Source organism: Cellulosimicrobium sp. BMG9.23, from assembly GCF_059159985.1.
Window position 1 is genome coordinate 114560 of the sequence record NZ_JBZGBZ010000002.1, and the last position, 396093, is coordinate 510652.

Annotated in this window: 338 protein-coding genes, 7 tRNA genes, 1 pseudogene and 2 riboswitches (1 of these 348 running past the window's edge); of the genes and pseudogenes, 150 read left to right on the forward strand and 196 right to left on the reverse strand. The window is 73.9% G+C overall.

Annotated features, from left to right (window positions below):
• Positions 1-347, reverse strand: partial view of a DinB family protein gene (locus tag AC4H2G_RS02580; protein ID WP_494364197.1) — the 5' portion only. The gene continues 268 nt to the left of window position 1, outside the view; only the first 347 of its 615 coding nucleotides appear in the window; its start codon is at positions 345-347; the stop codon falls past the left edge of the window.
• A gap of 48 nt (positions 348-395) precedes the next feature.
• Between AC4H2G_RS02580 and AC4H2G_RS02585 the strand changes: the two genes are divergently transcribed.
• Entirely contained in the window at positions 396-998 is a 603-nt protein-coding gene (locus tag AC4H2G_RS02585) for a pyridoxamine 5'-phosphate oxidase family protein (protein ID WP_494364198.1), read from the forward strand.
• A 75-nt stretch (positions 999-1073) separates the two neighbouring features.
• Here the strand turns inward: AC4H2G_RS02585 and AC4H2G_RS02590 are convergent, their stop codons facing one another.
• Together AC4H2G_RS02590 and AC4H2G_RS02595 are read right to left on the reverse strand one after the other, a co-directional pair.
• Positions 1074-1670, reverse strand: coding sequence for an ASCH domain-containing protein (locus AC4H2G_RS02590; RefSeq protein ID WP_494364199.1), 597 nt, complete (start codon positions 1668-1670; stop codon positions 1074-1076).
• A gap of 266 nt (positions 1671-1936) precedes the next feature.
• Complete coding sequence (locus AC4H2G_RS02595; RefSeq protein WP_494364200.1) at positions 1937-3580, reverse strand: class I SAM-dependent methyltransferase; 1644 nt, start codon at positions 3578-3580, stop codon at positions 1937-1939.
• Between the two features lie 140 nt (positions 3581-3720).
• On the opposite strand from AC4H2G_RS02595, the gene AC4H2G_RS02600 reads away from it, so the two are divergent.
• Both AC4H2G_RS02600 and AC4H2G_RS02605 read left to right on the forward strand, forming a co-directional pair.
• Positions 3721-3903 carry a hypothetical protein gene (locus AC4H2G_RS02600; RefSeq protein ID WP_494364201.1) on the forward strand — a complete coding sequence of 61 codons (183 nt, stop codon included), beginning with the start codon at positions 3721-3723 and terminating at the stop codon, positions 3901-3903.
• Positions 3904-4003: 100 nt separating this feature from the next.
• Positions 4004-4567: a TIGR03086 family metal-binding protein gene (locus AC4H2G_RS02605; protein ID WP_494364202.1), complete on the forward strand. Its 564-nt coding sequence runs from the start codon at positions 4004-4006 to the stop codon at positions 4565-4567.
• A 60-nt stretch (positions 4568-4627) separates the two neighbouring features.
• Here AC4H2G_RS02605 and AC4H2G_RS02610 read toward each other — a convergent pair whose 3' ends face one another.
• Entirely contained in the window at positions 4628-5188 is a 561-nt protein-coding gene (locus tag AC4H2G_RS02610; RefSeq protein WP_494364203.1) for a hypothetical protein, read from the reverse strand.
• Positions 5189-5317: 129 nt separating this feature from the next.
• Here AC4H2G_RS02610 and AC4H2G_RS02615 point away from each other — a divergent pair, with 129 nt between their 5' ends.
• The 3 genes from AC4H2G_RS02615 to surE are packed head-to-tail and all read left to right on the forward strand — an operon-like array spanning position 5318 to position 7954.
• Entirely contained in the window at positions 5318-6139 is an 822-nt protein-coding gene (locus AC4H2G_RS02615) for a glycerophosphodiester phosphodiesterase (RefSeq protein ID WP_494364204.1), read from the forward strand.
• Positions 6140-6168: 29 nt separating this feature from the next.
• Entirely contained in the window at positions 6169-7161 is a 993-nt protein-coding gene (locus tag AC4H2G_RS02620) for a 1-phosphofructokinase family hexose kinase (protein WP_494364205.1), read from the forward strand.
• 37 nt (positions 7162-7198) lie between these two features.
• A complete protein-coding gene (gene surE, locus AC4H2G_RS02625) occupies positions 7199-7954 on the forward strand; it encodes a 5'/3'-nucleotidase SurE (RefSeq protein WP_494364206.1) in 756 nt (251 codons plus the stop codon).
• A gap of 66 nt (positions 7955-8020) precedes the next feature.
• Here surE and AC4H2G_RS02630 read toward each other — a convergent pair whose 3' ends face one another.
• Positions 8021-9616 carry a mechanosensitive ion channel family protein gene (locus AC4H2G_RS02630; protein ID WP_494364207.1) on the reverse strand — a complete coding sequence of 532 codons (1596 nt, stop codon included), beginning with the start codon at positions 9614-9616 and terminating at the stop codon, positions 8021-8023.
• 115 nt (positions 9617-9731) lie between these two features.
• Between AC4H2G_RS02630 and AC4H2G_RS02635 the strand changes: the two genes are divergently transcribed.
• The 3 genes from AC4H2G_RS02635 (at position 9732) to AC4H2G_RS02645 (ending at position 13298) form a co-directional block, all read left to right on the forward strand.
• Complete coding sequence (locus AC4H2G_RS02635) at positions 9732-10148, forward strand: pilus assembly protein CpaE (RefSeq protein WP_494364208.1); 417 nt, start codon at positions 9732-9734, stop codon at positions 10146-10148.
• Between the two features lie 62 nt (positions 10149-10210).
• Positions 10211-11482 carry a threonine/serine exporter family protein gene (locus tag AC4H2G_RS02640; RefSeq protein WP_494364209.1) on the forward strand — a complete coding sequence of 424 codons (1272 nt, stop codon included), beginning with the start codon at positions 10211-10213 and terminating at the stop codon, positions 11480-11482.
• A gap of 319 nt (positions 11483-11801) precedes the next feature.
• Positions 11802-13298: a M15 family metallopeptidase gene (locus AC4H2G_RS02645; protein WP_494364210.1), complete on the forward strand. Its 1497-nt coding sequence runs from the start codon at positions 11802-11804 to the stop codon at positions 13296-13298.
• 121 nt (positions 13299-13419) lie between these two features.
• Here AC4H2G_RS02645 and AC4H2G_RS02650 read toward each other — a convergent pair whose 3' ends face one another.
• From AC4H2G_RS02650 to AC4H2G_RS02690, 9 genes are all read right to left on the reverse strand, one after another.
• Positions 13420-14292: a prenyltransferase gene (locus AC4H2G_RS02650; protein WP_494364211.1), complete on the reverse strand. Its 873-nt coding sequence runs from the start codon at positions 14290-14292 to the stop codon at positions 13420-13422.
• Positions 14289-14663 carry a lycopene cyclase domain-containing protein gene (locus tag AC4H2G_RS02655; RefSeq protein WP_494364212.1) on the reverse strand — a complete coding sequence of 125 codons (375 nt, stop codon included), beginning with the start codon at positions 14661-14663 and terminating at the stop codon, positions 14289-14291. The genes AC4H2G_RS02650 and AC4H2G_RS02655 overlap by 4 nt, the downstream gene beginning before the upstream one ends.
• On the reverse strand, positions 14660-15028 hold the full coding sequence (locus tag AC4H2G_RS02660; protein WP_494364213.1) for a lycopene cyclase domain-containing protein: 369 nt from the start codon (positions 15026-15028) through the stop codon (positions 14660-14662). The genes AC4H2G_RS02655 and AC4H2G_RS02660 overlap by 4 nt, the downstream gene beginning before the upstream one ends.
• A 7-nt stretch (positions 15029-15035) precedes the next feature.
• Complete coding sequence (crtI, locus tag AC4H2G_RS02665; RefSeq protein WP_494364214.1) at positions 15036-16718, reverse strand: phytoene desaturase family protein; 1683 nt, start codon at positions 16716-16718, stop codon at positions 15036-15038.
• The gene (locus AC4H2G_RS02670) at positions 16715-17629 is read right to left on the reverse strand and encodes a phytoene/squalene synthase family protein (RefSeq protein ID WP_494364215.1); all 915 of its coding nucleotides are present in this window, start codon (positions 17627-17629) and stop codon (positions 16715-16717) included. Before AC4H2G_RS02670 ends, crtI begins: the two co-directional genes overlap by 4 nt.
• A gap of 99 nt (positions 17630-17728) precedes the next feature.
• Positions 17729-18724, reverse strand: coding sequence for a UDP-glucose 4-epimerase GalE (gene galE / locus AC4H2G_RS02675; protein WP_494364216.1), 996 nt, complete (start codon positions 18722-18724; stop codon positions 17729-17731).
• A gap of 63 nt (positions 18725-18787) precedes the next feature.
• Positions 18788-19738 carry a cation diffusion facilitator family transporter gene (locus AC4H2G_RS02680; protein WP_494364217.1) on the reverse strand — a complete coding sequence of 317 codons (951 nt, stop codon included), beginning with the start codon at positions 19736-19738 and terminating at the stop codon, positions 18788-18790.
• A complete protein-coding gene (locus AC4H2G_RS02685) occupies positions 19735-20055 on the reverse strand; it encodes an ArsR/SmtB family transcription factor (RefSeq protein WP_494364218.1) in 321 nt (106 codons plus the stop codon). Before AC4H2G_RS02685 ends, AC4H2G_RS02680 begins: the two co-directional genes overlap by 4 nt.
• A gap of 78 nt (positions 20056-20133) precedes the next feature.
• Positions 20134-20478, reverse strand: coding sequence for a metallopeptidase family protein (locus AC4H2G_RS02690; protein WP_251152662.1), 345 nt, complete (start codon positions 20476-20478; stop codon positions 20134-20136).
• Between the two features lie 50 nt (positions 20479-20528).
• Between AC4H2G_RS02690 and AC4H2G_RS02695 the strand changes: the two genes are divergently transcribed.
• From AC4H2G_RS02695 to AC4H2G_RS02715, 5 genes are all read left to right on the forward strand, one after another.
• Positions 20529-20601, forward strand: a tRNA-Glu gene (locus AC4H2G_RS02695).
• Between the two features lie 129 nt (positions 20602-20730).
• Positions 20731-20804 (forward strand) — tRNA-Asp (locus AC4H2G_RS02700).
• A gap of 54 nt (positions 20805-20858) precedes the next feature.
• Positions 20859-20931: transfer RNA gene (locus AC4H2G_RS02705), tRNA-Phe, on the forward strand.
• Between the two features lie 167 nt (positions 20932-21098).
• Positions 21099-21521 (forward strand): phage holin family protein, encoded by a 423-nt coding sequence (locus AC4H2G_RS02710; RefSeq protein WP_494364219.1) that lies wholly within the window; start codon positions 21099-21101, stop codon positions 21519-21521.
• Entirely contained in the window at positions 21518-21817 is a 300-nt protein-coding gene (locus AC4H2G_RS02715; protein WP_494364220.1) for a DUF3618 domain-containing protein, read from the forward strand. Before AC4H2G_RS02710 ends, AC4H2G_RS02715 begins: the two co-directional genes overlap by 4 nt.
• Before the next feature lie 67 nt (positions 21818-21884).
• Here the strand turns inward: AC4H2G_RS02715 and AC4H2G_RS02720 are convergent, their stop codons facing one another.
• Complete coding sequence (locus tag AC4H2G_RS02720) at positions 21885-22097, reverse strand: BldC family transcriptional regulator (RefSeq protein ID WP_251152510.1); 213 nt, start codon at positions 22095-22097, stop codon at positions 21885-21887.
• A gap of 397 nt (positions 22098-22494) precedes the next feature.
• Between AC4H2G_RS02720 and AC4H2G_RS02725 the strand changes: the two genes are divergently transcribed.
• Positions 22495-22704: a DUF3073 domain-containing protein gene (locus AC4H2G_RS02725; RefSeq protein ID WP_494364521.1), complete on the forward strand. Its 210-nt coding sequence runs from the start codon at positions 22495-22497 to the stop codon at positions 22702-22704.
• A gap of 163 nt (positions 22705-22867) precedes the next feature.
• On the opposite strand, the gene purM is transcribed toward AC4H2G_RS02725, so the two are convergent.
• Complete coding sequence (gene purM / locus AC4H2G_RS02730) at positions 22868-24007, reverse strand: phosphoribosylformylglycinamidine cyclo-ligase (RefSeq protein WP_494364221.1); 1140 nt, start codon at positions 24005-24007, stop codon at positions 22868-22870.
• A 44-nt stretch (positions 24008-24051) separates the two neighbouring features.
• Positions 24052-25599, reverse strand: a complete 1548-nt coding sequence (gene purF / locus AC4H2G_RS02735) for an amidophosphoribosyltransferase (protein WP_435738381.1) — start codon at positions 25597-25599, stop codon at positions 24052-24054.
• Between the two features lie 220 nt (positions 25600-25819).
• Between purF and AC4H2G_RS02740 the strand changes: the two genes are divergently transcribed.
• Genes AC4H2G_RS02740 through AC4H2G_RS02755 form a run of 4 tightly spaced genes read left to right on the forward strand, consistent with a single transcriptional unit; the run spans position 25820 to position 29605 of the window.
• Positions 25820-26866: a sulfate ABC transporter substrate-binding protein gene (locus AC4H2G_RS02740; RefSeq protein ID WP_494364222.1), complete on the forward strand. Its 1047-nt coding sequence runs from the start codon at positions 25820-25822 to the stop codon at positions 26864-26866.
• Positions 26867-26869: 3 nt separating this feature from the next.
• Positions 26870-27706 carry a sulfate ABC transporter permease subunit CysT gene (cysT, locus tag AC4H2G_RS02745; RefSeq protein WP_494364223.1) on the forward strand — a complete coding sequence of 279 codons (837 nt, stop codon included), beginning with the start codon at positions 26870-26872 and terminating at the stop codon, positions 27704-27706.
• Positions 27707-27716: 10 nt separating this feature from the next.
• The gene (locus tag AC4H2G_RS02750) at positions 27717-28577 is read left to right on the forward strand and encodes a sulfate ABC transporter permease (protein ID WP_494364224.1); all 861 of its coding nucleotides are present in this window, start codon (positions 27717-27719) and stop codon (positions 28575-28577) included.
• Positions 28574-29605 carry a sulfate/molybdate ABC transporter ATP-binding protein gene (locus AC4H2G_RS02755; RefSeq protein ID WP_494364225.1) on the forward strand — a complete coding sequence of 344 codons (1032 nt, stop codon included), beginning with the start codon at positions 28574-28576 and terminating at the stop codon, positions 29603-29605. Before AC4H2G_RS02750 ends, AC4H2G_RS02755 begins: the two co-directional genes overlap by 4 nt.
• A gap of 53 nt (positions 29606-29658) precedes the next feature.
• Here AC4H2G_RS02755 and AC4H2G_RS02760 read toward each other — a convergent pair whose 3' ends face one another.
• From AC4H2G_RS02760 to AC4H2G_RS02770, 3 genes are all read right to left on the reverse strand, one after another.
• On the reverse strand, positions 29659-30069 hold the full coding sequence (locus AC4H2G_RS02760) for a hypothetical protein (protein WP_494364226.1): 411 nt from the start codon (positions 30067-30069) through the stop codon (positions 29659-29661).
• A gap of 113 nt (positions 30070-30182) precedes the next feature.
• Positions 30183-35021 (reverse strand): ExeM/NucH family extracellular endonuclease, encoded by a 4839-nt coding sequence (locus AC4H2G_RS02765; protein ID WP_494364227.1) that lies wholly within the window; start codon positions 35019-35021, stop codon positions 30183-30185.
• A gap of 360 nt (positions 35022-35381) precedes the next feature.
• Positions 35382-35753 (reverse strand): sterol carrier family protein, encoded by a 372-nt coding sequence (locus tag AC4H2G_RS02770; RefSeq protein ID WP_494364228.1) that lies wholly within the window; start codon positions 35751-35753, stop codon positions 35382-35384.
• Between the two features lie 162 nt (positions 35754-35915).
• Here AC4H2G_RS02770 and AC4H2G_RS02775 point away from each other — a divergent pair, with 162 nt between their 5' ends.
• Positions 35916-36698, forward strand: a complete 783-nt coding sequence (locus tag AC4H2G_RS02775) for a YfbU family protein (protein ID WP_494364229.1) — start codon at positions 35916-35918, stop codon at positions 36696-36698.
• 61 nt (positions 36699-36759) lie between these two features.
• Positions 36760-37293 (forward strand): hypothetical protein, encoded by a 534-nt coding sequence (locus tag AC4H2G_RS02780; protein ID WP_494364230.1) that lies wholly within the window; start codon positions 36760-36762, stop codon positions 37291-37293.
• A 160-nt stretch (positions 37294-37453) separates the two neighbouring features.
• On the opposite strand, the gene AC4H2G_RS02785 is transcribed toward AC4H2G_RS02780, so the two are convergent.
• The 9 genes from AC4H2G_RS02785 to AC4H2G_RS02825 all read right to left on the reverse strand — a co-directional run bounded on the left by AC4H2G_RS02785 (position 37454) and on the right by AC4H2G_RS02825 (position 47788).
• Positions 37454-39094 carry an RNB domain-containing ribonuclease gene (locus tag AC4H2G_RS02785; protein WP_494364231.1) on the reverse strand — a complete coding sequence of 547 codons (1641 nt, stop codon included), beginning with the start codon at positions 39092-39094 and terminating at the stop codon, positions 37454-37456.
• A gap of 111 nt (positions 39095-39205) precedes the next feature.
• Complete coding sequence (locus AC4H2G_RS02790; RefSeq protein WP_494364232.1) at positions 39206-40087, reverse strand: ABC transporter ATP-binding protein; 882 nt, start codon at positions 40085-40087, stop codon at positions 39206-39208.
• Positions 40084-40998, reverse strand: coding sequence for an ABC transporter ATP-binding protein (locus AC4H2G_RS02795; RefSeq protein WP_494364233.1), 915 nt, complete (start codon positions 40996-40998; stop codon positions 40084-40086). The genes AC4H2G_RS02790 and AC4H2G_RS02795 overlap by 4 nt, the downstream gene beginning before the upstream one ends.
• The gene (locus tag AC4H2G_RS02800; protein ID WP_494364234.1) at positions 40995-42104 is read right to left on the reverse strand and encodes an ABC transporter permease; all 1110 of its coding nucleotides are present in this window, start codon (positions 42102-42104) and stop codon (positions 40995-40997) included. Before AC4H2G_RS02800 ends, AC4H2G_RS02795 begins: the two co-directional genes overlap by 4 nt.
• Positions 42097-43089 carry an ABC transporter permease gene (locus tag AC4H2G_RS02805; RefSeq protein WP_494364235.1) on the reverse strand — a complete coding sequence of 331 codons (993 nt, stop codon included), beginning with the start codon at positions 43087-43089 and terminating at the stop codon, positions 42097-42099. Before AC4H2G_RS02805 ends, AC4H2G_RS02800 begins: the two co-directional genes overlap by 8 nt.
• 53 nt (positions 43090-43142) lie before the next feature.
• Positions 43143-44834, reverse strand: coding sequence for an ABC transporter substrate-binding protein (locus AC4H2G_RS02810; RefSeq protein WP_494364236.1), 1692 nt, complete (start codon positions 44832-44834; stop codon positions 43143-43145).
• Positions 44835-45007: 173 nt separating this feature from the next.
• Positions 45008-45820 (reverse strand): copper homeostasis protein CutC, encoded by an 813-nt coding sequence (locus AC4H2G_RS02815; protein WP_494364237.1) that lies wholly within the window; start codon positions 45818-45820, stop codon positions 45008-45010.
• 87 nt (positions 45821-45907) lie between these two features.
• Positions 45908-47245 (reverse strand): NADP-specific glutamate dehydrogenase, encoded by a 1338-nt coding sequence (gdhA, locus tag AC4H2G_RS02820; RefSeq protein ID WP_494364238.1) that lies wholly within the window; start codon positions 47243-47245, stop codon positions 45908-45910.
• Positions 47246-47377: 132 nt separating this feature from the next.
• On the reverse strand, positions 47378-47788 hold the full coding sequence (locus tag AC4H2G_RS02825) for a hypothetical protein (RefSeq protein WP_494364239.1): 411 nt from the start codon (positions 47786-47788) through the stop codon (positions 47378-47380).
• A 380-nt stretch (positions 47789-48168) separates the two neighbouring features.
• Here AC4H2G_RS02825 and AC4H2G_RS02830 point away from each other — a divergent pair, with 380 nt between their 5' ends.
• On the forward strand, positions 48169-48831 hold the full coding sequence (locus AC4H2G_RS02830; protein WP_494364240.1) for a TetR/AcrR family transcriptional regulator: 663 nt from the start codon (positions 48169-48171) through the stop codon (positions 48829-48831).
• 77 nt (positions 48832-48908) lie between these two features.
• Positions 48909-51563: an MMPL family transporter gene (locus AC4H2G_RS02835; RefSeq protein ID WP_494364241.1), complete on the forward strand. Its 2655-nt coding sequence runs from the start codon at positions 48909-48911 to the stop codon at positions 51561-51563.
• Positions 51564-51684: 121 nt separating this feature from the next.
• On the opposite strand, the gene AC4H2G_RS02840 is transcribed toward AC4H2G_RS02835, so the two are convergent.
• From AC4H2G_RS02840 to AC4H2G_RS02855, 4 genes are all read right to left on the reverse strand, one after another.
• Positions 51685-52713 (reverse strand): endonuclease/exonuclease/phosphatase family protein, encoded by a 1029-nt coding sequence (locus tag AC4H2G_RS02840; RefSeq protein WP_494364242.1) that lies wholly within the window; start codon positions 52711-52713, stop codon positions 51685-51687.
• Between the two features lie 179 nt (positions 52714-52892).
• Positions 52893-55268 carry a phosphoribosylformylglycinamidine synthase subunit PurL gene (purL, locus tag AC4H2G_RS02845; RefSeq protein ID WP_494364243.1) on the reverse strand — a complete coding sequence of 792 codons (2376 nt, stop codon included), beginning with the start codon at positions 55266-55268 and terminating at the stop codon, positions 52893-52895.
• Positions 55269-55640: 372 nt separating this feature from the next.
• On the reverse strand, positions 55641-56213 hold the full coding sequence (locus tag AC4H2G_RS02850; protein ID WP_494364244.1) for a hypothetical protein: 573 nt from the start codon (positions 56211-56213) through the stop codon (positions 55641-55643).
• 147 nt (positions 56214-56360) lie between these two features.
• Positions 56361-57257 carry a LysR family transcriptional regulator gene (locus AC4H2G_RS02855; RefSeq protein ID WP_494364245.1) on the reverse strand — a complete coding sequence of 299 codons (897 nt, stop codon included), beginning with the start codon at positions 57255-57257 and terminating at the stop codon, positions 56361-56363.
• Between the two features lie 88 nt (positions 57258-57345).
• On the opposite strand from AC4H2G_RS02855, the gene AC4H2G_RS02860 reads away from it, so the two are divergent.
• From AC4H2G_RS02860 to AC4H2G_RS02870, 3 genes are all read left to right on the forward strand, one after another.
• Positions 57346-58530, forward strand: coding sequence for an EamA family transporter (locus tag AC4H2G_RS02860; RefSeq protein ID WP_494364246.1), 1185 nt, complete (start codon positions 57346-57348; stop codon positions 58528-58530).
• Between the two features lie 122 nt (positions 58531-58652).
• The gene (locus AC4H2G_RS02865; RefSeq protein ID WP_494364247.1) at positions 58653-60119 is read left to right on the forward strand and encodes an APC family permease; all 1467 of its coding nucleotides are present in this window, start codon (positions 58653-58655) and stop codon (positions 60117-60119) included.
• A gap of 34 nt (positions 60120-60153) precedes the next feature.
• Positions 60154-60549 (forward strand): YrdB family protein, encoded by a 396-nt coding sequence (locus AC4H2G_RS02870; protein ID WP_494364248.1) that lies wholly within the window; start codon positions 60154-60156, stop codon positions 60547-60549.
• 42 nt (positions 60550-60591) lie between these two features.
• Here AC4H2G_RS02870 and AC4H2G_RS02875 read toward each other — a convergent pair whose 3' ends face one another.
• Positions 60592-61188, reverse strand: a complete 597-nt coding sequence (locus AC4H2G_RS02875) for a dihydrofolate reductase family protein (protein WP_494364249.1) — start codon at positions 61186-61188, stop codon at positions 60592-60594.
• A 103-nt stretch (positions 61189-61291) separates the two neighbouring features.
• Here AC4H2G_RS02875 and AC4H2G_RS02880 point away from each other — a divergent pair, with 103 nt between their 5' ends.
• Positions 61292-61747 (forward strand): NUDIX hydrolase, encoded by a 456-nt coding sequence (locus AC4H2G_RS02880; RefSeq protein WP_494364250.1) that lies wholly within the window; start codon positions 61292-61294, stop codon positions 61745-61747.
• Positions 61748-61760: 13 nt separating this feature from the next.
• Entirely contained in the window at positions 61761-62735 is a 975-nt protein-coding gene (locus AC4H2G_RS02885; protein WP_494364251.1) for a DUF2599 domain-containing protein, read from the forward strand.
• Positions 62736-62986: 251 nt separating this feature from the next.
• Here the strand turns inward: AC4H2G_RS02885 and AC4H2G_RS02890 are convergent, their stop codons facing one another.
• The gene (locus AC4H2G_RS02890; RefSeq protein WP_494364252.1) at positions 62987-65119 is read right to left on the reverse strand and encodes an acyl-CoA dehydrogenase family protein; all 2133 of its coding nucleotides are present in this window, start codon (positions 65117-65119) and stop codon (positions 62987-62989) included.
• Positions 65116-65886 (reverse strand): TetR family transcriptional regulator, encoded by a 771-nt coding sequence (locus tag AC4H2G_RS02895; RefSeq protein WP_494364522.1) that lies wholly within the window; start codon positions 65884-65886, stop codon positions 65116-65118. Before AC4H2G_RS02895 ends, AC4H2G_RS02890 begins: the two co-directional genes overlap by 4 nt.
• Positions 65887-66108: 222 nt before the next feature.
• Between AC4H2G_RS02895 and AC4H2G_RS02900 the strand changes: the two genes are divergently transcribed.
• From AC4H2G_RS02900 to AC4H2G_RS02910, 3 genes are read left to right on the forward strand one after another with little or no spacing between them, the layout of a single operon-like run.
• Entirely contained in the window at positions 66109-67518 is a 1410-nt protein-coding gene (locus AC4H2G_RS02900; RefSeq protein ID WP_494364253.1) for an acetyl-CoA C-acetyltransferase, read from the forward strand.
• A gap of 28 nt (positions 67519-67546) precedes the next feature.
• Positions 67547-69088, forward strand: a complete 1542-nt coding sequence (locus AC4H2G_RS02905) for a 3-oxoacyl-ACP reductase (protein WP_494364254.1) — start codon at positions 67547-67549, stop codon at positions 69086-69088.
• The gene (locus AC4H2G_RS02910; protein WP_494364255.1) at positions 69085-70215 is read left to right on the forward strand and encodes a MaoC family dehydratase; all 1131 of its coding nucleotides are present in this window, start codon (positions 69085-69087) and stop codon (positions 70213-70215) included. Before AC4H2G_RS02905 ends, AC4H2G_RS02910 begins: the two co-directional genes overlap by 4 nt.
• Here the strand turns inward: AC4H2G_RS02910 and AC4H2G_RS02915 are convergent.
• Positions 70155-70829, reverse strand: a complete 675-nt coding sequence (locus AC4H2G_RS02915) for a hypothetical protein (RefSeq protein ID WP_494364256.1) — start codon at positions 70827-70829, stop codon at positions 70155-70157. The two genes, AC4H2G_RS02910 and AC4H2G_RS02915, sit on opposite strands and share 61 nt — an antisense overlap.
• A gap of 138 nt (positions 70830-70967) precedes the next feature.
• Entirely contained in the window at positions 70968-71582 is a 615-nt protein-coding gene (locus tag AC4H2G_RS02920) for a GNAT family N-acetyltransferase (protein ID WP_494364257.1), read from the reverse strand.
• A gap of 106 nt (positions 71583-71688) precedes the next feature.
• On the opposite strand from AC4H2G_RS02920, the gene AC4H2G_RS02925 reads away from it, so the two are divergent.
• Positions 71689-71859: a CsbD family protein gene (locus AC4H2G_RS02925; protein WP_494364258.1), complete on the forward strand. Its 171-nt coding sequence runs from the start codon at positions 71689-71691 to the stop codon at positions 71857-71859.
• A 118-nt stretch (positions 71860-71977) separates the two neighbouring features.
• Here AC4H2G_RS02925 and AC4H2G_RS02930 read toward each other — a convergent pair whose 3' ends face one another.
• Positions 71978-73411 carry an aminotransferase class V-fold PLP-dependent enzyme gene (locus AC4H2G_RS02930; protein WP_494364259.1) on the reverse strand — a complete coding sequence of 478 codons (1434 nt, stop codon included), beginning with the start codon at positions 73409-73411 and terminating at the stop codon, positions 71978-71980.
• 34 nt (positions 73412-73445) lie between these two features.
• Positions 73446-73561, reverse strand: a riboswitch (SAM riboswitch).
• A gap of 146 nt (positions 73562-73707) precedes the next feature.
• Positions 73708-73822, forward strand: a riboswitch (SAM riboswitch).
• 6 nt (positions 73823-73828) lie between these two features.
• Between AC4H2G_RS02930 and AC4H2G_RS02935 the strand changes: the two genes are divergently transcribed.
• From AC4H2G_RS02935 to AC4H2G_RS02945, 3 genes are all read left to right on the forward strand, one after another.
• Positions 73829-74290, forward strand: coding sequence for a rhodanese-like domain-containing protein (locus AC4H2G_RS02935; RefSeq protein ID WP_494364260.1), 462 nt, complete (start codon positions 73829-73831; stop codon positions 74288-74290).
• Positions 74287-75552: an O-succinylhomoserine sulfhydrylase gene (locus AC4H2G_RS02940; RefSeq protein ID WP_494364261.1), complete on the forward strand. Its 1266-nt coding sequence runs from the start codon at positions 74287-74289 to the stop codon at positions 75550-75552. Before AC4H2G_RS02935 ends, AC4H2G_RS02940 begins: the two co-directional genes overlap by 4 nt.
• 75 nt (positions 75553-75627) lie before the next feature.
• On the forward strand, positions 75628-76404 hold the full coding sequence (locus tag AC4H2G_RS02945; RefSeq protein ID WP_494364262.1) for a class I SAM-dependent methyltransferase: 777 nt from the start codon (positions 75628-75630) through the stop codon (positions 76402-76404).
• On the opposite strand, the gene AC4H2G_RS02950 is transcribed toward AC4H2G_RS02945, so the two are convergent.
• Genes AC4H2G_RS02950 through AC4H2G_RS02960 form a run of 3 tightly spaced genes read right to left on the reverse strand, consistent with a single transcriptional unit; the run spans position 76365 to position 79192 of the window.
• On the reverse strand, positions 76365-77075 hold the full coding sequence (locus AC4H2G_RS02950) for a response regulator (protein WP_494364263.1): 711 nt from the start codon (positions 77073-77075) through the stop codon (positions 76365-76367). The two genes, AC4H2G_RS02945 and AC4H2G_RS02950, sit on opposite strands and share 40 nt — an antisense overlap.
• A complete protein-coding gene (locus AC4H2G_RS02955) occupies positions 77072-78304 on the reverse strand; it encodes a sensor histidine kinase (RefSeq protein WP_494364264.1) in 1233 nt (410 codons plus the stop codon). Before AC4H2G_RS02955 ends, AC4H2G_RS02950 begins: the two co-directional genes overlap by 4 nt.
• A 9-nt stretch (positions 78305-78313) precedes the next feature.
• On the reverse strand, positions 78314-79192 hold the full coding sequence (locus AC4H2G_RS02960) for a CPBP family intramembrane glutamic endopeptidase (RefSeq protein WP_494364265.1): 879 nt from the start codon (positions 79190-79192) through the stop codon (positions 78314-78316).
• Positions 79193-79470: 278 nt separating this feature from the next.
• Here AC4H2G_RS02960 and recC point away from each other — a divergent pair, with 278 nt between their 5' ends.
• The 4 genes from recC to AC4H2G_RS02980 all read left to right on the forward strand — a co-directional run bounded on the left by recC (position 79471) and on the right by AC4H2G_RS02980 (position 88925).
• The gene (gene recC, locus AC4H2G_RS02965) at positions 79471-82959 is read left to right on the forward strand and encodes an exodeoxyribonuclease V subunit gamma (RefSeq protein ID WP_494364266.1); all 3489 of its coding nucleotides are present in this window, start codon (positions 79471-79473) and stop codon (positions 82957-82959) included.
• Positions 82956-86408: a UvrD-helicase domain-containing protein gene (locus AC4H2G_RS02970; protein WP_494364267.1), complete on the forward strand. Its 3453-nt coding sequence runs from the start codon at positions 82956-82958 to the stop codon at positions 86406-86408. The genes recC and AC4H2G_RS02970 overlap by 4 nt, the downstream gene beginning before the upstream one ends.
• The gene (recD, locus tag AC4H2G_RS02975) at positions 86405-88426 is read left to right on the forward strand and encodes an exodeoxyribonuclease V subunit alpha (protein ID WP_494364268.1); all 2022 of its coding nucleotides are present in this window, start codon (positions 86405-86407) and stop codon (positions 88424-88426) included. Before AC4H2G_RS02970 ends, recD begins: the two co-directional genes overlap by 4 nt.
• A gap of 91 nt (positions 88427-88517) precedes the next feature.
• Positions 88518-88925 carry a RidA family protein gene (locus tag AC4H2G_RS02980; RefSeq protein ID WP_494364269.1) on the forward strand — a complete coding sequence of 136 codons (408 nt, stop codon included), beginning with the start codon at positions 88518-88520 and terminating at the stop codon, positions 88923-88925.
• A 16-nt stretch (positions 88926-88941) separates the two neighbouring features.
• On the opposite strand, the gene AC4H2G_RS02985 is transcribed toward AC4H2G_RS02980, so the two are convergent.
• Positions 88942-89298, reverse strand: coding sequence for a hypothetical protein (locus AC4H2G_RS02985; RefSeq protein ID WP_435738296.1), 357 nt, complete (start codon positions 89296-89298; stop codon positions 88942-88944).
• A 177-nt stretch (positions 89299-89475) separates the two neighbouring features.
• Here AC4H2G_RS02985 and AC4H2G_RS02990 point away from each other — a divergent pair, with 177 nt between their 5' ends.
• From AC4H2G_RS02990 to AC4H2G_RS03015, 6 genes are all read left to right on the forward strand, one after another.
• Positions 89476-90546, forward strand: a complete 1071-nt coding sequence (locus tag AC4H2G_RS02990; protein WP_494364270.1) for an LLM class flavin-dependent oxidoreductase — start codon at positions 89476-89478, stop codon at positions 90544-90546.
• A 10-nt stretch (positions 90547-90556) separates the two neighbouring features.
• Positions 90557-91045 carry a DUF7832 domain-containing protein gene (locus AC4H2G_RS02995; protein ID WP_494364271.1) on the forward strand — a complete coding sequence of 163 codons (489 nt, stop codon included), beginning with the start codon at positions 90557-90559 and terminating at the stop codon, positions 91043-91045.
• Positions 91046-91144: 99 nt separating this feature from the next.
• Entirely contained in the window at positions 91145-91387 is a 243-nt protein-coding gene (locus tag AC4H2G_RS03000; RefSeq protein WP_494364272.1) for a type II toxin-antitoxin system Phd/YefM family antitoxin, read from the forward strand.
• Positions 91388-91410: 23 nt separating this feature from the next.
• Complete coding sequence (locus AC4H2G_RS03005) at positions 91411-91770, forward strand: type II toxin-antitoxin system VapC family toxin (RefSeq protein ID WP_494364273.1); 360 nt, start codon at positions 91411-91413, stop codon at positions 91768-91770.
• 1 nt (position 91771) lies between these two features.
• Positions 91772-92704 (forward strand): MBL fold metallo-hydrolase, encoded by a 933-nt coding sequence (locus AC4H2G_RS03010; RefSeq protein ID WP_494364274.1) that lies wholly within the window; start codon positions 91772-91774, stop codon positions 92702-92704.
• A 30-nt stretch (positions 92705-92734) separates the two neighbouring features.
• Positions 92735-93616, forward strand: a complete 882-nt coding sequence (locus AC4H2G_RS03015; RefSeq protein WP_494364275.1) for an LLM class flavin-dependent oxidoreductase — start codon at positions 92735-92737, stop codon at positions 93614-93616.
• 12 nt (positions 93617-93628) lie between these two features.
• On the opposite strand, the gene AC4H2G_RS03020 is transcribed toward AC4H2G_RS03015, so the two are convergent.
• From AC4H2G_RS03020 to purS, 4 genes are all read right to left on the reverse strand, one after another.
• A complete protein-coding gene (locus AC4H2G_RS03020) occupies positions 93629-93922 on the reverse strand; it encodes a hypothetical protein (RefSeq protein ID WP_494364276.1) in 294 nt (97 codons plus the stop codon).
• Positions 93923-93985: 63 nt separating this feature from the next.
• Positions 93986-95062 (reverse strand): GNAT family N-acetyltransferase, encoded by a 1077-nt coding sequence (locus AC4H2G_RS03025; protein WP_494364277.1) that lies wholly within the window; start codon positions 95060-95062, stop codon positions 93986-93988.
• Positions 95059-95781, reverse strand: coding sequence for a phosphoribosylformylglycinamidine synthase subunit PurQ (purQ, locus tag AC4H2G_RS03030; protein ID WP_494364278.1), 723 nt, complete (start codon positions 95779-95781; stop codon positions 95059-95061). Before purQ ends, AC4H2G_RS03025 begins: the two co-directional genes overlap by 4 nt.
• Entirely contained in the window at positions 95781-96080 is a 300-nt protein-coding gene (purS, locus tag AC4H2G_RS03035; protein ID WP_435738286.1) for a phosphoribosylformylglycinamidine synthase subunit PurS, read from the reverse strand. Before purS ends, purQ begins: the two co-directional genes overlap by 1 nt.
• Positions 96081-96436: 356 nt before the next feature.
• Here purS and AC4H2G_RS03040 point away from each other — a divergent pair, with 356 nt between their 5' ends.
• On the forward strand, positions 96437-96769 hold the full coding sequence (locus AC4H2G_RS03040; protein WP_494364279.1) for an HNH endonuclease signature motif containing protein: 333 nt from the start codon (positions 96437-96439) through the stop codon (positions 96767-96769).
• Positions 96770-96780: 11 nt separating this feature from the next.
• Here the strand turns inward: AC4H2G_RS03040 and AC4H2G_RS03045 are convergent, their stop codons facing one another.
• Complete coding sequence (locus AC4H2G_RS03045; protein ID WP_494364280.1) at positions 96781-97782, reverse strand: phosphoribosylaminoimidazolesuccinocarboxamide synthase; 1002 nt, start codon at positions 97780-97782, stop codon at positions 96781-96783.
• 345 nt (positions 97783-98127) lie between these two features.
• On the opposite strand from AC4H2G_RS03045, the gene AC4H2G_RS03050 reads away from it, so the two are divergent.
• Complete coding sequence (locus AC4H2G_RS03050; protein WP_494364281.1) at positions 98128-99720, forward strand: ricin-type beta-trefoil lectin domain protein; 1593 nt, start codon at positions 98128-98130, stop codon at positions 99718-99720.
• A gap of 143 nt (positions 99721-99863) precedes the next feature.
• Here AC4H2G_RS03050 and purD read toward each other — a convergent pair whose 3' ends face one another.
• Positions 99864-101186: a phosphoribosylamine--glycine ligase gene (purD, locus tag AC4H2G_RS03055; protein ID WP_494364282.1), complete on the reverse strand. Its 1323-nt coding sequence runs from the start codon at positions 101184-101186 to the stop codon at positions 99864-99866.
• A gap of 85 nt (positions 101187-101271) precedes the next feature.
• Positions 101272-102558 carry an adenylosuccinate synthase gene (locus tag AC4H2G_RS03060; protein ID WP_494364283.1) on the reverse strand — a complete coding sequence of 429 codons (1287 nt, stop codon included), beginning with the start codon at positions 102556-102558 and terminating at the stop codon, positions 101272-101274.
• A gap of 309 nt (positions 102559-102867) precedes the next feature.
• On the opposite strand from AC4H2G_RS03060, the gene AC4H2G_RS03065 reads away from it, so the two are divergent.
• Positions 102868-103302 carry a DUF3151 domain-containing protein gene (locus AC4H2G_RS03065; protein WP_494364284.1) on the forward strand — a complete coding sequence of 145 codons (435 nt, stop codon included), beginning with the start codon at positions 102868-102870 and terminating at the stop codon, positions 103300-103302.
• 84 nt (positions 103303-103386) lie between these two features.
• Entirely contained in the window at positions 103387-103749 is a 363-nt protein-coding gene (locus tag AC4H2G_RS03070) for an STAS domain-containing protein (RefSeq protein WP_251152610.1), read from the forward strand.
• Between the two features lie 10 nt (positions 103750-103759).
• Here the strand turns inward: AC4H2G_RS03070 and AC4H2G_RS03075 are convergent, their stop codons facing one another.
• Complete coding sequence (locus AC4H2G_RS03075; RefSeq protein WP_494364285.1) at positions 103760-105994, reverse strand: SpoIIE family protein phosphatase; 2235 nt, start codon at positions 105992-105994, stop codon at positions 103760-103762.
• 178 nt (positions 105995-106172) lie between these two features.
• Between AC4H2G_RS03075 and AC4H2G_RS03080 the strand changes: the two genes are divergently transcribed.
• Positions 106173-106601, forward strand: a complete 429-nt coding sequence (locus AC4H2G_RS03080; RefSeq protein ID WP_494364286.1) for an STAS domain-containing protein — start codon at positions 106173-106175, stop codon at positions 106599-106601.
• Positions 106602-106723: 122 nt separating this feature from the next.
• On the opposite strand, the gene fbaA is transcribed toward AC4H2G_RS03080, so the two are convergent.
• Together fbaA and AC4H2G_RS03090 are read right to left on the reverse strand one after the other, a co-directional pair.
• Entirely contained in the window at positions 106724-107746 is a 1023-nt protein-coding gene (gene fbaA / locus AC4H2G_RS03085) for a class II fructose-bisphosphate aldolase (RefSeq protein ID WP_494364287.1), read from the reverse strand.
• A gap of 70 nt (positions 107747-107816) precedes the next feature.
• Positions 107817-108485, reverse strand: a complete 669-nt coding sequence (locus AC4H2G_RS03090) for a TrmH family RNA methyltransferase (protein ID WP_494364288.1) — start codon at positions 108483-108485, stop codon at positions 107817-107819.
• Positions 108486-108586: 101 nt separating this feature from the next.
• Here AC4H2G_RS03090 and AC4H2G_RS03095 point away from each other — a divergent pair, with 101 nt between their 5' ends.
• Both AC4H2G_RS03095 and AC4H2G_RS03100 read left to right on the forward strand, forming a co-directional pair.
• Positions 108587-109420: a VTT domain-containing protein gene (locus AC4H2G_RS03095; RefSeq protein ID WP_494364289.1), complete on the forward strand. Its 834-nt coding sequence runs from the start codon at positions 108587-108589 to the stop codon at positions 109418-109420.
• Complete coding sequence (locus AC4H2G_RS03100; RefSeq protein WP_494364290.1) at positions 109417-110202, forward strand: HAD-IIA family hydrolase; 786 nt, start codon at positions 109417-109419, stop codon at positions 110200-110202. Before AC4H2G_RS03095 ends, AC4H2G_RS03100 begins: the two co-directional genes overlap by 4 nt.
• A gap of 26 nt (positions 110203-110228) precedes the next feature.
• Here AC4H2G_RS03100 and pyrE read toward each other — a convergent pair whose 3' ends face one another.
• From pyrE to AC4H2G_RS03115, 3 genes are all read right to left on the reverse strand, one after another.
• On the reverse strand, positions 110229-110804 hold the full coding sequence (gene pyrE / locus AC4H2G_RS03105; protein ID WP_494364291.1) for an orotate phosphoribosyltransferase: 576 nt from the start codon (positions 110802-110804) through the stop codon (positions 110229-110231).
• Between the two features lie 19 nt (positions 110805-110823).
• A complete protein-coding gene (locus AC4H2G_RS03110; protein ID WP_494364292.1) occupies positions 110824-111645 on the reverse strand; it encodes a hypothetical protein in 822 nt (273 codons plus the stop codon).
• 73 nt (positions 111646-111718) lie between these two features.
• Positions 111719-112483 carry an SDR family NAD(P)-dependent oxidoreductase gene (locus tag AC4H2G_RS03115; protein WP_494364293.1) on the reverse strand — a complete coding sequence of 255 codons (765 nt, stop codon included), beginning with the start codon at positions 112481-112483 and terminating at the stop codon, positions 111719-111721.
• Between the two features lie 79 nt (positions 112484-112562).
• On the opposite strand from AC4H2G_RS03115, the gene AC4H2G_RS03120 reads away from it, so the two are divergent.
• The 3 genes from AC4H2G_RS03120 to AC4H2G_RS03130 all read left to right on the forward strand — a co-directional run bounded on the left by AC4H2G_RS03120 (position 112563) and on the right by AC4H2G_RS03130 (position 114919).
• A complete protein-coding gene (locus AC4H2G_RS03120; RefSeq protein ID WP_494364294.1) occupies positions 112563-113354 on the forward strand; it encodes an exodeoxyribonuclease III in 792 nt (263 codons plus the stop codon).
• Between the two features lie 69 nt (positions 113355-113423).
• Complete coding sequence (locus AC4H2G_RS03125; RefSeq protein WP_494364295.1) at positions 113424-114071, forward strand: DUF4190 domain-containing protein; 648 nt, start codon at positions 113424-113426, stop codon at positions 114069-114071.
• 2 nt (positions 114072-114073) lie between these two features.
• Positions 114074-114919, forward strand: a complete 846-nt coding sequence (locus AC4H2G_RS03130) for a DUF4190 domain-containing protein (protein ID WP_494364296.1) — start codon at positions 114074-114076, stop codon at positions 114917-114919.
• Positions 114920-114945: 26 nt separating this feature from the next.
• Here the strand turns inward: AC4H2G_RS03130 and AC4H2G_RS03135 are convergent, their stop codons facing one another.
• On the reverse strand, positions 114946-115608 hold the full coding sequence (locus AC4H2G_RS03135; RefSeq protein ID WP_494364297.1) for a TetR/AcrR family transcriptional regulator: 663 nt from the start codon (positions 115606-115608) through the stop codon (positions 114946-114948).
• A gap of 321 nt (positions 115609-115929) precedes the next feature.
• Here AC4H2G_RS03135 and AC4H2G_RS03140 point away from each other — a divergent pair, with 321 nt between their 5' ends.
• Positions 115930-117720 (forward strand): cellulase family glycosylhydrolase, encoded by a 1791-nt coding sequence (locus AC4H2G_RS03140; protein WP_494364298.1) that lies wholly within the window; start codon positions 115930-115932, stop codon positions 117718-117720.
• A gap of 36 nt (positions 117721-117756) precedes the next feature.
• Here the strand turns inward: AC4H2G_RS03140 and AC4H2G_RS03145 are convergent, their stop codons facing one another.
• Complete coding sequence (locus AC4H2G_RS03145) at positions 117757-118635, reverse strand: peptidoglycan-binding domain-containing protein (RefSeq protein WP_494364299.1); 879 nt, start codon at positions 118633-118635, stop codon at positions 117757-117759.
• Between the two features lie 291 nt (positions 118636-118926).
• Between AC4H2G_RS03145 and AC4H2G_RS03150 the strand changes: the two genes are divergently transcribed.
• The 4 genes from AC4H2G_RS03150 to AC4H2G_RS03165 all read left to right on the forward strand — a co-directional run bounded on the left by AC4H2G_RS03150 (position 118927) and on the right by AC4H2G_RS03165 (position 122708).
• On the forward strand, positions 118927-119640 hold the full coding sequence (locus tag AC4H2G_RS03150; RefSeq protein WP_494364300.1) for an ABC transporter ATP-binding protein: 714 nt from the start codon (positions 118927-118929) through the stop codon (positions 119638-119640).
• Positions 119640-120512 (forward strand): hypothetical protein, encoded by an 873-nt coding sequence (locus AC4H2G_RS03155; protein WP_494364301.1) that lies wholly within the window; start codon positions 119640-119642, stop codon positions 120510-120512. Before AC4H2G_RS03150 ends, AC4H2G_RS03155 begins: the two co-directional genes overlap by 1 nt.
• A gap of 142 nt (positions 120513-120654) precedes the next feature.
• A complete protein-coding gene (locus AC4H2G_RS03160; protein ID WP_494364302.1) occupies positions 120655-122052 on the forward strand; it encodes a sensor histidine kinase in 1398 nt (465 codons plus the stop codon).
• The gene (locus AC4H2G_RS03165) at positions 122049-122708 is read left to right on the forward strand and encodes a response regulator (RefSeq protein ID WP_494364303.1); all 660 of its coding nucleotides are present in this window, start codon (positions 122049-122051) and stop codon (positions 122706-122708) included. The genes AC4H2G_RS03160 and AC4H2G_RS03165 overlap by 4 nt, the downstream gene beginning before the upstream one ends.
• 6 nt (positions 122709-122714) lie before the next feature.
• Here the strand turns inward: AC4H2G_RS03165 and AC4H2G_RS03170 are convergent, their stop codons facing one another.
• From AC4H2G_RS03170 to clpB, 5 genes are all read right to left on the reverse strand, one after another.
• Positions 122715-123431 (reverse strand): YqjF family protein, encoded by a 717-nt coding sequence (locus AC4H2G_RS03170; RefSeq protein ID WP_494364304.1) that lies wholly within the window; start codon positions 123429-123431, stop codon positions 122715-122717.
• Positions 123428-123550: a hypothetical protein gene (locus tag AC4H2G_RS03175; RefSeq protein WP_494364305.1), complete on the reverse strand. Its 123-nt coding sequence runs from the start codon at positions 123548-123550 to the stop codon at positions 123428-123430. Before AC4H2G_RS03175 ends, AC4H2G_RS03170 begins: the two co-directional genes overlap by 4 nt.
• A 74-nt stretch (positions 123551-123624) precedes the next feature.
• Positions 123625-124137 (reverse strand): hypothetical protein, encoded by a 513-nt coding sequence (locus tag AC4H2G_RS03180; RefSeq protein WP_494364306.1) that lies wholly within the window; start codon positions 124135-124137, stop codon positions 123625-123627.
• 25 nt (positions 124138-124162) lie between these two features.
• Positions 124163-125149, reverse strand: coding sequence for a diacylglycerol/lipid kinase family protein (locus AC4H2G_RS03185; RefSeq protein ID WP_494364307.1), 987 nt, complete (start codon positions 125147-125149; stop codon positions 124163-124165).
• A 149-nt stretch (positions 125150-125298) separates the two neighbouring features.
• Entirely contained in the window at positions 125299-127926 is a 2628-nt protein-coding gene (clpB, locus tag AC4H2G_RS03190; RefSeq protein ID WP_494364308.1) for an ATP-dependent chaperone ClpB, read from the reverse strand.
• Between the two features lie 194 nt (positions 127927-128120).
• Here clpB and AC4H2G_RS03195 point away from each other — a divergent pair, with 194 nt between their 5' ends.
• On the forward strand, positions 128121-129506 hold the full coding sequence (locus AC4H2G_RS03195) for an LppM family (lipo)protein (RefSeq protein WP_494364309.1): 1386 nt from the start codon (positions 128121-128123) through the stop codon (positions 129504-129506).
• A gap of 101 nt (positions 129507-129607) precedes the next feature.
• On the opposite strand, the gene AC4H2G_RS03200 is transcribed toward AC4H2G_RS03195, so the two are convergent.
• The gene (locus tag AC4H2G_RS03200; RefSeq protein WP_494364310.1) at positions 129608-130687 is read right to left on the reverse strand and encodes an enoyl-CoA hydratase/isomerase family protein; all 1080 of its coding nucleotides are present in this window, start codon (positions 130685-130687) and stop codon (positions 129608-129610) included.
• Between the two features lie 22 nt (positions 130688-130709).
• On the opposite strand from AC4H2G_RS03200, the gene AC4H2G_RS03205 reads away from it, so the two are divergent.
• From AC4H2G_RS03205 to AC4H2G_RS03215, 3 genes are all read left to right on the forward strand, one after another.
• Complete coding sequence (locus AC4H2G_RS03205) at positions 130710-131708, forward strand: alpha/beta hydrolase (RefSeq protein WP_494364311.1); 999 nt, start codon at positions 130710-130712, stop codon at positions 131706-131708.
• Positions 131709-131781: 73 nt separating this feature from the next.
• Positions 131782-133428: an AlkA N-terminal domain-containing protein gene (locus AC4H2G_RS03210; RefSeq protein ID WP_494364312.1), complete on the forward strand. Its 1647-nt coding sequence runs from the start codon at positions 131782-131784 to the stop codon at positions 133426-133428.
• Positions 133425-134003, forward strand: a complete 579-nt coding sequence (locus AC4H2G_RS03215; protein ID WP_494364313.1) for a methylated-DNA--[protein]-cysteine S-methyltransferase — start codon at positions 133425-133427, stop codon at positions 134001-134003. Before AC4H2G_RS03210 ends, AC4H2G_RS03215 begins: the two co-directional genes overlap by 4 nt.
• Positions 134004-134008: 5 nt before the next feature.
• Here AC4H2G_RS03215 and AC4H2G_RS03220 read toward each other — a convergent pair whose 3' ends face one another.
• The 10 genes from AC4H2G_RS03220 to dcd all read right to left on the reverse strand — a co-directional run bounded on the left by AC4H2G_RS03220 (position 134009) and on the right by dcd (position 144799).
• On the reverse strand, positions 134009-135010 hold the full coding sequence (locus AC4H2G_RS03220; RefSeq protein ID WP_494364314.1) for a CAP domain-containing protein: 1002 nt from the start codon (positions 135008-135010) through the stop codon (positions 134009-134011).
• A 48-nt stretch (positions 135011-135058) separates the two neighbouring features.
• Positions 135059-135994: a cation diffusion facilitator family transporter gene (locus tag AC4H2G_RS03225; RefSeq protein WP_494364523.1), complete on the reverse strand. Its 936-nt coding sequence runs from the start codon at positions 135992-135994 to the stop codon at positions 135059-135061.
• Positions 135995-136166: 172 nt separating this feature from the next.
• Positions 136167-136646, reverse strand: a complete 480-nt coding sequence (gene mnhG / locus AC4H2G_RS03230) for a monovalent cation/H(+) antiporter subunit G (RefSeq protein WP_494364315.1) — start codon at positions 136644-136646, stop codon at positions 136167-136169.
• The gene (locus AC4H2G_RS03235) at positions 136646-137053 is read right to left on the reverse strand and encodes an MrpF/PhaF family protein (RefSeq protein ID WP_494364316.1); all 408 of its coding nucleotides are present in this window, start codon (positions 137051-137053) and stop codon (positions 136646-136648) included. The genes mnhG and AC4H2G_RS03235 overlap by 1 nt, the downstream gene beginning before the upstream one ends.
• The gene (locus AC4H2G_RS03240; protein WP_494364317.1) at positions 137050-137727 is read right to left on the reverse strand and encodes a Na+/H+ antiporter subunit E; all 678 of its coding nucleotides are present in this window, start codon (positions 137725-137727) and stop codon (positions 137050-137052) included. The genes AC4H2G_RS03235 and AC4H2G_RS03240 overlap by 4 nt, the downstream gene beginning before the upstream one ends.
• Positions 137724-139292 carry a Na+/H+ antiporter subunit D gene (locus tag AC4H2G_RS03245; RefSeq protein ID WP_494364318.1) on the reverse strand — a complete coding sequence of 523 codons (1569 nt, stop codon included), beginning with the start codon at positions 139290-139292 and terminating at the stop codon, positions 137724-137726. Before AC4H2G_RS03245 ends, AC4H2G_RS03240 begins: the two co-directional genes overlap by 4 nt.
• A complete protein-coding gene (locus tag AC4H2G_RS03250) occupies positions 139292-139843 on the reverse strand; it encodes a Na(+)/H(+) antiporter subunit C (RefSeq protein ID WP_494364319.1) in 552 nt (183 codons plus the stop codon). The genes AC4H2G_RS03245 and AC4H2G_RS03250 overlap by 1 nt, the downstream gene beginning before the upstream one ends.
• Entirely contained in the window at positions 139840-142899 is a 3060-nt protein-coding gene (locus tag AC4H2G_RS03255) for a Na+/H+ antiporter subunit A (RefSeq protein WP_494364320.1), read from the reverse strand. Before AC4H2G_RS03255 ends, AC4H2G_RS03250 begins: the two co-directional genes overlap by 4 nt.
• Positions 142900-143139: 240 nt before the next feature.
• Entirely contained in the window at positions 143140-144213 is a 1074-nt protein-coding gene (locus tag AC4H2G_RS03260; RefSeq protein WP_494364321.1) for a hypothetical protein, read from the reverse strand.
• Between the two features lie 10 nt (positions 144214-144223).
• Complete coding sequence (gene dcd, locus AC4H2G_RS03265; protein WP_435738233.1) at positions 144224-144799, reverse strand: dCTP deaminase; 576 nt, start codon at positions 144797-144799, stop codon at positions 144224-144226.
• Positions 144800-144919: 120 nt separating this feature from the next.
• Here dcd and AC4H2G_RS03270 point away from each other — a divergent pair, with 120 nt between their 5' ends.
• Complete coding sequence (locus tag AC4H2G_RS03270) at positions 144920-145246, forward strand: YtxH domain-containing protein (RefSeq protein ID WP_494364322.1); 327 nt, start codon at positions 144920-144922, stop codon at positions 145244-145246.
• Between the two features lie 9 nt (positions 145247-145255).
• Here the strand turns inward: AC4H2G_RS03270 and AC4H2G_RS03275 are convergent, their stop codons facing one another.
• Positions 145256-145822 carry a TM2 domain-containing protein gene (locus tag AC4H2G_RS03275; protein WP_494364323.1) on the reverse strand — a complete coding sequence of 189 codons (567 nt, stop codon included), beginning with the start codon at positions 145820-145822 and terminating at the stop codon, positions 145256-145258.
• A 114-nt stretch (positions 145823-145936) separates the two neighbouring features.
• On the opposite strand from AC4H2G_RS03275, the gene AC4H2G_RS03280 reads away from it, so the two are divergent.
• Positions 145937-146010, forward strand: a tRNA-Gly gene (locus tag AC4H2G_RS03280).
• A 137-nt stretch (positions 146011-146147) separates the two neighbouring features.
• On the opposite strand, the gene AC4H2G_RS03285 is transcribed toward AC4H2G_RS03280, so the two are convergent.
• From AC4H2G_RS03285 to AC4H2G_RS03335, 11 genes are all read right to left on the reverse strand, one after another.
• The gene (locus AC4H2G_RS03285; protein WP_494364324.1) at positions 146148-146897 is read right to left on the reverse strand and encodes a DinB family protein; all 750 of its coding nucleotides are present in this window, start codon (positions 146895-146897) and stop codon (positions 146148-146150) included.
• 199 nt (positions 146898-147096) lie between these two features.
• Entirely contained in the window at positions 147097-147597 is a 501-nt protein-coding gene (locus AC4H2G_RS03290; protein ID WP_494364325.1) for a GNAT family N-acetyltransferase, read from the reverse strand.
• A 133-nt stretch (positions 147598-147730) separates the two neighbouring features.
• Positions 147731-149029: an AGE family epimerase/isomerase gene (locus AC4H2G_RS03295; protein WP_494364326.1), complete on the reverse strand. Its 1299-nt coding sequence runs from the start codon at positions 149027-149029 to the stop codon at positions 147731-147733.
• A gap of 173 nt (positions 149030-149202) precedes the next feature.
• Positions 149203-154623 (reverse strand): GH92 family glycosyl hydrolase, encoded by a 5421-nt coding sequence (locus AC4H2G_RS03300; RefSeq protein ID WP_494364327.1) that lies wholly within the window; start codon positions 154621-154623, stop codon positions 149203-149205.
• A 174-nt stretch (positions 154624-154797) separates the two neighbouring features.
• A complete protein-coding gene (locus AC4H2G_RS03305) occupies positions 154798-155997 on the reverse strand; it encodes an OmpA family protein (RefSeq protein ID WP_494364328.1) in 1200 nt (399 codons plus the stop codon).
• On the reverse strand, positions 155979-156572 hold the full coding sequence (locus AC4H2G_RS03310) for a hypothetical protein (RefSeq protein ID WP_494364329.1): 594 nt from the start codon (positions 156570-156572) through the stop codon (positions 155979-155981). The genes AC4H2G_RS03305 and AC4H2G_RS03310 overlap by 19 nt, the downstream gene beginning before the upstream one ends.
• Positions 156573-156607: 35 nt before the next feature.
• The gene (locus tag AC4H2G_RS03315) at positions 156608-157726 is read right to left on the reverse strand and encodes a LacI family DNA-binding transcriptional regulator (RefSeq protein WP_494364330.1); all 1119 of its coding nucleotides are present in this window, start codon (positions 157724-157726) and stop codon (positions 156608-156610) included.
• 3 nt (positions 157727-157729) lie between these two features.
• The gene (locus AC4H2G_RS03320; protein WP_494364331.1) at positions 157730-158950 is read right to left on the reverse strand and encodes a sugar ABC transporter permease; all 1221 of its coding nucleotides are present in this window, start codon (positions 158948-158950) and stop codon (positions 157730-157732) included.
• Positions 158947-159699, reverse strand: a complete 753-nt coding sequence (locus tag AC4H2G_RS03325; protein WP_494364332.1) for an ATP-binding cassette domain-containing protein — start codon at positions 159697-159699, stop codon at positions 158947-158949. Before AC4H2G_RS03325 ends, AC4H2G_RS03320 begins: the two co-directional genes overlap by 4 nt.
• Before the next feature lie 23 nt (positions 159700-159722).
• The gene (locus AC4H2G_RS03330) at positions 159723-160856 is read right to left on the reverse strand and encodes a substrate-binding domain-containing protein (RefSeq protein WP_494364333.1); all 1134 of its coding nucleotides are present in this window, start codon (positions 160854-160856) and stop codon (positions 159723-159725) included.
• On the reverse strand, positions 160853-161971 hold the full coding sequence (locus AC4H2G_RS03335; protein WP_494364334.1) for an ROK family transcriptional regulator: 1119 nt from the start codon (positions 161969-161971) through the stop codon (positions 160853-160855). The genes AC4H2G_RS03330 and AC4H2G_RS03335 overlap by 4 nt, the downstream gene beginning before the upstream one ends.
• A gap of 270 nt (positions 161972-162241) precedes the next feature.
• Between AC4H2G_RS03335 and AC4H2G_RS03340 the strand changes: the two genes are divergently transcribed.
• Entirely contained in the window at positions 162242-163528 is a 1287-nt protein-coding gene (locus AC4H2G_RS03340; protein WP_494364335.1) for an ABC transporter substrate-binding protein, read from the forward strand.
• Between the two features lie 17 nt (positions 163529-163545).
• Here AC4H2G_RS03340 and AC4H2G_RS03345 read toward each other — a convergent pair whose 3' ends face one another.
• Entirely contained in the window at positions 163546-164397 is an 852-nt protein-coding gene (locus AC4H2G_RS03345; protein WP_494364336.1) for a GntR family transcriptional regulator, read from the reverse strand.
• Between the two features lie 355 nt (positions 164398-164752).
• Here AC4H2G_RS03345 and AC4H2G_RS03350 point away from each other — a divergent pair, with 355 nt between their 5' ends.
• From AC4H2G_RS03350 to AC4H2G_RS03380, 7 genes are all read left to right on the forward strand, one after another.
• Complete coding sequence (locus tag AC4H2G_RS03350; RefSeq protein WP_494364337.1) at positions 164753-166177, forward strand: cellulose binding domain-containing protein; 1425 nt, start codon at positions 164753-164755, stop codon at positions 166175-166177.
• Between the two features lie 129 nt (positions 166178-166306).
• Positions 166307-167569, forward strand: coding sequence for an extracellular solute-binding protein (locus AC4H2G_RS03355; RefSeq protein WP_494364338.1), 1263 nt, complete (start codon positions 166307-166309; stop codon positions 167567-167569).
• 136 nt (positions 167570-167705) lie between these two features.
• Positions 167706-168707 (forward strand): carbohydrate ABC transporter permease, encoded by a 1002-nt coding sequence (locus AC4H2G_RS03360; protein ID WP_494364339.1) that lies wholly within the window; start codon positions 167706-167708, stop codon positions 168705-168707.
• Positions 168704-169537: a carbohydrate ABC transporter permease gene (locus AC4H2G_RS03365; RefSeq protein ID WP_494364340.1), complete on the forward strand. Its 834-nt coding sequence runs from the start codon at positions 168704-168706 to the stop codon at positions 169535-169537. The genes AC4H2G_RS03360 and AC4H2G_RS03365 overlap by 4 nt, the downstream gene beginning before the upstream one ends.
• Positions 169534-171213 carry a beta-N-acetylhexosaminidase gene (locus AC4H2G_RS03370; protein ID WP_494364341.1) on the forward strand — a complete coding sequence of 560 codons (1680 nt, stop codon included), beginning with the start codon at positions 169534-169536 and terminating at the stop codon, positions 171211-171213. Before AC4H2G_RS03365 ends, AC4H2G_RS03370 begins: the two co-directional genes overlap by 4 nt.
• A gap of 84 nt (positions 171214-171297) precedes the next feature.
• Positions 171298-171819 (forward strand): PH domain-containing protein, encoded by a 522-nt coding sequence (locus AC4H2G_RS03375; RefSeq protein WP_494364342.1) that lies wholly within the window; start codon positions 171298-171300, stop codon positions 171817-171819.
• Entirely contained in the window at positions 171816-173477 is a 1662-nt protein-coding gene (locus AC4H2G_RS03380; RefSeq protein ID WP_494364343.1) for a PH domain-containing protein, read from the forward strand. The genes AC4H2G_RS03375 and AC4H2G_RS03380 overlap by 4 nt, the downstream gene beginning before the upstream one ends.
• On the opposite strand, the gene AC4H2G_RS03385 is transcribed toward AC4H2G_RS03380, so the two are convergent.
• From AC4H2G_RS03385 to AC4H2G_RS03420, 8 genes are all read right to left on the reverse strand, one after another.
• Positions 173474-174115: a GyrI-like domain-containing protein gene (locus AC4H2G_RS03385; RefSeq protein ID WP_494364344.1), complete on the reverse strand. Its 642-nt coding sequence runs from the start codon at positions 174113-174115 to the stop codon at positions 173474-173476. The two genes, AC4H2G_RS03380 and AC4H2G_RS03385, sit on opposite strands and share 4 nt — an antisense overlap.
• Before the next feature lie 10 nt (positions 174116-174125).
• A complete protein-coding gene (locus tag AC4H2G_RS03390; RefSeq protein ID WP_494364345.1) occupies positions 174126-175112 on the reverse strand; it encodes an alpha/beta fold hydrolase in 987 nt (328 codons plus the stop codon).
• 209 nt (positions 175113-175321) lie between these two features.
• Complete coding sequence (locus AC4H2G_RS03395; RefSeq protein ID WP_494364346.1) at positions 175322-175921, reverse strand: TetR/AcrR family transcriptional regulator; 600 nt, start codon at positions 175919-175921, stop codon at positions 175322-175324.
• A 220-nt stretch (positions 175922-176141) separates the two neighbouring features.
• Entirely contained in the window at positions 176142-176543 is a 402-nt protein-coding gene (locus tag AC4H2G_RS03400) for an ectoine synthase (RefSeq protein WP_494364347.1), read from the reverse strand.
• An 85-nt stretch (positions 176544-176628) separates the two neighbouring features.
• Complete coding sequence (ectB, locus tag AC4H2G_RS03405; RefSeq protein ID WP_494364348.1) at positions 176629-177927, reverse strand: diaminobutyrate--2-oxoglutarate transaminase; 1299 nt, start codon at positions 177925-177927, stop codon at positions 176629-176631.
• Between the two features lie 98 nt (positions 177928-178025).
• Positions 178026-178637, reverse strand: a complete 612-nt coding sequence (gene ectA / locus AC4H2G_RS03410) for a diaminobutyrate acetyltransferase (protein WP_494364349.1) — start codon at positions 178635-178637, stop codon at positions 178026-178028.
• 174 nt (positions 178638-178811) lie between these two features.
• Positions 178812-178946 (reverse strand): hypothetical protein, encoded by a 135-nt coding sequence (locus tag AC4H2G_RS03415; protein WP_494364350.1) that lies wholly within the window; start codon positions 178944-178946, stop codon positions 178812-178814.
• A 167-nt stretch (positions 178947-179113) separates the two neighbouring features.
• Positions 179114-179186: transfer RNA gene (locus AC4H2G_RS03420), tRNA-Arg, on the reverse strand.
• Positions 179187-179454: 268 nt separating this feature from the next.
• On the opposite strand from AC4H2G_RS03420, the gene AC4H2G_RS03425 reads away from it, so the two are divergent.
• Complete coding sequence (locus AC4H2G_RS03425) at positions 179455-180258, forward strand: ABC transporter ATP-binding protein (protein WP_494364351.1); 804 nt, start codon at positions 179455-179457, stop codon at positions 180256-180258.
• Positions 180255-181625 (forward strand): FtsX-like permease family protein, encoded by a 1371-nt coding sequence (locus AC4H2G_RS03430; protein WP_494364352.1) that lies wholly within the window; start codon positions 180255-180257, stop codon positions 181623-181625. The genes AC4H2G_RS03425 and AC4H2G_RS03430 overlap by 4 nt, the downstream gene beginning before the upstream one ends.
• A 272-nt stretch (positions 181626-181897) precedes the next feature.
• Here AC4H2G_RS03430 and AC4H2G_RS03435 read toward each other — a convergent pair.
• From AC4H2G_RS03435 to AC4H2G_RS03465, 7 genes are all read right to left on the reverse strand, one after another.
• A tRNA-Ser gene (locus AC4H2G_RS03435) sits at positions 181898-181989 on the reverse strand.
• 265 nt (positions 181990-182254) lie between these two features.
• Entirely contained in the window at positions 182255-182944 is a 690-nt protein-coding gene (locus AC4H2G_RS03440) for a VldE C-terminal domain-containing protein (protein ID WP_494364353.1), read from the reverse strand.
• Positions 182945-182954: 10 nt separating this feature from the next.
• Positions 182955-183039, reverse strand: a tRNA-Ser gene (locus AC4H2G_RS03445).
• Positions 183040-183153: 114 nt separating this feature from the next.
• Positions 183154-183753, reverse strand: coding sequence for a GTP-binding protein (locus AC4H2G_RS03450; RefSeq protein WP_251152294.1), 600 nt, complete (start codon positions 183751-183753; stop codon positions 183154-183156).
• A gap of 388 nt (positions 183754-184141) precedes the next feature.
• The gene (locus tag AC4H2G_RS03455; RefSeq protein ID WP_454041827.1) at positions 184142-184555 is read right to left on the reverse strand and encodes a DUF742 domain-containing protein; all 414 of its coding nucleotides are present in this window, start codon (positions 184553-184555) and stop codon (positions 184142-184144) included.
• 10 nt (positions 184556-184565) lie between these two features.
• Positions 184566-185015 (reverse strand): roadblock/LC7 domain-containing protein, encoded by a 450-nt coding sequence (locus AC4H2G_RS03460; RefSeq protein ID WP_494364354.1) that lies wholly within the window; start codon positions 185013-185015, stop codon positions 184566-184568.
• Between the two features lie 36 nt (positions 185016-185051).
• Complete coding sequence (locus AC4H2G_RS03465; protein ID WP_494364355.1) at positions 185052-188978, reverse strand: sensor histidine kinase; 3927 nt, start codon at positions 188976-188978, stop codon at positions 185052-185054.
• A 217-nt stretch (positions 188979-189195) separates the two neighbouring features.
• Between AC4H2G_RS03465 and AC4H2G_RS03470 the strand changes: the two genes are divergently transcribed.
• The 3 genes from AC4H2G_RS03470 (at position 189196) to AC4H2G_RS03480 (ending at position 194084) form a co-directional block, all read left to right on the forward strand.
• Positions 189196-190173 (forward strand): NAD(P)H-quinone oxidoreductase, encoded by a 978-nt coding sequence (locus tag AC4H2G_RS03470; RefSeq protein WP_494364356.1) that lies wholly within the window; start codon positions 189196-189198, stop codon positions 190171-190173.
• Between the two features lie 111 nt (positions 190174-190284).
• The gene (locus AC4H2G_RS03475; RefSeq protein ID WP_494364357.1) at positions 190285-190896 is read left to right on the forward strand and encodes a bacterial proteasome activator family protein; all 612 of its coding nucleotides are present in this window, start codon (positions 190285-190287) and stop codon (positions 190894-190896) included.
• A 122-nt stretch (positions 190897-191018) separates the two neighbouring features.
• On the forward strand, positions 191019-194084 hold the full coding sequence (locus AC4H2G_RS03480) for a family 43 glycosylhydrolase (RefSeq protein ID WP_494364358.1): 3066 nt from the start codon (positions 191019-191021) through the stop codon (positions 194082-194084).
• A gap of 60 nt (positions 194085-194144) precedes the next feature.
• On the opposite strand, the gene AC4H2G_RS03485 is transcribed toward AC4H2G_RS03480, so the two are convergent.
• The 5 genes from AC4H2G_RS03485 to AC4H2G_RS03505 all read right to left on the reverse strand — a co-directional run bounded on the left by AC4H2G_RS03485 (position 194145) and on the right by AC4H2G_RS03505 (position 199886).
• Positions 194145-195023, reverse strand: coding sequence for an EamA family transporter (locus AC4H2G_RS03485; RefSeq protein ID WP_494364359.1), 879 nt, complete (start codon positions 195021-195023; stop codon positions 194145-194147).
• Between the two features lie 110 nt (positions 195024-195133).
• Positions 195134-196090 (reverse strand): carbohydrate ABC transporter permease, encoded by a 957-nt coding sequence (locus AC4H2G_RS03490; protein ID WP_494364360.1) that lies wholly within the window; start codon positions 196088-196090, stop codon positions 195134-195136.
• Complete coding sequence (locus AC4H2G_RS03495; protein WP_494364361.1) at positions 196087-197076, reverse strand: carbohydrate ABC transporter permease; 990 nt, start codon at positions 197074-197076, stop codon at positions 196087-196089. Before AC4H2G_RS03495 ends, AC4H2G_RS03490 begins: the two co-directional genes overlap by 4 nt.
• Before the next feature lie 126 nt (positions 197077-197202).
• Positions 197203-198606: an ABC transporter substrate-binding protein gene (locus tag AC4H2G_RS03500; protein WP_494364362.1), complete on the reverse strand. Its 1404-nt coding sequence runs from the start codon at positions 198604-198606 to the stop codon at positions 197203-197205.
• Positions 198607-198860: 254 nt separating this feature from the next.
• On the reverse strand, positions 198861-199886 hold the full coding sequence (locus AC4H2G_RS03505) for a LacI family DNA-binding transcriptional regulator (protein ID WP_494364363.1): 1026 nt from the start codon (positions 199884-199886) through the stop codon (positions 198861-198863).
• 116 nt (positions 199887-200002) lie between these two features.
• On the opposite strand from AC4H2G_RS03505, the gene map reads away from it, so the two are divergent.
• The 3 genes from map (at position 200003) to AC4H2G_RS03520 (ending at position 201593) form a co-directional block, all read left to right on the forward strand.
• On the forward strand, positions 200003-200794 hold the full coding sequence (gene map / locus AC4H2G_RS03510) for a type I methionyl aminopeptidase (RefSeq protein ID WP_494364364.1): 792 nt from the start codon (positions 200003-200005) through the stop codon (positions 200792-200794).
• Between the two features lie 142 nt (positions 200795-200936).
• Entirely contained in the window at positions 200937-201398 is a 462-nt protein-coding gene (locus AC4H2G_RS03515; protein ID WP_494364365.1) for a hypothetical protein, read from the forward strand.
• Positions 201399-201404: 6 nt separating this feature from the next.
• Positions 201405-201593, forward strand: a complete 189-nt coding sequence (locus AC4H2G_RS03520) for a helix-turn-helix transcriptional regulator (RefSeq protein ID WP_435738194.1) — start codon at positions 201405-201407, stop codon at positions 201591-201593.
• A gap of 279 nt (positions 201594-201872) precedes the next feature.
• On the opposite strand, the gene AC4H2G_RS03525 is transcribed toward AC4H2G_RS03520, so the two are convergent.
• Together AC4H2G_RS03525 and serS are read right to left on the reverse strand one after the other, a co-directional pair.
• Complete coding sequence (locus AC4H2G_RS03525; RefSeq protein ID WP_494364366.1) at positions 201873-202676, reverse strand: HAD family hydrolase; 804 nt, start codon at positions 202674-202676, stop codon at positions 201873-201875.
• 2 nt (positions 202677-202678) lie between these two features.
• Positions 202679-203959, reverse strand: coding sequence for a serine--tRNA ligase (gene serS / locus AC4H2G_RS03530; RefSeq protein WP_494364367.1), 1281 nt, complete (start codon positions 203957-203959; stop codon positions 202679-202681).
• A 54-nt stretch (positions 203960-204013) separates the two neighbouring features.
• On the opposite strand from serS, the gene AC4H2G_RS03535 reads away from it, so the two are divergent.
• Positions 204014-205168, forward strand: a complete 1155-nt coding sequence (locus AC4H2G_RS03535) for a diacylglycerol/lipid kinase family protein (RefSeq protein WP_494364368.1) — start codon at positions 204014-204016, stop codon at positions 205166-205168.
• 125 nt (positions 205169-205293) lie between these two features.
• Entirely contained in the window at positions 205294-209919 is a 4626-nt protein-coding gene (locus AC4H2G_RS03540) for a hypothetical protein (RefSeq protein ID WP_494364369.1), read from the forward strand.
• Positions 209920-209957: 38 nt separating this feature from the next.
• On the opposite strand, the gene AC4H2G_RS03545 is transcribed toward AC4H2G_RS03540, so the two are convergent.
• From AC4H2G_RS03545 to AC4H2G_RS03565, 5 genes are all read right to left on the reverse strand, one after another.
• Positions 209958-210794 (reverse strand): glycosyltransferase family 2 protein, encoded by an 837-nt coding sequence (locus tag AC4H2G_RS03545; protein WP_494364524.1) that lies wholly within the window; start codon positions 210792-210794, stop codon positions 209958-209960.
• A gap of 184 nt (positions 210795-210978) precedes the next feature.
• The gene (locus tag AC4H2G_RS03550; RefSeq protein WP_494364370.1) at positions 210979-211803 is read right to left on the reverse strand and encodes a DUF5926 family protein; all 825 of its coding nucleotides are present in this window, start codon (positions 211801-211803) and stop codon (positions 210979-210981) included.
• 141 nt (positions 211804-211944) lie between these two features.
• The gene (locus AC4H2G_RS03555) at positions 211945-213021 is read right to left on the reverse strand and encodes a pirin family protein (protein ID WP_494364371.1); all 1077 of its coding nucleotides are present in this window, start codon (positions 213019-213021) and stop codon (positions 211945-211947) included.
• Between the two features lie 677 nt (positions 213022-213698).
• The gene (locus AC4H2G_RS03560) at positions 213699-214706 is read right to left on the reverse strand and encodes a hypothetical protein (RefSeq protein WP_494364372.1); all 1008 of its coding nucleotides are present in this window, start codon (positions 214704-214706) and stop codon (positions 213699-213701) included.
• 96 nt (positions 214707-214802) lie between these two features.
• Entirely contained in the window at positions 214803-215381 is a 579-nt protein-coding gene (locus AC4H2G_RS03565; RefSeq protein WP_494364373.1) for a DinB family protein, read from the reverse strand.
• A 75-nt stretch (positions 215382-215456) separates the two neighbouring features.
• Here AC4H2G_RS03565 and AC4H2G_RS03570 point away from each other — a divergent pair, with 75 nt between their 5' ends.
• From AC4H2G_RS03570 to AC4H2G_RS03585, 4 genes are all read left to right on the forward strand, one after another.
• Complete coding sequence (locus AC4H2G_RS03570) at positions 215457-216074, forward strand: TetR/AcrR family transcriptional regulator (RefSeq protein ID WP_494364374.1); 618 nt, start codon at positions 215457-215459, stop codon at positions 216072-216074.
• A gap of 110 nt (positions 216075-216184) precedes the next feature.
• Complete coding sequence (locus AC4H2G_RS03575) at positions 216185-217438, forward strand: MFS transporter (protein WP_494364375.1); 1254 nt, start codon at positions 216185-216187, stop codon at positions 217436-217438.
• Positions 217439-217594: 156 nt separating this feature from the next.
• Positions 217595-218263 carry a biliverdin-producing heme oxygenase gene (locus tag AC4H2G_RS03580; protein WP_494364376.1) on the forward strand — a complete coding sequence of 223 codons (669 nt, stop codon included), beginning with the start codon at positions 217595-217597 and terminating at the stop codon, positions 218261-218263.
• Positions 218264-218869: 606 nt separating this feature from the next.
• Positions 218870-219121 (forward strand): hypothetical protein, encoded by a 252-nt coding sequence (locus tag AC4H2G_RS03585; protein WP_494364377.1) that lies wholly within the window; start codon positions 218870-218872, stop codon positions 219119-219121.
• A 199-nt stretch (positions 219122-219320) separates the two neighbouring features.
• Here the strand turns inward: AC4H2G_RS03585 and AC4H2G_RS03590 are convergent, their stop codons facing one another.
• The 3 genes from AC4H2G_RS03590 to AC4H2G_RS03600 form a co-directional block, all read right to left on the reverse strand.
• Positions 219321-221468: an elongation factor G gene (locus AC4H2G_RS03590; protein ID WP_494364378.1), complete on the reverse strand. Its 2148-nt coding sequence runs from the start codon at positions 221466-221468 to the stop codon at positions 219321-219323.
• A gap of 131 nt (positions 221469-221599) precedes the next feature.
• A complete protein-coding gene (locus tag AC4H2G_RS03595; protein ID WP_494364379.1) occupies positions 221600-222412 on the reverse strand; it encodes an endo alpha-1,4 polygalactosaminidase in 813 nt (270 codons plus the stop codon).
• A 107-nt stretch (positions 222413-222519) separates the two neighbouring features.
• Positions 222520-223335 (reverse strand): MerR family transcriptional regulator, encoded by an 816-nt coding sequence (locus AC4H2G_RS03600; protein WP_494364380.1) that lies wholly within the window; start codon positions 223333-223335, stop codon positions 222520-222522.
• A 191-nt stretch (positions 223336-223526) separates the two neighbouring features.
• Here AC4H2G_RS03600 and AC4H2G_RS03605 point away from each other — a divergent pair, with 191 nt between their 5' ends.
• Positions 223527-224318 (forward strand): SAM-dependent methyltransferase, encoded by a 792-nt coding sequence (locus AC4H2G_RS03605; protein ID WP_494364381.1) that lies wholly within the window; start codon positions 223527-223529, stop codon positions 224316-224318.
• A 97-nt stretch (positions 224319-224415) separates the two neighbouring features.
• Here the strand turns inward: AC4H2G_RS03605 and AC4H2G_RS03610 are convergent, their stop codons facing one another.
• The 6 genes from AC4H2G_RS03610 to AC4H2G_RS03635 all read right to left on the reverse strand — a co-directional run bounded on the left by AC4H2G_RS03610 (position 224416) and on the right by AC4H2G_RS03635 (position 228386).
• Entirely contained in the window at positions 224416-225123 is a 708-nt protein-coding gene (locus AC4H2G_RS03610) for an HAD hydrolase-like protein (RefSeq protein ID WP_494364382.1), read from the reverse strand.
• Complete coding sequence (locus AC4H2G_RS03615) at positions 225120-225482, reverse strand: hypothetical protein (RefSeq protein WP_494364383.1); 363 nt, start codon at positions 225480-225482, stop codon at positions 225120-225122. The genes AC4H2G_RS03610 and AC4H2G_RS03615 overlap by 4 nt, the downstream gene beginning before the upstream one ends.
• A gap of 80 nt (positions 225483-225562) precedes the next feature.
• Positions 225563-226093, reverse strand: coding sequence for a DinB family protein (locus AC4H2G_RS03620; protein WP_494364384.1), 531 nt, complete (start codon positions 226091-226093; stop codon positions 225563-225565).
• Between the two features lie 29 nt (positions 226094-226122).
• Entirely contained in the window at positions 226123-226479 is a 357-nt protein-coding gene (locus tag AC4H2G_RS03625) for a MazG nucleotide pyrophosphohydrolase domain-containing protein (RefSeq protein ID WP_494364385.1), read from the reverse strand.
• A gap of 21 nt (positions 226480-226500) precedes the next feature.
• Positions 226501-227454: an SDR family oxidoreductase gene (locus tag AC4H2G_RS03630; protein ID WP_494364386.1), complete on the reverse strand. Its 954-nt coding sequence runs from the start codon at positions 227452-227454 to the stop codon at positions 226501-226503.
• Between the two features lie 89 nt (positions 227455-227543).
• Positions 227544-228386: a DUF3159 domain-containing protein gene (locus AC4H2G_RS03635; RefSeq protein ID WP_494364387.1), complete on the reverse strand. Its 843-nt coding sequence runs from the start codon at positions 228384-228386 to the stop codon at positions 227544-227546.
• Positions 228387-228588: 202 nt separating this feature from the next.
• On the opposite strand from AC4H2G_RS03635, the gene AC4H2G_RS03640 reads away from it, so the two are divergent.
• Together AC4H2G_RS03640 and helR are read left to right on the forward strand one after the other, a co-directional pair.
• Positions 228589-229434 carry a helix-turn-helix transcriptional regulator gene (locus tag AC4H2G_RS03640; RefSeq protein WP_494364388.1) on the forward strand — a complete coding sequence of 282 codons (846 nt, stop codon included), beginning with the start codon at positions 228589-228591 and terminating at the stop codon, positions 229432-229434.
• A 155-nt stretch (positions 229435-229589) separates the two neighbouring features.
• Positions 229590-231797: an RNA polymerase recycling motor ATPase HelR gene (helR, locus tag AC4H2G_RS03645; protein ID WP_494364389.1), complete on the forward strand. Its 2208-nt coding sequence runs from the start codon at positions 229590-229592 to the stop codon at positions 231795-231797.
• A gap of 70 nt (positions 231798-231867) precedes the next feature.
• Here the strand turns inward: helR and AC4H2G_RS03650 are convergent, their stop codons facing one another.
• Both AC4H2G_RS03650 and AC4H2G_RS03655 read right to left on the reverse strand, forming a co-directional pair.
• Positions 231868-232725, reverse strand: a complete 858-nt coding sequence (locus AC4H2G_RS03650; RefSeq protein ID WP_494364390.1) for an ABC transporter permease — start codon at positions 232723-232725, stop codon at positions 231868-231870.
• Entirely contained in the window at positions 232725-233774 is a 1050-nt protein-coding gene (locus tag AC4H2G_RS03655; RefSeq protein ID WP_494364391.1) for an ABC transporter ATP-binding protein, read from the reverse strand. Before AC4H2G_RS03655 ends, AC4H2G_RS03650 begins: the two co-directional genes overlap by 1 nt.
• Positions 233775-233908: 134 nt before the next feature.
• Here AC4H2G_RS03655 and AC4H2G_RS03660 point away from each other — a divergent pair, with 134 nt between their 5' ends.
• From AC4H2G_RS03660 to AC4H2G_RS03670, 3 genes are all read left to right on the forward strand, one after another.
• Complete coding sequence (locus AC4H2G_RS03660) at positions 233909-234820, forward strand: TetR/AcrR family transcriptional regulator (protein WP_494364392.1); 912 nt, start codon at positions 233909-233911, stop codon at positions 234818-234820.
• 56 nt (positions 234821-234876) lie between these two features.
• The gene (gene pgm, locus AC4H2G_RS03665) at positions 234877-236571 is read left to right on the forward strand and encodes a phosphoglucomutase (alpha-D-glucose-1,6-bisphosphate-dependent) (RefSeq protein WP_494364393.1); all 1695 of its coding nucleotides are present in this window, start codon (positions 234877-234879) and stop codon (positions 236569-236571) included.
• A 172-nt stretch (positions 236572-236743) separates the two neighbouring features.
• Positions 236744-237475 carry a hypothetical protein gene (locus AC4H2G_RS03670; RefSeq protein ID WP_494364394.1) on the forward strand — a complete coding sequence of 244 codons (732 nt, stop codon included), beginning with the start codon at positions 236744-236746 and terminating at the stop codon, positions 237473-237475.
• A gap of 93 nt (positions 237476-237568) precedes the next feature.
• Here the strand turns inward: AC4H2G_RS03670 and AC4H2G_RS03675 are convergent, their stop codons facing one another.
• The gene (locus tag AC4H2G_RS03675; protein WP_494364395.1) at positions 237569-237868 is read right to left on the reverse strand and encodes a GNAT family N-acetyltransferase; all 300 of its coding nucleotides are present in this window, start codon (positions 237866-237868) and stop codon (positions 237569-237571) included.
• Between the two features lie 46 nt (positions 237869-237914).
• Here AC4H2G_RS03675 and AC4H2G_RS03680 point away from each other — a divergent pair, with 46 nt between their 5' ends.
• Complete coding sequence (locus AC4H2G_RS03680) at positions 237915-239219, forward strand: MFS transporter (RefSeq protein WP_494364396.1); 1305 nt, start codon at positions 237915-237917, stop codon at positions 239217-239219.
• 179 nt (positions 239220-239398) lie between these two features.
• On the opposite strand, the gene AC4H2G_RS03685 is transcribed toward AC4H2G_RS03680, so the two are convergent.
• Positions 239399-239998 (reverse strand): helix-turn-helix domain-containing protein, encoded by a 600-nt coding sequence (locus AC4H2G_RS03685; RefSeq protein WP_494364397.1) that lies wholly within the window; start codon positions 239996-239998, stop codon positions 239399-239401.
• A gap of 48 nt (positions 239999-240046) precedes the next feature.
• Here AC4H2G_RS03685 and AC4H2G_RS03690 point away from each other — a divergent pair, with 48 nt between their 5' ends.
• Together AC4H2G_RS03690 and AC4H2G_RS03695 are read left to right on the forward strand one after the other, a co-directional pair.
• Positions 240047-241000 (forward strand): class I SAM-dependent methyltransferase, encoded by a 954-nt coding sequence (locus AC4H2G_RS03690; RefSeq protein WP_494364398.1) that lies wholly within the window; start codon positions 240047-240049, stop codon positions 240998-241000.
• 84 nt (positions 241001-241084) lie between these two features.
• Positions 241085-242155 carry an NAD(P)/FAD-dependent oxidoreductase gene (locus AC4H2G_RS03695; protein ID WP_494364399.1) on the forward strand — a complete coding sequence of 357 codons (1071 nt, stop codon included), beginning with the start codon at positions 241085-241087 and terminating at the stop codon, positions 242153-242155.
• Between the two features lie 22 nt (positions 242156-242177).
• On the opposite strand, the gene AC4H2G_RS03700 is transcribed toward AC4H2G_RS03695, so the two are convergent.
• A complete protein-coding gene (locus AC4H2G_RS03700; RefSeq protein ID WP_494364400.1) occupies positions 242178-242816 on the reverse strand; it encodes an isochorismatase family protein in 639 nt (212 codons plus the stop codon).
• Between the two features lie 107 nt (positions 242817-242923).
• Between AC4H2G_RS03700 and AC4H2G_RS03705 the strand changes: the two genes are divergently transcribed.
• The 3 genes from AC4H2G_RS03705 (at position 242924) to AC4H2G_RS03715 (ending at position 247529) form a co-directional block, all read left to right on the forward strand.
• Positions 242924-243898: a GlxA family transcriptional regulator gene (locus AC4H2G_RS03705; RefSeq protein WP_494364401.1), complete on the forward strand. Its 975-nt coding sequence runs from the start codon at positions 242924-242926 to the stop codon at positions 243896-243898.
• A 95-nt stretch (positions 243899-243993) separates the two neighbouring features.
• Positions 243994-245802 carry a pyruvate dehydrogenase gene (locus AC4H2G_RS03710; RefSeq protein WP_494364402.1) on the forward strand — a complete coding sequence of 603 codons (1809 nt, stop codon included), beginning with the start codon at positions 243994-243996 and terminating at the stop codon, positions 245800-245802.
• Complete coding sequence (locus AC4H2G_RS03715) at positions 245799-247529, forward strand: RecQ family ATP-dependent DNA helicase (protein WP_494364403.1); 1731 nt, start codon at positions 245799-245801, stop codon at positions 247527-247529. Before AC4H2G_RS03710 ends, AC4H2G_RS03715 begins: the two co-directional genes overlap by 4 nt.
• Before the next feature lie 95 nt (positions 247530-247624).
• On the opposite strand, the gene AC4H2G_RS03720 is transcribed toward AC4H2G_RS03715, so the two are convergent.
• Together AC4H2G_RS03720 and AC4H2G_RS03725 are read right to left on the reverse strand one after the other, a co-directional pair.
• Complete coding sequence (locus tag AC4H2G_RS03720; protein ID WP_494364404.1) at positions 247625-248446, reverse strand: ABC transporter permease; 822 nt, start codon at positions 248444-248446, stop codon at positions 247625-247627.
• Positions 248443-249360 (reverse strand): ABC transporter ATP-binding protein, encoded by a 918-nt coding sequence (locus AC4H2G_RS03725; protein WP_494364405.1) that lies wholly within the window; start codon positions 249358-249360, stop codon positions 248443-248445. Before AC4H2G_RS03725 ends, AC4H2G_RS03720 begins: the two co-directional genes overlap by 4 nt.
• A gap of 194 nt (positions 249361-249554) precedes the next feature.
• Here AC4H2G_RS03725 and AC4H2G_RS03730 point away from each other — a divergent pair, with 194 nt between their 5' ends.
• Positions 249555-250025, forward strand: a complete 471-nt coding sequence (locus tag AC4H2G_RS03730) for an NfeD C-terminal domain-containing protein (RefSeq protein ID WP_435738144.1) — start codon at positions 249555-249557, stop codon at positions 250023-250025.
• 121 nt (positions 250026-250146) lie between these two features.
• Complete coding sequence (locus AC4H2G_RS03735; protein WP_494364406.1) at positions 250147-251622, forward strand: flotillin family protein; 1476 nt, start codon at positions 250147-250149, stop codon at positions 251620-251622.
• A gap of 142 nt (positions 251623-251764) precedes the next feature.
• On the opposite strand, the gene AC4H2G_RS03740 is transcribed toward AC4H2G_RS03735, so the two are convergent.
• Positions 251765-252610 (reverse strand): GAP family protein, encoded by an 846-nt coding sequence (locus tag AC4H2G_RS03740; protein ID WP_494364407.1) that lies wholly within the window; start codon positions 252608-252610, stop codon positions 251765-251767.
• A gap of 139 nt (positions 252611-252749) precedes the next feature.
• Between AC4H2G_RS03740 and AC4H2G_RS03745 the strand changes: the two genes are divergently transcribed.
• From AC4H2G_RS03745 to AC4H2G_RS03755, 3 genes are all read left to right on the forward strand, one after another.
• On the forward strand, positions 252750-254150 hold the full coding sequence (locus tag AC4H2G_RS03745) for a sensor histidine kinase (RefSeq protein WP_494364408.1): 1401 nt from the start codon (positions 252750-252752) through the stop codon (positions 254148-254150).
• Positions 254147-254935, forward strand: coding sequence for a response regulator (locus AC4H2G_RS03750; protein ID WP_494364409.1), 789 nt, complete (start codon positions 254147-254149; stop codon positions 254933-254935). The genes AC4H2G_RS03745 and AC4H2G_RS03750 overlap by 4 nt, the downstream gene beginning before the upstream one ends.
• Positions 254936-255007: 72 nt before the next feature.
• The gene (locus tag AC4H2G_RS03755) at positions 255008-257323 is read left to right on the forward strand and encodes a glycoside hydrolase family 65 protein (RefSeq protein ID WP_494364410.1); all 2316 of its coding nucleotides are present in this window, start codon (positions 255008-255010) and stop codon (positions 257321-257323) included.
• Positions 257324-257389: 66 nt separating this feature from the next.
• On the opposite strand, the gene AC4H2G_RS03760 is transcribed toward AC4H2G_RS03755, so the two are convergent.
• Positions 257390-257983 carry a TetR/AcrR family transcriptional regulator gene (locus AC4H2G_RS03760; protein ID WP_494364411.1) on the reverse strand — a complete coding sequence of 198 codons (594 nt, stop codon included), beginning with the start codon at positions 257981-257983 and terminating at the stop codon, positions 257390-257392.
• 90 nt (positions 257984-258073) lie between these two features.
• Between AC4H2G_RS03760 and AC4H2G_RS03765 the strand changes: the two genes are divergently transcribed.
• Positions 258074-259174: an ABC transporter permease gene (locus AC4H2G_RS03765; protein WP_494364412.1), complete on the forward strand. Its 1101-nt coding sequence runs from the start codon at positions 258074-258076 to the stop codon at positions 259172-259174.
• Positions 259175-259242: 68 nt separating this feature from the next.
• Here AC4H2G_RS03765 and AC4H2G_RS03770 read toward each other — a convergent pair whose 3' ends face one another.
• The 3 genes from AC4H2G_RS03770 to AC4H2G_RS03780 are packed head-to-tail and all read right to left on the reverse strand — an operon-like array spanning position 259243 to position 262068.
• Complete coding sequence (locus AC4H2G_RS03770) at positions 259243-260148, reverse strand: carbohydrate kinase family protein (RefSeq protein WP_494364413.1); 906 nt, start codon at positions 260146-260148, stop codon at positions 259243-259245.
• Between the two features lie 22 nt (positions 260149-260170).
• Positions 260171-261085: an NAD(P)-dependent oxidoreductase gene (locus tag AC4H2G_RS03775; protein ID WP_494364414.1), complete on the reverse strand. Its 915-nt coding sequence runs from the start codon at positions 261083-261085 to the stop codon at positions 260171-260173.
• Positions 261082-262068 carry an NAD(P)-dependent oxidoreductase gene (locus tag AC4H2G_RS03780; protein ID WP_494364415.1) on the reverse strand — a complete coding sequence of 329 codons (987 nt, stop codon included), beginning with the start codon at positions 262066-262068 and terminating at the stop codon, positions 261082-261084. The genes AC4H2G_RS03775 and AC4H2G_RS03780 overlap by 4 nt, the downstream gene beginning before the upstream one ends.
• Before the next feature lie 352 nt (positions 262069-262420).
• On the opposite strand from AC4H2G_RS03780, the gene AC4H2G_RS03785 reads away from it, so the two are divergent.
• Positions 262421-262759, forward strand: a complete 339-nt coding sequence (locus AC4H2G_RS03785) for a winged helix-turn-helix transcriptional regulator (RefSeq protein WP_494364416.1) — start codon at positions 262421-262423, stop codon at positions 262757-262759.
• A gap of 63 nt (positions 262760-262822) precedes the next feature.
• Here AC4H2G_RS03785 and AC4H2G_RS03790 read toward each other — a convergent pair whose 3' ends face one another.
• Positions 262823-264241, reverse strand: a complete 1419-nt coding sequence (locus tag AC4H2G_RS03790) for an MFS transporter (protein ID WP_494364417.1) — start codon at positions 264239-264241, stop codon at positions 262823-262825.
• A gap of 59 nt (positions 264242-264300) precedes the next feature.
• On the opposite strand from AC4H2G_RS03790, the gene AC4H2G_RS03795 reads away from it, so the two are divergent.
• Both AC4H2G_RS03795 and AC4H2G_RS03800 read left to right on the forward strand, forming a co-directional pair.
• Positions 264301-265023, forward strand: a complete 723-nt coding sequence (locus AC4H2G_RS03795; protein ID WP_494364418.1) for a class I SAM-dependent methyltransferase — start codon at positions 264301-264303, stop codon at positions 265021-265023.
• Positions 265024-265276: 253 nt separating this feature from the next.
• A complete protein-coding gene (locus tag AC4H2G_RS03800) occupies positions 265277-266755 on the forward strand; it encodes a ThuA domain-containing protein (protein WP_494364419.1) in 1479 nt (492 codons plus the stop codon).
• Positions 266756-266843: 88 nt separating this feature from the next.
• Here AC4H2G_RS03800 and AC4H2G_RS03805 read toward each other — a convergent pair whose 3' ends face one another.
• Complete coding sequence (locus AC4H2G_RS03805; protein ID WP_494364420.1) at positions 266844-267728, reverse strand: sugar phosphate isomerase/epimerase family protein; 885 nt, start codon at positions 267726-267728, stop codon at positions 266844-266846.
• Between the two features lie 116 nt (positions 267729-267844).
• Between AC4H2G_RS03805 and AC4H2G_RS03810 the strand changes: the two genes are divergently transcribed.
• Both AC4H2G_RS03810 and AC4H2G_RS03815 read left to right on the forward strand, forming a co-directional pair.
• On the forward strand, positions 267845-268114 hold the full coding sequence (locus AC4H2G_RS03810) for an HPr family phosphocarrier protein (protein ID WP_494364421.1): 270 nt from the start codon (positions 267845-267847) through the stop codon (positions 268112-268114).
• Positions 268111-268584 (forward strand): PTS sugar transporter subunit IIA, encoded by a 474-nt coding sequence (locus tag AC4H2G_RS03815; RefSeq protein ID WP_494364422.1) that lies wholly within the window; start codon positions 268111-268113, stop codon positions 268582-268584. Before AC4H2G_RS03810 ends, AC4H2G_RS03815 begins: the two co-directional genes overlap by 4 nt.
• A gap of 123 nt (positions 268585-268707) precedes the next feature.
• On the opposite strand, the gene AC4H2G_RS03820 is transcribed toward AC4H2G_RS03815, so the two are convergent.
• A complete protein-coding gene (locus AC4H2G_RS03820; RefSeq protein WP_494364423.1) occupies positions 268708-270873 on the reverse strand; it encodes an NHL domain-containing thioredoxin family protein in 2166 nt (721 codons plus the stop codon).
• Between the two features lie 89 nt (positions 270874-270962).
• Here AC4H2G_RS03820 and AC4H2G_RS03825 point away from each other — a divergent pair, with 89 nt between their 5' ends.
• Positions 270963-271337 (forward strand): PH domain-containing protein, encoded by a 375-nt coding sequence (locus AC4H2G_RS03825; RefSeq protein WP_494364424.1) that lies wholly within the window; start codon positions 270963-270965, stop codon positions 271335-271337.
• A gap of 20 nt (positions 271338-271357) precedes the next feature.
• Here AC4H2G_RS03825 and AC4H2G_RS03830 read toward each other — a convergent pair whose 3' ends face one another.
• The gene (locus AC4H2G_RS03830; RefSeq protein ID WP_494364425.1) at positions 271358-271624 is read right to left on the reverse strand and encodes a hypothetical protein; all 267 of its coding nucleotides are present in this window, start codon (positions 271622-271624) and stop codon (positions 271358-271360) included.
• Positions 271625-271700: 76 nt separating this feature from the next.
• The gene (locus tag AC4H2G_RS03835) at positions 271701-272771 is read right to left on the reverse strand and encodes a chymotrypsin family serine protease (RefSeq protein WP_494364426.1); all 1071 of its coding nucleotides are present in this window, start codon (positions 272769-272771) and stop codon (positions 271701-271703) included.
• A 195-nt stretch (positions 272772-272966) separates the two neighbouring features.
• On the opposite strand from AC4H2G_RS03835, the gene AC4H2G_RS03840 reads away from it, so the two are divergent.
• From AC4H2G_RS03840 to AC4H2G_RS03855, 4 genes are all read left to right on the forward strand, one after another.
• The gene (locus AC4H2G_RS03840; protein ID WP_494364427.1) at positions 272967-274055 is read left to right on the forward strand and encodes a hypothetical protein; all 1089 of its coding nucleotides are present in this window, start codon (positions 272967-272969) and stop codon (positions 274053-274055) included.
• Between the two features lie 67 nt (positions 274056-274122).
• The gene (locus AC4H2G_RS03845) at positions 274123-275352 is read left to right on the forward strand and encodes a glycosyltransferase (protein WP_494364428.1); all 1230 of its coding nucleotides are present in this window, start codon (positions 274123-274125) and stop codon (positions 275350-275352) included.
• Entirely contained in the window at positions 275349-276392 is a 1044-nt protein-coding gene (locus AC4H2G_RS03850) for a glycosyltransferase family 2 protein (protein ID WP_494364429.1), read from the forward strand. The genes AC4H2G_RS03845 and AC4H2G_RS03850 overlap by 4 nt, the downstream gene beginning before the upstream one ends.
• Entirely contained in the window at positions 276380-277669 is a 1290-nt protein-coding gene (locus tag AC4H2G_RS03855) for an MFS transporter (RefSeq protein WP_494364430.1), read from the forward strand. The genes AC4H2G_RS03850 and AC4H2G_RS03855 overlap by 13 nt, the downstream gene beginning before the upstream one ends.
• Here the strand turns inward: AC4H2G_RS03855 and AC4H2G_RS03860 are convergent.
• Genes AC4H2G_RS03860 through AC4H2G_RS03870 form a run of 3 tightly spaced genes read right to left on the reverse strand, consistent with a single transcriptional unit; the run spans position 277588 to position 280845 of the window.
• On the reverse strand, positions 277588-278445 hold the full coding sequence (locus AC4H2G_RS03860; RefSeq protein WP_494364431.1) for a helix-turn-helix transcriptional regulator: 858 nt from the start codon (positions 278443-278445) through the stop codon (positions 277588-277590). The two genes, AC4H2G_RS03855 and AC4H2G_RS03860, sit on opposite strands and share 82 nt — an antisense overlap.
• A 40-nt stretch (positions 278446-278485) precedes the next feature.
• Positions 278486-280186, reverse strand: coding sequence for a copper resistance CopC/CopD family protein (locus tag AC4H2G_RS03865; RefSeq protein ID WP_494364432.1), 1701 nt, complete (start codon positions 280184-280186; stop codon positions 278486-278488).
• Positions 280187-280191: 5 nt separating this feature from the next.
• Complete coding sequence (locus AC4H2G_RS03870; protein WP_494364433.1) at positions 280192-280845, reverse strand: YcnI family copper-binding membrane protein; 654 nt, start codon at positions 280843-280845, stop codon at positions 280192-280194.
• A 186-nt stretch (positions 280846-281031) separates the two neighbouring features.
• On the opposite strand from AC4H2G_RS03870, the gene AC4H2G_RS03875 reads away from it, so the two are divergent.
• Positions 281032-281256, forward strand: coding sequence for a tautomerase family protein (locus tag AC4H2G_RS03875; RefSeq protein ID WP_494364434.1), 225 nt, complete (start codon positions 281032-281034; stop codon positions 281254-281256).
• A gap of 71 nt (positions 281257-281327) precedes the next feature.
• On the opposite strand, the gene AC4H2G_RS03880 is transcribed toward AC4H2G_RS03875, so the two are convergent.
• The 8 genes from AC4H2G_RS03880 to kduI form a co-directional block, all read right to left on the reverse strand.
• Positions 281328-287102 carry a LamG-like jellyroll fold domain-containing protein gene (locus AC4H2G_RS03880; RefSeq protein WP_494364435.1) on the reverse strand — a complete coding sequence of 1925 codons (5775 nt, stop codon included), beginning with the start codon at positions 287100-287102 and terminating at the stop codon, positions 281328-281330.
• A 177-nt stretch (positions 287103-287279) separates the two neighbouring features.
• Positions 287280-288770: an aldehyde dehydrogenase family protein gene (locus AC4H2G_RS03885; protein WP_494364436.1), complete on the reverse strand. Its 1491-nt coding sequence runs from the start codon at positions 288768-288770 to the stop codon at positions 287280-287282.
• A gap of 70 nt (positions 288771-288840) precedes the next feature.
• Positions 288841-289833, reverse strand: a complete 993-nt coding sequence (locus AC4H2G_RS03890) for an ABC transporter permease (RefSeq protein WP_494364437.1) — start codon at positions 289831-289833, stop codon at positions 288841-288843.
• 2 nt (positions 289834-289835) lie between these two features.
• Entirely contained in the window at positions 289836-291392 is a 1557-nt protein-coding gene (locus AC4H2G_RS03895; protein ID WP_494364438.1) for a sugar ABC transporter ATP-binding protein, read from the reverse strand.
• Positions 291393-291394: 2 nt separating this feature from the next.
• The gene (locus tag AC4H2G_RS03900; protein WP_494364439.1) at positions 291395-292375 is read right to left on the reverse strand and encodes an ABC transporter permease; all 981 of its coding nucleotides are present in this window, start codon (positions 292373-292375) and stop codon (positions 291395-291397) included.
• A gap of 29 nt (positions 292376-292404) precedes the next feature.
• Positions 292405-293496, reverse strand: a complete 1092-nt coding sequence (locus tag AC4H2G_RS03905; RefSeq protein WP_494364440.1) for a sugar ABC transporter substrate-binding protein — start codon at positions 293494-293496, stop codon at positions 292405-292407.
• 61 nt (positions 293497-293557) lie between these two features.
• Positions 293558-294274, reverse strand: a complete 717-nt coding sequence (locus tag AC4H2G_RS03910) for an SDR family oxidoreductase (RefSeq protein ID WP_494364525.1) — start codon at positions 294272-294274, stop codon at positions 293558-293560.
• A 95-nt stretch (positions 294275-294369) separates the two neighbouring features.
• A complete protein-coding gene (kduI, locus tag AC4H2G_RS03915; protein WP_494364441.1) occupies positions 294370-295188 on the reverse strand; it encodes a 5-dehydro-4-deoxy-D-glucuronate isomerase in 819 nt (272 codons plus the stop codon).
• A 173-nt stretch (positions 295189-295361) separates the two neighbouring features.
• On the opposite strand from kduI, the gene AC4H2G_RS03920 reads away from it, so the two are divergent.
• From AC4H2G_RS03920 to AC4H2G_RS03930, 3 genes are all read left to right on the forward strand, one after another.
• A complete protein-coding gene (locus AC4H2G_RS03920; protein ID WP_494364442.1) occupies positions 295362-296165 on the forward strand; it encodes an IclR family transcriptional regulator in 804 nt (267 codons plus the stop codon).
• Positions 296166-296262: 97 nt separating this feature from the next.
• Entirely contained in the window at positions 296263-297039 is a 777-nt protein-coding gene (locus tag AC4H2G_RS03925) for an alpha/beta fold hydrolase (protein WP_494364443.1), read from the forward strand.
• A 102-nt stretch (positions 297040-297141) separates the two neighbouring features.
• On the forward strand, positions 297142-297348 hold the full coding sequence (locus AC4H2G_RS03930) for a hypothetical protein (RefSeq protein ID WP_494364444.1): 207 nt from the start codon (positions 297142-297144) through the stop codon (positions 297346-297348).
• 118 nt (positions 297349-297466) lie between these two features.
• Here AC4H2G_RS03930 and AC4H2G_RS03935 read toward each other — a convergent pair whose 3' ends face one another.
• From AC4H2G_RS03935 to AC4H2G_RS03945, 3 genes are all read right to left on the reverse strand, one after another.
• On the reverse strand, positions 297467-299881 hold the full coding sequence (locus tag AC4H2G_RS03935; protein WP_494364445.1) for a prolyl oligopeptidase family serine peptidase: 2415 nt from the start codon (positions 299879-299881) through the stop codon (positions 297467-297469).
• Positions 299882-300037: 156 nt separating this feature from the next.
• Positions 300038-300979: a type IV toxin-antitoxin system AbiEi family antitoxin domain-containing protein gene (locus tag AC4H2G_RS03940; RefSeq protein WP_494364446.1), complete on the reverse strand. Its 942-nt coding sequence runs from the start codon at positions 300977-300979 to the stop codon at positions 300038-300040.
• A 185-nt stretch (positions 300980-301164) separates the two neighbouring features.
• Entirely contained in the window at positions 301165-303261 is a 2097-nt protein-coding gene (locus tag AC4H2G_RS03945; protein ID WP_494364447.1) for a bifunctional copper resistance protein CopD/cytochrome c oxidase assembly protein, read from the reverse strand.
• A 243-nt stretch (positions 303262-303504) separates the two neighbouring features.
• Between AC4H2G_RS03945 and AC4H2G_RS03950 the strand changes: the two genes are divergently transcribed.
• From AC4H2G_RS03950 to AC4H2G_RS03975, 6 genes are read left to right on the forward strand one after another with little or no spacing between them, the layout of a single operon-like run.
• Positions 303505-304503, forward strand: a complete 999-nt coding sequence (locus AC4H2G_RS03950; protein ID WP_494364448.1) for an AAA family ATPase — start codon at positions 303505-303507, stop codon at positions 304501-304503.
• A 29-nt stretch (positions 304504-304532) separates the two neighbouring features.
• On the forward strand, positions 304533-305435 hold the full coding sequence (locus AC4H2G_RS03955) for a DUF58 domain-containing protein (protein WP_494364449.1): 903 nt from the start codon (positions 304533-304535) through the stop codon (positions 305433-305435).
• Positions 305422-305925: a hypothetical protein gene (locus AC4H2G_RS03960; RefSeq protein ID WP_494364450.1), complete on the forward strand. Its 504-nt coding sequence runs from the start codon at positions 305422-305424 to the stop codon at positions 305923-305925. The genes AC4H2G_RS03955 and AC4H2G_RS03960 overlap by 14 nt, the downstream gene beginning before the upstream one ends.
• The gene (locus tag AC4H2G_RS03965) at positions 305922-306983 is read left to right on the forward strand and encodes a vWA domain-containing protein (RefSeq protein WP_494364451.1); all 1062 of its coding nucleotides are present in this window, start codon (positions 305922-305924) and stop codon (positions 306981-306983) included. The genes AC4H2G_RS03960 and AC4H2G_RS03965 overlap by 4 nt, the downstream gene beginning before the upstream one ends.
• Positions 306984-307008: 25 nt before the next feature.
• Positions 307009-308100 carry a vWA domain-containing protein gene (locus AC4H2G_RS03970; protein ID WP_494364452.1) on the forward strand — a complete coding sequence of 364 codons (1092 nt, stop codon included), beginning with the start codon at positions 307009-307011 and terminating at the stop codon, positions 308098-308100.
• On the forward strand, positions 308097-309152 hold the full coding sequence (locus AC4H2G_RS03975; RefSeq protein ID WP_494364453.1) for a hypothetical protein: 1056 nt from the start codon (positions 308097-308099) through the stop codon (positions 309150-309152). Before AC4H2G_RS03970 ends, AC4H2G_RS03975 begins: the two co-directional genes overlap by 4 nt.
• 71 nt (positions 309153-309223) lie before the next feature.
• Here the strand turns inward: AC4H2G_RS03975 and soxR are convergent, their stop codons facing one another.
• A complete protein-coding gene (gene soxR, locus AC4H2G_RS03980; protein WP_494364454.1) occupies positions 309224-309778 on the reverse strand; it encodes a redox-sensitive transcriptional activator SoxR in 555 nt (184 codons plus the stop codon).
• Positions 309779-309947: 169 nt separating this feature from the next.
• On the opposite strand from soxR, the gene AC4H2G_RS03985 reads away from it, so the two are divergent.
• Together AC4H2G_RS03985 and AC4H2G_RS03990 are read left to right on the forward strand one after the other, a co-directional pair.
• Positions 309948-311036: an alcohol dehydrogenase catalytic domain-containing protein gene (locus AC4H2G_RS03985; RefSeq protein WP_494364455.1), complete on the forward strand. Its 1089-nt coding sequence runs from the start codon at positions 309948-309950 to the stop codon at positions 311034-311036.
• The gene (locus tag AC4H2G_RS03990; protein ID WP_494364456.1) at positions 311033-312493 is read left to right on the forward strand and encodes an MFS transporter; all 1461 of its coding nucleotides are present in this window, start codon (positions 311033-311035) and stop codon (positions 312491-312493) included. The genes AC4H2G_RS03985 and AC4H2G_RS03990 overlap by 4 nt, the downstream gene beginning before the upstream one ends.
• A gap of 73 nt (positions 312494-312566) precedes the next feature.
• Here the strand turns inward: AC4H2G_RS03990 and AC4H2G_RS03995 are convergent, their stop codons facing one another.
• Complete coding sequence (locus AC4H2G_RS03995) at positions 312567-313121, reverse strand: TetR/AcrR family transcriptional regulator (protein WP_494364457.1); 555 nt, start codon at positions 313119-313121, stop codon at positions 312567-312569.
• 62 nt (positions 313122-313183) lie between these two features.
• Between AC4H2G_RS03995 and AC4H2G_RS04000 the strand changes: the two genes are divergently transcribed.
• The gene (locus tag AC4H2G_RS04000) at positions 313184-314068 is read left to right on the forward strand and encodes an alpha/beta fold hydrolase (protein ID WP_494364458.1); all 885 of its coding nucleotides are present in this window, start codon (positions 313184-313186) and stop codon (positions 314066-314068) included.
• A gap of 65 nt (positions 314069-314133) precedes the next feature.
• Here the strand turns inward: AC4H2G_RS04000 and AC4H2G_RS04005 are convergent, their stop codons facing one another.
• The 14 genes from AC4H2G_RS04005 to hisC form a co-directional block, all read right to left on the reverse strand.
• The gene (locus AC4H2G_RS04005) at positions 314134-315072 is read right to left on the reverse strand and encodes a sirohydrochlorin chelatase (protein ID WP_494364459.1); all 939 of its coding nucleotides are present in this window, start codon (positions 315070-315072) and stop codon (positions 314134-314136) included.
• A complete protein-coding gene (locus AC4H2G_RS04010) occupies positions 315069-316160 on the reverse strand; it encodes a uroporphyrinogen-III synthase (RefSeq protein WP_494364526.1) in 1092 nt (363 codons plus the stop codon). Before AC4H2G_RS04010 ends, AC4H2G_RS04005 begins: the two co-directional genes overlap by 4 nt.
• 41 nt (positions 316161-316201) lie before the next feature.
• Positions 316202-317605 (reverse strand): uroporphyrinogen-III C-methyltransferase, encoded by a 1404-nt coding sequence (cobA, locus tag AC4H2G_RS04015; protein ID WP_494364460.1) that lies wholly within the window; start codon positions 317603-317605, stop codon positions 316202-316204.
• Positions 317602-318036 (reverse strand): nitrite reductase small subunit NirD, encoded by a 435-nt coding sequence (gene nirD, locus AC4H2G_RS04020; RefSeq protein ID WP_494364461.1) that lies wholly within the window; start codon positions 318034-318036, stop codon positions 317602-317604. Before nirD ends, cobA begins: the two co-directional genes overlap by 4 nt.
• On the reverse strand, positions 318033-320837 hold the full coding sequence (gene nirB, locus AC4H2G_RS04025; protein WP_494364462.1) for a nitrite reductase large subunit NirB: 2805 nt from the start codon (positions 320835-320837) through the stop codon (positions 318033-318035). Before nirB ends, nirD begins: the two co-directional genes overlap by 4 nt.
• A gap of 127 nt (positions 320838-320964) precedes the next feature.
• Positions 320965-322857: an FAD-dependent oxidoreductase gene (locus AC4H2G_RS04030; RefSeq protein WP_494364463.1), complete on the reverse strand. Its 1893-nt coding sequence runs from the start codon at positions 322855-322857 to the stop codon at positions 320965-320967.
• Positions 322854-325208 carry a molybdopterin oxidoreductase family protein gene (locus tag AC4H2G_RS04035; RefSeq protein ID WP_494364464.1) on the reverse strand — a complete coding sequence of 785 codons (2355 nt, stop codon included), beginning with the start codon at positions 325206-325208 and terminating at the stop codon, positions 322854-322856. The genes AC4H2G_RS04030 and AC4H2G_RS04035 overlap by 4 nt, the downstream gene beginning before the upstream one ends.
• 20 nt (positions 325209-325228) lie before the next feature.
• The gene (locus tag AC4H2G_RS04040; RefSeq protein WP_494364465.1) at positions 325229-326704 is read right to left on the reverse strand and encodes an MFS transporter; all 1476 of its coding nucleotides are present in this window, start codon (positions 326702-326704) and stop codon (positions 325229-325231) included.
• 142 nt (positions 326705-326846) lie between these two features.
• Positions 326847-327554, reverse strand: a complete 708-nt coding sequence (locus AC4H2G_RS04045) for a DUF6766 family protein (protein WP_494364466.1) — start codon at positions 327552-327554, stop codon at positions 326847-326849.
• 85 nt (positions 327555-327639) lie between these two features.
• Positions 327640-328089, reverse strand: a complete 450-nt coding sequence (locus AC4H2G_RS04050) for a hypothetical protein (protein WP_494364467.1) — start codon at positions 328087-328089, stop codon at positions 327640-327642.
• 161 nt (positions 328090-328250) lie between these two features.
• A complete protein-coding gene (locus AC4H2G_RS04055) occupies positions 328251-329747 on the reverse strand; it encodes a dihydrolipoamide acetyltransferase family protein (RefSeq protein ID WP_494364468.1) in 1497 nt (498 codons plus the stop codon).
• Between the two features lie 38 nt (positions 329748-329785).
• Entirely contained in the window at positions 329786-330784 is a 999-nt protein-coding gene (locus AC4H2G_RS04060) for an alpha-ketoacid dehydrogenase subunit beta (RefSeq protein ID WP_494364469.1), read from the reverse strand.
• The gene (gene pdhA / locus AC4H2G_RS04065) at positions 330781-331935 is read right to left on the reverse strand and encodes a pyruvate dehydrogenase (acetyl-transferring) E1 component subunit alpha (protein WP_494364527.1); all 1155 of its coding nucleotides are present in this window, start codon (positions 331933-331935) and stop codon (positions 330781-330783) included. The genes AC4H2G_RS04060 and pdhA overlap by 4 nt, the downstream gene beginning before the upstream one ends.
• A gap of 592 nt (positions 331936-332527) precedes the next feature.
• Complete coding sequence (gene hisC, locus AC4H2G_RS04070; RefSeq protein ID WP_494364470.1) at positions 332528-333607, reverse strand: histidinol-phosphate transaminase; 1080 nt, start codon at positions 333605-333607, stop codon at positions 332528-332530.
• Between the two features lie 189 nt (positions 333608-333796).
• Here hisC and AC4H2G_RS04075 point away from each other — a divergent pair, with 189 nt between their 5' ends.
• Complete coding sequence (locus AC4H2G_RS04075; RefSeq protein ID WP_494364471.1) at positions 333797-336832, forward strand: AfsR/SARP family transcriptional regulator; 3036 nt, start codon at positions 333797-333799, stop codon at positions 336830-336832.
• Here the strand turns inward: AC4H2G_RS04075 and AC4H2G_RS04080 are convergent.
• The 12 genes from AC4H2G_RS04080 to AC4H2G_RS04135 all read right to left on the reverse strand — a co-directional run bounded on the left by AC4H2G_RS04080 (position 336753) and on the right by AC4H2G_RS04135 (position 350189).
• Positions 336753-337922 carry an NADase-type glycan-binding domain-containing protein gene (locus AC4H2G_RS04080; RefSeq protein WP_494364472.1) on the reverse strand — a complete coding sequence of 390 codons (1170 nt, stop codon included), beginning with the start codon at positions 337920-337922 and terminating at the stop codon, positions 336753-336755. The genes AC4H2G_RS04075 and AC4H2G_RS04080 overlap by 80 nt on opposite strands.
• Positions 337922-338482 carry a phage tail protein gene (locus tag AC4H2G_RS04085; RefSeq protein WP_494364473.1) on the reverse strand — a complete coding sequence of 187 codons (561 nt, stop codon included), beginning with the start codon at positions 338480-338482 and terminating at the stop codon, positions 337922-337924. Before AC4H2G_RS04085 ends, AC4H2G_RS04080 begins: the two co-directional genes overlap by 1 nt.
• Positions 338479-340425 (reverse strand): putative baseplate assembly protein, encoded by a 1947-nt coding sequence (locus tag AC4H2G_RS04090; protein WP_494364474.1) that lies wholly within the window; start codon positions 340423-340425, stop codon positions 338479-338481. The genes AC4H2G_RS04085 and AC4H2G_RS04090 overlap by 4 nt, the downstream gene beginning before the upstream one ends.
• 1 nt (position 340426) lies before the next feature.
• Complete coding sequence (locus AC4H2G_RS04095; protein WP_494364475.1) at positions 340427-340849, reverse strand: GPW/gp25 family protein; 423 nt, start codon at positions 340847-340849, stop codon at positions 340427-340429.
• Between the two features lie 15 nt (positions 340850-340864).
• On the reverse strand, positions 340865-342715 hold the full coding sequence (locus tag AC4H2G_RS04100) for a VgrG-related protein (RefSeq protein ID WP_494364476.1): 1851 nt from the start codon (positions 342713-342715) through the stop codon (positions 340865-340867).
• Positions 342705-343490 (reverse strand): CIS tube protein, encoded by a 786-nt coding sequence (locus AC4H2G_RS04105; RefSeq protein WP_494364477.1) that lies wholly within the window; start codon positions 343488-343490, stop codon positions 342705-342707. The genes AC4H2G_RS04100 and AC4H2G_RS04105 overlap by 11 nt, the downstream gene beginning before the upstream one ends.
• 6 nt (positions 343491-343496) lie before the next feature.
• On the reverse strand, positions 343497-343946 hold the full coding sequence (locus AC4H2G_RS04110; RefSeq protein WP_494364478.1) for a phage tail protein: 450 nt from the start codon (positions 343944-343946) through the stop codon (positions 343497-343499).
• Entirely contained in the window at positions 343943-344071 is a 129-nt protein-coding gene (locus AC4H2G_RS04115; RefSeq protein WP_494364479.1) for a hypothetical protein, read from the reverse strand. Before AC4H2G_RS04115 ends, AC4H2G_RS04110 begins: the two co-directional genes overlap by 4 nt.
• Positions 344072-347490: 3419 nt before the next feature.
• Positions 347491-347649: a DUF6760 family protein gene (locus AC4H2G_RS04120; RefSeq protein ID WP_494364480.1), complete on the reverse strand. Its 159-nt coding sequence runs from the start codon at positions 347647-347649 to the stop codon at positions 347491-347493.
• Entirely contained in the window at positions 347646-348110 is a 465-nt protein-coding gene (locus AC4H2G_RS04125; protein ID WP_494364481.1) for a hypothetical protein, read from the reverse strand. Before AC4H2G_RS04125 ends, AC4H2G_RS04120 begins: the two co-directional genes overlap by 4 nt.
• A complete protein-coding gene (locus tag AC4H2G_RS04130; RefSeq protein ID WP_494364482.1) occupies positions 348110-348556 on the reverse strand; it encodes a phage tail protein in 447 nt (148 codons plus the stop codon). The genes AC4H2G_RS04125 and AC4H2G_RS04130 overlap by 1 nt, the downstream gene beginning before the upstream one ends.
• Before the next feature lie 67 nt (positions 348557-348623).
• Positions 348624-350189 (reverse strand): phage tail sheath family protein, encoded by a 1566-nt coding sequence (locus tag AC4H2G_RS04135; protein ID WP_494364483.1) that lies wholly within the window; start codon positions 350187-350189, stop codon positions 348624-348626.
• A gap of 319 nt (positions 350190-350508) precedes the next feature.
• Here AC4H2G_RS04135 and AC4H2G_RS04140 point away from each other — a divergent pair, with 319 nt between their 5' ends.
• Positions 350509-353649 (forward strand): alkaline phosphatase D family protein, encoded by a 3141-nt coding sequence (locus tag AC4H2G_RS04140; protein ID WP_494364484.1) that lies wholly within the window; start codon positions 350509-350511, stop codon positions 353647-353649.
• Positions 353650-353761: 112 nt separating this feature from the next.
• Here AC4H2G_RS04140 and AC4H2G_RS04145 read toward each other — a convergent pair whose 3' ends face one another.
• On the reverse strand, positions 353762-355687 hold the full coding sequence (locus AC4H2G_RS04145) for an alpha/beta hydrolase domain-containing protein (RefSeq protein WP_494364485.1): 1926 nt from the start codon (positions 355685-355687) through the stop codon (positions 353762-353764).
• Between the two features lie 315 nt (positions 355688-356002).
• Here AC4H2G_RS04145 and AC4H2G_RS04150 point away from each other — a divergent pair, with 315 nt between their 5' ends.
• Positions 356003-356353 (forward strand): helix-turn-helix transcriptional regulator, encoded by a 351-nt coding sequence (locus AC4H2G_RS04150; protein ID WP_494364486.1) that lies wholly within the window; start codon positions 356003-356005, stop codon positions 356351-356353.
• Positions 356328-357632: a type II toxin-antitoxin system HipA family toxin gene (locus tag AC4H2G_RS04155; protein WP_494364487.1), complete on the forward strand. Its 1305-nt coding sequence runs from the start codon at positions 356328-356330 to the stop codon at positions 357630-357632. The genes AC4H2G_RS04150 and AC4H2G_RS04155 overlap by 26 nt, the downstream gene beginning before the upstream one ends.
• Positions 357633-357661: 29 nt before the next feature.
• Here the strand turns inward: AC4H2G_RS04155 and AC4H2G_RS04160 are convergent, their stop codons facing one another.
• The 6 genes from AC4H2G_RS04160 to AC4H2G_RS04185 all read right to left on the reverse strand — a co-directional run bounded on the left by AC4H2G_RS04160 (position 357662) and on the right by AC4H2G_RS04185 (position 368089).
• Positions 357662-359785, reverse strand: a complete 2124-nt coding sequence (locus AC4H2G_RS04160) for an eCIS core domain-containing protein (RefSeq protein WP_494364488.1) — start codon at positions 359783-359785, stop codon at positions 357662-357664.
• Positions 359782-360744 (reverse strand): hypothetical protein, encoded by a 963-nt coding sequence (locus AC4H2G_RS04165; RefSeq protein WP_494364489.1) that lies wholly within the window; start codon positions 360742-360744, stop codon positions 359782-359784. Before AC4H2G_RS04165 ends, AC4H2G_RS04160 begins: the two co-directional genes overlap by 4 nt.
• 119 nt (positions 360745-360863) lie before the next feature.
• Positions 360864-362903 (reverse strand): ATP-binding protein, encoded by a 2040-nt coding sequence (locus AC4H2G_RS04170; protein WP_494364490.1) that lies wholly within the window; start codon positions 362901-362903, stop codon positions 360864-360866.
• On the reverse strand, positions 362900-363628 hold the full coding sequence (locus AC4H2G_RS04175) for a Pvc16 family protein (RefSeq protein ID WP_494364491.1): 729 nt from the start codon (positions 363626-363628) through the stop codon (positions 362900-362902). The genes AC4H2G_RS04170 and AC4H2G_RS04175 overlap by 4 nt, the downstream gene beginning before the upstream one ends.
• A gap of 4 nt (positions 363629-363632) precedes the next feature.
• Positions 363633-367289 carry a hypothetical protein gene (locus AC4H2G_RS04180; protein ID WP_494364492.1) on the reverse strand — a complete coding sequence of 1219 codons (3657 nt, stop codon included), beginning with the start codon at positions 367287-367289 and terminating at the stop codon, positions 363633-363635.
• Positions 367290-367462: 173 nt separating this feature from the next.
• Positions 367463-368089, reverse strand: coding sequence for a helix-turn-helix transcriptional regulator (locus AC4H2G_RS04185; protein ID WP_494364493.1), 627 nt, complete (start codon positions 368087-368089; stop codon positions 367463-367465).
• A gap of 178 nt (positions 368090-368267) precedes the next feature.
• On the opposite strand from AC4H2G_RS04185, the gene AC4H2G_RS04190 reads away from it, so the two are divergent.
• The 3 genes from AC4H2G_RS04190 to AC4H2G_RS04200 all read left to right on the forward strand — a co-directional run bounded on the left by AC4H2G_RS04190 (position 368268) and on the right by AC4H2G_RS04200 (position 370410).
• On the forward strand, positions 368268-369635 hold the full coding sequence (locus AC4H2G_RS04190) for a COG1470 family protein (protein ID WP_494364494.1): 1368 nt from the start codon (positions 368268-368270) through the stop codon (positions 369633-369635).
• 1 nt (position 369636) lies between these two features.
• Positions 369637-369945, forward strand: a complete 309-nt coding sequence (locus AC4H2G_RS04195; RefSeq protein WP_494364495.1) for a PAAR domain-containing protein — start codon at positions 369637-369639, stop codon at positions 369943-369945.
• A gap of 75 nt (positions 369946-370020) precedes the next feature.
• Positions 370021-370410 (forward strand): phage holin family protein, encoded by a 390-nt coding sequence (locus tag AC4H2G_RS04200; protein ID WP_494364496.1) that lies wholly within the window; start codon positions 370021-370023, stop codon positions 370408-370410.
• A gap of 10 nt (positions 370411-370420) precedes the next feature.
• On the opposite strand, the gene AC4H2G_RS04205 is transcribed toward AC4H2G_RS04200, so the two are convergent.
• Both AC4H2G_RS04205 and AC4H2G_RS04210 read right to left on the reverse strand, forming a co-directional pair.
• Entirely contained in the window at positions 370421-372115 is a 1695-nt protein-coding gene (locus AC4H2G_RS04205; RefSeq protein ID WP_494364497.1) for a lipase family protein, read from the reverse strand.
• Complete coding sequence (locus AC4H2G_RS04210) at positions 372112-372423, reverse strand: hypothetical protein (protein ID WP_494364498.1); 312 nt, start codon at positions 372421-372423, stop codon at positions 372112-372114. Before AC4H2G_RS04210 ends, AC4H2G_RS04205 begins: the two co-directional genes overlap by 4 nt.
• 210 nt (positions 372424-372633) lie before the next feature.
• On the opposite strand from AC4H2G_RS04210, the gene purB reads away from it, so the two are divergent.
• Positions 372634-374136 (forward strand): adenylosuccinate lyase, encoded by a 1503-nt coding sequence (purB, locus tag AC4H2G_RS04215; RefSeq protein WP_494364528.1) that lies wholly within the window; start codon positions 372634-372636, stop codon positions 374134-374136.
• Between the two features lie 102 nt (positions 374137-374238).
• Here purB and AC4H2G_RS04220 read toward each other — a convergent pair whose 3' ends face one another.
• Positions 374239-375333 (reverse strand): hypothetical protein, encoded by a 1095-nt coding sequence (locus AC4H2G_RS04220; protein ID WP_494364499.1) that lies wholly within the window; start codon positions 375331-375333, stop codon positions 374239-374241.
• Positions 375330-375743, reverse strand: a complete 414-nt coding sequence (locus tag AC4H2G_RS04225) for a PadR family transcriptional regulator (protein WP_494364500.1) — start codon at positions 375741-375743, stop codon at positions 375330-375332. The genes AC4H2G_RS04220 and AC4H2G_RS04225 overlap by 4 nt, the downstream gene beginning before the upstream one ends.
• Positions 375744-375985: 242 nt before the next feature.
• On the opposite strand from AC4H2G_RS04225, the gene AC4H2G_RS04230 reads away from it, so the two are divergent.
• The 6 genes from AC4H2G_RS04230 (at position 375986) to AC4H2G_RS04255 (ending at position 383883) form a co-directional block, all read left to right on the forward strand.
• Positions 375986-377362: a glycoside hydrolase family 6 protein gene (locus tag AC4H2G_RS04230; RefSeq protein ID WP_494364501.1), complete on the forward strand. Its 1377-nt coding sequence runs from the start codon at positions 375986-375988 to the stop codon at positions 377360-377362.
• A 58-nt stretch (positions 377363-377420) separates the two neighbouring features.
• On the forward strand, positions 377421-378980 hold the full coding sequence (locus AC4H2G_RS04235) for an arylsulfotransferase family protein (protein WP_494364502.1): 1560 nt from the start codon (positions 377421-377423) through the stop codon (positions 378978-378980).
• Between the two features lie 73 nt (positions 378981-379053).
• Entirely contained in the window at positions 379054-380694 is a 1641-nt protein-coding gene (locus tag AC4H2G_RS04240) for a glycoside hydrolase family 10-like protein (RefSeq protein WP_494364503.1), read from the forward strand.
• Positions 380695-380927: 233 nt separating this feature from the next.
• Positions 380928-381413 carry a helix-turn-helix transcriptional regulator gene (locus AC4H2G_RS04245; RefSeq protein WP_494364504.1) on the forward strand — a complete coding sequence of 162 codons (486 nt, stop codon included), beginning with the start codon at positions 380928-380930 and terminating at the stop codon, positions 381411-381413.
• A 66-nt stretch (positions 381414-381479) separates the two neighbouring features.
• On the forward strand, positions 381480-381914 hold the full coding sequence (locus tag AC4H2G_RS04250) for a VOC family protein (protein ID WP_494364505.1): 435 nt from the start codon (positions 381480-381482) through the stop codon (positions 381912-381914).
• A 127-nt stretch (positions 381915-382041) separates the two neighbouring features.
• Positions 382042-383883: a hypothetical protein gene (locus tag AC4H2G_RS04255; RefSeq protein ID WP_494364506.1), complete on the forward strand. Its 1842-nt coding sequence runs from the start codon at positions 382042-382044 to the stop codon at positions 383881-383883.
• A 12-nt stretch (positions 383884-383895) separates the two neighbouring features.
• Here the strand turns inward: AC4H2G_RS04255 and AC4H2G_RS04260 are convergent, their stop codons facing one another.
• Together AC4H2G_RS04260 and AC4H2G_RS04265 are read right to left on the reverse strand one after the other, a co-directional pair.
• A complete protein-coding gene (locus tag AC4H2G_RS04260) occupies positions 383896-384423 on the reverse strand; it encodes a Ppx/GppA phosphatase family protein (protein ID WP_494364507.1) in 528 nt (175 codons plus the stop codon).
• A 91-nt stretch (positions 384424-384514) separates the two neighbouring features.
• Positions 384515-384661: pseudogene (locus AC4H2G_RS04265) on the reverse strand (Ppx/GppA family phosphatase); the annotation flags it as partial.
• A 305-nt stretch (positions 384662-384966) separates the two neighbouring features.
• Between AC4H2G_RS04265 and ggt the strand changes: the two are divergent.
• Positions 384967-386907: a gamma-glutamyltransferase gene (gene ggt, locus AC4H2G_RS04270; RefSeq protein WP_494364508.1), complete on the forward strand. Its 1941-nt coding sequence runs from the start codon at positions 384967-384969 to the stop codon at positions 386905-386907.
• 21 nt (positions 386908-386928) lie between these two features.
• On the opposite strand, the gene AC4H2G_RS04275 is transcribed toward ggt, so the two are convergent.
• Positions 386929-388287 (reverse strand): glutamyl-tRNA reductase, encoded by a 1359-nt coding sequence (locus AC4H2G_RS04275; RefSeq protein WP_494364509.1) that lies wholly within the window; start codon positions 388285-388287, stop codon positions 386929-386931.
• A gap of 50 nt (positions 388288-388337) precedes the next feature.
• On the opposite strand from AC4H2G_RS04275, the gene hemE reads away from it, so the two are divergent.
• From hemE to hemL, 6 genes are all read left to right on the forward strand, one after another.
• Entirely contained in the window at positions 388338-389477 is a 1140-nt protein-coding gene (hemE, locus tag AC4H2G_RS04280) for a uroporphyrinogen decarboxylase (RefSeq protein ID WP_494364510.1), read from the forward strand.
• Complete coding sequence (locus tag AC4H2G_RS04285) at positions 389474-390982, forward strand: protoporphyrinogen/coproporphyrinogen oxidase (protein ID WP_494364511.1); 1509 nt, start codon at positions 389474-389476, stop codon at positions 390980-390982. The genes hemE and AC4H2G_RS04285 overlap by 4 nt, the downstream gene beginning before the upstream one ends.
• A gap of 169 nt (positions 390983-391151) precedes the next feature.
• Positions 391152-392288 carry a hydroxymethylbilane synthase gene (hemC, locus tag AC4H2G_RS04290; RefSeq protein WP_494364512.1) on the forward strand — a complete coding sequence of 379 codons (1137 nt, stop codon included), beginning with the start codon at positions 391152-391154 and terminating at the stop codon, positions 392286-392288.
• Positions 392285-393577: a uroporphyrinogen-III synthase gene (locus AC4H2G_RS04295; protein ID WP_494364513.1), complete on the forward strand. Its 1293-nt coding sequence runs from the start codon at positions 392285-392287 to the stop codon at positions 393575-393577. Before hemC ends, AC4H2G_RS04295 begins: the two co-directional genes overlap by 4 nt.
• Complete coding sequence (hemB, locus tag AC4H2G_RS04300) at positions 393574-394629, forward strand: porphobilinogen synthase (protein WP_494364514.1); 1056 nt, start codon at positions 393574-393576, stop codon at positions 394627-394629. The genes AC4H2G_RS04295 and hemB overlap by 4 nt, the downstream gene beginning before the upstream one ends.
• On the forward strand, positions 394629-396032 hold the full coding sequence (hemL, locus tag AC4H2G_RS04305) for a glutamate-1-semialdehyde 2,1-aminomutase (protein ID WP_494364515.1): 1404 nt from the start codon (positions 394629-394631) through the stop codon (positions 396030-396032). The genes hemB and hemL overlap by 1 nt, the downstream gene beginning before the upstream one ends.
• Positions 396033-396093 lie beyond the last annotated feature (61 nt).

A 396093-nucleotide genomic window follows, 5' to 3' on the forward strand; every position in this document is an offset into this window, starting at 1 on the left:
GCGACCCACTGGTCGGAGATCTCGGACGAGCGCCGGAAGAACTCGAGGATCTCCTCGCGCGACTCGTCGGCCGTGGCCCACATGTCGGCGTTGACCTCCGCGCCGTCGTCGAACCACGGCATCGCGAGGTCGTGCGTGCCGCCGAACGTCTCGCACAGGTAGCCGACCTGGACGCTCGCGACGTGCTTGATCAGCCCCAGGACGTTGGTGCCCGTGCGGGTCAGCGGACGGCGGAGGTCGTACTCGCTCAGCCCTTCCGCCTTGGCGAGCAGCGCCTCGCGCTCGCGGGTCAGGTAACGCAGGAGCGTCGCCTTGGGGTCGTGGTCCGGAGGTGTCGTGGCGCCCATCCCACGGACGCTACTCCCGACCGCCGACGTCGGTGCCAGACTCGACCCATGGCGACCGTGCACGCAGAGATCACCGACCGGCTGGCTTCGTTCGTCCTCGCCCAACCCGTGTTCTTCGTCGGCACGGCGCCGCTGGACGGCGACGGGCACGTCAACGTCTCGCCCAAGGGCATGGCGGGCACGTTCGCCCTGCTCGACCCGCTCCGCGTCGCCTACCTCGACTACACGGGTTCGGGCGCGGAGACCGCCGCGCACCTGCGGGAGAACGGCCGGATCGTGCTCATGTTCTGCGCGTTCGACGGGCCGCCGAACATCGTCCGGCTGCACGGCAGGGGCCGCTACGTGGAGCTCGGGAGCGCCGAGTTCGACGCCCTGCGCCCCGAGTTCGCCAAGGACCGCGAGATCGGGCAGCGCGGCATCGTCGTCGTCGACGTGGATCGCGTGTCCGACTCGTGCGGGTTCTCCGTGCCGCACATGGAGTTCGTCGAGGACCGCGACGTCCTGGACCGGTCGCACCTGCGCCGCACCCCGGACTTCTTCGACACCTACTGGCGCGAGCGCAACGCCGAGAGCATCGACGGACTGCCCGCGATCGGCGACCCAGCCCAACCTGTCAGCACAGCACGGCCCTCGGGGTCTGCCCACCGCTGACAGCTCTCGACGCCAGCACGTTGTCAGCCCGCCACGGGTCCGGGGGTCCGTGGAGCGCTGACAACTCTGTGCGCGTCAGGCGTCGGCCGCCGTCGCGTCGAGGTAGGCGCGACCGCGCGGGGAGATCCGGTAGCCGACGTCGAGGCTCTCGGTGAGACCGAGCTCCTTGAGACGGCGCACCCGCACCTTGAAGTCGTCGCGCGCCATCCCGAGGCCTGCGGCGAGCTCGCGTGCCACGACGCCCTCGTTCGCCGCGACCAGCTCGAGGTACTGCCGCGTCCAAGGCTCGTCCGCCGCACGGTCCTTGCGGGCCAGGCTCGCGCGGAGCTGCGCGACGGCGTCCGCGTCCAGGTCGGCGTCCTCCCGCAGCGCGACCCGCGGGTCCGGCCCGGCGAGCCGGATCCCCACGCGGTACAGGTCGCCCTCGAGCGCCGCGCCCCGGGCGAGCACCGCGACGGGCGACGCCAGCCCCGCCTGGCGCGCGTCGTCCTCGGAAAGGAGCGGTGAGCCGTCCGGACCGTCGGGCACCCGCTCCACGGACGTCACCTCGACAACGCCGACCTGCGTCCGCTGCCGCGTCCCGACCCGCACGCGCGGCGTCGTCCAGCGCCGGAACGCGAGCGTCACCGTCCCGTCCTGGAGCCCGCGCAGCGTGCGCGCATCGAGCAGCACGTCACGAGCCTACGAGCGACGAACCCTCCCGGCACGGCGGCCGCCACTGCCACCCGCGAGGAGAACCTTGCCGTCGACCCGCGAGCCGACCCGAGACCAGGGCGAGACGACGCAGGGCGGGGTGGGCGGGGGCGCCGCGTCGTGGTGGGTCTGGCGGGAACCGCGAGGGACGAGCGGCGGATGGTAGACGCGGCGCCCCCACCCAACCCGACCTCCCAAGGCGACCACGCGCCGTCGGGCACAAGAACCACGCCTCTACTTCGGCGTCAGGCGAGCTCCGGGCGGCGCGCCACGGTGAGCACGTGCGTCTCCGGCCAGTCGACGGGCTCGCCGGTCGCGGCGTCGTGCAGGCTCGCCACGGGCGCGAACGCGTGCTCGACGAGCCAGTCGTTGCGCCAGGCGCCGCTGCCGGGCTCGAGCTCGAAGCCCGCCTCCACGAGCAACGACTCCCATCGCGGGCCGCTGAGGTCGCAGAACCGCTCGTGCGCCTCCGAGAGCCAGTTGTCGACGTAGTCCTTGCGCGTGAGGAACTCCATCGCCTCGCGCAGCGTGAGCCGCCAGCGCCCGGCACCGAGCGGCTCGGGCGCGAACGTCGCTCCCGACGACCGCGGGAAGTCGTGCGCGAACTGGGCGAGGCGCGCGTCGGTCGACAGCCCGCCGACGTACGCCGCGACGTCCTCGCGCGCGAGCCCGTCGAGGTCGGTCCGCGCCCCGTCCGGTCCGTCCCCGGCGGCCGCCGCGCCGTCGTCCGTCCGGAGCGTGAGCACGACGACGCGGCCCGGGTCCGCCGGTCCGCACACGTCCGAGTTGACCCAGACCCCGCCCGGCCGCGTGTGCCGCAGCACGCGGCGGGCGAACAGCTCGACGTCGCGCACGCCGTCGCCGTACGACGACACCTCGTGCGTGAGCGCGATGGTCAGCGTCGTGTCCACGGACGCGTCCGGCATGACCGACCGCGCGAGGATGTTCGCCTGCACGAACCACACGTTCGGGTTGGCGAACACGCCCTGCGCCTTCTTGTGCTCGGCCTCCGCGACGAGGTGGCGCGCGACGTCGACGCCGAACAGGTCGGACTCGTGCAGGCGCGGCTCGCGCGCCGCGTGCTCGAGCAGGCCGCCCGTCGCGCACCCGATGTCGACGACGCGCCCGGGACGGACGTGCGGCGCGACCTGCGCCCACTTGCGCGCCGACGCCTCCTCGAACGCGGCCGCGTAGGTACGGTAGTCGCGCGTCGTCGTGAGGTCGCCGTCGCCCGAGACGACGGGGTCGGCGAAGATCGCCCGCACCTCGTGCACGATCCCGTACCGCGCGTAGAACTCCGGCACGGCGGGGTGCGCGGCCTCGCGCCACCGCTCGTCGCCAGCCGCGATCTGCTCGACGACGTCCCACGGCCGCGCGGGCGCGAGGACGGGCACGTCGTCGTCCGCGGCGCCGTCGGAGCTGCCGTCCGCCGGGTCGGCGTCCAGCTCCACGCCCGCGACACGGAACCCCAGTGCGCGGTATGCGTCGATCACCGCGGGGGTCGAGCACGCGACGACGGTGTCCGCCGGGGTGGGCTCGGCACCGGTCTGCGTCGCGACGCTCGTGACGACGAGCGAGGCGAAGCGCGGGTTCGGCGCGACGTCGGGCACGGGCACGACGACGCTCGGCAGGCCTTCGCGGACGGCGACGTTCTCGATCAGCGCCTCGCGCCGGTGTCCCGGCAGCGGGTTGCGGCGCGTGCCCGAGTGGTTGGCGGACGTCACGACCCAGACGACCTCGACGTCGGGCGCGCAGCGGACGCGCCGCCCGTCGAGGTCGCGGACGAGCCCGGCGCGCAGGGCCCGCAGGTAGTCGACCTGGAACCGCGTGACGAGGTGGTGGCGGCCGGGGAAGAGGATGCGGCGGACAGGGCCGTCGGTGGGGTGCACGGGCCAACGGTGCTGGTCGGGACCCCCGCAGCGCAAGCCGGCCCGCAGGGTCCACACCGGTCACGGCACCCGGTCCGCGGGCGGTCCTGGACGGCCGTCCACGATGCGGTGGGCACCTGACCTGTGGCACGGTGGTCGCGATGTTCTGGATGATCGCAGGGGCTGTGCTCGTCGTGTCCGGCCTCGCGATCTCCGCGGCGGCCGTCCGCGCCACGCCCCGGCACCGGTCGACGGGCGCGAACGGCCTCGCGATCGGCTGCGGTGCGGGACTCCTGCTCTGGGGTGTGATCGTTCTCGTCCTGGCGTTCGCGCTGCGGTCCTGACACGACGCTGTCCGTGCCGGCTCGTGCCGGCTCGTGCCGGGTCGTGCCGGGTCGTGCGATCCGTGCGACGGTGGACGCAGGCTCACCGAGGAGGACGACGATGGACGTGCTCTCCGCCCACGGGGACGCGATCGGCGCGTTCGATGCCCGCGTGCGTCCGCTGACCGACGACGACTGGCCCCGGCGCACCCCCGACGACGACTGGACGGTGCGCGACCTCGTCAACCACCTGACGGCCGAGCAGCTCTGGGCGCCCGAGCTGCTCGCGGGCCGGACCCTCGCGGACGTCGGCACGGTGCTGGACGGCGACGTGCTGGGCGACGACCCGGTCGACCGGTGGGTCGACGCGTCCGTGCAGGCTCGTGAGGCCTTCCTCGCGCCGGACGCGCTCGACGGAGTCGTGCACCTGTCGTACGGGGACACGTCCGCGGCGGAGTACTGCGCGCAGATGACGTTCGACCTCGTGGTCCACGCGTGGGACCTCGCCCGGGCGACGGGCAGCGACGAGGACGTGGACCCCGCACTCGTCGCGTGGGCCCTGCACTACGCCCAGGCGCGCTCGACGCTGTTCGACCCGGGCCCGCTGTTCCGTGGCCCGCTGGACGTCGGGGACGACGCGGACGACCTCACCCGCCTCCTCGCCCTCACGGGCCGCCGCCGCTGACCGGCGCCCGGACCGCGGACCGTGGGGGCGACCCGGCCCGGCCGGGTGCGTGCCGGGCCGTCAGGAGGTCGAGGTCTCCCCCGCGGCGTCGCACAGCTCGCGGTACTCCGTGAGGCCGTCGCGCGCCGACGCGATGTCGAGGTCGACGGACTCCTCGGTGCCGGTGTCGAGGTTCTCCTGGAGCTGCAGGAACGGCACGCGCACCTGGTCGACGGCGCCCTCGAACTCCGCGGGCACCGTGACCGAGAGGCTGCCGAGCTCGATCCCGACCGCGGTCATCGTGCCCACGGTGTCGGTGCCTGCGCCGTCCTCGCTGATCCCGACGAGCGCGGCGACGACACGGCGCTCGAGCGGCTCGTCCCCGTCGACGTACATCGCCGCGCACGCCTGCTGCGCCGTGAGGGTCTCGTCGGGGCTCGCGGTCCCGTCGGTCTGCTCGTCGCCCGCGTCCGTCGACGCGGTGTCCGACGACGTGGCCGACGGCGTGTCCGACGGCGAGGGGTCGGCCGGCGCGTCGGACCCGCCCGAGCAGGCGGTGAGCAGCGCGGCGCAGAGCACCCCGGCGACGACGACGGCAGGTCGGGACAGGGCGGGTCGGGGCGATGCAGGTCGGAGGGCCATGGACAGCATGGAACCACCCGCACCGCGGAGCGCCCAAGCCGGGGCGGCCGGGTGAACGGGGGGCGAAGGGTCGGCGACGGGCGGCCCCGGACCCTGGCGCGCCACCGATCGCGTGGCGAGACTGGCGCCATGACCCCCGACGACCTGCCCCGCCTCCTGCTCCCGGTGACGTCCCGCGGAGGGCGGCCGGCCGTCGTCGCGCACCGCGGGAGCTCGTCCGTCGCCCCGCAGAACACGCTGGCCGCGTTCGAGTCGGCGTGGCGCGCGGGTGCCGACGCGATCGAGCTCGACGTGCGCCTCACGGCGGACCGGCGCGTCGTCGTGCTCCACGACGACACCGTCGACGAGACGACCGACGGCGCGGGTCGCGTCGCCGACCTGACCCTCGACGCCCTGCGAGCCCTCGACGCGGGCTCGTCCTTCTCGCGGGCCTACGCCGGGCAGCGCGTCCCGACGTTCGAGGACGTCACGCGCCTCGTCGCGGAGCGGCCCGGCATCGACCTGCTCGTCGAGCTCAAGGGGATCTGGACGGCCGACGACGCCCGGCTCGTGGCGAAGGAGGTCGACGCCGCGGGGCTCGCCGGGCGCGTCGTCGTCCAGTCGTTCTGGCCGCCGACCGTCGCGGCCCTGCGCGAGGCGGCACCGCACCTCGCGCGCGGCCTGCTCCTCGCGCTGCGCCCCGACAGCACGGACGAGCTCGTGCGGGTGTGCGCCGAGCTGGAGATCGTCGCGTGCAACCCGGAGCTCGCCCTGCTGCAGCACGACCCGGGCCTCGTGGACGTTCTGCACGACGCCGGGCTGCGCGTCCTCGTGTGGACGGTGGACGAGCCCGGCGAGTGGCTCGACCTGCTCCGCCGCGGGGTCGACGGCGTCGTCACCGACCGGCCCGACCGTCTCGCCGGCTGGCTCGACGGCCGCCTCGGCACCCCGGACGCCCCGCTCGCCGGGTGAGGCGGCGCCGCGCCCCCTAGCCTCGACGGATGAGCGCGACGTCACCGGCCCCGGCACCCACGACCGTCCCGACGGCCACGATCGCGCCGACCGAGGCCCGCACGCCCACGGTGTGCGTCCTCGCCCTCACGCCGCTGCTCACGATCGAGATCGAGCCCGCGGGCCCGCACGAGTCGTCGCCCGAGGTGCACGTGCACCCGGGCGGGCAGGGGCTGTGGCTCGGGCGCATGGCGTACTCCCTCGGCGCGCGCGTGGTCGTGTGCGGGCCGTTCGGCGGGGAGACCGGCACGGTCGCGGCACACCTCGCGCGCGCCGAGAACCTCGAGCTGCGCACGGTCGGGACGGGCGGCAACGGCGCGTTCGTCCACGACCGCCGCGGCGGCGAGCGCACCGAGGTCGTGACCATGGATCCGTACCCCCTCAACCGGCACGAGGTCGACGACCTGTACAGCACCGTCCTCGTCAGCGCGCTCGACGCCGCCGTCACGATCCTCACCGGCTCGGAGACGGCGGTGGGCGTGCCCGCGTCGTTCTTCGGCCGGCTCGCGCGCGACCTGCACGCGTCCGACCGTCAGGTCGTCGCCGACCTGTCCCGCGACCAGGCGCGCGCGGTCTGCGACGCACCCGGCGTCGTGCTGAAGATGAGCCACGAGGAGCTCGTCGACGGCGGGTTCAGCGACGACGACTCCGAGGGCGCCCTGCTCGCCTCCGCCCGTGCCATGGTCGACGCCGGCCTGCGGGCCGTCGTCGTGTCGCGCGCGCAGGACCCCACGCTCCTCGTGACGGCCGAGCACACCTACCGCGTCGCCACGCCGCGCGTCACGACCGTGGACCACCGCGGTGCGGGCGACTCGATGACGGCCGGGATCGCCGTCGGGCTGGGGCGTGGACTCGAGCTGCCCGACGCCGTCCGCCTCGGCGCCGCGGCCGGGGCGCTCAACGTCACGCGGCGAGGCCTCGGCACCGGTCGCCGCGACCAGATCGAACGCTTCGCGCGGCGCGTCACCGTGCGCGAGGCCTGATGAAGACTCGACCCGACGACCCCACCGGGAGCACACCGTGCACGCACTCGTGACCAACGACGACGGGATCGACTCCCCCGGCCTGGCCGTGCTCGCCGGCGGGGCGCTCGACGCCGGCTACGACGTCACCGTCGCGGCTCCGGCGCGGGAGTCCTCCGGGGCGAGCGCGTCGCTGCTCGGCGCCGAGCACGACGGACGCCTCGTCGTCGAGCCCCGCGACGCGCCCGGGCTGCCCGAGGGCGTGACGACGTCCTTCGCGGTCCGCGCCGCGCCCGCGCTCATCGTGTTCGTCGCCGCGTACGGCGGCTTCGGCCCGAAGCCCGACCTCGTCCTCTCGGGCGTGAACAAGGGCGCGAACACCGGCAACGCGATCCTGCACTCCGGCACCGTCGGGGCGGCGCTGTCCGCGACGACGCACGGCATCACGTCGATCGCGGTCTCCGTCGACGCCGCGGAGCCGCGGCACTGGGAGACCGCGCGGCTGGTCACGGACCACGTGCTCGACTGGGTGCGCAGCACGCCGCTCGAGGGGCGCACGCTCAACGTCAACGTCCCCGACTGCCCGCCGGACCGGCTCCGGGGCCTACGCTCGGCGCCGCTCGCGACGTTCGGCCTCGTGCAGGCGCGCGTGCACGAGGACGGCGACCGCCACCTCATGCTCCAGTACTCCGGGACGGAGCGGCACTCGGAGCCCGAGTCGGACACCGGCCTGCTGACGCGCGGCTGGGCGACGGCGACCCTCCTGCGCGCGCCGTTCGCCGACGCGAGCGTCGAGATCCCCGGGCTCGGGTAGCCGCTCCGTGCGCGCCGTCGTCCGCCGAGCACGGGGTTCGCCACCGGATCGCGCCGGATCCGGTGGTCAGTCCCGTGCTCGGCGGTCGACGTCCCCGTGCTCGCCGTCCGCCGGGCCGTCGGAGGACTCGTCCTCCACGCGCGCGTGCTCGGCCGTGCGCTCGCGCTCCTCGATGACGTCCTGCCCCGGGCCGGCGAACGCCTTCGAGCGCTGCTCGCCCTCGGCGGTCCCGCTGAAGAACGCCGACTCGGCCGCCTCCGGCAGGGCGTCGTCCTCGTGCCCGACGGCGGGCAGCACCCGGGTCCCGCCCGTTGCCCCGCTCCCGGGGCCGGGCCCGGGCACGACCCCGACGAGCCGGGTCGGGTCGTCGCTCGGCAGGGCACCCGCCCGTCCGGCGCGACGGATCGTGCCGAGGACGACGGGCGCGTCGGCACGTCGGGAGCCGCGGTCCGGGGGGAGCCGCGGCGGGCGCGAGGGCGCGACGGGCGGCTCGTCGTCGGCCCGGTCACCCTCGTCGTCCGCGTACCCGCCCGTGGGGTGATCGGGTCCCGGACCGGCGGCCTGCGCACCGTCCGGGTGCGCGGCGAGCGCGGGCCTGCCCGCGTCGTCGGGCACGGACGCCGCCCCTTCGAGCCGCGTGCGCGGGAGGCCCTGCGGCGCGGCGCGCTGCAGCCAGTCCACGAGCCCCTCGCGGACGAAGCACCGCAGGTCGAACAGCGTCGGGGCGTCGTGCGCGCTGACCAGAGCGCGTACGCGTACGAGGCCCCCGACCGCGTCGGTCACCTGGAGGATCCCGACGCGCTCGTCCCACAGCTCCGTGAGGGCGAGCAGCCGCTTGAGCTCGGCGCGCATCGCGCCCACGGGAACCTCGAAGTCGAGGTCGAGCTCGACCGTGCCGAGCAGGTCCGCGGCGCGGCGCGTCCAGTTCTGGAACGGCGTCGTCGTGAAGTAGGTCGACGGGAGGATGAGCCGCCGGTCGTCCCACAGGTGCACCACGACGTACGTCATGGTGATCTCCTCGATCCGTCCCCACTCGCCCTCGAGCACGACGACGTCGTCCACGCGGATCGCGTCGGTGAACGCGATCTGCATGCCCGCGAAGACGTTCGCGAGCGACGTCTGCGCGGCGAGCCCGGCGACGATCGAGATGAGGCCGGCCGACGCGAGGAGGCTCGCCCCCGCCGCGCGCGCCTCGGGAAACGTGAGCAGCACGCCCGCGATCGCGCACACGACGATGACGGCCACGGTGAGCCGACGCAGCACGGTGATCTGCGTCCGCACACGGCGCGCGTGCCGGTTGTCCGCGGTGTCCATGCGGTAGCGCTGCAGCGCCGAGTCCTCGAGCACGAACGCGAACGCGCCGACCCACCACGCCCCCACGCCGATGAGCGTGATGAGGAGCAGGTGCTCGACGACGGGCAGCCAGGTCGTGGACTGATCGGTCGTCAGGCGCACCGCGATCCACACCGCGAGGACCATGAGCACGGCGCGGTCCGGCCGGCGCAGGCGCCGCGAGAGGTCGCGCATGAGCTCGCTGCGCCGGCCGAGGCGCCGGACCACGGCCGACAGGATCGTGCCGAGCAGGAACGCGACCACGATCCCGGCGACCACGGCACCCAGGGTCACGAGGATGTCGGTGGCGTTCTCGATCTCCGGTTCCATCCCCCCAACGTAGGCAGGACACGCTCTTGGCGCGCGAGGCGGTGACGAGACGCGTGTCACGCGAGCGCTGACCGCGCGACGGGCGCCGGCTCGGTGCCGGGCCTACCGTGGGCGCATGATCTCGTGGGACCTCGCCCTCTCCCTGCGCGACGCCGGCCTGCGGTGGTCCCCCGCCTCCGGCGACCGGTTCCGGCTGCTGGCGACCGGGCGGGGAGGCGACGTCTTCACGGTGAGCGACATGACGATCGAGCCGCACGAGTTCGACACGGGCGTCGTCCTCGGCTTCAACGGCACGACCGAGTGGGCCCTGGACTCCGTGGCGCTCGAGGACGCGCTGTGGCACCCCCTCGAGGATCAGCTGCGCGAGCTCCTCGGCGGCACGTTCCGACGCCTCGAACGCACCGGCGAGGGGTACCTCGTGCGCACCGTGCTGCTCGACGACGTCGCGACGTACGCGGCCGCCGAGCCCGCCGACGCCTACGGCCGGGCGCTGCTCGCCCTCGTCACCGCGAGCGCCGGGAACCGCTCCTGACCGGGCCGGGGACCCGTCGGTGGCGGGACGGCCTGCGCGGCGCATCGGCCACGTTCCGCCGGGTGCTGCACGCCCTCGGGAGGGACCCCGGTCCTGAGGACGCGCCGGAGCCGCCCGACGTCCCTCCCGACCTCGTCCCGCTGCTGCGGACGCTCGGCCGCGACCTGCTCGACTCCGGTCAGTCCGTGTCGGACGTGGAGGAGGCGCTGGAGGCGGTCGCGCAGCGGTACGGGGCGACGACGGTCGGGACCCTCGTCCTGCCCACGGGCGTCTTCGTGCGGGTGAGCACGGCGGGCGGCACGCTCACCGACTTCGCCGCAGCGGCCGGGAGCGGGCTGAACCTGGACCAGATCGGCGCGATCTACACGCTCGTCCGGCGCCTGCGGACGACCGACGTGCCGCTCGCCGAGGCTCGCTCCGAGCTCCGCGCGATCCGGGCGCGGCCGCCCCGGTTCGGCGCAGTGGTGACGATCGTCGGGCACGGGCTCCTCACCGTCGGGTTCGGCCTGGTGCTCAACCCGACGGCCCACCTGCTCCCGGTCTACCTCGTGCTCGGCGTGTTCGTCGGGGCGCTGCGCTGGCTCGGGTCACGGTGGCCGACGCTCGGTACCGCGCTCCCGGTCGTCGCGGCGTTCCTCGTCACGGTCGTCGCGATCGACGTCGTGCAGCCGTGGCTCGGCGACGAGCCGCTGAGCGTCCTGGTCCCCCCGCTCGTGTCGTTCCTGCCGGGCGCGGTGCTGACCGTCGCCGCGATCGAGCTGACCAGCAACCAGATCGTCGCGGGCGCGAGCCGGCTCGTGTACGGGGTGGCCCAGCTCCTGCTCCTCGTCTTCGGCGTCATCGCCGGCGCGGCGGTCGCGGGTCGGCTCGACGCCGCGACCGCGCAGCCGACCCTGGGCTGGTGGGCGCCGTGGCTCGGCGTGCTCGTCGTCGGGGTCGGGCAGATGTACTTCGCGTCGACGCCGCGCGGCTCGTTGCCCTGGGTGTGGGTCGTGCTGCTCGGCGCGTACGCCGCCCAGCTCCTGGGCGCGCTGGCCGCCGACCCCCTCGCGGGCTTCGTCGGGGCGCTCGCGGTCGTGCCGCTCGCAGCGCTCGTGGAGCGCACGCGGACCGGTCCGCCGGCCGTCGTCACGACGCTGCCCGCGTTCTGGCTCCTCGTCCCCGGCGCGCTGAGCCTTCTCGGTCTCTCGGACCTCGTGAGCGGCGGGGCCGAGGCCGCGCAGGAGCTCGCGAACGCAGCGGTCGCGGTGTTCGGGATCGCGCTCGGGACGCTCGTCGGCAGCGGAGTCACCCGGGACGCGGGCCGCGTGACACGTACCCTCTTCACATCCTGAGCACGGAGTTCCCACCCCTTTCGCGAGGCATCCCCGCGGAAATGGTCATGACTGGACGTCCGTCTAGTTGACGATTGAACGGTCGGTAGGGGTCGCCTCGCGAGTCCGAGAGCCGACCCCGTGGTGCGAGGGCCTCTGCGTCCCGCCACGACACGCACGCCGTCGTGGTCACCGCGCCCGCCCTTCGTCCGACCGCCCCTGCCCGGGGTGGTCCGCCGGGCCCCGTCGACCACGACCCGACGATCGGACCCTGGTTTTGACTCTGCTGCACCACGACGCCCGCGGTACCCGCCGGCCGACCTCCGGCGAGGACCGCTAGATGGGCCGCCACTCCGCTCCGCGCACCTCGCTGCGCTCGACCCTCGGCACCACGGCTCGCCTCGACGCCCTCGTGCCGCGCCCCGTGACGGGGCCGCGTGCCCGGCGCACCGCCGTCGGGACCGGCGCCGCCCTCGCGGCCGTCGCGCTCACGGCGACCACGGCCGCCGCCGCCTTCGTCGACCCCACCGGGACCTCGGCGCAGGGTGCGACGACGCCCGCCCCGAAGACGACCTCCCCCCTGACGACGCTCGGCGCGCCGGACGTGGTCACGGACCCCGCGGTGATCGACGCCGCGAGCGACGCCCTCGTCCACGCGGAGTACGTCACGACCGAGCAGGCGGCCTCCCTCCCCGCCGACCAGGCCGCGAAGATCGAGGAGACGCGGACGCGACTCTCCGAGGCGATCTCCGCGACCGACGGCTCGACCGACGTGCTCGCCGGCGCCACGGGCACGCCGGAGGCCGCGGACGCCGCCACCGCCGACGCTGCCGCTGACGCTGACGCTGCGGCTGATCCTGCGCCCACCGAGGGCGCCGGTTCCGAGGATGCAGGTTCCGCGGACGCCGCAGGTGCCGAGGACACCGGGCTCGCGGCGCGCGGCACCGAGCGGGCGAGCCGCAGCTCGGAGCGCACCCACCTCGACGCGCTCGCCGCACCCCTCGGCGGCGCGCTCGACCTCCCCACGCCGCTCGAGCCGGTGTCCGCAGCGGAGGACGCGACATCCGCCGGGTCGTCCGACGACGCGACGTCGGCGAAGGACGAGACCGCCGCGGCCGAGGCTGCGAGCGCCGACGGCGCCACCGCCGACGCGGCCGACCCTGCCGACACCGCCGACACCGCCGACACCGCCGACACCGCCACGGAGAAGGCTGCCGCGAAGGCTGCCGCTGACGAGGAGGCCGCCACGGCGGCCGACGCCGAGGCCAAGGCCGCGGCCGTGCCGGCGAGCGCCGACGAGATCACGGCGCTGACGGCCGAGCTCCGCACGCTGCTCGACGCGACGGAGGCCGGGGTCGCCGTCGAGGTGGTCCCCGGCCCGCCGTCCGCCGCAGAGGTGGCTGCCCAGCTCGACAGGTGGGCGTCGTCCACGGCCGGGTACGGCAACGGCCAGATCCCCGCCGCATCCCTCTGCGAACTGTCCTTCGCCCCCGGCGAGATGCTGCGCTGCGACGCGGACTTCCAGATCGAGGCGCTCAACCTCAAGTACCGCGAGGCGTTCGGCACGGACCTGTCGGTCACCGACTCGTACCGGTCGTACGGATCCCAGGTCGCGGTGAAGGCGTCGCGGGGCCACTTCGCCGCGACCCCGGGGACGTCGAACCACGGGTGGGGCCTCGCGCTCGACCTCGGGGGCGGGGTGCAGAGCTTCGGGTCCGCGCAGTACGCGTGGCTGCGGGCGAACGGCCCCGCGTTCGGCTGGGACAACCCCGAGTTCGCCCGCGCCGGCGGCTCGCTCCCCGAGGCATGGCACTGGGAGTACGGCGACCTGTCCTGACGGACCGCCTTTCGACGGCTCGACGCCGATCCACGTCACCCCGCGACCGCTCCGGTCGCGGGGTGTCGTCGTCCCCGGGGCCGGGCGTCGCGGCGCGACGAGGCGAGCGCGGCCGGGCGCCCTACCCGGTGAGCGCGGTCGCGATGAGGAGCATCGTCACGAGGAAGCCCGTCACGAGGTTGAGCCACAGGAACGTGCGCCACCCGGCGTTCGCGCGCTCGCAGTCGGCGTCGTGCACGTCCCGGAAGCGCAGCACGTTCACCACGTACGGGAGCGGCAGGAGCGCGGCGAGCACACCGGGCCACGGCACGACGGCGAGGACGACGGCCGCGGCGCCGTAGGCCCCCGCGGCCCCGAGCACCGTCGCGTGCGCCCCGACGACCGTCGCCACCGAGCCGATCCCTGCCTCCCGGTCGGCCCGCACGTCCTGCACGGCGCCGAACGCGTGCGACGCCGCCCCCCAGAGGAAGAACCCGACGAGCACGGGCCACACGGTCCGCGCCCCGAGGTCGGCGCCGACGAGCACGAGCGCGTACAGGAGCGGCCCCACGAAGTGCATCGACGACGTCGCCGAGTCGAGGAACGGCCGCTCCTTGAACCGCAGCACGGGCGCCGAGTAGGCGACGACGAGGAACACCACGAGCGCGAGCACGAGGCCCGCGGTCAGGTCGCCGAGGGCGAGCAGCCACGCGACGAGCGGGACGTTGGTCACCGCGCAGGCCCACAGGACGCGGCGGTGCGTCGCGCGCGCCGTCGCGGGGTCCGCGAGCGCCCCCTCGATCCCGCCCTTGCGCGGGTTGCGCAGGTCGCTCTCGTAGTCGAAGACGTCGTTCACGCCGTACATGAGCAGGTTGTACGGGCCGAGGAAGTACAGCGTCCCGACGACGAGCGCGACGTCGACGCGGCCCCCCGTCGCGACGAGGTACCCGGCGGCGAACGGGTAGGCGGTGTTGATCCACGAGAACGGTCGCGACGCCGCGAGCATGTCCTTCACGACGCCTCCCCTCCGGCCGCGTCGCGAGGCGGGGGCTTCCCTTGGGAGCCCTCACGGGGGTCCGCACCGTCCGGTCCGGCACGGCGACGACGGCGCCCGAGCACCGTCCACAGGACCGGTATGCCGAGCGCCGCGGCGACCGCGTACGCGAAGTCCTCGAGCGGCGCGCCCCACAGGTAGACGCCGAGGATCTTGTCGGGGTCGTAGACGTAGAGGTCGGCGGCGATCATCAGCGTGTCGAACACGAGCGTGAGCACGCACAGCACGAGGACCGTGAGCGCGAGCGGTGCCGGGCGGAGCCGGCGCAGGACCCGCCACGACACCGCGACCAGCACCACGAGCACGATCACGTTGAGCACGATGTTCGTCACGCGTCACCGTCCCGGGGCGCGGCCGCGGCGTCGCCGCCCGGCGTCCGACGCGGCGGTCGCAGCGCCTGCTCGAGCAGCCGCCACACGACGAGCGCGACGTAGCAGAGCAGCGTGAGGAAGAAGACCTCCTCGATCGGCAGGTCGGGCGCGAGCAGGATGCCCGTCATCCACGGGCTCTCTCCGCGCGCGAAGATGCCGAGCACGAGCCCGGCGACGTCCCACAGGAGGAACCCGACGACGCCCAGCCCGACGGTGAGCGCGGCGCGGCGCGCGTCGTGCCAGAAGGCGAGGCGGAACCGGTGATCGATCACGGCCATGCCGCCCAGCGAGACGGCGAGCGCGCCGAGGTAGGCCAGTCCCGTCACCCGCGCGTCACCGCCGCACCGCGAGCGGCGCACCCAGGCGCTCGGGCCGCCGGCTCGCGTCGAGGAATCCGGGGCGCAGCGGCGCCGGCAGCGGGCGTGCGGACGTCTCGCCGAGCAGCCGCTTGGCTACGAGCTCGGCGCTGATGAGGCACATCGGCAGTCCCACGCCCGGGATCGTGCCACCTCCCGCGTGGTAGAGCCCGTCGACGCGCGGTGACACCACCCCGGGACGCCACAGCGCGGACTGGCGCAGCGTGTGCTCCATGCCGAGCGCCCCGCCGCGCCACGTCGACAGCTCGGTCGCGAAGTGCGAGGGCCCGAGGACGCGCCGGGTCACGACGCGGCCGGGCAGGTCGTCGATCCCGGCCCACGACCCGACCTGGGCGAGGTAGCGGTCCGCGAGCCCTTCCAGGGCCCGCTGCGACGGGGCGTCGGCACCGAGCGCCGGGTCCGCGGGGAACGGGACGAGCACGAAGAGGTTCTCGTGGCCGGGCGGCGCGGCGGGGCTGCCCGACGACGGCCCGTCCGTCGCGGTCGTGCGCGACACGTACAGGGACGCCGGCTCGGGCACGTGCAGCCCGGTGACGACGCTCGCCGCGTCGCGGCCCAGGAGCGCGTCGAAGTTGCGCGGCCAGTCGCGCGTGAAGAACAGCGAGTGGTGCGCGAGCTCGGGCAGCTCGCCCCGCACGCCCGCGAGGACCAGCAGCGCGGAGACGCCCGGCCCGTGGGCGTCCCACCACGCCTCGGGCCGCGTCGACCAGTGCGGGTCCAGCAGCCGGGTCTCGGTGTGGTGCAGGTCCGCCGCGCTCACGACGACGTCGGCGGCGACCACCTCGCCCGAGGCGAGCCGGACGCCGGTGGCGCGCCCGCGGCGTCGGGCACCTGGCTCGACCTCGATCGCCTCGACCTCCGCGCCCGTGCGGATCTCGACGCCCTCGGCGCGCGCGAGGCTCTCGACCGCCTCGATCACCGTGTACATCCCGCCGCGCGGGTAGAGCACGCCGTCGACGAGGTCGAGGTGGCTCATGAGCGAGTAGAGCGCGGGCGCCCGGTAGGGCGAGGACCCGAGGAAGACGGCGTGGTACCCGAGCACCTGGCGCAGCCGGGCGTCGTCGACCGTGCCCGCGGCGTGGTCGGCGAGCGTGCGCCCGAGCAGGCGCGCGAGCCGCGGCAGCCGCCGCAGGACGTCGGGCGAGAGCGCGCGGTCCGGTCGCTCGAACGTCGTGTAGAGGAAGTGGTCGAGGGCGAGCCGGTACGCCTCCGAGGCGTCGTCGGCGTAGGCACCCATCCGCTCGCCCGCCCCGGGCTCGAGCGCGTCGAAGGCGGCGAGGGTCGCTTCGCGGTCCCGCGTGACCTCGAGCGTGGTCGCGCGCGTCCCGCCGCCGGTCGCCGGTGCGGCGGCGCCCGGCTCGAAGAAGACCCGGTAGGCCGGGTCGAGGGGCACGAGGTCGACGTGGTCCTCCACGCGTTCGCCGAGCAGCGCGAAGAAGTGGTCGAACACCTCGGGCATGAAGTACCACGACGGCCCGGTGTCGAACCGGAAGCCGTCGAGCTCGAGCGTGCCCGCGCGACCGCCGACCGTGTCGTGCCGTTCGAGGAGCGTCACGCGCGCTCCGCCGCGCGCGAGCAGGGCGGCCGTCGCGAGGCCGGCGATGCCGCCGCCGACGACCGCGACGCGCGGCGTCCTCACACGACCGCCCGGGTGCGCGACGCGAGAGCCCTGGTCCGCGGCGTCGCGACCTGGCCGAGGAGCTGCGTGCTCGCCGCACGCGCCGCGAGCGCGATCTTCACGGGGTCGGCGACGCGGACCCGAGCGCGGAGGATCTCTTCGGGCGGGGTCGCGCACAGGCGCGCGAGGAGCCGGTCGTAGACGGCGAGCGTCGCGGCGACGGCGACGCGGGCCCGCACGGGCAGGCCGGGCAGCGACGCGCGTGCGGCCGCGAGGTCGCCCTCGACCTCGGCGCAGAACGCCTCGACGTCGCGTCGGCGGAGACGGTCGGGGACGACGCCCGGGAGGTAGCGACGCCCGAGCTCCGCGTAGTCGGTGCGGAGGTCGCGCAGGAAGTTGATCTTCTGGAACGCGGCGCCGAGCGCGCGGGCGCCGTGGACGAGCGTCTCGTCGGGCACGACCAGCGGTTCCCCAGGACCGCGGTGCGCGTTGAGGAACACCGCGAGGCACATGAGCCCGACGACCTCCGCCGAGCCGTAGACGTAGCGCTCGTAGCTCTCGCGGTCGTGCACCCGGACGGTGAGGTCGGTGCGCATCGACGCGAAGAACGGGTCCACCTCGTGGTGCCCGATCCCGCAGCGGCGCGCCGTGCGAGCGAACGAGTGCACGACGAGGTTCGTGGACCAGCCGCGCTCCAGCGCGCGCGCCGTCTGGGCCTCGAGCTCGTCGAGGAGCTCCGCCGCGCCGTCACCGCGCCGCGTGTCCACGACCTCGTCGGCGATGCGCACGAGGCCGTAGACGGCGTCGATGCCGTCGCGCGTCGGGCGGTCGAGCAGCCGGGCGCCGAGCCCGAACGATGTCGAGTACGACGACAGCACGATCCTGCTCGTGCGTGCCGCCGTGCGGTCGTACAGGTCGTGCTCGGCGCCCACGCCATCACCCCGTCCGGATCGTCGAGGAAGCTCGTGGCGGCACGTCCACGGCATTCCTCAGCATGCTGAGGAATGCATCCTCCCACGGGGTGGGCCGGCTCACACGTCGGCAGGCACCTCGATCCGGCGCGGACCCGCCTGCCAGGCCTCCCACGCCGACGAGATGATCTCCGGCAGGCCCTGCGACGCGCGCCAGCCGAGCACCTCGTTGATCCGGCGGGGGTCGCCGACGAGCTGCGGCGGGTCGCCCGCACGGCGCGGCTCGATCTCCGGCGTGACGTCGAGCCCGCTCACGCGCCCGAGCTCGTCGATGACCTCGCGCACGGACGACCCCTCGCCCGTGCCGACGTTGAACACGTCGAACGGGCGCTCGTCGGCGTCGAGGTAGTCGAGCGACGCGAGGTGGGCGTGCGCGAGGTCGAGCACGTGGATGTAGTCGCGGATGCACGTACCGTCCGGCGTCGGGTAGTCGTCGCCGAAGATCTTGGGCCGCTCGCCGCGCTCGAGGCGGTCGAGGACCATCGGGACGAGGTTCAGCACCGCGGGGTCGCCGAGCTCGGGCCAGCCCGCACCGGCGACGTTGAAGTAGCGCAGCGCGACGAACCGCAGGCCCCACGCTCGCCCGGCCGCGCGACCGAGCCACTCACCGACCAGCTTGGTCTCGCCGTAGGGGTTGATGGGCTCGGCGTGCAGCTTCTCCTCGACCATCGACACCGACGGCATGCCGTAGGTCGCCGCGGACGACGAGAACACGAGCCGGTCGACGCCGGCCGCCTGCATCGCGGTGACGAGGTTCGTGAAGCCGCCGACGTTCTGCTGGTAGTACCACGCGGGCTTCTCGACCGACTCGCCGACCTGCTTGCGGGCCGCGAAGTGGATGACGGCGCGCACGCCGTGGTCCGTGAGCGCGCGGGTGAGCACGTCGACCGCCTCGGGCGACGCGACGTCGACCTGGACGAGCTCCGCGTCGCCGATCCGGTCGGCCCGCCCCGTGCTCAGGTCGTCGGCCACGACGACCGTCTCGCCCTTCTCCTGCAGCAGCCGCACCACGTGCGCGCCGATGTACCCCGCTCCGCCGGTCACCAGGATCGTCATGCGGGCCAGCCTAACGGCGGGCCGCCTCGCTCCTCCGGGCCGTCCGGACCGCGCGGTCGGGACTCAGTGGTGCGCCGACGACTCCGTGCTCCGCATGTCCGGCGGCTCGATCTGGAACGTGCAGTGGTCGACGTCGAAGTGGCCGCTCAGGCACGTCCTGAGCCGCCGGAGGACGTCCGTCCCCTCGCCGCGCGCGAGGCGCTCCGCCTCGACCTCGACGTGCGCCGACATGACCGGCACGCCGGACGTGATGGTCCAGGCGTGCAGGTCGTGCACACCGACGACCCCGGGGACGCCCTCCATGTGCTCGCGGACCGCGGCGAGGTCCACGCCCGGCGGCGTCGCCTCGAGCAGGACGTGTGCGACGTCGCGCAGCAGCAGGACGGCGCGGGGAAGGATCATGAGGCCGATCGCCACCGACGCGATCCCGTCGGCGCGCGGGAAGCCGGCCGCGACGGCGACACCCGCCGCGACCACGGCGACGGAGCCGAGCAGGTCGCCCAGCACCTCCAGGTACGCCCCCCGCACGTTGAGGCTCTCGGCCTGGCCCGCGGCGAGCAGCCGCAGCCCGACGGCGTTGGCGGCGAGACCCACGAGCGCGACGACGATCATGACGCCGGCCCGGATGTCCGGCTCGGGTGCACGCACCCGCCCCACGCCCTCCACGATCACCGTGACCGCCACGAACGCGAGGATGAGGGCGTTCGCGAGCGCGGCCAGGATCTCCGCGCGCTGCCAGCCGAAGGTGCGCTGCGACGTCGTCGGGCGCGCGGCGAGCCAGCTCGCGAACAGGGCGAGCGCGATACCCGAGGCGTCCGTGAGCATGTGCCCCGCGTCCGCGAGCAGGGCGAGAGAGCCGGACACGAGCGCGCCGACGACCTCGCCGACCATCACCGCCAGGGTGATGACCAGCACGACGGCGAGGCGCCGGCGGTGCGCGCCGGTCGCGGTGCCGTGCCCAGGGTGCCCGCCGTGGCCGTGACCGCCTGCGTGACCACCCCCGCGGGCGCTCACGACGCCCCCTCGGTGCGCGGGAGCGGCGCGAGTGCGACGTGCTCGGCGTCGGCGAGCAGGTGCGCCACCTCGGGACGCAGCAGGCGGTACCACGACGACCGCCCTTCGCGCCGGACGGCGACGACCCCGGCGTCGCGCAGCATGGTCAGGTGGGCCGAGACGGTGGACTGCGCGAGCCCGAGCTCGCGCGTGAGGTCGACGACGCGGCGCTCCGCACCCGTGAGCAGGTGGACGAGCGCGAGGCGGCTCGGCTCGGCGAGCGCGTGCAGGAGGCGCGAGACGGCCTCGTGGTCGTGCGTCGAACTCTCCATCGCCATATGACGATGTTATCGCCACCCGTCGATGAATGCGAGCCTGTCGGTGCGGCAGGCACGCACAGAGGCTCCCGCGTGCCGCTACCCCCAGCCGAGCTCGTGCAGGCGGTCGTCGTCGATCCCGAAGTGGTGGGCGATCTCGTGCACCACGGTGATCGCCACCTCCTCGACCACCTCGTCACGGGTCTCGCAGATCGCGAGCGTGGGGTTGCGGTAGACGGTGATGCGGTCGGGCAACGACCCCGCGGCCCACATCTCGCCCCGCTCGGTGAGCGGCACGCCCTCGTACAGGCCGAGCAGCTCGGGGTCGTCCGCCGGCGCGTCGTCCTCCACGAGCACGACCACGTTGTCCATCTGGGCCGCCAGGTCCGGGGGCACGAGGTCCAGCCCGTCGCGCACCGCGTCCTCGAACTCCTCGAGCGTCATCTCCACCACGGGACCATCCTCCCCCGCTGTACACTGGCCGACGTCCACGAGCCCCCATCGTCTAGCGGCCTAGGACCCCGCCCTTTCACGGCGGTAGCACGGGTTCGAATCCCGTTGGGGGTACGCAGGATGGTGCAGGACCGGTGGTCACCAGCGGATTTACGGATCGGCTCCTCGGTACGGTACGATCCTCTCGGTTCGAAAGCAGCCCGCCGAACAGCGGGAAGCGGAGAACTTTCAGCATCACAGCAAGGCCCTGTAGCGCAGTTGGTTAGCGCGCCGCCCTGTCACGGCGGAGGTCGCGGGTTCAAGTCCCGTCAGGGTCGCGCGAGGCGAGAGCCCGGGCCGGTCGACATCGGCCGCCCGGGCTCTCGTGTCAGGGCTCTGTAGCTCAGTTGGTAGAGCGTTCGACTGAAAATCGAAAGGTCACCGGATCGACGCCGGTCGGAGCCACCCGCGAAGCCCCCGCCGGGGAGAACTCGGCGGGGGCTTTCTCGTCCTCCGACGCGTCTCGGCACGTCACAGGCACGTCGACGCCCGCCGCCTCCGACGGCCGGGAGTTGCGGACCGACACCGCTGCCGGTTGAGTGGGACGAGGATCACCGGCGAAGGGTGGAGACATGAGCGACTGGGTCGACGGGCGCATCCCGCCCGAGGAGCAGAAGCCGACGGTCGGGCAGCTCGTCGAGCGTCTCTCCGAGCAGGCGACGAGGCTCGTGCGCTCAGAGATCGCGCTCGCCAAGACCGAGCTCAAGGACAAGGCGATGCACGCCGGCGTGGGCATCGGGATGCTCGTCGTCGGAGCGGTGCTCGTGCTCTACGGTCTCGGCTTCCTCTTCGCCTCGGCCATGGAGGGACTCGCCACGGTCATGCCGACCTGGCTGGCCGCGCTGATCGTCGGCCTGGTCCTCGTGCTCGTCGCCGGGACCCTGGCGTTCATCGGGGTCAAGCAGCTCCAGCGGGGCGTGCCCCCCACCCCGACCGCCGCGGTCGACAACATCAAGGAAGACGTCGAGACCATCAAGAAGGGGGTTCGCCCGTGAGCGCCGACAAGGCACCCGCGCCGTCCCAGTCCCAGATCGAGGACGAGATCGCGCGCACCCGCGCCGAGCTCGCGGGGACGATCGACGAGCTGACGACACGGCTCGACCCGCGCGTCCAGGCCTCGCACGTGGCGCAGCAGGCGAAGCAGGCCGCGTCGGACACCGGTGCCTTCCTCAGCGGGGGCGGCCTCCCCGAGGAGGACCCCGACCGGTCGCGCAACGTCAAGCTCCTCCTGGGCGCCGCCGTCGCGGGGGCCGCGCTCGTCGTCGCGGCGATCCTCCGCAAGCGCTCCTAGCCCCTCGCACGGCCGTGCCCCTCGCGCGGCCGTCCAGCCCGGCGCGGGCGATCGCCGCGCGCGCCCCTCAGCCCTTGTCGGCGCCGTCGGCCGGCTCGCTGGCGGCGCCGAGCAGCGCTCGCACCTCGGACTCGCGGTAGCGGCGGTGTCCGCCCAGCGTGCGGATCGACGAGAGCTTGCCCGCCTTCGCCCAGCGGGTCACGGTCTTGGGGTCGACCCGGAAGAGGCTGGCGACCTCGGCGGGCGTGAGCAGAACCTCGGACTCTCCATGCATGGACATCACGGCACCTCCTCCTGGAACGCGCTGGTCCGGCGGATGCCCCGGATCACGACGACAGCACGACGCCAGTTCCCCTCCATTGTCGCAGGATGCGGATTTCGGGCGACTTGACGGACGGGTGAATTAGGAGCCCTATGGTCGGAAGGGTCGGACAGTCGCTCGTGCGCCTTACGAGCACCCCGGTCACCGGGCAGCGGGAGACCTGGGGGGCGGCGTCCTCCCCGGGGTTCGTGGAGAGCGTGTGACGGTTCGCACGTCACCGTCTCGACGCCCCTCTTGAGTGGCTGGAATAGGCCCCGAGCGTGTACCGTTGGACTCTGAACAGACGAAACTACACCCCGGGGCCGCACGTCTGAGCACGGTGCCGCCCCGCTTCTACGTTGAGGGGGTCGGAGCCATGGGCCGCGGCCGTCAGAAGGCTAAGCAGACCAAGGTCGCTCGGGAGCTGAAGTACTACAGCCCCGAGACGAACTACAGGGCTCTCGAGCAGGAGCTCACCGGTCACAGCCATACGGATGTCGCGACGGACTCCCGCTTCGGCGCCGAGTCGTCCGACGATCTCGACAGCTACGACCAGCGATACAACGGCTGGCCCGACGACCGCTGACGGTCGTCGCCCTGTCTCCTCTCCGGCGACGGGGCCCCGCCCGCAGGAGCGATCTCCACGTACGACGGCGCCGCCATCCGACGAGATGGCGGCGCCGTCGTCGCGCCCGGAGCCTGAGACCGCTGGCAGGCGGGCCTGAGACAGCCGCGTGCGACGGCGTCCCTCAGGCCCGGTAGTCGTGCACGAGCCGGACCGCTCCGGCCTGCACGCCCTTCGTCCCGGCGACGAGGTCCCCGTCTGCGACACCGTCCTGGGCGGCGGGGTCGAACGCCTCGACCGAGCCGAGCACCCACGCGGGCAGGCCGAGCGCCGCGCAGCGCGAGAGGGCGGCGTCCGCGCCGTCCGCGCCGACGATCGCGACCATGCCGACACCGAGGTTGAGCGTGCTCTCGAGGTCGGTGCGCGGCACGCCGCCGAGCTCGCGCACGAGCCGGAAGACCGGCGGTACGACCCAGCTCGCGCGGTCCACGACCCCGACGAGGCCGGCGGGGAGCACGCGTGCGAGGTTCGCCGCGAGGCCGCCGCCGGTGACGTGCGTGAACGCGTGCACCTGCGCCGCGTCGTCCGCGGCGAGCGCGAGGCAGTCGCTCGCGTACACGCGGGTGGGCTCGAGCAGCTCCTCGCCGACCGTGCGGCCCAGCTCGTCCACGTGGCGCTCGAGGCCCCAGCCCGCGTGCTGCAGCACGGCCCGCACGAGCGAGTAGCCGTTCGAGTGCAGTCCCGACGACGCGAGCCCGATGAGCACGTCCCCCTCGCGCACGCGGTCCGGGCCGAGGAGCGCGTCGGCCTCCACGACCCCGGTCGCTGCACCGGCGACGTCGTACTCGTCGGGGCCGAGCAGGCCGGGGTGCTCCGCGGTCTCGCCGCCGACGAGCGCGGTGCCCGCGACCTCGCACGCCGCCGCGATGCCGCGGACGATGCCGGCGATGCGCTCGGGCACGACCTTGCCGCACGCGATGTAGTCCGTCATGAAGAGCGGCTTCGCGCCCACGACGACGATGTCGTCGACGACCATGCCCACGAGGTCGAACCCGATGGTGTCGTGGACGTCCATCGCCTGCGCGATGGCGACCTTCGTCCCGACGCCGTCGGTGGACGTCGCGAGGAGCGGGCGACGGTAGCGGGTCAGCTCGGCGGCGTCGTAGAGGCCGGCGAAGCCGCCCACTCCTCCGAGGACCTGCGGGCCCTGCGTGCGACGGACCGCGTCCTTCATGAGCTCGACGGCCTTGTCACCCGCCTCGGTGTCGACGCCGGCGGCGGCGTAGGTCAGGCCGGCGGGGGTCTGCGGCACGTCGGCAGTCACGGTCGTCGCTCCAGGTGTCACGGGATGGGGAAGGTGCGGTCGGGTCAGGGGTGCTGGAGCGCCCCGGCGCCGCCGGCGGTCACGGAGAGCGACCGCAGGCCGTCCTCGGGGGCGCCGAGCGGCAGCTCGGCCTGCTCGAGGAGGTGCTTGCCGAGCTGGTCGTCCGGTGGCAGCTCGATCGGGTACTTCCCGGTGAAGCACGCGGTGCAGAGCTGGGACGCCGGCTGCTCGGTCGCGGCGATCATGCCCTCGGCCGAGATGTAGCCGAGCGAGTCCGCGCCGAGCGACTGCCCGATCTCGTGGGGTGAGAGCCCGTTCGCGATGAGCTCGGCGCGCGAGGCGAAGTCGATGCCGTAGAAGCACGGCCACTTCACCGGCGGCGAGCTGATGCGCACGTGGACCTCGGCCGCGCCGGCCTCGCGCAGCATCCGGATGAGCGCGCGCTGAGTGTTGCCGCGCACGATCGAGTCGTCGACGACGACGAGCCGCTTGCCGCGGATGACGTCGCGCAGCGGGTTGAGCTTGAGCCGGATGCCGAGCTGGCGCAGCGTGTCCGACGGCTGGATGAACGTGCGGCCGACGTAGGCGTTCTTCGTGAGCCCCTGCCCGAACGGGATGCCCGACTCCGCCGCGTAGCCGACCGCGGCGGGGGTCCCGGACTCTGGCACCGGGATGACGAGGTCGGCGTCGACCGCGTGCTCGCGTGCTAGCTGACGACCCATCTCGACGCGCGCGGCGTGGACCGACCGGCCGTTGATCGCCGTGTCGGGTCGCGCCAGGTACACGTACTCGAACACGCAGCCCGCGCGCTCGATGGGCGCGAAGCGCTGCGAGCGCAGGCCGTCGGCGTCGATCGCGATGAGCTCGCCCGGCTCGACCTCGCGCACGAACGACGCGCCGACGATGTCGAGGGCGGGGGTCTCGCTCGCCACGACCCAGCCGCGCTCGAGGCGGCCGAGGACGAGGGGGCGCACGCCCTGCGGGTCGCGCGCGGCGTACAGCGTGCGCTCGTCCATGAAGACGAGCGAGAACGCCCCGCGCAGGCGCGGCAGGACCTCGAGGGCCGTGGCCTCGAGCGTGTGGTCGGCGTCGCCCGCGAACAGCGCGGTCACCAGCGCGGTGTCCGTGGTGTTGCCGCGCGCGAGCTCGCCGCGCCGCTGGCTGCCGTACCGCTCGGCGACGAGGTTGACCAGCTCGGCCGAGTTCGTGAGGTTGCCGTTGTGGCCGAGGGCGACGGTCCCGGACGCGGTGGCGCCGAGCGTCGGCTGGGCGTTCTCCCACGTCACGCCGCCCGTGGTGGAGTAGCGGCAGTGCCCGACGGCGATGTGCCCCGTCAGCGCGTTGAGCGCCGTCTCGTCGAACACCTGGGAGACGAGTCCCATGTCCTTGTAGACGAGGATCTGCTCGCCGTTGCTCGTCGCGATCCCGGCCGACTCCTGCCCACGGTGCTGCAGGGCGTAGAGGCCGAAGTAGGCGAGCTTGGCGACCTCCTCGCCGGGCGCCCAGACTCCGAAGACACCGCAGGCGTCCTGGGGGCCTTTCTCGCCGGGCATGAGGTCGTGGTTGAGAAGTCCATCTCCGCGGGGGGCCACGTACCTCAGTGTCTCACGGGGTCGGCCCCGTCCGGGGACCGCGCCGGAGAAACAGCCCGCACCCGTGCGAGGCCCTTCACCGGCGCGTTACGTCGTCTCACCAGTCAGTCAGGGGTTTCGCGCAGCGGTCGCACCCCGCTTCAATCTGGACTTATCCGATCGCGGCAGTCCAGTTTGCCGCGCGAGACGGCCCCCGGGCCCCCACCGAAGGACGAGACAGATGCGACGCCACCGGACCACGTTCCCCCTCGCCGCCGCCGCCGCGGCCACCGCGCTGGTCCTCACCGCCTGCGCGCCGACCGCCGTCGACGGCTCCGGGGGTGGCGACGGCGACGCGTCGGTCGAGCCCACCACGCTCTCGCTCGTGGGCTTCGCCGTGCCCAAGGCCGGCAACGACGCCGCCCAGGAGCTGTGGGCGGAGACCGAGGACGGCCAGGGCGTCACCTGGGAGACGTCGTACGGCGCCTCGGGCGACCAGAGCCGCGCCGTCGCCGACGGCCTCGACGCCGACTACGTCCACTTCTCGCTCGAGGGCGACGTCACGCGCCTCGTCGAGGCGGGGATCGTGGCCGAGGACTGGGACGCGGGCGAGAACGCGGGCATCGTCAGCCAGTCCGTGGTCGTGCTCATCGTGCGCGAGGGGAACCCGAAGAACATCCAGGGCTGGGAGGACGTCGTGAAGCCGGGCATCGAGATCGTCACGCCGAACCCGGGCTCCTCCGGCTCGGCCCGGTGGAACATCCTCGCCGGCTGCGGCAGCGTCATCGCGAACGGCGGGACCGAGGAGGACGCGACCGAGTACCTGCGCCAGTTCTTCACGAACGCCGTGGCGCTGCCGGGCAGCGGTCGCGACGCCACGACGACCTTCACCGCCGGGACGGGCGACGTCCTGCTCTCCTACGAGAACGAGGCGATCCTGGCACGCCAGAACGGCGAGACGTTCGACTACGTCGTGCCCGACCAGACGCTGCTCATCGAGAACCCGGCCGCCGTCACGGTCGACGCCGACCCGAAGGCGCAGAGCTACCTCGACTTCGTCCTCACGCCCGAGGGGCAGCAGGCGTTCGCGAGCAAGGGCTTCCGCCCGCTCGTCGGCGAGGTGGAGGGCGAGGTCGAGGGAGCCAACGACCCGAGCGACCCGTTCCCCGCCGTCCCGTCCCTGCTCACGATCGAGGACGACTTCGGCGGCTGGGAGGCGACGAACTCGACGTTCTTCGGCGACGAGGGCCTCGTGACGAAGATCCAGACCGAGACCGGGAAGCGGTGACCCGTGACCTCCACCGTCGCTGAACGACCGGGACGCCGGACGCGCAACGGCCCGTACCGGCTCACGGCCGCCTCGGGCCTCGGGCTCGGTGTCTCGCTCCTGTGGTTCTCCGCGCTCGCGCTCGTGCCGCTGGTGGCGGTCCTCGTCGAGACCTCCGCGGGAGGCTGGCCCGCGTTCGTCGCGGCGATCACCCAGCCCCAGACGGCGGCCGCACTCACGCTCACCGTCTCCCAGGCGCTCGCCGTCACGGCGGTGAACGTCGCCATGGGGACGCTCATCGCGTGGGTCCTCGTGCGCGACTCCTTCCCGGGCAAGCGGATCCTCGAGGTCCTCATCGACATCCCGTTCGCCCTCCCGACGATCGTCGCCGGGCTCGTGCTCCTCGCGCTGTACGGACCGTCCGGGCCGCTCGGGGTCGACGTCGCGAACACCCGCGCCGCCGTCTTCCTGGCGTTCCTGTTCGTCACCCTGCCGTTCGTCGTGCGCAGCGTGCAGCCCGTCCTCGCGGAGCTGGACCGGGACGTCGAGGAGGCCGCGTCGTCGCTCGGCGCGACCCGCGCCACGACGTTCCGGCGCGTGATCCTGCCGGCGCTGGCCCCGGCGATCACGGCCGGCGCGGCGCTGTCCTTCGCGCGGGCGATCAGCGAGTACGGCGCACTCGTCCTGCTCTCGGGCAACCTGCCGATGCGCACCGAGGTCGGTTCCGTCCGCATCCTCAGCTACCTCGAGAACGGGCAGCCCGAGGAGGCCGCGGCCGTCGCGTCCGTCCTGCTGCTCGTCTCGCTGCTCGTCATCGCGACGATCCAGCTCGTCCAGAGAAGGGTGGCCCGCCGTGGCTAGGCCCCGACCAGTGACCGACGGCTCCCCCGGCGTGCGGTACGCGGTGCGCACGCTCGTCGTCGTGTACCTCGTGCTCCTCGTGGGCTGGCCGCTGACCCTCGTGGTGCGCGGCGCGTTCGCCGACGGTCTCGAGACGCTGCGCACCGCGCTGTCCGACCCGAGCGTCGTCTTCGCCCTCCAGCTCACCGCGTCGGTCGCGGTCCAGGTCGTCGTGATCAACACGCTCTTCGGCGTCGGGATCTCGCTCCTGCTCGTGCGCTACGACTTCCCGGGCAAGGCGCTGCTCAACGCGCTGCTCGACCTGCCGCTGTCCGTCTCGCCGATCGTGGTGGGCCTCGCGCTCATCCTCGTGTACGGCCAGGACGGCTGGTTCGGGCCGACGCTCGAGGACGCGGGGTTCCAGGTGGTCTTCGCGCCACCCGGCATCGTCATGGCGACGGCATTCGTGTGCCTCCCGCTCGTGATCCGCGAGGTCGTGCCCGTGCTGACCGAGATCGGCACCGACGAAGAGCTCGCCGCGACGAGCCTCGGCGCCACGTGGTGGCAGACGTTCCGTCGCATCACGCTGCCCGCGATCCGGTGGGCGGTCGTGTACGGCGTCGTGCTCACGCTCGCCCGCGCTCTCGGCGAGTTCGGCGCGGTCAAGGTGGTCTCCGGCAACTTCGAGGGCCGCACCCAGACGTCCACGCTCCTCGTCGAGCAGCGCTACCAGGACTTCGAGCAGGGCACCGCGTACGCGGTCGCGTTCCTCCTCGCGTCCGTGTCGGTCGCGTGCATCGTCGCGGTCACCTTCCTGCGCTCGGACACGCCGTCCGCCGTCGCCTCCCCCGCCCGCCCCCGCACCACCCACCCCGCGAAGGCCGCCTCATGAGCATCGAGATCCGGAACGTCCGCAAGACCTTCGGCGACTTCGTCGCGCTCGACGACGTCTCCGTCTCCGTCCCGACCGGACGCCTCACCGCGCTCCTCGGCCCGAGCGGCGGCGGGAAGTCGACGCTCCTGCGCGTCGTCGCGGGCCTCGAGCAGCCGGACTCCGGCACGGTCGAGATCGAGGGCCGGGACGCGACGAACCTGCCCGCCCGACGGCGCAACGTCGGCTTCGTCTTCCAGCACTACGCGGCCTTCAAGCACCTGAGCGTCGCACGCAACGTCGCCTTCGGGCTGGAGATCCGCCGCACGCCGAAGGCCGAGACCGCCGAACGCGTCGACGAGCTCCTGCGCCTCGTCCACCTCGAGTCCTTCGCGCACCGGCTGCCGTCGCAGCTCTCGGGCGGGCAGCGTCAGCGCATGGCGCTCGCCCGGGCGCTCGCGATCCGCCCGAGCGTCCTGCTGCTCGACGAGCCGTTCGGCGCGCTCGACGCCACGGTCCGCAAGGAGCTGCGCGACTGGCTGCGCCGCCTGCACGACGAGATCCCCGTCACCACCGTGTTCGTCACGCACGACCAGGAGGAGGCGCTCGAGGTCGCGGACGAGATCGTCGTCGTCAACGAGGGCCGGATCGAGCAGGTCGGCACGCCCGACGACCTCTACGACCGGCCCGCGAACGACTTCGTCATGAGCTTCCTCGGCCCGGTCACACGGCTCGGCGGGGTCCTCGTGCGCCCCCACGACCTCCACGTCGAGGTCCTTCCCGACGGCGTGCCTCCCGCGGGCGACGCGCCTCACCTCGGCGGTCCGGCCGCCGCGCGCGGCACCGTGGACGGGGTCGTGACGCGCACGACGCGCGTCGGCTTCGAGGTGCGTGCGGAGGTGACGACCGCGGACGAGGTGGTGAGCGTCGTCGTGACGCGGGCCGAGGCCCGCACGCTCGGTCTGGCGCCCGGGGTCGCGGTGCGGCTCGCACCCGCCGAGGGCGCGCCGACGTCCCCCGCTCCCGCCGACGTCGTCCGCGTCGCCTGAGCGCAGCCGGCCAGGGCATCTCGGAGGGCTGACGGGAGTCGGCCCGAGCCGGCTCAGCGGCGGCCGCGCAGGCTCCTGCGGTCGGCGACGACGGCCCACACCCCGGCCACCGCGGCGCCGAGCGCCGTGCAGGTCAGCAGGATCACCGAGAAGTACACGCCGGGCTTGAAGACGCCGCGGACGGCGTCGGACTGCAGCCACGCGCCGCCCACGCCCAGACCGACCACGACGCCGAGGACGATCCCCACCGTGAAGAACGCGCGGTAGCGCGGCGCGCGGCGCACGGTCGTCGGGTCGACGACCTCCTCGATCTCGACGTCGTCGGCGGGCACACGCGCCGGGCCGCCCGCGGGCACGTCGACCGCGCCGTCGGCCGGGCTCTCGGCGGGCGGCAGGGGGTCGGACGCCGCGCCGTCGGGCCGGTCGTCGGGCCGGTCGTGGGGAGCGGAGGACTGGGAGCTCACGGGACCGACCCTACCCGCGCCGCCTGGGAGGCCTGTGCGGGCCGGACGCACCGCGACCCGGGTCCGTCGGACGGAACCCGGGTCGCGGTCTCGATCAGCGCGTCAGGGGCGCGTCACCCGCAGGTGATGCCCTCGAACGTGACCTTGTGCTGCTCGTAGCGCGGCGTGGCGCCCGGCACGTACCCGGCGACGGTCACCGAGCCGTCCTCGAGCGAGGACTGGCGGCTGTTGTACGCCTGGTACGCCGCCTTCCCCGGCTGGACCGCGGCGAAGCGCCTCTCGCCGAACGGCGTGTAGTGCCGCACGTCGATCGCCACGTCCTCGCCGTTGGTGGCCCGCACCGCGAGGTAGGCCGTGCCCGCGAGGCAGCGCGCCTGGGCGGTCACCTCGAGGTCGACGCCCGTCGGCTGCTCGGCCGCCTCGACCGTCACGGGGATCCGGGCGGTCGTGCCGCTCGGCTCCGCGACGACCCACAGGTCGTAGGCGCCCTCGCCGGCGTCGTCCGGCACGGTCGCCGTGAGCGTCGCCGCCCCGTCGGTCACCGTGGCCGTCCCGACCGCCTCGCCCGGGTTCTCCGGGTCGAACGTCCCGTCGGCGGGGACGAGGTATCCCGTGACCGCGGTGTTCTGCGGCGACCCGAGCGACGTGAGGTCGAGGCGCGACAGCGCGACGCTGACGTCCTCGCCCGCCGTGACCGGACCGGGCAGCTCGTCGACGACGACCCGCGACCGCGCGAACGACGGCGACAGCGGGGAGTTCTCGCTGAGGTAGGCGATCCACGCGTCGCGGTCGACGAGACCGGAGTCGCGCGGGTCGGTGCCCTCGGTGAACACCCGGAAGTTGTCACCACCGGTCGCGAGGAACGAGAACGTCGCGACGCGGTACTCGCCGTCGGGGTCGATCGGCTCGCCGTCGATGGTCACGGTGAGCACGTTGTCTCCCGGGGCCGCGTTCGGGTCGGCGGTGCTCGCCGTCCAGGACACGTTGTCCGACAGACCGAGAGCCAGGTACGGGCGCGAGGGGCGGTTGCCGTTCGTGTCCGTCTGCCACTGCTGCTCGAGCATCGTCAGGACCTGCTCGCCCGTGAGGGTCACGGTCCACAGGTTGTTGACGAACGGCAGCACCGCGTTCGCCTCGGCGTACGTGATCACGCCGTCCGCGCCCACGAGCAGGTCGCTGCGCAGGCCGCCCGGGTTGACGACGCCGAAGTCGGCGCCGCCACGCGCCGGGTCGGCGAGGGTGTCGCGGAGCGAGTTGGCGACGAGGTTGCCCAGCGTCGACTCGGAGGCGCGGTCGTCGCGCGCACCCGTCGGCGGGTTCGTGACCGGCGGCGCGACGTAGACGCCGTCGACGTACGAGCCTCCGGTCCACGCCGTCGTGATGTCGGCCGTGACCTCGCCGACCGGCTGGGACCCGATGACCTCGGCCTCGGCCAGTGCCGGGTCGAGCACGTCCTTGACCGCCTGCACGCGCGGGTAGGTCTGGACGAGCTCCTCCCACGGCGTCGACGTCCGCGGCACGTTGACCGCGGCGTGGTCGACGACCTCGCCGGTCTCCGTGTCCACGGTGAGCGTGATGCGCCCGACGAACTCGCCGTAGCTGCCGGTCTGGAGGATCGGGCGGGTCGCGCCCTCCACGCCGGGGACCGGCGCCTCCCACGCGTACTGCTTGTGGGTGTGGCCCGTGAAGAACGCGTCCACGCGCGGGTCCGTGCCCGTGACGATGTCGGCGAAGACGCCGCCCGCGGCGACCTCCTCCTCGAGCGTCGAGCCGTCGGGGGTGCCGGCTCCGGCGCCCTCGTGCACGAGGGCCACGACGACGTCGGCCTCGCCGTTCGCGTCATCGCCGTCCTGGAGCTGCGCGGTGACGCGGTTCAGCGCCTCGACGGGGTCGCCGAAGTCGAGGTCCGCGATGCCCGACGGGGTGACGAGCGACGGCGTCTCCTCGGTGACCACACCGACGAACCCGACCTGCACGCCGTCGATCTCGACGACGTCGTACTCGGGCAGGGCGGGGTTCTGCGTCCCCTTGTCGTAGACGTTCGCCCCGAGGTAGGACCACTCCGCCGCGTCGGCCACGCGACCGGTGAGGTCGTCGAAGCCGCGGTCGAACTCGTGGTTGCCCACCGCGGAGGTGGCGAGGTCGAGCGCGTTGAGCACGTCGATCGTGGGCTGGTCGTCCTGCGAGGACGACGCGAACAGCGAGGCGCCGATGTTGTCGCCCGCCGAGACGAAGGCCGTCCCGTCGGGGTTCTCGGCGCGCAGCTGCTCGACCGTGCCCGCGAAGGACAGCGTGTTGTTGGTGACGACGCCGGTGGTCCGGTTCGTCACGTACGGCTCGATGCGCCCGTGGAAGTCGTTGATCGCGAGCAGGTCGATCGTCGTGGTGCCCGGCTCGGCGTCGCCGCCGAGGTCGAGACCGACGAGGACCGGGTCGTGGTCGGACGACCGGAACGGCGACGTGTCGTAGAGGATCGACGCGTTGTAGTTGTACCGGCTGTACTCGTTCGCGATGGGCTCGACCGAGTTGATGTTCCAGATGTCGGTGCCCGTCACGACGTCCGCCGCGGCGGGCGAGGCGAACACGTGGTCGAGCGACCCGACGTACCCCTGGAAGAGGTAGCTCTGCTCGCCGGTGGACCCGCCGGCCGACGAGCTCAGTCCGACGTAGCCCGCGTCCTTGAGGACCTCGAGCGGGTCCTCCATCGAGTACGAGTTGAAGTCGCCCGCGAGCAGCACCTTGTCCGTGCCCGCGTCCGCCGAGACCTGGTCGGTGAAGCCCACGAGCGCCGTCGCCTGCTTGACGCGCGAGGCGTTCGACGCCCCCTGGCCGTCGCCCTGGTCGGCGTCCTCGCCCGATCCCGACCCCTTCGACTTGAAGTGGTTCGCGACGACGAGCACGTCGTCGTCCGTCGCCCCGGCGCCGTCCGAGACTCCCCCGGCCGGCTGGAAGACCTGGGCGAGCGGCTCGCGCGCGTTCGAGAACGCCGGGTCGTCGAGCAGGATCTGCGACGCGCCGACAGGCTCCGCCGAACCCACCTGGTAGATGTACGCGAGGCGGATGACGTCCTCGTCGTCGGGCAGCGCGGCCGGCGAGGGGACGAAGGCCCACTCGTCGGCGCCGGCGGCCTCGTTGAGCGCGTCCACGAGGTCGGACAGCGCCTGGTCGCGGTCCTTGCCGAACGGCGCGGAGTTCTCGATCTCCATGAGGGCGACCACGTCGGCGTCGAGCGCGTCGATCGCCGCGACGATCTTCGTCTGCTGCCGCTCGAGGTTCTCGTCGTTCGCGGCGCCGCGGGCGTCGCAGCCCTCGTCGACCGTGATCGGGTTGCCCGCACGGTCCGTGTAGTACTGGCAGCCGGTGAGCTCGTCGCCGGTCGTCGTGAAGTAGTTGAGGACGTTGAACGTCGCGACGCTCAGGTTCCCGCCGACCTCGGCGGGCGCGTCCTCGCGCGTGTTCTCGAACGTCGCCGGCTGGACCTCGGCGGCGTTGCCGCCGTCGCCCGCGCGCAGGTGCGTGAGCGGCTGGAACGTCCAGGCGTCGAAGCGGTAGTCGAGGACGACGGCCGTCGTGAACGTGACGTCCGCCCCGACGCGCGCCGGCGCACCGCCCGTGAGGTACGGCAGCGGGATCGCCTTGTTGGCGGAGCCGTTGAAGTTCGTCGTCGCGCCGTCGTCGAGCACGACGGCGCGCGCCGCCCGGTCCGCGACCGCGGCCTGGGCCTCGGCGGACCCGGGGCGACCGGCCGACGTCGGCTGGAGGAACGGCTCCGTGCCGGCGGCGAGAAGGAACGACCCGTAGTAGTTGGTGCTGTAGTTGTCGGCGATCGTGTACTCGCCGGCCGGCTGCACGAGCATGCCCTCGAGCGCCTCGCGCTCGGCGTCCGTCGCGGGGAACGCGACGTCCGCGGCCTTCACGGCCTCGGCGGCCTCGTCGAGCACCGACCAGCTGCTGGCGCCGGGGGTGATCTGCGTGAGCGTGTAGTACTCGGAGACGGTGCCCGTGACCTCCACGTGGTCGCCGACCTCGAGCTGCTCGGCCGCGGCCTTCGAGTACACGAAGATCGCGTCCGACGCGTCGTGGTCGTCGCCCGGGTCGCCGGTGCCCTCCGTCTGGAGGTAGAGGCCGTCGTAGCCGCCGGTCGGGTACGTCGCGGTGACGACGCCGCGCGTCGTGACGGTCTGCCCGACGAGCGGGCTCGCCGCGCCCGTCCCCTGGATCTCGGCGATCGGGACGACCTCGCCCGGCTCCGGGTCGGGGTCTGGGCCCGGGTCGTCGCCGCTGTTCTGCGGCGTGACCGTGCTCGAGACGGTGAAGTCGGCGCTGTTGTCGTCCGTGTCGACGAAGTTCGTGCGGTTGACGGACGCCGGCACGTTGTTCGCCGACGGCGCCGGACCGACCGCCGTCTCGAAGGTCAGCGAGGCGCCGTACCCGACGAGGTCGACGACGCCTGTGGCGCCCGCGACGTTGCCGGCGGGGAGGGTGAGCGCGCTCGTCGAGCTCGCGAGGGCGAGCGTGCCCGTCGTGCCGGACGGGTTGAGCCCGCCGGTCGCGTCCGGGGTCGGCAGCGCGGCGCCGTTGGAACCGTTCGACCCGCCCTGGACGAGGTAGTAGCCCCCGGGCGCGACCGTGCCCGTCAGCGGCGTGACGCCGGTGAAGGCGCCCGTGCCCGTCGCGGAGCGGTACTGCAGCGACATCCCCGAGAGGTCGATCACCGAGGCCGTGGGGTTGTACAGCTCGACGAACTTGTGGGTGTAGGGCGCGTTGGCGCTGCCGCCGCTCAGGTACGCCTCGTTGATGACGAGGCCGGACCCGTCGGCCGCGGTCGGCAGGGAGCCCGCCGCGGTGGCGGCGGTCGCCGACAGGGGGACGGCGAGCGCCGCGCTCAGCGTCGCTGCCACCACCTTTCCCCGTCGGTTCCCGCGCTGCGGCGGGAGGTGGTGGTGGGACACGCTGACTCCTTCATCTCGTGCGGACGGCCCCGGAGCGATCCGTCCGTGCAGGGCGCGGACGCGACGCCCTGACGCCAGGGTCATCGCAGCGCACGCGGATGAACGGACGGTTGCTGCCGGATCACCACCGCGAGAACGACACCGCACGTCGTCGTGCTGCGCCGGCCCGCGAGCGGCGGCCGATCATCCACCGGACGCTAGTCCTCCGGCTCTCCGGTCGCCAGACCAACGAGCGGAACGTTACTCAGTGGTAACACCGACCGCGGACTGTCGCTGCGAGATCGGCTCTTCGGCGCGAGATCGGCTCGTCAGAGGACCGATCTCACGCCGGGCCGCGTGTCTCGCGCCGAGCGACCGATCTCACCGTCGCCGTGCGGCCTGGAGCGGGAGGAGCCAGGACAGGTCGGCCCGTTCGCCCGACGCGCGGACCCGCCCGTCCGCGACGGCGTCGGCCCACGCGAGCTCGCCCGTCGCGAGGCCGAGCCACGTCTGCGGGTCCGTCTCGACGACGTTGGGCGGGGTACCGCGCGTGTGGCGAGGTCCCTCGACCGCCTGCACGGCACCCGCCGGCGGGACGCGCACCTCGACGGCGTGGCCCGGCGCGACGTCCGCGAGCTCCTCGAGCGTGAACCGCACCGCGGTCGTCACGTCCCGGCGCTCGGCGTGCCCGTCGCGCCACGCCGCGAGGGCGAGACGGCCGACGGCGGGGTCGGTGCGGCGTCGAGCAGGCATGGGACCAGCCTAGGCATCACCGCTTCTCACACGGGGATTCAGTTCCGCGGCGCCTTGGGCAGCACCGGCGCTCAGCGACCGAGCGCACGAGCGTCCATTCTGTCATCGGGTATCGTCGTACGTGTACGACGCCCGCGTACGACACTCCGCAGAGGAGTTGCTGTGAGTAGAACACTGACCGTTCGCTTCGCTGACGAGCAGTATTCCGAGATCGCGCGTCTCGCACGTTCCCAAGGGAAGACGGTCAGTGAGTTCGTTCGCGATTCCATTGCCTCGACGATCGCTCCCCGGCAGACGGATGAGGCCGGACTCTGGGAGGACCAGACGCCGCCAGGCCTCTCGGTGTTCGAGCGCAAGACCCTCGCGCTGCTGCACCGGATTCTGGCCCGCCAGGTCGAGCACGGCGAGAGGAAGCGCGTCGGCGAAGCAGCGGAGGATGGTGATCACGACTACCAGATCGAGAGAGCACTCGTTCTGGAGAACGGCTGGATCGAGGAGTACGGCACCGAGTTCGTCAGCATCGACCGTGAAATGTTTCGGACGGAGACCTCGCTCGTGCACGACATCCTTGAGATGTTCCAGAACCTTGAGCGCAGCTTCGACGCGCTGCGGCCAGGAGAATCCGAAACTCTGCCGTTCAGCCGTCCCGCCGTAGAGTTCCGCGGTTTCGACCTCAACGACCACCGCGAGTCGCGGATGCACTCCTTCGCGTGCCACCTGATCGAGAAGGGCCGATGGATGCCCATGGCCAAGTACTTCGACAAGGGTCGCGACGGCGGCAACTCTCACGCACCGCTCCTGCCCTCCTATTTGCGGAGGCTCGAGGCCTTTGCTCCGATCTGGCGCGAAAGGATGCGCCAAGCATCGACCTCGTTTTCTCCCGACGCATTCAACCTGAGCGCGGCCGAGATCCGCACCGTTGTCGAGGCTGGGCAGATCCAGTGAGGGCCGAGACCGGCCCTGTGGCGACGAGAAGCATCCTCCTGAAGACGCCGGGAGACGCCACATGAGCGGGCATGTGTTCGTCGACGAGTCAAAGGCTCGCGACTACCTTCTCGTGGCTGCCGCCTTCGTCCCCGGAGACGTCGCTCAGGCAACGAAAGACCTGCGAGCGCTCTACCACCGCGGCCAGCCTCGCCTGCACATGAAGAAGGAGGCCGACCCCCTCAAGCGCCGGTTGCTCTCCACGATCACTTCGATGCAAGGTCTCGAGGTACGCCTCTACCAGGCCGGGCGCGTCTACCGTACGGAGTGGGAGCGCCGGGAGCGTTGCCTCGTCCATCTCGTGCGCGACCTCGCATCAGCCGGACACGACCGGTTGTGCCTCGAGCGCGACGAGTCGATCGAGGAGAAGGACCGGCGCGTGATCTACCGCGAAGCCACTGTGGCCGGAATCCGCGACGGACTTTCGTACGAGCACGCAAGCGCTACCGCGATGCCGCTGCTCGCTGTACCGGACGCGATCGCTTGGGCATGGGCCAAGGGCGGAGACTGGAAGCGACGCTGCGAGCCCGTCGTTCGGGACGTTGTCGTGGTCTAGAAAGCGCGAGACCCGAGCGCCACGACCATTCCGGACGGGTCTCGGGTCCACTTCCCACCGCTAGTGCGGAAGGCTGGTCAACACTCTACGTCGCGGTGTTGACACCGTGCAAGACATCGACGAGTCGCCGCGCCACGCCATCCGCCAGCCGAGTCGAGGCTCAACCGGCGGTGAAGAGCACGCGGCGGTCGGCGACCGACGCCTCGCGCAGCGTGACGCGCACGGGGTCACCGAGCGGGAGGTCGGCGCCCTCCACGGGGGCGCGCACCGCCGGGTCGGCGAGCACGACCTGACCGCGACGCTCCGGCCCGCGACCGGTGTCGCCCGTGCGCTCCCGGCGTCGGTCGCGCTCGCGGTCGTCCTCGACGTCGACGACGACGCCGTCGAACACCTCGCCGACACGTCCGGCGAGCAGCGCCGCCTCGACGACGTCGACGATCGCCCGGTCGTACGCGCTCGCCCGCTGGCCGGTCCGCGCCATCGTGCGGGGCAGCCCCGGCAGCGCGTCGAGCACCCAGCGCGGGACCGGCTCGCCCGCGCACAGCGCGAGGCACACCTCCGTGCCGTACCGGTCGACGAGACGGCGCAGCGGCGCGGTGACGTGCGCGTACTCGGCGGCGATCGCGGCGTGGGCGGCGTCGCCGGGCACGCCCGGTTCCTGGCCGGTGCCGCCGAACGCCTCGTACGACGCACCCCGGAACAGGCTCGTCGCCTCGGTGAGGAACGCCGCGTGGCGGGGCTGCGCGGAGTCGAGCGTCGGCACGAGGTCGCCGTACGGGACGTCGCCCGGCCAGTCGATGCCGAGAGCGCGGGCGGTCCGGCGCAGGCGCGCGACGTCGCGCTCGTCGGCCTCGGGCAGCGCGCGGAAGACCCCGACGCCTCCGGCACGCATGATGCGCGCGGCGGCGATGCCCGTGAGGAGCGAGATCTGCGCGTTCCATCCCTCGGCCGGGAGGGTCGCGCGGAAGACGAGGCCGAAGGACCCGTCGTCGTGCGCGACGATCTCCTGCTCCGGGACCTCGAGGGAGACGCCGCCACGGTCGCGCTCGCGCTGCCGTCGCAGCTCGCCGACCACGCGCAGCAGCGCGAGCGTCCCGGCGGTCTCCACCGAGCCGTCGGGACCGTTCCCCCCGTCCTGACCGTCCGCGCCGTCCGGCCCGTCCGCGACCGGCGCGAGCGCGTCGATGCGCGCCTGCGCCTCCTCGTACGTGAGCCGCTCGCGCGAGCGCACGACGGCGCGGCGCACGGTCGCGTCGACGATCTCGCCGGCGGCGTCGAGCACGATGCGCCACGCCGCGGCGCGGCGGTCCTCGCCCGGCAGCAGGCTCGCCGCGCCCTCGGAGAGCGCGGCCGGGTGCAGCGGCGTGCGCTCGTCGGGGGCGTAGAACGTGCTCCCCCGCTCGTGCGCCTCGGTGTCGATCGCGCCACCGGCTTCCACGAAGGACCCGACGTCCGCGATCGCGTAGTGCACGACGTACGCCGCGCCGCCCTCCGCGGCCGTGCCCGCCGGCTCGAGGAACAGGGCCTGGTCGAGGTCCATGGAACCGGGTGGGTCGATCGTCAGGAACGGAAGATCGCGCAGGTCGACCCGGCCGTCGGTGCGGGCAGCGCCGTCGGGGCCGCCGGCGCCGTCGACCTCGACGTTGGTCGCAGCGTGCGCCGCCGCCGCCTCCGCCTCGGAGACGACCTCCGGTCCGAAGCCGTCGGGGATCTCCATCTCGCGCCGGAGCGCGGCGAGCGCCGACCGGACGTCCCGGGTGGCGTCGGGGGCGGGGGCGAGGCGGACCTGGGGACTGGGCACGGTCCGACCCTACCGAGCGTCGTCGGGCCGCGGGGGCGCGACGCGTAGGCCGGCCCGTCCCACGGCCCCGGCCCACGCGCGCACCGGACGCACCACCACCGGCGCGTCCGCTCAGAGGCCCCGCGTGCCGAACCGGTCGGGGACCCCTGCCACCGCTCCCCCTGCCGCGGCGGCCAGCTCGGCGCGCACCTCCGCGCGCAACTGCCCCTGGTTCGCAGGGTCGGGCGCCGCTCCGAGGAGGAGCTTCGTGTAGTCGTGCTGCGGGTCGAGGATGACCCGGTCCGACGGGCCCCGCTCGACGACCTTGCCGCGGAGCATCACGATGATCTCGTCGGAGAAGTGCCGCGCGGTCGCGAGGTCGTGCGTGATGTAGAGGACGCCGAGGTCCTCCTCGCGCTGCAGCCGCGCGAGGAGGTTGAGCACCCCGAGCCGGATGGACACGTCGAGCATCGACACCGGCTCGTCCGCGACGAGGAACCGCGCGCCGGGAGCGAGGGCGCGCGCGATCGCGACGCGCTGGCGCTGCCCGCCGGACATCTCGTGCGGCTGCTTGGCCGCGTAGACGTCGGCTGGGGTGAGGTTGACGCGTTCGAGCAGGTCGCGGACGTGACGCTCGACGTCGGCCCTCGACCGGGCGACCCCATGGATGCGCAGCGGCCGCTCGAGATGGTGCCCCACCGTGTGGAACGGGTTGAGCGACGCGAACGGGTCCTGGAAGACCATCTGGACCTGGTGCCGGTACCGGTCGAGGCCGCGGCCCCGGGTCGCGGACGGCTTCCCGTCGAGCAGGACCTCGCCCGAGCTCGGCGTCTCCAGCTGCGCGATCATGCGCGCGACGGTGGACTTGCCCGACCCGGACTCCCCGACGACCGCGATGGTCTTCCCCGGTTCGAGCGTGAACGACACGTCGTCCACCGCGCGCAGGGTCGACCGGCGGAACCCGCTGCGGACGCGGAAGTCCTTGACGAGGTGGCGGACCTCGAGCGTGCTCATGCGTGCCGCCCGTCCTGGTGCTCGCCCGTGCGCACGAACGCGCCGCGGTCGCCCGTGAGGCTCGGGAACGACCCGAGCAGCCTGCGCGTGTACGCGTGCTGCGGGCGTGCGTAGAGGTTCTCCGCGGTGTCCAGCTCGACGATCTCGCCCCGCAGCATGACGGCGATCCGGTCGCTGATCTCCAGGAGCAGGGGCAGGTCGTGGGTGATGAACACGACGGCGAACCCGAGCTGCTCGCGCAACCGCATGATCTCGCGCAGGATGCCGCGCTGGACCACGACGTCGAGCGCGGTCGTCGGCTCGTCCATGATCATGACCTGCGGGCTGAGCGCGAGCGCCATCGCGATCATGACGCGCTGGCGCATGCCGCCCGAGAGCTCGTGCGCGTAGGAGTCGAGCCGCCCGGGGTCCACGCCCACGAGGTCCAACAGCTCCGCGGCCCGCGCGGCCTTCTCGCGCTTGCGCATGCCCGGGCGGTGCGTCGTGAGCACGTCGTCGAGCTGCGCCCGCACGCTGATGACCGGGTTGAGCGAGTTCATCGCGCCCTGGAACACCATCGAGACCTTGTCCCAGCGGTAGGACCGCAGGGCGTCGCCCTGGAGCGCGACGACGTCGATGTCGCTGCCGCCCTGGTCGTGGAACGTCACCTCGCCCGAGGTGAGCAGCGCCGGCGCCTTGAGCAGCCGGTTGAGCCCGTACGCGAAGGTCGTCTTGCCGCAGCCCGACTCGCCCGCGAGCCCGAGGATCTCGCCGCGGTGCAGCGTGAGGGACACGTCCTTCACCGCATGGACGACGGGGCTCACCTCGTAGTCGATCGAGACGTGACGTGCGGTGAGGACCGGCTCCAGGCCGGCGACGTGGGTGTCGTGCCCGGGCGAGGTCAGCGGCCCGGTCGACGTCGTGGCGGTCATGCTCCGACCCTCTCCTTCTCGTCGGCGGTGCCTGCGGCGGGCGGAGGGCCGTCGTCGGTCCGACCGCGCCGGGTCACCGCGTCGTCGTCCCTGGCGTCGTCGTGGCCGGTCGCCCCGAGACCCGCCTTGCGGGCCTTCCGCACACTCTTCACGGCGGCGGGGGCGTTGCGCAGCTTGGGATTGATGATCTCGTCGATCGCGAAGTTCACGAGCGAGAGGCCGGCGCCGAAGACCGCGATCATGAGGCCCGGCGGGACGAACCACCACCACGCCCCGGCGCTCAGCGCGTTGCCGCCGTACGCGTCCATGATCATCGTCCCCCACGTGATCGAGCCGTTGGGCCCGAGCCCGATGAAGGACAGGCCCGCCTCTCCGAGGATCGCGAGGATGACCGCGCCGAGGAACTGCGCGGCGAGCAGCGGGAGCAGGTTCGGCATGATCTCGACGAGCACGATGCGGAGGGTCTTCTCGCCCGCGACGCGCGACGCCGCGACGTAGTCGCGCGTGCGCAGCGACCGCGCCTGCGAGCGCAGGATGACGGCGGACCCGGCCCAGCCCGTGATGCCGAGGATGAACGCGACGAGCCACAGGCTGCGGCTCTCGGCGTAGATGGCGATGACCATCATGAGCGGCAGGCCGGGGATCACGAGCATGACGTTCGTGCCGAGCGACAGGAACTCGTCCGTCCAGCCGCCGACGTACCCCGCGACGATCCCGAAGACGAGCGAGAGCGTGATCGCGATCCCGGCGGCGACGAGACCGACGAGCAGCGAGCCCTTCGCGCCGTGGGCGAGCTGGGCGAGGACGTCGTAGCCGAGCTTGGTGGTCCCGAGCAGGTGCTCGGCGCTCGGGGACTGCAGAGCCTCGTTGCCGGAGAATCGCGGGTCCTGCACGACGTACGGGGCGAGGAGCGCGAACAGCGTGATGCCGATCGTGATGACGAGACCGACGGCGAGCTTCACGGAGAACGACGGCAGGAGCTGGCGGAACCCGCGGCGTGCCGTCTGCTCCGTCGGTGTCGCGGTGCCGACGGCGCTCGTCTCGTCGAGAGGTACCGCCGGGCCGGCGTTCTTGGCGAGCTCCTGCTCGCGGATGTCGTCAGCCATTGTGCCGCGTCCTCGGGTCGATGAATCCGTAGACCAGGTCCATGAAGAAGGTCGCCACCAGCACGGTGAGCGTGATGACGAGGAACAGGCCCTGCATCAGGGCGAAGTCGTTGCCCTGGACGGCGGTGATCATGAGCTTGCCGAGGCCGGGGTAGGTGAACACCTGCTCCATGACGATCGCCCCGGTGACGACGAACGCGAGCGAGATGCCGAACCCCGCGATCGACGGGAGCGCCGCGTTGCGCGTGGCGTAGGTGAGCAGGATCCGGGACCGCCGCAGGCCCTTGGCCTCCGCCGTCGTGATGTAGTCCTCCGACAGCGTGGAGACCATCATGTTGCGCATCCCGAGCAGCCAGGCGCCGAACGACGAGAGCACCACCGTCAGCGCGGGCAGGAAGCCGTGATAGATCACCGAGCCGACGAACGCCCAGCTCAGCTCCGGGCCGTCGAACGTGAAGACGTCGTACCCGCCGATCCGGGGGAAGACCGGGTTCTCGACGGCGAACAGGTAGGCGAGGAGCAGCGCGACCCAGAAGTACGGCAGGGACTGCAGCAGCGTGGAGGCGGGGATGAGGTTGTCCACCCACGTGCCGCGCCGCCAGCCGATCCAGGCGCCGCCCACGATGCCGATGACGAACGAGATGATCGTCGCGATCCCGAGCAGACCGATCGACCACGGGAGCGCCGCCCCGATGAGCTCGGTGACCGGCGTGGGGAACTTCGTGACGGAGACGCCGAGGTCCCCGCGGAGGATGTTGCCCCAGTACGCGACGTACTGGTCCCACATCGACTGGTCGGTGTCTGCTCCGAGGAGGAGCCGGATGGTCTTCTCGACCCCGGGCGCGACCTCGCCGCTGCGTGCCATCTTGGCCAGCATGATGTCGGCGGGGTCGCCCGGCATGAGCCGGGGGATCAGGAAGTTCAGGGAGATGGCAGCCCACAGGGTGAACGCGTAGAACGCGATCCGCCGGACGTAGTACTTCATCGGGTGCTTCCCTCGCTCATCACGGCTCCTCCTCGGTGCGGTTCAGCGGAGCGTCACTCGGCGGGCTTCAGGTTGCCGAGGACGTAGCCCGCGGAGACGGAGCCCCACGACGGCGGGAAGGCGTAGAGGTCGTCCTCCGTGGGCCAGCCCGTGTAGTCCGTGTCGTTGAAGAACGTCTGCGTCGCGTTGATGACGAGCGGGATGTACGGCAGGTCGCGCGTGATCTCCGCCTGGATCGTGGCGTAGGCCTCCTTCTTCGCGGCCTCGTCGTTCGTCGCGGCGGCCGCCTGCACGGCCTCGTCGACGACGGGGTTGGCGTAGCGCGAGAAGTTCCACTCGCCCGGCTCGAGCTGCGTGCCGACGGCCTGCGTGTAGTCGCCCGAGAACCAGTCGCGGTAGATCTGGAAGGGGTCGGCGACGGAGGTGCCGATGACGCCGCCCATGATGAGCTGGTAGCTGCCGGACTGGCGCGAGTCGGAGAACTCCTGCCAGCTCACGGTGCTCGCCGTGACCGCGATGCCCGCGGCCCTGGCCTGCTCCTCGATGAGCTTGGCGGCGTCGTTGTAGTCGGTCCAGCCGTCGACCGAGGTCAGCGTCAGCTCGACCTTCTGGCCGTCCTTCGCGTAGATGCCGTCGTCGCCCTTGGTGTAGCCGGCGTCCTCGAGGATCTGCCCGGCCGCCTCGACGTCGGCCGTCTGCGGGCTCTCCTTCTCCACGTCCGGCGAGATCCACTGGTCGTCGCGGCCGAGGAGGGCGAACGTCGGGGAGATCGTCCCGGCGAGGCCGACGAACGCCTTGTCCGTGATCGTGCCGCGGTCGATGGCGAGGTCGAGCGCCTGGCGCACGGCGACGTCGGTCTGCGGGCCGGTGCAGCCGAGGTCCGCGTTGGCGCACGTGTAGAGCACGGTCGGGTCCTGCGGCGTGTTCACGTAGCCGCTGGGGCCGCCCGACGAGGCGACGCCCTCGGGGTCCGGGACGAACATGCCCGCCCAGTCGAGGTCGCCCGCCTTGAGCAGGTCCTCGGCGGACTGGTTCGCGTCGATGCCGAGGTAGCGGACCTCCTTGACGGCGGGCTTGCCGTCCTGCCAGTAGTCCTCGTTGGCGACGAGCGTGTAGGCCGCGTCCGAGGTCGTCTTGACGGTGTAGGGACCGGTGCCGACGGGCTCCTCGTTCGTGAAGGTCGTCATCTCCTCGGCCGACTTCTCCGACCAGACGTGCTCGGGGATCATCCACGAGGCGCCCAGGAGCGCGAACTCGTTGGTGTACTGCGGTCCGTCGAACGTGAGGACCACCGTCGTCTCGTCGGTCGCCTCGGCCGACGTGACGTAGGCGGGCTTCGACGCCTCGTTGGTGAACGAGAACACGACGTCGTCGACGGTGAAGTCCTCGCCGTCGTTCCAGGTCACGCCCTGCCGGATGGTCACCGTGAGCTGCGTGCCGTCCTCGTTCCACTCGAAAGACTCGCCGAGCATCGGCGTCGGCTCGCTCGCCTGGGCCTTGTTGTAGACGAAGAGCGTCTCGTATACCGGGCCGAGCGCGCCGTGCAGCACGGTCGGCGCGAAGGGGTTGAAGTTGGCGACGATCGGGGTCTGGGAGCCGGCCCACACGTTGAGCACCCGGCCCGCCGTCGCGCCGTCCTCGCCCTCGTCGTCCCCGCCGCTCGAGCAACCCGTCGCCAGGAGGGTCACGCCGGTCACGAGCGCAACCGCCGTGAGCAGACGCTTGCGCGCCGTGCTTGGAATCATCATCGGTCCTTTCGCGTGGACGACGCGTCGTCGCGTCGTTCGTCGTGCGCCCTGAGGCGTGTGCAGGAACACTAACTAATTCCCTCCAGCCGCTACCGTGATACGACAGGAAAGTTACCTAACTGATACACGGCCACACTGGACGTCCCGATCCGGCGGTCAGGGTGCGGTGCTCAGCCAGCCAGGGTCGCGGCGTCGAGCGCCGCGCGAGCGGCCGCCGCGACGGCCGGGTCCGTGACCTCGTACCCGGCGTCGCCGCCGCCTCCCGGGCCGGCGTCGTCGGCGACGAGCCCCTTCGCCGAGAGGTGCACGGCGTCGACGCCGACGCCGACGAGGGGCGTGACGTCCTCGACGCGCACTCCCCCGCCCGCCATCACCTGGACGGCTCCGCCGAGCGGCCCGCGCGCCCGGGCGGCGAGCTCGCCCAGCCGGTCCGCACCGTCGATGCTGCGCGGCGCTCCGCCCGAGGTCAGCACGCGGCGCACCCCGAGGCCCGCGAGGACGTCGAGCGCGAGCAGCTGGTCCGCGACGACGTCGAAGGCCCGGTGGAACGTCACCTCGGCGCCACCGGCCGCCGCGACGAGCGCGCGCACCGCGTTCCGGTCCACGTCGCCGTCCGGGGTGAGCGCCCCGACGACGACGCCGCTCGCCCCCGCCTCGACGGCCGCCCGGACGTCCCGCACCTGCAGGTCGATCTCGTCGGCCGAGTAGACGAACCCGCCGGGACGGGGCCGCACGAGCACGTGGACCTCCGGCCCGGACCCGCCGCCGGGACCGACGACGTCGCGCGACGCGTCCAGCGCCGCGGCGAGCAGACCCGCGCTCGGCGTCAGCCCGCCCGTCGCGCCGAGCCCGACGCAGAGCTCGACCCGGCGCGCGCCGACCGAGGCGGCGACGCGCACCCCCTGCGGGTCCTGGACCGCGAGCTCGAGCGCGACGTCGCGCCCGGCCCGGCCGGTGCTGCCCTCGTACCCGCTCGTCGTCACCCGTGCGCTCCCGTCGGCGTGCGGCCGGTCGGTGCGCGCCCCGCGCGCACACCCGACGTCCGGCCGCCCGCCAGGGTAGACGACGCGTCAGATGACCCCGAGCGCGATCATCGCGTCGGCGACCTTGGTGAACCCGGCGATGTTGGCGCCGAGCACGTAGTTGCCGGGCGCGCCGTACTCGTCGGCCGTCTCGACGCAGCGGTCGTGGATGCCCGCCATGATCTGCGCGAGCCGCTCCTCGGTGTGCTCGAAGGACCACGCGTCGCGCGACGCGTTCTGCTGCATCTCGAGCGCCGACGTCGCGACCCCGCCCGCGTTCGCGGCCTTGCCGGGCGCGAACAGCACGCCCGCGTCCTGCAGGAGCCCGACGGCCTGGGGCGTCGTCGGCATGTTCGCGCCCTCGGCGACCGCGACGACGCCGTGCGCGACGAGCTGCTTCGCGGCCCGCTCGTCGAGCTCGTTCTGCGTCGCGCACGGCAGCGCGACGTCCGTCGGGACGTCCCAGATCGAACCGTCCGTGACGAGGTGGGCACCCGGGCGCCGCGCGACGTAGTCCGCGACGCGCCCGCGCTCCACCTCCTTCACGTGGCGGAGCAGCGCGAGGTCGACGCCGAGCTCGTCGACGACGTAGCCGGAGGAGTCGGAGAACGCGACCACGCGCGCCCCGAGGTCCTGCGCCTTGGCGATCGCGTACGTCGCGACGTTCCCGGACCCCGACACCGTGACGCGCCGCCCGTCCAGGTCGCGCCCCGTCGTCGCGAGCATGCGCTCGGCGAACAGGACCGTGCCGTAGCCGGTCGCCTCGGTGCGCACGAGCGAGCCGCCCCAGCTGATCCCCTTGCCCGTGAGCACGCCGGACTCGTAGCGGTTCGTGATGCGCTTGTACTGCCCGAAGAGGTAGCCGATCTCCCGGCCGCCGACGCCCGTGTCGCCCGCGGGGACGTCCGTGTTCTCGCCGATGTGCCGGTACAGCTCCGTCATGAACGACTGGCAGAACCGCATCACCTCGCCCTCGGAGCGGCCGCGCGGGTCGAAGTCGGACCCGCCCTTGCCGCCGCCGATCGGCATCCCGGTGAGCGAGTTCTTGAAGACCTGCTCGAACCCGAGGAACTTCACGATGCCGAGGTACACGGACGGGTGGAAGCGCAGCCCGCCCTTGTACGGGCCGAGCGCGGAGTTGAACTCGACGCGGAAGCCGCGGTTGATGCGCACACGGCCCGCGTCGTCGACCCACGGCACGCGGAAGATGATCTGCCGCTCCGGCTCGCAGACCCGCTCGAGCACCGCGGCCTCGACGTAGCGCGGGTGCTTGAGGAGCACCGGGCCGAGCGAGTCGAAGACCTCGCGGACGGCCTGGTGGAACTCGGCCTCGCCGGGGTTGCGGCGCAGGACGTCGTCGTAGACGGACTGCAGGCGGCTGTCCATGGGTGCTCCTCGTCGGACGGGTGACGGAACCCTCGACGGTACGCCTGTACCAGTTGGGTCTCGGCACCCGTCCGCTCCGCGAAACGCCACCGACGGCAGGTCGGGGACCGCTCGACCCGACGAACCGGGCAGTCACCAGCTCCAGCCGCGGGCGCTCAGCTCGAGCTCCTCGCGGAACCGCTCCTCGTCCCCCGCCCGGAACCCGGCCTGCAGGGGCATGTCCTCGACGGGGAGTCCGGTGAGCCGGCATGCCTCGCGCAGGAGCGCGTCGTACGCGCCCTGGACCGCGAGGTAGTGGTGCGCGCGGGCGTAGACCTCGGGGTCCGCCTCGATGCGGCGCATCTCTGCCGCCAGCTCGCTGAGCCGGACCTGGAGACCCAGGGTCACGAGGGGGTCGGGCGCGACGACCCCCCGCCGACCGTGGCGCCGGGGCGGCCGGGGCCGGAGCGGGAGCGGACGGGGGTGCAGCGCGCGGAGCAGCACCCACCACACGGCGGCGATCGTGCACACCGTCGCGCACCAGAGCATGAGCTGCCACGTCATCGGAGCGGACCTCGTGAGCCCGTCCCGCGGGCCGTCCCGCGGGGCGTCGTAGGGACGTCCTCAGTCTACGGCGACGTCTCCCAGGGAGGCCATGTGACGGCGACCCGTCCCTCGGCACCCCGGCACCCCGCACCCGGACGCCCTGGCCCCTACGCTGTGCCGGACCGATCGTCCTGGAGGGGCCCCATTGAGCGCAGTGTTGCGACGTGTCGGCGCACCAAGGGCAGTTCTGCCCTCGTGACGATCGCCCTGTGGGTCGTGGTGCTCCCGGTCGGCTTCCTCCTGACCGCGTCCCAGCCCCTCCCCTCGGCGCGGTCGGCGTCCGCGCGCGCCGTCGCAGCAATTTGCACCCAGTGCAACGATGCACCTAGTGTCGTGAGGTGATCTCCGAGGCTCCCCCCGTCGACCGCCGCGCCGCGCTGCGGCAGCGTCACCGGCGAGCGATCGTCGACGCCGCCGCGGCGCTCCTCGAGGAGCGGGACGGCGCCCGGTTCACCGTCGACGAGCTGGCCGCACGGGCCGACGTCGCCCGCCGCACGGTCTTCAACCACTTCGCCTCCGTGGACGACGTCGTGGCCGAGGTCGGTGCGCGCGTGCTCGGCGAGGTCGCCGCGGACTTCGGTGCGAGCGCCACGGCACCCTGCGCGGACGAGCACGGCGCCTCGCTCTTCGACGAGCTCGCCGCGGTCCTGCGCGCGACCGACCTCGTCGGACCGATGGCCTACCTGACCCGGGTGCTCGGCAGCGAGGGCTGCGACGAGCCGTCGCCGCGCGTCACGACGATGGTCGCGCGCACGTTCACCGACCTCAGCGAGAGGTTCGTCGTCGACCTGACACGACGCCATCCCGACGCCGACCTGCTCGACGTGCAGCTCCTCGTCGCGTCGTTCATGAGCGGGCTCCTCGTGATCCACAGACACTGGTGGGAGGCCACGGGCGCCGCGGACGACGCCGCGTCCCGAGAGGTCTGGACCGGACTGCTCGACCACCTCGTGGAACGCGCGCGGCACGGGCACGCCGCGCCGTCGGACCGCTCCTCCTGACGCACCCCGCTCGACAGCCCACCGACCACCCGGACCACCTCCGCACCGTCCTGACCGCTCCCTCACGAAGGACCCTCATGGCTGAACTCCTCTACCGGCTCGGACGTGCGTGCGCGCGCCGGGCGCGGACCGTCCTCGCGGCCTGGCTCGCGATCCTCGTCCTCGCGGGCGCGGCGTTCGCCGCGTTCGGCGGCACCCTCGCGACCAGCTTCTCGATCCCCGGCACACCGACGGCGGAGGTCACCGAGCGCCTGCAGTCCGAGCTCCCGGAGGCCTCGGGCGGCAGCGGCACCATCGTCTTCCAGACGGAGGACGGCTCGGCGTTCACCGCCGAGCAGGAGGCGGAGATCGGCGACCTCATCGCCACGGCGGGCGACGTCGACGGCGTCGAGACCGTGATCGACCCGTTCGCGACGCAGACCGAGCTCGCCGACCAGGCCGCGCAGGTCGAGGACGGCCGCACGCAGATCGCCGACGGCCGCGAGCAGATCGAGGCCGGGCGGACGCAGCTCACGGACGGTCAGGCGCAGCTCGACGCCGCACGCGCCCAGCTCGACGCCGGACAGGCCCAGCTCGACGAGGCCCGCGCGCAGGCGGAGGCCGCCGGCATCGCCGACCAGGCCGCACCGCAGCTCGACGCGCAGCAGGCACAGCTCGACGCCGGGCGGGCCGAGCTCGACGCGCAGGCCGCGACGATCGCGGAGCAGCAGACCGCGCTGGAGGACCAGAGCGCCGAGCTCGAGGAGCAGGCCGCTCAGCTCGAGCTCTCGGCGCCGCTGCTCGAGATGGCGTCCGACATCCGCATGGTCTCCGAGGACGGCAGCGCCGCGGTCGCGAGCGTGTCGTTCACCGAGCCGAACATGAGCATCGAGCAGCAGACGAAGGACGACCTCGTCGCCGTCTTCACCGACGACCCGGTCGAGGGCGTGCAGACGGACTTCTCCGCCGACATCACCCAGGGCGTGCCACAGGTCTTCGGCGTCGGCGAGGCGATCGGCCTCGTCGTCGCGGCCGTCGTGCTCGTCGTCATGCTCGGCACGCTCGTGGGCGCGGGGCTGCCCATCCTCACCGCGCTCATCGGCGTCGGGATCGGTGCGCTCACCGCGATGTCGCTCTCCGGCGTCGTCGAGATGTCGTCCGTGACGCCGGTGCTCGGCCTCATGCTCGGTCTCGCCGTCGGGATCGACTACTCGCTGTTCATCGTCAACCGGCACCGCCGGCAGCTCAAGCAGGGCGACGACGTGAGCGAGTCCATCGGGCTGGCGAACGGCACGTCGGGCAACGCGGTCGTGTTCGCGGGCGCGACCGTGCTCATCGCGCTGCTCGCGCTCAACGTCACCGGCATCCCGTTCCTCGGGCTCATGGGCACCGTCGGCGCGCTGTGCGTCGCGATCGCCGTCCTCATCGCCGTCACCCTGACCCCGGCGCTGCTGGGCATGATCGGGATGCGCATCCTCAGCAAGCGCGAGCGTGCGCGTCTCGCCGAGGCGCCCACCTCCGGTGGTGCCACGGGCGCGTCGGTAGCCGCGGCGTCGGGCACGGACGGTGCGGGAACGGACGCGAGCGCGGTGGCCGCAGGCGGTTCGCCCGCCAGGCCGATCCGTCCGATGTCGACGGTGCGCGCCGTCGGGACCGCGCTGCTGAGCATCGCGGCGCTCGCCGTGGTCGCGCTGCCCGCGCTCGACCTGCGCACCAACCTGCCGGACGGCTCGTCCGAGGCGCACGACTCCACGCAGTACCGCGCCTACTCCACCATCGCCGAGCAGTTCGGCGAGGGCACGAACGGCCCGCTCCTCGTCGTCGCCGACCTCCCGGGCGAGCCCACGGAGGACGAGGCGCTCGAGTACCAGGTCCGCGTCGCGGAGGAGCTCTTCGCGCAGGACGACGTCGTGGCCGTGGCACCGATCGGCACGTCGGAGGACCGCACCGTCGCCGCGTTCCAGGTCGTCCCGGCCGAGGGACCGACGAGCGAGTCCACCGAGGAGCTCGTGCACAGCCTGCGCGACCTCGAGCTGCTCGACGGCGAGGTCACGATCGGCGTCGCCGGCTCCGCGAGCGGCAACATCGACATCTCCGACAAGCTCGCGCAGGCGCTGCCGATCTACCTCGCGGTCGTCGTGGGGCTGTCGCTGATCATCCTGGTCCTCGTCTTCCGGTCGATCTTCGTGCCGGTCGTCGCGACGCTCGGGTTCATCCTGTCCTACTTCGCCGCGCTCGGCGGGGTCGTCGCGATCTACCAGTGGGGCTGGCTGGCGGGGGTGTTCGACGTCGAGACGCCGGGGCCGATCCTCAACTTCCTGCCCACGATCCTCGTCGGCATCCTCTTCGGCCTGGCGATGGACTACCAGCTGTTCCTCGGGTCGGGGATGCGTGAGGCGTACGCGCACGGCGCCCCGGCGCGGATCGCGATCGTGCAGGGCGTCCGGGCCGGGCGGTCGGTCGTGACCGCCGCCGCGATCATCATGATCTCCGTGTTCGGCGGGTTCGTGTTCTCGCACAGCGCGATGATCCGGCCCATCGGCTTCGCGCTCGCGTTCGGTGTCCTCGTCGACGCGTTCGTCGTCCGCATGCTCCTCGTCCCGGCGCTCATGCACCTCGCCGGCGACAAGGCGTGGTGGCTGCCGCGCTGGCTCGACAAGATCCTGCCGGACGTCGACGTCGAGGGTGCGGCCCTCGAGCGCCGCCACCCGCACCACGTCGAGGCGCCGGAGCCGGAGCCTGCGAAGGGCTGACGCGGACCGCCCCGCCGAACCCCGGGTTACGCGCCGATCACCGCCCTGATCGCCGCGCAACCCGGGGTTCGGCACGTCATGGGACGGTCGGTGCCCCGAGACGGTCCGGGTTGCGGGACGGTCAGGGTTGCGGGACGTGGACCGTCGCGAGGATCGCGCGGTGGTCGCTGTCGGTGAGCCGCACGGAGCGGACGTCGGTCACGACGTTCTCCCGGTCCGTCACCACGTGGTCGAGATCGAGCAGCGCCGGCGTGCCGAGCCTGGCCGACCACGACAGATTGAGGCCTTGGCCGGCGCTGCGCGTCGCGTCGTGGAAGCGGTCACCGAGCAGGCTCCGGAACGACGCGTGGTCGTAGGTCGCGTTGAAGTCGCCGACGAGCACCTGGGGCAGCGGGTCGTCCTCGACCCGCGCCGTGAGCCGCAGCAGCTCCGCCTTCCACTGGTGCGTGATCTCGGGCAGCGGCGGCACGGGGTGCACGGCCGTGACGCGCACCGGGCGTCCGTCGACCTCGACGGTCGCCGCGGGCATGGCGAACGTCGAGAAGTCCGTGGTGTCGACGTCGTCGAGCGGCAGCGCGCTCCACAGCCCGCTCCCCGGCGAGCCGGTGCCGACCTTCGCGTCCACGTGGTGGGGCAGCAGGTCGTCGATGCCCGCGGCGACGAGCCGTTCGCGGAAGTCGGTCGTCAGCTCGACCACCGCGAGGACCTGCACGTCCTCGGCGCGCACGAGGTCGACCACCTGCCCGGCGTCGGCCTGGCCGAACCACGCGTTGACGCCGAGCACGCGCAACGGAGCAGCCCCGGCAGGGGGCGGGGGCTGCTCGGAGCTGAAGAACGGCGCGAGCCACACCGCGTGCCCGACGACGCACGCCGCGACGAGCACGGCGAGCAACCGGCGCCGCGCGACGAGCACGGTGACGAGCACCAGGACGGCGAGCGCCCCGACCCACGGCGTCATGCCGACGAGCTGCGCGAACGGCGTCGCGGCGTCGAACGGGACGAGGCGCAGGAGCGTCATGACGGCCACGACGACCGTCAGCGTCACCAGGACCGCCCCGAGCACCGGCCCACCGGGGCGGCGGCGCGTCGTGATCCGTGGCGTGCTCGTCGGTCCGGTGACGGCTACCCGCGGTGCGCGCTGCGCTGTCATGGCACCGGACTCTGGCACCCGGGACCTCGTGACGCGAGGCTCGGCGCGACGTCGGACCCCGACCTCCACGAAACCCGCGCACCGCAGTCGCCGAGATAGCGACGTACGGGCACAGAACCCAGGTTCTGGGCCCCGAACGTCGCTCTCTCGGCTGTACGTCGCTATCTCGCGGCGGGACGTCAGCCGAAGATGCGCGGGAGCGTCTCGCGGAACGCGGTGTTCGCCTCGGCCAGCGGGATCGTGAACAGGCCCTCGATCTCGAGCGTCTCGCCCGACTCGGCAGCCGCCGCGGGCTCGGTGCCCGTCTCGCCGATCTTCGCGATCGGCACGCCGCGCGCGACGCACGCGTCGACGAGCTTGCTCTCCTCACCCCGGGGAACCGCCACGAGCGCGCGCGCCGTCGACTCGGAGAACAGCGCCTCGAACGGCGTCACACCGTCGCGCTCGGTGATCGCCGCGAGCGACACGGTCGCGCCGACGCCGAACCGCAGCGACGCCTCGAGCAGGCACTGCACGAGCCCGCCCTCGGACAGGTCGTGCGCGGCGGAGACGAGGTCGTCGCGGCTCGCGTTGACGAGCACGCCGGCGAGCGCCTTCTCCGCGGCGAGGTCGACACGGGGCGGCACGCCGCCGAGGTGACCGTGCTCGACGTCGGCCCAGGCCGACCCGTCGAGCTCGCCGCGAGTGGCGCCGAGCAGGTAGATGCTCTCCCCCGCCTCGCGCCAGCCGGACGGCGTGGCGTGCGCGACGTCGTCGAGGACACCGAGCACTCCGACCACGGGCGTGGGGTGGATGGACGAGTCGATCTGGCCGGGCTCACCCGTCCCGTTGTAGAGCGAGACGTTGCCGCCGGTCACCGGGACACCGAGGTCGCGGCACGCGTCCGCGAGGCCCTCGATCGCCTCGACGAGCTGCCACATCGAGTCGGGGTCCTCGGGCGAGCCGAAGTTGAGGCAGTCGGTCACCGCGAGCGGGCGGGCGCCCGTCGTCGCGACGTTGCGGTACGCCTCGGCGAGGGCGAGCTGAGCGCCCGTGCGCGGGTCGAGCTTGGCGTAGCGGCCGTTCGCGTCCGTCGCGAGGGCGACGCCGAGCCCCGTGGTCTCGTCGACCCGGACCACGCCGGAGTCGTCGGGCTGCGCGAGCGCGGTGTTGCCCTGCACGAACCGGTCGTACTGGTCCGTCACCCACTCCTTGGACGCGAGGTTCGGGGAGGCGAGGAGGCGCAGCGCGGTGGCGCGCAGGTCGTCGCCGGACTCCGGGCGCGCGAGACGAGCTGCGCCGTCGGGCCCCGAGACCGAGTCGGCGTTGAGGCCGTCCTGCCACGACGGGCGCGCGTACGGGCGGTGGTACACCGGGCCCTCGTGCGCGACGGTCTTCGGGTCGACGTCGACGATGCGCTGCCCGTGGTGGTCGATGGTCAGGCGGCCGGAGCCGTTGACCTCGCCGATGACGGCGGTCTCGACGTCCCACTTGCCCGTGATCGCGAGGAACTCGTCCAGCTTGTCGGGGGCGACGACCGCCATCATGCGCTCCTGCGACTCCGACATGAGGATCTCGCCCGCGTTGAGCGTCGGGTCGCGCAGCAGGACGTCGTCGAGCCACACGTGCATCCCGCCGTCGCCGTTGGAGGCGAGCTCCGACGTCGCGCACGAGATGCCCGCGGCGCCGAGGTCCTGGATGCCCTCGACGACCTTCGCCGCGTAGAGCTCGAGGCAGCACTCGATGAGGACCTTCTCCATGAAGGGGTCGCCCACCTGGACGCTCGGGCGCTTCGCGGGGACGCCGTCCTCGAACGTCTCGGACGCGAGGATCGACGCGCCGCCGATGCCGTCGCCGCCCGTGCGCGCGCCGAACAGGATGACCTTGTTGCCCGTGCCGGAGGCGTTGGCCAGGTGGATGTCCTCGTGGCGCAGCACGCCGAGGCACAGCGCGTTGACGAGCGGGTTGCCCTGGTAGGAGCTGTCGAACACGAGCTCGCCGCCGATGTTCGGCAGGCCGAGCGAGTTGCCGTAGCCGCCGACGCCGGACACCACCCCGTGCACGACGCGCGCCGTGTCCGGGTGGTCGACCGCGCCGAAGCGGAGCTGGTCCATGACGGCGACAGGGCGCGCGCCCATCGAGATGATGTCGCGCACGATGCCGCCGACGCCCGTCGCGGCGCCCTGGTAGGGCTCGACGAACGACGGGTGGTTGTGCGACTCGACCTTGAACGTCACGGCCCAGCCGTCACCGATGTCGACGACGCCCGCGTTCTCGCCGATGCCGACGAGCAGGTGCTTCTTCATCTCGTCCGTCGTGGCCTTGCCGAACGTCGACAGGTGCACCTTGGACGACTTGTAGGAGCAGTGCTCGGACCACATGACGGAGTACATCGCGAGCTCCGCAGCCGTGGGGCGGCGCCCCAGGATGTCGCGGATGCGCTGGTACTCGTCGGGCTTGAGGCCGAGCTCGGCGTACGGCTGGACCTCGTCGGGAGAGTTCGAGGCGTGCTCGACTGTGTCCAACGTTGATCGAGCGGCGGGGCGTGCAGAAGCCTGGGATGCGGGGGCGGTCATCGGTTCCCTCGGGTGGGCGCTGGCGGGGAGCGCACGACGGCGCGCGCCCAGTCTACCGGCGGCCCACCTCGCCGTCGGCGCGGCCAGGTGGCGAGACCGGGCCGCGAGGCCGGACCGCGGGACCCGGCCCCGAGAGCCGTCGCTCGACGGGCGGCGCTCGTGTCGTCTCACGACATACCGCGCGGTCGGTACAGAACCTGGACGACGTCACGGGGGTGCGAGCGATGGAGATCCTCGGTGCCGTGCTCGAACGGTCGGGGGACCCGCTGCACGGTGCCGACCGACAGGTCAGACCGACCGTTCGGTATGCTGCGCGTGGGCCAAGCGCCCCAGGGCGTCCCGGTCGACCACCTTCGTACCGTCTCACCGGGATCACTCCGTCGAGGACGACGTCCGGAGGAACGGCTCCGCCGCCGCGAGCGCCACGGCGACGCCACCTATCGCGAGGCCTACGCGCGTGTGCGGCCACGGGACGCCGCGGGCCCGTAGCGCCTCTCCCCGGCCGTACACCCACCTCTCCCCCGCCACGACGAGCAGCACGCTCGCCGCCACCCCGCCGATCGCCCCCAGCGCGAGCACGGAGGGTGGCACGCCGAGCGACGAGCGGTCGTCGTCGGGCACGTACGCGTTGTCCAGGCGGTCAGCGGCACCCGGGAGCTCCGCACCCGGGAGCGCCGCCTCGCCGTCCGCGGCGGCCGGCGTCGCGCCGACGCCCGTCGCCACGTCGCGGAGCGAGCGCACGGCCTCCCGGGCCTCGCGCCCCTCGGCCGTCGACGTCACGGTGAGCACCGCGCCCGCGGTGCCGACCGCCGTCTTGAGCAGGGCCCGTGCCCAGCGCGGCCGCACGAGGTCGGGGACGGCATACCACGCGAGGGTCGTGACCCCCGCGATCGCCACCGTCGTCGGGTCGACGGCTCGTCGGGTGGTCGGCTCGTCGTGCGTCATCGGTCCCCTTCTGGTCGGCGTGCTCACGCCTGGGCAACGGCTCGCGGCGCCGACGGGTTCCTCGTGGCCGGGTTTGTCCGCCGAACCCTGGGTTGCTCCCCGATCCGGCCCCGGACGGGCGCACAACCCCGGGTTCGGCAGGGGGCGTCAGGGCACGACGGCGCGCAGCCGCTCCCGCAGGTACCGCACCGCGGGCGCGTCGGTCATCGTCGCGCGCCAGACGACGGTCACCGGGCGCGTCGGGACGGGCTCGCGCACGGGGACCGCGACGACGTCGGGCGGCAGCGCGCCCCGACCGAGCCGCGGGACGAGCGCTACCGCTAGCCCGTGCGCGACGAGCTCGACCTGCGACGCGAACTCCAGGCACCGGTAGTCGATCCGGGGGACGCGCGGCTCGCGCGCGAACATGTGGCAGAACCACTCGTAGCAGATGGTCCCGTCCGGGGTGCAGACCCAGGTCTCGTCGAGGAGGTCGGGTGGGGTCAGGGCCTCGCGGCCGGAGAGCGGGCTCGTGCGGTGCACGAGGACGTCCGCCTCGTCGCGGAACAGCTCCTCGCTGCGCAGGCTGGGCGGGAGCGAGATCCCGACGCCCTCCCAGTGGTGCACGAGGGCGAGGTCGAGCGTCCCGGCGGCGACCGCGGCGACCGCCTCCCACGGCTCGGCCTCCTGCACGACGAGCCGCAGGTCGGGCTCGTCCGCGCGCACCGCGGCGGCGAGCGGCGCGACGACGCCGCGCACCGCCGTCGAGAAGGTCCCGAGCCGCACGGTCCCGGTGGGCCGCGCGCCGGCGTCGTGCAGGCGGGAGCGCAGCGCCTCGACCTGCTCGCGCAGGACGCGCCCCTCGTCGACGACGCGCCGGCCCGCGGACGTGAGCACGACCCCGCGGCCCTCACGGTCGAGCAGCCGCACGCCGAGCTCGCGCTCGAGCCGCTTGACCTGCTGCGACACCGCCGACGGCGTGTAGCCGAGATCCCGGGCCGCGGCGTGCACGGTGCCCGTGCGCTCGACGGCGACGAGGGCGTCCACGGCGGCGAGATCGATCATGCGCCCACGCTATCGTGCAGCGCTGCTACCGGGAATGCGTCATGTCTATGCGCTGGACGTGCACGGTGGGACGGTTCAGGCTGGAGTCATGCCCCTGCGCCCGTCCCTCCTCGCGGTCCTCGTCGCCGTCATCTGGGGAGCCAACTTCGTCGTCATCGACCTCGGTCTCGGCGACCTGCCACCCACGCTGTTCGTCGCCCTGCGCTTCGTGGCGGTGCTCGTGCCGGCGATCTTCCTCGTGCCCCGCCCCTCCGCCCGCTGGCGCGACGTCCTGCTCGTCGGCCTCTTCATGAGCCTGGGCCAGTTCGGTCTGCTCTACACCGCCCTCGCGCTGGGCATGCCGCCGGGGCTCGCGTCGCTCGTCCTCCAGGCTCAGGTCGGGCTCACGGTGCTCTTCGCGGCGCTCGCGCTGCGCGAGGTGCCGACGCGCTGGCAGCTCGTCGGGGTCGTGGTCGGCGCAGCAGGGCTCGTGGTCGTCGGGCTGGGCCGCAGCTCGTCGACGCCGGCCCTCGCCTTCGTCCTCACGCTCGCCGCCGCGATGTCGTGGGCGGTCGGCAACGTCGTCCAGCGTCGGTCCGGGAGGGACAGTGGCTCGCGCTCGGGTGCGAGGACTGACGAGGTGGTGGGGGCGGCGTCGGATGCGAAGGGCGTAGAAGCCGCGCTCCTCGACGGACAGCCGGCCGACCGAGGTGACGGCGCGGCCAGCCCGAGCACCGACGTCGCCCCCACCGCCGGACCAGCCCCCACCGCGGGACCCGCCCCCACCGCCCGACCCGACCACCGGACCTCCCCGAGCCTCGACGGCCTGTCCATGACGGTGTGGTCGGCGCTCGTCGTCCCTGTCCCCCTGCTCGGGCTGGCGCTGTGGACCGACGGGCCGGACGCCGTCGGGCACGCGCTGACCCACCTCACGCTCGCCCCGCTGCTGTCGACCGCGTACACCGCGTGGCTCGCGAGCCTCGTCGGCTACGGGATCTGGAACGGCCTCCTCGCGCGCTACCCGGCGTCGGCAGTCGTGCCGTTCACGATGCTCGTCCCCGTCGTCGGGATGCTCGCGGCGTGGCTCGTCCTCGACGAGGTGCCGAACGTCGCGGAAGCGAGCGGCGGCGTCGTGCTGCTGCTCGGCGTCGCGATCACGACCGGGGTGCTGCGCCGCCGTCGGCCCGGCCGACTCCTCCCGCCCGCCGAACCCACCCCAGCTGCCGAACCCAGCCCAGCTGCCGAACCCACCCCAGCTGCCGAACCCCGGGTTGTGCGTCGATCCGGGGCCTGATCGACGCGCAACCCGGGGTTCGGCACCTCGCGGCGACCCGACACGCGCCCGCACGCGCTGACATTCCCTCGTCGGCGCGGTCGAATGGAGGTCAGGGACGCCGAGACGCGAGGGAGCCTCTCATGAGCCAGACCGCAGGGCAGACGGAGGCGCAGCGCGAGCAGCCGGAGCTGCGGCGGGTGATGGGGCCCAAGCTGCTGCTGCTGTTCATCGTCGGCGACATCCTCGGCACGGGCGTCTACGCCCTGACGGGCCAGGTCGCGGGCGAGGTCGGCGGCGCGGCGTGGCTGCCGTTCGCCCTCGCGTTCGTCGTCGCGACGATCACCGCGTTCTCCTACCTCGAGCTCGTCACGAAGTACCCGAGCGCCGCCGGCGCGGCGCTCTACACGCACAAGGCGTTCGGCATCCACCTGCTGACGTTCGTCGTCGCGTTCATGGTCATGAGCTCGGGCATCACGTCGGCGTCGACGGCGTCCAACGCGTTCGCCGGATTCGTGTCGGACGGCTTCGGGCTGGGCCTGGAGACGGGCGGGGCGGGGCGGCTGTGGATCGCGCTCGGCTTCATGGCGCTCGTCGCGCTCGTGAACTTCCGCGGCGTCGCGGAGAGCGTGCGGACGAACGTGGTGCTGTCCCTCGTCGAGCTGTCCGGTCTGCTGCTCGTGATCTTCGTCGGGCTGTGGGCGACGACGCAGGGCCGCGCCGACTTCTCCCGCGTGGTCGTGTTCGAGAGCTCCGACGACAAGAGCGTCTTCCTCGCCGTGACCGCGGCGACGACGCTCGCGTTCTTCGCGATGGTCGGGTTCGAGGACTCGGTGAACATGGCCGAGGAGTGCAAGAACCCCGTGCGCGACTTCCCGCGCATGATGCTCACGGGCCTGTCGATCACGGGCGTCATCTACGTGCTCGTCGCGATCACCGCGGTCGCGCTGGTCCCCGTCGGCAACCTCGTCGACGAGTCGAAGGGCTCGGCGCTCACCCAGGTCGTCGCGGCAGGTGCGCCGAACCTGCCGTTCGACACGATCTTCCCGTTCATCGGCATGTTCGCCGTCGCGAACTCCGCGCTCATCAACATGCTCATGGCGTCGCGCCTGCTCTACGGCATGGCGAACCAGGGGGTCCTGCCGCGCGCGTTCGGCCGCGTCGCGCCGACGCGTCGCACGCCCTGGGTGTCGATCCTCGTCACGACGGCCATCGCGTTCGCGCTCATCACGTACGTCGTGCGGCAGTCCGCCACGGAGGGCGGGGCGAACGCGATCGCGCTGCTCGGCGGGACCACGTCCCTGCTGCTGCTCGTCGTCTTCACGGTCGTCAACATCGCGCTGCTCGTCCTGCGTCGCGACCACGTCGACCACGCACACTTCCGCACGCGGACCTGGCTCGCGGTGCTCGGGGCGCTCACCTGCGCGTACCTCGCCGGTCCGTGGGCACGCAGCGCCGAGCAGCAGGAGCAGTACGTCATCGCGGGCGCGCTCGTGGCGCTGGGGGTCGTGCTGTCGTTCGTCACGTGGCTCTACAACCGCGCGGTGCGGCACCGGCAGATCCAGTTCTCCGACGTCTCGCGCCTGGAGGACGACATCGACGAGAAGTGAGCCGCGGGGACGAGGAACGCCTATCGTTCGCGACATGGCTCGACCGACGGACGATGCGACCCCAAGTGCCCGCCGCGCGCCGCACGTCGGCCCCACCGACGTCCTCGCGTTCCTCTGCGAGCTCGCTCTGATCGTGCTGCTCGCCGTCGCCGGGTGGCGTCTCGGGACCTCGACCGGTCTCGCGACACCGTTCCCCGTGCTGCTCGGCGTGCTCCTCGTGCTCGCGCTCCCCGCGGCGGCGATCGCGGTGTGGGGCCGCTGGCTCGCGCCGCGCGCCACCCGCCGCCTGTCGCAGCCCTGGCGCCTCGACGCCCAGGTCGCGATGTTCGTCGCGGCCGGTCTCGTCGTCGCCGCCGCAGGGCTCGTCTGGTGGGGCGTCGGCCTCGCCCTCGTCGGCACGACGGCGTTCGCCCTCACCCGGGACCGCTGACGCCCACCGCCGGGGTCGGTTCCCCGTTCGCGGGCCCCTGGCTCAGCGCACGACGTCGTAGGTGAGCCGCAGCGCGCCGGTCTCGGTCGGCACGGTGTTCGTGAGCCGCCAGCTCGACGGTGGCAGGGCGTCGTCGAACAGCAGGTCGCCGCCGCCCGACACCTCCGGGCACAGCAGCAGGCTCAGGCGGTCGAGCTGCCCGGCCGCGACGAGCCGGCGCACGACCGATGCGCTCGACATGACCCACACGTCCCCGCCGGGCTCCTCGCGGAGTCGCGCCACGACGTCGGCCGGGTCCTCGCTCGTGACACGCGTGCTCGACCAGTCGGCGCCCGTGAGCGTGCGGGACACCACGACCTTCTCGACGTCGTTCAACCAGCGCGAGAACTCGCGGCTGCGCGGGTCAGCGCCCTCGTCGTCCGCGACCGCCGGCCAGTAGCCGCCGAAACCCTCGTAGTTCCTGCGACCGAGCACGACGGTCGTGCTGGTCCTCATGAGGTCCAGCAGAAGGCCGAACGCGGCGTCGCTCACGGCGTGCCGGCCCACCCAGCCCATGTCGTGGTCACCGCCGGGACCGTTGATGCGCCCGTCCAAGGAGACGGAGATGTTGCCGACGACGGTACGGGACTTCTCGACCATGCTGCGTCCTCCAGATCTCGGGTGTCCGCACGGTAGACGTCCTGCGCGTCAGGACTCATCGGTCGACGCGCGCTCCGGTGCGCCGCGCAGGCAGGATGGGGCCATGCAGATCCGCGTCGCCGCCTACGCCGTGATCGTCCGCGACGACGGTCGGATGCTCCTCCCGCGCTGGAGCGCCGGTGACCGGACCGGCTGGACGCTGCCGGGCGGCGGGATCGACCCCGGCGAGCATCCCGAGGACGCTGCCGTGCGCGAGGTGCGCGAGGAGACGGGGTACGACGTCGAGCTCGACGGGCTGCTCGGCGTCGACAGCATCGTCGTCGCTGCCTCCGACCGGCTCCGGCCGGAGGACCGGGACCACGCCATGCAGGGAATCCGCATCGTGTACCGCGCGCACGTCGTCGGCGGCGAGCTGACCGTCGAGCAGGACGGGAGCACCGACGACGTCGCCTGGTTCACGCCCGACGAGGTCGACGCGCTCGACCGCGCCGAGCTCGTCGACGTCGCCCGGCGGTGGGTCGGGCTCGTCCCCACGACGTCCGTGACGCACCCGTCGTGACGCCCCGCGCCGCATGACATCGCCGCCCTCACGCGCCCGACGCGCGGTGCTCGCGCTCACCGCAGCGCTCACCGGAGCGCTCGCCGTGGGCGCGACGAGCGCGTGCACGGCCGAGGCTCCCGCCGAACCGGTCACCGCGACGACGCAGACCGGCACCGCAGCGCCCGACGCCGACGCCCCGACCCCGCAGGAGCGGCCTTCCGCGTCCGTCGCCACGGCTCGCGCCACCTCGGGCGACGTGATCGTGGACGTCGAGGTGCAGCGCCCCGCGGACGCCCCGGGACCCGGCACGGGCGGCGATCCGGGGGCCGTCCAGGTCGGCACGGACGACGACGGCGCGGCGACGCTGACCGTCACGCTCGGCCCAACGGTCGGCACCGAGCCCGCGGTCCTCGCGCTCGCGACGCCCGGGACGTTCACCGCGAACGCCGACGGGACGGTCACCGTGCTGGCCACGGACGGCACGCCCGTCGGCGGGCTGACCCGGCCGACCGCCGCCCCGGCGGAGTCTGCGCCAGGCCCCGGGGACGGCCTCGACGACGGCCTCGACGATCCGGGGGCGACGCCGCGCGCCCGGCTCGTCGTGACCGACCCGACCCGGGTCGAGGTGACGGTCGACGCGGCGGACGCTGCGCCGTCGGGCACGACCGGGCCCGGGGCCACAGGATCCGGGAGCGACCCGCGTGTCACCGTGACGACGACGCTCGGCACCGACGCCCTGCGGACCACGAGCTGGGGCGAGCGCGAGGGCGGACGGTCGCTCGCCGTCGACCCGACCGAGTGGGCGCGCGCCGGAGGCACGGCGGCGCAGGACGTCCTGTGGGCGGCGCTCGTCGCCGCCGAGCCCGAGGCGGACACGCCCGGCATGCACGACCAGCTCGTGTGCCACGCGCTCGGCGCCCCGGACAAGGCGACGTGGAACCTCGAGCCGTGGCGGCCCGACGTCGGACTGCTCGCCACGGCGGCGGCCCGCTGCAACCCGACCTGACCCCCGAGTACGACGTCGCCGAGAACGTCCTCGCGCGCCGTCGAGCACGACCTGGGGGCCGCGATGCGCCGCAGAACGACCGTCAGGTCGTGCTCGGCACAGAGAGCGGCCCGGGCGTCGCGACGGCTGGTGGTCGTCACGACGCCCGGGCCGAGGCCTCGACCGGCGGTACCGCTCCGCCGAGCTCGTCGAGGCCTGGGGGCGCTCCGGGCGTACGCGTCCGGGTCGACGCGGTGCCCGGTGGCGCGGCGTCAGTGGCGGGTGGCCACCGACGAACCCTTCACGGCCTTCTCGGCCTTGCGGAGCGACTTCTCGCTGAGCGGCTGGTCCCCGCTCGCGCGCACGCGCCGGTAGTGGTCGCGCGCCTCGTCCTGCCGCTCCTTCTCCGCGCCCGACGCGATCTTCGCGCGCAGGTGCTCGGGGCCGTAGCCCCAGGCGTCGACGAGGTCCTGCGCGTGCGGGCGCAGGCGGTCGATGAGGCGGTCGAGGTAGCTCGTCACGGTGCGTGCGCGCTGCGTCGAGAGGCGGCCGTTGAGCAGGTACCACGCGAGGTGACGCTCGACGAGGCTGAGCCCGTACAGGTCGCGCACCGTCGTGAGCACCTCGCGCGTGCCCTCGTCCTCGACCGTCGCGAGCGCCTGCGTGAACGCCTCCCAGCGCAGCAGCTCGGCGTGCGCGCGGGCGGCCTCGACGAGCTCGACCTGGTGCGCGTTGAAGAGGTTCGCCGCGGTCTCCGGGTCGGCCTTCTGCGCGGGGCGCAGCGCCTGCGCGACCTCGGCGACCATCGTCTCGACGCGATCGGTGAGGAGTTCGCGCTGCGTCTCGGCGTCACGCAGGTGCCCGGCCGCGCGGCGCGGGTCGCCGACGTCCGCGAGCGCCTGCGCGGCCCGCTTGAGCGGCGTGCGGTGCAGCGCCATGTCGCCGGCGCGCTCGACGACGACGCGCGCCATCTGCCCGGGCGTGATGCCCTTGAACTGCTTGCCGTAGTCGGCGAGCAGGCGCTTGGCGACGAGCTGGAGGAGCACCGTGTTGTCGCCCTCGAACGTCGCGTAGACGTCGAGGTCGGCGTGCAGGCTCGTGATGCGGTTCTCGGTGAGGAAGCCCGCGCCGCCGCACGCCTCGCGCGTCTCCTGCAGCGTGTCGAGCGCGAACCGGGTGCTGGTCGCCTTGAGCGCGGCGGCCGTCGTCTCGAGGTCCTCGCGCTGCTCCGGGGTGTCCTCCTCGCCGGAGAACACGGAGTGGAAGAGGTCGAGCAGGCGGTCGTGCGCGAAGTGCCCGGCGTACGCCTCGGCGATCGGGACGATGAGGCGGCGCTTGTGCGTGCCGTAGTCGAGGAGCACGACCTCGTCCGTCGCGGACCCGCCCGTGAACTGACGGCGCTCGTTCGCGTACCGCACGGCGATCGCGAGGCCGAGCTTGGCCGCGGTGACGGCCGCGCCGTCGAGCGACACGCGGCCCTGCACGAGCGAGCCGAGCATCGTGAAGAAGCGGCGCCCGGGGCTGTCGATGGGGCTCGAGTACGTGCCGTCGACGTCGACCGAGCCGTAGCGCGCGAGCAGGTCGGCACGCGGGACGCGGACGTGGTCGAAGTGCAGGCGGCCGTTGTCGATGCCGTTCAGGCCACCCTTCTGACCGTCGTCCTCGCCCCCGACACCCGGCAGGAACGGCAGGCGGCCGATCTCGTCGCGCTCGCCCTGCGGGTCGCGGATCGGCACGTAGAACGCGTGCACGCCGTGGTCGACGTTCTTCGTGATCAGCTGCGCGAAGACGACCGCGGCCGTCGCGTGGACCGCCGCGTTGCCGAGGTAGTCCTTCCACGCCCCGCGGAACGGGGTGTGGACGACGAACTCCTGCGTCTCGGGGTCGTAGGTGGCCGTGGTGCCGATGCTCGCGACGTCGGACCCGTGGCCCGTCTCCGTCATCGCGAACGCGCCGGGGATCGACAGGTCCATCGCGCCCGGCAGGAGCCGGTCCTGCTGCTCGGGCGTGCCGAGGTGGAGGATCGCCGAGCCGAACAGGCCCCACTGGACGCCCGCCTTGATCTGCAGCGACGGGTCCGCGGCCACGAGCTCCTCGAAGCCCGCGAGGTTGCCGCCCGGGTCGTCGGCGCCGCCGAGGCGCTCCGGGTACCCGCGCCACACCTGCTTCTTGTCGACCAGCAGGCGCATCTGCTCGAGCACGTGCTCGCGGTGCACCTCCTTGCTCTGGCCCTCGACGCGCCAGAACGCGGACTCGCCCGCGGTCGCGCGCGCGGCGGCCCGCAGGTCGGCCCACCGTCCGAGCAGGTGCTTCTGGAGCGCGGGGACGTCGACGCGCGCGTCGCTGCCGGTCGTGAGGGAGCCGTCCACGGGGCTGAGGGCGGGACGGTCGGACGTGGCGGTCATCGGGACTCCTTGGGTGCTGAGGACGACGTCGCGGGGCGGTGGTTGCCGCCGGGGTTCTGGGAGAGGACGCCGACCGGCCCGGCCCACAGCCAGGCGGCGACGCGCTCGGTGAGCTGCGCGCGGTCGGGGGTGCCGGGGCGGTCGCGGTGGCCGAGCCACCACTCGCCCGCCCCCCGGACGAAGCCGACGGCGCCGGCCGCCCACGCCGCGGCGTCGGCGGGCGGGACGTCGGTGACGCGGGCGAAGGGTTCCGCGACGAGCTCGATGACGGAGTCGAGGAACGCGGCGAGCGGGGCCTGCGGCGCGGTGCGGCCCTGCCCGGCGGCCAGCGCGGCGGCCGCCGACTCCTCGGTCCCCGCGACGGCGCTCGTGCGCGTCACGAAGTAGTAGACGTTGGGCGAGCTCTCGATCATCTCGAGGTAAACGCCGACCATCGCGCGCAGCGCGCGTCGCGGCGTCTCGGCGGCCTCGGCCGCCTGGGTCAGCGCGTCGTGCATCTGCCCGACGACGGCCGCTCCGAGCGCGACCTGCAGGCCCGTCTTGTCGTCGAAGTACCGGTAGATGATCGACTTCGACGTGCCGGACGCCGCGGCGATCTCGTCCATGGAGACCCCCGGCCCGCCACGGTGCACGGCCTTGCTGGCGGCCCGGATGAGCTCGGCGCGACGCGCGGCGCGGTGCTCGTCCCAGCGGGTGGAGCGCCCGTCGGTCGACGGGCCGGGCTGACTCCGCCCGCGGGTGCCGGCGGCGGTACCGATGCCGCCCACGCTTGTGTTCACGCTGTCCTCCGTCGCGACGTCTGTGTCGTCATGGGTCGTGATGGGTCGTGATGGGTCGTCGCGAGTCGTTCGCGGCCGTCGCCGCCCGGAGCCGTCGAGGGCAGGGCGGATCATGTGACCCGACTCACGATACTGACAGTATCAGGTACTGTAGGTCTTGGACACCCGAGCAACGCAGCGCAGCGAGTGCGGACGAGGAAGTGAGACGCAGTGGCCATCAGGAAGACACCAGCGACCAGGTCGACGCAGGCGGGCACCGAGCCGGGTGCGGGCGGTGGATCCGGGCGCGAGACCCCCGGGCTGCGCGACGCCTACGTCATCGGCGGCAACCGGATCCCGTTCGCCCGCGCGGGCGGCAAGTACTCCCGCGCGAGCAACCAGGAGATGTTCACCGCGGCCCTCGACGGGCTCGTCGCGCGCTTCGGCCTGCAGGGCGAGCGGATCGGCGAGGTCGTCGGCGGCGCGGTGCTCAAGCACTCGCGCGACTTCAACCTCGTCCGCGAGTCCGTGCTCGGCTCCTCGCTCTCGCCGCAGACCCCCGCCTACGACCTCCAGCAGGCGTGCGCGACCGGGCTCGAGGCGACGATCGCCGTCGCGAACAAGATCCGGCTCGGCCAGGTCGAGTCCGCGATCGCGGGCGGCAGCGACACCGTGTCCGACGCCCCCATCGCCGTGAGCGAGGGTCTGCGCCGGGCGCTCCTGGACGCCTCGCACGCCAAGTCCTTCCAGGCGCGCGTGAAGGCGTTCGCGAAGATCCGCCCGTCCGACCTCGCGCCGCTGACCCCCGCGACCGACGAGCCCCGTACGGGCCTGTCCATGGGTGAGCACCAGGCGATCACGACGGCGCGCTGGGGCATCACGCGCGAGGCGCAGGACGAGCTCGCGCTCGCCTCGCACGAGCACCTCGCGGCCGCGTGGGACGCCGGGTTCTTCGACGACCTCGTCACCCCGTTCCGCGGGCTGGTGCGCGACCAGAACCTCCGGGCAGACTCCTCGCTGGAGAAGCTCGCGGCGCTCAAGCCCGTGTACGGCAAGCGGCTCGCCGGCTCGGCGGAGGGCGTCGAGCCCACGATGACCGCGGGGAACTCCACGCCGCTCACCGACGGTGCGTCGACAGTGCTCCTCGGCTCGCGCGAGTGGGCCGCCGAGCGCGACCTGCCGCTGCTCGCGCGCGTCGTCGACGCCGAGACCGCGGCCGTCGACTTCGTGCACGGTCACGAGGGTCTGCTCATGGCGCCCGCGCACGCCGTCCCGCGCCTGCTCGCGCGCAACGGCCTCACGCTCGGCGACTTCGACCTCTACGAGATCCACGAGGCGTTCGCGTCGACCGTGCTCGCCACGCTCAAGGCCTGGGAGGACGACGAGTACTGCCGCACCGAGCTCGGTCTCGGCGGCGCGCTCGGCTCGATCGACCGCTCGCGCCTCAACGTCAACGGCTCGTCGCTCGCCGCAGGGCACCCGTTCGCCGCGACGGGCGGGCGCATCGTCGCGACGGCGGCCAAGCTCCTCGCGACGAAGGCCGCGGAGACGGGCCGTCCCGCCCGCGCACTGATCTCCGTGTGCGCGGCCGGCGGCCTCGGCGTCGCGGCGATCCTCGAGTCCGTCCCCGCCACCGCGTGACCGCCCCGACGACCGAGAGGACCACCCCGTGACCGACTCCTACGTCCAGGCCGTCAACTCCGGCTTCACCAAGACGCTCGCGAAGAAGCTAGGCCTGCCCCGCCCCGCGGTCCTGCGCCGCTACCGAGCCGGGGACCCGCTGACCGTCGGCCCCGTCCTCGTGCTCGGCGGCACGCCCGGCGTCCACGACGACGCCGACCGCGTCGCCACCGCGCTGCTCGACACCCACGGGCTCGACGTCCGCCAGAACGCCGACGACCAGACCCGCTGGGGCGCGATCGTCGTGGTGCTCACGCAGGCCGAGCAGCCGCAGGACGTCTCCGGCACCGTCATGGCGCTGTCCGCGAGCCTGCGCCGCCTCGCGCCGAACGGCCGCGTCGTGACGATCTCCCGCGCCCCCGCCGACGGCGACTCCCCCGCGCTCGCCGCGACCCGCGAGGGAGTCGAGGGGTTCCTGCGCTCCGTCGCCAAGGAGCTCCGCTACGGCGCCACCGGCAACGGCATCCAGCTCACCGACGACGTCCTCGTCGACAGCGCGAGCGCCCTCGCGACCCTGCAGTTCTTCCTCTCGGCGAAGTCCGCGTTCGTCGACGGCCAGGTCCTCCGCGTCGGCGTCGCAACCTCGGCGGACCAGGGCTCTACGTCGGCAGACCAGGGCTCTACGTCGGCGATGGGTGAGGCGACTGCCGAGGCGGGGGTGGCGGCGTCGGATGCGAAGGGCGTAGAAGCCGCGCGCGGCCACGGACAGCCGACGACGGCAGGTGACGGCGCGGCCAGCCCGAGCACCGACGCCGCCTCCCCCGCCGGACCCAGCGCCGCGGACAAGCCCCTCGCGGGCAAGGTCGCCGTCGTCACGGGCGCGGCCCGCGGCATCGGCGCGCAGGTCGCCCGCACGCTCGCGCGCGACGGCGCGAAGGTCGTGGTCGTGGACGTCCCGGCGGCGGGCGAGTCGCTCGCGAAGGTCGCCAACGAGATCGGGGGGACGGCGCTCCAGCTCGACGTCACCGCCGACGACGCCGGCGCGCGCATCCTCGAGCACGCCCGGGCGCGCCACGGCGGCCTCGACGTCCTCGTGCACAACGCCGGCATCCTGCGCGACAAGCTGCTCGCCAACATGTCGGCCGACAAGTGGGACGCGGTGGTCGCCGTGAACCTCGCCGCGCAGCTGCGCATCACGGAGTACCTGCTCGGCGCCAACGGCTTCTCGGGCGAGCCGCGCATCGTGTCGCTCGCGTCGACGAGCGGCATCGCGGGCAACCGTGGCCAGGCGAACTACGCGTTCTCGAAGGCGGGTGTCATCGGGCACACGCGTGCCGTCGCGCGCCTGCTCGACGGGGCCGACGGGCCGGGCGGCACCGCGAACGCCGTCGCCCCGGGGTTCATCGAGACGGAGATGACCGCGTCGATCCCGTTCGTCACGCGCGAGGTCGCGCGCCGCGTCTCGTCGCTGCAGCAGGGCGGGCAGCCGGTCGACGTCGCGGAGGCGATCGCGTTCCTCGCCTCCCCCGACGCGGCAGGCGTGAACGGTCAGGTGCTGCGCGTGTGCGGGCAGAGCCTGGTGGGCCGATGACGGCCGCCCCGGACGCCGTGCCGGACCCGGTGCAGGACGCCGTGCCCGGCTCGGCGCCGGACCCGGTGTCGCACTCCGCGCCCGAGCGGGTCGAGACGTTGCCCGCGATCCCCGGGCTCGGCGGCCTCTACGCGCGGGGAGTCGCGGCGTCGGCCCGGCTGGCCGCCGCGAGCCGCCTGGGCCGAGGGCCCGGTGACCTGACCCTGCCCGACGTCGCGTACCGCGTCGCCGGCGTCCCGACGGGCGACACCGCCGCACCCGGCGCGGTCGGCAGCGCCGTGCACCTGGCGCGGTATGGCCAGGTCGTGGGCGAGGCGCCGTCGGACGAGCTGCCCGCCGGCTATCTCCACGTGCTCGGCTTCCCGCTCGCGACGGCCCTCATGGTGCGCGGCGACTTCCCGCTGCCGCTGCTCGGCATGGTGCACCTCGCGAACTCGGTGTCCGTCGTGCGTCCGGTGCGTCTCGGCGACTCGCTCGAGGTGCGCGCGTGGGCCCGTGACCTGCGCCCGCACCGGCGGGGCGTCCAGGTGGACCTCGTCACGGAGATCTCGGTCGAGCGCACCGACGCGGAGCGTGCAGCGGGCTCCGGGCTTCCCGCGACGGCGCTCGCGTACCGCGGCGTCTCGACGTACCTGGCGAAGGGCGTGCGTCACCCCGACCTGTCAGAGCGACAGGACACTCCGGTGACCTCCGACCCTGACACGTTCGTGCCGCCGCTGCCCACGGCGCGCTGGTCGCTCGGGCCCGGGACCGGGCGCGACTACGCCGCGGTGTCCGGGGACCGCAACCCGATCCACACGTCCGCGCTCGGCGCGAAGGCGTTCGGGTTCCCGCGAGCGATCGCGCACGGCATGTTCACGGCGGCGCGCGCCCTCGCCGCGGCGGGCCCGACGCGGGGCGAGACCTACGACTGGACCGTCGCGTTCGCGAAGCCCGTGCTCCTGCCGAGCACGGTCGACGTCGCCGTCCGCCCGACGTCGGGTGTCCCGGCCGAGGTGCGGGGCGTCGTCGGGCAGGTCGCACCTGCCGTGCCCGACGGCGCGGGCGGCCCGAGCGCCGGCCTCACCTACGTGGCGTGGGACCGCAGGGGCCGCCTCCAGCTGTCAGGGACGGTCACCCCGCGCTGATGCCGGCCGGCGTGGCGCACGGCGGGCTCACCCGCCCGACCGTGCGGCTCTCCGGGGCGCGCGGTCCCGACGGTGGCTCGGGATCGCGCGACGGAGCGCTGCGCGACGAAGCCCCGCGCCGACGCCTCGCGCAGCAGAGCGAGGCCGACCGCCGCGGCGACGACGCCGCACCCGAGGACCGGCGCGCCAAGGGTCCCGCCCCCGCCCGGTGGCCTGGACAGGGACGTCAGGAGCAGGTCCGCGGCACCGAGCAGGACGACCGTCCCACCGAGGACCACGACGGCGGACCGGACCGGCCGCGTCCCCGTGACCAGGTCCGGAGCCGTCGCGGCGAGCAAGAGCCCGACGACGGCGGCCACCATGACGAGCATGGTGCGTTCAACGCCGGCGTGGAGGCCGCCGTCGAGCACCTGGCCGAGCGGGACGAGGAGCGCAGCGGTGACGAGACACCTCGAGGCGAGGCGCACCGACGGGGGTGCCTCGGACCACCGCCGCTCCTCGCGCGACCGGCTCACCGCCCGGTGCGCCGTCCGGCGACGCTCCACGTGGTGGACGCGGGCCCAGTCCTCCACCGACCCGCTCGTCCCTCGCAGCTCCAGCTCGTGATGGAACACCTCGGCTCTCCCCCCGATCGCCCCGGCACGCCGTCCGGCGAACCACGTTCACCGTAGCGACGTCGCACCACGTGGCGACGGTTGTCCACAAGGTTCTGTCGACAGGGGCAGACTGCGCCGGAGGCGGTGAGCCGGCTGTCAGGCCCGGTGCAGCCGCGCGAGCAGACCGTCCCGCACCGCCGGCCACTCGGCGACGAGGATCGAGAAGTACGCGGTGTCCTGGCGCGAGCCGTCCGGTGCGACGCGGTGGCTGCGGAGCACGCCCTCCGGCTGCGCCCCGAGCCGGGTGATCGCCCCGATCGACCGCGAGTTCCGCGCGTCGGCGCGGAGCGCGACGCGCGACACCCCGAGCTCGTCGAACGCGTGCCGCAGCAGCAGGTACTTGCACGCCGGATTGGTCACGCCGCCCCACCACTGCCGGGCGTAGAACGTCGAGCCGAGCTCGACCCGGCCCTGCGCCGGGACCCACTCGTAGAGCGAGGTGCTCCCCCGGACCGTCCACGCGTCGTCGGGCAGGCCGCCCCCGTGCGGCTCGGTGGCACGGTCCGGCCCGAGGACGGCGAACGCGAGCCGGCCGGGCGCGGCGACGGCGTCGCGTACGTACGCGGTCATGGCCTCGTCGCCCCGCGGCGTCGGGCTCGACATGCCCGCCCAGATGCCGTCGTCGACCAGCGCGCCGAGGGCGGGAGCGTGGTGCTCGGCCAGCGGGACGAGGCGGAGGCCGAAGCCGTCGAGCCGGGTGTCGTGCTGCACGGGGACATCCCACCACGGACGCCGCCGTCCGGCACCGAGCTCTCCAGCGCGTGCGAGCGCGCAGGGCCGTGCCTACGGTCGGAAGGACCGACGAGAGGAGACCCCCATGGGACTCGGTGACAAGATCGAGCACGCCGGCGAAGAGGCCAAGGGCAAGATCAAGGAGGCCACCGGCAAGGCGAAGGACGACGAGCGCCTCGAGGCGGAGGGCAAGGGCGAGCAGTCCAAGGCCAACGTCAAGCAGGCGGGCGACGACGTCCGCGACGCGTTCAAGTAGCCGTCACCGTGGTCGTCGCGACCACGGCCGTACATCACGAGGGCTCCGCCGTGCGGCGGGGCCCTCGTCGCGCCCTCAACTGGGGATCGCTCTCTCGGCCGGGGGTCGCTCTCTCGGGTCAGTCGGCCGGGCCGCACCCTGCGGCGTCGGCGAGGAGGCCCGCCGCGGCGGTCGCGAACAGCCCGTCCAGACCGGACCCGGACGGCACCGGGCGTGGGTCGTCGACGACGGTCCAGCACCCGTCGACCACGGCGTACCCGACCTGCGGCCCCTCCTCGACGTACGCGCGCACCGCGTCGACGAGACGCACCACCTCCGCGCCCGACGTCCCCACGCCGACCGACGCGCGGACGGCCCCGGCGTCGTACCCGAGGCGCGCGAGCAGCGGGTGCGCGCAGAACCGGCCGTCGCGGACGCCGATGCCGTGCTCCGCCGACAGGTACGCCGCGACGAGGCCCGGGTCGTGGCCCGTCACGGAGAACGTCACGACGCCCACCGGGTCGACGGCGTCCGGCCACACGCTCACGACCCGCACGCCGTCGATCGCGGACAGCCCGTCGACGAGCGCCGCGCGCAGCGCCGCCTCGTGCTCGTGCAGGGCTGCGGCGTCCAGACCGCCGAGGGCGTCGCACGCGGCGGCGAGCGCGACGGCGCCCACGACGTTGGGCGACCCGGCCTCGTGACGCGCCGGCGCCGGCTGCCAGTCGGTGGCGTCGACACGCACCTGACGCACCGCGCCGCCGCCCGCGAGGTACGGCGTGCCCGCGTCGAGCCAGTCGCGGCGCCCGACGAGCGCGCCCGCGCCGAACGGCGCGTACGCCTTGTGACCCGAGAAGGCGACGTAGTCGACGCCGGTCGCGGCCAGCGAGAACCCGCGGTGCGGGACGAGCTGCGCGCCGTCGAGCACGACCCGCGCCCCGGCGTCGTGCGCGATCCGCACGACGTCCGCGACGGGCAGCGACTCGCCCGTGACGTTCGACGCGCCCGTCACCGCGAGGAGCGCGTAGTCGAACCGCGCGAGCTCGGCGCGCAGGCCCGACAGCGTCTCCGCGACGCTCACGCCGCCGGCAAGGACCGTCGCACCACCCGCCCGCTGCCAGGGCAGGAGGTTCGCGTGGTGCTCGACGTCGAGGACGAGCACCCGGCCGGGCGACCCGTCGGGGTTCGCCTGGACGCAGCCCGCGAGGAGGTTGAGCGAGTCGGTCGTGTTGCGCGTGACGACGGTGACGTCCTCCTCGCGCGCGCCGACGAACGACCCGATCGTGCGACGCGCGGCCTCGTAGAGCGCCGTCGACACCTGGGAGAGGTAGCCCGCCCCGCGGTGCACGCTCGCGTACAGCGGCAGGACCTCGGTGACCCGGTCGGCCACGGAGCGCAGCGCCGGCGCCGACGCCGCCACGTCGAGGTTCGCGTACGGGACGCTGCGGCCGTCGACGAGCGGGACGAGCGTGTCGCTGCCCACGACGGGGAGCAGGGCGGGCAGCGCGGCGACGTCACCGAGCGAGAGGGCAGCGTCCGCCGTCGGACAGGAGCGTTCGGCGAGAGCAGTCATGGCACGGTCCTCCGAGGTCGTGTCGGGGAGGTGCTCCCCGCGCTTGCCGCGCGCCGGTCGGCGTGCGGCCCGGTCGTCACCCGGGGCACCCCGCCGCGAGAGGAGGGTTGCCGGCCAGCAAACCGGGGTTTCACGCTGGCACTCATGACCTGTCATCCAGGATGTGGGAGGGCCCGCGATCGTGTCAACCGGTGGGCAGGGGGTCTCGCATCGCGGGACAGCGGCCTGGCCGTCGGACCTTCCCACGACGCGAGACGCACGTTCCGGCGACCGGGCACCGTGACGTACGATCCGAGCAACCATCCGGAGCGGCCGAGTGACGTGGCACGTCGACGCCGCAGCAACCCCCCGGTCGCGCCAGCCATCACACGGCGCACCGGGCGAGGGTGCTACTGCCACGATCGATGGAGGAGAACCATGAGCGACCTGACCCCCCGACCCGCCGTCGGCTACGCCGGCGACATCACGCCGCAGGAGGCCTGGGACCTGCTCGCCGCCGACGAGCGTGCCGTCCTCGTGGACGTCCGCACCGAGGGTGAGTGGCGCACCGTCGGCGTGCCCGACGTCGCGGACCTCGGCCGCGAGGTCGTCTTCGACGAGTGGGTGACGCCGTTCGGGCCCAACCCCGCGTTCGTGGACCGGCTCACCCAGGCCGGCCTCACCCCGGGCGACGAGCGCGCCGTCGTGTTCCTGTGCCGCTCCGGCCAGCGCTCGATCGGCGCGGCGCGGGCGGCGACCGCGGCCGGCCTCGGTCCGTCGTACAACATCCTCGAAGGCTTCGAGGGCGCGCCCGGCTTCTCCGGCGTGCGCGACGCCGAGGGCTGGAAGGTCCGCGGTCTGCCCACCACCACCTACGCCGAGGGCGAGGCCGGTCGGTGAGCGGGGGAGACGGCGTCGGGCAGGTCCCGGGCGGCTCCGGCCGCAAGCCGCTGCCCGCGAGCGCCCGCCCCGCGACGCTCGCCGTGCGCGGCGGCAACGCGCGCACGGAGTTCCAGGAGACGTCCGAGGCGCTGTTCCTCACGCAGGGCTACACGTACGACCGCGCGTCCGACGCCGAGGCCGCCTTCAAGGGCGAGCTCGACCGGTTCGTGTACTCCCGGTACGGCAACCCGACCGTGCACACGTTCGAGGAGCGGCTGCGACTGATCGAGGGCGCGGAGGCGTGCTACGCGACGGCGTCCGGCATGTCGGCCGTCTTCACGTCGCTCGCGGCGCTCGTGCAGTCGGGGTCGCGGATCGTGGCGGCCCGCGCGCTGTTCGGGTCGAGCGTCGTGATCTTCGACGAGATCTTCGCCAAGTGGGGCGTGCGGACCGACTACGTCGACGGCCACGTGCTGTCGCAGTGGGAGGAGGCGCTCTCGACGCCCGCGGACGTCGTGTTCTTCGAGACGCCGTCGAACCCCATGCAGGACATCGTCGACGCGCGGCGCGTGAGCGAGCTCGCGCACGCCGCGGGCGCGGTCGTCGTGCTCGACAACGTGTTCGCCACGCCGCTCATGCAGAAGCCGCTCAAGCTCGGCGCGGACGTCGTCGTGTACTCCGCGACGAAGCACATCGACGGACAGGGCCGCGTGCTCGGCGGCGCGATCCTCGGCACCGAGGAGTACATCGGCGGGCCGGTGCAGACGTTCATCCGCAACACGGGCCCGACGCTCTCGGCGTTCAACGCGTGGGTGCTGCTCAAGGGTCTGGAGACGATGCCGGTGCGCGTCGCGGCGCAGAACGCCGGGGCCGAGCGGATCGCGCGCGTGCTCGAGGAGCTGCCGGGGATCGCACGCGTGCGCTACCCGTTCCTCGAGTCCCACCCGCAGGTCGAGCTCGCGCGCTCGCAGCAGACCGGTGGCGGGACGGTCGTGACGTTCGACCTCGACGTGGCGGGTGCCGACGACCCGAAGACTGACCCCGACCTCCTGAAGAAGCGCGCGTTCACGTTCCTCGACGCGCTGCAGGTCGTGGACATCTCCAACAACCTGGGCGACGCGAAGTCCATGGTCACGCACCCGGCCACGACGACGCACCGCAAGCTCGGGCCCGAGGGCCGCGCCGTCGTCGGGATCGCCGAGACGACGGTCCGGCTGTCCGTGGGCCTCGAGGACCCGCTCGACGTGATCGAGGACGTCGAGCAGGCGCTGCACGCCTGACCTCCCCACCCGAGCGCGTGGCCGGCGCGAAGAATGCCGTGGACGACGGAGGGCCGCACGCCTAGCGTCGCGGGCGTGCCCGACGCGATCTTCGACGACCCGACCCTCGCTGCGCTGTACGACCCGCTCGACCCTGACCGCTCCGACCTCGACGCGTACGTGGCGATCGTCGACGAGCTCGGCGCGAGGTCCGTGCTGGACGTGGGGTGCGGGACCGGCACGTTCGCGTGCCGGCTCGCGCTGCGCGGGGTCGACGTGGTTGGCGTGGACCCTGCCGGTGCGTCGCTCGAGGTCGCGCGGACGAAGCCCGGGGCCGCGGGTGTGCGCTGGCTCCACGGCGACGCGACCGCGCTCCCTCCCGTGCAGGTCGGCCTCGCCACGATGACCGCGAACGTCGCGCAGGTGTTCCTGACCGACGACGCGTGGACGGCGACGCTGCGTGGCGTGCGCGCGGCCCTCGCCCCGGGCGGACACGTGGTCCTCGAGACCCGCGTGCCCGCGCGTCGGGCCTGGGAGGGCTGGGTGCGCGACGAGACGTTCGTCCGGGTCGACGTCCCGGGCATCGGGATCGTCGAGAGCTGGACCGCGCTGACGGACGTCGCGCTCCCGCTCGTGTCGTTCCACGACACCACCGTCCTGCCCGACGGGCGCGTGCTCCACTCCGACTCGACGCTGCGGTTCCGCTCGGGCGAGGAGGTCGAGGCGTCGCTCGCCGCGTGCGGGTTCGTCGTCGAGGACGTGCGCGACGCGCCGGACCGGCCGGGCCGGGAGTGGGTCTTCGTCGCGCGCCGACCCGACGACCGCCCAGGACGTCACGCCTCGTCGGTCACCGAGACCAGACCGACCCGGTAGGCGAGCACGACCGCCTGCACCCTGTCGCGCAAGCCGAGCTTGGCCAGGATCCGGGACACGTACGTCTTGACCGTCTCGGGCGTGATGACGAGCTCTCTCGCGATCTCCGCGTTGGACAGCCCGGCGGCGAGCTGCTCGAGCACCTCCAGCTCGCGCGGGGTCAGGCTGCGCACGACCTCGTCCCTCGCGCGACGGGACGTGTCGGTCGGCCGCACCCGCTCGGCGTAGCGGCCGATGAGGGTGCGGGTGACGGACGGCGCCAGCAGGGACTCGCCCCGGGCGATCGTCCGGATGCCGTCGACCAGCTCGGAGGGCGGAGCGTCCTTGAGCAGGAACCCGCTCGCCCCCGCGCGCAGCGCCTCGTAGACGTACTCGTCGACGTTGAAGGTGGTGACCATCAGCACCTTGGCCGGCGTCTCGGCGTCCGGGCCCGCGATCTGCCGCGTCGCCTCGATGCCGTCCAGCACGGGCATCCGGATGTCCATGACCACGACGTCGGGGTGCAGCCGCCGCGCGGCGTCGACGGCCGCGCGCCCGTCCTCCGCCTCGCCGACGACCTCCATGTCGGGCTGCGCCGAGAAGATGGTGACGTAACCGACGCGCACCAGCTCCTGGTCCTCGCACACCAGGACGCGGATCGGGGGTCGTGAAGCGGTCGGCGGGACGGTCATGGGCTGCTCCTGGTCGGGGCGGTGGGGATCAGGGCCCGCACGCGGAACCCGCCGTCGGGCGTCGGGCCGGCTTCCAGCTCGCCGTCGAGGACGCGGACACGTTCACGCAGACCGGCGAGGCCGCGGCCGGCGGGCGGTCCCACCGCCATCCGAGAGCCAGCCGTGGCGGCCGTGACGGCCGACGAGGCGGGGCCGCCGGTGGTCACCTCGGTCTCGAGGTGCTCGGGGCCGTGGCAAAGGCTGACGGTGGTCGGCCGACCGGGGGCGTGCTTGAGCGCGTTGGTGAGCCCCTCCTGCACCACCCGGTAGGCGGCGAGCTCGACGGCGTCGGGCAGGGCGCGCGGTCCGCCCTCCTCGCTCCACTCCACCGGCTGGCCCGACCGGCGGGCCTGCTCGACGAGGTCGCCCACCCGGCCGAAGACGGGCACCCGCCCTGCGGGCGTCGACTCGCCCGTCGCCTCGAGCACACCCAGCAGGTACCGGAGCTCCGTCAGGGCGCGTCGTCCGGTGTCGCTGATCGCGACGAGTCCCTCGGTCGCGCGGTCCGGCGTCGCGGGCAGGAGGTACTGCGCGGCGTCGGCCTGCACGACCATCGCCGTCACGTGGTGCGTCACGACGTCGTGCAGCTCCCTCGCGATCCGCGCGCGCTCTTCCGACGTCGCGACGGCGGCGGCAAGACGCCGACGTTCGACCTCCTCGGCCCGCCAGCGGCGCACCCCCGTGCCTGCCATCCAGATCACCACCAGGACGAGGTAGAACGCCAGGAACGCCGGGAGCCGGTTGGGCGAACCGAGGCCGGACAGTGTGGCCGCGAAGACGACGTAGCCCACGGTCGTCAGGCCGGCGATGCTCCGACGGAACCGCGCCAGGTGGGCCCCGGCGCTGTACAGCGCGACGTAGAGGCCGACGCTCGCGAACGTCGGTGGGTACGACAGGACCTGGCCCACGGCGAACGCGGCGCCGACGACGGCGAGGCAGGTCCCGGGGCTGCGGCGGCGGAGCGCGAGCGGCAGGCACTGCGCGAGGACCAGCGTCACGGCCAGTGCGTCCGTCGGCCGCTCGGGCAGGTCCCCGAGCTCGACGCCGATCGCCGACAGCGTCGGGACGAACCCGAGCCCCGCGAGGGCCACCGCCAGCAGGGCGTCGCGGGCGTCCTGCCGGTTCGCGACCCACCGGCCGGACGACGGACCCGGGCGCGAGGGCCGGCCGGTGGCGGAGGTGACGGGCACCGCCCGAGCCTACGGGCGACGGCTGCGCACGGGGACGAGCGTCCCACGGCGCCGTGCGAGCACGAGCATCGGGACGGCGAGCAGCACGCCGACCGTCACGGTGACCAGCGATCCCTCGATGCCGAACGCGCCGCCCGTGAGCAGGGCAGGGCCGGAGACGTCCGTGACCAGCACTCCTGGTGCAGCGTGGCCCGAGACGGGGATGCCGAGCAGCGCGACGGTGGTGTTCCAGGCGAAGTGCAGCCCGATGACGAACCACAGGTTGCGGCGCCAGAGGAACGCGGCGCCGAGCAGGCCGCCGGCCTCGATCGCGATCGCCAGCGCGCTCCACGGGGTCGCGCCCGGGTTGAACAGATGCGTCAGGCCGAAGAACAGGGCCGTGATCGCCAGCGCGACCCAGCTGCCGAGCAGCTTCTCGAGGGCCTGCAGCCCGAGACCGCGGAACATGAGCTCCTCCGTGACCGCGACGCCGAGCATGACGGTGAGCACCGGAACCACCACCGCGAGGAGGTCGACGTCGGCGACACGGAACGTGTAGCCGCCCAGAGCCGCGACGACGGCCGCGGACACCGCCACGAAGCCCAGCCCGATCGCGGCGCCCAGCAGCGCCTCGGGCACGGCGCGGCGGGCGGAGATCTCGGGCGTCCGGCGGCCGGCGACGAACCGCATGACCACCCGGTAGACGACGACCGCGAGCACCGCGCCCAGCACGGGGACGACGGCGAGCGGTTCGCGCTGCGCGGTCAGGCCCGCGACGATCCCGACACCGACCACGCCGATCAGCATCCACGTCAGCGGGTACCGGAAGAAGCGGGCCACCGGGCCGCCGCCGTGGGCGGTCAGGGCCTCGGTGGCGTCCTGTCGGGGTGGCGTTGTCGTCGTGCTCATGAGGGCCTCCGTCGCTGTGTGGCCGCCCGGATCGGCGACCAGCAGCAACGCTAGGAGGGCACGGGCGCGAGCGAATCACCCGCAGGCGAGCAGCCCGGGTAGCTCTCACGGGGGACAGGACCGTGTCTGCGGCGGCCTGGAGCCACGACTCGCACCTCGGCGGCAGCACGTGCCGAGCCACCCGCTGTGGACGGCGGTTCGACGGTGTCGGACGCACCTCGTAGCCTCCTCGTAGCGCCCGGCAGTCCGGCCGGCGCGACGGCCCACCGTGGCCGGTCGTGGACAGAGTCGATGGGGGCACCTTCGTGCTGCACGTGCACCGCTCCGAGCGTGCCGACGCGCTCGTCGAGCCGCTCGCGCGCCTCCTCGCCGACCCGTTGGACGACCCGTTCGCGACCGACGTCGTCGCCGTCCCGACGCGCGGCGTGGAGCGGTGGCTCGCGCAGCGGCTGTCCCACCACCTGGGAGTGTCGTCGGGCGTGCCGGCCGGTGGGCCTGCCGGTGCTCCCGACGGCGGCTCGGGCGTGTGCGCGAACGTCGACTTCCGCGGTCCGCGGCGGCTCGTCGAGCAGGTCGTCGCGGACCTCACCGGCGTGGAGCCCGACGACGACCCGTGGCGGCCCGAGCGCCTCGCCTGGTCCGTGCTCGAGGTGCTCGACGCGCATCTCGGCGAGCCGTGGGCCGCGCCCCTCGCGCGCTACGTGGGCGAGCCGGGCGACGAGGTCCGCAGGGGCCGTCGTCTCACGCTCGCCCGTCGCGTGGCCGACCTCCTCGTCGACTACGCGCGGCAGCGACCCGACGTCGTGCTCGCGTGGTCGGCGCCGGACGGCTCGTCGGTACCCCGGATGCGGACGTGGCAGACCGCGGACGTACCTGACGACCTCGCGTGGCAGCCCGAGCTGTGGCGGCGCCTGCTCGCCCGCGTGCCCGGGTCCGACCCGGCGCGTCGGGTCGAGGACGCGGTCGCCGCACTCCGCGCCGACCCGGCTGCGGTCGACCTGCCGCCGCGGCTGTCCGTGTTCGGCCCCACGCGGCTGCCGGAGGACGAGCTGCGCGTGCTGCGCGCCCTCGCCACCCACCGCGAGGTCCACCTCTGGCTCGTCCATCCCTCCCCCGCGCTGTGGGAGAAGGTCGCTGGCCACGACGACGGCGGGACCCTGCGCGCCGAGGTGCCGACGTTCGCCCGGCACCCCCTGCTCGCGTCCACCGCGCGCGATGCCGTCGAGCTGCAGCTCCGGCTGACCGGTGCCGAGGCGACCCACCACGCGACCCCCGGTCCCCCGCCGACCCTGCTCGGCGCCCTGCAGACGGCTCTCCGCGCGGACGCGCCCGACGGCGCCCACGTCCTCGACCCCGCCGACCGCTCGGTCCAGGTGCTGTCGTGCCACGGCCGGGCGCGGCAGGTCGAGGTCCTGCGGGAGACGCTCGTCGGGCTCTTCGCCGCCGACCCCACGCTGCAGGCGCGCGACGTCATCGTGCTGTGCCCGGACGTGGAGACGTTCGCCCCGCTGGTCACCGCGACGTTCGGCGCGGTGCCGGAGCTCGGCGACGACGCGCACCCGGGCCAGCGCCTGCGCGTCAGCCTGGCCGACCGGGGGGCGGGCACGACGAACCCTGCCCTCGCGCTGCTCGAGACGCTGCTGCGCCTCGCGGACGGGCGGGTCACGGCGTCGGAGGTGCTCGACCTCGCGGCGAGCGTCCCGGTGCGGCGCCGGTTCCGCTTCTCGGACGACGACGTCGACCGGCTGCGGCAGTGGGCCGTCGAGGCGGGCGTGCACTGGGGCGAGGACGGCGAGCGGCGCGCACGCTTCGGGATCGACCCGCACGTGCGGCAGGGCACGTGGGACGCGGCCCTCGACCGGATCCTGCTGGGGGCCGCGATGGCCGACGAGGGCGCCCGGTTCGTCGGCCCGGCGCTGCCGCTCGACGACGTCGGCTCGACCGACGTGGACCTCGCCGGGCGCCTGGCCGAGCTCGTCGCCCGGTTGACGGAGGTCCTGCGCGGACTGGACGGCGTCCACCCGCTCGGGCACTGGCTCGACACGCTCGACCGGGCGCTGACCCTGCTCGCAGAGGCGCCGCCTACGGAGACGTGGCAGATCGGCGCGGCCCGTCGCGCTCTCGGCGACGTGCGCGCCGCCGGCTCGGACCACGGGGACGTCCCGCTGCGGCTCGCGGACGTGCGTGCGGTGCTCGCCGACCGGCTCGCGGGCCGGCCCACGCGAGCAGGCTTCCGCACCGGTGCCCTCACGGTCTGCTCGCTCGAGCCCATGCGCTCGGTGCCCCACCGGGTCGTCTGCCTGCTCGGACTGGACGACGGCGCGTTTCCTCGCACCGGCGCGGCGGCGGGCGACGACCTGCTCGCCCGGCACCCCGAGATCGGCGAACGCGACCCGCGCAGCGAGGACCGCCAGATCTTCCTCGACGCCGTCGCCGCCGCGGGTGACCATCTCGTCGTCGTGCACACGGGGGCCGACGAGCGCACGGGCGCCGTGCGACCGCCCGCCGTGCCTGTGGCGGAGCTCCTCGACGCGCTCGACCGCGCGGCGAACGCTCCCGACGGGCGGCCGGTGCGCGAGCACATCGTGATCCGGCACCCTCTCCAGACCGTCGACGCGCGCAACTTCGAGCCGGGGGCTCTCGGCGTGCCCGGCCCGTTCAGCCACGACCGCGCGGCCTTCGACGGTGCCCGCACCGCGCGGGGCGAGCGACGGGCGGTCGGGGCGCTGGTCAGCGTGCCGCTCGCGCTCCCGTCCTCAGACCACGGAGCACCGGGTGAGCGGGCGGCCGGTGAAGGCGACGTCGAGCTCGACGACCTCGTGCGCCTGCTCGAGAACGCGCCGCGGTGGTTCGCCCAGACGACGCTCGACGTCGGTCTCGTCGTGGACGAGGACGACGTCGACGACCGCCTCCCGCTCTCGCTCACCGGCCTGACGGGCTGGGGCGTCGGCGACCGCGTGCTGCGCGCCGCGCTGGCCGGGGTCGAGCCCGGCCGGGCGATGCAGGCCGAATGGCGGCGTGGCCAGGTCCCGCCGCGCGAGCTGGGCCGGTCCGCGCTGCAGCAGGTGGTCCAGGCCGTCGGTCCGCTACGGGTCGTCTCCGTCGAGGCGGCGCGCGAGGCCGACGCCGCCGCCGGGCGTCCCGAGAGCCCTGACGTGCTGCGCTCAGGCGAGACCGTGGACGTCCGCGCCGTGCTGCCGGACGGCCGCACGCTCGTCGGCACCGTCCCCGGGGTGCACGGCTGCCGCGTGGTGCGCACCGAGTACTCGCGGCTCGGCCCGAAGCACCGCCTGCGCGCGTGGGTGCAGGCGCTCGCCCTCGCGGTGAGCGACCCGAGCGGGCAGTGGGACGCGGTGACCGTCGGGCGCTCACCCCGTGGCCCGGGTGTCGCGTGGTCGACCGTCACGCCGCCGGACGCCGCGGCCGCGACGCAGCTCCTCGGCGACCTCGTCGCGCTCCGGGACGAGGCGTCCCGCGAGCCGCTGCCGCTGCTGCCCGAGGTGTCGGTGAAGTACGCCGAGGAACGACGCACGACCGACGCGCGCGACGCCCTGATGCGCGCCGGCTGGCTGTGGAACAAGGGCTTCGAGCGCAAGGACCCGTACGTCGTCCTCGCGTGGGGCCGCGACCCGCAGCTCGCCGACGTCGCCGGCCAGGCCACGACGGCGGACCTCGGCCGGTTCCCCGACGACCCGTCCCGTCTCGGCGCCCTGGCGCGCCGCGTGTGGGAACCCCTGCTGGAGAACGAGCTGCGAGGTGCCCGATGAGCGGCCCGACGTCCGGCACCACGCCCCGGCGCTTCGACCCCTTCGCCGATCTTCCGGCCGGGACGGTCGTCCTCGAGGCGAGCGCCGGGACAGGCAAGACGCACACCATCGCGACGTTGACGACGCGGTACGTCGCCGAGGGCGTCGCGACACTGCCCGAGATCATGCTCGTCACGTTCGGCCGTGCGGCGACGTCCGAGCTGCGCGACCGCGTCCGCGAGCGCCTCGTCGCCACGGAGCACGCCCTGCGCGGACCCGACCCGGCGAGCGACCCGGAACCGCTCGTCGCGTTCCTCGCGGCGGTCGACGACGCCGAGCTCGACCGGCGTCGTGATCGGCTGCGCGTCGCGCTGTCCCAGCTCGATGCCGCGACCATCACGACGACCCACGGGTTCTGCCAGCAGATGCTGTCCGCCCTCGGCACGGCCGCGGACGTCGACCTCGCCACCGGCTTCCTCCCCGACGTCTCCGACCTCGTGGAGGAGGTCACGGACGACCTGTACGTGCGGCTCTTCGCGGACCAGGCCGAGCCGCCGCTCGCCCCCCGGGACGTGTCCGAGGTCGCGCGTGCTGCGGTGAGCGACCACGGCGCCGTCCTCGCCCCGGGGGACGCCGCCGAGGGCTCGGTGGCCGCCGTGCGGTACGAGGTCGCGGTCGCGGCGCGCCGCGAGGTCGAGGCGCGCAAGCGCGCGATGCACCTGCTCGACTACGACGACCTGCTCGTGCTGCTGCGTCGCGCGCTGACGGACCCCGAGCACGGCGAGACCGCGGCGGAGCGGGTCCGCAGCCGGTACCGGGTCGTCATGGTCGACGAGTTCCAGGACACGGACCCCGACCAGTGGAAGATCCTGAGCACGGCGTTCCACGGGCACCGCACGCTCGTGCTCATCGGGGACCCCAAACAGGCGATCTACGCGTTCCGCGGAGCCGACGTCGTGACGTACCTGAGGGCCGTCGAGGTCGCGGAGGACGTCGCGACGCTGAGCACGAGCTGGCGCAGCGACGGCCCGCTCCTCGCCGGGCTGCACGCCCTGCTGGGCGAGACGGCGCTGGGTGACCCGCGCATCGTCGTGCGGCCGGTCGACGCCGCGAACCCCGAGGCCCGGCTCGCCGGTGGCGCGCCCGTCCGGCTGCGTCAGGTCACCCGCCGCGCCTACCGGCTCGGCGGCTCGTCCGCGCCGTCCGCTCCCGACGCGCGGTCCCTCCTCGCGAAGGACGTGGCGGCCGACGTCGCCGGGCGGCTCGGGACCGCGACCGGCGGCGACCGTGTGCTCGACCGCGCGGCCGACGGCGCAGCCACACCCGAGCGCTGGCGCGGGCTCGAGCCGCGCGACGTCGCGGTGCTCACCCGGACGAACGCGCAGGCGGAGGCCGTGCGAACCGCGCTCGTCGCGCTCGGGGTCCCGGCGGTCGTGTCCGGGCCGTCGAGCGTGTTCGGCTCCGCGGCCGCCCAAGACTGGCTCACGCTGCTCGCCGCGCTGGAGCAGCCCGGCCTGCACCGCCGGGCGACGGCCCTCGCGCTCACGCCCTTCGTCGGCTGGGACGCGCAGCGGCTCGCGACGGCCGACGACGCCGACCACGACGAGCTCGGCGACACGGTACGGGCGTGGGCGCGGCTGCTCGCCGACCGCGGCGTCGCCGCCGTCGCGGAGACCGCCGCCCGGCAGGGCTCGACGGCGCGGGTCATGGCGCGCGCGGACGGCGAGCGGTACCTCACGGACCTGCGGCACGTCACGCAGGCGCTGCACGAGGCCGCCACCACGGAAGGGTTCGGCACATCGGCGCTCACGGCGTGGCTACGGGGTCGCATCGCCGAGGTCGGCACCGTGTTCACCGACGAGCGGACCCGGCGCCTCGAGACGGACGCCGCAGCCGTCCAGGTGGTCACCGTGCACGCTGCCAAGGGTCTCGAGTTCGGGGTCGTCTACGTCCCGTTCGGCTGGGAGCGGTTCGAGCCCGACGACCAGGAGCTGTTCGCGTTCCACGACGACCACGGGCAGCGCGTGCTGCACGTGGGCGGTATCGGCTCTCCGGGCTTCGTGGACGCCCGGACACGATCGCGCGACGAGGAGCTGGGCGAGGACCTGCGCCTGCTCTACGTCGCGCTCACGCGGGCCCGGCACCAGGTCGTCGTGCACTGGACGCCGACCAAGCGCAGCACCGGGTCCGGCCCGCTGACGCGCCTCCTGCTCGCCGACCGACTGCTCGGCGGCGAGCCCGGCCGTCACGCGCGGCCCGACGCGATGCGCGACGACGCGGTGCGCGCCGCGTTCGAGGCCGTCGCTGCGCGCTCCGGGGGGACGGTCGTCGTCGAGCAGGTGGACTCGCGCCCGAAGGGAGAGCGCTGGGCGTCGCCGAGCCGGCACGAGACCGCGTTGGACGTCGCGACGGCCGGGCACCTGCCCGACCGCGAATGGCGGCGCGCGTCGTACTCCGCGCTGACCGCCGCCGCGCACCACGGTCCGGTCGGCGGGGTCGAGTCGGAGCCGGAGGACCCCGGCGTGCAGGACGAGCCGGAGGAGGTGCCGGCGGACGACGCGCAGGACACCGGCCCCACGGCCGTACCCGGGGCAGCAGCCGGTGCCGACGTGCCGTCCCCGTTCGAGGGTCAGCCCGGCGGTACCGCGTTCGGCACCCTCGTGCACGAGATCCTCGAGTACGTGGACACGGCGGCCGACGACCTGGACGCGGAGGTGCTGGCCCGGTGCGCCCAGGCGGCGACCGTCCGCGTGCCGGGCGTGGAGCCGGTCGCGCTCGCCGCGGCGCTCGGGCTCGCGCTGCGCACCCCGCTCGGGCCGCTCGCCGGGGGGCTCACGCTCGCCGAGGTGCACCCGCGCGACCGTCTGCCCGAGCTCGAGTTCGAGCTGCCGCTCGCGGGGGGCGACCTCACGGAGGGCATCCGCCCGTCGACGCTGCGCGACCTCGCCGACGTCCTGCGCGCCCACCTGTCCGCCGACGACCCGTTCGCCCGTTACCCCGACCTGCTGGCGGCGCTCGCCGACGAGTCCGGGGCAACGGTGTCCGACGGCGTGCCGCTGCGCGGCTACCTCACCGGCTCGATCGACGCGGTGCTGCGCGTGCCCGGACCGGACGGGCGGCTCCGCTACCTCGTCGTCGACTACAAGACGAACCGCGTCGGTCCGCCCGGTCTGCCGCTGACGGTCGCCGACTACCGCCCCGAGGCGACGCGCGACGCGATGCTCGCCTCGCACTACCCGCTCCAGCTGGTGCTCTACCTCGTGGCGCTCCACCGCTACCTGCGCTGGCGGCTGCCCGGCTACGACCCGGACCAGGACCTCGCGGGCGGTGCGTACCTGTTCGTGCGCGGCATGGCCGGGCCGGGTACGCCGGTCGGACCGGACGGCGCGCCGTACGGGGTCGTCGCGTGGACCCCGCCGCCCGGGCTCGTCGTCGCCCTGTCCACCCTGCTCGACGGAGGCCGCGCATGACCACTCCCGCCGACACCTCGCGGCCCCTCGGTACCAGGTCGGCGAACGCCGTGCCGACGCCGGTGGCGTCCATGGACGAGGGCGACCCACGCCTCGCCGTCGGCGTCCCGACGTGGCTCGCGCCGTTCAACGCGGCGCGCGTCGTCTCCTCGACGGACCTGCGCGTCGCGCTGCGGCTCGGACGCCTGACGGGCGAGCGCGACGACCAGGTGCTGCTCGCCGTCGCGCTCGCCGTGCGCGCGGTCCGCAACGGGTCGGTGTGCGCGCGCCTCGACGACCCGTCGCTACGCCTGCCCGAGGACGAGGAGGCGGCGGGAACCGAGGCCGCGCACCTGCCGTGGCCCGACGACGCGTCCTGGGTCGAAGCGGTCGCGCGCAGCCCGCTCGTCGCGGCCGGGCTGGACGCGCCCGACGACAGGCCCGCGCGCTGGGTCGGCGGTCTGCTCTACCTGGACCGGTACTGGCGCGACGAGCTCGCGGTGCGCCGCGACATCGACGGACGGCTGGCCGCCGAGGACCTCCCCGTGGACGACGGCCGCCTGGAGACCGCCCTCGCCCGGCTGTTCCCGTCGGAGCGCGACGCCCGCCAGCGCCTCGCGGCCGCCCACGCCGCCCACCGGCGCCTGACCGTCCTCACAGGTGGACCGGGCACCGGGAAGACGACGACCGTCGCCCGGCTTCTCGCCGTGCTGCACGACGCCGCCGTCCCGGCCGGGCAGCGGACCGGCGGGCCCGTCGGCGGGTCGGTCGAGAGCAGCTCGCTCAGGGTCGCGCTCGCCGCCCCCACCGGCAAGGCCGCCGCGCGCCTGCAGGAGGCGGTGCGCGATGTCGTCTCGCGCTTCGACGACCCGGCGGACCGCGAGCGCGTCGGGGCGCCCGTCGCCTCGACGCTGCACCGCCTGCTCGGCTATCGGCCGGGCAGCACCACGCGGTTCCGGCACGACGCGCACCACCACCTCCCGCACGACGTGGTCGTCGTCGACGAGACGTCGATGGTCGCCCTGCCGCTCATGGCGCGGCTGTTGGAGGCGCTGCGGCCCGACGCGCGGCTCGTCCTCGTCGGGGATCCGGACCAGCTCGCGTCCGTCGAGGCAGGAGCGGTGCTCGGCGACCTGGTGAACCGCCCGCCCGTCTCTGCCGCTCCGACGGCGACAGCGGTCCGCGCCGTCGCGGAGGGCGCCCTCGCCGACGCTCCGCCGCCCACGGACGGCGAGGTGGACGACCGCTCGGCGCTGGGCAACGGTGTCGTCCGCCTGCGCACGGTGCACCGGCAGGAGAGCGGCTCGGCGATCCTGCCGCTCGCCGAGGCGATCCGGCGCGGCGAGGCGGACAGGGTCCTCGAGCTGCTGCGCGCGGGCGACGACTCGGTGGAGTTCTTCGAGTCCCCCGACGGCGAGCCCGGCGACGTCGCGCTCGCGGCGATCCGGGACGACGCGCTCACCGCGGGGAGACGGCTGGTCGCCGCCGCCCGGGCGGGTGACCCCACCGGGGCGCTGTCAGCCCTCGCGCAGCACCGCGTCATGGTCGCGCACCGCCGGGGGCCCGCCGGGCGCACCCGCTGGGCGGCCCAGGTCGAGGCGTGGGTCGAGGAGGCCACCGAGCGCCCCGCGACGGACACGCCGTGGGTCGCCGGCCGGCCGCTGCTCGTGACGACCAACGCGCCGGACGTCGGCCTCTACAACGGCGACACGGGAGTCCTGGTCGCCGACGGCGACGGCGTCGTGGCCGTGTTCGGCGACCCGGGTGCTCCCGTGCGCGTCCGCACGCACCGCCTGCCTCCCGTCGAGAGCGTGCACGCGATGACGGTTCACCGCGCGCAGGGCAGCCAGTTCCGCCGCGTCACGCTCCTCCTGCCGCCCGAGACCTCGCCGCTGCTCACGCGCGAGCTGCTCTACACCGCGGTCACGCGCGCCCAGGACGCCGTGCGCGTGGTGGGGAGCGAGGCTGCGGTGCGGGCCGCCGTCGGGCACGCGGTGCGCCGGGCGAGCGGCCTGCGGGTACCGCTCGGGACCGGCTGAAAGCCCTGGAGCGCGGGTGGCGTGCGTGCGACGATGCGACGTCGCCCGAGGACGTGCCGTCCCTGACCCTCGACTCCCACCTGGAGGTCCTGTGCCGAAGAACGTCACCCTCGTCCGTTCGAGCGAGCTGTCCGACGTCGCCGAGTACGCCTACGCGGCCACCGTCGCGGCGGATGCGCGGCTGGTCTTCCTCGCAGGCGCGTGCCCGCTCGACGCGGACGGGCGCACCGTCGGCCCGGGCGACCACGCCGCACAGGCCGCGCGCTGCGTCGAGAACATGGTCGTCGCGCTCGCCGCGGCCGGCGCCACCCTCGAGGACGTCGTGAGCACGCGCGTCCTCGTCGCGTCGACGCGGCAGGCGGATCTCGTGTCCGCGTGGAACGTCGTCCGCGACGCGTTCGGCGACCACGACGTGCCGAGCACGCTGTTCGGCGTCACGGTGCTCGGCTACGACGACCAGCTCGTCGAGATCGAGGCGGTCGCCGCCGTCCGGGACTGACGCTCCCTGTCGCTGGTCACGCGAAGCCCGGGTACTCCCACGGCTCGACGTCGAACAGCGCGCGCGACGCCGGGTTGCCCTGGACGAGCGCGTCGACCACGTGCTGGTGCAGCACCTCGGCGCCGCTGCGCGTGAAGGACGAGCTGAACAGGCCGCCGGGCTCGACACGCGTCGAGTACATGAGCGGCATGCGGCCCTCGGACCGGTCGTAGCCGACCCAGCGCGTGAACACCGACCAGCCCGCGACCACGTCGAGACCCACGACCGACCGGTCGTCGCCGCGCAGCTCGTGCCAGGTCCGCTCGTCGATCGGCATGCCGTCGAAGTCGTAGTACAGCACCACATCGGCGTGGAAGTTGATGTCGTCGTCCACGGCCGCTCCCCTCGCCCCAGGGTCGTCGTCCCCCAATGCGGTCGCCACATCGTCGCGACCACCGCACCGCCTTGTGCTGCCGATGATGCCGCTCCCGGTCCGATACCGCCATCCGGCGCGCGCGCAGCCCGGGGACGGCGGGAATGCGCGTCCGGTGCGGCGGGGTTGTCCCTCGTGATGAGCACCTCGCCCGACGCCGCGGCGTCCCCCAGCCCTCGCCTGTCCGTCCTCGACCTCGTGCCCGTGCGCTCGGGCCAGACGAGCGCCCAGGCCGTCCGTTCCTCGCTCGATCTCGTCCGTCTCGCGGACCGGCTCGGGCTCGAGCGCTACTGGTTCGCCGAGCACCACAACATGGCCGCGGTGGCGGCGTCCACGCCCCCGGTGATGATCGCGGCGGCGGCGTCGGTGACCGAGCGGATCCGGGTCGGCTCGGGCGGCGTCATGCTGCCCAACCACGCGCCGCTCGTCGTCGCGGAGCAGTTCGCGGCGCTCGAGGCGATCGCGCCGGGACGCGTGGACCTGGGTCTCGGTCGCGCGCCGGGCTCGGACCCCGTCGTGACCCAGCTCCTGCGCATCACCGGCCCGACGGCCGACGTCGACCGCTTCCCGCAGCACGTGACGGACATCCTCGCGCTCATGAGCCCGCAGGGCGCGCAGCTTCGCCTGACGAGCGGCCAGGTCTACGACGTCCACGCGACCCCGGCCGCCGAGAGCACGCCCACCGTCTGGCTCCTCGGGTCGAGCGACTACTCGGCCCGGCTCGCCGCCGAGCTCGGCCTGCCGTACGTGTTCGCCAACCACTTCTCGGGCCAGGGGATGGACGAGATCCTCGCGCTCTACCGCGAGGGCTACCGCCCGAGCGAGGCGCACCCGGAGCCGCGCACGTTCCTCACGGCGAACGTCGTGGTCGCCGAGACCGCCGAGGAGGCGCACGCCCGCGCGCTGCCGCAGCTGCGCATGATGGCGCGCCTGCGGTCCGGTCAGGCGCTCGGGGCGCTGGAGACCGTCGAGGACGCGCAGGCGACGCCGCTCGACGCGCTGGCCGAGCAGACCATCGAGGCCATGCGGTCGCGCTGGATCATCGGGACGCCCGACGACGCCGCCGCCGAGCTCCGCCGACTCGCCGACCGCCACGGCGTCGACGAGATCATGGTCGTCCCCGTCGCGGCGTCCCGCGCCGACGAGCCGCTCGACGCGACCCCTGGCCGCGCCCGCACGCTCGAGCTCCTCGTCGGTGCCCTCGGGTAGCGTCGCCGCCATGACGACGAAGCTCGACGACGCGTCCTGGCACTCCGATGGTGAGGGGTTCCCGCCCGAGGCCGGCCCCGAGGCGGGCGCCACCCACATCGGGGTGTTCCTCGCGTGGGCCGTGCTCGGCGGGCGCGTCTCCGACGACCTGGAGGACGAGGCCGCCGAGGAGCTCGCCGCTCTGCGTAACCGTGAGCTCACCGGTGGCCGGTTCGTCCACGAGTCGTGCGACGGGAAGCTCGTCACCGACGACCTCGACCCGGAGGCGGCAGCGTTCGCCCTCGCGTACTACGTGGGCGACGAGGACGACGAGGAGGGCGGCGGCCTCTACCTCGAGGACTACGTCGACGCCGTCAGCCCGGGCGACGGCGAGCCCGAGGACGTCTACCGCGTGCCGGACACGTGGGAGACGTACGACCTCGTCGGCCCGCTGATCGATGGGCGGTTCTCGCAGTGGGACGACGAGGGCCGCCCCGCCGTCCTGCGTCACCGCGCCTGACCGGGCGCCCCTCAGGCTGCGGCCCTTCCGCGCCGGCCGGAGATGGACTAACCTGGCTTAGTCCGCTGGTCCCAGGCCTGCACGCGGCGCGGAGGCACCATGAAGACCGTCAACGTCCACGAGGCGAAGACCCACCTGTCGCGCCTGCTCGCCGAGGTCGAGGCGGGCGAGGACATCCTCATCGCGCGCGCAGGCAGGCCGGTCGCGCGCCTCACCGCCGCGGCCTCCGGCCCGCGCGCTCGGCGCCGCCTCGGCATCCTCGCCGGGCGAGCGACGATCCCGCCGGACTTCGACACCTGGGCACAGGACGAGATCATCGCGATGTTCGAGGGCTCCGAGTGACGATCCTTCTCGACACACACCTGTTGCTCTGGGCCCTGTACGAGCCTCGACACCTGCCCGACGCGGCCCTCGACGAGCTCGAGAACCCCGAGAACGACGTGTGGTTCAGCGCGGTGAACGTCTGGGAGATCGCGATCAAGGCCTCCCTCGGCAGACCGGACTTCACCGTGGATCCGGTGGAGGCGCGGAAGGCCGCCCTCGACATCGGACTCGTCGAGCTGGCCGTGGACGGGATCGCGGCTGCCGCAGTGAGGGCACTACCCCAGATCCACGGCGATCCCTTCGACCGGCTGCTCATCGCTCAGGCGTTGACGACGGGACACACGCTCGTCACCCACGACGCCGTCCTCGGCCGCTACCCCGGCCCCGTCCGGGTCATCTGAGATGTCCGCGCCTACTCCTGTCACCCGGCTCGCCTCCGTCGTGCGCGCCGACAACCCAGGACCCATGACGCTCGACGGCACGCGCTCGTACGTCCTGCGCGCACCCGGCGCACAGACGTGCGTCGTCGTGGACCCCGGGCCCGACGACGCGGCGCACCTCGATGCACTGGCTGCGGCCGGGCCGGTGGCCCTGATCCTCGTGACGCACCGGCACGCCGACCACACCGCGGGGTCGGCCCGCTTGCGCGCCCTCACGGGTGCGCCCGTCCGCGCGGTCCAACCGGCGCACTGCCACGACGGCCAGCCGCTCGTGGACGGCGAGGCCATCGACGTCGCCGGTGTGCGCGTCGCCGTGCTCGCCACGCCCGGCCACACCGCGGACTCCGTCTGCCTGGTCCTGCCCGACGACGGCCCGGTCGCCACCGGACCCCACGCACCCGGGCACGACGCACCTCGCGACGACGCACGCGGGGACGAGACGCCCGGTCCCGGGGCGCCGTCGGGCACGGTGCTCACGGGGGACACGATCCTCGGGCAGGGCACGACCGTGATCGCCGAGCCCGACGGATCCCTCGGCAGGTACCTCGAGAGCCTGGACCGGATCGAGTCCGTCGTGGGGAACCGGCGGACGACCGGGCTCCCCGGTCACGGCCCGGTGATCGACGACCTCGGTGAGCGGGTGCGCGCGTACCGGACCCATCGGCTCGAGCGGCTCGCCCAGGTGCGTGCCGCGCTCGCGGCGCTCGACCTCGCGCCGGGCGACGAGTCCGCAGCGGAGCGCGTGACGGCGCACGTCTACGCGGACGTCGACCCGTCGGTGCTCGGCGCCGCCCGGCAGAGCGTCGTGGCACAGCTCGCGTTCCTCGCCGAGGCGGACCGGCTCGCGCACCCTCCGCGCCGCGGTCGGTCGCGAGCGCGTCAGCGCGACGCCTGAGTGTCCGAGGCTCACGGCACGATGGGGGGCATGACGACACCACGGCTCGGCATCGCCTACGTCCCCACCCATCCCCCGGAGTCGCTGCGCGCGCTCGCGACGGGCGCCGAGGCCGCCGGCCTCGACGACCTGTGGGTGTGGGAGGACTGCTTCAAGCAGAGCGGCCTCGCGTCCGCGGCGGCGGCGCTCGCCTGGACGGACCGCGTGCGCGTCGGGCTGGGGCTCATGCCCGCACCGCTGCGCAGCACGGCGATCACGGCGATGGAGGTCGCGAACCTCGGGCGCATGTTCCCCGGGCGGTTCGTCGCGGGGGTCGGGCACGGCGTCCAGGAGTGGATGGGTCAGGCGGGCGTGCGGGTCTCGTCACCCCTGACGCTCCTGCGCGAGCACACCCTCGCGCTGCGCGCCCTGCTCGCGGGCGAAGAGGTCACGACGTCGGGCCGGTACGTCACCCTCGACCACGTCCGTCTCGACTGGCCGCCCACCGAGCCGGTCCCGCTGTGGCTCGGAGGCGTCGGCCCTCGGTCGATCGCGCTCGCGGGCGAGCTCGGCGACGGTCTGATCCTCGCCAACGCGTTCACGCCGGCGGAGGTCCGCGAGACGGTGGACGCCGTCCGGACCGCGGCGCACGACGCGGGGCGTCCGGAGCCCGACGTGCACGCGACCCTCATCGCGGCGACAGGCCCGGGCGCGCAGGAGCGGGTCGACCGCGAGGTGCCGCTCTGGGGGCGCGAGGCCGGGATCGGCATCGGGGCGGGTGGCGACGCGCGCGCGATCGCGGACGGGGTGCTCGCCCTCGCGGGCGCCGGCGCGAGCGCCGTGGCGGTCCAGCCGACCGCGGACGAACCGGACCTCGACGCGTTCGTCCGGTTCCTCGGCGAGGAGGTCCGGCCGCTGGTCGTCGCGGGCTGATGAGCGCCGGGCTCAGCGCCCGGTGTGCGCGCGTGCCCGACGCCGCTCGCGCACCCCGTGGACGACGGCGGTCGTCGCGCCCACGAGCGCCACCACGGCCACGGCGAGGAGGAGCCGCGCGGGGAACGCGGCGTAGAGGTCGGTCACCTCGGCCACCGGGATGCCCCAGTCCGTCGCGATCTCCCGAGCCTCCGTGGCCAGGCCACCGATGCCGCCCGGAACGAGCGCGACGGCTCCGAAGACCCAGCCCAGCAGCTCGCCGACGAGCGCGGGCACGGAGTAGGCACCGGAGAGGGCGGAGATCACGCGGACCACACTATCGGGTCGGCCCGGTACGAACCAGGACAACTCGGGACGGGGGCGCCTGGATCAGCGCAGCGGCTTGGCGAAGCAGAGCGCGATGCCGTTGTCGCCGCGGTCGAACGGCGGGTACGGCAGGACGGCGCGGAAGCCCAGGGACCGGTAGAGCGTGATCGCACCGGGCTGCCGGATGCCGGTCTCCAGGAGGAGCGTCGTCGCGCCCTGCCGACGCGCCTCGGCCTCGACCGTAGCCATGAGCGCCCGTGCGACACCCACCCCACGCACCGCCTCGCGGACGAAGAGCTTCTTCACCTCGAGCGCCTCGCCGTGGACGTCACGGACGCCGGGTGCCACGCGTCGCAGCGATGTACAGCCAACCGGTTCGTCGCGCCACCAGGCGACGAATGTCGCCACGGAGGCGGCGCCGAGACGGGCGTCCACGGCGTCGAACCCGCCCGCGGCCTCCAGCCCGGCGAACAGCTCCGGGTACAGGACCGTCGACGACGTGTCGTGCATCTCGCGACGCAGCGCGAAGGCGTCGGTGTCGTCCCACGGCACCGCACGCACCTCGATCCCGTCGGGCGCTCCCGGACCGGCCCCCTGCCGCTCGGACGGCCCCGAGCTGAGGTCGAGGGCGAAGCACCGGGACAGCGGGTCGCCGGCATAGTGGCCGTAGGACTCGGTCGGGAGGTAGCCGAGGTCGAGATAGAGGTCGATCGACTCCGGCTGCCGCGTGCCGGTCTCCAGGACGAGGTGTCGAAGTCCGGTCGCCACGGCGTGCTCGTGCGCGGCCCGCATGGCAGTCCGGGCGTGCCCGCGCCCCCGGTGCTCGGGCACGACGAAGAGGCGCTTCACCTCGCCGGTCGACGGCGCGTGGTGGCCGCCGCGACCGTCGGGCGTCCCCGAGACGTCGCGGAGCGCGACGCACGCCACCGACTCCGTCCCGTCGCGTACGACGAGCGCCGCGACGAGCTCCGTGGCGTCGAACGCCCCGCTGTCGGGCTCGCCGTACCGCTGCGCGAGCTCGGCCTGCTGGCGCGCGAACAGGGCGAGCGCGTCGGCGTCGTCCCCCGGGACCACCGACACGGTGACGCCCGGGGCCGCGGCCGTGCGTGCGCCGTCGGCCCCGTGAGCCGTGACCGTCACGCGTGGACGAGCGTGCTCAGCACCGAGGTGAAGAAGCCCAGGCCGTCCGTGCCCGCACGCGGGCCCGCCTCCGAGGCCGGGCCGAAACCGGCCTCGACGGCGTGCTCGGGGTGCGGCATGAGCCCGACGACGTTGCCCGCAGCGTTCGAGATGCCGGCGATGTCGCGGCGCGAGCCGTTCGGGTTCCAGCCGTCGTAGCGGAACACCACACGACCCTCTCCCTCGAGCTCGTCGAGGGTGCGGTCGTCGGCGACGAACTGCCCGTCCTGGTTCTTCAGCGGGATCGTGATGCGCTGGCCCGCGGAGTAGTCGCGCGTCCAGGCCGTCTCGGCGTTCTCGACGACGAGGACCTGCTCGCGGCACAGGAAGTGCAGGTGGTCGTTCTTGATCATCGAGCCCGGCAGCAGGTGGGCCTCCGTGAGGACCTGGAAGCCGTTGCAGATGCCGAGGACGGGCAGCCCGCCCTGCGCGGCGTCGACGAGCGACTCCATGACCGGGGCGAAGCGACTGATGGCACCGGCACGCAGGTAGTCGCCGTAGGAGAACCCGCCCGGGAGGACGACCGCGTCGACGCCGTGCAGGTCGGCGTCCGCGTGCCACAACGGGACGGCCTCGCCGCCGGCGAGGCGCACGGCACGGGCCGCGTCGCGGTCGTCGAGCGTGCCGGGAAACGTGACGACGCCGACGCGCGCCGTCGCGAGCGCGGAGGACGCGGTCATCAGGCGAGGCCCTGAGAAGCCGCGGCCGTGCCCGCAGTGTCGGACAGGTCGGTCACGGCGTCAGCCACGCGGACGACGTCCTCGATGACCGGGTTGGACAGCACCTTCACGGCGGCCTCCTGCGCGGCCGCGAGGACCTCGGGCGTCACGTCGCCCTCGACCTCGAGCTCGAACCGCTTGCCCTGACGGACCGACGTGAACTGGGTGAAGCCGAGGCGCGGCAGCGCCCCGACGACGGCCTTGCCCTGCGGGTCCAGGATCTCGGGCTTGGGCATGACCTCGACGACGACGCGTCCCACGGGTGCTCCTTGGCGAAGAGTTCGGGAGGGCCGGGGCTCCGGGATCCCGGTCACTGGCGCGTGCAGCACGTGGCGGCACGTCACGGCGTGAGCGAGCGGGAGCCGACGGCGGGATTCCGCGGTCAGTCTACCCGCGCCCCGCTCACGTCACGGCCGTCGTCCACGCCACGCGCCACGGCGCGTGTCGGCCTGCGCCTCTGGTCGGGTCACCGCGACGCCCTCGCAGGACGGTGTCGGAGAGTGCCGCTATTCTCGAACACGTGTTCGAGACGCACGCTCGACCACGCGTGCGAGGGCGGGGTCCTGCCCCTTCCCCGCCCTCGCACGCTCATCACCCCAGCGGACGGAGACCGGTCTTGGCTGCACCACCACTCCCCCCCACCACCGAGCCCGCAACGACGGGCCGCCCGTCAGTACGGACGGTCGCCGCGGTCCTCGCCCGGGACGTGACGTGCACCTTCCCGGGGTGCGCCGTGCCGGCGTTCCGGTGCGACCTCGATCACGTGGTCGCGCCGCGGCCCGGCGACGAGTCCGCCCACGCAGCCGACAACCTCGTCGCGCTGTGCCGGCACCACCACGTCGTGCGGGCGCGCGACGGGTGGCGTCCCGCGCTCCTGGGCGACGGCACGGTCCGGTGGACGGCGCCGAGCGGGCACACCTACCTCCGCGCCGGAGCGCGGACGGCGTGAGCGATGTCGTGTCAGGCCAGGGACGAACCCGTGAGCCGCTCGTAGGCCTCGAGGTAGCGGTCCCGCGTGCGCGCCACGACGTCAGCGGGCAGCGGCGGAGGCGGCGCGTCGCCGGACCGGTCCCAGCCCGACGCGGGCGACGCCAGCCAGTCGCGCACGTACTGCTTGTCGAAGCTGGGCTGAGCCTGGCCTGGCTCCCACTGGTCGGCGGGCCAGAACCGCGACGAGTCGGGCGTGAGCACCTCGTCGCCGAGCACCGTCGCGCCCGTGGTCGGGTCGACCCCGAACTCCAGCTTGGTGTCCGCGAGGATCACGCCGCGCTCGCGCGCGATCTCGTCGGCCCGCGCGTACACCGCGAGGGTGAGGTCGCGCAGGCGCGTCGCGTCCTCGACACCGATCTGCTCGGCCACGACCTCGAACGAGACGTTCTCGTCGTGCTCGCCGACGGCGGCCTTCGTCGCGGGCGTGAAGATCGGCTCGGGCAGGCGCGATCCGTCGACCAGGCCGTCCGGCAGCGGCACGCCGCACACCGCCCCGCCGGCGCGGTACTCGACGAGGCCCGAGCCCGTGAGGTAGCCGCGAGCGACGCACTCGACCGGGAACATGTCGAGCCGTCGGCAGATCATCGCGCGGCCCGCGACCACGTCGGGGACCAGGCCGTCGCCCGGCTCGGCCGACACCTCGGTCGACACGACGTGGTTCGGCACGAGATCCGCGAGCTGCTCGAACCACCACAGGCTGAGCTGCGTGAGCACGACGCCCTTGTCCGGGATGCCCGGGGAGAGCACGTGGTCGAACGCGCTGACCCGGTCGCTCGCCACGACGAGCACCACGTCGCCGAGCGGGTGGACCCCACCGACGGCGGGCAGGTCCGGCTCGTAGAGGTCGCGGACCTTGCCGGAGTACACGTGCCGCCAGCCGGGCAGGTCGAGCGCGGCGGTGTCGAACGCGTCGGCCTCGCCGAGCGAGAGCACCGGTGCGGGATCCAGGGGCGTGTCGGTCACGTCGCCCATTCTCCCACCGCCCGTCGCGACCCCCGCAGACCCGTCCGAGGTGCGGTCCCCTGCGCCCCCGCCGAGAACGACACGGGGGATCGCTTGCGGTCGGATGACGACCCCACGTCGTGCTCGACAGCGCGGATCGTCGTCGGTGAGAAGGCGTCGTGACGATCGTCCCGACATTTGCTAAGGTGCCTTACAACGTGTGTGGGAGCGCTCTCTCATCGACGACAGAGTCTCTCCCACAGAGCACGACGCCCCGCTCACGGGGCAGCAGCACGGATCAGCACGGATCAGCACCACCCGTCCGCGACGTCGCCGATGAGTGCGGCGTCGCTGTTCCGCACCACGGAGGCAACGATGCACCACGGAAAGCTGCACTTCCGCCTGACAGCGCTAGCAGGGAGCCTCGGCCTGGTCGTCGCGGGCGTCGGCTCGGCGTCGACCGCCACGGCCATGCCCGCCATGCCGGCCACCACCACGACGACCGGGGCGAGCGGCGCGCCGGCCGACGTCGCCCCCGGCTCTGCCGACCTGCCGGCGGGCCAGCTTCGGGCCCTCTCGCGAGACCTCGACCTGGACCCCGGCGAGATCGACGAACGGCTGACGCTCGACGTCGTCACCGGGACCATCGAGGAGACCCTGAGCGCCGAGCTCGGCTCGTCGTACGCCGGGACCTGGGTCGACGCGGAGGCCGGAGAACCGGTCGTGGCCGTCACCGACGCGTCCCTGCTCCCGGCCGTCGAGGCCACGGGGGCGGACGCCGTCGTCGTCGACCGCAGCCTCGACGCGCTCGACGCGACCGCACAGGCGCTCGGCGACGCCGCGGCCCCCGACGCCGTCCAGGCCTGGTACGTCGACGTCACGACGAACGAGGTCGTCGTCCAGGCGGTCGACGCGCAGGCCGCAGAGTCGTTCGTCGCAAGCGCCGACGTGGACGCAGCAGCCGTGCGCACCGAGGTCGTCGCCGCCACGTACGAGCCCGTCGCGGACGTCCGCGGCGGCGACCGGTACATCACCCGGAACCCGGGCGCCTCGTCGGGCGCGGCCTGCTCCATCGGGTTCGCCGTCCAGGGCGGGTTCGTGACCGCCGGCCACTGCGGCTCGGCCGGCCAGGAGTCGCTCACGGCGTCGTGGGCGCGGATGGGCACCGTCCAGGCGTCGTCGTTCCCCGGGAACGACTACGCGTGGGTGCGTGTCGACGGCGGGTTCTCTCCCGTCCCGCAGGTGAACAACTACGCGGGCGGCACCGTCGAGGTTGCCGGCGCGGCTGAGGCGCCCGTCGGCGCGGCCGTGTGCCGGTCCGGGGCCACGACGGGCTGGCGCTGCGGCACCATCACGGCGAAGAACGTCACGGTGAACTACTCGAACGGGCCGGTCTACGGGCTCGTCACGATGACGGCCTGCGCCGAGGGCGGCGACTCGGGCGGCTCGGTCATCTCGGGCAACCAGGCGCAGGGTGTCATGTCCGGCGGGAGCGGGAGCTGCAGCAACGGCGGGAACTCGATCTTCCAGCCGCTGCGTCCCATCCTCGACACCTACGGGCTCTCACTCGTCACGACCGGTGGGTCCGGTGCGCGCCCGATCGTCGGCTACGCCGACAAGTGCATCGACGTCCCGGGCAGCGACTTTTCCGACGGCAAGGCGCTGCAGCTCTGGACGTGCAACAACACGGCGGCGCAGCAGTGGACCTTCCCCGGCGACGGCACCGTCCGCGCCGGCGGCAAGTGCATGGACGTCGCGTGGGGGTCGACGGTCAACGGCGCGACGATCCAGCTCGTCAACTGCAGCGGTCACCCGGCGCAGCAGTTCGTGCTGAGCGGCGGGGGCGACCTCGTGTCGGTGAACGCGAACAAGTGCGTCGACGTCGACGGCTGGAACAGCAACGACGGCGCGCGCCTCATCCTGTGGGACTGCCACGGAGGCGCGAACCAGAAGTGGCGGCTCGGTTGACCTGACCGGCATCCCCCGGTAGCTCCGAACACGACCTGGCGGTCGTCATCAGCCGGACAACGACCGCCAGGTCGTGTTCGACGGCGCGGAGAGTCGCGTTCGACGGCGCAGCCAGGTCGGGCGTGGTCGTCCGACGGCTGGCATCAGCGTGCGAGCGTGACCTCGCCCGCGGCCGCCTTCGCCGCGATGTCCGTGCGATGGTGCGACCCAGGGAGCACGATCCGATCGACCGCCGCGTACGCGCGGCGTCTCGCCTCGGCGAGGTCCGCGCCCTGGGCGACCACCGACAGGACGCGCCCGCCCGACGCGACCAGCCCGCCGTCGTCGGCGCGCGAGGTCCCGGCATGCAGCACGTGCACGCCTTCGACGTCCTCCGCCGCCTCGATTCCTGCGATCGGGTCGCCGCCGCGGACCGCGCCGGGGTAGCCGTGCGCCGCGACGACCACGGTGACCGACGCGTCGTCGGACCACGAGAGCCGCGGCTGCTCGGCGAGCCGGCCCTGCGCCGCGGCGAGCATCAGCGCGGACAGCGGGGTGAGGAGCCGGGCGAGCACCGACTGCGTCTCCGGGTCGCCGAAGCGCGCGTTGAACTCGACGACGCGCGTCCCGCGGCTCGTCAGGGCGAGGCCGACGTAGAGGACCCCGACGAACGGGGTCCCGCGCCGCGCCATCTCGTCGATCGTGGGCTGCGCGACGCGCGTGACGACCTCGTCGACGAGCCCCTCCGGCGCCCACGGCAGCGGGCTGTACGCGCCCATGCCGCCGGTGTTCGGGCCGGCGTCGGCGTCGAACGCGCGCTTGAAGTCCTGGGCGGGCTGCAGCGGGACGACCGTCGCGCCGTCGGACAGGCAGAACAGCGACACCTCGGGGCCGTCGAGGTACTCCTCGACGACGACGCGCGGGTCCTCGGGCGTCCCGTCCGCGGCGACGCGCGGGGACGCGAAGCACGCGGCCGCGTGCTCGAGCGCCGCCTGCCGGTCCTCCGTGACCACGACGCCCTTGCCCGCGGCGAGGCCGTCGTCCTTGATGACGTACGGGGGGCCGAACGCGTCGACCGCGGCGGCGACCTCGTCCACGTCCGTGCACACGTGGGCGAGCGCCGTCGGGACGGACGCGGCAGCCATGACCTCCTTGGCGAACGCCTTGGAGCCCTCGAGTCGCGCAGCCTCCGCCGACGGGCCGAACACCGGGATGCCCGCCGCGCGCACGGCGTCGCCCACGCCTGCGACGAGCGGCGCCTCGGGGCCGACCACGACGAGATCGACCCCGAGCTGCGTCGCGAGCCCGGCGACCGCGGCGCCGTCGAGCTGGTCAACCGGGTGCAGCGTCGCGTGGTCGGCGATCCCCGGGTTGCCCGGCGCCGCGTGAATCTCGTGCGGTGCGGTGCCGAGGCGGCCGGCCTCGCGCGCGAGGGCGTGGACGATGGCGTGCTCGCGGGCACCGGTCCCGACGACGAGGATCTTCACGGGCGCCGAGTCTACCGACGTCGCCCGCGCGACCTGTCAGCGTCCCACCGGCCGGAAGACCTGAGGGACGCTGACAGGTCGGCTCTCAGTGGATGAGGTCGTGCCGCGGGATGATCGCGTCGCGGCTCGGGCCGACGCCGATCGCCGAGATCCGCGTCCCCGACATCTCTTCGAGCGCGAGCACGTAGCGCTGCGCGTTGACCGGCAGGTCCTCGAACGTGCGGGCGCCGGAGATGTCCTCCCACCAGCCGTCGAGCTCCTCGTAGATCGGCGTCGCGTGGTGGAACGCCGTCTGGTCGAGCGGCATCTCGTCGTGGCGCACGCCGTCGACGTCGTACGCGACGCAGACCGGGACCTTCTCGAACCCGGTGAGGATGTCGAGCTTGGTGAGCACCATGTCGGTGATGCCGTTGACGCGCGTCGCGTAGCGGGCGATGACGGAGTCGTACCAGCCGCAGCGGCGGGCGCGGCCCGTCGTCACGCCGTACTCGCCGCCCTGCTTGAGCAGGTACTCGCCGTTCGCGTCGAACAGCTCGGTGGGGAACGGGCCCTCGCCCACGCGCGTCGTGTAGGCCTTGATGACGCCGATGACGGAGCTGATGCGCGTCGGCCCGACGCCCGATCCCGTGAGCGCGCCGCCCGCCGTCGCGTTCGACGACGTGACGAACGGGTACGTGCCGTGGTCGACGTCGAGCATCGTCGCCTGGCCGCCCTCGAAGAGGACGTTCTTGCCCTCGTCGAGCGCCTTGTTGAGCACGAGCGACGTGTCGGCGACCATCGGCTTGATGCGCTCCGCGTACTGCAGCAGCTCCGCGAGCGTCTCGTCGACGGTGATCGCCCGGCGGTTGTAGACCTTGACCAGCAGGTGGTTCTTCTGGTCGAGCGAGCCCTCGATCTTCTCCGCGAGGATCTTCTCGTCGAACAGGTCCCACAGGCGGATCCCGACGCGGTTGATCTTGTCCGCGTACGCCGGACCGATGCCGCGTCCCGTCGTGCCGATGCGACGCTTGCCGAGGAAGCGCTCGCTCACCTTGTCGATCGTGCGGTGGTAGCCCGCGATGATCTGCGCCGACCCCGAGACGAGCAGCTTCGAGACGTCGACGCCGCGCGCGATGAGGTCGTCGAGCTCCTGGAACAGGACCTCGATGTCCACGACGACACCGTTCGCGATGACTGGCGTGACACCCGGCGAGAGGATTCCCGAAGGGAGCAGGTGCAGCGCGTACTTCTCGTCGCCGATGACGACGGTGTGGCCGGCGTTGTTGCCGCCGTTGAACTTCACCACGTAGTCGACGCGCGACCCGAGGAGGTCGGTCGCCTTGCCCTTGCCTTCGTCGCCCCACTGGGCACCGACGAGCACCACGCCTGGCATGGATTCCCCACTTTCGACTGCCTGTTCCTCGGGCCGGTCATGTCGTGCGCGCGTCGATCGCGCGACAGGTGCCGGTCGTGCCCGACGGCGCGGCTCCCGCGGGGCCCGAGGCGTCCCCCGGGCGGCAGTCACCCGGGGACCGCGATGAGTTTACCGGTCGTTGACCTTCGGGGCGCAGGCCGTCCACGGCGCGCCGCCCGCGGACTGGCGAACCCGGGGTTGTGCGCCGCCGAGGGCCGTTCGTGCCGCACAACCCGGGGTTCGGCAGGCTCGGGAGCCGCGCAACCCCGGGTTCGGCACAATGGGGCCATGAGCGACTCCCACCAGAACCTCCTCGACGGGCCCGCGCCGGTCCGTCTCCCCGACGACTTCGCCGCCGTGCGCGACGGCCTCGACGCCGGGGGCGACCCGTACGAGATCGCGGCGCGCGAGCCCTCGTCGTCGCTCGCCTGGGCGTTCCTCGCCGAGGACTACCTCCACGAGAACGGCTCGAAGGGCGCCGTGACCGCGTACGCGTTCGCCCGCACGGGGTACCACCGCGGCCTCGACGCGCTCCGGCGCGCGGGCTGGCGCGGCCAGGGACCCATCCCCGCCGACCACGTGCCCAACCAGGGCTTCCTGCGCGCGCTGCTCGCGCTCGCCGAGTGCGCCGCCTACATCGGCGAGGTCGACGAGGCCGAGCGCTGCGAGCAGTTCCTGCGCGCGTCCGGCACGTCCGCCGACGAGGTGCGCGCCCTGCGCTGAGCGGGCGCCGTCGGCCTCGGGCGTCGGCGCACGTCGCAGGGTCGCGGGGTGCAGGGCCCCTCGGCCGCGTCTACAGTCGACAGCATGATCGAGATCGCCACCTCCCCCGCGACGACGACGCTCGTCATCACCGGGGACCTCGATCTCGCCGAGCGCGACCAGTTCCCGGAGATCGCGGCGCGCGTCGTCGGGCTGCGGCGGCAGCTGCTCGTCATCGACATGTGCCGTGTGACGTTCATGGACTCGACGGGCGCGGCGTTCCTCATCTCGCTCGCCGACTCCGGCCGCAAGCGCGGCGGCGCGACGGTCCTGCGGGGCTGCGACGACCGCGACCTCTTCGTCCTGGAGGTCTGCGGCGCGCTCGAGCTGTTCCGCATCGACGCCGACCACCGCTGCGAGCCCGCGACGCCCCCGTCAGGGTTCGCCAAGGTCGAGCCCCAGGCCTGACGGCCGCAGGTCAGGTCTGGCGCGAGGCCGACTGGGGCCGCAGCGTCGCCCAGACGAGCTTGCCGGACGCCGTCGGCCGCCAGCCCCAGTCCGCGAGCCGCTCGACGATCTGCATGCCGAACCCGCCCATGCGGTTGGCGTGGCCGTCCGTCGGGACGGGCGGCGCGGGGTTGGAGTCCTCGACCTCGACCCGGATCCCGTCGCCCGTGTCGAACAGGCGCAGCGCGAGGTGGCCCCAGCCGTGGAGCACGCCGTTCGCGACGAGCTCCGACACCACGAGCTCGGCGTTGGCGCTGTCCTTGACCCCCCACGCCTGGCACGTGCGCACGACGGCGTGCCGCGCCCGCCCGATGGACGCCGGCTCGCTCGGCAGGAGCCACCGGCGGCTGCGCGGGCTGAGCACGACGGCCGTCGCGTCGCCCACCGGGTCGGGGATGCGCACGACGACGAGCGCGACGTCGTCCTCCGGGGCGTCGGCGAGCCGCGACAGGAGCTCCTCGCCGACCCCTGCGGCGTCCACGGCGGTCACGGCGGCGGACGCGGCGACGAGAGCGTCGAGCCCCACGCGCAGCGCGCGGTCCCGGCGTTCGATGAGCCCGTCGGTGTAGAAGACGAGCGTGTCCCCCGGGCGCAGCGACACCTCCCCGGTGGACCGGGTCCGCCCACCGAAACCGACGAGCGCGCCCCCGGCGTCGTCGAGCTGGGTGACGGTGCCCTCGCGCAGGAGCAGCGGGGGCAGGTGGCCGGCGCGCGAGTACTCGATGCGCCACGCGTCCTCGGGGTCCGTCGCGTCGGGACGCGTGAGCGCCGCGTACACGAGGCTCGCCGAGCGCGGGATGCGCATGCCCTGGACGAGCTGGTCGACCCGGTCGAGGACCGGTCCCGGGGTGGTGAGCTCGTAGGCGTAGGACCGCACGACGGACCGCAGCTGGCCCATCGCGGCGGCCGCCTCGACGTCGTGACCCACGACGTCGCCGATGACGAGGCCCACGACGTCCGGGGTGATCTGCAGGACGTCGTACCAGTCGCCGCCGACCTGCGCGTGCTCGGAGTTCGGCGCGTAGTAGGTCCAGACGTCGAGACCGGTGATGTCCGCCTGCTCCGGCAGCATGGCTCGCTGCAGCGTCTCCGCGAGGCGGTGCTCGCGCGCGTAGAGCCGGACGTTGTCGATCGCGGTGCCCGCGCGCCGGGCGATGACCTGCAGGAGCGTGCGGACGCTCTCACGCGCTTCCGTGTCGACGCCGCGCGGCCCCGAGCCGTCCTCGTCCCCGCACGACACGAGGAGCCCCAGGATGCGCCGACGGCCGGGGACGGCGGTGACCGTCACTGCGCGCGGGCGGCGCGCGAGGCGCGAGAGCCGGTGCTCGAGGTCGCGCCGAAGCCATCCCGAGGCGGACCACTGGGGGAACTCGGCGGTCAGGTCGAGCTCGACCGGACCTTCGATCCGACCGTCGAGCACGTCCTGGACGCGGTCCGGGACGTCGACGAGGCGCGGCCGCGGGGACGACTCGTCGGTCACGGCCGCGTCGCCGAGCGCGTCGGTCTCGGCGACGCCCGGGCGCCCCTGGGACCCGAGCCACGGCGTGTAGCGGCCGTGGCGCTGCCCGCGCCCGCTGGGCGGGGCCGACGTGTCGACGCCGTCCGCGAAGCGCAGCCCGTCGTCGTTGAGGTAGAAGCCGGCCCAGTCGACGACGTAGCCGGCGAGGAGGCTCGTGATGTCGCGCAGCGCGTAGGGCTGGTCGAGATCGGCCAGCAGGTCCGAGCTGCGCGCGACGACGTCGAGCACCGCCCGCTCGCGCCGCTCGAGCGCGAGCGACGCGACCTGGGCGGCGTACCGCTCGAGATGGTCCGACACGTCGACCTGGACGCCGACCCAGTGCGTGACCTCGCCCTCGGGACCAAGGATCGGGGACAGCGAGAGCTGGGCCCACACGGGCTGGCCGTCGCGCCGTCGGGCCCGGACGGTGTGGGTGATCTCACGTCCGGCGATGATCGCGGCCCGGAGCTCGTCCACCTCGACCGGCTCGGCGAGCAGCGACTCGAGAGCGCGCGGGCTGCGCCCGACGACGTCCTGCGCGGCGAAACCCGTGTCCCGCTCGAACGCCCGGTTGACCCAGACGAGGGGCATGCCCGCAGACCGCGGGCCCGTGACGAACATCGCGACGCCCGCGCTGTCCATGGCGCGGGTGCACAGCTCGAGGACGTGCGCGGGCAGGTCGGTGCCGAGTCCCAGCGGTCCGCCCATCCTCACCTCCGACGGTCTGCTCTGCGCGTGAGCGGTCGTCAGCCGTCGTCCTGCGGACGCCTGGCGGTCGCATCTGGCTGCACACGCTCCGGTCGCGTTACTGTCCCGACTGGACATTCAACCGTAGATTGGTGCTTCCCGAGACCGGAACGGTCCTGGAGCCGCTGAAAGGAGCGCCGTGCGCGAAGGTACCTCCTCGTCCGCCGACCGGCCGGTCGGCGTCGCCGGTGACCCTGCACGGTCGGGCGACCCGGCGAGCGTGCACGTCATCGTGGGCACCACCCGTGCCCGCATCGTCCTGTCGGGAGAGATCGACGCCGACCTGGGCGCGGACCTCCAGGAGGCGACCGCCGCCGCCGAGGACTCGGGGCTGCCCGTCGAGATCGACGCGCACCACGTGACGTTCATGGACTCGTCGGGCGTCGCCTTCCTCGCCCGCCTGGCGTCGCGCGGCCCGCACCGTGTCCGCGTGCTCCGCGCACCGCCGACCGTCCGGTTCCTCCTCGAGGTGACCCGCATCGGCGAGCTGCTCGACATCGTCGACACGGACCCGGGCTTCGACCTCGAGGAGCCCGCCGCCGACGGGCCGGGCACGCCCGGCTCCTGACCGGCGCGCGTTCCTGACCGGCACCGAGACGTGCGAGAAGGCCCCCGGTCCGCAGACCGGGGGCCTTCTCGTATCGCGCGCCCGACCTAGGGCGGCGAGGTGCGGCGGGACCGCCGGGGGTGTCAGCGGAGCTTGTTGCCCGCCGAGCGCAGCTGCTGCGCGGCCTCGACGATGCGGGCGGCCATGCCGGCCTCGGCCAGCTTGCCCCAGGCGCGCGGGTCGTAGGCCTTCTTGTTGCCCACCTCGCCGTCGATCTTCAGCACGCCGTCGTAGTTGCCGAACATGTGGCCGACGACGGGGCGCGTGAACGCGTACTGCGTGTCGGTGTCGATGTTCATCTTGATGACGCCGTGGTCGACCGCCTCGGAGATCTCCTCGGCCGTGGAGCCCGAGCCACCGTGGAACACGAGGTCGAACGGGTTCTCCTTGCCGATCTCCGCGCCGACCGTCTTCTGGATCTCGGCGAGGATCGACGGGCGCAGCTTCACGGCGCCCGGCTTGTACACGCCGTGCACGTTGCCGAACGTGAGGGCCGTCAGGTAGCGGCCCTTCTCGCCGGCGCCGAGCGCGCGGACCGTCGCGAGGCCGTCCTCGGCCGTGGTGTACAGCTTCTCGTTGATCTCGGCCTCGTGGCCGTCCTCCTCGCCGCCGACGACGCCGACCTCGATCTCGAGGATCGTGCGGGCCGCCTGCGAGAGCTCGAGGAGCTCCGCGGCGATGACGAGGTTCTCGTCCAGCGGGATGTCCGAGCCGTCGAACATGTGCGACTGGAACGTCGGCAGGCCGCCGTTCTTCACCTGCTCGGCCTCGATCTGCAGGAGCGGACGGACCCAGGAGTCGAGGTTCTTCTTGACGCAGTGGTCCGTGTGGATCGCGATCTGCACGGGGTAGCTCTTCGCGACCTCGGCCGCGTACGCGGCGAGCGCGAGCGAGCCGGAGATGCGGTCCTTGACCGTCGAGCCCGACGCGTACTCGGCGCCACCCACCGAGACCTGGATGATGCCGTCGGACTCCGCCTCGGCGAAGCCCTGGAGCGCGGCGGTGATGGTCTGCGACGACGTGATGTTGACGGCCGGGTAGGCGAACTTGCCTGCCTTCGCCCGGTCGATCATGTCGGCGTAGACCTCGGGGGTTGCGATGGGCATGCGGAGCTCCTGGGGAGTCGTGCGGGGTGGTGTTGTCGGTCAAAGTCTGGCACGGATGGCCGCAGGGCCGTCAGGGCCGTTCGACCTGTGGTCCCCCGGCGTCCGTGTGCTGCACGACCCACGAGTGCATCGCGATCGCGGCGGCCGCGCCCGCGTTGAGCGAGCGCGTCGAGCCGAGCTGCGTGATGTGCAGGACGGCCTCGCTCGCCGCGACGGCCTCGGGCGTGAGCCCCGAGGACTCCTGGCCGAGCAGCAGGACGCACGTGCGCGGCAGCGCGAAACCCTCGATCGGCACCGAGCCCGGGACGTTGTCGACGCCGAGCACGGGGAGTCCCTCGGCCTCCGCCCACGCCGCGAGGTGCCCGACGTCGGGATGGTGGTGCACGTGCAGGTAGCGGTCGGTGACCATCGCGCCGCGCCGGTTCCAGCGCCGTCGGCCGACGACGTGCACCCCCGCCGCGTTGAACGCGTTCGCCGTGCGCACCACGGACCCGATGTTGAGGTCGTGCGCCCAGTTCTCGATCGCGACGTGGAAGAAGCGGTCCGCGGGCCGACGGGCGTCCAGGTCCGCGACGACCGCCTCCACCGTCCAGTAGCGGTAGCCGTCGACGACGTTGCGCCGGTCGCCGTGCTCGAGCAGCTCGGGGTCGTACCGCGGGTCGGTCGGCCACGCTTCCCGGCCGCCCGGCCACGGGCCGACGCCGACCTCGCGCTCGTCGTCCGCCGCGCTCGCCGTCATGCGGGACATTGTGCCCCGGGGCGGGCGGACGCCGAGGACGCGGGCGCGGCGTCCGCCCCGCACACCGGTCCGTGGGCCCTCCCCCGCTAGGCTGAGGCCCCGTGAGCACCCTTCCTGAGCTCGTCGGCGCGCTGCCCGACGGCGTCGCACACCTCGCCGCCGCCGGCACGGGCGGGCACGTCGTCGCCCTCGGGCCGGACTGGATGGACCCGCAGTCGCTCATCGACCGGTTCGGGGACGCTGCGCTCGTCGGCATCGTGCTGGTCGTCTTCATCGAGACGGGTCTGCTCTTCCCGCTCCTGCCGGGCGACTCGCTGCTGTTCACGGCGGGTGCGCTCGTCGCGCAGGACTCGCTGCAGATCAGCCTGCCGCTGCTGCTCGCGCTGCTCTTCGCCGCGGCGTTCCTCGGCGACCAGACGGCGTACCTCATCGGGCGGACCGCCGGTCCGAAGATCTTCGACAAGCCGGACTCCCGGTTCTTCAAGCGCAAGTACATCGACCAGACCAACGTCTACTTCGAGCGCTACGGCGGGCGCACGATCGTCATCGCACGGTTCGTGCCCATCGTCCGCACGTACGCGCCGGTCGCCGCAGGCGTCGGTCGGATGGACTACAAGCACTTCGTCGGCTTCAACCTGCTCGGCGCGCTCCTGTGGGCCGTGGGCCTCACGGTGCTCGGCTACCTCCTGGGCAACCTCGCGTTCGTGCGCGAGAACATCGAGGCGCTCGTCCTGCTCATCGTCGCGCTGTCGGTCCTGCCGATGGTCGTCGAGGTGTGGCGCGCACGCCGCGCCGCGCGGCGCGAGCCGGAGCCCGTCCTCGAGCAGGTCGCCGACGTCGTCACCGGTCAGCACCTCGCCGGCGACGCGGACCCGACCACCGGCCCGCGGGCGGACGAGGCCGCGGACGGCACCACGACGGAGGGCGCACGATGACGAATCAGCCGACGCGGACGATCTCGAGCTGGCTCACCGACATGGACGGGGTCCTCGTGCACGAGGGCCACGCGATCCCCGGCGCGGCCGAGTTCGTCAAGGCGCTCCGCGACAAGGGGCGCCCGTTCCTCATACTCACGAACAACTCGATCTTCACGGCGCGCGACCTGCGGGCCCGGCTCGCGACGTCGGGCATCGAGGTGCCCGAGGAGGCGATCTGGACCTCGGCGCTCGCCACGGCGCAGTTCCTGCACGACCAGATCCCGGGCGGCAGCGCGTACGCCGTCGGGGAGGCAGGCCTCACGACGGCGCTCTACGAGGCCGGCTACACGCTCACGGAGTCCGACCCGGACTACGTGGTGCTCGGCGAGACGCGCACCTACTCGTTCGAGGCGATCACCAAGGCGATCCGGCTCGTCCTCGGCGGCGCGCGGTTCATCTGCACCAACCCGGACACGACCGGCCCGTCGCAGCAGGGGCCGCTCCCCGCGACCGGCGCCGTCGCGGCGATGATTACGTCCGCGACGGGCCGCAAGCCGTACTTCGTCGGCAAGCCGAACCCGATGATGTTCCGGTCCGCGCTCAACCGCATCGACGCGCACTCGGAGACCACCGCGATGATCGGCGACCGCATGGACACCGACGTCGTCGCGGGCATCGAGGCGGGCCTGTACACGTACCTCGTCATGACGGGCTCGACCCGCATGTCCGAGGTCGACCGCTTCCCGTTCCGGCCGAGCAAGGTCGTCGACTCGGTCGCGGACCTCGTCGACCTGGTCTGACCGGACCCGTCGACCGGCCCGTCCGGTCAGGCGAGCCCGAGGTCCTCCAGGCTGAAGAGGTAGTGGTACGGCACGCCGAGCGCCTCGATCTTCTCGCCCGCGCCCGTCGCGCGGTCGACGATCGTCGCGACGCCCACGACCTCGCCACCGGCGGCGCGCACGGCCTCGATCGCGGCGATGGGCGACCCGCCCGTGGTCGTGGTGTCCTCCACCACGACGACGCGGCGACCCACGACGTCGGGCCCCTCGATCTGGCGCTGCATCCCGTGCGCCTTCGCGGCCTTGCGCACGACGAACGCGTCGAGGTCCTGGCCGCGCGACGCCGCAGCGTGCAGGAGCGCCGTCGCGATGGGGTCCGCACCGAGCGTCAGCCCGCCCACGGCGTCGACCTCGGCCGTCCCGAGTCCCCGCTCCTCGAGGAGGTCCAGCAGCTGGTGCCCGATGAGCGGCGCGGCGCGGTGGTGCAGCGTCACGCGGCGCAGGTCGACGTAGTAGTCCGCCTCCTTGCCCGAGGAGAGCGTGACCTTGCCGTGCACGACGGCGAGATCGCGGATGAGGTCGAGCAGCTGCTCGCGCGGGGTCGAGGAGAGATCGGTAGTCACGACCGCCAGAGTAGTCGGGTCACCCGCGACCGGGCGTGCCCCAGTCCGGGGCGTCGGACACGGCCCGCCCCGGCGACCCGGCGGCAGGCGCGGACGGCGGCATCCCGTCGGCGGCCGAGAGGCCGCTCCGCACGAGGGCCACGAGGTCCCGGGAGACGGCCGCGACGTCGGTCGACGTGCACACGAACGCGTACGCCCCGTCGAGCACGATCCGCTCGCCGCGCAGCGACGACGACATGAGCAGGCCCCGCACGTCGGGACCGAGGAACCGTCGCGTCCGCTCGCCGTCCACGCCACGGATGGTCCACGCCTTGTCGACCTCGGGGTCGCCGACCTCGATCTCCCCGCCGGTCACCCGGTTCATGAGACCGCCCAGGACACCCTCCGGCTTGAGGTCGAGCCGCGGCACGACACCACCGGTCTCGACCGCGATGATCGGGGCGGCTCGCCGGACGACGACGCGCCGGCGCGACGAGTCCGTCCCGATGCCGGAGCCCTCGTACTCGTGCGTGTGCCACTCGTACGTGAACGCGGTGACCGGGTGCCCCTGCACGGTGCCCCGTAGGACGTCGACCGCGCCGCGCTCGAACCCGTCGGCGGCGAACGGCCCGCCGCGGTACCGGTCGACGAGCGAGTCGTCGCGCGCGGTGCGCTGCCAGCTCGCGTCCGGCGCCCGGAGCACGCTCGGCCCGCTCTCCGCGCCTCCCCGACCGCGCCCGGTGACACCACGGACCAGTCGCACGATCGCCGACCCGAAGATCAGGACGGCAGCCGCTCCGATGATGATCGGTACGACGGTGAACATGCTCGACATCTCGCCGAACCCCACGTCGGGTCCCACGACCTCCCCCTCCCGCCCAGGGGTCGGTCGCCCCCGCGCGCCGCTCACCCTAGCGGTGCGCGACGCTCCACCGTCAGCGGTACCGACCGATGGCCCGCACGGCCGAGCGAGGCATCGCGCGCAGCGCCGCGGAGGCGAGCCGGTAGCGGGTCGACGGCGTCGAGATGACGACGCCGCGACGCACGTCCGCGAGCGCCGTGGCGACGACGCGGTCGGCGTCGAGCCACGCGACGTCGGGCAGACCGGACATGTCGATGCCGGCGCGCTCGTGGAACTCGGTGTACGTGAACCCCGGGCACAGCACGGTGGCGCTCACGCCGGTGCCGGCGAGCTCGACCGCGAGGCCCTCGGTGAACGTGCGGACCCACGCCTTCGCGGCGGCGTACGTGCCGCCCGCGGTGAGCGCGGCGACGGACGCGACGTTGAGGATCGCGCCGCGTCCCCGCACGGTCATCTGCCCGGCGGCGGCGTGCGACAGGACGAGGACGGCCCGGACCATGACGTCGAGGGCGCCGAGCTCGACGTCGAGGTCCCCGCCCACGAAGCGCTGGTGCGTCGCGAAGCCCGCGTTGTTGACGAGGAGGCCGACCGGGCGCTCCTCGCCGTCGCCCGAGGCGGCGAGGCGCTCCGCGACCCGGGCCACGTCGTCGGGCACGGTGAGGTCCGCCGGCAGCACCTGGACGTGGACGCCCGCGGCGGCCCGGATCTGCCCGGCGACCTCGTCCAGGCGCGCCTCGTCGCGCGCGACGAGGACCAGGTCGTGCCGCGCCGTGGCGAGCTGCCACGCGAACTCCAGGCCCAGTCCGGCGCTCGCGCCGGTGATGAGTGCTGTCGCCATGGCCACAGCCTACGGTCGCGGCGACGGCCGGGCGTCCGGGGATGCCGGCGTGCGGCCCTGCGCGCCTAGGCTGGTCCTCGTGCGCCTCGCGACCTGGAACATCAACTCGATCCGTGCCCGCGTCGACCGGGCGGTCGCGTTCCTCGAGAGGTCGGGCACGGACGTCCTGGCGCTCCAGGAGACCAAGTGCACCGACGTGCAGTTCCCGGCCGGTCCGTTCGAGGACGCCGGGTACGAGGTGGCGCACGTCGGCGTGAACCAGTGGAACGGGGTCGCGGTCGTCTCGCGCGTCGGCCTGGACGACGTCGAGACGTCCTTCCCCGGTCAGCCCGCCTTCGGGGACCCGGCCCGGGTCGAGGCGCGCGCGCTCGGCGCGACGTGCGGGGGCGTGCGCGTGTGGAGCCTGTACGTGCCGCACGGGCGCGAGGTCGGCGACCCGCACTACGCGTACAAGCTGCGCTGGCTCGACGAGCTGCGCGACCGGGCCGCGGGCTGGCTGGCGGACGACCCCTCGGCGCAGGTCGCCCTAGTCGGCGACTGGAACGTCGCGCCGCTCGACACGGACGTCTGGGACGTCGCGAAGTTCGCGGGCAAGACGCACGTGACGCCCGCGGAGCGCGACGCGTTCGCGGCGTTCGGCGCCGCGGGGTATACCGAGGTCACGCGCGAGGCGATCCCCGCGGAGCGCACCTACACCTACTGGGACTACCAGCGCCTGCGCTTCCCCCGGAACGAGGGCATGAGGATCGACTTCGCCTACCTGTCGCCCGCGGCGCGCGCCCGCGCGACCGGCGTCGTGATCGACCGGGACGAGCGCAAGGGCAAGGGCGCGTCCGACCACGTCCCCGTCGTCGTCGACCTCGCCGACTGACCCGCGACCTCTCCACAGCCCTGTGGGCGCCCACCGCGGCCCACCGCCCGGACGACTTACGGTGTGACCATGACGACGCCGCCCGTCCCGCCGTACGGCTCCCCGGACGACACCCCGGACCCGTACGCGCCCCGTCGCCCGCAGCAGCAGCCCTGGTCGCCGTACGACCTCCCCTCCGAGGACGACGCTGTCACCCCGGCAGCGCCGCCGGCCGGCGGCGCCGCTCCTGGCGCCGGTGCCGACGGGTTCGCTCCGCCGTCGGGAGCGCTGGCCACGTCCTCGGGACCGGCCTCGCCGTACGGTCCGGGCTCCTCGGCGCCGTACGGGACGCCACCCGGCACGACGCCGTACCCCGGGTCGGGCGACCCGGCGGCGGGCTACCCCCCGCCGGGCTATCCGCCGCCCGGCTATCCCCCGCCGGGCTACGGCCCGGCGTACGGCCCGGCGTATCCGGGCGCGTACGGACAGCCGTACGGCCTCGTGACGCCGACGAACGGGCTCGCGGTCGCGTCGATGGTGGTCTCCGTCGCGAGCCTCTTCCTGTGCCTCGGCCTCACGGGCGTCGTCGGGCTCGTCCTGGGGATCGTCGCGCTGAACCAGGTGATGCGTGACGGCAAGCGCGGCAAGGGTTTCGCGATCGCGGGGATCGCCGTCGGCGCGGTCGGCACGGTCGTCCTGGGGCTCCTGCTCGTCGGCATCGCCTCGGACGGGGTCTGACCGTGGGCGACGACCTCTTCGCGCCGCCCGACGGCCGGCCGCACCACCCGCCGACGCCCGGGCCCTCGGGAGGGTCGCCGGACGCGCCGCCGGCCGGCGCGCCCGCGCCCTCTGCCGGACCGGTGCCCCTGCCCCCGCCCTCGCCCTCGCCCTCGCCCTCCGGCGACAGCGTCGCCGCGCGCGGCGACGCGGCGAACCGTCCGACGACGGCGAACGGCTTCGCGGCCGAGACGTACTACGCGCCCGGGTGGGCGCCGCCTCCCCCGCGCACAGAACCGCTGGCCGTGGCGAGCGTGCCGGCGGGGCTCCTCCTCGGTCCCGTCGGGATCGGCCTGGGCGGCGCCGCGCTGTCCCGGGTCCGCGCGCACCGGACGCGCGGGCGCGGGCTCGCGCTGACCGGGATGGCCGTCGGCGCGGCGGTCACGCTCGGGTGGGTCGTCGGCGGGCTCGCCTGGTGGCAGGGCGAGCAGGCGCGGACCCCGCTCGCGGGCGACGTGAGCGAGCCCGCGACCGTGAACGCCCGGCAGCTCGTGCTCGGCAGCTGCCTCGACGAGCTGCCGCCCGACGGACAGGTCGTGCGCGTGCGCGTGGTCCCGTGCGCGGACGAGCACCGCGCGCAGGTCGTCGCGCGCACCGACTTCGGCGCCGACGAGGTCTGGCCCGGGCAGGACGCCGTCGAGCGCCGCGTCGCCCGCGTGTGCGGTCCGGAGGCGCTCGGCGGCGCCGCGCCCGAGGACGTCGAGCGCGTCGTGTGGGCACCGACCGAGGCGTCGTGGCGCGACGGCGACCGCACCGGCCTGTGCCTCGCCGCGAGCGACGAGCCGCTGCCGGCGGATCTCCTCGGCTGAGAGCCAGCCGCCCCCGGCGGTGGCCCTCAGTCGGCGAGGATCAGCCGGAGGTACGCCCGGAGGTCTGCAGCCATGTCGACCCGCCCCTCCTCGTCGCTGTCGAGCGAGAGCAGCCACTGGACCTGCAACCCGTCCATGAGGGCGACGACGTGGCGGGCGGCGACGGCGGCGTCGACGCCGTCCCGCAACCGCCCGGCGTCGGCGTACCGCTGCAGCCCGTCCCGGATGGCGGCGACGGTCGTGGCGTACCGCCGGACGAAGTACTCGTGCGCGGGGTGGTCCGACGACGTCGCCTCCGCCGCGAGGGCCGTGAACAGCTCGACCACGGGGCGGCGCAGGCTGTTGCGCTCGACCAGTGCGACGAGCGCGTCGGCGTAGTCGGTGCCCCCCTCGATCTCCTCCCCGACCTCCGACCGGTCGACGACGTCACGGTGCTCGAGCACGGCCTCGAGCAGCGACACCTTCGTCGGGAAGTGGTGCAGGAGCCCGGGGTGCGACATCCCGACGCGGGAGGCGAGCTCGCGCAGCGACGCCGAGTGGTACCCGACCTCGCCGAAGAGCTGGATCGCCGCCTGGAGGATCTGCTCGCGCTTGGCCCGCCCTTTCGCGTACCCGCGTGCGGGGTCCGCGGGACCGAACCGGCGGCGCCCGCCACCTACCCGGACCGTCCCGGTCGTCGCGCTCGTCATCGCCTGCTCCATCCGTCGTCCGTCCTGCGAACCTTACCGACCGGAAAGCGGGTGTCGGGGGGCCGTCACGGTTCCGCGGGGGTCCACCGGCGCTCCGACGCGCGCCCGGCGGGGCGAAGCGGTTCGAGCCGTCCGCCCGCTCGGCCCGATCTGCCCCTTGCCCCACGGTACGTCGTCCCCTACGGTGACCATCGAAGCGCTTCGACCGCACAGCCGCGGCGAGGCGTGCCAGACCGGGGGCGACGGATCCGCCGCCCCCGACGGACCGCTCGCCGGAGAGCACCCCGACGGGCGACGGACTGCGCGACGAAGGGCATCCCCGTGACACCATCCCGACCCACCCGCCTCCTGGCGCTCGCCGCGACCGTCGCAGTCGCGGCGTCCCTCGCGGCTCCCGCGACCGCGAGCGCCGGCACCACGACGAGCACCGCCATGAGCACCGGCATCTCCGGGGCCGTCGCCGCGGACCTCGGCACGAAGCGACCGGCCCCGACGCCGTCCGCGGACCAGATCGTCGCCGCGATGCAGCCCGGCTGGAACCTCGGGAACTCGCTCGACGCCGTCGGCACGGACGAGACCGCCTGGGGCAACCCCGTCATCACGCGCGAGCTCCTCGACGAGGTCGAGGACCAGGGCTTCGAGAGCGTCCGCCTCCCGGTGACGTGGGGCCAGCACCAGGGCCCCGCCCCGGACTACACGATCGACCCCGCCGTGCTGGACCGGGTCGAGCAGGTCGTGGACTGGGCGGTCGACGAGGACCTCTCGGTGCTCCTCGACGTCCACCACGACTCGTGGATGTGGACGCACCAGATGGGCACCGACCACGACGCCGTCCTCGCGCAGTTCAGCGCGACGTGGGAGCAGCTCGCCGAGCGGTTCCGCGACCAGCCCCGCACGGTGCTCTTCGAGAGCATCAACGAGCCGCAGTTCGCGGGCGTCGACGACGCGACCGCCTACGCGCTGCTCGACGAGCTCAACACCGTGTTCCACGACGTCGTGCGCGCGTCCGGCGGCCGCAACGCGGACCGCGTGCTCGTGCTGCCCACGCTCCACACCAACGCCGACCAGGGCCGTCTGGACGCGCTCGTCGAGACGTTCGACGCGCTCGACGACCCGGACCTCGCGGCGACGTTCCACTACTACGGCTACTGGCCGTTCAGCGTGAACGTCGCAGGCGGCACGCGGTTCGACGACGTGGCCCGGGCCGACATGGACGGGACCTTCGCGCGCGTCCACGACACGTTCGTCGCACAGGGGATCCCGGTGATCCTCGGCGAGTACGGGCTCCTCGGCTTCGACCGGCACACCGGCACGATCGAGCAGGGCGAGAAGCTCAAGTTCTTCGAGCGGCTGGGCCACCAGGCCCGGACGACGAGCATCACGACGATGCTGTGGGACAACGGCCAGCACCTCGACCGGACGGCGCTCACGTGGAGCGACCCCGAGCTCTTCGGCCACATCTCGACGAGCTGGGACCGGCGCTCCGGGACGGCGTCCACGGACCAGGTGTTCGTCCGCGCGGGCGCGGTGACCGCGCAGACGGTCGTGCTCGAGCCGAACGGCACGCGCTTCCGGGACCTGTACGACGGGAAGAGGAAGCTCAAGGAGGGACGGGACTACACGCTCGTCGGGAACGACCTGACCCTCTCGGCCGCGCTCCTCGACCGCCTCGCGGGCGACGGCACCCTGGGCACGCGGACCGACCTGCGCGTGAAGTACGCGGGCGGGCTGCCCTGGTGGATCGAAGTGGTCGGCGCCGACGTCCCCGTCCTGGGCGACGCGACCGGCACGACGGACGACTTCGCCGTCCCGACGCAGTTCCGCGGCGACCGCCTCGCGACGATGGAGGCGCGCTACGCCGACGGGACGAACGCCGGCCCGCACGGGTGGACGGCGTTCAAGGAGTTCGACGTGGCGTTCGCGCCGGACGCGGCGGCCGAGGAGATCGTCCTGCGGCCCGCGTTCTTCGCCGAGGTGACCGACGGGGCCCCCGTGACCCTCACGTTCCACTTCTGGAGCGGCGAGGTCGTCGAGTACGTCGTCCAGCGCGACGGCACCGCGGTCACGGGCACCGCGGTCACGGGCACCGCAGCCACAGGCACCGCGGGCTGACCCGCGCGGCGGCGGGGCCGACCGACAGGACGTCCGTCAGTCGGCCCCGACGCTGGCTGCGGTCGGCACCGAGCGGTCTACCTGCTCCGACTGCACGGACGGCACCGACGACGCAGCGCCCTCGCTGTTCGTCGTGGAGCCGGGCGAGGTCGGTTCGGTGGGCGTCGTCGGCTCCGTCGGCTCCGTCGTGGGCGGCGGGGTCGGGTTCGTCGCCTCGCCGCCGGACTCCTCCGGCGCGGCGGCGAGCGCCGCACGCGTCTCGGCACCGACCCGGCCGTCGGCCGTGAGTCCGTGCGCCTCCTGGAAGTCGCGCAGCGCGACGACGGTCGCGTCGTCCAGGGTCCCGGTGACCTCGACGTCGATCCCGTGGATTCGCAGGCGCTCCTGGACCCACGTGGCCGTGGGGGCGTCGGGCTCCGTGGTGGGGCCGGGGGCGGGCGTGGCCGTGGGCGTCGGGGCCGGGGTCGGTGACGCGCTCCCGGTCGGGGCCGGGGCCGGTTCGACGACGGGCGGTGCGGCGGGCGTCTCGGCCGGCCGGTCGGGGGTCGACGACGGACGCGGCGCCGGGCGCGGCGCCGGTTGCTCGTCCTCCGGCTCGGGAGGAGGGATCCGGGTGACGACGGGACGCGGCTCGTCCGGGCGGGGCACGACCGCCGGGTCCGCCCCGGCGTCCCAGTCCTCGGCCGCGCTCGCCGGGACGACGACGGGCGGCGACCCACCGGTCGCGGCGCCGACCATACCGGCCGCCGCGACGAGGATCGTCACGGCACCGGCGCCGGCGACGACCGCACCCCAGGGCAGGGTCGAGCGCGACCCGCGACCGGCTCCGCGGTGGCTCGCGGCGGGCGCTCCGGTGACGGGGCGGTCCGGGGAGTCCGGTCGGGACTCGTCGGTCAGATCGGGACGGCGGTGCACCTCGCCTCCTTCCAGCGCGGTCGGGACCGACGGACGGTGCAGCACGCAGCGCACCGAGCGGTCGTGTCGGGTTCACCAGACTGCCCCATGCCCGCCCGCCCTGTCACGCCCGCCGCCGTGACCTGCGCCGACGCCGGCACGGCCACCCGGCGGCCGGGCGTCGAGCCCGTCGGGGTCCGCCGGAGGTCGCAAGCCGGGTTCCCCCACGCGGCCCAAGACGCCACGTGGCGGCCCCCGCGAGCCTGGTGTCACCGCACGGAGAGCCCGTGCGGCCCACCGGAAGGGGACGCTGTGACTGCTGTCCAGATCACGGGGTTGCGCAAGTCCTTCGGCGCGTTCGACGCCGTCCACGACGTGACCTTCGCGGTCGAGCCGGGACGCGTCGTCGGGCTCCTCGGGCCGAACGGCGCCGGCAAGACCACGACGCTGCACGTGCTGCTCGGACTCGCGGCGGCGACCGCCGGCAGTGCGACGGTCCACGGGCGCGCCTACCACGACCTGCCCGACCCGGCCCGCACCGTCGGCGCGCTCCTCGACGCCGGGGGTCTGCACCCCGGCCGCACGGGACGCGACCACCTGCGCGTGCTCGCCGCAGCCGGACATCTCCCGGCGCGGCGCGTCGACGAGGTGCTCGCGCTCGTCGGCATGACGCCCGCGGCCGACCGTCGGGTGCGCACCTACTCGCTCGGGATGCGCCAGCGCCTCGGCCTCGCGGCCGCGCTGCTCGGCGACCCGCAGGTGCTCGTGCTCGACGAGCCGGCCAACGGCCTCGATCCCGCGGGGATGCGCTGGCTGCGCGACCTCCTGCGGGGGTTCGCCGACGACGGCGGTGCCGTGCTGCTCGCGAGCCACGTGCTGTCCGAGGTGCGCCAGGTCGCCGACGACCTCGTCGTGATCGGGCAGGGGCGCGTCGTCGCCGACGGCCCGCTCGACGTCCTCGTGAGCGACCGCTCTCTCGAGGACTACTACCTCGACCTCACCGCGACGACCGAAGGAGTCCGCTGATGTACCGCGCCGAGATCCTCAAGCTCCGCACCACGCGCGCCGCGTGGGTGATCGGGGCGGTCGCCCTCGCCGGGATGCTGCTCGTCCAGGGCTTCCTCGTCGCCCTCCCCCGCGTCCTCGGGAGCCTCGGGTCGCTGGACGGGGCCGCCTCGGGCCTGCCCGCCGACCTCGCCCCCGACCTCTCGTCGCTCGCCGACCCGACGCAGGCCGCGTTCCAGCGGACGGTCCTCGACGTGCTCGCGACCGGTGGCGGCAGCGGCGGGTCGACCGGGATCACCGCGGTCTGCATGCTGCTGCTCGGCGTCCTCGCCGTGACCACGGACTTCCGCACCGGCGGCATCGTCCCCACGGCGCTCGTGCAGCCCTCGCGGGTCCGCGTGCTCGCGGGCAAGGCGGGAGCGACGGCGACCGTCGCGCTCGTCGTCGGCGTCACGCTCGCCGTCGTGAGCGCCGCCGGTCTCCTCGTCGCGATCGCGACGACGCCGGGCGCGCGCCTCGAGCTGTCGCCCGCGGAGGTCCTCGGCATCTGGGGCCGCGGCCTCGTCGTGCTCGTGCTCCTCGCGTGGTTCGGGCTCGCGGTCGGCACGCTCGTGCGTCACCAGGTCGCGGCGGTCGTCGCCGTCGGGGCGCTCGCGCTCGTCGAGCCGATCGTCCAGGCGGTCGTGACGCTGCTCTCGGGCGGGCAGTCCGCCGCCGCGTCGTGGCTCCCGCTCGGCCTCGCGTCGCTCGCGACGACAGGGCAGGGCGCGGGCGAGCTCCTCGGCGGGAGCGCGCCGTTCGGCGTGGCCGCCGCGCTCGCGGGGCTGTGCGTGTGGGTCGCCGTGCTGCTCGGCAGCGGTGCATTGACGTTCCGGCGGCGCGACCTCGTGTGACCCGCCGTTCGCTCACCGAGATCGGTCGGTCGGCGTGACATCGGTCCTTCCTCGGACCGATCTCACGCCGAGCGACCGATCTCGCAGCACGACGCCTAGGGTGAGCGCATCGCCCTCCCGCCCGCCGACCCCGGAGACGTCCGTGACCCTGACCCTGCGCCGCTGGCTCGCCGCTCTCGGCGTGCGCACCGAGGGCGGGCGCGACGCCGTCCTCGCCGGCGTCGTCGCGCTCGTGAGCGTCGCGCTCTTCCTCGGGACCGAGCGGGTCGTCGCGTCCGAGGCGGGGACCGTGTTCGGTGCGGGCCCGGACGTCGTGGTCGTCACGGCGGCCGAGCGCGTCGCCGTCCTGGCGGTGATCGTCGCGCAGGCCGCGTGTCTCGTCGTGCGACGCCGGTTCCCGGTCGTGTGCCTCGCGCTCACCGTCGCCGGACAGGTCGCGCTCGTCGCGATCCTGCCGTCGTACGTCTCGTTCCAGGGTCCGGCGACGCTCGTCGCCGCGTACTCCGCGGGCGCGTACGCGCCGCGCCGGCGGGGCCTCGTCGCCGCGGCGGTGGCCGCCGTCGGGCAGGCGCTGCTCCTGTTCGCGCTCGGCGGGGTGGGAAACCTGGGCACGAGCGGCGCCGCCTATGCCGCACAGGCGTCGGGGGCGCTCCTCAACGCGCTCGCGACCTACCTCGTCGCGGCGCTCGTCGGGGAGTACGTGGCGACGCGGCGCTCGCTGCTCGCCGAGCTGCGCGACCGGGTGCACCGCGCAGAGCGCGAGCGCGAGGCCCTGGCCGCGAGCGCCGTCCTCGAGGAGCGGGGGCGCATGGCGCGCGAGCTGCACGACGTCGCCGCCCACCACCTGTCCGGCATCGTCGTGCAGGCCGCTGCTGCGGAGCGCCTCGTCGACCCGGACCCCGAACGGGCGAAGGAGTCGATGCGCCGCATCCGCGCGCAGGGCCGCGAGACGCTCGACAACCTGCGCCTCGTCGTCGGCCTGCTGCGCGGGTCCGGTGCCGCCGAGCCCACGCCGCAGCCGACCCTCGCGGACCTGCCCGCGCTGCTCGACGACGCGCGCTCGACGGGCGCGGTCGTGCACGACGAGGTGCGGGGCGACCCGTGGGACCTGTCGCCGACCGCCCAGCTCACCGTGTTCCGGGTGCTCCAGGAGGCCCTGTCGAACGCGCGCCGGCACGGCCCCGGCCGGCCCGTCGAGGTGCTCCGCGAGTACGGCCCGACCGAGCTCGTCCTCACCGTCCGCAACGCGCTCCCCCCGAGCGCCCCCGCGCCGGCGGGCGGGCCACCGGGGCACGGCGTCATCGGCATGACGGAGCGCGCCACGATGGTCGGCGGCACGCTGTCCGCCGGGCTCCGGCCCGACGGCGCGTGGCGCGTCCGCCTGACCGTCCCCCGGCCCGGTCCGGTGGACCGGCGCGCCGCTCCCGCGCGTCGCACCACGACCACGGGCCCCGCCTCCGCATCGGCGTCAGCCGCCGTACCCGCTGCCGACCTCGCTCCCGAGCTCGCTCGCGACCCCACCACCTTGGAGACCCCGTGACCCGTGTCGTGCTCGTCGACGACCAGGCCGTCGTGCGCGCCGGCTTCACCGTGATCCTCGAGAGCGAGGGCCTGGAGGTGGTCGGGGAGGCGTCCAACGGCGCGGACGCCGTGCGCGTCGCCCGCCGCGAGCGGCCGGACGTCGTGTGCATGGACGTGCGCATGCCGGGTGGCGACGGGATCACGGCGACGCGCGCGCTCGCCGGGCCGGACGTCGTCGACCCCGTGCCCGTGCTCGTCGTCAGCACGTTCGACCTCGACGACTACGTGTTCGGCGCGCTCGAGGCCGGCGCGAGCGGGTTCCTGCTCAAGGACGCGGAGCCCGACGTGCTCGTCGAGGCCGTGCGGCGCGTCGCGTCCGGGGACGGGCTCGTCGACCAGTCGCTGACGCGCCGCGTCATCGACGAGTTCGCCCGCCGCCGCTCCCCCGCGACCCGGGACGAGCTCGCGGCCGGGCTGCTCACCGCGCGCGAGCATGACATCGTCGCGCTGCTGTGCCGCGGGTCGTCGAACGCCGAGATCGCGACGGCGCTCTTCCTCGAGCCGAGCACCGTGAAGTCCCACCTGAGCCGGATCATGACGAAGACCGGCGCGCGCGACCGCGTGCAGCTCGTCGTGTGGACGTACGAGCGCGGGATCGTCACGCCCGGGGTGTGACCGCCGTCAGAGGGGCCGCGGGAACCCGAGGCGCGCGTGGACCGGCCGGGCGGCGACATGGACGAGCGGCGGCTCCGCCGGCAGCGCGAGGCCGAGGCGCCGGAGGGCGTCGGTCGCCAGACGGTCGACGCTCCCGCGCCGCAGCGTCCACGGCTCGTGCTCGACGGGGATCCGCCACGTGCGCCCCGCGCGCACCGCGTACGCGGCCCAGCGCGCGGTGAGCCACCGCACCAGGCCCGACGACGCGTCCACCTCCTCGTGCGCGCGCACCTGGGCGTCGAACCGCACGGGCGCGGTGCGCGACGTCGCGGCGAACCGGTACCGCCGGACGTCGCCCGCGTCGTCGGGCACGGCCGCGCGGCACCGGTGGTACGGCACCCCCGCGACGCGTGCCGCCGCGACGAACGCGGCGCGCTCGCACCAGAGCGCGTCGAACCACACTCCCTCACCGCCCGCGGCGTCCCGCACGTAGACGCGCAGGTTGAGCTCGCCGAACGTCGACCAGCCCGGGACGGCGGGCAGCGGCCCGAGGCGCACGTCCTCCATGCGGAACGGCACGAGGCCGACGTAGGTCGCGCCGTCGTACGTCTGCACCCGCAGGTCGCGGGGCAGCACACGCTGCACGACGATCGGGTCGACCGGCCAGTGCAGGAAGCTCAGCGCCGCCCACCGCTGGGTCGTGACGGGGAGCCGGACGGGGGCGTCCGGGACGGCGGTCGTCACGCGTCGCGCGCCCCGAGCCCCGCCGCCTCGGCGGCGACGCGCAGGTCGGCGGCGCCGTCGGGGACGCACTCCTGCGCGCCGGGACGGCGTGGCGTGGTCGCTGCGCCGGACGGGCTCATCGCCCCACCGTGCGCCCGACCGTGGCGCTTCGCACCCTCACGTCGTCGTGTGCGCCGGCCGGCGTCGGAGCGGTTCAGAAGGTCCGCAGGATCACGCCCTGGAGGAGACCCAGCACGACGCTCACGATCGCCGCCGCCCCGAGCGCCGTGCCCGCGGCCGCGAAGCCCGTCCCCGGCGCGCGCCGGACGAGCACGACGAGCCCCGTGACCACCGCGACGAGCGCGAGGACCACGGACAGGATGCCGTGCCCGGCCTGGAGGGCGACGTACGACGTCGAGGTGAAGCTCATCGACCGGATCACGACGGGCAGCGCGAGCGTGTAGACGGCGCCGACGAGCACCGTCGCGACGCCTGCCCAGAACGACACGAGCGCGAGTCCCGAGCGGCGCGGCGGGGCGGACGGTCCGGTCGGCCCGGTCGGAGAGCGGACGCCGTCGTACGCGCCCGGCGGGTACGCCCCGCCGTCGTACGCGCCTGGAGGGTACGCCCCGCCGTCGTACGCGCCTGGAGGGTACGCCCCGCCGTCGTGCGGCCTGGACCCCGCGCCGTACGGCGACGCGGGAGGTGGGGGCTCGGGATGGCTCATGGGGACATCCTGCCGGAACGCGGCGTCAGCCCTTCTTCGGGCCGCCCGCGGCGAGATCCTCGGACTCCTCGGGCTGGTAGACGCACACCACGAGCGCGTCCGGGCGGACGCTCAGGTCGAGCCGCTCGGACGGCTCGATGACGTCGCCGTCGAGCTGTCGCGGCTGCGGCCGATCCGAGATGATGGAGATCTCCCGGCCGCGCACGACCTCGCGGCTCGGCACCCGGCTCTTGCCGCGCACGACGCCCCAGAGCAGCTGGACCCAGTGCTTGACGTTGCGCGGCGCGATGATCGCGACCTCGAGCTGACCGTTGTCGGGCTCCGCGTCGGGGAGGAGGTTCGTCCCGGCCTGGAGCCTGCCGACGTTCCCCACCACGACGGTCCGCGCACGACGGCGACGGGTCGTGCCGTCGACCGTCACCTCGAGGTGCATCTCGTCGTCGGCGAGGTGCTTGAGGGCGGAGAACACGTAGGCGAGCGACCCGGCACGCGCCTTGAGGGCGGTGGGCGCGTCGTCCATCATCGCGGCGTCGAGACCCATCCCGGCCATGACGGCGAACACCTGGCCGTCGACCGCGCCGACGTCGATCGTCCGGCGCCCTCCGTCGAGCGCGAGACGGATGCCGTCGACCGAGTCGGTCGGGATCCCGAGGTTCGTCGCGAGCAGGTTGCCGGTGCCGCCCGGGAGGATCGCGAGCGCGGCGCCCGTCCCCGCGAGCCCTTCGATACAGGCGCGCACCGTGCCGTCGCCGCCGGCGACGAACACGACCTCGGCGCCGTCCTCGACGGCCTGACGCGCCTGGCCCGTCCCCGGGTCCTCGGCGGTGGTGTCGAACCAGGCGGGCTCGGGCCAGCCCGCCGCGGCGAGCGCGTCGGCGATCTCCTGGCGGAGGTCGTCGACCCCCTCGACCCGGTTCGGGTTGACGATCACCGCCGAGCGCAACGGCCTGCTGTCCTTCCGCTGCTCGGCGGCGGACTGGACGGTCTCTGAGGTCTCCGGGTGGTTGGCCACACCTGAGTATGGCGAGATCGTCGTCGGCGCGCACCGACAGGGGTGCACCGCGACGGTTCGGCAGCCCGAGCGCAGTTCGGCAGCACGAGCACCGTTCGGCAGCACGAGCTGCCGACGACGCGACCGGGCCGCCGAACCGTCGCCGGGCGTCAGGCGGTGAGGACCTCCGTGGCGAGAGCGAGGCCCCCGCCGTCGGGGTCGCGGTCCACCCGCACGACGTCGCCGTCCACGACGTCGCCCGCGAGGAGCATCCGCGCGAGGCGGTCGCCGATCTCGCGCTGCACGAGGCGGCGCAGCGGACGTGCCCCGTAGGCGGGGTCGAAGCCCTCGAGCGCGAGCCACTCGCGCGCCGCGGGCGTCACGTCGAGCGTGATCCGCCGGTCGGCGAGGCGCGCCGCGAGGTGCTTCACGCTGAGGTCCACGATCCGGCCCAGCTCCTCGAGGTTCAGCGGGTCGAACACGATGACGTCGTCCAGCCGGTTGAGGAACTCCGGCTTGAAGCTCGCGCGGACGGCGCCCATGACGGCCTCGTGCTTCGCGGCGTCCTCGAGCATCGGATCCACGAGGAACTGCGAGCCCAGGTTCGACGTCAGCACGAGGAGGACGTTGCGGAGGTCGACGGTGCGGCCCTGGCCGTCGGTGAGGCGGCCGTCGTCGAGCACCTGGAGCAGGATGTCGAAGACCTCGGGGTGCGCCTTCTCGACCTCGTCGAGCAGCACGACCGAGTACGGCCGACGGCGTACGGCCTCGGTGAGCTGGCCGCCCTCCTCGTAGCCCACGTACCCGGGGGGCGCCCCGACGAGCCGGGCCACCGAGTGCTTCTCGGAGTACTCCGACATGTCGATGCGCACCATCGCGCGCTCGTCGTCGAACAGGAAGTCTGCGAGCGACTTCGCGAGCTCGGTCTTGCCGACGCCGGTCGGGCCGAGGAAGAGGAACGAGCCCGTGGGGCGGTCCGGGTCGGCGACGCCCGCGCGCGAGCGACGGACCGCGTCGGACACCGCGGACACCGCCGCGCGCTGCCCGATGAGGCGCTCGCCGATGACCTCCTCCATGTGCAGGAGCTTCTCGGACTCGCCCTGGAGCATGCGGCCCGCGGGGATGCCCGTCCACGCCGAGACGACCTCGGCGATCTCGTCCGCGCCGACCTTGTCCGCGATCATCGGCGCGCTGTCCACACCGCCGACCGCGTCGGCCGCGTCCTCCGCGGCCTCCGCACGCTCGGCCTCGTCCACCTCCCGCTGCACCTGCGGGATCTCGCCGTACTGCAGGCGGCCCGCGGTCTCCAGGTCACCCTCGCGGATCGCGCGCTCGACCTGGACGCGCAGCTCGTCGAGCTTCGCGCGCAGGTCGCCGACGCGGTTGTGCCCGGCCTTCTCGGCCTCCCACCGCGCGGTGAGCGACGCGAGCTCCTCCCGGCGGTCGGCGAGGTCGGCGCGCAGGCGCTCGAGCCGCTCGAGGCTCGCGGGGTCGGTCGACTCGGAGAGCACGACCTCCTCCATCTCCAGACGCGTCACCGCGCGCTGCAGCTCGTCGACCTCGACGGGCGACGAGTCGAGCTCCATGCGCAGGCGCGACGCGGCCTCGTCGACGAGGTCGATCGCCTTGTCGGGGAGCTGGCGGCCGGTGATGTACCGGTCCGACAGCGTCGCGGCGGCGACGAGCGCGGAGTCCGCGATCGTCACCTTGTGGTGCGCCTCGTACCGCTCCTTGAGCCCGCGCAGGATCGCGACCGTGTCCTCGACCGACGGCTCGCCGACGAAGACCTGCTGGAAGCGGCGCTCGAGCGCCGGGTCCTTCTCGACGTGCTCGCGGTACTCGTCGAGCGTCGTGGCGCCGACGAGGCGCAGCTCGCCGCGCGCGAGCATGGGCTTGAGCATGTTGCCCGCGTCCATCGAGGAGTCAGATCCCGAGGCGCCGGCACCGACGACGGTGTGCAGCTCGTCGATGAAGGTGACGACCTCGCCGTCGGACGACCGGATCTCCTCCAGCACGGCCTTGAGGCGTTCCTCGAACTCGCCACGGTACTTCGCGCCCGCGACCATGCTCGCGAGGTCCAGGGAGATGAGCCGCTTGCCCTGGAGCGACGTCGGGACGTCGCCCGCGACGATGCGCTGCGCGAGGCCCTCGACGACGGCCGTCTTGCCGACGCCCGGCTCACCGATGAGGACGGGGTTGTTCTTCGTGCGGCGCGACAGCACCTGGATCACGCGGCGGATCTCGGAGTCGCGACCGATCACGGGGTCGAGACGGCCGTCGGCGGCGGCGGCCGTGAGGTCGGTGCCGTACTGCTCGAGCGCCTTGTACGTGCCCTCGGGGTTCGGGCTCGTCACGCGCGCGCTCCCCCGGACCGCGGGCAGCGCGGAACGCAGCGCGTCGGCCGGCGCGCCGGCCTGCTGGAGGATCGTCGCGGCCTGGGACGACCCGGCGGCGAGGCCGATGAGCAGGTGCTCCGTCGACACGTACTCGTCGCCGAGGCCCTGCGCCTCCTTCGCCGCGTTCTCGAGCACCGCGGACGTGGCCCGCGACGGCTGGGGCTGCACGACGGCGGAGCCGCTCACCGTGGGCAGCGCGACGAGCGCGGCGCGCAGCCGCTGGCCGATCGCCTGCCGGTCCGCGCCGACGGCGTCGAGCAGCCCGACGGCGACGCCGCCGTCCTGGGCGAGCAGCGCCGCCAGGAGGTGGGTCGGCTCGAGCTGGGGGTTGCCGGCAGCGGTGGCGGTCTGGATCGCGTCGCCGATCGCCTGCTGCGACATGGTGGTGAACTTCGTCTCCATCGGGGCTCCGGTGGTTGATCAGGGGACAGGGTCTGACCAGTGGAACGGTCCTCAAGTTGAGTGTATTCCGCTCAACTTCGATCGCCGACCGTGCCGGCGAAGCACTGCGGACGCAGAGGATGAAGTCGCCGGACGTTCGTCTCAAATCGGCATCGACCCTCGCCCCCGCCGCGGATCCACGACATGCTGGACGGGTGAACCCCTCGCCACTGCGCAAGCGACTCGGACTCGGCGCGCTCCTCGCCACCCTTGCACTGTTCCTCGCAGGGTGCATGAGGATCGACATGGACCTCACGCTCAACGAGGACGACACCGCCGACGGCACGATCGTCATGGCGATCTCCGACGAGACGGCCGAGGCGCTGGGCCAGGAGCCGCAGGCACTCTGGGACCAGATGGGCTCGGAGATGGAGGGGGACCTCCCGCCGGGGGCGACGCAGGAGCCCTACGCCGAGGACGGCTACACCGGCACGCGGATGACCTACAGCGACCAGCCGATCTCCGACATGTCGACGGGCGCCACCGACGAGCTCTCCATCACGCGCGAGGGCGACGAGTTCGTGGTGAGCGGCGCGATGGACATGTCCGACCAGGAGCTGGGCCTCGACGGCACCGACCCGGAGTCGGACGAGATGACCCGCCAGATGATGGAGGGCTTCGAGTTCAGCATCTCCATCACGTTCCCCGGCGAGGTCGGCGAGACCAACGGCCAGGTGGACGGGAACACGGTGACGTGGACCCCCGTGATGGGCGAGGTGACCGAGCTCTCCGCGCGCGGGTCCGCGGTCGCCGGTGGCGCCGCGGCAGATCTGGGTGACGGGACCACGGACGGCTCGACCGACGGGTCCGACGACGGCACGGACGACAGCACCACGGGCTCGTCCGCGGACTCGGACAGCGACGAGGGCTCCGACTTCCCCTGGTGGATCCTCGGCCTGGTCGGGGGACTCCTGCTGCTCGCGATCATCGGTCTCGTGCTCTGGCTGGTGCTGCGGAAGAAGCCCGACGCGCAGGACGGCAACGCCGGCTTCGCCCAGGGCGGCTACCCCGGTCAGCCAGGTGCGCAGCAGGGCCAGTACCCCGGTCAGCCCGGCCAGTACCCGCCCGCCGCGTACCCCGGGCAGCCGGGCCAGCCCTTCCAGCAGGGCCAGCCGGGTCAGTACCCGCCGCAGGGTGGTCCCGGCGGTCCGTACCCCGGCCAGCAGGCTCGACCCGACCAGTTCCCGCCGCAGCAGCCGGGCCAGCAGGGTCCGCAGGGTCAGTACCCGCCCGCACAAGGCCAGCAGCCCGGCCGACCGGGCGTCCCGCAGGGTCCGTACGCGCCGCCGCAGGGCCAGCAGCCCGGATACCCCGGTGGCGCGCCGGGGCACCCGCAGCAGACACCGACGACGCCGTACCAGCAGGGTCCCGCGCCCACGCAGCCGCTGCCTCCGCAGCCCGGCCCGGTGCCGCCCGCCCCGACCCAGCCGCTCCCACCGCAGCCGGGCACCGCGGCGTCGGACACCGGACCCGCGGGCCCCGGCCACGACGACGGTGACGACGAGATCGACGACGCCACGAGGCTGCGCCCACCGAGCTGACGGCTCGCGCACCGCGAGGTAGAACGGCAGGCCGCGAGGTAGAGCCCGGCGGGTTCTACCTCGCGGCCTGCGGTTCTACCTCGCGCCTACGGTGCCGTCTCTCAGCCCCAGAGGAGTTCGGCCGGTTCGTAGGCGAGCGCGACGGCGCCGAGGCCAGGGTCGACGGCGGCCAGCGAGCCCGGCGACCACGACGGGTTGCGGTCCTTGTCGACGACCTGGGCGCGGATCCCCTCGACGAGGTCCGGCTGCGTGTCCACGAACCAGGCGACGAGGCGGTACTCCTGCTTGAGGGCCGACCGCAGGTCCGTGAGCCGACGAGCGCTGCGGACCGCTGCGAGCGCTACCGTCACGGCGGTCGGGGACAACGTCTCGAGCTCGTCCGCCTCGGCGCCGGCCGTCTCGTCGCCCGCGGCGGCCTCGGCGCGCAGCGCCGCGACGATCCCGGGCACCGTCTCCTCGCCGTAGCAGCGGTCGACGCGCTCCTGCCGGGCCGCGAGCGCGGACGGCGGCGGCACGATCGCGTGCCGCAGGGCCACGGCGTGCACGGCCTGCGCGTCGAGCGGGTCGACGCCCGCGGTCGCGAGGGCCACGAGGTCCTCGTGCAGCAGCCCGAGCCGCTCCGTCGGCACGTAGTGGTCGGCGAGCCCGGCGTGGATCGCGTCGGCGCCGTCCATCGTCACGGCACCGAGCGCGAGGTGCTCGCCGAGCCGCCCGGGCGCCCGCGCGAGCAGCCACGAGCCCCCGACGTCGGGCGTGAAGCCGATGCGGGTCTCCGGCATCGCGACGCGCGAGCGCTCGGTGACCACTCGCACGGTCGCGTGGCCGGCGAGCCCGATCCCCCCGCCCATCGTCACGCCGTCCATGACCGCGACGACCGGCACCGGGCTCTCGGCCAGCGCGGCGTCGACGGCGTACTCCCGGCGGAAGTACCGCCGTGCGTCGGCACTCCGCCCGGCGACGACCGACGCGTGCAGCTCCCGGATGTCGCCGCCCGCGCAGAAGCCGCGGTCGCCCGCACCGTCGAGCAGGAGCACGCGGACGGTCGGGTCGTCGCGCCACGCGTCGAGGACGGCGGCGATCTCGCCGAGCATGTCGTAGCCGAGCGCGTTGAGCGCACGGGGGCGATCGAGGGTCAGGTGGCCGACGGCGTCGTCGGCGCGGGCGATGATCTGGCTCGTCACCCGTGTCACGGTACCGTCGGGCATGGCTTCCGCGACGGACGAGTGGCGCCCTGACGTGCTGGGCGACGACTGGGTCGCCCGCGACGTGCCCCTGCCCGACGGCGCGGTGGCGACCCTCGTACGGCGGGTGCGTCCCGGCGTCGGGCACGAGGGCGCGTCCGCCGACGGTGACGCGGCCGGGCGGCCTGCCGTGCTGTACGTGCACGGGTATATCGACTACTTCTTCCAGACCCACGTCGCCGAGGCGTTCGAGGCGCGCGGCTACCGGTTCTACGCCCTCGACCTGCGCGGGTACGGCCGGTCCGTGGGTCGCGGCTCGGGTGCTCCGTCGCGGTCCGACGACGACCCGAACTTCGTCGCCGATCTCGCCGTCTACGCCCAGGACCTCGACGCCGCGGCGCACGCGATCCGGGCCGAGGGCCACGACCGCCTGGTCGTGCTCGGCCACTCGACGGGCGGACTCGTCGCGAGCCTGTGGGCGGACTCCCGGCCCGGGGTGCTCGACGCGCTCGTGCTCAACAGCCCGTGGTTCGACCTCAACAGGTCGTGGGTCTACCGCGGTCCGGTGACGTGGGCGATCGACGTCGTCGGGCGGTTCGCGCCGCGGCTCGTCGTCGGGCACCTGGACGAGAACTGGCCGCGGGCGCTGCACGCGAGCACGGGTGGCGAGTGGGACTTCGACCTCGCCTGGAAGCCGCTCGAGGGGTTCCCGGCGCGGGCCGGCTTCGTGCGCAGCGTGCGCCGGTCGCAGGCGCGGCTCGCGCGCGGCCTCGCGATCGACTGCCCGGTGCTCGTCCTCGCCTCGGCCCGGAGCGGCCCCGCCGCCGGGTGGCACGAGGAGCTGCTCACGACGGACTCCGTGCTGGACGTCGAGCACATCACGACGCGCGCGCGGCACCTCGGCGACGACGTGACGGTCGTGACCGTGGAGGGTGGCGCGCACGACCTCGCGCTGTCCCCCGAGCCCGCCCGGTCGACCTACCTGGCCGAGGTCCTCGACTGGCTCGACGCCCGCGTCTGACCCGTTCCCGCCCTCTCATCGCCGTGTCCGAATCCCGCTAGCCAGACGGTCCTCCGCGAGGCAGGATCGATCCGTGACCACGCAGCAGACAGCCCGGCCCGCGCACGGCCCCACGTCGCCGGGCGCTGCCGACCCGCAGTTCGCCGAGCGCTACCGCGCCATCGCGTCCCGCGACCGCCGGTTCGACGGGCAGTTCATCACGGCCGTGCGCACGACCGGCATCTACTGCCGTCCGTCGTGCCCCGCACGGACCCCTCGGCCGGAGAACGTCACGTTCTACCGTACGTCGGCCGCGGCGCACGAGGCGGGCTACCGCGCGTGCAAGCGCTGCCTCCCCGAGGCGGTGCCGGGGACGCCGAGCTGGGACCTGGGGCACGATCTCGCGGCCCGCGCGATGCGGCTCGTCGGCGACGGTGTCGTGGACCGCGAAGGCGTGGACGGCCTCGCCGCGCGCCTCGGGTACTCCCCGCGCCACCTGCACCGCGTCCTGCAGACCGAGCTCGGCGCGGGGCCCATCGCCCTCGCCCGCGCGCTGCGCGCCCAGACGGCGCGGTCCCTCATCACCGGGACCGACCTCCCGTTGGCCGACGTCGCGTTCGCCGCGGGCTTCGGCAGCATCCGCCAGTTCAACGACACCGTCACCGAGGTGTTCGCCACGACGCCGAGCGAGCTGCGCCGTCGGGCACGGCCCCGCACCACGGCGGCCGGCCGCCGTCCCCCGGCCAGTCCGTCCGGCACGGCGGCCACCACGACCACCACGGCGACGCTCGCGCTCACGCTGCCGCTGCGCGAGCCGTACGACGCCCGCGGGACCTTCGGCTTCCTCGCCGCTCGCGCCGTGGACGGCGTGGAGGTCGTCGGTCCGCTCGACGCACCCCACCTCACGTACGCGCGCACCCTCGCCCTGCCCCACGGGCCCGGCGCGTTCCGTGCGACCTACGGCCCGGTGCCGGGGGACGCCCGGTTCCACGTCGAGCTGGAGCTCACGTCCGTCGCCGACCTGCCCGCCGCCGTCGCGCGCGTGCGTCGCCTGTTCGACCTCGACGCGGACCCACAGGCCGTCGACGCCGCGCTCGCCGTCGACCCGGCGCTGGCAGACGCCGTCCGCGCGACGCCCGGCGTGCGCGTGCCGGGCGCGGTCGACCCCGTCGAGATCCTCGTGCGCGCGCTCGTCGGTCAGCAGATCTCCGTCGCGGCCGCGCGCACGCACCTGTCGCGTCTCGCCGACGCGGTCGGCGCGCCGTTCGTGTCCCGGTTCGGGCCGACGCGCCTGTTCCCGACGGCGGAGGCGATCGCCGCGGAGGGCGCCCACCACCTGCGCGGGCCGGCCCGGCGGACCGCTGCGATCCTCGGCGCCGCCCGCGCACTGGCCGACGGCGACCTCACCCTCTCCCCAGCCGACGAGCCGGGCGCTCTGCGGTCCGCGCTCGAGGCGCTGCCCGGCGTCGGACCCTGGACCTCGGGATACGTCGCGATGCGGGTCCTGCACGACCCGGACGTCCTCCTCGACGGCGACCTCGCGCTGCGTGCCGGCGCCCGTGCGCTCGGCCTGCCCGACGACCGTCGGGCCCTGACCGACCACGCCGAGCGCTGGTCCCCCTGGCGTTCCTACGCGGCGATGCACCTGTGGCGCGCCGCCGGGCCGACAGCCGTCCCGACCCCGACCCTCACGACGCCGACCACGACCCCCACCACGACACTCCTGGAGGAGACCCCGTGACTCCCACCGCCACGCCGAGCACCCTCGCCACGACGGCCACCGCCGCCACGACCACCGTCCCCACGCCCGACGGTCCCTTCACCGTCGTCGCCGCACCCGACGGCGCGGTGCTCGCCTCGGGGTGGACGGACGACGTCGACGCGCTCGTCGCGCTCGTCCACCCGGACCTGCGGCCGACCGACGTCACGCCCGTGCCGGACGACGCGCCCCCTGTCGCGGCCGCCGTCGTCGCGGTCCGCGCCTACTACGCGGGCGACGTCCGGGCCATCGACGAGGTCCCCGTCCGGCAGGTGTCCGGACCGTTCCGCGCCCACGCGTGGGACGTGCTGCGCACGGTCGAGCCCGGTGACCCCGTGACCTACACCGGATACGCCGAGCTCTCGGGCCGGCCCGCCGCCGTGCGCGCCGCGGCGGGGGCGTGCGCCATGAACGCCGCGGCGCTGTTCGTGCCGTGCCACCGCGTGCTGCGGACCGACGGCAGCCTGGGCGGCTACCGCTACGGCCTCGAGATCAAGCGCAGCCTGCTCGACCGGGAGCGTGGCGTCGCCGGGAAGGTCGCGGCCCTCGCCGTGTGAGCACCTCAACCCCGACCGAAGAGCTGCGTCCAGACGCGCTCGGCGTGCCCGACGCCGATCTCCCGCAGGTCGCAGTCCAGGATGTTCGCGCGGTGCCCCGGCGAGTCCATCCAGGCCCGCACGACCTCCTCGGCCGTCGCCTGGCCCTTCGCGATGTTCTCCGCGCCGGGGTTCTCGTAGCCCTGCGCCTCGGCCCGGTCCCACGGCGAGCGCCCGTCGAGGCTCGTGTGGTCGAAGTAGTCCTGCGCGAGCATGTCCTCGCTGTGGAGCTGGGCTGCGGCGGTGAGCCGCTCGTCGACGGCGAGGGGCCCGCACCCCGCGGCCGCACGCTCCGCGTTCGTCAGCTCGACCACCGCCGCTCCCTCCGCCGAGAGCACTCCCGGTCCGGGCGCCGCGATGGTCGGGGCCGTGCCGGTCGTGGCCGTGACGGCAGGGCCTGCGGCGGGCGGCGGAGATCCCTGCCCGGCGGGTTCCGTCGTCGGGTCCGGCGGTGCCGTGGACGGGGGTGACTGCTCGGCCTGCGGTGCAGTCTCCTCGACAGGGGGCGCGGCGTCGGCCGCGGGCGTCTCCGCGGCCGGCGTCTCCGCGGCTGGCGCGCCCGAGGCCGGGTCGCTCGCCCCCGGGATGCCCGACGCCGGTCCCGGGCCCTCGACGTCGTGCCGCTCGGTCAGCGTCCGGGAGGCTGCGTACCGCTCGCGCTCCGCGAACAGCTCGGCGGGCACAGCGCCGGGCGACCAGGGCAGGGCGGCGACGACGGGGCCGAGACGGCCGGCGTGCTCGGGGCGCAGCTCGCCGGTCATCGTCGCCGCGGTCAGCCCGGCCGACGGCCCGAGGACCAGCACGGCCGCGACCCCGGCGGTCACGGCGCCCACCGCGCCGGGCGCGGACCGCAGGTGCCGCGCGGGGGCGCCCGTGCGCCGTCGGGCACGGGACGACGGCGTAGCTGCGGACGCCGGTGCCGAGACCGGGTCGCCGCGGCGGTGCCGGGGCGTGCGGGGCGGGGCCATCGCCCGACCCTAGCGAGATTCGTCCGAGATGTGCACCTGCGCCCGGCCTCAGCGCAGCGTGGGCTCCTCGGGCGTCGAGACGGTGAACACGGCGCCCGCGACGAGCGTCGACGCCGTCGCCGCCCGCTCGAGCTCGTCGAGGCGCCGGGCGACGGAGGTCTCGGCCTCGTCGCCCGTGAGGTCGACGCTCGCGACGAGGTAGAGCGAGCGCGGCCCCACGTACTCGAGGCGCAGGTAGGTGACGCGCTCGACCTGCGGCATCGCCGCGATCGCGCGGAGCACCGCGTCGCGCGTCGCGGGCAGGGCCGCCTCCCCGACGAGGAACCGCCGGTTGCGGTCGATGAGCACGACCGACACGACGGCGAGCACGACGCCCACGACGATCGACCCGATCGCGTCGGGCACCGGCGAGCCCGTGAGCTGGTGGGCGAGCACGCCGCCGAACGCGACGACGAGACCGACGAGCGCCGCGGCGTCCTCGGCGAAGACCGCGCGCAGGGTGGGGTCCGACGTCACGAGGACGTGGTGCAGGGTGTCGTGCTGCGCGCGCCGCGCCTCCGCACGGACCTGCCGGCGCGCCTGGAGGAACGAGATGCCCTCGAGCACGAACGCGAGCCCGAGCACCGCGTAGGCGATGCCGAAGCTGCCCGCCGGCTCGGGATGCACGAGCTCCTGGATGCCGTGCGTGATCGAGACGCCCGCGCCGACGGCGAACAGCCCGATCGCCGCGAACATCGACCACACGTACGCCTCGCGGCCGAACCCGATCGGGTGCGCGGCGTCCGCCGGGCGTCGCGAGCGTCGGTCCGCGACGAGGAGGAACACCTCGTTCCCGGTGTCGGCCCACGAGTGGACCGCCTCCGCGAGCATCGAGGCCGACCCGGTCACGACGGCGGCGAAGGACTTCGCGACGGCGATGAGCGCGTTGGCGAAGAACGCGATCACCACCGTGAGCGTGCTCTCCCCGCCGCCGGCGCCCTGCACGACCCGTGGGCTCGTCCCGGGGAACGGGGCGGCCGGACGAGCGCCCGGCTCTGCGGGCCGGACGGGACGGTGGTCGGGTGGTACGTCGCTCGCGGGCACGCGTCCGGTCTACCACGCGCCCGCCCGCCCGGCACGAGGACCGTGAGGCAGGGCCGGGTCCGCGAGGGGCGCCCTATTCCTGCGCGGCGGGGTCCGCCCTCCCGTGGTCGGCCGCGTCGCCCGTGTCGGCGAACGAGCCGAGCGCCGGCCGCGTCCGGCGGTCGGCCGGAGCGTCGTGCTCGCCGACGTCCTCGCGGTCGGCGGCCTCCTGGTCGCGCGTCAGCTCGTCGACGACGAGGTGCGACGTGTCGATCTTGCCCGTGCGGTAGCCGGCGCGGCCGACCATGTGGGCCGCGACCGGCGAGGTGAGGAGCTGGAAGACGACGACGAGCGCGAGCGTCGCGACGGCTCCCCACGACCGCAGGCGCAGGCTCAGCCCGAGTAGCACGAGGACGAGCCCGAGCACCTGCGGCTTCGTCGCGGCGTGCATGCGCGCGAGCAGGTCGGGGAACCGCACGACGCCGACGCCGGCAGCGAACGCGAGGAACGCCCCGAGCAGCAGGAGCACGGCGGACACGATGTCGGCCACGTCGTCCCAGAACGCGGTGTCCATCAGCGCACCTCCCCCTCGGGCGTCGCGCCGTGGTGGTCGGCGTCGAACGCGGCGTCGCGCTCCTCCTCCTCGGCGGCGCGGCGCTCGGCGTCCTCGCGCGCCACCTCCTCGGGCGTGCGGATGCGGCCCTGTCCCTCCGGCTCGACGGACGCGAACCGCGCGATCGTCACCGACCCGATGAAGCCGACGAGCGACAGCACGACGAGCAGCGGGATCGTGTCGGTACGGCGCGAGAACGCGGCCTCGAGCGCGATCGCGCCCACGAGCGTCGTCGTGAAGACGTCGAGCGCGATGGTGCGGTCGAGCATCGACGGACCGCGCTCGGCCCGGACGACGGCGAGCGTCGCGGCGGCCCCGAGCAGCACCGCCGCAGCGATCACGACGACGAGGTAGACGGTGTCGGTCACGGCTCGCTCCTCTCCCCGATGGCCGGCCCGCGAGCCGCGCCCGTCTCGTGGCCGAGCCGCCCGCCACCCGCGCCCGGGTCGCCCGCCGTGGGCGTCCCCCCGGGACCGTGGTAGAGCCCCGCCGCGCGCAGGTCCTCGTTCGACGCGAACGCGTGGAGCACGCGAGCCTCGAGCGCGAGGGTGTCGGCCCGGACCTGCTCGACGCCGCCCGCCTGGTCGACGTCGAGCACGTGCAGGTAGAGCATGCCCGTGAGGCGGTGAGCCTCGACGACGAGCGATCCGGGCACCAGTGACGTCAGCTCGGCGGTCATCGTCATGTACAGGTCGGACGGGTTGCGCAGCCGGACGCCGACGACCGCGCCGCGGGGGGTGCGTCGCGGGTCGAGGGCGAGGGCGCTCACCTGGAACGACGCCACGAACAGGTCGGTGACGAACCGCGCGAGCAGCACGACGAGCGGCCACGGGCGCAGCCGCCCGCGCGTCGCGACGGACGGCAACGGGAACATGACGAGCACGACGGCGCCGAGCACCGCCCCCGCGACGACGTTGCCCCACGACAGATCGCCCCAGAGCATGACCCACACGACGGTCAGCCAGAGGACCGTGCGCCACTGCGTGGTGACGCGACGGAACCATCCGACGGCCAGGTTGCTGCGGCGGCGGTGCAGGCTCATGACCCGTCACCCTCCTCCGCGACGTCGCTCGAGACGCCCTGCCCGCGCTCGGAGCCGCCGACGAACACCGCGTCGACGTACGTGTGGCCGTCGAGCAGGGTCTGGGCGGCGCGCTCGGTGTACGAGTAGAGCGGGCCGGCGACCACGGTGAGCGCGAGGCCGAACGCCACGAGCGCCGCCGCGGGCCCCACCATGCCGCGCGGCATGGTGACGTCCTGGGGGATCTCGCCGGGCGGCGTCTGCCAGAACGCCTTGTTCCAGGCCTTGACGATCGCGTAGAGCGTGAGGAGCGACGTCACGACGGACCCGACGACGAGCGCCCACGTGAGCGGCGTGCCCTGCGCGACGCCCTCCTCGAGCAGCCCGAGCTTGCCGAGGAAGCCCGAGAGCGGCGGGATGCCTGCGAGGTTCATCGCCGGGACGAAGAACAGGATGGCGAGGCCCGGCGCGAGCTTCGCGAGGCCGCCGAGGCGGTCGAGCGACGTCGACCCGCCGCGGCGTTCCACGAGGCCGACGACGAGGAACAGCGTGGTCTGCACCGTGATGTGGTGCACGACGTAGAAGATGGCCGCCGCCATGCCCGGCTCGGACGCGAGCGCGATGCCGAAGATCATGAAGCCGATGTGGCTCACGAGCGTGAACGACAGCAGTCGCTTGATGTCGTTCTGCGCGACGGCACCGAGGATGCCGATGACCATCGTGAGGAGCGCGAGCCACAGGAGCACCTGGTCGACGCGGTCGTCCTGCGGGAAGAGCAGCGTCTGCGTGCGGATGATCGCGTACACGCCGACCTTGGTGAGCAGGCCCGCGAACACCGCGGTGACCGGTGCGGGCGCCGTCGGGTAGGAGTCCGGGAGCCACGACGACAGCGGGAACAGCGCGGCCTTGATCCCGAACGCGAGCAGCAGCAGGAGCTGGATCGTCAGGCGCACGCCGGGGTCGATCTCGGCGAACCGCTCGGAGAGCTGCGCGAGGTTCACGGTCCCGGTCGAGGCGTAGGTGAGCGCGATCGCGACGAGGAAGATGATCGACGACAGCAGCGCGACGACGACGTAGATCGAGCCCGCGCGGATGCGCTCGCCCGTCCCGCCGAGCGTCAGCAGGACGTAGCTCGCGGCGAGGAAGATCTCGAACCCGACGTAGAGGTTGAACAGGTCGCCGGAGAGGAACGCGTTGAACACGCCCGCCGCGAGGACCATGAACGTCGGGTGGTAGATCGCGACCGGCGCCTCATCGTCCCCGTCGGCCACGCCCTGGGCCAGCGAGTACAGCAGGACGCACAGCATGACGAAGCTCGACACCGTGAGCATCAGCGCCGAGAGCCGGTCCGCCACGAGGTCGATGCCGACCGGGGCCGCCCACTCGCCGACGTCGACCACGATGGGTCCGGAGTCGGCGGCGACGAGCAGCACCACGGACGTGACGAGCACGAGCGAGAGCGCCGCCGTCGCGATGATGCGCTGGGCGCGCGCGTGGCGCCACAGGGCCAGCGTGAGCCCGGCCGCGATGAGCGGCAGGACGACGGGCAGGGGGACGACGGTCCTCGCGACCTCGGTGAGATCCATCAGCGCGCCCTCCCCTCGTCGTCGTCCGTCGCGCGTGCGCGGCGGAGCCGGGCGTCGGTGATCCCGTCGCGGTCCGCGTCGGTCTCGTCGTGCACCTCGGCCGCCTCGTCGTCGAGCGTCTGCCCGCTCTCCTCCGTGTCCAGGTCCTCGAACGCCGGGGCGTTGCGCGCCGCGTGGCGCGCCACGCGGCGGTCCTCGAGGTCGTCCTGGACCTCGTCGTGGCCGTGGAGCTGCCACGAGCGGTAGGCCATCGCGAGCACGAACGCCGTGAGGCCGAGCGTGATGACGATCGCGGTGAGGGCCATGGCCTGGACGAGCGGGTCGCTCATCTCGTCGTCGGGTGTCGTCCCGACGATCGGTGCACCCCCCGGACGTCCTCCGGCGACGAGGAAGAACAGGTTCGCCCCGTTGCTCAGCAGGATGAACCCGAGGAGCACCCGGGTGAGGCTGCGCTCGAGGAGCAGGTAGACGCCGGTGGCGAAGCACACGCCGATCGCCAGCACGAGCACGATGCTCGGCGTCATGTCGATCACGCCCGCGGGCCCGTTCATCGTCGACCACCGCCGATCGCGTCCGGCTCCATCGCCTCGAGCGGCCCGGTGTCCTCGCCGGGCTCACGCCCGGCCGCGGCACGTTCCGTCTGCCGGTCGATCTCCGCACCGAGCGTGCGCAGGATGTCGAGGACCAGACCGACGACGACGAGGAACACGCCGACGTCGAAGAACAGCGTCGTGACGAACTTGACGTGCCCGAACACCGGGATCGTCACCTCGAGGATCGCGCTCTGGAGCACCGATCCGCCGAAGAACAGGGGGACGAGCCCGGCCCCCGCGGAGAGGAACAGGCCGAGGCCCAGGAGCAGGCCGGGGTGCACCGGCGCGGCCTCCCCGAGCTCGTACCGCCCGCCCGCGAGATAGCGCACGACCAGCGCGATCCCGACGACGAGCCCCGCCGCGAAACCGCCGCCCGGGTTGTTGTGGCCCGAGAACAGCAGGAACAGCGCGAACACGATCATCGAGTGGAACAGCACGCGGGTGACGACCTCGAAGATCACCGAACGCCGTTGCGGCGCGAGGGTCCGCCCGGCGTTGAGCCACACGGACATGCGCGGCTGCGCCGCGTCGTCCACACCGCGCCGGCGCAGCGCCGCGTTCGGGTCGGGCTCACCGCCCCAGACGCCCGAGCCCCTGCCGTCGGGCTTGCCGGTGACGACCTTGGCGTTCGCGATCCGCAGCACCTCGCCGCTGCGCGTGCGCAGGAAGACGAGCGACGCGACACCCGTCGCCGCGGCGAGGAGCACCGAGATCTCGCCCATCGTGTCCCACGCGCGGATGTCCACGAGCGTCACGTTGACGATGTTCTTGCCGCCGCCCCACGCGTACGCCTCCTCCGGGAAGTCCACGGAGACCGGGGTCGCGACGCGCGACAGCGGGACGACGACCGCGAACCCCATCATCACGACGCCCACCGCGACCGCGACGCCCAGACGCACCCACCGGCTGGACGCGAGGGGGCGGTCGGAGAAGTAGGGCGGCAGTCGGCGCAGCACGAGCACCATGACGACGAGCGTGATCGTCTCGACGAGGACCTGGGTGAGCGCGAGGTCGGGCGCGCCGTGCAGGAGGAAGAGCACGGCGTTGCCGTACCCCGCGATGCCGATGAGGATCACGGCCTTGAGGCGGCGGCGGGAACGCGCCGCGAGGACCGACGCGACGCAGATCGCGACCACGGCGGCGAGCTGGGCGGGTCGGTCCCACGCCTTGAGCTGCTCGGGCCAGCTCGTCTGCGCGACCATCACGAGGCCGGGCCCGAGGACCAGCACCGTGAGGATGATGCCGAGGTACAGCGGGAGCGAGCCGCGCTGGGTGACCGCGGTGACGTCGGCCGCGACGTCGTCGAGCTTGCGCATGACGCGCCGGTAGGTGACGTCGGCCTCCGGCCCGGTCCACAGCGACGCCTGGAACCGCTCGACACGCGAGCGCTGCCAGAAGAGCAGGACGCCCACCCCGAGGACGAGCACGGTGAGCGCGAGCGCGGGCGTGAACCCGGCCCACAGCACGAGGTGGCCCGGCTCCCCCACCGGGTAGGTCTCGGCGTACGGCTGGAGCAGGTCCTCGCCGAAGTGCGGCACGAGGGCGGCCGCGAGGCCCAGCACCGCGAGCACGACGGCGGGCGCCACGAGCAGGAACGGCAGGGGCTTGATCCGGGCCGGGTCGACGGGCGCCTCGTCCGCCTCGATGACGGGGCCACGCCCCGGGGCCCGGAGGTCCAGGTGGTCGTTCGCGCGAGCCGGGGAGCCGTGGCGCTTGTGCGACGAGAAGGCGCCCCACCAGAACCGCAGACCGTAGGCGACGGTGAACATGGAGCCGACGACGACGGACCACAGGACGACGGCGTCGAGCCACGCGGGTCCCTCGCCGTGCAGCAGCGCCTCGAGCGCCGCCTCCTTCGCGACGTAGCCGGCGAAGGGCGGCAGGCCGATCATCGACGCGGTCGCGAGCCCGCCCGCGAAGGCCGTCCACGGCAGCCGCCGGCCGACTCCCGTCAACCGGCGCAGGTCGCGCGTCCCGGTGGCCGCGTCGACGGCGCCGACGACGAGGAACAGCGACGCCTTGAACATCGCGTGCGCGCCGATCATCGCGAGCCCGGCGAGGGCGGCACCGCGCGTGCCGATCCCGACGAGGAGGATGATCAGGCCGAGCTGGCTCACCGTGCCGAACGCGAGCACGAGCTTGAGGTCGTACTGGCGCAGCGCGCGGTAGCCGCCGACGAGCAGCGTCCCGGCGCCGAGGGAGATGACGATCGCGCGCCAGACGGTCGTGTCCGAGTAGGCGGGTGCGAACCGCGCGACGAGGTAGACGCCGGCCTTGACCATCGCGGCGGCGTGCAGGTACGCGCTCACGGGCGTCGGGGCGGCCATCGCGGCGGGCAGCCAGAAGTGCAGCGGGATGAGCGCCGACTTGCTCACGGCACCGACGAGGACGAGGACGATCGCGGCCGTCACCGCGCCGCCCGTGGGCGGGTCGGCGACGATCTCCGACAGCCGGTACGTGCCCGCCTGGACCCCGAGCACGATGAGCCCGACGAGCATGGCCAGGCCACCCGCGGTGGTGACGACGATCGCCTGCATGGCCGCGCGCCGGCTCGCCTTGCGGTCGGCGTAGTGCCCGATGAGCAGGTAGGAGAAGACGGTCGTCAGCTCCCAGAAGACGAACAGCAGGAGCACGTCGTCGGCGACGACCAGGCCGACCATCGCCCCGGCGAACGCCGTGAGGACGCCGCCGAAGCGGCGCAGGCCCTGGGCCGTGGGCGAGAAGTAGGCCGAGCAGTAGACGAGGACCAGCGCACCGACGCCGCCGACGAGCAGCAGCATGAGCCACGACAGCGTGTCCATGCGGAACGCGAGCTCGAGCCCGAGCCCGGGTACCCACTCCACGACCGTCGTCGGGTGATCGCCGGACATGACGCGCCCCGTCCACGCCAGCGCGTACACGACGGCGGACGCCGGCGCGAGCGCGAGGACGAGGAAGGCCCGCCGGCCGAGGAGGGAGACGAGTGCAGGCGCGCCCAGTGCCATCGCGAGATGCGCGAGGAGCACGTAGAGCACGGGCCGCTCCGTCCGGGTCGGGGGCGGGTGGGCGGGTCTTGCCTGCACTTGTCAGACGCCGCGGCACCCAGCCTCCGGGCGCGCACGACGAAACAGGGCGACGACCCCCGCGGGGACGAGGTGTCGAGCCGCCTCTACTTTACCGACTGCCGACATGTGCCCGCGGGCCGGAGGACGGATCGTGACCGATTCCTCACCCTCCGCGCGGCCCTCTGTGCGGCCGGGACGGGCGCGCCGACCTCAGAGATCCTCGGGCTCCACCAGGAAGTCGGACTCGTCCGCGATCTCGCCGCCCACCGCGCGGTGCAGAGCGCCCGTGATCTGCCCGACGATCTCTCCGGCACGCCGGCGCGCGATCCGGTGCTCCATCGACGGCTGCTCCTGCTGCGACTCGAGGAGGTCGCGCGGCTCCCACCGGATCCGGTAGCTCACGGCGCCGCCGACGGTCCACGGGAGGCCGCGCAGGAGCAGCGGGAGCTGGTCCTCGCCGCCCACCTCGACCGCGACGAGCCCGTCCAGACCGAGGTCGACGATCAGGCCGTAGCCGTCGAGCACCGATCCCGTGGTCAGGGCCTTGATGTCCACGTCGTCCGCCGCAGCGTGGATCGCGCGACGCAGCTCGGGGTCCATCTTCTCGCCCGGGTACAGGGGCATCTCGGTGATGCCCCTCGGCGGGCCCTGGTAGGACGCGCCCTCGGTCGCGAGGGTCGTGCGCGGGTGCTGGCGCGCGACGAGCGCGAGCGCGGCGTTCGGGTCGAGCCACACGTCGGAGTACAGGCACATGTCGATCGTGACGCCCGGGTCGGGCGTGAGGACGACGCCCGGACCCGCCGGGTTCCCGACGTCGGTGCGCACGGACCCGCCGAGCCGTCGCGCGGCCGCGACGAGCCACGCGACGACGCGCTCCTCCTCGCGCACGGGCAGGCCGCCGGGGAAGGCCCGGCCGACGCCGTCGCGGTCGCTGGCGCCCGGCCAGGGCGCCTCGCCCCGCTCGCGGGGGCACACGACGTCGAACACGAGCTCCGTGCCGGGCGGCAGTCCCGACCCGGTGGCCGCGAAGGGGCCGGTGAGCGACGTGTGCCGGGACGTGCGCAGGACGCCGGCCTCGCCGGAGCCCGCCACGCGGGCGGGCGGGACGAGCGGCTCGGTGCCCGCGGGGGCGACGTCCCACCGGGCTCCCGCGAAGCGCGAGAGCGCGAGGGTCTCGACCTCGTCGACCAGCACGTCCTCCGGCAGCCCGAGCAGGTGTCGCGCCTGGTACCCCTGCGCGGCGCCGCGGCCGTCGGGGTTCGCCAGGAGGGGCAGGGCCGTCATCTGGGCCACCTCACACGTCCGTCCGGTGGAAGTTCTGGAACGAGCGCGACGCCGTCGGGCCGCGCTGACCCTGGTAGCGCGAGCCGTACTGCTGCGACCCGTACGGATGCTCGGCGGGCGACGACAGCCGGAAGAAGCACAGCTGCCCGATCTTCATGCCCGGCCACAGCGTGATGGGCAGCGTCGCGACGTTGCTCAGCTCGAGCGTCACGTGACCCGAGAAGCCCGGGTCGATGAACCCGGCGGTCGAGTGCGTGAGCAGCCCGAGACGACCGAGGCTGGACTTGCCCTCGAGACGCGCCGCGACGTCGTCGGGCAGCGTCACCGCCTCGAACGTGGACCCGAGCACGAACTCGCCCGGGTGCAGCACGAACGGCTCGGCCGGGTCGACCTCGACGAGGCGCGTGAGGTCCGGCTGGTCCTGCGCCGGGTCGATGAACGGGTACTTGTGGTTGTCGAACAACCGGAAGAACCGGTCCAGGCGCACGTCGATGCTCGACGGCTGGATCATCGCGGGCTCGTACGGCTCGAGCTGGACGCGGCCGGCGTCGAGCTCGGCCCTGATGTCACGGTCGGAGAGCAGCACGGGGCCACGTTAGCCGAGGTGGGGTTCGGTGCCGGTGCGCGCCCACGACGGGTCCCAGCCCGCGCGAGCACGCACGGCACTGGCTACGTTCACCTGACCAGCCGAACGAGGAGGAACCCCATGAAGTCGAAGATCGCACTCGTCGTCGGGATCGGGATCGGGTACGTGCTCGGGACCCGCGCCGGCCGCGAGCGGTTCGAGGAGATCAAGGGCAAGGCCAAGGACCTCTGGCAGTCCGAGGACGTCCAGTCGGCGGTCCACTCCGCGCAGGACAAGGTCACCACGGTCGCGAAGGAGCAGGGCGCGAAGCTGGCGGACGTCGCCAAGGAGCAGGGCGGCAAGGTCGCCGGGGCGGTCAAGGACCAGGCGTCCGGGCTCGGCCGGCACACGGGCTCGGACGACGTGGCGTCGCCCGACCCGAAGGGCCGGGACGACTACCGCATCTGAGCCGTCGGCTCAGGCCCGGAGCGGGCGACCCGTCGAGTCCACCGCGTAGGAGCCCTGCTTCGCCGTGAGATAGAGGATCCCCTCGACGAGGCCCCAGATCGACACCGCGACGGGAGCGAGCCCGAACGTGGGCAGCGCGCCGATGACGGAGACGAGCAGCATCGTCAGGCCGATGCCGGTGTACCCCAGGTAGAACCGGTGGATGCCGAGGCTGCCGAGGAAGATGCCCAGCAGGCCCGCCGCGAGCCGCGACTTCGCGGCCGGGTCGAGGTTGGGGTCGTAACCACCCGGGTAGCCGTAGGGCTGACCGGGCTGGCCCTGGGGCGGGTACCCGTACGGCTGGCCGGGCTGACCCTGCGGCAGGTAAGCCTGCTGGCCGGCGGGCTGGCCGTAGGCGGGGTCCTGCGGGACGGGCTGGCCGTAGCCCTGCGGGAGCGGCTGGGTGGGCGGCGTGCCCGACGTCGGCGCCGGGCTTCCGTACGCGGGCCCGCCCGGGTCCTGGCTCGCGGCGGGCGGGGCGCCGTAGGGCGCTGCCTGCTGCGGGTCGGGCTGCTGGTGGTACGGGTTCTCGGTCACGACGTCTCCTCGGAGCGGTGCTGGCATCCCCGGCGTCGTCCGCTATGATCGGGGCGCGCGCTGGTTCGCCGAGGATCCTCCCAGAGAGGCCGGGGCGAGCGCCACCAGCGCCGCGCGGGTGTAGTTCAATGGTAGAACTTCAGCTTCCCAAGCTGATAGCGCGGGTTCGATTCCCGTCACCCGCTCCACGCGAAAGGCCCCAGGGCAGCGGCATGATCTTTCGCTCGACACCCATCACCGCCACTCCCGGCTCGCACGACCAGCGCAGGTGTCGGACGAAACATCAAAGCCGTCGCTACGCGATGCCTCCGGCACCCTGGACCCGTCACGCATACTCCTGTTCCATGATGGCCAGGTCGCGGTTGGCGAACTGCACGTGCGCCCACTCGTCGCTGAAGATGACGTGCATGCACTTGACCGCCGTGCGCTCGGCTGGCGGCGGGCAGCCGATCGTCGTGTTCGGCCCCCGGACCCGGTCCAGCTCCTCCTGCGTTACCTCCGCCAGATACGCGCGCAGATCGGCGATCCGCTCGGCGCGCACGGCGAGGATCTCGCCGAGGGTGGGCGCGGCCGACTCGTCGATGCCGAACTCGGCGCCGTTGGTGGTGAACGATGCCGGCACGCCGATCGGATGAAAAGGGTTCGGGCGAAGGGCCGCCGCGTGGCCGTACCAGGCGTCCACGACGAAGATCGTGTGGCGCAGCGTCTGGGCGAGGGACCACTCGTCGTTCACTGATCTGTAGACGGCTTCCTCCGGCAGGGCGCTCGCGCGTCGAACCGTCGCCTGCCACAGCTCCTCCATGACGTCTACCGCCTCACGCATCGTCTCGGGTGTGGTCGGCCGCAGTCGCAGCCGTTCGGGATGCAGGCGATCCAGCTCGGCCTCGATCAACGGCATGACCTCCACACCGTTGACGCGCAGTCCATCGACAGCCCCGTCGATGTCAGCGTTGACCAGCACCACGCCGCGCATCCGGGCGCCGCTGAGATCCACCTCGCGGAAGGTCGCGCTGGCCATGGACAGGTCGATGAACTCGGCACCCTCGTAGTCGGGCTGCTGCACGAATCGCGTCATCGATACATCGTAGGAGCCCGGTACGACAAGCCCCGGCCATCGCGAGCCGACGCTGCGAGGTGTCCCAACGTGCGGGCAGGGTGCCTCGCTCACCCACTTACTGACTCGAGGTCACCGCGAGCGACCCAGTCGCTCCCAGATCGACCCTCGGTGGGTCGATCTCGAGCCGCACGGTCGATCTCGCGGGCACACACGCCCGTCAGCTCGGGTTGCGATCGTCCTCAGAGACGCGGAGCTCCCCGCGCAGGGTCTTCGCGAAGTGGTGTGCGACGATGCTCAGGCGCTCGCGCAGGTAGAAGCGGTGGGCATCGAACCGCTGTACGCCCGAGTCGAGGTCGAGCACCGAGCACCCGGCGTCGCGCGCGCGTCGTTCGAGCTCGCCGAGCAGCGTCGCCCCGACGCCGCGGGACCGGGCCTCGGGCGCCGTGACGAGGTCGTCGACGTGGAGCTTGCGGACCGCGCTCGTGTTCGCGAGCACGCGCCAGCCCGCGACGGCGAGGCACGCGTCGCCGTCGAACGCCGCGAGGAAGCGCGGACCGGGGACGTCGTCGGCCAGGATCTGCCGCAGCAGGTCGGCCGTGAGGTGCGGCCGCAGCGCCTGCAGCACGGGGAGCGCCGCGGCCCAGCGAGGGTCGTGAGCGCCGAGGTCGACGAGCGTGAGGCCGGCGGACGCCGCCGAGATGGTCGGATCAGAGGTCACGCCCGGCACCCTAGCCCTCGCGCGCCGCGCCGAACCCCGGGTTGTGCACCGATCAGGCCCGTGATCGCAGCACAACCCGGGGTTCGGCGAGCCGCCTGCCGCACAACCCCGGGTTCGGCGGCTCGGGCGCGGCTCAGCCGAGGATCCGGCCCGCCGCCTTGGCCGACGCCGCGAGCGAGCCCGTGAGCGGGAGGTCCGGCAGGATCAGGGCCTGCGCGGCGTGGTAGACGTCGGGCTTGCCGACCCACGTGACGCCGTCGGGCCGGTTGTCCGTGTCGAGCTCGTGGTGCCAGGACCCGCGCTCGTGGTCGACGAGGTTCCGGTCGATCCACGCCCACCATCCGGCTGCGGCCTCGGCGAACCGCGGGTCGCCCGTGACGCGGCCGAGCACGTCCGCCGCGGCGACGGCCTCGGCGGCGACCCAGTGGTACCGGCGCGGCTCGACGGGCACGCCGTCCCAGCCGACGGTGTAGGCGAACCCGCCGCCGTGCTCACCGTCCCAGCCGTCCGCGACGGCGCGGTCGAACAGCGCGACGGCGGCCTCGGTCCGCGCCCCGGGCGTGCCGGCGGCCACGTCGAGCTGCAGCAGGAGACGCGCCCACTCGAGGCCGTGGCCGGGCGTCGACCCGTACGGCTTGAACGGGTCGCGGGGACGGTCCGCGTTGTACTCGGGCAGCGGCGTCCACGACGCGTCGAAGTGCTCGGGGATGCGCCAGTCGTTCTCGGCCGCCCAGCCCACGACGCGGTCCGCGACCGATGCCGCGCGGGCGAGCCACTCGCCGTCGCCCGTCGCGTCGTGCGCGGCGAGCAGCGCCTCGACGGCGTGCATGTTGGCGTTCACGCCGCGGTAGTCGTCGAGCGCCGACCAGTCGCGCGACCACTCGTCGGCGTGCATGCGCGGGCCGGGCTCCCAGAACCGCTCGTCGAGCACGGCGAGCGCGGCGTCGAGGAGCTCGCGAGCGCCGTCGCGGCCCGCGATCGTCCCGGATGCCGCGGCGAGCACGACGAATGCGTGCGCGTAGGCGCTCTTCGTGCCGTCGACCGGCTCCTCGGCGGAGTCCACCACGTCGCCCGGCCGGGGCGCCGGACCCCGCGACGACACCCAGCCGCCGTGCTCGGCATCGACGAGCACCGCGCGCAGCCCGTGCAGCGCACGGTCCGCGCGCTCCCCCGCGCCCGGCACGCCGAGCAGCGACGCGAACGCCTCGACGTGCGCCATCCGGGACGTGATCCACGTGTGCACGGGACGCGTCAGGTCGGGGCGACCGTCGTCGTCGAGCCACTGCGCCGCGCCGTCGGCCCGCAGCGAGGGTTCGCCGAAGTGCAGCAGCGCGGTGAGCTGGTCGCGACGCCAGGCAGCGAGGTCCGGGATCTGGTCCGGGATCCGGTCCGCAGTGAGCTCCGCGGTGGGCGTGGGTCGGTCGGTCGTCATGAGGGCCCTTCGGTGTGCGGAGGTGGGCGACGCCTGCGCCCGGAATCCCTCCGGTACGGCGCGGTGCCCCGGGACGATCATCCCGGGGCACCGACGGTGGTGCGTGCCCGCCTCACGACCTGGACCGTCCGAGGACTACGTCCGCGGGGTGCGGCGGGCTTCCTGCTTCGAGGCTAGCCGCAGCTGATCGCGTCGTAGCCGGCCTCGATGGTCGTGGTCACCTCCTCGTCGCCCGAGCCGCGGACGGCCTCGACCGTCACGGTCCCGGCGTCCACGGACGGCGCGCGGACGGCGAACGACTGGTACGCCGCCTTGCCCGGCTGGACCGCCCCGAACTCCTTGGTGCCGAACGGCGTGACGAGCCGGACCGCGAGCGGGGCGTCCTCGCCGTTGACGGCGCGGACGGCGACGTAGGCCTTGCCCGCGACGCACCGCGTGCTCGCGGCGACCTCGACGTCGAGCGTCGGGGCGGCGTCGGTCACGGTCACGGGGACCTCGACCACGCTGCTCGTCCACCCGTCGTCGACCACGACGTACGCGGTGTAGGTCCCGGCCTCGGCATACGCGTGCGCGCCGCTGACCTGACCGTCGGCCACGGTGCCGGCCGTGACGTCGGACCCGTCGCCCCACGTGATCGCGGCGCGGAGCTCCGCGCCCTCGCGCCCGCCGGTGACGGCCGCCAGGACGGTGCCGGTCTCCTGCCCGACGGCGAGGCTCACGCCCTCCGCCGCCGTCACCTCGAGAGCGGGCTGCTCCGCGAAGGTCCCGTCGTGCGCGAACGCGACCACGTGGATGCGGCCGTCGCGCTCGAGCACGCCCGGCTGGTCCGGGAGCGTGATGCTCACGGGCCGCTTGCCCTCGGGCAGCGTGATCGGCGCCGTCGCGAAGAACGCGGCGGGCGTCCCGGTCTGCGGGCTGCCGCCGCGCAGACGGCTGTCCGTCACGGCCACGGGGATGTTCCCGAACACGGGGTTGCGGGCCGCGCCCGACCAGTCGCCGAAGCTCAGGTCGATCGCCTGGGTCGAGCCGTCGTCGAACGTCAGCGTGCCCGAGGCCTGCTGGTTCTTCTCCGTGCCCGTGCCGATCACCGAGAGATGCTCCGCGTCCGCGGGGACGTCGAGCTCGATCGTCTGGCCGTCACCCGTGGCGTTGTCCGGCTCGCCCGCGGGGACCGCGGGCACGTCGAACTGGAGGTCGGTGCCGGGGACGGCGCTGCGCTCGCCCTGGACGAAGCCCTTGGCCGCGAGCTGCGTGCGGTCGAAGAACACGCCCTGGCCGTCGCACGAGCCGAGGGTCGTGCCCGGGTCGCCGATGCACACGTTGTCGTACGCACCGAGGAGCGAGCCCTCGCGCAGCAGCGCGACGGTGACGTACGACGTCGCCGCGACGGGCTCCCCGCCCTCCGGCGTCACGGTGACCGTCACCGGGTAGACGCCCGGAGCGGTCCACGTGTGCGCGGCCTGCACCGACCACGACCCGAACGCGCCCTGGGCGAGCGTCGCCGCGACGGGCTCGGAGCCGTCGCCGAACGCGACCGAGACCTCGAGCCCCTCGGTGCCGTCGACGCCCGTGAGCGTGGCGAACGTCCCGGTGACCTCACGACCCGTGACCGCGTCGCGATCTGGCGCGGCGTTGAGCGTGAGCTCGGTCGCCCCGGAGTCGGACGGATCGGCGAGCAGCTCGACCTCGGCGAGCGAGAGCGAACCCTCCCCGGCAGACGCCGTGACGACGACCCGGTAGTGCGCGTACGCGCCCGGCTCGGCGACCGTGAACGGACGGGTCTGCAGCGCCCAGCGGAACTGCTCGCCCGAGCGCTCGTCGAGCGTCGTCCACGTCTCGCCGTCGTCGGAGCCTTCGAGGGTCCACGCGGACGGCGACGCCGTCCCGCTCGCTCCCGAGGTCAGCGTGTACGTGCCGACCGTCGGCCAGATGCCGTTGCCCGACCACGTGACGGTCGGGGTGGTGCCGGCGAACGTCGTGCGCGTCGCCGACGTGTCGTCCACGAGCGAGGCGGCGCTCGTCGAGGCGTCGCCGTCGGTGACCGTCGTCGTGCCGAGGCCCGACGCCGTGGCGTCCTTCACCGGCTCCGGCGCCTCGTCGCCCTCGGTGAGCGACGGCGGTGCGTCGTCCTCACCCGTCCCCCACGCGGACGGCTCCGGACCCATGACGAAGTTGAGCATCGCGCCGCCCGTCAGGTCGGCCTGCGAGAGCGACGTCGAGGTGCGCGCCTCGCCGTCGACCGCGAGCGACTGCACGTAGACGTTGTCGACCGAGTTGTTCTCGGCGTTCACCACGAGGTCGCCGCCGGGCAGGTGCACGGTGGCCTTGTCGAAGAGCGGCGAGCCGACCGCGTACTGGTCGGAGCCGACCTGGAGCGGGTAGAAGCCGAGCGAGGCGAAGATCCACCACGACGACATCTCGCCGTTGTCCTCGTCGCCCGGGTAGCCCTGGCCGATCTCGCTGCCCACGAACAGGCGGCGCGTGACCTCGCGGACCTTTTCCTGCGTCTTGTGCGGGGCGCCCGCGGCGTCGTACAGCCACGGGATGTGGTGGGACACCTGGTTGCTCATGCCCCACATGCCCATGCGGATGTCGCGCGCCTCGCGCTGCTCGTGGATGCCGCCGTTGCCCGCGCCCTGCTCCGGGGTGGAGAAGAACTCGTCCAGCTTGTCCTCCAGGCCCTGCTTGCCGCCGTAGAGGTTGGCCAGACCCTGCGGGTCCTGCGGGGCGTGGAACGCGAAGTTCCACCCGCTCGTCTCCGTGTAGCCGCCGCCCCAGGCCTCGGGGTCGTACGTCTCGGGGTCGACCGCGAACTCGCCGTCCGCGTGGCGCGGGACGAAGAAGTCGACCTCGGGGTCGAACAGCTCGACGTAGTGCGTCGCGCGCTCGAGGTAGTACGCGGACTCCTCGCGCAGCGTCTCGCGACGCTCGTCCGGCGTGGCCGGGTCCTCGGCGAGGGCCGCGGCCATGTTGCCGATGCCGAAGTCGTTGATCAGGCCCTCCAGGCCCCACGACACGGACTCGTGCGTGGACTCCGGCGTGAACCCGAGGAACGGCGACGTCTGCAGGCCCTTGCGGCCCACGGCGTTGCTCGGCGGGGAGACGGACGCGTTCTTCACCGCGGCGTCGTACGCCTCGAGCGCGACGTCGGTCGGCAGCGCCCCCTTGAGGTAGGCGTCCGCGAACGCGACGTCCGAGCTCGTGCCGGTCATGAGGTCCGCGTAGCCCGGCGAGGACCACCGGGCGATCCAGCCGCCGTCGCGGTACTGCTCGACGAAGCCGTCGACCAGCTCGCCCGCGAGCTCCGGGTACAGGAGCGAGTACGCCGGCCAGGCCGTGCGGTACGTGTCCCAGAACCCGTTGTTGACGTAGATCTTGCCGTCGACGACCTTGGCGTTGGTCGTCGTGTCGGTCGCGGCCCCCTGGGTCGGGGACACCGGGCTCGCGTACCGGTACTCGGGCGCCTCGACGGTGCCCGTGTTCTCGAACTGCGAGTTCGGGTACAGGTTGAGTCGGTAGAGGTTGGAGTACAGCGTGACGAGCTGGTCCTCGCTCGCACCCTCGACCTCGATCACCTCGAGGCGGTCGTTCCAGGCGTCGGTCGCCGCGGCCTTGACCTCGGTGAACGACCTCCCCTCGACCTCCTGCGCGAGGTTCTTGCGCGCCTGGTCGAGGCCGATGAACGACGTGGCGACGCGCAGCTCGACGGTGTCGTCGGACGACGTGTCGAACGTCGCGTAGCGCGCGTCGGCGCGGTTCCCCGCGGCACTGCCGACCGCCGTCGGACTACGGTCGAAGGTGCCGGCGACGAACATGCGGGAGCGGCCCACGGACAGGCCCGAACCGTTCTCGACCCAGCCGGACAGCGTGCCCGTGGCCTGGTCGAACGTGAGCTTCGAGGTGCCGTCGACCTTGTCGACCAGCACGTGCCCGACGTCGCCCGGGTACGTGAAGCGCAGCACCGCGGCGTGGTCCGCGGGAGCCACCTCGAGAGCGCTGTCGTTGGTGAACGTCACGCCGTAGTAGTCCGGCCGCGCCGTCTCGTCGTCGTGGTCGAACTCGAGGCCGCGCTGCGCGAGCGTGCCGGTCGGCGCGCCCGTCGCGGGCCCGACGGCGGGCAGGAACGCGAGCTGGTTGCGGTCACCCATCCACGGGCTCGGCTCGTGCGAGATGCCGAGACCCTGGAGGACCGGCTTGTTGTTCGCGTTGTTGGCCTTCTGGTACTCGTACAGCCAGCTCTGCGACGACGCGTTGGTCATCGGCACCCAGAAGTTGAACCCGTTCGGGACCGCGGCGGCGGGGATGTTGTTGCCGCGCGAGAAGCTGCCGCTCGACAGCGTGCCGCGGCGCGTGTCCACGTAGTTGGCGAGGCTCGAGCCGTCGACCGTCTCCGGCTGCGCCGTGAGCGCGACGTCGTCGAGCCAGCCCGCGAACCGCGTGCCGGAAGCGCCGCCCGGGTTGTCGTAGCCGAGGAGCACCTGGTCGACGGTCTTGCCCTCGGCCACCTCGCCGACGTCGACGCGCACGGAGTTCCACTGGTCGGCGTAGAGGATCTTGCCCTCGCCCTGGGCGCGCGCCGTCGCGACGGTCTCGTGGGCGTCGCGCGCCTCGAGGTCGGACAGGTACGTGCCGTCGGTGAAGAGCAGGTCGACCGCTGCGTACGTCGACGGGTACTGCAGGTCGTCGAGCAGCTCGGGGAAGATCGTGTAGCTGAGGCGCGTGTCCTCGCCGACAGCGACGTCGACGTCGTCGTAGAGGACGTTCGTCGCGTTCGCCGGGCCGTCCGCGAGGTGCGAGCCGTCGTAGCGCAGCGACGCGAGGCCGGTGAAGCCGACGCCCGCCTTGTTGGTGAAGTTCACCCGGGGGCCGGTCCCGACCTTCGTGGTCATGGGGGCGGCGCTCGGGCCCGCGCCGAGGTCCGCCGAGAGGTCCCAGCCGGCGAGCTGGACGATGCCGTCGCCGGAGTTCGCCGTGACGTTGAGCCGCAGGTGGGTGTACGCCGCGGTCGGCGCGTCGAGCTCGAACACCCGCTGCTGCTGGCGCTCCGGGAAGTCCTCCTCCGCGCGTTGGTCGAGCGGCGTCCACGTCGAGCCGTCGTTCGATCCCTCGATCGTCCACGACTTGGGGTCACGACCCGCGGCGTCGTCGGCCGACGTCAGGGCGTACGCGCCGAACGAGACGGGCTCGGTGAACTCGTAGGTGACCCAGCCGGTCGAGGCGAACGCGAGCCACTTCGTGCCCGAGCTGCCGTCGGCGAGGTTCGCCGCGGCCTCGTTGGGCAGGTTCTGCGCGCTGGCCGTGACGGTCTCGATCTTCCCGAGCACGCTGCCCGGCAGGCCGCTCGTGAAGGAGCCGATGTTGGCCTGCCAGGGAGCGCCGTCGCGCTCCGCCACGGTGGTGGCGAGCGGCGCGGCGTCGCCCTGCTCGAACGACGACGCGAAGTCGCCGGGCTCGGCGGCCGCGGCAGGCAGGGCCGTCGCGACGCCCAGCGGGACGGCGAGAGGGACGGCCAGGGCGGCGGCGATCGCGATCCCGAGGAGTCTCGACCTGCCGGCGGGTCGGTGCGCGGCGCCTGCGCGGCGGAGTGGGGTCATGACGAGCGATCTCCTTCGATCGACAGCGCTGTCAGTCTGAGCGGGTGCCCCTGACAGCGCGCAGGGGGTAGCGCTGTCAGGGGCAGGCCGAACCTATGCGCCCGGGAGCACCGGTGTCAACGGACGACCGGGAGCGCGGCCCAGGTCGTCCCGGTGGCCGTCGTCGTCCCGCGCTCAGTCCCAGTGGACCGGGACGTCCTCGAACGTGGGCCACGTCGGGAGGACCGACACGTACAGCGTGGAGAGCGACTCCTCGACCGGCCGCGGCAGGTACACCTCGTACCGCACCGTCCCGCCCACCGCCGTGCTCGCGCCGAACTGGTCGGTCTCGAGCTCGAGGCCGCGGCTGGACACCGGCTCGTAGGACACGAGCCGGTACGGGTCCACCGCCCGCGGGTGGAGCTCGCCCGCGGTCAGGTCGTAGACGGTGATCCGGTCCTCGTCGCCGCCGACCGGACCGAGGGGCGTGAGCTGCAGCCGCAGCCGCATCACCGAGCCCCGCACGACGATCGGCTCGACACCGACGCGGACCCGCTCCTCACCGCCGTCCTCCGACGGGACCGTCACGACCTCCTCCGCGACCGTCTCCGTGTCCTCGACGAGCTCGACGCGCGGGCCGTCCCCGGCGACGAACGGTGCCGTGACCGGCTCGAGGTCCTGCTCCTCGCGCTCCAGCGTCGAACCCCCCGCCGTCGTGCCCGAGTAGCGCAGCTCGACACGGCGGTTCTGCGCGCGTGCGTTCCCGAGGTCGTCGCCGCTCTCCGCCACCTTGAGCCGGGACTCGCCGAACCCCTCCGCGGCGAAGGTCACGTCGGGCCGCTCGGCGGCCGCGGCGTCGGCGACCGCCTGCGCGCGCCGCAGCGACAGGTCCTGGTTCGCGCCCTCCTCCCCCACCGAGTCGGTGTGGCCCACGACGTCCGCGACCACGTCCGGGGGCAGCTCGCTCGCCACCTCGCGCACGCGCTCGACCGCGGCCTCGGAGAGCTCGGCGGAGTCGACGTCGAACAGCACGTCCGTCTCGAGCGTGACGACGACCTCCTCCTCGACCACCTCGACGTACTCGAAGGACGTCACCGCGCCCTCGAGCTCGAACGTCCTCGCGACGCCCGGGTCGAAGCGCGTCACGGCCTGGTCGAGCAGCTCGCGCGACGGCGGTCCGCCGAGGTCCTCGACCGCGACCGGGTCGACGCCGGGCAGGGACGCGGTCTCGTCGGTCGCCCCGCCCTCGGTAGCCCCGCCCTCGGTCGACCCGGCCGCGGTCGTGGAGGCCGCTGCCGGGGCGAGCGACGCCGCAGCCACGAGCCCGGCGGCGACCGTCGCGGCGAGCGCGGAACCGGCGGCCCGGCGTCGGCGCGTCACTCGCTCGCCTCCCACGTCACCGGCACGTCCTCGAAGGCCGGCCACGCGTCGTGCAGCCGGACGTCGACGGTGTCGGAATCGCCCTCGGGCCGCGGGAACCACGCCTGGTAGAGCAGGGGGTGGCCGTTGGCCGACTGCGCGTACACGACGTCCGTGGCCATGTCCTTGCCCGGCGCGGAGACGACGTCGTACCGCGTCAGCGAGCCGACGTCGAGCAGCCACGGGTCGTGGTGGCCGCCGAGCATGTCGTACACCGAGTGCTCCTCGGGCCGGTCCGGGTCGTCCTCCGCGAAGTGCGGGGTGAGGACGACCCGCAGCTCGACCGTCGAGCCCTCGGCGACGAGCGACACGAGACCGACCGTCACCTCGTCCTCGGCCGATCCGGGCACGGGCAGCCGCGTCTCGAGGATCGGCTCGTGCTCGGTCGCGCCGACGACGACCGGGGTCGGCGTCTCGGCCGCGTCGTCGCCCGAGCACCCTCCGAGCGCGAGCCCCAGGACGACGGCCGCCGCCACGGCGACCGTCCGACGGCCGAGGTGGCCCCCCGGCAGGACGGCGGGCTGCGGACGGTGGCGTCGTGGGCTCGTCATGGCCCGGAGGGTAGCGGATCGGCCGGACGGGACGGTCAGCCGTCCGACCCCGGGGCCGCGACCTCCCCCGTCCCGCGCACGACGAGCCGCGTCGGCACGACGACGAGCCGCGGCGGGAGGTCCGGGTTCTCCGAGCGGGACACGGCGAGCGCGGCGGCCTTGCGACCCATCTCCACGACGTCGTACCCGACGACGGTCACGTCGAGCAGGTCCGCGAGCGCGAAGTCGTCGAAGCCCACGAGCGCGACGGGTGCCGCGCCGGCACCCCCGGCACGGTCGCCGGCACCCCCGGCATGGTCGCGCAGAGCCTGGAGCGCACCCACGGTGATCTTGTTGTTCGCCGTGAGCAGCGCGGTCGGCGGCTCGGGAAGCGCGAGGAGCTCGGTGACGAACGCGCGGGCCAGGTCGGCGTCGTGCGCGCCGTCGCGCACGTAGCGGTGCGGCGACTCGACCCCCGCGCCGCGCAGGGTCGCGACGAACTCGTCGCGACGCTCCTGGAACGTCCACAGCCTCGACTCGTCGCCGACGAGCGCGATGCGCCGGTGGCCGTGCGCGAGGAGGTGCGTCACGGCGTCGCGCATCCCGCCGCGGTTGTCGATGACCACGGTGTCGGCCTCGACCCCCTGGGCCGGGCGGTCGACGAAGACGACGGGGAGGCCGCCGTCGAGCTCGCGCTGCAGGGCGGAGTGGTCCGTGGCCGTGGGGGTCACGACGAGCGCCCCGACGCGCCGCTCGACGAGCGCCTCCGTGAGCGAGCGCTCGCGTTCCGGGTCCTCGTCGGAGCTCGTCGTGATGAGCTGGAGGCCGTGGTGGCGCAGCTCGCGCTCGATGCCGCTCGCGAGGGCGGAGTAGAAGGGGTTGGCGAGATCGCCCGTGACGAACCCGACGAGGCGCGACGAACCGCCGCGGGCCAGGTCCGCCGCCACCGCGTTGCGCCGGAACCCGAGCCGCTGGGCCGCCTCCTGCACCTTCTCGCGCGTGGGCGCAGCCACGTTGGGCTCCTCGTTGAGGACGCGCGAGGCCGTCTTGAGGCTCACGCCCGCGAGCTCGGCGACGGCGGCGAGCGTCGGGCGCCGACCGCCGCGCGCACCGGGCGCGCGCCTCTCGCCCCGCGACGTCGTCGCGGCCGCTCCGGATTCCCCCTGCAGCACCATCGTCTAGACCTCTCGTCGACCGCGGATGAGCATGTCGACGACGATAGCGAGCAGCAGGACCGCTCCCGTCACGATGTACCGCGTGGCCGTGTCGAGGTTGAGCAGCGTGAGGCCGTTCGCGATCGACTGGATGACGAGCACGCCGAGCAGCGCCGACCACGCGCTGCCGCGCCCGCCGAACAGGCTCGTGCCGCCGATGACGGCCGCCGCGATCGCCGTGAGGTACGTGTCCGCGCCGCCCGTGCCCTGGTTGGCGGCGGCGAGCCGGCCGGCCGCGAGGACACCGCCGAGCGCCGCGAACGTGGAGCACGCGACGAAGCACGACACGACCGTGCGGCGCACCGCGACGCCGGCGAGCAGCGCCGAGCGCCGGTCCCCGCCGACGGCGCGCACCGACCGCCCCCAGCGCGTGCGCCGCAGCAGGACGTCGACCACGACGACCAGCGCGACGAACAGCACGACCGTGTACCCGACCCCGCGCGCCGTGCCGAGGTACGCGACCGTCACCGCGAGCACGACGGCGAGGATCCCGGTCCGTACCGCGATGCGCGCCACCCCGGGCGCCGGGAGCTCCGCGCGCACGTGGCGCGCGTGGTCGACGACCTGGACCGCGAGGTACCCCGCGACGACCACCGCCACGAGCACCCAGGCGACGCCCTGCGGCAGGAACCCCTGCTGGACGGTCCGCACGAGCCACGACTCGAACGGGAGGTTGATGGACCCGTTCGGCCCGAGCACCCGCAGCTGGACGCCCGCGAGGATCAGCAGCCCGGCCAGCGTGAAGACGAACGACGGCAGCCCGAGGCGCGTCGACAGCGCCCCGTAGCCGAGCCCGACGACGACGCCCACCGCGAGCGCCGCGAGGATCGCCAGCGCGACGGGCCACCCGAGGCTCACGGTCCCGACGGCGAGCACCGCCGCGGCGAGGCCGCTCACCGATCCGACGGAGAGATCGATCTGGCCCACGAGCAGCACGAGCACGACCCCGAGCGCGATCACACCGGTCGGCACGCTCTGGAGCGTGAGGTTGACGAGGTTCTCGGCGGACAGGAACGCCGGGTTGATCACGCCGAGCACGGTCCAGATGAGCAGGAGGGCGCCGACGATCGGGAGCATGCCCAGGTGCGCGCCCCGGACGCGCTGCACGACGGACCCCGAGAGCGTGCCGTGCCGGTCGGTGGCGCGGTCGAGGGGGACGCCCGTCGCGGGGCCGGGGACGCTCATCGCCGCACCTCCCTCGGGCCGCCCGCGCGACCGGGACGCACGGCCCCGGTCATCGCGGCGAGCAGGTCCTCGTACGACGTGTCGCCCGCGAACTCGCCGTGCACGCGCCCGAGGCGCAGCACGAGGATGCGGTCGGCGACGGCCTGCAGCTCACCCGCCTGGTGGCTCACGAGCACGACGGCGTGACCGCGCTCGCGCAGCTTCTCGATGAGGTTGAGGACCTCGGCGGTCTGGCGCACGCCGAGCGAGGCCGTCGGCTCGTCGAGGACGAGCACGCGCGGGGCGCCGAGGAGGGCGCGCGCGACGGCGACGACCTGGCGCTGCCCGCCGGACAGCGCCCGCACGGGGAGCCGCACGGACGGCACGGTCGCCGCGAGCTGGTCGAGCAGCCCCCACGCCTCGCGCTCCATCGCGACCTCGTCGAGGAACGGCCCGCGGACCGTCTCCTGCCCGAGGAAGAGGTTCTCGACGACGTCGAGGTCGTCGACGAGCGCGAGCTCCTGGAAGACGGCGGCGATCCCGAGCTGGCGCGCGACCTTCGGCGACGAGAGGGCGACGGGCCCGCCGTCGAGCAGGACCTGCCCCGCGTCCGGGCGGAACGCGCCGGCGACGACGCCCGCCAGCGTGGACTTCCCGGCGCCGTTGTCCCCCACGACGGCGAGGACCTCGTGCTCGTGCACGTCGACGTCCACGTCGACGAGGGCGCGCACGCCGCCGAAGCTCTTCGACACCCCGCGCAGGGACAGCACGGGCCTCCGCTCACCCGGCCCGCTCACGGCGTCGCCTCCAGGAGTCCGGCGTCGACGCACGCGTCGACGTAGTAGGGCGTGCAGATCTCGTCCACGGTGTGCACGCCGCCGTCGACGATCACCCGCTGGACGTCGTCGACCGCGACCGCGCGCGGTGCGAGCAGGAGGCTCGGCACGCCGTCGATGACCGCCGTCGCGCTCGGGTCCTCGCCGCGCAGCACCCGCACGGCGAGCTCTGCCGCTGTGCGGGCCTGCTGCGCGGTCGCCTTGTAGACGGTCATGTACTGGTCCCCCGAGACGATGCGCTGGATCGCCGCGAGCTCGCCGTCCTGCCCGGTCGTGGGCGGGACGGGGTCGAGGCCCGCCGCCTTCATCGCGGCGATCGCGCCGCCCGCGACGCCGTCGCTCGCGGCGAGCACACCGTCGACACGGCCCGCGTGCTGGGTGAGCTGGCCCTCGACCCACTCGTTCGCCTTGTCGGGGCTCCAGTCAGGGGTCTCGTACTCGGCGAGCACGTCGATGTCCTCTCCGTCGAAGGCGCGGCGGGTCCCGGCCGCGTACTCCGCGGCGTTCGGGTCGGTGGGCGATCCCTGCACGAGCAGGACACCCGGCCGCCGGCCGTCCGACGGCGGGTGCTGCTCCGCGCTCGCGAGGACCCTGTCGGCGAGCGCCACACCCTGGAGGTACCCGATGAGCTCGTTGTCGAACGAGACGTAGTAGTCAGCGTCGGCGACGAAGCGATCGTAGGCGATCACCGGGACCCCGAGGCGCCGGGCCTGCGCGACGATGCTGACGGCAGCGACGGAGTCGACCGCGTCGAGCACGAGCACGTCGGCGCCGCGCGCGAGCATCGACTCGGCCTGCAGCTGCTGGTTCGCCGCGTCCTGCGCGGCGTTGGCGTACAGCAGCTCGCACGTGGGGCACCGCTGCTCGACCACGGACACGAACGTCGGCCGGTCGGTGGTCTCGTACCGGGCCGTCTTCGCCTCGGGCAGCAGCAGCCCGACCGTCCCCTCGCGGGCGCCCGCCTGCTCCACCCCCTGGTCGACGGCGCAGCCCGCGCCGAGCGCGACCGTCACCGCGGCGACCACGGCGAGCAGGCGGGCCCGGCCCAAGAAGGTCGTGCAGGCGGTGCGCGTTGTCGTGCGGCGACTCATCCGCCCACCCCCAGCGCACCGCTGACGCGAACCGTGTCGAGCGCGACCGCGAGCGCGCCGCGGACCTCGGCCGCCGAGCCCAGAGCGGACGCGACGACCTCGACGGGCCCGGCCACGCTGGGCACGGTGCGCTGCTCCAGGACGGTGCGCAGCGGGCCGAGCAGGATCTCGCCCGCCTCGGCGAGCTGTCCCCCGACGACGACGATCTCGGGGTCGACGAGGTTGCACAGGTTGGCGGCGGCCACGCCGAGGTGCTGACCGGCGTCGAACAGGACGCGGCGGCACCCCGGGTCGCCCTCGCGGGCACGCGCGATGACGTCGCGCAGGGTGAGGTGCCCGCGGCTCTCCGAGAGCATGCCGAGCAGCACGTTCGCCCCGACGAACATCTCGAGGCAGCCACGGTTGCCGCACCGGCAGACCGGCCCGTTCTCGTCGATCGTCACGTGCCCGATCTCGCCCGCGACGCCGCCGCGTCCGTGCACGAGGCGGCCGCCGAGCACCAGTCCCCCGCCCACGCCGTGCGACACGCGCAGGTAGGCGACGGCGTCGTGACCCACGGCCGCACCGAACCGGGTCTCGGCGAGCGCGCCGAGGTTCGCGTCGTTGTCGACGGTCACCGGTGCACCGAGCTCGGACTCGAGCAGCTCGGGCACGACGACGCCGTCCCAGCCGCGCAGCATCCCCACGGTCGCGATGCGCCCGGTGCGCACGTCCACGGGCGCCGGGACCCCGACGCCGACGGCGAGGAGCTCGCCGGGAGCCGCGTCGACGGACGCGATCATCTCTTCGACGAGCATCGCCGCGCGCTGGAGTCCCGTGTCGGCACGATGGTCGGGCGCGAGGGGCATGCGCTGGTCGGCGAGGACGCGCATCGAGGCGTCGGCGAGCGCGACGCGCAGCGAGCGCGTGCCGAAGTGGACGCCGGCGACGAGCCCGAGGTTCCGCGCGAGCGTGACCTGCAGCGCGCGCCGTCCGCTGCGCGTCGACGGCGACGTGTGCAGGACGCCCGCCCCGGTGAGCTCCTTGACGATGTTGGAGACGGTGGCCGGGGACAGGCCGGTGACACCGGCCAGCTCGATCTGCGTGAGGGAGCCACGCTGCTGGACGGCGCTCACGATCCTGGCTCGGTTGGCCTCACGCAGTGAAGTCTGCGAGCCCGGGGTCACCCGGTCAGCGCGCACGACGGTCAGGATACCGTCGGTGCTCCACGACCTCGGATGACGCGGGATCTGGGCGACCGACGGACGGCTCACCTCCCCCTTTGACAGCACGGCGGCGTACGCCGTTGTATGGGCAGCGGTTCGAGGGCAGGCCGGTGCGCCCGGCCGCGTGCGAGACGATCGCGGAGCCGGTCCCCCGACCGGAGAGGGCGGAGGGAGATCACGATGCGCACGAATCGCAGGAGCGCGACGGCGACGACGGCCGCGCTCGTGGCTCTCGCGCTCGCCGCGTGCAGCGGCGGCCCCGGCGAGGTGAGCCCCGCCGACGGCGGAGGCCCCGACGACGACGTCGAGGTCTTCACCTGGTGGGCCGCCGGCTCCGAGAAGGCGGGACTCGACGCACTGGTCGGCGTCTTCGACGAGCAGCACCCGGAGATCGAGTTCTTCAACGGGGCCGTCGCCGGTGGCGCCGGCTCGGCGGCGAAGGACCTCCTCCAGTCCCGCCTCCTGGCGCAGGACCCGCCGGACACGTTCCAGGCGCACGCCGGTGCCGAGCTGCAGGAGTACGTGGACGCTGCGCAGATCGAGGACGTCTCCGCCCTCTACGACGAGCTCGGCCTCGAGGCCGTCATCCCTGCCGAGCTGCTCGACCGCCTCAGGTCCGAGGACGGTGGCATCTACTCCGTCCCGGCGAACGTCCACCGCGCCAACGTGCTGTGGTCCAGCACCACGGTCCTCACGGCCCACGGCATCGACCCGACGACGCGGTACGCCGACCTCGACGCCTGGATGGCCGACCTCGAGAAGCTCGAGGCCGCCGGCGTCACGCCGCTGTCCGTCGCCACGACCTGGACCCAGGTGCACCTGCTCGAGACGGTGCTCCTCGCAGAGCTCGGCGCCGAGCCCTACGACGGGCTGTGGGACGGCTCGACCGACTGGGAGGGCTCCGAGGTCACGGGCGCGCTCGAGAAGTTCGAGACCCTCATGGGCTACACCAACACCGACCGCGACAGGCTCGACTGGCCCGAGGCGACCCAGATGGTGATCGACGGCGACGCCGCGTTCAACGTCATGGGCGACTGGGCCGTCGCGGCGTTCGAGGAGCAGGGCAAGTCGCTCGGCACCGACTTCACCGCGGCTCCCGTCCCGGGCACGGACGGCGTCTTCGACCTCCTCGGCGACTCCTTCACCCTCCCGGTGGACGCGCCGAACCCCGACGGCGCCAGGGCATGGCTCGAGACCGTGGGATCCCTCGACGGCCAGGTCGCGTTCAACAAGGCCAAGGGCTCCATCCCTGCCCGCACCGACGCCGACCCGTCGCAGTTCTCGGCGTACCAGCAGACGGCGATCGAGTCGTTCCGCCGGGACACGATCGTGTCGTCGCTCGCGCACGGTGCCGCTGCACCCGTCGCGACGCTCGACGCGATCTCCGACGCGACGAGCACGTTCACGTCGGGCGGGTCCGACCTCGCGACCTACCAGGCCGAGCTCGCCGCCGCCGCGCAGGGCTGAGGCGTCGATCCTCGGCCTCAGCCCAGGGACTGGACGTCTCCCGTCGTGCGGTAGGCGACGGGCGCCCCGGCGAGGCTCCCGGGCATCCCCGGGTAGTGGGCGCCCGCGGGGCGTGCCTCGCCCGGGCGAGGTCCGTCGGGTGCCGCGGTGTCGAGCGCGAGCCTCGACACGATCCGGTACCTGTCCCCGCGGTAGAGCGAGTGGACGTACTCGACGGGCCGCGCGTCGACGTCGACCGTGAGCCGCTCGAAGACGAGCGCCGCGGAGAACGGCGCGACGCCCATGATGGTCGCCTCCTCCTCGCTCGTCACGGTCGCCTCCATCGACTGGGTCGCCCGGCTGACCCGGACGCCGTAGCGCTCGCGCAGGAGGTCGTAGAGGTCGCCGGACTCGACGTCACGGGCGGCGAGGCCCGGGACGAGGTGCGCGGGGAAGTAGAGGTACTCGATCGCGATCGGCTCGCCGTCCACGAGGGCGAGCCTCGCGACGTGGGTCACCGGGGCGGACGGCGACAGCTTGAGCCGCCGCCCGACGCGCGGGCCGGCGGCGATCGTCGTCAGGTCGAGCACGCGGCTCGACCAGGCGCCCTGCGCGCGCGGGACGTCGGCGACGGCCTCGTGCGAGACGAGCTCCTGGGTGACCTTCTCGCGGGCGACGAACATCCCGCGCCCGTGCTCGCGGATGACCAGGCCGGCGGCGACGAGCTCGTCCACGGCGGAGCGCAGCGTCGGACGCGAGACGCCGAGCTGCTTGCTCAGGTCGCGTTCCGACGGCAGCGGGTGACCGACCGGGCTCGACTCCACGAGCTCGAGGATCCGGTCGCGCACCTGCTCACGCTTGCGCGTCGCGCCGGAACGGATCTCCTCCACCGTGCCTCCTTCTCGGGTTCGCGGCACCCCGTTGACCACTGGTGCACATCGCATCTTAGGCACGTCGCCGAGGACGAGCCACGGCCCGAGACGTGCCGCCCATCGCGAGAACGCTCTCACGACGGGCGGAATCCCGACGATCCGCCGGGCGACACGTGCTCGCCCCGAGGGGATGCCGGCCTGGCCGGCACCCCTTGACGGCCCGACTGGTCCTGTGCCATCTTGGCAAAGGTTGACCACTTGATGTGACCACTGGTACCAGCAAAGACGCTCCACCGTCCGTCACGCACACCGGCCCCGCGCTCGTCCCGGACGCTCCGGCCTGCCCTCTGCACCCCACGAACGGGAGAACACCGTGTCCATCCTGCCCAGACCACGGCGCGCCGGGCGGCGCACCGCCGTCGCCGTCGCCGTCGCGACAGCCGGCCTCCTCGCCACGCTCCTGGCGGCGCCGCCGGCGCTCGCCGTCGACGAGCCCGACGTCGTCGTCGAGTACCGCACGAGCAGCACCTCGTCCACCACGGACCAGGTGGAGCCCTGGCTGCGGATCCGCAACGTCGGCCCGTCCCCCGTCGCGCTCTCCGACCTCACGGTCCGGTACTACTTCACCGCCGACCCGGGCGTCACGCAGTACCGGTTCGCCTGCTCGTGGGCGGTCCGCGGGTGCGGCAACGTCACGGGGACGTTCGGCGAGATCGACGACCCGGAGGCCGAGGCCGACCGGTTCCTCGAGATCGGCTTCGCCGCCGGCGCGGGCTCGTTGGCCCCGGGAGAGCACTCGGGAGACCTGCAGCTGCGGTTCTACCGCGCCGACTGGCAGCGCATCGCGCAGGGCGACGACTGGTCCTTCGACGCGACCCGCACCTCCTACGGCGCGGCGGAGAAGATCACGGCCCGCGCGGGAGGCGACGTCGTGTGGGGGACGGCGCCCGGTGAGGAGGACACCGGCGGACCGGTCGACCCGCCGGACCCGGGGCCCGTCCTCTTCGACGACTTCGCCTACACGGGTCACTCCGACCCCCGCCTCGCCCAGCGTGGGTGGACGGTGAAGTCGGGTGCCGGCGGCCCGGGCGTGCCGGGAGCGACGTGGGCGCCGGAGAACCTGACGTTCCCGGTGGTCGACGGCAACGCGGTGCTCAACCTCGAGACGAGCACCGACGGGACCGCGTCGGGTACGCGCCAGTCCGAGCTGTACCACGAGCAGAAGTTCACGGCCGGGACGTACGCCGCCCGGGTGCACTTCAGCGACGCCCCGCGCTCCGGCCCCGACGGCGACCACATGGTGCAGACGTTCTTCACCATCACCCCGCTCGACGCCCCGATGGACCCGGACTACGGCGAGCTCGACTTCGAGTACCTGCCCAACGGCGGCTGGGGCGAGCCCGCGAACATCCTCTACGCGACGTCGTGGGAGACGTACCGGCCCGAGCCCTGGGAGGCCGTCAACACCCACACCGAGGAGCGAGCGAGCTTCGCCGGGTGGCACGACCTCGTGATCGTGGTGGACCGGTCGGCCATCCGGTACTACCTCGACGGCAGGCTCTTCGCGACGCACGGCCAGCCGTACGTGCCGGAGACGCCGATGTCGATCAACGTCAACCACTGGATCATCTCGGGCGGCCTCGTCGCGAGCAGCACGCCGCGGGCGTACGACCAGAAGGTCGACTACGTGTACTTCGCGCAGGGCCAGAGCCTGACCCCGGCGCAGGTGCAGGCCGAGGTGGCCCGGTACCGCGCCGACGCGGTCGCCCACGTCGACACGGTGCCCGGTCGCTCCTGACGGGTGCCCGACCTCGGCACACCGTGGCCGGATCGTGACCATCGGGCGATTGACCTGCCCGACCCACCATGAAACTGTCCAGTTGGCTTACCAGTGGTCCACTGGATACCCACAACCTGTGAGGTGAACGTGAGGAAGAACCGTTACACCGCCATCGCCCTGGCGGCAGGACTGGCCGCGGCTCTCTCGGCGTGCTCGTCGGGCACCGGCGGAGAGGATCCTTCCGCCGAGGCCGCGACGATCGACGTGTGGCTCATGCGCGACAGCGTGACCGACGCCTTCCTCGAGGAGTTCGTCACGGACTTCGAGGCCGACAACCCGGACATCGACGTCAACGTCCAGATCCAGGAGTGGGACGGGATCGGCCAGCGCGTCGTGTCCGCGATCGCGAGCGACGACGCTCCCGACGTGATCGAGGTCGGCAACACCCAGGTCGCGCAGTACGCCGCGAGCGGCGGCCTCACCGACCTCGGGGACAAGGTCGACGAGCTCGGCGGCGAGGACTGGATCCCCGGCCTCGCCGAGCCGGGACGCGTCGGCGACGCGCAGTACGGCATCCCGTACTACGCCGCCAACCGCGTCGTGGTCTACAACACCGACCTCTTCGAGGCGGCCGGGATCACCGAACCGCCGACCACCCGCGACGAGTGGATCGACACGACGACGACGCTCAACTCCGGCGACGTCCAGGGCATCTACCTGCCGGGACAGAACTGGTACGCCCTCGCCGGGTTCGTGTGGGACGAGGGCGGCGACCTCGCCGTCCAGGAGGGCGAGGTCTGGAAGGGCGCGCTCGACACGCCCGAGGCCCTCGCCGGCATGGACTTCTACGCCCAGCTCCAGGCGCTGGGCAAGGGGCCGAAGGACTCGGACGAGGCCAACCCGCCCCAGGTCGACGTGTTCTCCGCCGGGAACGTCGCGCAGATCATCGCGACGCCCGGCGCCGGACGCCAGATCGTCGAGGCGAACCCCGAGCTCGAGGGCAAGATCGGCTACTTCCCGATCCCGGGCAAGACGGCCGACGAGCCGGGAGCCGTCTTCACCGGCGGGTCCGACCTCGTCATCCCGCTCACCTCGTCGCACCCCGACGAGGCGTACACGTTCGTCGCGGCCCTCGCCGGGGACGAGTGGCAGGAGAAGCTCGCCGTCGCGATGAGCTATGTCCCGAACAAGACGACGCTCGCCGACGTCCTCGCGGACGACCCGGGGGCGGCCGCGATGGCCGAGGGGGCGCGCAACGGTCGAGCGACCCCGAACTCGCCCGAGTGGGCGGCGGTCGAGGCGAACAACCCGATCAAGAACTACATGACCCAGGCCCTCACGGGGGCGGACCAGAAGGACGCCGCGACCGCCGCCTCGGAGGCGATCACCGCAGCCCTCGACGCGGGCTGACCGGCTCCACGAACCGGCGGGAGCGCCGGCCGGGTCCTCTCGGCCTGCCGGCGCTCCCGCCCCTACCCCGTGCCCGACCGGTCGGCGTCCCGCCCGCGACCCGACCGCGAGACCCGCCAGTGCCGCAGGAGGCCCCGTGACCTTCCCGAGCGACGTCGCCGCGAGGACGACACCACCGCGCGTCCCCGACCGAGGCCGCCCTCCGCGCGGAGGGCGGCGGCCCCCCGCTCCCCGGACAGGTCCACGACGGCGACGGACGCCCGTCTGGCCCTACCTCCTCGTCGCGCCGACGGTCCTGCTCGTCGGGGTGGTCCTGGGGTACCCCGTCGTGCGCAACCTCGTCATGTCCTTCCAGGCGTTCGGCCTGCGCGAGCTCGTCCAGGGCGACCCGTCCTTCGTGGGTCTCGCGAACTACCGCGAGCTGCTCGCGGACCGGGTGTTCTGGGAGGTCGTGGCGCGCACGCTCGCGTTCACCGCGGTGAACGTCGTGCTCATCATGGTGCTGTCGACGCTCGTCGCGCTCCTGCTCGCCCGCCTGGGCCGGTTCCTGCGCGTCGCGGTCATGACCGGACTCGTGATCGTGTGGGCGGTGCCGGTCATCGCGGCCACGACCGTGTGGCAGTGGCTGTTCCAGTCACGCTTCGGGATCGTCAACTGGCTCCTCGTCCAGCTGGGGCTCGACCAGTTCGAGGGCTACTCGTGGCTCGCGAACGGCCTCGCGACGTTCGCGCTGATCGTCGTGCTCGTCGTCTGGCAGTCGGTCCCGTTCGCCGCGCTCACCCTGTACGCCGGCCTGACGACCGTCCCGACCGAGCTGTTCGAGGCCGCGCGGATCGACGGCGCGTCCGGGTGGGCGCTGTTCCGGCGCATCACGTTCCCGGTCCTGCGGCCGCTGTTCGGGCTCGTCGCGTCGCTCGAGGTGATCTGGGTCTTCAAGTGCTTCGTGCAGATCTGGGCGATCAGCGAGGGCGGCCCGAACGACGCCACGACCACCCTGCCGGTCTACGCCTACCAGGTCGCCCAGACCCTCAACCGGTACGACCTGGCGGGCGCCGTCTCCGTCGTCACGGTCCTCGTGCTCACCGTCCTGCTGCTCGTGTACTTCCGTCAGTCCCTGCGCCAGGAGGCCGATCGATGACCCCCCGCCCGTGGACGCGCGCCACCCTCGGCGCCGCGGCCGTGATCACGCTCCTCGCCTCGCTCTTCCCCGTCTACTGGATGGTGACGACGGCGTTCAAGCCGACCCCCGACATCCAGTCCGAGACCCCGCAGCTGTGGCCACGGACGTTCACGACCACCCACTTCAGCACGGCCTTCGCGGCCGACGGCTTCTGGTCGTTCTGGCGCAACAGCCTGCTCGTCACGGTCGGTGCGGTGCTCGTCGCGCTCGTCGTCGCGGCGCTCGCCGCCTTCGCGGTGGCGCGGCTGCGCTGGTCCGGCCGGCGTGCGTTCGTGCTCGTCGTGTTCGCGGCGCAGATGGCGCCGTGGGAGGCCCTGCTCATCCCCATGTACGTCGTGGTGCGCGACGCCGGTGCTCTCGACCAGCTCTCGACGCTCCTCGTCATCTACGTGGTCATCACCCTGCCGTTCACCGTCCTCACCCTGCGCGGCTTCCTCGAGGCGATCCCGGTCGAGCTCGAGGAGGCGGCTCGCGTCGACGGCTGCTCGCACCTCACGGCGTTCCGCCGGATCGTCTTCCCCCTGCTCGCCCCGGGCCTGCTCTCGACGTCGCTCTTCGGCTTCATCACGGCGTGGAACGAGTTCGCCTTCGCGAACACGCTCCTCATCAAGGACCAGGACCAGCGCACGCTGCCCGTGTGGCTGTCGTCGTTCAGCAACACCTTCGGCACCGACTGGGGAGCGACCATGGCGGCCGCCACGCTGTTCATGCTCCCGGTGCTCCTCGTGTTCGCCGTGCTGCAGAACAAGGTCACGGGCGGCCTCACCGCCGGGGCGGTGAAGGGATGAGCGTCCCGGCGAGCGACGCCGTGCCCGCGCTCGTCCCTCGGCCGCTGCGCTGGGACCGGGCGGACGGCACGCTCCGCCTCGACGCGACCTCCACCCTGGGGGCGCCGGACGCGCTGCAGCGCGTGGCGGGGTGGTTCCGGGCGGAGCTGGGCGCCTCCACCGGCCTCGCGCTGGCCCCCGCACCGACGACGGACGCGACGATCCGGCTCGGCCTGGACCCTGCTCTGCCCTCCGAGGGGTTCGCGCTCGAGATCACGACGACGCACCTCGTCGTGCGCGGCGGCGACCCCGCGGGCGTGTTCTACGGCCTCCAGGCCGTGCGGCAGCTGCTGCCGTCGTCGGTCTTCGCCCGCGCGCAGGTCGGCGAGGGGCCGTGGGAGCTGCCGTGCGGCGTCGTCGAGGACGCGCCCCGCCTCGCCTGGCGCGGTGTCCTGCTCGACGTCGCGCGGCACTTCCTGCCGCTCGACGACGTGCTGCGGTTCGTGGACCTGATCGCGATGCACCGGATGAACACGCTCCACCTCCACCTGACCGACGACCAGGGGTGGCGGCTCGAGATCGCCGGGTATCCCCGCCTGACCGAGGTCGGGGGCTGGCGCCGCGAGTCGCAGGTCGGCGCCGGCGAGGACGCGCCGGGCGACGGCCGCCCGCACGGCGGGTGGTACACGCGGGCGGACGTCGCGCAGATCGTCTCGTACGCCGCCGACCGCTTCGTGACGGTCGTCCCGGAGATCGAGGTGCCCGGGCACGTCCAGGCGCTCGTCGCGGCCTACCCGGCGCTCGGGGCCGGCCTCGACGTCGGACCGGACGGCGGCCTGCTCGCACCCGAGGTGTGGACTCGCTGGGGGATCTCCGACCACGTGCTCAGCCTCGACGACTCCACGCTCGCGGTCCTGTGCGACGTGCTCGACGAGGTCGTCACGCTGTTCCCCTCTCCCGTGGTGTGCCTCGGGGGCGACGAGTCGCCCAAGGTCCGCTGGAGGGACGACCCGCGCGTCGCCGCGCGTCGCACCGCGCTCGGCGGCGCGACGGACCCGGAGCTGCACAACTGGCTCGTCGCCCGCCTCGCGGAGCACCTGGGCCGCCACGGCCGTCGGGCCATGGTCTGGGACGAGGTGCTCGAGGGGCCCGACGTGCCGGGCGTGATCGTCGCGTCCTGGCGCGGCGAGCGCGGGGTGCGGGTCGGTGCGCGGCGCGGGTACGACGTCGTCTCGTCACCGGCGGACCGCGTCTACCTGGACTACCGGCAGTCCGACGACCCGGACGAGCCCGTCCCCACCGGCACCGTGACGAGCCTGCTCGACGTCTACCGCTTCGACCCGGCCGGTGCGACGGACCCGGACGCCGACGTCGCGACGGGCGCCCTGCTCGGCGCGCAGGCGAACCTGTGGACCGAGCACATCGACTCCCGGCAGGCGCTCGAGTACATGGCGTTCCCGCGGCTGGCAGCCCTCGCCGAGGCGCTGTGGTCGCCGGGCGAGAAGGACGGCGAGGAGTTCCTCGAGCGGCTGGCCGTGCACCTGGGCCGCCTGGATGCGCGGGGCGTCGCCTACCGGAGAACGGACGGCCCCGCGCCGTGGCAGAGGCGGCCGGGGGTCGTCGGCGACGCACGCGAGCCCCACGAGCTCGAGGCGCACATCGCCCGCATGGTGGCGTCCTTCCAGGAGGTGCCCTGACCGCCCGCAGTCCGGCGCGCTCCGGACGAGGACATGACGTCCGGCACTCCCCGCGCGACGCCCGGACCCGGCAGGGTGGTACGCATGGACCCGACCTCCGTTCGTGCACCGGGACCCGCCTCCCTGCGCCTGCGCCCGCCCGTGCACCTGGTCGACGCGCGCGCCGTCCGGTGGTGGGTGCTCCGCGGGCTGTGCTCGGCCGGGATCGTGCTCGTGGTCCTCGTCGTCGTCGCGTGGCTGTGGGTCCCGGCGCGGCCCTGGCTCGTCGCGCCGATCGTGCTCGCCGCGCTGTGGACGGTCGTCCGCGTGGTGGTCGAGCCGCGCTGGCGGTACGCCGTCCATCGGTGGGAGGCGACGGACCAGGCCGTCTACGGGCTCACGGGCTGGCTCGTGCGCGAGTGGCGCGTCGCGCCGCTCTCGCGCGTGCAGACCGTCGACGCCGTGCGCGGACCTCTCGAGCAGCTGCTCGGCCTGGCCACGCTGCGCGTGACGACCGCGTCGTCGAGCGGGGCGATCAGCGTCGTCGGGCTCGACAAGGACGTGGCCGCGGAGCTCGCCGAACGGCTCACGCTCGTCACCGAGCGCACCCCGGGTGACGCGACGTGAGCGTCGAGAAGGTGGCCCGCCCCGACGGGATCGGGCCTACCGACGAGCCGGCCGCCGACGAGGGGGCCGCCGACGAGGGGGCCGCCGACGAGGGGGCCGCCGACGAGGCGGTCCGCGAGTCCGAGGCGCCGGTCGACGACGACACCCCCTGGCTGCGGCTGAGCCAGCGGATGATCTGGGTCGACCTCGTGCAGTCGGTCCTCTCCCTGACCCCCACGGCCGTCGCGGTGTGGGTGTTCGACGTCGATGCGAGCTGGGACTCGTTGTGGCCGCTCGTCCTGGTCGGCGCCTTCGGCGTGCTCGGAGCGGGGCGGAACGTGCTGCGCTGGATCTTCACGCGGTACCGCATCACGGAGGACTACGTCGAGCGCCGGACGGGCATCGTCGTGCGGCGCTACCGCTCGGTGCGCCGCGATCGCATCCGCAGCGTCGACACGACCGCGCGGCTGCGCCACCGCCTCGCGGGCCTGCGGGTCGTGCTGGTCGGCGCGGGCCAGCAGCTCGCCGCCGGCGAGTCGGCGCTCTCGCTCGACGCCGTCGTGCGCGCGGACGCGGAGGCGCTGCGGCGCGAGCTCCTCACGACGGCGGACGTGCCGCCTGGCGCCGCGGGCGTCCCAGCCGGGCAGGTGCTCGCGCGGCTCCGGCCGTGGTGGGTCGTCTACAACGTCTTCAGCATCTGGGCGTTCGTCACGGCAGCCGGCCTGATGTGGGGCACGTACTGGCTGGGGGCCACGTTCGGCCTCGACCTGGTCGCCTGGGTCGAGGGCCTGACCGACTGGGAGGCGCTCGGCCGGCCGGCCACGATCGCCGTCGGGCTGCTCGTGACGGGCGCGATCGGCGCCGTCGGGATGGCCGTGAACTTCTTCACCACGCACTGGGGCTTCGAGCTCGCTCGCGTCCGCGGCGAGAAGAGCACCCAGCTCCGCACGCGCCAGGGCCTGTTCACGACGCGCGAGGTGAACCGCGACGACAGGCGACTGCGCGGCGTCCATGTCGGGGAGCCGGTCCTGTGGCGCTGGATGGGCATGGCGGACACCCAGGTCATCACGACGGGGCTCTCGGTGTGGTCGACGTCGCAGCCGGCCACGATCCTGCCGCGCGGTCCGGTGACGGTGGCCCGCCCGGTCGCGAGCGCCGTGCTCGGCGCAGACCCCGACCCCCTCGCGGCACCGCTCGCGCGTCATCCCGAGGGCGCGCTGCGGCGTCGGCTGTGGTGGGCCACGGCGTCCTCCGGCGTGCTGGCGGCCGGGCTGTGGTGGCTCGCGGCCAACGGCGCCCTGCCCGCCACTGCGATCTGGTGGGCCGCCGTGGTGTGGCTCCTCGCGCTGGGCGGCGCGGTCGTCGCCTACCGCGCGCTCGGCCACGCGATCGCCGAGGACCACCTCGTCGTCCGCTCAGGTCTCGTCAGTCGTGCGACCACGGTCCTGCGGCGCGACGCGGTCAGCACGATCGCGCTGCGCGAGTCGGTCCTGCAACGGCGCCTCGGCCTCCGGACCGTCTCCGCGATGACCGCCGCAGGCTGGGGCGTCTACCAGGCGCCCGACGTGGCGGCCGACGAGGCGCTCGCGTTCGCCGTCCGCGCCGCACCAGGCCTCCTCGACCCGTTCCTCGAACAGACCGACGGCGCCCGACCTGGCTGCCTCCAGGGCGATCGCTAGCCGGCGGGGCGCACCGGCTGGCGCAGGACCGTGCGCAGCCTGGCCGGGTCGGCGCGGCGGGGGTCGCTGAGGTAGACCTCGTGGTGCGGCCCGGCGAACGTCAGCCCGTGCTCGGGCAGGTACACGTCGTGCAGCTCCGCGAGCACGGGCGTCTCGTCGTCGTACGACCCGACGTGCAGTGTCTGCACCGACCGGCCCTCGGTGATCGTGCGCCGCTCGACGAGGTCGAGGGCAGGCAGGTCCTTCGTGGTGCGGACCGTCGACGTCACGTCGGCCACGAGGTCCGCGTCGACCCAGTCGGGCTGCAGCACGAGCATCGTCCACCGCCACGCGTCCTTGTCGCGGCGTACGAACGCCCGGGGGTCCTCGGCCGTCCACAGTCCCTCCAGAGGCCCGACGACGTAGTCCCTCCCGAGGCGTCGCTTGCTCGCGAACTTCACGGCGTACGACAGGCCGAACAGCGCCTCGACGGCCTCGCGGTACGACGACGCGCTGTTGGGGTCGCCCTCGCCGTCGACGGCGAGATACGTGAGGGCAGGCACGTCGACCTCCACGAACCGTCCTCGCGGCGGGGAGTACAGGTCGCGGTGCAGCCTCTTGAGGTCGACCTTGCGGGGGGCGTCGTCGCTGGCGGCCATGAGAAGGACGCTACGCGGCGTCGCCGACACGAGCCGCGCGCGCACCGACCGGCGCCAGGTAGTCGACGACCGCCCGCACGACCGTGGGGTCGCGGAGCAGCCGGTGGTGCCCGAGCCCGTCCGTCGCGAGGAGCTCGCCCTCGGGCCACGCTCCCGCGAGCGCGGCACCGACCTCGAACGGCACCTCCTTGTCGGCGCGGTCGTGCACGACGAGCGCGGGCGGCACCGAGCGGACGCGCACGGTGTCGAGCACGTCGAGGTCCGAGAGCGGTCGGCCCGCCACGTCGACGATCAGCGCGCGGAGCAGCGCACGCGTCGGTGCGGCGAGGCGCAGCGTGTCGGCGAACCGGCCCAGCTCGCCGAGCGGGTCCGCGATGGCGGCGACGAGCACGAGTCGACCGACGTCCAGCCCGTCCCGGACGGCGAGGGTCGTCGTCGCCGTGCCGAGCGAGTGCGCGACGACGGCCGTCGGCTCCCCGTGGACCCGCGCCACCGCGGCGAGCGACTCCGCCATCTCGGGCACCGTGCTCCGGCGCGGCCCGAGGATGCCGGGGCCGGAGTCGCCGTGACTCAGGGCGTCGAACGCCACGACGCGGTACCCCGCCGCCCGCAGCGGCTCGACGAACGCGCCCAGCTGGCCGCGCCACCCGCCCCAGCCGTGGACGAGGTAGACGGTGCCGAGGCCTGCGGGGGCCGCGCCCGGCCTGGTCCCGGAAGTCGGTGCCACAGAAGTCGGTGCCACGGAGGTCGACGCCCCGGTCGTCAGTTCCCCGCTCGTCGACGCCTCCGCCTGCTCCGGGCCGGCCTCCGGGGCCCAGGCCTCGACCACGAGGTGAGACCCGCCGTCGGTCGCCACCGTGCCGAGCGTCCCGGTCGCGGTCCGGTCGTCGCGGCGGCGGCCGGCGCCGTCGGGCGGCGTGGCCCACAGGTCGAGGGCGAGCTGCGCGGCCCGGCGCGGCGCGATCCGCTGGAGGAGCCCGAGGCGCGCACGGATCAAGGCGAGCTGCATCGCTGCGCGCCGACGGCGTGCGGCACGACGGCGCGCGACACGACGCTCCGGCTCAGTACGAACGATCGTGCTTTTCTGTGTGCCTGGCTCCATCATGGCGACCTTCCTGTCGGTGGCGGGTGCGATCAGCGTGGGACGGCGGGCGGGAGTGAGCGAGTCCGGGTGGAGTCCGGGTGGAACGGGTCCGGGCGGCGCGGTCAGCCGACCCGGGTCGGGACGCGCGCGGCGTCGAGCAGGGCCTCGAAAGCGCGCCGGGCGCGTCTCTCGGCGGCGGCGTCGCCCATGAACACGTGCGCGTGGTGGAGCGCGAGCATGATCCCGTAGAGATCCGAGGCGACCTGCTGCGGGTCGACGTCGTCGCGGAAGCCGTCGTCGACGCACGTGCGGTAGACCTGGGCGATCGCGTCGTAGAGGTCCTGGTGGTCCCGCACGAGCTGGTCGCGGACGGGCCCGGGCTGCGCGGCGAGCTCCGTCGCCGCCTTGACGAACAAGCAGCCGCCGGGCTGCTCCACCAGGTCGCACCAGACCCAGCGCTCGAAGAGCGCGCGCAGGCGCAGCTCGCCGCGCGGCGTGCGGAGCGCAGGCAGGACGACCGACTCGACGAACTCGGCGCGCGCCTGCTCCAGGACGGCCAGCTGCAACGACTCCTTCGAGCGGAAGTGCGCGTACAGCCCGCTCTTCGACATGCCCGTGCTCCGGGCGAGCTCGCCGATGGTCAGTCCGGACAGCCCGACGCGATAGGCGGCCTCCACCCCGTGGTGCAGGATCGCCTGCCGCGTCTCGTCGCCCTTGGTCACGCTCGCGACATTAGCACGACCGTGCGGAAGCGACGCGGCTCCCCGGCCTCTCGATCCCGGACGACCCCGACCCCGCGCTTGCCGAACCCCGGGTTGTGAGGCAATCAGACGCCTGATCGCCCCACAACCCGGGGTTCGGCACGCTGGGAGACGACGACGCGGGCCGCCTCGCCCTCACGCCTCGGCGTCGCCACTGCGTCGGGCCACGCCGTCGCGTCGGTCAGGCCGGTGCGGGCTCCTCGGTGACGAGCGGGTACACGCCGTTCTCGTCGTGCACCTCACGACCCGTCACCGGCGGGTTGAACACGCACACGGTGCGCATCTGGGTGCGGGGCCGCACGACGTGCTTGTCGTGGTCGTCCAGCAGGTACAGCGATCCCGGCGAGAGCTCGTGCGTCTCCCCCGTGCCGAGGTCCGCGATGGTGCCCTCGCCCTCGACGACGAACACCGCCTCGACATGGTTCGCGTACCAGAACTCGTTCTCCGTGCCCGCGTAGAGCGTCGTCTCGTGCACGGAGAAGCCGACGCCCTCCTTCGCGAGGACGATGCGCTTGCTGCGCCAGTTCTCGCTCCGGACGTCCGCGTCGGTGTCGGTGATCTCGTCGATGGTGCGCACGATCATGGGGTACCTCCAGGTCTGGTTTCGGCAGGTCGACAGACAGGCGCCCCGCGCCCGGGCACGACGACGGGCCCGGGCGCGGGACGGTTCAGGGCAGGACGACGGCGATCGCCTCGTCCAGGATGGCGAGCCCGCGCCGGAGCTCGTCCTCGGTGATCGTGAGCGGCGGCAGCAGCTTGACCACCTCGCCGGAGGGACCCGACGTCTCCACGAGGAGCCCCCGGGCGAACGCCTCCTCGGCCACCCGGCCGGCGACGGCGCCGTCGGCCATCTGGAGCCCGCGCGCCAGACCGCGGCCCTTGGAGACCAGGCCGTGCCCGGCGCGCCGCGCGACGATCGTGTTGAGGTGCGACTCCACGAGCGCGCCCTTCGCGAGCGTGGCTTGCTCGAGCACGTCGTCCGCCCAGTAGGTGCGGATCGCCTCGGCCGCCGTCGCGAACGCCGGCGCGAAGCCGCGGAACGTGCCGTTGTGCTCGCCCGGCTCCCAGATGTCGAGCTCGGGGCGCACGAGCGTGAGCGCCATGGGCAGGCCGTACCCGGAGATCGACTTCGAGAGGCAGATGATGTCCGGGACGATGCCGGCCTCCTCGAAGCTGAAGAAGCCTCCGGTCCGCCCGCAGCCCATCTGGATGTCGTCGACGATGAGCAGGATCCCGTGGCGCCGGCACAGGTCCGCGAGACCGCGCAGCCACTCGGCACGTGCGGCGTTGATCCCGCCCTCGCCCTGCACGGTCTCCACGATGACCGCGGCCGGCTCGTTGAGCCCGCTCCCGCCATCCTGGAGCAGCCGCTCCAGGTAGACGAAGTCGGGGATGTCGCCGTCGAAGTAGTCGTCGTACGGCATGGGCGTCGCGTGTACCAGCGGGACGCCCGCTCCCCCGCGCTTCATCGAGCTGCCCGTCACGGACAGCGCGCCGAGCGTCATCCCGTGGAACGCGTTCGTGAAGTTGATCACCGACTCGCGGCCGGTCACCTTGCGCGCGAGCTTGAGCGCTGCCTCGACCGCGTTCGCGCCGCCCGGTCCCGGGAACGCGACCTTGTGGTCGAGCCCGCGGGGGCGGAGGATCGTCGACTCGAAGGTCTCCAGGAAGTCACGACGGGCCGTCGTCAGCATGTCGAGGCTGTGCACCATGCGGTCGTCCGCGAGGTAGTCGAGCAGCACCTTCTTCAGTCGCGGCTCGTTGTGGCCGTAGTTGAGGGAACCGGCCCCGGCGAAGAAGTCGAGGTACTCGGTGCCGTCCTCGGCGAAGACCGAGGCGCCACGTGCCCGGTCGAAGACGACGGGCCAGGCGCGCGAGTAGCTGCGGACACCGGATTCCAACGAGGTGAAGCCCGTCGGGTCGTCGGCGGCGTACGCGGCGGCGGTCGGGACGGTCGGGGTTGTCACGAAGGAGCTCTCCTTGTGCTGGTGCGCACGGGTGCGTGGCGTGTCGGAGGCTGCGTCGTCACCCGCGCGCCGGACCGGCGCAGCCCGAGGTCGTGCGGTCAGCGAGCGTGGACGCCGTCGATGACGAGCATCGGCTCGTCGACGTGCGCGTCGGGGAAGTGGTCCGCGGTGAACAGCGGGGTCGTGCCGATCGTCGCGCCGCGACGGGCGGCCCAGCGGACGAAGAGCGCGCGCGACGCGACGTTGTCCTCGGCGACGGTGGTCTTCACCGTCGTCAGGTCGGGTGCGTCGTCGACGAGCGCGTCGAGCAGCCGGCCCGCGACGCCGTTGCCGCGCAGCTCGCCGTCCACGGCGACCTGCCAGACGAAGAGGTGCGCGACGTCGTCGGGGAGCCGGTACCCGGAGACGAACCCGACGACGCGCTCCCCCGTCGGGCTCGCCGCGTCCGGGACGACCGCGACACGGCAGGTCTCCGCGAAGTGCTCGGCCAGCAGGAGGTACGCGTAGGACGAGTTGAGGTCGAGCTCCCCGGAGTCGCGGGCGACGCGCCACATGGCGGCGCCGTCGGCCGTGAGGGGCCGGCGGACGGACAGCCGTGCCGCCGGACCGTCGTGGCCGGCGGGCGGTGCGGGGCTCGTGCTCCGGGTGGTGTCCGGGGTCCCGCTCGGGGTCGAAGGGGCGGCGAGCGCGGCGTTCGTCGTCGTGTCCATACCGTCGACGACCCTAGGCGTATCCACGGCGGATCAACACCCGGGCATGGCGATCTCATGACGAATCAGGCAGTCGGGAGGCGGCTCTATCCGCAGCAGACCGCGGCTCCCACCCCTCGAGTATCAATTCGATCACGGACGCATCGAGCGTCTCTCATGGTGAGAACTCCGGCCTCAGCCGATCCGGTCGAGGACCGGGTTGCCCACCAGGCCGGCGAGGATCTCGCAGCCGGCCGCGCTGGGGTGGTACCCGTCGCCCGCCAGGGCGGCGCGCCGCCGCGCCTCGTCGCGCGACGTCGCGTCGAACACACCGACGTACCGGATGGCGAGACGTAGGAGTCACCGACGAAGCACACCCGCACCTCACGTTCCGGTCGCAGCACGGCGGCAGTCCAGGTGCGTCGCCTGCCACACGGGAGAACCCGAAGCCGGGAACGACCAAGCCCCGGAACCGTGTGGTTCCGGGGCTTCTGCTGTGCGCCCGAAGGGATTCGAACCCCCAACCTTCTGATCCGTAGTCAGATGCTCTATCCGTTGAGCTACGGGCGCTGGTCCTGCTCTGCTCTCGCAGGGCCGGAGATCGCTCACCGGCCGTCCAGAACACTACCGTGTCCCGGCGGTGATCCCAAACCGATACGACCTCGGGAAGGCGGAGGTGACGGACGCCACGGCCGGCCCGCTCACCGCGTCCGACGGCGCGGCTCCCCTCGTCCGCCTGCCGCACCACACCTGGTCCTCCCAGGGTGGGACACGCCCGGCGACAGGTCCCTCCCGCAGCCCGACGCCGCGCCGTCGGCCCTCGCCGGAGTATCGGACCATGACGTCCACGCACCCCGCCCCCGCCCCCGGTGGCTCGCCGCTCGTCGCGAGCGCCCTCACGAAGGTCTACGGCACCGCCCAGGCGACGACTCACGCCCTCGCCGGGGTGAGCCTCACCGTCCACCCGGGCGAGTCCCTCGCGATCATGGGCCCGTCCGGCTCCGGCAAGACGACCCTGCTGCACTGCCTCGCCGGGATCACCACACCCAGCTCCGGTGCCGTCCTGTGGCGCGGGGAGGACGTCACGACCCTCTCCGACGCGCGCCGCACCGTGCTGCGCCGCAACGACTTCGGCTTCGTCTTCCAGTCGGGGCAGCTCCTGCCGGAGCTCCCCGCGGTCGAGAACGCGGCGCTGCCGCTCATGCTCGCGGGCACGTCGCGGGCCGAGGCGACGGCCGTCGCCGCGCGCTGGCTCGCGCACCTCGGGCTCGCGGGGATGGAGCAGCGACGGCCCGGCGAGCTCTCGGGTGGGCAGGCACAGCGCGTCGCGATCGCCCGGGCCCTCGTCGGCTCGCCCGGCGTCGTCTTCGCGGACGAGCCCACGGGCGCGCTCGACCAGTCCACCGGTACCGAGGTCCTCGACGTCCTCACGCACGCGACGCGCGCGTCGGGCGCCGCCCTCGTGATCGTCACGCACGACGCCGGCGTGGCGCGACACTGCTCCCGCACGGTGACGATGCGCGACGGCCGTATCTCGGGCGAGTTCCGCGCCCCCGGCGCGCAGGCGGAACCTGCCGGAGCGACCGGCGTCGGGCAGCCCGTCCCCACCACCCCGGCGACGGGCGCGGAGGGTCGGCGATGAGGACGACCGACCTCTGGTGGCTCCTGCGCCGCCGCAGCGCCGACGACCGCGACCCGCAGCGCCTGACCACCGTCCTCGCCGTCATCGCGTTCGCGACGACGACCGCCGTCCTGCTCGTGGTGGTCGGGGGGTTCGGGGCCTTCCTCGCCCGCGGTGGCGGCCTCGAGGGCCTGCGCACGGGCGTCGCCGACGGGAGCGACTACGACACCCAGTACCCGGTCCTCGCCGGGATCGCCATGCTCCTGCTGCTCGTCCCGCTCGTGACGCTCGGCGGCGCGGCGGCCCGGCTCGCCGTCGCCCGTCGCGACGCGCGGCTCTCCGCCCTGCGTCTCGCCGGCGCCACGACGGCCCAGGTCACCACCCTCACGGTGCTCGACGCCGCGGCGCAGGCCGTCGTCGGTGCGCTCGCCGGGATCGTCGGCTACGCGGCGCTCCTGCCGCTCGTCGCGCAGCTGCGGTTCCAGGGGCGCACCTTCGGGATCGGCGAGCTGTGGGTCGGGGTGCCTGCGCTGCTCGGGTCGGTGGCGCTCGTGGTCGTCGTCGCGCTCGTCTCGTCACTGGCGAGCCTGCGCCGGGTCGCCATCACCCCGCTCGGCGTCGCCGCGCGCGTCACTCCACCGGGGCTCAAGGCCGTACGCCTGCTGTCGACGGGAGCCGCGTTCGTCGCCCTGATCGTCGTGATGAACATGTCGTTCGGGTCGCTCGCCGTCGTCCTCACCGTGCTGACCGTGATCCTGCTCGTCGGGTTCGCGACGCTCAACCTCGTCGGTCCGTTCGTCATCTGGGTCGTCGGGAAGATCACGGCTGGCCGCGCGCGCCGCGTCCCGACGCTGCTGGCGGGTCGTCGCATCGTCGACAGCCCCAAGACGGCGTGGCGCTCGGTGGGCGGCGTCGCGCTCGCGACGTTCATCGCCGGCCTGACGAGCATCTTCGCGCTCTTCGACCCGGGCGCCGGGGCCGACCCCGCGGAGGTCCAGTACCTCACCGACCTCAAGACGGGCGGCTTCCTGACGCTCGCCATCTCGGGGGTGCTCGCCGCGGTCTCGACCGGCGTTATGCAAGCGAGCCGCGTCATCGACCAGCGCGGCGAGTACCGCACGCTCGTGCTCGCCGGCACGGACCTGCGCACGCTCGACCAGGCGCGGTTCCGCGAGACGCTCGTGCCGCTCGCGGTGAGCGTCGGCGTCGCGACGGTGGGAGCGCTGATGTTCATGGTCCCCGTGATCGGGATCAACGCCGTCGCGAACGTCGGCGTCGTGGTGCAGTTCCTGCTGTGCGTGGCCGCGGCGTCGGGCCTCGTGCTGGCGGGAGCGGGAGCGTCACGGTTCGTCGTGCGGTCCGCGCTCGCGACGTCGGGCACGGCGTAGCCGACAGCCTCCGCCTGGCCATCGCCGGGTGCGCAGGGCTGGGTCGGGTCGCCGTCCCTGCCGAACCCGGGGTTGTGTGCCGCTCAGGGCCTTGAACGGCGCGCAACCCCGGGTTCGGCCAGGGCGGGTGACGCGGAACCCCGGGTTCGGCGGGATGGGTGGCCACAACCCGGGGTTCGGCGGGGGCGGGCGGCGTCGTGCCGCGCGGACAGGCGGCCGACCGTTCGTGGGCAACAGAAAAGGCTCCGGGCGCTGGGCTGCCGGAGCCTTCCTGGCGGAGACGGAGGGATTTGAACCCTCGAACGGGTTGCCCCGTTACCACCTTAGCAGGGTGGCGCACTAGACCTGACTATGCGACGTCTCCTCGCGGGCCTCACCCGTGTCGACGGATCGACCACGGCGCTGCACCCGCGTCGCCCAGGGTACCGGGGCGTCGGCGCACGACCAAACCGCGCCGCACCGGCCGTGCCGACCGCGCCACGCGGGCCACCCGCTGCCACGTCGCGCCGGAGCCGCGCGGGCGACCTACCGCTCGAACGTCCGCCGACGGTCCGCGAGCATGCGGGCCAGGGACCGGCACAGAGAGGGACGAGCTCACGCGGGATCACACGAGAGGACGGCGCCCGAGCTCAGTCACGCACGGTGACGTGGAGGTGGTCGAAGTGGCCGCCCGTGACGTCCGTGGGGTCGTGCATGCCTCCGCCGTCGTAGGGTCGCCACTCGGCCCCGCGCCATCGCGACGACCAGATGCCGCCCTGCCAGATGACGTAGTCCACTCCCAGCTCCTCGGCGTACGTCTGCAACCAGGCCGTCATGGCCCACCCCTGCTCCAGGGCGTCGCCGATCGACGCCTCGCCGAGCGCGTTGCCGTAGGTCACGTCGCACGCCCGGCCGAGCGGGTGCTCGGACCGGGTCCCGGGCCGCGGCGACCAGCACGACCAGGAGGATCCGGGGAACTCGGCCAGCGCGAGTGCCATCACCTGGGCCGTGCGCGCGGTGATCTGCCCGTCCGACGTCGGGTCGTCGATCATCCGGTCCGGGTCGTCCAGCGCCACCACGTCGGGCCGCTCCGCGGCGAGACCGGCCTGGACGCCCGCCACGCACGCGTCGTGGTCGCTCACCTCGCCGGGCCCGGAGACGACGTCGGCGGGGTGCAGGTCGGAGCACAGCTCGACGCTCGGGACGGACGACGGCGCCGCGCACCCCCCGAGCACCACCACCGCGACGCACGCCGCGAGGACGGCACGACGGGCCGCCGGTGCGGCGTGCGCGCGGGACGGGTGCACCGACGGACGGGAACTGCACGTGGTGATGCTCATGGTCCTCGAGCGGAGGGCGAGGGATTCGAACCCCCGGTTCCTTGCGGAACAACGGTTTTCAAGACCGTCACATTAGGCCGCTCTGTCAGCCCTCCTCGGGCCTCGCGGCCCGGCGTGCCATTCTGGCACGTCGTCCCGGTGCACGACGACGGCGGGTCACCCCGTGGAGGGCGACCCGCCGTCGTCGGTGGTCGTGCCGGGCAGAGCGGTCAGGCCGCGCCGCGGAGCTGGCGCATCGCGAGCTGGACGAGGGCGATGAGCGTCTGCTTCGTCGCGGCGCGCGACCGGGCGTCCGTGTAGAGCATCGGTACGTGCGCCGGGATCTGCAGCGCTTCGCGCACATCCTCGAGCTTGTGCTTCGCCACGCCGTCGAAGCAGTTGACGCCTACGACGAACGGGATGTTGCGCGACTCGAAGTAGTCGATCGCCGGGAAGCACTGCTCGAGGCGGTCGGTGTCGACGAGCACGACCGCACCGATCGCGCCGCGCACGAGGTCGTCCCACATGAACAGGAAGCGGTCCTGGCCGGGCGTCCCGAACAGGTAGAGCCACAGGTTGCCGGGCAGCGACACGCGGCCGAAGTCCATGGCGACGGTGGTCGTCGTCTTGCGGTCCGTGACGCCGCCCGCGTCGTCGACGCCCACCGAGTGCTCCGTCATGGCCGCCTCGGTGTTGAGGGGCTCCACGTCGGAGATCGAGCCGATGAACGTCGTCTTGCCGACGGCGAACCCGCCCGCGACGACGATCTTCACGACCGTCGGTGCCGTGCGAGGCGCTGACGGCGCCGCACCCGCCTGGGCGGAGGCCATCGGCTGCGGTGCAGTGCGCGGCTGCTGCGGTGCGGCCGGGGCCTGGGCCACGGGCGCCTGGCTGGCCGGCACCTGAACGGCCGGCGCCTGGGCCGCCGGCTGGTGGGCCGCCTGCTGGTGGGACGACGTCGGTGCGACCGGCGCCACCGTCGGGCTGGGCGCGGGCTGCGCGGCCGGCGCGGACGCCTGCGCAGGAGCCTGACCCGGCACGCCCTGGTGCGCGGTCGGCGCGCCCTGGACGGGCGCCACCGACGCGGGAGCCACGGGAGCGGTCTGCGACCCTCCCCCGGCCACGGGCGTCCACGACGGTCCGCCCGTCCTCGCACCACCGGGGACGGCGGAGATCACACCGGACGGCTGGCCGCCCTGAGGCGCGACGCCCGAGCCCTCAGAGGGTGGAAATGCCATTGAGAACACTCTCCAAGACGCTCAGGGACAGGCCCGAGTGGTTGCTTCCGTGACCCGTGTGCACGTTGAGCGGGGTCGACGTGTGCACGGTGATGTAGTTGTCCTCCTGCAAGTCCGCGACGAGCACCTTCGTCACGCCGAGAGGGAGCCGCAGCAGGGCTGAGAGCTCGGCGATCGAGACGTACGTGTGCGCGGCGTGCTGGAGGATCGAGCGCTTCTCCGGCGGCAGCCCGTGGCTGTTCACAGCGCCCGGCATGACCTCGACGAGTGCCTCGAGAGGCAGGTCCGACGTCGCCGAGCGCACACGACCGCCCGTCACGGCGTACGGACGCACCGTCGCCGCCTCGTAGCCGTCGGAGTGGGCTCCGGCACGGCCGAAAGGTACGTTCGTCATCGATCAGACCTCATCCCACGGGGGCTCGGGTGGCACCGTCAACGGGGAGGCTCCCCCGCATCTCGGAGATCAGCTGCGGGGTCAGCGTAGCCTCCGTGCGCGAGACCAGGAGCGCCATCTCGTAGCCGATGAGGCCGATGTCGCACGTGGCCTCCGCGACGACCCCGAGCACGGAACCGTTCGACACGTTCATGAGGAACAGGAAGCCGTTGTCCATCTCGATGATGGCCTGCCGGACGTTCCCGCCGTTGAGCTGACGCGCGGCCCCGCGCGTGAGGCTCGACATGCCCGAGACGATGGCTGCGAGCTGGTCACCGCTCGTCCGGTCGAGCTGGTCCGACATCGCCATGAGCAGGCCGTCGGCCGACACCACGAGCGTGTGCCGGCTCCCCGGGACCGTTCGCACGAAGTTGTCGAGCAGCCACCCGAAATTCGTGGCCTCGGTGCTGAGCGCGTTCACACTTCCTCCTCGTCAGATGCCGCAGCGGGCACATGATCACCGCGCCTGCGGCGCTGAATCAGGGACATAATCCATGGTCTCCGGGGTCCACGTCGAACCCGGCTCGTCCTGGCCCTCGACGCGGCCTCGCGCCGTGGCCGACTGGAAGGCCGACAGCCGGGCGCGGAGCTGCTCCGGGTCCCGGTCGATGCGGGCCGTGAAGCGGTCCACGTACCCCTCGCGGCTCTCCCCGCGCGAACGGCGGGTGAGACCGGCCGGCGGGGCCGACTCGACCTTGAGGGGCTGGTACGTGCCGTCGTTCGGGTCCGCCAACGTCGCTTCCTGGAAGTCGGTGCTGCCCCGCAGCAGGGTGGACATCTCCTCGTAGAGGACGGCCGAGGCCATCCAGTCGGACCGCGCCTCGACCGAGTCGCTCACGTAGCCCGGTTCGAGCGGCTCGATCGCCTCGGGAACCTGGCGACGGACGAGGGGGGTCGGCGCACCGAACCCTGTGCCCGGCGCGGTCGCGACCGCGGGCCGGATCGGGTCGACGGTGACGTACGCGTCCGTGGCGGCGACCGGGGCCGGGGCGACGGTCTCCGCGGCCTGCGGCGTCGTGCGCTCCGGCTGGGCGAAGACCGACGCGCGGGTCACGGCGGCCGCAGGCACCGCCTCCGGTGTCGCAGCCGGTGCCGGTGCCGGTGCCGGTGCCGGTGCCGGTGCCGGTGCAGCGAACGGCGACGCTGCGACGTCCTGCTCCGGGGTGAAGGACGTCGCCTGTGCCGCGAACGCCGAGGCACGGGTCGGTGCCGGCGCGGCGACCGCACCCGCGGGCTCGGCGGGCAGGAGCGTCAACGGCACGGACGGCGTGGGCTCCGGCGGGACAGACCCTGCAGGACGCGAGGCGAGCGCCTCCGCGGAGGGACCGCCCGGGGCCACCGTCGCCCGCGGGGTGGCGGTCGTGCGCGGACGGCGGCCGAAGAGTCCGCGCTTGCGCGCCTGGCTCTCCCGCAGCGAGCGGCGCGTCGGCAGGTCTGCCATGAGCTCCTCGAAGCGCGGCAGCGCCTCGAAGGACAGCTCTGCCGGCACCTCCGGCTCGGCCTCGGCCTCGCCGTGCACGACGGGGACGTCGCTCACCGGGTCGGGGACGCGCGCCGGCTCGGAGGCCGGCACCCGCTCCCCGAGCGGCGTACGAGCCACGGTCGCGTCGTCGACGGGATCGCTCCAGCGCTCGGACGGCGCGGCCGACCCGGCGGGGACTGCCGGCACGACGCGCGTCGCGTCGGTCGTGTCCGTGACTGCTGGCGTCGGAACCGAGAGCGCCTCGTCGGACCAGGCCTGCTGAGGTGCCCACGGCTGCTCGGCGGGCTGCGGTGCCCACGCGTCCTGCTGCGCCACGGGCTCCTGCGGAGCCCACGCGTCCTGCTGGGCTGCGGGCTCCGGCGGCGCCCACGCCGACTCGGAGACCGGCTCGCCGACGGTCCCCACGGCGAGCGGGATGTCGGTCGCGGTGACCTCGGGCGCAGCCGGGAGGTCCACGGGGTTCTCCGTCGCGGCGCGGTCTCCGACCGGTCGGAAGCTCGAGAAGAGCGCGCTGCGCGTGCTCACGTCGAGGACGGGGATCTCCTGCGAGACCGGCTCGACCGTCGGTGCGGCCTGGCGTGCGCGGCTCGGGAGCGCGTTGCCCGCAGGGGCGACCTCGGCGGGCGGTGTCCACGCGTCGTCGGCACCGGGCAGCTCGTCGGGCAGTGCGGGGGTCGCGAGCGGCGGCAGGACGATCGCCCCGGTCTGCGGGCCGGACGCGAACGACGCGCTGGGCGCCGACGCCGCGGGATCGACGGTCCGCGGCCGACGACGCGGCATCCCGGTCTGCGTCGTGCCGTCCGTGAGCGCGGCGAGGTCGACCGGGACCGCGACGGGAGGAGCCTCGGGCTCGACGGCCGGGGTCGCGGACGTCACCGTCGGGGCGGCGGGAAGCTGCGCCTGCTGGGCCTGCTGCGGCACGGGCGCGGGCGCCTCCGCGACGGCCGGCACCACGCCCGTGGCGGAGAGCTGCTGGGCAGCGGCCTGCGTGCGCGTCTCCAGCGGGTCGGTCGGCTGCGGGAGCGGCACGTTGGAGTCGGGCACGAACAGGACACCCGGGAACGACACGGTGACCTCGGTCCCGTTGCCGTCGGACCCGGTGGCGAAGCGCACGCGCGCACCCAGGCGGTCCGCGAGGCGGCCGACCACGAAGAGGCCGAGGCGCTGGGCGCCGACGACGTCGGACGCCGCGTGCGTCGCGACCTTGCGGTTCGCGTCGGCGACCTCCTCCGCGGTCATACCGAGACCGTGGTCGCGCACCGTGATGTAGACGGAGTGCTCGTCGCGACCCGTCGTCACCTCGACCGGCGTGTGCGGCTCCGAGAACATCGTCGCGTTCTCGAGGAGCTCGGCGAGCAGGTGCGCCGCGTTGAGCGCGTTGTGCCCGAGCATGAGCGGGTCGACGACGAGGTTGAGGCGGACGCGGTCGTACAGCTCGATCTCGGACGACGCCGTACGGATGACGTCGGACGCCGGCATGGGCTGACGGACGCGGCGGCCGGAGTCGATGCCCGCGAGGACGAGGAGGGACTCCGCGTTGCGGCGCATCCGGGTCGCGAGGTGGTCGAGCCGGAAGAGGTTCGACAGCGTGCCCGGGTCCTCCTCGGAGCGCTCGAGGTCGTCGAGGAACGCGAGCTGGCGGTTGAGGAGCACCTGGTCACGGCGGGCGACGTTGACGAACATCTCGGCGATGGAGCCACGCAGCGCGGCCTGCTCGCGCGCGACCTTGACGGTCGTCGCGTTCACGTCGTTGAACGCGGTCGCGAGCTGCCCGACCTCGTCCGTCGACTCCACGGTGATCGGGGTCAGGTCGATGCCCGGGCCCTGGCCGGGCACCGCGACCTGCTCGACGAGCTTCGGGAGCTGGTCACGGACGTCCTCGGCCGCGTCGGTGAGGCGGCGCAGCGGGTTGACGATCGCGCGGGCGATGAGGCCGGCGACGAGGATCGAGGCGACGACGGCGGCCAGCGTCGCGGCGATGGTGAGGATCGCGCGCGTGGTCGCGGCGGTCGCGAGCGCGGACGCCTCGTCGATCGTGTCCGACCGGACGGCGTCACGCACGGGCGTGGTCAGCGCGCGGTCCTCCGTGGACAACGTCTGCCACTGCTCCGCGGCGGTCGCGGTGAGCGACGCCGGTCGGGAACCCGCCACGTTGGCACGCAGCTGGTTGTACACCGCGCCGTGCACGGGGAGCGCCTCGTCGAAGTCGGGGAGGAGGCGGACGGCCCGGCGGGCCTCCTGGCTGAGCGAGTCACCGGTGGTCACGAGGACCGCGGCGCGCTGGTTCGCGGTCTCGTTCTGCTGGCCGACCTGCGCCGCAGCGATCACGTTGCCCGCGACGGGGAGCTCGATGGCCTGCTGCGCGAGCAGCTGGTCCAGCACGACGTAGGCGTCGAGGTACTGCGCGAGGCCACGCTGGGTGGAGGTGTCCGCGAGGCTGGCCGGCACGTCGAGCGCGTTATTGATGAGTCCTGTGTACAGGGTGATGCGCTGCTGCTCACCGTGGCTCGACCGGTCGATCCCGCGGCGGATCGCCTCGAGCTCCTGCCGGTCGGCGATCGTCCGCGCGACCGCGTCCTGGACCCGCGCGTCCAGCGCGGAGAGGTTCAGCGCCTCGTAGGCGCGGTCTCGGCTGTCGAGCGCGCGGTCGGTCTTGTCGCGCTGCGCGAGCATCTGCTCCTCGGCGCCCTCGGAGCCGTACGAATCGAGGACGGACAGCGACCGCTCGGCCGCGATCTCCGTCCCGGCGATGTCCTGCTTCTCGAGGGCGTCGACGAGCGCGCTCGTCTGGCTCGCCGTGCGTGCCGACGCGATCGCCTGACCGGAGATCACGGCCGCGGCGATGAACAGCACGAGGACCGGCACCGCGAGAGCCGCAAGGATCTTCCCGCGGACGCTCAACCTGCGGAGCATTCGAACCTGCCTCCATCACCTGGTCCACCCGGATCGGCGTCGCTGACGCGTCCATCGCGTCACGTCTCCCCGGTCGTGCGTACTAACTATCGGTGCACTTCCCCCGGACGCCTAATCCGGCCGCAAGCGCTCCCACGCGCGCGGCCGACCCCTCGCTCACGCGGCGAACCGGCGCCCCCGGCGGCCCGCGCGTAGTCTCGGCGTCGTGCGAGGCGTCACGATATCCGGCCCCGGCGGCCCTGCGAAACTAACGGTTTCCGAGCTCCCTGACCAGACCCCTGGGCCCGAGGAGCTCGTCCTGCACGTCGCTTCCGCTGGCGTGAACCGCGCTGACCTGCTACAACGCGCCGGATCGTACCCACCTCCACCGGGCGCACCCGACTGGCCGGGGCTCGAGGTGTCGGGCACCGTCGCCCTCGTCGGTGACGCCGTGAGTGGGTGGTCCGTCGGCGACCGGGCCGTCGCGCTGCTCGACGGCGGCGGGTACGCGGAGCAGGTCCGCGTGCGCGCGACGCAGGTGCTGCCCGTCCCCGCCGGCGTGGACCTCGTCGACGCCGCCGCGCTCCCCGAGGCCGCGTGCACGGTCTGGAGCAACCTCGTCGACGTCGGCCGGCTCGCGGCGGACGAGTGGCTGCTGGTGCACGGGGGGTCCGGCGGCGTCGGGACGGTCGCGGTGCAGGTCGGGGCCGCGCTCGGCGCCCACGTCGCCGTCACGGCCGGCGGCCGCGAGCGCGCCGACCGGTGCCTGGCGCTCGGGGCGAGCCTCGCCGTCGACCACCGCGAGGAGGACTTCGTCGCGGCGGTGCGCGAGGCGTCCGGAGGGCGGGGCGCGGACGTCGTGCTCGACGTCGTGGGTGCCGCCTACCTCGACCGCAACCTGCAGGCGCTGGCCTCGAACGGGCGCCTCGTCGTCATCGGCATGCAGAAGGGAGCCCGTGCCGAGCTCGACCTGGGCCGGCTTCTCGCGCGACGCGCCACGGTCGCCGGCACGACGCTGCGCTCGCGTCCCGCGCACGAGAAGGCGCGCATCGTGCACGACGTCCTCACGCACGTCTGGCCGATGGTCGAGGACGGGCGCGTCCGACCGGTCGTCCACGCGCGCGTCCCTCTCGCCGAGGCGGCCCGGGCGCACGAGCTCCTCGAGTCCGGCGACGTGTTCGGCAAGGTCCTCCTCGTCCCATAGGCCCTGGTCGCAGCGTTGCCGGACCTCGCGCGCCAGACCTGGGGCCGCACGACCCGCACGCCACGCCACATGGCCAGTGCGCGCGTGGGCGGGGCACGCAAGACTGTCCCCATGGCTGACGAGACGCGCGACCCCCGCCCCGAGGAGCCCGCCCAGACCTCGGAGTCCGACGACGGACCCGACACCGTCACGGTCGTCACGCCCGACGGGGTCGGGGTGAGCGTCGTCGAGAGCGACGACTCGACGGATCCCGACCGGAACCCGGCGACCGTCATCGAAGAGCCGGCGAAGGTCATGCGCATCGGCGGCATGATCAAGAAGCTGCTCGACGAGGTGCGCGACGCGCCTCTCGACGAGGCAGCGCGCTCGCGCCTGGCGGAGATCCACGAGCGGTCCCTGACAGAGCTCGAGGAGGGGCTGTCGCCCGATCTCGTCGCGGAGCTGCACCGCATCACGCTGCCCTTCTCCGACGACACCGTCCCCACCGACGCGGAGCTGCGCGTCGCCCAGGCGCAGCTCGTCGGGTGGCTCGAGGGGCTCTTCCACGGCATCCAGACGGCGCTCGTCGCCCAGCAGATGGCGGCGCAGTCGCAGCTCTCCCAGATGCGCCGGGCGCTGCCTCCCGGGGCGATGCCCATGGGCCCGGGAGTCCCCGGTGCGCCGGGGCAGCCGGGCGGCCCCGACCCGCACGACGGCCGCCCCTCTCCGGGTCAGTACCTCTGAGGGCACACCCCCTAGCACGTTGACTTCTGTTGGGTCTTGCGCGTTTGTGCGTGCCAATCCTAGAGTGAACGCACACATCGAGGTGGCGCGACGGGGCGTCGCCTGAGCGGGCGGGAGCCGGGATGACGACATCGACGGCACGACGACGACGCGGGATGCTGGTCGCACGGACGCTCGCCTCAGCACTCGTCGCCACGACGGCGTGGGCTTCGGCCGGGACGGCGACGGCGGCGCCCGCGCGCCTGGTCGACCGAACCGCGGGTTCGGCGGCGACGGCCCAGGTCGCACCGGAGGGCACCTACGAGAACCCGGTCGTCGACCAGAACGCCCCGGACCCGAGCATCATCCGCGCGCAGGACGGGTACTACTACCTCTACACGACCAGCACCTACCTCCGGGGCGACCCCGAGCCCCACACCCTGCCGATCTTCCGCTCCGCGGACATGGCGGACTGGGAGCACGTCGGGGACGCGTTCGAGGACGCGCCCGAGTGGATCGAGAGCCCGGTGGGCGCATGGGCCCCGGACGTGCACTTCATGAACGGCCAGTACTACCTGTACTACAGCACGTCGGAGACCAAGGCCCTGCCCCGGTACGGGAGCCCGGCGGGTGCCTACGCGATCGGCGTCGCGACCGCGCCGACGCCGACCGGGCCGTGGACCGACGCCGGGCCCTCCGCGGGCGGCCAGTTCACCACCGGCCCGATCGTCGCCCCGCAGATCGGGTGGTGCACCGACCCGGACGACGCGGGCTGCTACGACTGGGTCATCGACTCGCACGTCTACCAGGGCCCGGACGGTACCCGGTATCTCTACGAGGGCTCGTACTTCGGCGGGAACCGCCTGCACGAGCTGGCCGCGGACGGGTTGTCCGTCGTCGAGGGCACCGCGGTGCAGTACGGCCACCAGATCCGCTACGAGGGCTCGTACCTGTGGCCCCACCTCGTGGGCGAGGAGCGGCTCTACTACATGATCGGGTCGCAGTCGAACTGCTGCGAGGGCTCGAACACGCCGTACAGCGTCTCGACGAACCGCGGCAACCAGCCCTACGGGAACGTGGACGGTCAGGGGAACCGCAGCAACTTCGTGGACCATCGGGGCCTCCCGATGCAGTGGAGCTACGGACCGCCGCCGGACCTCCAGCCCGGTGACGAACCCTGGACCTGGCCGGGGTGGTGGAACCTCGCCGGGATGGCGGGCGGGTTCCCCACCCTGCGGCAGAACGGCGACGGCGTCGTCGGCGCCGGTCACCAGGCGATCATCGAGGACCTCGCGGGACAGGACTGGATGTACTACCACGGCGTCCAGGAGGACGACCCGTGGGGCACCGACGCCGGTCAGACGGAGGGCGGTCTCAAGCGCCAGCTCTACCTGGACCGCATGGACTGGACCGAGGACGGCTGGCCGGTCGTGAACGGCGGTTCCGGGCCGACGTCGGGCGGCACCGCACCGGTGGCCACGCCCGCCGTCGGCGACACCTTCAACCCGGGCGGTGCGGGGCCCGGCTCGCAGTCGGACGACGCCGGAGCGCGCGCCGACTGGGTCGACGTGGCGGGGACGTGGGTGGCGCGGACGGACGACGCCGTCAGCGGCGGGCACCTGAGCCAGGTGGAGCCCGTCGGGCGGACCGGGACCGCCACGAGCACGGGCGCGGCGTACGGCGCGCCCGGTCTGAGGGCGGAGTGCGACGTGCGCGCGGCCTCCGACAGCGGCCTCTACGGGTGCGCGCTCGTGCTCGGTGGATCCGGTGCGGACGCCGTCCGCGTCGAGGCGAGCGTCGACGCGGCGACGGGCACCGTCGCGCTCGTGCGGCGCGCAGCCGACGGCACGACGGGTGACCCGCAGGTGGGTCGGCTGCCCGCGGGCCTCGACCTGACGGGGTGGAACCACCTCGTGCTCGAGCTCGACCCGGCCGCAGCACGCGGACCGACCGTCACGGCGACGTTCCAGAACTCGGACCGCAACCCGATGGTCGACCTCTTCCTCCCGATCGCCGAGACACCCGGCGCGGGCGACGTGCGGGTGGGCCTCTTCACCGACGGAGCGGCCGCCGACTTCGACAACGTCTCGCTCGTCCCCCGTGCACCGCGCGTGGCCGAGCTCGACGGGCCGCCCGAGGCGGGTGCGGTCGACGCCGCGCGCTCCGACGACTTCGGGGGGTCGATCGGCGACCAGTGGACGTGGCTGCGCGAGGATCCCGCGCTGCACGGCTTCGCGCCGACCGGCGCCCTCGAGCTCACGACGAACGGGCACCTCGACCCGTACCAGCGGGTGAACGCGAACAGGGACGACCCGCCGGACCTTCCGCTCACGAGCAACGTCCTGCTCCAGGACGCCCCGGAGGGCGACTTCATGGTGGAGACGACGCTCCACTTCGACCCGCACGTGGACAACCTGTCCGCCGGGATCGCGCTGTACAGCGACGACGACCATCACGTGTCCAACCTCGTGTCGTGGAACGGCATGCTCACGCAGATCGTCACCGCGCGCAGCTCGCTGACCCCCTTGCCCGAGGGCGCCGAGTGCCCGCTCGACGCCCCCGTTCCCGGGGCGAACGTCGCGACCACCGAGTACTCGGCGGACGCGTGCCCGCCGCGTTCCGAGCACCACTCCCAGGAGTACCCGGCGAGCACACGCTGCTGCTGGGACGGCAACGGGCGGGCGGACGACCCGTCGCGGATCACCGTCTCGTTGCGGCTCTACCGACAGGGCGACGTCGTGACCCCGTGGTACTCGCTCGACGGGCAGACGTGGACCCGGGAGAACGCGTGGACGTTCGAGGCCGTGAGCGAGGAGTTCCCGCTGAAGATCGCCTTGTACGCCTCCGCGAACCACAAGGCCCTCGACCCGGGCGCGCGCGCGAAGGCCTGGTTCGACGACGTCGTGGTCCGGCCGCTCGACGAACCCGGCGTGCGCCTCAGGGACGTGACCGCGTCCACGAGGTGCCTGGCCGGAACGGCGTACGTCGCCGTCCGCGCGACCAACGACGAACAAGACCCGGTCGCCGTGCGCCTCGAGACACCGTTCGGTGCGCGGGAGTACGCGTCGGTGGTCCCGGACCGGTCCGCCTACCAGTCGTTCACCGCGCGCGCCGCGACGCTCGACGGCGGGACGGCGACCGTTCTAGCGACTGCCGGTGACGGGCGCCAGACGGCGTACGAGGTACCGTTCGACGCGATCTCCTGCTGACGACCCGCCTCGCGGCGCGTGCGACGAGGTGCGCCACGCGGCTGTCAGGGCCGCGGGCTGTCAGGCCGGCGGCGGGTCCGTCGGCCCGACGGCGTCCGGCGCCTCGGGCGTCCGGCGCGCCGTCATCGCGATGGCCCCCGAGACGAGGACGAGACCCGCGAGCTCCGGCAACGTGGGGATCTGACGCAGCACGACGGCGCCGATCACGGCGGCGGTCGCGGGCAGGAGCGCGAGGAGCACCGAGAACGTCGCGGCGCTGACGCGGCGGAGGATGACCTGCTCGAGCGCGTACGGCACCACGGAAGAGAACAGGGCGATGCCGACCACGGCGAGCGCGTAACGCCAGTCGCCCAGGACCGAGACGGCGGCCGGCGCGAGGAACGGGGCGAACACGAGAGCGCCGAGCGTCATGGCGACCGACAGCGACGTCACGCCCGACCCGGCGACCGCCACGCGCCGGCCCAGGACGATGTAGGCGGCCCAGCACGCCGCCGCGACGCCGATCGCGGCGAGCCCGACGACGACGTCCTCGCGCGGCAGCCCCGACTCGACGGTGACCCCCGCGAGCAGCACGACACCGAGCGCCGCGACCCCGATCGCCCCGCGCTCGCGCCACCCACGACCCGTGACCGCCGCGACGGCGACAGGCCCGCAGAACTCGATCGCGACCGCCGTCCCGAGCGGCAGGTGGTCGATCGCGACGTAGAACGCGAGGTTCATCGTCGCCAGGGCGACGCCGAAGACCGCGACCCACGCGGCGTCGTGCCGGGTCCACCGCCTACGCCACGGGCGCCGCCAGAGCAGCAGGAGAACGGCCGACGCCGCGATGCGCAGCCACCCGACCTCGACCGCGCCCGCGACCGCGAACAGCCCGACGGCGATCGCCGCCCCGAGGTACTGCGTCAGCCCGGAGACGACGAACAGCGCGGGCACGGGCACCCGCCCTATCGCAACAGCAGGACGGACGGGCACCCGACGACTCTAGGCGTCCGTCGCGCGTACGCCCACGGGAGCCCGGCGCGAGGCGGGTGCCTCGCGCCGGACCACGATCAGCCCTTGACCGACCCCGCGAGCAGGCCACGCACGAAGTACCGCTGGAGCGCCATGAAGACGACGAGCGGCACGATGATCGAGATGAACGCCCCGGCGGTGAGGATGTGCCAGTCGCCGCCACGCGACCCGGCCATCTCCGCGACGCGCACGGTGAGCGGGTAGGTCGACGTCTCGGCGAAGGTGAGACCGACGAGCAGGTCGTTCCAGACCCACAGGAACTGGAAGATCGCGAAGGACGCGATCGCCGGGACGAGGAGCGGCAGGAGCACCTGGAAGAAGATCTTCACGTGCCCGGCGCCGTCCACGCGCGCGGCCTCGACGAGGGAGCGCGGGATGTCCTTCATGAAGTTGTGCAGCAGGAAGATCGCGAGCGGCAGAGCGAAGATCGAGTGCGAGAGCCAGACGCTCCAGAACGTCCCGTTGAGGCCCACGTCGACGTAGTCGCTCAGCAGCGGGACGAGCGCGACCTGCAGCGGGACGACCTGCAGCGCGAAGATCGCGACGAAGAGGATGTCGCGACCGCGGAACTCGATCCATGCGAAGGCGTAGGCGGCGAGCAGAGCCAGCGTGATGGGGATGACCACGGCGGGCAGGGTGATGACGAACGAGTTGACGAAGTACGTCGCCAGGCTGGACCCGCTCCCGTAGAGCGCCTGCTCGTAGTTGTCGAGCGTGAACTCGGCGTTGCCAGTGAAGACCGTCCACCAGCCGCTGCGGCGGATGTCGAGCTCGGGGCGGAACGACGTGACGAGCAGACCGACGGAGGGGATCGTCCAGAGCAGTGCGATGAGGATCGCGAGGAACGAGGCCCACGGCGAGCTGAGCTTGCCCCTGGCGGCGATCGCCCGCTTCTCGAGCCGACTGATCTTCCGCGGGCTGCGAGGCCCTTCGGTCTCGGCCTCGGTGGTGAGGTCGGCCTCGGAGGCGACCGGGGGGATCGGTGTGCTGGTCATCGGATCTCCTCGGCGAGCCGCATCTGACGGACGTTGTAGACGATGATCGGGACGACGAGGACGAACAGGATCACCGCGAGCGCCGAGCTCAGCCCCTGGTTGTTCTGGCGGAAGGCCTGCGTGTAGAACTCGTTCGCTACGACGTCCGTGCCGAACTGGCCTCCCGTCATGGTGCGGACGATGTCGAAGATCTTCAGCGTCGCCATGGCGATCGTCGTGAGGACGACGACGAGGGCGGGGCGAACGCTCGGCACGGTGATATAGCGGAACATCCCCCACCCCTTGAGCCCGTCGAGGCGGGCCGCCTCGACGATGTCGTCCGGGATGGCCTTGATCGCCGCCGAGAGGACCGTCATGGCGAACCCGGTCTGGATCCAGATCATGACGACGATGAGGAAGAAGGTGTTCCACGGCTGGCCGATGAGGAACTGCTGCGGCTCGCCACCGAGCCAGACGATCACCTGGTTGAGGAGGCCGATCTGCTGGACGCCGGGCTGGTTGGGGCGGAACTCGTAGACGAAGCCCCAGATGATCGACGCGCCCACCATCGAGATCGCCATGGGGAGGAAGACGAGCGCCTTGGCGAACTTCTCGAACCGCGTGCGGTCGACGAGCACGGCGTAGACCACGCCGATGAACGTCGACAGGAGCGGGACCACGACGACCCAGATCGCCGTGTTCCCCAGGACCTGCTGGAACTGGTCCGTCGTGAACGCGGTGACGTAGTTGTCGAGGCCGACGAACGAGTTGCCACGCTTGTCGAACAGCGAGTTCCACACCGTGATCAGGGCGGGCCGCACGAGGCCCCAGGCCAGCCCGGTCACGGCCGGCCCGACGAATGCGAGGACGACGACCCAGCGGGGCACCCGCTTGGGCCTGTCCACCGCCAGGAGGATCGCGCCCATGACGACGACGAACAGCAGGATCGCCAGGAACATCAGGCCGAACTTCTCCGCAGGAGAGCTCGGGTCGGTCAACCAGTCCATGGTGGCCTCCGGTCAGCTCGCCCACGACGACGGGGGCGAGCACGGTCAACGGGTGGAGCCGGGGCGGGGGGTCCGCCGGTGTCGGCGGACCCCCCGTCCGGTCAGGCGCTCATGCGCTCCGTGTCGTCAGGACGCCGGCCAGGATGCCTCGATCGTGTCGACGACCTCCTGCGTGTCGGACCCGGTGAACCAGTTGACCATCCCGGTCCAGAACGTTCCCGCGCCCACCTCGCCCGGCATGAGGTCCGAGCCGTCGAACCGGATGACGGCGTCGGGGTCGGCAAGGATCTCCGCGGAGAGCTTGTCGAAGTCCGTGGCGAGGTTCTCCGGGTCGAGGCCGTTGTTCGCGCTGACCCAGCCGCCCTGGGGCGTCGTGGTCGCCTTGGTGTTCGCCCAGTCCGCCGAGGACAGGTAGGTCTGGAAGGCCTGGACCTCGGGGCGGTCGTCGAAGGCCGCGACGAACTCGCCGCCGCCGAGGACCGGCTTGATGTCGGTCTGGTCGGTCGGCAGGTAGAAGGCGTAGACGTCACCGTCCTCGGCGACCTCCGTGCCCTCGGGCCACTGCGTCTGGTAGAAGTTCGCGGCGCGGTGCAGCCAGCACGTGCCGTCGAGGATCGGGTAGCCCGCGTCGGTCCAGGTCGTGGTGGCGATCGAGTCCACGCCACCGAGGCCCGCGTTGACCATCTCCGGGTCCTTGAGGATCTCCCCGGCCGTGTCGAACGCCTCGACGATCTGCTCGTCGTTGAACGGGATCTCGTGGGTCACCCACTGGTCGTAGACCTCAGGACCGCCCGTGCGCAGCACGACGTCCTCGATCCAGTCCGTGGCCGGCCAGCCCGTCGCGTCGCCGGACTCGACGCCCGCGCACCACGGCTTGACACCCTGCTCGCCGCCGTCCTCGACGATCTGGTCGCTGAGGTCCATCATCTCGGTCCAGGTGGTGGGGACCTCGTAGCCCGCGTCCTCGAACATCGAGGGGGAGTACCAGACGTAGGACTTGACGTTCGAGCCGAGCGGCGCGGAGTAGAACGTGCCGTCGACCGTCCCGTACTCCTTCCACGACTCGCTGAAGAACTCGTCGACGTTGGCCACGGTCTGCTCCGGTGCCTCGACGATCTCCCCGGGGAAGTCCGTGACGATCGTGTTGAGCAGGCCCGGCTGGGGCAGGTACGCGATGTCCGGTGCGTTGCCCGCCTGGATGCGCACGAGCAGCTGCGCCTCGAACTCGCGGGACCCCTCGTAGTTCACCGTGACGCCGGTGCACTCCTCGAAGGGGTCGTACGACGCCTCCTGCGTCTCCTGCTCGGGCTCCACGATCGAGGTGTACACCGACACCTCGGTGCCCTCGAGGTCGCCGAACTCCTCGTAGGGCGCGCAGTCGATCTCCGCCGCCTCGGTGTCACCCTCGCCGCCGTCTCCCCCGTCGCCACCGCCACCGCAGGCCGCCAGGACGAGCGCGAGGCTCGCCCCGCCCGCCGCGACGGCCAACGCGCGCCGGCGTCCGGCGCGGGACATCGTGCTCCTGGTCATGTCAAGCCTCCACCTCGTCGTGAGTGCTGACGCCGCGTACACCGACCGGTCCGGCCTGGCGCGTCGCGACGTCGCGAGCGCGGGGTGCGCTCTCGCCCGAGTCCCATGCAAGCGTTTACATGGACGTTCTGCAAGCACAGGGCGGCCGCCATCGGGTAACGATTCCGTCACGGGAGCGGCGGAACGGTCAGCGCGGCGGCCCTGCGGTGGCAACGCTCCCACACGTGGTAGCCGGGTGCGCGCCCACGGTGCGTTCACGGCACCGCCGTCGGGCGGCTCGTCCTCGGAGGTGCCGTCGAGCGCCGTCGGACCAGCTCCGTCGGGTACGTGAGGCGCGCGGGCACCGGCGCGCCGTTGATCATCTCGAGCAGGAGCGTCGCCGCGTCGGCGCCCTGCTGGTAGGCGTCCTGGGCGATCGTCGTCAGGCCCGCCACCTCTCCCAGGTCGTGGCCGTCAACCCCGATGACCGAGAGGTCCTCGGGCACCCGCAGGCCCAGGTCGCGCGCCGCGAGCAGCGCGCCCATCGCCATCTCGTCCGACGCGGCGAACACGGCCGTCACGTCCGGGCGGCGGCGCAGCAGGCCGGCCGTCGAGGTGCGACCGCCCCGGACGTCGAAGTCGCCGTCGACGACCAGCTCCGGGTCGAGCGCCACCCCCGCCTCCTCGAGAGCGCGCGCGTAGCCCTGCGACCGCTCCGACGGCGGCGACCACGACGACACGAGGTCCGGCGTGCCCGTCACGTGCCCGACGACGCGGTGCCCCAGGTCGAGCAGGTGCCGGGTCGCGGCGTGGCCCGTCGCGACGTCGTCGAGCCGGACCGTCACCTGGTCGGCCGGTCCCGACCCGACGAACGCGAGCGGCCGGTCGAGACCGACCAGCGAGCGCACCTCGTCGTCGTCCAGCGGGAGACCCACGACGAGCGTGCCGTCCACGCGGTGCCGCAGGACGCTCGGGTCGACGCGGCGCCGCTCCTCGTCCGGGCGCACGACGAACGTGTGCAGCAGCACGTCGTAGCCGACGTCGCGCAGAGCGCGCTCCGCACCCTCGATGACGTTGGCGAAGAACCAGCGGCTCACCCACGGCGTGAGCAGGCCGATCGTCCGCGTGCGGCCGGTCGCGAGCGACGACGCCGACGGCGTCGGCACGTAGCCGAGCCGCGCCGCCTCCGCGCGGACGCGTCGGCGGGTGGCCTCCGACACGTTCGGCAGGCCGCGCAGGGCGCGCGAGACCGTCGCCGTGGACACCCCGGCGGCCCTCGCGACGTCGTCGATGCCAGCCACGAGGGGTGATTCTCCCCCGTGCGGGCAGGGCGCGCGACATCCCGGCCGGGCGCCCGCCGGATATCGTGGACCGCGGTCGTGCACCCACGACCGCACCCTGCCGTGGAAGGACACCGATGATCGAGCTGAGGACGCCGCGCGAGATCGAGCAGATGCGGCCCGCCGGACGGTTCGTCGCCGACGTCCTCACCACCGTCCGCGCCGCGGCGAAGGTCGGGACGAACCTGCTCGAGCTCGACGAGGTCGCGCACGCGATGATCCGCGAGCGGGGCGCCGAGTCCTGCTACATCGACTACCACCCGTCGTTCGGCGCGAGCCCGTTCGGCAAGGTGATCTGCACGTCCGTCAACGACGCCGTGCTGCACGGCCTGCCCTACGACTACGCCTTGCGCGACGGCGACCTGCTGAGCATCGACTTCGCCGCCTCGGTCGACGGCTGGGTGTCGGACTCCGCGGTGTCGTTCGTCGTCGGGACGCCGCGCGCCGGGGCGCTCGGCGAGGCGGACGCCAAGCTCATCCAGACGACGGAGCGCGCGCTCGAGGCCGGGATCGCCGCCGCGCAGGTGGGCAAGAAGGTCGGCGACATCTCCGCGGCGATCGCGGACGTCGCGCACGCGGCCGGGTACTCGGTCAACACCGACTTCGGCGGTCACGGCGTCGGGCGCACCATGCACGGCGAGCCGCACATCCCGAACGACGGCCGTCGCAAGCGCGGGTTCCCGCTCAAGCCGGGCCTCGTCATCGCGATCGAGCCGTGGTTCCTCGAGACGACCGACGAGATCTTCACCGACCCCGACGGCTGGACCCTGCGCTCGGCCGACGGCTCGCGCGGCGCCCACAGCGAGCACACCGTCGCCATCACCCCCGACGGCCCGATCATCCTCACCGCGCGCGAACCCCGCGACTGACCCGAGCGGCGACGGAAGAATTCGCGTCCGTCGGCAGACCTCGGGTCACGGCTCGCACCGTGGAGTCAAGTGCACTTGACATGCCTCACGGCAGATGATGGGCTCCTCCTGTCAAGTTCGCTTTACTCAGGAGGAGAGCCCCGTGCCCGGAGAAGCCCCATCGGCCGTCGAACCGAGCCTGCCCGGCGACCGCCCATCGGCACCCTGGTGGGCCTGGGCCGGTGCCGGCCTCGTCGCGCTCGCGGTCGCGGCGTCGGTCGGGGTCGCCGCAGGGCTGTTCCGGCGCGAGGACTTCTGGCTCGTGGCGGGCGTCTTCACGGTGTGCGTCCTGCCACCCGCGGGCATGCTCGGCTGGTTCCTCGTCGTCCGGCCGCGGACGAGCACGCCCGAGCCGCACGCCGAGGAGAACGTCGAGAGCCGGTGGGCGGAGCGCGCCGCGGCGGGTGCGTTCTGGGACGTGCTCGCGGCGACCGGCCTCGCGCTCGCGGGAATCAGCCTCACGGGGCTGGAGCTCAGCGCACGGTTCGCGCTCGCGGCGGTCGTCCTGCTGGCGATGGTCGACTTCTTCGTCCGGCACGCCGTGGTGTCCCGGCGAGAGTCGTAGGCCCGGGTGGACAACGACCTGGCCGCCCGCCGCGCTGCGCTCGGGTGGTCACAGGCCGAGCTCGCCGCACGCCTCGGGGTGTCGCGGCAGACCGTGATCTCGATCGAGCGCGGCCGGTTCGACCCGTCGCTCCCGCTCGCGTTCCGCATCGCGGAGGTGTTCGGCTGCCGCATCGAGGACGTCTTCCGGCCGTGACCGCCGGGGCGGCGAGGAGCGCGGGGAACGACGCGTCGAACGCCGCGCGCTCCGGGACGTACGACGTCGCGAGCTCCTGGACGAGCGGCCACACCGCCCCGGCATCGTCTGGCCGGGCGACCCGAACCCGCACGGCCGTCGCGTCGGTGCCGGTCGGGTTGGCGGCGGCTGGGTCGGCTGCGGCAGTCGAGCGCCGACGATACTCGCCGAGGTAGAGCCTCCGGTCGCGATGTAGAACGCGCGGAGCTCTACCTCGCGACCTGGGGTTCTATCTCGCGGTCAGGGCAGGAGGGTGCGCAGGAGCTGCACCGCGCCGTCGTCCTCGATCGACCCCGTCACCTCGTCGGCGGCGCCCCGCACGACGTCGTCGGCGTGGCCCATCGCGACGCCGCGGGCCGCCCAGCGCAGCATGTCGACGTCGTTGCGGCCGTCCCCGATCGCGACGGTGCGGTGCGGCTGCACGTGCAGCGCGCGGCGCACCTGCTCGAGCGCCGTGGCCTTCGTGACGCCCAGCGGGGCGAGGTCCATCCACGCCGTCCAGCCGACGGCGTAGGTGACGTCCTCGAGGCCGAGGTGCTCGACGAGCTCGTGGAAGTCCTCGCTCGTCGACTCCGGCGCCCGCACGACGACGCGTGTCACCTCACCGGACCACAGCTCGTCGAAGTCGACGACACGGTGCACGCCGTCGAGCTCGCCGTCGGGGAAGAGCTCGTTCATGCGGAAGCCGACGCCGATGTCCTCGACCGCGTACCGCGCGTTCGGCAGGTGCTCGCGCAGGAGACGCAGCGCGGGCCCGGGGTCGAACGTCACGACGTCCTCGAGGACGTACCCCGTCGTCTCCCCCGGGTCCACCCGCGCCGTCACGGACCCGTTCGACGCGACGAGCCAGCCGCTGTCGATCCCGAGGACCTCCGCGACGGGCGTCATGGCGACGAGGGACCGCCCCGACGCGAGCACCACGTGGTGGCCCGCGGCGCGCAGGTCCGCGACGACGTCGCGCACGTCGTCCGACATCTCCTGGTCGTACGACATGAGCGTGCCGTCGACGTCGAGCGCGACCAGCAGGGCGTCCCCGTCCGCCATGCTCAGCGGACCGGCTCGAGGACCTCGAGGCCGCCGAGGTAGGGCCGCAGCCCCTCGGGCACGCGGACGGAGCCGTCGGCCTGCTGGTGGTTCTCGAGGATCGCGACGATCCAGCGCGTCGTGCCCAGCGTGCCGTTGAGCGTCGCGACGGTCCGCGTCTCGGTCCGGCCGTCGACCTCGACGCGCTCGCGCACGCCGAGGCGGCGGGCCTGGAACGTCGTGCAGTTCGACGTCGACGTGAGCTCGAGGTAGCGGTTCTGCGTCGGCAGCCACGCCTCGCAGTCGAACTTGCGCGCGGCGCTCGACCCGAGGTCGCCCGCGGCGGTGTCGATGACGCGGTAGGGCAGCTCGGCCTTGCGCAGCATCTCCTCCTCCCAGCCGAGGAGGCGCTGGTGCTCCGCCTCGGCGTCGGCCGGGTCGCACCACGAGAACATCTCGACCTTGTGGAACTGGTGCACGCGGATGATGCCGCGCGTGTCCTTGCCGTACGAGCCGGCCTCGCGGCGGTAGCACGCGCTCCAGCCGGCGTAGCGCAGCGGCCCGTCGGACAGGTCGACGATCTCGTTCGCGTGGTAGCCCGCGAGCGCGACCTCGCTCGTCCCGACGAGGTAGAGGTCGTCGGCCTCGAGGCGGTAGACCTCGTCGGCGTGCGCGCCGAGGAAGCCGGTGCCCTGCATGACCTCCGGTCGCACGAGGGTCGGCGTGATGACGGGCGTGAACCCGGCAGCGAGCGCCGTGTCCATCGCGGCGTTGAGCAGCGCGAGCTCGAGCCGCGCGCCGACGCCGGTCAGGTAGTAGAAGCGGGCCCCCGAGACCTTGGCGCCGCGCTCGGTGTCGATCGCGCGCAGCCCTTCGCCGATGTCGAGGTGGTCGCGCGGGGTGAAGCCCTCCGCGGCGAAGTCGCGGATCGTGCCCTCCTCGCGCAGCACGACGTAGTCGTCCTCGCCGCCGGGAGGGGCACCCGCGATGACGTTCGAGATCCGGTACTGCAGGCCGCGCAGCTCCTCGGCCGCGGCGTCCGCGTCGGCCTGACGCGCCTTGACGTCCTGCGCGAGCTGCTTGGTCCGGGTGAGCAGCGCCGTCTTCTCCTCGCCCTGCGCCTGCGCGACCTGCTTGCCGAGGGACTTCTGCTCCGCGCGCAGCTGCTCGAACTCGGTGAGCGACGCGCGGTGGCGCGCGTCGGCGTCGAGGGCGGAGTCGACGAGCGCCGGGTCGTCGCCACGGGCGACCTGGCTGGCTCGGACGAGGTCGGGGTTGTCGCGCAGGAGGCGGAGGTCGATCACCCGTGCAGCCTAACGAACGCGGAGGCCCGCGGGCCGGGGACTACGGTGGCGCCCATGAGATGGGAGCTGTGGCTGGCGTTCGCCGCCCTCGCGGTCGCGCTGGTCGCGCTCGTGCTGGTGCTGTCGCTGCGCGCGCAGCAGGAGCGCCAGCGCCGCGCCGTGGAGCGCGCGGCGGGTGGCGCGCCGGGCGGCGAGGAGCCGGAGGACGACCCGCGCGAGCTCGTCGCGTTCGTCGCCAACCCGTCGAAGCCCGGGGTCCCCGCCCTCGAGGCCACGGTGCGCGCCGCCTTCGCGGAGGCCGCGCTCCCCGACCCGCTCTGGCTCGAGACGACGATCGAGGACCCGGGCGTCGGACAGACGCGCGCGGCGCTGGCGAGGGGCGCGGACGTCGTCGTCGCGGTGGGCGGCGACGGGACGGTGCGCGCGGTCGCCGAGGCGATGGTGGGCAGCGGACACCCGATGGGCCTGGTCCCCGTCGGCACGGGCAACCTCCTCGCACGCAACCTCGACCTCCCTCTCGGCGACGCGCGCGCCGCGCTGCGCGTCGTCATCGCCGGCGCGGACCGCCCGGTGGACGTCGGCTGGGCGCGCGTCCTGCGCTGGGCCGGGGAGCACGGCGAGGTCCCGGGTGACGAGGACCGCATCCCGCCGGTCACGGTCACCGAGGGCCCGGACGCGCCGAAGGAGCACATCTTCCTCGTCATCGCCGGGCTCGGGTTCGACGCCGCGATGGTCGCCGACGCGGACGACGTCCTCAAGGCGAAGGTCGGCTGGATGGCGTACTTCGTCGCGGGGATCCGCCACCTGCACGGCCGGCGCATGCGGGCCCGCATCCAGCTCGACGACGGCCCGCCCGTCGAGGCGCGCCTGCGCTCGCTCCTGATCGGCAACTGCGGACGGCTGCCCGGGGGCATCACGCTCCTGCCGGACGCCGTCATCGACGACGGCGTGCTCGACGTCGCCGCGATCGACACGCGCGGCGGCATCGTCGGCTGGGCCCAGCTCTTCGGCGAGGTCGTCATGCAGGGCTTCGGCGTGCGCAACGAGCTGCCCGCGAAGATCGGCCGGATCGACCACACCCGGGCCCGCCGGGTGCGCGTGCGCGTCGAGGGCGGCGAGCAGGCGCAGGTCGACGGCGACGTGCTCGGCCAGGCGGTCGAGCTCGAGTGCCGGGTCGACCCCGGGGCGCTCGTGGTGCGCACCGCCTGATCCGGGCACCGGGCCCGGCGCCCGCGCGGCGGAGCCCGTGGAGGGGCCGTGAGCGTTCCGGTCGGACCCTCGCCCGCGCCGCCGCGGGCCGAGGTCGCGCGGACCCGCCCCCGTACGCTGGTCCGGTGACCTTCCCGGCCCGCGGTGCTCGTGCCGTCCTCACCCTGCTGGCCGTGGTGCTCCTCGGCCTCCCCGCGCTCTCGGCGGCGGGAGCCGAGTCGGACGACACCACGACCGTGCCGACGCACGACCCCGAGCCGCTCGTCGTCGTCGCCGTCGCGGGCCTCTACTGGAGCGACGTCTCCCCCTCGGCCACACCGTCCCTGTGGACGATGATCCGGTCCGGGTCGGTGGCGTCGATGAACGTCGGGCGCACGTGCCCCACCGACGCCTGGCTCACGCTCTCCGCCGGGCAGACGATCTCGACCGCGGAGCCGGTCGCGGCGCCCGGCCCCGACGGGACCGGCGGTGCCGGGTCGACGACGACCGCCGAGGACCCGTCGGCGACCGGGTGCCCGCCGCTCCCCGTGCCGGTCGGGACCGCCACGCCCGCCCCCGTCGACGTCCCCGGCTGGTCGACGCTCGTCACTCCCGCCGCCGCGGCGGAGCCGCCGACGGCGACGCAGCACGCGCCCGGGACCCTCGCCGCGCGCCTCGTTCCCACGGGCGTCTGCACGACGGCCGTCGGGCCGGGCGCGGCCCTCATGCTGGCCGACGGCACGGGCCACGTCGCGCGCTACTCGCCGACGCTGGACGCGCTCCCCGAGGGCGGGCTCGACGCGTGCGACGTCACGGTCGTGGACCAGGGCGAGCTCGTCGACACCGCGGCGGGTCGTGGCGAGAGCCTCGACGCGCTCGACGACACGCTGGACCGCGTCATGGGCGAGGTCGACCGAGGCACGCGCGTCCTCGTCGCGGGCATCTCGGCCGACCCCGTGGGAGAGCCGGGGCTCCAGGTCGTCGTCGACTGGCGCAAGGGCGAGCCCACCGGGCGCTGGCTGCACTCGCCGAGCACGCAGAAGGACGGCATCGTCCAGCTCGTCGACCTCACCGCGACGGTCGTCGAGGCGGCCGGCGGGAGCACCGAGGGCCTCGTCGGTGCGCCGCTCGAGCTCGGCGAGACGCGCCGCCTCGACGTGGCGCGCACGGTCGAGAACCGCCAGTACCTCAACGTCCTGACGAGCACCATCCCGACGCACTACCCGGTCCTCGTCGGCGTGCTCGTGGCGGCCCTCGTCGCGACGCTCGGCGGCGCGCTGTGGGTCCGGCGCTCCGCCGCCCGGCGCGGCGAGCCCGCCCGGCCCGGTCCGGCGGGGCGGCGCGTCGTCACCGCCGTGCTGATGATCGCGGCGTCGGCCCCGGTCGCCGCGTCGCTCGCGAGCCTGTCCCGGTGGTGGGTCTGGAGCTCGCCCGCCGCGGCCCTCACGCTCGCGCTCGCGGTGAGCGCCGTCGTCGTGGCCCTCGCCGCCTGGGGGGTCTCGCGGCTCCTGCCGCGGGAGCCGTGGGCGCTCCCGACGTCGCTCGCCGGGGTGACCTGGCTCGTCCTCACCGTGGACGGCGCGACCGGCACGACCCTCCAGCAGGCGTCGCTCCTCGGGACGTCGGCCGTCGTCGGGTTCACGCGGTTCTACGGCTTCAACAACGTGACGTTCGCGGTCTACGCCGTCGCAGGGCTCGTCCTCGCCGGCGGCCTCGCGACGGCGGCGGTCGGCCGCGGCCGGAGACGCCTCGCGGCGTGGTGCGTGGTCGCCGTCGGCCTCGTGACGGTCGTCATCGACGGCTGGCCCGCGTTCGGCGCCGACTTCGGCGGGATCCTCGCGCTCGTCCCCGCGTTCGCGGTGCTGTCGCTGCTCGTCGCGCAGGTCCGGATCACGGGGGCGCGCGTGCTCGTGGTCGCGGCCGTGACGGTCCTCGCGGTCGCGCTCGTCGCGGTGGTCGACTGGCTCCTGCCCGGCGGGTCGTCGCACCTCGGCGGGTTCGTCCAGACGGTCGTCGACGGCGGCGCGCTCGACGTCGTCTGGCGCAAGGCCCTCGGTGCGTGGGCGACCGTCGCGAACCCCGTGGGGGCGCTCGCCGCGGTGCTCGTCGTCCTGGTGGCTCTCGCGGTGCTGCGACCAGACCGTGCCCGCCTGCCCGAGGTCGCCCGCGCGTACGAGGAGTGGCCGCTGCTGCGCCCGCTCGTCGTGTCCCTCGTCGTCGTGGCGGGCGTGGGCTCGTTCCTCAACGACTCGGGCGTGATCATCGGCGCGATGGTGATCGTCGTGGGCGCCGCGATGGTCGTCCCGGGTTTCACCGCGTTGCCCACCCCAGAGGCGACGGCGGAGTCCGGCCGGCCGGACCACGCGCCGTCGGACCGCGCGCTGCCCGAGCGCGCGCTCCCGGAGCCGGGCGTCCGGCGGATGCCGTCGATGCTGCTCGCCGTCGGGGGCGGCCTCCTGCTCGTGGTCCTGCTCGCCTCGACGGTCCTCGGATCGAGCGGCCTGCGACCCGCGTCGGCGGCCACGCGGGCGGGTGCCGAGGTCTCCCCCACCCGCGCCGACGCCGTCGCGACCGACCGACCGCTCGTCGTCGTGGGCACGACCGGTGTCACGTGGGAGGACGTCGCCGAGCTGCGCACCCCCACGCTCAACGCCCTGCTCACCGACGGCGCGGGCGCCGCGGGCGTCGCGCAGGCCACGGGTGCCGCGAGCCGGTGCACCGCGGGCGGGTGGCTCGCGCTCTCCGCGGGACAGCTCACCGAGGTCGCGGCCGGGCGCGCCGCGGACGGCACGTGGGAGTGCCCGACGGCGCAGCCCGTCCCGACCGGCGACGGCGCCCGGGTCGACGGCTGGGACGAGCTCGTCGCGCTCCAGCAGGGCTCCGGGTACCAGGCGCGCCTCGGGGTGCTGGGCGACACGTTCGCGGTGGCCGGCGGCTCAAGCTCGGCAAGGGCGGGCTGCGCGACGGCCGTCGGGCCCGGCGCGGCCCTCGCGCTCGCCGACGCGGACGGGGACGTCGCGCGCTACCGCGAGCTGGCCGACGCCACCACGGCAGACGGCGACGCGTACGACTGCCCCGTGACGGTCGTCGACGCCGGCGACGCGACGGCCCCGCCCGCAGACCCGACGCTCTCCCCGGAGGAGCGCACGGCCGTGCGCGACGCGCTGCGCGCCGAGCGGCTCGCGGCCGTCGACGCGACGGTCGACGCCGTGCTCGACCGGGTGCCCGCCGGGTCGACGGTGCTCGTCGTCGACGTGGCCGGGACCCCGGGCAGCCGGCCGGTGCTCGGTACGGCGCTCGTCCGGCCGTCGTCGGACGGCCCCGAGCAGGCCCGGTACCTCACGAGCGCGGCGACCCGGACGGACGGCGTCGCGCGCGTGCTCGACGTCCCGGCGACGATCCTCGACGCCGCGGCGCTCGCCACGCCGGCGCGCGTGCAGGACACCCCGCTCGCGTGGGGCACCCCGCGGCCCCCGGACGCGGCGACCACCGCGGACGCGCTCGCCGACCTCACGTCGCGCGACCACGTGCGCCGCGCCGTGTACACGTACTTTGTCGACGTCCCGTTCTACGCGGGCCTGGCGCTCGCCGGGCTGTGCCTGCTGCTCGCACCGCGCGCACGACGGGCCACGGGCGACCGAGCCCGGCTGCGCTGGGCGCGCGCGGCCCGCTGGGCGCGCGGGGCGGCGCTCGTCGTCGCGGCGGTGCCCGCCGCGGCGTTCGTCGTCTCGCTCACGGGCTGGTGGCGGTTCGGCGAGCAGACGGTCGCCATCGTGGTCGCGACCGCGCTCTCGACCGCCGCCGTCGCAGGGCTCGGCGCGCTCGCCCCGCGGCGTCCCGTGTGGCTCGGGCCCGGCCTCGTCGCGGGGATCACGTTCGGCGTGCTCACGCTCGACGCACTCGTGGGGACGCCGCTCAACCGCGCGAGCCCGCTGGGCTCCGCACCCACCTTCGGCGCGCGCTTCTACGGCTTCGGCAACCCGACGTTCTCCGTGTACGCGGTCGGGGCGCTCGTGCTCGCCGCGGCGCTCGCGCAGTGGCTCGTGCGGCGCGAGCGCCCGCGCACGGCTGCGGCGGTCGTCGCGGGCATCGGCGTCGTGACCATGGTCGTCGACGTGTGGCCGACGCTCGGCGCGGACCTCGGCGGCGGGCTCGTCGTCGTGCCGGCGTTCGCGGTGCTGGGGCTCGCGGCGTCGGGCGCGCGCATCACGTGGCGGCGCTTCCTCCTGGTCGCGGCCGCGGGCGTCGCCGTCGTGGCAGCGGTCGGCGTGCTGGACTACCTGCGCCCCGCGGACCAGCGGTCGCACCTCGGCCGCTTCGTCGAGCAGGTCGTCGACGGCTCCGCCTGGGAGACGCTCCTGCGCAAGGCGGGCTACGCGCTCCGGTCGGTGCTGGGCGGCGTGCCCGTCTGGATCACGATCCTCGTCCTCCTCGCGGCGGCTCTGCTCCTCTTCGCGCCGCGCCGGTTCACGCCGCGCTGGTTCGCCCGGACCGAGGCGGCGTGGCCGCTCCTGCGCCCGGCGGTCCTCGCGCTGTGGATCGTGTGCGTGGCCGGGTCGGTCGTCAACGACTTCGGGGTCCGCATCGCCCTCATCGCGCTGATCCCCGCGGTGCCGCTGCTCACGCTCGCCGCGCTCCACGCGGTCGGGGACCCCTCGCCCGACGAGCCGGACGGCGGCGCGCCCGACGACGCGGGCGTCGGGCAGGAGGCAGACGCCGGTGCTGGCGAGGGGCAGGACACGGTCGCGGCGGAGCCGGGACACGCCGTCTGACCGTCCTCAGCGGCGTGCGACCGGTCCGCCGGGCACGGCTACCTCGTGGCGGTCCGCACCTTGTCGACGGCGTAGCGCACCTTGCGCGAGTTCACGGCCACGAGCACGTCGCGGTACTGGGCGGCGCGGTGGATCTGCCCCTTGAGGTCGTTGGTCGACGCGCGGTGGCGCAGGTCGCACGGCACCTCGACCGCCACGTACCCCTGGCGGAGCAGGTCGATCGTCATGCCCGTCTCCACGCCCCAGCCGCGGGCGAGCGGCGTCGCCGCCTCGAAGGCCTCGCGCGTCAGGCAGCGCATCCCCGACAGGGGCTGGGTGGGCGTCCACCCGGTCATCGACTGGATGGCACGGCGCGCCGCCCCGACGACGATCCCGCGCCCGCCCGCGCCGGGCTGCGGCGGCAGGAGGGCGATCGCGACGTCGGAGTGCCCCTCCAGGACCGGGGGCACGAGAGGTGCGGTGTTGACGGCGCTCTCGCCGAGGTCGCCGTCGATGAAGAGCAGGAGGCGGGGCGGGCGGTCCGGGGCGTCGCGCATGGCGACGACCGCGGCGCCGGTCTCCATGGCCGCTGCCTTGCCGCGGTTGTGGGAGTGGCGCACGACGACGGCCCCCGCCTCGCGCGCGACGTGCTGGGTGTTGTCCTCGCTCCCGTCGTCGACGACGAGCACGAGGTCGACGTGCGGGATGGCCTTCGCTGCGCGGACCGTCGCGGCGATCCGCCGGGACTCGTCCTTCGCCGGGATGATCACCGCGACGCGCTGGCGGACGGCCCGGCCCCGGCGGGCGCCGTCGGGCGTCGGTCGCGGGGTCCGCGCACGGGTGCCGGAGGCCGACAGGTAGGTCGGGGGCTGGGGAGACGCTGCCTTCGCGGGCACGCCGTGCCCAGCCTCGCTCCTGGTCTCGGTCGACCGATGGTCCGCGTTCACGCCGCCCAGCCTAGTAGTGCAAAGAGTTGACCGCAGAATCGCCAGGAGTGTCGCCCGAGATCTGCGGCGAACCCTGCGCGGTGCGTCACGAGATCTCCCGACGCCGCCCGGGATCCTCCGCGACCCGAGCGGGTCAGCGCAGCGTGACCTGACGCGACACGATGCCCGCGCGGGCGCGGCGCTCGTTCGCGTCGAGGGGCTCGGTGACGGCCAGCGCCTCGCTCAGGCGCGCGTCGAGCTCGGCGACCGGACCCTCGAGCTCGTCGGCCTCCGTGCCGCGCGGCAGCTCCCACACGGGGACGAGCAGCCCGCTCGACCGGAACGCCCCGACGAACTTCCCGTCGGCGAGCCCCGACTCGCGGCGGGCGTGGAGGCGCGAGATCGCGTCGATGAGCGCGTCCTCCGGCTCGGGCCGCGCCCAGCGCAGGAACTCGCGCGACATGCGGCACCAGTACGCGGACGGGACGGCGTCGAGCTTCACGGTCGGGACCATCGAGCCCGCAGCCTCGTCGAGCGACGCCTGCACGTCGGGCGTGACCTCCTGCGTCGGGTCGAGCCAGTACGCGAAGTCCTCGTGGACCGTCACGTCGAACGGGACGTCGAGGTCGAGGACGTCCTGGAGCCGCGGTCCCGCGCCGGGGAGCGCGCCGAGCTCGACGGAGGTGCCGGGCTCGACGTCGATCGCCTCGAGGAGCGCCGCCGCGAGGTCACGGCTCGTGTCGCCGGAGCCGGCCAGCGTCTGGACGGCGAGCAGGATGACGCCGTCCTGCCGGTGCAGCGCCGCCCAGCCGGCGGGGAGGACGGTGACGACGAGGACGTCGCGCGACCCGTGCTCCGCGGTGGTGCGCGCCGTCGCGGTGGCCGAGGGCACCACCTCGCGCATCGCGACCCAGTCGGTCTCGCCGGGAAGCCCCTCGAACGGACGCAGCACGAAGTCGGGCGTGGAGTTCTTGGCCATGCGCGGCAGTCTACCGACGACGCTCGGCCCCCCGGCTGGCGGAGGTCCGCCGCGAGATAGAACGGGCGGTCGCGAGGTAGAGCTCGCGACGTTCTACCTCGCGACCGGCGGTTCTACCTCGGCGCAGCCCGCTCCGCGGTGCTACCTCGCGGGGCGCGTGCGCGGGCGGAGACGGACGTCGGGGAGCACCGGGGCGGGCAGCGGACCGCCGTCGTACCCGACGACCTGCCCGTACCGCCCCGCCGCCGCTCCGTCGACGTAGCGCGTGCCGCCGCGTCGCGGCCCGTCCCCGTCGTGGACCACGAGCTGGGCCTGCCACTCCTCGCGGGCACGCGCGACGTCGTCGTGCGAGCGGCCCACGAAGTTCCACCACATGACGATGTCCTCCCCGAACGGCTCGCCGCCGACGAGGACCGCGCGCGCCGGGCCGTCGGGCCCGGCCTCGACGGTCAGCGTCCGGCGACCGGGTGCCACGTACCCCAGGGACGCCACCGGGACCTCCGCCTGCTCGAGCCGCACCGCGCCGTCGTCCACGAGGAGGCCGTGCTCGAACGCAGGATCGACGTCGAGCACCACGCGCGCGCCCGGCTCGAGGTCGAGCTGAGCACCCACCAGCGGCGTGTACGCGGTCGCGGGAGACCGCAGCTCCGCGCCGGCCACGGTGAGCGCGCCGAGGAACACCTGGACCCGCGCGCCGCCGGCCGTCGCGACGGGCAGGTCGGCGTGGTGCTCGAACGCGGGCGCGTCCGCGAGGCGGTCGCCCGGGAGCGCGACCCAGAGCTGCACGCCGTGAAGGACGGGCGGGCGCTCGCCGCTCGGCGTCTCCTCGGAGTGCGAGATGCCACGGCCTGCGGTCATGAGGTTGAGCTCGCCCGGGCGGACGGTCTGCAGCGAGCCGACGGAGTCGCGGTGCAGGATCTCGCCCGCGAACAGCCACGAGACGGTCTGCAGCCCGGTGTGCGGGTGCGGCGGGACCTGCATGCCGTCCGTCCCGTCGCCGATCGCGGGCAGCGGGTCGGGCCCGTAGTGGTCGAGGAAGCACCACGCCCCGACGAGCGACCGGGCACGCTGCGGGATCGTCCGGCGCACCTGCATCGCCCGCGTCCCGCCGAGGGGGACGTCGCGGTGCTCCAGGATCTCGACGGCGCCGCGGTCCGCGTCGTGCGACGCGCCCGCGGTGCACAGACGCTCTTCGGGACGGGTCTCCAGGTTGCTCATGGGTCGAGCGTAGGCACTGTCCGCGCGCGAGAGGCGTGCCCGAGCCACGGGTGTCGCGCGGCCCGTGCGATGGCTGTACGACAGGGCTGTGGTTGCGCGCGGCGACGCGGGACAATGGCAGCGAGGCCCCTCGGAGCAGGATTCCGAGGGGCCTCGCCGTCGCCGCGCAACCCCGGGGCGGTCGGGCCGGGTGGCCCGCCGGGGCGCCGCTCGCGACGTGGCGGCCCGGTGCCGTCTCGGGACCGGAGGGGTCCGGCCCGTTCTTCTCGACGACACCGATCGCGGTCGGTCTTCCGGGTCCGGTCGGAGCCTGCGCCGTCGCGCGCAGCCCGCGGCCGAGGTCGCGGGTCGTCCACCGTTCTCCGGTCGACCGTGCCTCACGTGCGCGCCGTGGTGTCACCTGCCGGTGCCGGCGAGGTCAGGATGACCCCTGCTCTGCGTGCCGGAACACCGTCGTCCACGTGCGCCCGTCCAGGCCGATAGGCACGTTTGTAGTCCTCGGATCGGGCGGGGGCAAGAGTTCCCACCCTTGTCATTTGCGGGCGCCCGTCGACCACAGGTTCGTCCACAGACGCACCCGCGCGACGGCAACGTCACCCACAGCCCTGTGGACGAATTCTGTGGACAGTCCGATCGTCCTTCACGCCCCGTTCACCCGGCGTCGTGCAGCCGTCACCTCAGACCCAGAACTGCGACGTCGAGGTCGGGGCCGGCGTGAGGCGATCGTCGAGGTCGAGGTCGCGCACCACGAAGCCGCCGTCGTCGACGAGCGTGCCCGCGAGCCGCCCCTGGAGCATCGCGGCGAGCCGCGCGACGAGCACCCGGGCCCGCGAGCGGGCGATGAGGTGGAGCCCGGACGGCCGCTCGACCTCGAGCTCGTAGGTGTCCACCGGGCTCCACGAGACGCGGTACGCGTACGGTCCGTACTCGCGCCAGTCGAGCGCGCCGAGCGCGAGCGGGACCTCCGGGACACGCTGCATCCACAGCCGGACCGCGCCGTCGTACGGGGTGTCGCCCGACGCCGCGGCGTCCGCCGGCCCGTCGGTTCGCGGCTCGACCGCGACGACCTGCGCCGACGGCACCACGGTCCGCAGCACGCCGAGCAGGTCCTCGGGCGTCAGCACCTGGGCCGAGTAGAGCGTGAGATCGACGCCGGACGCCGGGTCGGGTGTGAGGACCGAGCGCCCGTCGACGACGACGGCGCCGCCCACGCGCCGCGCCACCGCGACGGCCCACCCGAGGACCTGGAGCTCGGCGCCCTGCGGCAGCCCGCCGGGGAAGGCCCGCGCGATGCCGTCCCGGTCGTCGGGCACCGCGGCGGGCGCTCCGCGCGGTGCGGGGTCGTCGAGCTCGATCGCATAGACGTCGGCGGCCCCGCTCGCGAGGTCGAGCGCCTGCGTCTGCGGGACGGTCAGCGGGAACGGCCCGACGGCGCGGGCGCCCCCGCCGAGCCCCAGAACTCCCGGCACGACGACCGCGTCGGGCACCACGCCGCGGAACCGGGCGCCGGCCATCGGCGGTGCCGCCCCGCCGCCTCCCGGCGCCGTGGTCCACCCCGCCTCGGGGAACCAGGCGCGGGCGAGCGCGTCGACGGGGGTCCGTGCCGCACCGCGCGAGCGGGGCACCGCGAGCAGGTGGGCACCGGCGTGCGCCTCGGGCACGAGAGCGGCGACGACGGGGTCCATATCCGGACCGTAGTACGTCCGGAATGCGCGGGTGTTACGGGCGTGTCACGATTTCGGCCGTGCCGCCGGTGCCGCTCGCAGTGGCCGGGGCCGCGATCAGGCCGCGCGCACGTCGTGAAGGTGGTGGACGACGTCGTGCAGGAAGTACTGCCCGAGCGTGCGGACCGTGAACACGGACCCGTTGGACCGGCGTCCCGGGCGCTCCCACTGGTCCGGCACGAGGGCGTCGAAGCGGCCGGCGACCCGGTCGCCGGCGATCTCGAGCTCGCGCGCGACGACCGCCGGGTCCTGGTGCGCGTAGTCCTGCTCGACCGCGGCGGCATCCTGGTCCCAGTTCGCGAAGAGGGGGTCGTCGCTTTCGACCATGGACTGCAGCCGGACGTCGAAGATGGAGAAGACGTCGCGCACGTGCGCCGCGTACTCGAGCGGGGACCAGGTGGTCGCGTCGGGTCGCGTGCGGACCTCCGCTCGCCCAAGGACCGCGACGTAGCGCGGCACCGCGGCGCGGACGGCCGCCCCGACCTGGTCCGGCGCGACGTCGCCCGGGACGAAGCCGCACTCGGGGCACGGTCGTTCGAGGACCCACGTCCAGTCCTTGGTGTCGGCGGGGACGGGCGGGTAGTCGGCGGAGGCGTCCTGAACGGGACCGCCCTCGGGCGACGCGGTGGTGTCCATGGCGGAAGTGTCGCAGAGGGCACGCCGCGACCTGCCGGGTTTTGCGTTCTGACACCGGATGCCTATGGTGTCAGCATGCCCAAGATCATCGGAGGTTCCCTCCACGAGCACCGCGCGCAGACCCGGCAGAAGCTCTTCGCGGCGCTCTCGAACCTCATGATGGACCGCGGCTTCGACGCCATCTCGCTCGCCGACATCGCCGCCGCGGCCGGGGTGGGCCGCACGGCCGTCTACAACCACTTCCCCGACAAGGAGGCGCTGCTCCTCGGGTTCATCACCCACGAGACGGAGCAGTACGTCAGCACGCTCGAGCGCGCGCTCGAGGACGTCGACGACCCCGTCGAACAGCTGCGGACCTACATCCGCCAGCAGGCCCAGCTCATGCGCGTCTTCCACCTCGCCCCGGGCCCGGACCTGCGCTCCGTGCTCTCCCGCACGACGCGCCAGCGGCTGCGCGAGCACGCCGAGCTCGTCGAGGCGATCCTGCGGCGCATCGTGCGGTCCGGGATCGACGCCGGCGAGTTCCCGGCGCAGGACATCGACACCACGGTGCAGCTCGTCAACGCGTGCCTGTCCGGCCGGCTCGCGCCCGAGGACCCCGTGGCGCGCGCCCAGGCCGTCGCCGCGACCGAGGCCTTCGTGCTGCGCGCCGTCGGCGCCGACCTCGACGCCCCGGCGCTCGCCCGAGCCTGACGCGACGGGCCGAGGACCGCGCCGGCCCTCCGTCTGCCGTCGGCAGACGCCTGTGTGCGCCGAGGCCCGACGGTAGGTGATCGGAGCACCGGTCTCGTACCCTCGCTGCCATGCCCCTCGGACGCCGCGACCGTTCGCCGCGCCCTCACCTCGGGCCGGCGTTCACCAACGTCTTCACCGCGAACCTCAGCTCGAGCCTCGGCGACGGCGTCGCGCGCGTCGCGGCACCGCTGCTCGCCGTCCGTCTCACCGACGACCCTGTCCTCGTCTCCGGCATCGCCGCCGTCGCGCTGCTGCCGTGGCTCTTCTTCGCCATCCCGGCCGGGATCCTCCTCGACCGGATCGACCGCCGGCACGCGCTCGCGCTGGCGAACGGCGTGCGGACGCTGCTCGCCCTCGGGCTCGTGGCCCTCGCGTGGACGGACACGCTGACGATCTGGTCGCTGTACGCCGTCGTCTTCCTCTACGGCGCGTTCGAGACCGTGTACGACGGCGCGATCCGGGCCGTCGTCCCGTCGATCGTCCGGCCGGCCGACCTCCCGCGCGGGAACTCGCGCATCGAGGCGGGCGAGATCACGGTCCAGAACTTCCTCTCGGCGCCGCTCACGTCGGCGCTGTTCGCGATCGCCGTCGTGGTGCCGCTGGGTGTCGGGGCACTGGGGTACGCGGTGGCGTTCGTCCTCGCGTTCTTCCTGCCCGCCGCGGCGGCGGGCGAGCACCGCACGCACGCATCCGACGACGCACCCGTGCGCTGGTACCGACAGGTCGCCGACGGCTTCCGGTACATCTGGGCGCACCCGATGCTGCGGCCGCTGTGGCTGCTCTCGACGGTGGTCGGGCTGTGCTTCTCCGCGGCGACCGCCACGCTCGTGCTCTTCGTGCTCGACCGCCTCGGCGTGCCCGAGGCGTGGTTCGGCGCGTTCATGCTCGTCGGCGCAGTGGGATCGCTGCTGGGTGCCGCCGCGGCCTCGCCGCTCAAGGAGCGCTTCCGCTCCGGGCCCGTCATGGCGGTGGCGAACCTGTTCACGCCTGCGGCGCTCGTCGTCATGGGACTCGTGCCCGTGGTGCCCGTGGCGGCGGTGCTGCTCGCGTTCTCGTTCGGCGGCACGACGGTGTGGAACATCCACGTGATGTCCCTGCGCCAGGCCGTCATCCCGAGCCGGCTGCTCGGCCGCGTCCACGGCACGTGGCGCACGCTGCTGTGGGGCGTCATGCCGCTGGGCGCGTTCCTCGGCGGGCTGCTCGCCCGCATCGACCTCACCACCCCGCTCGTCGTCGGCGGCGGACTCGCGGTCGTCGTCGGGCTCGTGGGCTTCCGCTTCCTCGCGCGGCTACCCAACCCGGAGGACGTCGGGACGGCGTGACCCGACGCGTGAGCCGACGCCGGTTCAGCTCAAGCGTCGGCAGTCTCCTCACTCCGAAGGGAGGCATGCCTAACCTCATGCGGTACAGTTCCTGACGCATCGTCATGACGCCTTGTCAGGACGTGCGCCCTGACCCGACGCACCGCAGGAGCTCCCGTGACGGCTCTCACGCACGACCTCGCCTCCGCCGATCTCCCGGCCCCGCTCTCCCTCCGCCTGCGCGAGGGGACGCGCCCCGAGCACGAGCAGGCCGAGGGCTCGGGCTTCGTGGAGAAGCTCATGTCGGGCCAGCTCGACGTCGCGGCGTACGCCGACCTGGCGGCGCAGCAGTGGGCGATCTACGGCGCGCTCGAGGACGCGAGCGCCGCGATCCGCTCCGACGGCCAGGGCGCGACCCTCGTGTTCGACGAGCTGACGCGCACGCCCGAGATCGAGAAGGACCTCGCGTTCCTCGTCGGCCCGGACTGGGCCGAGCGCGTCACGATCCGGCCCGCGACCGAGCGCTACGTCGCCCGCCTGCGCGAGGTCGGCGACTCGCTCCCCGCGTACGCCGCGCACGCCTACACGCGCTATCTCGGCGACCTCTCGGGGGGCCAGATCATCAAGCGCATGCTCGAGCGCCACTACGGGCTGTCGGTCGGCGGCCTCGCGTTCTACACGTTCGTCGAGATCCCGAAGTCCAAGCCGTTCAAGGACATCTACCGCGAGCGCCTCGACGGCCTCGACCTCTCCCCCGCGCAGGTCGACGAGACCGTCGCCGAAGCCAAGCTCGCGTTCCGTCTCAACACCGCCCTCTTCGCCGACCTCGGCGCCGTCCACTGCTGACGGACTCGTCGGCGCCGACCCACCCACGAGTTAGAGGCCGCAGTCCGCGAGATAGAGCCCTGGTCGGGCGACCAGGGTTCTACCTCGGCGACCAGGGTTCTACCTCGGCGACCAGGGTTCTACCTCGGCGACCAGGGTTCTACCTCGGCGACCAGGGTTCTACCTCGGCGACCAGAGTTCGACCTCCGCGGGGCAGCGCCGAGTAAGGTTAGGCCGCTGCCGTACGAGCCGCCCGCGACGCCGGAGGCGACTGCGACCGCGGACGCGGAGCCCGCCGCCGAACCGGCCGAGACGACGCCGACGACGGCCCCGACCTGCACGACGCTCGAGGCGTCGCGCGCCGCGCTCGGCGGCAGCGACGTCGACCCGGCCTCGTTCCCCAGCGGCCCCACGACCGCGGCGTTCGCCCAGGACGCGATCCACCCCATCGCCGAGTCGCCGGCACCGCAGCTCCCCGTCGAGGCGTTCACCGAGTCGCTGCTCAGCGAGGTCTACGACTACCCGGTCGAGATCGTGGAGCACCCGGGCGGCGGAGCACCGATCGTCCTCCTCCCGCGCCGCTAGGGTGGCCCGATCGACGTCGCACTCGTTCAGGGGAGCACCCACGTGACACCTCATCTCCGACGGCATGTCATGGCGCTGTGCTGGATCGCGATCGTGGGAGGGACGCTGCTGTTCCTCGCGGGCGTCTACACGGGGTACGCCGAGGGTGTGGAGGCCGACGAGACCCAATCCGTCGGACGGCTGATGCCGGCCGAGGTCCTGGCGTTGCTCCTGGGACCGGTCCTGGTGATCGAGGGGGCCGCCGTGGCGGCGATCGCGCGGCACTCGGCCGCCGCACCGGCCACGGCCCGCTGAACCTCCCGTGGTGCACCACCGACCACATGCGGGAAGTGGTCGCTGCCGACGGCTTCCGTGGGGCAACGTCTCGCATCTCGCGGCACCGACGAGAGGCGGTCGACGAGCAGGGCTTCGCCTCGCCGGCTGCGGTGCTACCCCGGCGGACCGGGGTACCACGTCGCCCGGACCGGGGTACCACGTCGCCGTGGGCGGGTTCTTACTTCGCGGCGGCCGGGACCCCACCCGGGAGGATCTCGTAGCGGTCGGGGCGGGCGGTGAACGAGCCGCGGCCGCCGGTGAGCGACCGCAGGTCCAGCACGTACCGCGTGAGCTCGGCCTCGGGGACGAGCGCCTCGACGACCACGCGGCCGTCGTCGAGCGAGTCCGTGGCCGTGATGTGGCCGCGCCGCGCGGAGAGGTCGCCCATGACGTCGCCCTGCGCGTCGGACGGGACGGTGACGGTCACGGCGGAGACGGGTTCGAGCACGACCGTCCCCGCCACGGCGAACGCCTCGCGCAACCCTGCCCCTCCGGCGGTGCGGAACGCCATGTCGGACGAGTCGACGGAGTGCGCTCTGCCGTCGTACACCTCGACGCGCACGTCCACGACGGGGTAGCCGTGCGGACCGCCCGCGGCCATCGCCTCGGCGACGCCGCGCTCGACGGCCGGCAGGTACTGCCGCGGCACGGACCCGCCGACGACCGCGTTGGCGAACTCGAACCCCGCCCCGCGCGGCAGCGGCGCGACCCGCAGCTGCACGACGGCGAACTGCCCGTGACCGCCCGACTGCTTCTTGAGCCGCCCCTCGGCCTCGGCGGGCCGCGCGATCGTCTCGCGGTACGCGACCTGCACGGGCTCGGTCGTCACGTGCACGCCGAACGTGCGCTCGAGCCGTTCGAGCGCGACCGCGAGGTGGGTGTCGCCGAGGCCGCCGAGGACCGCCTGGGTTCCGGTGAGGTCGACGTGCAGCGTCGGGTCCTCGGCGACGAGGCGCGCGAGCGCGGCCGACAGCTTGTCGTCGTCGGACTGCGACACGGGCCGCAGCGCGTGCGCGTAGACGGGCGGCCGGGCGGGCAGAGGACGCGCCGTGACGGGCGAGCGGCGGCTCGCCAGGAGCCCGCCCGTGGTCGCCGCGCCGAGCTTCGCCGCGGCGGCGACCTCCCCCGCACCGACACGCTCGACGGCGACGTGCTCGCGCCCGCGCAGCCGGAACAAGCCGTGCACGCGGTCCTCCGCGCCCGTCGCGACGTCGACCAGGCGGTCCCCGCTCGCCACGGTCCCCGAGAGGACCTTGAACACGGACACCTGGCCCACGAACGGGTCCACGACCGTCCGGAACACGTGGACGAGCGCGTCCCCGGACGGCTGTGCCACCACCTCGGTCGTGGCCCGCGTCTCGTGCCCGACGGCGCCGCTCGCCCCGGTGCCGTCGTCGCCCGGGTGCGCGGCGGCGTCGGGCAGGAGGACGACGGCCGGCCGGTCGACGGGTGAGGGGCCGAGCTCGCACACGAGGTCGAGCGCGCGGTCGATCCCCACGCCGGTGAGCGCAGAGGCGAGGACCACCGGCACGGCCTCGCCGTCGCGGACCTCCTGCGCGAGCGTGCGCTCCAGGTCGGCGACGCCGGGCTCGTCACCGGCAAGATAGGCCTCGAGCTGCTCGTCGTCGTGCGTGACGATCTCCTCGACCACCTGGTCGTGGAGCGCGTGCTCCTCGGTGCGGACGTCGTCGGGGACCGCCTCGTCGTGGCCGTGCCAGTCGAGGTGCCCGGCGCCGTCGCCGTCGTACTCGCGGGCGCGTTCGGTGAGGACGTCGGCCACGCCGTGGAGCGACTGCTCCTCGCCCAGCGGGAGCTCGAGCGGGACGAACGACGCGGTGAAGCTCGACCGGACGTCGTCGAGCACGGTCCGGAAGTCGGCGCGCGCGCGGTCCTCCTGGGAGACGAGGACGAGGCGGGGGATCCCCGCCTCGTCGCACAGCCGCCACGCCTCTTGTGTCCCGGAGCGGACCCCGTCGACGGCGCTCACCACCACGACCGCGAGGTCCGCCACCGCGAGCGCCGCGTCGACGGCCCCGAGGAAGTCCGGCGAGCCGGGGGTGTCCAGGAGCGTCACGCGGTAAACCTCGCCGTCGGGCGCGGTCCAGTCGAGGTGCGCGACGCCGAGACCGACCGAGATGCCCCGCGCGATCTCCTCGGGCTCGTGGTCGCACACGGTCGTGCCCTCGGTGACCGAGCCGGGTCGCGGGATCGCGCCCGCCCGATGGAGGAACGCCTCCGCGAGCGTGGTCTTGCCCGATCCGCTGTGCCCGACGAGGGCGACGTTCCGGACCGTGCGCGGCCCGGGGGCTGACGACGACGTGCCCATGGCTGCCTCCCTCGGCTGCCTCGCGACGCTGTCTCGCGGCGGGCGAGCGCCCACCGTCACCCCAGGCTAGTGAGGTGACGCCGATCCTGCGCGGGTCGGAGGCCCCAGGGGCGGCCGGTGCAGCGAACCGGTCAGCACTGCTCGCGCACGTAGCCCGCGTCGTCGGGCCCCACGAGGTCCCGGTCGCGCAGGACGGTGAGCGGCGCGCGGTCGGTCCGGGCGCACACCCGGTCGAACGGCTCCGGCAGGGCGTCGTCGTACTCGACCTGGAGCACGTGGTCGCCGTACACGGCCGTGTACGCCGCGCACTCGTCGTAGACGGCGCACTCCTCGGTCACCGCGAAGTCGAACCCCAGGTCGTCGCGGGCCGTGCGGGCGACCTCGGCCGCGTTCTTCTGCGCCACGGCCAGGCCCGCGTCGTGCGCGAGGTCGACGTACGCCGCGGCCAGCGCGAGCGCACCCTCCTCGTCGATGCGGCCGGTCGCCGGGTCGTCGAAGCGGGTCCACGTGTCGAGGTTGTCGATCTCCACCGCGTCGAACCCGGCATCGGCGCAGCCGCTGACGATCGGACCGATGACGTCCAGGATCCCGTCCCGCTGCACGGAGGTCGACGGGTCGAGGACGTGCTCGTCGGGCCAGTCCGGGTCGACCACCAGCTGCCCCGACGCGTCGTGGAGCAGCAGGTCCTCGTGCTCGCGGAGCCAGCGGTCCGTCTCGCCCGGTTGGGTCTGGAAGCCGTTGACGTAGCAGACCGAGTACGCGCCGTCGGCAGGCTCGGCGGTTGCGTCGCGCACGACGACGTCCAGCCCGCCCGGGACGTCGTACGCCGCGCCGAGCTGGTAGTCGAACGTGCCCTCCGTCGGCGGCAGGCGGTACGCGGCCGGCGACGACGCCGCGGAGCAGCCCACGAGCACGACGGTCGTCGCCGCGGCGAGCAGTACCACGGCGACCGGCCACTCGGCGTGCGTCCCGGCGCCGGCACGCCTCGAGAGAGGGCTCGCGCGGAGCCCTCCCCCGAGGCGTCGCCCGGTCGGCCGACCGGGCGGTCGCGTCACAGGACCCGGTCGACGTAGACGCGCAGCGCGTCCCGGACGAAGGTCGCGCCCTCGACACCGCCGTAGTTCTTCGCGAACCGCGGGTCAGCCACGTACATGTCGCCCATGGCGAGGACGTACTCCTTCACCGTCGCACCTCCCGCACCGGGCGTGCCGGGGACGCTGCCGAGCCACTCGACATGGCGGCGCGCGAGGTCCTGCCCCTCGTCGGACGCCGGGTCGACGCCGGCACCGGCCGCCGTCGTCCAGTCCGCGTTGAGACGCGCGACCTGCTCCCCGAAGGCGTTCTTCTCCTCCGCGGACAGCCCGCGCCACCAGGCGTCGCTCCGCGCGTACGCGTCCTTGCCCCAGCGCTCGGTGACCTCGTCCTCGTACTGCGTGTGGTCGAACCCGTCGAACATGTCCTTCGCCATGAGCTCGCCACCTCCTTCCATCGTGGTGATCGTCCGTTCCACCGACGCGATCTGTCGCGCCAGCCGCTGCCGCTCGGCGCGCAGCCACTCGAGATGGCCGCGCAGCGCCCGCACCTGGGAGTCCCCGGCACCGGTGCCCGACGACGCCTGGTCACCCGGGCCGTCGAGCGCCGCCTTGATCGCGGGCAGGCCCAGACCGAGGTCGCGCAGGAGGAGGATCCGCTGGAGGCGGACGAGCGCGTCGGCGTCGTAGTGGCGGTAGCCGTTCGACGCGACGCGGGTCGGGGCGAGCAGCCCGACGGCGTCGTAGTGACGCAAGGTACGGCTGGTCGTGCCGGCCAGCCGCGCGACCTCCTGGATCGACCAGTCGGCCGTGCGACCGGGTGCCGCGACTCCCATGACACCCTCCTCCCGTGTGCCCCGCCGCTCCGTGCGGCAGCGATCATCACGCTAGGAGTTGACGTTACGTCAAGGTCAAGGCGGTGGCGACGCCCAGTTCCCCCTACGGGACGCGGCCGTCCTCCGACGGCGTACCGTCGAGAGCGACGTGCGCCGTCGGGACGCACCACGACGACGTGCGGAGGGCCGACATGGCCACGAGCGACCGGGTCCGTGACCACTACGCAGGCAGCGACCTCGCGGCGCGCATCCTGGCCGCCGCCGGTGCCGCCGACGGCGGCGGCACCGTGCCGGTCGACGCGCTCGCGCCGTTCGACGAGCTGCACGCCGGGGGCCTGGCCACGACTCTCTACCTGCTGAACGTCCTCGAGCTCGACCCGGGCACGTCCCTGCTCGACGTCGGCTGCGGCCTCGGCGGCTCGTCCCGGGTCGCCGCCGACCGCCACGGCTGCCCGGTGACCGGCGTGGACCTGAGCCCGGACTTCGTCGCCGCTGCCCGCGTCCTGACGGAGCGCGTCGCGCTGTCGCACCTCGTCCGGTTCGAGGTGGGGGAGGCACAGCAGCTCCCGTGCGACGACACGTCCCACGACCGCGCGGCCATGATCCACGTCGGGATGAACCTGCCCGACAAGGCCGCGGCGTTCACCGACGTGCACCGCGTCGTACGGCCCGGCGGACTGTTCGGGCTGCACGACCAGATGCGCGTCGGCGCCGGAGACCTGCCCTACCCGCAGCCGTGGGCCGTCGACGACGAGACGTCGTTCCTCGAGTCGCCGTCCTCCTACGTGGACGCGCTCGCCGCGGCCGGCTTCGAGGTGCTGAGCGTCGAGGACCGACGCGCGGCGCTCGCTGCGGCTCCTGGGGAACCCACCGAGGACCGGGCCGTCGTCTTCGGCCCCGCCTTCGTCGAGCGCATCACGAACATGATGGCCGCGACGCGAGCCGGGATCCTCGCGCCGGTGGTCGTGCTGGCACGGGCCTGACAGCCGACGGCCTCACGCCGAGACAGGCCTACCTCTCGGGTTCGACCGTGATCTCGGCCCTCCAGGAGATCCAACAGCCGGAGCGCGTCCCGACGGATCAGGCGACGTCGTCTCGAGCGAGCCCGAGGACGGCCGTGACGAGCTCCGCGGGCGACCCGACGACGGCGCGTGCCCCGGCCGCCTCGAGCTCGCCGGGCTCGGCGTAGCCCCACGCGACACCGACGCACCCGATCCCGTGCTCGGCCGCACCGTGCACGTCGTGCTCGCGGTCACCGACCATCACGACCTCGTCCGACGGCAGGTCCGCGAGCCCCGTGTCCGCCCGCAGCCCGTCGAGCGCGTGCGCGATGACGTCGCCCTTCGTGCCGCGCGTGCCGTCGAGCGTCGCGCCGAACACGTCGTCGACGCCGCGATCGAGGTGCGCGTCGAGCCCGAGGTGCTCGACGATCCGGCGTGCGTAGACCTCCGGCTTGGACGTCGCGACGGCGAGGCGCACGCCGCGCGCCCGCAGCGACGCGAGAGCCTCCGGGACGCCGTCGAACACGGCGTTGTCGAACATCCCGCCCGCCGCGTACACCGCGCGGTAGGCCGCGATCGCGTCCTCGACGAGGTCCGCCGGGACGCCGAGCGCGGCGAAGCCGTCCCCGAGCGGCGGGCCGACGACCCCACGCACCGCCGCGTCGTCGGGCACGGGTACGCCGACCTCGCGCAGCGCGTGCTGCGCGCACGCGACGATGCCCGGAGCGGAGTCCGCGAGCGTCCCGTCGAGGTCGAGCAGGACGAGGCGGTACCCGGGCGCGCTCATGCGTCGCCCGACGGCGCGCCGTCGCCGGTGGAGCGCTCGACGCCTCCCGCTCCAGCAGCAGGTGCGGGGCGGGCCCGGCGGCCGAGGACGAACCCGCCGACGAGGCCGAGCAGCAGTGCGCCGCCCGCGGCGAGGAGCGCCGACCGGCCGTGCCACGGCGCGCCTGACGGTGTGAACGTCGTGCTCGACTCCGGTGCGTAGGCGAACCAGCCGTACGTCACCGGGCGGCTCAGGACCCACGCCGCCGAGACGAGGAGCGCGACCCCGAGGACACTCGCGACGACCAGGCCGACGGTGGTCGCCCTGCTGCGCGAGACACGCGGTCGTCGCGGGAGGGGCGGGGGCGGCGGCGCGGTCACGCCCGCCATCGTGCCGGGTGCCCGACACCGCGGCAACCGTCGTCCACGGCGGCGCGCTCCCGCCGGTCCCCCCGCGAGGACTACTCGCCGACCGCGCCGTCGATCGACTCGCGGATGAGGTCCGCGTGGCCGTTGTGCCGCGCGTACTCCTCGATCATGTGCACGACGATCCAGCGCAGGTTCCACGGCTCGCCGGTGCGCCGGTGCCTCACGGCCGAGACACGGTCGAGGCCGCCGTCCGCCATCGCCGCCTCGAGGATCTCGTCGGACGCGGCGATCGACCGGTCCAGCAGGACGCGCAGCTCCTCCGGGCTGTCCTGCGTCGCGCTGTGCCAGTCCCAGTCCGCGTCGGCGTCCCAGTCGGCCGTGTCGAACGGCGCGATGAGGGGCTTGCCGAGGAAGATCTCCGAGAACCAGTACGACTCGACGAGCGCGACGTGCTTGAGCAGCCCGCCCAGCGACATGGTCGACGGCGGCAGGGTCCGCGCGAGCTCGGCGGCGTCGAGGCCGGACGTCTTCCAGCGCAGCGTGTCGCGGTGGAAGTCGAGGTAGCCGCGCAGGGTCGTGATCTCGTCGGCGGTGGCGGGAGGGTCGGTGCGCTGGTCGGTCACCGCGTCACCCTAGAGGCGCGGCGGACCGCTCATCCATCGAATTCACCCTCCCACGCGAGCCACTTGCGCCGCACGGCCGCCTCGACGTCGACGCCCTGGGACCGGGCGAGGAGCAGGAGGTGGGCGAGCACGTCGGCGACCTCGTCCGCGAGGGCCTGCCGGGCGTCGTCGGGCCCGGGTCCTCCGGGGCCGCGCGGGCGGGTGCGGCCCGTGGCCGCGAGGAACGCCTGCGTGAGCTCGCCGACCTCCTCGGTGAGCTTGAGGGCGAACCAGTCGGCGTCGCGGTCGATGCCGAACTTCCGGGCGTAGAGCGCGGAGACCGCCTCGACACGGTCGGCGAGGTCAGGGAGGGTGAGAGGGCTGGCGAGCGGCGCGTCGTCGGGCACCGGTCCAGTGAACCACCGCGCTCACGCCGCGACGGCGGCGGGGGCGAGCGACACCCTCGCCAGCTCCTCGGACACCCGCCAGACCCGGTCCGCCTCGACGGGGTCGCGCAGGGGACGGAAGAGGCGGTGCTCGGCCGGGCCTCCCCCGAGGTTGCCCGGCCCGTCCGGGCCGTAGAGCCGTCCGCCGCGAGCCTCGGGCGAGGTGGCGGCGAACAGCGCGGGCAGCGCGGCGCTCTCGGGCGTCCCGAGCAGGATCCCTGCGCGGGACAGCCGGCGGATGAGCGCGATCTGCGGCGTGTCGCGGTCCCGCCCCAGCTCCGGTCGCGCGGTGAGCAGGCTCGTCGGGGCGACGCCCGGGTGCGACAGGTTGCTGGTGATGCCCCAGCCGCCGGCCTGGCTCCGCCGTTCGAGCTCGAGCCCGAACAGGCCGAACGCGATCTTGGACTGGCTGTAGGCGCGACGACCGTCGTAGAGGGTCTCCCAGTTGACGTCGTCCCAGCTCATCGCCCCGTTCCGGGCCGCCACGCTGAGCTGCGACGTGACGCGCGCGCGCCCCGCGGACAGCAGCGGCAGGAGGTGCGCGACGAGCGCGACGTGCCCGAGGTGGTTGGTCCCGAGCTGGAGCTCGAACCCGTCGTCCGTGGTCTGGCGGTCCGGCGGGGTCATGACCCCGGCGTTGTTGACGAGCACGTGGATCGGGCGGCCCTCCGCGCGCAGGTCCTCGCCCAGGGCGGCCACGGACCGCAGGGACGCGAGGTCGAGGTCCTTCAGCACCACGCGCGCGGACGGGTGGGCGCGGCGGATGCGGTCGACGGCCGCCTCGCCCTTGACGCGGTTGCGGACGGGGAGGACCACCTCGGCCCCGGCGGCGGCGAGCCGCTGCGCGATGAGGAGGCCGATCCCGTCGCTCCCTCCGGTGACGAGGGCGCGTCGGGCGGACAGGTCGGGCAGGTCCAGATGGGGTGTGCGAGGCATGGTGGTGCTCCTGTCGTGGGTGGTGGTCGGAGTCAGGCTCGGGTGCTCGGTGGTGCTCGGTGGTGCTCGGTGCTGCTCGTGGTCCCGGGTCAGCGGGGCGCGGTGCTCGGAACCGGTGCGGCGAGGGGCGCGGTGGCCACCCGGCGCGCGACGACGAGCGTCACCGCGAAGTGGACGGCGAACAGCGAGGTGGCGGCGACCTGGATCCCGGCCAGGATCCCCGGCTCGTCGGCGAGGTAGAACACGACGCGCACGACGAGGTTCGCCGCCGCCATGGCCAGGCCGACGAGCGACGTGACGGTGTAGACGCGGCGCAGAGCCGGGTGCTGGGGCCAGTCGCGGGGCCCGCCCGCGAGGCGGTTGACCATGAACCCGGTCAGGGGCCGGCGCGACGTCAGGGAGACGACGTAGGCGAGGACGAAGACGACGGGCAGGACCATAGTGGGCAGGAAGAAGGCGCGCGCCTCGCCGGCGAGCGCGGCGACCGTCGCGCAGACCGCGGCGACGACCAGGCCCGCGATCGCGGCACCGGGCGGCTCACGCCGGGCGAGACGCACGCCGCTCGCGACCACCGCGGTGACCCCCAGGGCGACGAAGGCCGTGCCGAGCCCGGCGGCGGCGTCCGCGGCCACGAACGCGATCGTCGGGGCTGACGCCACCGCGAGACCGACCGGCCCGCCGACGCGCTCGAGCGTCCGCCGTGCGGCGGTCCGCGCCGCGGACGTCTCCGGGGGGTCCGGCAGACCGAGCACCCGGCGGGCGGTCGCGCTGGGGCCCGACGACGCGTCGCGCGGGTCGGCAGGCCGGGTGTCGGTGGGCTGGGGTTCGGTGGGCTGGGGTTCGGTGGGCTGGGGTTCGATGGGCCGGGGATCAGCGGCGTGGGGATCGGCGTGCTCGGCCGGGACGGGAGCGAGGGCTTGCTGAGGGTTCACGGTGTCCTCCGGGGTCGGTCGGGCTGTGCCGCCACCGTCACACCGCGCCGAGAGCGCATCCAGGGCCTGTCGATCCGTGCCTGCGGGCGAGATCGTCCGCGCCCCGACGACTGCCGAGAGGGGGATCGACAGGCCGTGGCTCCCGGGTCGCAGGCACGGTAGAACGGACACACCCAGTCACCCGCTGAGAGGACGTGGACCGGTGATCGACAGGGCAGGACTCGCGGAGTTCCTCCGCCGCCGTCGGCAGGCGCTGCAACCCGAGGACGTCGGCCTGCCCCGCGGGCAGCGTCGCCGGACCTCCGGTCTGCGCCGCGAGGAGGTCGCCGTGCTGTGCCACATGTCGACCGACTACTACGCGCGGCTGGAGCGCGAGCGCGGCCCCCACCCGTCCGCGCAGATGGCCGCCTCGATCGCCCAGGGCCTGCACCTGAGCCTCGACGAGCGCGACCACCTCTTCCGCCTCGTCGGGCACCAGCCGCCTCCCCGCGGAGCGCTGAGCGACCACATCAGCCCGGGCCTGCTGCGCATCCTCGACCGGCTGACCGACACCCCGGCCGAGATCGTCACCGAGCTGGGCGAGACGCTGCGCCAGACGCCGTTGGGCGTCGCTCTGACCGGCGACGCCACCCGGTACACCGGCCCCGCGCGCAGCCTGGGGTACCGGTGGTTCACCGACCCCACCAGCCGTGCGCTCTACCCGCCGGAGGACCACGAGCGGCTGTCCCGGGTGTTCGCCTCACAGCTGCGCCAGGTCGTCACCCTGCGCGGACCCGATTCCCGAGCCGCGCACCTGGCCGAGGTCACCCTCGCGCACAGCGAGGAGCTGCGCCGCCTCTGGGACGCGCACGAGGTCGGTCACCGCCACCGGCCCGACGAGACCAAGCGGTTCGTCCACCCCGACGTCGGCGCGCTCGAGCTGCACTGCCAGACGCTGCTCGACCCGCAGCAGTCGCACCTCCTGCTCGTCTACACCGCCGTGCCCGGCAGCGAGAGCTACGAGAAGCTGCAGCTGCTCTCGGTCATCGGCGCGCACGTGCCGGCCTGAGAGCTCGACGGTCTTCAGCCGGGCCGCGGCCTCGCCGACCGCGCGATCCCCTCCCTTCTCAACGTATAGCGCACAGGGGGTCTTGCGGCAAGGCCCCCCTGGGCGCTCAGACTTGCGGGATCCCGCTGGCCGACCGGCCCGACGAACGGAGTCCCGTGAACCCTCTCGCCACGAGCGCCTTCGACCTCCCCGCGCGTCTCTCCGCCAAGGCCGACCCGGCGCTGGTCGCCGACGACGAGCGCCACCTCGCCGACATCGCGGCGACCCTCGAGGAGCAGGTCGCCGACCTCACCGAGCGCCTCGACGCCGCCCGCCGCGCCCCGGGCGGCCACGGCCAGGCGGCGCTGGACCGCGACCAGGAGGTCCACCGCCTGACCAGCCGCCTGCGCACGCTGCGCCGGTTCGGGCTCGACCTGTGCCTCGGCCGCATGGTCCCGGCCGACGGTTCCGAGCCCGTCTACGTCGGGCGCCTCGGCCTCACCGACGGCGCGGACCGCCGGCTGCTCGTCGACTGGCGATCGCCGGTGGCCGAGCCGTTCTTCGGTGCGACCCACGCCGACCCGATGGGCCTCGCGAGCCGCCGCCGCTACCGCTGGACCCGCGGCCGCGTGAGCGACTACTGGGACGAGGTGTTCACGCCCGACGGCCTCGAGGGGAACGTCGCGCTCGACGACCAGTCCGCGTTCGTGGCGAGCCTCGGCACCAGCCGCTCGCCTCGGATGCGCGACGTGCTCGGCACGATCCAGGCCGACCAGGACGCGATCATCCGTGCGGGGTCGCGCGGCGCGCTCGTCGTCGACGGCGGTCCCGGCACGGGCAAGACCGTCGTCGCCCTGCACCGCACCGCCTACCTGCTGTACTCCGACCCGCGCCTCGGCCACCGCCGCGGCGGCGTGCTGTTCGTCGGACCGCACCAGCCCTACCTCGCCTACGTCGCCGACGTCCTGCCGAGCCTGGGCGAGGAGGGCGTGCAGACCTGCACGCTGCGCGACCTCGTGCCCGAGGGGGCGAGCGCCCGGCCCGAGACCGACCCCGAGGCCACGCGGCTCAAGGCCTCCGTCGAGCTCGTCCGGGCGATCGAGCCGGCCGTCGCGTTCTCCGAGCGGCCGCCGACCGAGGGGATGGAGGTCGAAACCCCGTGGGGCGACGTGTGGGTGAGCACCGCCGACTGGACCGAGGCGTTCGAGGCGCCCGAGCCCGGCACCCCGCACAACGAGGCGCGCGACGACGTCTGGCACGCGCTCCTCGGCATCCTCGTCGACAAGATCGTCGAAGGGGTCGGCGAGGGGGCCGCAGACGAGGTCGTCGCCGAGCCCAATGACGAGACGGCCGACGGCGGTGGTGTCGCCGCGGAGCAGGTCCGCCGCGCGCTCGCGCAGGACCGCGAGCTGGGCGCGGCGTTCAACCGGGCGTGGCCGCTGATCGAGGCGACCGACCTCGTGGCCGACCTGTGGTCCGTCCCCGCCTACCTGCGGCTGTGCGCCCCGTGGCTCACGGCCGACGAGGTGCGGGCGCTCCAGCGGGACGAGCCCCAGGCGTGGACCCTCGCCGACCTGCCCCTGCTCGACGCCGCACGTCGGCGCCTCGGCGACCCGGAGGCGTCGCGACGTCGTCGCCGGCGCGAGGCGGCCGTCGCGGAGGAGCGGCGGCGCATGGCGGACGTCGTCGACGACCTCGTCGCCGCCGACGACTCCGAGCTCCTCGTCATGTCGATGCTGCGCGGGCAGGACCTGCAGGACGCGCTCGTCGACGGGTCGGCCCCGCCGCCGGACCCCGGCCTGCTCGCCGGCCCGTACGCGCACGTCGTCGTCGACGAGGCGCAGGAGCTCACCGACGCCGAGTGGCGGATGCTCCTGGACCGCTGCCCGTCGCGGAGCCTGACCGTCGTGGGTGACCGTGCCCAGGCCCGGCACGGGTTCACCGAGACGTGGGAGGAGCGTCTCGGACGCGTCGGGCTCGACCGGGTGGAGCTCGCATCGCTCAGCATCAACTACCGGACGCCGGAAGAGGTCATGGCCGAGGCCGCGCCGGTCATCCGCGCCGCGCTCCCGGACGCCAACGTGCCGACGTCGGTCCGCAGCACCGGGGTGCCCGTCCTGCACGCACCCGCCGCGGAGCGCGACGCGATCCTCGACGGCTGGCTCGCCGAGCACGCCGAGGGCACCGCGTGCGTGATCGGCGACCCGACGTTCGCCGCGACGCCGCGCGTGCGCTCGCTGACGCCGGAGCTGGCGAAGGGGCTCGAGTTCGACCTCGTCGTCCTCGTGGACCCGGAGTCGTTCGGCGAGGGGATCGAGGGCGCCGTCGACCGCTACGTCGCCATGACGCGGGCGACGCAGCGGCTCGTGGTGCTCACGCGCTGAACGCAGCGGCGCCCCGGTCGGCACCCGTTGGGCACCGGCCGAGGCGCCGGACGTGCTCGTCAGGTACCCGTCAGACCGTGCGCCGCGTGCGCCGGATGCCGACCCACAGGCCGACGGCGCACGTCACCGCCGCGGCGACGAAGCCCCACAGCACGTCGGTGTCCGCGAACCGGCCGGCGAGCAGCGCGCGCTCGGCGTCCACGATGTACGTGAGCGGGTTGAACAGCGCGGCCGTGCGCATCCACGCCGGGCCGGCCTCGAGCGGCAGCATCATCCCGGACAGGATGAGCAGCGGGAACAGCAGCGACTGCTGCACGCCCCAGAACAGCCACTCGCGGTTCTTCGCCGCGAGCGCCAGCGCGATCGACAGCGCACCGACGCCGATGCCGAACAGGCCGAGCAGCGCGAGCCCGACGAGCAGGTGCAGCGGATACAGCGTGAACCCGAACGGCACGCACACGAGCGCGATGAGCAGGCCCTGCACGACGAGCGGCGCGAACTCCTTGAGCGCACGCCCGACGAGGATCGCCGAACGGTCGAGCGGCGTCGCGAGGACCCGCTCGTAGGAGCCGGTCATCATCTCGTAGAGCAGGTTCGAGCCGCTCATGGACGTGCCGAACAGCGAGATCATGACGATCACGCCGGGCACGAACCACTGCAGCGTGTCCGCGGTGCTCGCGCCCTCCGCTCCCCCGAACGACCCGCCGACGGCGCCGGTGAGCAGCGGCCCGAACAGCCCGAGGAAGATCAGCGGCTGCAGGAGCGAGAAGATCAGCGTGAACGGGTCGCGCAGCACGAGCAGGATCTCGCGCGTGAACACCGCCCACGTGTCGGCGAAGAACTTCGCGGCCCCCGTCCGCGGGGTGGCGTCAGGGCCGGAGGTCACCCCGGTGGCCTGTGCTCCTGACACGTCGGTCCTGGTCGACATCACGCCGCCTCCTCTCGCAGGCTGCGTCCGGTGAGGTTGAGGAACACGTCGTCGAGGCTCGCCTGCCGCAGCTCGGCCGAGCGCACGGCGAACCCGGCGACACGCAGCGCCTCGATCGCCTCGGGCAGCCGGTCGGCGCCGTGCGTCGTGGAGATCCGGACGGCGAGGCCCCCGTCCGCGCCGGGCGTCACCTCCGCCCGCTCCGCGTCCTCGGCGAGGGCCGCGCGGACGCGGGCCGCGTCGTCGGGCAGCACGGTTGCCGGTGCACCGGCGGGCAGCCCCGTGGTGCCCGACGCCGCGGGCGCGGCCTGCGCGGGTCCGTCGCCGGGAAACGGGGCCACGGCGAGCGTGATGAGGTCGTCCGCGTGGTCGCGCTTGAGGTCGTCCGGCGTGGCGTCGGCGATGATGTCGCCGTGGTCGATGACGACGACGCGCTCGGCCATGTCGTCGGCCTCGTCGAGGTAGTGCGTCGTGAGGACGATCGTCATGCCGTACCGCTCGCGCATCGCCCGGATGTGCTCCCAGAGGTTGGCGCGCGCGTGCGGGTCGAGCCCGGTCGTGGGCTCGTCGAGGAACAGCAGCGGCGGGTGGTTCATGAGGCCCAGCGCGACGTCGAGACGCCGCCGCTGCCCGCCGGACAGGGACTGCACGGTGCGCTTCTCGAGCCCGCCGAGGTCGAGCGCCTCGAGCAGGTCGGCCGCTCGCCGCGCGTACTCGGCCGGAGGGAGGCCGTAGAAGCGGCCCTGGTTGTGCAGCTCGTCGAGCACGCGGTAGGAGTAGCCACCCCCGTTGCCCTGGCCGATGAAGCCGATGCGCGAACGGACGCGCGCGGGGTGCTTCGAGACGTCGTAGCCGGCGACCTCGGCCGTCCCGGCGGTCGGTTCGAGGAGGCTCGTGAGCATCCTCAGGGTCGTGGACTTGCCGGCCCCGTTGGGACCGAGGAACGCGACGAGCTCGCCCTCGCGGACGTCGACGTCGATGCCCTTGACGGCTTCGACGACCTCTTTCTTGCGGTGGAAGGTCTTGGTCAGGCCACGGGCTCGGATCACCGGAGCCACCCTTTCGTACGCCGTACCGAAATTGACTCGACCACGTTAGCATACGGTGTACGGGAAGAGGCAGGCCGATAGGGCGTCCGGGATCCGAGGCGGACCCGCCAGGAGAAGTCGGGGAGGATACGCACGTGACGACCGACCGCACCGACGATCGCGCACCCGACGACGCGCCGTCGGGCACCCCGCACACCTCGCTCGAGGCGCCGGACGCCCAGGATCCGTGCCGCCCGCGCGGCGTCGTCGCGGCGGCCGAGGCCGGACTCCCGAGCGCGGTCGCGGCCGCCGAGCACGCGCGAGCGGTCAACGACGAGATCGTGCGCACGCCCGAGGTGACTCGGCGGCTCGCGCTTCTGTGGGACCCGCCCGTCCCCGCGACGCGCGGACGAAAGCCCCGCCTCACGCTCGACGACGTCGTGCAGGCGGGTATCGCCGTCGCGCAGGAGGGCGGGCTCGACGCGCTGTCGATGCGCCGGGTCGCGACCGAGCTGGGCGTCGGCGCGATGTCCCTCTACACCTACGTCCCCGGGCGCACGGAGCTCGTCGACCTCATGATCGACCGGGCCTACTCCGAGCTCGACTTGCCCACGGCCAGCGACCCGTGGCGCCGGGCGCTCGCGCAGTACGCGCACGAGATGTGGAACCTCTACCTGCGCCACCCGTGGATCCTGCAGACCAACATGTGGCGGGCGCCGCTCGCCCCGCACGTGCTCGACGCCCAGGAGGCCGGGCTGCGCACGATCGTCGACACCGGTCTGGGCGAGGTCCGGGTCGCGGAGACGCTCGCGCTGGTCGACAACTACGTGCAAGGGCTCGCGCGCGCGACGATCGCGGAGTCGTCCGAGCAGGACGGCAGCGACGAGTACTGGAACACGCTCGGCTCGTTCTGGGAGGACTGGTTCGACGTCGAGCGGTACCCGACCATGACGCGCATCTACGTCGCGGGCGGCTTCGACGCCCCGCAGGGTCCGTTCGACACGAACCTCGACCGCCTGCTCGACGCGGTCGAGATGTCGATCGACCGGGCCGCCGCCACACGCTGAGACCGGTGGGCCGTCCCGGCTGACGTGCACGCACCACCCCTGGCAGGATCGTCCCCATGGACCCCCGCGCCGGCACACCCGCCCAGCCCAGCGACCTCATCGACGTCGACGCCGTGGTCGGCGCCTACTACGACCTCGCCCCCGACGTCGACGACCCGGCGCAGAAGGTCGTGTTCGGCACGTCGGGCCACCGCGGGTCGAGCCTCGACCACGCGTTCAACGAGGCGCACATCGTCGCGATCACGGCGGCGATCGTGGAGTACCGCCGGTCGCAGGGCACCGACGGCCCGCTGTACATCGGCCGCGACACGCACGCCCTGTCGCTCCCCGCGTGGCAGACCGCGCTCGAGGTGCTCGTCGCCGCGGAGGTCCAGACGTACGTCGACGCGCGCGACTCGTTCACGCCGACGCCCGCCGTCTCGCAGTCGATCCTCCTGCACAACGGCGCCGCGACGTCCGAGGGCGTCCGCACGGTCGGCCCCGGCGTCGCGGACGGCATCGTCGTCACGCCGTCGCACAACCCGCCGCGCGACGGTGGCTTCAAGTACAACCCGCCGCACGGCGGGCCGGCCGGGTCGGAGGCGACCGGCTGGATCGCGGACCGCGCGAACGAGCTCCTGCGCACCGGCGTCGGCGCCGTCCCGCGCGTCTCGCTGACGCAGGCGTTCGAGTCCGAGCACGTCCACAAGCACGACTACCTCACGACCTACGTCGACGACCTCGTGAACGTCGTCGACCTCGACGCGATCCGCGCGGCGGGCGTTCGGATCGGCGCGGACCCGCTGGGCGGCGCGTCGGTCGAGTACTGGGGCGAGATCGGCGAGCGGTACGGGCTCGACCTCACGGTCGTGAACCCGCAGGTCGACCCGCGGTGGTCGTTCATGACGCTCGACTGGGACGGCAAGATCCGCATGGACTGCTCGTCGCCGTACGCGATGGCGTCGCTGGTCTCGGGCATGACCGGTGACGCGGCGAGCGGCGACGGCGGCGCGCCGTTCGACGTCGCGACGGGCAACGACGCCGACTCCGACCGGCACGGCATCGTCACGCCCGACGCCGGGCTCATGAACCCGAACCACTACCTCGCCGTGGCGATCGAGTACCTCTACGGCGGCGCCCGGGGCGGGTGGAGCGACGACGCGGCGATCGGCAAGACGCTCGTGTCGTCGGCGCTGATCGACCGCGTCGCGGGCGGGCTCGGGCGCCGGCTGATCGAGGTTCCAGTCGGGTTCAAGTGGTTCGTGCCCGGGCTGCTCGACGGCTCGGTCGGGTTCGGCGGCGAGGAGTCCGCGGGCGCGTCGTTCCTGCGCACGGACGGCCGCGTCTGGTCGACCGACAAGGACGGCCTGCTCCTGGCGCTGCTCGCGTCGGAGATCTTCGCGACGACGGGGAGGTCGCCGTCGGAGCACCATCGCGACCTCGTCGATCGGTACGGCGAGTCCTGGTACGCGCGCGTCGACGCCCCCGCGACGCTGGAGGAGAAGGCGACGCTCGGCAAGCTCTCGCCCGAGCAGGTCACCGCGACCGAGCTCGCGGGCGAGGAGATCACGGGGAAGCTGACGAGCGCGCCCGGCAACGACGCGGCGATCGGCGGACTCAAGGTGACGACCGAGAACGCGTGGTTCGCCGCGCGGCCGTCGGGCACGGAGAACGTCTACAAGATCTACGCCGAGTCGTTCGTGTCCGAAGAGCACCTCGCGCAGGTCCAGGCCGAGGCGAAGGACGTCGTCTCGGCCGCCCTCGCGCAGTAGTCCCGCCGCCGCCGAGAACGACCTGAAGGTCGTTCTGGAGCCCTTTCCGTCCTTCAGGTCGTGTTCGCGCCGGGGAGGGAAGCCGGCGGACGGGAAGTGGTCCCCATCGATGCCGGTACCGGCCTCCGGGTAGGGTCCGTGCGGCCCACCCCCACGAGCTCCCGGAGATCCCATGCGTCCCGTCCGTACCGTCACCCGTCTCACCGTCGCGGCCGCGCTCGCCGTCGGCCTGACGGGGTGCACCATCAACGTCGGCGGTGCCGCACCGGAGACCTCGGCTCCCGAGGAGACGACGGCGGAGGAGCCGGCCGAGGTGGAGGACGCGGAGGAGGTCGACGCGGAGGCCACCGAGGAGACCGCCGCGGCCGACGGCGAGCAGCCCGACTGGGCGGACCCGGTCAGGACGCCCGGCGAGCAGATCTCGAGCTACACGGTGGGCGACGTGCGGGTCGACGTCTACCAGGTGAGCGTCGCCCAGGCCACGGACACCGGCAACTTCGTGGACCCGGAGAACAACGAGCCGATCATCGCCGTGGGCGACGACATCGTCTTCGTCAACTACGTCGTCACGAACGAGGGCGAGCCGATCGACCTCGGCTCGAGCCTCGTCAACACGAGCGCGCGCTACGACGACTGGCCCTACCTGCAGGGCATGGACTCCGTCACGGACTTCGACCTCACCGAGGCGCAGGGCGTCAACCGGAGCGGCCTCGCGCAGGACGCCTTCCGTGACCCGTCCGTCTACACGTTCGGCACGGGCCAGACCTACTCGTACGGCGAGAACTTCCCGTACCAGCCCGGGTCGCCGATCACGTTCGAGTCGGTCATCACGCCGGTCGACGCCGAGGGCGAGCTCCTGCACGACGAGCGCCTCGAGGGCTCGGGCACCGGCACCATCTCCTGACGACGTCCGGGCCCCGGCGACCGCAGGGTTCCCCGGACGAGCACGACGGCGCGGGTGCGGGACGACCGCACCCTCGCCGTCGTGCATCCGGGCTCAGCGGTGCGTGAGGTCCTCGTACGCGGGGTGGCGCGCGATGTAGGTCTTGATGAACGGGCACAGCGGCACGACGCGCTCGCCCGACCGGCGGACCTGGTCGAGGGCACCGGCGGCCAGCGCCGACCCGACGCCCCGGCCCTCGAACACCGGATCCACCTCGGTGTGCGTGAAGACCACCCGTCCCGGCTCCCTCACGTACTCGGCGAACCCGGCGACGACGCCGTCCGGAGTGCGGGCCTCGAAGCGGTCGCCGATGTCGACGACCTCGATCGTCTGCGGGTCTGTGTCCTGGCTCATGGCTCCCATCGTCCACGATGCGGGCACCCGGTGCGACACTGGGACGGTGGTGCAGGATCCTTCGCTCTCCCCGGCCGGACCGGAGGACGACGACCCCAGTGACGAGCGCGGCGTCGCGGCCCTCGAGGCCCCGACGTCGCGCAACCCCTACCGGGCGGTCCTGACCGTTCCCGGCGCGTGGCGCTTCTCCGCCGCCGCACTGGTCGCCCGCCTGCCGATGTCCATGGTCGGCATAGGCACGATCCTCATGATCCAGGGGATCTATGGCGAGTACGCCCTCGCCGGCCGCGTCGCGGCGGTGCTGATCGTGGTGCAGGCCATCTTCTCGCCGCAGATCGCGCGGCTCGTCGACCGCGTCGGCCAGCGCAAGGTCATGCTGCCCCTGCTCGCCGCGACGACCCTCGGGCTCGGCGGGCTCATCCTGTGCGCGGTGCTCGGGACGCCCGAGTGGACGCTGTACGTCTTCGCGGCGATCGCCGGCGGCACGCAGGGCTCGTACGGGTCGATGGTCCGCGCGCGGTGGACCCACGTGCTCGACGACCCCCGGCGCCTGCACACCGCGTACTCCCTGGAGTCCGCGCTCGACGAGCTCGTGTTCGTCGTGGGGCCCGTGCTCGCCACGATCCTCGCGACGGCCGTGTTCCCGTCCGCCGGGCTGCTCGTGCCGCTCGTCGCGGCCGTCGTCGGTGGGCTGTGGTTCCTGTCGCAGCGCGGGACGGAACCGGCCGTCGTCGTGCCGGAGCCGGGGGTCAAGCAGCGGTCGGCGATGCGGTCGACGGGGATGATCGTGCTCGCCGTGATCTTCGTCGCGATGGGCATCGTGTTCGGCGCGACCGACGTGTCGACGATCGCGTTCGCCGAGGAGCAGGGCCAGCAGGGCGCCGCCGGGCTGATCCTCGCGGTGTTCGCGTCCGGCTCGCTGCTGTCCGGGCTGTTCTACGGCGCGCGGCACTGGGTCTCGCCGCTGTGGCGGCGTTTCGTGCTCGGGATCGTGGGCCTCGGCGTCGGCGTGAGCCTGTTCTTCTTCGTCACGTCGCTGCCCGTGCTCGCGGCGGTGATGTTCGTGACCGGCTTCGCCATCGCGCCGACGCTCATCAACGGCAACGGGCTCGTCCAGAACCTCGTCGCACCGAACCAGCTCACCGAGGGTCTCGCGTGGGTCGGGACGTCGCTCGGCGTGGGCGTGTCGATCGGATCGTCCGTCGCCGGGACGCGCATCGACGCGGCCGGCGCGCACGCCGGGTTCGAGGTCGTCGTCGCGGCGGCGCTGCTCGCCGTCGTGCTGGCGCTCGCGGCGCTGCGGTCGCTGCGGCGCAGTGCCGCGCGCGAGGACGTCGCGCCCGCGGCCTGAGGGCCTCGCGCCGTGGGCCACCGTTGCGCCGTCGGGCCACCGGTGCGCCGTCGGGCCACCGCTCCTGCCGAACCCCGGGTTATGCGCCCATGAACGGCCCGAACGACTCATAACCCGGGGTTCGGCACGGGACGGCGCCGTGCAACCCCGGGTTCGGCAGGTGCCCGACGGCGGCCCCGTCAGTCCGGCGGCGACGGTGCCGTGGTTCCGTGGCGGGCGTCCCGGAGGTGGGCGCGCTCGCCGTCGTGGTCGAAGATCGTGAGGATCTCGACCGGGCCGTCGTGCGCGCCGAACGAGTGCGGGACCATCGTGGAGAACTCGGCCGCCTGCCCGGCCTGGACGAGGACGCGTCGCTCGCCGAGGTAGAGGATCGCGGTCCCGGAGAGCACGGTGAACCACTCGTGGCCGGGGTGCACGCGCTGGTGCTCGGGGCCCACCGGCCGCTCCGGGGTGATGCGCATCTTCGCCACGGTGGCCCCCGCGCGCTCGCGCGACAGGAGCCATGTCGTGACGCCCTCCTGGCGGTCGGGCTCGGGCCGGATCACGACGTCCTCGTCGTCGACCGGCTCGACGAGCTGGTCGAGGGTCGTGCCGAGCGCCCGCGCGATGGGCACGAGCTGGTCGAGCGCGATGCGGCGGCCCCCGGTCTCGATGCGGCTCAGCGTCGACGGGCTGAGGTAGCACCGGGCCGCGAGCGCGTCGAGCGTCCAGCCGCGCGCGAGGCGCAGTCCGCGGATCCGCTGCCGGACGACGGCGTCGAGGTCGACTTCTTGCGTCATGCGCAAGAGCCTATGCCCTCAACGCATGGCTCGACTACCGTAGTGGACATGACCTCTTCCGCCCGACCGCACGCCGCGCCGGACCACGAGCACGGCCACGGCCACGAGCACGGCCACAGCCACAGCCACAGCCACCACCTCGACGACGGGGGCGACGGCCTGGCAGAGCTCCTCGACCTGGATGCGCGAGTCTTCGCCGGTCTCCTCGCCGACGCGGTCGACGTGGCGGTCTCGCTCTCCTCCGAGCCGACCCGCACGGTCGTCGACCTCGGTGCCGGCACGGGCACCGGGACGCGCGCCCTCGCCCGCGCGTTCCCGCAGGCCGAGGTGGTCGCGGTCGACGCGGACGCGACGATGCTCGAGCGCCTGCGTGCGCGGCTCAACGGGTCGGGCGTCGAGGGGCGCGTGCGGACCGTCGAGGCCGACCTCGACACCGCCTGGCCCGACCTCGGCGCGGCGCCCGGCGGCGCACGAGACGGCGGCGAGGTGTCTCGCGGCGTCGACGTCGTGTGGGCCTCGGCGTCGCTGCACCACGTCGCCGACCCGGCGCGCGTCCTGCGCGACGTCCGCGACGCGCTCGTCCCGGGCGGCCTGCTGGTCGTCGTCGAGATGACGGCCACGTCGCCCGTCCTGCCCGACGGCGTCGCGCACCCCGACCTCGCCGCCCACCTCGAGAGCGCCCTGGCCCAGGCCGGCTGGAACCGCTACCCCGACTGGTCGCCGTACCTGACCGACGCCGGGCTGGACCTCGTCGAGCGCCGCGAGCCGACCGCCGTCGTGCAGCCGGGACCGGACGTCACGCGCTGGGCGCGCGCGACCGTGTCGCGTCAGCGCGAGCACCTCGCGGAGCACCTCGACCCGGACGACCTCGCCGCGCTCGACGCGGTGCTCGCCGCGACGGCCCCGGCGGACCCCACCGACCCGGCCGGCGAACCCGCCGAGCACACCGTCGGCGCGCGCGGCGGCCGCATCGTCTGGGCCGCCCGCCGCCCCCTCCGCTGAGTGCATGAAATAGTCGCCGTCCAGGCCGATTCTCGCGACTGTTCCATGCACTCAGCGACCACCGATCCGCTGCTGAGGAGAACCATGACCACCACCTCGTCCACCACCACCTACGACGTCGTCATCGTCGGCGGCGGCCCCGCCGGCCTGTCCGCGGCGGTGACGCTCGGGCGCTCGCTGCGCTCCGTCGTCGTGATCGACGCCGGCGAACCGCGCAACGCCCCCGCCGCGGGAGCGCACAACCTGCTCGGGCGCGAGGGGATCGCGCCGCACGACCTGCTCGCCGCCGGTCGGCGCGAGGCGGCGTCGTACGGCGCGGAGGTCCGGCCCGGCCGGGCGGTCGCGGTCCGGCGCGAGGGTGACGGCTTCGTCGTCGACGTCGAACCCGTGCCGGGCTCGTCCGGCGAGCCGGGCCCGACGACGGTCCGCGCCCGCCGCATCCTTCTCGCCGCGGGCCTCGTCGACGAGCTGCCCGACGTCCCGGGCGTGCGCGAGCTCTGGGGCCGGGACGTCGTCCACTGCCCCTACTGCCACGGGTACGAGGTCCGCGGCCGCCACATCGGCGTCCTCGGCACCGGCCCGGCCGCCGTGCACCAGGTCCTGCTGTTCCGCCAGCTCAGCGACCACGTCACGCTCTTCCTCCACACGGCACCCGCGCCCGACGACGCCACGTGGGAGCAGCTCGCGGCGCTCGGGGTGCGCGTGGTCGAGGGGCGGGTCGCCCGCCTCGAGGTGCACCGGCTCCCCGACGGTGACGAGGCGGCTCGGTTGCGCGGCGTCGTCCTCGACGACGGCACCCGGTTCCCCGTCGACGCGATCGCCGTCGCGCCGCGCTTCGTCGCACGCGGCGAGCTGTTCGAGCAGCTCGGCGGCACGCTCGAGGACCACCCGATGGGTGGGAGGTTCGTCCCCGTCGACGCGCGCGGTGCGACGGCGCTGCCCGGCGTCTGGGCCGCGGGCAACACGAGCGACCTCTCGGCGATGGTGGGGGCGTCCGCGGCGGCCGGCGTGATGGCCGGCGCGCAGATCAACGCCGAGCTCGTGACAGAGGACGCCGCCCGCGCCGTCGAGCGCCGTCGCTCACCGTTCTCGGCGCGCGGAGAGGCCGAGGTCGCAGCCCTCGTCGGAGGCGACCGCGCGCACGGGCCCGCCTGAGCTCTTCGGCGGGCGCCCCACCTCAGCCCTGCGCGGCGCGCTGTGCGCCGACGACGGCGGACGTGCCGAGGTCGCTCTTGGAGAGGGGCTCGCCTGCGGCGACGGCGTCCGACCACGTGGTGGTGTCGGCGACCGCGGCGAAGTTGGACGCGAGCAGCGTCAGCAGCGTGGTGTGCACCGTCTTGGCGTCCGCGAAACCGGCGTCGTTGGCGATGTTGATCGCCCCCGTCGCGTCGGACAGCACCTCGGCGGTCAGGCCGTGCGTCTCGGCCTCGGCGGCGGAGGCGAGGATGCAGTTGTTGGTCATGTAGCCGACGAGGGTCACGGTGTCGACCTCGTGGGCGCGGAGCCAGTCGAGCAGGTCCGTCCCGGCGAAGACCGTGCCGTACTGCTTCACGACCGACTTCCACGCGTCCGTCCGGCGGCTCTCGACCTCGGGGTGCAGCTGGAAGCCGGGTGCGGTCGGGTCGAACACCGGCGCGCCCTGGCCCGCCGTGTGCTGCACCGCGGCGACCGGGATGCCGGCTGCGGTGGCGACGTCGATGGCCGCGGCGATCCGGGGCAGCGACTCGGTGTGCGGCGGGTACTGGATCTCGAGGGGGCCGCCGAAGTAGTCCTGCTGGACGTCGACGAGGACGAGGGCGCGGCGCGGGGTGGTCATGGCGGGTGCTCCTGGGTTCGGGGGACGTCGCCTCGGGGCGACTCGTCGATCCTCGCGCCCCCAGACCCTCGCCGCCATTGGCACGCGTGCATCGTTACGATGGATTGGTGCCAACCTCTGGACCGCCGCTGCGCATCGCCGTCTACGCGTTCGACGGCGTCACGATGTTCCACCTCTCCGTCCCGCAGATGGTCTTCGACGAGGTGTCACGGCAGGGGATCGCCTCCTGGGAGACGGTGCTGTTCTCCGACCGCGCCGGGTCCGTCCGCACGGCCGAGGGCTACCGGCTCGGCGAGGTACGGGGCCCGGCCGCCGCCGCGAACGCCGACGTCGTCGTCGTCCCGTCCTGGTTCGAGGACGGACGGCCCGCCGGGACGACGCTGCGGCGCACGCTCGCGAGCGCGCACGCCCGGGGCGCGACCGTCGCCGGGTTGTGCCTCGGCGCGGTCGCCGTCGCCGACGCGGGCCTGCTGTCCGGCCGGGAGGCCGTGACCCACTGGCAGGCCGTCGACATGCTCGCGAGCCGCCACCCCGACGTCGCGATGGACGCGTCCGTCCTCTACATCGACCACGGCGACGTGCTCACCTCGGCCGGGACCGCGTCGGCGATCGACGCCTGCCTGCACCTCGTCCGCCGCCGGCTCGGCGCTGCCGCGGCCAACCAGGTGGCGCGCCAGCTCGTGGTGGCGCCGCACCGCGAGGGCGGGCAGGCGCAGTACATCGAGCGCCCCGTGCCCGCGCACGCCTCGGACGACCCGGTCTCCCGCGTCGTCGCCTGGGCGATCGAGCACCTCGACGAGACGCTGACGGTCGAGCGGCTCGCCGCCACGGCGCACATGAGCAGGCGCACCTTCATCCGCGCGTTCCACGCGTCGACGGGCACCACCCCGGCCTCTTGGGTCCGCTCGCGCCGGCTCGACGAGGCGCGCCGGCTCCTCGAGTCGACGGACCTGCCCATCGACCAGGTCGCGACGACGTGCGGGTTCGGCAGCGCCGTGACGCTGCGGCAGGGCTTCGCCGCCGCCTTCGGCACGTCACCCTCGGAGTACCGGCGCCGCTTCGACGCCCGCACGACGACGTGACGCACCCGACGCCTCCCCGCACGGGTTCGCGCTGCGTCCGACCGCGGCCCGACGCACGATGGAGGACGACCCGTCCCCACCCGTGGAGGTACGTCATGCCGTTCGGAATCGGTCGCTCCCCGCAGGACAAGCGCGACCGCACGGTCGCGGACCTGCTCGTCGCGCAGCTCATCGAGGCGGGGGTGCGCCGGATCTACGGCATCGTCGGCGACAGCCTCAACCCCGTCGTCGACGCCGTGCACCGGTCCAACACCGGCGACAACGCGGGCAAGGGCATCGAGTGGGTGCACGTGCGGCACGAGGAGTCGGCGGCGTTCGCGGCCGCCGCCGAGGCCGAGGTCACGGGCGAGCTCGCGGTGTGCGCGGGCTCGTGCGGGCCCGGCAACCTCCACCTCATCAACGGCCTGTACGACGCCAACCGGTCGCGCGTCCCGGTCCTCGCCATCGCGAGCCACATCCCGAGCAAGCAGATCGGCACGGGGTTCTTCCAGGAGACGCACCCCGATCGGCTCTTCACCGAGTGCTCCGTGTACTCGGAGATGATCTCGAGCGCCGAGCAGGCGCCACGCGTCATCAACTCCGCGATCCACCACGCGTTCGGCGCACCGGGCGTCGCGGTCCTCACCCTCCCGGGTGACGTCGCGGATCTCGACGCCCCGGCCGCGGTGCCGGATGTCGCGTGCCGCCCCCCGCGCCCGCGCATCGTCCCGGACCTCGGGTCGGTCCAGCAGCTCGCCGACGCGATCGACGCCGCGAAGAAGGTGACGATCTTCGCCGGCGCGGGCGTGCGCCACGCGCGTGAGGACGTGCTCGCCCTCGCCGACAAGATCGCCGCGCCCGTCGGCCACTCGCTGCGCGGCAAGGAGTTCATCCAGTACGACAACCCGTTCGACGTCGGCATGTCGGGCCTGCTGGGCTACGGCGCAGCGTTCGACGCGATGCACGACTGCGACCTGCTGCTCCTGCTCGGCACGGACTTCCCGTACGACCAGTTCCTGCCGGCCGAGATCCGCACCGCGCAGGTCGACGTCGAGCCCACGCGGCTCGGGCGTCGCACCCGGCTGGACCTCGCGGTCGTGGGCGACGTCGGCGAGACCGTGCGGATGCTGCTCCCGCTCGTGAAGAAGGCGCGGTCGCGCAGGTTCCTCGACCAGATGGTGGCCAAGCACGAGAAGGCGATGACCGGCGTCGTCGGCGCGTACACGAAGAAGGTCGAGCGCACGACGCCCATCCACCCGGAGTACGTCGCCGACGTCCTCGACCAGGTCGCCGCGGACGACGCCGTCTTCACCGTCGACACGGGCATGTGCAACGTCTGGGCCGCCCGGTACATCACGCCGAACGGTCGACGCCGCATCGTCGGCTCGTTCCTGCACGGCTCGATGGCCAACGCCCTGCCGCACGCGATCGGGGCCGCGGCCGCCGCACGCGACGCCGGTCACGACCGCCAGGTCGTCGCGATGGCGGGCGACGGCGGCCTCTCGATGCTCCTCGGCGAGCTCGTCACGCTCCGCCAGTACGACCTGCCCGTCAAGGTCGTCCTGTTCGACAACGCGAGCCTCGGGATGGTGCGGCTCGAGATGCTCGTCGACGGCCTGCCGATGTTCGGCACCGAGTCGCCGCAGGTCGACTACGCAGCCGTGGCGAACGCGATCGGGATCCCCGCGGTCCGCGTGGAGAAGCCCCGTGACCTCCGGCGCGCCCTGGAGGACGCGCTGCACCGGCCCGGCCCCGCGCTCGTCGACGTCGTGACCGACCCTCGCGCCCTGTCGATCCCGCCGAACATCACCGCGGGCCAGGTCCGCGGGTTCGCCGTCGCGATGAGCAAGGAGGTTCTCGGCGGAGGGATGGGCGAGGTCGTGTCGATGGCGCGCGCGAACCTGCGCAACGTGCCGCGCCCGTGAACAGCGAGGTGACCGACGAGGTGACCGACGAGGTGACCGACGGGGAGCCCGAGGAGGCGACCGACGGCGCGGCAACGCCCGACGCGCCGACGCTCGCCGAGGTGCGGGCCACGGCGCGCGACGTGTTCGGCTGGGAGCGGCTGCGGCCCGGCCAGGCGGAGGCGATCTCCGCGCTCCTCGACGGCCACGACGTGCTCCTCGTGCTGCCCACGGGCGCCGGGAAGTCCGCCGTCTACCAGCTGCCGGGCCTCGAGCTGCCCGGGCCGACGCTCGTCGTCTCGCCGCTCATCGCGCTCCAGCAGGACCAGGTGCGCTCGCTGCTCGAGCTGGGCGAGGGAGACGCCGCCGCGGCGGCCGTGAGCTCGGCGGTGCCCGCCGCCGAGCGTCGAGCAGCCCTCGAGGCGGCGGCTGCCGGGGAGCTCGACTTCCTCTTCCTGTCGCCCGAACAGCTCGCCAACGACGAGGTCCTCGACGCCGTGCGGGCCGCCCGCCCGAGCCTCGTGGCCGTGGACGAGGCGCACTGCGTCTCCGTGTGGGGCCACGACTTCCGGCCGGAGTACCTGCGGCTCGGCGAGCGCATCGACACCCTCGACCCGCGCCCGCGCGTCCTCGCGCTCACCGCGACCGCGGCGCCTCCCGTCCGTGAGGACGTCGCGGCCCGCCTGCACCTGCACGACGCCGCGGTGATCGTCCGCGGGTTCGCCCGCCCGGGCATCGCGCTCGAGGTCGTGCGGGCGGTCGAGGACGCCGACAAGCGGCGCGCCGTCGTGGAGCGCGTGCGGGAGGAGGCGGGGAACGGCGTCGGCATCGTGTACGTCGCGACGCGCCGGCACACCACCGAGCTCGCCGAGGCGCTCGCCGACGCGAGCACGGGGAAGGTGCTGCGGACCGCCGCGTACCACGGTGGCATGCGGCGGGCCGAGCGCGAGGCGGCCCAGCGCCGGTTCACCGAGGACGAGGTCGACGTCGTCGTCGCGACGTCGGCGTTCGGCATGGGGATCGACAAGCCGGACGTGCGGTTCGTCGTCCACGCCGACGTCCCCGGCTCGCCGGACGGCTACTACCAGGAGGTGGGTCGCGCGGGCCGCGACGGCGAGCCGGCCGTCGCCGTCCTCTTCTACCGGCCGGAGGACCTCGTCCTCCAGCGCTACTTCCGGGTCGGGGTGCCGGATCGCGAAGACGTGCTGCAGGTGGCGCGCGCGCTGGTTCGCGCGGAGGCGGGTGGCGCCGACGACGCCGCCTCCTCACGCGGGCGGCTCCCCCGCCGCCTGGCACGCCTGCGGGCGCTCGTGACCGACGCCCGCGCGCTGCTGGGCCCGGACGCGCGACCTGCTGCCGTCGCCGACGCCGCGGTCGAGCTCGCCGAAGACCGACGACGCGTGGACGACTCGCGCCTCGACATGATGCGCGCGTACGCCGAGACCGCGCAGTGCCGCCGCCAGTTCCTCCTCGCCTACCTCGGCGAGGAGCTCGCCGAGCCGTGCGGGCGCTGCGACACGTGCTGGGCGGGCACGGCGACGGAACGGGTCGTCGACGACGACGCTGTGCCGTTCCCGACCGGCTCCGCGGTGCGGCACGCCGAGTTCGGCGAGGGCACGGTCATGGGGTACGACGCCGGTGACGAGAACGACGAGGGCGACCGCGTGACGGTGCTCTTCGCCTCGCACGGCTACCGCACCCTCAGCCTCGACGCCGTCGTCGGTCACGACCTGCTGACGCCCGCCTGAACAGGCCGTCCGGGCGACAGCGCGCGCACGCACGCACGATCCCGCGTGTGCTCGGGAGCATCGCCGCGCGCTCAAGCAGGGCGCCGGTCAGCCGGTCAGACGTCCCGGCGGCGGACCACGGCGCAGGCCGCAGCCACCACGACCGCCGTCCACGCGACGATGGCGAGGACGCTCCAGGTGAGCGTCGCGCCGTCCGCTCCGCTCGGGAGCTCCAGCACCGTGCCCTCGGGCCCCGGGAGCGAGCGGGCGAAGCGACCGACGGCGTCGACCGGGATCGCCTGCAGCAGGGCGGGGACGACATAGAGGAAGCCGAGCGTCGCGGCGATGCCGCCCGCGCTCGACCGGACGAGGAGGCCGAACGCCAACGCGATCACGGTGGCGGCAGCCTGGTAGAACGCCGTGCCCGCGAGCACGCGGAGCACGACCGGGTCGGCGAATCCCCCGGGTGCTCCGTGACCGAGCACGAGGGCCGCGACGAGGAACGCCACCGCACCGGCGGCCACCGAGACCACGAGAGCGGCAACGGCGACCACGACGACCTTGGCGAGGACGACCGGGACACGGCGCGGCACGACGGCGAACGTGGTGAGGACGGCGCCTCGCTCGTACTCCGCGGTCCCGACGATCGTCCCGAGGACGACGAGGAGCAACAGCGCGAGGTAGTTCGTGTCCGTGACCGCGCCGACCGCCTCCGCGAGCGCGGCGTCGGCGCCGGTGACGTCCGACCGCCGGCTGAGCGCGGTGACCAGCGCGACGAGGACCGGCACGAGCAGGGCGAGAGAGAGGAGCCACCACGTCGACCGCAGGCCTCTCGCCTTGAGCGACTCGGACGCGACCAGCCCGCCGAACCCCAGCCGCGGCACGGGCGCCGGGGCAGGCGCCGCGGTCGAGAGGGCGGGCGCAGGCTGTGCGCTCATCGCGGTCCTCCGTCGGTCGTGTACTCGACGGCGTCCTTCGTCAGCTCGAAGAACGCGTCCTCCAGCGAGACGTGCTGCGGGACGAGCTCCGCGAGCACCGTGCCGGTCCTCATCGCGAGCGCGCCGACCTGGTCGCTGGAGAGCCCGGTCACCGTCAGGACGCGGCCGTCCGCGGAGGTGACGTTCCCCCCGGCCGCGCGGACCTCGGCCGCCAGGGCGTCGCCCGCGTCCGCGGTGCGCACCCGGACGCTGCCACCGGTCGCGGCGGCGACGATCTCCTCGACGGTCCCGCTCGCGACGAGCCGGCCGCGGCCCAGGACGACGACGTCGTCGGCCGTGAGCGCCATCTCGGACATCAGGTGGCTCGAGACGAGGACGGTCGTGCCCTGCGCCGCGAGCGCGCGCACGAGCTCGCGGACCCAGTGCACGCCGTCCGGGTCGAGCCCGTTCACGGGTTCGTCGAGCACGAGCGTGCGCGGGTGCCCCAGGAGCGCGGCGGCGATGCCCAGGCGCTGCCCCATCCCGAGCGAGAACGTGCCGATGCGGCGGCCGGCCACCGCCGCGAGCCCCGTGGTCTCCAGCACCTCCTCGACGCGGGAGGCCGGCAGCCGGTGCGTCAGCGCGAGCGACCGCAGGTGGGTGCGCGCCGTGCGGCCGGGGTGCACCGCGTGGGCGTCGAGCATGGCGCCGACGGCCGTCAGCGGTGCGGGGTCGTCGACGAACGGCTTCCCGTCGATCCGCACGGTCCCGCTCGTCGGCCGGTGCAGGCCGAGGATCATGCGCATGGTCGTCGACTTGCCCGCGCCGTTCGGGCCCAGCAGCCCGGTCACGCGGCCCGTGCGCACCACGAAGCTCAGGTCGTCGACGGCGACCGTCTCGCCGTAGGTCTTGGTGAGGTGCTCGACCTCGATCACCGGAGCGACTCGCCCCGCGCACGATCCGTCCGCATGGGTGGACTCAAGCATCTGTGGTCGCCGCCCGCGAGGCGAGCACGCACGGGGAGAGGTCCCCATCCCCAGGTCCTGTGGACGACAACTTCGCGCGCGCGCGTCACGGTATGGTGTGCGCACGTTCACGACAACTCCACGCGTCGCTCAAGGGACCACGAATGATCGTCTTCCTCGTCATCGGCATCGCCGCGCTCGCGCTGCTCCTCCTCTCGCTGCTCGTCGGCGAGATCGTCGACCTGGGAGACGGGTCGCTCTCGGGCACGTCGCTCGGTGTCGGGGGCGTCGTCTTCGGGTCCGTGGGCGTCATCGTGACCGCGAACGACCTGCCCACGTGGGTCGCGTACGTCGGGTCGCTCGTCGTGGCCGTCGTCGTGGTCCTCGTCGTCCAGCGCCTCGTCACGCACCTGCGCGACTCGGAGGACGGGACGCCGGTGTCGCTCGTCGGCGTCCAGGGCACCGCGACGACCGCCATCGACCCGTCTCGTGGTGAGGTGTCGCTCGACGCGGCCCACGAGCTCGAGCGCCGGCTCGCCTGGTCGGAGGAGCCCATCCCCGAGGGCGCGCGCGTCGTCGTCCTCGAGCAGTCCGGCAGCAAGGTGCGCGTGCGCCGGCACTTCGCGAACGACTGACGTCGACCCGTACCCGCTGCACCGCGCACCGCATTCCCGGACCTTCGCACGGATCGCCCGGGCCTCGTACTGATCGCACGCCCACCGCCCGAACGGAAGGAGACGCGCCCCGGCGCTGACCATGCTGGACGACACGAACAACCTCATCACGACCTTGGCGATCGTCGCCCTGGTCATCGCGTTCTTCGCGGTGATCATCTTCATCAGCAAGCGCATCCGTCGCGTCCCGCCGAACGAGGCACTCGTCATCGTGGGTCGCGGCGCCGGCCGCAAGGAGGCCACCGGCAGCGGCCAGAAGGTCATCGTCGGCGGCCGCACGTTCGTCTGGCCGATCCTCCAGCAGGGCTTCCCCATCTCGCTCGAGCAGCGTCAGATCGGGATCACCGTCGAGGGCGTGGACAAGCACCGCATCAAGATCGCCATCAAGGCGTCGATCAACTTCAAGGTCCGCGGCGACGAGGAGGGCGTGCGTCGCGCCGCCCAGCGCTTCCTGTCCCAGCAGAGCACGCTCACCGAGATCATCAAGGAGTCCCTCGAGGGCTCGCTGCGCTCGATCGTCGGCGACATGACGATCGAGCAGATCATCTCGGACCGCAAGGGCCTGTCCGACCGCGTCGTCGAGTCGACGAAGGCGGACCTGTCCGAGCAGGGCCTCCAGGTCGACCTGCTCAACATCTCCGACATCTCGACGCCGGGCTCGGACTACCTGGCCAACCTCGGTCGTGCCGAGAACGCGCGCGCCCGCCAGGTCGCCGAGGTCTCCGAGGCCGAGGCGCAGCGTGCGTCGGAGTTCGCGGCCATCGAGGCGGCGGAGCAGATCGCGGAGCGCCAGAAGGCGCTCGACCTGAAGCGCGCCGTCATCAAGGCCGACACCGACCGGGCCAACGCCGAGGCGGACGCGGCCGGCCAGCTCGCGCGCGCCGAGCAGGACCGCCTCGTCGCGCAGCAGGAGCGCGAGGCGCTCGCCGAGCAGGCGCGCGTGACGCAGGAGCGGCTGGACATCGAGATCCGCAAGCCCGCCGAGGCCAAGGCGTACGCCGAGGTCCAGGAGGCCAACGCGCGTCGTGACGCGGCGAACGCCGCCACCGAGGCCGACGCCTACAAGCGCACCGTCATCGCCGAGGCGAACAAGACGGCGGCGATCCAGGACGCCGAGGCGTCCGCCACGGCCGTGCGCCGCGCCGGTGAGGCCGAGCGTGACCGTCAGGTCGCGCTCGCGGAGGGCATCAAGGCCGAGGGCGAGGCCCGGGCGTCCGCGATCGAGGCCGAGGGTCGTGCCGAGGCGGTCGCGACCGACGCCAAGGCCGAGGCGCTCAAGAAGTACGGCGAGGCGGCTCTCGTCCAGGAGCTCATCGAGCGCCTGCCCGAGATCGTGCGCGCCGCCGCCGAGCCGATCGGCAAGATCCAGGGCATGACGGTCATCTCGACCGACGGCGCCTCGGCGATCACGAAGAACGTCGCGTCCGTCCTGGGCGAGGGTCAAGGCGTCATCAAGCAGCTCACCGGCGTCGACATCAACCAGCTCATCGCCGGGCTCGCGGGCAGCACGCTGCCCGGCGCCGACAGGGCGTCGGAGTCGAACGGCACGCGCGTCTGACCTCGCCTGATCGGTCGCACGTCGACCATGCGCTCGTGGCCCGTCCGGTCGTCCGGACGGGCCACGAACGCATGGTCGACCGTCACGATGGCATGATCGGCGGCTCGGGCGACCGGCCGTCAGGCGGCAGCGCGTCCGTCGGTCAGCCGGTCCAGCCGAGGCGTCCCATCGCGTTCAGCGCGAGCAGGACGCCGAGGATCGCGAGGACCCACCCGGTCATCTCGGCGGCGTTCTTGGTGAGCCACCGGTCGAGGCGGTGCAGGAGCGGGTCGACGGCGCGCGCCGCGACGAGCCGTCCCAGGAGGAGCAGGAGCGCGGGCGCGACCATCACGACGCAGTACGCGGCGAGGACGCCCGCTGAGGTCGGCCACCCGACGTCGGACGTGGTGATGATCCCGATCGCGGCGAGGTAGGGCAGCATCGTGCCGACCTCGATCGCGACGGCACCGAGCGCGAGGCCGACGAGCGGTAGCACGGACGGCCGCGTCCGGACGGTCACCGCGCCCTGCGCACCGCCACCGTCGGCAGCCGACTCGATGCCGAGCGCGCGCTCGCGCCACCGCGACAGCCTTCCCTGCGCCGGCGGTGCGGCCCCCGCCGCCACGCCCCCGGCCACCGCGCGCTCCGCCCGGCGCGCGGCGCGCTTGCCGTCGAACCGGAAGCTCAGCGCGAAGAGCCCGATGCCCAGGAGGAGCTGCACGATGGCCGCAGCGCGCGTGTCGAGCGCGTCGCCGAACCGGTCGAGGAACGCGCCCGCGCCGAGCATGACGACGATCCCGACCGCGAGGTAGAAGCCCGCCACGGTCACCAGGTAGGTGATCACACGGCCGGCGCGGAGGCGCCCGGGCGCGAGCAGGAGCCACACGGGGATGAGCAGCGTGCCGAAGCTCGTCGAGTCGACGAGCGCCAGGACGACGAGGATGCCGGCCATCGCGGCGAGCCCGAGCCCGGCGCCGTCGGCGCCGGCGAGGTCGAGAGGAAGGTCCATGACCCGACCATCTCCCGGGGCGGGCGGCCCCGTCGTCGGCCGGACGGACGATCCTCGCTCCTGCCGCAGGGTGCCGCCGCGCACCGCCTACACCCTTCGACCGATCCCCCGACGACGGCTCGTGTGCTGGGATGGGAGCGTGAGCTCAGCCCGCTGGTGGTCCCGCGACGGCGCCCTGCGCCCGGTGTGGCGACTCGAGGACTCGCGCAACGACGTCGTCACCGCGGTCATGACGTTCGTGCTCGGGTGGGTGCTCATCGAGGTGGGGCTCGTCGACCTCGTCCGCGTCGACGGCGTGTTCGGGATCGTGACTCCTGAGCCGTGGTGGCGGTACGCGCTGCTCGCGGTCGGCTGCGCGCTCATCCTCGTCAAGCGCCGCCGCCCGATGCTCGCGCTCGCGGGCGGCGTCGTCATCATGCTCGTGGACCTCGCGTGGGGTGGCTCCCTCGCGATCACCATCGTCCTGTGGGACCTGCTGTACGCGGCGGCGACGTGGGGCAGCCCGCGGGCGCGCGCCTGGCTGTGGGGCGTCACGATCACCGTCTCGGTGCTCGGCGCGGTCGCGGCCGGCGAGGCCGCGCGCGACGTGCGGGTGTTCGTGTACACGGGCCTCCAGCTCGGCGGGGTGCTGCTGGTGCCCCTGTGGTGGGCGACGAACGTGCGCCAGAAGACCGAGCTCGCCGAGCTGGAGCGCGATCGCGCTGACCTCGCCGCCCGCGACGCCGCGAGCGCCGCCCGCGCGGCGGAGCTCGAGCGCGAGCGTGCGAGCGACCTCGAGCGCATCTCCGAGCTCGACCGGCACGAGGCGGTCCGGGCCGAGCGCGCCGCGATGGCGCGCGACCTGCACGACGTCATCGCGTCCCACCTCTCGGCGATCGCCATCCACTCGGGCGCCGCGCTCCAGCTCCCGCCGGACGCGGGGCGCGACCGGGCCGCCCTGGAGCAGGTGCGCACGAGCGCGGTCACGTCGTTGGAGGAGATGCGGTCGATGATCCTGCTCCTGCGCAGCGAGCGGCGAGGGTCCGAACCGGTGGTCACCCCCGGTCGGCTCGCCGAGATCGGCACGCTGCTCGTCGCGGCGCGCGCGACCGGGACCGACGTCACCTTCACGGACGACGCCGGTGCCGACGAGCTTCCGGCCGCCGTGGACCAGGCGCTCTACCGGGTCGCGCAGGAGGCCCTGACGAACGCGCTCAAGCACGCCCCGGGAGCGCCGGTCGCCGTACGGCTCGAGCGGTCCGGCGACGACATCGTGCTCACCGTCCACGACGACGGCACTCCGGTGCGCCGTCCGCTCGGGGACCCGGCGCTCAGCGCGGGGACGGGCCTGCTGACCATGCGCGAGCGCGCCGAGGGGGTCGGTGGCACGCTCGACGCCGGGCCCGCGGACGGGTCGGCACGCGATGGCGGGGCGTCACACGATGGCGGGGCGTCACACGATGGCGGGGCGGCTCACGGTCGCGGGTGGACCGTCCGCGCGGCGGTCCCGGCGGCCGTGCCCACCGGAGGTCCGCGATCGGCGCCGGGGGCCGCGCGATGACGCGCCCGACGGTCCGCGTGCTCCTCGCCGACGACCACGCCGCGATCCGCGCCGGGCTGCGCCTGCTGCTCGAGGCGGCGGACGACGTCGAGGTCGTCGGCGAGGCCGCCGACGGCACGGCCGCGATCACCAACGCGCGGGCGCTGCGGCCGGACGTCGTGCTCATGGACCTGCGCATGCCCGGTGTCGACGGGATCGAGGCGACGCGCGTCATCACGACGGAGGGTCTCGCCGACGTCCTGGTCCTCACGACCTTCGACCTCGACGAGTACGTCGACGGCGCGCTGCGCGCCGGCGCGGCGGGCTTCCTCCTCAAGACCGCGGAGCCCGCAGCGCTGCTCGACGCGGTCCGGCGCGTCGCCGACGGCGACGGCGTGCTCGCCCCGGAGGTCACCCGGCGCCTGCTCGCCGCGTTCGCGCGCGGTCCCGGGCCCGACGGCGGCCCCCGCCCCGGCCGGCCGACCCACCCGGGCGGTACGTGGCCGGCCGGTGCGCGGTCGGGCGACGCGCGGTCGGGCGACGCGACAGGCCGACCGGACGACCCGGCGTCGGGCACGGGCCACGCCCCGGACGGTGCGGGCGACCCCCGCCTCGCGGACCTCACGCCGCGCGAGGTGGACGTGCTCGCGACGCTGGGCCGCGGGCTGTCGAACCAGGGGATCGCGACGGAGCTGTTCATCTCGGAGGCGACGGCGAAGACCCACGTCTCGCGCGTGCTCGCGAAGCTCGGGGTCGCGTCGCGCATGCAGGCCGCGATCGTCGCGCGGGACACGGGCCTGGCGTAGCGCCGGGATCAGGGAGCGCCGTCGGCCGCGCTCGACGGGTGAGCGCGCCCGGGCCGTGATGAGGTGTCACGGGTGACGAACGAACTCAGCCGCTGGTCGGTGCGGGAGTCCGAGCTCGACCTCGACGGACCCCGCACCGCGGCCTCCGTCCTGTCCCTGTCCAACGGGTACGTCGGTGTGCGCGGGGTGCTCGACGAGACGCCCGCGGACGCGGACCCGGCGACGCTCCTCGCCGCCGTCGTCGAGGAGTACGACCAGACGTACGCCGAGGGCGGCTACGCCTACCCCGAGGTGGAGGAACGCCTCGTCCCGGTGGTCGACGCGTGGCGCCTCGGCTGGTCCGTGGACGGCGCACCGGTCGACGTCGCGTCCGCGACCGCCGACGCCCACGACCGCGTCCTCGACCTGCGCCGCGGGGTCCTGGACCGGGAGCTGCGCTGGACCGCGCCGTCGGGCGGGGCGGTGACCCTCGTCAACCGGCGACTGGTGTCGCTCACGCGGCCCGAGGTCGTCGCGTCGCGGTGGCACGTGCGCGCGCACGACGACGTCACGGTGACCGTGCGACCCGCCCCCGACTGCCCACACGGCGACGGCGCCGAGGATGTCGAGCACGGTGAGCGCACGGAACCCGGGCTCGTCACGGCGTCGTGCCGGCACGACGCCGAGGGGTCGTCCGTGCACCAGCGCACCGTCCGCTCGGGCCGGGGGGTCGCCGTCGAGACGGCACACGTCGTGGAGGGCGCCGACGGCGTGACGCCGGTGTGGCACCATCGCGCGGGCGCCGCCACCCTCACGGTCGATCTGCGGGCTGGACAGTGGATCACGGTGCTTCTGGTCTCGGCCCACGTGGGCGGGCCGGACGCCGACGCCCTGCCGGCGCGGGCGCACGAGGTGCTCACCGCCGCCCTCGCCGCCGGGTGGGACGAGCTGGAGCGCGAGCAGGCCGAGCTCCTCGCCGACGTCTGGGAGCGCGGCGACGTCGAGGTCGAGGGCGACGACGAGATGCAGCAGGCCGTGCGGTTCGCCTTGTTCCAGGCGGTACAGGCGTCGGCGTGCGTCGAGGGGGTCGGCGTCCGCGCCAAGGGACTCACGGGCACGGGGTACGGAGGGCACGCCTTCTGGGACTCGGAGACGTTCGTGCTCCCGGTCCTGGACCACGTGCTGCCCGGCGCGGCCGCCGCGCACCTGCGCTGGCGGCACGCGACGCTGCCGCACGCGCTCGAGCGCGCGGCCGAGCTGGGTCTGCCGGGCGCCGCGTTCCCGTGGCGGACGATCAGCGGGCGGGAGTCGTCGGGCTACTGGCCCGCCGGGACCGCGGCGTTCCACGTCAGCGCCGCCGTCGCGCTCGCCGCAGTGCGGCACGACGCCGCCACGGGGGACGAGGCGTTCGCCCGTGACGTGGCCCTGGACCTGGTCGTGGAGACCGCACGGCTCTGGGCGGGCCGCGGGCACCACACGGACGCCGGGTTCCGCATCGACGGCGTGACCGGACCGGACGAGTACACGGCGATCGTGGACAACAACACCTACACGAACCTCGTGGCGCGCCAGAACCTGCGGGCCGCGGCGGACCTGTGCGACCGGTACCCGGAGCGGGCGGGCGGGCTGGGCGTCACCGCCGACGAGCGGGCGGCGTGGCTCCTGGCGGCGGACCGGATGATGGTGCCCTACTCCGACGAGCTGCAGGTCACCGAGCAGTCGCAGGACTTCACCCGGCACGCGCACTGGGACTTCGAGGCGCGCGGCACCGCCCGGTTCCCGCTCGACGACCACGCCCACTACTCCGAGCTCTACCGCCGGCAGGTGGTCAAGCAGTCCGACCTCGTGCTCGCGCTGCACGTCGCGCGGGAGGAGTTCACGCCCGAGCAGAGGCGTCGTGACTTCGACTACTACGAGCCGCTGACCGTGCGCGACTCGTCGCTGTCCGCGCCGGTGCAGGCCGTGGTCGCCGCGGAGATCGGCTACCTCGACCTCGCGTACGCGTACGCGCGCGAGTGCGCGCTCCTCGACCTGTGCGACCTGCGCGCCTCGACCGACGGCGGTCTGCACGTCGCGTCGCTCGCCGGGACGTGGATCGCGCTGGTCGCCGGGCTCGGCGGTCTGCGCCACGAGGACGGCGTCCCGCACCTCGCGCCGTCCCTGCCGTCGCGGGTCATCGGGCTCGCGTTCCCGGTGCACGCGGACGGTGCGAGCGCGCGCGTCGAGGTGCGGCGCGACGGCGTGACGTATCGGCTGGTGTCCGGGGACAAGCTGCGGCTCGTGCACGACGGCGCGGAGCTGCACCTCACGCAGGAGCAGCCGACGCAGGTGCGGCCGGTCCGCCCGGGAGAGCAGGGTCCGCCGCCCGCGCAGCCGCCCGGTCGCGCGCCGCTCTTCGCGGCGTCGTAGGCCGGAACCCGACGACGCGCGACGGGCGGACCGGGTCGGTCCGTCAGTGCGGGACGGGTCGGTCCGTCAGTGCGGGAGGTGGCGCGTGACGCGGTCGAGGTAGAGCTCGGCGTCGAAGTCGTCGAGGAGCGCGCTCTGGACGACGAACGCCTGGCTCGCCGCGAGGAAGAGCGGCGCCTGGTCGACGGCGAGGGCCTCGGCCTCGTCGGGAGCCAGCCCGTGCTCGCGCTGGTGCCAGGTCGAGAGGTAGCCCACGTAGGCGCCACGGAGCCGGCCCAGCACGTCCGACGCGAGGTTGCGCAACGCGGCGTCGGTGACCGCCTCGCCCCACAGCTGGACGAGGATCCCGGTCTCGCCGAGATCGGCCAGCATGCCGCGCATCAGCACGCGGACCACCTCGGTGGGCGGCGGCATGGGGTCGGCCGCGGCGAGCCGTCCGACGTCGTCGATGCGGCCGCCGACGATGCCGCCCGCCACCTCGTGCACGATCTCGCCCTTGCCCGCGAAGTAGCCGTAGATCGCGCCCGCCGACATCCCCGACTCGGCGATGATGTCCGCCATCGAGGCGGCCTGGAACCCCTTGCGGCGCACCGCTCGCAACGCGGCGTCGGCGATCTCCCGACGCCGCCTGGTGCGGTACTCCTCGCTCACCCTCGGCATCGGTCCAGCATAAACCGAACGATCATTCTTGACATCCCGCACTCCGGCGCGCATCCTAGAGAACGAACATTCGTTTTTAATGGAGGAGCCATGCCGACACCCACCCCCGCACCCCACACCCACTGGTCGCGCGTCGTCGCGATCGGGGCGGGGCTCGTCGCGCTCGCGAGCGTGCTCGTCCTCGCGTTCCTGTGGCCGTCGGTCACCGCCGAGCCGAAGGACCTGCCGCTTGCCGTCGCCGGCGGCGGGGATGCGGCGCTGGTCGCCCAGGTCGAGGCGGGGATCGCCGAGCACGCGCCCGACGCCTTCACGTTCGTCGAGGTCGACGACCGCGCCGCCGCCGTCGAAGCGATCGAGACGCGCGAGGCATACGGGGCCGTCGTCCTCGGTGACGAGCCCGAGGTGCTCACGGCCTCCGCCGCGAGCCCCGTCGTCGCGCCGATGCTCGCGGGCCTGCAGCCCGCGCTCCAGTCGCAGGTCGACGCCGCGCTCGCCGCCCAGGGCGCGCCGGCCGACGCGCACGTGACCGTCGGCCTGACCGACGTCGTGCCCCTCTCCGCGGACGACGCGCGCGGCACCACGATGTCCGCGGCCTCGTTCCCGCTCGTGCTGGGCGGCATGATCGGCGGCATCGCGATCTCGACGCTCGTCGTCGGCGTGTGGCGCCGGGTCACCGCCCTGGGCGTCTACTCGGTGCTCGGCGGCACGGCGATCGCCGGTATCCTGCACGCGCTCGGCGGCCTGCAGGGCGCGTACTGGGCCGACGCGGGCGCCGTCGCTCTCACGCTGGCCGGCATCGGCGGCGTCATCACCGGCTCCGTCGCGCTCCTGGGCACCCGCGGCATCGCCGTCGGCCCGGTCCTGTTCCTCCTGGTCGCGAACCCGATCTCCGGCGCCCAGCTGCCCGTCGAGTTCATGGCCCAGCCCTGGGGCGCCGTCGGGCAGTGGTTCCCGCCGGGCGCGTCGGCCACGCTGCTGCGCGACCTGTCGTACTTCCCGCGAGCCGACACCCACCTCCTGTGGCTCGCGCTCGCCGGCTGGGCCGCGCTGGGGCTCGCGCTCTCGACGCTCGGCCACTTCAAGGACCGCGGCGCCGCGACCGCGGAAGCGCTGCGCGAGGCGTCCGAGGACGACCTGGACCTCGCCCACGGGCGGCACGCCGCGGACCCCGCCGCAGTGGGCCGGGCCTGACGGGGCGCGGACCGCGCCCACGACGACGCGGGCCGCCGGACCGGTGGCCGGGTCGGTCGACCGCTGGATCAGCCGCCGAGCGGGGTGAGCCCTGGGCTGCGCACGACGCGGGCGGCGTGCACAGCCCCGGCCCGCATCGCCGCCTCGACGGGCTCGCCCCGCAGGTGCGCGTCGAGGAAACCCGCGAAGAACGCGTCGCCGGCGCCGTTCGTGTCGACGACGTCCTCGACCACCTGCGCGGGGACGTCGACGAACCCGCCCGCCGTGAGGGCCGTCGCCCCGCGAGCACCGTGCGTGCACACGACGAGCCGTGCTCCGGCGTCGAGCCGGGCCACCATGAACGCGCGGTGGTCCGGCAGACGGTCGGAGCTGAGGAACACGTGCGTGCCCGCCTCGACCCACGGGCGGTGGAAGTCCGCGGCACCGTCGTAGTCGTGGAGGTCGACCCAGACGTCGCGGCCCCGCGCGACGGCGAGGTCGAGCACGGGCAGCGCGGGGACGGCGAGGTCGACGACCACCGCAGCGGCGGCGTCGAGCGTGGCGACGGCCGCGTCCCAACCCGCGCCCGCCGCCGGGACCTCGCCCGGGGCCCGCAGGTACACCGACACGCGACCGCCGTCGCGGTCCATGAGGTTGAGGTGGCTCTCCGTGCGCCCGTCGGGCGACGGCTCGGCGAGCACGCGCACGCCCCCGGCCTCGAGCACCGAGCGCACGCGCGTGCCGTCGTCGTCGGCGCCGAGCACCGTGCGCAGCGTGACCGACCGGCCGAGCGCCGCGAGGTTGAGCGCCTTGCCGGCGGACGTGCCGCCCACCGTGTCGTAGGAGTCGCGCGCGAACACCGTGTGCGAGCTGGGCTCGGGGAGCGCGTCGAGCTGGACGATCCGGTTCCACGACGCGGGACCGGCGACGAAGACCCCGTCCCGGTCCCGCAGCGCGGTCTCGGCAGGAGCTTCGCGGGATGCGGCGGCGGTCACGCGCGCCACCCTACCGACGCATCTATCGAGCCAGCGCGCGATCACCGGAGCGCGCGTCGGCGCCCGCCTTGATCACCTCGAAGATCGCCGTCCAGCTGTCCCGACCGTGCCCCGCGGCGAGCGCGCGCTCGTAGTGCGACAGGACCGCGCGCGGCAGCGCGGTGTCGACGCCCAGCTCCTCGCTCGCCCCGAGGACGTGCGCGGCGGTCGCGCCCATCATCGTCGCGGTGCTCAGGTGGCCCGGGTGGACACCGGTCTCGAACTCGACGCCCGCCGCGCCGTCGGCCCCGATCATCGCCGGCGTGGTGACGAGCGTCTGCAGCGCCTCGGGGACGAACTGCGTGGGCGGGACGCCCGCGGCCTCCGCGAGCGCCGCGGCGTGCGCGACGCCGGACAGCGCCGTGAGGAACACGTCGAGCTGCGCCTGGTACATGAGCTGCGCGAGTCCCGGGTCCTCGCCGAGGTAGCGGGGCGCGCCGAGCAGGGCGAGGATCGGCTCGAGCGCCCGGAACGCGGCCTCCGGTCCGGAGTAGTAGACGTAGGCCTCCGCGGTCCCGAGCATCGGCGGCGGCGCCATGACGCCGCCGGTCACGAGCGTCGCGCCGTGGTCGCCGGCCCACCGGGCGGCGTCGCGCGTCGCCCCGGGGGTGTCGGAGCTGAGGTTGACGACCGTGCGTCCGCGCAGCGCGTCCGACGCCGCGCCGAGGACGTCGTACATCGCCGCGTAGTCCGTCAGGCTCAGCACGACGACGTCGCTCGCCGCCACGGCCTCGGCAGGCGACCCGGCGAGGGTCGCACCCTCGGACACGAGCGCGTCCGCGCGCGACGGCGTGCGGTTCCACACGGTCACGGGGTGGCCCGCGGCGAGCAGCGTGCGGACCATGGCCTGGCCCATCGGACCGAGACCGATCAGGGTGACGGGAGCCGGCGTGCTCATCGGGTGCCTCCTACGGCGACGGTGGGGGTGGTGTCGGCGGGGGTGGCGCCGGCCGGGGTGGAGTCGGCCGGGGTGGAGTCGGCCCGGATGCTCTCGACGACGCGGGCGAAGCCGTCGGCACCGTGCCCGGCGTCGACCTGTCGCCGGATCAGACCCTGCACGGCCGCGACGACGTCGGTCGCGAGGCCCGCCTCCTCGCTCGCCCGGACCATGTCGGACAGGTCCGAGAACTCCAGGCTCTGCTGACCCGAGCCGGAGTAGTCACGCCGGTCGATCACGTCCGCCAATCCCGCGAGCTCGGACGTCATCGCGCTGATCCACGGCGCCGCGCGGCGTGCGAAGTCGACGGCGCTCACTCCGGCCGTCCCGACCATCGCGGCACCGTGGAAGAAGCCCGCGAACATCGCGTACATCCCCGCGAGGAGGGCGAGGTCGTAGAGCGGCGCCAGGCCGGGGTCGGCGCCGAACCACGTGCTCTCGCCCCAGGTGTCGAGCACGGGACGTGCGGCGTCGAAGGCCGCGCGCGACCCGCTGTAGAGCACCTCGGAGCCCGGCCCGCCGATCATCGCGGGGACGGCCATGATCCCGCCGTCGAGGTAGTCGACGCCGTGGGACGTCGCCCAGGCGGCGAGCTCGCGCGACTCCTCGGGCGTCGTCGTGACGAGGTTGACGAGCGTCCGGCCGGCGAGCACGTCGAGGACGGGGTCGAGCGTCTCGTGCACCGATGCCTGGTCGAGCAGGACGGCCACGACGAGCGGTGACGCGGCGACGGCGTCCCGCACCGAGGCCGCCTCGTGGGCGCCTGCGGCGACGAGCGCGTCGGCACGCCCGGGCGTGCGGTTCCAGACGGTGGTGGCGTGCCCGACGGCGACGGTCGCGGCGGCGAGCGCCCCGCCCATCGCGCCGAGGCCGAGCACGGTCACGGGGAGCGCCAAGGGGGGTGACGGCGGAGAGGGAACCTTGGGGGCTGGCTGGTCGGGCATCGTTCCTCCGGTTCGGATGGTGGAGCTCGGGCGGCACCGACGGTGCGGCGTGCCCTCGTCGTCCACCCTCGCCGCCCTACGGTCGCCCGGGAAGAACGCACTTCGAAGTGGGGTTCTCACCCACAGGTGAGCGTGCAGGTCGGCGCTGCGCCCAGGTCCAGCAGCACGCAGGACAGCGACGAAGGAGCGAGCGATGACGACGACGACAGTCCTTCCCGGCCTCGACAGCCGGCCGGGCGTGACCCGGCCGGACGGAACCCGGCCGGACGGAACCCGGCCGGACGGATCTCGGTCGGGCAGATCCCGGGCGGGCACGAGAGCGCCGTCGGGCTCACCGCGCCGCGGTCCCTACGTGTGCGGCCTCGACGCGGCGATGGACGTCGTGAGCGGCAAGTGGAAGTCCCTGATCCTCTGGGAGCTCGAGGATCACGGCGTGCGCCGGTACGCCGAGCTCAAGCGGGGCCTGCCGGGCGTGAGCGACAAGGTGCTCGCGCAGCAGCTGCGCGAGATGGAGGCCGACGGCCTGCTCGTGCGCGAGGTGTTCCCCGAGGTCCCCCCGCGCGTCGAGTACTCGCTCACCGAGCACGGCAGCACGCTCAACGCGGCGCTCGAGTCGCTCGGCGACTGGGGGCGCGGTCGGATCGAACGGCTGGGCGCGCCGGTCCTGGGCACCGTCCCCGCCGAGACGTGAGCTTCCGCCCCGGAATCGGGTGATTCCGGGGCGGAAACTCACTTCTCGGCGACGGTCCGGCCGTCAGGGCTCGGGGTGCCGCGCGTCGTAGCGCCAGAACCGGCGCTGGGCGCGCACGACGAGCCACAGCGCGACGACGCACGCGATCCCGCCGACGACCGCGGCCCACGCCTCGCCGGTCCACGTCGCCTGCGCGCCGAGCACGAGCTCGCCGAGCCGCGGGCCGCCCGCGACGACCACGATGAACACTCCTTGCAGGCGACCGCGCATCTCGTCGGGCGCCGCCGTCTGGAGGATGGTCTGGCGGAAGACGGAGCTCACGGCGTCCGACGCCCCGGCGAGCGCGAGCGCGACGCACGCGGCGACGACCCACCCGACGAGGACGGTCGTCGGCGACGTCGCGCCGACCGCGAGCAGCACGAGCCCGAACAGCACGATCGACGCGCCGTACGCGGTGATCGCCCAGACGATCACGCGACCCTGCCACCGCACGCGCGACAGACCGCCCGAGAACGCGCTCGCGAGCACTGCGCCGACAGCGAACGCCGCGCTGAGCACGCCGGTCGTCGCCTCTCCCCCGCCGAGCCAGACGACCCCCGCCGCGGGCAGCAGCACGCGCGGCGACGCGAGCACCATCGCCGCGAGGTCCACGAGGAACGTCGTGCGGATGTTGGGCTGCGTCCCGAGGTAGCGCAGCCCGTCGACGACCGACCGCCACCCGACCACGCGACCGCGGCGGCGCCGTCGGGCACCCGCGAACCCCACCGCCGCGTCAGGGCGAGAGGACACCGGGGTGACCTGTGCCCCTGACACGTCATCACCGCCGAGAGCCGTGTCAGGGCGAGAGGACACCGGGGTGACCTGTGGCCCTGACACGGGCGGGATGTCCGGCAGCCGCCACACCGCCCACAGCGCCGCGGTGAACAGCACCGCGTCGATCGTGTACGCGACCTGGTAGCCCCACAGCGCCACGAGGAACGCGCCGCCGAGCGGACCGACCGTCAGCGCGACGTTCCACGCGAGCGTCTGGAGGGCGTTCGCCGCGGGCAGGAGCCGGGGCTCGACGAGGCGCGGGATGATCGCCGACCGCGCGGGATTGTTGATCGCGAACGCGGCCGACTGCGCCGCGACCAGCGCGTAGAGCACCCCCACCGAGTCGAGGTGGAGCCACGCCTGGAGCGCGACGAGGCTCGTGATCACCCACAGCGCCGCCGACGCCGCGAGCGCGACCTTGCGCCGGTCGTACGCGTCGACGAGCGCGCCGCCGTACAGCCCGAGCACGACGAGCGGCACGAGCGCGCAGATCCCGAGGACGCCGACCGCGAGCGACGACCCCGTGAGCGCGTAGACCTGGAGGCCCACGGCGACGACCGTGAGCTGCGAGCCGAGGTTGGAGATCCCGAGCCCCCACCACAGGCGTCGGAACGGCGCGGAGGTACGCAGGGGCGTCGTGTCGGCGAGAAGACCGTTGACCCGGGCCACGACCGACGAGCCTACGCGGCGCTGGACGCTCCGGGCGGCATCGGGGCGAGGATGGGGGCATGGACTCCATCGACGACTGGTCGCCGATCGCCGCCGGCTGGGCGCAGTACTGGGCGCCCGTCGGCGAGCCCGCGCAGCGTGCGCTGCTCGCGGCCGCGGGCCTGGTCCCGGGGTGGCGGGTGCTCGACGTCGGGTGCGGCTCGGGCGAGCTGCTCGCCCTGCTCGACGACGCGGGCGCCGTCGCCGCGGGATGCGACACCGCCCCCGGCATGATCGAGCTCGCTCGGCTCCGCAGCCCGCGCAGCGACCTGAGGATCGCCGACGGCGCGGACCTGCCGTGGCCCGACGACGCGTTCGACCTCGTCACGGCGGTCAACGTGCTCGCGTTCACGGACGTGGAGCAGCTGCTGCGCGAGTGCGCCAGGGTCGGGCGCAGGGTCGCGGTCGCGACGTGGGCCGAGGACGACCTCAACGACCTCACGGTGCTCGAGCGGGCGCTCGCGGGCGACGAGCACGAGCCGAGCGACGAGACGCGAGAGGCCGGCTACCTCGGTGGCCTCCTCGCGGCGCACGGCCTCACCGTCGAGGCGGAGCGGCTCACGCCGACGCCGATGGTCCTCCCGGACGCGACCTCGCTCGTCCACGCGCTCACCGCCGGCGCCGCCGCGGAGGTCCAGGCCGAGGTCGCGCCTGCCCTGCTGACCGCTGCCGCACCGTTCCGGCAGGACGACGGGCGCTACGTGCTGCGCAACGCGTTCCGCTGGGCCGTCGCATCGCGCTGACGCCGACCACGCGATCAGCCACCGCCGACCACGGGATTGCCCACCGAATCTCCGGCAGAACGGTGGCCTACCCCGTGTTCGGCGAGCAACCGCGGTCGACGACAGCGGCGCCGCTCGGCACATCGAGCGCAGAAGTCATCCTCATTTTCCTTGACTTTTGAATGTCTGTCGCTAAAAGTAGGCGGGTACCGACACCGCCGCGGCGCGGCAGCACGGCTCTCACTGCTCACCGGCGAGACGAGGAGAAGCACGCATGCATTTGTTCAACGGAAAGACCATCCATCGGGCGGCGGCGGGACTCGTCGCCGTGCCTCTGGCCGTGACGGGGGTCGCGCTCGCCGCGCCGGCGTCGTCGAGCACCCCGGCCGCGTCCGTCGCACCCGCGGTCGCCGCCGCCGACGACCCGTACAAGATCCTCGTGGTGGGCGAGACGCTCGGGTTCCGGCACTCCCACATCGACGACACCACGCGCACCCTCATCGAGCTCGGTGCGGAGAACGGCTTCACCGTCGACGTGTGGGACCCGCCGAACACGTCGGGCGGCTGGTGGGGCTCCGGCTCGCCGGGTCAGCCCGACCTGACGATGGCGAGCACGCCGTTCACGAGCACCGAGGACCTGCAGCAGTACGCCACGATCGTCTTCGCCTCGCCCGTCGACAACACGAACTCGCTCAACCCGGCGACGCCGCGCCTGCTCGACGACGCCGAGCTCGCCGCGTTCCAGGGCTACATCCGCTCGGGCGGCGGCTTCGTCGGCCTCCACGCCGCGACCGACACGATGCACACCGTGCCCTGGTACAGCGAGCTCACGGGCGGCGGCGCGCGCTTCGCGAGCCACCCGGCGCAGCAGACCGCGACCATGCGCGTCGAGAGCCCGGCGCACCCGTCGACGGAGCACCTCCCCGCCGCCTGGGAGCGGTACGACGAGTGGTACAACTACACGACCAACCCCCGTGAGGACGTCCACGTCCTCATCACGCTCGACGAGTCGACGTACTCGCCGGGCAACAACGCGATGGGCGAGGACCACCCGCTCGCGTGGTGCCACAACTTCGAGGGCGGCCGCTCCTGGTACGAGGGCGCGGGCCACACCGACCAGTCGTGGACCGACCCGCTGTTCCGCGAGCACGTCCTCAAGGGCGTCGAGTGGACCGCGGGCGTCGTCGAGGGCGGCGGCAACTGCGTGACGTTCGGCGAGGTCGACGGGATCGTCGACGAGCTCGACACCACGAGCCACGGCGACGCCGAGGCCGTCGCGGCGATCACCGCCCACCTCGACGACGCGGAGGCTGCGGCCGACGCCGGCGACCACGCCGCGGCCCTGACCGCGATCGCGGCTGCCCAGGCGCTCGTCGACAGCCTCTCCGACGACGCCGGTGACACCGCACTGCTCGCCACGAAGCTCGCGGACCTCACGGACTGGCAGTCCGCGCTGGTCGGCGGCGACGTCGACCTCGCCTTCTCGGCGGAGGCGGAGGTGCGCACCCTCGGCAGCAGGGACTTCGTCGCGGTGCGGGTCGTCAACGACGAGCAGACGGCGGTCGACGTCACCGTCAGCACGCCGTACGGCACGAGGACGTTCGAGGACGTCGCGCCCGGGACGTCGGCCTACCAGTCGTTCGCGACGCGCGTCGCCGACGCCCCCGCGGGCGAGGCGACCGTGACGGTCACCGCCGAGCGCAACGGCGAGCAGGTCTCGGAGGAGGCCGTCGTCGGCTACGGCACGGACTGACCCGAACGCTCAGGGCCGGGCTCGCCTCGTCCGACGGGCGAGCCCGGCAGAGCCTGCCCGAAGGCGCTCGCCCGGTCCGCGCGCCACGTCACCAGGCGTCGAGGTGGCGGTGCGCCGGGCCGGGCGGCGGTTCGTAGGCCGGGTGCGGGTCGGGCGTGAGGTAGGTGCGCGCGAAGAACAGCGACGCCGCGAGGTCCTCCTTGCGCTCCGCCGCCGTCCGCGCGCGGCGCGTCGCGATCTCCACGACGACGTCGCCCGACCACCCGCGTCGCACGAGCTCGGCGAGCACCTTGTCGCACGGCTGGTCGCCACGGCCCGGGACGAGGTGCTCGTCCTTGCTCGACGCCGAGCCGTCGGCCAGGTGCACGTGCGCGAGCCGTCCGTCGAACACGTCGAGGAGCATGAGGGCGTCCTGCTGCGCGACGGCCGCGTGCGACAGGTCGAGCGTGACGTGGTCGTAGCCGTGCTCGGACGGGTCCCAGCCGGGCAGGTACGCCTGCATCTCGCGCTTGCGACCGCGCCAGGGGTACATGTTCTCGACGGCGATCGTCACGCCCGCGGTCTCGTCGAGCTCGCGGACCAGCTCCTCGAACTCGCGCGCGTACTTGTACTGCCACCGGAACGGCGGGTGCACGACGACGGTGCTCGCCCCGACCTCCTGGGCCAGCTCGACGCTGCGCCGCAGCTTGGGCCCCGGCGGACGCCCCCACACGCGCTGGCTCACGAGGAGCGTCGGCGCGTGGATGCTGCGGATCGGCATGCCGTGCTCGGCGGAGAGCCGGTTGAGCGCTGCGGCGTCCTGGGTGGTCTCGTCGGACCACACCATGACCTCCATGCCGTCGTAGCCCAGGTCGGCGGCGGCCTCGAAGGCGTAGGCCGCCCGGCGCGGGTAGACGCTGGCGGTGGAGAGCGTGACGTGGATGCGCGGCTCTCCCGGATCGGCGGGAGGCCCCGGCGTCGTCGCGTCTGACATGCGGGCCACCCTAGACCCGTCCGCTGGGGTCCACATCCAGCGAGCCGCCCGCCCCCGGCGCCAGCCGGATCCGTAGGATGGTCGAAGTCCAGACCGCCCGAAGAAGGGAATGTCCGGTGGAACGCTCGGTCGTCGTCGCCCTCGCGGAAGGGCTCCACGCCCGGCCCGCCGCGCTGTTCGTCAAGGGGGCGGCGGCACTGCCGGTCGACGTGGCGATCGCGCGGCCAGGTGGCGAGCCGGTCGCGGCCGGGAGCATCCTCGCCGTCCTGACGCTCGGCATCACCGCGGGCGAAGAGGTCGTCCTCACCACACCGGACGACGGGGCGGAGGCCTTGGCGTCCCTCGAGGCGCTGGTCTCGTTCCTGGAGCAGAGGACGGTCGCGTGACGGCGCCGACGACCCCGCTGACCGTGCTCGTGCCCGTGACCGGCACGGTCGTCGACGTGAGCGAGGTCGACGACCCGGTGTTCTCCGCCGGTCTCGTCGGGCCGGGGCTCGCGGTCGAGCCGGACGACGCCCAGGGCGGCGTCGCCGTCGCGCCGATCACCGGGACCGTCGTCAAGCTGCACCCGCACGCGTTCGTCGTGCAGCACGACGACGGCCGCGCCGTCCTCGTGCACCTGGGCATCGACACGGTGCAGCTCGGTGGCGCGGGCTTCACGACGCACGTCGCGCAGGGCGACCACGTCGAGCGCGGCACGGTGCTCGTCTCGTGGGACCCCGCCGCCGTCCGGGCCGGCGGTCGGTCCGCGGTGTGCCCCGTCGTCGCGCTGGAGGCGGAGCCCGACGCCGTGACGCCCCTCGCCGAGACCGGCGCGTGGGCGGCACACGGCGAGGAGCTGCTCACCTGGGCGTGAGCGGTTCGCGAGGCCACGGTCGCCGCGCGTGCCGAACCCCGGGTCGTGCGCCGATCCGGCCGATCTCCGGCGTACAACCCGGGGTTCGGCAGCGTGCGGTGCCGTACAGGTCGGGGTTCGCCGTCAGCCGCGCAGCGGGAGCGTGAGGCCGGGGACGTCCGTCGGCTCGCCGGTCGGGACGACGACACGCACCGGCACGCCCCAGTCCTGCTGCGCGAGGTGGCACGCGGGGAAGACGTCCGGGTCCGGCTCACCGTCCAGGCCCAGCGGCACGACGTCGCACGACGCCGCGCGTGCCGTCACGTGCAGGACGCCCTCGGTGACGGCGGGGTTGATGGCGAGGTCCCGGCCGAGCTCGGTGCCCGTGCCCGTCCCGGAGAGCAACAGCTCCGGCGGCGTCGCGCTCACCCGGAGCTCGGTCGACGGCCCGAACCGGTCGTCGAGCTTCTGACCGAGCGCGGGCACGAACGGCACGTCGAGCCGCAGCGCCCCGGCCGCGATCTCGGTGACGGGCCGCTGCGTGCGGTGCGCGCCGCCGTCGAGCACCTCGCCCGCCAGATCGGAGGGCAGCGCGACGCGCGTGATCCGGTGCGCGGCGGACTCCACGACGAGCAGGTGCACCTGCGCCGGCCCGTCGGCCTCCTCGACCACCTGCACGACGACGTCGCTCGGCTCCGAGAGTCCCGTCGCCACCGTCGTGACCTCGCCCGCGAGCCGCGTGCCCGCGGCGTCGTCCCCGACGTCGGCGCCCGACCCCGCACCGTCGATCACGACCCGCCGGATCGCGCCGTCGTACGTGTCGGCGACGATGACGCTCCCGTCGGGCAGCACCGCGACCCCCAACGGGTGCTGGAACAGCGCCTGGTCGGTCGGCCCGTCCCGGTGCCCGAAGTCGAACAACCCCTGCCCGACGGCGGTCCGTACCGTCACGCCGTCCGGCACGACCGCGACCCCGCCACGCAGCCCGTCGACACGGCGCAGCGCCGACGTCTCCGCGTCCGCGACCCAGACCGCCCCGTCAGCAGCCTCGGCCAACCCGGACGGCTGCGCGAACCACGCAGACTCCCCCGGCCCGTCTTCGAGCCCCTCGTTCATCGTCCCGGCGAGCAGCCCGATCTTCCCGAACCCGTCGAAGGCCCACAGGGTGTGGTTCCCGGCCATCGCGACGACGAACCCGCCCAGCTCGCCCGACCACGCCACGTCCCACGGCGACGACAACTTCTGCCGCAGTGCGTCGAAAACCGACAAAGCAGGCCTCGCGGCGCTCCCGCCGAGAGACGCGGCGAGCTTGGACGCGGAGGGAGCGGGGTCGGTGGTGGTGGCGGGTCGTGGCGGGTCTGGCGGGAGGTCGCGAGGAACGAGCGACCGGATGGTAGACCCGCCACCACCACCGACCTCGGTCCCGGACCCGACCACCGGGAGCACGTTGTCAACCGCACCGACGATGTACTGCTGCCCGTTTCCCGCGACGGTCGTCACGACCCCGTCCGACAGCCGCACGCCCCGCAACGCATGGTTCACCGTGTCGGCGACGAGCACGTCGTACCCGACCGACGCCCGCAGCTCGTCCGGCACGAGGCACAGCCCGTTCGGCTCGCTGAACCGCGCGACGTCGGGCGCGCCGTCGAGGAGACCGCGCTCGCCGGTCCCGATGCGCCGGACGAGCGTCTCGGCGTCGGGAGCGAGCTCGGCGAGCGAGTGGTGACCGGCGTCCGCGACGAGCAGGTTGCCGCCCGGCAGCGTGATCGCCTTGGCGGGGAACCGCAGCGTGCCCGACGTCGGGGCGGGCGGCACGTAGGGGCCGTCGCCGCGGTGCAGCGTCCCCCTCGCGTCGTGCTCCGCGACGAGCTCGGCGACGAGCGCCGCGATCGCGGAGGCGTGGCCCTCCCCCGCCATCTGCGCGACGACGTACCCCTCGGGGTCGATGACGACGAGCGTCGGCCAGGCGCGCGCGGTGTAGGCGGACCAGGTGACGAGGTCGGGGTCGTCGAGCACGGGGTGGTGCACCTCGTACCGCTCGACGGCCGCAGCCAGCGCGTCGGGGTCGGCCTCGTGCTCGAACTTCGGCGAGTGCACGCCGATGATCACGAGCTCGTCGCGGTACGCCTCCTCCAGCTCACGGAGCTCGTCGAGGACGTGCAGGCAGTTGATGCAGCAGAAGGTCCAGAAGTCGAGGACCACGACCTTGCCGCGCAGGTCCGCGAGGGTCACGTCCTGCCCGCCGGTGTTGAGCCAGGCCCGCCCGACGAGCTCGGAGGCACGGACGCGTGGAAGACGGGTATCGCTCACGCGACAATTCTCACCCGCCGGCTCGGCAGGTCGGCGGGCTCTTCGCCAGTACGCTCCGATCGTCCCGCCGCTGCTCTTGATGGAGAACCGTGATCGACTTCCAGAACGCCACGTTCGTCAAGCTCAACCCGTGGGCCACCGACCAGGCGCACAAGGACCTTGCGCCGGTGCTGCACCCGAACGAGCAGGTGTACCTGGCGTTCAAGGGCATCCGCGACTCGGTCACCTTCACGAACAAGCGCATCGTGGCGCTCAACGTGCAGGGGATGACGGGGAAGAAGAAGGACTACACGACGCTGCCGTACAGCAAGATCCAGGCGTACTCGGTCGAGACCGCAGGCACCCTGGACACCGACTCGGAGCTCGTGCTGTGGTTCTCCGGGCTGGGACGGGTCAAGCTCGAGTTCGGTCGGGGCGTCGACATCACGCTCGTCAACCGGCTGATCGGTGACCACGTGCTGTAGCAGTCGACGGCCAGGGCGTACTACCCGGACGATCCCGAGGCGTGCACTGCGCCGACGACGCGGACCTCGACGTCCACGCCGTCCACGGAGTCCGGGACCACGACGTCGTCCGACGTCACGTTGACCCGCACGACCCAGTCGTCACCGACCTGCTGGCCCCCGTCGGCGGCTTGCCGTGCAGGTCGTGCGGCCGCCCGGGTCAGGCCCACGCCGGTCACGCCGTCCGTGCCCGCGATCTCGTCGCGCAGCATCGTCTTGGCGTCGCGGGCTCGTTCGAGGGTCGCCACGAGGCACCACCTCCTCGACCCATTGTGGACCCTGCCGGCCGCGAGGTCACGGGGCGGAGGTCCTTGCGGGCCTCCGTCACCCCAGCAGCGTCACACCCAGGCGCTCGAGCACCGTGTCGATCGCGTTGCAGTACGTGAGCCCGGACCCGTTCGTCCCGCCGGTCTCGGAGCCGGCGAACAGCAGCCCGAGCGCGACCCCGTCCTCGCGGTACACGAGCGATCCCGAGTCGCCGCCGCGCGAGAACGGGCCGGTGCCCGTGGACTCGACCTCGATCTGGTCGTCGAAGCGCAGCGCGCCGAGCTCGTCGCCGTAGCCGACCACCACGTCGTCCAGCTCGATCGCCGTGACCTGCCCCGCCGTGACGGACGTGGTGCGGCCGATCTTGCCGACCGCCTCCCCGCCCTCGGCCCGCGCCGTCGTCGTGATGCGTCCGACGGGGTACTCGGGGTCCACCTCCGCGTCGTCGAGCAGCGCGATCGCCGCGTCGACGGTCTGCGTCTCGCCCGCCGCGAGCGGCACGAGACGCGCGAGCGTCCCCACCCTGTCCTGCGGCCTGCCGCCGTCAGCAGGGCCCGGCTGCACGACGACGTCCCCGACCTCCGCGGACGTCGAGCCCGCGAGCACGTGCCAGTTCGACAGCGCGTAGACGGCGTCGGCGGCAGCGCCCTCGACCGGCGTCGTCGCCCGGACGAACGCGCCGAGCGTCCCGGCGGTGACGTCGACGTTCGCGATCGACACACCCGGGCGCAGCGGTCGCACGCGCCCCGTCTCCCCCGACGCCTGTGCCGTCACGACCGGGGGGCGGACGCCGGGCGCCGAGGGGTCGGCCGCGTCCGGCGCTGTCCCCGGTCCTGCGAGCGGCCGGATCCGCCCGGTGCGGCGCACGTCCACCGTGTCCCCGGCCTCCGACGCGATCTTGCGCGCGATGCTGCGCACCGCGGGCACACCGAGCCGGTACCGCACGGCGATGGCGTACCCGCCGCCGTCGCGCGGGGCGAGCCCGAGCGCGAGGGACGGGGCGCGCACGACGTCCACCGCGGCGTCGGGCACCCCGCTCGCCTCGATGACCGCGCCGCTGCGCTCCGCGAGCTCGCGCGCGTAGTTCGCGAGCTGCGCCTTGATCTCCCGCGCCTTCTGCTGGTCCATGTCGCACCGTCCCTCTCGCCGCCTGCCGGGAGAGTCTGACGCGCGCCGCCCACACGCGGGTCCCCGACGCGCCGTCCCGGCAGGTCCGCGTAGGGGAACACGAATCGGTGGACACAGCGGTGTCCACGATGTGGACAGATGTGGCAGCGCTCCCACCGCCGCCCCTAGCGTGACGATCCTCTGGGGGGAGGACAGATGAAGGCGTCTGCCACGATGCGGGCCGCGGGCATGTCGCGGCGACTGACCGAAGCACGCGACGTGACGATCGACCCGGGCGCGTTCCTGCAGCCGCTCGACGTGGACCTGCGGCTCGACGCGCGGTCCGCGCTGCCGAGCCGGAGCATCCCCGGCTACGAGCGGCTCGGCACGGCGGCGGCCGCGGTGCGTCTGGCGGAGGTCGCCGCGCTCGGGCTGCGAGGGGTCGTGGTCCGTCTCCTCGACGACACCGTCCCGGACCTCGGTGCCTGGGCGAGGCGGCGCGAGTCGTGGGTGGGTGCGGTGGCAGGCCTCGCCGTCGCGGCCCGGGACAGGGGGCTCGAGCTCGTCGTCGACCCGTTCAGCATCGCGCTCGACCGCACCGGCCAGTGGGGTCTGAGCGTCGACGGACAGCCCGACGGCGTCGCGACGCTGGACCTGCTGCACGACCTCGCGGCCGTCGTGCACCGCTCGGGCGGGACCGGCATCGTCACGCTCGGCCGGGTCGCGCGCGAGGTCGAGGTGACGCGCGCCGTCGCGCAGGACGGGCTGCGCGTGTACTCGTTCTCCACCAACAGCGAGACGAGCGCCGCGTACGCCGGGTCCGGCACGCACCCGACCACCAATCAGAAGATCTGGCCCGGCAACCTGCGCGACATGCTCCTGTGGACCGTCCTCGACATCGACGCCGGCACCGACGTCCCGGTGACCAAACCCGTGGAGAACTTCCACGTCGTCGTCGAGACCCGTCGCCTGCTCGACTCGGCGGACACCCTCACCCGCTTCCTCGACGACCCCGCGACCCTCCACCTCGTCGAGCAGGACCCCGACCTCCTCGGGGCGGTGCGCCGCGTCCGCGCCGACGTGCCGGGCTTCCTCGCGCGCGCGGCACGCGTCGAGCTCGGCGCCTACACCGTCTCCGGCACCACGAAGCTCCTCGCCCTCCTCGCCCGCGACGAGGGCGTCGCCGCGGCCCGCGCGCGGCTCGAGGAGCTGTGGGTCAACGCGATCACCGCCGCCGGGCCACGCGGGACCGTCCTCATCGACCGGGGCGCGACCGCCTGGTTCCGGGGCGGCGTGCTCGCCTGACCGTCCGTCCACCGCACCCGGCCGCGCGGAGCCACCGCCGGCCGGACCGAGCCGCGAAGGAGCGTCCGTGCGCGTCGTGATCCTGCCCTTCTACCACGGCCTCGGGCACGTGGTGCGCGCCACGCGCCTCGCGACCGAGCTCATGGCGCGCGGCGCCGAGGTCGTCGTCGGGGCGGCCGCCGACGCCCGGCGTTGGCCCGAGGCGCGCGGCGTCCCGACCGCGACCCTCACCGAGCTGCCACCCCTGACACCCGTGCCCGACGACGCCGGCTCGCCCGACGACGCCGGCTCGCCCGACGGCGCGAGGTCGCCCGGGCGCGGACCGGCGCCCCGCCTGCGCCTCGCGGACGAGGACTACCTGCGCGGGGCGCTCGCCGAGGAGCGGGCCCTGATCCGCGAGGTCGGGGCGGACGTCGTGCTCGCCGACTTCCGCGTGACCGGGCCGGTCTCGGCGCGGCTCGAGGGCGTGCGGTCGGCCACGATCGTCAACACCGGCTTCTTCTCCTTCCCGTTCCCGGACGTGGTGCGGGACGTGACCCCGGCGCTCCACCACCTCGGCGTCCCGCGCGACGTCGCCGACCGGCTGCTCGGCGACGTCGTCTACGTGCCGGACCGGTCGGTGTTCGAGCCGCTCGCCGACGTCCGGGACCCGCTGTCGGTCGCGGCGCTGCGGACGGTCGACGAGATCCGGCACGTCGGCCCGGTCCTCGCGTCGGACCCGCTCACGATCCCTGACCGGGCACGGGCGCGCGCCCTCCTGGGCCTGGACCCGCACGCTCCTGTCGTCCTCGTGTCGCTCGGCGGCACCGCGCAGGGCTACGCCACGCTGCGCACCGTCGGCGGGCTCCTCGGCGACGTGCCCGCGCACACCGTCCTCGTCACCGGCCCGAACGTCGACCCGGCGCTGCTCGCCGACCACCGGGCGGACCGCCTCCTGCAGGTCACCGACGAGTCGATGCTGTGGACGAGCGCCGCCGACCTCGTCGTCACCCACGGCGGGCACACGAGCGTCATGGAGACGCTCGCGCTCGGCCGCCCGCTGCTCGCGCTGCCCGGCCAGGACGAGCAACGGTGGAACGCGGGGCGCGCCGTCGGGCTCGGTGCGGGCGAGATCCTCGACCCGTCGGACGTCGCCTCGAGGTTCGTCCCTACGGTCCGACGCCTCCTCGCCGACAAGGCACTGCGGCACCGGGCCGAGGCGGTCGGCGCGGTCCTCGCCACGCACGACGGCGCACGCGACCTCGCCGAGCACGTCCTCTCCTCGGCCCGGCTCGCGGCGCTCGGGGCCCGCGCATGAGCCCGGCGTCGGTGTCGGTCGTGACGATCTGCCGCGACGGGATCCGCGACGCGCGGCGGCTCGTGCGCTCCGTGCAGGAGCAGGTCGTCGACGTGCCGGTCGAGATCGTCGTCGTCGACGACGGTTCCGAGGAGCCCGTGGCGGACGTCCTGCGCGACCTCGGCGGTCCCGCGGACGTCCAGGTCGTGCGCCGCGAGGGGGACGGCAACCGCGCCGCGGCGCGCAACGCGGGGGCCGCCGTCGCGGGCGGCGAGCTCCTCGTCCTCGTCGACGCCGACCAGGAGGCGCCGCCCGGCTGGCTCCAGGACCACGTGCGCTGGCACCGGGCCGTCCCCGGGATCCTGCTCAACGGCCACCGGCGCCACCGCACCCCCGCGGACGGCACCGCGTGGCGACCCGAGGTCCGGGAACGGGTCACGGCGGTCTACTCCCACAACTACGCCCGCATCGCCGCCGCGTGGTACCTGCAGTTCAGCTGCAACCTGTCCCTGCCGGCGGAGGCGTACCGGGCGCTCGAAGGCTTCGACGACGACTACCGCGGGTGGGGGCTGGAGGACACCGACCTCGGCTACCGCGCCCACCGAGCGGGCCTCGCGATCGCGCACAGCACGCGCGCCTGGACGTGGGACCACCACCACGTGGTCCGCTTCGACCCCGACCGGGTGCGCGAGTGGCAGCGCAACCGCGCCGTCTTCCTCGTCAAGCACCCGGAGCCGGAGGCGCAGGCGGTCCGACTCGTCGAGAACTACCCGCAGCGCACCGACGTCCCGCGCGGCCACGCGTGGCTCGACTCGTTCCTCGCGATGGACCGGCACGTCCGCGCGCTGCGGGACACCGCACCGCTCCCCTCCCCCCGGACCACGCTCACGGTGCTCGACGCCGCCGACGCCGCGCACGCGCGCGCCGAGATCGCGCGAGGGGCCGAGGTGCGCGTCGTGGACGCGGTCGCCGGCTCGGGTCTCGACGTCGACGCGTTCCGCGCGGGGCCGTCGGTCGAGTACGTCCCGCTCGGGCCGCAGGGCGACGCATGGCGCTCCTGATCCGGTCCCGACTCGGCCTGGCGTGGCTGCTCGTCGCGGTGATGACCGGCGTCATCACCCCGGGCTACCCGCTCGCGCTGCACGCCGCCGGACTGTCCAAGGCGCAGATCGCGCTCTTCTTCGCGGTGAACTCGCTCGCGGCGTTCACGTTCTCCGTCCTGGCCGTCCGGCACCTCGGGCGGACCGGTCGTCCTGGCGCACTCCCAGGTCTCCTCCTCGGGTCCGCCGCCGGGCTCGTGCTCGCGACCACCGGGGCGTCCCTCGCCGCGATCCACGCCGGAGGCGTCCTGTCCATGCTCTTCGTCGCGGCGATGCCCGTGACGGTGCGCGCGATCCAGGCGGACGGTCCGGCGGCGTCGACCGACGACGCCGCGCTCTCCGCCCAGGTCCGCTCGCTCTCCGTCCTGGGGTACGTGCTCGGGGTCGCGCTCTACGGCGTCGCCGTCGCGCTGCCCGGACCGCTCGACCCCGTGCTCCTCGGCGCCGCGGCCACGGTGACCGCCGCTCTCCTCACCTGGTCGGTCCGCGTGCCGACCGCTGCCACCGCTCGCGGCGCCGCACCAAGCACCGCACCCGCAGACGGCGCCCGGGACGCCCCCGCGGATCGTCCCGACCCGGCCGGTCGCGACGGGACCGGGCAGGCCGGTCACGGCGGGACCGGGCTCCACGTCGTCGTGCTCGGCCTGGCCGTGGCGACCCTGGCCCTCGTGCTGCTCAAGAGCGCCGACAGCCTGCGGCTCGTCTACCTCCCGCTGCACGTCGTGGCCGGAGGCCACGCGCAGTCCTGGGTCAGCGCGCTCTTCGTCGTCACGGCCGTGACCGAGCTCCTCGTCCTGCGCCGCGTCGCGACCTCGGTACCGGGCGGCCGCGCACGGCACGTGCTGGTCGTCGCGGCACTCCTCGGCGTCGCCTCGTTCGCTGCGTCCGCCACCTGGGGCGGGGTGGCCGCGCTCGTGCTGTCCCAGGTCGTGTACGCCGGCTTCGCGGCGCTCTTCCAGTCGCTCGGCCCGGTCCTGCTCGGGCGCTGGCTCCCGAGCGGGCTCGCCGGCGGCGTCGGCGTGTTCGGCGCCGTCCTCCAGGTGGGTGCCCTCGTGGGCGTGCTCGCCCCGCTCCTCGTCCCCGGGTACGGCGCCGCGGTGTTCTGGCTCGCGACCGTCCCGTGCGTCACGGCCGCCGTGCTGCTCGTCGTGCTGCGTCAGCTCGACGAGCCCGCGCGGGAGACCGCGACGGCGTCGGCGGGCGGCTCACCCACGTCCGCGACCGGTCGCGGCACGTAGGTCTCGGCGGTCACGTCGGCGCGCACGACGCGCGACAGGCGGAACCAGCGGATCCCCTCGCGCAGGCGGCACCACGCCACGAGGTACCACCGACCGTCGGTGTGCGCGAGGATCACCGGCTCGACGCGGCGCGTCGTCTCCCCTCCGCGGCCGTCCCGGTAGCGGATCGCGAGGACGCGCGACGACCCGAGCGACTGCTCGACGGCGCGCAGCACCCCGAGGTGCGTCCGTGCCCGCCCGACGACGTCCCCGCCGGCCCGTGCGTCAGGTGCCGAGGCGACCGGGTCGGGCGAGGTAGCGACGTCCGGCGACGCAACGGCGCCGGGCGAGACAACGACGTCGGGCAAGGCTGCGGCGTCGGGCGAGGCGGCGGCGTCGGGAGACGGCCGGCGCACCCAGACGCGCGCCGCGAGCGCCTCGGCGCGCTCGCGGTCGCCCGACCCGAGCGCGTCCCACACCTTGCCGCGCGCGGCGGCGGCGTCGACGGCGAACGGGCTCGCGGGCGGGAGCGTCGCGAGCGCGACGGCGACGGCGACGGCCTGCCCGGGCGTGAAGTTCACGGGCGGCAGCGTCGCGCTGGGGTCGAGGACGTAGCCCCCGCCCGGGCCTGCCTGGGCCCAGATCGTCAGTCCCGCCTGCTGCAGCGCCGCGACGTCGCGCTTGATCGTCCGCTCGCTGACCTCGAGCGCCGAGGCGAGATGCGACCCGGTCGTACCCGTCGGCCCTGCGCGGCGCAGCTCCTCGGCGATCGCGTAGAGCCGCTCGGTCTTGTTCACCGCACCTCCTGCCGCAGACGCTACCCGCCGACCGGGACCGTCAGGGGACGCGGAACGCCACCGTCCCAACGGGATTGTCGAACTCCGTGGTGCGCAGCGACACCTGTACCTCCCACTCCCCCGTGGTCGGCAGGACCACGTCACCGGCGTAGACGCCCGGACCGAGCGAGGCGACCTCCACCAGCCCGAGGTCCACGCCGTCGGTCGTCAGGCTGAGCCGGGGAGCCTCGTAGCCCTCCGCGGGGGCACCGGCCTCGTCGGTCATCTCGATGGTGAGGGTCGCGGGTCCGACGCGCAGCGGGTCGAGGGTGATCTGCGCCGAGATGTCGTCGAGCTGCACGGTCTCCTGGGCGCTCGACCCCGCCGCGGCGGCGGAGGTGACCGATCCGTCGGCCTCGGGGCTGCGGTCCACGAGGAAGCCGGTGACGACCAGGACCGCGACGAGCACGCCTGCCTCGACGACCGCGGTCCGGACCACCGCTGTCGCCGGTGCCCCGCGGTCGCGGGGGCGCGGGGCCGCCCGGACGCGCGGCATCAGGACGAACCTGTTCCACGCGGCGAGGACGATCGCGACCAGCGCGACGAGCACCTTGACGAGGAGGAGCGTCCCGTAGCCGGAGTCGGAGCCGACGAGCGCCTCCCACGATCCGGCGATCCGCCAGGCCAGGAACGCCCCGGCGAGCACCAGCACCGCCAGCAGAGCGGCGGCCCAGGACGAGAAACGACCGAGCACGACGGCGGCGGCGTCGCCCCGCGCGAGGTCGGAGAGCACCAGGGCGATCGCCACGAGGCCGCCGAGCCACAGGGATCCCGCGGCCAGGTGCAGGACGTCCACGGCGATCACCAGCGCCTCGGGCGTCGCGGCCCGCGTGTGCCCGGTGAACGCCGGTGCGGTGACCGCCAGGACGCAGCCGACCAGCACGAGGACCACCCGCGTCCGGCCGGGGGCGGCGCCCTGCGGGAGCGACGCGACCGCCAGCGCCAGCCCTGCGACCACGACGGCGGGCACGACGTACTCGGCCGGCGCGAGCGACGTCAACGACGACAACGATGCTGATCCGTCGGCGAGCGCCGACAGCGGCAGGCCGAGCTGGTAGAGCGCCACCAGCGGCACCGCCAGGCACCAGCCGAGCGCTGCCACGCCCGCGGCCACGCGAGCGACCGGGCGGAGCCGAGCGCGCGAGCGGTCGGCGACCCGGTCCCGGGGCAGGAACAGGACGGTGAAGGCCGCCGTCCCGGCGGCCACGAGGAGACCCACGTATCCCAGCGCGCGGACCAGCCCGAGCAGGACGGGGGCCTCGGTGCCGTCGTCCGCACCGGTGGTCGGCACGTCCACCACCGCGCTCGGGGCGCCGACGGCAAAGCTCAGCGAGCCGCCGATCGGGTGCCCGTCCTCCGACACGAGGCGCCACAGGACCACGAGCGTGCCGTCGTCGACCTCCTCGTCGAGGTCGACGAACAGCTGCGACCCCTGGACGGACGCGGACGAGGCCACCTCGTCGCCGGTCGCGTCGAACACCGTGATCCCCGCGGGGACGCCGATCACGGACTCGTCGAAGGTGAAGGTGACCCGCTCCGGGGCGGTGTCGAGCACGGCGCCCTCCGCGGGGTCGGTGCCGACGAGGGTCGCGTGGGCCGCCGCGCCGGTCGCCGGGCCGAGGACGAGCGCGCAGACGACGGCGAGCAGGAGCAGCCAGCCGCCGGCGCCCCTCCCGGCGACGAGCCGCGTCGCGCGAGCCACCCGCGTCACGGACGTCGCCGGCGTCGTGCGAGGACCACTCCGGCCGCCAGGACGCTCGCGCCCAGGAGGCCGACCGCCGCGTAGGTGGTCAGGACGCGTCGGCCCTCGCCGGTGGCCGCGGTCGCCGACCCGGTGCCGGACGTCACGACGACGACGGGCGCGGGCCGGTCGAGCTCGTCGAGGGCCTGCTGACGGGCAGCGTGGTCGGCGTGGTGCGCACCCTGGCCTTCTTGACGCTCAGTGACCTCGGTCCACGCCTCCTCCCCCTCCTCGCACCGCTGGACGATCGGGAAGACGAGGTTCGCGCCGACGTCGTCGGGCAGGCGCACGGAGAGCTCGAGCTCGGCGAGCTCCCCGTCCGGCAGCGGCTCGTCGGTCGAGTACGTCAGGCCGTCCGCAGTCTCCTCGACGGCCCAGCGGTCGGTGTCGGCGGCGCTGACGTCCGTGACGTCGTCGGGCAGCCGGATCGCGATCGCGGTGGTCGCCGACCCGCTGCACCCGTGCGGGATCGCGACACGGAGCACGGCCGTCGCGCCCGCCTCCGTCGTGGAGGGGGTGATCGTCACGTGGGCCGTCGCCGACGTCGCGGCCAGGGCGACGATGCCTCCGGCGACGAGCCCGGACAAGATCGAGCGACGGACGACGGCCGTGCGATGCATGGTGGCTCCCGTAGGTGGAGGTGCCCGCAACCAAAGCAGCGGGCTGAACTCTTGTCAAGAGTGTGAACCGAGGTCGCGAAATCGTGGACGGCAGGTCCCCGTGGCCGTACCGTGGTTCATGTCACTGAATCAAGGTCGCTGACGTGAACACCCGATGTGCGCAGCGGCCCTCTCGGGAGGAAAGACATGCCCAACATCACCGTCGAGCTGCTGCGCGGCCGCAGCCTCGAGCAACGTCGAGACTTCGCCAAGGCCGTGGCCGACAGCGCCGTCGAGATCCTGGGGGCCCGCCGCCAGGACGTCCGCATGGTCTTCAGCGAGATCACTCCCGACGTCGTCGCCAACGGCGGCGTGCTCGCCAGCGAGGACGAGAGCCGCGCCGGCGTCGTCTCCGCCCTGGCCGACGACTGACACGTCGGTCGTCGAGAGGACGGGCGTGGGCCCGGAGGATGCGTCCTCCGGGCCCACGCCCTTCTCGTGCGTCAGCCGCAGCTGACGGCGGAGTACGGGGCCTGGAGCGTCTGGCCCCCGGCACCGGCGCTCGCCGTTCCGGCCGCCACCGTCGTCGACCGCGACGCGAACGACTGGTAGGCCGTCGCACCCGGCGCGACGTCAGCGACCGTCCGCGTGCCGAACGGGGTGGAGAGCGTCACGTCGAGCGGGACGTCCCCGGTGTTGACCGCGCGCACGGAGACGTACGCCTTCCCCGCGAGGCACCGTCCGGCGGCCTCCACGTCCAGCACCGGCCCTGCCACGCCTTCCACGACGACCCTGACCGTCGACGAGGAGGGCCGATGATCGGCATCACCCCGGTACCGGAGGGCCAGGTCGTGGACCCCCGGCGGGAGGGAGGCGGCGGGCAGGACGATGGTCCCTCGCCCGTCGGCGATCGTCGCCTCGGCGAGGACCGTGTCCCCGTCGCCCAGCTCTACCGTCCCCGTGGCCGTGTCGGGTGACACCGCCACCGAGACCGTGCCTGCCGTGCCGTGGGTGATGGGCAGGGCGACCCCGGCCACCGCCGTCAACGCCGGCGACACCACCGTGATCGTCACCGTGGCCGGCGCGGAGAGGTCCTCGCCGTCGTCGGCCCGGTAGGTGAAGACGTCCTTGCCGGAGAACCCGGTGACGGAGGTGTAGGTGAAGGAACCGTCCGCCTCCAGCGTGACCTCGCCGTTGGCGGGCTGGGTGACCCCGGTCGCCGTGAGGACGTCGCCGTCGGCGTCGGTGTCGTTGGCCAGGACGCCGGGCGCCGGGAGCGTCAGCGGTTGCCCGCCCACGGCCGCGTAGCCGTCGTTCCCTGCCTCCGGAACCGTGTTGACGGGCGGCTGCTCACCCTCCTCGACGGTGATCGTCACCGTCGTGGCCGCCGACGTGGCCGTGCCGTCGGACGCCCGGTAGGTGAACGTGTCCGTGCCGGCGAACCCGCTGTCGGGCGTGTAGGTGAAGGCCCCGTCCGCACCCATGACGACCTTGCCGTCGGCGGGCTGCGTGAGCCCCGTCGCCGTCAGGGCGTCGCCGTCGGCGTCGGTGTCGTTGGCCAGGAGCCCCGGCGCCTCGACCGTCAGCGGCTCGTCCTCGACCGTGCCGTAGGCGTCGGCGGCGCCCACCGGCGCAGCGTTCGCCGCGGGTCCGGCGTGGAGCTCGCTCACCTGCTCAGCGGTCAGCTCGTAGCCGAACATCCGGAACTCGTCGACCAGCCCGTCCCAGCGGGCGTCACCCCAGCTGGTGCCACCGACGAGGTTCATCGTCGTCTGGCCGCCCACCCCGACGTCGCCGATGTCGACGGTGAAGTCCTCACGCGTGGCCTGGAGCTCGCCGTCGAAGTAGATCTTCCCGACCGAGCCGCTCTGGGTGAACACCACGTGCGTCCACTCGTTGAGCGGCAGGTCGTTGCCCTGGCCCAGGACCAGTCGCTCCTGGGCGCTGCCCGGGGTGCCCGGCGCCTTGAACGTCGCCGCGAAGCCCGTGGCCCCGTTGGTCTGGGTGTTGGACTGCAGCAGGAAGAACGTGTCGGTGCTGCTGCCGATCTGCACCAGCGGGACCCAGGTGGGCAGCGTGTCCGGACGGGCCCAGACGGAGACGCTGAACTGGTCCTCCATCCCCGCCTCGATGTTGTCGGGCAGCCGGACCTGGTTGCCCGACGACCCCGGACCACCGGGCAGGTTGAGCGCCGGCCCGAACCGGCCCTCCGTCGTCCAGCCCGCCGCGCCGGTGAGAGTCGCCGAGCCGACCGAGCTGTCCAGGCCGGTGTTGGCCGCGGTGGAACCCTGACCCTCGTCGAAGGCGTAGTGGATCGGTGTCCCCTCGCCCGGCGGCGGCCGCTCGACCGTGTGCTGCACGGTCTGCGCGGAGTCGCGCCACCCGTCGTCGGCGAGGAAGCGGACCTCCACGTCGTGGTCGCCCGGCGAGAGCGCGACGTCGGTGAACGTCACCGCACCGTCCGTCAGGTCGACCTGCCCGCCGCGGCGGGTCCCGTCGACCCACAGCTCGGCGACGCCCTCAGGGGTGGCGCCGCTCCCGGCCGCGATCGTGGCCGAGACGGTGACCGGCTCGCCGAACGGCGACGGAGAGCCCGGCTCGACGGTGACCGTGGTGGTCGTCGGGAGCGCGCTGCCGTCGGCGTACAGGGCCGCGATGTCGGCGTCGCCGAGGGTCGTCGTGTAGACGCGGACGTCGTCCATGAGACCGTCGTAGGCCGGGTCGGGGTAGCCGTTGCGACCCAACCAGTTGTTCGTCGTCGGCCCGACGTCGGTCATGTCGATCGTCAGGTCGTCGCGGGACGCGATCGGCTCGCCGTTGAGGTACAGCGTGCCGGTCGCGCCCTGCCGGGTGAACGCGACGTGGTTCCACTCGTCGACCGCCACGTCACGCGTCGGCACGGCGTAGACCCGTTCCTGCAGGTCGTCGCCCTTCGCCTTGAACGTCGCCGCGAGCCCGGTGGCGCCGGCGGCGTTCGTCTGCATCTGGATCTGGAAGAAGCTGCCGGCGCCCTCGAGCCCGTCGCCGACGTGGAACAGGCCGATCCAGTCCGACTTCACGTCGGGCCGCACCCAGAACGAGGTGGTGAAGCTCTCCTCGCCCTGGAGCAGGTTGTCCGGCAGGTCGACCGCGTTGGCGTTGGTGCCGCCGCTGAGGTCGAGCGCGCCGCCGAGCACGCCGTTCTCGCTCCAGCCGGTCGTCCCGGTGAGCGTGGCCGCGCCCACCGACGGGTCCGTGCCGGTGTTGGCGGCAGCGGTGCCGGAGCCCTCCTCGAACGCGTAGTGCACGGGGACGTCGGAGGCGCCGGGGTCGGAGCCCACGACCACCAGGTCGTCGATCATGACGCCCGCACCGGAGTCTCCGGCCGTGAGGGTCAGGTCCTCGGAACGCGCCCCGGCGGTGAAGGTCCCCACGTACGTGCCGAACGCGTTCTGCGACGACACGTCCGTCGCTGCCGTCAGAGTCGTCGACAGGTCGCCGACCGAGAGGTCGGCCGTGCCGGGCGCGGTGCCGGCGGACCGGCTGTCACGGGCGTAGCGCAGCGAGAGGCGGTACTCGCGGCCCGGGTCGAGTCCCTCGAGCGTGCGGGTCAGGCTGCCCTCGCTGCCCACGCCGAGGTGGTAGCCGGTCAGACCGAGACCACCCTGGCTGGGTGCGGCCGCACGGACCAGCTGGACCGTGCTGTCGACCTCCCACGGGGACATCCGGCCGTTGCCCGGCTCGACGTCCACGACGGCGGGCGGGTTGGCGGAGCGCCACTCCGCGGGCAGCCGCGGGTACTCGAGCTGGTCGACCAGATGCGGGGCGACGGAGTCCATCTCGACCTCGGGGTCGATCTGGACGATGTCGGCCACGGACGGCGTGCCGTCCTCGTCGAAGACGAAGACCATGTAGGCACCGGGCGGGGCGTACGTGCCGTCGACCGGGGTCTCGATCGTGAGGGTGTCGCCGTCCTGCGCGAACGCCAGGTCCTGGAAGTTCTGGTCGTTGTTGAACCCGTGCGTCACGGAGCCGTTGCGGACCAGGGTCACGCGGGAGACCGCGGCGTCGGTCTGCACGTCGAACACGCCGTCGTAGCCGACCTCCTCCGGGACGCCCGTGACCTCCGGGCGCACCGCCGGCTCGTCGCCGTCGAAGAGGTACGCCGGGGAGTAGAACTCCACGTCGGTGTAGTTGCGCGGGCCCGGCGTGCCGCCGCCGCCCACCATGAGGCGACCGTCGGGCAGGAGCAGCGCGACCGAGTGGTAGAGGCGGGCGTGCTCGTAGGGCACGTCCACCGTGGTCCACTCGCCGGTGTCGGGGTTCCAGATCTCGGCCTCGGTGACGTAGCCGCCGTTGCCGTTGTTGTCACGCGAGCCGCCGGTGACGATCACGTTGCCGTCGGGCAGCACCGTCGAGGTGGCCCAGTGCCGGGCGTGCTCCATGGGCTGCGTCGCCTCGACCACGGGAGCGTCGGTGCCGCCGGTGATGTCGACGGTGAAGCCCGCGCGGGCGCCGGCCGGACCGCCGCCGTTGGCCCACCAGCCGCCGCCGACCTGCAGGATCTTGCCGGGGCGGTACATGGTCGCGGTGGACGTGGCGCCGACCGGGTTGCCGAGGCCGCCCTGGTTCGCGATCTCGGCGGGCAGGGTGCCCCGGAGGATCACCTCGCCGTCGCCCGACGGGTCGAGCTCGTACATCTGGGTACCGGTGATGTTGAAGACGTTGCCGTCGCCCGGCGCGACGAACGCGCGCGGGTACCACCAGCGGTTCTCGTCGGGCCCGTTGCCGTTGCCGCCGTCTCCGTACGCCGCCGCGCTGGTGGCACCCTCCAGGAGCCGCCAGGAGCTGCCCTCGTCCGGGGTGTAGATCTCCGGGGTGAGAACACCGGGGCCACCGGGACCACCCTCGAGGCTGCCGCCCTGCACGACGACCGAGCCGTCGGGGAGGGTCGTGCCCGTGGGGTACCAGCGGGGGTAGTTCATCGGGGCCTCGTTGCGCAGGCCCTGGTTCGTCGTGTAGCTCGTGACGCCGATCGCCGCGTCGTTGGGCGCGTTGCCGCCCAGGCCGTCGTCACCGCCGACGGTCATGGTGGCGCGGCGGTGCGGCATCTGGACCTGCATCGAGCAGAACAGGTCGGTGTACGTATGGTTCGCGACGATCCCCGAGCCGACGTTGGTGGTCGTCCGTTCCTCGGCGGGGTCCCAGACGTCGATCTCCATCTGGCCGCCCTGCGTGACGCACGAGTTGCCGCCGAAGTCGTAGGGCGTGCCGTCGGTGCAGCCCGCAGAGACGCTGCCGAAAGACTGGACGCGACCGTCGGACGTCAGCGCGGCGTTGATCGGGACCAGCGGCCAGGGCGTGACCCCGCTCCAGGAACCCTCCTCGGCCTTGACCGGCGGTGAGCAGTCGGCGGGGAGGAGGCCGGCGGAGTAGGCCAGGCCGTTCTTCATCTGCGTGCGGATCGGAGCCTCTGCGTAGGCCGTGCCCTCGTGGCCCATCCCGGAGTACCAGGACCGGCCGGAGTCGATCTGCTGGCACCACGTGATCGGGTGGCTCGTGCCGTTGCGCCCCATGCCGTAGGAGGACTCGTCGGCCTCGAGGAGGGTGCGCACGTTCGGGGCCGGGTTGACCACCCAGTCGTACCACTCGTCGCTGCGCGTGAGCTCAGCCGGCAGCCCCTGCGTGAGCGGGTGCGTGGTGTCCTTCACCACGACCCGCCCCGGGCGCACCGCGGGGTTCTCCGGGTGGCCCTCGGACACCGCGCCGACGAGCCGGGCGTAGAACGGGTTCACGTCGTGCTCGCTCTGCCCGACCGACCAGCCGGCGTAGTGCAGGCCCATGTAGCCGCCGCCACCCCGGATGTAGCCCTCCAGCGCGGCCCGCTGGTCCACGTCGAACAGCACACCGCCGGTCTGGGCGAAGACCACCGCGTCCTTGTCCGCGAGGTTCTCCGTGGTGAACGCGGCGGGGTCCTCCGTCTCCTGGATCTCGACCGGCTGCGAGTACTCCGTGCCCAGCTGGGTGGCGAGGTCGCGCACGGCCTGACGGGCCTGGACGTGGGACGCGTGGAAGTTGGGCTTGTAGAACAGCAGGACGCGCAGCACGCCGTCGGCGACGGCGCCGGTCCCGGCGGGCACCGCCTGCGCGGTCGAGGTGGCCGCCGGGGCGGCGTGCGCGACACCGCCCGCGAGGGGCAGGGCTACCGCCAGGGCCGCCAGCATGGCGGCCAGCCGCGCGGGCGCGCGGAGGGTGCGGCGCGCGGAGCGCCGCCGGTCGGGTCTGCGTGACAGGTTCATCGTTGAATCCCTTTCGCACTGGTCTCACGGACAGGAGGGCAGCCCGAGCAGCCGGCCCCCGAACGGGGGCCGGCCGCGCAGACCTGACTCGTGTTCTCGCTGGTCTTGCTGCTCGTGCTGTTCTTGCTGCTTCTTCCTGTGTTCCGGGTGTTCCGGTTCAGCGCCTGCGGAACCCGCTCAGCGGAGCTCGGCGATGACCGTCTTGAGCTCCGTGTAGTCGTCCAGGCCGAACGACCCCAGCTCGCGGCCCCACCCGGACTGCTTGAAGCCGCCACGCGGGAGCGTGACGTCGTCGGCGTGCCACGTGTTGAGCCAGACCGTGCCGGCCCGCAGCCTGCTCCCGACACGGTGTGCCGTGCCGAGGTCGCGCGACCACACGCCGGCCGCCAGGCCGTAGACGGTGTTGTTCGCCGCCGCGACGACCTCGTCCTCGGTGTCGAACGGGATCGCCGTGACGACGGGCCCGAAGATCTCGTCGGTCTGGACGGCCATCTGCTCCGTGACGTCGGTGATGAGCGTCGGGGAGAAGAAGAAGCCGCGGTCGGCCGCCGGGTCGGGGCTGCCCGCAGCGAGCGTGGCGCCGTCGGCGACCGCGCCACGGACGTAGCCCATGACCTTCTCGTGCTGCTCCTGCGAGACCAGCGGCCCCATCGTGGTCGACGGGTCGAAGGCGTCGCCGACCCTGATCGCCCGCGCCGCCGCGGCGACGCCCTCGATCACCTGGTCGAACACCTCGCGCTGGACGTACAGGCGAGAGCCGTTGACGCAGCACTGGCCCTCGTTGAAGAAGCCCGCCAGGGCCGCTCCGGCGATCGCGGCGTCGAGGTCGGCGTCGGCGAAGACGATGTTGGGCGCCTTGCCGCCCAGCTCCAGCGACACCTTCTTGAGGTTCTTCGAGGCGCCGGCGGCGATCTTCTTGCCGACCTCGGTGCTGCCGGTGAAGGCGACCTTGTCGACGCCGACGTGGTCGACCAGGGCGGCGCCCGCGTCCCCGAAGCCCGGCAGGACGTTGACGACCCCGGCCGGGACACCGGCCTCGAGCAGCAGCTCGCCGAGGCGGAGCGCGGTGAGCGGGGTCTGCTCGGCGGGCTTGAGCACGACGGTGTTGCCCGCCGTGATCGACGGGACGATCTTGAAGCAGGCCATCGTCAGCGGGAAGTTCCACGGCACGATCCCGGCGACGACGCCGATGGCCTCGCGGCGGGTGTAGGCGTGGAAGTCGCGGCCGGGCACCGACATCGGGATCGTCGTGCCCTCCATCTTGGTGGCCCAGCCGGCGAAGTACCGGAACAGCTCGGCGGCCACGCCGACGTCGCCCCGGGCGGACGCGAGGCTCTTGCCGTTGTCGAGCGACTCGAGCTGCGCGAACTCCTCGGTGCGCTCCTCGATCATGTCGCCGATGCGCCACAGCAGGTGCGAACGCTCGCGCGGGGTCATCCGCGACCAGGGAGACCCGGACTCGAACGCGGTGCGGGCCGCCTGGACCGCCCGGTCGGCGTCGACCGCCGAGGCTTGGGCGACCTGGACGAGGACGTCCTCGGACGCAGGGTTGACCGTCGCGAAGGTCTGGCCGTCCTTGGCGTCCACCCACTCGCCGTCGATCAGCAGCTGCTTGGGCGAGGAGAGGAACGAGGAGACGGCGGGCAGGAGAAGGGTGCTCTCGGACATGGGAGCCTTCCAGGTGTCGGGGACGGGTCGGTCGGACGGGCGCGGTCGGACGGTTGCCGGCCGGTTGCGGCTACTTGATGATCAGCACCTTCGATCGGTCGAGGGTGAGCGCGACGGCGGCGACGATGATCGCTCCGTAGAGGATCTGCTCCCAGGCCGACGGGACGCCGACGATCGGCAGCCCGACGCGCAGCAGGGTCACCACGAGCGCTCCGGCGAGGCTGCGCCAGAGGGAACCGTGACCGCCGGTGATGGCGGTGCCGCCCACCACGATGGCCGCCACCGCCGGCAGCAGCAGGTTGTCGGCCATGGTCGGGCTGCCGCTGAAGTTCCGCGAGACGAGCATGACGGCGGCCAGGCCCGCGCACGCGCCGGAGAGGGTGAAGGCGCCGACCTTGACCAGGTCCACCGGCGCACCGGCGAGCCGGGCCGCCGACTCGGAGTAGCCGGTGGCGCGGACCCAGCTCAGGAGCGGCGTGAGCCGCAGGACCAGGGAGACGACCGCGACGACGAGCAGCGCGACGAGGAAGGCCATCGGCACCACGCCGCCGACGTAGAGCGTGAGCCAGTTGGTGGTGTCCCGGTCGACGACCCGGATCGGGCCGGCGTCGGAGATCACGAGGGCGATCGCGGAGAAGATGCTCATCCCGCCGAGGGTGACGATGAACGACGGGATGCGGAGCAGCACGTGGAGCGTGCCCTGCAGGGCTCCGATCGCGCCGGCGGCCGCGACGACCGCGAGGGTGGTGAGCCCGCCCAGGTCGGGCAGCCACAGCGCGAAGAAGACCGTCGACAACGAGCAGAGCGCGGCGATCGACAGGTCGATGCCGCCGCACAGGACCACCACGGTGGCACCGGCGGCGAGGACGATGAGCGGTGCCGACGTCCGGACCACCGCGGTGAGGCTGCTCTGGGTCATGAAGTCCGGGTCGGCGACGGTCAGCGCCGCCAGCAGCGCGACGAGCGCGATGACCGGCATGAACGACGTGAGCCGCTGGCCCATGGTGGGGCGGCCGGTGACGACCGGGTCGAGGACCGGCTTGGTGAGGACGGGAGCGGACATGCTCAGACCATCTCCTTGACGAGGTCGAGCGGGGACGGCTTGCCCCCGGCGGGAGCGGCGACCTCCGTGGTGGCACGGCCGTCGCTCATCACGACGATCCGGTCGGACATGCCGATCGCCTCCTCGAGGCTGTCGGCCAGCAGCACCGTCGCCACGCCGCTGTTGGCGAGCTCACGGATCAGGCGGTACACCTCCGAGCGCGCCCCGATGTCGAGGCCTCGCGTCGGGTGGTCGAGCAGCAACAGCCGGACGTCGCCGGAGACGAGCCAGCGGGCCAGGACGACCTTCTGCTGGTTACCGCCCGACAGGCGCTGGATCGCCGTGCTCCGGTGCGGGGTACGGATCGAGAGCCTCTCGATCCACCGGTCGACCAGCGTCGCCTGCTTCCGCGGGCTCACCAGGGGGCCGGTGCAGCGCGAGCCCTGCTTGGCGAGCGTCATGTTCTCGGCGACCGACATCGGGCCGACCATGCCCTCGGTCTTGCGCTCGGCCGGGACGTAGCCGACGCCCGCCGCGCACGCCGCGCGGGTGCCGGACAGGTCGAGCTTCTCGCCGTCGAGGACGACCTCCCCGGCCGTGGTGGGCTCGGCACCGAAGAGCGCCCGGCACACGTCCTCACGGCCGGAGCCGTGGACGCCGACGATGCCGACGATCTCGCCGGCGTGCACGTCCAGGTCGACGTCGCGGAACGCGGCGCCGGTCAGGCCGCGCACGACGAGGCGGGGTCTGCGGGGCTCGTCGGACCGTTCGGCGGCCGCCTCGTGGTAGTGGTCGTCGGCCCCGGTCGAGCCGATCATCATCCGGTGCAGGTCGCCCGGGACCGCGCCCTCGGCGGGCACCTCGCCCACGGAACGGCCGCTGCGGAGCACCGCGACCCGGTCGCAGACGTCGAGCACCTCGTCGAGCCGGTGCGAGACGAAGACGACGGACGCGAACTCGCGCAGCCGGCGGATCTGGGTGAAGAGGGTCTCGATCTCCTGGGACTCGAGCACCGACGTCGGCTCGTCGAGGATGATCACCGGCGGGTGGGACGTGCGCTCCTCGATGCGGAGCACCTTGGCGATCTCGACCATCTGTCGGTCGGCGAACGTCAGGGTGTCGGTGCGGGCCAGCGGGTCGATGTGCGACCCGATCTTGTCCAGCTGCTCCTGCGCGAGCCGGCGCATCGTGTCCCAGCGGTAGATGCCGCGGCGCACGCCCGGTCCCTCGCTCCCGAGCACGATGTTCTCGGCCGCGGTGAGGTTCGGGACGAGCGACTGCTCCTGGAAGACCATGCCGATGCCGTGGTCGGCGGCCTCGACGACGCTCCTGAGGCGGACACGCTCTCCGCGCACCCAGATCTCGCCGTCGTCCGGCTTCACGAGCCCGACCAGGGCCTTGAGCAGCGTGGACTTGCCGGCGCCGTTCTCGCCGGCGAGCCCGAGCACCTCGTTCCGGCGCACGACGAGGTCGACGCCGTCGAGCGCCTTGACGCCCGGGTAGTGCTTGACCAGGCCGCGCACCTCCAGCGCGGGCACGGGTGCGGGCGCCAACGACTCGGGTTCGATCTGCAGGTTCATGGTCACTTCGTCACCTGGTTCCTACGACGCTGGGGGATGACCGCGGCCGCGACGGCCGCGACGACGATGAGGCCCTGGACACCGCCCTGCCAGTACGGGCTCACGCCGATCTGGACGAGGCCGTTGGTGAGGACCGTCACGAGCAGGACCCCGACCGCGGAGTGGAGGACGCCGCCGCGCCCGCCGGTGAGCAGGGTGCCGCCGACCACGGCCGCCGTGATGGCCGCGAAGTCGTAGCCCCTGCCCGCCTGGACGAGGCCGGCGCTGAGCTGGCTGGTGACCATCACGCCGGCGAGCCCGTAGAACGCGCCGGCCATCGTGAAGACCGCCACCTTGTAGGGCGCGATCCGCACCCCGGAGAGCGCCAGCACCTCCTCGGCCCCGCCGATCGCGAAGGCGTACCGGCCCAGGCGCGAGTAGCGCTGCACCAGCCAGCCCACGAGCACGCAGGCGAACGCGATCCAGGTCAGCTGGGACAGGCCGAGGAACCGCTCGACCGCCCAACCCTCGAGCATCGCGTCGGAGACGTTGGGCTGCACGCCCGCGAACAGGAGGGTGGCCACGCCCAGCCCCACGGCGGAGACCCCGAGGGTGGTCATGAACGACGGCACCTTCAGCACGACCAGGGCGAGCCCGCTCAGGCAGCCGAGCCCGGCCGCGAGGAGGACCGCGACCACGACCCCGAGGAGCCCGAGGTCGTTGTCGTTGCGGTTGTTGGCGACCAGGAGGGCGACCGTGATGGCGGACGCCCCCATGATCCCGGGGACGGACAGGTCGATCGACCCCATCATGAGCACGAAGGTGATGCCGCAGGTCACGACCATGAGCACCGCCGCGGCATCCAGGACGTTCTGCACGTTGGCAAGGGTCCGGAAGCCGGGGCTGAGGGCCGCGAAGACGGCGAAGACGACCACCAGCGCGACCGGCGGACCCGCGTCCCGGAGCGACACCCCCCGCCGAGGCTGGGGGCGCTGTGCGTTCACGACCTCAGGGTCGACGGGGGATGTCGTGGTCACGAGATCGCGCCCTGCGACCGGCTGAAGAGGTTGTCGCAGGCGAAGTCGGCCTCGTCGACCGCCGGGGACGTGAACTCGGCGACGTTGTCCTGCTCGATGAGGAACTGCTCGGCGTACCAGGCGCGGTCCTCGTCGGCGATGTCCTCGAGCGCGAGCTCGCCGGTGGCCACGCAGTAGCCGATGGCCAGGCCGATGCCGCCCTGCCAGGGACCGTCGCTCGAGACGGTGGCCGTCATGGTGCCGTCCTCGATCGCGGTGAGGGCGTCGGGCACGGCGTCGATGCCGACGACGGCCACGTCCGTCCGGCCGGCCTGCTGCAGCGCCTCGAGCGCGCCGAGCGCCATGTCGTCGTTGGCTGCCCAGATGCCCTTGACCTCCGCGCCGTGCTTGGTGAGCAGCGTCTTGGTCACCTCCAGGGCCTCCGCACGGGAGAAGTTGGCGGTCTGCTCGTCGAGCAGCGTGACGTCCGTGTTCGCCGCCAGCGACTCCTCGAGACCGGCGAACCGGTCCTTGGCCGCGCCCGTGTCGAGGATGCCCTGCAGGGCGATGATGCCGCCGGAGCCGCCGATCGCCTCGGCCAGCGCGTCGCCGATCTGCTTGCCGGACTCGACGCCGTCGTAGGTGATGTGGGACAGCCAGGAGTCGTAGTCGGTGACGTTCAGGTCGGCCGGCTTGTTCCACTGGGTGACGAGGTAGGCGCCCGCCTCCTCGGCGCCCTCGACGATGGGCGGGGTGTCGGAGTCGCCGTTGGGCAGGATGTTCATGACCAGGCAGTCGGTGTCGCCGGCGAGCAGCTGGCTGATCTGCTCCTGCTGACGCGTCGAGTCGCCGTCGTAGGTGAGCCGCTCCTGGGTGAGGCCGACCTGCTCGGCGAAGGCGTCGCCGCCGTCGAGCCACGAGGCCTCGTAGGGGTTGGACTCGTTGCGGACCTGGCCGACCAGGGTGACGTCCTCGGGGGCGCAGGCGCCGGCTTCGGTGCTGTCGCCGCCACCGCCCCCACCGGACGCTTCAGCCGTGCAGCCCGTGAGCGCGGCGGCCGCGAGGGTGACGCCGATGACGGCGGCCGTGGGTCGAGAGGTGAACTTCATTGTCTGTCCTCGGTTTCGTTGTGTGCCGATGTCCGGCGGTGGGACTGGTGTGTCGGGAAGGTCAGCGGGCCATCCAGCCGCCGTCGACGGCCAGGACGTGGCCGTTGACGTAGTCGGCGGCCGCGGAGCTGAGGAACACGGCTGCACCGGCGATGTCCTCGGCGGTGCCCCACCGCCCGGCCGGGATGCGGTCGAGGATGGAGCGTGAGCGGTCCGCGTCCTCGCGGAGCGCGACGGTGTTGTCGGTGACCATGTAACCGGGGGCGATGGCGTTGACCTGGACGCCGTGGGGTCCCCACTCGTTGGCCAGCGCCTTGGTCACCCCGGCGACGCCGTGCTTGCTGGCGGCGTACGACACCACTCGCACGCCGCCCTGGAAGGACAGCAGGCTGGCGATGCTGACGATCTTCCCGTGGCCTCGTTCGACCATCGGCCGACCGAGGTGCTGCGTGAGGAGGAAGAGCCCGTTGAGGTTGACGTCGAGCACGCGCTGCCAGGAGTCGCGGCTGACGGCGACGGAGTCCTCGCGCTCGATGATCCCCGCGTTGTTGACCACGACGTCGATCTGACGCGAGCCGTTCAGCTCGGCGCTGACCCGCTCGACGGCGTCGAGGTCGCTCACGTCGAGGTCGACGGCGTCGACCTCGACGCCCAGGTCGGCGACCCGGTCCCGGGTGACGTCCTGGCTGCCCGGCCGGCCGAGAAGGACGACGTCCGCACCCGCTCGCGCGAGGCCGAGCGCGATCGCCTGGCCGAGGCCACGGCCGGCTCCGGTCACCGCTGCGCGCCGGCCGTGGAGATCGAACGGCGAGCGCGCCTCGGTCGTCGGCTCGGTAGCAGGGTCTGCGGCAGCGTCTGCGGCGAGGCCGGTCGTCACAGGTCCTCCAGCGCCACGGGGCTCAGGTCGGTGTAGGCGTTGTTCTCGCCGGCCATCGCCCAGATGAACGCGTACGACCCGGTGCCTGCTCCGGCGTGGATCGACCACGGCGGCGAGATGACGGCCTCGCGGTTGCGGAGCACGAGGTGGCGGGTGGCACCGGGCTGACCCATGAAGTGGAAGACGCGGTCGTCCTCGTCGAGGTCGACGTAGCAGTAGACCTCGGTGCGACGGTCGTGCAGGTGCGGCGGCACCGTGTTCCAGACCGATCCGCTGGCGACGACGGTCACGCCGAACTGCAGGACGGAGGTCTTCAGCTCCTGGCCCCAGGCGTAGCGGAAGAGGCTGCGCTCGTTGGCCGCCGCAGCCGACCCGAGCGCGACCGGCTCCACCTCGCCGTGCTTGAGCACCTGGCTGGGGAACGTCGCGTGGGCAGGAGCGGACACGAAGTAGAAGGCCGCCTCGGCGCCGGCGAAGGACACCTCTCTCCCCCTGCCGACGAACAGGCCGTCCAGGTGGTCGAGCTCGAACTTCTCGCCGTCCACGACGACGCTCCCGGCGGCGCCGACGTTGATGACACCGAGCTCGCGGCGCTCGAGGTGGGACTCGGTGCCCAGCACGTCGCTCCACGCGGGCAGGTCGAGCTGACCCGTGCCCGGGACGGCCCCGCCTATCACCATCCGGTCGTCGTGGGTGTAGGTTCCCCGCACCTCGCCGTTCACGAAGAGGTCCGCGACGAGGAAGCTCTCCCGCAGGTCCGCAGTGGTAGCCGTCTCCGCGCTGGACGGTGATGCGGAGTATCGAACCTGGATCATGCAAACCGCCTTTGGTTTGTGAACTGTGTTCTCCTATGTGAACGTGCCTGACGATAGACGTGATCCGGCTCACTGGTCAAGGGGCCGAAACCTGTCCATGTATGCGAACCGCGCGGTAGGGTCGAAGGCAACCGGGCCGCAGGGCCCCGGAAGCATCACGAGGGAGAGCGCTCATGACGGTTCAGCAGGACACCCGGACGGAGCCGGCCGGCACCAACGGCGCAGGCCCGGTCAAGTCCGCGGCCCGCGCCCTGGACCTGCTGGACGAGATCGCGGCCCGCGGCCCGGGGACGCAGCTGCAGCTCTCGGCGCGCCTCGGCATCCCCAAGAGCAGCCTCCACGCCCTGCTGCGGACCATGACGGACAAGGGCTGGCTGCAGACCGACCCCACCGGGAGCGTCTTCCAGCTCGGCATCCACTCGCTCGTCGTGAGCTCGGCCTACCTGGACGGCGACCCGGTGCTCGCCCGCGCCGCGTCCGTGCTCGACGAGGTGGCCGCCGCGACCGGCGAGACGGTCCACCTCGGACGCCTCGACGGCGCCGACGTCATCTACACCGCGAAGCGCGAGTCGGTGCATCCTCTGCGCATGCACTCCGCCGTCGGGCGCCGGCTCCCCGCGTTCGCCACCTCGTTGGGTCGCGCCCTGATCGCCGAGATGCCCGCCGAGGCGCGCCCCGGTCTGGTGCCGGAGTCGATCACCGCGATCACACCGCACACGACCACCGACAAGGGGGCCGTGCTCGAGATCATCGACCGCGCGGCGTACCAGGGCTACGCCACCGAGAGCGAGGAGTCGTGCCTCGGGGTGCGCTGCTTCGGCGTCGCCCTCCCCTTCGGTCACCACGCCGTGGACGCCATGAGCGTCGCGGTGCCGATCAGCAGGCTCGGCGACGGTCGGGAGGACCTCATCATCGAGACCCTCCTCAGCGTGAAGTCGCGACTGGCGGCCGTGCACGGCAACAGCCTGGTGCGCTGAGCCCGTCCGGGCTCCCGAGCACTGCCAGCGTCTCGACGCGACGACGCGCAACATCGGTGACAGACAGGTGTCACCGACGTGGTGCGAGAGTCGTCCCATGACCGAGATGCAGCAGGAGAAGAACTCGTCCGAGGCCCCCGGGGCGACCGGAGAGCACGTCCACGTCGTCCTCGTCCCCGGCTTCTGGTTGGGCGCCTGGGCGTGGGACGACGTCGTCCCCCACCTCGAGGCCGCCGGCCTCGCACCGCACGCCGTGACCCTCCCGGGGCTCGACCCGGCGTCGACCGCGCAGGACCGGGCGGCGATCACGCGTGACGACCATGTCGACGCCGTCGCGCAGGTCGTCGCAGGGCTTGACGGTCCCGTCGTGCTCGTGGGGCACAGCGGGGGCGGCCCCGTCGTCCAGCAGGTCGTGGACCGCGACCCGTCCCGCGTGCAGCGCGTCGTCTACGTGGACGCGGGTCCGCTCGTCGACGGCGCCGCGCTCAGCCTCGACCTGCCCGGCAGTGCCGCGGAGATCGCTCTGCCGTCCTGGGAGGAGCTCGCGGAGCAGGGGTCGAGCGTCGACGGCCTCGACGACGCCGCGCTGGCACGGTTCCGCGAGCGCGCGGTGCCGACGCCCGGCCTCGTCGCGCGCGGCCCGGTCCGGGTGTCGAACGCCGACCGGCTCGGCGTGCCCGCCACCGTGATCTGCTCGTCCATCCCGTCGGAGGTGCTCGCCCAGCTCGCGAACCCCGGTCCGCCCCTGCACACCGAGCTCGGCGAGATCCACGACCTCACCTATGTCGACGTGCCCACGGGCCACTGGCCGATGCTCTCGCGGCCGCGCGAGCTCGCGGAGGCGATCGTCGCCGCCGCTCGGCAGAACTCGTGAAAAATAGTCACAGAAGTCACGTCACGGACGGTGAGCTCCTCCGTCTCGTTCGGTGGAAGCGGTCGACAGGCCGCGCGACGACCACCGACGACGAGAAGGACCATGCACGACACCCTGCCTTCCGCCCCCGCACGCCGCGACGTCCGGGCCGCCCTCCTGTGGGCGCTCGAGAACGACCGGGTCGCCCTGCTCGAGCACCGTGAGACCACGCAGCACTGCGCCTGGGAGGCGGCCCGCAGCGCCGCCGACCGGCGACTCGTCAGACGCTGGCGCACCGCGACGGACCGTGCGCCGGTTCCCGTCGCCTGACGCCGCACGCGGCCCCCACCCCGCCAGCCGAACACGGGATCAGCCACCGTTTCCCGAGGAGTCCGGTGGCTGACCCCGTGCTCGGCGGTGGCTGACCCCGTGCTCGACGGCGGCCCGCTCAGCCGAGCGTCGTCGGCAGGGTCGCGTCGCCCTCGCCCGGCGTCGTGCCGAGGACGTGCTCCGCGAGGTACGCCAGGACCACCTGGTACCAGACCTTCGCGTGCTGCGGCGAGAGGATCCAGTGGTTCTCGTCCGGGAAGTAGAGGAACCGGTGGACCGTCTCGCCGTCCGGGCTCGCCGGCAGCCCCGACGCGGAGAGCAGCTCGTACCAGAGCCGCAGGCCCTCCCCGATCGGCACGCGGTAGTCCTTGTCGCCGTGGATGACGAGCATCGGCGTGACGACGTCGCCGACGAACCGGTGCGGGCTGTTCTCGAGCGCCATCTCCGGCGTCATCTCGCGCTGCCAGTAGTAGGAGTGGTCGGTCGTCGGCCCGAACTGGTCCAGCGCCCACAGGCTCGCGTGCGTGACGATCGCGTCGAACCGGTCGGTGTGGCCGGCGACCCAGTTCGCCATGTACCCGCCGAACGAGCCGCCCATCGCCGCGGTGCGGGTCGCGTCGACCTCGGGCAGCGTCTCGACGTGGTCGGTGATCGCCATGAGGTCCGTGTACGGCGCCTGGCCCCAGCGGCCCCAGCCACGCTGGACGAAGTCCTGTCCGTACCCCGTCGACAGCGCCGGGTCCGGGAGCAGCACCGCGTAGCCCTGCGCGACCATCAGCCACGGGTTCCAGCGCCAGCTCCACGCGTTCCACGACCCGAGCGGCCCGCCGTGGATCCACAGCAGGAGCGGGGCCGGGTTCTCGGCGCTCGCGCCGCGCGGCAGAGCGAGCCAGCCGCGCACGCGCACGTCGTCCGACGCCGCGGTCTCGACCTCGACGAGCGTCCCCGGCAGGTCCGGGCTCGCCACCGGGCCGCGCAGCGCGGTCGCCGGGACCGGCGTCCGGGCACCCGGCTCCCCGCTGTCGACGAACACCCCGAGGTCGAGGCGCACCGGGTGCGACGGCTCGAGGTAGCTCGTGCGCAGCGCGTACGCGGTGCGGCCGTCGGGCGCGACCTGCACGTCCGTGAAGACGGCGTCGTCGCTCGTGATCCGCTCCGCGGTCCCGTGCTCTCCCGTGCCGTCCGGCGAGAAGGCGACGAGGAAGACCGGCCCACGGCCGTCGTCGTCCGCCGTGACCAGCAGGCCTGAGCCGTCCGGGAGCCAGCGGGCCGACGTCGGCCAGCGGTCCCAGTGCGGCGCGAGCGTGCGCGGCGTGGCGTGGTTCTCGGCGCGCGTCGTGGGCGCGTCGTCGCGGGCCCCTTCCGCACCGTTCGCGCCGGCGCGCTCGTCCGAAGCGTGCAGCGGCACGACGGCGAGCGTCTCCTCGGGTGCCTGCTGCGGCGTCGTGAGGGTCTCGCGGACGAACGCGACGTACGCGCCGTCGGGCGAGATCCGCGGCCCGTGCACCTGCGCACCCGGCTCGTCGACGAGCGTGCGGCGCTCCCCCGTGGCCGTGTCGATCGCGACGAGCGTGCTGCGCGTCGACGCGCCCGGTCCGGGGACCTGCCACGTCGTGACGAGCGTCGTGCCGTCGGAGGACAGGTCGGCAGAGTGCTCCCACAGCGCGCGACCGGGCGCGGCGCTGCCGTGCCCGACGCCGCGGCTGACGTCCCGCAGGTCGAGGAGCCTCGGGTCGTGGGTGTCCCGGAGCGCGGTGTCGTCGGACGTCGCGTCCGCCGAGGAGCCGGCCGCCGACGTGCCGGCCGCCGGAACGCCGGTCGCAGGATCGCCGGTCGCAGGATCGCCGGCCGAGGAACCGGCGCCGCGCGGTGCCGGGAGCGGCCGCGCGGGCTCGTCGGCGAGCGTGGTGAGGTCGGCGACGAAACGGTGCGCCTGGCTCGGGCCGAGGTCGTGGTCCCAGTGCCGGACGGGGTAGCCGGTGTGCAGGATCGCCGCGACCTTGGTGTCCTTGCGGGCCTTGCGGAGCTCGCCGTCGTGCGTGAGGTCGCGCGCGCTCGGCAGGAGGTCGGCGGCGACCGAGACGACGGGTGCGTCGGCCGCGGCGAGCGGGCCGCCCACGCCCGCGGGCGCCGTCGCGACCACGCGCGCCTCGCCTCCGCCGGCCGGGAGCAGCCAGAGAGCGGTCTTCGGGTCGTCCTCCGACGTCGCGTCGGGATCCGGGCGGGCCGACGTGAACAGCACGTCACCCGCGGCGGTGAACGTCGCGCTCGACTCCCCCTTGGTGGAGCGCGTGAGGCGACGGGCGGGGTTCTGACCGGTCGGGTCGACCTCCCACAGCGCGGTGCGGTACGCGGTGCGCTTCGCGTCGAGCGTCTGGACGGTCGTGACGAGACGGCGCCCGTCGCGCGAGAGCGCGAGCCCGCTCGTCCGCGGGACGGCGATGTACTGGTCGAGGTCGTGGAACGGTGTCGACGCGGTGGCGTCGGCGGTCGTGGGACGGTCGGGCTCGGGCGCGGCGGCGTCGTTACTCACGAGTACGTCCTATCACGCCCCCGCCCCGGCCCGCCGACCACCCCGACCTCGCGCCGAACACGGGGTTGTCCACCGGAATCGCGGCGATCCGGTGGACGACCCCGTGTTCGACGGTAGCCGTGCCCGTGCTCGTGCCTGTGCTCGGTCGGGCTTCGGTCAGCGCGCGATCAACCCACGGCGCCCGAGGAACGACGCCACCGCCGCGCCGACCCCGCCGGGGACGTCACGGCCGGTGAACCGCAGGACGTCGATCACCCCCGAGGTGACGAACCGGTTCTGCCGCGTGCGGTCCGCATACACCGCTTCCGGGGCCGCATGCACGTCCTGGCCGTCCATCTCCGCGACCAACCAGTGACCTCCGCCGAGGTGCCAGCCCATGTCACCACGAGCGACCACCCGCCCCGAGGCGTCGCGCATCGCGAGCTGCAGCGTGTCCGGCGGCACCCCGGCGTCGTGGCAGTCGAGCCGTCCGAACGACTCGAGCGGCGACTCCGCGCGACCGTCCGCAAGGCCCCACAACGCGTGGGTCGTGGCGACGCCGCGGCGTCCGCGAGCGAGGTCGTGCGCTCGCTCGACCCCACGGGCGTCGACGAGCCCCTGGTGCAGTGCCGAGTCGAGCACCGCCAGGGCGTTCGGCCGTGGGAGCTCCGGTACCGCCTGGGCGAGCGCCCACACGACGGACGCCACGCGACGGCCGCCGATCACGACCGTCGTCATGCCCGCGTCGAACTGCCGCAGGCGGATCCCGTCGCGCGAGCCCCTGTCGCTCGCACGGGGCAGGGCGACCTCGGGCACGACTCGCGTCGGCAGCCCGAGCACGCCGTGCAGCACGAGCGCGGACGTCCCGACGGCGATCGCCTCCGGCCCGAAGGCGAGGAGGCCCGTCCAGGCCGAGCGACGCCGTCGGGCATCCCACGACTCGGCGGACCACGATCCGGGCATGACGTCGTAGACGCCCCGGGTCACGCGGACCCACGCACCCGTGTCGACGCGACGGCACGCCACCCGAGACGTCACTCCGGACGCCGCGAGCTGGTCTGCGGACAGGAGACCTGCCTGATGGTCAGCAGTGCGCACGAGGTCGGGAGGCAGTCGCATGCACCCAGGGAAGCCGGTCGGCACCCTGACCGGTGGGCGCCGCCCCGTCGCTGTGGATGGGCCAGCCGGAAGCCAATGGCTGTGGACGGCCAGAAGCTCCGTCGAGCACGGGATCATCGACCCTCGACCACGGGGTCAGCCACCGAAAAGTTCGCGATCCGGTGGCCAACCCCGTGTTCGGCGGCTCAGCGCGGGGTGCGGTCGTCGCGCTCGGCCATCGCGGCGAGCCGGGCGTTGTACTCCTGGAGCTCGGCGTCGCCGTCGCGGTCGGCCTGGCGGTCGCGACGCTTCGCCTCGCGCTCGTCGGACTTCGTCCACAGGACGGCGACGACGATCGCGAGGATCAGCGTCGGCAGCTCGCCGATGCCCCACGCGACGCCGCCGCCGCGCTGCTGGTCCTCGATGGCGCTCGGCCCCCACTCGCGGCCGAGCAGCCCGAACCACTCCGGCACGAAGAGGATCTCGCCGGACGTCAGCGCGACGCCGAAGAACGCGTGGAACGCCATGGTCGCGAAGAGCAGGAGCAGCCGCTGCGGGAACGGCGGCCGGTGCGGGCCCGGGTCGATGCCGACGAGCGCGTTCGCGAATAGGTAGCCGGCGAGCGTGAAGTGCAGCAGCATCGCGAGGTGCCCGGCGTACGTCGTGAGCGCGTACTCGAACGCGGGCGTGTAGTAGAAGACGATCATCGACCCGGCGAAGTTCACCGCGGCGACGATCGGGTTCGCGAAGAACTGCCCGACCCGCGACGTCACGATCGCGAGCACCCACTCGCGCGGGCCGCGCGACCCGTCCTTGCGGGGCGGCACCGCGCGCAGGAGGAGCGTCACGGGGGCCGCGAGCACGAGGAAGATCGGCACGACCATCGCGAGGATCATGTGCTGCACCATGTGGGCGCTGAACAGCACGTGCCCGTACATGGCCGGCCCGCCCGACGTCACCCAGAACAGGATGACGATGCCGAGGCACCACGACACCGTGCGCCCCACGGACCAGCGGTCGCCGCGCCGCGCGAGCCGGCGCACCCACCCGAGGTAGACGACGAGCGCCGCGCCGCACGCGAACGCCGGCAGCAGGTCCCAGCGCCACTGGGTGAACCACAGCGCGAGCGTCGGCTCGGGCGGCAGGGGGTGGCCGGTGACGATCTCGGCGGCCGTCGGGTCGGCGAACTCCGTCTGCGGCACGGGCGGCGCCGTCGAGCCGAGCGCGACCGCGACGCCGGAGACCGCGCCCATGATCGCGAGCTCGACCGCGACGAGCCGCCAGAAGAGCCACCGCGTCGCGTCCGCGACACCCGCCGTGGCACCCCGACCGCCACCCTGACCGCCGCCTCGACCGCCCGGGCGACCGGGCGTCGTCGGGCCGGCGAGGCGGCGCACGACGAGCTCGCGGTGCGCGAACCCGACGACGCCGAGCACGACGATGAGCGCGACCTTGGTGAGCAGGAGGATGCCGTAGTCGGTGGTCAGACCGTCGAGCGTGTCGACGCGGATGGTCGCGTTCGCGACGCCCGAGACCGCGACGGCGACGTAGCACCACAGCGCGATCGCGGAGTACCGGGAGACGGCGGCGGCGAAGTCCTGGCGCCCGAGGCCGCCGCGCACGCGCACGACGGCGAGCGTCCCGAGCCCGCCGACCCACAGCGCGGCACCGGCGAGGTGCAGGAACATCGACGACACCGCGAGCTCGTGCGACGCGGCGCCCGCGGCGTGCCCGGTGTTGGCCTGCAGCGCGATGGCGAGCAGCGCGACGAGCGCCGTCCACAGCGCCCCCGTCGCGCTGCGCACGGCGAGCGCGAGCGCCGAGGTGACCGCGGCGACGACGACCACGGCGAGGTAGTTGCGCCCGAGGCTCACCTGCGAGACGAACAGGCCGAGCTGGTCCCCGAACGTCTCGGCCGTGACGGGGGTGCCGGAGATCGACGAGTACCGCAGGACGACCTGGAGCACGGCGAGCACGGCCCAGGTCGCCGCGGCGACGCCGGAGAGGCCGAGCGCCCGCCGCACGGACTCCCCCGCGGGCAGCGCGACCGCCGCGAGCACGAGCGAGCCCAGCGTCAGGGCGACGGACAGCTCGGTGAGCACGGTGACGACGGGCGTCCCGTAGCGCACCAGCGCGCCCGGGTCGCTGAACCCGGGGATCGCGGCGAACGCGCCCGAGAAGGCCCCCGCGGCGAGCACGGCGAGGACCGCGACGACGACGGCGAACGGCCCCGCGAGGACGAGCCACCACGGGTTCGCGGGGCGCGCGTCGGTCGGCGCACGGCGCACGGCGGTCGAGGTCACGCGACCAGGGTAGGCGCGTCGCGGCGTCGGACGGGAACCGCGCGGGTGCGGGAGCGCCCTTCGCGCCCGTGGGAGCCCTCCCACCCGGGCCTGTGGACTGCCTGTGGACGGAGCCGGTCGGTCGTCAGGTCCCGCTGGCATACTGGGCCGGGTTGGCCGGGGGGTCGCGACGCCCCGGACGGACGTACCCGTGCGGACCGCGTGCCGCACCGACGCACCGATCCTCACCCCGAAGGGCGACCCATGGCCGCAGGGCACGGCAGCATCTCGACGGCGGACCTCGACCGCGCGAGCCACCTCCTCAAGCGCGTGGGCCAGGTGTTCGACCAGCGCCTCGTCGGCCAGGAGGCGCTGCGCACGGCCCTCGTGAGCTCGCTCCTCGCGGGCGGCCACATCCTCCTCGAGTCGGTGCCGGGCCTCGCCAAGACGACCGCCGCGCAGACTCTCGCCGCGGCGATCGACGGCCGCTTCCACCGCATCCAGTGCACGCCCGACCTCATGCCGAACGACATCGTCGGCACGCAGATCTACAACTACGCGACCGGCGAGTTCACGACCCAGCTCGGACCCGTGCACGCGAACGTCGTGCTCCTCGACGAGATCAACCGCTCGTCCGCGAAGACGCAGTCGGCGATGCTCGAGGCGATGCAGGAGAAGCAGACGTCGATCGGTGGCGAGAACTACCCGCTCCCGGACCCGTTCATGGTGCTCGCGACGCAGAACCCCATCGAGGAGGAGGGCACGTACGTGCTGCCCGAGGCCCAGATGGACCGCTTCCTCATGAAGGAGGTGCTGACGTACCCGACGCCGCAGCAGGAGCTCGAGATCCTGCAGCGCGTCGCGACGGGCCAGATGAGCGAGCCGATCACCGCCCAGCCGGTCTCGCTCGACGACGTCCGCTTCCTGCGCGCGCTCGTCGACGACGTCTACGTGGACGACTCGGTGAAGCGCTACGTCGTCGACCTCATCAACACGACGCGCTTCTCCGGCCCGCGCCCGATCCCCGGCTTCGACCGGCACGTGCGCGTCGGCGCGTCGCCGCGCGGCGGCATCGCGCTCATGCGCGTCGGTCAGGCCCTCGCGATCCTCGCGGGGCGCGCGTTCGTCGTGCCCGACGACATCAAGGCCGTGCGGTACTCCGTGCTGCGCCACCGCCTCGTGCGCACGTTCGACGCGCTCGCGAACAACGTCCCGCCGGAGCAGCTCGTGGACGCCGTGTTCGACGCCGTCCCCACCCCCTGACCCCGTCCCGCACCACCCGAGAGATCCCCGTGCCCGACGTCTCCCGCCTCGCCCAGGTGCGTGCCCGGCTCGACCTTCCGGTCGCCCGCCGGGCCTCCGGCCTGCTCGAGGGGCGGCACCGGTCGGTCTTCAAGGGGCACGGGCAGGACTTCGACGACCTGCACCTGTACGCTCCGGGCGAGGACGTCGGTGACATCGACTGGAAGTCGTCGGCGCGGGCGGGCATCCCCGTGGTCCGGCGGTTCGTGCGCGAGTCGAACCTCAACCTCGTGCTCGTGGTGGACACGGGGCGCCCGATGGGCGCGACCGCGCCGAGCGGGGAGACGAAGGCCGAGGTCGCGAGCTTCTGCTGCGCGCTCGTCGCCTACCTGGCGCGGGACCGCGGCGACCGGGTCGCGCTCGTGGCGGGAGACGCCGAGCGCCTCGTCCAGCTCCCACCGCGCGCGAGCACGCAGGACCTCGAGGTCCTGCTGACCACGGTGGAGGGCCTGTGGCGGCCCGACGCCCCGCCGAGCGACCTCGCCCGTCCCCTCGACCGCGTGCTCTCGGCGTTCCGGCGCCGCTCGCTCGTGGTCGTCGTGACGGACGAGGCGCGTCCCGCCGCGCAGCACGACCAGCTCCTGCGCTCGCTGCGCGTACGGCACGAGGTCATGGTCGTGCAGGTCGCGGACCTGTCCCCCGTCGCGGTCGGGGGTCCGGCAGCGAGCCACCGCGAGGTCGAGGACGTCGACGGCGCGCTGCGGCTGCCCGCGTTCCTGCGCGGCCGGGCGGCGCTCGCCGAGGCTGCGGCCGGGGAACGGACGCGGCGGCGCGCGGAGGTCGCGGACCGGTTGCGCCGGGTCCAGGTCGAGGGCGTGCTCGTGGACGGCACGGGCGACGTCGTGCAGCGTTTCGTCGAGCTGTTGGGGAGGCAGAAGCGTGCCCGCCGATGAGCTCGTGGACCCCGTGGGCTACCCGGGGTGGTGGACGGCCGTGGGGATCGCCGTGCTGCTCGTCGCGGCCGCGATCGTGTTCCTCGTCTTCTGGCTCACCCGCGCACGCGCCGCGGAGAAGGCCGCGTCGGTGCCGCCGCCCCCGTCGCCCGCCGGACCGCTCGACCCGTACGGGGCCCTGCGCACCGAGTACGAGCGCCGGCTCGACGCCGTCGCGCAGCGCTTCCACGCGGGCGAGCTCGACGAGCGGTCGCTGCACCTCGCGCTCTCGTCCGAGGTGCGCGGCTTCGCGACGGGCCGCCTCGGTCAGGACGCCTCGTCCATGACGCTGTCGGAGATCCAGCAGCTCTCGGGCGCGGACGAGCTCACCCGGCTCATCTCGCGCTACTACCGACCGTCGTTCGCGGACCACGAGAACGACCCGAAGGCCCGCACGACCGACGCCGAGGACTCGATCGCCCGGGCCCGCACCGTGGTGAGGTCCTGGTGACGCCGGGCCCGCAGGGGACGTCGATCCTCTGGCCGTGGCTGTGGGCGCTCGTGGTCGTCCTCGTCGTGGCCCTCGGCGCGGCGGCGTGGTGGCTCGCGCGGCGTCGCCGGGCGCGGGACCGCGACCGGGACGTGCTGTGGGTCGCGAACACGGAGTACCTGGCTCAGGTTCCCGCGTTCGCAACGTGGGTGCGCCGGTACCGGCTCCTCCAGGGCGCGACGGCGCTCGGTCTCCTCGTCGCGGTCGTCGGCGCGGGCGCGGTCGCGGCCCGGCCGGTCGAGACGGACGTCGTCGTCGACCGCCTCGGGACGCGCGACATCGTGCTGTGCCTCGACGTGTCCGGCTCGATGATCGAGTACGACGGCGCGGTCCTCAAGGTGTTCCAGGAGCTGGTGGACAGCTTCGAGGGCGAGCGGATCGCGCTGTCGATCTTCAACTCCTCCTCGCGCACGGTCTTCCCCCTGACGAACGACTACACGCTCGTCCAGGAAGAGCTCCAGCGAGGCATCGACGCGCTCGACAAGGACCCGGCCGACTTCGACTACACGGGCGGCTCCGACGACGCCGAGATCCTCGAGTTCGCGGAGTTCACCGCCGGCACGACGGCGAACCTCGCGGGCGCGAGCCTCATCGGCGACGGGCTCGCGACGTGCGCCCTGCAGTTCGACGGCGAGGACACGGAGCGCGCGCGCTCGATCATCCTCGCGACGGACAACTACGTGTCGGGAGAGCCCATCTACACGCTGCCGCAGGCCGCCGACCTCGTCGCGTCGCGCGACATCACGCTGCACGGCATCTTCGGCGGGTCCCAGCGCTACGAGGGGACGCCCGAGGAGACGGAGTACCGGGAGACGGTCGAGGCCGACGGCGGCCTGTACTTCCTCGCCGACGACCCCGCCGCGGTGCAGGGCATGGTCGACGACGTCGTCGCGCAGCAGGCGGTCGAGCTCGACGCCTCGCCCGAGGTCGTCGTCACGGACCGCCCGAGGGGCTGGTTCCTCGTGGCCGTCGCGGGCGTCGGGCTCCTGCTCGTCGTGGCCTGGCGGGTGCGCCAGTGAGCGCGCGTTCGACGGAGGTGCACGGATGAGCCTCCAGCCCCTCGTCCCCGTGTGGGCGCTCGCGCTCGTCGTCGTGCCGTTGCTCGCGCTCACGGTGTGGCAGGCCGTGGTCGCCGGCCGGCGCGGGCCCGACGGCGCCGCCCGCCCGGGTGCGCCGCGCGCGGCCTGGGTGCGCCGCACCGGTGCGGTCGTGCTGCTCGCGCTCATCGGTCTCGGTCCGTCGGTCGCGTCGACGGACCGCGACACGTCGGTGACGAACGTCGACATGTTCTTCGTCGTCGACCGCACGGGCTCGATGGCCGCCGAGGACTACGGTCCCGGCCAGGACCAGGAGCGGCTCGACGGCGTGCGGCACGACGTCGTGAGCCTCACCGAGGCGATCCCCGGCGCGCGCTACTCGGTCATCTCGTTCGACTCGCAGGCCTCGCGCCAGCTCCCGCTCACCACCGACGCGCGGGCCATCACGTCGTGGGCCGAGACGTTCCGCCGCGAGATCACGCGGTACTCGCAGGGGTCGCTCACCGACCGACCGCTCGACGAGCTGAGGACGGCCCTCGAGGGGTCCGCCGAGCTGCACCCCGCGAACACGCGCCTCGTGTTCTTCCTGTCCGACGGCGAGCAGACCGCCGACGGCGAACCGCGGTCGTTCGCGGAGCTCGCCCCGCTGATCGACGGCGGCGCCGTGCTCGGGTACGGCACGCCCGAGGGGGGCCGCATGAAGGAGTACGACCCGGACGTCGACCCCGCCGACGCGGAATACATCGTCGACTGGTCGCAGCCGAGCGAGGACGGTGAGCCCGTGGCGGCGCTCTCGACGATCGACGAGGAGACGCTCGGCACGCTCGCCGAGCAGCTCGGCGTCCCCTACGTGCACCGCACCGAGCCGACGGAGACCGCGTCGCTCGTCGCGGGGGTCGACCCCGAGCAGGTCGCCGCGGACGGCCGTCGGGACGTCACCTCGTACCGTCCCGTCGTGTGGCCGCTCGCGCTCGCGCTCGTCGTGCTGCTCGGCGTCGAGGCCTGGTTCTGGGCACGGTCCGCGTCCCGGTCGCTCGTGCGACCCGGCGCGCGCCCGGCAGGCGAGCGAGCACCGTCGGGCACGGAGGTGCGCCGATGAGCTGGACCCCGCCCCCGGCCCCGCCCCGCCGGCCCGGCCGCGGCGGGCCAGCCGTGCACCCGGCCGCGGCGATGCGGCGCGCGCGGCTGCGCCGTCGTACGTGGTGGCTGCTGGGCACGCTGCCCGTCGTGGTCGCGCTGCTCGTGCTCGGGTTCAAGCTGACGTTCCTCGCGCCGATCGCGTCGTTCGCGAAGGCCGACTACGACGAGGGCGCGTACCTCGACGCCGCCGGGACCTACGGGTCGCAGCGGACCATGAACCTCGTCGAGCCGTGGAAGGCGCACTTCAACACGGGGACGGCGAACGCCCGCGCCGGCGACTCGTGGGCGACGTACGACGCGATCACATCGCTGCAGAAGGCCTACGACCTCGCCGAGGGCGAGACGCCCGAGGAACGCTGCATGATCCAGACCAACCTGTCGCTCGCGTACGAGATCTCGGGCGACGACGACATGGCGTACGGCGACGGCAAGGCCGCCGAGCTCGCCGCGGTCGAGGAGGCCATCGCCGCACGCGACGCCGGTCTCCCGTACGACGAAGCCGTCCTCGACCCGTACGGCGACGGCACCGAGCCGGACCCGGACGCGCTGCGGCAGGACGTCCAGGAGTGGTACGAGTACGCCGAGCAGTCCTACGCGACGGCCGAGCAGGTCCGCGGCTGGCCCGACTGCGGGGAGTCCGAGCAGACGCCCGAGCAGCAGGAGCAGTCCGAGGCCGCGCAGCAGCGGCTCCAGGACAAGCAGCAGCAGGCCCAGGACTCCCAGCCCGAGAACCAGGGCACCGACGACCCGCAGGAGGGCGAGGGCTCGGAGGGCGACGAGCAGAGCGAGGCGTCGGGGGGTGAGGGGTCGGAGGGCGAGGGCTCCGAGGGCGACCAGCAGAGCGAGGCCGAGCGCGAGGAGCAGCAGCGTCAGGACCGCCTCGAGGAGCAGAACTCCGAGGCGCGGGACGAGGCGGACCGCGAGGAGCAGGAGTACCGCGACCTGTACGGCGACGAGCCGGGCGGGTCCGACGGCGGCGACGACGGGAGCGGCAGCACCAAGAACTGGTGAGCCCGTCGGCCGTCACCGGGAGTCCGGCGCCCGGAGCCGAGAGCCGAGTGCCGAGTGCCGAGTGCCGAGAGTCAGTCGTCCAGGCCCTCGACGAGCAGCGTCCGGGGGCCCGGTCCCTCCTCGCCGAGCTCGTCGTGCGGGTTCACGAGCACGCAGCGACGCAGCGAGAGGCACCCGCAGCCGATGCAGTCGGTGAGGTGGTCGCGCAGCCTCGTGAGCTGCTCGATCCGGGCGTCCAGGTCGGCGTGCCATCCGACGGAGAGCCGGTGCCAGTCCTTCGCGGTCGGCGTGCGGTCGTCGGGGAGGGTCGCGAGCGCGTCGCGGATGCGCGCGAGCGGGATCCCCACGCGCTGCGACGCGCGGACGAACGCCACCCGGCGCAGCGTCTCGCGCGGGTAGCGCCGCTGGTTGCCGGGCGTGCGTCGGCTCGTCAGCAGTCCCTCGCGCTCGTAGAAGTGCAGCGCGGAGACCGCGACTCCGCTGCGGGCGGCGAGCTGCCCGACGGTGAGCTCGTCGCCCGGCGAGGGCGTGTCCTCACCGGGCGCTACGGCGACGGGCGAGCCGAGGACGCTCGCGACCGCGTCGGGCGAGCCTGCAGCGGTGGGCGAGCCGACGGCGTCGGGCACGGTCCCTCCTCTCGAGCCGCCCTCGGAGGGCGCCATCGCAGCGCTTGACCTCAACAATTGTTGAGGTTCGAGACTAGCAGTCGCGACCGGCCAGGCCGCGCAATCCGGCACTGCCGGCCGCCCAGCACCTGATCGACCACCACCGATCGACCATCACCAGGGAGCACCCGTGGACGCCATCCGCCTGCACGCGTTCGGACCGCCCGAGAACCTCGTCCTCGACCACGTGCCCGACCCGGTCCCCGGGCCGGGCGAGGTGCTCGTCGCCGTGCGCGCGCACGGCGTCCACCTGCTCGACACGACCCTGCGTCGCGGGGAGACCGGTGGCCCTCTCCCCCTTCCCGACCTGCCGACGATCCCGGGCCGCGAGGTCGCCGGGGTCGTGAGCGCCGTCGGGCCTGGGGTCGACGCCGCCTGGCGCGGCCGGCGCGTCGCCGCCCACCTCGGCGCGCGGCCCGACGGTGGCGGGTACGCCCGCCTCGCGGTCGTGCCGGTCGAGTCGTTGCACCGCGTCCCCGACCACGTCACCGCGCCCGACGCCCTCGCGATGATCGGGACCGGCCGCACCGCCGTCGGGATCCTCGACCTCGCGGAGCTCACGGCGGAGGACGTCGTGGTCGTCACCGCCGCCGCGGGCGGGCTGGGCACGCTGCTCGTGCAGGCGGCCGTCGCGGCGGGGGCACGCGTCGTCGGGCTCGCGGGCGGACCGGCCAAGGTCGCGCTCGTCCGCTCCTTCGCCGCCGTGTCAGGGCCGCACGACACCCCGGTGATCCCTGACCCTGACACCCGGCGCGGGACGCTCTCCGCGATCGACTACCGAGCGGACGGCTGGCTCGACGAGGCGCGCACCGCCGTCGGGCCGGGCGGCGCGACGGTGCTGCTCGACGGCGTCGGCGGCGCCGCCGGGACGGACGCGGCGTCGCTCGTGCGCGACGGCGGTCGTCTGGTCCTCTTCGGCTGGTCCTCCGGCGCGGCGAACCAGGCGCCCGGCGTCGCGGAGCGCCCGCACGACGGCGGTGACGTCGGCCACGACCCTCGGAAATCCAGCGGACCGGCGCCGTCCCACGACATACGGTGGGCCGTGGGACCCCAGGCCCGACCCTGGGGAGACCTGTTCGCGCTGCAAGAGCGCGCGCTCGCGCTCGCGGCGGACGGGACGTGGCGCGTCGTCACCCACCAGGTACCCCTCGCGGAGGCGGCGCGCGCCCACCGTGAGCTCGAGGAGCGCGCGACGACCGGAAAGGTAGTTCTCGTATGACCGCGGAACCGCGCACGCGGCCCGACGCCCCACCCGGCACGACCCCGGGCGAGGCGGCTCGCACGACCGTTCCCGCGACCGGGTCGCTCACGCCCGCGACCCAGCGCACCGTCTTGTTCGGCATGGTCGCGTTCGTGTTCCTCGGGGCGTTCGAGGCGCTCGCCGTGGCGACCGCGATGCCGACGGTCGCCGTCGAGCTCGACGGGCTCACCCTGTACACGCTCGCGTTCGCGGCGTCGCTCGCGTCGAGCGTCGTCGGGATGGTCGCGTCCGGCCGCTGGAGCGACCGCGCCGGCCCGGTGACCCCGCTGTGGACGGGCATCGGCCTGTTCCTCGCCGGCCTGCTCGTGGCAGGGCTCGCGCAGGACATGCTCGTGCTCGTCGCGGGCCGCGTGCTGCAGGGCGTGGGCACGGGCCTGTACATCGTCGCGCTCTACGTGCTCGTGGCGCGCGTGTTCCCGACCGAGAGTCGACCCCGGGTGTTCGCGGCGTTCGCCGCGGCGTGGGTGATCCCGTCGATCGTCGGCCCGGCCATCGCCGGGCTGGTCGTCGAGCACGTCGGGTGGCGCTGGGTGTTCCTCGCCGTGCCCGTGCTCGCGGTCCCGGCGCTGTTCCTCATGCGGCCCGGGATGCGCGTCGCCCGGGGCTCATCCCCGGCGCACACCGCGGCCGACGACGCCGAGTCGCCGCTCGACCGCACCGCCCGCCAGGCGTCGCTCGCGTGGGCCGTCGTCGCCGCCGTGGGCATCGGCGCGCTGAACTACGCGGGCCAGCTCCGCGGCGTCGGGCTCGTCGTGCTGCTCGTGCTCTCGCTCGCGGCGATCGCCGTGGCCGTGCCGCGACTCCTCCCGCGCGGCACGACGCGCGCCGCCCGCGGGCTGCCGAGCGTCGTCGCGATCCGCGGCCTCGTCGCCGCGGCGTTCACGGGGGCCGAGGTGCTCCTGCCGCTCCTGCTGTCGCACGAGCGCGGGCTGTCCCCGTCGCTCGCGGGCGCGGTCCTGACGTTCGGCGCCGTCGGCTGGTCGACGGGGTCGTGGCTGCGCGGCCGCGCGACGTGGGGGCTCACGCACGCGGGGTACGTGCGGCTCGGGGGGACGCTCGTCGCGCTCGGCGTCGCCGGTGCGGCGCTGCTCGCCTGGACGGCGGTGCCGCCCGTCGTCGGCATGGTCGCGTGGACCTTCGCAGGCCTCGGGATGGGCATGACGCACCCGACGCTCTCGGTGCTCACGCTCGAGCTCTCGCCCGTCGCGGAGCAGGGCGCGAACAGCTCAGCGCTGCAGGTGTCCGACGCCGTCGCGGCCGCCACCGCGCTCGCCGTCACCGGGTCGCTGCTGTGGGCGCTCCACCCCACGCTCGGTCTCGCGGCCTACGTCGTGTGCTTCGGCGTGACGGTGCTGCTCGCGGTCGGCGTCGCGCTGCTCGCCCCGCGGACCCGACCGCACCTCGGCGGCCGGTAGCGCTCCGGCCTCACCGTCACCGACGCCAGCACCAGCACCAGCACCAGCACCAGCACCAGCACCAGCCTGCTGCTCACGAGCCTACGAGCGCGCGCACCTCGCGTTCGACGGCGGGACGCATGTCGAGACCCGGGTCGACGGTGAGCCGGTGCAGGAGCAGACCGTCGCAGCACGCCATGAGGGCCCGGGTCGCCGGCACCGGGTCGGCGATGCCGACCGCGATCACGATCTGCTCGGTCCACCGCTCGAACTCGTGGCGTTGCCGCCGCAGCGGCTCGCCCAGCTCCGGGTCGCCCGCCAGCTCGAGGAAGAGCGCGTAGCGCGCTCGTGTCCGCACGGCGAACGGACCGGCCTGGAGCTCGACCATGGCGGACAGGCCGTCGATCAGCTCGTCGACCCGCGTGATCGCCGGCAGGGTGGCAGGGTCGAGATCGGCGCGCTCGCGCTCGGCGATCCAGTCCACCACGCCGGCGAGCAGTGCCCGGCGGGTGCGAAACCAGTTGGAGGTCGAACCAGCCGGGAGACCTGCCCGGTCGTCGACCCGCGCGTGGCTCAACGCACGAACGCCCTGCGCGCCGAGCAGATCCACCGCCGCCTCGAGTCCTCGCTCCCGCGTGCTCGCCGGCATGGACGCCCCCTTCGACCAGGTCTACTATGAACATAGTAGTTCACTGCTCGAAGGAGGCCGCCATGGCCACGCTCGCCTCGACCTGGACTCCGCCGCTCCCCGAGGCCGCCGGCTTCGACCATCTCGTCGTCGACACCCCGGGTCTGCGGACCCATCTCGCCGTGATCGGCGAGGGTGACCCGGTCGTGCTGCTGCACGGATGTCCCCAGCACTGGTGGCAGTGGCACGCCATCGCTCCGCTGATCGCCGCACACGGATACCGCGCCTACTGCCCCGACCTGCGGGGGGCCGGATGGACCGTGGCCCACGACCCGCGGATCGAACGGGAGACCCGGCTCCGCGACCTGCTCGCCCTCCTCGACGCCCTCGACATCGAGCGCGCCCATCTCGTCTCCCACGACATGGGCGTCATCACCGCGATGCAGCTCACCTACGACCACCCCGAGCGCGTCCGGACCGCTGTGCAGCTTGCCGTGTGGCCCGGCTTCGTGACGTTCCACCCGAAGCTGGTGCCGGCGTTCCAGCACCTGCCCAAGTACGTCTGGCACCGCAGGGGCGCCCCGTTGCGCGGAGACTTCTCCGAGCGGTACGTCGCGCGCCCGATGTCGGAGGCGACCATCGACGCCCATCTCGCCCCGATGCAGCGGCCCGAGGTCGACGCCGCGGTGCGTCCGCTCGCCCGCGGCATGGTCCTGCCCGAAGCCCTGCGCATCATGCGTGGCGCCTACCGCAGCCGGCGGCTCACGGTGCCGACCCTCGTCGTGTTCGGCCGCCGCGACCACCCCACGACCGAGGAGCTCATGGGGCGCATCTGCCGCGATCCCGGACGGTACGCCGACCGCTTCGAGCTCGCCTACGTGGACGACGCGGCACACTTCATCACCGACGACGCCCCGGAGGAGGTCGCCGAGCTCTCGCTCGACTGGTTCGCCCGGGCCGCGGGGTAGACGCCGCGTCGTCGACCAGGGTTCTACCTCGCGCTCACCCAGGTGTTGTCTCGCGGACCGCCGCGCTACCTCGCGAGGGTCGCGGCGGCGGAGGCGTAGCGGTCGAGGACGATCGCCGTGAGCCGCGCGTCCGGGGCCAGCGGTGCCGTCACGACGTCCCCGCCCGCCTCGAGCACGCGGTCGTAGAAGTAGCCCGGCGCCAGCAGGTACGCCGCGACCACCACGCGCGGCCCCGTGCCCGACGTCGGCACCTCGCCGCGCGCCGTCGGCTCACCCGGCCCCGCTGTCAGGGCGAGGGACGCGCGCGCGGCGGCGACGGCGTCGGGCACGGAGGGCTTCGCCATGGCCCCGTAGCCGACGGTCACCGGGCCGGCGTGCCGCGTACGCAGGCCCGCGGCGAGCTGCTCGACGTCGTGCGCCGCCCCTGGTCGGCTCGACCCCGCCGCGGCGATCACCACGGCGTCCTGCGGCCGCACTCCCGCCTCCGCGAGGCGGTCCGCCAGGAGGTCGACCAGCCGCTCGTCCGGGCCGAGCGGCGTGGCGGCAGCGGCATTGCCGGTCCCGGGGCCGCGGTCCGCGACCGACTCGGCGATGTCGACGCCCACGTGGAACCCGCCCGAGAGCAGCAGCGGCACGACGACCGCATCGTGCGGTGCCACGGCCGGGCCGTCGGGCTCGGCGCCGTCGCCGCCCGCTCCCGGTCGCGTGGGCACGACGACCGACGTCACGACGTCCGCGACCTCGGGCTGCTGCACGTCGACGAACGCCTCGCGCACGTCGAGGTCGGGCCGGGCTGCGCGCACGTCGTCGAGCAGCGCCCGGATCACCTCGCGCCCGGCGAGGTCGCTCGTGCCGTGGGAGCACCCGACGAGCACCGGGAGGCTCCGGCCGACCGGACGGCCGCCGCCTCCCGCCGCGGGGCGCGCCCCCGGCACGGCCGCCGCACCTCGCACCGCACCCTCGGGCGAGACGCCGGACGGGAACGCCAGGATCTCCGTGCTCATGCGAGCTCCAATCGGTATCCGCGCTTGACGACGGTCTTCACGAGGTCGCGACGGCCGGTGGCCTCGCGCAGCCGCGCGACGGCGACCTCGGCGGCGTGGGGGTCGCGCGAGTCGCCGGGCAGCACGTCGAGCACGTCGTCGCGCGTGACGACCTCGCCGCGGCGTGCCGCGAGGAGCCGCAGCACCTCGAGCGCGCTGGGCGACAGGGGCAGCACCTCGCCGTCGAGCACCGCGACGCGCGAGCGGATCTGCAGGACGCCCGCGACGGTCGCGAGGGCGACGGTCTCGGCGTGCTCGTAGTGCGCGACGAGCGTGCGCACGAGGGCGCCCAGGCGTCCCCGCTCGGGCTGGAGCGGCGTGACGCCGCGGTGCTCGAGCGGCTTGGCCGTGACGGGTCCGACCGCGGCCGCCACCATCGACCCGTCGCGGAACCGCGACACGACGAGCTTGCCGACCCCGTGCTCCTCGGCCGCGCGCAGCCACGCCTCGGCGCCGGGCGCGGACGTGAAGACGACGGCGTCGATCTCGCCGACGGCCGCCGCCTCGACGGACGCGCGCACGGCGTCCGGGTCGGGAGGCGGTCCCCACCGGTACACGACGAGGCTCGCGACCTCGGCGCCCGCCTCGGCGAAGACGACGTCCAGCCCGTCGGCGCCCGCCCCGTGGTGCTGGACGGCGATGCGCAGCCCCGCGACGCCCTCGCCGAGCAGCACGTCGGCGATCTCCGCGGACGTCTCGGACTCCGCGACCCAGTCGGCGGTCAGCCCGGCGGCCTGGATGGCGCCGCGGGCCTTGGGACCGCGCGCGACGATGCGCGCGTCGGCGAGCACCTCGAGCAGGCGGTCGGCGAGGCCGTGCGCGTCGGCGGCCTCGATCCACGACCGGAAGCCGATCCCGGTGGTCACCACGACGACGTCCGGCGGGTGCTCGACGAGCGCACGCGTCCCGGCGAGGAGCTGCTCGTCGTCGGCGTGCGGGACCATGCTCAGCGCGGGTGCGTGCCGCACCTCGGCGCCGCGGCGCTGGAGCGCGGAGGCGAGCTCGCTCTTGCGCCGGTCGGCCGTGACCAGCACGGTGCAACCGGCCATGACCTGCCCGAGAGCGCGCTCGGCCGGGAGGACCTCGCCGCTCACGCGACCGTCGCCGGGTCGAGCCGTCCCTCCGCGGCGACGTCCCCCACCACGATGATCGCCGGGGCCCGGACCCCGACCTGGGCGGCGCGCTCCACGACGTCCCCGAGCGAAGCTCGCGTCACGCGCTGGCGCGGCGTCGAACCGTTCTCGACGATCGCGACGGGCAGGCTCGGGTCGGCCCCGGCGTCGAGCGCCTGGGCCGTGATGCGGGAGAGCTGCGAGACACCCATGAGGACCACCAGCGTAGCCGCGCGATCGCGGACGCAGGCGAGCGAGGCGTCGTCGAGCCCCTCGTGGCCGCTCACGACGTGGAACGCGGCGACGGTCCCGCGGTGCGTCACGGGGATGCCGGCGAGCGCCGGGACGCTCAGCGCGCTCGAGATCCCGGGGACCACCTCGACCGGCACGCCGGCCTCCCGGCACGCCACGACCTCCTCGCCGCCCCGCCCGTAGACGAACGGGTCGCCGCCCTTGAGGCGGACGACGACGCGCCCGCGCTGCGCCTGCTCGACGAGGATCGCGTTGATCTCGTGCTGCGGGACGGGGTGGTTGCCGGGGGTCTTGCCGACGTCGATCACCTCGACGCCGGGCGCGAGCTCCTCGAGCACGTCGACCGGGCCGAGCCGGTCCGCGACGACGACGTCCGCCTCGGCGAGGGCGCGTCGTCCGCGCACGGTCAGCAGGTCGACGGCGCCCGGCCCGCCACCCACGAGCGTCACCCGGCCGAGCCCGCCCGGGGCAGGCCGGCGCCGGCGCTGGTCCGCGCCGCCGGCGCGCAGGTGCTCGGCGATCGCGTCGCGGACGGCGCGGACCCGGCGCGGGTCGGCACCCACCATCGCGGCGGGGGTCGCGGCGGTGGTCGGGCCGGTGGTCATACCGGTGGTCATGTCGGTGGTCGGGCCGGTGGTCGCGACGTCGGCCCGTGCCGTGTGCGGCGAGGTCACGTCGCTCACGACCCCGACGAGCACGTCCCCGCTGCGGGTCGTCGCGGGCGTCCGCGCGCTCCCCTCGTGCGCCGCGCCCGCGTTGACGCACCACGTGCGTCGCCGCGACGCCCACTCCGCGACCGTGCGGTTGACCGCGGAGTCGTCCGTGGCCGTGAGCACGAGCCACGCGTCGTCGAGGTCGGTCTCGCGCACCTCGCGCGGCACCCAGGTGACCGTCCTGGAGCGGTCGTCGAGCACGGGGTAGACCTCGTCGGTGGGACGGATGGACGAGGGACCACCCGCGCTCAGCGAGGCGACGACCAGGTCGCGCAGGTCTTCGCAGAGCTGCGGGGCGACGACGCGGACGTGCGCGCCGTCGTCGGCCAGGGCGCGGGCACGCCGGGCGGCGACCGGACCGCCACCGGCCACGAGGACGGTGCGCCCCGTGACGTCGAGCCCGAGCAGCGTGGTCACGGCCGGGTCCCCACGTGCACGACGCCGTCGCGCACCTCGACCGGCCAGGTCGCCAGGTCCGCGGCGAGGCCGTCGACGGGCTCGAAGCCGACCTTGTCGAGGCAGCGGCCGGTCGCGAGGTCGAACACCTGCTTGTACATCGGGCCGGCAACCGTCGGTACACCGCCGCGCGTCCCGACGATCCCGCGCGACATGACGTTGGCGCCGGAGAACGGGTCGCGCTGCTGGACGGCGCGCACCGTGTCGTCGGGGAGGCGGAACAGGGCCACCTGCACCCCGCCGACGAGCGCGGCGGCACCGCGCTCGACGAGCAGGTCGCGCACCAGGCACACGCGCTCCCAGGCCGCGGGCGCGGAGCTGTCAGCGCCCGCCGGGTCCAGGGACCGGCCCTGTGCTGACAACGGCTCGGGAACGACGGTCGGCGTGCTCATCGACGCACCTCCAGGGTTGAGCCCGCGATGACGACGGGGCCGGTCAGGACTGCGGGGTCGGTGTCCCCCGCGGCGCGGGCGACCTCCAGGGCGGCGGCGCGCTCGGCGGCCGTCGCGGGGCGGATCTGGCCGCGCTCGGTGACGTAGGCGAGGTCCGGGTCGGGCTCGGCGGGCGCGTTGACGAACGAGCCGAAGCGGCGCAGCTTCTCCGGGTCCTCGAGGACCGCGCGCCACTCGTCCTCGTAGTCGCCGACGTGCCGGACCATCGCGGCGTCGAGGTCGGCCCCGATGCCGAGCGAGTCCTCGATGATCACCTCGCGGATCGCCTCGAGCCCGCCCTCGTAGTCCTCGACCCACGCGGCCGTGCGCTGCAGGCGGTCGGCCGTGCGGATGTAGTACATGAGGAACCGGTCGATCGTGCGGATCAGCTCGTCCGAGGTGAGGTCCTCGGCGAGGAGCTGCGCGTGCCGCGGCGTGAAGCCGCCGTTGCCACCCACGTACACGTTCCAGCCCTTGTCCGTCGCGATGACGCCGACGTCCTTGCCCCGGGCCTCGGCGCACTCGCGGGCGCAGCCCGAGACGCCGAGCTTGATCTTGTGCGGCGAGCGCAGCCCGCGGTAGCGCAGCTCGAGCTCGACGGCCATCCCCACGGAGTCCTGCACGCCGAACCGGCACCACGTCGACCCGACGCACGACTTCACCGTGCGCAGCGACTTGCCGTACGCGTGGCCCGACTCGAAGCCGTGCTCGACGAGGCGCCGCCAGATGTGCGGGAGCTGCTCGATGCGCGCGCCGAACATGTCGATGCGCTGGCCGCCCGTGATCTTCGTGTAGAGCCCGAAGTCCTTCGCGACCTGGCCGATCACGAGCAGGCCGTCAGGTGTGATCTCGCCGCCGGGGATGCGCGGGACGACCGAGTACGTGCCGTCCTTCTGCATGTTCGCCATGACGTGGTCGTTGGTGTCCTGGAGCGTCGCCTGCTCGCCCTCGAGGATGTGCCCGTTGCCGAGCGACGCGAGGACCGACGCCACGACCGGCTTGCAGATGTCGCAGCCGCGGCCGGCGTCGCGGACGAGGACGGCTCCCTCGGTATCGGCCACCGCCTCGGGAACGCGCCCGAACCGCCCGATGATCTCGCTGAACGTGTGCAGGTCCGCGACGCGCACGGCGTCGAAGAGCTGGGCACGGGAGAGCTCGAAGTGCTCGCACAGCGCGTTGGAGACCTCGACGCCGGCGCGGGTGAGCTCGGTCGTCGTGATCTTCTTGACGAGCGGGAGGCACGACCCGCACGACGTCCCGGCCTTGGTGCACGCCTTGACGCTCGCGAGGTCGGTGCACTCGTGCTCCGTGACGGCGCCGCGGATGGTCCCGGCCGACACGTTGTTGCACGAGCAGACCGTGGCGTCGTCGGGCAGCTCGAGCGTCGGGGCGCCGCCGCCGCTGCCCTCCGGGAGGAGGAACGCGCCGGGGTCGCCCGGCAGCTCCGCGCCGACCATGGGCCGCAGCGACGCGTACGGCGTCGCGTCCCCGACGAACACGCCGCCGAGGAGCGTGCGCGCGTCGTCCGACAGGACGAGCTTCTTGTAGACGCCCGCGACCGGGTCCGCGTAGACGAGCTCCATCGCGCCCTCGGTGCGGCCGAACGCGTCGCCGAAGCTCGCGACGTCGACACCCTGGAGCTTGAGCTTGGTCGCGGTGTCCGCGCCCGGGAACGTCGCCTCGCCGCCGAGCAGGCGGTCCGCGACGACCTCCGCCATCGCGTAGCCCGGCGCGACGAGGCCGATGCAGCGGCCCTCGATGCACGCGACCTCGCCGACGGCCCAGACGTGCTTGTCCTCGGTGCGGCACGCGAGGTCGACGACGGCGCCGCCCCGAGCCCCGACCTCGAGGCCGGCGGCCCGCGCGAGCTCGTCGCGCGGCCGGACGCCGGTCGCGACGACGACCACGTCGACGTCGAGCCGCCCGCCGTCGGCGAAGTCGAGCCGGCCCACGTGACCGGTCTTGCGGGAGACCTTCATCTCCTTGGTCCCCGTGTTGCAGCGGACCGCGATGCCCATGCCGTTGATGAGGCGCTTGAGCGCCTCGCCGCCGCCGAGGTCGATCTGCGCGTCCATCATGTGCGTGCCGAACTGGATGACCGTGGCCTGGGCGCCGAGCGCCTTGAGCGCGCCCGCGGCCTCGAGGCCCAGGAGGCCACCGCCGATGACGGCGCCGCGTACCGGCCGCTCCCAGCCGCCCTCGGTCGTCGTGCTGCGCCGCTTCTCCTCGACCCAGCCGCGCAGCGCCGCGACGTCGTCGATGGTGCGGTAGACGAACACGCCGGGCAGGTCGTTGCCGGGGATCGGCGGCATCGCGGCGTTCGAGCCGGTCGCGAGGACCAGCTCGTCGTAGGCGTGGACGCGGCCGAGCCGGTCGGTCACGGTCTGCGCCTCGCGGTCGATCGCCGTGACGGCGCAGTCGCGGTGCAGCGTGACGAGCTCGTCGTCCCACAGCGCCGGGTCGCCGAGCGTCAGCTCCTCGGCGTCGCGTGCCGAGAAGTAGCTCGTCAGGGCCACGCGGTCGTAGGGCTTGCGCGGCTCCTCGGCGAACACCGAGATGCGCCAGGCGCCCGCGCCGTCACGAGCGCGCAGCGCCTCGACGAGCCGCTGGGCGACCATGCCGCCACCGACGACGACGAGGTGTCGCGACGAGGTCGACGCAGCGCCCGGTGCGGGGGCGGGATCGGTCTGAGGTCCGGTCACGGCGAGCTCCTGAGGGTGAGCGGGGGCGGGCGAGCCACCACCCCGGCCACCGCGGGCCATGAGCGCCGGCCGGGAAGGTACGGACGACGCTACGGAGGGGCGGTTTCACGACAGTGCCCCGGTCGTTGCCCGGCCGTAACGGTCTTCTCACACGGCGACGGGCGCGCGGGTGAGAAGACGGCACGCCTCAGCGCGCGGCCGCCACCCGGGCCTGCCTGGCGCGCGCCGACTGGTCCGGGTCCGCCTTCGCGAGCCAGTCCACGAGACCGCACACGACGTCCTTGCAGCCGCCGCAGCCGGTCGTCGCCCGCGTGGCCCGCGCGACGTCGTCGACGCTGCGGGCGCCGTCGTGCCAGCACCCGACGATGTCGCCCTTCGTCACGCCGTTGCACGTGCACACCGTCGTGCGGTCGGGCATGTGCGTCGGCGTCGACGCCGGCGCCGCCACCTGCGCGACCGGCTGCAGCAGGAGGTGGGCCGGGTCGGCGGGGACGGGGACGCGCCGCGTGTACGTGGCGGTGAGGTCCGCACCGACGTCGGGCGCGCCGACGCACGTCGCGCCGACGAGCAGGCCGTCCGCGACGACCACCTCGACGTGACGCCCCGACACGGGGTCGCTCAGGGTGACGGAGCGGTGGGCGGGGTCGTGCGGGCGCCGCACGCCGCACACCCCCATCGTCACGATCTCGAGGCCCGCCGCCTTGACCCGGACGACGTCGGTCCCGATGGCGGCCGCGCGCGCGCTGTCAGGGCGAGTGGACACCTCGGTGACCTGTGGCCCTGACACTTGGGTCGGGTCCTGCGGCGTGTCAGGGCGAGACGACACCCCGGTGACCTGTGGCCCTGACACGACGGGCCGCGCGACGACGCTCATCGCGAGCCGGAGCGCCATGCTCGGGCGGTCCTGGTCGCCCCCGAGCCGCACGTGCGGGGACGCCGCGGCGGGCGGGCGGGTGCCGGCCTCGCCGTCGGTCGGCCCCGCCCCGGGGTGCCCGACGTCGCGGCGTCCGTCACGCGGCGCGGCCGCCGCCGGGGCCGTCGCCATGGCCGTGGCGGCCAGGGCGTCCGCGAGGCGACGCGACTGGTCCCAGCCCTGGGCGATGAGCCCCGACCCGCCCTCGGGCGGCTGCGCGCAGTCGCCGATCGCGAAGACCGCGGGGTCGTCGGGGCTCGCGAGGTCGTCGCCGACGACGACGCCCCGGTCGACCGTCAGCCCCGCGGCACGCGCGAGGCCGGTCTCGGGAACCGTGCCGCACGCGAGCACGACGAGATCGGCCTCGATCTCGACGACGCGGGTCCCGCCGGGCAGCTCGGTCGGACCGGACGACGAGGCGAGGCCGGTCGACGAGGGCGCGCGGCCGTCGTCGGGCACGCGCAGGGCGACGCCGCGCACGTGCCCGGACCCGACGCGCACGCGCTCGGTGCTCGCGCGCGTCCACGTGCGCACCCCGAGCGCCGCGAGGCTGCGGGCCACCACGCCGCCCGCCGCGCCGTCGAGCTGGCGGTCCATGAGGCTCTCGCCGCCGTGCACGAGGCTCACGGCGACGCCGCGCCGGGCGAGGCCGCACGCGACCTCGAGGCCGAGCACCCCGGCCCCCACGACGACGGCGTGCTGCGCGTTCACCGACGCGGCGACGATCTCCCGCGCGTCGTCGAGCGTGCGCAGCGCGTGCGCGCCGCGGGGCAGGTCGGGACCGGTCAGCCCGGCGACGTCGGGCACGCGCGCGGCCGCGCCGGTCGCGAGGACGACGGCGTCGTACGGGTACCCGCCGTCGGCCGTGACGACGCGGCGCGCGGCGCGGTCGATCGCGATGGCCTCCGTGCCGCGGCGCACCGTCACGCGGGGATCGTCCGTCACGGGCAGGCCGATCGCGGCGAGGTCGACCTTCCCGGCGACGACCTCGCTGAGCAGCACCCGGTTGTACGGCTCGTACTCCTCGGCGCCGAGCACGGTCACCTCGACCGGCGCGACGTCCGCGCCGGAGCCGACGCGCGCCACGAGGTCCTGCGCGAACCGCGCGCCGACCATGCCGTTGCCGACGACGACGACGCGCGTCGTCCGCCCGTTCGTCCCGCTCATGCGAGCACCTCCTGCCGGTCGCGGACGGGCGTCGTGCCGCCGCCCGCCGGGTCGTCGACGTCAGGTGCGCGGCGGACGTCCACCGCGCACACCTTGAACTCCGGCATCCCGGAGATCGGGTCGGTCGCGTCGGTCGTCACGCGGTTGACGCTCCCGGCGCCGCTCCAGTGGAACGGCATGAAGACCGTGTCGGGCCGGATGCGGTCGGTCCAGCGCGCTGCGGCCTCGACCTGTCCGCGGATCGACGTGAGGCGCGCACGGTCGCCGTCGGCGATGCCGAGCCGGACGCCGAGCACCGGGTGCATCTCGACGAACGGAGCAGGGACGACGCGGTCGAGCTCGGGCACGCGGCGCGTCTGCGCCCCGGACTGGTAGTGCTGCAGCACCCGGCCCGTGACGAGGTAGACGGGCGCGTCGGGCCGGACGTCGTCGCTCGGCCCGACGTGGTCGACGGGCACCATGCGGGCCCGGCCGTCGGGGGTCGCGAAGCGCTCGAGGAACGGACGCGGCGTGCCGGGGTGCGGCTCGCCCGACGCCGCGGGGACCGGCCAGAAGAGTCCCGGCCCGCCGTCGGCCTCGTCCGCGTCGAGGCGTGCGTGGCTCAGCCCCGAGTAGTCGGCGACGCCGCCCGCCGAGGCACGCGCGAGCTCGTCGAACACCACGGCCGGGTCGGTCGGGAACGCGACCGAGGACCCGAGGCGCCGCGCGAGCTCCGCGAGGATCCACAGCTCCGACCGCGCCTCGCCCGGGGCGTCGACCGCCCGACGGCGCCGGATCACCCGCCCCTCGAGCGACGTCATCGTGCCCTCCTCCTCGGCCCACTGCGTCACGGGCAGCACGACGTCGGCGAGCAGCGCGGTCTCGGAGGGCACGACGTCGCACACCACGAGCAGGTCGAGCGCGCGCAGGCCGTCGACGACCCGGTCGGCGTTCGGCGCGCTCACGACCACGTTCGACCCGTGCACGAGGAGCGCGCGCGGCCGCTCCTCCTCCCCGGAGCCCAGCGAGCGCAGCAGCTTCACCGCTGGCATGCCCGGCCCGGGGATCGTCGCGGGGTCCACGCCCCAGACGGCCGCGAGGTGCGCGCGCGCCGCGGGGTCGTCGATCTTGCGATAGCCGGGGAGCTGGTCGGCCTTCTGCCCGTGCTCGCGACCGCCCTGCCCGTTGCCCTGACCCGTGATCGCCCCGTACCCGGACCCGACGCGTCCCGGCAGGCCGAGCGCGAGCGCGAGGTTGATCGTGGCCGTGACGGTCGCCGTCCCCTGGGAGGACTGCTCGACGCCGCGGCCCGTGAGCAGGTACGCCCCCGCCCCGCCGCGCGCCGGCGACGCCGCGGCGAGCAGCCGCGCGACGTGCCGCAGCCGCTCGGCCGGGACCCCGCACACCGTCTCGGCACGCTCGGGCCACCACGCCATGACGGAGCGCCGCACGTCGTCGAACCCGGTGGTGCGCGCCGCGACGTACTCCTCGTCGACGAGCCCCTCCACGACGACCACGTGCAGCAGAGCGAGGAGGACGACGAGGTCGGTCCCCGGCACGGGCTGCAGGTGCAGGCCCTGGTCCCCCACCGGCCCGACGCCCGCCGCCACCCCCGCCCGCGGCTCCGGCTCGCCGGTCAGCGCCACCGTCGCACTGCGCCGCGGGTCCACGACGACGAGACCGCCGCGCGACCGCACGCCTGCCAGGTGCTGCACCGACGGGGGCATGGTCTCGGCGAGGTTCGACCCGAGCAGCAGGACCGCGTCCGCGCCTCCGAGGTCGACGAGCGGGAACGGCAGCCCGCGGTCCATGCCGAACGCGCGGTTCGAGCCCGCCGCCGCCGAGGCCATGCAGAAGCGCCCGTTGTAGTCGATGTTGGCCGTCCGCAGCACGGTGCGCGCGAACTTGCCGAGCGCGTACGCCTTCTCGTTCGTCAGCCCGCCGCCGCCGAACACCGCGACCGCGTCCCGCCCGTGCTTCGCCTGGATGCGCGTGATCGCGCCGGTGACGACGTCGAGCGCGTCGTCCCACGACGCCGGGTGCAGCTCACCGTCCGGTCCGCGCAGGAACGGCGTCGTGAGCCGGTCGGTCGCGCGGAGCACCGTCGCGCTCGTCCACCCCTTCTGGCACAGCCCGCCCTTGTTCGTGGGGAAGTCGCGCGGAGCGACCGTCACGGGCAGCAACCTCCCCGGGGTGCCCGACGCCGCGACGCGCCCTCCCGCGCCCGCCTCGCCCGCGCCGTCGGGCACGGGCTGGGGCGCGGGGTCGAGCGTCATGGCGCACTGGAGAGCGCAGTAGGGGCAGTGCGTGCGGGCCGGCGCCGCGCCGGGGGCCGAAGCTCTCCCCGGCGCGGCGGTCGTGGGGGCGGTCATGCGCTCTCCTCGGCCCTCGGTCAGATCCGGGCCGCGGCGAGCGCCGCGCCCTTGCGCAGGTACACGGCCCACGCGACGACCGCCATGACGGCGTACACCCCGATGAACGTCCACAGGGCGGGGACGAGCGACCCGGCGAGGCTCGTCGACGCCGCGAACCCGCGGGGGATGAGGAACCCGCCGAACGCGCCGATCGCGCCGGCGATGCCGATGCAGCCGGCGGCGGCCTTGCGCGCCCTCGCGCGGGCGGCGTCGATGTCGACGAGCGTGCCGTCGCCGCCGGTCGCGCCGCCCGGGACGGCGCTCGCCTGGAAGACCGCGGGGATCATGCGGTAGGTCGAGCCGTTGCCGATGCCGGTCGCGACGAACAGGAGCAGGAACGAGCCGAAGAACAGGCCGAAGCTGTGGGACTGCAGGGCCTGGATCGCGCCGAACGCGCCGAGCGCCATGACCCCGTAGGAGGCGATGGTGACGCGGGTGCCGCCGACGCGGTCGGCGATGATGCCGCCGAGCGGGCGCGTGACCGAGCCGACGAGGGCACCCAGGAAGGCGATCGAGAGCGTCATCTCCGGGAACTGCCCCTTGAGCAGCATCGGGAACGCCCCGGCGTAGCCGATGAACGACCCGAACGTGCCGATGTAGAGGAACGAGATGATCCACGTGTGCTTGTTCTTCGTCGCCGCGGCGAACGAGCGGGGATCCGCCTTCGCGGTGGACAGGTTGTCCATGAAGCGCCACGCGAGGAACGCCGCGAGCAGGATGAACGGGATCATCATGAGCCCGGCCCGCTCGAGCGCGATGCCCGCGCCGACGACGATGACCAGCGGGACGGCGAGCTGGACCGCGGCGGTGCCGAGGTTGCCGCCCGCGGCGTTGAGGCCGAGCGCCTTGCCCTTCTCCTTCTCCGGGTAGAAGAACGAGATGTTCGCCATCGACGACGCGAAGTTGCCACCGCCGAAGCCCGCGAGCGCCGCGGCGCCGAGCATGAGGCCGAACGGCGTCTCAGGATCCTGCACGACGAACGCCAGGGCGGTGGTCGGCAGGAGCAGCAGGAGCGCGGACACGACCGTCCAGTTCCGGCCGCCGAAGATCGGCACAGCGAACGTGTACGGGATACGCAGCGTGGCGCCGACGAGGCTCGGCACGGCGATGAGCCAGAACTGCTGGTCGACCGTGAGCGCGAACCCGGCGGCGGGAAGCTGCGGCACGACGATCGACCACAGGGCCCACACGGCGAACCCGAGGAACTCGGCGAAGACGGAGATCCACAGGTTCCGCGACGCGACCTTCCGGCCGCCGTCGCGCCAGAACGTCGGGTCTTCGGGGTCCCAGCGGTCGATCCACCGCCCGGAGCGGCGTCGAGCAGGGGCCTGCCCGACGGCGGCCGTCGCGGCGGGCGCGAGCGTCGCGGTCGTGCTCTCCGCCGGCTCGGCGCCGGCGGGACGGTCTGCGGACTGCTCACCCTCGTGGGTGGTGGGGCTCGTGGGCGCGGACATGGCGGCTCCTTCAGCAGGTCCCGGTCAGTACCCAGGACGCTAGGAACACCGTGTTTCGCCGGTCGGCGCGGGTCGTTAAGCGTGTGTGAGGTCTTCCGCACACCGCGGCACGAGACCGTGAGAGGTGAGGTGCGCGCCGCCGTCAGCCCTCGACGCCGGTCGCCTCGTGCGAAGAGCCCACGGGCTTGGACTCTGGGGACCCGCGCTCGCGCAGGTAGATCGAGAGGACGACCATGCTGAGGACGGCGAGCATCTCGGACTGCCAGTTCTGCAGCGTGCGGCTCCAGAAGTCGGGCAGCGTGAGGTACTCCGTCCACGGCGCGGGGTCCTGGAGCTCGCGCATCTGCTCCTCGCTGAACGCGACGGCCCCCGCGGCGGACTGCGCGAGCCACGACCCGAGGAAGATCAGTCCCATGACGAGGGAGAGCGACCGCGAGTAGACCGCGAGACGCCAGCCGCGGACCTTCGCCCAGGCGGGGGAGTCCTCCTCCGCGTGCTCGCCGACCTTCTGGTCCTCGTCCGACTCGCGTCCCGCCTCGTCGAGCTGCTTCGACTCGGGCGACCCGCGCTGGACGAACCAGACCGTCGCGGTGATGAAGAGCAGGAACTGGAGGAACTCCGACTGCCAGTTCTCCGTGACGTCGACCCAGAAGGCCGACGACGCGACGTACTGTCCGAGCGTCACCGGGTCGAGGCCGGCGGCTCGCTGGTCCAGGTTGAACACCGCAACGCCGCTCACGGCCTGGCCCACGAGCGTGGCGAGGAAGACGACGCCGAAGAAGATGCTCAACGAGCTCGCGCGCAGGCCTCCGAGCACGCCGCCGGAAGAGCGAGTCGACTCGCCGCTCACTGGTGCACCGCCGCGAGCACGACGGCCGTCACGAGGCCCGCCGCCACGAGGACGAGCGTGGTCCAGAACATGAACCGGGGGACCCTCATGCCTCCACCTCGCAGTCGTACGGGCGGTCGGGCCGCACCGTGCACCCGGCGGCGGTCACGACCCAGCCGTCGCCCGAGAGGGCGAGGAACAGGGTGTCGGAGGCGGTCACGACCTGCGCCTGCCGGCCGGCGACGTGGACGTCCTCAAAGACGACGTCGTCCGCAGCGGCGACCACGTCGGCGAGCGGGCCCGCCGGGTCGACGACCGAGTCCTCGCACGGCTCGCCCGCGTCGTCGGCGAGCGCCTCGGCGGTGTCCGGCAGGAGGAGGTCGCACGCCGCGTCGCCCTCGCCCGCGGCTATTGCCTCGGTGAAGCGCGTCACGACGTCCTGCGCGTCCGACGCGTCCGGGCCCGCGCACGCGGCGAGGCCCAGGACGGCCAGGGCGAGGGCCGGGACCCCGAGGCGTCCGGCCGAGCCCCGCCCTCGACGAACGCTGCGTCGCACGTTCCCGCCTCCTCGAATGCCATCGATGTCGTTCGCGTCGATCGCTCCATCGTGGCCCGTCTCAGCAGGCGTGCAAGCGGAGGGCGTCCTCCCGCGGTCAGGCGACCAGCACGACGACGAGCAGGCGCGCACCCCCGCGTGCCGGACCCTCCCGGGCCCGGTCAGCCCCAGACCAGGCCGCGCGCCGGGTCCTCGAGGACGCGCGCGACGTCGGACAGGAAGCGCGCACCGAGCGCTCCGTCGACGAGGCGGTGGTCGAAGCTCAGCGCGAGCTGGGTGACCCAGCGCTTGCGGATCTTGCCCTTGTGCACCCACGGCTGCTCGCGGATCGCGCCGAACGCGAGGATCGCGGCCTCGCCCGGGTTGAGGATCGGTGTGCCGGTGTCGATGCCGAACACGCCGACGTTCGTGATGGTGATCGTGCCGTCGGACATGTCGGTCGGGCTCGTGCGTCCCGCACGGGCGGTCGCCGTGAGGTCGGCGATCTCCGTCGCGAGACCGTGCAGGTCCAGGCGGTGCGCGTCCTTGATGTTCGGCACGACGAGCCCGCGCGGCGTCGAGGCCGCGATCCCCAGGTTCACGTAGTGCTTGTAGACGATCTCCTGCGCGGCGTCGTCCCAGCTCGCGTTGATCTCGGGGTGACGGCGCACCGCGAGGAGCATCGCCTTCGCCGTGACGAGCAGGGGCGTGACGCGCACGTCGGCGAACTCGCGGTCCTCGCGCAGCGTGCTCACGAGCCGCATCGTGCGCGTCACGTCGACCGTCTGGAACACCGTCACGTGCGGCGCGGTGAACGCGCTCGCGACCATCGCCTCGGCCGTGCGCTTGCGCACCGACTTCACGGGCACGCGCGTCTGGCGGCCGTCGGACGTGACGGCCCCCGTCGCGAGCCACGGCTGGTCGTCGTCGGCGTACGTGGCGAGGGGCTTCGCCTTCGCCTGCTCGTGGTGGGCGACGACGTCCTCGCGCGTGACGATCCCGCCCGGGCCGGTGCCTGCGACGCTCGCGAGGTCCAGCCCGAGGTCCTTGGCGAGCTTGCGCACGGGCGGCTTGGCGAGCACCGGCAGGTGCACGTGCCCGACGGCGCTCGTCCCCGTCCCGGTGTCAGCGCTCGGCCGGTCCCCGGACCCCTGGGGCGCTGACGACGTCGGAGGCACAGGGTTGTCAGCCCCGGGCCGGTCCCCGGACCTGTGGGGCGCTGACAGTTCGGTCGGGGTGGCTGCACGACGCGGGCGCCGCGCGCTGCCGGGCTCGACCGTGCCGTAGCCGACGAGCACGGAGCCGGATCCGGCCGTGGTCCCGCCGACCGCGGCCTCGCGGACCGGAGCGGAGGGCGAGGCCGACGACCCGGGGGCGTCCGCGCCGTCGGGCACGGTGGCGGCCGGGGCCGTGGGCTCCGGCGACGCGCCGTCCGGGTCGGTGTCGACGACGACGATCGGCACGCCGACCTCGACGGTCACGCCCTCGGGGACGAGGATCTCGCTGACCACGCCCGTGAAGGGCGACGGCAGCTCGACGAGCGACTTCGCGGTCTCGATCTCGACGATCGTCTGGTTCACGGTGACGCGGTCGCCCGCGGCCACGTGCCAGTGCACGATCTCGGCCTCGGTGAGCCCTTCGCCCGCGTCGGGGAGCTTGAACTGCTCGTACGTCGGCACTGCTGGTCCTCCTGGGTCTCGGTCCTGAGCGGCGCGCGTCAGTACGCGAACGCGCGGTCGACGGCGTCGAGCACGCGGTCGAGGCTCGGCAGGTAGTCGTGCTCGATCTTCGCGACGGGGTACGGCGTGTGGAACCCGCCGACGCGCAGCACGGGCGCCTCGAGCGAGTAGAAGCACTCCTCGGTCACGCGGGCCGCGACCTCCGCGCCGGAGCCCAGGTACGTCGGCGCCTCGTGCACGACGACGCAGCGGCCCGTGCGGCGCACCGACTCGACGACCGTCGCGGTGTCGAGCGGGGAGATCGAGCGCAGGTCGACGACCTCGACGCTGCGGCCCTCCTGCTCGGCCGCGGCGGCTACGCGCAGCGCGGTGGCGACGGTGGGTCCGTAGGCGACGAGCGTGAGGTCGGTCCCGGCGCGCAGGACGCGCGCCCGGTCGAGCACGCGCGAGCCCTCGCCCGCACCGCCGAGGTCGACCTCGCCCTTCTCCCAGTAGCGGCCCTTCGGCTCGAAGAACAGAACGGGGTCCGGGGAGGCTACCGCCTCCTGGATCATCGTGAACGCGTCCTGCGGCGTGGACGGCGAGACGACGCGCAGCCCGGCGGTGTGCGCGAACAGCGCCTCGGGGCTCTCGCTGTGGTGCTCGACGGCGCCGATCCCGCCGCCGTAGGGCACCCGCACGACGACGGGCACCTGGAGCTTGCCGCCCGAGCGGTAGCGCATCTTCGCGAGCTGCGTCGTGATCTGGTCGTACGCGGGGAAGATGAACCCGTCGAACTGGATCTCGCATACCGGGCGGTAGCCGCGCAGCGCGAGCCCGATCGCGGTGCCGAGGATGCCGGACTCCGCGAGCGGCGTGTCGACGACGCGGTCCTCGCCGAAGTCCTTCTGCAGGCCGTCCGTCACGCGGAACACGCCGCCGAGCGGACCGATGTCCTCGCCCATGAGCAGGACCTTCGGGTCCGTCTCGAGCGAGCGGCGCAGGCCCTCGTTGATCGCCTTCGCGAGGGTGAGCGTCTTCGTGGTGCCCGTGCTCATCGTGCGACCTCCTGCCCGGTGGCGGGCGAACCGTCCGCCGCGAACGACTCCTCGTAGTCGGCGAACCACGCCTTCTCGGCCTCGACGACCGCGTGCGGCGTGCCGTAGACGTGCTCGAACATGCTCGACGACGCGGGCGCGGCGAGCGCCCGGGTCTCGGTGCGCAGTCGCTCGCCGAGCGCGTCCGCCTCGGCGGCGAGGTCGGCGGCGAACCCGTCGTCCCACGCGTCCTCGGCGCGCAGCAGCGCCTCGAGCCGGTCGATCGGGTCGCGCCGGCGCCAGTACTCCTCCTGCGCCCGCGAGCGGTACTTCGTCGGGTCGTCCGACGTCGTGTGCGCGCCCATGCGGTAGGTGAACGCCTCGACGAACGTCGGGCCGCCGCCGGACCGCGCACGCTCGAGCGCCTCTGCCGTCACGGCGTAGCACGCGAGCACGTCGTTGCCGTCGACGCGCACGCTCGGGACGCCGAACCCGCCGCCGCGCCGGTAGAGCGGCACGCGCGTCTGCTTGGTCGTGGGCTCGGAGATCGCCCACTGGTTGTTCTGGCAGAAGAGGACGACGGGCGCGTTGTTCACGGCCGCGAACACGAGCGCCTCGCTCACGTCGCCCTGTGACGTGGCGCCGTCGCCGAAGTACGCGACGACCGCGGTGTCGCGCTCGGGGTCCCCCGTGCCGACGAGGCCGTCGCGCTGGACGCCCATCGCGTAGCCCGTCGCGTGCAGCGCGTGGGAACCGATGACGAGCGTGTACAGGTGCACGTTGTGCACGGCCGGGTCCCAGCCGCCGTGGTCGACCCCGCGGAACAGCCGCAGCCGGTCGACCGTGTCGATGCCGCGCACGTGCGAGATGCCGTGCTCGCGGTACGACGGGAAGACGTAGTCCTGTGCGGCCAGGGCCCGGGCAGAGCCGATCTGGGCGGCCTCCTGGCCCTTCGACTGCGCGAAGAGGCCCAGCTCGCCCTGGCGCTGGAGCGCGGTCGCCTCGTCGTCGAAGCGGCGCGTGAGGACCATGTCGCGGTACAGGCCGCGCAGGGCGGCGGCGTCGAGGTGCGCGACGCGCTCGCGGTACGGGTCGGTCTCGGGGGTCGTCACGCGGGCGCCGGCCGGGGTGACGAGCTGGATCAGTGGCGCGTCGTCGGGGCCGCCCGCCATGTCGGGAAGGTCCGGGGCCGTGCTCGCCGCGTCCCGGGCAGGTTCTCTCGCCTCGTGGTCCGTCACGCGAATCTCCTTCGGTGCGGGCCGCCTGGCGACCGCCCGCTCGGGGGCAGGTGACGCCCGGTAGGGGCGCCGTCGTAACCTACGTCTCCGTAGCCTACGCAAGCGTAGGCTACGACTGCGTAGGTTCCGCTGCCGACGTGTCGCCCAACGTCGGCGGCAGCCGCTTGGAGGGAACCTCCAAACCCCACCGGGCCACCCCGCGCGGAGCGCGGCCGACGGTGTCCATGATCGCGAGTGTTCTCGCGGCGCGAGGGGTCGGCAACCGGAGCGGCGCCGGTGTAGACCAACGCCTACACCGAGGGCACTGGATCGAGTTCGATCTCGACTGCACCCGCTCCTACGGGCTGCGCGCCGCGCATGCGAAGGGTCGCGTCGCGGGCTCTCGCGTCCGCGGCAAGGACGCCCTCATCGCGGCGCAGGCGCATCGGCACGGTGCCGCCGTGATGACCGGAGAACGTCGACGCCTTCCGCCCGTTCAGCGAGCTCGTGCCGATCCTCTCCCCGCGGCCGACCGAGAGCTGACGAGCTACCGCCAGGTCGCGCTCACGCGCAGGAAAAGGTCGGTGGCCTCCGGCTCCCCGACGCTCACGCGCAGCCCCTCGCCCGCGAAGGGGCGCACGATCGCGCCGGCGGCGCGCGCCTCCTCGGCCCGCTGGACGGTGCGGTCGCCGAGGTCGAACCACACGAAGTTCGCCTGGGACTCCGGCAGCTCCCACCCCTGGTCGCGCAGACCCTCGACCAGGCGCTCGCGGTCGGCGACGAGGTGCTCGACGCGGCCGAGCAGCTCGTCGCGCGCGCGCAGCGCAGCGAGCGCAGCGCCCTGCGCGACGTGCGAGACCCCGAACGGGGTCGACACGGCACGGATCCCCGCCGCGAGCCGCGGGCGCGCGACCGTGTACCCGACGCGCAGCCCCGCGAGGCCGTACGCCTTGGAGAACGTGCGCAGGAGCACGACGTTCGGGTGCTTCGCGTACACCGCGAGGCCGTCGGGAGCCTGCGGGTCGCGCACGAACTCCAGGTACGCCTCGTCCAGGACGACGAGCACGTCCGACGGCACCGCCGCGAGGAAGGCGTCGAGCTCGTCGCGGTGCACGACGGGCCCGGTCGGGTTGTTGGGCGTGCACACCAGGACGACGCGCGTGCGCTCGGTGACCGCCGCGGCCATCGCCCGCAGGTCGAGCCGCCCACGGTCCGCCCCCGTGAGCAGCGGCACCTGGACCGACGTGCCGCCCGCGACCGCGACCGCGATCGGGTACGCCTCGAACGAGCGCCACGGGTAGACGACCTCGTCGCCCGGCTCCACGACCGTCTGCAGCACGTGCGCCAGGACGGCGACGGACCCGTTGCCCACGACGACCTCTGCCGCCGTCACGCCCAGCAGGTCTGCGAGCGCCTCGACGAGCTCGGTCGCGTACATGTCGGGGTACCGGTTGACGTCGGCCGCGGCGTCGGCGATCGCGGCGACCACCGACGGCAGGGGCGGGTACGGGTTCTCGTTCGACGAGAGCTTGAACGCCGCGGCGCCCGGGGCGACGCGGCCCCCGGGGACGTAGGCCGGCAGCGCGGCGACGGCGGGACGCAGGGGGACGCGGGGTTCGTGGGCCACGGTCGTCGATCATGCCACCCGCACCCCCGGCGAGGGTGATATCTGCCGGTCGGCCTGCGGACCCTGAACGGCTCTCCTTATGATCGTCTCCGGTGACCGTCCAGGGACGAGGGGGCACACGACTCGATGAGCGCGGCCCAGGCAGAGGACGACGGACCACGTCCGCACCGGGCTCAGGTTCCCGGTGTCGTGGGTCTTCCGCGCCCCCGCCTCCTCGATCAGCTCGACGGGGCGCACCTCGCGCTCGTGGTCGCCCCGCAGGGCTCCGGGAAGACGACGCTGCTCACCCAGGTCGCCCGGCGCGCCCCGACGGACGTGGTGTGGGTCCGGTGCGAGGCGGAGGGCGCGGACGGGTCGCGCGTGACGGTACGGACGCCCCCGCACCTCGCCGGACGGCTCGCGGACGGCGCGCCGGGGCAGCTGGCGCACCTCGGCCGTGCGGCGCAGGACCCGTTGCTCGTGGTGGTCGACGACGCGCACCACCTCATCGGCAGCCCGCTCGAGGACGAGCTCACGGCGCTGCTCGCGCACGCACCTCCCCACGTGTCGGTCCTGCTCGGCTCGCGTCGCGCACCGCCCCTCAACCTGGCGAGGGTCGAGCTCTCGGCGCCCGTCACCCTGACCGACGTCGCGCTCCGGTTCCGGTCGTGGGAGGTCGAGCGGCTGTACCGCGAGCGGTACGACGTCCCCCTCGACCCCGAGGACGTCGCGGCCCTCACGTGGCACACGGACGGCTGGGCCGCCGCGCTCCACCTGTTCCACCTCTCGGTCGCCGACGACCTGCCCGGGGAGCAGCGGCGGGCGATCCGCCGCCTCGACCACCGCCAGCGCTTCGCCTGGGACTACCTGCAGACGCAGGTGCTCCGCCCGCTGCCCGTGGACCTGCAACGGTTCCTGCACAGCACGGCGACGCTCGACCTGCTCACACCGCGCCGGTGCGACACCCTGCTCGGCGTCGCGACGTCCCGCGACGCGCTCCGGCGGCTCGACCGGTCGACGTCGCTGGTGCGGGCGGTCGGCGAGGACGAGTACCGCGTGCACCGCGTCCTGCGGCGCCACCTGGTCGCCGCGGCGGCGGACGAGCTGTCGGTCCCGCAGGCGCGATCGGTCCACGCCCGCACGGCGGAGGTCCTCGAGGCCGAGGGCGCGCTCCACGAGGCGCTGCGGTCCCGCGGTCGAGCCCACGACCTCGACGGCGTGAAGCGCCTGCTGACCCGGGTCGACCCCGGTACCCACGACCGTGGCGAGCGCGAGTGGGGCTCCGCGTTCCCGCCCGACCTCGTCGAAGCGGACCCGGACGTCCTGCTGGCCCGGGCGCGCGAGCTCATCGCCGACGGACGGGTCGCGGAGGCCGGCGTCGTCGTCGGTCGCGCCACGGCGCGGGAGGGCGCCGACGTCGAGCGCCTGGCCGCCACCCGTCGGGTTGTCGACGCGCTGAACGGGACGGCCGACCGCGTGCACACGCTCATGGACCCGAACGGTCCCCGGCGTCCCGACTGGGTCCATCTCGTCATCGCCGCCACGGTGCGCGACCCGGGCGCGGTCGTGGCGCTCGCCCCCGTGTCGGTGCGGGGTCGCGCCCTCGTCGAGGGGGTCGCGCGGCTCCTGGCGGGCGACCAGGTGCGCGCGCGCGAGGCGCTGCGGAGCGCCGCGAACGACGTCGAGGCCGACGCCAACATGGTGCTCCTGGCCCAGCTCTTCCGGGTCGTGTTCACGCGGGACCAGGACGACGGCCCGATCGCCGCGGCGCTCGACAGGATCCACTCCGAGGCCGAGCGTCGTGGTCTCGTCTGGCTCACGCGCATCACGCACGGGGTCGTCCTCGCGTTCGACGACGATCCTGCCGCACGCCAGCAGGTGTGCCGGTGCCTGGCGTGGTGCGAGAGCGACGGCGACCGCTGGAGCGCGCTGCTCGTGGCCGGCGCGGAGGTCGTCGCGCGGTTGCAGCGCGGCGACTGGGAGCCGGAGGACTGGGAGCGGCTCGCGCTCCGGTGCCAGGCGCTCGGCGCGGGGACGCTCGTGGCCTGGGCGCGCGGGGCGCTCGCCGTCGCGGCGGTCGACGCCGGTCTGCCCGACGCCGCAGAGCTGGCGGCGCAGGCCGAGAGCCTCGCGCGGACGGCGGACGTGCCGGGTGCGCTCGCGCTCGCCTACCTCGCGCTCGCCGGGTGCAAGCCTGCGCAGCGCGACGACCTGCTCCGCCTCGCGTCGTCGACGGCGCGGTCGGTCGGGCTGGACGACCCGACCCGGCACGCTCCGACCGCCCCGACGGGCACGTCGGCCACGTCGGCCACGTCGGCCGCGTCGGCCGCGTCCACGACCACCGTCCCGGTCACGTCCCGACCGCCCGCCGAGGCGGTCGCCCCCGCACGCCCGGAGGAGGACGACGCGGAGGAGACCCGGCCGACGGTCCTGCAGGTCGGCGACCGGGACCGCGTGGTCGTCGTGCGGTGCTTCGGGGCCTTCGACATCTCCGTGGACGGGCACCCGGTCGACCTCTCCGGTCTCCGGCCGCGGGCACGCCGGACCCTGCGCTACCTGTCGATGCGCGCCGGGCGCCCGGTCCACCGCGAACAGCTCGCCCGGGCGCTGTGGGGCGAGCTGGACCTCGGGTCCGCGATGCACAACCTGCACGTCAACATCTCCGCGGTGCGTCGCGCGCTCGAGCCCCGCGGCGTCCGGCGCGAGGAGGGACTGGTCCGTCGCGACGGCGAGACCTACATGCTGCCCCTGCCCCCCGGGTCGGACTGCGACGTCGCACGCTTCGAGCAGCGGTTGTCGCGAGCACGACGGCTCGAGCACGAGAGCCCGTCCTCGGCCGTCAGCGGGTGGCAGGCCGCCCTCGACGCGTACGGCGGCGAGCTCCTCCCGGAGGAGGGCGCCGCCGAGTGGGTGCAGCCGGAGCGGGAACGATACGTCCTGCTCGCGGCCGGCGCCGCCGAGTCCCTCGCCGGCGCGTGCCTGCGCGTGGACGAGCCGGACCGGGCCGTGTCCGCGGCGCGGCAGAGCATCGAGCTCAACCGCTGGGTCGACGCCCCGTGGCGGCTCCTCGTGGAGGCGCTCGCCGCGCTCGGCGACCACGCGGCGGCGCTCCACGCGCGACGCGAGTACGACGCGGTGCTCCAGGAGCTCGGCGTGCGGCGCCCCGTCAACCACGCCCCCGGAACTCGACCTCGGCGATCGCCACCGACGTCTCTGGGGTCGCGCGGAACGACGACACGATCGTGAGCCGGACGACCGCGACGTCGTCCTCGACGACCTCGACGCTCTGCGGGCCGGGGACGTCGTCGAGCTCCACCCGGTGCTGGGCCGTGGAACCGTCCGCGCGGGTGACGGTGACGTCGAGCGCGCGCGGGCTCGAGCCCTGCAGGAACTCCTCCTGCACCGTCGAGGACCCTCCCGTGACGACGAGGTGGACGAGCCGGAAGGGCTGGTCGAACGTCAGGTCGACGGTCTGCCCGGCGCCGTCGCCCGGTTGCGCGGGCGACCACGCCAGGTCGTTCGTCCCGTCGACCAGGTGCGACGCCGGCCGGTCCGGGGCCTCGCTCGACGCGACGACCGTGACGGGGTTGTACACCTCGTCGCCCTGGAGCCGGTCCTGCACGGTGGTCGCGCCGCCGCCGATGGTGTCGCGGAGCTGGTAGCCGGCGAACCCGAGGCCACCCACGACCAGGAGCGCGACGACCGTCTTCGTCGGGAAGCGGCGCCGTCGCCGGGGGCGGGTGCCGGCCGTCGGGGCCGGCCGGGGGTCCGGGCGCCACAGTCGGCTCCACCACGACCTCCTGCCCTCCACGCGCGCGTCCGCGAGGCTCGTGCCGCACCGGCGGCAGAAGTGCCGCGTCGCGACGTTCCCCGCACCGCACCCCCCGCAGACGAGGTCGCCCGCCTCGGGCGGTGGCTCGTCCGGCTCGGGCGCGCGCGGCGCGGGCCGCGCGAGCGGCACCCCGGGAAGCACCGCGGCGGGCTCGCGGGCGGGCTCGCGGGCGGGCAAGGTCTCCTGCGGTACGGGCGACGGTGGAACGGGGGCGGGCGGCCCGGCAGGGGCAGGCGCTCCCGCGAGGGCCGGCACGCCGTCGGGGGCGGGCACGCCGTCGGGAGCGGGCGCACCGTCGGGAGCGGGCGCACCGTCGGGGACGGGCGCACCGTCGGGGACGGGCGCACCGACCGTCCGGGACGCCGCCGGCACGGACACGGTCGACGGCGCCACGGTCGGCGGCGTGGCGAGCGGCGGCGTCTCCTCCCACTCCAGGTAGCCGCCGCAGGACCCGCAGAACGAGACACCCTGTTCGTTGGCCTGACCGCAGGCCGGGCACGTCATCATCGGTTCTCCACCACCTCGAGCGTGTAGGGGACGTGGACGGGGCGACACTGCGCGATCACGTCGTGCACGTGCCGGTCGTCGACCTCCGCGGGGTCGTCGACGAGCACCCGCACGTGGAACGACGGCCCGGCGGTACCGGGGAGGTCCCCGCCGGGGACGAGGGACGACGCGACGCCGCCCGTGTCGCTGACCTGGACCTCGCCGCCGGTCACGGTCCGCACCGCGTCGGCGACGCCGCGCGCCGTGCCGCGCAGCCGCTGGGTGCGCGCCGCGTCCGCGACGGCGGCACGGAGCCGGTCGGTGGCCCATCCGGGGTCGGCCTCCACGCCGACCCACCGCCCCACCCACTCGAGGTGGTCGCGCGGCGCGAGCCACGGGTCGACGTAGCACTCGAGGGTGTCGAGCGTGAGGAACACGGGCGCGAGGGCGTCGTCGAACGCGCTGACGAACCGCCCGAGGAGGTCGTCGTCGAGGTAGACGCCCGGGAGCATCGACGTCACCGGGGCGGGGCTCGCGAGCCCGGCCACCGCGCCCCGGCGCGTCGGTCCGCCGGTCATGACGCCTCCACGACGCGGACCTGGTGCTGGTACGAGAACGCCAGGGCGTCGCCCGACACGTCGACGCGCTGCACCGGCTCGCCGCGCTCGCCGGTGATCGGGTCGGCCGCGAACAGCTTGACGTCCTCGACCGTCTCGACGCCGGGTACCCCCTGGAGCACCGCGAAGATCTCGCCCGCCCGGACGGCCCGGCCGAACGGCCAGCCCCGCCCGTCGAGGCCGCCACCGAGCGGGTCGACGTACGCGTTGAGCGCGCGCAGCGCGTCACTCTCGAGCCTGGCCTGCCGGGTGCGACGTCGGGCCGCGATCCGCGCGACGACGGTGACGCCCTGGTAGAAGGGCGGCTCGACGAGCACTTGCGTGCCGAGCATCCGGCGCGGCTCGAGGTGCTCGACGATGCGGTCGAGCACCTCCGGGTCGGGGACGAGGTCCTCGAACCGGCGCGTGCCGTCGTCGGCGGCGGGGACCGCGGGGACGACGAGCACGCGCACCGCCTGGGGCGCGCCGTCCACGGGGACGCAGCGCACGCGGGCCAGGTGCGGCGCCGCGTCGCGCGTCAGGTGCTCGTAGTCCTCGGCGGTGACCGCGCGGTCCCGCGTCCGCAGCGCGAGCGGCCCGCGCTCGCGCGCCTCGTCGACCGACTCGGCGTCGACGCCGCCGAGGGCGGGTCGGCGGTTCTCGACCCGGTCGACGAACCCGATGGTGCCGCGCAGGACGCGGACCGCCCCGGTCGCGACGTTGCCCGCCGGCCCGCCGCCCACCTGGTACTGCGGCACCCGCAGGAGCGCGCCCGACGGCGGCACCCTCCCGTGCAGCGTCAGCGTCCCGTCGACGTCGCGGACCGCGGGCGGGAGGTGGATGTCGCCCGCCGCCCGGTCCAGGGTGAACACGGTGTCGTCGGGACCGGCCGCGGCGAACGATTCGGTCTCCGTCCACGTCTGCCAGCCGTCCCCCGTCGCGACCTCGAGCGTCGCCGGCGCACCGCCTGCCACGACCGGGCGGCGCTCGAGCGCGAACGTCTGCCCGGGGATGCCCTCGGACGTCCCCAGCACCTCGCCCGTGACCGTCTCGGCGTGCACCGCGGCGACCGTGCCGCCGATCGTGAACCCCTCGACGTCCCGCACGACGGGGGGCGAGCTGTACGCGCGGGCGCCCTCCTCGGGCTCGACGACGCGGCACCGGACCCAGCCCGCGCGGAGCCCGTCCTGGACCGACGCGGAGTGGGCGGCGGGCACGTGCAGCACGACGTCGCCCGCGCGGTTGAGCCCGCCGGTCCCGTCGGAGTCGACGTCGCAGCGCACCCAGCGCTCGCCGGCCCACGCCTCCCAGACGATCGGGGGCCGGCGGGGGTCGACCCCCACGCCCTGGACGTCGCAGTCGAACCGCAGCACGACGGCGCACGCGGGCGCCGCGTCGTCGAGCCCGACGAGGAGGGCGTCGCCCGGCGTGGGCGGCTCCCCGAAGCAGGGGAACCGCTCGCCGGTCGTCACCGTCTCGGTGCGGCGCACGGGCGGCGCGAGGTCCGCGCGCTGGGTGAGGAGGTGCACCCGGCGGCGCGGCGGCACGACGAGCTGGCCGGTGGTGCGGAACACGACCGCGTCGTCCTGCTCGGTCCGCGGCGTCGACACCTCGGTGCCCGCCGGGACGACGACGGGCTCCTCCTGCGGCGCGGACAGCCAGAAGGAGACGTCGACCGTGGCGGCCGTCGCGGGGTGCAGCGTCACGCCGAGGAGCTCGAGGAACGCGACGTAGAGGCGGTCCGGGACGCGGTTGAGGCGGTACAGCATCTGGTCCGTCATGAACGCGAACGTCTCGATGAGGGTCACGCCCGGGTCGGACACGTTGTGGTCGGTCCACTCGGGGCAGCGCGCCTGCACCATCCGCTTCGCGTCGTCCACGAGGTCCTGGAAGCGGCGGTCGTCGAGGTTCGGGGAGGGCAGCACGTCACACGCCCCCCTCGGCCGCGGGAGCGGTGTCCCGGGGGATCACGTAGAAGGGGAAGACGAGGTTGCGCGGGTCGTTCGTGCCGCGCACCGCGTACCGGACGTCGATGTAGAGCACGCCCTGGTCGACGTGGTCGAACCGCACGAGCACGTCGTGCAGCTCGATCCGCGGCTCCCAGCGGTCGAGCGCGACGCGCACCGCGTACGCGATGTCGCCGGCGGTCCCGGCGTCGGCCGGGGCGAACACGTAGTCGTGGACGGCGCAGCCGAACTCCGGGCGCATGGGCCGCTCGCCGGGCGCGGTGGCGAGGATCAGCCGGATGCTCTCCTCGATCTCCTGGGTCCGGCGCACGAGCGCGACGCGCCCCGTGCTGTCCGTCCGCAGCGGGAACGCCAGCCCGGCCCCGATGAACTCCTGCCCCACGGCTCCTCCTCGACCTCAGTTGATCTTCACGAGAGAGCCCTTGACGGTCGTCACGCCCGTGGACGTGACCTCCGCGGTCGCGGTGCCGTCGAGCGTCGCGGTCGAGCCCTTGAGCGCGAGCTGCAGGTCGGCGCTGATCGAGATCTTCGGCGCCGTGAGCTCGATCGCGCTCGTGCCCTCGAGCGCGACCTGCACGCCCTTCACGGTGACCTTCCCGGTCGTCGACGTGCACGTCACGTCCTGCTGGGCGGTCACCTCCACCGCCTTCTGCGCGGTGACCGAGACCGGGCCCGACGACGTGATCTCGATCGCCGCCTGGGGCTTCTGCACGAGCACGACCTTCTCCTTGCCGTCCTTGTCGGAGACGACGAGGCGCTCCTCCCCCGGCTTCTCGATGAACTCGACGTGCATCCCGGTGCGCGACGTGAGGGTCCGGCGGGTCACGGCGCCGCTGTTCTTGTCGACGTAGGGGGCCTCGGAGGGCGCCGGGGGGCTGTCCTTCGTGCTGAACAGGCCACCCAGGACGTACGGCTGGTCGAGCTCGCCCTCCGCGAGCGCGACGAGGACCTCGTCCCCCACCTCGGGCAGCACGAAGGTCCCGCGCTGCGGCCCCGCCCCCGGCTGGACGACGCGCGCCCACCAGCTCTCCAGCGAGTCGTGCAGCACCGGGAGCTTGACCTTGACCCGGCCGATCCTCTGGGGGTCGTCGGTCGAGGTGACGACCGCGGGCAGGATCCCCGCGCCCCGCGCGCCCGTGCCCGAGCGGGACCCGGCGACGGTGCCGTGCGTCGAGCGGTCGGACGCGTCCGCGACGACCAGGTGCGTCAGGTACCCGCGCTCGCCCGAGACCTCGTGCCGGGCCCCGCTCACCACGTACTTGCCGTCGAACGGGTCCCCGCACCCGACGAGCGCGACCGGGCGGCCGACGGCGACCTGCGGGTTGCCGAGCACGGACGCCTCGATCTCGGCGAACCCGCCGGCGACCCTGTCGGCCACGGACCTCGCGCTCGCGGCCGCCTGCGCCTGGGACGTGAGGCCCGTGCTCGGGACGACGAGCGGGGGTGGCGCGAAGGTCGCGCCGAGCTTTGCCGGGTCCGTGGTGGACAGCTGGGCGCCGGGGGTCGCGGCCTGCGCCGTGCCGACGAGCGTCCGCTTGCGGAGCTGGTCCCAGCCGCGCGCCTCGACCTCCCGCACCTGGGACGCGCTCGTCACGGTCGCGCGCAGCGAGATCAGGTTCACCCCCTGCTCGATGACGGCCGGGTCCTGGCGCGCACCGGAGGTGCCGGAGGGAGCGCCCCGGGCCTGGACGGGCCGGCGGAAGTCGAGGCGGCCGTCCGCGACGCCGACCACCCTGCCGCTGCGTGCCGCGAGGCGCTGGAGCAGCTCCCAGTCGCTGATGTTGGGCTGCCACACGTGCTCGAAGACCTCGGTCGTCGCGTCGACCCGGCCGACGGGCAGACCGTGGACCCCCGCGACCTTGCGGACGACGTCGGACGCGGTCACGTTGACGTACGTCGCGACCCGGCGCGCGCCGACCAGCCGGTGCGCCCGGTCGTACCCCCGGACGGTCGTCTGGCGCCCGCCCGGCCCGATCTCGGTCTCGAGCGACGTCACCTCGCCGGTGAGCAGCGGCGTCGGGCCGCCCGACCCGCTGAGCTGGACCGCCAGCTCGACCGTCGCCCCCACCCGGATCCCCGCCTTGTCCAGGACGGCGCCGTGCTCGTCGGAGAGGCGGAGGACGAACAGCGCCGGCTGGTCCCGGCGGGCGTCGACGACCACGGACGCGACCGCGGGCTCGACGTCGGCCGGGAGCTCCCGGCCCTCGACCCGGACGACGACCCGGGCGCTGTGCTCCTCACCGGGCACCGGCGACCACCCCCTGACGCCGCCCGAGCGCAGGGTCACGCAGGTCCTCCACGGCAGGGAGCAGCACACGGTCGCCCGCACGCAGCCGGAACGGGTCGTCGACCCGGTTGGCCTCCGCGACGTCCCGCCACAGCGTGGGGTCGCCGTACTCGCGGTAGGCGATCCCGGCGAGCGTCTCCCCGTGCACGACGACGTGCTCGCGGTGCGGCACGAGCCCGCCCGAGGTCGGGTTCTGGCGCGGCGACTCCCCGGCGATCTCCTCGAGCGTCACCGAGCACACCGCCCGGATCGGCAGGCCGCCGGACGTGAAGAGCGTGTACCGGACCTGGACGCTGCTGACGTAGGCGAGGAAGCCCGTGAGGCTCCCCCACCGGAACAGCACCCAGGGCGGGGAGTCCTTGCGCTGGTCGTGCGACGCCGCCGTCGGGACACAGCTCGTGAAGAGCTTCTCCACGGCCTTGACCACCGCGTCGTCGTGCTCCTGCGACGCGTCGAAGAACATCTCGAGGGACAGCCGCGACGGCTCCGGGCCCTGGAACTGCGGAGGGCTCGAGCGGCGGTTGCCCGGGTTGGTCGGGCGGGTCCACGTGGCGGCCTTCTGCAGGGCCAGCTCGGTGGGGTTGAACTGGAACGCGATGCGCCCGATCTCCGGGCCCGCCTTGGCGAGCGACCCGTCCTTCGACGGCTCGAACAGCAGGAGGTAGGCGTGCTCGAGCTTGGAGCCCGACGCGCTCCCCCCGGCCGCGGCGGCGTCGAGGCCGACTGGAGAGGCCATCTCAGCTCACCCCCCGGCCTTCGGGGGCACGAACCCGTGGTGCGCGACCTCCACCGACTCGACCACGACGGACGAGTCCGTCGTCGACAGCGTCGGCCCCGACCAGCGCACCGGGACGATGCCCATCAGGCCGAACCGGGCCACCTCCGTGCCCTGGGCGGTCATCGCGTCGATCGTCGCCGTCCCGAACTTGTAGCCGCTCGTCACCATCGACGTGAACCACTCGCCGATCTTGGCGCTGTCCCGGTTCAACGGGCGGGTGAGGGTCACGTTCGGGAACCGCAGCCTGGTCGGGAACTGCCACACGGAGCCGTTGTTCCCGCCCTCCTCGCGCGTCTCCACGGTGACCTCCGCCCCGAGCCCGGAGCACGAGCTGAAGAGCCCGAGGTTCCAGTCGTCGAGGAAGATGCGGTACCGGATCCCGACGGCGAGCGTCGTCTCCTCGTAGATCGTCATTCCTGCCACCCCCGGTCGACGCGCAGACCCAGCCGTTCACGGTCGACGAGGACCTCGTGCCGCAGCCTCCGGAGCAACGGGTCGGTCAGCCGCCGTGCCAGGTCGTCGAGCTCGGCCTCGGTCATCGCGAACCGTCCCGCGGTGGTCGACGACCGCCTGGCGAGTCCCGAGGTCGCGGTAGCGGGTGCCGCGGAGACCGCGGCAGGCGCAGCTGGCGCGGTTGGCGTCCACACCGCGGGGGGCGGGGCGGCGGTCGGCGCTGCGGGGACCGGCGCAGGCACCGACGACGCGAGGGCCGTCGGAGGGAAGGCTGTCGGTGCGAGGAATGTCGGTGCGGGTGATGCCACGCTCGGGAGCGACCTCGGGGCGAGCGCGTCGGCGCCCCCCGGTCCGGCCGACGGCGCGGGCCACGACGTCGTCGTGGCGGACGGGGGCACGAGGTCCTGCGCGGCGCCGCGGGTCGACCGCTCCTGGCCCGCCGGGGCGCGATGTCCGCCGATCGTCCCGCGCGTCCGTCGTGACGCCGCAGCCCACGCCCTCGTCCCGTCCGGGTCCCGCGACACCACCGGTCCGGTCGCGGGGACACCGAGGAGGGGGCGCGCTGCGGCGACGAGCGGCTGTGGTCGCGCAGCCCCCGCGAGCGGCTGTGGTCGCGCTGCCCCCGCGAGCGGCTGTGGTCGCGCAGCGCCGGTGAGCGGAACACCGGCGAGCCGAGCGACGACCGGGCCCACGCCCGCCGCGCCGCCCGGGCCCGTCGACGCGCCACCCGCTCGGTCGGCCACGCTGCGGTGGGGCAGGGCGCGGTCGGGCACGCTGCGGTCGGGCAGGGTGTGGTCGGCGAGCGGTCGGTCGAGCGCAGCACGGGACACGACAGGCGCGCCGGCGACGTTGCCTGGCGCGACCGCCTGGGCGGCGACAGGAGGAGCGGCGACCGAAGGTGGCCCCTCGCGTGCTGCGAGAGTCGGCGCGGCGGTCGGCGTCGCGCTGGCCCGCCGAGCGCCGTCCTGTGACGCCGGTGCCGGTGGTGCCGGTGGTGCACCGGCCGTCGGGACGAACGCCGACATGGACGCCGCCGCCCTCTGCGCGAGGACCGCGCGATCGGCGGACGGCGAGCCCGGCTCGGCAGAGGACAAACCCCGCTCGGCAGACGACGAGCCCGGCTCGGCAGACGTCGGTCCAGCGGACGATGCCGGCGTGCCGAGCGGTGCAGCGGCGCCCGACGCGGTGCCAGGCCCGCCGACGGCGCCCGCACCTGACCGAACCGCCATCGCTGGCGTCCCGGCGGTCGCCACGGGTGCGACCGCCAGTGGGACGGCGGCCGCTCGCGCGACCGTCAGCGGTGCGTCGGTCTGCGACGTCGTGTTAGGAGTCGTCGATCGTGCCGCCGTCGTCGACCGTGCCGTCGGACTCGCCGGGCTCGGGCCCGACTCCCTCGGCGAGCGCGCCGGCAACGCCGACGGTGACGGTGACGGTGACGGTGACGGTGACGGTGACGGTGACGGTGACGGTGACGGTGACGGTGACGCTGAGGGCAAGACCGACGTGGACAGGGGCGACGACGTCGACCGCGAGACCGACGTGGACGGCGACGACGAGTCGGGCTGCGTGGCGGACATGGACGGAGCGAGGGACGGCGGCGTGCTCGGTCGCGGTGTCGGACTCGCCCCCTGCCGCGCTCCGGAGGACGCGCCGGGAGCGGAGGAGGTCGGCAGCTCGCGGGCGACGACGGGTGCCACAGGCCGCGACGCGGCCGACGGGACGCCGGGACCGGACGCACCCCGCGCACGCTGCACGGCCGGCGGGCCCGCAGCGCCCGTGTCCTCCAGGCTCGACGGCACGGTCGACGGCGGCACGACCGCGGACGACGTCTCCTCCGCCCGCACGGACGCCGAGGGGTCCGCGGCACGGGAGACGAGGGGGGGCGCCGTCGCGCCGTGCGGCGCCGCGCCTCCCCTCTCCTGCGAGCCGGGAACAGCGGCGCCGAGGGTCGGGGCGTCGGCGACGCGACGCGACGCGACCGGTGCTGGCAGGCCGCTCCCGCTCGGCGGCTCCGAGTCGGCGCCCGGTGTGGGCACCACGGCCCCGGTCGCCGATCGTGGTGCGGTGGGCGTGCCGCGGGCGGCCAGGCCGTCCTCCGCCGACCCGGCACTCGTGGCTCGCTGCACACGGGGTCCCTGCGGTGGAGACGTCGGCTCGGGTGAGGACCTCGGTGTCGGCGCGAACTCCGGTTCGTGCGACACCAGGGGCGCGTCGCCCCCGGCGCGGGTCGCGCGGACCGGCGCCGGCGTCAGCCCGGCGTCGCTCGACGACGCGGGACCTCCGAGGAGCGCAGCAGACCGCTGCACCGGGAGGCTCGGTCCGATCCCGGCGCGTCCGCTCGACGGGGCCGGAGCATCGGGCGTCGGACCTGCCGCGCCGGCCGGCCGCGTGGTCGGCGTGAGGTCGCCGGCTGGTGGAGGGCTCGCGGCAGGCGCGGCAGGCGCGAACGCCGGGCCGGCTGCGATCGAGAGGGGCGGTTCTTGACCGGCGGCCGGATCCGCCGAGGTCACCGGGACCGCCGAGGTCACCAGGACCGCCGAGGTCACCGGGACCACCGCGGCGTCGTGAGATCTCTGAGCGACGGGCAGCGAGGGTGCCGCCGTCCGCCCGTCGGGCGGGAGCGCGATCGCGGCGTTCGAGCCCGACGCTTCCGATCCTGGGGCCGACGTCGGAAGTGGAGCCCCCAGTCCGAGCCGTTGGACCGGTCGCACGCCGGCCTCCCCGGGCGCCGCCGCGGCGTCGGCGGGAGCCGGCACCGGTGCCGCCACCTGTGTCACCACCCGTGCCACCGCCGGTGCCGTGCGGCCGGTGAGGGGCAGGACGGTGCCCGTCCCGTCGGAGAACCCGGCCGTTCCGGTGGACCCGGCCGTTTCAGTGCGCCCCGCCGCGGTACGCCCGACCCCGTCCGAGGGCGAGGCCGGCAGCGGGAGGCGAGGGACGTCGTCGGGCACCGGCGCAGCCCGCTGGACCGTCCGCGGTCCCGCGACCGCGGGAACGAGCGCCTGCGCCGGAGGTTCCGCGGTGGTCGCGGTGCGCGCGACGACGACGGGTCGGCTGACCGGCAGCCGGTCGGACACGGCTGCCGCGCTCGTGAACCTGCCCGACGACGCGACCCTCGGCCACGCAGGCCCCTCTCGGACGGGAGCCGTGGCGTCGTCGGGCGCGAGGAGGGTGAGCTCGACGTCGGACGACACCGCGCGCTGGAGCCGTCGGGCCCCGTCGCCGTCGACGACGCCCGACGGCGCGCGGTGGTCGACGGCGTGCCCCATCGTGCCGAGGAACCGAGGGCTCGACCACGCGGCGAGCCCGGCGGTGAACTCCGCCGGCGAGGTCGTCAGCCGGAGGTCTCCCAGGATGCGTTGCACGGGCGGGACGAAGGCCCAGCCCACGGGCGGCGTCGTGCCCGCGCCCTCGGTGCCCGAGCCCGGGGCGGGGGCGGCGACCGCGGGTCGGGGGCCGGCCGCGGTCGCCGCCCGCTCGCGACGCTGCCACGGCCACCTCATGGTCAGCGCCCCTCGGACAGGCGCGTGTTGATCTTCGAGATCTCGCGGGTGAACCGCTGCCGCACGCCGTGCTCGAGGTCGAGGATGTCGTCGGGCGACCAGTGGAAGTGGTAGGCGACGTACGCGATCTCCTCGTACAGCCGGTCGGTCGCGTACGTCACGATTCCCCCAGGCGGCCACCCGCGAGGTCGATCGTGAAGCGGTGCGAGCACTCGGGGCACGTGACGGCGGCCTTGGTGTGGCCCTCCGCGTTGACCCGGCGGTAGAAGTCCTGGAGGAACGCGACGTCGGACGCGAACATGTTCTCGACGACGTTCGTCGAGATGCTGGACATCGACCCCAGCGACGTGATGACGCGGCTCAGCAGGACGACCGTCGTGAACGCGGCGTTCTCCTGGACGCGCGAGTCGTAGAGCGGCAGCAGCTCGTCGCGCGCCGTCGCGAGGCGCATGGTCCCGCGCGTGTGCCGCACGCCGTCGGCGTCGACGTACCCTCGCGGGAGCTCGAAGTCGAACTCCGTGCGCAACGGCTCGGGCGCACCCGGGGACCGCCCTGCGCCGGGCGTCTCCTGCTCGCCCGGCGCGTCGCGGTCCAGGGCCTCCAGGGCTGGACCGCGCTGCATCAGCCGACCGTCATCTCGTCGTAGGCGACGGTGAACTTCTCCGTCGCGGGCTCGGTCGCGCCGGCCTTCATCGACGAGACCTCGACGCTCGACACCCAGCAGTTGACGAAGTTGTACGACTGGAGCGGCTTGCCGGTGTAGTCGAGGAACGAGACCGACGCCGTCTTGCGCGACCCCTTGACGTCCCCCTGCGCGACGATCTTGAGCCAGTCGGAGATGGTCTTGCTGTCGGTGAGCCCACGGGTGACGGTGAACTCGCCCGGCTTGGGCCGCCCCATGAGCTGCCGGACGACGTACTTGCCGTCCTTGGTCTGCTGCTTGTGCTCGATCTTCTCGACCTCGGACTTGATGCCGCTGACCTCGATGACCTTGGGGACCTGGATCCCGTCGATCGTCACGATGAACCCGTTCGCGGCGGACGAGTCGAGGGGGTCGGAGAGAGGCATGGTGCGCTCCTTCGTGTGCGTGCGATGTCAGGTGGGGTGACAGCCGGGTGTCGGACGGCCCGTCGCGCTACTCGGCGACGAGGCTCGTGCCGCCGGAGAACTGGGACAGCTGGAAGATGACGAACTCGGCCGGCTTCACCGGGGCGATCCCCACCTGGCACACGACCTGACCGGCGTCGATCCCCTGGGCCGGGTTGGTCTCGTCGTCGCACTTGACGAAGAACGCCTCGTCGGGCGTGAGCCCGAACAGCGCGCCCTTGCGCCACTCGTTGACGAGGAAGCTCGCGATCGTGCGCCGGATCCGCGCCCACAGGGCGGGGTCGTTGGGCTCGAACACGACCCACTGCGTCCCGACGAGGATCGACTCCTCGAGGTAGTTGAAGAGCCGCCGCACGTTGATGTAGCGCCACGCCGGGTCGGACGACAGGGTGCGCGCACCCCACACGCGGACGCCGCGACCGGGGAAGGCGCGGATGCAGTTGATCCCGACCGGGTTGAGCAGGTCGTTCTCGGCGCGCGTGATGTTGGTCTGCAGCGTGATCGCACCACGGACGACCTCGTTGGCGGGCGCCTTGTGGACACCGCGCTCGCCGTCGTTGCGCGCCCACAGCCCGGCCAGGTGGCCCGACGGCGGGACGAACACGTTGGTGCCCGACAGCGGGTCGAAGATCTTCACGTACGGCCAGTACAGCGTCGCGTACTTCGAGTCGTAGCCCGCGCCAGAGGTCCGCCACTCCTTCACCTGCTGCGCGTTCAGGCCGGGCGGCGGGTCGAGGATCGCCATGCGGTCGCCCATGAGCTCGCAGTGCGCGATCATCGCGAGCTGGACCGCCTGGAACGTCTCGAGGTCGATCGCGCCCTGCTCGAGCGCGGCCACGAGGTCGGGGATCGCGACGATCGTGACGTCGTCGATCGCCTCGAGCCCGCTGAACCCGGTGCGGTCCGCCGCGTCGCCGATGTAGTCCTCGGCGCCCAGGTCCTCGGTGGACGGCGGCTCCGGCTCCGGCTCGGGGGCCACGAGCTCGACGGCGCCCTTGTCCGGCCGCATGAGCGCGCTGCCCTGGGCGACCTCCTCGATCGTGATGATCTTCGAGTCCGCCTTGACCTTCGTCGCGACGTTGTCGGCGCCACGCTTGGTGGTGACGTTGTCGAAGGACTCGGCCTCCTTGCCGTCGACCTTGATCACGAGCTTGAACTGGTCGTCCGGCGTGGACTCGCCGCCGGCGTCGGCCACCTCGACGGAGATTTTCTTCGGCTTGCCGGTCGTCTGGCCGTCGAGCGCCGTGATGCGGTAGCCGCCGAGGGTCGCCACGGGCGGTCCGGCGATCGCCTTCGGCGCGGCCTTGCCCCGGCCCGACGACGCGGGCGCGGCCCCGCCGATGCGCACCACGTAGCAGTTGCCGCCGCCGTTGAGGAAGTAGCCGTACACCGCGTGCGCGAGGTACGAGCCGGGTACGAAGTCACCGAACGTCTGCGAGAACTGGGACCAGTTGGACACGAGCGTCGGCTCGTCCACCGGACCTCTGGCCGCGAGACCGACGAACGCCGCGACCGACGTGCCGACCCCCTCGATGGGCCGTGAGCCGGCCTCGACCTCTTCCACGTACACGCCGGGCGAGAGATACGTCGTCATGTCGTCGTCGCCTCCTAGAGAACACGCTGGTGAGGACCAGGGTCGTACGGCGACGCGCGGAGGATCAGGGCCGGTCGGCTACCTGCCGGGGCAGACGTCGCTGCCCGATCGGGCGGTGCGGGCGCCGACGGCGGGACGGCACCGGTCTGCCGTGGTCGCCCCTCCGGCACACCGCAGGTTGGCCGGACAACCCCCGGGGGTCGTCGTCCGCATTCCCCCCTCCGTTCACCTCGCGATCCACCGCCGGACATCCGGGGGCGGTCGGATCAGGGCCGTGCGACTCAGCGCACGCCCGTCCCTGGATACGGAGAAGAACCCCGTGAAGAAGCGCACGCCCGAGCAGGGCAGCCCGACCACCTCCGGCACGAGCCGACGCGTGTTCCTCGGCGGAGCGGCGACCGCCGCCGCCACGGCCTGGCTGGCGGCGAACGGCGCCCCCGCCGGCGCGGCGGACGACGTCCCGCTGCGTGCCGCCGTCCTGGAGCACCGCGACCCGTGGACCAGCGCGACCGGTCTCGAGAAGCTGCTGACCAAGGCTGGTTTCACGGTCGTCGTGCTCGACCCGGCGAAGCCCGCCACCGGGCAGGGCGTCGACGTCATCGCGTTCGGCACGTTCACGAACAACGAGCCGACGTACGGCCGCTACATCGAGGGCCAGGCCGAGTCGCTGCGGGCCTTCGTGGCCGAGGGCGGTGTCGTCCTCGACATGGCCCAGTCCGACCAGTTCCACTCGACGGCGTCGTACCTGCCCGCGCCGATGTCGGCGAGCCGCAACGACGCGGACCACGACTCGATCTTCCCGGTCGCCACCGATCATCCGCTCGTCTCGCACCTGCGCGTGGTCGACGGGCGCGTGTTCACGGGGCGGTCGACGCAGATCCGCGTGAGCTGGGAGTCGCTGCTCGACTGGCGCCAGATGCGGGTCCTGCTCGCGTGCAGCGCGGGCGGACGCCCGCCGGCACTGCTCGAGGGTGCGCACGGACGCGGCCGCTTCGTCCTGTCCAGCCTCACGATCGACAAGATCTACAACGCGGCCGGTCAGACCATCCAGCCGACCGAGGCCGTCGCCGACAGCGAGATGTTCTTCACGGCGTTCGCCGCCTACGTCAAGATGGTCGTCGCCGGGACGGCTCCGGTCGTGACCCCGACCATGCAGGCCATCGCGGGCCCCCTCGTCGGCGACACCGGGACGAGCCACTCGCGCGTCCTCATCCGTCCGGGCAGCGACCTGCACGACCGCGAGTCCTGGACGCTCGAGTACTGGTCCGAGGGCGGACCCCGCCAGAGCGTCGGTGCCGTCCTCTCCCCCGACAACGACTCGACGGTGCTGTTCGACATCGCCGGCCTCACCGCCGCGACGGCTTACTCCTACGCCATCTCGCCGGAGGGCGACCCCGTCCCCGGGCTCGACATCTCGGGGTCGTTCACGACCGCCCCCGCCGACGACGCCGCGACGAAGCTGGTCGTGGGCCTCGGCTCGTGCGTGTGGACCGAGCAGAACCACATCTGGGACACGATCCGCGCGGAGGGCTGCGAGGCCTTCGTCTTCATGGGCGACACCCCGTACATCGACAGCACGAACCTCCAGACCGCCCGGGACAAGCACCGGGCCTTCCTCCAGGTACCGCAGGTGCGCGAGGTCACGCGGACGATGCCGGTCTGGGGGACGTGGGACGACCACGACTTCGGCGGCAACGACGTGCACGGCGACCTGTCGGGCAAGCGCAACAACCGCACCGCGTTCGTCGACTACCGCGCGAACGCGACGTTCGGGCACACCGCGGCGGGCGAGCCGCTGCGCGAGCGCACGGTCGACGGCGAGGGCATCTACACGTCGTTCCGCCGTGGCCCGCTCGAGGTGTTCCTGCTCGACCCGCGCTGGTTCAGCCGCACCGAGCCGAGCTGGGCGGATGCGACGAGGACCACGGGCATCGGCCAGGTGCAGTGGGAGTGGCTGCAGGAGAGGCTGCTCGCGAGCACGGCACCGTTCAAGCTCCTCGCGAGCGGGATGATCTGGGACGACAAGCAGAACGGCGAGTCCGACGACTGGGGCACCTACTCCTACGAGCGCGACGCGATCTTCGACCTCGTGCAGGAGCACCGCATCCCCGGCGTCTTCCTGCTCGGCGGCGACATCCACGTCTCGCGCGCCCTGAACTACGGCCAGCGCGTGGGCTACGACCTGTGGCAGTTCATCGTGAGCCCGATGCACAGCTCGGTCATCCCGAGCCTCAACGTGCCCAACCCGGCGCTCGTCCACAGCGCGGTCGAGCCGCACGTCTTCCTCAAGCTCGAGCTCGACTCGACGGTGGAGCCCGCGACGATGACCGCGACGTGGATCAACCGCGACGGCGAGCGCGTCTTCGAGGTCGCGACCGACGCCGCGCAGCTCACGCCGCTGCCGGTCCTCGTGGGCTTCCCGTCAGCCGCGACCGAGCTGCTCGCCGGACGGTCGTCGACGATCACGACGAGCGTCACCAACCAGTCGGGCGACGCGCTCGACGAGGTGACGGCGGTGCTCGAGGCACCTCTCGGCTGGCAGGTCACCGCGGCGACCGCGGCGACGTTCCACGACCTCGCCGACGGCGAGACGCGCACCACGAACTGGACGGTCGAGCCGCCCCTCGGTGCCGAGCCGGGCGACGTCGTGCTCGTCGCCCGGTCGACGTACTCGCCGGCCGGTGCGCACGGCACCGCGATGCGACAGACCACGGTCTCGGTCGTCGCGGACGGGACGGTGCCTCGCTCGCTCCTGTCGATCGCCGGGTTCAGCAGCGAGGAGCCGACGAGCGACCGCGCGGTGAACGTCGTCGACGGTGCGCCGTCGTCGATCTGGCACTCGCGGTGGGCCGCGGCCCCCGTGCCGGGCTACCCGCACTGGATCGCCGTCGACCTCGGGTCCGAGCACCTGCTCGACGGACTCGGCTACCTGCCCCGGCAGTCCGGGACGAACGGGCTGATCAAGGACTACGAGGTCTACCTCTCGCACGACAACGCCACGTGGGGCAGCGCCGTGGCGACGGGGTCGTTCCCGGCCGGCACCGCGCTCGCCCGCGTGGACTTCCCCGAGACCGCCGCACGCTACGTCAAGCTGGTGGCGCTGAGCTCGCAGAACGGCCTCCAGTTCGCCGCGGCCGCCGAGCTCACGCCCTACGGCCAGCCGGTGGAGCGGGAACGGCCCGAGGCGGTCGTCACGGCGGACACCCGCACGATCGCGGACAAGGTCGTGGTGGCCGTCCGGGTCCAGAACACCGAGCCGGTCCCGGTGGACGTGAAGATCACGACCGACTACGGCACGAAGTCGTTCCTCGGCGTCCCGCCCGGCACGAACGCCTACCAGTCGTTCGCCACGCGCAGGAAGGCGGTCCCGGCGGGAGCCGTGACCGTCGAGCTCAGCGGCCGGATCGACCAGCTCGCGGTGCACAACACCGTCACCGCGCTGTACGACGCCCGCGGCTGAGCAAGGGCGGCGAACCACGCTGTGGAGGTCCCGGTCAGCTCTGCCGGGACCTCCACAGCGCCGTTCTCCGTGCGGCGACGGACCGCGAGACGGCGCGAAGCCCTGCGAGACCTCAGCCGCAGACGATCGCGTCGTGCGCGACGTCGGCGGCGAACGCCCGTCCGTCGCCCGACGCGGTCACCTGCGCATCGCCCGCGTCCACCGACGTCGACCGCACCGCAAACGACTGGTACGCCGACGCACCCGGCGCCACGTCGGCCACGGTCCTGGTCCCGAACGGCGTGGTCAGCGTGATGTCGACCGGCACGGAATCGTCGTTCGTCGCGCGGACGGCGACGTACGCCCGGCCTGCGAGGCAGCGGGCCTGGGCCTGCGTCGAGACGGCCAATCCGTCGGCCTCAGCCGTGAGCCCGATGACCCCGCGCACGGCGAGCGTGGCGCGCACGATGCTCGCCGACGCGTCGGCGTCGTCCACCTGCGTCGCAGCGAGGTCGTGCGCTGCGGCTACGAGGGCGTCGGCGGCGGCCCAGTCGCCCGCGTCCGCGGCGTCGAGCGCCTGGCCCATCGCGTCCTGGATCTGCTCGCCGACCGCGGCGTCGACCGTCCCGGCCGCGACGCGGTCGCCCACGAGCTCGACGACGTCCGTGTACCAGGCCGGGTCCGCCGCGACCTCCGCGGGCAGGTAGCCCGCCTCGACGGCGGCACGCGTCGACGCCACGACGTCGTCCGCGTACGCCTGCGGGTCCGGGTACCAGGCCGCGAGCGTCGCGTCGTCGACCGGTGTGGACCCGCCGTCGAGGAAGCAGAAGCCCGGACCGGCGTTGGAGCCCGAGTTGATCCGCGTCGGCACGTCCTGCTGGGCGAGACGGATGCCGCCGAGGCCCAGACCGAGCTCGTCGCGCACGACCGTCCGCGGGTCGTCGGTCAGCTCGATCGGCTCCGCAGACGGCGGCGCCGTGCCGTCGGCCACCCACGCGGCGACGTGGTCGTACACCGTTCCCTGGACCATGTGCTGCGGCACGCGCGACCCCGAGGGCTGCTCGCACGTCTGCGGCGTGCCGGGGTAGCCGCCGGGCGCGGAGCCGACGTCGCGGATCCGGAGGCGCCCGTAGTCCGTGATGAGCTTCCAGTCGCCGTGCGACGCCCCGGCGACCTCCCACGTGCGGAGCAGGTCGGTGTCGGCCTGGCGCTGCGCGGCGCCGAGGAGGTCGATCGCGACGTCGGTCTCGCTGTTGATCTTGAACACGGGCGTCTCCAGGTCGTCGCGGACCACGCCGCCCCCGCCGTGGAGGACGACCGCGTCCACCACGTCGGCGAGCGGGTCGACCGAGTTGACGTAGGACCACAGGCGGCCTGCCGACTGCGAGTGGCCGGTCGCGACGACGCGCTCGGCGTCGAGCGGTCCGAGCGGCGCGGTGCCGGCGGGGTCACGCACCGCCTGGACCGCCTGGCTGAAGACGTCCCACGAGAGAGTGTCGTCCGTGACCGCGCCGCCGTCGGTCAGGTCGAGCGCGCCGTACCGCTCGGGACTCCAGGCGCGCAGGCCGGTCGCGGAGTGGACGCCCGCGCGCTGGGCGGAGACGCCGACCCACGCGTAGCCCTCGCGGACGAGGTGCTCGTGCGTCTGGAACCAGTCGACCTCCTGGTCCCACTGGTTCGACACGTTGTACCACTCGGCGATCACCGTGCCGTTGAACGCGGCAGGGTCAACGGGGCGGCGGACCACGATGCGCGTCCGGTAGTCGTGACCGGTGCTGAGCACCGTCGCGTCGGTGGCGCCGTCGGCCTGGTACCGCGTCGCCTCGCCCTCGAGGAAGAACTCCTCCTCGACGTAGCCGTGCCCGGCGAGGTCGTAGTCCGTCGCGAGGAACGGGTAGCCGTGGGCCGGGTCCCCGGGGGCGGACGTCGCCGGGATCGGGCCGACCACCTCGGGATCCGGCACCGCGTCCGCGGCACCGGCGGGCAGGGCCAGACCGGTAAGGAGCAACGCTCCGGTGGCGGCGAGGGCGAGCGGGCGTCGGACGAGGCGTGCAGGCATGGACGACTCGTTCGTCGGGGACCCGACCGCGCCGTCGGGACGCTCAGCAGCCTAGGGACGCCCTCGACCTTTGTCGACCGGTCGGCAGGTTTTGCTCTGGGTTCGCCAGAAGTGCTGGTCACGACGGAACTCCCGCGCCAGGAAAGTCACGGCACCATGACTCGGCGAGTTGTCACGGATCCATGACATGCGTCGAACGAGGACCGCTCGAAAAGGGGGAATGCTGCGGTCATGCCCGCAAGACACGCGTCACGAAAGAGATATACTCTTGATCTCTGGGGCCAGAAAACAAAACTATTTGCTACGGAGGTGCCCGTGGGTCGTCGCAAGGTTACTGTCGGCCGCGACGCGGCCGAGGCGCTCCGGCTCCTTGGCGTCCGCGTCAAGCAGGGACGTGTAGCGCGGCGTTGGACCCAGGTCGAGCTGGCCGAGCGCATCGGAGTCTCGGCCCCCACGGTCGCGAGCGTCGAACGCGGGAGCCCATCCGTCAGCGCGGGTCACTACTTCCAGGCCGCGTTCCTCGTGGGCGTGCCGCTCTTCGGGATCGAGGACTCGGGCGAGCTGGCGCTACGACGTCGCCAGGGCGAGGACACGCTCGCCCTGCTCCCGGCCAAGGTCCGACACCGAGCGAAGGATGCCGATGACGAGTACGACCTCGACTTCTGAGCCGAGTTCTGAGCAGGCCGTCGTCTGGGTGTGGCTCCCGGGCGAGGGCAAGCCCGTACCGGCCGGCGTCGTGCGCCGACGCACGGACGGGCGCGCCTGGTTCCGGTACGGCCGTACGTATCTCGGCGATCCACGCGCGATCAGCCTCTACGAGCCGACTCTGCCCTTGCGCGACGGCTGGATCGAGCCGCCCGACGGCTGGGCGATCGCACCCAACCTGCGGGACGCAGGTCCCGATGCGTGGGGCCAGCGCGTCATCCTCGACCGACTACACGGCCGTCGCGGCACGACGGCGGACGTCACCGACGTCGACGAGCTCACCTACCTCCTGCAGTCCAGCTCGAACCGCGTCGGCGGGCTCGACTTCCAGGAGTCGTCACGCCGGTACGTCCCTCGCGACGAGACCGCCGCGCTGGACGAGCTGTACGACGCGGCGTCCGCCCTGGAACAGGGCCAGGACCTCACGCCCGCGCTGCGCGCCGCTCTCGAGTCGGGAACCGGCATCGGTGGCGCACGGCCCAAGGCGAACCTCGTCGACCAGGGTCGTCAGCTCATCGCGAAGTTCACCTCCTCCTCGGACACGTTCCCTGTCGTGCAGGCCGAGGCCGTCGCGATCCACCTCGCCCGCGCTGTCGGCGTCGACGTGCCCGGCGCGGAGGTCGTCCGGTCGCGAGGCAGGTGGGCGCTCGTCGTCGAGCGGTTCGACCGGGACGCCGACGGCGCTCGCCGGATCGTCGTGAGCGGTCTGACGATGACCGGGCTCACGGAGTCGACGGCGCGCGTCGGGACCTACCCGGAGCTGGTCGACGTGCTCCGCGCCCACGGCGCCGGGCCTGACGTCGGCGAGCAGATGTTCCGCCGCGTCGCGTTCAACATCGCGATCTCGAACAACGACGACCACCTGCGCAACCACGCCGCGTTCTGGGACGGGCACCGGCTGAGCCTCACCCCCGCGTACGACCTGAGCCCCGGCGCGCGTTCCGGCGACACGATGTTCCAGGCCATCGCCTACGGCCGCGACGGTCAGCGCGAGAGCAGGCTCGCGACACTGGTCTCGGTAGCGGCGGAGTACGGCCTCACCGCCCGCGAGGCGCGGGACGTCGTCGAGCACATGGTCGAGACCATGGACATCGAGTGGGGTGCCGCGTGCGACGACGCTCGCCTCACTCGTGCAGAGGCCGCGTCCCTGCACCGGCGCCAGTTCCTGCACCGCTCGGTGTTCTTCGACCTCGGGAAGTACCTCGTCGTCACCGACGATGGCCCGCAGGTCTCGATCTGAGCGACGCGGGCGCCCGACCGAGCGTCTAGCTAGGAGCCGACGTTCTCGGTCGCCCGTCCCATCGATCCCTTCAAGGTCGTGAGGAGACCACCGAGTTCCACGACCGCTCCGGCTCGGTCCCCGTGCTCCATGCTCAGCACGTACGCGCACAGCACGTCGCCGGAGAACAGTGACGCACCGACCTCCTGGAGGCGGAGGCAGATCGCTTGAAGTACCGCAGAGGTGAGATCGTGCGCGGATTCTTTGCCGATGTCGGTCGCCGGGACGCGAACGAGCGAGCCTGGGCCGCCGCTCGTCGCGACCGTCGGCACGGCGACATCAGCCGAATTTTCCACCTTCAACCCCTTGGTGACGACGACGTTCATCAGTGTTTCCATGACAGTGAACAGTTCGGAAAGCACTCGATCGACGAGCTTGCGCGAACCTTCGGCCTGAGGCAGACCGAGCAGTGCGACGACCGAGGAGCCGTCCGCCTTCAGATCCGTCGAGCGCACCCAGGCGCGGGTGACGAGGAGCTCCGCCTCGACCTCGACGAGTCGCGTCACATCGACATCGAGCGCACGCATCTTGCCTGCTTCCTCGGGCGTCGGCGCCCGGACGTCGGCATGCTTCGAGTCGGGAGGCTCCTCCCCGCTCAGGAGGTCGAATGCCACCTGCTCATAGTTCGCCGCGTTCTTCAGAGCCATGCTTTGAGGTAGGTAGTAGTGCGCGCCACTGTCCCTGTACACGTAGTCGATGATCTTGGCATCGACGACGTGCGATCCCTCGTGCAGCAGTGTCGCCGCCATTCGGAGATCTGTGCACCGACCCGACCAGTAGGTGGCGGACATCCGGATGCGCCTGTTCTGGGCATTCCCCAATGCCCCCATCGTCGCAGGAATCTGTGGATCAAGTGCGAACATTTCAGTGTCGTTCGCGAACGCGCTCATCATCCATGCGATGCCCGTGGGAAAGGTCTTCGCATACATTCGCTCAAGCTGGTCGACGATCTCGCCGATCGTCTTCTCCGCAGTGCTGGCAGCGTCACCGAACATTGTCGCCAGACTGGCCTTTCCAGAGTCCCCACCGAGCGAGGTACGCATCTTCTTCAGAAGATCGATCCCCGCCCGGACCGCAGTGGCGGACTCCCTGGGCTTGATCTCCTCGCTGGCGTCCGGATTGCCGCCCGACCCCTTTCGCGGGTGGCTCGACCGCAGATCCGCTGCACCCTTGTTGATCTGCTCGACGACCCCCACGAGGTCGAACGTCTCCTTCCCGTCGACCCAACGGACCGAGTCGATCACAGATCGCAAGTCCTTGTACTCGCTGGTCGCTTTGGCGCTGTCCGTCAGCCCGGCAAGCTCCTTCTCCAGGAACAGGACGTGGAGGGCACGAGCCTGATGATCCGACTTCGCGAGCTGCGATTCCTTCGCGTCCGGTACCGGTACGACCCGTTGCACGGGCAGCCCCGAACCAGCACCCCTGTCGTGGCTTCGGGCACCCGTCGCGGTGGAGCTCCGCCCTTGAAGGCTGACGGCCCCGGGGTCGGAGTTGCCGCGTCGCACCTCGCGCTGGATCGCACGTTCGGCGTTCGCCTCGGCCTCACGCTCGAACCGATCACCCGGGTCGGAGATCCTGACCCCGTCACCCGTCGGCGTCCCCGAGACAGGGCCGCTGCGCTGCTGCACGACGTGCGTCAGCTCGTGCGCGAGCATCGTGCGGCCCGGCACCGAGGAGGTGTCGAACTTCCCGGCGCCGAACACGACGTCGCGGCCCACGGTGTAGGCGTGCGCGCCGACGGCCGCGGCCGACGATGTGGCAGTCCCGCCGGTGTGGACGCGCACGTCGGAGAAGTCCGCGCCCAGTCGCGTCTCCATGTCCTCGCGCACGTCCGGGGCGAGCGGTGAACCGCCGCCGCGCCCCACGACGTCGAGCACCGGCGACCGCCCACCCCCGCCGACAACGCGCTGGAGCACCCCGTTCCCGACGTGGCGCTGCAAGGTCTGGAGGTCGACCTCCCCGAGCACGGCGCTCTGTCCCCCGATGAGGGCGTCGACCGCTGGGCCGACGCCCTCGGCCTTGCGGGAGAGGGTCTGGTCGGTCGATCGCTCAGGTTGCTCATGCCGGTGCGCCCGAGCGTCGCGGTGGACCACGGGCCCCTGCTCCCAGGTCACTGCGTCGTCTCCTTCGTGCCGAGACCGGCTTTCTTCTTCCGGCTCCCGCCGGTGTACCCGAGGACGGCGGAGGAGATGAAGTCGCCACCCTCCAACACGTCCTCCTTGACCTTGAGGACGCCACGGAACACCGACGCATCCTGGAAGTAGAACGTCACCAGCTCCTGGAAGGAGATTCCGGCCTGCTTGATCACGGCGGCGGTCTCCCTCTTGTTCGTCGTGTAGTAGTCACCCTCGCTGTCCTTCTGGAGGTTCTTGAGCACGAGCAGGGTGGTGATCTCCGTCGCCCCCTCGACGAGCGCGGGCCAGCCCTTCGCGTCGCCGTCGCCCACATGCTTGTCCCACCCCGCTCCCGAGAGGATGTGCAACGCCTCGTGGATCGCGTGATGCGGGCGGACGACGTGCTGGCGCAGGTTGAGATGCCGCGGGTTGCGGTTGCGCTCGGCGAAGCCCAGCGCACGCCAGCTCCCCATGACGGTGCGCAGGACAGCGTCCATGCTCTGCGCTCCGCTGGGTCCGGATCCCCACTCGAGCACGCGCTTCCGGGCGAACTCGACCTCGTCGAGCACGCGTACCCGCCCGGCGAGGTCGGTCGCGATACGGTCCTGCGCACTCTGCGGCAGCCATGTGACGGCCCGGAGGTCACGGACGAGGTCCTCCTCCACAGCCTGTCGGATCGCGTCCGGGGTCGCGGCCTGCTGCATCTGCGCCAGAGCGGCTGCGACCTGCCGGTGGTGCTGGAGATAGAAGCGCGCATCGGTGTCGAGCGTCGCGAGGTCGGTCGCCGCGTCGAGGACGTTCTTGAGCGAGACCGTGCGTCCGAGCACCGCGGACAGCGCACGCGGGAAGTCGACGACTATCGCGCGCTTGACCTCCTCGGGCAGCGTCTTGACCTCATCCGTCGTCACGGCACGCTGGACGACGGGCGCGGCTCCCGGTGTGAGTCCGGGTGCGAGCATCCGCGAGACCTGGGCGTTCCCGACGTCGTGCTGGAGCCCGGCGACCGCCCCACGCCCCTGCGGTCGAGCTGGCGGACGCCGGTGCACGACGGCCCGTGGTCGTTCGTCGCGCTCCGACATCACTCCACCAGCTCCCAGTACGGTCCGAACTCGCTCGGCTGGGTCAGCCGGCCGAGCTTGCGGTGCTCGCGGTGCACCGCGGTGACGAGGTGCCGCATCTCGACCACGCCGTCGTCGGCTGCCGCGAGGTACGCAGCGGTGACGGCCGCGGAGCGGATACCGCCGCCCGCGAGCTCGAACGCCTTGGCGCAGAAGTCGAGGTCGAGGTCGTCCGCGCGCGGGACCACGCGCCCGAGGCACCGGTCCCACAGGAGGCGGCGCGCGGCGTCGTCGGGCACGGGGAAGTCCACGACGACGTCGAGGCGCCGCGTGAACGCCTCGTCGATGTTGGCGCGCAGGTTGGTGGACAGGACGACGAGCCCGTCGAACGTCTCCATGCGCTGCAGCAGGTAGGCGCTCTCGATGTTGGCGTAGCGGTCGTGGGCGTCCTGGACGCCGGTGCGCTTGCCGAACACCGCGTCGGCCTCGTCGAACAGCAGCACCGCGTTCACCCCGGCGGCGCCGGTGAAGATGCGTTCGAGGTTCTTCTCCGTCTCCCCCACGTACTTGTCCACGACGGCCGCGAGGTCCACGACGTAGAGCTCGAGACCCAGGTCGTGCGCCACGACCTCGGCGGACATCGTCTTGCCCGTCCCCGAGCCGCCCGCGAACAGCGCCGCCACGCCCCGCCCGCGCGCCCCGCCGGGACGCATGCCCCAGTCGCCCAGCACCCGGTCGCGGTGGCGCGCGCGCTGCGACACCTCGCGCAGCGCGCGGAGCGCCGGGGCCGCGAGCACGAGGTCGTCCCAGCCGACGGCGGGCGTGACCCGCCGCGCGAGGCGGTCCAGCGCGGTGCCGTTCTCGGCCCGCGCCCCGCGCCGCACGTCTTCGGCCGACACCCGGCCGTCGGGCCGCAGCACGGCCTGCGTCCCGGCCGACCGCGCCGCCCGGACCACCTGCTCGGGCCGCAGCCGGAAGGGCGCGGTCACGCCCGCGACGTCGACGTCGCCCGCCACGTCACCCAGGGCGGCGGCCCACAGCGCGGCGCGCTCCGCCGTCGTCACCTCGTCCGCGTCGACGAGCAGCGGAGTGACGCGCGACCATTCGGGGTCCCATGCGGCTTCCCCGACGAGCACCGTCACCCCCGAGCCCTCCGTCAGCGCCGCAATCACCTCCGCGGACCTGCGCAGCGCGTCCACGGGGTCGGCCACGAGGCCGGCGTCGCGCAGCGACGCCTCCCGCACGGCCGCCCGGACCGTGATCACCGGGTCCGCCCCGAGACGCCGCAGGTCCAGCGCGACGACGTCGCGACCGGTCGACGCGAGCGCCGCCGCGGCGGCCGACGCGGCCGAGCCCGTCCCCGGCTGCTTCAGGTACAGCAGCCCGACGCCCGCGTCGAGCGCGGTCCGGAGCCGGTCGGCGTCGCCGGAGCCGATCGGGACGAGGTCCACGAGCGCGTCGGCAAGCGTCGGGTCGGGCGCGTCGTCACCCAGCAGGTGCCCGACGACGCGGTCCGGCACCCGCAGCGCGCGTCCGGGCAGCGGCCGGTCGAGGTCCTCGACGACGACGAGCCCACCACGCACGAGCGGCCCGTGCGTGAACCGGTGGCGCGCGGGCGCCGACGCGAGCGACACCCCGCACAGCGCGAACGCCGTCGCGACGGACGGCCGGTGCCGCGAGACGTCGTCGTTGAGGTAGCCGAAGAGCTGCTCGAAGCGGAGGTCGACCTCGCCGGCGAGCGCCACGAGCAGCAGCTCGACGTCGAGGTCCGTGAGGTCGAACGCGCGGGCGAGCGCGCGCAGGCGCACCCGCTCCCCGGACCGCTCCGCGGCGTCCGCTGCCTGCTCGACCACCGCGAGGCGGTCCGTCGCGACCCGCAGGTCCGCGCCGGGAGCGGGCGCCGCGAGGAGGTGGTCGACCGCCGCGTCCGTGAGGTAGAGGCCGCGGAACGGGTCGTCCGCTGTCGGGTCGCCCACACGCCGTCGGGCGACGAGGTCGCGCACGCGCTCCTCCAGGACGCCGAGGCGCCCGACGAGGTGGAGGAGGCCCGAGTCGGTCATGACCGCCTCCGCGCCCGTGGCGCACGGGTGCCCGACGCCGCCCCGGACGTCGCGGGTGCGCCGTCGGCCGCGCGTGTGGCCGGGGCCGGAGAGCCCGGAGTGGGGGCGGAGGCCGGGGCGGGCGCGCGGTGCCGTCGCCGCTGGGGGTCGGCACCGTCGCCGGTCGTGTCGTGCGCGGCGAGCAGCAGCTCCTCGCGCACGGGCGGGCCGACGTCGCCGCGCTCCGGGCGCAGCAGGGGCGCGGTCACGGCGACCTCGACCGAGGGTTTGAGCTCGCCGCCGAGCGAGGACCACACGTCCGTGACGCTGCGGTCCTCGGCCGGCGGCATCCCGACGGTCACGGGCACGGGACCTCCTGCTTCCGCCAGGGACCCCACGACGTGCTCGGCGGGCAGCGCGTCGAGGCCGATGAGTGCCGCGAGGACGCGGTCGAGCAGCCGGTGCTCGTCCTCGGGCCGCTGCGTCCACGCCGTCACGAGGTACGACAACCGGAAGTGCCGCGGCGGGTCCGCGCGGCCGACCACCGCGCCGTCGGGCCCGCGGCGGTCGATCAGCCCGTGCGAGCGGCGCTTGACGTCCTCGCGCACGTCGTAGAGGTACACGTCGACGGTGGGCGCGTTGCGGCGCGCGGCCCAGTCCTTCGTCGGGGCGTCGAACGCGACCTCGACGTCGCCCACGGCCTCGCGCACCAGCGAGCGCAGCGCATCGTCGACCTCGGTGATCATCCGGTCACCTCCGTTCCACCACGTCGGGCAGGGACACGCTCGGCGTCACGACGAGCAGGCCGGCGTCGATCTCGCACCACAACGGGCCGCTGAACACGGTGTCGGCGAGCTCGTTCGACAGCTCGGCCGGTGTCGGGGCGAGCGCCGGGTCGTCGAGGCAGTTGGCCACTGGCGCGGCGGCGGTCGCCAGGTTGGTCGACGCCGCGTCCGCGGTCGGCCCGCCCGGTGCACCGGACGGCGGACCGACGACGCGCGGGAAGCCCGCGTCCAGCACCCCGGCCAGGTCGGTCGGCGGCCCGCTCGTCACGCGCAGCCACCGCTCGCCGCGCACGTCGTTGCGCACGACGAGCACCGGGATGCTCACGCGCCCGTCCGTGCCTGTCCGGTACGGGCCAGGGGCCGTCGTGATGCCCTGCGACCACGTCAGGTAGACCTCCACGTCCGGCGGGAAGTCCTCGCCGTAGGCGAGCACGACCTCGCCCGGCCGCGCGACCTCGGGCACGATGCGCAGCCACGGCTGGACGACCTCGAGCGGCGCGGTGGCGACGATCGGCTCGGCACCCTCCGAGGTCACGGTCGACGTCACGACCCCCTCGCCCGCGGGACCGACGGCGTCGAAGCGCGTCCAGACCTCCAGACCCCCGTCAGGGGTCAGCGGGCCGCCGGTGCACTCGGGGCACTCGTCCAGGGCCTCGGCGTTCGGGTCGACCGCCCCGGACGGCGGCTCGACCGTCAGCTCCACGTTCTCGGCCGACCCGTCGCCGTCGTTGCCGACCGTCGTGACCACGTTCACGTGGTGCCCGCCGACCCAGACCCGCGGCGCGGTCACCGTCACCTCCACGGTCAGGTCGGGCTCGCCGTCGGGCGCTGGTGCGGGCGCCGTCACCGCGATGCGGGTGGTGGCGACGTTGTCGTCGACGTCGCGCTCCGCACCCGGGTTCGTGACCGCGCCACTGATGTCGAGCGCTGTGGGGCCCAGCGCGAGGGCAGGCGCTTCGAGGGCGGCGGAGGCCTCGGCGACGTCGGGGACGGCCGTGACGGGGACGGCGGTGACAAGCTCGTCGCCCGGCGCGAGGGACCCACCACCCGGGCACGTCACGACGGTCGCGCCCGGCGCGCTGCCCGGCTCGGCGGCGCCCGGCTCGGCGGTGCACCCCGCGGGGAGGTCGCCGGCCGTGAGCCCGGCAGGCAGCGCGAGGACCACGGTCGGCGTCGCCGGGATGCTGCCCTCGTTGACGACGGTCGCGGTCACGGTCGACGAGCCGCCGTCGACAAGTGCGGCCGGGTCCGCCGCGAGGCTCAGCGCGAGGTCTCCCACCGGTTGCACGTCCGGGTCCGTGAGGTCGCCCGGCTCGTCCAGGACGAGGCGCAGACCGCTCCCGTCGGGTGCGACCGCATACAGGTCCCACCCGCCGGTCCGGCCCGCCGCCTGTCCGCTGAACAGGATCGACGCGCCGTCCGGCGACCACGCCGGGTCCGTGGCCTGCGCGACGGCGGCGCGCGACGGCGTCGGGACGAACGTCTCCGGCGGCGCATCGAGCGTCGGATCGGACGTGGGCTCCGGCGACGGGACGGCGACGTCGGGCTGGGTGGTCCGGACCTGGCCGGTGCGGTCGAACCCGGTGACCGCGCGCACGCCCGTGACCCGCAGCGCTCCCCCGTCCGTCGGCTCGAGCTCGACCAGGCCGATCCCCCCGGGAGCGACCTCGACGTCTCCGACGGCGAGGTCCGCGACGGCGACACGCGTCCCGTCCGGAGACCACGCCGGCGCGCGGCCGGTCAACGGCGCCGCGACCACCGGGCACAGCTCGTCGGAGACCTGCCGCGGGCACTCCTCGACGACGTCGAGCGTCAGGCGCTGCCACGTCCGGGTCCCGACGTCCAGGATCCCGAGCCCGTAGCGTTCACCGCCGAGCTCGTCGCCGTCGGCCGGCCTCGCGACCGGCGCGAGCTCCGCGACGAGGCGTGCGCCGCCGGGCGCCCACGACGGGTGGCGCGGAACGAGGCTCGCCTCCACGCCGTCCGCGTCGCGGGGGGCGCGGTCGAGGGATCCCGACCCGTCGGGCGGCCCCCACCACACCGTGGGCGTCCGGCTGCCGGGGATGCTCCCGGAGAACGCGATCGTCGACCCGTCCGGGCTCCATGCCGGGTTGTGCATACCGGACGTCGTCGCGGCGGGGATGAGGGTGGAGACCTCCCGTGTCCCGAGGTCGGCCAGGACCAGCTCACGAGCCTCGGTGGGTAGCTCGCCCAGCCAGGTTCCCGAGCTCGCCGCGACGCGCGATCCGTCCGGCGCGTAGGCGGGCCCCGTGTCGTCCCAGCGGGTCTCGCCGGTCGAACGGTCCAGGACGACACGCGGGTCGGAACCGTCCGCCACCACCGCGTCGACCACGTCCCGGTCACCGAGGTGCTGCGTGAACCGCAGGGTCGCCGTCAGGTACATCCCCGACCCGCCGTAGTCCCACGTCGATCCTGCCCAGCTCGGGTCGGAGGCGCCGTGCTCACCCGAGGGGAGCTCCCGGGAGGAGACGGCCCGGACGCCCTCCGAGATGTCCAGCCGCGCCGCCCAGACCTTCGGGAGCCCCGACGCCGGTTCCGTCGATGTGTAGGCGAGCAGGATGTCGGGGGAGGACGACTGCGCGAACGCCGTCACGACCGCCGTCGGCTCCGTCCCGGTGTCCGGTGCCGGCCCCGCGTCGACGCCTTCGGGCCACGGGTCGTGCACCTGGGGGAGCCGCTGAGCGCCCGTCCCCGGTGACGGGGGGGTGCGCCAGCCGAGAGGCAGGGTCAGGAAGGCGACGGACCCGGCGGCTTGAAACCGGGTGGTCGTGAACGCGAGCCGGTCCGCCACGTAGGGGTTGTCGTCGAGCACGACGCTCGGCGTCGTGTCCGCCCCGGGGTCGTCCGTGAGGCGCACCACGAGCGGATCGCCCGAGCCGTTGCCGTCCCGGTCCACGTCCGCGACGTAGATCTCGCCCAGCGGGTCGTCCCGGGTGCTCGAGAAGACGAGGCTCTCGTCGTCCGGCCCCCACGAGGGCCACAGGTCGACGGCCCCGGGGGCGGGCGCTGGGACGAACGGCGCGGCACCCTCGCAGCCGCGCTCGTGATCGACCGTCGCGACCACGACCTCCCAGTCGCCCGAGGCGTCGGTCGCGTAGGCGACGCGCGACCCGTCGCGCGACAGCACCGGGTGGGAGACGTGCGCGTCGTCGCACGTGACGCGCACCACGTCCCACGCGCCCTCCGGCGGCACGCCGGACGACCCCCGCGGCGGAAGGCGGACGTGCACGTCGCCCTCCCCGTCCCCCGACCTCGTGCTGACGAACGCGTACGAGCCGGACCGGAACGTCGCCGCCGACGACTGGCCCTCGTAGCGCTGGTCCCCGTCGACCACGTCGATCTCCGCAGCCACCAGCGCGCGGGCGGTCGAGTCGTCCGGCGAGTCGAAGGCGATCTCGGTCAGCGCGAGCGCCGCACGGTCCCGCGCGAACGCGACCCGCGGCGGCTGCGCCACCTGCGACGGGAGCGCCGGGGCGAGCGAAGCCGGGCTACCGGCGACGTCCATCGCGCGAGTCTGCTCCGCGGCCCCGGTCGGCCCGGGGCCGACCGCCAGGAGCACGACGACGGCGAGCGCCGCCGTCGTCGCCCTCGCCCTCGCCACGGCTCACCTCCTCACCGGTACCGCTCGGACCCGCACGCGCGGGCCCCTCCACGTTGCCGCACCCCTCCGTGGGCGCCCACCCACCACCGGCCCACCGAACAGGCACCGGGCCCTGCCCGAAAGGGCACCGCGGGAGCCCGCGCCGACTTGTTGCCCGGAGGTCGGCGTCGCCGTCAGATGAGGCCCTCCCGCAGCGCGTACGCGACCGCGTGGACGCGGTTGCGGAGCTGGAGCCGCGACGTGATGTCGTGCAGCACGTTCTTCACCGTCCGCTCCGAGTAGGCGAGGTGCCGCGCGACCTCGGCCGTGTCGAACCCGTCGGCGATGAGTCGCAGCACCTCGACCTCCCGGGTCGCGAGGCCGGCGAACGTGATGCCCCGGGGTTGGAGCACCTGACGCTGGAGCGAGCCGACCTGGCCGAGCAGCTTGCCCAGCAGGTCCGGTGGCATGCTGCCCTCGCCGCTCGCCGCGCCGCGGATCACCGTGACCAACCGCTCCGGGGTCGCCTCGCCACGTCGCACCATGCCGACGACACCGGCCTCGACCGCCGCGACGACGTCCTTCTCGTCCAGCCGGCCCGCCACGAGCACCGCCCGGCCGCCCCCGCCGCGCTGGACGGTCCGCACGAGGCGCACCGCCTCGTCGTCGAGCTGGTCCGCGACGACCAGCGCGACCTCCGCGTCCCGCACGTCCTCGTCGTGGCCGAGGACCCGCACCTCGGGTCGCGGGCGCAACGCGCTCACCACACCACCCTCGGAGATCGGGTCCTGCGCACTCACCGACACCGTGATCCGTCCCATCGTCCCGCTCCCTGCCCGTCGTCACGCCGCCCTCCGGGCCGGCCCTGGGCCCGGACGACCCAGTGTCCTCAGGTCGCTCTCCGAGCACTCATCAAGGACTCAACGGGCAGTCCGCGTGCCTCATCGGCCGCCCCTGCGGCGCTGCGCGGCCGCTCGTGCGCGCCCTACGGTCGGGAGCATGGCAACGCTGGCCACCCTCGATGCGACGAGGATCGCGCTGACCCCCGGCGAGGAGGTCACGGTCCCCGTGACGGTGCGCAACACCGGCGCGATCGTCGAGGCCTACCAGATCGAGGTGCTCGGGGTCCCGGGCGACTGGACCGTCGTCGAGCCCGCAGTCATCGAAGGTCTCTACCCGGACACGGCCACGACGGCGACGCTCACGTTCCGTGCGCCGCGCAGCGCCGAGGTGCCGGCGGGAGACCTCCAGTTCGGTGTCCGCGTCATCCCCCTCGAGCACCCCGACGACGCGGTCGTGCCCGAGGGCGTCGTCGAGGTCCTCCCCTTCCTCGACACGACGGCCGAGCTCGTCCCCCGCACGACGCACGGCCGGCGCGGCGCGAAGCACCAGGTCGCGGTCGACAACCGGGGCAACACGCCCGTCTCGGTGCTGCTGGCCTGCGCCGACGGCACCGACGAGCTCACCTTCAAGGTCAAGGACCCCCTGCTCGTCGTGGAGGCGGGGACCGCCGCGTTCACGGACGTGAAGGTCCGGCCGCGCTCGACGACGTGGCGCGGTCCCGACAAGACGCTGCCGTTCGTCGTCCAGGTCGAGGCGGACAGCACGGTGCCCGTCACGCTCGACGGTTCCCACGTCCAGACCGCGATCCTCCCGAAGTGGTTCCTCAAGGCGCTGCTCGCGCTCCTCGCCCTCCTCGCGCTCCTCGTCGTGCTGTGGTTCACGCTGCTCAAGCCCGCGATCACGTCCGCCGCGCAGGCGGCGGTCGGAGACGACCTCACGCAGGCGCAGGAGGCGGCCGCAGCGGCGCAGGAGGCCGCCCAGGAGGCCGCGGGCGCGGCGCAGCAGGCGACGGGCGCGGCGTCGGAGGCCCAGGTGGCCGCGACCGAGGCAGGGACGACGCTCGCCGACACCGAGGAGGCCGTCGCCGAGTTCGTGCCCCCGTCCGGCACGTCGGTCCCCGTCCGGCAGCGTCTCGAGGTCGAGCCCGCCGGCGGGGAGACGGACGCCGTCCCCTTCGAGGTGCCCGAGGGCTCGACGCTCACGATCGACGACATCATCCTCTCGAACCCGCAGGGCGACTTCGGGCGCCTCACCGTCTCCCAGGACGACGAGGTGTTCCTCGACTTCGCCCTCGAGAACTTCCGCGACCTGGACTACCACTTCCAGTCGCCCCTCACCTTCGAGGCCGGCTCCGTCCTGACGATGGAGGTGACGTGCCGCCAGCCCGGCGCGCCGCTCGGGATGGACCCCGCGCCGACCGCGTGCGACACGTCGATGTACGTCGGCGGGACGATGTTCACCCCGGACGCCGCAGCCGCGGAGAGCCCCGCTGCCGGGAGCCCCGCCACCGGGACGCAGCCCTGAGATGCCGACGGGTCCAGCCGCGTGCGTCGGCGACCAGGTCGTGTGCCCGCTGTCCGACGGCCCCAAGCCCCACGTCGGCGGTCCCGTCACACCGGCCGCGTGCGTGCCCACGGTGCTCGTCGGCGGGCGACCCGCGGCCGTCGCGAACGGTGCCGGCGTCGTGTGCGTCTCGCCCGCCCCGAACGGGATCGCGATCGGCAGCCTGACGGTGCTGGTCGGGAACCTGCCCGCGGCACGCGTGGGCGACACCACCGTCCACGGCGGGAAGGTCGTCGGACCCGGTTGTCCGACGGTGATCGTCGGCGGCTGAGCCGGAGGCCGCCGCTCGAGACGGCGGCGGCCGGCCGCCGTGTGCCCGGGACGACCGGGTGGCAGGATGCCGGGTATGAGCTTCGTCGTCCGCGTCCTCGTCACCGCTCTCGCCATCTGGCTCACGAGCCTGTTCATCGACGACCACTTCCAGATCGTCGGCTCCGACTCAGCCGGCGGGAAGCTCGTCATCATCCTCGTCGTCGCGCTGCTGTACTCCATCGTCAACGCGGTCATCAAGCCGATCGTGCAGATCCTGTCGATCCCGCTGTACATCCTCACGCTCGGCCTGTTCTCGCTCGTCGTCAACGCGCTCATGCTCATGCTCACCGCGTGGATCACCGAGCAGACCGACTGGGGCATCCGGATCATCGGCGGGTTCTGGTGGGCGCTGCTCGCGGCCCTGATCATCGGCCTCATCAACTTCGCCGTCTCCGCCGTCGTGCCCAAGGGCAAGGACCGCTGAGCGTCCCCGCTCACCGCACCTCCGACGACTGCTCCGCCGGCCCCGGCGCGACGACCGTGGCGGCACCGGACCCGCCGAGACCGAGAACGTCCGACGGGTCCGGCAGGAGGGGCCCGAGCGGCGTGACCCGGTCCGCCACGGCCTCGGGGTCGACCACGAGCGTGCCGCGGTAGTACACGGTCTCCTCCCGCTGCCCGTCCAACGACGTCTCGAGCGCGTCGAGGTGCGCCGTCAGCCCGGGGTGCCCGATGCCCTCCGCGTCGGTCAGCGTGTCCACGTGGTGCCGGACGCCGTGCGGGATCTCCTGCGTCTCGCTCCCCCTCAGCCAGTCGAGGTCGCGCGACACGGTCACCTGGTTCGCCGTCGCCGGGTTCGGCGTCCCGTCGAGGCCCGACACACCCTCCTGACCGTTCTCGACGTGCGTCCCGAGCACGCCGGGCGGCAGGGGCTGCCCGCCGACCGGCGACCCGGCCGTCACCACGTGGGTCACGCGGTACCGCGGCAGCGCGACGGTCTCCAAGGCCGCGCCCGGCGACCCGGGGCGGACGGGGGCGCCGGACGGGGACGAGGCCGCCGTCGCGGCGGACCCCGCGGTCAGCGCGGCCACCGACGCGGCCACCATGCCGCCCTGGCTGTGACCCACGAGCACCACCTCGTCGTCGGTACCGACCCCGGCGTCCTCGAGCGCCGCGAGGACGAGCGCGGCGCTGTCGGCGATCCCGCTCGGGAAGGTGCTGTCCGCGAGCTCGACACCCTCCATGAGGTCGTAGTTGGACGTCATGGAGAACGCCGTGCCGAGGCTGGACAGCCCGAGCTGCGTGCCGGGGATCGTCACGACCCAGGTCGCGTCGCCGTCGTCGTGCACGATCTTCTCCAGGGCGATCGCCGAGTGGGGCACCGGGTTGTCCTCGCCCACGCCGTAGACGGTGTCGATGCGGCGCAGGAGGTCCTGGGCCGTGTGCGGTGGCGGCATGAGATCCGGCCCGGGAGACTGCTCGGGAGCCAGCCGCTCCACGCGGATGCGGTCGTGGAAGAGGCCTCGCCAGCCCTCGGAGAGCAGTCGCAGGACCGCCGCGCCGTTGGCCACGGTCGGACGCTCGAAGAGCCCTCGGCCGGGGTCCAGGAGGCCGAGGAGCGCACCGGTCGAGGCGATGGCCCTCTCGTGGATCGGGCCCCCGCCCGTGACGAGGCGACCCCACGGCAGCCCGTCGCCGGTGAGGACGCCCTCGAGGAACGCGAGCTGGCCCGCGATGAGCGCCACCTCCAGACCGACGATCGGGACGTCTGCCACCGCACCGAGGACCCGCCAGGCCTCGGCCTCGGCCTCGACATAGGTGCCCGACGCCTTGCACATCCGCACCTCGATGGTGTCGAGGAGGCGCTCCAGCTCGCCGAGCGCCGCGTCCAGCGCGTCGACGGCACCGAGCGCCGCGTCCCGCTCGCGGGCGGTCGTGCTCCCGGGTGCGGCGACCGGGTGCGCGCTGAGCCCCGGTCCCGCTCCGAGACCACCCATGGTCACGGCCCACCGCCACGGCGCCGACCGCAGGCTCTCCCGCGCGTCGCGGCACCGGGCGCGCGCCGAGCGGACCAGGTCCGCCGCCGACCGGACCACCGTCGCCTGGCCGAGGATCTGCTCCGTGTCGGCGGCCGTCACCGGCCCGCCCGTCACGACGATCGTCGACGTGGGGTCGGAGGAGCCGCTCACCCGAGGCTCCGCGCGGCGACGACGGCCTGCTCGTGCTCCGCGTCGAGCGCCCGGACGTACCGGTCGGCGGCCGCGACCGCGTCGTCGACCAGCAGCCCCGCCGTGACGGCGCGCGCGACCGCGTCGTCGAGGGCCTGCCGGTAGCCGTCGGCGGCCGGCCCTGCCCAGTCCAGGGTCGTCGCGGCTCCCACCCGCCAGCGGGTGAACCCGACGTCCTCCCCGGCCGCGCGCAGCGCCGGGGTCGGGTCGACGAGCGGTCCGTACGGGGACACCTGGCAGGCCGGGGGTGCGTGCTCCGTGCTCTCCATGCCCCGGAGAGTAGGAACGTCCGGGACGTCACTCCTCGGTGTGCCGCCCCGGCTGTGGACGGGACCGTCGGTCGGCGGGCCTGTGCACGGCCAGTCGTCGCCCGTTTGCGGCCGGTCGCACAAGCTTGGCGGCGCCGTGGCCCGGCTCCCACGTCGCGGGGACGACCGTCCCTCGGGAGGCGCGGGCCGCCGTCGGGCACGCGTGGGAGAATCAGGGGCGTGCCCGAGAACCCTGCAGCAACCCCGAAGCCCCTGGCAGCCTCACCACGGACGAGCCTCGCCGACGTCACGCCGCCGATCGCGCTCGGACCGCTCGACGGCCGCTACCGCGGTGCCGTCGCCCCGCTGGTGGACCACCTCAGCGAGGCTGCGCTCAACCGCGAGCGCGTCCACGTCGAGGTCGAGTGGCTGATCACGCTGTGCAACGGCGTCCCCGGGGTCACCGACGGCCCGGTCGTGCCCGGCGCGCCCCGGCTCTCCGACACCGAGGTCGCGTACCTGCGCACGATCCCCGCGACGTTCGGCGGCGAGGAGATCGCCGAGCTCGCCGCGATCGAGCGCGAGACGGTGCACGACGTCAAGGCCGTCGAGTACTTCGTCAAGCGCCGCCTCGCCGCCGCCCCCGAGGCGCTCGGCGCGGATACCGTCCTGCCCGGCGTCGGGGAGCTCGTCCACTTCGCGTGCACGAGCGAGGACGTCAACAACCTGTCGTACGCGCTCATGGTGCGCGGCGCGGTCACGGACGTGTGGCTGCCTGCCGCGACCGCGCTCGTCGACCAGCTCGCCGACATGGCCCGCGAGCTCGCGGCCGTGCCGCTCCTGAGCCGCACCCACGGCCAGCCCGCGACGCCCTCGACGCTCGGCAAGGAGGTCGCGGTGCTCGCGCACCGGCTGCGCCGCCAGCTGCGCCGGATCGGCGCGGCCGAGTACCTCGGCAAGCTCAACGGCGCGACGGGCACCTACGGCGCGCACACCGTCGCGGTGCCCGGCGTCGACTGGCCCGCGGTCTCGCGCGCGTTCGTCCAGGGCCTGGGCCTCACGTGGAACCCGCTGACCACGCAGATCGAGTCGCACGACTGGCAGGCCGAGCTGTACGCCGACGTCGCGCGCTTCAACCGCGTCCTCCACAACCTGTCGACCGACGTGTGGACGTACATCTCGCTCGGGTTCTTCACGCAGATCCCGGTCCCGGGCGCGACCGGGTCGTCGACCATGCCGCACAAGGTCAACCCCATCCGGTTCGAGAACGCCGAGGCGAACCTCGAGATCTCGTGCGCGCTGCTCGACACGCTCGGCGCCACCCTGGTGACGTCCCGCCTCCAGCGCGACCTCACGGACTCGACGACGCAGCGCAACATCGGCCCCGCGTTCGGCCACTCGCTGCTCGCGATCGACAACGTGCGCCGCGGCCTGAAGGCCCTCGCCGCGAACGCCGACCTCATGGCGGCGGACCTCGACGAGAACTGGGAGGTGCTCGGCGAGCCCATCCAGTCGGCGATGCGCGCGGCGTCCGTCGCGGGCGTGCCCGGCATGGAGAACCCGTACGAGCGCCTCAAGGACCTCACGCGCGGTCAGCGCGTCGACGCCGCCCGCCTGCGCGAGTTCGTCTCCGGCCTCGGCCTGCCCGACGACGTCGCGCGCCGCCTCGCCGACCTCACCCCGGCGACGTACACGGGTCTCGCGGAGCAGCTGGTCGCCGACTACCTGGCCTGACCCGGCCCCGCGCCGAACACGGGGTCGTCCACCGGATCCTGCGAATTCCGGTGGCCGACCCCGTTCTCGCCGGTGGGCGATCCCGTGCTCGACGGCGCAGGGTCAGACGGCGGTCGGCTCGCCCGCGTGCGGCGTGCGACGGTTCGCCTCCTCGGCGCGATGTCGCGCGCGAGCCGCGGTGATCTCGTCGGACAGGTCGACGACCCAGCGCGCGGCGGCAGCCACCCCGACCACGAGCACGACCTGTGGCCAGAGCGCGGACGCATCGGGCCCGTTGAGCGGCGTCAGCGCCGTCAGGCCGAATCGACCCACCCACAGGCCGGCGACGACACCGAGGAGGACCGGGAGAACCTGTCGGCCCGAGCGGTGCAGGAGCAGCCCGCCGCACGCGAGCACACCACCCAGCAGAACCGGCGCCGTCATGCCGAGCGCCCACCACGACGTCGATATCGTCGCTGGCGTCCACTCGGTCGGCAGGACCGCCGCGACAGCGACGCGCAAGGATTCGAGCAGGACGATCCCGGCGAGGACCGCCGCGACGACGGCACGGCGCGGCACGAGCGGCGTGCGCTCACGCCGCCATCCTGCGACGACGAGCAGCGCGGTGGTCGGTGCGAGCCAGCCGAGCTCGCGGGACACGTCGTGCCACTCGGCTCGCGCGGCGAGGACCACGAGGGTCGCGACGAGCACCCCGGTCCCGAGGGCACCGACGGCACGCGCCGCACGGGCACGACCGGCGAGGAGGAGGACGATCGCGACACCCCAGATCGCCCACGCGGGTGCGGTCGGGCCCCAGGCCAGCGTGAGGTGCCGGAGCCCGGGATCGGTCAGCGTGAGGACGGCGGAGCCGAGCGATCGCCCGATCGGGAAGGCCAGGAGCACGGGGAGGACGACGACGAGGATCGCCGTGGACGCACGCCGCTGCGTCGGGGTCGAGCCGAACGGTGCGAGCAGCCACTCCCGCGACGCGGCGCGCAGCAGGTCCCCCCGGTCCGCGCGCGACGGCCGCGACTGGCCGGGCGCGGCGCTGTCGAGCAGGTGCCCCAGCATCTCGGCCTCGTGCGCGCGACGGTACGTGTACGGGAACAGACGCAGCATGCGCCGGTAGTCCCGGACGAGAACCGGGGCGACGGGGAGGCTCTCGGCGAGCGGCGCCGTCGGGCCCGGGGCGGTGCTCACGGGATCGATGTCGCTCATGCCGGCACCGCCCCGCCGTCGACGATGCCTGCGACGTCGACGGACCCGGGACGCGCCGAAGCGCGGGGACCCGCGGGACTGGCCGCGCGCCGTCGGGCACCGAGGCGTTCGAGCGCTCGCCGCGCCTGGGCCTCGGCTCGTCGCGCCTCGGCGTCGAGGCGGTCGCCGCCCTCGGCGGTGAGGCGGTAGTAGCGGCGGAGCCGGGAGTCGACGATCTCCTCGTGGTCGACCTCGACGAGGCCGGCGGCGACGAGCCGGTCGATCGCGCCGTAGAGCGTCCCGGCGCGCAGCGTGATGCGCCCCTCGGAGCTGGACTCGACGTCCTGCGCGATGCCGTAGCCGTGCAGAGGCTCGCGCGCGAGCGCGGACAGGATGAGGAACGCGGGTTCCTGGAGGGGCTTCGATGCCATGCCGCCGAGCATACCTTCGCCACCATGCTATCCGACCCACGCCACACCGCTGCCGAGCACGCCCCCACGAACGGTCGAACACGACCTGAGGGTCGATCTGGAGCGTTTGGCGACCTTCAGGTCGTGTTCGGCAGCGGACCGGGTCCCGCCTCCCCGATCCGAAACGTTTCGCGCCCTGGGGGGCCGGGCCGCGCGCGCCTACCGTGGCGACGTCCTGACCCCGAGGCGACGGAGCCTTGATCATGAGACCCACTCTTCACGCGACCCGCCGCAACCCGCGGACGACGACGCTCGCGACCGTCGTCGCGACCGTCACCGCGCTCGTCGCCACGGCGGCGATCGGCACGACCCTCGCGAGCAGCGCCGCCGCCGCGCCCAGCGCGTGCGCCGTGGACTACCGCGTCACGAGCACGTGGAACGGCGGGTTCCAGGCCGACGTGACGGTCACCAACCTCGGCTCCGCGCTCTCCGGCTGGGAGCTCGCGTGGGACGTCCCCGCGGGCGAGGGGATCAGCCAGCTCTGGAACGGCGACCTCGCACGCGACGGCGGCCACGTCACGGTCGGTGACGTCGGCTGGAACGGGCAGCTCGCCACGGGCGGGAGCGCGTCCTTCGGCTTCGTGGGCACGGCCGTGTCGACCCCGGTCGTGCCCACGAACTTCACGCTCGACGGCGTCGCGTGCGGCGACGACGGCACGACGCCCGACCCCGACCCCGACCCCGACCCCGACCCCGACCCCGACCCGGATCCGGATCCGGATCCCGACCCCGAGGAGCCGGGCGACGTCACGTTCCACGTCGACGAGACGTCCCAGGCCTGGGAAGCGTGGCAGTCCGCGTCGGGCGCCGACAAGGACCTGCTCGCGAAGATCGCGCTCACGCCGCAGTCGACGTGGGTCACCGACCCGGACGCCCAGGTGTCGCGCGCGAAGGTCGCGGCGTACACCGGGGCGGCCGCCGCCGAGGGTGCGACGGCGCTGCTCACGATCTACGCGATCCCCGGCCGCGACTGCGGCTCGCACTCGGGCGGCGGCACCGCCGAGGCGGCGTACCGGAGCTGGGTGCAGACCGTGGCGTCGGGGATCGTCGGCGAGCCGTGGGTGGTCCTCGAGCCCGACGCGCTCGCGCAGCTCGGCGACTGCTCCGGCCAGGGCGACCGCGTCGGGATGCTGCGCGACGCCGCCCGGATCCTCACGGACGCCGGCGCGCGGGTCTACCTCGACGCCGGCCACTCGGCCTGGCTCAGCCCGTCCGTGGCCGCGGCGCGGATCCAGCAGATCGGTCTCGACGACGCGGTCGGGTTCGCGCTCAACACGTCGAACTACCGCACGACGGCCGAGTCCCGCGCCTACGGCGAGCAGGTCTCGGCGCTGCTCGGGGGTGCGCCGTTCGTCGTGGACACGTCGCGCAACGGCAACGGTTCGAACGGCGAGTGGTGCAACCCGCGCGGCCGGGCGCTCGGCGAGCGGCCGACCGCGGTCGACGACTCGACGCACCTCGACGCCCTCCTGTGGGTCAAGCTTCCCGGCGAGAGCGACGGGTCGTGCAACGGCGGGCCGCCGGCCGGCCAGTGGTGGCAGGACGTCGCGCTCGAGCTGGCGCGCAACGCGGCCTGGTAGCGAAGGCCGGTCGGGCTGCTGTCTGGCGACTCACAGGTCGGTGCGCGACGCTCGGAGCATGCACCGCCGGAACCGCCACCTCGTCACCCTCACCGCCACCGCCACCGCGACGGCGCTCGTCGCGAGCGCCTGCACCGGCCCCGAGGAGGGCCGCGACCCGTCTCCTTCGCCGTCCGCCCCGACGGCGGAGGAGACGGCCGCCCAGGACGCACCGCCCGCGGTGCACCGGTTCCGCTCGACGGATCTCGTCGCGCCCGTCCTCCCCGTGACGCGCGGCCCGGCGGCGCCGGCCGACGACGACGACGCGCTGTACGTCCTCGCGCCGAAGAAGACGGAGGCCCCCAAGAAAGGGCCGCTGATCGTCGACGCCGACGGCGAGCCGGTGTGGATCGCCCCCGAGGACTCCGCCGCGTACGACGTCCGGGTCCAGGAGCTCGACGGCGAGCCGGTCATCACGTACTACGTCGGACAGTCGGACTTCGTGGGGCACGGTTTCGGCGACATCGTCGTGCTCGACGACACCTACACCGAGGTCGCGCGCGTGACGACGGGCGGGGACGTCGGTCCGGGCAACGCCGACATGCACGACGCGACGATCACGCCCGAGGGGACGATGCTCCTCGTCGCGTACGTCGCCGAGCCCACGGACCTCACGGACGTCGGGGGCGACGAGGACGGCTGGGCGTGGGAGAACGTCGTGCAGGAGGTCGACGTGAAGTCCGGCGAGGTCCTGTTCGAGTGGCGCGCGTCCGACCACGTCGAGATGACCGACACGAAGGCGGCCCCCGACGCCGACCCGGACGCGCTGAAGGGCTCCGAGGACGACCCGTTCGACTGGTTCCACGTCAACAGCGCCACCCTGACCCCGGACGGCGACCTCCTCCTGTCGGCGCGCAACACGCACGCCGTCTACCGGGTCGACCGCGAGACGGGCGAGGTCGAGTGGGTGCTCGGCGGCACGTCGAGCGACTTCGCCATGGCCGGCGACGACGACGGCACGGGCGCGCAGTTCGCGTGGCAGCACGACGCGCAGCTGCACGACGACGGCACGCTCACGCTGTTCGACAACGAGGCGAACCCGCCCGTCGGCGAGCGGTCGCGCGGGCTTCGCCTCGACCTCGACACCCACGCGATGACCGCGACCGTGGTCCAGGAGTGGTTGCCGACCGACCCCGCCCTGCTCGCCGGGAGCCAGGGCAACCTCCAGGTGCTCGCGAACGGGAACGTGGTGATCGGCTGGGGCGACGCGCAGCTCACGAGCGAGTACACGGCGGACGGCACGCTGGTCCGGGAGATGCCGCTCGAGGCCGGCGAGTCGTACCGCGCCTACCGGTTCGACGGCTGGGTCGGCACGCCGACCGACCCGCCGGCCGTCGTCGTCGACGGCGGCACGGCGTACGCGAGCTGGAACGGCGCGACGGAGGTCGCGTCGTGGCGCCTCGTCGCCGGGTCGTCCGCGCAGGACGCCGAGACGGTCGCCGAGGCGCCGCGCGACGGCTTCGAGACGGCGCTGGCCCCCGTGCCCGACGGCGCGGCGTTCGTCGCGGTCGAGGCGCTCGGCGCGGACGGAGCGATCCTCGGCTCGGGGGTCGCCACCTCGGGTGAGGACGACGGCTGACAGAAACCTTCACAGAAGGACGTTGGTGTGAAAGTATCTTCCACACACCCGTTCGACCCGGAGGACCACGGCAATGACGCTCGACACTCCCACCCCGCCCTCGCCCGACCCCGGACGCGCCGGCTTCGGCCGCCGTCAGTTCCTCACGCTCGCGACCGCCGGCGTCGCGGCGAGCACGCTCACCGTGACGGTCGGGTCCCTCGCCCCGGCCGCCGCGCTCACCGCACCCGCCGGCACCACCCGCGCGGCGGCGTCGGGCATCCCCACCCCGCGCAAGCGCGAGCTGCGCGCCATGTGGATCTCGAGCGTCGTGAACATCGACTGGCCGTCCGCGTCCGGGCTCTCCGCGGACCAGCAGAAGGCCGAGCTCCTGCACTGGCTCGAGGTCGCGGCCGACTTCCGCCTCAACGCCGTGTTCGTCCAGGTGCGGCCCACCGCCGACGCGTTCTGGCCGAGCCCGCACGAGCCGTGGTCGCAGTACCTCACGGGCACGCAGGGCCAGGACCCGGGCTACGACCCCCTCGGGTTCGTCGTCGAGGAGTGCCACCGGCGCAACCTCGAGATCCACGCCTGGTACAACCCGTACCGCGTCTCCATGCAGACCGACCTGTCCCGCCTCGTGCCCGAGCACCCCGCGCGGCAGCACCCGGAGTGGGTGTGGGCCTACGGCGGCAAGCTCTACTTCGACCCGGGCCTGCCCGAGGCCCAGGAGCACATCAAGACCGCGATCCTGCACAGCGTCGAGAACTACGACCTCGACGGCGTGCACTTCGACGACTACTTCTACCCGTACGCCGTCGCGGGCCAGACGATCCCCGACGCCGCGACCTTCGCGACGCACGGCAGCGGCTTCGACCGCGTCGAGGACTGGCGCCGGCACAACGTCGACGAGTTCGTGCGCAGCATGTCGGAGCGCATCAAGCAGACCAAGCCGTGGGTCAAGTTCGGCATCAGCCCGTTCGGCATCTGGCGCAACAGGTCGACGGATCCGCGCGGTTCGGAGACGGGCGGCTCGCAGTCCTACGACATGCAGTTCGCCGACACCCGGAAGTGGGTCCTCGAGGGCTGGCTCGACTACATCAACCCGCAGATCTACTGGCAGCTCGGCCTCGCCGTCGCGGACTACGCGAAGCTCGTCCCGTGGTGGGCCGAGGTCGCCGCGCAGTCGGGGACGCAGCTGTACATCGGCGAGGCGCTGTACAAGGTGACGTCGGGCGTCTTCACGGACCCGGCCGAGCTGTCGAACCACCTGACCTTCTGCCAGCAGCAGGAGCACCCCGTGCTCGGCAACGTCTACTTCTCCGCCAAGCACGTCCCCGCCGACCCGCAGGGCTCCATGACGCGCGTGCGCGACGACCACTACCGGTACCCGGCGCTCGTCCCGGCGATGCCGCACCTGCCCGGGACGCGCGTCCGGGTGCCCGTGCTCACGGCCCTGCGACGCGCGTCCGACGGCGTCGCGCTGCACTGGAACGACGCCGGCCCGCGTCGCACGGCGGCGACCTCGTTCGCCGTCTATCGTGTCGAGGGCGACGCGCGGACGATCGACGTGGAGGACCCCACGAACCTCCTCGCGACCGTGCGCAGCAGCGGGCACGTGGTCCAGCACTGGACCGACGTCACCGCCGTCGCGGGCAGGACGTACACGTACGCGGTGACCGCGCTCGACCGCGTGTGGAACGAGTCCCGACCGAGCGGCGTCCGCTCGGTCTGACCAGCTCCGTCCCCGGCATCGCGGGGGACGGCTCCTCCTCGCCGGAACTGGGGCCGCGCGAGGAGGGCCTCCGACGGCGCGTGGTCGCGCTGGGTGCACCACGCGCCGTCGGGCAAGGTCACGCGTGCGCGAGCCGGCTGCGGGACGGTGACCCGCGCACCGCTGGCCGTCGGGCGACGACCGCCGTACCGTCGCGCTGTGGACGCCGGGACGGACGAGGGGCGGTGGCGGTCGTGAGCACGACGCCGGTTCCCGCGGAGGTCGCCGTGCACCTGCGCCGGGCGCGCGACCACATGGACGCCCGTTTCACCGAGCGGCTGACGCTCGCCGACGTCGCCGACGTCGCCGGGTACTCGCCGTACCACTTCGCGCGGGAGTTCTCGCGCGCCTTCGGGGCGAGCCCGATCGCCTACCTCGCGTCGCGGCGCGTCGAGCGCGCCAAGGACCTGTTGCGCTCCGCGAACCTCACCGTGACCGAGGTGTGCCACGCCGTCGGCTTCACGAGCCTCGGGACGTTCTCGGCACGGTTCACGGCGATCGTCGGGACGACTCCCACGGCGTACCGCGCCGAGCACGTGCGGCGCGGCGGGCCGCCACCGGTCCCCGGGTGCTTCGCCCTCGCGTGGGGTCTGCCGCGGCCGGGCGGGGCCGGTTCCGAGTCGGGGACCGGGACCGGGACCGCACGATCGGAGAAGCCTCGCGACGTGGTCGCGCCGTAGCGTCGAGGACGAGGCGGCCGACCGGCCGCGACCGACGTGCGGCGGCCCGCCGCGAGAGGAGCACCCATGCTCACGCTGTCCCACACGACCGTCTACGTGCTCGACCAGGACTCGGCGAATGAGTTCTACACGAACGTGCTCGGCTTCGAGCTCCGCGACGACGTCACCCTGGGCGCCGAGCTCGAGGGTGCCGGTGCAGGCTTCCGGTGGCTCACCGTCGGGCCCCAGGGCGACCCCACGCGCACGATGATCCTCTCCGACTGCGCGATGGGTCGGGACCCGGGGTCCGCCGAGCAGCTCCGCTCGCTCGTGGCCACGGGCACGATGGCCGTCGGCGTCCTGGAGACCGACGACTGCGAGGCGACGTACCGCGAGCTCAGCGCCCGGGGCGTGACGTTCCGGCAGCCGCCCGCCCGCCGGCCGTACGGCGTCGAGGCGGTTCTCGTGGACGACTCCGGGAACTGGTTCAGCGTGACCGAGCGCACCGCGGTCGACGTCTGAGCGGCGAACCCGTCGACGACGGGTACTTCTCCCCCTGGTCGCTCCCCCCGTGGCCCGCCGTCGGGCGGTAGTCTCCCGGTGCGCTCGACCTGACACGGGGGTCGGGCCCGGGTTCAGGGGGAAGTCCATGGGGATGTACGGTGCCGACGTCGCCGGGCTGCGGTCGCTCGCCGAGAGCTTCGAGCGCAGCTCGGGCGACCTCGAGACGACGCGTGCGGTCCTGAGCGAGGCGATCGAGGGCTCGCGCTGGCAGGGCGCCGACGCCGCGGAGATGCGCGGCGGGTGGACGTCGATGGCGGACCGTGCGCTCATGCAGGCGTGCCGCGTCCTGACCGACTACGCGACCGCGCTGCGGCGCAACGCCGACGAGCAGGAGGCCGCGAGCGGCGGCGCCGGAGCGGGAGCAGCCGGCGCCGGGGCGACCGCGCCCGGGTCGACCGGAGGCACGCCCGCGCACCCGACCGCGGACGGCCGACCGGGCGGGTGGGGACCGGACGCCGGTGCGCAGGCGGCGCGCGACGTCGACCACCTGATCCCGGGCGAGGGTGATGCGCTCGACGCGGTCGGAGACACCACGCACTCGTTCGAGAACGACGGCGGCAGCGTGACGATCGACGAGGGCGGCATCGAGGGGGAGATCAAGCTCCCCGGCGACGCCCACGTCGGTCTGAGCCAGGACGGGATGGAGGTCGGGGGCAAGATCCCAGGCCCTGGCGTGGAGTCCCCCGTGGACGGCGTCCTCGCCCTGGAGTCGGGGGTCGAGGTGGTCGGGTCGGTGAAGAACGAGGACGGGTTCGACGTGTACAGCCTCTCGGCCGACGCGTCGTCGACCCTGAAGACCGACGTGTCGATCTGGCGAGTGGACGCCGAGGCGTCCGCGACGGGCGGTGGGCGGTTCGACTTCGAGGTCCGGGTGCCCGAGGGCACGGCGTTCGACCCGAGCACGATCGACCCGTTCGCGCCGGAGACGTACCCGCCGGGTACCCGGATCACGCTGAACGGCGAGGCGTACCGGTCCGACGAGCTCTCGTTCGGCTACGACCTGCTGCGGTCGGAGTCGTCGAGCGAGGAGGCGACCGGGGTCACGACGACCGTCGAGTGGCTCGAGGGCGACACGGTGCGGATCAACACCGGCGACACGGAGAGCATGTCGCTGTCCGAGAAGGTCGGCATCGGCACGGGCGACGACTGGTCGGCGATGCTCGGGCGGTCGAACGAGCTGAGCAGCGCCGAGATGGGCCAGGTCACGCTGGACCTGTCGAGCGACGCGGGACGCGCGGCCTACGACCGCTTCCTCGTCACCGGCGAGCTGCCGACCGACCCGGCCGACGGCGTCTCCGGCACCACGACGTACAGCACGTACGACTTCTCGTCGGGGGGCACGGTCGAGCTGAAGACCCCGGTCCTCGAGTACGTCCACGAGAAGGACTACTCGACCGGCTCGGGGGTGACCATCATCAACCCCGACGGGACGAGCGACCACCACGGGCAGGTCGCGCTCTCCGGCGGCGTCGAGCGCAACTACTCGCACCATCTCGACACCGACGGCGAGATCGTCGCGTCCCGCAGCACGGACGCCTACGTGTTCCGCGCCACCGAGACGACGGACTCGTGGGTCAACAACCCCAACCTCGCCCTGGGCGACGGCACGAGCGCGTCGCCCGGCAGCACCGTGCGGATCACGTTCACGCCGGATCAGATGGGCGAGCTCCAGCAGCTCGCGGAGGACTACGCCGCCCCCGGAGTGGACGGCCCGATCGCCGACCTGGTCTACAAGGGCAATGAGTTCACGCCAGGCGGGCCGACCGTGCGCACCCCGACCGAGTTCGCCGACGCGCTCTACGGCACGACCGGCGACGGCACCGGCGCGGGCGCGGGGGGCGACGTCATGCTCAAGAACGTCTGGACGATCGTGAGCGAGACCGGGGCGGAGGAGTTCCCCGGATCCGTCGAGGTCGTCGAGAAGTAGCCGCAGCCAGCGTCAGATGTGGTCGAGGCGCCGCAGGATCGCGCCCTCGCGCAGCGCCCACGGGCACACCTCGACCTCGTCGACGCCCAGCGCGCGCATCGTCTCGACCGCGACGACGCCGCCCGCGACGATCTGGAACGTGCGCTCGGGCGTCACACCCGGCAGGGCGGTCCGGCCCTCCGCCGTGAGGCGAGCGAGCCGCGGCAACCAGTCGGCGAGCTGCGCGCGACGCAGGCGCCACCGGTCGTCGGGCCCGACGGCCTCGACCTGCATGCCCGCGAGGCGCGCGAGCGAGCGGAACGTCTTGGAGGTCGCCACGACGTGGTCGGGGGCGGGGAGAGCACCGAACGACGCGACGGCCGGGGCCAGCGTCGCGCGCACGTGCTCGCGCAGGGCGTCGACGTCGTCCGGGGCGGGCGGGTCCGTGGGGAGGAACGCCATCGTCATGCGGCCGGCACCGAGCGGGAGCGACACCGCGAGGTCCGGCTCTTCGTCCACACCCGACGCGATCTCGAGCGACCCGCCGCCGATGTCGAGCACGAGCAGCCGGCCCGCCGCCCAGCCGTGCCAGCGCCGCGGCGAGGAACGTCAGCCGCGACTCGTCCTCGCCCGACAGCACGCGCACTGGCTGCCCGACGCGCTCGCCGATCGCGGCGAGGATCTCGCCGCCGTTCGTCGCGTCGCGCAGGGCGGACGTCGCCATGGGCAGCATCTCGTCGACCGCGGACTCACGCGCGAGCACCATCGCGTCGTCGACCGCCGCGAGCATCGCGGCCACGCCCTCGTCCGAGAGCGCCCCGTCCGGCTGGAGGTACCGCATGATCCGCACGACCGTCCGCGCTCCCGCGGCCTGGACGGGCCGTGCGGCGTAGGCCGCGTCGACCACGGCGAGGTGCACGGTGTTGGACCCGATGTCGAGGACGCCGAGGCGCGTCGTCGGGCGGCCTGTCGAGTCCGTGGTCGTCACGAGCACCGAGGCTACTCGCGCCGGACCTCCCTTGGGGGAGGGCTCGGCGCGCGAGGTCCGCCGCCCTGCGCGACGGTGGGGGGACGAGGATCCCTGCTCACCGAGGGAAGACGACCATGGACCACCGCAGCTCCGTCCGTCCCGGCTCTCGTAGCTCCGGCCACCGCAGTACCGGTCGGGCTCGTCCCGGCGCCCGAGCCCTCGCCGCGGTCGCCGCCGCGACGCTCGCCGCGACGACCGCCGTCGCCGGGAGCGCCTCCGCGACCACCGACGACGCCAGACACGGCACCGACAGCCGATCGCACGGGGGGTGGCACGGCGGGTGGCATGACCGGTGGGAGAAGGCCCCGACCGCCGTCGGGTACGGGGGCGCCGTCAGCACCGTCGACCCGGAGGCCAGCCGGGTGGGTCTCGACGTGCTGCGTCGCGGCGGGAACGCCGTCGACGCCGCCGTGGCCACCGCGGCCGCCCTCGGCGTCACCGAGCCGTACAGCGCCGGGATCGGGGGCGGCGGCTTCTTCCTGCACTACGACGCGGGGACGGGCGCGGTGTCCACGATCGACGGGCGTGAGACGGCGCCGGCGGACATGCCGCGCGACGCGTTCATCGACCCGGAGACGAACGCGCCCTACCCGTTCACCCCGGAGCTCGTCACCAGCGGCGTCTCCGTCGGCACGCCCGGCACGCCGGCCACCTGGGAGACCGCGCTCGACGAGTGGGGGACCTACTCGCTGGGCAAGGCGCTGCAGCCCGCCACCGCGCTCGCCCTGCGCGGCTTCGTCGTCGACGAGACGTTCCGCCAGCAGACGCTCGACAACGCCGAGCGATTCGCCGCCTTCCCCGCGTCGGCCGAGCTGTTCCTGCCACGCGGCGACGCCCCGCGCGTCGGGACCCGGTTCCGCAACGTCGACCTCGCGAAGACGTACACCCTGCTCGCGCTGCGCGGCACCGACGCCTTCTACGAGGGACGCCTCGCCCGCGAGATGGTCCGCGCCGTGCAGGCCCCGCAGACCAGCCCGGACACCGACCTGCCCGTGCCGCCCGGCTACCTCGACCTCGACGACCTCGAGGACTACGAGGCCCTGGTGCAGGACCCGACCGTCTCCGACTACCGCGGGTACGACGTCTACGGCATGGCGCCACCGTCGAGCGGCGGCTCGACCGTGGGCGAGGCGCTGAACATCCTGGAGACGTTCGACCTCGCCGGCATGTCGGACATCGAGTACTTGCACCACTACCTCGAGGCCAGCGCCCTCGCGTTCGCCGACCGCGGCGCGTACCTGGGCGACGCGGCGTTCGTCGACGTCCCGCTCGACACCCTGCTCTCCGACGAGTTCGCGGCCTCTCGCGCGTGCCTCGTCGACCCGGAGGCCGCCGCGCCCAAGCCCGTCGCGGCCGGCGACGTCGACGCGTTCGACGCCGCGTGCGGCGAGGCGGCCGCTCCGCAGCGCGACGACACGGAGAACGTCTCGACGACGAACCTCACCGTCGTGGACCGGTGGGGAGACGTCGTCGAGTACACGCTGACGATCGAGCAGACCGGCGGGTCCGGGATGGTCGTGCCCGGCCGCGGGTTCCTGCTCAACAACGAGCTCACCGACTTCTCGACCGTGTGGGACGCCGACGACCCGAACCGCATCGAGCCGGGCAAGCGACCGCGCTCGTCGATGGCACCGACGCTCGTCCTGCGCGACGGCGAGCCCGTGCTGGCGCTCGGCTCCCCCGGCGGGTCGACCATCATCACCACGGTGCTGCAGACGCTGACCAACCACCTCGACCGGGGCATGCCGATCGACGAGGCGCTCGCCGCGCCGCGGGCCACCCAGCGCAACACCGCGGCCGTCATCGCCGAGCCGGAGTTCATCCAGGCATACGGCCCGGGGCTCGAGGCGTACGGCCACACGCTCGTGCCGTCCGGCGACTCGTTCACCTCCGCCGCGGAGATCGGTGCGGCGACGGCGGTGCAGATCGGCCCGGACGGGCTGCTGACCTCCGTCGCCGAGCCGCAGCGCCGCGGTGGAGGCTCGGCGCTGGTGCTGAAGCCGGTCAGGAACTGACTCGGGTCCGCACGGCGGCTGTCAGCCGACCTCGGCGTCGGCCTCCGCGATGAGGGCCTCGGCGTCGGCGACGACCTCGCGGACGGCCGCGCGCGACGCCTCGACGGCCTCCGCGCGCACGGCGACGATCTTGCGGTGCAGGTCGGCGTGCACGCGGCGGCGCACGCCGCGCGCGATCTCCTCGGTCTCGTCCTCGCCCGGCTCGTCGCCCTCGGCCCGGCGCAGCGCGACGACGTCGGCGACCTCGGCGCGGATGCGGCGCTCGGCGTCCTGCAGGAGCGCGACGACCGCGGTGTCCGCGGCCCGGCCGAGCCGCGTCTCCTCGAAGGTGTGCGCGGCGTCGTCGACGATCGACCGCGCGTGCTCGACGAGGTCGGACGCGACGGCGGGTGAACGTGCGGCGAGGGTCGCGAGGTCGTAGAGCAGCACGCCCTCGACGTCGGCGACGTGCGGGTCGACGTCGCGGTGCAGGGCGAGGTCGAGCACGACCGTGGGCCGCGCGCCGGGCTCGTCGCCCGCCGCGACCGCGGCCCGCTCGCGCGCCCGGACGACGGACGCGGCGTCGAGCACGTGCTCGATGGCCTGCTCGCGCCGGGAGCCGTCGGCCAGGGCGCGGCCGCGCGCGCCGCTGCACGACACCACGAGGTCGGCGTCCTCGAGGGCGGTGACGAGGTCGTGCACCGGCTCGACGCCGCGCGCCGCGGCGAACTCCTCGGCACGACCGGACTGCGAGTAGACGCGGACGTCGTCGCACCCCAGCGCGCGCAGCGCGGCGAGGCTCGCCCCGGCGTAGGAACCGGTTCCGATGAGGACGGCGCGCACCTGGTGCCAGGGCGGCAGGTCGGAACCGGCGAGGTCCAGGCCGAGCGCCACGACCGAGCGGCCCGCGCCGCCGAGCGCGGTCTCGGTGCTCACGCGCTTCGACGTGCGCGACGCCGTCTGGAACAGCAGCTCGAGCGTCGAGGACGTCAGGCCGTCGGCGTGCGCGGCCTCGAGCGCGCGCTTGACCTGCCCGGCGATCTCGCGCTCCCCGACGACCATCGAGTCGAGGCCCGCGGCGACCGCGAAGAGGTGCTCGACCACCTCGTTGCCCGCGCGGGCGCGGAACGAGGTCGCCGCCTCGACGGTGCCGACCCCGGACGCGTCGGCCACGAGCCGCGCGACGTGCTCGGTCGCGTGCCGCACGCCGGGGCCGTCGAGCGGGGCGTCGACGTCCAGGTACAGCTCGAACCGGTTGCAGGTCGCGAGCACGACCGCACCGGTGATGACGTCGCAGGCCGAGACCGCGGAGCCGCCGATCGACTGGGCCCCGGTGGAGAGACGTTCCAGGGCGTCGAGGTCGAGCTCGTGGTGGCTGGCCGTGAGAGAGAGAAGAGCCACAGTGCCTCCGATTTAATCATTCCCCCAGGAGAGAGGCAGAATCGGTAGCTGTGATTCCTGTCGCGCTTTCCCCCGCCCACCCGCTCCACGACGGCCGCACGACGCAATCCCTGCTCGTGCGGGCACTGCGCGCGGGCACCACCGGGGAAAGGCCGGAAATCACACCCGTGTGGTTCATGCGCCAGGCCGGGCGCTCGCTCCCCGAGTACCGCGCCGCGCGCGAGGGCGTGAGCATGCTCGACTCGTGCCTGCGGCCCGACCTCGCGTCGGAGATCACGCTCCAGCCGGTCCGCCGTCACGGCGTCGACGCCGGGATCTTCTTCTCCGACATCGTCGTGCCGCTGCGCCTCGCGGGCGTCGAGGTGGACATCGTGCCGGGGGTCGGACCGGTCATGGGCCAGGCGTACCGCACGCCCGACGACGTCGCGCGCCTCGTCGAGGCCGAGCTCACCGCGGAGGCGCTCGCGCCGATCACGGAGGCCGTCGGGCTCACGGTGGACGCGCTCGGCAGCACGCCCCTCATCGGCTTCGCCGGCGCGCCGTTCACCCTCGCGGCCTACCTCGTCGAGGGTCGCCCGTCGCGCGACCACCTCGCGGCGCGCGCCCTCCTGCGCTCCGACCCCGAGACGTGGCAGCGACTGGTCGACTGGGCGGCCGATCTCGCCGGCACGTTCCTGCGCGCGCAGGTCGCCGCGGGAGCCAGCGCCGCGCAGCTCTTCGACTCGTGGGCCGGCTCGCTGTCCCTCGCGGACTACGCGCAGGGCGCCGCCGGGGCCTCGACCCGGGCGCTCACGCACGTCGCCGACCTCGACGTGCCCGTCGTCCACTTCGGCACCGGGACCGGGCACCTGCTCCCCGCGATGCGCGACGCCGTCGTCGCGGCCGGGGTGCGCGACGTCGTCGTGGGCGTCGACTACCGCACGCCGCTCGACGAGGCCGTGCAACTGCTCGGTGGCACCGTCCCCGTCCAGGGCAACATCGATCCCGCGCTGCTCGCCGCGCCGTGGGACGTGCTCGAAGCGCACGTGCGCGACGTCCTGCGGCGCGGCGGCTCGGCCCCCGGCCACGTCGCCAACCTCGGCCACGGCGTCCCGCCGGACACCGACCCGACGGTGCTGACGCGCGTCGTGGAGCTCGTCCACTCGGTGAGCGCCGAGCCAGCCGACGCCTCAGGGGTCGAGGCCCGGTGAGCGCCGCGCCGACGACGCCCGCCGGCCCCTCCCCTGCCGGTGCGTCCCGGCCGGAGGAGACGGACGCGATCGTCGTCGGCGCGGGGGTCGCGGGGCTCACGGCGGCACGGACGCTGCGGGAGCGCGGGCTGCGCGTCGTCGTGCTGGAGGCCGCCGCGACCGCGGGCGGACCGGTGCGGGGCGCTTCTCTGCCGGGCCTCGAGGGGCTGCGCGTCGACGTCGGTGCGGAGTCGTTCGCGGCGCGCGGCACGGCCGTCGGTGAGCTGGCCCGTGCGCTCGGGCTGAGCGTCGTCGAGCCGTCCGGCGCGTCCGCGTGGGGCTACGCCGCGGGTCGCACGTTCCCGCTCCCGCGCGCCGGGGTCCTCGGCATCCCGGCGCACCCGTGGGCCGCGGACGTGCGGCGGGCCGTGGGGGTCGCGGGCTCGCTGCGCGCGAGCCTCGACCGCGTGCTGCCGCGGCGGTTCACCGACACCGCGACGCTCGAGTCGTTCGCCCGCTCCCGCATGGGGACGCGCGTCACGGAACGGCTCGTCGCACCCGTCGCGGGCGGTGTCCACTCCGCGCCGCTCGACCGGCTCGACGTCGACGCCGTCGCGCCGGGCCTGCTCGCCGCGTTCGAGCGCGAGGGGTCGCTCGCGCGCGCCGTCGCGTCGCTGCGAGCGCTCGCGCCGGCCGGCTCGGCGGTGCGTGGGATCGACGGCGGGATGCACCGGCTCGTGGAGGCCCTCGCCGTGGACGTCGACGTGCGCGTGCGCCACGAGGTCGTCGACCTCGCCCGACGCGACACCCCTCGCCGAGAAGGGACCTCGCGCCCCGGAGACGGCTCAGATCGGGGCGGAAGCTCAGGTCTCGGCGACTGGGTCGTGCGCGCGGCGACCCCCGACGGGGCCGTCGAGCTCGCCGCGCCGCGGCTCGTGGTGACCACGCCTGCCGTCGTCGACGCGCTCGGCCCGCTGGTCGGCGGCCCGGCGGACCTCCTGCCCGACCCCGAGCCCGGCGCCGACGTCCGTCTCGTCACGCTCCTCCTGCGCGCACCCGAGCTCGACGACGCCCCGCGCGGCACCGGGATGCTCGTCGCCCCGCCCCACCGCGACGCGGGCCGCGCGACCCGACGGCCCGACGTCGAGGCCAAGGCGCTGACGCACTCGACCGCGAAGTGGCCGTGGCTGCGCGCGCGGGTGCGGGACGCCGTCGGGCCCGGTCACCACGTGGTGCGGCTCAGCTACGGACGGATGGGCACGACGACGGAGCCCGACCTGGACCAGGTCGTCGCCGACGCGTCGCACCTGTTCGGCGTCGACCTGCACGGGCGCGTGCTGGGCCACGTCGTGACACGGTGGAACGGTGCGCTTCCGCCGCCGACGCCCGCCTACCGACGCGAGGTCGCGGCGTTCACCGCACGTGTCGCCGACGTCCCGGGGCTGGGGGTCACCGGAGGGTGGATCGCCGGGACAGGTCTCGCGGCGGTCGTGGCGCACGCCCAGGAATGCGCCGGGAACGTGTGAGGAAATCCTCACCGAAAAATGCACCACGAATGGCCAAGATGACACATTGTCCCCATCGACGTGACCGGGCGTCAGGACCGGGTCACACTCTCGCCGGGGCAGGCCGGGAAATCCTCGGTCGACCCACCGCGCATTTCGAGATCGTCGCCGCACGGAGGACACTGGGACCGTGAGCAGCACCCCCACGCGCCCCGCGACGGGCCACGACAAGATCCGTGTCGGCACCCGCGGGAGCGCGCTCGCGACCACCCAGACGGGTCACGTCGCGCGGCGCCTCGAAGAGCTGACGGGCCGGACGGTCGAGACCGTCCGGATCCGCACCGACGGCGACGTGCTGACCGGCTCCCTCGCCCAGATGGGCGGCACGGGCGTCTTCGTCACCGCGCTCCGCGAGGCGCTCCTCGACGGCCGGTGCGACGTCGCGGTGCACTCGCTCAAGGACCTCCCCACCGCGCCCGCCCCCGGGCTGACCGTCGTCACGCCCGAGCGCGAGGACCCGCGCGACGCGCTGTGCGCGCGCGACGGCCTGACGATCGCGACCCTCCCGCGCGGCGCGCACGTCGGCACCGGCTCGCCGCGCCGCGCCGCCCAGCTGCGGTCGGTGCGGCCCGACCTCGACGTCGTCGACATCCGCGGCAACGTCGACACCCGGCTGCGCCGCGTCCACGGGGAGGACGCCGACCTCGACGCCGTGGTGCTCGCCTACGCCGGGCTGTCCCGCCTCGGCCGGCTCGACGCCGTGACGGAGGTGATCGACACGACCGTCATGGCGCCGGCCGCCGGGCAGGGCGCGCTCGCCGTCGAGGTCCGCACGTCCGAGCTCGACGACCCGGTCGTCGCCGAGGCGCTCGACGCCCTCGACCACGAGCCGACGCGCCTCGCCGTGCTCGCCGAGCGGTCCCTGCTCGCGCGCCTCGAGGCGGGCTGCGCCGCACCGGTCGGCGCGCACGCCGTCGTGGACGGCCGCGAGGTCGCGCTCACGGCGGTCGTCGCGCGCGTCGACGGCGTCGAGCAGCTCACGCACTCCGCGCGGGCCGTCCTCCCGGCGACCGGCGACGACCTGCGCGCGGCGCGGGACGACGTCGCGCTCCGCCTCGGCGAGCGCGTCGCCGACGCGCTCCTCGCCGACGGCGCGGCCCGCCTCGCGCCGCTCGGTCCGCCCGCGGGCACGGACGACGTCGCGGCGTCGGCCCTCCCCGGCGCCGGCGGCTCCGACCGCGGCACCGCGACGGACGCCATCGACCCGGCGGTCGAGACGGCGCGCGAGCAGCTGCGCGACGGCGGCTACCGCGGGGAGCCCGCGTGAGCCCCGGTCGCCTGCGCGACCCGTCGCGCGGCCCGGCACCCGTCGTCCCGGCTCCTCCGGTCGAGCCGTCCGCCCCGGCGGTCGCTCCTGGTCCGCCGGCAGGTCTCGGTGCCGAACCCCGGGTTGTGCGCCGCTCAGCCCCCGGATCGACGCACAACCCGGGGTTCGGCGATGCGGCTCTCCCTCTCGACGGGCGGACCGTCCTCGTCCCGCGCAGCCCCGAGCGCGCCGCCGACCTCGCGACGACGCTGCGCGCCGGCGGCGCCCGGGTCCTCGTGAGCCCGGCCATCGAGCGCGCCCGCGTCGAGGACACCGGTCCCGTCGACGCCGCCGTCGCGCGCCTCGCCGACGGCCGCTACGGCTGGGTCGTCGTCACGAGCGTCAACGCGATCGACGAGCTCGCGGCCGCCGCCACCCGGCAGGACAGCACCCTCGGCGACGTCGCGCGCACCGCCCGCTGGGCCGCCGTCGGGCCTGCCACGCGCCGTGCCCTCGAGGCCGTCGGCATCACGGTCGACCTGGAACCGGCCGAGAACTCCGCCCGAGGGCTCGTCGCCGCCTTCGCGGGCGAAGAGAGCGCCCGCACCGCAGAACACCACGGGACCACCCCGTCGTCGGTCCTGTGGACGACGCCGAGAGGCGAGACGGCAGCGAAGTCGGCGGGGCGGCCGGAGGAGACCACGCCCCGAGGTGAGACGGCAGCGGCGGGGACGGGGGCGGCGTCGGAGGCGAAGGGCGTGGTGGGCCTGGCGGGAGGAGCCCGAGGAACGAGGGCTCCGGATGGTAGCCCGAGCCCCGATGCCGCCCCCGACCCCGCCGCCCCGAGCCCCTCCGGCCGCCCCGCCGCCGTCCCGACCCAGACCGCGACCGTCCTGCTGCCGCAGGGAGACCTCGCCGCCCCGACGATGGCGGACGGGCTGCGCGACCTCGGCCACGACCCGCACGTCGTCACCGTCTACCGTACGGTCGCGCACGACCTCGCCCCCGAGGTCGTCGCCGCCTGGCACGCGGGCGAGGTCGACGCCGTCGTGCTGACGTCGGGGAGCGTCGCGCGCGAGGTCGCGCGGCAGCTCGGCCCTCGGGACGACGTCGCGGCCGTCGCGATCGGCGAGCCGACGGCCCGGGCGGCGCGCGCCGTCGGGCTGCGGCTGGACGCGGTGGCCGACCGGCCGACCGACGAGGCGCTCGCCGCCGCGCTGACCACCGTCCTGGCACGACCGCGCGCCACCCCCGCGGTCCCCGCTGCCGGCACGACCGCCCGATCGAACGACACAGGAGAATCCGCGTGACCCTCTCCCCCGGACACCACCGGCCGCGCCGGCTGCGCACGACCCCGCGCCTGCGCCGCCTCGTCGGCGAGACGCGTCTGCACCCCGCCGATCTCGTACTGCCGCTCTTCGTCAAGGAAGGGCTCGACGCGCCGCACCCCATCTCGTCCATGCCGGGCGTCGTGCAGCACACCGAGGCGACGCTCGCCGACGCCGTGCGCGACGCCGCCCGCGCGGGGATCGGCGGCGTGATGCTGTTCGGCATCCCGGCGCACCGCGACGCGACCGGCAGCCAGGCGGACGCCGAGGACGGGATCCTGCAGCGCGCGATCCGGCTGGCCCGCGACGTCGTGCGCGAGGTGGAGACCGCCGGCGCCCGGGGTGGCGCGGCTCCCGTCGTCATGGCCGACACCTGCCTCGACGAGTTCACGGACCATGGCCACTGCGGCGTGCTCGTCCCCGGCCGCGACGGGCCCGACGGTGCCGTGGTCGTCGACAACGACGCGACGCTCGAGCGGTACGCGTCGATGGCCGTCGCGCAGGCGCGGGCGGGCGCGGACGTCGTCGCGCCGTCGGGCATGATGGACGGCCAGGTCGGCGTGATCCGCGAGGCGCTCGACGCCGCGGGGTACTCCGACGTCGGGATCCTCGCCTACTCGGCGAAGTACGCGAGCGCGTTCTACGGCCCGTTCCGTGAGGCCGTCGACTCGGCACTGCAGGGCGACCGCCGGACCTACCAGATGGACGCGGGCAACGCGCGGGAGGGTCTGCGCGAGGCGGACCTGGACCTCGCGGAGGGCGCGGACCTGGTCATGGTCAAGCCCGCGGGGTCGTACCTCGACGTGCTTGCGGCCGTCGCCGAGATGTCGCCGGTGCCGGTCGCGGCGTACCAGGTGTCGGGCGAGTACGCGATGATCGAGGCCGCCGCGGCGAACGGCTGGATCGACCGTCGCGGCGCGATCACGGAGTCGGTGCTCGGCATCAAGCGCGCCGGCGCGGACGTGATCCTCACCTACTGGGCCACCGAGATCGCCGGCTGGCTGCGCGACGAGACGTTCGGAGGGACGCGCTGATGACGGAGTCGACGGGGTTCGGGGTGGCCGCGGCCGCTCAGGCGGAGACGGTGGCACCGTCCACCACCGCGACGGACAACCATGCCGCGTTCGTGCGCGCGCAGGCCGTGCTGCCGGGCGGCGTGAGCTCGCCCGTGCGCGCCTACGGCTCGGTCGGCGGCGACCCGCGGTTCCTCGCGTCGGCGCGCGGCGCGTACGTGACCGACGTCGCGGGACGCGAGTACGTCGACCTCGTGTGCTCGTGGGGGCCGGCGCTGCTCGGCCACGCGCACCCGGACGTCGTCGCCGCGGTGCAGGATGCCGCGGCGCGCGGCCTGTCGTTCGGTGCGCCGACGCTCGGCGAGGTCGAGCTCGGTGAGGAGATCCGCCGTCGGGTCCCCGCCGCGGAGCGCGTGCGCCTCGTGTCGACGGGCACCGAGGCGACGATGACCGCGATCCGGCTCGCGCGCGGTGTGACGGGGCGCGACGTGATCGTGAAGTTCGCGGGCTGCTACCACGGGCACGTCGACGCGCTGCTCGCGGAGGCGGGCTCCGGCGTCGCGACGCTCGCGCTGCCCGGGTCGGCGGGCGTGACCGAGGCGAGCGCGGCCGAGACGCTCGTGCTCCCGTACAACGACCTCGCGGCGGTCGAGGCGGCGTTCGCCGAGCGCGGCTCGGAGATCGCGGCCGTCATCACGGAGGCGGCGCCCGCGAACATGGGTGTCGTGCCGCCCGCGGAGGGGTTCAACGAGGGCCTCCGGCGCATCACGGCCGCGCACGGGTCGCTGCTGGTCCTCGACGAGGTGCTCACCGGGTTCCGGGTGGGTCCCAGCGGGTGGTGGGGGCTCGAGAACGCCATGCTGCGGAGCCAGGGCGCGGACGGGTACACCCCCGACCTCTTCACGTTCGGCAAGGTCGTGGGCGGCGGGATGCCCGTCGCCGCGGTCGGCGGACCGGCCACGGTCATGGACCAGCTCGCGCCGCTCGGCCCCGTCTACCAGGCGGGAACGCTGTCGGGGAACCCGGTCGCCGTCGCGGCCGGCCTCGCGACCCTGCGCCTGGCCGACGACGCGGTGTACGCGCACGTGGACGGCGTCGCCTCGGTGCTCTCGAAGGCCGTCGGCGACGCGCTCGACGCCGCGGGCGTGGCGCACCGCGTCCAGCGCGCCGGGTCGCTCTTCTCGGTGTTCTTCGGCGACCTCGCCGCGAGCGCCGGCGTGCGCGACTACGCGCAGGCCCAGGCGCAGGAGTCGTTCCGGTACCGCGCGTTCTTCCACGCGATGCTCGACCAGGGCGTGAACCTGCCGCCGTCGGTGTTCGAGGCGTGGTTCGTCTCGGCCGCGCACGACGACGCTGCGGTCCAGCGGATCGTCGACGCCTTCCCGGCGGCGGCACGCGCGGCCGCAGAGGCCTCACCGGCCTGACGAGCACGGGGATGTCCACCGCCGAACACGGGGTTGGGCACCCGAAGCCGCAAGGGCCAGT

Coding starts and splice junctions, on each gene's coding strand:
- AC4H2G_RS03010 (WP_494364274.1), top strand. CDS start 91,772: ATGTCCGCGCCTACTCCTGTCACCCGGCTCGCCTCCGTCGTGCGCGCC.
- AC4H2G_RS02770 (WP_494364228.1), bottom strand. CDS start 35,753: ATGCCTGCTCGACGCCGCACCGACCCCGCCGTCGGCCGTCTCGCCCTC.
- hemL (WP_494364515.1), top strand. CDS start 394,629: ATGACGGAGTCGACGGGGTTCGGGGTGGCCGCGGCCGCTCAGGCGGAG.
- AC4H2G_RS03555 (WP_494364371.1), bottom strand. CDS start 213,021: ATGAGCAACCTGGAGACCCGTCCCGAAGAGCGTCTGTGCACCGCGGGC.
- AC4H2G_RS03895 (WP_494364438.1), bottom strand. CDS start 291,392: ATGAACCTGCAGATCGAACCCGAGTCGTTGGCGCCCGCACCCGTGCCC.
- AC4H2G_RS02725 (WP_494364521.1), top strand. CDS start 22,495: ATGGGCCGCGGCCGTCAGAAGGCTAAGCAGACCAAGGTCGCTCGGGAG.
- AC4H2G_RS04235 (WP_494364502.1), top strand. CDS start 377,421: ATGCACCGCCGGAACCGCCACCTCGTCACCCTCACCGCCACCGCCACC.
- nirD (WP_494364461.1), bottom strand. CDS start 318,036: ATGAGCACGCCGACCGTCGTTCCCGAGCCGTTGTCAGCACAGGGCCGG.
- AC4H2G_RS03000 (WP_494364272.1), top strand. CDS start 91,145: ATGAAGACCGTCAACGTCCACGAGGCGAAGACCCACCTGTCGCGCCTG.
- AC4H2G_RS03015 (WP_494364275.1), top strand. CDS start 92,735: ATGACGACACCACGGCTCGGCATCGCCTACGTCCCCACCCATCCCCCG.
- AC4H2G_RS03925 (WP_494364443.1), top strand. CDS start 296,263: ATGACCGAGATGCAGCAGGAGAAGAACTCGTCCGAGGCCCCCGGGGCG.
- AC4H2G_RS02630 (WP_494364207.1), bottom strand. CDS start 9,616: ATGGAACCGGAGATCGAGAACGCCACCGACATCCTCGTGACCCTGGGT.
- AC4H2G_RS02720 (WP_251152510.1), bottom strand. CDS start 22,097: ATGTCCATGCATGGAGAGTCCGAGGTTCTGCTCACGCCCGCCGAGGTC.
- AC4H2G_RS02740 (WP_494364222.1), top strand. CDS start 25,820: ATGCGACGCCACCGGACCACGTTCCCCCTCGCCGCCGCCGCCGCGGCC.
- AC4H2G_RS04185 (WP_494364493.1), bottom strand. CDS start 368,089: ATGGGACGGATCACGGTGTCGGTGAGTGCGCAGGACCCGATCTCCGAG.
- mnhG (WP_494364315.1), bottom strand. CDS start 136,646: ATGGACACCGCGTTCTGGGACGACGTGGCCGACATCGTGTCCGCCGTG.
- AC4H2G_RS04240 (WP_494364503.1), top strand. CDS start 379,054: ATGACGCTCGACACTCCCACCCCGCCCTCGCCCGACCCCGGACGCGCC.
- AC4H2G_RS02620 (WP_494364205.1), top strand. CDS start 6,169: ATGAGCGCGACGTCACCGGCCCCGGCACCCACGACCGTCCCGACGGCC.
- ggt (WP_494364508.1), top strand. CDS start 384,967: ATGGACCACCGCAGCTCCGTCCGTCCCGGCTCTCGTAGCTCCGGCCAC.
- AC4H2G_RS03100 (WP_494364290.1), top strand. CDS start 109,417: ATGACGAATCAGCCGACGCGGACGATCTCGAGCTGGCTCACCGACATG.
- AC4H2G_RS03560 (WP_494364372.1), bottom strand. CDS start 214,706: ATGGACCCCGTCGTCGCCGCTCTCGTGCCCGAGGCGCACGCCGGTGCC.
- AC4H2G_RS03575 (WP_494364375.1), top strand. CDS start 216,185: ATGCCCCTCGGACGCCGCGACCGTTCGCCGCGCCCTCACCTCGGGCCG.
- AC4H2G_RS03375 (WP_494364342.1), top strand. CDS start 171,298: ATGGACCCGACCTCCGTTCGTGCACCGGGACCCGCCTCCCTGCGCCTG.
- AC4H2G_RS02810 (WP_494364236.1), bottom strand. CDS start 44,834: ATGATTCCAAGCACGGCGCGCAAGCGTCTGCTCACGGCGGTTGCGCTC.
- AC4H2G_RS03175 (WP_494364305.1), bottom strand. CDS start 123,550: ATGAGCCCGTCCGGCGCAGCGACCACGCCACGCCGTCCCGGCGCGCAG.
- AC4H2G_RS03990 (WP_494364456.1), top strand. CDS start 311,033: ATGACCGCGGAACCGCGCACGCGGCCCGACGCCCCACCCGGCACGACC.
- nirB (WP_494364462.1), bottom strand. CDS start 320,837: ATGGCCCGCGGTGGCCGGGGTGGTGGCTCGCCCGCCCCCGCTCACCCT.
- AC4H2G_RS04125 (WP_494364481.1), bottom strand. CDS start 348,110: ATGCAGCGCGGTCCAGCCCTGGAGGCCCTGGACCGCGACGCGCCGGGC.
- AC4H2G_RS02825 (WP_494364239.1), bottom strand. CDS start 47,788: ATGACGTGGCAGCTCATGCTCTGGTGCGCGACGGTGTGCACGATCGCC.
- AC4H2G_RS02710 (WP_494364219.1), top strand. CDS start 21,099: ATGAGCGACTGGGTCGACGGGCGCATCCCGCCCGAGGAGCAGAAGCCG.
- AC4H2G_RS03385 (WP_494364344.1), bottom strand. CDS start 174,115: ATGGCCGCCAGCGACGACGCCCCCCGCAAGGTCGACCTCAAGAGGCTG.
- AC4H2G_RS03840 (WP_494364427.1), top strand. CDS start 272,967: ATGAAGGCGTCTGCCACGATGCGGGCCGCGGGCATGTCGCGGCGACTG.
- AC4H2G_RS03135 (WP_494364297.1), bottom strand. CDS start 115,608: ATGACGAGCGCGACGACCGGGACGGTCCGGGTAGGTGGCGGGCGCCGC.
- AC4H2G_RS02910 (WP_494364255.1), top strand. CDS start 69,085: ATGACGGCCGCCCCGGACGCCGTGCCGGACCCGGTGCAGGACGCCGTG.
- AC4H2G_RS02870 (WP_494364248.1), top strand. CDS start 60,154: ATGGCTCGACCGACGGACGATGCGACCCCAAGTGCCCGCCGCGCGCCG.
- AC4H2G_RS04135 (WP_494364483.1), bottom strand. CDS start 350,189: ATGACGACGTATCTCTCGCCCGGCGTGTACGTGGAAGAGGTCGAGGCC.
- pgm (WP_494364393.1), top strand. CDS start 234,877: ATGGACCCCCGCGCCGGCACACCCGCCCAGCCCAGCGACCTCATCGAC.
- AC4H2G_RS03735 (WP_494364406.1), top strand. CDS start 250,147: ATGCTGGACGACACGAACAACCTCATCACGACCTTGGCGATCGTCGCC.
- AC4H2G_RS04155 (WP_494364487.1), top strand. CDS start 356,328: ATGACGAGTACGACCTCGACTTCTGAGCCGAGTTCTGAGCAGGCCGTC.
- AC4H2G_RS02615 (WP_494364204.1), top strand. CDS start 5,318: ATGACCCCCGACGACCTGCCCCGCCTCCTGCTCCCGGTGACGTCCCGC.
- AC4H2G_RS04250 (WP_494364505.1), top strand. CDS start 381,480: ATGCTCACGCTGTCCCACACGACCGTCTACGTGCTCGACCAGGACTCG.
- kduI (WP_494364441.1), bottom strand. CDS start 295,188: ATGATCCAGGTTCGATACTCCGCATCACCGTCCAGCGCGGAGACGGCT.
- AC4H2G_RS04190 (WP_494364494.1), top strand. CDS start 368,268: ATGGCAACGCTGGCCACCCTCGATGCGACGAGGATCGCGCTGACCCCC.
- AC4H2G_RS03975 (WP_494364453.1), top strand. CDS start 308,097: ATGAGCTGGACCCCGCCCCCGGCCCCGCCCCGCCGGCCCGGCCGCGGC.
- AC4H2G_RS03970 (WP_494364452.1), top strand. CDS start 307,009: ATGAGCCTCCAGCCCCTCGTCCCCGTGTGGGCGCTCGCGCTCGTCGTC.
- AC4H2G_RS02885 (WP_494364251.1), top strand. CDS start 61,761: ATGACATCGCCGCCCTCACGCGCCCGACGCGCGGTGCTCGCGCTCACC.
- AC4H2G_RS03920 (WP_494364442.1), top strand. CDS start 295,362: ATGACGGTTCAGCAGGACACCCGGACGGAGCCGGCCGGCACCAACGGC.
- AC4H2G_RS03535 (WP_494364368.1), top strand. CDS start 204,014: ATGAGATGGGAGCTGTGGCTGGCGTTCGCCGCCCTCGCGGTCGCGCTG.
- AC4H2G_RS03885 (WP_494364436.1), bottom strand. CDS start 288,770: ATGTCCGAGAGCACCCTTCTCCTGCCCGCCGTCTCCTCGTTCCTCTCC.
- AC4H2G_RS03180 (WP_494364306.1), bottom strand. CDS start 124,137: ATGAGCCATCCCGAGCCCCCACCTCCCGCGTCGCCGTACGGCGCGGGG.
- AC4H2G_RS03685 (WP_494364397.1), bottom strand. CDS start 239,998: ATGACGCAAGAAGTCGACCTCGACGCCGTCGTCCGGCAGCGGATCCGC.
- AC4H2G_RS03090 (WP_494364288.1), bottom strand. CDS start 108,485: ATGACGGCGAGCGCGGCGGACGACGAGCGCGAGGTCGGCGTCGGCCCG.
- AC4H2G_RS03430 (WP_494364352.1), top strand. CDS start 180,255: ATGAGGACGACCGACCTCTGGTGGCTCCTGCGCCGCCGCAGCGCCGAC.
- AC4H2G_RS04255 (WP_494364506.1), top strand. CDS start 382,042: ATGGGGATGTACGGTGCCGACGTCGCCGGGCTGCGGTCGCTCGCCGAG.
- AC4H2G_RS02850 (WP_494364244.1), bottom strand. CDS start 56,213: ATGACGCACGACGAGCCGACCACCCGACGAGCCGTCGACCCGACGACG.
- AC4H2G_RS03400 (WP_494364347.1), bottom strand. CDS start 176,543: ATGATCGTGCGCACCATCGACGAGATCACCGACACCGACGCGGACGTC.
- AC4H2G_RS03240 (WP_494364317.1), bottom strand. CDS start 137,727: ATGAGCCTGCACCGCCGCCGCAGCAACCTGGCCGTCGGATGGTTCCGT.
- AC4H2G_RS03155 (WP_494364301.1), top strand. CDS start 119,640: ATGTACCGCGCCGAGATCCTCAAGCTCCGCACCACGCGCGCCGCGTGG.
- AC4H2G_RS03320 (WP_494364331.1), bottom strand. CDS start 158,950: ATGAGCGTCCCCGGCCCCGCGACGGGCGTCCCCCTCGACCGCGCCACC.
- AC4H2G_RS03340 (WP_494364335.1), top strand. CDS start 162,242: ATGCGCACGAATCGCAGGAGCGCGACGGCGACGACGGCCGCGCTCGTG.
- AC4H2G_RS03570 (WP_494364374.1), top strand. CDS start 215,457: ATGCCCAAGATCATCGGAGGTTCCCTCCACGAGCACCGCGCGCAGACC.
- AC4H2G_RS03720 (WP_494364404.1), bottom strand. CDS start 248,446: ATGAGCGCACAGCCTGCGCCCGCCCTCTCGACCGCGGCGCCTGCCCCG.
- purL (WP_494364243.1), bottom strand. CDS start 55,268: ATGACCGCCCCCGCATCCCAGGCTTCTGCACGCCCCGCCGCTCGATCA.
- AC4H2G_RS03870 (WP_494364433.1), bottom strand. CDS start 280,845: ATGCATCGCACGGCCGTCGTCCGTCGCTCGATCTTGTCCGGGCTCGTC.
- AC4H2G_RS03930 (WP_494364444.1), top strand. CDS start 297,142: ATGCACGACACCCTGCCTTCCGCCCCCGCACGCCGCGACGTCCGGGCC.
- AC4H2G_RS03675 (WP_494364395.1), bottom strand. CDS start 237,868: ATGAGCCAGGACACAGACCCGCAGACGATCGAGGTCGTCGACATCGGC.
- AC4H2G_RS03550 (WP_494364370.1), bottom strand. CDS start 211,803: ATGGCCAAGAACTCCACGCCCGACTTCGTGCTGCGTCCGTTCGAGGGG.
- AC4H2G_RS03695 (WP_494364399.1), top strand. CDS start 241,085: ATGACCACCACCTCGTCCACCACCACCTACGACGTCGTCATCGTCGGC.
- AC4H2G_RS04060 (WP_494364469.1), bottom strand. CDS start 330,784: ATGAGCACGGGCACCACGAAGACGCTCACCCTCGCGAAGGCGATCAAC.
- AC4H2G_RS02835 (WP_494364241.1), top strand. CDS start 48,909: ATGGCTGAACTCCTCTACCGGCTCGGACGTGCGTGCGCGCGCCGGGCG.
- AC4H2G_RS03875 (WP_494364434.1), top strand. CDS start 281,032: ATGCCCAACATCACCGTCGAGCTGCTGCGCGGCCGCAGCCTCGAGCAA.
- AC4H2G_RS04165 (WP_494364489.1), bottom strand. CDS start 360,744: ATGCTCGCACCCGGACTCACACCGGGAGCCGCGCCCGTCGTCCAGCGT.
- AC4H2G_RS02840 (WP_494364242.1), bottom strand. CDS start 52,713: ATGACAGCGCAGCGCGCACCGCGGGTAGCCGTCACCGGACCGACGAGC.
- AC4H2G_RS03115 (WP_494364293.1), bottom strand. CDS start 112,483: ATGGCGACAGCACTCATCACCGGCGCGAGCGCCGGACTGGGCCTGGAG.
- AC4H2G_RS03780 (WP_494364415.1), bottom strand. CDS start 262,068: ATGCCCGACCAGCCAGCCCCCAAGGTTCCCTCTCCGCCGTCACCCCCC.
- AC4H2G_RS02795 (WP_494364233.1), bottom strand. CDS start 40,998: ATGACCGCCACGACGTCGACCGGGCCGCTGACCTCGCCCGGGCACGAC.
- AC4H2G_RS03220 (WP_494364314.1), bottom strand. CDS start 135,010: ATGGCCCCGCCCCGCACGCCCCGGCACCGCCGCGGCGACCCGGTCTCG.
- ectA (WP_494364349.1), bottom strand. CDS start 178,637: ATGGACACGACGACGAACGCCGCGCTCGCCGCCCCTTCGACCCCGAGC.
- AC4H2G_RS03475 (WP_494364357.1), top strand. CDS start 190,285: ATGGCTGACGAGACGCGCGACCCCCGCCCCGAGGAGCCCGCCCAGACC.
- AC4H2G_RS03795 (WP_494364418.1), top strand. CDS start 264,301: ATGGACTCCATCGACGACTGGTCGCCGATCGCCGCCGGCTGGGCGCAG.
- AC4H2G_RS02805 (WP_494364235.1), bottom strand. CDS start 43,089: ATGAAGTACTACGTCCGGCGGATCGCGTTCTACGCGTTCACCCTGTGG.
- AC4H2G_RS02925 (WP_494364258.1), top strand. CDS start 71,689: ATGGGACTCGGTGACAAGATCGAGCACGCCGGCGAAGAGGCCAAGGGC.
- AC4H2G_RS03075 (WP_494364285.1), bottom strand. CDS start 105,994: ATGGGCGGACCGCTGGGACTCGGCACCGACCTGCCCGCGCACGTCCTC.
- AC4H2G_RS03285 (WP_494364324.1), bottom strand. CDS start 146,897: ATGACGCGATTCGTGCAGCAGCCCGACTACGAGGGTGCCGAGTTCATC.
- AC4H2G_RS03495 (WP_494364361.1), bottom strand. CDS start 197,076: ATGGACTGGTTGACCGACCCGAGCTCTCCTGCGGAGAAGTTCGGCCTG.
- AC4H2G_RS03310 (WP_494364329.1), bottom strand. CDS start 156,572: ATGACGAGCCCACGACGCCACCGTCCGCAGCCCGCCGTCCTGCCGGGG.
- AC4H2G_RS03260 (WP_494364321.1), bottom strand. CDS start 144,213: ATGACGGCCCTGCCCCTCCTGGCGAACCCCGACGGCCGCGGCGCCGCG.
- AC4H2G_RS02875 (WP_494364249.1), bottom strand. CDS start 61,188: ATGGTCGAGAAGTCCCGTACCGTCGTCGGCAACATCTCCGTCTCCTTG.
- AC4H2G_RS04210 (WP_494364498.1), bottom strand. CDS start 372,423: ATGGAGAGCACGGAGCACGCACCCCCGGCCTGCCAGGTGTCCCCGTAC.
- AC4H2G_RS03855 (WP_494364430.1), top strand. CDS start 276,380: ATGGCGCTCCTGATCCGGTCCCGACTCGGCCTGGCGTGGCTGCTCGTC.
- clpB (WP_494364308.1), bottom strand. CDS start 127,926: ATGGAGACGAAGTTCACCACCATGTCGCAGCAGGCGATCGGCGACGCG.
- AC4H2G_RS03765 (WP_494364412.1), top strand. CDS start 258,074: ATGCCGACACCCACCCCCGCACCCCACACCCACTGGTCGCGCGTCGTC.
- recD (WP_494364268.1), top strand. CDS start 86,405: ATGACCACTCCCGCCGACACCTCGCGGCCCCTCGGTACCAGGTCGGCG.
- AC4H2G_RS03455 (WP_454041827.1), bottom strand. CDS start 184,555: ATGACGAACGTACCTTTCGGCCGTGCCGGAGCCCACTCCGACGGCTAC.
- AC4H2G_RS03730 (WP_435738144.1), top strand. CDS start 249,555: ATGATCGTCTTCCTCGTCATCGGCATCGCCGCGCTCGCGCTGCTCCTC.
- AC4H2G_RS04170 (WP_494364490.1), bottom strand. CDS start 362,903: ATGACCGACTCGGGCCTCCTCCACCTCGTCGGGCGCCTCGGCGTCCTG.
- AC4H2G_RS03050 (WP_494364281.1), top strand. CDS start 98,128: ATGCACCACGGAAAGCTGCACTTCCGCCTGACAGCGCTAGCAGGGAGC.
- AC4H2G_RS04200 (WP_494364496.1), top strand. CDS start 370,021: ATGAGCTTCGTCGTCCGCGTCCTCGTCACCGCTCTCGCCATCTGGCTC.
- AC4H2G_RS03700 (WP_494364400.1), bottom strand. CDS start 242,816: ATGACCACCCCGCGCCGCGCCCTCGTCCTCGTCGACGTCCAGCAGGAC.
- AC4H2G_RS02755 (WP_494364225.1), top strand. CDS start 28,574: ATGAGCATCGAGATCCGGAACGTCCGCAAGACCTTCGGCGACTTCGTC.
- AC4H2G_RS03205 (WP_494364311.1), top strand. CDS start 130,710: ATGGCTTCCGCGACGGACGAGTGGCGCCCTGACGTGCTGGGCGACGAC.
- AC4H2G_RS03630 (WP_494364386.1), bottom strand. CDS start 227,454: ATGCCTCGCACACCCCATCTGGACCTGCCCGACCTGTCCGCCCGACGC.
- AC4H2G_RS04115 (WP_494364479.1), bottom strand. CDS start 344,071: ATGACCGAGGCCGAGCTCGACGACCTGGCACGGCGGCTGACCGACCCG.
- AC4H2G_RS03440 (WP_494364353.1), bottom strand. CDS start 182,944: ATGAGCATCACCACGTGCAGTTCCCGTCCGTCGGTGCACCCGTCCCGC.
- map (WP_494364364.1), top strand. CDS start 200,003: ATGATCGAGCTGAGGACGCCGCGCGAGATCGAGCAGATGCGGCCCGCC.
- AC4H2G_RS03670 (WP_494364394.1), top strand. CDS start 236,744: ATGCGTCCCGTCCGTACCGTCACCCGTCTCACCGTCGCGGCCGCGCTC.
- AC4H2G_RS02635 (WP_494364208.1), top strand. CDS start 9,732: ATGATCTCGTGGGACCTCGCCCTCTCCCTGCGCGACGCCGGCCTGCGG.
- AC4H2G_RS03300 (WP_494364327.1), bottom strand. CDS start 154,623: ATGACCCCACTCCGCCGCGCAGGCGCCGCGCACCGACCCGCCGGCAGG.
- AC4H2G_RS03760 (WP_494364411.1), bottom strand. CDS start 257,983: ATGCCGAGGGTGAGCGAGGAGTACCGCACCAGGCGGCGTCGGGAGATC.
- AC4H2G_RS04230 (WP_494364501.1), top strand. CDS start 375,986: ATGAGACCCACTCTTCACGCGACCCGCCGCAACCCGCGGACGACGACG.
- AC4H2G_RS03950 (WP_494364448.1), top strand. CDS start 303,505: ATGGCCGCAGGGCACGGCAGCATCTCGACGGCGGACCTCGACCGCGCG.
- AC4H2G_RS03835 (WP_494364426.1), bottom strand. CDS start 272,771: ATGGACCAGCAGAAGGCGCGGGAGATCAAGGCGCAGCTCGCGAACTAC.
- AC4H2G_RS03045 (WP_494364280.1), bottom strand. CDS start 97,782: ATGGGCGACGTGACCGACACGCCCCTGGATCCCGCACCGGTGCTCTCG.
- AC4H2G_RS03295 (WP_494364326.1), bottom strand. CDS start 149,029: ATGACGACCGACCGACCCACGCCCACCGCGGAGCTCACTGCGGACCGG.
- AC4H2G_RS03605 (WP_494364381.1), top strand. CDS start 223,527: ATGGCCACGAGCGACCGGGTCCGTGACCACTACGCAGGCAGCGACCTC.
- AC4H2G_RS03245 (WP_494364318.1), bottom strand. CDS start 139,292: ATGGATCTCACCGAGGTCGCGAGGACCGTCGTCCCCCTGCCCGTCGTC.
- fbaA (WP_494364287.1), bottom strand. CDS start 107,746: ATGCCCATCGCAACCCCCGAGGTCTACGCCGACATGATCGACCGGGCG.
- AC4H2G_RS03800 (WP_494364419.1), top strand. CDS start 265,277: ATGCATTTGTTCAACGGAAAGACCATCCATCGGGCGGCGGCGGGACTC.
- AC4H2G_RS02960 (WP_494364265.1), bottom strand. CDS start 79,192: ATGAGCACGACGACAACGCCACCCCGACAGGACGCCACCGAGGCCCTG.
- AC4H2G_RS02880 (WP_494364250.1), top strand. CDS start 61,292: ATGCAGATCCGCGTCGCCGCCTACGCCGTGATCGTCCGCGACGACGGT.
- AC4H2G_RS03450 (WP_251152294.1), bottom strand. CDS start 183,753: ATGGCCTCCGCCCAGGCGGGTGCGGCGCCGTCAGCGCCTCGCACGGCA.
- AC4H2G_RS04040 (WP_494364465.1), bottom strand. CDS start 326,704: ATGTCCGCGCCCACGAGCCCCACCACCCACGAGGGTGAGCAGTCCGCA.
- AC4H2G_RS03905 (WP_494364440.1), bottom strand. CDS start 293,496: ATGAAGTTCACCTCTCGACCCACGGCCGCCGTCATCGGCGTCACCCTC.
- AC4H2G_RS03315 (WP_494364330.1), bottom strand. CDS start 157,726: ATGGTGCTGCAGGGGGAATCCGGAGCGGCCGCGACGACGTCGCGGGGC.
- AC4H2G_RS02645 (WP_494364210.1), top strand. CDS start 11,802: ATGGGCCGCCACTCCGCTCCGCGCACCTCGCTGCGCTCGACCCTCGGC.
- AC4H2G_RS04130 (WP_494364482.1), bottom strand. CDS start 348,556: ATGCCTCTCTCCGACCCCCTCGACTCGTCCGCCGCGAACGGGTTCATC.
- AC4H2G_RS02685 (WP_494364218.1), bottom strand. CDS start 20,055: ATGGCGATGGAGAGTTCGACGCACGACCACGAGGCCGTCTCGCGCCTC.
- AC4H2G_RS04000 (WP_494364458.1), top strand. CDS start 313,184: ATGGCCACGCTCGCCTCGACCTGGACTCCGCCGCTCCCCGAGGCCGCC.
- galE (WP_494364216.1), bottom strand. CDS start 18,724: ATGACGATCCTGGTGACCGGCGGAGCGGGGTACATCGGCGCGCACGTG.
- AC4H2G_RS03995 (WP_494364457.1), bottom strand. CDS start 313,121: ATGCCGGCGAGCACGCGGGAGCGAGGACTCGAGGCGGCGGTGGATCTG.
- AC4H2G_RS03330 (WP_494364333.1), bottom strand. CDS start 160,856: ATGAGTCGCCGCACGACAACGCGCACCGCCTGCACGACCTTCTTGGGC.
- AC4H2G_RS03650 (WP_494364390.1), bottom strand. CDS start 232,725: ATGTCGACCAGGACCGACGTGTCAGGAGCACAGGCCACCGGGGTGACC.
- AC4H2G_RS03525 (WP_494364366.1), bottom strand. CDS start 202,676: ATGGCGGACGGGGACGCCCTGCTGGTCGCGCTCGACGTCGACGGCACG.
- AC4H2G_RS03890 (WP_494364437.1), bottom strand. CDS start 289,833: ATGTCCGCTCCCGTCCTCACCAAGCCGGTCCTCGACCCGGTCGTCACC.
- AC4H2G_RS02855 (WP_494364245.1), bottom strand. CDS start 57,257: ATGATCGATCTCGCCGCCGTGGACGCCCTCGTCGCCGTCGAGCGCACG.
- AC4H2G_RS03480 (WP_494364358.1), top strand. CDS start 191,019: ATGACGACATCGACGGCACGACGACGACGCGGGATGCTGGTCGCACGG.
- AC4H2G_RS03425 (WP_494364351.1), top strand. CDS start 179,455: ATGACGTCCACGCACCCCGCCCCCGCCCCCGGTGGCTCGCCGCTCGTC.
- AC4H2G_RS02800 (WP_494364234.1), bottom strand. CDS start 42,104: ATGGCTGACGACATCCGCGAGCAGGAGCTCGCCAAGAACGCCGGCCCG.
- AC4H2G_RS04220 (WP_494364499.1), bottom strand. CDS start 375,333: ATGAGCGACATCGATCCCGTGAGCACCGCCCCGGGCCCGACGGCGCCG.
- AC4H2G_RS03750 (WP_494364409.1), top strand. CDS start 254,147: ATGACGCGCCCGACGGTCCGCGTGCTCCTCGCCGACGACCACGCCGCG.
- AC4H2G_RS02585 (WP_494364198.1), top strand. CDS start 396: ATGGCGACCGTGCACGCAGAGATCACCGACCGGCTGGCTTCGTTCGTC.
- AC4H2G_RS04145 (WP_494364485.1), bottom strand. CDS start 355,687: ATGCCTGCACGCCTCGTCCGACGCCCGCTCGCCCTCGCCGCCACCGGA.
- AC4H2G_RS04005 (WP_494364459.1), bottom strand. CDS start 315,072: ATGAGCACGGAGATCCTGGCGTTCCCGTCCGGCGTCTCGCCCGAGGGT.
- AC4H2G_RS03270 (WP_494364322.1), top strand. CDS start 144,920: ATGAAGTCGAAGATCGCACTCGTCGTCGGGATCGGGATCGGGTACGTG.
- AC4H2G_RS03490 (WP_494364360.1), bottom strand. CDS start 196,090: ATGACCAGCACACCGATCCCCCCGGTCGCCTCCGAGGCCGACCTCACC.
- AC4H2G_RS02690 (WP_251152662.1), bottom strand. CDS start 20,478: ATGACGCTCGAGGAGTTCGAGGACGCGGTGCGCGACGGGCTGGACCTC.
- AC4H2G_RS04195 (WP_494364495.1), top strand. CDS start 369,637: ATGCCGACGGGTCCAGCCGCGTGCGTCGGCGACCAGGTCGTGTGCCCG.
- AC4H2G_RS02860 (WP_494364246.1), top strand. CDS start 57,346: ATGCCCCTGCGCCCGTCCCTCCTCGCGGTCCTCGTCGCCGTCATCTGG.
- pdhA (WP_494364527.1), bottom strand. CDS start 331,935: ATGGCGGGCGGCCCCGACGACGCGCCACTGATCCAGCTCGTCACCCCG.
- AC4H2G_RS03070 (WP_251152610.1), top strand. CDS start 103,387: ATGATCGAGATCGCCACCTCCCCCGCGACGACGACGCTCGTCATCACC.
- AC4H2G_RS04085 (WP_494364473.1), bottom strand. CDS start 338,482: ATGACCGGCGGACCGACGCGCCGGGGCGCGGTGGCCGGGCTCGCGAGC.
- AC4H2G_RS03850 (WP_494364429.1), top strand. CDS start 275,349: ATGAGCCCGGCGTCGGTGTCGGTCGTGACGATCTGCCGCGACGGGATC.
- AC4H2G_RS04035 (WP_494364464.1), bottom strand. CDS start 325,208: ATGACCGCCCCCACGACCGCCGCGCCGGGGAGAGCTTCGGCCCCCGGC.
- AC4H2G_RS02780 (WP_494364230.1), top strand. CDS start 36,760: ATGAGCGGGCATGTGTTCGTCGACGAGTCAAAGGCTCGCGACTACCTT.
- AC4H2G_RS03370 (WP_494364341.1), top strand. CDS start 169,534: ATGAGCGTCCCGGCGAGCGACGCCGTGCCCGCGCTCGTCCCTCGGCCG.
- AC4H2G_RS04030 (WP_494364463.1), bottom strand. CDS start 322,857: ATGAGCGGGACGAACGGGCGGACGACGCGCGTCGTCGTCGTCGGCAAC.
- AC4H2G_RS04010 (WP_494364526.1), bottom strand. CDS start 316,160: ATGGCCGGTTGCACCGTGCTGGTCACGGCCGACCGGCGCAAGAGCGAG.
- AC4H2G_RS03250 (WP_494364319.1), bottom strand. CDS start 139,843: ATGAACGGGCCCGCGGGCGTGATCGACATGACGCCGAGCATCGTGCTC.
- AC4H2G_RS02865 (WP_494364247.1), top strand. CDS start 58,653: ATGAGCCAGACCGCAGGGCAGACGGAGGCGCAGCGCGAGCAGCCGGAG.
- AC4H2G_RS03775 (WP_494364414.1), bottom strand. CDS start 261,085: ATGAGCACGCCGGCTCCCGTCACCCTGATCGGTCTCGGTCCGATGGGC.
- AC4H2G_RS02890 (WP_494364252.1), bottom strand. CDS start 65,119: ATGACCGCCACGTCCGACCGTCCCGCCCTCAGCCCCGTGGACGGCTCC.
- AC4H2G_RS03600 (WP_494364380.1), bottom strand. CDS start 223,335: ATGGGAGTCGCGGCACCCGGTCGCACGGCCGACTGGTCGATCCAGGAG.
- AC4H2G_RS03065 (WP_494364284.1), top strand. CDS start 102,868: ATGAGCGACTCCCACCAGAACCTCCTCGACGGGCCCGCGCCGGTCCGT.
- AC4H2G_RS03500 (WP_494364362.1), bottom strand. CDS start 198,606: ATGACCAGGAGCACGATGTCCCGCGCCGGACGCCGGCGCGCGTTGGCC.
- AC4H2G_RS03880 (WP_494364435.1), bottom strand. CDS start 287,102: ATGAACCTGTCACGCAGACCCGACCGGCGGCGCTCCGCGCGCCGCACC.
- AC4H2G_RS03060 (WP_494364283.1), bottom strand. CDS start 102,558: ATGCCAGGCGTGGTGCTCGTCGGTGCCCAGTGGGGCGACGAAGGCAAG.
- AC4H2G_RS02790 (WP_494364232.1), bottom strand. CDS start 40,087: ATGAGCACGCTCGAGGTCCGCCACCTCGTCAAGGACTTCCGCGTCCGC.
- AC4H2G_RS04105 (WP_494364477.1), bottom strand. CDS start 343,490: ATGGCCTCTCCAGTCGGCCTCGACGCCGCCGCGGCCGGGGGGAGCGCG.
- AC4H2G_RS04225 (WP_494364500.1), bottom strand. CDS start 375,743: ATGGCATCGAAGCCCCTCCAGGAACCCGCGTTCCTCATCCTGTCCGCG.
- AC4H2G_RS02995 (WP_494364271.1), top strand. CDS start 90,557: ATGACGACGAAGCTCGACGACGCGTCCTGGCACTCCGATGGTGAGGGG.
- AC4H2G_RS03690 (WP_494364398.1), top strand. CDS start 240,047: ATGACCTCTTCCGCCCGACCGCACGCCGCGCCGGACCACGAGCACGGC.
- AC4H2G_RS03740 (WP_494364407.1), bottom strand. CDS start 252,610: ATGGACCTTCCTCTCGACCTCGCCGGCGCCGACGGCGCCGGGCTCGGG.
- AC4H2G_RS03590 (WP_494364378.1), bottom strand. CDS start 221,468: ATGGGCACGTCGTCGTCAGCCCCCGGGCCGCGCACGGTCCGGAACGTC.
- AC4H2G_RS02970 (WP_494364267.1), top strand. CDS start 82,956: ATGAGCGGCCCGACGTCCGGCACCACGCCCCGGCGCTTCGACCCCTTC.
- AC4H2G_RS03365 (WP_494364340.1), top strand. CDS start 168,704: ATGACCCCCCGCCCGTGGACGCGCGCCACCCTCGGCGCCGCGGCCGTG.
- AC4H2G_RS03610 (WP_494364382.1), bottom strand. CDS start 225,123: ATGAGCGCGCCCGGGTACCGCCTCGTCCTGCTCGACCTCGACGGGACG.
- AC4H2G_RS03940 (WP_494364446.1), bottom strand. CDS start 300,979: ATGCGACTGCCTCCCGACCTCGTGCGCACTGCTGACCATCAGGCAGGT.
- AC4H2G_RS03710 (WP_494364402.1), top strand. CDS start 243,994: ATGCCGTTCGGAATCGGTCGCTCCCCGCAGGACAAGCGCGACCGCACG.
- AC4H2G_RS02990 (WP_494364270.1), top strand. CDS start 89,476: ATGAGCACCTCGCCCGACGCCGCGGCGTCCCCCAGCCCTCGCCTGTCC.
- AC4H2G_RS02935 (WP_494364260.1), top strand. CDS start 73,829: ATGAGCGACCTGACCCCCCGACCCGCCGTCGGCTACGCCGGCGACATC.
- AC4H2G_RS03565 (WP_494364373.1), bottom strand. CDS start 215,381: ATGGACACCACCGCGTCGCCCGAGGGCGGTCCCGTTCAGGACGCCTCC.
- AC4H2G_RS02610 (WP_494364203.1), bottom strand. CDS start 5,188: ATGGCCCTCCGACCTGCATCGCCCCGACCCGCCCTGTCCCGACCTGCC.
- AC4H2G_RS02950 (WP_494364263.1), bottom strand. CDS start 77,075: ATGACCGTCCCGCCGACCGCTTCACGACCCCCGATCCGCGTCCTGGTG.
- AC4H2G_RS04110 (WP_494364478.1), bottom strand. CDS start 343,946: ATGACGATCTACGAGGAGACGACGCTCGCCGTCGGGATCCGGTACCGC.
- AC4H2G_RS04080 (WP_494364472.1), bottom strand. CDS start 337,922: ATGACGTGCCCGGCCTGCGGTCAGGCCAACGAACAGGGTGTCTCGTTC.
- AC4H2G_RS03805 (WP_494364420.1), bottom strand. CDS start 267,728: ATGTCAGACGCGACGACGCCGGGGCCTCCCGCCGATCCGGGAGAGCCG.
- AC4H2G_RS04175 (WP_494364491.1), bottom strand. CDS start 363,628: ATGATCACCGAGGTCGACGATGCGCTGCGCTCGCTGGTGCGCGAGGCC.
- AC4H2G_RS02600 (WP_494364201.1), top strand. CDS start 3,721: ATGTTCTGGATGATCGCAGGGGCTGTGCTCGTCGTGTCCGGCCTCGCG.
- AC4H2G_RS03125 (WP_494364295.1), top strand. CDS start 113,424: ATGACGACGCCGCCCGTCCCGCCGTACGGCTCCCCGGACGACACCCCG.
- gdhA (WP_494364238.1), bottom strand. CDS start 47,245: ATGGACAGCCGCCTGCAGTCCGTCTACGACGACGTCCTGCGCCGCAAC.
- purQ (WP_494364278.1), bottom strand. CDS start 95,781: ATGACCGCGTCCTCCGCGCTCGCGACGGCGCGCGTCGGCGTCGTCACG.
- AC4H2G_RS02605 (WP_494364202.1), top strand. CDS start 4,004: ATGGACGTGCTCTCCGCCCACGGGGACGCGATCGGCGCGTTCGATGCC.
- AC4H2G_RS02930 (WP_494364259.1), bottom strand. CDS start 73,411: ATGACTGCTCTCGCCGAACGCTCCTGTCCGACGGCGGACGCTGCCCTC.